At 71.4% G+C, this 457,888-nt stretch carries 421 protein-coding genes, 3 tRNA genes, 3 rRNA genes, 2 other RNA genes and 8 pseudogenes (2 of these 437 only partly in view); 189 read left to right on the forward strand and 248 right to left on the reverse strand.

What is annotated here, in order from left to right:
* On the forward strand, positions 1-684 hold the 3' portion of the coding sequence (locus tag MUY14_RS28935; RefSeq protein ID WP_247013816.1) for a glycoside hydrolase family 88 protein. Its footprint begins 546 nt before the window's first position; 684 of the gene's 1,230 nt are visible here — the last part of the coding sequence; its start codon lies off the left edge, out of view; its stop codon occupies positions 682-684.
* Positions 685-722: 38 nt separating this feature from the next.
* On the opposite strand, the gene MUY14_RS28940 is transcribed toward MUY14_RS28935, so the two are convergent.
* On the reverse strand, positions 723-1,178 hold the full coding sequence (locus MUY14_RS28940; RefSeq protein ID WP_247013818.1) for a DUF4396 domain-containing protein: 456 nt from the start codon (positions 1,176-1,178) through the stop codon (positions 723-725).
* A gap of 265 nt (positions 1,179-1,443) precedes the next feature.
* Here MUY14_RS28940 and MUY14_RS28945 point away from each other — a divergent pair, with 265 nt between their 5' ends.
* Positions 1,444-2,460 (forward strand): autoinducer 2 ABC transporter substrate-binding protein, encoded by a 1,017-nt coding sequence (locus MUY14_RS28945; RefSeq protein ID WP_247013820.1) that lies wholly within the window; start codon positions 1,444-1,446, stop codon positions 2,458-2,460.
* Here MUY14_RS28945 and MUY14_RS28950 read toward each other — a convergent pair.
* The 3 genes from MUY14_RS28950 to MUY14_RS28960 all read right to left on the reverse strand — a co-directional run bounded on the left by MUY14_RS28950 (position 2,457) and on the right by MUY14_RS28960 (position 6,152).
* Entirely contained in the window at positions 2,457-4,025 is a 1,569-nt protein-coding gene (locus MUY14_RS28950) for an esterase-like activity of phytase family protein (RefSeq protein WP_247013822.1), read from the reverse strand. The genes MUY14_RS28945 and MUY14_RS28950 overlap by 4 nt on opposite strands.
* A gap of 91 nt (positions 4,026-4,116) precedes the next feature.
* Positions 4,117-5,391 (reverse strand): DUF6923 family protein, encoded by a 1,275-nt coding sequence (locus MUY14_RS28955; RefSeq protein ID WP_247013824.1) that lies wholly within the window; start codon positions 5,389-5,391, stop codon positions 4,117-4,119.
* Positions 5,388-6,152, reverse strand: coding sequence for a DUF4239 domain-containing protein (locus MUY14_RS28960; protein ID WP_247013826.1), 765 nt, complete (start codon positions 6,150-6,152; stop codon positions 5,388-5,390). Before MUY14_RS28960 ends, MUY14_RS28955 begins: the two co-directional genes overlap by 4 nt.
* Before the next feature lie 508 nt (positions 6,153-6,660).
* Between MUY14_RS28960 and MUY14_RS28965 the strand changes: the two genes are divergently transcribed.
* From MUY14_RS28965 to MUY14_RS28975, 3 genes are read left to right on the forward strand one after another with little or no spacing between them, the layout of a single operon-like run.
* Positions 6,661-8,064 (forward strand): family 2B encapsulin nanocompartment shell protein, encoded by a 1,404-nt coding sequence (locus MUY14_RS28965; protein ID WP_247013828.1) that lies wholly within the window; start codon positions 6,661-6,663, stop codon positions 8,062-8,064.
* A gap of 2 nt (positions 8,065-8,066) precedes the next feature.
* Complete coding sequence (locus MUY14_RS28970) at positions 8,067-9,455, forward strand: family 2B encapsulin nanocompartment shell protein (RefSeq protein ID WP_247013830.1); 1,389 nt, start codon at positions 8,067-8,069, stop codon at positions 9,453-9,455.
* A complete protein-coding gene (locus MUY14_RS28975) occupies positions 9,452-10,462 on the forward strand; it encodes a polyprenyl synthetase family protein (protein ID WP_247013832.1) in 1,011 nt (336 codons plus the stop codon). The genes MUY14_RS28970 and MUY14_RS28975 overlap by 4 nt, the downstream gene beginning before the upstream one ends.
* 626 nt (positions 10,463-11,088) lie before the next feature.
* Here the strand turns inward: MUY14_RS28975 and MUY14_RS28980 are convergent.
* On the reverse strand, positions 11,089-12,216 hold the full coding sequence (locus MUY14_RS28980) for a CapA family protein (protein ID WP_247013834.1): 1,128 nt from the start codon (positions 12,214-12,216) through the stop codon (positions 11,089-11,091).
* 369 nt (positions 12,217-12,585) lie between these two features.
* Here MUY14_RS28980 and MUY14_RS28985 point away from each other — a divergent pair, with 369 nt between their 5' ends.
* The 5 genes from MUY14_RS28985 to MUY14_RS29005 all read left to right on the forward strand — a co-directional run bounded on the left by MUY14_RS28985 (position 12,586) and on the right by MUY14_RS29005 (position 18,090).
* Entirely contained in the window at positions 12,586-13,560 is a 975-nt protein-coding gene (locus MUY14_RS28985; RefSeq protein ID WP_247013836.1) for a substrate-binding domain-containing protein, read from the forward strand.
* 73 nt (positions 13,561-13,633) lie between these two features.
* Positions 13,634-15,172 carry a sugar ABC transporter ATP-binding protein gene (locus MUY14_RS28990; protein WP_247013838.1) on the forward strand — a complete coding sequence of 513 codons (1,539 nt, stop codon included), beginning with the start codon at positions 13,634-13,636 and terminating at the stop codon, positions 15,170-15,172.
* Complete coding sequence (locus MUY14_RS28995; RefSeq protein ID WP_247013840.1) at positions 15,169-16,194, forward strand: ABC transporter permease; 1,026 nt, start codon at positions 15,169-15,171, stop codon at positions 16,192-16,194. The genes MUY14_RS28990 and MUY14_RS28995 overlap by 4 nt, the downstream gene beginning before the upstream one ends.
* 15 nt (positions 16,195-16,209) lie before the next feature.
* On the forward strand, positions 16,210-16,878 hold the full coding sequence (locus tag MUY14_RS29000; RefSeq protein ID WP_247013842.1) for a FadR/GntR family transcriptional regulator: 669 nt from the start codon (positions 16,210-16,212) through the stop codon (positions 16,876-16,878).
* Positions 16,879-17,010: 132 nt separating this feature from the next.
* Entirely contained in the window at positions 17,011-18,090 is a 1,080-nt protein-coding gene (locus tag MUY14_RS29005; RefSeq protein WP_247013844.1) for a glycoside hydrolase family 88 protein, read from the forward strand.
* Between the two features lie 2 nt (positions 18,091-18,092).
* Here MUY14_RS29005 and MUY14_RS29010 read toward each other — a convergent pair whose 3' ends face one another.
* From MUY14_RS29010 to MUY14_RS29065, 12 genes are all read right to left on the reverse strand, one after another.
* The gene (locus MUY14_RS29010) at positions 18,093-19,397 is read right to left on the reverse strand and encodes a DNA polymerase IV (protein ID WP_247013846.1); all 1,305 of its coding nucleotides are present in this window, start codon (positions 19,395-19,397) and stop codon (positions 18,093-18,095) included.
* A 1-nt stretch (position 19,398) separates the two neighbouring features.
* A complete protein-coding gene (locus MUY14_RS29015) occupies positions 19,399-19,710 on the reverse strand; it encodes a transcriptional regulator (RefSeq protein ID WP_247013848.1) in 312 nt (103 codons plus the stop codon).
* Positions 19,707-20,327: a hypothetical protein gene (locus MUY14_RS29020; RefSeq protein WP_247013850.1), complete on the reverse strand. Its 621-nt coding sequence runs from the start codon at positions 20,325-20,327 to the stop codon at positions 19,707-19,709. Before MUY14_RS29020 ends, MUY14_RS29015 begins: the two co-directional genes overlap by 4 nt.
* Positions 20,328-20,473: 146 nt before the next feature.
* Entirely contained in the window at positions 20,474-21,205 is a 732-nt protein-coding gene (locus MUY14_RS29025) for an ABC transporter permease (RefSeq protein WP_247013852.1), read from the reverse strand.
* Positions 21,202-22,101, reverse strand: a complete 900-nt coding sequence (locus MUY14_RS29030; RefSeq protein WP_247013854.1) for an ABC transporter ATP-binding protein — start codon at positions 22,099-22,101, stop codon at positions 21,202-21,204. Before MUY14_RS29030 ends, MUY14_RS29025 begins: the two co-directional genes overlap by 4 nt.
* A 154-nt stretch (positions 22,102-22,255) precedes the next feature.
* A complete protein-coding gene (locus MUY14_RS29035) occupies positions 22,256-23,827 on the reverse strand; it encodes an alpha/beta hydrolase (protein WP_247013856.1) in 1,572 nt (523 codons plus the stop codon).
* Positions 23,828-23,971: 144 nt separating this feature from the next.
* Complete coding sequence (locus MUY14_RS29040; RefSeq protein ID WP_247013858.1) at positions 23,972-25,198, reverse strand: caspase, EACC1-associated type; 1,227 nt, start codon at positions 25,196-25,198, stop codon at positions 23,972-23,974.
* Positions 25,191-25,568: an effector-associated constant component EACC1 gene (locus tag MUY14_RS29045; protein ID WP_247013860.1), complete on the reverse strand. Its 378-nt coding sequence runs from the start codon at positions 25,566-25,568 to the stop codon at positions 25,191-25,193. Before MUY14_RS29045 ends, MUY14_RS29040 begins: the two co-directional genes overlap by 8 nt.
* Before the next feature lie 54 nt (positions 25,569-25,622).
* On the reverse strand, positions 25,623-27,341 hold the full coding sequence (locus MUY14_RS29050) for an aminotransferase class V-fold PLP-dependent enzyme (RefSeq protein WP_247013862.1): 1,719 nt from the start codon (positions 27,339-27,341) through the stop codon (positions 25,623-25,625).
* Positions 27,338-28,105 carry an amino acid ABC transporter ATP-binding protein gene (locus tag MUY14_RS29055; RefSeq protein ID WP_281506191.1) on the reverse strand — a complete coding sequence of 256 codons (768 nt, stop codon included), beginning with the start codon at positions 28,103-28,105 and terminating at the stop codon, positions 27,338-27,340. Before MUY14_RS29055 ends, MUY14_RS29050 begins: the two co-directional genes overlap by 4 nt.
* Positions 28,098-28,976, reverse strand: a complete 879-nt coding sequence (locus MUY14_RS29060; protein WP_247013864.1) for an amino acid ABC transporter permease — start codon at positions 28,974-28,976, stop codon at positions 28,098-28,100. Before MUY14_RS29060 ends, MUY14_RS29055 begins: the two co-directional genes overlap by 8 nt.
* On the reverse strand, positions 28,963-29,913 hold the full coding sequence (locus MUY14_RS29065; protein ID WP_247013867.1) for an ABC transporter substrate-binding protein: 951 nt from the start codon (positions 29,911-29,913) through the stop codon (positions 28,963-28,965). The genes MUY14_RS29060 and MUY14_RS29065 overlap by 14 nt, the downstream gene beginning before the upstream one ends.
* 96 nt (positions 29,914-30,009) lie before the next feature.
* Between MUY14_RS29065 and MUY14_RS29070 the strand changes: the two genes are divergently transcribed.
* Positions 30,010-30,996 carry a Gfo/Idh/MocA family protein gene (locus MUY14_RS29070; RefSeq protein WP_247013869.1) on the forward strand — a complete coding sequence of 329 codons (987 nt, stop codon included), beginning with the start codon at positions 30,010-30,012 and terminating at the stop codon, positions 30,994-30,996.
* Here the strand turns inward: MUY14_RS29070 and MUY14_RS29075 are convergent.
* On the reverse strand, positions 30,957-31,538 hold the full coding sequence (locus MUY14_RS29075; protein WP_247013871.1) for an NADAR family protein: 582 nt from the start codon (positions 31,536-31,538) through the stop codon (positions 30,957-30,959). The two genes, MUY14_RS29070 and MUY14_RS29075, sit on opposite strands and share 40 nt — an antisense overlap.
* A gap of 70 nt (positions 31,539-31,608) precedes the next feature.
* Positions 31,609-32,814: a glycosyl hydrolase family 8 gene (locus tag MUY14_RS29080; RefSeq protein WP_247013873.1), complete on the reverse strand. Its 1,206-nt coding sequence runs from the start codon at positions 32,812-32,814 to the stop codon at positions 31,609-31,611.
* 155 nt (positions 32,815-32,969) lie between these two features.
* On the opposite strand from MUY14_RS29080, the gene MUY14_RS29085 reads away from it, so the two are divergent.
* Entirely contained in the window at positions 32,970-33,368 is a 399-nt protein-coding gene (locus MUY14_RS29085; protein ID WP_247013875.1) for a TIGR03618 family F420-dependent PPOX class oxidoreductase, read from the forward strand.
* Positions 33,369-33,399: 31 nt separating this feature from the next.
* Here MUY14_RS29085 and MUY14_RS29090 read toward each other — a convergent pair whose 3' ends face one another.
* The 3 genes from MUY14_RS29090 to MUY14_RS29100 all read right to left on the reverse strand — a co-directional run bounded on the left by MUY14_RS29090 (position 33,400) and on the right by MUY14_RS29100 (position 35,974).
* A complete protein-coding gene (locus MUY14_RS29090; RefSeq protein WP_247013877.1) occupies positions 33,400-33,942 on the reverse strand; it encodes a TetR/AcrR family transcriptional regulator in 543 nt (180 codons plus the stop codon).
* The gene (locus tag MUY14_RS29095; protein WP_247013878.1) at positions 33,942-35,486 is read right to left on the reverse strand and encodes a long-chain fatty acid--CoA ligase; all 1,545 of its coding nucleotides are present in this window, start codon (positions 35,484-35,486) and stop codon (positions 33,942-33,944) included. The genes MUY14_RS29090 and MUY14_RS29095 overlap by 1 nt, the downstream gene beginning before the upstream one ends.
* A gap of 92 nt (positions 35,487-35,578) precedes the next feature.
* The gene (locus MUY14_RS29100; RefSeq protein ID WP_247025287.1) at positions 35,579-35,974 is read right to left on the reverse strand and encodes a RidA family protein; all 396 of its coding nucleotides are present in this window, start codon (positions 35,972-35,974) and stop codon (positions 35,579-35,581) included.
* Between the two features lie 92 nt (positions 35,975-36,066).
* Between MUY14_RS29100 and MUY14_RS29105 the strand changes: the two genes are divergently transcribed.
* Entirely contained in the window at positions 36,067-37,032 is a 966-nt protein-coding gene (locus MUY14_RS29105) for a YafY family protein (protein WP_247013881.1), read from the forward strand.
* 349 nt (positions 37,033-37,381) lie between these two features.
* Here MUY14_RS29105 and MUY14_RS29110 read toward each other — a convergent pair whose 3' ends face one another.
* The 3 genes from MUY14_RS29110 to MUY14_RS29120 form a co-directional block, all read right to left on the reverse strand.
* Positions 37,382-37,660, reverse strand: coding sequence for a transposase (locus tag MUY14_RS29110; RefSeq protein ID WP_315863297.1), 279 nt, complete (start codon positions 37,658-37,660; stop codon positions 37,382-37,384).
* Between the two features lie 280 nt (positions 37,661-37,940).
* A complete protein-coding gene (locus MUY14_RS29115; protein ID WP_247013887.1) occupies positions 37,941-39,074 on the reverse strand; it encodes an IS701 family transposase in 1,134 nt (377 codons plus the stop codon).
* 41 nt (positions 39,075-39,115) lie between these two features.
* Positions 39,116-39,478 (reverse strand): helix-turn-helix domain-containing protein, encoded by a 363-nt coding sequence (locus tag MUY14_RS29120; RefSeq protein WP_247013889.1) that lies wholly within the window; start codon positions 39,476-39,478, stop codon positions 39,116-39,118.
* A 92-nt stretch (positions 39,479-39,570) separates the two neighbouring features.
* Between MUY14_RS29120 and MUY14_RS29125 the strand changes: the two genes are divergently transcribed.
* Positions 39,571-39,957, forward strand: a complete 387-nt coding sequence (locus MUY14_RS29125; protein WP_247013891.1) for a RidA family protein — start codon at positions 39,571-39,573, stop codon at positions 39,955-39,957.
* Here MUY14_RS29125 and MUY14_RS29130 read toward each other — a convergent pair.
* The 3 genes from MUY14_RS29130 to MUY14_RS29140 form a co-directional block, all read right to left on the reverse strand.
* Positions 39,954-41,156: an ATP-binding protein gene (locus MUY14_RS29130; protein WP_247013894.1), complete on the reverse strand. Its 1,203-nt coding sequence runs from the start codon at positions 41,154-41,156 to the stop codon at positions 39,954-39,956. The genes MUY14_RS29125 and MUY14_RS29130 overlap by 4 nt on opposite strands.
* Positions 41,153-42,931, reverse strand: coding sequence for a dynamin family protein (locus tag MUY14_RS29135; protein ID WP_247013896.1), 1,779 nt, complete (start codon positions 42,929-42,931; stop codon positions 41,153-41,155). The genes MUY14_RS29130 and MUY14_RS29135 overlap by 4 nt, the downstream gene beginning before the upstream one ends.
* Positions 42,932-43,032: 101 nt before the next feature.
* The gene (locus tag MUY14_RS29140; RefSeq protein WP_247013898.1) at positions 43,033-44,040 is read right to left on the reverse strand and encodes an IniB N-terminal domain-containing protein; all 1,008 of its coding nucleotides are present in this window, start codon (positions 44,038-44,040) and stop codon (positions 43,033-43,035) included.
* A 304-nt stretch (positions 44,041-44,344) separates the two neighbouring features.
* Between MUY14_RS29140 and MUY14_RS29145 the strand changes: the two genes are divergently transcribed.
* Entirely contained in the window at positions 44,345-45,487 is a 1,143-nt protein-coding gene (locus MUY14_RS29145; protein ID WP_247013900.1) for a molecular chaperone DnaK, read from the forward strand.
* Complete coding sequence (locus tag MUY14_RS29150; RefSeq protein WP_247013902.1) at positions 45,484-47,892, forward strand: helix-turn-helix transcriptional regulator; 2,409 nt, start codon at positions 45,484-45,486, stop codon at positions 47,890-47,892. The genes MUY14_RS29145 and MUY14_RS29150 overlap by 4 nt, the downstream gene beginning before the upstream one ends.
* A gap of 490 nt (positions 47,893-48,382) precedes the next feature.
* Here MUY14_RS29150 and MUY14_RS29155 read toward each other — a convergent pair whose 3' ends face one another.
* Genes MUY14_RS29155 through MUY14_RS29165 form a run of 3 tightly spaced genes read right to left on the reverse strand, consistent with a single transcriptional unit; the run spans position 48,383 to position 50,333 of the window.
* Positions 48,383-49,126 (reverse strand): ferredoxin reductase, encoded by a 744-nt coding sequence (locus MUY14_RS29155; RefSeq protein ID WP_247013904.1) that lies wholly within the window; start codon positions 49,124-49,126, stop codon positions 48,383-48,385.
* Entirely contained in the window at positions 49,096-49,695 is a 600-nt protein-coding gene (locus MUY14_RS29160) for a sulfite oxidase-like oxidoreductase (RefSeq protein WP_247013906.1), read from the reverse strand. The genes MUY14_RS29155 and MUY14_RS29160 overlap by 31 nt, the downstream gene beginning before the upstream one ends.
* A gap of 29 nt (positions 49,696-49,724) precedes the next feature.
* Entirely contained in the window at positions 49,725-50,333 is a 609-nt protein-coding gene (locus MUY14_RS29165) for a pentapeptide repeat-containing protein (RefSeq protein WP_247013908.1), read from the reverse strand.
* Between the two features lie 42 nt (positions 50,334-50,375).
* On the opposite strand from MUY14_RS29165, the gene MUY14_RS29170 reads away from it, so the two are divergent.
* The 3 genes from MUY14_RS29170 to MUY14_RS29180 all read left to right on the forward strand — a co-directional run bounded on the left by MUY14_RS29170 (position 50,376) and on the right by MUY14_RS29180 (position 52,576).
* Positions 50,376-51,275, forward strand: a complete 900-nt coding sequence (locus tag MUY14_RS29170) for an ornithine cyclodeaminase family protein (protein ID WP_247013910.1) — start codon at positions 50,376-50,378, stop codon at positions 51,273-51,275.
* A 161-nt stretch (positions 51,276-51,436) separates the two neighbouring features.
* The gene (locus tag MUY14_RS29175; protein ID WP_086865576.1) at positions 51,437-51,691 is read left to right on the forward strand and encodes a hypothetical protein; all 255 of its coding nucleotides are present in this window, start codon (positions 51,437-51,439) and stop codon (positions 51,689-51,691) included.
* Positions 51,692-51,772: 81 nt separating this feature from the next.
* A complete protein-coding gene (locus tag MUY14_RS29180) occupies positions 51,773-52,576 on the forward strand; it encodes an LmeA family phospholipid-binding protein (protein WP_247013912.1) in 804 nt (267 codons plus the stop codon).
* A gap of 526 nt (positions 52,577-53,102) precedes the next feature.
* On the opposite strand, the gene MUY14_RS29185 is transcribed toward MUY14_RS29180, so the two are convergent.
* From MUY14_RS29185 to MUY14_RS29230, 10 genes are all read right to left on the reverse strand, one after another.
* Positions 53,103-53,669, reverse strand: a complete 567-nt coding sequence (locus MUY14_RS29185) for a hypothetical protein (RefSeq protein WP_247013914.1) — start codon at positions 53,667-53,669, stop codon at positions 53,103-53,105.
* Complete coding sequence (locus MUY14_RS29190) at positions 53,666-55,279, reverse strand: substrate-binding domain-containing protein (RefSeq protein ID WP_396126595.1); 1,614 nt, start codon at positions 55,277-55,279, stop codon at positions 53,666-53,668. The genes MUY14_RS29185 and MUY14_RS29190 overlap by 4 nt, the downstream gene beginning before the upstream one ends.
* Positions 55,276-56,403, reverse strand: a complete 1,128-nt coding sequence (locus MUY14_RS29195; RefSeq protein ID WP_247013916.1) for a toxic anion resistance protein — start codon at positions 56,401-56,403, stop codon at positions 55,276-55,278. The genes MUY14_RS29190 and MUY14_RS29195 overlap by 4 nt, the downstream gene beginning before the upstream one ends.
* A 1-nt stretch (position 56,404) precedes the next feature.
* Positions 56,405-57,484 (reverse strand): hypothetical protein, encoded by a 1,080-nt coding sequence (locus MUY14_RS29200; protein ID WP_247013918.1) that lies wholly within the window; start codon positions 57,482-57,484, stop codon positions 56,405-56,407.
* A gap of 82 nt (positions 57,485-57,566) precedes the next feature.
* Positions 57,567-59,060 carry a carboxylesterase/lipase family protein gene (locus MUY14_RS29205; RefSeq protein WP_247013920.1) on the reverse strand — a complete coding sequence of 498 codons (1,494 nt, stop codon included), beginning with the start codon at positions 59,058-59,060 and terminating at the stop codon, positions 57,567-57,569.
* Positions 59,060-60,478 carry an ATP-binding protein gene (locus tag MUY14_RS29210; RefSeq protein WP_247013923.1) on the reverse strand — a complete coding sequence of 473 codons (1,419 nt, stop codon included), beginning with the start codon at positions 60,476-60,478 and terminating at the stop codon, positions 59,060-59,062. Before MUY14_RS29210 ends, MUY14_RS29205 begins: the two co-directional genes overlap by 1 nt.
* Positions 60,475-62,127 carry a response regulator gene (locus tag MUY14_RS29215; protein WP_247013925.1) on the reverse strand — a complete coding sequence of 551 codons (1,653 nt, stop codon included), beginning with the start codon at positions 62,125-62,127 and terminating at the stop codon, positions 60,475-60,477. The genes MUY14_RS29210 and MUY14_RS29215 overlap by 4 nt, the downstream gene beginning before the upstream one ends.
* A gap of 10 nt (positions 62,128-62,137) precedes the next feature.
* Positions 62,138-63,064, reverse strand: a complete 927-nt coding sequence (locus MUY14_RS29220) for a ribonuclease Z (RefSeq protein WP_247013927.1) — start codon at positions 63,062-63,064, stop codon at positions 62,138-62,140.
* A gap of 13 nt (positions 63,065-63,077) precedes the next feature.
* Positions 63,078-63,632, reverse strand: coding sequence for an HdeD family acid-resistance protein (locus MUY14_RS29225; protein ID WP_247013929.1), 555 nt, complete (start codon positions 63,630-63,632; stop codon positions 63,078-63,080).
* Positions 63,633-63,777: 145 nt separating this feature from the next.
* A complete protein-coding gene (locus tag MUY14_RS29230) occupies positions 63,778-65,958 on the reverse strand; it encodes an RICIN domain-containing protein (RefSeq protein WP_247013931.1) in 2,181 nt (726 codons plus the stop codon).
* 274 nt (positions 65,959-66,232) lie between these two features.
* Here MUY14_RS29230 and MUY14_RS29235 point away from each other — a divergent pair.
* The 4 genes and pseudogenes from MUY14_RS29235 to MUY14_RS29250 all read left to right on the forward strand — a co-directional run bounded on the left by MUY14_RS29235 (position 66,233) and on the right by MUY14_RS29250 (position 70,060).
* Positions 66,233-66,305 (forward strand) — tRNA-Ala (locus MUY14_RS29235).
* Positions 66,306-67,109: 804 nt separating this feature from the next.
* A complete protein-coding gene (locus tag MUY14_RS29240; protein ID WP_247013933.1) occupies positions 67,110-68,306 on the forward strand; it encodes a tyrosine-type recombinase/integrase in 1,197 nt (398 codons plus the stop codon).
* Between the two features lie 93 nt (positions 68,307-68,399).
* Positions 68,400-68,829: pseudogene (locus MUY14_RS29245) on the forward strand (Lsr2 family protein); the annotation flags it as partial.
* Between the two features lie 355 nt (positions 68,830-69,184).
* Positions 69,185-70,060 carry an ABC transporter ATP-binding protein gene (locus MUY14_RS29250; RefSeq protein ID WP_247013935.1) on the forward strand — a complete coding sequence of 292 codons (876 nt, stop codon included), beginning with the start codon at positions 69,185-69,187 and terminating at the stop codon, positions 70,058-70,060.
* 1,151 nt (positions 70,061-71,211) lie between these two features.
* On the opposite strand, the gene MUY14_RS29255 is transcribed toward MUY14_RS29250, so the two are convergent.
* Positions 71,212-71,448, reverse strand: a complete 237-nt coding sequence (locus tag MUY14_RS29255) for a hypothetical protein (RefSeq protein WP_247013937.1) — start codon at positions 71,446-71,448, stop codon at positions 71,212-71,214.
* Positions 71,449-71,717: 269 nt separating this feature from the next.
* On the opposite strand from MUY14_RS29255, the gene MUY14_RS29260 reads away from it, so the two are divergent.
* The 4 genes from MUY14_RS29260 to MUY14_RS29275 all read left to right on the forward strand — a co-directional run bounded on the left by MUY14_RS29260 (position 71,718) and on the right by MUY14_RS29275 (position 74,975).
* Positions 71,718-71,999, forward strand: coding sequence for a hypothetical protein (locus MUY14_RS29260; protein ID WP_247013939.1), 282 nt, complete (start codon positions 71,718-71,720; stop codon positions 71,997-71,999).
* Between the two features lie 153 nt (positions 72,000-72,152).
* Entirely contained in the window at positions 72,153-72,455 is a 303-nt protein-coding gene (locus MUY14_RS29265; RefSeq protein WP_247013941.1) for a transposase, read from the forward strand.
* Positions 72,452-73,330: an IS3 family transposase gene (locus MUY14_RS29270; RefSeq protein WP_247013943.1), complete on the forward strand. Its 879-nt coding sequence runs from the start codon at positions 72,452-72,454 to the stop codon at positions 73,328-73,330. The genes MUY14_RS29265 and MUY14_RS29270 overlap by 4 nt, the downstream gene beginning before the upstream one ends.
* A gap of 229 nt (positions 73,331-73,559) precedes the next feature.
* Positions 73,560-74,975 carry an NF041680 family putative transposase gene (locus MUY14_RS29275; RefSeq protein ID WP_247013946.1) on the forward strand — a complete coding sequence of 472 codons (1,416 nt, stop codon included), beginning with the start codon at positions 73,560-73,562 and terminating at the stop codon, positions 74,973-74,975.
* Positions 74,976-75,415: 440 nt separating this feature from the next.
* On the opposite strand, the gene MUY14_RS29280 is transcribed toward MUY14_RS29275, so the two are convergent.
* The gene (locus MUY14_RS29280; RefSeq protein WP_247013948.1) at positions 75,416-75,739 is read right to left on the reverse strand and encodes a hypothetical protein; all 324 of its coding nucleotides are present in this window, start codon (positions 75,737-75,739) and stop codon (positions 75,416-75,418) included.
* A gap of 410 nt (positions 75,740-76,149) precedes the next feature.
* Here MUY14_RS29280 and MUY14_RS29285 point away from each other — a divergent pair, with 410 nt between their 5' ends.
* The gene (locus MUY14_RS29285) at positions 76,150-78,921 is read left to right on the forward strand and encodes an AfsR/SARP family transcriptional regulator (RefSeq protein ID WP_247013950.1); all 2,772 of its coding nucleotides are present in this window, start codon (positions 76,150-76,152) and stop codon (positions 78,919-78,921) included.
* Between the two features lie 364 nt (positions 78,922-79,285).
* Here the strand turns inward: MUY14_RS29285 and MUY14_RS29290 are convergent, their stop codons facing one another.
* Positions 79,286-79,705, reverse strand: coding sequence for a MarR family winged helix-turn-helix transcriptional regulator (locus MUY14_RS29290; RefSeq protein ID WP_247013952.1), 420 nt, complete (start codon positions 79,703-79,705; stop codon positions 79,286-79,288).
* Between the two features lie 56 nt (positions 79,706-79,761).
* Between MUY14_RS29290 and MUY14_RS29295 the strand changes: the two genes are divergently transcribed.
* Both MUY14_RS29295 and MUY14_RS29300 read left to right on the forward strand, forming a co-directional pair.
* Complete coding sequence (locus MUY14_RS29295) at positions 79,762-80,265, forward strand: DUF6790 family protein (protein WP_247013954.1); 504 nt, start codon at positions 79,762-79,764, stop codon at positions 80,263-80,265.
* A 6-nt stretch (positions 80,266-80,271) separates the two neighbouring features.
* Positions 80,272-80,907, forward strand: coding sequence for a TMEM175 family protein (locus MUY14_RS29300; RefSeq protein WP_247013956.1), 636 nt, complete (start codon positions 80,272-80,274; stop codon positions 80,905-80,907).
* Here the strand turns inward: MUY14_RS29300 and MUY14_RS29305 are convergent.
* Both MUY14_RS29305 and MUY14_RS29310 read right to left on the reverse strand, forming a co-directional pair.
* Positions 80,849-81,565 carry a DUF6193 family natural product biosynthesis protein gene (locus MUY14_RS29305; protein WP_247013958.1) on the reverse strand — a complete coding sequence of 239 codons (717 nt, stop codon included), beginning with the start codon at positions 81,563-81,565 and terminating at the stop codon, positions 80,849-80,851. The two genes, MUY14_RS29300 and MUY14_RS29305, sit on opposite strands and share 59 nt — an antisense overlap.
* 247 nt (positions 81,566-81,812) lie before the next feature.
* Positions 81,813-82,781 (reverse strand): Lrp/AsnC family transcriptional regulator, encoded by a 969-nt coding sequence (locus MUY14_RS29310; protein ID WP_396126596.1) that lies wholly within the window; start codon positions 82,779-82,781, stop codon positions 81,813-81,815.
* Between the two features lie 107 nt (positions 82,782-82,888).
* On the opposite strand from MUY14_RS29310, the gene MUY14_RS29315 reads away from it, so the two are divergent.
* Positions 82,889-84,334, forward strand: a complete 1,446-nt coding sequence (locus MUY14_RS29315) for an FAD-dependent monooxygenase (protein ID WP_247013960.1) — start codon at positions 82,889-82,891, stop codon at positions 84,332-84,334.
* 11 nt (positions 84,335-84,345) lie between these two features.
* Here MUY14_RS29315 and MUY14_RS29320 read toward each other — a convergent pair whose 3' ends face one another.
* Together MUY14_RS29320 and MUY14_RS29325 are read right to left on the reverse strand one after the other, a co-directional pair.
* On the reverse strand, positions 84,346-84,930 hold the full coding sequence (locus tag MUY14_RS29320; RefSeq protein WP_247013962.1) for a hypothetical protein: 585 nt from the start codon (positions 84,928-84,930) through the stop codon (positions 84,346-84,348).
* Positions 84,931-84,985: 55 nt separating this feature from the next.
* Positions 84,986-86,194, reverse strand: coding sequence for an Ig-like domain-containing protein (locus MUY14_RS29325; protein WP_247013964.1), 1,209 nt, complete (start codon positions 86,192-86,194; stop codon positions 84,986-84,988).
* Positions 86,195-86,742: 548 nt separating this feature from the next.
* On the opposite strand from MUY14_RS29325, the gene MUY14_RS29330 reads away from it, so the two are divergent.
* A complete protein-coding gene (locus MUY14_RS29330; RefSeq protein ID WP_247025293.1) occupies positions 86,743-87,405 on the forward strand; it encodes a nitroreductase in 663 nt (220 codons plus the stop codon).
* Between the two features lie 98 nt (positions 87,406-87,503).
* Positions 87,504-88,919 carry a M1 family metallopeptidase gene (locus MUY14_RS29335; RefSeq protein WP_247013966.1) on the forward strand — a complete coding sequence of 472 codons (1,416 nt, stop codon included), beginning with the start codon at positions 87,504-87,506 and terminating at the stop codon, positions 88,917-88,919.
* Between the two features lie 109 nt (positions 88,920-89,028).
* Here the strand turns inward: MUY14_RS29335 and MUY14_RS29340 are convergent.
* Positions 89,029-89,430, reverse strand: a pseudogene (locus MUY14_RS29340) (leucine zipper domain-containing protein); the annotation flags it as partial.
* Positions 89,423-92,005, reverse strand: coding sequence for a tetratricopeptide repeat protein (locus tag MUY14_RS29345; RefSeq protein WP_247013968.1), 2,583 nt, complete (start codon positions 92,003-92,005; stop codon positions 89,423-89,425). The pseudogene MUY14_RS29340 and the gene MUY14_RS29345, both read right to left, overlap by 8 nt.
* A 93-nt stretch (positions 92,006-92,098) precedes the next feature.
* Here MUY14_RS29345 and MUY14_RS29350 point away from each other — a divergent pair, with 93 nt between their 5' ends.
* The 7 genes from MUY14_RS29350 to MUY14_RS29380 all read left to right on the forward strand — a co-directional run bounded on the left by MUY14_RS29350 (position 92,099) and on the right by MUY14_RS29380 (position 97,174).
* A complete protein-coding gene (locus tag MUY14_RS29350) occupies positions 92,099-92,416 on the forward strand; it encodes a hypothetical protein (RefSeq protein WP_247013970.1) in 318 nt (105 codons plus the stop codon).
* 381 nt (positions 92,417-92,797) lie between these two features.
* Complete coding sequence (locus MUY14_RS29355; protein ID WP_247013972.1) at positions 92,798-93,004, forward strand: hypothetical protein; 207 nt, start codon at positions 92,798-92,800, stop codon at positions 93,002-93,004.
* On the forward strand, positions 92,994-93,800 hold the full coding sequence (locus tag MUY14_RS29360) for an ATP-binding protein (protein WP_247013974.1): 807 nt from the start codon (positions 92,994-92,996) through the stop codon (positions 93,798-93,800). The genes MUY14_RS29355 and MUY14_RS29360 overlap by 11 nt, the downstream gene beginning before the upstream one ends.
* Complete coding sequence (locus MUY14_RS29365; RefSeq protein WP_247013976.1) at positions 93,793-94,608, forward strand: ATP-binding protein; 816 nt, start codon at positions 93,793-93,795, stop codon at positions 94,606-94,608. The genes MUY14_RS29360 and MUY14_RS29365 overlap by 8 nt, the downstream gene beginning before the upstream one ends.
* Before the next feature lie 147 nt (positions 94,609-94,755).
* Positions 94,756-95,493: a GAF and ANTAR domain-containing protein gene (locus MUY14_RS29370; RefSeq protein WP_247013977.1), complete on the forward strand. Its 738-nt coding sequence runs from the start codon at positions 94,756-94,758 to the stop codon at positions 95,491-95,493.
* Positions 95,494-95,611: 118 nt separating this feature from the next.
* Positions 95,612-96,319, forward strand: coding sequence for a GAF and ANTAR domain-containing protein (locus MUY14_RS29375; protein WP_315863232.1), 708 nt, complete (start codon positions 95,612-95,614; stop codon positions 96,317-96,319).
* A 54-nt stretch (positions 96,320-96,373) separates the two neighbouring features.
* Positions 96,374-97,174 (forward strand): LLM class flavin-dependent oxidoreductase, encoded by an 801-nt coding sequence (locus tag MUY14_RS29380; protein ID WP_247013979.1) that lies wholly within the window; start codon positions 96,374-96,376, stop codon positions 97,172-97,174.
* A 7-nt stretch (positions 97,175-97,181) separates the two neighbouring features.
* Here MUY14_RS29380 and MUY14_RS29385 read toward each other — a convergent pair whose 3' ends face one another.
* Positions 97,182-98,438: a vanadium-dependent haloperoxidase gene (locus tag MUY14_RS29385; RefSeq protein ID WP_247013981.1), complete on the reverse strand. Its 1,257-nt coding sequence runs from the start codon at positions 98,436-98,438 to the stop codon at positions 97,182-97,184.
* Between the two features lie 112 nt (positions 98,439-98,550).
* Between MUY14_RS29385 and MUY14_RS29390 the strand changes: the two genes are divergently transcribed.
* The 3 genes from MUY14_RS29390 to MUY14_RS29400 are packed head-to-tail and all read left to right on the forward strand — an operon-like array spanning position 98,551 to position 100,103.
* Positions 98,551-99,132 (forward strand): RNA polymerase sigma factor, encoded by a 582-nt coding sequence (locus tag MUY14_RS29390; protein ID WP_247013982.1) that lies wholly within the window; start codon positions 98,551-98,553, stop codon positions 99,130-99,132.
* A complete protein-coding gene (locus tag MUY14_RS29395) occupies positions 99,129-99,791 on the forward strand; it encodes a ubiquinol-cytochrome c reductase iron-sulfur subunit (RefSeq protein WP_247013984.1) in 663 nt (220 codons plus the stop codon). Before MUY14_RS29390 ends, MUY14_RS29395 begins: the two co-directional genes overlap by 4 nt.
* 36 nt (positions 99,792-99,827) lie before the next feature.
* Positions 99,828-100,103, forward strand: a complete 276-nt coding sequence (locus tag MUY14_RS29400) for a hypothetical protein (protein ID WP_247013986.1) — start codon at positions 99,828-99,830, stop codon at positions 100,101-100,103.
* A 3-nt stretch (positions 100,104-100,106) separates the two neighbouring features.
* Here the strand turns inward: MUY14_RS29400 and MUY14_RS29405 are convergent, their stop codons facing one another.
* The gene (locus tag MUY14_RS29405) at positions 100,107-100,640 is read right to left on the reverse strand and encodes a TetR/AcrR family transcriptional regulator (RefSeq protein WP_247013989.1); all 534 of its coding nucleotides are present in this window, start codon (positions 100,638-100,640) and stop codon (positions 100,107-100,109) included.
* Positions 100,641-101,146: 506 nt separating this feature from the next.
* On the opposite strand from MUY14_RS29405, the gene MUY14_RS29410 reads away from it, so the two are divergent.
* Positions 101,147-101,521: a transposase gene (locus tag MUY14_RS29410; protein ID WP_247013990.1), complete on the forward strand. Its 375-nt coding sequence runs from the start codon at positions 101,147-101,149 to the stop codon at positions 101,519-101,521.
* On the opposite strand, the gene MUY14_RS29415 is transcribed toward MUY14_RS29410, so the two are convergent.
* Positions 101,518-102,120, reverse strand: a complete 603-nt coding sequence (locus MUY14_RS29415) for a response regulator transcription factor (protein WP_247013993.1) — start codon at positions 102,118-102,120, stop codon at positions 101,518-101,520. The two genes, MUY14_RS29410 and MUY14_RS29415, sit on opposite strands and share 4 nt — an antisense overlap.
* On the reverse strand, positions 102,117-103,256 hold the full coding sequence (locus MUY14_RS29420) for a sensor histidine kinase (protein ID WP_247013995.1): 1,140 nt from the start codon (positions 103,254-103,256) through the stop codon (positions 102,117-102,119). The genes MUY14_RS29415 and MUY14_RS29420 overlap by 4 nt, the downstream gene beginning before the upstream one ends.
* A gap of 109 nt (positions 103,257-103,365) precedes the next feature.
* On the opposite strand from MUY14_RS29420, the gene MUY14_RS29425 reads away from it, so the two are divergent.
* From MUY14_RS29425 to MUY14_RS29435, 3 genes are read left to right on the forward strand one after another with little or no spacing between them, the layout of a single operon-like run.
* The gene (locus tag MUY14_RS29425) at positions 103,366-104,262 is read left to right on the forward strand and encodes an ABC transporter ATP-binding protein (protein WP_247013998.1); all 897 of its coding nucleotides are present in this window, start codon (positions 103,366-103,368) and stop codon (positions 104,260-104,262) included.
* Positions 104,262-104,981, forward strand: a complete 720-nt coding sequence (locus MUY14_RS29430) for an ABC transporter permease (protein ID WP_247025297.1) — start codon at positions 104,262-104,264, stop codon at positions 104,979-104,981. The genes MUY14_RS29425 and MUY14_RS29430 overlap by 1 nt, the downstream gene beginning before the upstream one ends.
* Before the next feature lie 26 nt (positions 104,982-105,007).
* The gene (locus MUY14_RS29435; RefSeq protein ID WP_247014000.1) at positions 105,008-106,441 is read left to right on the forward strand and encodes an alpha/beta hydrolase; all 1,434 of its coding nucleotides are present in this window, start codon (positions 105,008-105,010) and stop codon (positions 106,439-106,441) included.
* Between the two features lie 62 nt (positions 106,442-106,503).
* On the opposite strand, the gene MUY14_RS29440 is transcribed toward MUY14_RS29435, so the two are convergent.
* Both MUY14_RS29440 and MUY14_RS29445 read right to left on the reverse strand, forming a co-directional pair.
* A complete protein-coding gene (locus MUY14_RS29440) occupies positions 106,504-109,452 on the reverse strand; it encodes a trypsin-like serine protease (protein WP_247014002.1) in 2,949 nt (982 codons plus the stop codon).
* A 140-nt stretch (positions 109,453-109,592) separates the two neighbouring features.
* On the reverse strand, positions 109,593-110,462 hold the full coding sequence (locus MUY14_RS29445; RefSeq protein ID WP_247014004.1) for an XRE family transcriptional regulator: 870 nt from the start codon (positions 110,460-110,462) through the stop codon (positions 109,593-109,595).
* Between the two features lie 86 nt (positions 110,463-110,548).
* Here MUY14_RS29445 and MUY14_RS29450 point away from each other — a divergent pair, with 86 nt between their 5' ends.
* Together MUY14_RS29450 and MUY14_RS29455 are read left to right on the forward strand one after the other, a co-directional pair.
* On the forward strand, positions 110,549-111,436 hold the full coding sequence (locus MUY14_RS29450; RefSeq protein WP_247014006.1) for an XRE family transcriptional regulator: 888 nt from the start codon (positions 110,549-110,551) through the stop codon (positions 111,434-111,436).
* A 145-nt stretch (positions 111,437-111,581) separates the two neighbouring features.
* On the forward strand, positions 111,582-112,097 hold the full coding sequence (locus tag MUY14_RS29455; RefSeq protein ID WP_247014008.1) for a CHAP domain-containing protein: 516 nt from the start codon (positions 111,582-111,584) through the stop codon (positions 112,095-112,097).
* A 66-nt stretch (positions 112,098-112,163) separates the two neighbouring features.
* Here the strand turns inward: MUY14_RS29455 and MUY14_RS29460 are convergent, their stop codons facing one another.
* From MUY14_RS29460 to MUY14_RS29490, 7 genes are all read right to left on the reverse strand, one after another.
* Positions 112,164-115,295 carry a TIM-barrel domain-containing protein gene (locus MUY14_RS29460; protein ID WP_247014010.1) on the reverse strand — a complete coding sequence of 1,044 codons (3,132 nt, stop codon included), beginning with the start codon at positions 115,293-115,295 and terminating at the stop codon, positions 112,164-112,166.
* A gap of 345 nt (positions 115,296-115,640) precedes the next feature.
* A complete protein-coding gene (locus MUY14_RS29465; RefSeq protein ID WP_086855800.1) occupies positions 115,641-116,426 on the reverse strand; it encodes a DeoR/GlpR family DNA-binding transcription regulator in 786 nt (261 codons plus the stop codon).
* A gap of 79 nt (positions 116,427-116,505) precedes the next feature.
* On the reverse strand, positions 116,506-118,362 hold the full coding sequence (locus tag MUY14_RS29470) for a DUF5107 domain-containing protein (RefSeq protein ID WP_247014012.1): 1,857 nt from the start codon (positions 118,360-118,362) through the stop codon (positions 116,506-116,508).
* A complete protein-coding gene (locus MUY14_RS29475; RefSeq protein ID WP_247014014.1) occupies positions 118,359-119,405 on the reverse strand; it encodes an ABC transporter ATP-binding protein in 1,047 nt (348 codons plus the stop codon). The genes MUY14_RS29470 and MUY14_RS29475 overlap by 4 nt, the downstream gene beginning before the upstream one ends.
* Before the next feature lie 6 nt (positions 119,406-119,411).
* On the reverse strand, positions 119,412-120,317 hold the full coding sequence (locus MUY14_RS29480; RefSeq protein WP_247014016.1) for a carbohydrate ABC transporter permease: 906 nt from the start codon (positions 120,315-120,317) through the stop codon (positions 119,412-119,414).
* On the reverse strand, positions 120,298-121,254 hold the full coding sequence (locus MUY14_RS29485) for a carbohydrate ABC transporter permease (protein WP_247014018.1): 957 nt from the start codon (positions 121,252-121,254) through the stop codon (positions 120,298-120,300). The genes MUY14_RS29480 and MUY14_RS29485 overlap by 20 nt, the downstream gene beginning before the upstream one ends.
* Positions 121,254-122,648, reverse strand: a complete 1,395-nt coding sequence (locus MUY14_RS29490; RefSeq protein ID WP_315863233.1) for an ABC transporter substrate-binding protein — start codon at positions 122,646-122,648, stop codon at positions 121,254-121,256. Before MUY14_RS29490 ends, MUY14_RS29485 begins: the two co-directional genes overlap by 1 nt.
* Positions 122,649-122,922: 274 nt before the next feature.
* Here MUY14_RS29490 and MUY14_RS29495 point away from each other — a divergent pair, with 274 nt between their 5' ends.
* Genes MUY14_RS29495 through MUY14_RS29505 form a run of 3 tightly spaced genes read left to right on the forward strand, consistent with a single transcriptional unit; the run spans position 122,923 to position 125,554 of the window.
* Positions 122,923-123,804 carry an SIS domain-containing protein gene (locus MUY14_RS29495; RefSeq protein WP_247014022.1) on the forward strand — a complete coding sequence of 294 codons (882 nt, stop codon included), beginning with the start codon at positions 122,923-122,925 and terminating at the stop codon, positions 123,802-123,804.
* Positions 123,801-124,703 carry a 1-phosphofructokinase family hexose kinase gene (locus MUY14_RS29500; RefSeq protein WP_247014024.1) on the forward strand — a complete coding sequence of 301 codons (903 nt, stop codon included), beginning with the start codon at positions 123,801-123,803 and terminating at the stop codon, positions 124,701-124,703. The genes MUY14_RS29495 and MUY14_RS29500 overlap by 4 nt, the downstream gene beginning before the upstream one ends.
* A complete protein-coding gene (locus tag MUY14_RS29505; protein WP_247014026.1) occupies positions 124,703-125,554 on the forward strand; it encodes a class II fructose-bisphosphate aldolase in 852 nt (283 codons plus the stop codon). The genes MUY14_RS29500 and MUY14_RS29505 overlap by 1 nt, the downstream gene beginning before the upstream one ends.
* Before the next feature lies 1 nt (position 125,555).
* Here MUY14_RS29505 and MUY14_RS29510 read toward each other — a convergent pair whose 3' ends face one another.
* Positions 125,556-127,733 carry an RICIN domain-containing protein gene (locus tag MUY14_RS29510; RefSeq protein ID WP_247014027.1) on the reverse strand — a complete coding sequence of 726 codons (2,178 nt, stop codon included), beginning with the start codon at positions 127,731-127,733 and terminating at the stop codon, positions 125,556-125,558.
* A 181-nt stretch (positions 127,734-127,914) separates the two neighbouring features.
* Between MUY14_RS29510 and MUY14_RS29515 the strand changes: the two genes are divergently transcribed.
* A complete protein-coding gene (locus MUY14_RS29515) occupies positions 127,915-128,538 on the forward strand; it encodes a hypothetical protein (RefSeq protein ID WP_247014029.1) in 624 nt (207 codons plus the stop codon).
* On the opposite strand, the gene MUY14_RS29520 is transcribed toward MUY14_RS29515, so the two are convergent.
* The 4 genes from MUY14_RS29520 to MUY14_RS29535 all read right to left on the reverse strand — a co-directional run bounded on the left by MUY14_RS29520 (position 128,522) and on the right by MUY14_RS29535 (position 133,899).
* Positions 128,522-129,415, reverse strand: a complete 894-nt coding sequence (locus tag MUY14_RS29520; RefSeq protein WP_247014031.1) for a TIGR03619 family F420-dependent LLM class oxidoreductase — start codon at positions 129,413-129,415, stop codon at positions 128,522-128,524. The two genes, MUY14_RS29515 and MUY14_RS29520, sit on opposite strands and share 17 nt — an antisense overlap.
* Positions 129,416-129,538: 123 nt before the next feature.
* Positions 129,539-130,723 carry an MFS transporter gene (locus MUY14_RS29525; RefSeq protein WP_247014033.1) on the reverse strand — a complete coding sequence of 395 codons (1,185 nt, stop codon included), beginning with the start codon at positions 130,721-130,723 and terminating at the stop codon, positions 129,539-129,541.
* Positions 130,716-131,990, reverse strand: coding sequence for a glycosyltransferase family 2 protein (locus MUY14_RS29530; RefSeq protein WP_247014035.1), 1,275 nt, complete (start codon positions 131,988-131,990; stop codon positions 130,716-130,718). Before MUY14_RS29530 ends, MUY14_RS29525 begins: the two co-directional genes overlap by 8 nt.
* A gap of 10 nt (positions 131,991-132,000) precedes the next feature.
* A complete protein-coding gene (locus MUY14_RS29535) occupies positions 132,001-133,899 on the reverse strand; it encodes an alpha/beta fold hydrolase (RefSeq protein ID WP_247014038.1) in 1,899 nt (632 codons plus the stop codon).
* Between the two features lie 139 nt (positions 133,900-134,038).
* Here MUY14_RS29535 and MUY14_RS29540 point away from each other — a divergent pair, with 139 nt between their 5' ends.
* The 4 genes from MUY14_RS29540 to MUY14_RS29555 all read left to right on the forward strand — a co-directional run bounded on the left by MUY14_RS29540 (position 134,039) and on the right by MUY14_RS29555 (position 137,489).
* Positions 134,039-135,421: an FAD-binding oxidoreductase gene (locus tag MUY14_RS29540; protein WP_247014040.1), complete on the forward strand. Its 1,383-nt coding sequence runs from the start codon at positions 134,039-134,041 to the stop codon at positions 135,419-135,421.
* Positions 135,418-136,797 (forward strand): carboxylesterase/lipase family protein, encoded by a 1,380-nt coding sequence (locus MUY14_RS29545; RefSeq protein WP_247014042.1) that lies wholly within the window; start codon positions 135,418-135,420, stop codon positions 136,795-136,797. The genes MUY14_RS29540 and MUY14_RS29545 overlap by 4 nt, the downstream gene beginning before the upstream one ends.
* 182 nt (positions 136,798-136,979) lie before the next feature.
* On the forward strand, positions 136,980-137,192 hold the full coding sequence (locus tag MUY14_RS29550) for a DUF5988 family protein (protein ID WP_247014044.1): 213 nt from the start codon (positions 136,980-136,982) through the stop codon (positions 137,190-137,192).
* A 123-nt stretch (positions 137,193-137,315) separates the two neighbouring features.
* Positions 137,316-137,489, forward strand: coding sequence for a hypothetical protein (locus MUY14_RS29555; protein ID WP_247014046.1), 174 nt, complete (start codon positions 137,316-137,318; stop codon positions 137,487-137,489).
* Between the two features lie 110 nt (positions 137,490-137,599).
* Here the strand turns inward: MUY14_RS29555 and MUY14_RS29560 are convergent, their stop codons facing one another.
* Positions 137,600-138,271, reverse strand: coding sequence for a response regulator transcription factor (locus MUY14_RS29560; RefSeq protein ID WP_247014048.1), 672 nt, complete (start codon positions 138,269-138,271; stop codon positions 137,600-137,602).
* 115 nt (positions 138,272-138,386) lie between these two features.
* Between MUY14_RS29560 and MUY14_RS29565 the strand changes: the two genes are divergently transcribed.
* Positions 138,387-139,019: a hypothetical protein gene (locus MUY14_RS29565; RefSeq protein ID WP_247014049.1), complete on the forward strand. Its 633-nt coding sequence runs from the start codon at positions 138,387-138,389 to the stop codon at positions 139,017-139,019.
* 6 nt (positions 139,020-139,025) lie between these two features.
* On the opposite strand, the gene MUY14_RS29570 is transcribed toward MUY14_RS29565, so the two are convergent.
* Both MUY14_RS29570 and MUY14_RS29575 read right to left on the reverse strand, forming a co-directional pair.
* Positions 139,026-139,691, reverse strand: coding sequence for a polysaccharide deacetylase family protein (locus MUY14_RS29570; RefSeq protein WP_247014052.1), 666 nt, complete (start codon positions 139,689-139,691; stop codon positions 139,026-139,028).
* Positions 139,691-140,356 carry a glycoside hydrolase family 11 protein gene (locus tag MUY14_RS29575; RefSeq protein ID WP_247014054.1) on the reverse strand — a complete coding sequence of 222 codons (666 nt, stop codon included), beginning with the start codon at positions 140,354-140,356 and terminating at the stop codon, positions 139,691-139,693. Before MUY14_RS29575 ends, MUY14_RS29570 begins: the two co-directional genes overlap by 1 nt.
* 197 nt (positions 140,357-140,553) lie before the next feature.
* On the opposite strand from MUY14_RS29575, the gene MUY14_RS29580 reads away from it, so the two are divergent.
* Positions 140,554-140,880 carry a hypothetical protein gene (locus MUY14_RS29580; RefSeq protein ID WP_247014056.1) on the forward strand — a complete coding sequence of 109 codons (327 nt, stop codon included), beginning with the start codon at positions 140,554-140,556 and terminating at the stop codon, positions 140,878-140,880.
* Between the two features lie 40 nt (positions 140,881-140,920).
* Here MUY14_RS29580 and MUY14_RS29585 read toward each other — a convergent pair whose 3' ends face one another.
* Entirely contained in the window at positions 140,921-143,461 is a 2,541-nt protein-coding gene (locus MUY14_RS29585) for an ABC transporter permease (RefSeq protein ID WP_247014058.1), read from the reverse strand.
* On the reverse strand, positions 143,455-144,189 hold the full coding sequence (locus MUY14_RS29590) for an ABC transporter ATP-binding protein (RefSeq protein WP_247014060.1): 735 nt from the start codon (positions 144,187-144,189) through the stop codon (positions 143,455-143,457). The genes MUY14_RS29585 and MUY14_RS29590 overlap by 7 nt, the downstream gene beginning before the upstream one ends.
* 125 nt (positions 144,190-144,314) lie before the next feature.
* Here MUY14_RS29590 and MUY14_RS29595 point away from each other — a divergent pair, with 125 nt between their 5' ends.
* The 3 genes from MUY14_RS29595 to MUY14_RS29605 all read left to right on the forward strand — a co-directional run bounded on the left by MUY14_RS29595 (position 144,315) and on the right by MUY14_RS29605 (position 146,418).
* Positions 144,315-145,514 carry a sensor histidine kinase gene (locus MUY14_RS29595; RefSeq protein ID WP_247014062.1) on the forward strand — a complete coding sequence of 400 codons (1,200 nt, stop codon included), beginning with the start codon at positions 144,315-144,317 and terminating at the stop codon, positions 145,512-145,514.
* A complete protein-coding gene (locus tag MUY14_RS29600) occupies positions 145,502-146,155 on the forward strand; it encodes a response regulator transcription factor (RefSeq protein ID WP_247014064.1) in 654 nt (217 codons plus the stop codon). The genes MUY14_RS29595 and MUY14_RS29600 overlap by 13 nt, the downstream gene beginning before the upstream one ends.
* Positions 146,156-146,226: 71 nt before the next feature.
* Positions 146,227-146,418, forward strand: coding sequence for a hypothetical protein (locus MUY14_RS29605; protein ID WP_247014066.1), 192 nt, complete (start codon positions 146,227-146,229; stop codon positions 146,416-146,418).
* Positions 146,419-146,508: 90 nt separating this feature from the next.
* Here the strand turns inward: MUY14_RS29605 and MUY14_RS29610 are convergent, their stop codons facing one another.
* Positions 146,509-147,537: an MFS transporter gene (locus tag MUY14_RS29610; protein ID WP_396126871.1), complete on the reverse strand. Its 1,029-nt coding sequence runs from the start codon at positions 147,535-147,537 to the stop codon at positions 146,509-146,511.
* 334 nt (positions 147,538-147,871) lie between these two features.
* Between MUY14_RS29610 and MUY14_RS29615 the strand changes: the two genes are divergently transcribed.
* The gene (locus tag MUY14_RS29615) at positions 147,872-148,852 is read left to right on the forward strand and encodes a helix-turn-helix transcriptional regulator (RefSeq protein WP_247014071.1); all 981 of its coding nucleotides are present in this window, start codon (positions 147,872-147,874) and stop codon (positions 148,850-148,852) included.
* A 391-nt stretch (positions 148,853-149,243) separates the two neighbouring features.
* Complete coding sequence (locus MUY14_RS29620; RefSeq protein WP_247014072.1) at positions 149,244-149,690, forward strand: peptidoglycan-binding protein; 447 nt, start codon at positions 149,244-149,246, stop codon at positions 149,688-149,690.
* A 51-nt stretch (positions 149,691-149,741) separates the two neighbouring features.
* Here MUY14_RS29620 and MUY14_RS29625 read toward each other — a convergent pair whose 3' ends face one another.
* On the reverse strand, positions 149,742-150,134 hold the full coding sequence (locus MUY14_RS29625) for an HPF/RaiA family ribosome-associated protein (RefSeq protein WP_247014074.1): 393 nt from the start codon (positions 150,132-150,134) through the stop codon (positions 149,742-149,744).
* A 160-nt stretch (positions 150,135-150,294) separates the two neighbouring features.
* Here MUY14_RS29625 and MUY14_RS29630 point away from each other — a divergent pair, with 160 nt between their 5' ends.
* Both MUY14_RS29630 and MUY14_RS29635 read left to right on the forward strand, forming a co-directional pair.
* Complete coding sequence (locus MUY14_RS29630; RefSeq protein WP_247014076.1) at positions 150,295-150,711, forward strand: hypothetical protein; 417 nt, start codon at positions 150,295-150,297, stop codon at positions 150,709-150,711.
* An 8-nt stretch (positions 150,712-150,719) separates the two neighbouring features.
* Complete coding sequence (locus MUY14_RS29635) at positions 150,720-151,415, forward strand: hypothetical protein (protein WP_247014078.1); 696 nt, start codon at positions 150,720-150,722, stop codon at positions 151,413-151,415.
* Between the two features lie 737 nt (positions 151,416-152,152).
* Here the strand turns inward: MUY14_RS29635 and MUY14_RS29640 are convergent.
* The 8 genes from MUY14_RS29640 to MUY14_RS29675 all read right to left on the reverse strand — a co-directional run bounded on the left by MUY14_RS29640 (position 152,153) and on the right by MUY14_RS29675 (position 160,346).
* Positions 152,153-153,106, reverse strand: a complete 954-nt coding sequence (locus tag MUY14_RS29640; RefSeq protein WP_247014080.1) for a GlxA family transcriptional regulator — start codon at positions 153,104-153,106, stop codon at positions 152,153-152,155.
* A 22-nt stretch (positions 153,107-153,128) separates the two neighbouring features.
* A complete protein-coding gene (locus MUY14_RS29645) occupies positions 153,129-153,695 on the reverse strand; it encodes a TetR/AcrR family transcriptional regulator (protein WP_247014082.1) in 567 nt (188 codons plus the stop codon).
* Positions 153,696-153,755: 60 nt separating this feature from the next.
* Entirely contained in the window at positions 153,756-155,069 is a 1,314-nt protein-coding gene (locus MUY14_RS29650; RefSeq protein ID WP_247014084.1) for an ABC transporter substrate-binding protein, read from the reverse strand.
* Positions 155,056-156,132: a branched-chain amino acid ABC transporter permease gene (locus MUY14_RS29655; RefSeq protein WP_247014086.1), complete on the reverse strand. Its 1,077-nt coding sequence runs from the start codon at positions 156,130-156,132 to the stop codon at positions 155,056-155,058. Before MUY14_RS29655 ends, MUY14_RS29650 begins: the two co-directional genes overlap by 14 nt.
* On the reverse strand, positions 156,129-156,980 hold the full coding sequence (locus MUY14_RS29660; protein ID WP_247014088.1) for a branched-chain amino acid ABC transporter permease: 852 nt from the start codon (positions 156,978-156,980) through the stop codon (positions 156,129-156,131). Before MUY14_RS29660 ends, MUY14_RS29655 begins: the two co-directional genes overlap by 4 nt.
* A gap of 38 nt (positions 156,981-157,018) precedes the next feature.
* On the reverse strand, positions 157,019-157,726 hold the full coding sequence (locus tag MUY14_RS29665) for an ABC transporter ATP-binding protein (protein ID WP_247014090.1): 708 nt from the start codon (positions 157,724-157,726) through the stop codon (positions 157,019-157,021).
* Positions 157,719-158,540 carry an ABC transporter ATP-binding protein gene (locus tag MUY14_RS29670; RefSeq protein ID WP_247014092.1) on the reverse strand — a complete coding sequence of 274 codons (822 nt, stop codon included), beginning with the start codon at positions 158,538-158,540 and terminating at the stop codon, positions 157,719-157,721. Before MUY14_RS29670 ends, MUY14_RS29665 begins: the two co-directional genes overlap by 8 nt.
* An 828-nt stretch (positions 158,541-159,368) precedes the next feature.
* Positions 159,369-160,346: an ABC transporter substrate-binding protein gene (locus MUY14_RS29675; RefSeq protein WP_247014094.1), complete on the reverse strand. Its 978-nt coding sequence runs from the start codon at positions 160,344-160,346 to the stop codon at positions 159,369-159,371.
* Positions 160,347-160,646: 300 nt separating this feature from the next.
* Between MUY14_RS29675 and MUY14_RS29680 the strand changes: the two genes are divergently transcribed.
* Entirely contained in the window at positions 160,647-161,561 is a 915-nt protein-coding gene (locus tag MUY14_RS29680; protein ID WP_247014096.1) for a kelch repeat-containing protein, read from the forward strand.
* Here the strand turns inward: MUY14_RS29680 and MUY14_RS29685 are convergent.
* Entirely contained in the window at positions 161,524-162,774 is a 1,251-nt protein-coding gene (locus MUY14_RS29685; protein ID WP_247014098.1) for an MFS transporter, read from the reverse strand. The two genes, MUY14_RS29680 and MUY14_RS29685, sit on opposite strands and share 38 nt — an antisense overlap.
* Positions 162,775-162,883: 109 nt before the next feature.
* On the opposite strand from MUY14_RS29685, the gene MUY14_RS29690 reads away from it, so the two are divergent.
* On the forward strand, positions 162,884-163,312 hold the full coding sequence (locus tag MUY14_RS29690) for a hypothetical protein (RefSeq protein WP_247014100.1): 429 nt from the start codon (positions 162,884-162,886) through the stop codon (positions 163,310-163,312).
* Here MUY14_RS29690 and MUY14_RS29695 read toward each other — a convergent pair.
* Positions 163,249-163,875, reverse strand: coding sequence for a thioesterase II family protein (locus MUY14_RS29695; RefSeq protein WP_247014102.1), 627 nt, complete (start codon positions 163,873-163,875; stop codon positions 163,249-163,251). The two genes, MUY14_RS29690 and MUY14_RS29695, sit on opposite strands and share 64 nt — an antisense overlap.
* 85 nt (positions 163,876-163,960) lie before the next feature.
* Between MUY14_RS29695 and MUY14_RS29700 the strand changes: the two genes are divergently transcribed.
* Positions 163,961-167,050, forward strand: coding sequence for a BTAD domain-containing putative transcriptional regulator (locus MUY14_RS29700; RefSeq protein WP_247014104.1), 3,090 nt, complete (start codon positions 163,961-163,963; stop codon positions 167,048-167,050).
* A gap of 48 nt (positions 167,051-167,098) precedes the next feature.
* On the forward strand, positions 167,099-167,869 hold the full coding sequence (locus MUY14_RS29705) for a GntR family transcriptional regulator (RefSeq protein ID WP_247014106.1): 771 nt from the start codon (positions 167,099-167,101) through the stop codon (positions 167,867-167,869).
* 9 nt (positions 167,870-167,878) lie between these two features.
* Here MUY14_RS29705 and MUY14_RS29710 read toward each other — a convergent pair whose 3' ends face one another.
* Genes MUY14_RS29710 through MUY14_RS29725 form a run of 4 tightly spaced genes read right to left on the reverse strand, consistent with a single transcriptional unit; the run spans position 167,879 to position 171,679 of the window.
* Positions 167,879-169,186 carry a hypothetical protein gene (locus MUY14_RS29710; RefSeq protein ID WP_247014108.1) on the reverse strand — a complete coding sequence of 436 codons (1,308 nt, stop codon included), beginning with the start codon at positions 169,184-169,186 and terminating at the stop codon, positions 167,879-167,881.
* Positions 169,183-169,572 carry a PTS sugar transporter subunit IIA gene (locus MUY14_RS29715; RefSeq protein WP_247014111.1) on the reverse strand — a complete coding sequence of 130 codons (390 nt, stop codon included), beginning with the start codon at positions 169,570-169,572 and terminating at the stop codon, positions 169,183-169,185. Before MUY14_RS29715 ends, MUY14_RS29710 begins: the two co-directional genes overlap by 4 nt.
* A gap of 10 nt (positions 169,573-169,582) precedes the next feature.
* On the reverse strand, positions 169,583-171,199 hold the full coding sequence (locus MUY14_RS29720; protein WP_247014113.1) for a PTS system mannose/fructose/sorbose family transporter subunit IID: 1,617 nt from the start codon (positions 171,197-171,199) through the stop codon (positions 169,583-169,585).
* A gap of 6 nt (positions 171,200-171,205) precedes the next feature.
* Positions 171,206-171,679, reverse strand: a complete 474-nt coding sequence (locus MUY14_RS29725) for a PTS sugar transporter subunit IIB (protein WP_247014116.1) — start codon at positions 171,677-171,679, stop codon at positions 171,206-171,208.
* A gap of 374 nt (positions 171,680-172,053) precedes the next feature.
* Here MUY14_RS29725 and MUY14_RS29730 point away from each other — a divergent pair, with 374 nt between their 5' ends.
* Positions 172,054-173,310 carry an RICIN domain-containing protein gene (locus MUY14_RS29730; protein ID WP_247014118.1) on the forward strand — a complete coding sequence of 419 codons (1,257 nt, stop codon included), beginning with the start codon at positions 172,054-172,056 and terminating at the stop codon, positions 173,308-173,310.
* Between the two features lie 74 nt (positions 173,311-173,384).
* A complete protein-coding gene (locus MUY14_RS29735; RefSeq protein ID WP_247014120.1) occupies positions 173,385-174,329 on the forward strand; it encodes an MBL fold metallo-hydrolase in 945 nt (314 codons plus the stop codon).
* A 109-nt stretch (positions 174,330-174,438) separates the two neighbouring features.
* Here the strand turns inward: MUY14_RS29735 and MUY14_RS29740 are convergent, their stop codons facing one another.
* Positions 174,439-175,008 carry a hypothetical protein gene (locus MUY14_RS29740; protein WP_247014122.1) on the reverse strand — a complete coding sequence of 190 codons (570 nt, stop codon included), beginning with the start codon at positions 175,006-175,008 and terminating at the stop codon, positions 174,439-174,441.
* 77 nt (positions 175,009-175,085) lie between these two features.
* Complete coding sequence (locus MUY14_RS29745; protein WP_247014124.1) at positions 175,086-175,583, reverse strand: MarR family winged helix-turn-helix transcriptional regulator; 498 nt, start codon at positions 175,581-175,583, stop codon at positions 175,086-175,088.
* A gap of 75 nt (positions 175,584-175,658) precedes the next feature.
* Between MUY14_RS29745 and MUY14_RS29750 the strand changes: the two genes are divergently transcribed.
* Together MUY14_RS29750 and MUY14_RS29755 are read left to right on the forward strand one after the other, a co-directional pair.
* Entirely contained in the window at positions 175,659-176,687 is a 1,029-nt protein-coding gene (locus MUY14_RS29750) for a DMT family transporter (protein ID WP_247014126.1), read from the forward strand.
* 29 nt (positions 176,688-176,716) lie between these two features.
* Positions 176,717-177,004 carry a hypothetical protein gene (locus tag MUY14_RS29755; RefSeq protein WP_247014128.1) on the forward strand — a complete coding sequence of 96 codons (288 nt, stop codon included), beginning with the start codon at positions 176,717-176,719 and terminating at the stop codon, positions 177,002-177,004.
* Here MUY14_RS29755 and MUY14_RS29760 read toward each other — a convergent pair.
* Positions 176,974-177,189, reverse strand: a complete 216-nt coding sequence (locus MUY14_RS29760) for a hypothetical protein (protein ID WP_247014130.1) — start codon at positions 177,187-177,189, stop codon at positions 176,974-176,976. The genes MUY14_RS29755 and MUY14_RS29760 overlap by 31 nt on opposite strands.
* A gap of 162 nt (positions 177,190-177,351) precedes the next feature.
* Between MUY14_RS29760 and MUY14_RS29765 the strand changes: the two genes are divergently transcribed.
* Both MUY14_RS29765 and MUY14_RS29770 read left to right on the forward strand, forming a co-directional pair.
* A complete protein-coding gene (locus tag MUY14_RS29765) occupies positions 177,352-177,912 on the forward strand; it encodes an RNA polymerase sigma factor (protein WP_247014132.1) in 561 nt (186 codons plus the stop codon).
* The gene (locus tag MUY14_RS29770) at positions 177,909-178,352 is read left to right on the forward strand and encodes a hypothetical protein (RefSeq protein ID WP_247014134.1); all 444 of its coding nucleotides are present in this window, start codon (positions 177,909-177,911) and stop codon (positions 178,350-178,352) included. The genes MUY14_RS29765 and MUY14_RS29770 overlap by 4 nt, the downstream gene beginning before the upstream one ends.
* Here the strand turns inward: MUY14_RS29770 and MUY14_RS29775 are convergent.
* A complete protein-coding gene (locus MUY14_RS29775; protein ID WP_247014137.1) occupies positions 178,349-179,383 on the reverse strand; it encodes a S8/S53 family peptidase in 1,035 nt (344 codons plus the stop codon). The genes MUY14_RS29770 and MUY14_RS29775 overlap by 4 nt on opposite strands.
* Positions 179,384-179,455: 72 nt before the next feature.
* On the opposite strand from MUY14_RS29775, the gene MUY14_RS29780 reads away from it, so the two are divergent.
* From MUY14_RS29780 to MUY14_RS29790, 3 genes are read left to right on the forward strand one after another with little or no spacing between them, the layout of a single operon-like run.
* Positions 179,456-179,593 carry a hypothetical protein gene (locus tag MUY14_RS29780; protein ID WP_247014139.1) on the forward strand — a complete coding sequence of 46 codons (138 nt, stop codon included), beginning with the start codon at positions 179,456-179,458 and terminating at the stop codon, positions 179,591-179,593.
* Positions 179,590-182,172, forward strand: coding sequence for a CHAT domain-containing protein (locus tag MUY14_RS29785; protein ID WP_247014141.1), 2,583 nt, complete (start codon positions 179,590-179,592; stop codon positions 182,170-182,172). Before MUY14_RS29780 ends, MUY14_RS29785 begins: the two co-directional genes overlap by 4 nt.
* 58 nt (positions 182,173-182,230) lie before the next feature.
* Positions 182,231-183,037: a triacylglycerol lipase gene (locus MUY14_RS29790; protein WP_247014143.1), complete on the forward strand. Its 807-nt coding sequence runs from the start codon at positions 182,231-182,233 to the stop codon at positions 183,035-183,037.
* Here MUY14_RS29790 and MUY14_RS29795 read toward each other — a convergent pair.
* The 3 genes from MUY14_RS29795 to MUY14_RS29805 are packed head-to-tail and all read right to left on the reverse strand — an operon-like array spanning position 183,027 to position 185,901.
* Positions 183,027-183,869 (reverse strand): ABC transporter permease, encoded by an 843-nt coding sequence (locus MUY14_RS29795; RefSeq protein ID WP_247014145.1) that lies wholly within the window; start codon positions 183,867-183,869, stop codon positions 183,027-183,029. The genes MUY14_RS29790 and MUY14_RS29795 overlap by 11 nt on opposite strands.
* Complete coding sequence (locus MUY14_RS29800) at positions 183,866-184,777, reverse strand: ABC transporter ATP-binding protein (protein WP_247014147.1); 912 nt, start codon at positions 184,775-184,777, stop codon at positions 183,866-183,868. The genes MUY14_RS29795 and MUY14_RS29800 overlap by 4 nt, the downstream gene beginning before the upstream one ends.
* Positions 184,774-185,901, reverse strand: coding sequence for a hypothetical protein (locus MUY14_RS29805; protein ID WP_247014149.1), 1,128 nt, complete (start codon positions 185,899-185,901; stop codon positions 184,774-184,776). The genes MUY14_RS29800 and MUY14_RS29805 overlap by 4 nt, the downstream gene beginning before the upstream one ends.
* Before the next feature lie 165 nt (positions 185,902-186,066).
* Here MUY14_RS29805 and MUY14_RS29810 point away from each other — a divergent pair, with 165 nt between their 5' ends.
* Positions 186,067-187,149 (forward strand): class I SAM-dependent methyltransferase, encoded by a 1,083-nt coding sequence (locus MUY14_RS29810; RefSeq protein ID WP_247014151.1) that lies wholly within the window; start codon positions 186,067-186,069, stop codon positions 187,147-187,149.
* Here the strand turns inward: MUY14_RS29810 and folP are convergent.
* Positions 187,136-188,011, reverse strand: a complete 876-nt coding sequence (folP, locus tag MUY14_RS29815; RefSeq protein WP_247014153.1) for a dihydropteroate synthase — start codon at positions 188,009-188,011, stop codon at positions 187,136-187,138. The genes MUY14_RS29810 and folP overlap by 14 nt on opposite strands.
* A gap of 93 nt (positions 188,012-188,104) precedes the next feature.
* Here folP and MUY14_RS29820 point away from each other — a divergent pair, with 93 nt between their 5' ends.
* Positions 188,105-188,761: a rhomboid family intramembrane serine protease gene (locus MUY14_RS29820; RefSeq protein WP_247014154.1), complete on the forward strand. Its 657-nt coding sequence runs from the start codon at positions 188,105-188,107 to the stop codon at positions 188,759-188,761.
* Here MUY14_RS29820 and MUY14_RS29825 read toward each other — a convergent pair.
* Both MUY14_RS29825 and MUY14_RS29830 read right to left on the reverse strand, forming a co-directional pair.
* Positions 188,754-189,089, reverse strand: a complete 336-nt coding sequence (locus MUY14_RS29825; RefSeq protein ID WP_247014156.1) for a YceI family protein — start codon at positions 189,087-189,089, stop codon at positions 188,754-188,756. The two genes, MUY14_RS29820 and MUY14_RS29825, sit on opposite strands and share 8 nt — an antisense overlap.
* The gene (locus tag MUY14_RS29830) at positions 189,086-189,271 is read right to left on the reverse strand and encodes a hypothetical protein (RefSeq protein WP_247014159.1); all 186 of its coding nucleotides are present in this window, start codon (positions 189,269-189,271) and stop codon (positions 189,086-189,088) included. Before MUY14_RS29830 ends, MUY14_RS29825 begins: the two co-directional genes overlap by 4 nt.
* A 48-nt stretch (positions 189,272-189,319) precedes the next feature.
* Here MUY14_RS29830 and MUY14_RS29835 point away from each other — a divergent pair, with 48 nt between their 5' ends.
* Positions 189,320-190,063, forward strand: a complete 744-nt coding sequence (locus MUY14_RS29835; protein WP_247014161.1) for a serine protease — start codon at positions 189,320-189,322, stop codon at positions 190,061-190,063.
* A 63-nt stretch (positions 190,064-190,126) separates the two neighbouring features.
* Here MUY14_RS29835 and MUY14_RS29840 read toward each other — a convergent pair whose 3' ends face one another.
* On the reverse strand, positions 190,127-190,954 hold the full coding sequence (locus MUY14_RS29840; protein ID WP_247025299.1) for a DUF11 domain-containing protein: 828 nt from the start codon (positions 190,952-190,954) through the stop codon (positions 190,127-190,129).
* A 197-nt stretch (positions 190,955-191,151) separates the two neighbouring features.
* Positions 191,152-191,778, reverse strand: a complete 627-nt coding sequence (locus MUY14_RS29845; RefSeq protein ID WP_247014163.1) for a TetR/AcrR family transcriptional regulator — start codon at positions 191,776-191,778, stop codon at positions 191,152-191,154.
* Positions 191,779-191,864: 86 nt separating this feature from the next.
* On the opposite strand from MUY14_RS29845, the gene MUY14_RS29850 reads away from it, so the two are divergent.
* From MUY14_RS29850 to MUY14_RS29865, 4 genes are all read left to right on the forward strand, one after another.
* Entirely contained in the window at positions 191,865-193,562 is a 1,698-nt protein-coding gene (locus MUY14_RS29850) for an alpha/beta fold hydrolase (protein WP_247014165.1), read from the forward strand.
* Between the two features lie 790 nt (positions 193,563-194,352).
* A complete protein-coding gene (locus MUY14_RS29855; protein ID WP_247014167.1) occupies positions 194,353-194,937 on the forward strand; it encodes a TetR/AcrR family transcriptional regulator in 585 nt (194 codons plus the stop codon).
* Positions 194,934-196,121, forward strand: coding sequence for a Glu/Leu/Phe/Val dehydrogenase dimerization domain-containing protein (locus MUY14_RS29860; protein ID WP_247014169.1), 1,188 nt, complete (start codon positions 194,934-194,936; stop codon positions 196,119-196,121). Before MUY14_RS29855 ends, MUY14_RS29860 begins: the two co-directional genes overlap by 4 nt.
* Positions 196,122-196,132: 11 nt before the next feature.
* The gene (locus tag MUY14_RS29865) at positions 196,133-197,161 is read left to right on the forward strand and encodes an LLM class flavin-dependent oxidoreductase (protein ID WP_247014171.1); all 1,029 of its coding nucleotides are present in this window, start codon (positions 196,133-196,135) and stop codon (positions 197,159-197,161) included.
* Here the strand turns inward: MUY14_RS29865 and kstD are convergent.
* Positions 197,158-198,888 (reverse strand): 3-oxosteroid 1-dehydrogenase, encoded by a 1,731-nt coding sequence (gene kstD, locus MUY14_RS29870; RefSeq protein ID WP_281506192.1) that lies wholly within the window; start codon positions 198,886-198,888, stop codon positions 197,158-197,160. The two genes, MUY14_RS29865 and kstD, sit on opposite strands and share 4 nt — an antisense overlap.
* 223 nt (positions 198,889-199,111) lie before the next feature.
* Between kstD and MUY14_RS29875 the strand changes: the two genes are divergently transcribed.
* Positions 199,112-199,816 carry an SDR family oxidoreductase gene (locus MUY14_RS29875; RefSeq protein WP_247025303.1) on the forward strand — a complete coding sequence of 235 codons (705 nt, stop codon included), beginning with the start codon at positions 199,112-199,114 and terminating at the stop codon, positions 199,814-199,816.
* On the opposite strand, the gene MUY14_RS29880 is transcribed toward MUY14_RS29875, so the two are convergent.
* Positions 199,813-201,093 (reverse strand): 6-phospho-beta-glucosidase, encoded by a 1,281-nt coding sequence (locus tag MUY14_RS29880; protein ID WP_247014173.1) that lies wholly within the window; start codon positions 201,091-201,093, stop codon positions 199,813-199,815. The genes MUY14_RS29875 and MUY14_RS29880 overlap by 4 nt on opposite strands.
* Entirely contained in the window at positions 201,090-201,866 is a 777-nt protein-coding gene (locus MUY14_RS29885) for a DeoR/GlpR family DNA-binding transcription regulator (protein ID WP_396126597.1), read from the reverse strand. Before MUY14_RS29885 ends, MUY14_RS29880 begins: the two co-directional genes overlap by 4 nt.
* A gap of 89 nt (positions 201,867-201,955) precedes the next feature.
* On the opposite strand from MUY14_RS29885, the gene MUY14_RS29890 reads away from it, so the two are divergent.
* The 4 genes from MUY14_RS29890 (at position 201,956) to MUY14_RS29905 (ending at position 205,103) form a co-directional block, all read left to right on the forward strand.
* Positions 201,956-202,981, forward strand: a complete 1,026-nt coding sequence (locus MUY14_RS29890; protein ID WP_247014177.1) for a PfkB family carbohydrate kinase — start codon at positions 201,956-201,958, stop codon at positions 202,979-202,981.
* A 91-nt stretch (positions 202,982-203,072) separates the two neighbouring features.
* Complete coding sequence (locus MUY14_RS29895; protein WP_247014180.1) at positions 203,073-203,873, forward strand: heavy metal-binding domain-containing protein; 801 nt, start codon at positions 203,073-203,075, stop codon at positions 203,871-203,873.
* A 10-nt stretch (positions 203,874-203,883) separates the two neighbouring features.
* On the forward strand, positions 203,884-204,702 hold the full coding sequence (locus MUY14_RS29900; protein WP_247014181.1) for a heavy metal-binding domain-containing protein: 819 nt from the start codon (positions 203,884-203,886) through the stop codon (positions 204,700-204,702).
* Positions 204,702-205,103 carry a hypothetical protein gene (locus MUY14_RS29905; protein ID WP_247014182.1) on the forward strand — a complete coding sequence of 134 codons (402 nt, stop codon included), beginning with the start codon at positions 204,702-204,704 and terminating at the stop codon, positions 205,101-205,103. The genes MUY14_RS29900 and MUY14_RS29905 overlap by 1 nt, the downstream gene beginning before the upstream one ends.
* 15 nt (positions 205,104-205,118) lie before the next feature.
* Here MUY14_RS29905 and MUY14_RS29910 read toward each other — a convergent pair.
* Together MUY14_RS29910 and MUY14_RS29915 are read right to left on the reverse strand one after the other, a co-directional pair.
* Positions 205,119-205,876: pseudogene (locus MUY14_RS29910) on the reverse strand (IS5 family transposase).
* A 12-nt stretch (positions 205,877-205,888) separates the two neighbouring features.
* Positions 205,889-206,740: an alpha/beta fold hydrolase gene (locus MUY14_RS29915; protein ID WP_247025305.1), complete on the reverse strand. Its 852-nt coding sequence runs from the start codon at positions 206,738-206,740 to the stop codon at positions 205,889-205,891.
* A 101-nt stretch (positions 206,741-206,841) separates the two neighbouring features.
* Here MUY14_RS29915 and MUY14_RS29920 point away from each other — a divergent pair, with 101 nt between their 5' ends.
* Together MUY14_RS29920 and MUY14_RS29925 are read left to right on the forward strand one after the other, a co-directional pair.
* Positions 206,842-207,411 carry an ABATE domain-containing protein gene (locus MUY14_RS29920; RefSeq protein WP_247014185.1) on the forward strand — a complete coding sequence of 190 codons (570 nt, stop codon included), beginning with the start codon at positions 206,842-206,844 and terminating at the stop codon, positions 207,409-207,411.
* Positions 207,412-207,421: 10 nt separating this feature from the next.
* Positions 207,422-207,829, forward strand: coding sequence for a VOC family protein (locus MUY14_RS29925; protein WP_247014187.1), 408 nt, complete (start codon positions 207,422-207,424; stop codon positions 207,827-207,829).
* Here the strand turns inward: MUY14_RS29925 and MUY14_RS29930 are convergent.
* The 3 genes from MUY14_RS29930 to MUY14_RS29940 all read right to left on the reverse strand — a co-directional run bounded on the left by MUY14_RS29930 (position 207,826) and on the right by MUY14_RS29940 (position 210,708).
* Positions 207,826-208,581 (reverse strand): SDR family NAD(P)-dependent oxidoreductase, encoded by a 756-nt coding sequence (locus MUY14_RS29930; RefSeq protein WP_247014189.1) that lies wholly within the window; start codon positions 208,579-208,581, stop codon positions 207,826-207,828. The genes MUY14_RS29925 and MUY14_RS29930 overlap by 4 nt on opposite strands.
* 70 nt (positions 208,582-208,651) lie before the next feature.
* Positions 208,652-209,242, reverse strand: coding sequence for a GTP cyclohydrolase II (locus MUY14_RS29935; RefSeq protein WP_247014191.1), 591 nt, complete (start codon positions 209,240-209,242; stop codon positions 208,652-208,654).
* On the reverse strand, positions 209,239-210,708 hold the full coding sequence (locus MUY14_RS29940; RefSeq protein ID WP_247014193.1) for a PfkB family carbohydrate kinase: 1,470 nt from the start codon (positions 210,706-210,708) through the stop codon (positions 209,239-209,241). The genes MUY14_RS29935 and MUY14_RS29940 overlap by 4 nt, the downstream gene beginning before the upstream one ends.
* Before the next feature lie 252 nt (positions 210,709-210,960).
* On the opposite strand from MUY14_RS29940, the gene MUY14_RS29945 reads away from it, so the two are divergent.
* Positions 210,961-212,202: an OmpA family protein gene (locus MUY14_RS29945; RefSeq protein ID WP_247014195.1), complete on the forward strand. Its 1,242-nt coding sequence runs from the start codon at positions 210,961-210,963 to the stop codon at positions 212,200-212,202.
* 20 nt (positions 212,203-212,222) lie between these two features.
* On the forward strand, positions 212,223-213,053 hold the full coding sequence (locus MUY14_RS29950) for a hypothetical protein (RefSeq protein ID WP_247014197.1): 831 nt from the start codon (positions 212,223-212,225) through the stop codon (positions 213,051-213,053).
* 37 nt (positions 213,054-213,090) lie between these two features.
* Here MUY14_RS29950 and MUY14_RS29955 read toward each other — a convergent pair whose 3' ends face one another.
* From MUY14_RS29955 to MUY14_RS29975, 5 genes are all read right to left on the reverse strand, one after another.
* On the reverse strand, positions 213,091-213,273 hold the full coding sequence (locus tag MUY14_RS29955; protein WP_247014199.1) for a hypothetical protein: 183 nt from the start codon (positions 213,271-213,273) through the stop codon (positions 213,091-213,093).
* Between the two features lie 175 nt (positions 213,274-213,448).
* Positions 213,449-214,264: an SCO6745 family protein gene (locus MUY14_RS29960; protein ID WP_247014201.1), complete on the reverse strand. Its 816-nt coding sequence runs from the start codon at positions 214,262-214,264 to the stop codon at positions 213,449-213,451.
* Between the two features lie 8 nt (positions 214,265-214,272).
* Positions 214,273-214,845 (reverse strand): amino acid--tRNA ligase-related protein, encoded by a 573-nt coding sequence (locus MUY14_RS29965; protein ID WP_247014203.1) that lies wholly within the window; start codon positions 214,843-214,845, stop codon positions 214,273-214,275.
* A 322-nt stretch (positions 214,846-215,167) separates the two neighbouring features.
* The gene (locus tag MUY14_RS29970; RefSeq protein WP_247014206.1) at positions 215,168-216,373 is read right to left on the reverse strand and encodes a cytochrome P450; all 1,206 of its coding nucleotides are present in this window, start codon (positions 216,371-216,373) and stop codon (positions 215,168-215,170) included.
* A 99-nt stretch (positions 216,374-216,472) separates the two neighbouring features.
* Positions 216,473-217,201: an SDR family oxidoreductase gene (locus tag MUY14_RS29975; protein WP_247014208.1), complete on the reverse strand. Its 729-nt coding sequence runs from the start codon at positions 217,199-217,201 to the stop codon at positions 216,473-216,475.
* Between the two features lie 174 nt (positions 217,202-217,375).
* On the opposite strand from MUY14_RS29975, the gene MUY14_RS29980 reads away from it, so the two are divergent.
* Both MUY14_RS29980 and MUY14_RS29985 read left to right on the forward strand, forming a co-directional pair.
* Positions 217,376-218,953 carry a discoidin domain-containing protein gene (locus tag MUY14_RS29980; RefSeq protein WP_247014210.1) on the forward strand — a complete coding sequence of 526 codons (1,578 nt, stop codon included), beginning with the start codon at positions 217,376-217,378 and terminating at the stop codon, positions 218,951-218,953.
* A gap of 75 nt (positions 218,954-219,028) precedes the next feature.
* Positions 219,029-219,658, forward strand: a complete 630-nt coding sequence (locus tag MUY14_RS29985) for a cyclopropane-fatty-acyl-phospholipid synthase family protein (protein ID WP_247014212.1) — start codon at positions 219,029-219,031, stop codon at positions 219,656-219,658.
* A 57-nt stretch (positions 219,659-219,715) separates the two neighbouring features.
* Here MUY14_RS29985 and MUY14_RS29990 read toward each other — a convergent pair whose 3' ends face one another.
* From MUY14_RS29990 to MUY14_RS30000, 3 genes are all read right to left on the reverse strand, one after another.
* Positions 219,716-220,732 carry a S1 family peptidase gene (locus MUY14_RS29990; protein WP_247014214.1) on the reverse strand — a complete coding sequence of 339 codons (1,017 nt, stop codon included), beginning with the start codon at positions 220,730-220,732 and terminating at the stop codon, positions 219,716-219,718.
* A gap of 178 nt (positions 220,733-220,910) precedes the next feature.
* A complete protein-coding gene (locus MUY14_RS29995; protein WP_247014216.1) occupies positions 220,911-221,174 on the reverse strand; it encodes a hypothetical protein in 264 nt (87 codons plus the stop codon).
* 86 nt (positions 221,175-221,260) lie between these two features.
* The gene (locus MUY14_RS30000) at positions 221,261-221,557 is read right to left on the reverse strand and encodes a GNAT family N-acetyltransferase (RefSeq protein ID WP_247014218.1); all 297 of its coding nucleotides are present in this window, start codon (positions 221,555-221,557) and stop codon (positions 221,261-221,263) included.
* Positions 221,558-221,724: 167 nt separating this feature from the next.
* On the opposite strand from MUY14_RS30000, the gene MUY14_RS30005 reads away from it, so the two are divergent.
* From MUY14_RS30005 to MUY14_RS30045, 9 genes and pseudogenes are all read left to right on the forward strand, one after another.
* On the forward strand, positions 221,725-223,887 hold the full coding sequence (locus MUY14_RS30005; RefSeq protein WP_247014220.1) for a terpene synthase family protein: 2,163 nt from the start codon (positions 221,725-221,727) through the stop codon (positions 223,885-223,887).
* A gap of 1 nt (position 223,888) precedes the next feature.
* Positions 223,889-224,053, forward strand: coding sequence for a hypothetical protein (locus tag MUY14_RS30010; RefSeq protein ID WP_247014222.1), 165 nt, complete (start codon positions 223,889-223,891; stop codon positions 224,051-224,053).
* Between the two features lie 75 nt (positions 224,054-224,128).
* Positions 224,129-224,920: an MBL fold metallo-hydrolase gene (locus tag MUY14_RS30015; RefSeq protein ID WP_247014224.1), complete on the forward strand. Its 792-nt coding sequence runs from the start codon at positions 224,129-224,131 to the stop codon at positions 224,918-224,920.
* Positions 224,917-225,498 carry a DedA family protein gene (locus tag MUY14_RS30020; protein WP_247014226.1) on the forward strand — a complete coding sequence of 194 codons (582 nt, stop codon included), beginning with the start codon at positions 224,917-224,919 and terminating at the stop codon, positions 225,496-225,498. The genes MUY14_RS30015 and MUY14_RS30020 overlap by 4 nt, the downstream gene beginning before the upstream one ends.
* Complete coding sequence (locus tag MUY14_RS30025) at positions 225,495-227,603, forward strand: phage holin family protein (protein WP_247014228.1); 2,109 nt, start codon at positions 225,495-225,497, stop codon at positions 227,601-227,603. The genes MUY14_RS30020 and MUY14_RS30025 overlap by 4 nt, the downstream gene beginning before the upstream one ends.
* Positions 227,600-227,830: a glutaredoxin domain-containing protein gene (locus MUY14_RS30030; RefSeq protein WP_247014230.1), complete on the forward strand. Its 231-nt coding sequence runs from the start codon at positions 227,600-227,602 to the stop codon at positions 227,828-227,830. The genes MUY14_RS30025 and MUY14_RS30030 overlap by 4 nt, the downstream gene beginning before the upstream one ends.
* Positions 227,827-228,030 (forward strand): annotated as a pseudogene (locus MUY14_RS30035) (ferrous iron transport protein A); the annotation flags it as partial. The gene MUY14_RS30030 and the pseudogene MUY14_RS30035, both read left to right, overlap by 4 nt.
* Entirely contained in the window at positions 228,019-228,774 is a 756-nt protein-coding gene (locus tag MUY14_RS30040; protein ID WP_247025307.1) for a methyltransferase domain-containing protein, read from the forward strand. The pseudogene MUY14_RS30035 and the gene MUY14_RS30040, both read left to right, overlap by 12 nt.
* A gap of 34 nt (positions 228,775-228,808) precedes the next feature.
* The gene (locus MUY14_RS30045; RefSeq protein WP_247014232.1) at positions 228,809-230,032 is read left to right on the forward strand and encodes an HNH endonuclease signature motif containing protein; all 1,224 of its coding nucleotides are present in this window, start codon (positions 228,809-228,811) and stop codon (positions 230,030-230,032) included.
* 805 nt (positions 230,033-230,837) lie between these two features.
* Here MUY14_RS30045 and MUY14_RS30050 read toward each other — a convergent pair.
* Positions 230,838-231,623 carry a TetR/AcrR family transcriptional regulator gene (locus MUY14_RS30050; protein WP_247014234.1) on the reverse strand — a complete coding sequence of 262 codons (786 nt, stop codon included), beginning with the start codon at positions 231,621-231,623 and terminating at the stop codon, positions 230,838-230,840.
* Positions 231,624-231,699: 76 nt separating this feature from the next.
* Here MUY14_RS30050 and MUY14_RS30055 point away from each other — a divergent pair, with 76 nt between their 5' ends.
* On the forward strand, positions 231,700-233,973 hold the full coding sequence (locus MUY14_RS30055; RefSeq protein WP_247014236.1) for an excinuclease ABC subunit UvrA: 2,274 nt from the start codon (positions 231,700-231,702) through the stop codon (positions 233,971-233,973).
* Positions 233,970-234,758 carry a siderophore-interacting protein gene (locus tag MUY14_RS30060; protein WP_247014238.1) on the forward strand — a complete coding sequence of 263 codons (789 nt, stop codon included), beginning with the start codon at positions 233,970-233,972 and terminating at the stop codon, positions 234,756-234,758. The genes MUY14_RS30055 and MUY14_RS30060 overlap by 4 nt, the downstream gene beginning before the upstream one ends.
* A gap of 6 nt (positions 234,759-234,764) precedes the next feature.
* Here MUY14_RS30060 and MUY14_RS30065 read toward each other — a convergent pair whose 3' ends face one another.
* The 3 genes from MUY14_RS30065 to MUY14_RS30075 form a co-directional block, all read right to left on the reverse strand.
* A complete protein-coding gene (locus MUY14_RS30065) occupies positions 234,765-235,928 on the reverse strand; it encodes a cytochrome P450 (RefSeq protein ID WP_247025309.1) in 1,164 nt (387 codons plus the stop codon).
* A 144-nt stretch (positions 235,929-236,072) separates the two neighbouring features.
* Positions 236,073-236,636: a TetR/AcrR family transcriptional regulator gene (locus tag MUY14_RS30070; protein ID WP_315863299.1), complete on the reverse strand. Its 564-nt coding sequence runs from the start codon at positions 236,634-236,636 to the stop codon at positions 236,073-236,075.
* A 131-nt stretch (positions 236,637-236,767) separates the two neighbouring features.
* On the reverse strand, positions 236,768-237,472 hold the full coding sequence (locus MUY14_RS30075) for an SDR family oxidoreductase (protein WP_247014242.1): 705 nt from the start codon (positions 237,470-237,472) through the stop codon (positions 236,768-236,770).
* Positions 237,473-237,573: 101 nt separating this feature from the next.
* Between MUY14_RS30075 and MUY14_RS30080 the strand changes: the two genes are divergently transcribed.
* From MUY14_RS30080 to MUY14_RS30095, 4 genes are all read left to right on the forward strand, one after another.
* Entirely contained in the window at positions 237,574-238,065 is a 492-nt protein-coding gene (locus MUY14_RS30080) for a helix-turn-helix domain-containing protein (RefSeq protein ID WP_247014245.1), read from the forward strand.
* 175 nt (positions 238,066-238,240) lie between these two features.
* Entirely contained in the window at positions 238,241-238,795 is a 555-nt protein-coding gene (locus MUY14_RS30085; RefSeq protein ID WP_247014247.1) for a snapalysin family zinc-dependent metalloprotease, read from the forward strand.
* A gap of 119 nt (positions 238,796-238,914) precedes the next feature.
* On the forward strand, positions 238,915-240,078 hold the full coding sequence (locus tag MUY14_RS30090) for an AAA family ATPase (RefSeq protein WP_247014249.1): 1,164 nt from the start codon (positions 238,915-238,917) through the stop codon (positions 240,076-240,078).
* 223 nt (positions 240,079-240,301) lie between these two features.
* Complete coding sequence (locus MUY14_RS30095; protein WP_247014251.1) at positions 240,302-240,673, forward strand: hypothetical protein; 372 nt, start codon at positions 240,302-240,304, stop codon at positions 240,671-240,673.
* Here the strand turns inward: MUY14_RS30095 and MUY14_RS30100 are convergent, their stop codons facing one another.
* Both MUY14_RS30100 and MUY14_RS30105 read right to left on the reverse strand, forming a co-directional pair.
* Positions 240,674-241,228, reverse strand: coding sequence for a hypothetical protein (locus tag MUY14_RS30100; protein WP_247014253.1), 555 nt, complete (start codon positions 241,226-241,228; stop codon positions 240,674-240,676). It abuts the gene before it with no gap.
* Entirely contained in the window at positions 241,225-242,226 is a 1,002-nt protein-coding gene (locus MUY14_RS30105) for a LacI family DNA-binding transcriptional regulator (protein WP_247014255.1), read from the reverse strand. Before MUY14_RS30105 ends, MUY14_RS30100 begins: the two co-directional genes overlap by 4 nt.
* 154 nt (positions 242,227-242,380) lie before the next feature.
* On the opposite strand from MUY14_RS30105, the gene MUY14_RS30110 reads away from it, so the two are divergent.
* From MUY14_RS30110 to MUY14_RS30145, 8 genes are all read left to right on the forward strand, one after another.
* Positions 242,381-243,457, forward strand: a complete 1,077-nt coding sequence (locus tag MUY14_RS30110) for an ABC transporter substrate-binding protein (RefSeq protein WP_247014257.1) — start codon at positions 242,381-242,383, stop codon at positions 243,455-243,457.
* Positions 243,457-245,022, forward strand: a complete 1,566-nt coding sequence (locus tag MUY14_RS30115) for a sugar ABC transporter ATP-binding protein (protein WP_247014259.1) — start codon at positions 243,457-243,459, stop codon at positions 245,020-245,022. Before MUY14_RS30110 ends, MUY14_RS30115 begins: the two co-directional genes overlap by 1 nt.
* Entirely contained in the window at positions 245,015-245,977 is a 963-nt protein-coding gene (locus MUY14_RS30120; RefSeq protein WP_247014261.1) for an ABC transporter permease, read from the forward strand. The genes MUY14_RS30115 and MUY14_RS30120 overlap by 8 nt, the downstream gene beginning before the upstream one ends.
* Entirely contained in the window at positions 245,974-246,948 is a 975-nt protein-coding gene (locus MUY14_RS30125; protein WP_247014264.1) for an ABC transporter permease, read from the forward strand. Before MUY14_RS30120 ends, MUY14_RS30125 begins: the two co-directional genes overlap by 4 nt.
* Positions 246,949-246,979: 31 nt before the next feature.
* The gene (locus MUY14_RS30130) at positions 246,980-249,481 is read left to right on the forward strand and encodes a LamG-like jellyroll fold domain-containing protein (protein WP_247014266.1); all 2,502 of its coding nucleotides are present in this window, start codon (positions 246,980-246,982) and stop codon (positions 249,479-249,481) included.
* 157 nt (positions 249,482-249,638) lie between these two features.
* On the forward strand, positions 249,639-251,996 hold the full coding sequence (locus MUY14_RS30135; protein WP_247014268.1) for a hypothetical protein: 2,358 nt from the start codon (positions 249,639-249,641) through the stop codon (positions 251,994-251,996).
* 107 nt (positions 251,997-252,103) lie between these two features.
* Positions 252,104-252,499, forward strand: coding sequence for a carboxymuconolactone decarboxylase family protein (locus MUY14_RS30140; RefSeq protein ID WP_247014270.1), 396 nt, complete (start codon positions 252,104-252,106; stop codon positions 252,497-252,499).
* Positions 252,496-253,164 carry an epimerase gene (locus MUY14_RS30145; RefSeq protein WP_247014272.1) on the forward strand — a complete coding sequence of 223 codons (669 nt, stop codon included), beginning with the start codon at positions 252,496-252,498 and terminating at the stop codon, positions 253,162-253,164. Before MUY14_RS30140 ends, MUY14_RS30145 begins: the two co-directional genes overlap by 4 nt.
* Here the strand turns inward: MUY14_RS30145 and MUY14_RS30150 are convergent.
* The 3 genes from MUY14_RS30150 to MUY14_RS30160 are packed head-to-tail and all read right to left on the reverse strand — an operon-like array spanning position 253,124 to position 255,608.
* Positions 253,124-253,774, reverse strand: coding sequence for a TetR/AcrR family transcriptional regulator (locus tag MUY14_RS30150; protein WP_247014274.1), 651 nt, complete (start codon positions 253,772-253,774; stop codon positions 253,124-253,126). The two genes, MUY14_RS30145 and MUY14_RS30150, sit on opposite strands and share 41 nt — an antisense overlap.
* Before the next feature lie 17 nt (positions 253,775-253,791).
* Positions 253,792-254,214, reverse strand: a complete 423-nt coding sequence (locus MUY14_RS30155) for a PGPGW domain-containing protein (RefSeq protein ID WP_247014276.1) — start codon at positions 254,212-254,214, stop codon at positions 253,792-253,794.
* Positions 254,178-255,608 carry a serine hydrolase gene (locus MUY14_RS30160; RefSeq protein ID WP_247014279.1) on the reverse strand — a complete coding sequence of 477 codons (1,431 nt, stop codon included), beginning with the start codon at positions 255,606-255,608 and terminating at the stop codon, positions 254,178-254,180. Before MUY14_RS30160 ends, MUY14_RS30155 begins: the two co-directional genes overlap by 37 nt.
* Before the next feature lie 142 nt (positions 255,609-255,750).
* Between MUY14_RS30160 and MUY14_RS30165 the strand changes: the two genes are divergently transcribed.
* From MUY14_RS30165 to MUY14_RS30175, 3 genes are read left to right on the forward strand one after another with little or no spacing between them, the layout of a single operon-like run.
* Entirely contained in the window at positions 255,751-256,086 is a 336-nt protein-coding gene (locus MUY14_RS30165) for a helix-turn-helix transcriptional regulator (protein ID WP_247014281.1), read from the forward strand.
* Positions 256,083-256,538 (forward strand): SRPBCC family protein, encoded by a 456-nt coding sequence (locus MUY14_RS30170; RefSeq protein WP_247014283.1) that lies wholly within the window; start codon positions 256,083-256,085, stop codon positions 256,536-256,538. Before MUY14_RS30165 ends, MUY14_RS30170 begins: the two co-directional genes overlap by 4 nt.
* The gene (locus MUY14_RS30175) at positions 256,535-257,134 is read left to right on the forward strand and encodes a dihydrofolate reductase family protein (RefSeq protein WP_247014285.1); all 600 of its coding nucleotides are present in this window, start codon (positions 256,535-256,537) and stop codon (positions 257,132-257,134) included. Before MUY14_RS30170 ends, MUY14_RS30175 begins: the two co-directional genes overlap by 4 nt.
* Here MUY14_RS30175 and MUY14_RS30180 read toward each other — a convergent pair.
* Both MUY14_RS30180 and MUY14_RS30185 read right to left on the reverse strand, forming a co-directional pair.
* A complete protein-coding gene (locus MUY14_RS30180) occupies positions 257,122-257,718 on the reverse strand; it encodes an FMN reductase (RefSeq protein ID WP_247014287.1) in 597 nt (198 codons plus the stop codon). The genes MUY14_RS30175 and MUY14_RS30180 overlap by 13 nt on opposite strands.
* Positions 257,715-258,803: an LLM class flavin-dependent oxidoreductase gene (locus MUY14_RS30185; protein ID WP_247014289.1), complete on the reverse strand. Its 1,089-nt coding sequence runs from the start codon at positions 258,801-258,803 to the stop codon at positions 257,715-257,717. The genes MUY14_RS30180 and MUY14_RS30185 overlap by 4 nt, the downstream gene beginning before the upstream one ends.
* 107 nt (positions 258,804-258,910) lie before the next feature.
* On the opposite strand from MUY14_RS30185, the gene MUY14_RS30190 reads away from it, so the two are divergent.
* From MUY14_RS30190 to MUY14_RS30200, 3 genes are all read left to right on the forward strand, one after another.
* Positions 258,911-260,230: a hypothetical protein gene (locus tag MUY14_RS30190; protein WP_247014291.1), complete on the forward strand. Its 1,320-nt coding sequence runs from the start codon at positions 258,911-258,913 to the stop codon at positions 260,228-260,230.
* A 135-nt stretch (positions 260,231-260,365) separates the two neighbouring features.
* Positions 260,366-262,417 carry a type IIA DNA topoisomerase subunit B gene (locus tag MUY14_RS30195; RefSeq protein WP_247014293.1) on the forward strand — a complete coding sequence of 684 codons (2,052 nt, stop codon included), beginning with the start codon at positions 260,366-260,368 and terminating at the stop codon, positions 262,415-262,417.
* A 28-nt stretch (positions 262,418-262,445) separates the two neighbouring features.
* Positions 262,446-264,929, forward strand: a complete 2,484-nt coding sequence (locus MUY14_RS30200; RefSeq protein ID WP_247014295.1) for a DNA topoisomerase (ATP-hydrolyzing) subunit A — start codon at positions 262,446-262,448, stop codon at positions 264,927-264,929.
* Between the two features lie 46 nt (positions 264,930-264,975).
* Here the strand turns inward: MUY14_RS30200 and MUY14_RS30205 are convergent, their stop codons facing one another.
* The 10 genes and pseudogenes from MUY14_RS30205 to MUY14_RS30250 form a co-directional block, all read right to left on the reverse strand.
* On the reverse strand, positions 264,976-265,233 hold the full coding sequence (locus MUY14_RS30205; protein WP_247014297.1) for a hypothetical protein: 258 nt from the start codon (positions 265,231-265,233) through the stop codon (positions 264,976-264,978).
* On the reverse strand, positions 265,230-265,751 hold the full coding sequence (locus MUY14_RS30210; RefSeq protein WP_247014299.1) for a hypothetical protein: 522 nt from the start codon (positions 265,749-265,751) through the stop codon (positions 265,230-265,232). Before MUY14_RS30210 ends, MUY14_RS30205 begins: the two co-directional genes overlap by 4 nt.
* Before the next feature lie 40 nt (positions 265,752-265,791).
* Complete coding sequence (locus tag MUY14_RS30215; protein WP_247014301.1) at positions 265,792-265,923, reverse strand: acyl-CoA dehydrogenase family protein; 132 nt, start codon at positions 265,921-265,923, stop codon at positions 265,792-265,794.
* Positions 265,924-266,250: 327 nt separating this feature from the next.
* Positions 266,251-267,059, reverse strand: a pseudogene (locus MUY14_RS30220) (SDR family NAD(P)-dependent oxidoreductase).
* Positions 267,059-267,898, reverse strand: coding sequence for a MaoC/PaaZ C-terminal domain-containing protein (locus tag MUY14_RS30225; protein ID WP_247014302.1), 840 nt, complete (start codon positions 267,896-267,898; stop codon positions 267,059-267,061). The pseudogene MUY14_RS30220 and the gene MUY14_RS30225 overlap by 1 nt, the downstream one beginning before the upstream one ends.
* Positions 267,895-268,326 carry an SRPBCC family protein gene (locus MUY14_RS30230; RefSeq protein ID WP_247014304.1) on the reverse strand — a complete coding sequence of 144 codons (432 nt, stop codon included), beginning with the start codon at positions 268,324-268,326 and terminating at the stop codon, positions 267,895-267,897. Before MUY14_RS30230 ends, MUY14_RS30225 begins: the two co-directional genes overlap by 4 nt.
* A 10-nt stretch (positions 268,327-268,336) precedes the next feature.
* Positions 268,337-269,445: pseudogene (locus tag MUY14_RS30235) on the reverse strand (lipid-transfer protein).
* A 51-nt stretch (positions 269,446-269,496) separates the two neighbouring features.
* A complete protein-coding gene (locus MUY14_RS30240; RefSeq protein ID WP_247014308.1) occupies positions 269,497-270,801 on the reverse strand; it encodes a family 1 glycosylhydrolase in 1,305 nt (434 codons plus the stop codon).
* Positions 270,802-270,966: 165 nt separating this feature from the next.
* Entirely contained in the window at positions 270,967-272,247 is a 1,281-nt protein-coding gene (locus tag MUY14_RS30245) for an RICIN domain-containing protein (RefSeq protein ID WP_247014310.1), read from the reverse strand.
* 31 nt (positions 272,248-272,278) lie between these two features.
* On the reverse strand, positions 272,279-274,111 hold the full coding sequence (locus tag MUY14_RS30250; RefSeq protein ID WP_247014312.1) for a glycoside hydrolase family 3 N-terminal domain-containing protein: 1,833 nt from the start codon (positions 274,109-274,111) through the stop codon (positions 272,279-272,281).
* A gap of 154 nt (positions 274,112-274,265) precedes the next feature.
* Here MUY14_RS30250 and MUY14_RS30255 point away from each other — a divergent pair, with 154 nt between their 5' ends.
* From MUY14_RS30255 to MUY14_RS47025, 4 genes are all read left to right on the forward strand, one after another.
* Entirely contained in the window at positions 274,266-274,757 is a 492-nt protein-coding gene (locus MUY14_RS30255) for a DinB family protein (RefSeq protein ID WP_247014314.1), read from the forward strand.
* A gap of 25 nt (positions 274,758-274,782) precedes the next feature.
* Complete coding sequence (locus MUY14_RS30260; RefSeq protein ID WP_247014316.1) at positions 274,783-275,550, forward strand: AraC family transcriptional regulator; 768 nt, start codon at positions 274,783-274,785, stop codon at positions 275,548-275,550.
* A 341-nt stretch (positions 275,551-275,891) separates the two neighbouring features.
* Complete coding sequence (locus MUY14_RS47020; protein WP_281506195.1) at positions 275,892-276,365, forward strand: FAD-dependent monooxygenase; 474 nt, start codon at positions 275,892-275,894, stop codon at positions 276,363-276,365.
* On the forward strand, positions 276,296-276,967 hold the full coding sequence (locus MUY14_RS47025; RefSeq protein WP_281506337.1) for an FAD-dependent monooxygenase: 672 nt from the start codon (positions 276,296-276,298) through the stop codon (positions 276,965-276,967). The genes MUY14_RS47020 and MUY14_RS47025 overlap by 70 nt, the downstream gene beginning before the upstream one ends.
* Here MUY14_RS47025 and MUY14_RS30270 read toward each other — a convergent pair.
* From MUY14_RS30270 to MUY14_RS30295, 6 genes are all read right to left on the reverse strand, one after another.
* Positions 276,964-277,470, reverse strand: a complete 507-nt coding sequence (locus tag MUY14_RS30270) for a YbaB/EbfC family nucleoid-associated protein (RefSeq protein WP_247014318.1) — start codon at positions 277,468-277,470, stop codon at positions 276,964-276,966. The genes MUY14_RS47025 and MUY14_RS30270 overlap by 4 nt on opposite strands.
* A gap of 4 nt (positions 277,471-277,474) precedes the next feature.
* Positions 277,475-277,855, reverse strand: coding sequence for a YbaB/EbfC family DNA-binding protein (locus MUY14_RS30275; protein WP_247014320.1), 381 nt, complete (start codon positions 277,853-277,855; stop codon positions 277,475-277,477).
* Positions 277,856-277,858: 3 nt separating this feature from the next.
* Positions 277,859-278,980, reverse strand: a complete 1,122-nt coding sequence (locus MUY14_RS30280; RefSeq protein ID WP_247014322.1) for a C40 family peptidase — start codon at positions 278,978-278,980, stop codon at positions 277,859-277,861.
* Positions 278,977-279,327, reverse strand: a complete 351-nt coding sequence (locus MUY14_RS30285; protein ID WP_247014324.1) for a hypothetical protein — start codon at positions 279,325-279,327, stop codon at positions 278,977-278,979. The genes MUY14_RS30280 and MUY14_RS30285 overlap by 4 nt, the downstream gene beginning before the upstream one ends.
* 112 nt (positions 279,328-279,439) lie before the next feature.
* A complete protein-coding gene (locus MUY14_RS30290; protein ID WP_247014326.1) occupies positions 279,440-280,183 on the reverse strand; it encodes a thioredoxin domain-containing protein in 744 nt (247 codons plus the stop codon).
* Positions 280,184-280,255: 72 nt separating this feature from the next.
* Positions 280,256-280,762, reverse strand: coding sequence for a MauE/DoxX family redox-associated membrane protein (locus tag MUY14_RS30295; RefSeq protein WP_247025311.1), 507 nt, complete (start codon positions 280,760-280,762; stop codon positions 280,256-280,258).
* An 88-nt stretch (positions 280,763-280,850) separates the two neighbouring features.
* Here MUY14_RS30295 and MUY14_RS30300 point away from each other — a divergent pair, with 88 nt between their 5' ends.
* The 5 genes from MUY14_RS30300 to MUY14_RS30320 all read left to right on the forward strand — a co-directional run bounded on the left by MUY14_RS30300 (position 280,851) and on the right by MUY14_RS30320 (position 286,672).
* Positions 280,851-281,681 carry a glutamate ABC transporter substrate-binding protein gene (locus MUY14_RS30300; RefSeq protein ID WP_247014328.1) on the forward strand — a complete coding sequence of 277 codons (831 nt, stop codon included), beginning with the start codon at positions 280,851-280,853 and terminating at the stop codon, positions 281,679-281,681.
* Positions 281,678-284,062, forward strand: coding sequence for an ATP-dependent helicase HrpB (gene hrpB / locus MUY14_RS30305; RefSeq protein WP_247014330.1), 2,385 nt, complete (start codon positions 281,678-281,680; stop codon positions 284,060-284,062). Before MUY14_RS30300 ends, hrpB begins: the two co-directional genes overlap by 4 nt.
* A 99-nt stretch (positions 284,063-284,161) precedes the next feature.
* Positions 284,162-285,076 carry an ATP-binding cassette domain-containing protein gene (locus tag MUY14_RS30310; RefSeq protein ID WP_247014331.1) on the forward strand — a complete coding sequence of 305 codons (915 nt, stop codon included), beginning with the start codon at positions 284,162-284,164 and terminating at the stop codon, positions 285,074-285,076.
* Entirely contained in the window at positions 285,073-285,837 is a 765-nt protein-coding gene (locus MUY14_RS30315) for an ABC transporter permease (protein ID WP_247014332.1), read from the forward strand. Before MUY14_RS30310 ends, MUY14_RS30315 begins: the two co-directional genes overlap by 4 nt.
* A 244-nt stretch (positions 285,838-286,081) precedes the next feature.
* A complete protein-coding gene (locus MUY14_RS30320) occupies positions 286,082-286,672 on the forward strand; it encodes a hypothetical protein (protein ID WP_247014333.1) in 591 nt (196 codons plus the stop codon).
* Positions 286,673-286,699: 27 nt separating this feature from the next.
* On the opposite strand, the gene MUY14_RS30325 is transcribed toward MUY14_RS30320, so the two are convergent.
* On the reverse strand, positions 286,700-287,233 hold the full coding sequence (locus MUY14_RS30325; RefSeq protein WP_247014334.1) for a TetR/AcrR family transcriptional regulator: 534 nt from the start codon (positions 287,231-287,233) through the stop codon (positions 286,700-286,702).
* 50 nt (positions 287,234-287,283) lie between these two features.
* Here MUY14_RS30325 and MUY14_RS30330 point away from each other — a divergent pair, with 50 nt between their 5' ends.
* The gene (locus tag MUY14_RS30330) at positions 287,284-288,411 is read left to right on the forward strand and encodes an FAD-dependent monooxygenase (protein ID WP_247014335.1); all 1,128 of its coding nucleotides are present in this window, start codon (positions 287,284-287,286) and stop codon (positions 288,409-288,411) included.
* On the opposite strand, the gene MUY14_RS30335 is transcribed toward MUY14_RS30330, so the two are convergent.
* Genes MUY14_RS30335 through MUY14_RS30345 form a run of 3 tightly spaced genes read right to left on the reverse strand, consistent with a single transcriptional unit; the run spans position 288,356 to position 291,349 of the window.
* On the reverse strand, positions 288,356-289,030 hold the full coding sequence (locus tag MUY14_RS30335; RefSeq protein ID WP_247014336.1) for a response regulator transcription factor: 675 nt from the start codon (positions 289,028-289,030) through the stop codon (positions 288,356-288,358). The two genes, MUY14_RS30330 and MUY14_RS30335, sit on opposite strands and share 56 nt — an antisense overlap.
* Positions 289,027-290,595, reverse strand: coding sequence for a sensor histidine kinase (locus tag MUY14_RS30340; RefSeq protein WP_247014337.1), 1,569 nt, complete (start codon positions 290,593-290,595; stop codon positions 289,027-289,029). The genes MUY14_RS30335 and MUY14_RS30340 overlap by 4 nt, the downstream gene beginning before the upstream one ends.
* 46 nt (positions 290,596-290,641) lie before the next feature.
* Positions 290,642-291,349, reverse strand: a complete 708-nt coding sequence (locus MUY14_RS30345) for a dienelactone hydrolase family protein (RefSeq protein WP_247014338.1) — start codon at positions 291,347-291,349, stop codon at positions 290,642-290,644.
* Positions 291,350-291,375: 26 nt separating this feature from the next.
* Between MUY14_RS30345 and MUY14_RS30350 the strand changes: the two genes are divergently transcribed.
* The gene (locus MUY14_RS30350) at positions 291,376-291,585 is read left to right on the forward strand and encodes a hypothetical protein (protein WP_247014339.1); all 210 of its coding nucleotides are present in this window, start codon (positions 291,376-291,378) and stop codon (positions 291,583-291,585) included.
* Positions 291,582-292,337: a hypothetical protein gene (locus tag MUY14_RS30355; RefSeq protein WP_247014340.1), complete on the forward strand. Its 756-nt coding sequence runs from the start codon at positions 291,582-291,584 to the stop codon at positions 292,335-292,337. The genes MUY14_RS30350 and MUY14_RS30355 overlap by 4 nt, the downstream gene beginning before the upstream one ends.
* On the opposite strand, the gene MUY14_RS30360 is transcribed toward MUY14_RS30355, so the two are convergent.
* Together MUY14_RS30360 and MUY14_RS30365 are read right to left on the reverse strand one after the other, a co-directional pair.
* Complete coding sequence (locus tag MUY14_RS30360; RefSeq protein WP_247014341.1) at positions 292,310-292,531, reverse strand: hypothetical protein; 222 nt, start codon at positions 292,529-292,531, stop codon at positions 292,310-292,312. The genes MUY14_RS30355 and MUY14_RS30360 overlap by 28 nt on opposite strands.
* Before the next feature lie 8 nt (positions 292,532-292,539).
* The gene (locus MUY14_RS30365) at positions 292,540-293,664 is read right to left on the reverse strand and encodes an inorganic phosphate transporter (RefSeq protein WP_247014342.1); all 1,125 of its coding nucleotides are present in this window, start codon (positions 293,662-293,664) and stop codon (positions 292,540-292,542) included.
* Between the two features lie 195 nt (positions 293,665-293,859).
* Here MUY14_RS30365 and MUY14_RS30370 point away from each other — a divergent pair, with 195 nt between their 5' ends.
* On the forward strand, positions 293,860-295,260 hold the full coding sequence (locus tag MUY14_RS30370; RefSeq protein ID WP_247014343.1) for a nitrilase-related carbon-nitrogen hydrolase: 1,401 nt from the start codon (positions 293,860-293,862) through the stop codon (positions 295,258-295,260).
* On the opposite strand, the gene MUY14_RS30375 is transcribed toward MUY14_RS30370, so the two are convergent.
* Complete coding sequence (locus tag MUY14_RS30375; RefSeq protein WP_247014344.1) at positions 295,231-296,031, reverse strand: acetylxylan esterase; 801 nt, start codon at positions 296,029-296,031, stop codon at positions 295,231-295,233. The genes MUY14_RS30370 and MUY14_RS30375 overlap by 30 nt on opposite strands.
* Before the next feature lie 182 nt (positions 296,032-296,213).
* Here MUY14_RS30375 and MUY14_RS30380 point away from each other — a divergent pair, with 182 nt between their 5' ends.
* Complete coding sequence (locus MUY14_RS30380; protein ID WP_247014345.1) at positions 296,214-297,077, forward strand: triacylglycerol lipase; 864 nt, start codon at positions 296,214-296,216, stop codon at positions 297,075-297,077.
* On the opposite strand, the gene MUY14_RS30385 is transcribed toward MUY14_RS30380, so the two are convergent.
* The 6 genes from MUY14_RS30385 to hutH all read right to left on the reverse strand — a co-directional run bounded on the left by MUY14_RS30385 (position 297,061) and on the right by hutH (position 305,182).
* A complete protein-coding gene (locus MUY14_RS30385; RefSeq protein ID WP_247014346.1) occupies positions 297,061-298,212 on the reverse strand; it encodes an NAD(P)/FAD-dependent oxidoreductase in 1,152 nt (383 codons plus the stop codon). The genes MUY14_RS30380 and MUY14_RS30385 overlap by 17 nt on opposite strands.
* Positions 298,213-298,325: 113 nt before the next feature.
* Complete coding sequence (gene hutI, locus MUY14_RS30390; protein ID WP_247014347.1) at positions 298,326-299,471, reverse strand: imidazolonepropionase; 1,146 nt, start codon at positions 299,469-299,471, stop codon at positions 298,326-298,328.
* Positions 299,459-300,691 carry a formimidoylglutamate deiminase gene (locus MUY14_RS30395; protein ID WP_247014348.1) on the reverse strand — a complete coding sequence of 411 codons (1,233 nt, stop codon included), beginning with the start codon at positions 300,689-300,691 and terminating at the stop codon, positions 299,459-299,461. The genes hutI and MUY14_RS30395 overlap by 13 nt, the downstream gene beginning before the upstream one ends.
* 101 nt (positions 300,692-300,792) lie before the next feature.
* Positions 300,793-301,989, reverse strand: a complete 1,197-nt coding sequence (locus tag MUY14_RS30400; protein WP_247014349.1) for an allantoate amidohydrolase — start codon at positions 301,987-301,989, stop codon at positions 300,793-300,795.
* On the reverse strand, positions 301,986-303,638 hold the full coding sequence (hutU, locus tag MUY14_RS30405; protein ID WP_247014350.1) for a urocanate hydratase: 1,653 nt from the start codon (positions 303,636-303,638) through the stop codon (positions 301,986-301,988). The genes MUY14_RS30400 and hutU overlap by 4 nt, the downstream gene beginning before the upstream one ends.
* Positions 303,638-305,182 (reverse strand): histidine ammonia-lyase, encoded by a 1,545-nt coding sequence (gene hutH / locus MUY14_RS30410; RefSeq protein ID WP_247014351.1) that lies wholly within the window; start codon positions 305,180-305,182, stop codon positions 303,638-303,640. The genes hutU and hutH overlap by 1 nt, the downstream gene beginning before the upstream one ends.
* Before the next feature lie 84 nt (positions 305,183-305,266).
* Between hutH and MUY14_RS30415 the strand changes: the two genes are divergently transcribed.
* Together MUY14_RS30415 and MUY14_RS30420 are read left to right on the forward strand one after the other, a co-directional pair.
* Positions 305,267-306,055 carry an IclR family transcriptional regulator gene (locus MUY14_RS30415; RefSeq protein ID WP_247014352.1) on the forward strand — a complete coding sequence of 263 codons (789 nt, stop codon included), beginning with the start codon at positions 305,267-305,269 and terminating at the stop codon, positions 306,053-306,055.
* 30 nt (positions 306,056-306,085) lie between these two features.
* Positions 306,086-307,330, forward strand: coding sequence for a diguanylate cyclase (locus tag MUY14_RS30420; RefSeq protein WP_247014353.1), 1,245 nt, complete (start codon positions 306,086-306,088; stop codon positions 307,328-307,330).
* 2 nt (positions 307,331-307,332) lie between these two features.
* On the opposite strand, the gene MUY14_RS30425 is transcribed toward MUY14_RS30420, so the two are convergent.
* Positions 307,333-307,485 carry a hypothetical protein gene (locus MUY14_RS30425; RefSeq protein ID WP_247014354.1) on the reverse strand — a complete coding sequence of 51 codons (153 nt, stop codon included), beginning with the start codon at positions 307,483-307,485 and terminating at the stop codon, positions 307,333-307,335.
* Positions 307,486-307,760: 275 nt separating this feature from the next.
* On the opposite strand from MUY14_RS30425, the gene MUY14_RS30430 reads away from it, so the two are divergent.
* Positions 307,761-308,765 carry a hypothetical protein gene (locus tag MUY14_RS30430; protein ID WP_247014355.1) on the forward strand — a complete coding sequence of 335 codons (1,005 nt, stop codon included), beginning with the start codon at positions 307,761-307,763 and terminating at the stop codon, positions 308,763-308,765.
* A 185-nt stretch (positions 308,766-308,950) separates the two neighbouring features.
* Here the strand turns inward: MUY14_RS30430 and ssrA are convergent.
* Positions 308,951-309,318: a transfer-messenger RNA gene (ssrA, locus tag MUY14_RS30435) on the reverse strand.
* A gap of 146 nt (positions 309,319-309,464) precedes the next feature.
* Between ssrA and MUY14_RS30440 the strand changes: the two genes are divergently transcribed.
* The 6 genes from MUY14_RS30440 (at position 309,465) to MUY14_RS30465 (ending at position 314,362) form a co-directional block, all read left to right on the forward strand.
* The gene (locus MUY14_RS30440) at positions 309,465-310,139 is read left to right on the forward strand and encodes a sensor domain-containing protein (RefSeq protein ID WP_247014356.1); all 675 of its coding nucleotides are present in this window, start codon (positions 309,465-309,467) and stop codon (positions 310,137-310,139) included.
* Complete coding sequence (locus MUY14_RS30445) at positions 310,136-311,269, forward strand: sensor histidine kinase (protein ID WP_247014357.1); 1,134 nt, start codon at positions 310,136-310,138, stop codon at positions 311,267-311,269. The genes MUY14_RS30440 and MUY14_RS30445 overlap by 4 nt, the downstream gene beginning before the upstream one ends.
* 39 nt (positions 311,270-311,308) lie before the next feature.
* Positions 311,309-311,950: a response regulator transcription factor gene (locus MUY14_RS30450; RefSeq protein WP_247014358.1), complete on the forward strand. Its 642-nt coding sequence runs from the start codon at positions 311,309-311,311 to the stop codon at positions 311,948-311,950.
* A 47-nt stretch (positions 311,951-311,997) separates the two neighbouring features.
* On the forward strand, positions 311,998-312,588 hold the full coding sequence (locus MUY14_RS30455; protein ID WP_247014359.1) for a HEAT repeat domain-containing protein: 591 nt from the start codon (positions 311,998-312,000) through the stop codon (positions 312,586-312,588).
* A 150-nt stretch (positions 312,589-312,738) separates the two neighbouring features.
* Positions 312,739-312,954 carry a hypothetical protein gene (locus tag MUY14_RS30460; RefSeq protein WP_247014360.1) on the forward strand — a complete coding sequence of 72 codons (216 nt, stop codon included), beginning with the start codon at positions 312,739-312,741 and terminating at the stop codon, positions 312,952-312,954.
* Positions 312,955-313,048: 94 nt separating this feature from the next.
* Positions 313,049-314,362, forward strand: a complete 1,314-nt coding sequence (locus tag MUY14_RS30465; RefSeq protein ID WP_247014361.1) for an acyltransferase — start codon at positions 313,049-313,051, stop codon at positions 314,360-314,362.
* On the opposite strand, the gene MUY14_RS30470 is transcribed toward MUY14_RS30465, so the two are convergent.
* The 8 genes from MUY14_RS30470 to MUY14_RS30505 all read right to left on the reverse strand — a co-directional run bounded on the left by MUY14_RS30470 (position 314,352) and on the right by MUY14_RS30505 (position 320,303).
* Complete coding sequence (locus MUY14_RS30470) at positions 314,352-315,248, reverse strand: amidohydrolase family protein (protein WP_247014362.1); 897 nt, start codon at positions 315,246-315,248, stop codon at positions 314,352-314,354. The genes MUY14_RS30465 and MUY14_RS30470 overlap by 11 nt on opposite strands.
* Positions 315,245-315,727 carry an SsrA-binding protein SmpB gene (gene smpB, locus MUY14_RS30475; RefSeq protein ID WP_247014363.1) on the reverse strand — a complete coding sequence of 161 codons (483 nt, stop codon included), beginning with the start codon at positions 315,725-315,727 and terminating at the stop codon, positions 315,245-315,247. The genes MUY14_RS30470 and smpB overlap by 4 nt, the downstream gene beginning before the upstream one ends.
* 47 nt (positions 315,728-315,774) lie before the next feature.
* Positions 315,775-316,668 carry a permease-like cell division protein FtsX gene (gene ftsX / locus MUY14_RS30480; protein WP_247014364.1) on the reverse strand — a complete coding sequence of 298 codons (894 nt, stop codon included), beginning with the start codon at positions 316,666-316,668 and terminating at the stop codon, positions 315,775-315,777.
* Positions 316,669-316,716: 48 nt separating this feature from the next.
* Positions 316,717-317,406 carry a cell division ATP-binding protein FtsE gene (gene ftsE, locus MUY14_RS30485; RefSeq protein WP_003082104.1) on the reverse strand — a complete coding sequence of 230 codons (690 nt, stop codon included), beginning with the start codon at positions 317,404-317,406 and terminating at the stop codon, positions 316,717-316,719.
* A 112-nt stretch (positions 317,407-317,518) separates the two neighbouring features.
* A complete protein-coding gene (gene prfB, locus MUY14_RS30490) occupies positions 317,519-318,622 on the reverse strand; it encodes a peptide chain release factor 2 (RefSeq protein WP_247014365.1) in 1,104 nt (367 codons plus the stop codon).
* Between the two features lie 63 nt (positions 318,623-318,685).
* Entirely contained in the window at positions 318,686-319,186 is a 501-nt protein-coding gene (locus MUY14_RS30495) for a PadR family transcriptional regulator (RefSeq protein ID WP_247014366.1), read from the reverse strand.
* A 378-nt stretch (positions 319,187-319,564) separates the two neighbouring features.
* Positions 319,565-319,641: transfer RNA gene (locus tag MUY14_RS30500), tRNA-Met, on the reverse strand.
* Positions 319,642-319,718: 77 nt separating this feature from the next.
* Positions 319,719-320,303: a TetR/AcrR family transcriptional regulator C-terminal domain-containing protein gene (locus MUY14_RS30505; RefSeq protein WP_247014367.1), complete on the reverse strand. Its 585-nt coding sequence runs from the start codon at positions 320,301-320,303 to the stop codon at positions 319,719-319,721.
* Positions 320,304-320,396: 93 nt separating this feature from the next.
* On the opposite strand from MUY14_RS30505, the gene MUY14_RS30510 reads away from it, so the two are divergent.
* Positions 320,397-321,818 carry an FAD-dependent monooxygenase gene (locus MUY14_RS30510; protein WP_247014368.1) on the forward strand — a complete coding sequence of 474 codons (1,422 nt, stop codon included), beginning with the start codon at positions 320,397-320,399 and terminating at the stop codon, positions 321,816-321,818.
* Positions 321,819-321,875: 57 nt separating this feature from the next.
* Here MUY14_RS30510 and MUY14_RS30515 read toward each other — a convergent pair.
* Positions 321,876-321,949, reverse strand: a tRNA-Met gene (locus MUY14_RS30515).
* Positions 321,950-322,016: 67 nt separating this feature from the next.
* Positions 322,017-325,019 carry a UPF0182 family protein gene (locus MUY14_RS30520; protein ID WP_281506196.1) on the reverse strand — a complete coding sequence of 1,001 codons (3,003 nt, stop codon included), beginning with the start codon at positions 325,017-325,019 and terminating at the stop codon, positions 322,017-322,019.
* Between the two features lie 149 nt (positions 325,020-325,168).
* Here MUY14_RS30520 and MUY14_RS30525 point away from each other — a divergent pair, with 149 nt between their 5' ends.
* Positions 325,169-325,708: a PPA1309 family protein gene (locus MUY14_RS30525; RefSeq protein ID WP_247014369.1), complete on the forward strand. Its 540-nt coding sequence runs from the start codon at positions 325,169-325,171 to the stop codon at positions 325,706-325,708.
* On the opposite strand, the gene MUY14_RS30530 is transcribed toward MUY14_RS30525, so the two are convergent.
* Complete coding sequence (locus tag MUY14_RS30530) at positions 325,705-326,730, reverse strand: PDZ domain-containing protein (protein ID WP_247025315.1); 1,026 nt, start codon at positions 326,728-326,730, stop codon at positions 325,705-325,707. The genes MUY14_RS30525 and MUY14_RS30530 overlap by 4 nt on opposite strands.
* Before the next feature lie 181 nt (positions 326,731-326,911).
* Here MUY14_RS30530 and MUY14_RS30535 point away from each other — a divergent pair, with 181 nt between their 5' ends.
* Positions 326,912-328,348, forward strand: a complete 1,437-nt coding sequence (locus tag MUY14_RS30535; RefSeq protein WP_247014370.1) for a zinc-dependent metalloprotease — start codon at positions 326,912-326,914, stop codon at positions 328,346-328,348.
* Between the two features lie 822 nt (positions 328,349-329,170).
* On the opposite strand, the gene MUY14_RS30540 is transcribed toward MUY14_RS30535, so the two are convergent.
* On the reverse strand, positions 329,171-329,680 hold the full coding sequence (locus MUY14_RS30540) for a M48 family metallopeptidase (protein WP_247025317.1): 510 nt from the start codon (positions 329,678-329,680) through the stop codon (positions 329,171-329,173).
* 230 nt (positions 329,681-329,910) lie between these two features.
* On the opposite strand from MUY14_RS30540, the gene MUY14_RS30545 reads away from it, so the two are divergent.
* From MUY14_RS30545 to MUY14_RS30555, 3 genes are all read left to right on the forward strand, one after another.
* A complete protein-coding gene (locus MUY14_RS30545; protein ID WP_247014371.1) occupies positions 329,911-330,966 on the forward strand; it encodes a ThiF family adenylyltransferase in 1,056 nt (351 codons plus the stop codon).
* 52 nt (positions 330,967-331,018) lie between these two features.
* Positions 331,019-332,359: an AarF/ABC1/UbiB kinase family protein gene (locus MUY14_RS30550; protein WP_247014372.1), complete on the forward strand. Its 1,341-nt coding sequence runs from the start codon at positions 331,019-331,021 to the stop codon at positions 332,357-332,359.
* 162 nt (positions 332,360-332,521) lie between these two features.
* The gene (locus tag MUY14_RS30555; RefSeq protein ID WP_247014373.1) at positions 332,522-333,409 is read left to right on the forward strand and encodes a hypothetical protein; all 888 of its coding nucleotides are present in this window, start codon (positions 332,522-332,524) and stop codon (positions 333,407-333,409) included.
* Positions 333,410-333,693: 284 nt separating this feature from the next.
* Here the strand turns inward: MUY14_RS30555 and MUY14_RS30560 are convergent, their stop codons facing one another.
* The 6 genes from MUY14_RS30560 to MUY14_RS30585 all read right to left on the reverse strand — a co-directional run bounded on the left by MUY14_RS30560 (position 333,694) and on the right by MUY14_RS30585 (position 338,558).
* Positions 333,694-333,876 (reverse strand): hypothetical protein, encoded by a 183-nt coding sequence (locus MUY14_RS30560; RefSeq protein WP_247014374.1) that lies wholly within the window; start codon positions 333,874-333,876, stop codon positions 333,694-333,696.
* A complete protein-coding gene (locus MUY14_RS30565; RefSeq protein WP_247014375.1) occupies positions 333,873-334,745 on the reverse strand; it encodes a trans-aconitate 2-methyltransferase in 873 nt (290 codons plus the stop codon). The genes MUY14_RS30560 and MUY14_RS30565 overlap by 4 nt, the downstream gene beginning before the upstream one ends.
* A gap of 90 nt (positions 334,746-334,835) precedes the next feature.
* On the reverse strand, positions 334,836-335,090 hold the full coding sequence (locus tag MUY14_RS30570; protein WP_247014376.1) for a hypothetical protein: 255 nt from the start codon (positions 335,088-335,090) through the stop codon (positions 334,836-334,838).
* Positions 335,087-335,443, reverse strand: coding sequence for a WhiB family transcriptional regulator (locus tag MUY14_RS30575; protein ID WP_247014377.1), 357 nt, complete (start codon positions 335,441-335,443; stop codon positions 335,087-335,089). Before MUY14_RS30575 ends, MUY14_RS30570 begins: the two co-directional genes overlap by 4 nt.
* A 151-nt stretch (positions 335,444-335,594) precedes the next feature.
* Positions 335,595-335,852: a hypothetical protein gene (locus tag MUY14_RS30580; RefSeq protein WP_247014378.1), complete on the reverse strand. Its 258-nt coding sequence runs from the start codon at positions 335,850-335,852 to the stop codon at positions 335,595-335,597.
* Positions 335,853-336,467: 615 nt separating this feature from the next.
* Positions 336,468-338,558: an ATP-dependent DNA helicase UvrD2 gene (locus MUY14_RS30585; protein ID WP_247014379.1), complete on the reverse strand. Its 2,091-nt coding sequence runs from the start codon at positions 338,556-338,558 to the stop codon at positions 336,468-336,470.
* Between the two features lie 65 nt (positions 338,559-338,623).
* On the opposite strand from MUY14_RS30585, the gene MUY14_RS30590 reads away from it, so the two are divergent.
* Positions 338,624-339,352: a DUF4191 domain-containing protein gene (locus MUY14_RS30590; protein WP_247014380.1), complete on the forward strand. Its 729-nt coding sequence runs from the start codon at positions 338,624-338,626 to the stop codon at positions 339,350-339,352.
* A 60-nt stretch (positions 339,353-339,412) separates the two neighbouring features.
* Here MUY14_RS30590 and MUY14_RS30595 read toward each other — a convergent pair whose 3' ends face one another.
* The gene (locus MUY14_RS30595; protein ID WP_247025318.1) at positions 339,413-339,802 is read right to left on the reverse strand and encodes an RDD family protein; all 390 of its coding nucleotides are present in this window, start codon (positions 339,800-339,802) and stop codon (positions 339,413-339,415) included.
* 270 nt (positions 339,803-340,072) lie between these two features.
* Here MUY14_RS30595 and glnA (MUY14_RS30600) point away from each other — a divergent pair, with 270 nt between their 5' ends.
* Positions 340,073-341,497, forward strand: coding sequence for a type I glutamate--ammonia ligase (glnA, locus tag MUY14_RS30600; RefSeq protein WP_247014381.1), 1,425 nt, complete (start codon positions 340,073-340,075; stop codon positions 341,495-341,497).
* 533 nt (positions 341,498-342,030) lie between these two features.
* Here glnA (MUY14_RS30600) and MUY14_RS30605 read toward each other — a convergent pair.
* The 5 genes from MUY14_RS30605 to MUY14_RS30625 all read right to left on the reverse strand — a co-directional run bounded on the left by MUY14_RS30605 (position 342,031) and on the right by MUY14_RS30625 (position 347,891).
* Complete coding sequence (locus tag MUY14_RS30605; RefSeq protein WP_247014382.1) at positions 342,031-342,456, reverse strand: thioesterase family protein; 426 nt, start codon at positions 342,454-342,456, stop codon at positions 342,031-342,033.
* Positions 342,457-342,470: 14 nt separating this feature from the next.
* Positions 342,471-345,443, reverse strand: coding sequence for a bifunctional [glutamine synthetase] adenylyltransferase/[glutamine synthetase]-adenylyl-L-tyrosine phosphorylase (locus MUY14_RS30610; protein WP_247014383.1), 2,973 nt, complete (start codon positions 345,441-345,443; stop codon positions 342,471-342,473).
* A gap of 29 nt (positions 345,444-345,472) precedes the next feature.
* On the reverse strand, positions 345,473-346,606 hold the full coding sequence (locus tag MUY14_RS30615; RefSeq protein ID WP_247014384.1) for an inorganic phosphate transporter: 1,134 nt from the start codon (positions 346,604-346,606) through the stop codon (positions 345,473-345,475).
* 97 nt (positions 346,607-346,703) lie between these two features.
* On the reverse strand, positions 346,704-347,453 hold the full coding sequence (locus MUY14_RS30620) for a type 1 glutamine amidotransferase (protein WP_247014385.1): 750 nt from the start codon (positions 347,451-347,453) through the stop codon (positions 346,704-346,706).
* A 15-nt stretch (positions 347,454-347,468) separates the two neighbouring features.
* Positions 347,469-347,891, reverse strand: coding sequence for a rhodanese-like domain-containing protein (locus MUY14_RS30625; RefSeq protein ID WP_247014386.1), 423 nt, complete (start codon positions 347,889-347,891; stop codon positions 347,469-347,471).
* Positions 347,892-348,002: 111 nt separating this feature from the next.
* On the opposite strand from MUY14_RS30625, the gene MUY14_RS30630 reads away from it, so the two are divergent.
* On the forward strand, positions 348,003-348,443 hold the full coding sequence (locus tag MUY14_RS30630) for an Lrp/AsnC family transcriptional regulator (protein WP_247014387.1): 441 nt from the start codon (positions 348,003-348,005) through the stop codon (positions 348,441-348,443).
* 54 nt (positions 348,444-348,497) lie between these two features.
* On the opposite strand, the gene rrf is transcribed toward MUY14_RS30630, so the two are convergent.
* The 6 genes from rrf to MUY14_RS30660 form a co-directional block, all read right to left on the reverse strand.
* A 5S ribosomal RNA gene (rrf, locus tag MUY14_RS30635) occupies positions 348,498-348,614 on the reverse strand.
* 71 nt (positions 348,615-348,685) lie between these two features.
* Positions 348,686-351,806: ribosomal RNA gene (locus MUY14_RS30640) — 23S ribosomal RNA — on the reverse strand.
* 329 nt (positions 351,807-352,135) lie between these two features.
* Positions 352,136-353,654, reverse strand: a 16S ribosomal RNA gene (locus tag MUY14_RS30645).
* Together the 16S, 23S and 5S rRNA genes form the textbook arrangement of a ribosomal RNA operon.
* A gap of 430 nt (positions 353,655-354,084) precedes the next feature.
* Positions 354,085-355,647: an amidase gene (locus MUY14_RS30650; protein ID WP_247014388.1), complete on the reverse strand. Its 1,563-nt coding sequence runs from the start codon at positions 355,645-355,647 to the stop codon at positions 354,085-354,087.
* Positions 355,647-356,990, reverse strand: a complete 1,344-nt coding sequence (glnA, locus tag MUY14_RS30655; protein WP_247014389.1) for a type I glutamate--ammonia ligase — start codon at positions 356,988-356,990, stop codon at positions 355,647-355,649. The genes MUY14_RS30650 and glnA (MUY14_RS30655) overlap by 1 nt, the downstream gene beginning before the upstream one ends.
* A gap of 61 nt (positions 356,991-357,051) precedes the next feature.
* Positions 357,052-358,332 (reverse strand): MFS transporter, encoded by a 1,281-nt coding sequence (locus MUY14_RS30660; protein ID WP_247014390.1) that lies wholly within the window; start codon positions 358,330-358,332, stop codon positions 357,052-357,054.
* An 87-nt stretch (positions 358,333-358,419) separates the two neighbouring features.
* Here MUY14_RS30660 and MUY14_RS30665 point away from each other — a divergent pair, with 87 nt between their 5' ends.
* Positions 358,420-359,076, forward strand: a complete 657-nt coding sequence (locus tag MUY14_RS30665) for an LppX_LprAFG lipoprotein (protein WP_247014391.1) — start codon at positions 358,420-358,422, stop codon at positions 359,074-359,076.
* Here MUY14_RS30665 and MUY14_RS30670 read toward each other — a convergent pair.
* Positions 359,073-360,545, reverse strand: coding sequence for an alpha/beta hydrolase (locus MUY14_RS30670; protein ID WP_247014392.1), 1,473 nt, complete (start codon positions 360,543-360,545; stop codon positions 359,073-359,075). The two genes, MUY14_RS30665 and MUY14_RS30670, sit on opposite strands and share 4 nt — an antisense overlap.
* Complete coding sequence (locus tag MUY14_RS30675; RefSeq protein ID WP_247014393.1) at positions 360,530-362,092, reverse strand: alpha/beta hydrolase; 1,563 nt, start codon at positions 362,090-362,092, stop codon at positions 360,530-360,532. Before MUY14_RS30675 ends, MUY14_RS30670 begins: the two co-directional genes overlap by 16 nt.
* A gap of 155 nt (positions 362,093-362,247) precedes the next feature.
* Here MUY14_RS30675 and secA2 point away from each other — a divergent pair, with 155 nt between their 5' ends.
* The 3 genes and pseudogenes from secA2 to MUY14_RS30690 all read left to right on the forward strand — a co-directional run bounded on the left by secA2 (position 362,248) and on the right by MUY14_RS30690 (position 367,208).
* On the forward strand, positions 362,248-364,587 hold the full coding sequence (gene secA2, locus MUY14_RS30680) for an accessory Sec system translocase SecA2 (RefSeq protein WP_247014394.1): 2,340 nt from the start codon (positions 362,248-362,250) through the stop codon (positions 364,585-364,587).
* Positions 364,588-364,687: 100 nt separating this feature from the next.
* Entirely contained in the window at positions 364,688-366,409 is a 1,722-nt protein-coding gene (locus MUY14_RS30685; protein WP_247014395.1) for an NAD+ synthase, read from the forward strand.
* Positions 366,410-366,458: 49 nt separating this feature from the next.
* Positions 366,459-367,208: pseudogene (locus MUY14_RS30690) on the forward strand (integrase core domain-containing protein).
* On the opposite strand, the gene MUY14_RS30695 reads toward MUY14_RS30690, so the two are convergent.
* Together MUY14_RS30695 and MUY14_RS30700 are read right to left on the reverse strand one after the other, a co-directional pair.
* Positions 367,205-367,819: a VOC family protein gene (locus tag MUY14_RS30695; RefSeq protein WP_247014396.1), complete on the reverse strand. Its 615-nt coding sequence runs from the start codon at positions 367,817-367,819 to the stop codon at positions 367,205-367,207. The pseudogene MUY14_RS30690 and the gene MUY14_RS30695 overlap by 4 nt on opposite strands.
* A gap of 7 nt (positions 367,820-367,826) precedes the next feature.
* Positions 367,827-369,164 carry a S8 family serine peptidase gene (locus MUY14_RS30700; RefSeq protein WP_247014397.1) on the reverse strand — a complete coding sequence of 446 codons (1,338 nt, stop codon included), beginning with the start codon at positions 369,162-369,164 and terminating at the stop codon, positions 367,827-367,829.
* Between the two features lie 81 nt (positions 369,165-369,245).
* Here MUY14_RS30700 and MUY14_RS30705 point away from each other — a divergent pair, with 81 nt between their 5' ends.
* On the forward strand, positions 369,246-369,779 hold the full coding sequence (locus MUY14_RS30705; protein WP_247014398.1) for a methylated-DNA--[protein]-cysteine S-methyltransferase: 534 nt from the start codon (positions 369,246-369,248) through the stop codon (positions 369,777-369,779).
* Positions 369,780-369,828: 49 nt separating this feature from the next.
* Here MUY14_RS30705 and MUY14_RS30710 read toward each other — a convergent pair whose 3' ends face one another.
* The 3 genes from MUY14_RS30710 to lysX form a co-directional block, all read right to left on the reverse strand.
* Complete coding sequence (locus tag MUY14_RS30710; protein WP_247014399.1) at positions 369,829-370,413, reverse strand: DinB family protein; 585 nt, start codon at positions 370,411-370,413, stop codon at positions 369,829-369,831.
* 73 nt (positions 370,414-370,486) lie between these two features.
* Complete coding sequence (locus tag MUY14_RS30715) at positions 370,487-371,053, reverse strand: hypothetical protein (RefSeq protein WP_247014400.1); 567 nt, start codon at positions 371,051-371,053, stop codon at positions 370,487-370,489.
* 64 nt (positions 371,054-371,117) lie between these two features.
* A complete protein-coding gene (lysX, locus tag MUY14_RS30720) occupies positions 371,118-374,441 on the reverse strand; it encodes a bifunctional lysylphosphatidylglycerol synthetase/lysine--tRNA ligase LysX (protein WP_247025319.1) in 3,324 nt (1,107 codons plus the stop codon).
* Between the two features lie 239 nt (positions 374,442-374,680).
* Between lysX and panB the strand changes: the two genes are divergently transcribed.
* Positions 374,681-375,619 carry a 3-methyl-2-oxobutanoate hydroxymethyltransferase gene (panB, locus tag MUY14_RS30725; protein WP_396126598.1) on the forward strand — a complete coding sequence of 313 codons (939 nt, stop codon included), beginning with the start codon at positions 374,681-374,683 and terminating at the stop codon, positions 375,617-375,619.
* On the opposite strand, the gene MUY14_RS30730 is transcribed toward panB, so the two are convergent.
* Positions 375,616-376,467 carry a cytochrome c oxidase assembly protein gene (locus MUY14_RS30730; protein WP_247014401.1) on the reverse strand — a complete coding sequence of 284 codons (852 nt, stop codon included), beginning with the start codon at positions 376,465-376,467 and terminating at the stop codon, positions 375,616-375,618. The two genes, panB and MUY14_RS30730, sit on opposite strands and share 4 nt — an antisense overlap.
* A 1-nt stretch (position 376,468) precedes the next feature.
* Positions 376,469-377,395 carry an undecaprenyl-diphosphate phosphatase gene (locus MUY14_RS30735; RefSeq protein ID WP_247014402.1) on the reverse strand — a complete coding sequence of 309 codons (927 nt, stop codon included), beginning with the start codon at positions 377,393-377,395 and terminating at the stop codon, positions 376,469-376,471.
* Between the two features lie 428 nt (positions 377,396-377,823).
* Between MUY14_RS30735 and pip the strand changes: the two genes are divergently transcribed.
* The gene (gene pip / locus MUY14_RS30740) at positions 377,824-378,768 is read left to right on the forward strand and encodes a prolyl aminopeptidase (protein ID WP_247014403.1); all 945 of its coding nucleotides are present in this window, start codon (positions 377,824-377,826) and stop codon (positions 378,766-378,768) included.
* Here the strand turns inward: pip and MUY14_RS30745 are convergent.
* Positions 378,754-379,308, reverse strand: a complete 555-nt coding sequence (locus tag MUY14_RS30745) for a TetR/AcrR family transcriptional regulator (RefSeq protein ID WP_247014404.1) — start codon at positions 379,306-379,308, stop codon at positions 378,754-378,756. The genes pip and MUY14_RS30745 overlap by 15 nt on opposite strands.
* A gap of 60 nt (positions 379,309-379,368) precedes the next feature.
* Between MUY14_RS30745 and MUY14_RS30750 the strand changes: the two genes are divergently transcribed.
* A complete protein-coding gene (locus MUY14_RS30750; protein ID WP_247014405.1) occupies positions 379,369-380,148 on the forward strand; it encodes an SDR family NAD(P)-dependent oxidoreductase in 780 nt (259 codons plus the stop codon).
* Here MUY14_RS30750 and MUY14_RS30755 read toward each other — a convergent pair.
* The 6 genes and pseudogenes from MUY14_RS30755 to MUY14_RS30780 all read right to left on the reverse strand — a co-directional run bounded on the left by MUY14_RS30755 (position 380,145) and on the right by MUY14_RS30780 (position 386,495).
* Positions 380,145-380,993, reverse strand: a pseudogene (locus tag MUY14_RS30755) (leucine zipper domain-containing protein). The gene MUY14_RS30750 and the pseudogene MUY14_RS30755 overlap by 4 nt on opposite strands.
* Before the next feature lie 135 nt (positions 380,994-381,128).
* On the reverse strand, positions 381,129-381,926 hold the full coding sequence (locus tag MUY14_RS30760) for an ABC transporter permease (protein ID WP_247014406.1): 798 nt from the start codon (positions 381,924-381,926) through the stop codon (positions 381,129-381,131).
* 9 nt (positions 381,927-381,935) lie between these two features.
* Entirely contained in the window at positions 381,936-382,775 is an 840-nt protein-coding gene (locus MUY14_RS30765) for an ABC transporter permease (protein ID WP_247014407.1), read from the reverse strand.
* 7 nt (positions 382,776-382,782) lie between these two features.
* Positions 382,783-383,985 (reverse strand): ABC transporter substrate-binding protein, encoded by a 1,203-nt coding sequence (locus tag MUY14_RS30770; protein ID WP_247014408.1) that lies wholly within the window; start codon positions 383,983-383,985, stop codon positions 382,783-382,785.
* Positions 383,986-384,003: 18 nt separating this feature from the next.
* Positions 384,004-385,065: an ABC transporter ATP-binding protein gene (locus MUY14_RS30775; RefSeq protein WP_247014409.1), complete on the reverse strand. Its 1,062-nt coding sequence runs from the start codon at positions 385,063-385,065 to the stop codon at positions 384,004-384,006.
* An 8-nt stretch (positions 385,066-385,073) separates the two neighbouring features.
* Positions 385,074-386,495, reverse strand: coding sequence for a gamma-aminobutyraldehyde dehydrogenase (locus MUY14_RS30780; RefSeq protein ID WP_247014410.1), 1,422 nt, complete (start codon positions 386,493-386,495; stop codon positions 385,074-385,076).
* Positions 386,496-386,606: 111 nt separating this feature from the next.
* Here MUY14_RS30780 and MUY14_RS30785 point away from each other — a divergent pair, with 111 nt between their 5' ends.
* Positions 386,607-387,341, forward strand: coding sequence for a FadR/GntR family transcriptional regulator (locus MUY14_RS30785; protein ID WP_247014411.1), 735 nt, complete (start codon positions 386,607-386,609; stop codon positions 387,339-387,341).
* Between the two features lie 34 nt (positions 387,342-387,375).
* Complete coding sequence (locus tag MUY14_RS30790; protein ID WP_247014412.1) at positions 387,376-388,089, forward strand: cache domain-containing protein; 714 nt, start codon at positions 387,376-387,378, stop codon at positions 388,087-388,089.
* A gap of 11 nt (positions 388,090-388,100) precedes the next feature.
* Here MUY14_RS30790 and MUY14_RS30795 read toward each other — a convergent pair whose 3' ends face one another.
* Positions 388,101-389,546: a PucR family transcriptional regulator gene (locus MUY14_RS30795; RefSeq protein ID WP_247014413.1), complete on the reverse strand. Its 1,446-nt coding sequence runs from the start codon at positions 389,544-389,546 to the stop codon at positions 388,101-388,103.
* Between the two features lie 106 nt (positions 389,547-389,652).
* Here MUY14_RS30795 and gabT point away from each other — a divergent pair, with 106 nt between their 5' ends.
* Together gabT and MUY14_RS30805 are read left to right on the forward strand one after the other, a co-directional pair.
* Positions 389,653-391,008 (forward strand): 4-aminobutyrate--2-oxoglutarate transaminase, encoded by a 1,356-nt coding sequence (gene gabT, locus MUY14_RS30800; protein ID WP_247014414.1) that lies wholly within the window; start codon positions 389,653-389,655, stop codon positions 391,006-391,008.
* Positions 391,005-392,432: an aldehyde dehydrogenase family protein gene (locus MUY14_RS30805; protein ID WP_247014415.1), complete on the forward strand. Its 1,428-nt coding sequence runs from the start codon at positions 391,005-391,007 to the stop codon at positions 392,430-392,432. Before gabT ends, MUY14_RS30805 begins: the two co-directional genes overlap by 4 nt.
* A 1-nt stretch (position 392,433) precedes the next feature.
* On the opposite strand, the gene MUY14_RS30810 is transcribed toward MUY14_RS30805, so the two are convergent.
* The 3 genes from MUY14_RS30810 to MUY14_RS30820 form a co-directional block, all read right to left on the reverse strand.
* On the reverse strand, positions 392,434-393,141 hold the full coding sequence (locus tag MUY14_RS30810; RefSeq protein ID WP_247014416.1) for an MBL fold metallo-hydrolase: 708 nt from the start codon (positions 393,139-393,141) through the stop codon (positions 392,434-392,436).
* 364 nt (positions 393,142-393,505) lie between these two features.
* Positions 393,506-394,279: a helical backbone metal receptor gene (locus tag MUY14_RS30815; RefSeq protein ID WP_247014417.1), complete on the reverse strand. Its 774-nt coding sequence runs from the start codon at positions 394,277-394,279 to the stop codon at positions 393,506-393,508.
* Complete coding sequence (locus MUY14_RS30820; RefSeq protein ID WP_247014418.1) at positions 394,276-395,676, reverse strand: RNB domain-containing ribonuclease; 1,401 nt, start codon at positions 395,674-395,676, stop codon at positions 394,276-394,278. The genes MUY14_RS30815 and MUY14_RS30820 overlap by 4 nt, the downstream gene beginning before the upstream one ends.
* Positions 395,677-395,805: 129 nt before the next feature.
* Here MUY14_RS30820 and MUY14_RS30825 point away from each other — a divergent pair, with 129 nt between their 5' ends.
* Positions 395,806-396,750: an AAA family ATPase gene (locus MUY14_RS30825; protein WP_247014419.1), complete on the forward strand. Its 945-nt coding sequence runs from the start codon at positions 395,806-395,808 to the stop codon at positions 396,748-396,750.
* On the opposite strand, the gene MUY14_RS30830 is transcribed toward MUY14_RS30825, so the two are convergent.
* The 12 genes from MUY14_RS30830 to MUY14_RS30885 form a co-directional block, all read right to left on the reverse strand.
* Positions 396,747-396,935 carry a hypothetical protein gene (locus tag MUY14_RS30830; protein ID WP_247014420.1) on the reverse strand — a complete coding sequence of 63 codons (189 nt, stop codon included), beginning with the start codon at positions 396,933-396,935 and terminating at the stop codon, positions 396,747-396,749. The two genes, MUY14_RS30825 and MUY14_RS30830, sit on opposite strands and share 4 nt — an antisense overlap.
* A gap of 3,164 nt (positions 396,936-400,099) precedes the next feature.
* A complete protein-coding gene (locus MUY14_RS30835) occupies positions 400,100-401,101 on the reverse strand; it encodes a C40 family peptidase (protein ID WP_247014421.1) in 1,002 nt (333 codons plus the stop codon).
* 2 nt (positions 401,102-401,103) lie between these two features.
* On the reverse strand, positions 401,104-401,703 hold the full coding sequence (locus tag MUY14_RS30840; protein WP_247014422.1) for a hypothetical protein: 600 nt from the start codon (positions 401,701-401,703) through the stop codon (positions 401,104-401,106).
* A 3-nt stretch (positions 401,704-401,706) separates the two neighbouring features.
* A complete protein-coding gene (locus tag MUY14_RS30845; protein WP_247014423.1) occupies positions 401,707-403,788 on the reverse strand; it encodes a magnesium transporter in 2,082 nt (693 codons plus the stop codon).
* Positions 403,789-403,885: 97 nt separating this feature from the next.
* On the reverse strand, positions 403,886-406,843 hold the full coding sequence (locus MUY14_RS30850; protein ID WP_247014424.1) for an ATP-binding protein: 2,958 nt from the start codon (positions 406,841-406,843) through the stop codon (positions 403,886-403,888).
* A gap of 3 nt (positions 406,844-406,846) precedes the next feature.
* On the reverse strand, positions 406,847-407,374 hold the full coding sequence (locus MUY14_RS30855; protein ID WP_247014425.1) for a hypothetical protein: 528 nt from the start codon (positions 407,372-407,374) through the stop codon (positions 406,847-406,849).
* Between the two features lie 12 nt (positions 407,375-407,386).
* Entirely contained in the window at positions 407,387-407,644 is a 258-nt protein-coding gene (locus tag MUY14_RS30860; protein WP_247014426.1) for a hypothetical protein, read from the reverse strand.
* Positions 407,645-408,098: 454 nt separating this feature from the next.
* A complete protein-coding gene (locus tag MUY14_RS30865; protein ID WP_247014427.1) occupies positions 408,099-408,953 on the reverse strand; it encodes an SCO6745 family protein in 855 nt (284 codons plus the stop codon).
* A 99-nt stretch (positions 408,954-409,052) separates the two neighbouring features.
* An RNA gene (gene rnpB / locus MUY14_RS30870) (RNase P RNA component class A) lies at positions 409,053-409,448 on the reverse strand.
* Between the two features lie 20 nt (positions 409,449-409,468).
* The gene (locus MUY14_RS30875; protein ID WP_247014428.1) at positions 409,469-410,692 is read right to left on the reverse strand and encodes an NAD(P)/FAD-dependent oxidoreductase; all 1,224 of its coding nucleotides are present in this window, start codon (positions 410,690-410,692) and stop codon (positions 409,469-409,471) included.
* Positions 410,692-411,486 carry a ferredoxin gene (locus tag MUY14_RS30880; RefSeq protein WP_247014429.1) on the reverse strand — a complete coding sequence of 265 codons (795 nt, stop codon included), beginning with the start codon at positions 411,484-411,486 and terminating at the stop codon, positions 410,692-410,694. Before MUY14_RS30880 ends, MUY14_RS30875 begins: the two co-directional genes overlap by 1 nt.
* 8 nt (positions 411,487-411,494) lie before the next feature.
* Positions 411,495-412,163 (reverse strand): DUF4142 domain-containing protein, encoded by a 669-nt coding sequence (locus MUY14_RS30885; RefSeq protein WP_247014430.1) that lies wholly within the window; start codon positions 412,161-412,163, stop codon positions 411,495-411,497.
* Positions 412,164-412,411: 248 nt separating this feature from the next.
* Here MUY14_RS30885 and MUY14_RS30890 point away from each other — a divergent pair, with 248 nt between their 5' ends.
* The 6 genes from MUY14_RS30890 (at position 412,412) to MUY14_RS30915 (ending at position 419,123) form a co-directional block, all read left to right on the forward strand.
* Complete coding sequence (locus MUY14_RS30890; RefSeq protein ID WP_247014431.1) at positions 412,412-412,990, forward strand: sigma-70 family RNA polymerase sigma factor; 579 nt, start codon at positions 412,412-412,414, stop codon at positions 412,988-412,990.
* A complete protein-coding gene (locus tag MUY14_RS30895) occupies positions 412,987-413,340 on the forward strand; it encodes a hypothetical protein (protein WP_247014432.1) in 354 nt (117 codons plus the stop codon). Before MUY14_RS30890 ends, MUY14_RS30895 begins: the two co-directional genes overlap by 4 nt.
* A gap of 31 nt (positions 413,341-413,371) precedes the next feature.
* Positions 413,372-416,221, forward strand: coding sequence for an AAA family ATPase (locus tag MUY14_RS30900; RefSeq protein WP_247014433.1), 2,850 nt, complete (start codon positions 413,372-413,374; stop codon positions 416,219-416,221).
* Positions 416,222-416,252: 31 nt separating this feature from the next.
* Positions 416,253-417,365: a dimethylsulfone monooxygenase SfnG gene (gene sfnG, locus MUY14_RS30905; protein WP_247014434.1), complete on the forward strand. Its 1,113-nt coding sequence runs from the start codon at positions 416,253-416,255 to the stop codon at positions 417,363-417,365.
* 126 nt (positions 417,366-417,491) lie between these two features.
* Entirely contained in the window at positions 417,492-418,733 is a 1,242-nt protein-coding gene (locus MUY14_RS30910; RefSeq protein WP_247014435.1) for an SLC13 family permease, read from the forward strand.
* Between the two features lie 12 nt (positions 418,734-418,745).
* Positions 418,746-419,123 (forward strand): contact-dependent growth inhibition system immunity protein, encoded by a 378-nt coding sequence (locus MUY14_RS30915; RefSeq protein WP_247025321.1) that lies wholly within the window; start codon positions 418,746-418,748, stop codon positions 419,121-419,123.
* A 1-nt stretch (position 419,124) separates the two neighbouring features.
* Here MUY14_RS30915 and MUY14_RS30920 read toward each other — a convergent pair whose 3' ends face one another.
* From MUY14_RS30920 to MUY14_RS30935, 4 genes are all read right to left on the reverse strand, one after another.
* Entirely contained in the window at positions 419,125-420,867 is a 1,743-nt protein-coding gene (locus MUY14_RS30920) for a hypothetical protein (protein ID WP_247014436.1), read from the reverse strand.
* Positions 420,868-421,050: 183 nt separating this feature from the next.
* On the reverse strand, positions 421,051-422,169 hold the full coding sequence (locus MUY14_RS30925; protein ID WP_247014437.1) for a bifunctional RNase H/acid phosphatase: 1,119 nt from the start codon (positions 422,167-422,169) through the stop codon (positions 421,051-421,053).
* On the reverse strand, positions 422,166-422,903 hold the full coding sequence (locus MUY14_RS30930) for a zinc ribbon domain-containing protein (protein ID WP_247014438.1): 738 nt from the start codon (positions 422,901-422,903) through the stop codon (positions 422,166-422,168). The genes MUY14_RS30925 and MUY14_RS30930 overlap by 4 nt, the downstream gene beginning before the upstream one ends.
* 10 nt (positions 422,904-422,913) lie before the next feature.
* The gene (locus MUY14_RS30935; protein ID WP_247014439.1) at positions 422,914-423,735 is read right to left on the reverse strand and encodes a Nif3-like dinuclear metal center hexameric protein; all 822 of its coding nucleotides are present in this window, start codon (positions 423,733-423,735) and stop codon (positions 422,914-422,916) included.
* Between the two features lie 31 nt (positions 423,736-423,766).
* Here MUY14_RS30935 and MUY14_RS30940 point away from each other — a divergent pair, with 31 nt between their 5' ends.
* Positions 423,767-424,321, forward strand: a complete 555-nt coding sequence (locus tag MUY14_RS30940; RefSeq protein ID WP_247014440.1) for a chorismate mutase — start codon at positions 423,767-423,769, stop codon at positions 424,319-424,321.
* 252 nt (positions 424,322-424,573) lie between these two features.
* Here the strand turns inward: MUY14_RS30940 and MUY14_RS30945 are convergent, their stop codons facing one another.
* Positions 424,574-424,882: a hypothetical protein gene (locus MUY14_RS30945; RefSeq protein ID WP_247014441.1), complete on the reverse strand. Its 309-nt coding sequence runs from the start codon at positions 424,880-424,882 to the stop codon at positions 424,574-424,576.
* 75 nt (positions 424,883-424,957) lie between these two features.
* Between MUY14_RS30945 and MUY14_RS30950 the strand changes: the two genes are divergently transcribed.
* From MUY14_RS30950 to MUY14_RS30970, 5 genes are all read left to right on the forward strand, one after another.
* Positions 424,958-425,719, forward strand: coding sequence for a GntR family transcriptional regulator (locus tag MUY14_RS30950; protein WP_247014442.1), 762 nt, complete (start codon positions 424,958-424,960; stop codon positions 425,717-425,719).
* Positions 425,720-425,775: 56 nt separating this feature from the next.
* A complete protein-coding gene (locus MUY14_RS30955) occupies positions 425,776-426,237 on the forward strand; it encodes a low molecular weight protein-tyrosine-phosphatase (protein ID WP_281506198.1) in 462 nt (153 codons plus the stop codon).
* 84 nt (positions 426,238-426,321) lie between these two features.
* On the forward strand, positions 426,322-427,716 hold the full coding sequence (locus MUY14_RS30960) for a ricin-type beta-trefoil lectin domain protein (protein ID WP_247014443.1): 1,395 nt from the start codon (positions 426,322-426,324) through the stop codon (positions 427,714-427,716).
* Positions 427,717-427,795: 79 nt separating this feature from the next.
* Positions 427,796-428,626 (forward strand): SURF1 family protein, encoded by an 831-nt coding sequence (locus MUY14_RS30965; RefSeq protein WP_247014444.1) that lies wholly within the window; start codon positions 427,796-427,798, stop codon positions 428,624-428,626.
* 50 nt (positions 428,627-428,676) lie between these two features.
* Positions 428,677-429,291, forward strand: coding sequence for an FMN-binding negative transcriptional regulator (locus MUY14_RS30970; RefSeq protein ID WP_247014445.1), 615 nt, complete (start codon positions 428,677-428,679; stop codon positions 429,289-429,291).
* 41 nt (positions 429,292-429,332) lie between these two features.
* Here MUY14_RS30970 and MUY14_RS30975 read toward each other — a convergent pair whose 3' ends face one another.
* The 3 genes from MUY14_RS30975 to MUY14_RS30985 all read right to left on the reverse strand — a co-directional run bounded on the left by MUY14_RS30975 (position 429,333) and on the right by MUY14_RS30985 (position 431,808).
* A complete protein-coding gene (locus MUY14_RS30975; protein WP_247014446.1) occupies positions 429,333-429,644 on the reverse strand; it encodes a hypothetical protein in 312 nt (103 codons plus the stop codon).
* Between the two features lie 163 nt (positions 429,645-429,807).
* Complete coding sequence (locus MUY14_RS30980; RefSeq protein ID WP_247014447.1) at positions 429,808-430,698, reverse strand: cobalamin biosynthesis protein; 891 nt, start codon at positions 430,696-430,698, stop codon at positions 429,808-429,810.
* 408 nt (positions 430,699-431,106) lie between these two features.
* Positions 431,107-431,808, reverse strand: a complete 702-nt coding sequence (locus MUY14_RS30985) for a FadR/GntR family transcriptional regulator (RefSeq protein ID WP_247014448.1) — start codon at positions 431,806-431,808, stop codon at positions 431,107-431,109.
* 85 nt (positions 431,809-431,893) lie between these two features.
* Between MUY14_RS30985 and MUY14_RS30990 the strand changes: the two genes are divergently transcribed.
* The 4 genes from MUY14_RS30990 (at position 431,894) to MUY14_RS31005 (ending at position 434,676) form a co-directional block, all read left to right on the forward strand.
* The gene (locus tag MUY14_RS30990; RefSeq protein ID WP_247014449.1) at positions 431,894-432,388 is read left to right on the forward strand and encodes a gluconokinase; all 495 of its coding nucleotides are present in this window, start codon (positions 431,894-431,896) and stop codon (positions 432,386-432,388) included.
* Entirely contained in the window at positions 432,385-433,749 is a 1,365-nt protein-coding gene (locus MUY14_RS30995) for a gluconate:H+ symporter (protein WP_247014450.1), read from the forward strand. Before MUY14_RS30990 ends, MUY14_RS30995 begins: the two co-directional genes overlap by 4 nt.
* A gap of 103 nt (positions 433,750-433,852) precedes the next feature.
* A complete protein-coding gene (locus tag MUY14_RS31000) occupies positions 433,853-434,173 on the forward strand; it encodes a helix-turn-helix transcriptional regulator (protein WP_086671947.1) in 321 nt (106 codons plus the stop codon).
* Complete coding sequence (locus tag MUY14_RS31005) at positions 434,170-434,676, forward strand: SRPBCC domain-containing protein (protein ID WP_247014451.1); 507 nt, start codon at positions 434,170-434,172, stop codon at positions 434,674-434,676. The genes MUY14_RS31000 and MUY14_RS31005 overlap by 4 nt, the downstream gene beginning before the upstream one ends.
* 55 nt (positions 434,677-434,731) lie before the next feature.
* Here the strand turns inward: MUY14_RS31005 and MUY14_RS31010 are convergent, their stop codons facing one another.
* The 13 genes from MUY14_RS31010 to MUY14_RS31070 form a co-directional block, all read right to left on the reverse strand.
* A complete protein-coding gene (locus tag MUY14_RS31010; protein WP_247014452.1) occupies positions 434,732-435,700 on the reverse strand; it encodes an N-acetylglucosamine kinase in 969 nt (322 codons plus the stop codon).
* On the reverse strand, positions 435,697-436,962 hold the full coding sequence (locus MUY14_RS31015) for a 6-phospho-beta-glucosidase (protein ID WP_247014453.1): 1,266 nt from the start codon (positions 436,960-436,962) through the stop codon (positions 435,697-435,699). Before MUY14_RS31015 ends, MUY14_RS31010 begins: the two co-directional genes overlap by 4 nt.
* On the reverse strand, positions 436,959-437,849 hold the full coding sequence (locus MUY14_RS31020) for a carbohydrate ABC transporter permease (RefSeq protein ID WP_247014454.1): 891 nt from the start codon (positions 437,847-437,849) through the stop codon (positions 436,959-436,961). The genes MUY14_RS31015 and MUY14_RS31020 overlap by 4 nt, the downstream gene beginning before the upstream one ends.
* Positions 437,846-438,841, reverse strand: coding sequence for a carbohydrate ABC transporter permease (locus tag MUY14_RS31025; RefSeq protein WP_247014455.1), 996 nt, complete (start codon positions 438,839-438,841; stop codon positions 437,846-437,848). The genes MUY14_RS31020 and MUY14_RS31025 overlap by 4 nt, the downstream gene beginning before the upstream one ends.
* Complete coding sequence (locus MUY14_RS31030; protein ID WP_247014456.1) at positions 438,838-440,196, reverse strand: extracellular solute-binding protein; 1,359 nt, start codon at positions 440,194-440,196, stop codon at positions 438,838-438,840. The genes MUY14_RS31025 and MUY14_RS31030 overlap by 4 nt, the downstream gene beginning before the upstream one ends.
* Before the next feature lie 24 nt (positions 440,197-440,220).
* Positions 440,221-441,441, reverse strand: coding sequence for an ROK family transcriptional regulator (locus tag MUY14_RS31035; protein ID WP_396126599.1), 1,221 nt, complete (start codon positions 441,439-441,441; stop codon positions 440,221-440,223).
* A 211-nt stretch (positions 441,442-441,652) separates the two neighbouring features.
* Positions 441,653-441,808 (reverse strand): hypothetical protein, encoded by a 156-nt coding sequence (locus MUY14_RS31040; protein ID WP_247014457.1) that lies wholly within the window; start codon positions 441,806-441,808, stop codon positions 441,653-441,655.
* A 5-nt stretch (positions 441,809-441,813) separates the two neighbouring features.
* Entirely contained in the window at positions 441,814-441,987 is a 174-nt protein-coding gene (locus MUY14_RS31045) for a hypothetical protein (RefSeq protein WP_247014458.1), read from the reverse strand.
* Positions 441,988-442,146: 159 nt separating this feature from the next.
* Entirely contained in the window at positions 442,147-443,166 is a 1,020-nt protein-coding gene (gene nudC, locus MUY14_RS31050) for an NAD(+) diphosphatase (protein WP_247014459.1), read from the reverse strand.
* Complete coding sequence (locus MUY14_RS31055) at positions 443,166-444,545, reverse strand: pitrilysin family protein (protein WP_247014460.1); 1,380 nt, start codon at positions 444,543-444,545, stop codon at positions 443,166-443,168. The genes nudC and MUY14_RS31055 overlap by 1 nt, the downstream gene beginning before the upstream one ends.
* On the reverse strand, positions 444,542-445,834 hold the full coding sequence (locus MUY14_RS31060; RefSeq protein ID WP_247014461.1) for a pitrilysin family protein: 1,293 nt from the start codon (positions 445,832-445,834) through the stop codon (positions 444,542-444,544). Before MUY14_RS31060 ends, MUY14_RS31055 begins: the two co-directional genes overlap by 4 nt.
* A 9-nt stretch (positions 445,835-445,843) precedes the next feature.
* Entirely contained in the window at positions 445,844-447,454 is a 1,611-nt protein-coding gene (locus tag MUY14_RS31065) for a DUF2207 family protein (RefSeq protein ID WP_247014462.1), read from the reverse strand.
* Between the two features lie 2 nt (positions 447,455-447,456).
* Entirely contained in the window at positions 447,457-449,193 is a 1,737-nt protein-coding gene (locus MUY14_RS31070) for a DUF2207 family protein (protein ID WP_247014463.1), read from the reverse strand.
* A 935-nt stretch (positions 449,194-450,128) separates the two neighbouring features.
* On the opposite strand from MUY14_RS31070, the gene MUY14_RS31075 reads away from it, so the two are divergent.
* The gene (locus MUY14_RS31075) at positions 450,129-451,190 is read left to right on the forward strand and encodes a neutral zinc metallopeptidase (RefSeq protein WP_247025327.1); all 1,062 of its coding nucleotides are present in this window, start codon (positions 450,129-450,131) and stop codon (positions 451,188-451,190) included.
* Between the two features lie 44 nt (positions 451,191-451,234).
* Here MUY14_RS31075 and MUY14_RS31080 read toward each other — a convergent pair whose 3' ends face one another.
* A complete protein-coding gene (locus MUY14_RS31080) occupies positions 451,235-452,170 on the reverse strand; it encodes an RDD family protein (protein WP_247014464.1) in 936 nt (311 codons plus the stop codon).
* Between the two features lie 33 nt (positions 452,171-452,203).
* Here MUY14_RS31080 and MUY14_RS31085 point away from each other — a divergent pair, with 33 nt between their 5' ends.
* Positions 452,204-453,211: a stage II sporulation protein M gene (locus MUY14_RS31085; RefSeq protein ID WP_247014465.1), complete on the forward strand. Its 1,008-nt coding sequence runs from the start codon at positions 452,204-452,206 to the stop codon at positions 453,209-453,211.
* 6 nt (positions 453,212-453,217) lie between these two features.
* Here MUY14_RS31085 and MUY14_RS31090 read toward each other — a convergent pair whose 3' ends face one another.
* The 5 genes in view from MUY14_RS31090 to MUY14_RS31110 are tightly spaced (at most 48 nt apart) and all read right to left on the reverse strand, a layout consistent with a single transcriptional unit that may run on beyond the window.
* Complete coding sequence (locus tag MUY14_RS31090) at positions 453,218-454,171, reverse strand: GTP pyrophosphokinase family protein (RefSeq protein WP_247014466.1); 954 nt, start codon at positions 454,169-454,171, stop codon at positions 453,218-453,220.
* 34 nt (positions 454,172-454,205) lie between these two features.
* Complete coding sequence (locus MUY14_RS31095; protein ID WP_247014467.1) at positions 454,206-454,961, reverse strand: RICIN domain-containing protein; 756 nt, start codon at positions 454,959-454,961, stop codon at positions 454,206-454,208.
* A 48-nt stretch (positions 454,962-455,009) separates the two neighbouring features.
* A complete protein-coding gene (locus MUY14_RS31100; RefSeq protein WP_247014468.1) occupies positions 455,010-456,302 on the reverse strand; it encodes a DUF58 domain-containing protein in 1,293 nt (430 codons plus the stop codon).
* A gap of 1 nt (position 456,303) precedes the next feature.
* Positions 456,304-457,269: a MoxR family ATPase gene (locus MUY14_RS31105; RefSeq protein ID WP_247014469.1), complete on the reverse strand. Its 966-nt coding sequence runs from the start codon at positions 457,267-457,269 to the stop codon at positions 456,304-456,306.
* Positions 457,266-457,888, reverse strand: the 3' portion of a protein-coding gene (locus tag MUY14_RS31110) for a DUF4350 domain-containing protein (RefSeq protein WP_247014470.1). 520 nt of this gene lie beyond the right edge of the window; 623 of the gene's 1,143 nt are visible here — the last part of the coding sequence; the start codon falls outside the window, past its right edge; it ends in the stop codon at positions 457,266-457,268. The genes MUY14_RS31105 and MUY14_RS31110 overlap by 4 nt, the downstream gene beginning before the upstream one ends.

The raw sequence follows: 457,888 nt of genomic DNA on the forward strand, positions 1-457,888 counted from the left end.
ATGGACACGATGATGAACCTGGACCTGCTGGCGTTCGCGACCGAGCAGACCGGGGACCCGGCGTACCTGGACATCGCGGTCGCGCACGCCAGGACCGCGCAGAAGAACTTCCCGCGCCCCGACGGGTCGACGCCGCACGTGTTCGACTTCGACCCGGTCACCGGCGCGCCGGTCGGGCCCAACACCGTGCAGGGCTACAGCCCGGCGTCGTGCTGGTCGCGCGGGCAGGCGTGGGGCGTCTACGGGTTCACCACGATCCACCGGCGCACCGGCGACCCGGAGTTCCTGACGACGGCGCAGCGCCTCGCGGACTACGCGCTGTCCCGGCTGACCGCCGACCACGTGCCGGTGTGGGACTACCTGGCGCCGCAGGCCCCCGACGACGTCAAGGACGCCTCCGCCGGCGTGATCATGGCGTGCGGCCTGCTGGACCTGGCCGAGCTCACGCACCGCCCGCAGTACCGGGACAGCGCGCTGCGCATCCTGACGGCGGTGTCGCGCACGTGCCTGACGACGAAGTCCACCCGCGCCGAAGCGAGCGTCGCCCGCTGCACCCGCAACCGCCCGGCCGAGGACGGCGTCGAGGTGTCGCTCCCCTACGCCGACTACTACCTGCTGGAAGGCATCCTGCGGGTGCTGGACCGGCGGAAGGTCGACCGCGCGGTCGACCTGTCGAGCGTGTAGCGGCGTCCGGGGAGGCCGCCACCTTCCCGGACGCGCTTTCAGTGCTGGTGGTGCGCGTGCACCTTGGCGTGGCCGAGACCGCGCCCGATCATCCACTTGTTGACCGGCACCGTGACGACGAACGCGATCGCCAGCGACAGCGCCAAGGCCAGCCAGAAGAGGAAGCTGGCCAGCCCCGCGTCCATCGCCCCCGGGATCGCCACGACCACGGTGTTGTCGATCAGCTCCATGACGGCGATCGACACGGTGTCCGCGGCGAGCGCGACCTTGAAGGCGGCCTGGACGCCCAGGCCCGACTTCAGGACCCCGCGCATGGTCAGGCCGTAGCCGAAGACGAAGGCCAGCGCGATCGAGAGGACCACGGTCGCCGCGTTGTGCAGGCCGAACGCCGTGCCCAGCACCATGCCGAGCACCTCACCGATGGCGCAGCCGGTCAGGCAGTGGAGGGTCGCCTGGATCGCCGTCGCCCACGAAGCCCCGTGCTGTTCGTTCATGCCGGCGACTATACCCCTGGGGGGTACCAAACGCGAGTTCCGCGAGTCACACGCCGAACGACGAGGGGCGCCCGAGAGGGCGTCATCGTCACCCTGCGTGGCCGACACCGCCGACCAGGCGATCTTCTTCTCATCCACCCGGAGCAGAACTCACTTCCGTAACCCTTTGCGCACATCCCGTTGACCTCCGTTACCCGGGGCCCTACCGTTCGCCCTTGGTCTCCACCGTGCGCAGACCGTCCGCAAGTCATGAGGAATGGGTGGGATGCGAGGGCCGACGAAGACCTTCCGGCTGGTCGCGACGCTGCTGCTGGGTGCCGTGCTGACGGTCGGGGGCTGCTCGGACCAGCTGGGCAGCGCGCCCGCGCCGGCTCCCACCCGGGTCGCCTTCGTGCCGAAGATCGGGGGCATCCCGTACTTCGAGGCCATGGACACCGGCGGGCAGGAAGCCGCGAAGCAGCTGGGCGTGGCGTGGTCCACGAACGCGCCGGGCAGCGTCGACCCGGCCGCCCAGGTCGCCATCCTGCGTGAGCTGATCGCCAAGAAGGTCGACGTCATCGTCGTGGCGCCCAACGACCCGGCCGCGCTCGCGCAGGTGATCGGCGAGGCCCGGGCGAAGGGCATCCACGTGCTGACCTCGGACACCGACGCGCCGGGCACGCAGCGTGAGGTGTTCGTCAACCAGGCCACCGCCAAGGGCATCGGGACCGCGCTCGTCGACGCGCTGATGAAGAAGACCGGCGGCACCGGGCAGTACGCGATCGTCTCCTGCGGCCCGGCCGCGGCGAACCTCAACACGTGGATCGCGGTCCAGAAGGACTACGCCGCCACGCAGTACCCGAAGGCCCAGCTCGTCGAGACCGTCTACGCGGGCGAGGACCAGGACACCGCGACGAACCTCGCCAAGGAGCTGATGGCCCGCCACCCCGGGCTGACCGGGCTGATCGGCGAGTGCACGACGTCGGCGCCCGGCGTCGCGAAGGCCGTGCGCGACGCGGAAAAGATCGGCCAGGTCTTCACCGTCGGGGTCGGGACGCCGCAGGCGATCAAGCCGTTCCTGCTCGACGGGTCCTGCTCGCAGTCGGTGCTGTGGAACGTCGAGTCGCTCGGCTACCTCACCGCGTGGACGGCGAAGCAGGTCGCCGACGGCAAGCCGCTCCAGGCCGTCAACAAGGTGAGCCTGGAGTTGCCGGCGGTGAAGTTCGACGCCCCGTCGAAGACCGTCCTGCTGGGCGATCCGCTGCTCATCACCGCCGACAACGTCGACCAGTTCAAGTACTAGCGCACGTCGATGGTGACCGTCGCGGTGCTCGTCGCCGCCGGGAGCCTCGTGGTGTCGACGGCCAGGTACTCGCCGTCGTCCTGGCGCCCGTCCGGCAGCGTCTTCGGGTGCAGCGCGTACGGCGGTGCCGCGTTCGTCACGGCGTCGATGCCGAAGTCGTTGTCGTTGCTGATCACGACGGTCCGGCCGCCGTCGGTGGTCGCGACGCCTTCGACCTTGTCGTGCCCGAAGAAGCCGCCGCTCGGGTCCAGCCCGGTCACCAGGGCACCGAGGTCGAGGTACAGCTTCTTCGAAACCGGCTTGATGCCGGCCGCGGCCAGGTCGGCGGTCGCCTGGGCGGTGGTGTCCTTGCCGACGTAGGCGTCGATGCTCTTGCCGCCGACGAGCAGGCCGCCCTTGACGGCGTCGTACCCCGCGGCGCGCGGGCCGACGTCGGTGGCGCCGCTCAGGTCGATCTCGTACAGCTTTTTGAAAGCACCCGGCTCCGGCTTGCCGTCGCGCTCGTCCACCAGGAACCGCGTGGCCGACAGCGCCGTGATCTCGCTGACCGCGGTGCCCGTCGTGTCCGGGTCGTCGAGCAGGTAGAGGTACTCGTGCGTGGCGCGGGTCCGCAGGTCGACGGTGACGATCCGCAGCGTCGTCACGTTGCCCGGCTTCTTCGTCAGGTCCGGCTGCTGCAGCGCCGACTGCATGACGCCGACCAGCGTCCGGCCGTCCGGGGTGAGCGCGAGGCCTTCCATGCCCTTGTTCGGGACGCGGTACTTCAGCTCGCCCGGCAGCGAGCCGTCGTACGGCGAGAGGCGCTCGAGCGCGCGGCCGTCGCGGCCGAAGTGCGTGATGAAGGGGCCGTACTCGTCGGACACCCAGAACGTGCCGTCGCGCTGGGCGACCAGGCCTTCGGAGTCGTAGCCGTTCGCGGACTTCGGGAGGGTGTTCCCGTTCAGGTCGACGATGGTCTCGCCGGTGTCGGCGACCGGGCTGACCTGGCCGTTGTACGGCGTGCCGTCCGCCGCGCGCAGCGGGACCACCTTCTCCAGCACGGCCTTCCCGTCCCGCAGCCGGAACTTGCCGATCGCCGGGGTGAACGCGGGCAGCGGCTCGATCTTGCCGCCACCGGGCGCGTCGACGTTCGGGCCGCGGTCGGTGAGGCCGTAGACCTCGTCACGGGAGCCGGGCACCGGGGTCAGCGCCGAACCGTAGGCGCCGCCCTTGATCTCGACGCCGCCGACCGTCGCCAGCGGCGGCAGGGCCGTCGGGTAGAGCTTCACCGCGTCGGAAACGGTGTAGGTGAAGGAATCCCGGCCGGTGAAGCCGGGCGCCGGGGTGTAGTGGAAGGTCCCGTCGGCGCCGATCGCCACCGTGCCGTGCGCGGCCGCGGTGTGCCGGACGACCGCGGTGGCCGACCGGTCGTTGCCGAGCACCCCGCCCCGCAGCGGCTGCCCCGCGCGCACGCGGTAGTGGTCGTCCTTCGCCCGCGGGCCGTGGTCGTGGGCCGCCGCCGGTCCCGCCGCCACCAGCGGCAGCGCCAGGACCCCGGCCACCAGGGCGATTCGTACCCGCTTCATCCGGTTCTCCTCCTCCGGCGCGTCGATCGCGCCGGAGGAGGAGTCTGAGCGGCCGAAGTGGACAACGGACGTCTTCGAGAAGGCGCCGGCCTTAACGGTGCCGACGTCCGTGCGCGGCCGCGGCTCCGCCGCCGAGCACCAGGATCAGCGCGGTGAGCCCCCAGCGGCGTTGCTGCCGGGTCCGGTGCGCGGTGTCGTCGGCCACCGGCTGCGGTTTCTCGGTCGGCCGCGCGCGCGGTGCCGACGTCGGCGGCGGCGCCGGTGCCGGGGTGACCTCCCGGGGGCGGACGACCGGCGCCGGCGTGGGTGCCGGCACCGGCACCGGGGCGGCCGGCTGTTCGACCGGCGGCGGCCGCGGCGGGGGCGGGGGCTCCGGCGCCGGGGTGGTCGGGGTCGGCGTCGGTGCCGGGGTCGTCGTCTGCGGCGGGGCCGGTGTCGTGGTCGGCGGCGGAGGTGGCTCAGGCGACGACGTCGTGGGCGGCGGGGGCGGCGGTGTTTCGGTGAGGCAGCCGGCCGCGTCGCCGCTCACCAGCACCGGCCCGGTCGCGACCTCGACCGCCGGGCCCGAGCCGTCACGCGGCAGCCGGTAGGTGACGCTGCGGTGCCCGTCGCGGTTGGCCGTGGCGTAGATCGCGCCGGGGCCGAGCACGACCGAGCCGTACGCGCCGCCGTCGGGGAACCTCAGCCCGGGCACCGGCACAACCTTCCCGGTCGCCGGGTCGAGCGTGACGACGGCACCGCCGCCGCGCGAAGTCGTCGAGACGCCGTAGAGCAGCCCGTCCACCGGGTCGTAGGCGAAGTCGTCGACGCTGACGGCCAGCGACACCGGCCGCAGCGGCGTCCGGTGCACGACCCGCAGGTAGTCCTGGGTCGCCGGGCTGATGTCCACTGTGTACAGATCGCTGTCCTGCCGGACGTACCAGCGGTTCCCGGCGACCGCGCCGGCGGTGGCACCGGTGACCAGGCTCCACAGTGGACGCGTCGCGCCCGCGCGGCCGATCACGCCCAGGTCGGTGACGGTGCCTTGGCCGTCGATCCGGACGGCGTGCGCGCCGTGGGCGTACCGGCCGCCGCGGGTGCCGTCGGCGACGCCGTAGACGAAGCCCTGCGCGGCGGAGTACCCCATCGCGTTGATCCAGTATCCGGCCTGCGTCAGGCGTTTCGTGGCGCCGCCGGGCAGGTCGAGCAGCCGCAACGTCGTCGGCGCGCCGCTGCGTTCGTTTTCCGCCTGCAGGATGGTGCAGCGGTCCGGCGCCTGGGCCGCCGGCTGCCGGGACGGCGTGAGCCAGCCGGTCGCCGCGAGCAGCGCCGAGACCGCCGCGGCGACGCCGAGCATCGCCGCCCAGCGGGCCCGCGTGCCGGTCAAGCCAGCCGGTCCAGCGCCGTCGTGAACGCCTCCGGCGGCACCTTCGCCCCGCCGCTGAACGGGTTCTGCAGTTCGTGGATCGCGAACAGCAGCAACGTGATCGTGCCGGCCAGGGTGGACACGATGATGATGTGCGCGGCCAGCCGGGTGCCGCCGAACAGGTTGGGCAGCAGGATCGCGGTGATGATGCTGCCGAGGATCAGCGCGAACCAGACGACCGCGCCGACCCCACCGCCGCCGGAGTTGGCCAGCCGCTGCTGGCGGGCCTGGTAGACCGACCAGAGCTGGTTGGTGGCCTCGGTCTTGCGGTCGATCTGCCAGTCGCCGTCGACGTCGGCGGCCGCGACCGCCTGGCGCATCTGGTCGAGCTGCGTCCAGCCGGTCGCGGGGATCGCGCCGCCGTCGGCCAGGCGCGGCCATTCCTGGTCCTCGACCGTGCGCGCATAGGCGACGGCGAGCTCGCGCACCCGGTCCTTCGTGTCGGCGGGCAGCGCGTCGGCCGCCCAGGTGGCCGCGACCAGGCTGTCGGCCTCGGTCTGCGCGTCCTGGCTCGCGGAGCCGACGGAGTCGAACAGGGAGATGAGCACGAACGCGACCAGCACCGCGTGCAGCCCGCCGACGATGGTGAACACCTGGCCCGCCGCGTCGTTGTTGTCGGGCCGGCCTTCGTCCCAGCCGAACCGGCGGACCAGGTAGGCGATCAGGCCCCCCACCAAGGCCGCGCCGGCCACCCAGAGCGCACCGGTCACGAAGATGTTCATCCACGTCCTTTCCCCGCCGGGGTTTCCACCACCGGGATCACCCAAGTCACCAATCCGGCCGAAAGCAGGCGGACGCGGTCCGCAGCCGATCCCCACGACGCGCCGGTTTCCGCCGTGGCTGCCGCCGGATCGGTAACCAGCGAGACAGTAGTCACGGGTTTCCGGCCGGACAACCGTACATTGTTCGATTCATCCGGGTGGCCGCACCCCGGTCCAGGATTTCGCCGGTTCGGCCCAGTTCCCGGCAGCCGGACGGCGGTCATCGCTCCGGCCGGCGACCGGCTGTTCCCCTTATGAGCTGGGCACTTCCCGACCGGGTGACGCTCGCACACCGGGGGTGACCAAGCCTCCGGCGGCGGGTGTCCGAAATGGCGGCGCGGCTCCCGTCAATCGAACTCGGTGACCCGATCGTGGCATTGTGCGGTGGCGCGCCGTTGCTATGTTGATTTCGCGACTTCGCTGGACCGCGCGAATTTCGCTCCGACGCGATTGATGAGGGGTTTTCGCTGTGACTGTCACCGACCCGGTGGAATCCGAACAGACACCACTGAGCCTCGGCCGCGCCGCCGCCCGGACACTGGCCACCACGACCAAGTCCGTACCCCAGATGCAAGGCATCTCCACCCGCTGGCTCCTCAAAGCCCTCCCCTGGGTCGAAGTCGCAGCCGGCTCCTACCGCGTCAACCGCCGCCTCTCCTACGCCGTCGGCGACGGCCGCGTCACCTTCACCACCACCGGCGCCACCGTCCGCGTCATCCCCCCCGAACTCGGCGAACTCGCCCCCCTACGCGGCTACGACGACGAAGACGTCCTCACCGAACTCGCCACCCGCTTCACCCAGCACGAATACCAACCCGGCGACACCCTCGTCGAATTCGGCTCCCCCGCCGACCAGGTCTTCCTCATCGCCCACGGCAAAATCACCAAAATCGGCACCGGCGCCTACGGCGACCACACCACCCTCGCCACCCTCGCCGACGGCGACTACTTCGGCGACACCACCCTCACCCACACCGACGGCATCTGGGAATTCACCGCCAAAGCCGTCACCACCTGCACCGTCCTCACCCTCCCCCGCACCGCCTTCGACGACGTCCTCTCCCGCGCCGACACCCTCCAGGCGCACCTGCAGGCCTACCTGTCGCAGGGCTCCACAGCACGCAACGACCACGGCGAAGCGGAAATCTCCCTCGCCTCCGGCCACGACGGCGAACCCCACCTGCCCGGCACCTTCGTCGACTACGAAGCCCAACCCCGCGAATACGAACTCTCCGTCGCCCAGACCGTCCTGCGCGTGCACTCCCGCGTCGCCGACCTCTACAACCAGCCGATGAACCAGATCGAGCAGCAGCTCCGCCTCACCATCGAAGCCCTGCGCGAACGCCAGGAACACGAACTGGTCAACAACACCGACTTCGGGCTCCTGCACAACGCCGACTTCTCCCAGCGCATCCCCACCCGCACCGGCCCACCCACCCCCGACGACCTCGACGAACTGCTCACCCTGGTCTGGAAAGACCCCGGCTTCTTCCTCGCCCACCCCACCACCATCGCCGCGTTCGGCCGCGAATGCACCAAAGCCGGCATCTACCCCGGCTCCACCGACCTCGGCGGGCACCAGGTCCCCGCCTGGCGCGGCGTCCCGATCCTGCCCTGCAACAAAATCCCCGTCTCCGACACCCGCACCAGCTCCATCCTGCTGATGCGCACCGGCGAACAAGCCCAAGGCGTCGTCGGGCTCCACCAGACCGGCCTGCCCGACGAATACCAGCCCGGGCTCAACGTGCGGTTCATGGGCATCAGCGAACAGGCCATCATCTCCTACCTCGTCTCCGCCTACTACTCCGCCGCGGTGCTGGTCCCGGACGCGCTGGCGGTGCTCGACAGCGTCGAACTCGGCCGGGAAGGCTGACCGTGACCGTCACCGACGAACCATCGGTGCAGCTCTCCCTCGGGGTCGCCGCCGCCCGGACCCTGGCCACCACCACCAAAACCCCGCCCCAGATGCGGGCCATCACCCCACGCTGGCTACTGACCCAGCTACCCTGGGTCGACGTCCCCGCCGGCAGCTACCGGGTCAACCGGCGCCTCACCTACACCCTCGGCGACGGCAAACTCACCTTCTACACCACCGGCAGCCACGTCCACGTCGTCCCCGCCGAACTCACCGAACTGGAACTCCTGCGCGGCTTCAGCGACGAAACCGCACTGGCAGCACTGGCGGAGGCGTTCGAGCAACGCGAATACGACCCCGGCGCCACCCTCGTCACCGAAGGCACCCCCCTGGACACGCTCGTGCTGATCGCGCACGGCAAAGTCACCCGCCACCGCACCGGCCCCTACGGCGACGACACCACCCTCACCACCGCCACCGACGGCGACCACCTCGGCGCCGACCTCCTCGCCCGCCACGACACCACCTGGGAATACACCGCCCGCGCCGCCACCCGCGTCATCGCACTCGCCCTGCCCGCGGCCGCCTACGCCCGGCTCAACGGACGCCTGCAATCCCTGCGGACCCATGTGGCCGAGGCGATCGGACGGCCCCGCAAACCCCACAACGGCAAAGGCGAAGCCGCGATCGACCTCTCCGCCGGGCACGACGGAGAACCGCTGCTGGCCGGCACCTACGTCGACTACGACCCCTCACCCCGCGAATACGACCTCGCCCTCGCCCAAACCGTCCTGCGGGTCCACAACCGGGTCACCGACCTCTACAACCAGCCGATGAACCAGCTCCACCAGCAACTGCGGCTCACCGTCGAAGCGTTGCGGGAACGGCAAGAACACGACCTGATCAACAACACCGACTTCGGGCTCCTGCACAACGCCGGCCTCAAACAACGCCTCACCACCCGCACCGGCCCACCCACCCCGCTGGACATGGACGACCTGCTCTGCCGGCGACGGAAAACGAAATTCTTCCTCGCCCACCCCCGCGCCATCGCCGCCTTCGGACGCGCCTGCACCGCACACCGGATATATCCCGACAGCACAGTCGTGGACGGGAAACGGGTCTGTGCCTGGCGGGGAGTGCCGATCCTGCCCTGCGACAAAATTCCCGTCACCGACACCGGAACCACCTCGATCCTCGCCATGCGCACCGGCGAAGACGACGCCGGAGTCATCGGGTTACGCCCCAAAGAACTCCCCGACGAATACCAGCCCGGGATCAACGTCCGGCTCATGGGAACCAGCGACCGCGCGGTCACCTCATACCTCGTCTCCGCCTATCACTCCGCGGCCGTGCTGGTCCCGGACGCACTGGGAGTACTGGACGACGTGGAGGTCGGGCGCGCATGACGACCATGGACGCACGCACCGCGGCACGTTCGCTCCCGGACGTGCTCGCGTGGAGCAAGAGCCTCGTCGACCCGGCGCTGCGCACCGCCGCGGAACGCCTGCCGGACATGATGCGGCGGATCGCCGGCTACCACTTCGGCTGGTGGGACGCCCAGGGCGAACCGTCGAACGCGGACGGCGGCAAGGCGCTGCGGCCCGCGCTGGTCCTGCTGTGCGCGGAGGCCGCGGGCGGCGACCCGGTGGACGCGGTGCCCGCGGCCGTCGCGGTCGAGCTGGTGCACAACTTTTCGCTGCTACACGACGACGTCATGGACGGCGACACCACCCGCCGCCACCGCGCGACGGCGTGGACGGTGTTCGGCACCGGCGCCGCGGTGCTCGCCGGGGACGCGTTGCTGAGCCTGGCGTTCGAGGAGCTGACCCCCGACGGCGCGAAAGTGGTGTCCCAGGGCGTGCTCGAACTGCTGGAAGGCCAAGCCGCCGACCTGGACTTCGAGCAACGCGACGACGTGACGCCGCCGGAGTGCGTCCGGATGGCGACGGGCAAGACGGCGGCCCTGATCGGCGCGGCCTGCGAACTCGGTGCCCTGCACGGCAACCGGCCGCCGGCCCGCTTCGGCGAGTTCGGCCGTTCGGTGGGCCTGGCGTTCCAGCACGTCGACGACCTGCTCGGCATCTGGGGCGACCCCGCCGAGACGGGCAAATCGGTGTACTCGGACCTGCAGAGCCGCAAGAAGTCCCTCCCGGTGGTGACGGCGCTGTCGTCGGGCACCGAGGCGGGCGCGGAGCTGGCGACGCTCTACGAGGGCACGGACCCGCTGGACGAGGCGGAGCTCTCCCGCGCGGCCGCGTTGGTGGATCTCGCGGGCGGCCGCCAGTGGAGCCAGGCCCAGGCGTCGGCGCTGGTGGCGAAGGGCCTGCGCGAACTGGCGTCGGTCAACCCGGTCCCGCGCCCGGCGGCGGAACTGGCCGCACTGGCCCGGCTGATCACGACCCGCACGCACTGAGGCGGGGACGGCTCGCGCGCGGGGCAGGCGCGCGTTCGGGGAAACACGTGCGGTCGGCGCGGCCGCACGTGTGAGCCCGAAGAGACGGCCGGCTCGCCCGCGGGCAGGCGGACGAGCGGCATCCGTGGCCGGCGGGGCACCCCGCCGGCCACACGCGTGATCGGCGCGGCCGCGCGCAAATCGCCCGCCGGCTCGGCAGCCGCCCGGAAATCGCCGCCGGGCCACGCGCGTGATCAGCACCCGCCCGCAATCGCCCGCCGGACCACACGAGTGATCGGCAGCCGCCCGCAATCGCCCGCCGGACCACACGAGTGATCGGCAGCCGCCCGCAATCGCCGCCGAGCCACGCGAGTGATCGGCAGCCGCGCGCAATCGCCCGCCGGGCCACACGAGTGATCAGCGCGCCCGTACGAGCCCGCCGGAGCCCGCGGGCGCGAGTTCGGCAGTCAGCCCCCCACGGCCGGTGGTGCAAACCCAAGCCAAGCCAAGCCCGGACTCGCGACCGCCTGGCCACGCACGCATGATCGGCACGACCGCGCGAGGCCGGCGGACCAGCCCCGGCCGCGAGTCCGGCGCGCCGGCCCAAGCCCAGCCGGCGGTGCGAACCGACCCGGCTCAGGGCCGCTCTACTTGCCCGGGCGGGTCAGGCCGTCCTTGTCCGCGCCCAGGCTCAAGATGTTCTTGTCCGTGTCCCCCAAAGCCTTCGTGACCGGCCCGGACTTCTCCGAAGTCGACAAGTCGACCAGCCGGATCGGCGCGTCCAGCTTGATCAACGTGGGCACGTACTCCGCCTTGTCGACCTTCCACCGCTCACCGTCCCGCACGAAGCGGAACCGCGCCGCCGCGCCTTCCTCCGTGTCGCCGCGGGGTTCCGAATGGCGGGCGATGCTGTTGCCCAGCCCGTAGGCCACCCACTTGCCGCCGAGCTTCTCGAACGGCTGGACCACGTGGGCGTGGTGGCCGATGATCAGGTCGACGTCGTCCGACGCCAGGATCTTCTTCGCCTGCGAGCGCTGCTCCGCCGTCGGCTCGTGCTGGTACTCCACGCCCCAGTGCAGGCTCGCGATGACGACCTGCGCCCCCGCTTCGCGGGCCTTGCGGGCCGCCGACAGGACGTCGTCGACGTCGATCTGGTTGGCCAGCCACGGTTTGCCGGCCGGGACCTTGATGCCGTTGAACCCGAAGGCGTACGACACCTGCGCCACCTTGACTCCGTGGACGTCCATGACCAGCGGTTTCGCCGCCTCCGCCGCCGACCGGGCCGAGCCCGTGTGCTTGATGCCGACGGCGTCGAGCTTGTCCAGCGTGCGCGAGACGCCGGCGGCGCCCTGGTCGATCGTGTGGTTGGACGACGTGGAGCACGTGTCGTAGCCGGTGTCCTTGAGCGCGTCCGCGATCTCCGGCGGCGCACTGAACGACGGGTACCCGCTGTACGGCCCGCCTTCCGGCGCGAGCGGCGTCTCGAGGTGGCAGATCCCGAGGTCGGCACCGGAGATCAGCGGCTTGACCCCGGCCAGCAGCGGGCGGTAGTCGATCTTGCCGCCGCCGTCGGCCTCGGCCTGCTCGGTCAGCGCCGGGTGGATCAGGACGTCGCCGGTCGCGACGACGCTGAACGAGCCGTCGGGGGCCGCCGCCGAAGACGAGACCGTCTCCGGGAACGGGGTCGGTGCCGGGCCGGACTGCTGCGGCGTGCCGCTGCAGCCGGCCACCAGGACGGCGACCCCGGCGAGCGCGGCGACGCGGTGCTTCGTCATCGGTGCCCCTCCTGACGTGGTCCGGCCATCCTGCCAGCCGGGCGAACCCGGCAGAGAGGGCATCCCGGTCATCCAAAACTCCCACCACAGTCGACAACACCGATCAGAACATTCGCACAGGACAAAACTGGACAACGCGCAGCCCAGCGGGGAAAAAATACGATAAATGACCCGGACGTGTGCCACGATGCAACTACGGAGAGTAGGTCTCGCTCCGCTAACTGCGGCTTGACGCTCCACGAACGGGTGTTTTGTAATACCAGTCACTCGGAAGTAACCGAGCCGCAACACTCGTCCCCGGTCCCATGGGAGCACTCGATGTCCACATACCCGCACAGGTCTCACACCTGGAGCGTTGTTGGTTGTTGTTTGATTTCCGGCGTCCTGATGGCCTCGTGCTCCTCCGGCAAAGACACGGCGGCACCGCAACAGCAGGCTCCGGCCACCGGCAAGATCACGCTGTACTACCTGCAGAAGCAGGGTGACCAGCAGTACTTCGTCGAGCAGGCGCAGGGAGCTCAGGAGAAGGCCAAGGAGCTCGGCGTCGAGCTCAAGGTGGTCAACCTCGGCCAGGACGCCAACAAGGCGATCACCGAACTCGACGCCGCGGTCGCCCAAGGCGCCAACGGCGTCGCCATCGTCGTCCCGGACCAGGCCATCGGCCCGCAGGTGATCGACAAGGCGAAGAGCGCGGGCATCCCGATCATCGCCTCCGACGACGTCATCAAGGACGGCACCGGCGCGAAGGCCGCGTTCGTCGGCTTCAACGGCAGCCAGATGGGCGACTCGGTCGGCACCGAGGCCGGGAAGCTGTTCAAGGCCGCCGGCTGGACCGCCGCCGACACCAAGATCATCAGTGCCTACAAGCAGGACCTGAGCGTCTGCACCGACCGCGTCAACGCCGCCAAGGCCGCGTTCGGCAAGTCGGGCGACCCGGGCGTCCAGGTGATCGACGTCGGCACCGACAACTCCCCCGTCGACGCGCAGAACCGCTCCGGTGCGGTGATCGGCTCCAACCCGGGCGTCAAGCACTGGGTCGTCTGGGGCTGCAACGACGAGAACGAGACCGGCGTCGTGACCGCGCTGGCCAACTCGGGCGTGCAGGCGGGCAACATCATCGGCGTCGGGCTCGGCGCGTACCTCACCTGCAAGGACTGGGCCGCGGGCAAGGACACCGGCAACAAGTCCGCGCTCTACATCTCCGGCGCCGAGGTCGGCCGCTCGGCGATCCAGGTGCTCGTCGACAAGGTGAAGAACGGCAAGGAGCTGCCCGCGGAGACGATCGCGAAGACCACGATCGTCAACAAGGACAACTACAAGCAGGCCGGCGTCAACTGCACCTGACCGACCCCCTCGTGAGTGTTTAGGGCGGTTCCGACCGCCCTAAACACTCACGACCGCCGTACGGAAGGCGACCATGTCCTCCTCTTCACCCGCGCTCGCCGTCGAGGGCATCGGCAAGCGCTTCTCCGGGGTCACCGCCCTCGACGACGTCTCGCTGGAGATCCGCTCCGGCGAAGTCCTCGCGCTGATGGGCGAGAACGGCGCCGGGAAGTCGACGCTGCTGCGCGTCCTCTCCGGCGACCAGGGCCCCGACGACGGGCGCCTGCTGCTGGACGGCACCGAGGTCGCGTTCGACACCCCGCGCGCGGCGATGGCCGCCGGGGTCCGCGTGATCTACCAGGAACCCGAGATCATCCCGCACGTTTCGGTGGCGGAGAACGTCTTCGTCGGCGAGCTCCCCGCCAAGGTCCGGGTCTTCAACCGCCGCACGCTCCTGAAGGCGACGCAGGACGCGCTCGCCGAGTACGGCTTCGAAGGCGTCCTCAACCCGGCCACGCTCGGCGTCGCGCTGTCGGCCGCCCAGCGGCAGATCGTCGAGATCCTGCGCGTGCTCACCGCGGCCACCCCGCCGAAGGTGATCGCCTTCGACGAGCCGACGTCGTCGCTCTCGGAGCACGAGGTCGAGGCGCTGTTCCGGCTGATCGGGCGGTTGCGCGACAGCGGCGTCGCGGTCGTCTACGTCTCGCACCGGATGAAGGAGATCTTCCAGCTCGCCGACCGCGTCGCGGTGCTGCGCGACGGGAAGCTCGTCGGCGTCCAGCAGGTTTCGGAGACCGACGAGCCCGGCCTGGTCCGGATGATGATCGGCCGCGACCTCTCGGCGCTGGAACGCCGCGTCACCCAGGACACCGGCGACGTCGTGCTGAAGCTCGACGACGTCACGACCGACGACGTCACCGGCATCTCGCTGCGGGTCCGCGCGGGCGAGGTCGTCTGCCTCGCCGGCCTGGTCGGCGCCGGGCGTTCCGAGCTGGCCCGCGCGATCGTCGGCGACCTGCCGATCCGCTCGGGCACCGTCGAGCTCGACGGGAAGCGGCTGCGCGCGCACAACCCGGGTGACGCCGTGAAGGCGGGCATCGGCTTCGCGCCCGAAGAGCGCAAGACGGACGCGTTGCTCATGCAGCGGTCCGTCCGCGACAACATCTCCATCTCGGTCCTGGACCGGCTTCGCCGCTTCCGCGTCGTGAAGCGAGCGAAAGAACGCGCGCTCGTCGAGGAGTACATCAACGAGCTTCGCGTGCGGACGCCGTCGATGGAGCAGGAAGTCCGCAAGCTGTCGGGCGGCAACCAGCAGAAGGCCGTCCTCGCGCGCTGGCTGGCGCGGCGGCCGAAGCTGCTGATCCTCGACGAGCCGACGCGCGGCGTCGACGTCGGCGCGAAGGCCGAGATCTACCGGATCATCGACGGCCTCGCCGCGGAAGGCATCGCGCTGCTGGTCATCTCCTCCGACCTGCCCGAGGTGCTGACGCTGGCCGACCGCGTCCTCGTCATGCGGGCCGGGCGGCTGGCGGGCGAGCTCAGCCGTGCCGACGCGACCGAGGAAGCCGTGCTGACCCTCGCCATCCCCGAAACCGAACCCGCAGTAGAAGAACAGCAGGAGATCGGCGCATGAGTACGCCCACCAAGGAAACTTCGGCCCCCGCCGCTCCGGCGCAACCGAGCGCCGCGCGCCGCGTGCTCACCGGCATCGGCGTGCAGAACTCCAGCCTGATCATCACCCTGATCGCGTTGATCGTCCTGCTGAGCGTGCTGAACGACAACTTCCTGCGCACCAACAACCTGCTGCTGATCGGCAGCGCGATCACCATCATGGGGCTGCTCGCCCTGGTCCAGACGCTGGTGATCATCCTGGGCGCGCTGGACATCTCGGTCGGCTCGATGGCCGGGCTCGCGTCGGTCATCTCCGCGATGGTGTTCACCTCGACCGGCAGCGCCGGGGTCGGCATCCTCGCCGCGATCGGCGTCGGCATCGTCTGCGGCCTGATCAACGGCATGATCATCATCTTCGGCCGGGTCAACCCGGTCGTCGCGACGCTGGCCATGCTCGCCACCTACAAGGGGGTCGCGCAGGTCATCTCGGACGGCAAGTCGCAGGGCTACACCGGCGGCGACGACCTGTTCATCTTCCTGGCCAAGGGGTCCGTGCTCGGGCTGCCGTCGCTGGTGTGGGTGTTCCTGATCGTCGCGGCGCTGCTGCACTTCCTGCTCAAGTACACCGACATCGGCCGCAACGTCTACGCCATCGGCGGCAACGACACCGCGGCACGGCTGGCCGGCATCAACATCAACCGGTACATCATCGGCGTGTACGCACTCGCCGGCGTGGTCGCGGCGGTCGCGGGCATCCTGATCACCGCGCGCACCGGTTCGGGCCAGCCGGTGTCCGGGTCCGAGGGCCTGGAACTGCAGGCCGTCACCGGCGCCGCGCTCGGCGGGACGATGCTCAAGGGCGGCCGCGGCTCGATCATCTCCACCGTGCTCGCGGTGATCATCCTGGGCGTGCTCGACAACGGCATGTCCGGGCTGGGCATCAACCCGTTCTGGCAGAACGTCGCCCACGGCGCCCTGCTGGTGATCGCGGTCGTGCTGCAGCAACTGCGCAGCGGGGAGCGTCGCGTCGGCCTGCCCGAGTAGCGCGGGCGGACGGTGGTGAGCGGTCCACGGAGCCTGCACGCGCGCATCGTCGACGAACTGGGCAGGCTCATCGTCGAAGGCGTCCTCGGGGACGGGCAGCCGCTCGTCCCCGAGGAGCTCGGGCGCCGGTTTTCGGCGTCGAGGACGGTGGTGCGCGAGGCACTACGGGTCCTGGAGTCCAAGGGCATGGTGACGGCGCGGCCGCGGGTCGGCACGTGGACGCTGCCGCCCGACGCGTGGGACGCGATCGACCCGGACGTCATCGCCTGGCGCGTCAACGGTCCCGACCGCCCGCGGCACCTGCAGGAGCTGCTCGAGCTGCGGCTGGCGATCGAGCCCCAGGCGGCGCGGATGGCGGCGCGGCACCGGCGTCCGGACGAGCTCTCGGCGATGGCGGCGGCCTACGAGCTGATGGCGGACGCGGTCGAGCGGTCCGACGCGGAAGCGTTCGGCGAGGCCGACTCCCGGTTCCACGCGGCGCTGATCCGCGCGTCGGGGAACGCGCTCATCGCGCAGCTGCAGGTCCCGGTCGTGGCGGCGTTGCGGGCGCACGGTGAGCCGATGGAGCTCGTCGCGCACTCCCGCGTGCTGACGCTGGTGCTGGCGAAGGACGCCGACGGCGCCGAGTCCGCGTCGCGCCGGTTGCTGGAAACCGTTGCGCCGTACCGCTCACCGGCACCTTGACACGTCCAGCGGGAAGCGCTTCACTCGCTGCGGATGACCGCCGCCATGACGTGCTGGAACATAAGGGGCTTCGCCCAGCCGGGGGCTCCGCCACCCGGGCCCCCGCAACTGATCGTGGAGGAGGACGCTTAGATGCGTTTCCCGGGTATTCGTGGCTTCGGCGTGCTCGCGGCCGCGGCCGTGGCGGGGAGCCTGCTGACGGCTCCCGTCGCCACCGCCGCCGTTTCCTGCGCCGTTTCGGACGAAATGGTCGCCGCGGGCAACTACTGGGCCGCGAACGGGACGAACCCCGATCCGGCCGACTGGCAGAACGCGACGTTCCACGTCGGCAACCTGGCACTGGTCCGGACCACCGGCCAGTCCAACCACAAGACGTACCCGTGGGCGCAGGCCAACGGCTACCAGCTGCCCTCCGACCCGAAGCGCCCGTTCTTCCCGGACGACCAGGCCGCCGGCGAGGCGTACCTGGACCTCTACACGTACTTCCACCCGGAGATCCCGCTCGACTCGATCCGCACCCGGATCCAGGCCGAAGTGGCGTCGGTGCGGGCGGGCCACCGCGACTACTGGAACTACGTCGACGCGCTGAACATGGCGATGCCGTCGTTCGCCCGGATGAGCCTGATCGACCACGATCCGTCCTATTTGGACGCCATGGACAGCTTGTTCCGGTCGGCGGAGCACAAGCTGTTCAACGAGTTCACCGGGTTGTGGTACCGCGACGAGCGCTTCAAGGGCTCGGGCGTGTTCTGGTCGCGCGGCAACGGCTGGGCGCTGGCGGCGCTGACGAAGGTGCTGCAGGTCCTGCCGGCCGACGACTCACGCCGTCCGGAATACCTGCGGGTGTACCGGAAGATGGCGGCCACGCTGGCTTTGACGCAACGCCGTGACGGCTTCTGGAACTCGGACCTGCTGAACCCGTGGGACCACGGCGGCCCGGAGACGAGCGGCACGGCGTTCTTCACCTTCGGCATCGGCTGGGGCATCACCGCGGGCGTCCTCGACGCGGCTCGCTACCGCCCGGTGGTGGACAAGGCGTGGACGGCGTTGTCGACGAAGGCCCTGCAGGCGGACGGCAAGGTCGGCTTCGTCCAGCCGGTGGGCGACCGCCCGGCGACGGCTCACGCGGCCGACACCGCGGCTTACGGCGTCGGCGCGTTCCTGCTGGCCGGCCAGGAAATCGCGAAGCTGCAAGGCTGCTCGGCCGAGTAGGCCTACTTCAGGCAGTCCCCGGGTTCGCCGCGGCGCAGGGCCGGGTCGGACTGGGGGAAGGTGCGGGCCACGCCGGGGCCGGACGACCGGTGCTCGAAGCGGACCGTCACGCGGCCGTGGCCCGCGCCCTGGACCCAGCCCGTGCCGAACTCCTCGTGGACCACGTCGTCGCCCTGCCGCCACTCCGACGGGGCGGAGGGAGCCGGCGCCGACACCACCGTCGACGTCGAGGGCGCCGCCGGGGCCGCCAAGGTGAACAGCGCGTCCTGGTGCGGTACGGAAAGGCCGCTGTAGGCCACCCCCGCCAGGCGGATGCCGCCGAACTCCGCCGGGTCCAGCAGCAGGCGCTCCGCCGTCGCGGCCAGCTCGGCCAGGTCGTCGGTCGGGGCCGAGATCGTCTCCGAGCGGGTCACCGTGTGCATGTCGGTGTGCCGCAGCTTGATCACGACCGTCCGCGCCACGCGCTCGGCCTTGAGCAGCCGCTGGTGCGCGCCGACGGCGATGCGCCGGACCTCCGCCTTCAAGGAGGCCAGGTCCTTGATGTCGGTGTCGAACGTCGTTTCGGCGCTGACCTGCTTGGTCTCGGCGCGCCCGGCCACCGGGCGGTCGTCGGCGCCGGTCGCGAGGCGGCGCAGGTCGCGGCCGACCACACCGCCGAGCGTGGCGACGGCGTCCTGTTCGGACAGTGCCGCCAGCTGCCCGAGCGTCTGGACGCCGATGAACCGCAGCTTGCCCTCCGCGACCGGGCCGATCCCCCACAGCGCGCGCACCGGCAGCGGCGCCAGGAACTCCCGCTCGGTGCCCTGCGGCACGACCAGCAGGCCGTCCGGTTTGGCCTCGTCGGACGCGATCTTCGCGATCTGCTTGCCGTTGCCCGCGCCGATCGACGCCACCAGGCCGGTTTCCGCGCGGATCGCCGCCCGCAACGACTCGCAGAACTCCGTGACCGCGGCCGGCGAAGCACCGACGAGCGACGGTGGTTCGGCGAAAGCTTCGTCGAGCGAGATCTTCTCCAGCACCGGCGCCACCGCGGAGACGACGGCGAACACGTCCTGGCTGAGCCGTTCGTAGACACGGAACCGCGGCGGCACGATGACGCCGTTCGCCGGCAGCAGCCGCCGCGCCTGGGCCATCGGCATCGCCGACTTGATGCCGAACGCGCGGGACTCGTAGCTGGCACCGGCGACGACCCCGCGGGGGCCGAGGCCGCCGACGAGCACCGGGCGCCCGGCCAGCGTCGGGCGGGTGAGCTGCTCGGCCGAGGCGTAGAAGGCGTCCAGGTCGAGGTGGATCACCCAGCGAGCCACGTCAGTCCTCGCCGGTGGCGTCCAGCAGCTGGTGGAGCGCCTGGGTGTAGCTCTCGAACGCGGCCCGCCCACGGCCGGTCAGCCGGACCAGCGTGACCGGCGTGCGGTGCTCGAACGCCTTGGTGATCTCGACGTACTCGGCGTCCTCGAGCTTGCGCAGGTGCGTCGAGAGGTTGCCGGCCGTCATGTCCAGCAGCTGCTGCAGCCGCGGGAAAGTGATCTGGTCGCCGGAGCGCAGGCCGGCGAGCGCGACGGTGACCCGCAGCCGGGCCTGGGCGTGGATGACGGGGTCGAGCTGGGGGAGTTCGCTCATCGGCGCTTCTCGCGGACGAAGTACACGATCGAGGCGAGCAGGAACCCGCCACCGCCGCACACCGTGAGCACGAGGAAGTTGTGCGGGTAGCCCACGAGCACGCTCAGCGCCGCCGACACGATCACCCACGCGCCGAGGCCGTACATCAGCTTGTCCTGCCAGACCATGCCGCCCGCCAGGTACATCACGCCGGTGATCAGCAGCCAGGTGCCCGACCACAGCAGCGACACCTGGTCGGCCGAGAGCACCTGGAACTGCGTGATCCGGATGTCGACGACCATCAGCCCGATCGAGGCGAGCGCCCAGCCGTAGCCGTACATCGCGCCGACCGTGCGGGACGGCCCGCGGATGCCGCGCCCGGTGCGGATGCTGGCGTACGTCGTGTAGGCCATGGCGCAGAGGAACAGCACGGGGACGACGATGGCGCCGGCGACCCAGCCGGGCACCGCCACCCAGGACCGCGTGGTGAGGTAGGTGAACCCCCAGCCGACGATCCAGGCGAAGGCCCAGGCCGCGAGCATCCGCGCCGGGCCCCCGCCGAATTCGCGCTGGTTCCGCCGGGACTGCTGAGCGATCAGGTTCAGCGACTCCTCGGCCGACATCGGCTCGTCTTCCACCCGGTCCGCCCTCCTCCCGTACGTTGCACGGAAGCTACTGTGCCATTCGTTGCCAATCCGGCCACAGCCACGGCCGAATCGGCCCGTGCCAACGGGCACGTACCGCTCGGGGGTGGCCTGCTTCTGGCCGGATTGACACCACGCACTCAGAGCCTGGCCGTGTCCAGCCGGAAGCGGCGCACGACCACCAGTGCCGGGAGCACGAGCCACCCCGCCAGCACGAGCACCGCGACCCACGTCCCGGACGCGTGCGTCAGCGGGTCGAGGCCGACCCGGCGCAGCCAGTACGTCGGCACGAAGTGCGCCACCGTCGCCATCCAGCCGGGCAGGATCTCCAGCGGGATCCACAGGCCGCCGAGCATGCCGAGCGGCATCATCAGCGCGCCGGTGACCGCGCCGACCGTGTCGCCCTTGCCGAACAGGCCGATGGCCAGGCCGAGGACGGCGAACGGGAGCGTCGCCGCCCACAGGAACACCAGCTGACGGCCCCATTCGGCGGCGGTGAGCGGTTCCCCCCGCAGGAAGCCGACGAAGAAGATCGCCAGCAGCACCGGCAGGGCGACGGCCATCGCCGACGCGACCTTGACGGCGAGGTAGCCGGGGCCGCGCATCGGCGTCAGGCGGAGCTGGCGCTGCCAGCCGTCCGTGCGTTCCTGCGCCACCCGGGTGCCGGTGAACAGGGCGCCGCCGCTGGCGCCGTACGCGGCCATGCCGATCATCGTCTGCGTGCTCGAGTGCAGGCCGTTGTCCAGGACGTAGTCGCCGAAGATGGCCCCGAAGAGCAGGTACATGGCCACCGGCATGCCGATGGTGAAGATCGTGAACTGCGGGCTGCGGACGATCCGCTTGATCTCGAGGGTCAGGTAAGTGGTGTTCACGCGGCGGCCTCCTCGGCGGTGAGCGCCAGGAAAGCCTCTTCGAGGCCCAGCGCGGTGATCTCGATGTCGGACGCCAGCGGGTGCGCGGCGAGCAGGGCGCGGATGGCGGCGTCGGAGTCGGCGCAGGCCAGCTCGGCGCGGCCCGCGCGCAGCTGGACGCTGGTGACGCCGGGCAGCACGGCCAAGCCGGCTTCGGTGGCCTCGGGCACGACGGCCTTGAGCACGCGGCCGGACACCGCGGCCCGGACCTCGGCGACCGGGCCGTCGGCGACGACGGCGCCGTGGCGCATCAGCACCACGCGGTCGGCGTAGTCCTCGGCCTCGGCCAGGTAGTGCGTCGCGAACAGCACGGTCCGGCCGGTCGCGGCGAACTCGCGGATGGCCGCCCAGAACGCGCGCCTGCCGTCGACGTCCATCGCGGCGGTCGGCTCGTCGAGCACGAGCAGCTGCGGGTCGCCGGCCAGCGCGAGCGCGAACCGGACGCGCTGCCGTTCGCCGCCGGAAAGCTTGCCGCAGCGGCGTTTGACGAGGTCCGTCAGGCCGGCGCGGGCGAGCACCTCGGCCGCGGGCAGCGGCTTCTCGTGCGTGGAGACGACCAGGTCGACGATCTCGCCGACCGTGACGTCCGGCAGCAGCGCGCCGTTCTGCATCATCGCGCCGACCAGCCCCCGGTCGACGGCTTCGCGCGGGCTGCCACCCGCGACGATCACCTCCCCCGCGTCCGGCCTGGTCAGCCCGAGCAGCATGTCGACGGTGGTCGACTTGCCCGCGCCGTTCGGCCCGAGCAGCGCGACGACCTCGCCGCGCGCGACCTCGACGGTCACGCCGCCGACCGCCGTGACCCGGCCGAACCTCTTGGTGAGGCCGTTGAGCGCGAACGCCGGTCCCCCAGTCATGGCGTCCTCCTTTCGTGGACTTTGCGTTTCAAACCTGACCCGCACTTTGTAACACAAAGTCCACGCGCCTTCAAAGCCCCCGGCGCCGGAAAGCACGAAAAACGGGGTGCCGGGCACTGTGCCCGACACCCCGTTTTTTTCGGGTTTTCGCAGGTCAGCCGGTGAACCGTCCGGCGACCAAGCCTTGCGTCGCCGCGACATCGGCCTTGGCCGCGGTCGGCGCCGGCGGCGTCGGCTGCGGCAGCGGGGCGCACTCGACGTCGGCCGTGCGGCCCGGCTTGCGGACCGGGAGCGCGCCCGTCGCCAGGTAGTCGGCGATCTTGGTGTCGACGCACGCGTTGCCGCGCGGGGTGATCGCGTGGCTGGTGCCGCCCGGCTCCGAGATCAGCGAAGCGCCCGGGAACCGGCTGCGGACCTCGAGGCTGCCCTCGAACGGCGTCGCCGCGTCGAGCGTCTCATCGATCATCAGGACGCTCTGCACGCCGCGGCCGTCGATCTTGGCCGGCTTCCCGGCCTTCGCCGGCCAGTACAGGCAGGGCGCGTTGAACCAGGCGTTCTGCCAGGTGAAGTACGGCGCCTTGGTGAAGGTCCGCCAGTTGTCGCGCTTCCACTGGTTCCAGCTCTGCGGCCACTGGACGTCGGTGCACTGGACGGCGAGGTAGACCGCGTAGCCGTTGTCGTCGCCGCGGCCGCCGAAGGCCTCGAACAGCGTCTTCCAGTTCTGCCAGTCACCGTTGTTGACGAACCGGGACAGCGCGTCGCCCAGCAGCGTCCACCGCAGCTGGTAGTAGCTGGCCTGCTGGATGACGTCGAGGATCTCGTCCGGGCCGATCACACCGCCGGCCGGGGTGAACTGCGCCTTGAGCAGCTGCTCGTTGACCACGCGCTGCACCGCGGACTGCGTCTTGCCGAGGTGGTAGACGTCGTCGTGCTGGGCGAGCCAGCCGAACCAGATGAGGATGTTCTTGTCGAACGCGACGTCCTGGTTGAGGTTGTCGCCGTACCAGACGCCCCGCGGGTCGACGGTCGAGTCGAGCACCATGCGGCGGACGTTCTGCGGGTACAGCGAGCCGTACACCTGGCCGAGGTAGGTGCCGTAGGAGTAGCCGTAGAAGTTCAGCTGCTTCTGGCCGAGCGCCTTCCGGATCGAGTCCATGTCCTGGACCGTGTCCGTCGTCTTCATGTTCTCGAGGAGGGCCTTGGAGTTGTTCTTCGCGCAGGCCTCGGCATACCCCTTGGAGCGGTCCAGCCAGGTCTTCTCCAGCTGCGGGGTGAACGGCACGTACTGGGGACGGTTGTAGTCCATGTAGTTCGGGTCGCAGCTCAGCGCGGGCTTGCTGGAACCGACGCCGCGCGGGTCGAAGCCGACCCAGTCGTAGGCGTCCCCGGCGTGGTTGGGCACGCGCGGCCCGCGGGTGGCCAGCAGCAGGCCGGACCCGCCGGGCCCGCCCGGGTTGGTGAGCATGACGCCCTGGTACTGCGCGTCGGCGACCTTGTGCTTGACGCGGCTGACGGCGAGCTGCACCTGCTCTCCGGCCGGCTTCCGGTAGTCGAGTGGCACCCCCAGGAACCCGCACTCGGCCCCGGCGGCGACGAGCGTCGGATCGGTGCACGCACCCCAGGCGATCGACGCTTCCTTCGCCGGCGCGGCATCCGCGGCCGGCGCGGCCACGAGAGCCGACGCCACCGCGGCGGCCGCGACCACGGCGAAAACGCTACGTCTCACTGTTTTCTCCCTTTCCCCTGCGACTTCGGGCGGGTGAACCCTAGTCCCGCCCGCGCTTTTCGGGCAGGGCCTGAAGGGCAGGGCCCTACTAAAGGTGGAAATCGGGTGCGCCCGGCGTCCGCCGGTTGTTCCTGTGCCAAGTGACTACCCGTGGCTTTGCAGGATCCCGATCAGGAGGAGAACCAGCGCGAGAAGGAAGAGCACAGCGAAGGCGATACGTACCTCCCGGCCGGTTCCGGGTTCCTTCCCGGGACCGGGCTCCGAAGCACGGCGAGGTGCCAGGCCGACCGGCAGCTGGGCGTTGCCGGTGGCCCGCGACCGACTCGCCGCTTCCCGGGCGGGCTGCTCCACATCCGCCGCGGACTCGGGTTCTCGGGCCTTCTCGTGCACTGGCCGCGGTTCGGAGGAAACCACCGGCACGGCTCCTCGCGCGTGCCCGGCGAGCCAAGTTCCCGCGGCCGTGCTGACTTGACGGCTGTCGTCTTCCGCCAGCCGCCGGATCTCCGCCGCCGTTCGTTCGCGCACCAGGTCGTTCCCGACCCGGTGCAGCCGCTTCAACCCCTCCAACGCGTTCAACCGGTCCGAAGCGATCGGGCTCGCCAGCCCGTGCCGCAGGTACTCCGGCAGCGTCCACCGCGGGTTGCGCGCCAGCACGATCCGGCCCTCCACATCGGACTGGTGCTTCGGGCGCTGCCGCGGCATCTCCGCCACCACCCGCTCGTGGACGTAGCTGTACAGCTCGTCGACCGTGACGTCCCCGTCACCGTCCAGGTCCGCGCTGCCGTCGCGCAGGCCCGCCACCAGGTGCCGGGTGAACACCGACCGAGCCGCCGAACCCACCACCGCGTCGCCCTCGAAGGAATACTGCGTCGCGTCGGACGCTGTCAGCACCGCACGGCCGCGACCTTGAAACCGCTCCAGCGTGTGCACGTCCGTGCCCGCCTTCGTCAATTTCCCGGCCGGGAATGCGCCGCTGTAGCAGCAGTCCAGTATCAGTACCTTCTGCCGCGAAGCGCAGCCCGCCATCGCACGGTCGATCAGCTCCGCCGCCAGCGCCGTGAACATCAGGCTGTCCCGACGGGTGTTCGCCATCGCGAGGTACAGACTGCCGTCGTCGTCCTTGACGCCGTGGCCGGTGAAGTACAGCAACGTCAGCTCGTCGCGGTGGCGGTCGCGGTAGAATTCGCCGACTGCTTCGCCCACCACGTGGTGGGGCCGGTCGACCAAGGTCGTCACCTCGAACCCCGCCACCGCCGGGTCGCTCAGCACCGCCGCCAACTCTCGAGCGTCGCCGCCCGGCGCGGTCAGGCGGCGCAGGGCCGGGTCTGCGTACGTCTCGGTCGCGATCAGCAGAGCGTGCCGGCTAGGCATGGCGCCGGACGAAGGCGTCGATCAGCTCCTGCCGCTCCGCCGACGTCGCCCGCTCCAGTTCCACCGTGTCGCCGTCGATCGTCACCTTGATGCGGTGCTTGCCCGCCTGGCGGCCGAGCCACTCCTTCAGCGTCTCCACCAGCCCCGGGAACACGCCGCCCGCCGCGCTGAAGGCCACCACCAGCGAGCCGATCGTCACCGGGTCCGCCGCTTTCGCGCCCGGCGGGAGCTCGCCGGGCGTGGCCCGCAGGTCCACGTCCAGCTCGCCCAGCTCGGCGCGCAGCCGGCGGGCGAGCCGGTCGAGTTCCTCCTCGTCGGCGCCGCCCTCCGCTTCCAGCCGCACCAGCGCCCGGGTGTCCGGTTCGGTCATGCGCGCCATGGTGCGCCCCGGGCAACCGCGGAAACAAGGTCCGTTCGGGCAGCGTCAGGCGCGGATTTCGTTGAGGTAGTTGTAGATCGTGTAGCGCGTGACGTCGAGCCGCCCGGCCAGGTGGTCCACCGCGTCCTTGATGAGGAAATAACCGGCCTCGTCGAGTTCGCGCACCACCGCCGCCTTGTGCCGCTTCTTCATCAGGTCCACCGGGATGCCGGCCTTGGTGACCGCCCGGTCGACGAGGAACCGCTGCAGGCTGTCGACGTCCGGTGGGAAAGTCTCCGGCTCGCCGTTGCCGCCGGCCGAAGCCGACGCGTCGACGCTGTTGACGCACAGGCAGCCGACCGCCACCCCGTCGGCGTCGCGCAGGAACAGCGTCGACGAGCGGATCGGCCGCCCGTCCGGGCCGTGCGTGCGGTAGTTCGTCAGGTCCTGCGTGGTGCCACGGCGGACCAGGCCGAGCAGCAGGTCGGTCATCGGGCCGCCGACGCTGCGGCCGGTCAGGTCACCCGCGATCGCGACGATCGAGTCCGGCAGCCGGCTCAGGTCGTGCAGCAGCACCTCGTTGCCCGGTCCGAGCATCGCCGCCAGCCCCGGGATCGCCGGCACCAGCGCGGTGAGCACCTCGTGCGTGGTCGCGCCCGCGGCCGGCACGACCAGGGGCTCCCGCGGCGCCGTCAACGTCTCCAGCGCGGACCGCAGCAGGTCCGCCGCGGCCGCCGGCGTCGACGCGTGCGGCGACAACCGGACGTGTTCGGGCCGCACGGTCGCCGCTATCCCGGCGTTGGCCAGCGCCGCGCCGACCTGCTCGGCGGGGTGGCCGGGCAGCGTGAACGCGAGGATCCCGGCCCGCCGGTCCACCGCCGACACCACCTCGGCGCCGCACGAGGCCAGCACCTCCTCGAACGAGGTGATCCGCTCGGCGATCCGCGCCGCGATGGCGGCCACCCCGGCGTCCTCGACCAGCTCGAGCGCCTCGGCGAACGCGCCGGAGGTGATCGGGCTGAGGTTGGAGATCGACCACGCCTGCGCGGTGCCGTCGGGCGCGTGGATCTCGTCGTCGAACAGGCCGGGGTCGCGCGCGCCGGTCCAGCCGGACAGCACGGGGTCCATCCGCTCCAGCGCGTTGTCGCTCAGCACCGCGAAGCCGGTGCCCCAGCCCGCGCGCAGCCACTTCTGCCCGCCGACGACCAGCACGTCGGCGACCTCCCACGGCGCCTCGATCACGCCGAAGCCCTGGATGCCGTCGACGACCAGCAGCCGGTCGCCGACGACGTCGCGCAGCGCGGCCAGGTCGGCGCGGAAACCGGTGCGGAAGTCGACCGCGGAGACGCTGACCGTGGTGATCTCCGGCGTCAGCGCTTCCGCGACCCGCTCCGGCGTCACGTAACCGCTGGTCAACCGGCGCACGCGCAGCCGGCCGGCCTGCTCGGCGCGGGCCCACGGATAGGTGTTGGCCGGGAACTCCGACGCCGACACCAGCACCTCGCCCGAGCTGTGGAACGCGGCCTGGAACAACCCGAGACTCGTGTGGGGCAGCAGCACGGTGTGGTCGGTGTCCGAACCGGACAGCCGCGCGGCGGCGGCCTTGGCGCGGACCTCCTGCCGCATCAGCTCGTCCACAGTGGACGGACCGGCCGTGGTGGCCTGGTCGAGCAGCGCGGCCGTGGTGTCGAGCACCGCGTGCGACGGCGGGCCGAAGCGGGCGAAGTCGAGGTAGCCGGCGGGCTCGTCGAACTGGAGCAGGTACCGGGGCGAAATCCGCGTCACGCGAGGATCCTCGCCAGGAACTGCCGGGTCCGCTCGTGCTTCGGCGCGCTCAGCACCTCCGACGGCGGCCCGGTCTCGACGACGGCGCCGTCGGCCAGGAACACCACCTCGTCGGCGGCCTCCGCGGCGAAGCTCATCTCGTGCGTCACGACGACCATCGTCATCCCCTCCCCCGCCAACGTACTCATCACTTCCAGCACCTCGCCGACCAGCTCCGGGTCCAGCGCCGACGTCGGCTCGTCGAACAGCATCAGCTTCGGTTTCATCGCCAGCGACCGCGCGATCGCCACCCGCTGCTGCTGCCCGCCGGACAGCTGCGCCGGGTAGGCGTCACCGCGGTGCCCGAGCCCGACGCGGTCGAGCAGCTCGAGCCCCTGCTCCCGGGCGTCGTCCGGCTTGAGGCCGAGCACCCGGACCGGGCCCTCGACGACGTTCTCCAGCGCGGTCCGGTGGGCGAAGAGGTTGAACCGCTGGAACACCATGCCGATGTCCCGGCGCTGGCGGGCGACGTCGCGCTCGCGCAGTTCGTACAGCTTCCCGCCGCGCTGCCGGAAGCCGATCGGCTCCCCGTCGACCCAGATCTGGCCGGCGTCGATCGTCTCCAGGTGGTTGATGCAGCGCAGGAACGTGCTCTTCCCGGCGCCGGACGGCCCGAGCAGGCAGACGACCTGTCCCTTGTGGACTTCGAGGTCGATGCCGCCGAGGACTTCGGTGTGGCCGTAGGACTTCTTGACGCCGACGGCGCGCAGCAGCGGCTCAGACACGGGCACTCCTCACCAGCGGCACGCCGCGCAACGCCTTGCCGGCGCGGGACAGGGGCCCGCGGTCGGCCTGCCCGAACGAGCGTTCCAGGTAGTGCTGGCCGACGCCGGCGACGGTCACCACGACCATGTACCAGACGGCCGCGGCCAGCAGCGTCTCCATCACCAGCAGGTTGTTGGACGAGATGTTGTTGGCCGCGTGGATCAGCTCGGTCACGCCGATCACCGACGCCATCGACGTGCCCTTGAGCATGTTGATGAAGTCGTTGCCGGTCGGCGGGATGATCACGCGCATGGCCTGGGGCAGCACGACCCGGCGCAGCGCGGCGGCCGGCGTCATGCCGATCGACTTCGCCGCTTCCGTCTGCCCGCTGTCGACGCTGTTCAGGCCCGCCCGCACGATTTCGGCCATGTACGCGCTTTCGTTGAGCGCCAGGCCGAGGAACGCGGCGGTGAACGCGCTGATCAGCACATTCGTCTGCTCGTGGACCAGGAAAGGGATGTCGATGACCGGGAAGACGAGCGCCAGATTGTACCAGAGCAGGATCTGCAGCAGCACCGGCAGCCCGCGGAAGATCCAGATGTACCCGGCGGCGAACCACCGGGCGACCGGGTTGGCGCTGCGGCGCAGCAGGGCGATGACGATGCCGAGCACGATCGCGACGGCCTGGGACAGCACCGCCAGCACGACGGTGTTGAGCAGGCCGGTCGCCATCACCTTGTAGAAGACGAAGTCCGGGACCTGGTTCCACTCGATCTGCGCGTTGCCGAGCGCGATGCCCAGCAGCACGAGCAGCGCGAGGATGATCGCGGCGGCGACCCAGCGGCCCCAGTGCCGGAGCCGGACGATGGGCAGTGGCTCAGGACCCGCCATTGACCGCGGCCTCCTTGATCGCGCCCTGCTCGACACCCCACGCCTGCAGGATCTTGCCGTAGGTGCCGTCGGCGATCAGGGCCTGCAGCGCCTTCTGCACGGAGTCGCGCAGCGGCGCGTTCGCCTTGGTGACGCCGATGCCGTACGGCCCGCCCTCGATCGGCTCGCCCGGGACGACCTCGAAGAACTTACCCTCGCCCGCGGTGCGCGAGATGTACACGGCGCTGGGCAGGTCGTTGAGGATCGCGGCGACGCGACCGGTGCGCAGCTGGTTCTGGTTCTGGTTGTCGCTGTCGGTCGCGGTGACGTTCACCGCGGGCTTGCCCGCCGACGTGCACTTGGCGCTCTGCGCCTCGGCGAACTTCTGGTGGCTGGTGCCCTGCACGACGGCGACGTTCTTGCCGCACAGGGCGTCCGGGCCGGTGATGCCGTCCGGGTTGCCCTTGCGGGTCATGATCGTGATGCCCGAGGTGAAGTAGTCGACGAAGTCGATCTGCGCCTGGCGGGCCTTGGTGTCGTTCATGCCGGCCATCGTCAGGTCGATGCGGCCGGACTGGAGGCTGGTGATCAGCGAGCCGAACGCCATGTCCTGGTGGGTCACGGTGACGCCGAGCTTGGCGGCGACCGCCTTGGCGAGGTCGACCTCGTAGCCGACCGGGGTCTTGCCGTCGGCGGCGTAGAAGTTGTTGGGCGCGGACTGCAGGTTCGACGCCAGGTGCAGCACGCCCGCCTGCTTGACGTTGTCCGGCAGGGCGGCGTTGAGCTGCGCGTCCTTCTGCACGCCCTGGACGATCGCGGCGGTGTCCGGGATGCCGGACGCGGGCGCGCCGGCGGCTTGCGACGTCCCGCCCGCGCCGTCCGGACCCCCACCGCAGGCGGTCACCAGGACGGCCAGGCTCGCGAGCAACACCGCCTGCGCGGCACGTGAACGGGACATAGCGGACCTCCACTGTTCGGCTGGCCGGAACGGTACAACTCGTTGTTGAAGAGGTCAACTGGCTGTTGAAATCTGGTCCGGTGCTAACTTGCGCGGATGAGCCTGCGGATCGGCATCCTGGGTGCGGCCCGAATCGCCCCCACCGCCCTGGTCAAGCCCGCTTCTTCGCACTCCTCGGTCACGGTCGGCGCCGTCGCGGCGCGTTCGCTCGAGCGCGCGCAAGCGTTTGCGGCCCGCCACGGGATCCCGCGGGCGCACGGGTCGTACGAGGACCTGCTGGCCGATCCGGACATCGACGCCGTCTACAACCCGCTCCCCAACGGCCTGCACGGCCGGTGGACGCGGGCGGCGCTGGAGGCGGGCAAGCACGTGCTGTGCGAGAAGCCGTTCACGGCGAACGCGGCGGAGGCCCGGGAGATCGCTTCGCTGGCTTCTTCGTCGGACCGCGTCGTGATGGAGGCGTTCCACTACCGCTATCACCCGCTGGCGCTGCGGGTGGAGGAGATCGTGGCGTCCGGCGAGCTGGGCGAGCTGGCGCGCGTCGAGACGGCGGTGTGCTTCCCCCTGCCGAAGTTCTCGGACATCCGCTACGACTACGCGCTGGCGGGCGGCGCGACGATGGACGCGGGCTGCTACGCGGTCCACATGGCCCGGATCTTCGGCGGCGTCGGGACCCCGTCGGTGGTCTCGGCTTCGGCTCGCCTGCGGTCCCCGCGGGTCGACCGGGCGATGACGGCGGAGCTGCGCTTCCCGTCGGGTCACACGGGCCGGGTGACGTGCTCGCTGTGGTCGTCTTCGCTGCTGCGGCTCAGCGCGAAGGTGATCGGCTCGAAGGGGTCGATCGCGGTGTTCAACCCGGTGGCGCCCCAGGCGTACCACCGGTTCCGGGTCGACGTCGCCGGTACGCGGCGCACGGAGAAGTTCCCGCGCCGCGCGTCGTACGCCTACCAGCTGGACGCGTTCGCGGCGGCGGTCCTGGAAGGTGCCCCGGTGAAGACGTCGGCGGCGGACGCGGTGGAGACGATGACGGTGCTCGACGAGATCTACCGCGCGGCCGGGCTGCCGCTGCGCGAACCGAGCTGAGCCCGGACGTCGGCGAGGGCGAAGCCGAGCAGGTTGAGCCCCCGCCAGGCCCGCGGCTTTTCGGCCCGCGGGTCGTCCGCCGCCAGGCCGATCCCCCAGACCCGGTCGACCGGGCTCGCCTCGACGAGCACCCGCTCGCCGGTCCCGGCCAGGTAGTCCCCGAGTTCCGGGTGCTGCGCGAACTTGGCGGCGTTGCCCGCCACCACGATTTCCCGGCGGTGGGCGACCCAAGCCGCTTCGTCGAACCGGCGCACCTGGCGGCCGAAGTCCTTGGCCTGCTTCGGGTGCACCGCGGTCAGCACCCGCGCGGCCACCTCCTCGTCGCCGAAGAGCAGCGCCTTGCGCCACATCATGTAGTGCTCGGCGGTGGCGAACCGGACGTCGTCGAGTACGAACGGCGCCGGCCACCACTGGCTGAAGCACCCGGAGCCGACTCCGCCGCCGCGAGGCGGGCGATGGCCCCAGAAGCAGAGGTACTTGAACCGCTGACCCGCGTCGAGGGCGCGGGTCAGCTCCTCGACGCTGCGCGGCTGACTGCTCATGGCGCCAGTTTCACGCACGTACCGGCCGCTCCGCACCCGAAATTCGGGGCGGAACGGCCGGCGCGCCGGGTCAAGCTGCCACGTAGTTGCCGCTCAGGATGAGCAGGACCTGGATCGTAATGCCCGTGCCGTAGTAGTCCGTCGCGTCCGGGGACCACGACGAGACCGCCGTCCACAGCTTGTCCAGCCACGCCTGGCTGCCCGGGTCCGCCATCGCCGCCACCGCGAACGGCGCCGTGAAGCACGGGTGCTGGCCGCTTTCGGTCTTCGAGCCCGACAGCGAGTAGCCGCTCTGGATCTTCGCCGGGTCGCTGCCCGTGGCGGACTTGATCCACGTCGTCATCTTGCGGACCTGCGCGGCCGCGGCGCTGTTCGGGGCCGTGATCGCGTCGACGCCGAGGCGCCACGGGTCACGGCACGCGTTCCAGCTGTACTTGCCGTCGTACGGGCCTTCCAGGAACTCCGCCGGCGCCGGCTTCGGGGTCGAGTTCGTGTTGACCACGAAGTCCGGCAGCAGGCCCGTGTTCGGCGCGTACTGCGACTGCAGCTGGCTCACCGCGGTCTCCGACCGGGTCCGGACCGACGTCCAGAAGCTGTCGCCGGTGGCCGTGGCAAACGCCCGCAGGTGCCCGGGCATCCAGTCCGACGAGCGCGAGCTGTTCTTGTACTCCGCGTCGTTGCCCCAGTCGCCGAGCAGCGTGAACTTCGTGGTGCCATTGACCTCGGACTTCTTGATGGCGTTGATGATCCGGACAGCTTCGGCCTTGTAGTTGACCGAGCCCGTGCTGCCCCACTTCTTGTCGGCGATCAGCAGGCCGTACGCGATTTCGAGGTCGCCGTCGGTGGCCGAGTCGCTGCCGTTGACGCTCTTGCAGTTCGCGTCCTGCTCGGCCGCGTGCAGGTCCTTGTTGTTGACCGACGGGTGGGCCTTCACGAACTTCAGGATCCCGTCGACGATCGAGCGCGCCTGCGTGTCCTTGTCCGCCATCATCGCCGAGATCGTCAGGCCGTAGCCCTCGCCCTCGGCGACGAACGAGTGGTCGGCGTCCTTCGACAGCACGGCGTAGGTGCCGCTGCCGCACTTGTTCGTGAGGAAGTTCTTCTTCCAGAAGTCGTAGTACTTCTGCAGCGCGGCATCCTGGGTGGCCTGCGAGACGGACGGCCGCAGCGTGCCCGGCACGTACGGGGTGCCCGCCGCGGACGCGGTCGTCGGCACGCTCAGCAGCCCGGCGGCCAGCGCGGCCGAAGCCACCACCGCCCGGACGATCTTCTTCATCGCTCCTCCGTAAAGACATCGTTGGCTGCGGCGAGGGCGATGTGAGCGTGCCAGAAGGTTCAAGACCTGGTCAAGACTGTTAGGAAACTTTCCTTACTATGACCGTGAGTGGTCTCACCAGGACCCCGGCACCCGGACGGACTAGCGTGGGTCCCATGAAGCTCGACGACCGCGGCCCCGACTTCCGCACGTTCTGGACCGAACGCCGGCTGGCCACCCTCACCACGGTCCGGCCCGACGGCACGCCGCACGTCGTCGCGGTCGGCGTCACCGTGGACTTCGACGCCGGTCTCGCCCGCGTGATCACGTTCGCCTCCTCGGTCAAGGCGCGGCTGATCCGGGCCGCGGGCGCCGACGGCGTCCCCGTCGCGGCCTGCCAGCTGGACGGCCCGAAGTGGTCCACTTTGGAGGGTCGAGCGGTGCTGCGCGACGACCCGGAGTCGGTGCGCGACGCGGAAAACCGCTACGCCGCCCGCTACCGCCAGCCCAAGCCCAACCCCCAGCGGGTGGTCCTGGAGATAGCCGTCACCCGGGTACTCGGTAACGTCTCGTGAGTGTCAGGGCGGTTCCACCCGCCCTGAACACTCACGAGGCGCGGGCGTGCACCAGCCGCGTGTACTCCGCCAGCAGGGTGGCCAGCTCGCTGTGCTCCCCCGCCGATGCCAGCTGCTGGTGACCCACCAGCATCGCCATGCCCAGCGACGTCAGCGTCCGCGCGAGGTCGCCGTCGCCGACGATGCCCTTGACCGCCTTGCCGACCGTGCGCACCCGCGCGGAGTCGACGCGTTTCTGCGCCGCCCGCACGGTTTCGTCGTTCGCCGCCCACGCCCGGATGGCGGCTTCGGCCTCGTGCGGCAGCCCGAGCGTCAGGTCCATCAGCGCGGCGAAGTCGGCCGACGGACCGCCGCTGCCGAAGTTCCCTTCGCGCAGGATGCGCACCTGCCGGTTCTCCCAGTGGTCCAGCAGCTGCTCGACGAACCCCGGCCAGCCGCCGAAGTGGTGGTAGAACGACCCGCTCGTGACGCCGAGGCCGCGGCACAGCCGGCCGACGTTCAGCTCGGTGAACCCGTGCTCCGCCAGCACGTCCAATGCGGCCGCGAAGTACGCGTCCCGCGTCACCGGGGGCATCAGACGTTCCGGTCCCGGTCCCGCCAGTACGGTTCGCGCAGCGAGCGCTTGAGGATCTTGCCGGTCGCGTTGCGCGGCAGCGCTTCCACGACGTCGACGCTGCGCGGGCACTTGTAGTGCGCCAGGCGCTCGCGGCAGAACTCCATGAGCTTGTCGGCGTCGAGCTGGTCGCCGGCCACGACGGCCTTGACCTGCTCACCCCACCGCTCGTCCGGGACGCCGATCACGGCCACCTCGGCGACGCCGGGGAACTCCGCCACCACGCGCTCGACCTCGGGCGAGTAGACGTTCTCGCCGCCGGTGATGATCATGTCCTTGACGCGGTCCTCGAGGAACAGGAACCCGCCGTCGTCCAGGCGCCCGACGTCGCCGGTGCGCACCCAGCCGTCCACGATGGTCTCGGCGGTCGCCTCGGGCTTGCCGAGGTAGCCCGCCATCCGCTGCTCGGTGCGGATCCAGACCTCACCGGTCGCGGCGTCCTCGAGGGTCACCGGGTCGACGATCCGGATGTCCACTCCGGACAGTGCGGTGCCCGCGGAAGCCAGCCGTTCGGGCCGGGACGTGTCGCGGTGCGCCTCCGGGTCCAAGGCGGTGACCGCGCCGGACAGCTCGGTCATGCCGTACACCTGCGCGAACTTCACGTCCGGCCAGGCGGCGAGCACGGTGCGCAGCAACGGGAGCGGCATCGGCGAAGCGCCGTAGCAGAGGTACTTCAACCGGGAGAACGCCTTGAGCGCGTCTTCGCCGGCCTGCGCGATCCCGGCCACGACGGCGGGCACGAGGAACGCGTGCGTGATCCCGGCCCGCAGCGCGGCGAACAGCGAAGCCGCGTCCGGTTCGCGGGTCAGGTAGGACGGTTCGCCGTAGAGGAACCCGGAAACCGCGTAGCAGCTGCCGCCGACGTGGAACAGCGGCATCGCGACGAGGTTGACCTCGCCCGGGCCGATCGGGAACGCGGTGCCGGCGGCGAGGCCGTGGGCGATGACGCCGCGGTGGGTCAGCACCGCGCCCTTGGGGAAGCCGGTGGTGCCGCTGGTGTACATGATGAGCACGCCGTCGCCGGGGTCCACTTCGGACCCCGCGTGCGGCTCCGCGGAAGCCAGGAAGGGTTCGTACTCGTCTTCGTCCCCGCCGACGACGACCACGCGTTCGAGCGCGGGCAGCCGGTCGCGGACCGCGTCGAGCGCGGGCCGCAGTTCGGCGCCGACGAAGACCACCTTCGCGCCGGAATCCCCTAGCACGTAAGCGAGTTCGTCCCCGGAGAGCCGCCAGTTGACCACGGCGTTCGCGGCGCCGATCCCGGCCGCGGCGAAGGTCGTCTCCAGGCAGGCGGGGTGGTTCTTGTCGACGAACGCGACGCGGTCGCCCCGGCCCACCCCGGCGGCCGCGAGGGCACCCGAGAGCCGCCGGACGCGCTCGTCCAACTCCGCCCAGGTCCACGCCTGGTCACCGAAGCGCAGCGCGGTGTCCGCCGGACGTTCGCGCGCCCAGTGCGCGAGGAGCTCGCCGAACAGCCGGACCCGGGGGCGGACGTCGTGGGGCATGGCGGGTTCCCTCCGGCCGGCGCTGGACCATAGACCGGTCTATGGTGCGCCGCGGCCCGCCGGGCGTCAATACCCGGCGGGCCGGCGGCTTTTCACGCGACAGCAGTACCTTCCAGCTCCACCAGCAGCGTGGGAATCGCCAACCGCGTCACGCCGAGCATCGTGGTGGCGGGCGCGGCCCCGGCCGCACCGAGCCGGCCCGCGAGCACGCCGTAGTGCTGGAAGAGCAGGTCGACGTCGGTCGTGTAGACGGTCAGCCGGACGAGGTCGCCCAACGTCATCCCGCCCTCGCCGAGCACCGCCTCGAGGTTGTCGAGGCTCAACGCCAGCTGCGCCGCGAGGTCGCCGTCGTGCTGGGGTTCGCCGTCGCCGTTCATCGCGGTCTGCCCGGCGCAGTACAGCGTCCGGGCGGGCCCGGTGACGAGTTCGCCCTGGTGGTAGCCCAGCGCGACCGACCACGGCCACGGGTTGACCGCCGTTCGTTCCACAGCCACTTCACTCCATCCGTTCGTAGACAGTGCGAAGAGCCTCGCAACCAATACACGACATCCTGTGTCGTGTATTGGGCTACGGTTTCCGCGTGCGCGCCGACCGGCTGGTGTCCCTGGTGCTGCTGCTGCGCCGGCACGGCCGGCTGTCCGCGGCCACACTGGCGCGCGAGCTGGAGGTGTCGACCCGCACGGTGCTGCGCGACATCGAGGCGCTGTCCACGGCGGGCGTCCCGGTCTACGCCGAGCGCGGGCGGCACGGTGGTTTCGCGCTGCTGCCGGGGTTCCGGACCGAGCTCACCGGCCTGACCCACGACGAGGCCCTCGCCCTGCTGATCGCCGGCTCCCGCCGCGGCGCCCCGGCGTTCGGCCTCGGCTCGGCGCTGGCGTCCGCGATGCTCAAGGTGGTCGACGCACTCCCCGAGAGCCAGCGCGACACCGCGGCGAGCGTGGCCGAGCGGCTGCTCGTCGACCCGGCGACCGACCTCCTCGCCCGCCGGCCGGCCGCGGAGGAGGTACCCGACGAGATCGTGGCCGAGGTCCGGCGCGCGGTGTTCGCCGGCCACCGGCTGCGCATCCGCTACGCGGCCGTCGACGAGCCGCCGAAGTGGCGGACGGTGGACCCGATCGGGCTGGTCACCGTGCGCGAACAGGGTTACCTGCTGGCCACGCGGTCCGGCGAGGACCGCACCTACCGGCTGTCCCGGATCCACGCGGCCGAGGAGCTGGACGAGCCCGCGCAGCGACCGGAGCGCGTCGACCTGGACCGGGCGTGGCAGGAGCGCAGCACGCGGTTCCGCACCGGCGGCGAGCAGGTCACCGTGCTGGCGAGGGTGGCCGCGGCCCGGCGGGAGGAGCTGACGGCGACCGCACTGACCGCCACCGAGCCGGCCGGCACCGGCGGCTGGGTGCGGCTTTCGCTGGCCTTCCAGGACCGGCGGCACGCCGAGTGGGCGCTGTGGCAGCTCGGCGTGGACGCGGAAGTCCTTGCACCGCAGTGGTTGCGAACCGCGTTGCACGACCGGGCCACGGCGATCGCCGGGCTTTACGAGACCTAGCTAATGTCTGACAATGCCTTTGTCCAGGTGACCACGGCGTGGAGGACGACCGCTGACCGATAGGCGATGGCGAGCTTGTCGTAGCGAGTGGCCACCCCGCGCCACTGTTTGAGCAAGTTGAACCGTCGTTGGATCACATCGCGCCCTCGGCAGTCGACCGAGTCGAAGGCGGGTGCGAGCCCGGCCGCGTCCGCCTCGGCGGATCCGTAGGTGCCGCATGAGGTGCGGGAACATCGACGAGTCCCCGGCCTGGCCGGGCCCGATCAGACTGACCAGTGGTCGGCCGTTGCCGTCGACGAGATGGTGCACCTTGGTGCTCCACCCGCCGCGGGAACGGCCGATCGCATGCTCAGGCGGCTCGGTCAGCAGATCCGTGTAGTTCGACCCAGCCCCCTGTGGGACGGGTGATGCTGGTGGCGTGCTGATGCGCCCGCGCGATCGTGGAATCCACCGACACCGACCAATCGATGAGGTCGGCTGCGTCGGCGTCGGTGAGCAGGCGCCGCAGGACGGTGTCCCAGGTTCCGTCGCCGGCCATCCGGCGATGCCAGGTCCAGATCGTCTGCCACGGACCGAACACCGCTGGCACGTCACGCCAGGCGATCCAGCACCGATAGCGGTAGATGATTCCTCGACCATCGCCCGCGCATCCGAAAACGGAAGCCTGCGCTTACCGGTACGGACCGGAAGAAGATCCTCGATCCAGCCGAAACTTTTGTCAGACGAGACCTAGTACTGCAACGGCAGTTAGGTGAGTGGGTAGCCTCGTCGTTTGTAGTGGCTGAGGCGAGCTTGGTGTTGTCGTCGACGGCGGAAGCGGGACCAGGCCCAGATGTGGTCGGCGGCGTCGGCGACACGCAGCACCAGCTTGATAAGCAGACGCCTGATCTCCGGTAGCGTGAATCCGATCATGCCCGGCTCGGCGACGCCGGTTCCCCTTTTGCGACAAGGGATCGGGAGACCGCAAGCCAGGCGTGAGCGAGCATGGCCAGGGTGATGTGGGCATACCAAGCCCGCCAGGACCGGACCTGGTAGTGGTCGAGTCCGGCTTCGTTCTTGGCTTGCTGGAAACACTCCTCGATCCGCCAGCGAGTCCCGGCGATCCAGGCCAGGTTCAGCAGGCTCGAACGGCGAGGTCCGTAGCAGACGTAGTAGGCGATCTCGGTCGGGTCTGAGAGTGAGCGGCGGGCGAGCAGCCAGTGTCCACGTCCCGGCTGCCAGCCGATCCGGATCGGCACCCGCGCCCAGTCGTACTCGCGGGGCCCGTGCGCCCCGGCACCGACCGACAGCCGCCGCCACGACCGAGCGGGCAACTGCGCGATCAGTTCGTCGGCGCGGGCTTCGCGACCGCCGGTGGAGACCAGGGTGTCGTTGACCTTGGTGGCCAGCACGTGCGCGGCGTCGTGGGCTTCCAGCCACAACCGCAGGTACTTGACCTGCCCATAGGCCTCATCGGCGGTGATCCAGGTGAACGGCACCTTCGCGGCGAATGCCCGTGCCAGCATCGCCATGGCTTGGCGGGGTTTGGTCTCGAACTCGGTCCCGGCCGGAATCCCTGCTCGCCGGCACCGATCCTGGTCGGCAATCCACGGCTCGGGCAGATAGAGCTCCCGGTCGATCAGTGCATGTCCGCCGGCACCGGCATAGGCCAGGAAGGTGCCGATCTGGCAGTTCTCGATCCGTCCGGCGGTGCCGGAGTACTGCCGCTGCACGCCGGCCGACCGGGTGCCTTTCTTCAGGAACCCGGTGTCGTCGACGATCAGCACGCCACCGGGTTCGCCGAGATGCTCGATCACGTAGTCCCGAACGTCGTCGCGGACACCGTCGATGTCCCAGTCCGCCCAGCGCAGCAGCCGCTGCATCCCGTCCGGCGAGACCTCACCGGCCTGCTCGGCCAGCGTCCACCCGTTCTTCCGCTCCAGACCCGCGACCAGCCCAGACACATACTCCCGCGCCCGACCTCGAGGTTCCGACCGCGCGAACCGGCCCGCAATCCGCTCATGCACCCGGTCCAGCTGATCCATCACCACATCGACCACCACCAGGATGATCTACCACAACACCACTAACTGCCGTTGCAGTACTAGCCGTCGAAGCGGAGCCGGGCGGTTTCGATGTCGCCGAGGTAGCGCTGGGTCCAGCCGCACATGCTGTCGACCGTCGCCCGCAGCCCCTGCCCCGGCGCGGTGAGCGTGTACTCGACCCGGGGCGGGACGGTCGGGAACACCTCGCGCTCGACCAGCCCGTTGCGCTCCAGCATGCGCAGGTTCTGGGTCAGCATCTTGTGGCTGATGCCCTCGACCTCGTTCCGCAGTTCGCTGAACCGCAGGGTGCGCTCGCCGAGCGTCTCGATGATCAGGAACGCCCACTTGTTGGCGACGTCGGAGAAGATCTCCCGCGCCAGCGAATCCGCGCGGGAAAGGTCCGCGTCCTGCTTGGTCACCACCTGGTTCCCCCGTCACCGAAAAGTGCCTTCTTCCGCATGGACCAAAACTCTCCTACGGTTCCTGGGTAACCACAAGTGACCACGGAGGAAAGATGGCTGTCACCCTCGTCAACCCGCCCGAGCTGCCCGCGGTCGACCCCTACCACCAGGTGGCGATCGCCGAGGGGACGAAGCTCGTCTTCGTCGCCGGGCAGGTCGCCTGGGAAACGGAACTCGACCTGGCCGCGCAGGTCGAGCAGTGCTACGTCAACGTCGCCGCCGCACTGGCCGCGGCCGGCGCCACCTTCGACGACGTGGCGAAGCTGAACTTCTCCGTCGTCGACTGGACACCCGCGAAGATGCCCGCCCTCCTCGACGGCATCGCCCGGGGTGCCGCGAAGGTCGGCACCACCGCGAAACCGCCGGCCACGCTCATCGGCGTCGCGGCGCTGGACGTCCCCGAGCACCTCGTGGAGATCGAAGCGACCGCGGTGCGTTAGGCGAACAGCGCCAGCATTCCCTCGGCCGACCGCACCACGACGTGGGCCGCCGTCCGTTCCGCGTGGGGGCGGTCCGGGCGCTCCGCCTCGTGACGCCAGCGCCGCAACGCGTCCAGGCCCGCGTCGTAGATCTCGCCCGGGTCCGCGTCCGGTTCCAGGCCCAGCCGGTCGGCCGGGGCCGTGCCCTGGGCGCCCAGCAGGCGGACCGCCTCCTCCGCGGGGTCGCCGGACAACGCCGTCCGGCCGCCGCGGATGTCCGCGATCAGGCGCAGCTCGCGGAAGTCGTGGGCGGCCGCCGCGAAGCGCTCCACCCGGGACACCAGGCGGTCGCCGCCCGGGCGGGGCTGGGCCGCCAGCAACGCTTCGAGACGAATCACCGCCGTGCGGGCCTTCAACGCCTCCGCCCGCGCGACGAAACAGCCCGCGAGCGTGTCGCGCAGCTCGCCGAGCCCGCTGCGGCGCACCAGTTCCGCCGACAGCTTGACCCGGTCGTCGCAGCCGGTGCGGATCAGCGTCAGCGCCAGGCGGACGCCGAACATCCCGAAGCGCACCACCAGCGACCGCCGCGTCTCCACCGGGATCGGACCCGGGAACGCCGGGTCGGTGAACGAATCCACCGACAGCACGTGGCGTTCCAGCTCCTCCCGCGGCACGGCCGCGAACGCGGCCAGGAGGTCGAACTCGTCGTCGCGCAACGACCGGCCGCCGTACGCCAGCTGGCCGGCCACCGCGATCACGCCCAGGAACCCCGTGCACAGCGGGTCTTCGCGCCAAGCGCGGCGCGCGAGCTGCTTCGCGGTCAGCAACGCGTCGATGCGGCCCGCGCCCACCTCGTCGGCCCGGGACAGCACCAGCACCGAGTTGACCGCGCTCTGCCGCGCGAACGGCGAGCCGCCCGGCGGGTGCGCGGCGGCGAGTTCGTCCGGCTCCAGGTGGCGGACCAGCCGGACGGTCGCGTCCGGGACGTCGTCGGCCGGGCCGGGGTCGTCGAGGAGCACGAGGTCGCGCAGCGCGCGCGTCGGCCATTCGCCGAGCGCCGCGGCGAGCGTCGACTTGCCCGACGAAGGCGCGCCGGTGAACGCGACGCGCAACGGCTGCTCCAGCCGGTTCAGGCAGTCGTGCAGGAGCGCCGAAGCCCGCGGGTCGTCCCGGTAGAGCCCGGCCGCGGCGGCCAGCAGGTCGCGGACGTCCCGCGTCACGCCGAAAGCTCCCGCCGCTGCCGTCCGGCGATCGTGCCGAGCTCGCCCGCACGCTGGTGCAGGCCGGCCAGCCGGTCGATCTCACGTCTGATGTGGACGGTCCGGCGCTCGCGTTCGGCGGTGCCGGCCATGATCGTCTCGCGCTCGTGGGTCAGCTCGTCGGCGAGTTCCTCGGCCAGCCCGGTGAAGTGGTCGCGCAGCCGGCGCTGCACGAGGCGGATCGAGTCGCGGCATTCCTTGCTGAAGCGGATGAACACGTCGTCGACGTGCCGCTGCGCCGCCTGCTTGGCCACGGCTTGACGGCGCTGCAGCCGCATGCCGCCTTCGTCCTTGATCGTCTTCGCGGCGAACGCCGCACCGGCGCCGATCGAGACGGGGTTGATCAGCGGCAGCCCGGCGAGGCTGGTGACCAGGCCGAACATCAGCACGCCGCCGTACGACCCGCGCAGGCCGGTGAAGGCCTGCTGCCCCACCTTGAACTTCTCGATCTTCGGCCGCCGGACGTCGTCGAGGCCCTCCACGCCGGATCCGTCGAGCCGGAGGTCGGGCAGCGCGCGGTCGTACTGCGCGCCGAAGCACGCGGCGACGGCTTGCGCGATCCACTCCGCCCGGTCGGCGAGCCACGTGTAGTTGACGTCGACGGCTTCGGCCAGCGCGTTGTCCAGCCACGGCGCGAATTCGTCCCAGACCTTCGCCGGGTCGCCCTCGTCGAAGGTGCGGTCGATGGTGTTGACGATCTTGCGGGTCCGTTCGCGCAGGTCGTATTCGGCGTCCGACAGCAGATCGGTGATCTCGTCGGAAAGCAGGTTCTGCCACTTCGTGTTCTGCCGCCGCAGGTCGTCGGCACGCCGTTGCGCGCGCTGCAGCAGCGCGGCCTGCCCGAGCCCGGCGTCTTGGGCGACCGTGTCGACGCGGTCGCGCAGCGACTCCACCAGTTCCGTGGCGGCGGCCCGGACGCCCACGGCGGCCAGCAGCGCGCGGGACTGCTCCGCCGGGCGCGCGGCCTGTTCGGCGATCCAGTTCAGCAGCTCGGGAAAACCGGAGCGGGCGTTGAGATCCGCGTCACCGGCCTTCGCGGCGGCTTGGCGGACGACGGCCGAAACCGGCTGGACGGGGGCGTCGATGCCGGCCTCGGCGAGCATCGCGCGGTTGCGCTCGGCCACCGCGCGCCAGCCCGGGGAGGCGTCGATCTTGGTCAGCGCCACCAGGACGTGCGGGCACCAGGTGCGCACGTGCCGGGCGAGCGCGAGTTCGGCGGGGCTCAGCGGCGCGGTCGCGTCGGAGACGAGGATCACCGCGTCCGCTTCGGCGAGCAGGTCGAGGGCCGCGGCGGTCCGCGGTGACCGCGGGTCACCGACCGGCGGCGTGTCGACGAGGACGAGCCCGGCCGACAGGAGTTCGCGCGGCACACCGACTTCGACGCGGCTGAGCGTGCCGGCGGGGCGGGCGCCGAGTTCACCGGTGAGCCGTTCGACCGCGACGGGGATCCGTTCGAGGGAACGGCCGACCAGCGTCGCGGCGGGTTCGGCGGAGTAGGCGATTTCGGTCGGCACGGCGGGGGTCGGGGCGTCGCCGACCGCGCACACCGGCGCGTTCAGCACCGCGTTGAGCAAGTAACCCTTGCCCTGTTTGGGAAAGCCGAGCACGCCGAGCCGGATCTGCCCCGGCGGGGCGTCGCGGCGTCTGCGCAGGCGCTCGGCGAGATCGGCGCGGCCGTGCGTGCGGCACGCGTCCATCGTCTCGTTGAGCACTTCGAGCCAAGCGGGGGCGGTCACAGCGAAGGAGTGTCCCCGGTTTACTCCCCGTGCGCACACCGGGTGCCCGTCCCGCGGTCGCACCCAGACCGCGGGACGGGCACCGGTGACCGGTTCGGGGCTCAGTGCCCGATGTGGAGGTCGTTGCCCGTGGCGACGTCGCCGAGGTGCAGGTTGCCCAGCACGTTGTGGCTGGTGTCCGCGACGTCGGAGACGACGTCATGCACCGCGGAGCTGTTGCCGCTGGCCAGCTCGCCGACCTGGCCGAGGGCGTTGTGGTCGACGTTGATGCCGGTGGCGTTCGTCACGGCACCGGTGACGTCGCCGACACCGTGGACGGCCGAGGCGACCTCGCCGGTGACGTGCTTGACGTCGATGTCCGAGGTGCCCTTGAGGACGCCGGTGAAGTCACCGATGTGGCCGGTGACCGCGCCGACGGTGCTGTTCAGGTCACCGCTGACGTCGCCGATGTGCGTGGTGGTCTCGTAAACCGGCGCGGTCGCGTTGTTCGACAGGTTGCCGACGACGTCGCTGCCGAGGTGCGCGACCTCGCCGGTGGCGCCGACGACCGCGCTGTGGTCGACGTCGGTGACCGAGTACACGAGGTTGCCCGCGACCTGGACCGCGTCGAGGCTGGAGCCGAGGTCGCCCGCGGTGCCGAAGGCGCCGGTCGGGTCGCCGGCCAGGGCGGTGACGCCGGCGGCCGTGGTGGTGAGGTCGTTCACGCCGGGCAGCGCGCCGACGCCCGGGACGGCGGCGGGCAGGCCCAGGTCGCCGATGGCCGGCAGCTCGGTGCCGAGGTCGCCGACACCCGGCAGCGCCGAGGTGGCCGGCAGGCCGAGGCCCGCGGTGAGGGCGGTGAGCTGGTCGATCGCGCCCTGGATGCCCGGGGCGTCGGTGCCGACGCCGGACAGGCCGCCGATGGCCGGGAGGCTGTCCACGGCGGGGAGGCTGTCGACCGGCACGAAGTCGAGCACCAGCGGGATGACCTCGTGCACGTCGGCGGCGCTGACGTCGCCGAGACCGGCGGCGGCGAGCACGCCCTGCGGGTCCGTCCCGAAGGCCGCCAGCGCGGTCGGGTCGTTGAGCAGGTTCAGCGCGAAATCGTGCAACGTCTGCACGGAGTCCATGGGGTTTCTCCTGGTCCGGTGGTTCGGGGGACGGCATCGGCCGCAAGGACCGCTGCTCTCCGTCATCAAGGTAGGGAGCCGACCCCCCAGCGCACATCGGGGATCACTCCGAGTCGCAGTCCGGTCAGCCGATAGGGGATCGATATGTCATCGTTAGGGAGTTAGGGGCTCATCCGAGACGCGCTCAGTTGGGTTAAATCCCCCCAGGCCCTTGATTGACTAACCCGTTTGGGTGAGGATGCCCCGAGCCCTAGGGGGATTCCGTACCCCTGATCAGCCCCCGCGAGGTGAGGAGGAACCGCCGTTGCCCTACGTCCTCGGGATCGATGTGGCACAGGCGCGGACCCACGCCGCGACCTGCCGCCGTCAAGGCACCGGCTGGGGCGAGCCCGAACCCCTCTGGCTGGGCGAACGGTCCCCGGCCGCGGCGTCCGCGCTGTTCCTGGACGACGAGGGGTACCTGCTCACCGGGGACGCGGCCGCGCAGGCCGGCGCCCGGGTCCCGTCCCGGCTGCTCACCGGTTTCCACCGGCGGATCGGCGATGACGTGCCGATGCTCGTCGAAGGCGAGGCGTTCCCGCCCGAGACGCTGACCACCGTGCTCGTCGAGGGGATCGCCGAGCACGCCGCGGACCTCTTCGGCGGGCCACCGGACCACCTGGTGCTGACCCACCCCGGCGACTGGGGCGGCTACCGCCGTGACGTGCTGCGGCGGGCACTGGCCGGCGCCGGGTTCACCGCCGTCACGCTGGTCCCCGGCTCGATCGCCGCGCTCGGCGCGCACCTGGCCGTGCCCGGCCCCGGCGCGACCGCGGCCGGGGTGTGCGAGTTCGGCGCCGACGGCGTGAGCGTCACGCTGGCGACGGCGACCGCCGCCAGCGGCTGGCAGCCCGGCACGAGCGCCGAAGGCGTGGCCCCGGCGGCCGCGCTGAGCACGCTGTTCGCCCTCGCCGGCGCGGCGTCGACGTCGCCCCGGGGGCTCGCCGGCGTGGTGTTCTGCGGCGACGTGCCTCCGCACGCGCTGCCCGCCCGGCCGCCGTGCCCGATGTTCGCGGGACCGGTTCCGCCGGCGACCGCCGCGCTCGGTGCGGCCGCCCTCGCGGTGCTGCGCGCCGAGGGCCGCGGCGGTCCCCTGGAACCCCCGGCCGTCGAGACCACCCTGCTCCCCCAGGTGGACACGCTCGGTGAGCTCGGCGAGCGGCCGCCCCGGCCGCCGGTCGACATCACGCCGTTCGAACTGCCCGAGCGCGCCACCCCGATGAACCTGTTCCGGCGGCGGCGCCCCCTCGCCGCCGCGATCCTGCTGCTCGCCGCCGGCGTCTCCGCCGGCGCGATCACTCTCACCGCCCGTGAAGCCACCGCGGGCCCCGGCACCTCCCCCGCTCCCTCCCCCGCCCCGAGCCACTGCGCCCGCCCCGGCGCCCCCTCCGGTGAAGGTCACTGTTGAACACTCTGCTCACGCAGGTTTCCCCGCTCCACACCGTTCCCGCGCACCCGGCGGCCCGGCAGCTCCTCGACCGGGTCGCGGCCGAACCCGCCGAACCGCTGCGGCTCGCCGTCGTCGCCCCCGGCGGCTACGGCAAGAGCGTCCTGCTCGCCGCGCTCGATCGCTGCTACCGCGAGGCGGGCGTCGACGCCGTACTCGTCGACGACGCCGACCGGCTCGGCCCCGACCAGCTCGAGGACCTGCTCGCCGGCGCGGACGGCCCGATCGTCGTCGCGCACCGGCCGGCCGCGGTGGCGCCCGGCTGGACGCTGCTGCAGCTCGGCCCGCTCGGCGTCGAGGACATCGCCCGGATGATGACGGCGGTGACGGGTTCGCCCGCCGACGCGGACTCCGCGGCCGAGCTGCACGCGCGCAGCGGCGGCGTGCCGAGGCTGGCCGAGCGCGCGCTGCTCGGGCGGCTCGAGGAGTTCCGGCCGGAGCTCGACGAGCTCGACGACGCCGTGCTGCGCTACCTGATCGCGGCCGAAGCGGGGGCGGGACGCAACCTGGACCTGTTGTCCGCGTTGCTCGACCGCGACCCCGACCAGCTCCCCGCCGTCGTCGAGGGCGCCCGCGCGACCGGCCTCCTCGCCCCGGACGACACGCTGCTGCCCCTGGCCGCCACCGCCGTCCGCGACTTCGGCCCGCCCGCCCGCCGCCTGGCGACGGTGCAGCGGCTGGTGGAGCTGCAGCTGGCGAACGGCCTGCCGGTGCTCGACCTGGCACGGTCCCTGCTCGGCACGGGCAGTTCCGGCGCGTCCGCGGCGGCGGCCTTCGCGGCGGCGGCCGGCGAAGCGCTGCCGTCCGACGCGCGGCTGGCGGTCCGGCTGTTCGAAGCCGCCGCCGAAGCCGGCGACCGCTCCCCGGCGGTGACGGCGGGCTGGGCCCGCGCGGCGGCGTTGTCCGGCGACCTCGACACGGCATTGCGGCTCGGTGACGGGATGCTCGGCGCGACCGACGCGGAGACCCGCGCGGCCGGCGCCGCGATCGCCGCGACGGTGCTGGCGCACCGCGGCGAGCTGGCCCGCAGCGCGGAGCTCTACCACTGGGCGGCCCGCACGGCCGAGCTCCCCGCGACGAGCTGGGCGGGCGCCGACGCGTTCGCGGCCATCGCCCTCGTCGGCACCGGCGACCTCCCCGGCGCCCGGCAGTTGTTGGACACCCCCGCCCCCGGCGTCGCTCCGACGTTGTTCGCGGGCGCGGCCACCCGGATGGCGGGCGGCATCGCGGATTCGGTGTCCGGCTACGCGTCGGAAACGTTGTCGACGTTGCTGGGCGCGGCGGCGATGCTGGAGCCGGCCCTGGGCGGCACGCTGCTCCCGGACAGCCCGGCCGCGCTCGCCGCGCTGGCGGCGTTGCACACCGGCGAGCTGGCGCTGGCGGAGTCGGTCCTGACGCGCGCGCTGGAGGGCCACACCGGCGGCAACCTCCTGGAGTCCCGCCATCGCCTCCTGCTCGGCTGGGTGGCGATGACGGCCGGCGACCTCGCCAAGGCGGCGGAACACCGCGACGCCGTCGCCGGCCGGCCCCTGGAAGCCCGCGACGAGCTGTTCTTCGCGACGTTGGACCTCGGCTTGGCCCGTCGCGCGAGCGACCTGGTCGGCTTGCAGCGGGCGTGGAACCGCGCGTACCAGGCGTCGATGCGGCAGCAAACGGACCTGTTTTCGCTGCTGCCACTGGGCGAGCTGGCGATCGCGGCGGCCCGCACGGGTGCGTTCGCGAAGCTCGCACCCCAGCTGGAGCGCGCCCACGCACTCCTGTCCCGCCTCGGCGAACCTCCACTGTGGACGGTGTCGTTGGTCTGGCACGAGCTCCACGCGGCGATCACGCTGGAGGACGCGGAGTCGGCGAAGGCCCACCTGGCAACGTTGACGACCCACGCCCACTGCGGCCGCCACCCCCGAGCCCTCGCGACGGCGGCCCAGTGCTGGCTGGAGGTCCTGAGCGGAACGTTCGCCCCGAACCCGATCGCCGCGGCGGCCGCGGAACTGCACGACTTGGACCTCCGCTGGGACGCGGCCCGCTTGGCCGGCCAGGCGGCGATCCGCACGTCCGATCGCAAGGCGATGGTGCAGTTGCTGGAGGCGGCCCGGCAGTTCCAGGGCACGGCGGCCCGGCGTGATCAGGGGACGACGGAGCCGGCTGCGGCTGGGACCGGTTTGGCGGCTTTGAGCGAGCGGGAGCTGGAGGTGGCCCGTCTTGTCGTGGAGGGGCTGACGTACAAGCAGGCGGGGAGCAAGCTGTTCATTTCCGGGAAGACGGTGGAGCACCACATGGCCCGGATCCGCGGAAAGCTGGGGGCGGCGGACCGGCGGGAGCTGCTGGCGACGCTGCGGGAGTTGTTGTCACGGCCGGACGCGCCCTGAGCCGCACCCGCTGAGCTTGCAGGGCCCCTGACGGGCGGCTCGCGCGAGCGCTGCCAGCGGTACGGCGGCAGGCCTTGGTCCACCGACCACGCCCTGGCGCCGACTACGCAGCGCGGTGCAGCTCGACCGCGGGCAGCGTCCCGCGGCCAGCCTCGGCTCGGGGAGGTGCGGCGTAGCTCCACCACGCTGGTGTCGCGCGGCCAGACGCAAGGCGGTGCGGGCGCGGCGGGCCCCACTCGCACGGATGCCGTGCGGTCAGTAGCGGCTGGGCGGGTGCGGGGCACCTCCGACCGCGCGCGTGCCGTGTGGTCAGTCGCGGCTGGGGCGGGCACGGCGCAGCTCCAACCACACCGGCGTCACGCGGGCACGAGGCAGCTCCCACCGCGTCCACGTCTTGCGGTCAGTCACGGCTGGGCGGGCACGGCGCAGCTCCAACCACACCGGCGCCACGCGGGCACGAGGCAGCTCCCACCGCGTCCACGTCTTGCGGTCAGTCGCGGCTGGGGCCGAAGCGTTCCGTTCGGATGCGGTGCGGGTCGTGGCCGAGGGCCAGCAGGATGTCCGCTGCCGTTTCCACGAAGGCCGTCGGGCCGCAGATGAACGCTGTCGCGCCGAATTCGGCGGGCCAGGCTGCTGTGTTGAGGGTCGCCACGTCGATCCGGCGGGGGATGCCCGGGCGGCCTTCGGGGAGCTCGCGGGTATAGACGTACGTGATGTCCAGGCCCGCCACCGGGGTGCGGAGCTCGTCAGCGTAGTACTGCTCGGCGGGGGTGCGCAGGGAATAGATCAGCTTGAACGGGGTGCGGACGCCCGCCGCGCGGCGGGCGCGGATCATCGACATCAGGGGGACGATGCCCGAGCCGCCCGCGATGAGGAGGACCGGTTCCGGGTTCGTGGGGCGCCACGCGAACCAGCCGCCGATCGGGCCGCGGATTTCGACCGGGTCGCCGATCGCGTACGGGCCGGTGAGGTGCTCCGAGACTTCGCCGTCGGCGACGCGCTGGACCGTCAGTTCCACCCGGTCGCCGTTCGCGGGGGTGGCGAGGGAGTAGCTGCGCTGGGCGCGGTAACCGTCCGCGGCCGTCAGGCGGACGTCGACGTGCTGGCCCGCCAGGTGTCCCGGCCAGCCGGGCAGGTCGAACACGAGCGTGCGGGCCGTCGGAGTTTCGTCGCGGAATTCGGCCAGGCGGGCGACCCGCCAGGCTAGTCGCCCTGATACCGCTGTTCGCGCCATGGATCCCCGTAGTCGTGGTAGCCGACGTTCTCCCAGAAGCCCGGCTCGTCCCGGGTCTTCAGCTCCAGCCCGCGCACCCACTTCGCGGACTTCCAGAAGTACAGGTGCGGCACGAGCAGCCGCGCCGGGCCGCCGTGCTCGGGGGTGAGCGGCTTGCCGTCGTACTCGTAGGCGATCCAGGCCTGGCCGTCGAGCAGGTCGGCCAGCGGCAGGTTCGTCGTGTAGCCGCCGTAGGAGTGGACCATGACGTAGTCGGCCTCGGTGTCGAGCCCGCCGACCAGCGTGTCGACCGCGACGCCGCGCCAGCGCGTGTCCAGTTTGGACCACTGGGTGACGCAGTGGATGTCCACAGTGGGTTTTTCGCTCGGCAGCGCCAGCAGCTCGGCCCAGCTCCACGTGTGCTTGTCACCCTTTTCGGTGGTGACCGCAAACTCCCACGTCTCGGTGCGCACGCGTGGCGTCGGCCCCGCGGACAGCACCGGGAAGTCCTCGGCCAGGTACTGACCGGGCGGCAGGCGCGGGTCGCCGCTGCGGGCCCGGCCCTGGAAACCCGGTGTCACGACACCCATGCGGCACTCCCTTCGCGGTCCCGCCGAGCCTACGCCCGGACCTGCAGCCCGAGCGACGTGACGAGCACCGCAGCCTGTTCGGGTGACACGATCGTGCCCGCCAGCTCGGCGTTCAGCGGGTCGAGGGCCGAGAGGTCGCTGCCCCGCAGCTCGGCGCGCGGCAGCTTGACCGCGTGCAGCATCGCCGCGGACAGGTCGACGTCGGCGAACACCGCACCACCGCAGTCGGCCCCGGTCAGGTCGGCTTCCCGCATCCGCACGCCCTGGAAGCTGACCGAACGCAGGTCGGCGCCCGCCAGCCCGGCGAACGACCAGTCGCCGCCGATGACCCGCAACGGCCGCAGCTCGCACTCGGCGAACGTGGCGCCGACGAGCTTGCAGCCGGTGAACTCGGCGTCGAAGAAGTTGCACCGCTTGAAGGCGCAGCCGGCGAACGACGAGTCCAGGTGCCGCGACGCGTTGAAGCGCACGTTGCCGAACACGCAGTCGGTGAACACCGAGTTCCGCACGACGGCCTCGGAGAAGTCGACCTCGTGGAACTCGCACCGCACGTAGTGGCGTCCGGTGATCTCCTCTCCGTACCAGTCGTCACGGGAGAACCGCTGCTCTTCGACGGGATCTTGCGTGGCCTCGGACACCCCGTCAGGCTAACGGCAGAGCCGAGCCCGAAGGAGCCGCGCATGCTCGACGCCGAGGACGTCCGGAAGGCCGTGCCGATGGCGGCCGCCGTCGACGCGGTGCGCGAGGCGTTCCTCGACCTTGCCGCCGGTCGTTTCGCGGTGCCGCAACGGTTGTCGTTCGGCGGCGGCACGACGCTCGTGATGAGCGCCTGCCACACCCCGTCGGCCACGACCGTCGTGAAGACGCTCAACCTGGCCGCCGGGCGCACCCCGATGATCCTGGGCACGCTGGTCTGGAACACCGCCGATGGCCAGGTGGTCGCCGACGCGGTCGAGATCACCACGCTGCGCACCGGCGCCGCTTCCGGCGTCGCGACGGACCTTCTCGCCCCGGCCGGCGCGACCAAGCTCGCCCTGCTCGGGACCGGCGCGCAGGCCGCCGACCAGGTGCGTGCGGTGGCGGCGGTGCGCCCGGTGCGGCACTTGGCCGTGTTCGGGCGCGACCGGTCGCGCGCGTCGGCGTTCACGGCTCGGCTGGGTGCCGAGTTCCCGGACGTGGCGATGCGGGTCGCCGGGAGCGCGGAGGACGCGGTGTCCGACGCGGAGATCGTCTGTTGCGCTACTTCGTCGAGTACTCCTCTCTTCGCTGTCGACGCCTTGCCCGACCGGGTTCACGTGAACGCGATCGGGTCCTACCTGCCGTCCATGCGGGAACTTCCCGCCGAGTTGCTCGCCACCGCCGGGTGCGTGGTCGTCGATCAGGTCGAGGCTGCGTTGGCGGAAGCCGGTGAGGTGATCCACGCGGTGGAGACCGGGCTCCTCGGCCGTGGGCAGCTGATCGAGCTGGGCGACGCCCTGCGGGAGCGACCGGTGGTGCGCGGGCGGACGGTGTTCAAGTCCGTCGGTCTCGCCGTGCAGGACTGGGCTGTCGCCCGGCTACTCGGAGATGCGCACGCTTGAACGGCCGAATGGGCTCACCACCCGTGTTCGGAGCGGAGCAGAGAGCAATAGGGAGCGGCCAAACGGCGCAATCTGGGCCTTGGAGCGTTTGATCGGTCACCCGATCCGGGAATTTTCGCGACATGTCTCCTTGGCGAACCACCACCAGACGGAACACGGCCGTGCGGGTCATCACGGCGATCGGCGCGATCTTCGCGGGGATCGAAGTTCTCTACATGATCATGGTGCTCGCCGGCGCCAACGCCGGCAACGCGTTCTTCGTTTTCATCAAGTCACTGGCGGTTCCTCTCGCCTTGTTCTTCCCGGGGCTGTTCCCGGTCAGCAACCCGAGCCTGGCCGTCATCCTCGACTTCGGCCTGGCCGCGGTGTTCTGGCTGGTCGTGACCGGCATCATCGCCCGCTTCGCCGGACGGTGACGGTCGGCGGGCTGCCGACAGGTACCGCTGTCGGACCACCCGCCGTCGGCATCCGCAGTGTCTTTCGGCGACACTGGATGGATGAGCGACGGCAGGTGGTTCGACGGCTGGTCTGAGCTGGCCGGGCTGGCCGCGGCCGGGCGTTCGCTGTTGCCGAACGTCCCGGTCACGCCGGCCGCGCTGGCGCGGACCGTCACCGAGCAGCTCGTCGGACGGCGCCTGACCGCGAAGGTCGACAACCGCGAGGTCGGCCTGACGCTCACCGAACTCGACTACCCGGCCGGCAACCTCCGGCTGGCCACCGGGCGGATCGGCGACGTCCGGATCGTCGCCGAGGACGTCGACTGGCCCGAACCCGAAGGCGGCAGCATTCCGCTGCGCCGGGTCACCGTGCTCGCCGAAGACGTCCGCCTCCGCTCGCTGCCCACGCCGGCCGCCAAGCCCGCCCGGGTCGAGCTGCAGATCGCGGTTTCCGCGGATGTGCTGCGAGAACGGGTGGCGAAAGTCCGCCCCGGGATCGTCGCGGCTCCGGCGGGAAGCGGGCTGCTGCAGATCCACTGGGCGAAGCGCCCCCTCTGGGGCCATTTGACCCTGCGCCCCGAGGTGGGCGACGACGCCGTCGTTCTCGTGCCGGAGACCCTCCACATCGGACAACGACGACTACGGCCGCCACGGCGTTTCCGGCCCATCGTGCTTCCGCTGCCGGAACTGCCGCCGGGGATACGGCTGACGAAGGTGGAGCCGCGGCAGGACGAGCTGGTTCTGCACACCGTGGCGGAGGAATGGCCGGAACGGCTTTCCCGCATCCCCTTGCCCGACTTGCTGAGCTGGCTGACGACGGCGGCTGTGACGCTGACCCTGCCCAGACTCGGCGGTCGTTCATGACTCTCCTTTGCTTGTGGTGAGCCGGTGGTGGCTCTCACTGGCCAACGTACTCGAACGTTCGTTCGAACACATCACTCACACGGGTAGAGGTGGGGAAGTGTTGCGGGGTAAGGGAAAGGTCGCACGGGTCGCGGGTTTGGATGGGTGAGAGGGCGGCTGAGTAGCCGGGTGGGCGGGTTGGCCGCCGGTGGCATCGCGGCCTCCGCGGGCCTCCGCGGGCCTCCGCGGGACTGCGAGGTGGCGGGGTTGCGGGGTTGCGGGGTTGCGGGGCAAGGGAAGCGGTGCGGAACAACCGCGGGACAACTCGGATGGCCGGCTAGTGCGGGAACTTGGCCAAAGCAGCGAATCAACGGCAAACAGCTCGGGTCGTCGGCCGAGTACAGGAAGCTTGGCCAGCGACGCAAAACCGGGCCAGCTCGGGCGGCTCGCCAAGTGCGGAAGCTTGCCAAGCCAAGGCAAACCAACCGCGCGACAACTCACGTGATCAGCCGGGTACGGGAACCTGCCCAAAGCGACGCCGGTCGGCTCAAGCGTCGCGATCCCGCAAGTACCGGGTGTGGTCCGCCTGCCGGTCGATCTCCGTCGCGTAGAACCGCTCAGCCACCCGGTGCGCCTCCGCCTCCAGCAAACCCAACTGCGCCACCAGCTCCTCCCCCGCACCCACCCGCCGGGCCGCGAACCACCACGGGAGGTTCAAGTACGTCTGGACCGACAACGGCAGGTCCGTCCCCGCCAACCGCACCACCGCGTGCTGCAGGTCGGGGTCGGCCGCGAGCCGGTCCGGGTGGGAAAGCAGGTCGGAAAGGACCTCCGCGATCCGGCGTACAGCGTCGACACTGGACGCAGGCAGCCGGGAAGACTGCGCGTCAACCGAAGAAACCAGCGTCTCCAAAGAAGACCGCAGCGAAGCCGACGTATCCGGCACCAGCCGGACCTTCTCACCCGGTGCGAGCAACGCCCCAGCCAAGTACAACGCCACCACCACGAACGGCCAGAACCACCCGACCACCCCGGTCAGGTACAGCACGACTCCGACCAGGCCGCCGACGCAGCCGGTGAGGTTCTTGGTCGAGCCCAGGTAGCGCAGCATCATTGGTACCCGCGGATCTCCTTGAACACGTCGGGCAGCTGCGTCTCGCGCCCGTCGAACACCTTGCCGCCGGTCAGCGTGGCCACCTGGGTCAGCTCGTCGCTGCTGCCTTCGCCGAACAGCACCGTGAACACCGGTACCCGCTTGACCGACGGCGGGAGCGTGCCGAACGTCAGCTGGAAGTCCGCCAGGGACGAGCCGTTCGCGTTCTCGCCGTCGGTCATCAGGACGATCGACGTGAACCGGTCCGGGTCGCGTGCCTGCAACGGTTCCAGGTCCCGGTAGGCCTGCGACAGGCTGTCGTAGATCGCCGTGCCGCCGCTCGCCGGCAGGCCCTCCGCGAACGCCTTGATGCGCGCCAGTTCCGCCGCCGGGTTCTGCTCCGGCACGGTGAACGTCGTGACCCCCGACGGCCGCGTGCTGAACGGCAGCATCATCACCTCCTCACGGCTCCGGAACCGCCGGTACCGCCCGGTGAGCGAGTTGTCCGCCCCGGTCAGGCCGGCCAGCGCGGAGCGCAGCGAGTCGATGCGGTCGCCCTTCATGGACCCGGACGTGTCGAGCACGTACAGCGTCCGCGACGGGCGGCGGATCTTGTCGAAGTACGCCTGGAGCAGCGCGTCCATCGCCTGCTGCGTCGCCGGGAACGGCAGCTCGACGAGGTCGCGCGCGGCGAACTGCTGCCCCAGTGCGACACCCGGGACGACCGGGCGCCGCTGCGTCGTCTCCATGATCCGCTTCTGGACGTCCGGGGTCCGCAGGTAGTCCGACAACCGCTGGTGCGCCGAGCGCGCGTCGGAATTGGCGTCCGACAACAGGGTCAGCGGGTAGTCGGCCGTGACGACGCCGTCGCTCGGGTAGATCAGCGTCAGCGGCTCCGGCAGTTTCCCGGACGCGTTCGCCGACAGCAGGACGGACTCGTAGTTGATCAGCCCGTCGACCTTCTGGCCGGGGTCCTGCCCGCTCGCCCGCCGCGTGTACGCGTCCGACAGCCAGCCCGAAGAACCCGCCGAAAGCGCCTGCGCGCTGAAGAACTGCGTCAGCTGCGGCGTCACCGACGCGATCTGCCGGGCGTCGATCGCGTTGCCCGCGCCGGCCAGCGCCGAAGCGACGCCGACCAGTGCCGAGAACCCCGAGTTCGACGCCGACGGGTCCGTCATGCCGTAGCTGAACGCCTTCTTCCCGGCCTGCGCGGCGATTTCGCCCCAGCTCACCGGCTTCCCCGCCCAGCCGAGCCGCTGCACCACCGACGTCGCCAGCCCGAGCACGACCGGCGAACTCATGATCTTGACCTGGTTCCCGAGCCGCTTCGCCGCTTCGGGGATGCCCGCCGGGTAGCGGTTCGACGAGAACCAGACGGCGTCGTACTTCCCGTCGACGCTCCCGTTCGCCAGCGCTTCGGCGCCTTCCAGCGTCCCGGTGAAGGTGAACTTGACCGTTACGCCGGTGGCGCGAGCGGCTTCGTCGAGCACCGGCTGCAGGTCCGCCAGCTCGCTGCCGGCCAGGATCCGGAGGGTGCCCGGCTCTGGATCGCCCAAGGGGGCGGACGAAGAGTCCGAACACCCCGCCAGCAGCAGCACACCGAGGGCGAGCGCCCCCAGCTTCCTGATCATGCTTCCCCCTCGTGCGAACGGCGCAGGTGGTCTTCGGCGCGGCGGATCTCGCCGGACAGCGACTCGACGGTCGCCGCCATCGAGCGGACGGCGTCCGCGCGGAACCCGTCGATCGCGTCGATCGAGGCGTAGATCCGGTCGAACGACCGCCGGATCGTCTCGGTCGCGACCGCCGGGTCGCTGCTCGCTTTTCGGATCTCCGCGGACTGCAGGTCCAGCAGCTCGGTGTTGGCGCGGATCAGCCCGTCGGTGGTGGCCTGCAGCGCGGCGACCTCGTCCAGGACGTCCCGCTGGCTCGCCAGCGCGCCGCTGACCAGCAGGGCGACCCGCAACGCGGACACGGTCACCGACACCGCCCGTTCGACGCCGCGGATCAGCTCGTCGTTGTTCTTGCGCACCAGGTCCAGCGCGAGGTAGCCCTGCGCGCCGACGGCGAGCTGGGTGAGCAGGTCCTGGTGCCGCTGCCGGATCGGGTACAGCACGTCCCCGCGCAACGCCTGCGCGCGCACCGGGTCCGTGAAGTCGAAGACGGAGGCCTGGCGCTCGATGGCGCCGTCGACGGCCTCGGCGAAGGCGGCCGCTTCGGCCAGCTTCCCCATCACCTTCCACAGCCGCTCGCGCTCGCCCTTGATCGCCGCGTTGTCGCGGCGCAGGACGTCCTGGCGGCCGCGGAGGTCGACGACGAGCGCGTTGACCGGCTCGTTCGCCGCGCGGTAGTGGTCCAGGGCCCGCTTCGCGCCCGCGGCGACCGGGAACATCCCGAGCAGCTTCCGCCCGGTCAGCGGCAGCTTCGCCGGGTCGAGTTCGGCGACCGTGCGGCGCAGGCCGGCCAGGCTCGTCGTGACGCCGTCCTGCGGGGACGCCACGCTGCGCATCGACCGGTCGAGCATCGTCCCCGCGACGCCCGCGGCGGCCCGCATGTCGGCCTCGCCGACGGCCAGCAGCTCGTCCAGCAGGTCGGTGAACTCCGGCGACCGGACGTCCAGCGCCGCCAGCCGCGACGCGAACCCGCCGGCCCGCGCGGTCACGTCGGCGCGGGTGCCTTCGCTGAGCGTGATGAGGCCGGCGGCGCGCTCGACGGGGATCGCGGCGACCGGTTCGGGCGGGCTGAGCGCGAAGTCCACGTCAGTACTGCTTGCCGACGGCGTCGAGCAGCCGCTCGAGCGTCTCGAACGAGGGCGGTTCGACGGCGTCCACCAGGTCGGCGGGCACGTGCGCGGGCGCGGCGACCTCGGCGAACAGCTTCGGGTCGGTCGTGCGGAAGCCGAAGGTCGCGGCGAGCTTGCCCAGCTCGGGGTCGGTGGACAGGAGCTGCCCGACCTTGTCGCCGTCCGGGTTCAGCGGCACCAGCGTGTGCTTCGAGTACACCGTCGGCGCGGTGTAGAGCAGCCGCATGTCCGGCCGGATCGAGCCGTCGCCGCGCACCACCCGGTCCACGAACTGCGACTCGTAGATCAGCGCCAGCGGCGTCTTGCCCATGCCCGCCGACAGGTAGTCCTCGAACGGCCCTTCGGTGCTGTTCTGCGTGTACCCCTGGTCCAGGAACAGCTTCGACACCGGCGGCAGCACCTTCGCCTCCTGCTCGGGCGTGCTGACGACGGCGTTCCCGTTGGCCACGAAGGAAACGATCGACAGGTACATCGCCGCGGAGTTCGACTCGCGCGGGTCGGTCGTGGTGACGAGGACGTTCTTGCGGGCCGGGTAGGCGGTGTTGCCGGGCAGCTGGTCCCAGCGCGTCCCGGCCTTCGCCAGGTCGAGGTACTTCGCGATGTCGAGGACGTCGTAGTCACCGGCGCCTTTGTGCACCACGCCGTTCGCGCGCAGCAGCGCCACGATCGGCTCGAAGCTGGCCACCGCCATCGGCGACTGGAACGGCGTGTACACCGTCGTCACCTTGCGGTCGCGCTGGATCTTCTGCGCCGCCGGCGAGGACGACGGGAACGCGAACGCGTACTTACCGAGATCCACGCTCGTCGCGATCTGCCGCGAGCCCGCGGTGTCCACTTCGACCTTCAGGCCGTGCCGCGCGAAGGCGTCGACGACGCGCCGGTCGGTGAAGAACGCCTGCTTCTCCGAGCCGATGGTGCCGCGCACCGTGGTGAGGTCGCCACCCTGCGCGGCGCCGTCGCCGCGTCCCCAGATGATCACCCCGACGACGGCCAGCACGAGCACCACGGCCAGTCCGATCGACACCCGGCGTTTCACGAGCCACTCCCCTCGACGGGCTTTCGCTCATTGGACGCGGGAGCGGGCCCGTTCGAAGTGAACGGCGGGTGAAGGAACGGTCTCAGGTCACCGGGAACCAGGTCCCGGACGCCCATTCCGTGTCGCCCCAGGCCTTCCGCTCGTCCGGCCGTGGGTCGAGCACCAGATCGGTGTCTTCCCGGAAAACCAGCACCGGGCGGAGTTCGGGGCCGTAAGAAGGCCATTCGGGGCCGTCGGCGTCGGCGACGCCGTCGCGGATGAACCGCACCCAGGCCCGGTGGATGAGCAGCGCGGCGCGCTCCCGCTTCGGGTTCACGTCGATGGCCTGGTCGAACAGCGGCATCGGGACCTTCCACGCCATGGTGGTCTCGGTGCCGTGGCCGCCGTCGAGCTGCTCGGGCACGCCGGGCGCGGCGATGTCGATGCGGTAGCGGAACACGGGCGCGTGCGCGGACTGCGCGTCGGCGAGGCGCTGCGTCGGGATGCCGTAGCGCTCGTCGCCCATCGCGGCGATCTTCGCGGACTTCAGGTCGGGGACGCGCCGGAGGTAGGTCTCGAGCAGGTGCGAAGCCCGTTCCTCACCGAGGATGCCGCTCAAGATGCCGCTCGCGGGCGCCGTCGCGACGTCGTCGCCGAGCATCAGCGCGTACGTGCTGCCTTCGTTGCTGTTGCAGCCGATCAGCAGCGGGACCCCGGCCGCGCTCCCCCGCCGGATCGGCTCGATCGGCACCTCGGGCAGCACCCGCGGGTGCAGGGTCGGGCGCCAGAGCCACAACGCCTGCAGCCCGGTCAGGATCCGCTCCTGCGCCTCGACGAACTCCTTGGCGGGCAGGGACCGCAACGCTTCGGCGTCGTGGCAGCCGACTTCGTCGAGGAGCCGCTTCGCCAGCGCCGTGCCGGCCTCCGGCGTCGCCACGTGGTCGGCGCCGCCGCTGCTGCTGATCCCCTGGGCGAACAACCCCGCGCCCAGCGGGCTGCCCATCAGGTTCCCGAGGCTCTTCGCGCCCGCCGAGACGCCGTAGACGGTGATCCGCGCCGGGTCGCCGCCGAACGCGAAGACGTTGCGGCGCACCCACTTCAAGGCCTCGATCTGGTCGAGCAGGCCGCACACCCCGGCGTCCGCTTCGGACTCGCCGAAGATCCCGGCGAGGTGCAGGAAGCCGAGCGAGCCGAGCCGGTAGTTGATCGTGACGACGACGATCCCGGCGCGCGCGAACTCCTCACCGTCGCCGAGCTGCTCGCCGTGCCCGACGCGGTAACCGCCGCCGTGCAGCCAGAACAGCACCGGCCAGCCGCCTTCGGGCGCGGGCCCTTCCGGCGTGCAGACGTTGAGGTACAGGCAGTCTTCGTCGCACACCGCGGACGGGTTCATCGGGTCCGGCGACTGCATCGCGTGCGGGCCGTACTCGGTGGCGACGTGCACGCCACCGGACAGCGACGGCGGCCGCGGCGCCTTCCACCGCAGCTCGCCGACCGGCGGGCGGGCGTACGGGATCCCGCGCCAGACGCGGACGCCGTCTCCCGCCAGCCCCACGAGCGCCCCGAGCTCGGTCGTGACCGTCGGGACGGAGACCATCAGAGCGAAGCCTGCTCGACCGTCGGCAGGCAGACCTCGAACCGGGTGTTCCCGGGCTCCGACTCGACGCGCAGGTCACCCTGGTGGCGTTCGACGACGATCTTCCACGAGATGTCCAGGCCGAGCCCGGTGCCTTCGCCGACCGGCTTCGTGGTGAAGAACGGCTCGAAGATCCGCGGCTTGATGTCCGCCGGGATGCCCGGGCCGGTGTCGCCGATCTCCACGCGGACCTGGTCGTTCTGGCCCCAGGTGCGCAGGGTCAGCGTGCCGTCGCCCTGCATCGCGCCGATCGCGTTGTCGATGATGTTCGTCCAGACCTGGTTCAGCTCGCCCGGGTAAGCGGGGATCTTCGGCAGGCTGCGGTCGTACTCCTTGACGACGCGGATGTCGCCGATCTTGCCCGAGAGCATCACGAGCGTGGAGTCGAGGCCGTCGTGGACGTCGACCCACTGGTGCGGCGCGCGGTCCATCTGGGAGTACTGCTTGGCCTTGCCGACCAGCGCGGAGATGCGCGTGGTGGAGTCCTCGATCTCGCCCATCAGCATCTCGGTCTCGAGCGCGTAGGCGAGCCAGCGGACGGCGCCGTCGATGAAGGTGTCGCCGACCTGCTCCAGCACGTGGTCCAGGTCGGGCGTGGTCAGCCCGGCGCGGACGTAGATGTCGGCGAGGTCCCAGCCGCCGTCGATGCCCCGCTCGTCGAACCAATCGGTGATCTCGTCCTCGCGGTCGGCCTGTTGCATCGCGGTCAGCTTCGGCGCCTGCGCGACCTGCTTGACCAGGCGTTCCTGGACGTCGATGAGCTGGTAGAGCAGCTCCGGCTCGATGTCCTTCTTCGCCAGGAAGGCCAGCTTGTGCCGCATGCCGGCGACGCGCTCGCGCAGGGCGGACGTCGCCCGCACGGCGGCCGCCGCCGGGTTGTTCAGCTCGTGGGTCAGGCCCGCCGACAGCTCGCCCAGCGCCAGCAGGCGCCGGCGCGAGCCGATCACCGTGTCGCTGTTGCGCCAGCCGAGGTACATGCCCTCGAGCAGGTGCGTCGCCATCGGGAACCACCGGCGGAACTCGAAGGAGAACTCCTTCGAGGGCAGCGTCAGGAACGTGACGTCGGAGAGCGCGCGCACCGTCGCGTTGTAGGTGTGCTCGGTTTCCTGGTGCACGAAGAACTGCGTCGCGCCGAAGTAGGCGCCGCGCTGGTCGGACCGGTTGGTTTCCACCTCGGTGCCGCTGACCAGCCGCGTCATCCGGATCGCGCCGGTGAGCAGGACGTAGAAGCAGGTCGCTTCGCCGCCTTCGCTGATGACGGTGGAGTCGCCCTCGTACTCCTCGAGGACCGCGTTGCCGGCGATCCAGTCGAGCTGCTCTTCGGAAAGGTGTTCGAACAGGAAGAGCCCGCGAAGCTCGTCCCGCGGCAGTGCGCTCATTGTTCCTCCAGGTACCGGTGTACCAGCGTCACGGCCATCGCGCCCTCGCCGACCGCGGAGGCCACCCGCTTGACCGACTGGGACCGCACGTCACCGGCCACGAACACGCCGGGGATCGAGGATTCGAGGTAGTGCGGATCACGGTCGAGGGTCCAGCCCGCCGGGCGCTGGCCGGCGGTCAGCAGGTCGGGGCCGGTGCGGACGAAGCCGTACTCGTCGCGGTGGATGGTCTCGCCGAGCCAGTCGGTGCGCGGCGCGGCGCCGATGAAGATGAACAGGTGGCCGGAGTCGACCGTCTCGGTGACACCGTTCTCGCACAGCGTGATCCGCTCGAGGTGCTCGTCGCCGTGGGCCTGCTTGACCGTGGTGTGCGTGCGGACGTGGATGTTCTCGATGCCGGCGATCTGCTCGATCAGGTAGTGCGACATCGACGCCTCGAGGGAGGCGCCGCGCACCAGGATCGTGACGTCGCTGGCGTGCCGGGAGAAGAACACCGCCGCCTGCCCGGCGGAGTTGGCGCCGCCGACGATGTAGACGTGCTCGCCCTTGCACTCGGGTGCCTCGGTCGCGGCCGAGCCGTAGTAGACGCCGCGGCCGGTGAGCTCCTCGATGCCCTCGGCCTCCAGGGCGCGGTAGTTGACGCCGCTGGCGAGGATCACCGAGTGCGCGGCGATCTCGCTGCCGTCGCCGAAGGTGATCACCCGCGACGAGCCGCGGGCCTCCAGGCCGACGACGTCGCGCGCGGTCAGCACCTCGGCGCCGAACTTCTGGGCCTGGCGGCGCGCCCGGTCGGTCAGCTGCGCGCCGGAGACGCCGTCGGGGAAGCCGAGGTAGTTCTCGATGCGCGAGCTCGTGCCGGCCTGGCCGCCGGTGGCCTTTTTCTCCACGAGCACCGTGCGCAGGCCCTCGGAAGCGCCGTACACCGCGGCGCCGAGGCCGGCCGGGCCGCCGCCGATCACGACGAGGTCGTAGAACTCCTGCGCCGGCCGGGTCGACAAACCGACCGCGTCGGCGATCTCGCCGCCGGTCGGCTGCTTGAGCACCTTGCCGTCCGGCGTGACGACCACCGGGATGTCGGCCTCGGTCGCCTCGGCGGCCTGCAGGATCCGGCACCCTTCGTCGTCCTGGACGGAGTACCAGCGGTACGGGACGGCGTTGCGGGCGAGGAAGTCGCGCAGCTCGAAGGACGGCTGGCTGTACCGGTGGCCGATGAGCTTGACCTCTTCGACCGGCTTGTCGCCGACCGCCTTCCAGGTCTCGACCAGCGCGTCGATCACCGGGTAGAGCTTCTCCTCCGGCGGGTCCCACGGCTTGAGCAGGTAGTGGTCGACGTCGACGACGTTGATCGCCTGGATCGCGGCGTCGGTGTCGGCGTAGGCGGTCAGCAGGGCGCGGCGGGCGTGCGGGAACAGGTCCATCGCCTTCTCGAGGAAGGCGATCCCGTCCATCTGCGGCATCCGGTAGTCGGCGAGGATGGCCGCGACGGCGTCGCCGCGCAGCTTGATCTCGCGCAGCGCTTCGAGCGCGTCCATGCCGGAGTCGGCACGGATGACGCGGTAGTCCTTGCCGTAGCGGCGCCGCAGGTCACGGGCGACCGAGCGGGACACGGCGGGATCGTCGTCGACGGTCATCAGGATCGGCTGGCTCACGCCTTGCAGCCTACGGCGCCGCGCGGCCGGCTGGGGAGGACCGGCGTTTCGGCACCTGGACCCGCTCCAGGTCCTCGGCCACGACGATCTCCCCGTCGAACTCGGCTTTCGCCTCCTCCAGGAACCGCGCCGGGTCGGGGTAGCGCTGCGAGAAGTGGGTGAGCACGAGCTGCCGGACGCCGGACTCGGCGGCGACCCGCGCCGCCTGCTGTGCGGTCAGGTGCCCGAAGTCACCGGCGAGCTTGGTGTCCTCGGCGAGGAACGTCGCTTCGATCACCAGGGTGTCGGCGTGCTCGGCGAGCGCGTACACGGCGTCGCACAGCCGGGTGTCCATGACGAAGGCGAACCGCTGGCCGAGGCGGGGCGTGCTGACGTCGGTCAGCTTCACGCCGTCCAAGTGACCTTCGCGCTGGAGGCGGCCGACGTCGGGGCCGGTGATTCCGTGTTCCTCCAGTTTCCCCGGCAGCATGGTGCGGCCGCCGGGCTCGGTCAGGCGGTAGCCGAACGCCTCGACGGGGTGGCTCAGGCGCCGGGCCTCGAGGGCGAACTTCCCGCCGGCGATCGGGCCGTCTCCGGCGATCGGGTGCTCGCGCAGGTCGGCCCGCTCGTAGAACGCCGTCGCGTGCCGCATGCGCTCGAAGTAGTGCGCGCCTGACGCCGGAAAGTGGGCGTGGACCGGGTGGGCCACGGCGTCCAGCGACAGCCGCTGGATCACCCCGGGGAGGCCGAGGCTGTGGTCGCCGTGGAAGTGCGTGATGCAGATGCGGGTGATGTCCGTGGCGGCCACGCCGGCCCGCAGCATCTGGCGCTGGGTGCCTTCGCCGGGGTCGAAGAGGAGGCCCTCGCCGTCCCAGCGCAAGAGGTAGCCGTTCTGGTTGCGGAGGCGCGTGGGCACCTGGCTCGCGGTGCCCAGCACCACCAGTTCGCGGGTCGACACCCCCGCACGGTACTCAGCCGGCGAGCTTCCGGAGCCGGAACGCGAGAACCAGCAGCACGATCCCGTAGGTCAGCGCGTAGATGCCGACGAGCAGCGCGACGCCGTACGCGCCGGCGATCGGGTTGATCACGATCAGGATGCCGGCGAGCACGGAGATCGCGCCGGCCAGGATCAGGAAGGCCTCGCCCTGGATCTGCTTGCGCAGGCGGATCGCCGCGGCGATTTCGGCGATTCCGGTGACGATCGCCCACAGGCCGACCAGCAGGGCCAGCAGCAGGACGGTGATGCCCGGCCAGACGAGGACGAGGATCCCGGCGACGATGCCGAGCGCGCCGAGGACCCCGTAGGCGGCGCGGTGCCCGGCGTCACCCGGGCGGAAGGCCTGCATGAGGCCGCCGATGCCGTCGACGATCGCGTAGACGCCGTAGAGGATCGCCAGGACGAGGACGGTGGCGCCCGGCCAGATCAGCGCGAAGAGCCCGAAGAGCACGGCGAACCCGCCGCGCAGGGCCACCAGCGGCCAGGCCCGGCGGGGTTCGACGACGGAGAACGCTGCGAAGGAGGTCATCTGCCGCTCCCGGATCGGTTGGGGACCCCAGTATCGCGACGACCACCCGCGCGCGGCGCCCCGAACAACCCGTTCGGGGTAACTCCACTGTGGACTTGAAGGACCGGCGTGCGCCGCGGCCGCCACCACGGCGCACGCCGGTTGCTCAGGGGTAGCTCACCAGGTTCGACGGCCGGGTGCCGTCGGGGGTGATGTCTCCCGTGTTGTTGATGACGTGGTTGATGCGGCCCTGGGTGCCCAGGGAAACGGTCACCATGTCGTGGAACCGGACGTTCGGGTTGGTCGGCGCCTCGTACGCGTGCGCGCTCACGACCGAGGGGTTGGTGCTGAAGAAGCAGTAGCTGCCCAGGCCCCACGCTTCGTGGCTGGTGACGTTCGGGCCCACCTTGTACGCGGAGTAGCCCGGCGTGGACCCGTTCATCCAGCTCGCCTGGTCCGGCACGTCGTAGGGCATCTCGTTCTGGAAGAAGTACGTCCGGCCGCCGTTGCCGTTCCAGACGACCTGCGTCTTCTGGTAGTGCTCGACGAACAGGCCGTACATCGTCACGTTGTTCCCGTTGACCGTGAGGCCGTTGTCGGCCGTGTTGGTGGTCCAGCCGACGTTGTTGCCGTTGTCGGCGTGGTCGGCGCGCCAGATCCACATGTGGTCGCCGATGACGTTGCTGCTGTTGACGACCAGGCTGTTCGTGGCCTTGCCGACGGCCGGGCCGCCGATCCGGAAGAACACGTCGTGCAGCGACGTCGGGTCGGCCGCGTGGTTCGCGCTCGAGCCGGCCGGGCCGACCTGCATGAGCGTGGCCGAGTTGGTCGTGCCGGCGTCGATCAGCAGGCCGGCGACCTTGACGCCGTCGACGTCGTCGACGTTCATCGCGGTGACGCCGCCGTCCGGCACCAGCGTGGCGATGCCGAGGCCGAGCACGACGGTGTCCGGCCGGGTGACGTGCAGTGCCTGGTTCAGGTGGTAGACACCGGGCGTGACCAGCAGGTTCTTGCCCGCGGCGAGCGCCGCGTTCATGTCCGCGGCGGTGGCGCCGGGCTTGGCGATGTAGAACTGGCCGATCGGCAGCGACGTGCCGGGCGCGGTGCCGTTCGCCCAGCTCGTGCCGGACGCGTTGGTCTTCACGCCGGGCACGAAGACCTGGTAGTTTCCGGCGCCGTCGAGGTAGAGGAAGGGCTTCTCGCGCACGACCGGCGTCTGGGCGACCGTGGTGTAGGGCGGGCTCGGGAAGGTGTTCGCCGGAGCGCCCTGGACGCCCGCGAAGACCATGTTCCAGTTCGAGCCGTTCCAGCTGCCGAACTGCGAGTTGCGGGAAATCCACTGCTGCTGCGAGCCGGAGCGGACCTGGCCGTCGATCTTCGTGTCGGAGATCCAGCCGCCGCTGGCCCAGCCACCGTCGTCGAGCTGCAGGTCACCGCGGACGTGCATGCGGCGGTACGGCGCGGCCTGGCTGACCGCCCACCGGTCGGCGCCCCCGGTCGGCGTCACGGACAGGTTTTCCGCGCCCCGCCAGAAGTTCTGGGTGGCGTTCTGCGGCGGGAACCAGTCGGCCTCGACGTGCACGGCGCCGTTGACGGTGACGGCGTCGGGGCTCAGGCCGAGGCCGAGGACCTGCGTGTAGAAGCCGACGTTGACGTCGTTGGCGTAGGTGCCCGGCTTGAACATCACGGCGTAGCGCTGGCTGCCGAACTGGTTGCGTTCCTGCTGGCTGAAAATGCTGTTAAGCCGGCTTTGGATGGTCGAACTCGGCATGGACGGGTCGAAGATCACGACGTTCGGCCCGAAGTCCGGCTGGCCCGGCGGCTGGCTGGTGTTCACGGGGGTCAGCATGAAGGACTGCGCGGTGGTGCCGTTGCAGGCGTACTGCTGGAGCTGAACCGAGTCGGCGACGGACGCGCCCGGGACGTCGAGGCACTTCCCGCTGTTGCGGCTGACGAAGTGGTACCGGCCGCTGCCTTCGTCGACGGCCTGCCACTGCTGGTTGGCCCCGTTCGAGTAGGACCACAGCTGCACCAGCCCACCATCGGCGGTGGAGACGTTCGTGACATCCCAGGCGGCGGCCGGGTTGGTGCGCGCGTTCACCCGGAAGTAGCCGTCCCCGGTCGACTGGAACTGCCACTGCTGCGAGCTGCTCTGGTTGCAGGAGTACTGCTGGACGACGGTCCCGTCGGCGGTGCCCGCGGCCCGCGCGTCCACGCACTTCCCGCTGTTGACGGCAGCCACGGTGTACCAGCCGTCGGGCGCGATGGCGGCCTGAGCGCTCGGCGCCGCCACCGCGCTCCCGACCAGGACCGACGCTGCCGCGAGCAACGTCATCACCCTCTTCATGCGAAACCTCCTCCGCCGCGTTCGCGGCATCCATCGAGCAGGAAACGGCAGAGGCGTGCCCGGTCTGGGTAGACGCGGCGTAACGGGCGGGGACCTCGGCGTCACAACCGCGCAAAATGTAACGGGGGCCACACCGGGAGTCAATACACGACTAAAAATAAGGTGTGAAAGTGCAGGTCAGGAGCTTGGGGCGGGTGTAGGTACCCCCGCGCGGAGGGGGTACTGGCGGGGTGTAATGTATGGGCATACGAGATGCGGAGTTCACCTTCGCCTCGGGGCTATGGCGCAGCTGGTAGCGCACCTCACTGGCAGTGAGGGGGTCAGGGGTTCGAGTCCCCTTAGCTCCACAGTGACGAAACACCGCCCACTGGATATGAAGATCCAGGTCGGGCGGTTTTTTCGGTCCTGCGAACTTTGAGTTTCGTCCAGAAGAACTTCAGCTACCGGCGGGTAGCTGGGGCAAAACTGGGGCACCGCGCCGACGGCGGCGAAATGGGGTCACCAAAAGTGCCCCAGCAGCGTCCCCCGAACAGGTGGATCACCAAAGGTTCTCTGACGCGCACCTCCGCAGCGTCGACCGCAACCTTCAGCATCTGTCCCGAGCCAGCCTCGATGCGGTTGGCCGTAGATCATCGTCTTTCTGTCTCCTCCGATACGCCGGAGCGGAGTTAGCAGCGACCACCACCCGTCGCGCGCTTCGAGGCCACCATGCAGAACGACGCTGATCTCCTTCGCCACCCCGATGCCGTAGCGCCCCAGCCACCGAGACATTCCGAGCCCGCCGACTCCCCCACCGGCGACACGGGCCGTCTTCTGTACACACCGGCCGCCGCGGCCGAACGGCTGACCGTCGGCGAGTCGTGGCTCCGGCGCAAAGCCGGCCAGCGCATCATCCCGTGCACCTTTGTCGGCAAGCACCTGCGCTTCACCGACGAGGACCTCCGGGCCATCGTCGCCGCCGGCCGCCGCGGACCGAGCCACCGGAACCAGCCTCCGAATCGACCCGGCCGACGCCATCGGACTCGTCGCTAGCACCCGATCCGGTCGCACACCGAGGTTCTTCGCCGAATCAGCTTCCTCTCTGTCGCTTATGGAGCGGTCCTGGACACGCACCACCACGCGACCCCCTCACCACAGCGCAGGAGTTCACCGTGCCCTGGACCGAACCCGCCGGCGACGACACCTGGCGACTCCGCTACCGCCGCACCGACGGCACCAAAGGCGCCATCTCCGGCTTCCCCACCCCCGACGCCGCCGACGACCACATCAGCACCATGCTCCACGAACAACGCACCGGAACCTGGATCGACCCCGAAGACGGCCGCACCACCATCACCCAATTCGCCCCCGTCTGGCTCGACTCCCTCGACATCGACCAACGCATCGAAGAGAACTACCGCAGCTTCCTCAAAGTCCACATCCTCCCCCGCTGGGGCAACACCGCCTTCGCCGAACTCACAAACCTCGGCATCCGCACATGGGAGAAGAAACTCCGCGCCTCCGGGCTGGCCAAGACCACGGTCGACAGCATCATCAAATGCTTCTCGCCCCTACTCTCCGACGCAGTGCCTGAGAAGCTGATCGCCGCCAACCCCATCGTCGCCCGCCGCCGCGGACGACGCCGCCGAGCCCAGCGCACACCGCGCAAGATCTGGGGCGAGCCCGCCGAAGTCCTCCACGTCGCTGACCAGGACGCCCTCAAGTACGGGCCGTGCGGGGCGGTCCTCGTCGTCACCGGCGGTTGGACCGGAGCCCGCTGGGGCGAACTCACCGGCCTCGACCGCAGCAACATCCAGCTCTACGACGACGACACCGGCTTCATCACCCTCGATCCCGACGTCGGTGCCCTCCACGAGCCCTGCGCCGGCCCGCTCTACCTCGGCCACCTCAAAACCGACGAGTCCGAACGCACTATCAGCCTGCCCCCGTTCCTCGTCCGGCTCCTACGCTGGCACCTGACCACCCACAACCACCGCCAGGTCTTCGTCACCCCGAACCTCGAATGGCACCGGCGTAGCAACTTTTCCCGCCGAGCCTTCCGCCCCGCCGCCGACGGCAACCTCCACATCGCCAACCCCGCCATCCGCCTTCAGCCGGCGAAGCCCGGCCTCACCTTTCACGGCCTCCGACACAGCCACAAGACCTGGATGATCGACGACGGCATCCCCGAAATCGCCCAAGCACTCCGCCTCGGCCACATCCTCCAAGACAAAGTCCAAGAAACCTACTCCCACGTCGCCGCCGCAGTCGAACAACGCCTCCTCGACAGCCTGCAAGCCCGCTGGGACAAGGCAGTCGCCGACTCCAAAACCACAGCTGCAGACGCACTGTGGCGCGCATTAGCATGAGACGTTCAATCGGGTCGATATGGCTATGTAAACTTGTTTCGATTAATCCACAAACACTGACCACAATCAGGCCCTGATAGTGTCTGCAAAACAATTTTATTCAATGTAGTCACCTCAAGGAGTACCGATGGTCAGAAGTTCCTCGTTGAGATACTGGACGACCTCGACGGCGGTCCGGCCACACACCATGCCGTTCAGCCTCGACGGCACCAGCTACGAGATCAACCTATCCGACGAGAACGCTGCCGCCCTGCGAAACGAACTCGGCTACCACGTCGCGGCGGCGCAGAAGACGGGCGGCCGCAAGGTTCGCGTCGCTGCGGCCCAGGCACCCCCCAACAGCCCCGTTAACAGTGAACGCAACCGAGCCATCCGTGCACGGGCGAACGATAACGGCTACGAGGTCTCCGATCGAGGTCGACTCTCATCCGAGGTCATCGCGGCCTACGAACGGGCACAGGAACAGCCGCCAGCGCCAGCCCGCGAGCGTACGCCGCACAACAAACTTGTCGCCCGGCAAGAAATAAAACTTTCGCTGGAGCAACGAAAAGGCATCCGCCGCCGACAGTACGCGCCGTGCAGTCCGCGGCAGATGTCCGTCCCTAGCACCGTCAGAGTCCTCTGAACCAGGCGGTGGTAATGACATCGGACCCCGCGCACCGGTGTTCGGCGAGGGTCACCTGCGAAGCAGCCTTACTGTCATTCAGAGCACGACCGCGATGAGCCTGTCGACGGTACCAACTTGGTTAAAATTCGCCTTGCTTGTAACGCAAGGCCGACGCGCGGCGACCTCATACTCTGTCAAAGATTGCCACGCGGCGGAGGTGAGCGTGCACGAAGACATCTGATCTCCCGTGCGAGACCGTTGGGCCGCGCTAGTGCCACTTGTCCTGCAGTCGGGCAACCCGCGCGACCGAAAGGTCACGTTTCGGCGACGCTGGAACTTCTTCACTAACCCGGATGTGGCCGTTGCGATCACAGGCATGCGCGGCACGGGGAAGTCGACGTTGATGAAGGCGATCCGCGGACGACTACGAATCGACATCTACCCCACTTGGGAGGAAAGTCCCGACGCCGAGCGGGATCGCTTCGTAGCAGTAACCAAAGGCGGAAAGAGGCAAATTCAGTCAGTTGTCGTTCCCGGCCAAAAGGACTCGACTCAAGGTGCAAGCACCCTACGTCGCTATTTTTTCGAGGGCAAGGCCCCGGACGGCGTGGTACATGTCGCTTCCTGGGGATATAGCACCATCTGGGACTATACCGCCGAGAAGGTTGCGATCGCATCAGCGGCCAATGGCGGCCAAGGGACCGGCGACACAGACCTGACACGTACCCGCGATTACAACCTCAAGGGCGAATTAGACGACTTTCGTGAGACCAGCAGCCTCCTGAAGGTAAGCTGGCGCGGAAAACGAAACCCTCTATGGCTAATCATTGCGGTCTCGAAGGTCGATCTCTTTCAGGACACGGATTCCCTCAAACAGGTCGGCCGACACTACCTACCAGCTGAGCGCCCGGAAGATGACAGCCCCTTCGCTCGCGAATTGCGATCCCTCGTAAACAATTTGGGTGAACAGCGTTTCGGAGCCCCCGGACGGTTGCGCATTGCCCTGGTGCCAGTGGTGTCTTTCCCGGAGGACTACCCCGTGAGCGACACTACCGTGCCTTCGACAGGCAAGCCAGACGTAGTCGCAGCACTCCTGACCAACTTCGTCAACACACTCTGGGAGCTCAGTGGTGATAGACAAGCTTGATCGCGGCGAGCTGGGTGCGGAGTTGGAGCATGCCCTCGTCCACGCGGAAGCCATACTCCTGGCCGTAGACCAGGCAACATGGCGACTGAGTGCCCTACGCGCGGCACTGATAGTCAACACTGTCGGCGGGTTCGCCGCAGCAGGCGGCATTCTGGCTGTCGGCACAGGAAATATTGCACGTATGGCCGCCAGCCTTATAGCGGCGACTACGATAGCAAGCCTCGCCATGTTAAGCTTGACCCTTATGCGCATGGCTCGCGCCCGCATCCGCGACATCTCGGTGATGGTAGCCCTTTCCCGAACCGTGCGCGATATATTCCCCGCCGTGTCGCAAGACGAAAAATGGTCCGAACTACGACTCGCGACGACTCGTGCGCGGATGGCACGATTTCCAATCTCAGGTAAGTCGCGATGAGCGCGGAATCTATATGGACTCACGTAGGTCGTCTCGCCGATGTGCTTCAGATCTTGACCGTGGTGGGCGGCCTCGCCTTCGTGGCACTCGCCATAGCAGGCGTGGATGTCCTCGCGGACCCTAGTAACCAGACACTCTTGCTTGCTGCCGTAGTTCTCGGCCTCTCAGCTCTCTTGGCCCTCGGAACCGGCGTAACTCGAGCGCAACTGTCTGATAGTGGCTTCCGAGAGGGCGACCGGACGACAAACCAAGTACTTTACGCGACTAGTGCAGTATTGTTCGCATTGTCGGCAACGGCAGTTTCTCTATTGATTTTTCGTGAGCCGCCAACTGGTGCTAGCACCTGTCTCACGGGTGTTTGAGGTTAACATAATGCTCATCACCGCCATAGTGACGCCATAGAAATTCTACATGAATAATGATCTGAGCTTGAGTTGACGGTCAGCCTGCTTCGCAAGCTTTCGCCCCCGACCAGGCTCGGACAATATCCGCACGGACTCTCATGCCTCACGACCTGCGGATGTCCACCACCGTGGCCCTGCGAGCGAGACACGGTGGACGACGAATATGACCACCCAGGATACAGGACTCGTTCGACGTCGATCACCGCCGCCACCTCACGCCGCCAAGCCGATCCAGGTCAGCAATCCGGGGGCATTGACTGAGTAATGTGTCGTCACTCTTTGACACGGTCTCTCCCGCGCAGACACCAGAGACAGCCTCCGCACCCTGCGGATTAAAAGCGCGCGGGTTCAATCGCGATGATCTTGAAACGGTCTTCGATCGCAGGGCTTCTACCTGCGGTTTCCTTGCGTCCAAGATCATCTTTGTATTTGCCAACGGTCGATCTGGGCTCCCGGCCGCCGACGAGCTCCAGTTCGCCGGCTGGGTGCTGCTGCCCGAAGTCGCGGCGCTGCCCGCGGTCGGCATGCTCATCCCCGGCACGGCCGTGCCCGAACCCGTGCTCGACCACCAGGGCGAGCCGATCGTCGGCATGATCCGGTGGGCCGGCGAGGCGAACGGCTCGACGGCCAGAGCGCGCGATGTGGCGTCTTGCTGGGGACGATCTGACCTGGCAGCAATGCCGCACCGTTGCCAAGGCCAGTCGCTCGGCACGCACTCGCGCACCGGACGCCGCTCGCCTCGCTGGGGAACACGACGTCATCCGTCTTCTTGCCGAGTTTCATCGTGGCAGGCCCGCTCGGCGGAGTATCAGGCAACGAGCTGGAGGGAGGTCCCACCTTGGCGGGTCCCATCGAGATGTTCGATTCGGAGATCGACGTCGTCCGGATTCCGCGGCCGCGGAGCATTCTGCGGCTGCTGCTCGGTCTCGTCCGTCTGCGCAGCGACCGGCTGAAAGCCAGCGATCGCGGCGCAACGATCACCGAGGTCGCCCAGGTCTTGTCTGAGTCCGGCTACGGCGGACGGGTGACGAGCCATTCCCCGGACGGTGACCGCTGGTCGGTTACCGTCCCCATCCCGGTCACGGATCCGCGGGCGGGGATACATGCGGACGTCCGGTGAGCGAGGATCACCCGGCCGCTGCTCCTTACGGAGACGAGGCAGTCAAAGCGCTGGCCGCCCTGCATGGCGACCGTTGGGCGTGACCCGTTTTGACGGACATCTGAGATCAGGGGGCGTGAGCCCCCGGAAGGGATGTCCCTCATCATGGAGACCATGGGCAAGGCGAAGCCTCGACCTCGTCGTTCGTTCACGCGGGAGTTCAAGGCCGAGATCGTCGAGCTGTGCCAGCGCGGCGACCGTTCGGTGGGGCAGGTCGCGAAAGACTTCGACCTGACCGAGACCGCCGTGCGGCAGTGGGGCGCCCAGGCCGAGCGGGACGCCGGAACCCGCACCGACGGACTGACCAGCGACGAACGGGACGAACTGGCCAGGTTGCGGAGGGAGAACCGCCGACTGTCCGAGGACGTGGAAATCCTCAAACGAGCGAGAGCTTTCTTCGCGAAGGAGATCCGGTGAACGTGTACCCGTTCATCGAGGCGGAGAACGCTGCCGACAGTGGCAACGTCAAGCGTGCGTGCACCCTGTTGAAGGTCTCCCGAGCCGCCTACTACGCCCACCGCTCCGCCGAACCATCCCACCGCGCACGCCAGGACATCGAACTGACCGAGGAAATCGTCGCGATCCACGACGAATCGAACGGCACTTACGGAACACCTCGGCTGCACGCCGAACTTCGCCACCGCGGTCAGCGGCATTCCCGCAAGCGTGTCGCCCGGCTCCTGCGCGCCGCCGGCCGCGCTGGGCGAGCTCCGAAGCGGTGGCGCACCACCACCGTCCCCGCCCCGGCCGCGAGCACTCCGGCCGACCTGATCAAACGAGATTTCTCGTGCAGAGCAAGCGATGTCAACACGCGTTGGTGCGGCGACATCACCTACATCCACACCTGGGAGGGCTGGCTGTATCTGGCCACCGTGATCGACCTCGACTCCCGCCGCGTCGTTGGCTGGGCCACCGTTGATCACCTGCGCACCGACCTCGTCGCCGAGGCGCTCAGTAACGCCGTCGCCCAGCGGCGGCCGGAATCCGGAGTGATCTTCCACTCCGATCGTGGCTGCCAGTACACCTCCACCCAATTCGGTGCTCTCGCCGAGGACCTCGGCGTGCGTTTATCGGTGGGACGTAAAGGACAGTGCTGGGACAATGCCGTCGCCGAATCGTTTTTCGCTACCATCAAGAAAGAATTGATCGACCGACGCGGCTGGCCCGCCCGGATTGCCGCGCGCAAGGCGATCTTCGGCTACATCGAAGGCTGGTACAACACCCGCCGGCTGCACTCCAGTCTCGGCTACCTCAGCCCCAACACCTACGAAGCCACCCACTGGGTAGCCTGACCACCTTAACGACCCTGTCCGTCACAACGGGTCAGCCCCACACCCACCGCTTTGAGGACAGGCCCTAGCTTGAGTTTTAACGTCTGAGTGGCCGGCGGAGACCCCGCTGATCATGAGTGAAGCCCCTGGTCGATCATTCCTTCTTGCGACAGAAGGAAGATCGAACCAGGGGCTTCAGTTGATCAGCGGGGTCTCCGCCGGTGACGGCAGTGCGGCCGGGGAGTTGTCCGTGCTCCGGCAGGAGTTCTACCGATGTCTGACCCGGCGGGCGGACGCGTTGTTCGAGCTGACCGAGGCCGTATTGTGCTCGGACGGGCCGGTCCGGTCGATCGCGGAGCTGTCCCTGGCCGGCGAGCACCGTCGTGGCCACGGCAGTGGCTATGCGGCGCTGGCGCGCGGACGTGTCGACATCGATCGGCTACGCACCGCGCTGAGCGAGGTCTCCCTGCCGCGTGCCGCGGACGGGCGGCTGGTGCTGGCGGTGGATGTGACCTGCTGGCTGCGTCCGGAAGCCCACACCTGCCCGCAGCGGATCCTGTGTCACACCTACGGACGCGGCAAAGACCAGCACATGATGGTCCCAGGCTGGCCCTACTCTGTGATCGTCGCGCTCGAGTCCGGGCGCGGTTCGTGGACCGCGCCGCTGGATGCGGTCCGGCTCACCCCCGGCGACAACGCCGCGAACGTGACCGCCCGGCAGATCCGTGATGTCGTGGACCGGCTGGTCGCGGCCGGGCACTGGCAACCAGGAGACCCGCAGATTCTGCTGGTCGCCGACGCCGGCTACGACGGCCCCCGCCTGGCGCACGTGCTGGCCGATCTCCCGATCACCGTGCTGGTGAGAATGCGCACCGACCGGGTCCTGCATCGCCCGGTCGGCCCGCAGCCACCGGCCACCCTGGGCAGACCCCGGCGCCACGGCGCCGAGTTCGCCTTCGGCGATCCAGCGACCTGGGGTGAGCCTGATGTCGTCACCGACACCACGACCCGGCTCTACGGTCCTGCGTTGATCCGGGCCTGGGACCGGCTGCACCCGCGGTTGACCCACCGCATCGCCTGGGCCGGCCACGGCGGCCCTCTGCCGATCATCGAAGGCACCGTGATCCGGCTGCAGGTCGAGCGCCTGCCTTCCGGCGCGATCCCGAAACCGGTGTGGCTTTGGCACTCCCGCACCGGCCTCGGTCAGGCCGAGGTCGATCTGGCCTGGCAGGCGTTCCTGCGCCGGTTCGACATCGAGCACACCTTCCGCATGCTCAAGCAAACCCTCGGCTGGACCACCCCGAAACTCCGTGGGCCCGAGGCGGCCGACCGCTGGACCTGGTTGCTGATGACCGCTTACACCCAGCTGCGCCTCGCCCGTGATCTCACAGCGGATCTGCGCCGGCCCTGGGAGAAACCCCGATCATCCGGTCGGCTCACCCCGGCCAGGGTCCGCCGGGGGTTTCGGAACCTGCGTCCACAACTTGGCTGTCCGGCCAGTGTCCCGAAACCTTCACGACCCGGTCCCGGACGTCCCTCCGGAACGCCCAACCACCGGCCCGCGTCACGCCACGACGTCCACACCGTCACCAGCTCGAACACCCGAAAACCCAGACGCGGCAAGAACACCAAGTCGAGCAACCCACGACCACGCCGAACAGGTTAAAACTCAAGCTAGGCAGCTCTCTTCCTTACCCGGCATTACCTGCTGCTCGACCGGCGTCGACCACCGTACCCGGTAATCGACGCGGCGCAATCGAATTACCCGGTCAGCTCGGGCGGGGTGCGGGAACCGCGATCGGCGGCACACCACTGCGGCGCCACGCCCACTCCAGGGTCATGACCGTCGAGTCCAGCCAGGCTGGTCCAGTAAATATGCAGGGAGGGTTCGGAATCCCGAATCTCGATCCGATCCCATGTTATCGGCAAATCGGCCGGATAATTGTTAAGGTGAGTTCCGTTTGTTGACCGATGGGAATAGTGCTCATCACCTGTCCCTGGCTTCAGGGTAGGAATCCTGGCCATACTTCGTGGTACGACAGGTAGTGCCCCGTGGTCTTCATCACGGAGCACCGCCCTGCCAATCAACGACTCCTGCTCGTTGCGTCAGCCCCAGTTGATGCTGGCGCCCGTGACGCGGAACGTGCACTCGTTCTGGTCACTTCCCGGCCCGTACTGCCAGTTGCCGTAGATGTCGCCCTGGAGTTGGCAGGTGAGCTTCAGGCGCCACTTCTGGCGGCCGTGGCCGACACAGTTGGTCTTGCCCAACGTGTTGAACCACTGGTTGTGGCATGTGAGGCCGCCGCGGCTTTGGGTCGAGGACCCCGACATGATGGTCACGCCTCCGGTCGGCGGGGACGTGGAATCCGCCAACGCCGGCAGGCTCGTCCCGCCACCGATGGCGGCGACCGTGATTGCGACCAAACCCATCCTGCACAAAACGTTCATTCTTCTCTTCCCCTTAGTTTCCGAAAAGCCCGCACAATGCGGGCGATTGCGCGCGTGATTTCGACGCGAGTAAGGCGTACTTCGCCGCGCCGAGTGGTCGTCACCAGTTGCACCTGCATTCTGCGAATTCGGTGCAGATCATTGTCGCAATTGCCATTCCGGCATGTTGCGAGTGGGAAGTTTCCCCCTTTTTTGTTGTAGTTTTGGTCGCGAATCTTTGGCCCTGCGTCGTCTGAGTGACATCGGCGGGGGAGGTTGGGCCCCGTTGCTCGCGGATCAGCGCAATAGCCATGGTGCGGGCCCGTTCGAGGGAAAACCTTGCGAAAACCTTGAACTCGCAAGCCACTCTGGTATCCCGGAATCATCACAGGATGCGGGGTCAGGATGTGAGCATGGCGGAGTTCCGGTTGCTGGGCGGCGTCGAGGCACTGCAGGGAGACGAACTGGTCGACCTCGGGCACTCTCGGCAGCGTGGTGTCCTGGGTGTGTTGTTGGCCGAAGCCAACAGACCCGTCACTGTTGAACGGTTACTGGACCGCGTTTGGGGTGCGCACCAGCCACGCCGGGGTCGGGCGACCCTCTACAGCTACCTGAGCCGCCTGCGCACGGCGCTGGCAGCGTTCGATGGTGTCCGGCTGGAGCGCCGTGCCGGCTACCGGCTCGTCCTTGACGACCGGACCGTGGATCTGCACCGATTCCACGACCTGCTCGCCCGGGCCAGAAGCGCCCAGGACGATGAGCAGGCCGCGGTGTTGTTCGAGCACGCTCTGGCGTTGTGGAAGGGCGAGGCTGTGCCGGAGTTGGACACACCCTGGGCGATCGAACTGCGGGCCACGCTCGATCAACTCCGGCTGGCCGCCGAACTCGACCACGCCGATGTCGCGTTGCGTCACGGCCGACACAGCGAGCTGCTACCTGACCTGATCGACCGCGCGGCCCACCACCCGCTGGATGAACGGCTGGCGAGCCAGGTCATGACTGCTCTGTATCGCAACGGACGCCAAGCTGACGCCCTGGAGCACTACCAGGCCGTGCGGGAACGACTGGCCGAGGAACTGGGCACCGACCCCAGTTCGTCTCTGCAGCAGTTACACCAACGGATCCTCACCGCCGATACCACCCTCGTGCTCACGTACCCCTCGACTGCCGCAGACCGGCCTGTGCCACGGCAGCTCCCGCCAGCGCCGCCGCACTTCACCGGGCGTGCTCCTGAGCTGGCCGCCCTGTCCAAGGCTCTGGACACCGTCGGAAATGCCGCGACGGTCGCAATCTCCGCGGTCGGCGGATCGGGCGGGATCGGTAAAACGTGGCTGGCTTTGACGTGGGCACACCGCCATGCCGACCGCTTCCCGGACGGGCAGCTGTTCGTGGACCTGCGTGGCTTCAGTCCGGAGAGCGACCCGATGGACCCCGCTGTCGCGGTACGCGGGTTCCTCGACGCTCTCGGCTTCAGCTCCGACCGTATTCCAGCGGACCCGCACGCCCAGGGCGCCTTATACCGAAGCCTGGTCGCCGACAGGCAGATGTTGATCGTGCTCGACAATGCCGCCACCAATGACCAAGTTGGCCCGCTGCTACCCGGCGGCAGCACCTGCACCGTATTGGTGACCAGCCGCCACCGCCTACCCAGCCTGATCGCCACCAACGGTGCCCAACACCTGCACTTGGATGTTCTCTCGGATGTCGAATCGCGCGCGCTGCTGAGCGGCCGACTCGGCAAACGGCGGGTATCGGCCGAACCCCGCGCGGTGGATGAACTGATCGCGTTGTGCGGCGGGTTCCCGCTGGCGTTGGGCGTCCTCGCAGCGCAGGCCCACACCCATCCCACCGCGCCCTTGAACGAATACAGCACCGAATTGCGCGAGCTTGGCGTAGACGCGTTGGTCGACGACGACCCGACTGCCAACCTGCCCACCGTGCTGTCCTGGTCCCTCCGCGGTTTGACTGCCGAGCAGCGCCAGGTGTTCGCGTTGTCGGGCATCGCTCCCGGCCCGGACATCGCGCTGCCCGCTGTCGCGAGTCTGACCGGCCTGCCCGACGCGGAAGTCCGCAAGATGCTGCGCCGGCTGGAGGATGCATCCCTGATCGAGCGGACCAGCGACGGCCGTTACCACATGCATGACCTTATCCGCGCCTACGCCAGCACGATCGCCAGTGACCTAACCGAAGTCGAACGAGAGACGGCACTACGCAGAGTCGTGGACTTCTACCTGCACACGGCCTTCCGCGCACGCCACCTCCTCAATCCCCGCCCCGATCAGTCCCCGCAACTGACCCCGCTGGCACCCGGTGCGCGCCCTTGTCCGCTCCCCGGTGCCGCGGCGGCGACCGCATGGTTCGACGTCGAACACTCCTGCTTGCTCGCCGCTCAAGACACTGCCGCGATGCGTCGGTGGGACGACATCGTGTGGCAACTGGCCTGGACACTGATCACGTTCCATGACCGGCGAGGACTTCTGCACGACGCCCAAGCCGTGTGGCGAACGGCAGTCGACGCCGCAGAACACCTTCCCGAGCCTGCGAACCAGGTCTTCGGACACCGGCGCTTAGGCCTCATATACGCCTTATTGGGGCGGCACGAGCACGCCATCGAGTGCCTGAATCAGGCTCTCAGCCTGGCCGAACAACTCCACGACACGACCCTGCAGGCCCACACACATTTCGATTTCGGGCGCGCCTACGGGCAGCGAGGAGACGACCGGCAGGCCCTGAGGCACGCCCGCCACGCACTCGAGCTCTGTCGCGTACTAGGCGAGCAGGCGTGGGAAGCCGACGCGCTCAACGGCGTCGGCTGGCACGCCGCCCGGCTGGGCGACTACGACACCGCTCGCGAGCACTGCCAGGCTGCCCTCAACCTGCACCGGAAGCACAGCAACCCCGCCGGCGAGGCAGCCACGCTGGACAGCCTCGGCTACATCGAGCACCACAGCGGCCACGATGCCCAGGCCGTTGACCTGTATCGCCAAGCCGTTGATCTGCTTCGAGACCACGGCAACATTTACGAAATCGCCAACACCCTCGACGGGCTCGCTCGCCCACAGGCGGCGCTCGGCGAGCACGGTTTAGCACGCTCAGCGTGGTTAGAGGCCCTGCAGCTATACCAGCAGCAAGAACGTCACGTCGACGCCGCCCGGGTACAACGACAACTGGAAAGCCTCGGTTAACCAGATTACTCATCAGCAACCTCGAGGGTATACGGAATTGTCGTTGACCAGACGAGTCCGCCCCGACGCTCGCTCCCCAGGGCCACGCCGTCGAGCCCGCCTTCGTCCCGCTGGCCGATCGGCTCCGACCAGTCCGTGTTCGGCGCTGACGCGGCCGTGCTGGTCAAGACGCACGGCGTGGCCACGATCTCCTGGCCCCCGGGCGGCGTAACTGTGGCCGGCCGCGGTGACGACCTAGCCACGCATCGGGTTCTTACTGTGCTGGCGTCGCCGTCGATGCACCTTTAGCTCCACTCTCGCAAAACCCCTTCGTTTCAGCCCCCGCGGGCTGACCGGAGGGGTTTTCCGCGTTCCGGGGCCGCGGTCAGTCGGATTCGAGGATCTCGGCCAGCCGCAGCGTGTCTTCGAGGTAGCGCTCGTACGGGAATCCGGCGGCGATGAGCCCGGCGCGGAACTCGTCGTAGAGGGGCTTCCCGTTGACCTGGAACGCTTTCCGGCCGGTTTCCGTGAGCGTGACCAGACGCCGTCGGGCGTGGGCGGGGTCGACCACGACCTGGACCAGGCCGTCCGCCTCCAGGGTGCGCAGGGAGCGGCTGATCGCCGGGTCCGAGACCGACAACGCCTGGGCCAGGCGGTGTTGCGTTGCCGGCTCGATGTCCTCCAGCGTGCCCAGCAGCCGGATCTGGCTGTACGTCAAGCCGTCCTCGCCGTCGGTGCGGCGGCGGGCCGCGTCGCCCAGCAGCATGACCACGCGGTGCAGCAAGTCTGCGAGTCCTTCGTCCACGCCGTCAGCTTAGCAGAGTGTTGACTGGTTAATGTTAACCATGCAAGACTCGTGGCATGGACACCTTCGGTTACTTCGCCCAGTCGGCTTTTCCCCTGGTCTGGATCGTGGTCCCGGCCATCGGGGCCTACCTGCGAGCCCGCCACGTCACCTCGGCCCGGGAGCGGCTGGAGATCTGGCAGCGCTGGTGGGCCATCGGCGCCTTCGGCATCGGCAGTCTGTGGATGACGGTGGCGTTCCTCGCCTTCCCGGACGTGATGGCCACCGCCATCGGCTTTCCCCGGACGCCGTTCCTGTTCGAGATCGCCTTCGCCAACCTCGGGCTGGCCGTCATGGGCTTCCGCGCGGCTTCGGCGTCAGCGCGTGAGCGCATCACCATCGGGCTCGGCGGCGGCATGTTCCTGTGGGGCGCCCTCGCCGGCCACGTCTACCAATGGTTCGCGGGCGGCGACCACGCTCCCGGCAACACCGGCGGCGTGCTCGTCAACGACCTGCTGATCCCGGCGGTCATGATCGTGCTCGCCGTGCGTTCGCGGCGCCTGGCGCCGGTTGCGGTCTGAGCTACCGTGAAAACCCGGCACAGCAACGAAACCGGCGAAGCGCGAGCGGTCGCAGCCGATCGGCTCACGACGTTCGTCGACGCGGTGATCGCGATCGCGCTCACCCTGCTCGCCCTGGACCTCCCCGCCCCCACCGGCGACACCACCGACGCCATGCTGAGCTCGGCTTTGGCCCACGGCAAGGAGTACCTGGCCTTCGCGCTCAGCTTCACGGTGATCGCCGCCCACTGGCACGCGCACCACGAGATCTTCCGCTACGTCGGCTCGCTGAGCGGGCGCCTGACCAGCCTCACCCTGGCCTGGCTGTTCATGCAGGTCCTGATGCCGTTCGCCACCCGGCTGCTCACCGCCGACGGCGCCTTCCCGCCGCGGTTCAGCTTCTACGCGCTCGTGCAGGTCCTGGCGTCCGCGACGTTCGCGCTCATCATCCGGGAGATCCGGCGCGAGCATTTGCACCGCTCGGACGTCACGCCGCCGGAATTCGCGCAGAGCCTCGTGCGCAGCATCTGCCTGGCCGCCGTCTTCGCGGTGTCCGTTCCCGTCTCGTCCCTGATCGGCGGCACCGGCGCGTACCTGTGCTGGCTCACGGCGCCGGTCGTGCTCGCCGTCGCCCGTCGCGTCCAGAGCCGGGCGGTGCAATGACCGCCGTGCCGAGGCGGTCCACCTCGGCCAGGCACACCCGGACCGCTTCGACGGCGCCGTACGCGATGTCGGGCTCCTCCCGACGATTCGCGACGACCGTGAACCGCCCGTCGCCGACGGAGCGCACCCACGGGCCGGGCACCCGGTATTCGTCCGCGGTCGGCCGGAACGACATCCGGAACAACGACGTGAACGGGTGCATCCGCCGCAGCCGCGGCTCCCGCATCGCCGCCTCGATGAATTCGCCCAGGCCGAACTGCGGGTACGCGCGGTACAGCTGCCACGTGAACTCGGTCCGATCGCCGCTCTCGTACGCATCGGCGACGGCCACGAAGTCGGCGAACGGCCACGCGGCGGCCAGCTCCCGCGCCGTGGCACCGCCGAGCCAGGTCGCGGCGGAGCCGGTGACCTCCGCCAGCTCGGCGGTGGACAGCCGGCTCAGAAAGCTCCCCCGCAGCTTGTGCCGCACGCGGAACAGACGCTCCCGACGGAGCGGCATGACGGACACGGCGCGGTCGCGTCTGCTCACCGTGGCCGCGAAGCCGCCGAAAGCGCCGGGAGCATCCGTCATGTCGATCGCGCAGTCAGGGCACGCGGCGCGGAGCACGGCCTCGAGGCCACCCGCGTCGATCAGGTCCTGGTGAGGCACTTCCTCCATGGTTCGAAGGTACCCGTAGCCGCGAACGCCGCTGAGTGCGCTGAGGCGGGAACCCCGACACCTCCCGTCCAGGCGCGGGTTCCCCGGACCCGGCCCGGCTCGAACGGGCTGCCACCCTCACGTGCGACGGGCAGGACGCACCCGTACCGGGTAGCGACGCGATGCACGACCTCGTGATCCAGGCCGTGCGGATCGCCCGCACCTCACCCGACGCCTACCTCCGGTACCCGCGTCGAGGTGCAAGTCGTTACGGCCGGTTCGCTGCCCGCTTCACGGTCTTGATCACCGGTGCCGTCTCGATGTGGGTGATGGCCGTCAGCCCGGCCAGCCGGCCCGTCAAATACCGGTACAGCGCCTGCTGGTTCGCGCACACCACGCTCGCGTACAGGTTCGTCGGCCCGGTCGTGGCGGCGGCGAACGCGATCTCCGGATGCCCGGCCAGCGCCGTGCCGGCCTCCTCCAGGAAAGCCGGGGCGACCGAAAGCCAGAGCATCGTTCGGGGGCCGACGCCGAACATCGTTCCGTCGACGTCGATGTCCAGGTACAGCACCCCGCGCTCGCGGAGCTCGGTCATCCGGCGGCGGACCGTTGTCGGGGACCAGCCGGTCAACGCGGCCAGGCGCTCTGCCTCGGTGCGGCCGTCGGTGGCCAGGGCGGCGAGGAGTTTCCGATCTCCGTCGTCGAGCCGTACCGGGCCCGGGCGGTGCGGTAGCGGGGGCGGGCGCAGGCGCTCGATCGTCTCCTCGTCCAGCGAGCCGAGCTTGGCGACCAGACTGTCCGGGCCGCCGTAGAACGCGTGCAGCACCGAGTGCGCCGTCACTCCCTCCACGCGTGGGGTGCGCGGCAGCTTGGCCAGCAGCAGCGCCTCGCTGTCGGCCTCGCTTTCGGTGCGGACCGTGCAGGTGATCTCCGTGCCGCCGGAGGTGATGCTCACCCAGGACGTGTCGGGACGCCGGGCCAGCGCCTCGGCGACCGGGACCGACGCGGACGGCGCGCAGCGCACCCGCAGGAACCACAGCACCGCGCCCAGTGCGGCCGGGTCGACGCCGCCGAGCACGCGCACCGCGCCCGCCGACCGCAGGCGGGCGTACCGGCGGGCGATGGTGCGATCCGACACGCCCAGGACCTCGGCGATCCTGCTGAACGGCGCCCGGCCGTCGACCTGCAGGGCGTGCACGAGCCTGCGATCCAACTCGTCGTATTCCACCGCGTCCAAGCTAATCAGTGTCGGATACCGACGCAATCAAGCGGGTTTCTGGCGCGGCCCGCGTCGGCGGGCGGAGTGTCGCTTCAGTCCTGATCGACACAACCAGGGGAGAACTCATGGACACCGATGTGCTCGTCGTCGGCGCGGGCCCGACCGGTTTGACGCTGGCCAACGAACTGCGGGTGGCGGGGGTTCCGGTCGTGCTGGCCGACAAGCTGTCGCAGCGCAGCACGTTGTCCAAGGCGGGTGGCGTGCAGTCGCGCACGCAGGAGGCGTTCGACCAGCGCGGTCTGCTGGAACCGTTGCTGGCCGACGGGAACCACCCGGTCGGCACCGCCCACTTCGCCGGCATCACGCTTCCGCTGACCCGGGACAGGCACGCCCAGCCGTGGCGGTCCATCCCGCAGGTGGTGATCGAGGAATTCCTCGAACGGCACCTGGCCGCGCACGACATCCACGTCCGGCGTGACCACGAACTGACCGGCCTCGCCCAGCACGAGGACGGGGTCACCGCGACCTTCGCGAGCGGCGAGGTCGTCCGCTCCCGTTACCTGGTCGCGGCCGACGGCGGCCGCAGCACCGTGCGGTCGCTGCTGGGCGCGGAGTTCCCCGGCAGGCCGGGCACGATGACCTCCGTCGCCGCCGACGTGCGGTTGGGTGGCGCCGGCCAGGCGATGACGCACGCCCGCAGCGAGGACGGGCACTGGGTGTCGGTGTTCCCGCTCGGCACCGACACGCGGGGCAGGCCGCTGCGCCGGCTCGCGCTGGGCGGGCCGGGCCGGTCGCTGCCCCGGGACGTCCCGGTCACCGAGGAGGAGATCCGCGAGGGGCTGCGCGTCGTGTTCGGCTCGCGGGTGGAACTGCTCGAACTGCGCTACGCCCGCCGCATCACCAACGCGGCCCGGCAGGCCGCGCGGTACCGGCACGGGCGGGTGTTCCTGGCGGGCGATGCCGCCCACGTCCACCTCCCGATCGGGGCGCAGGGCATGAACACGGGGATCCAGGACGCGCTGAACCTCGGGTGGAAGCTCGGCGCCGCCGTGCGCGGCTGGGCGCCGGAGCACCTGCTCGACACCTACCACGCCGAACGCCACCCGGTCGGGGCCGCCGTGCTGCGCAACGTCCAGGCGCAGAGCCTGCTGATGGACCAGCAGGGCACCGGCGACCCGGACCTGGCGGCGGCCAAGGGGTTGTTCGCGGCGCTGGCCGAGCTGCGGGAGGTGCAGTACCACCTCGACGACGTGTTGTCCGGGATGGGCATCCGGTACCCGATGCCGGGCAGCGACGACCAGCCGCTGGTCGGTCTTCCCGCGCCGGATCAGCACCTCGGTCCGGTGCGGTCGCACGAACTGCTGCGGTGCGGGCGGGGGCTCCTCATCGATCCGGCCGACAGGTTCGGTGAGGTCGCCGGCCGTTGGCGCGATCGGGTGGACCGCGTGGGGCAGGGCACTGATGCCGAGCCGATGCTCATCCGGCCGGACGGGTACGTGTGCTGGGCCGGCGACCCGGACGGCCTTCGAGCCGCGCTGGGCCACTGGTTCGGTAGCCGGAACTTGCTCTGAGCTGTATGCGCTCAACGATCCGAGAGCTCCGAGTCCGGAGGCGTGGAGTCCAGTTCGATCTCGGGCCACGCTTCCGGCGCGGGGCCGAACGCGCGCCGGGCGGCGCGGACCGCCATCGCGGCGACGGTGGCGTTGGCGCCACCGCCGATCGCCGCGCCGATGCCGAACGGGGCCACCCGGCCGAGCACGATGATGCCCTGCTTGGTGCCGTACTCGGTGACGAAGTTCTTGCCCAGGACGCCGTTGATCTGCTTCAGCGTCGTCGCGGGCACCTTGCTGACGAGCTGACGGGCCCAGTGCTGACCGGTGCGCTCGGCGGCCTTGCCGGCGATGGCCGAGGAACCCGACTGGCCGAGCAGGATCCCCATGGCGACCGAGAGCACGAACAGCGTGCTCAGCTCGAGCGAAGAGAAGGCCTCGCCCGCCGACAGCGCCAGTGTCACGCCGGTGCCGACGGCGGGCGCGGCCGCGGTGGCCCCGACCGCCGCCCCGGTGCCCGCCGGCGCGCTGACGTACATCCGCTCCAGGGTGCGCACGACCTCCGCCGGTGTCGCGTCCGGGTTGCGCCGACGGGCCCGGGCGATGTTCTTGCGCACCAGGGGTCTGGAAGCCGATTGCCGCCCAGTCTCGCACCCGCGCCACGGGCCGGACTCAGCCGCGTAGGGCGCTGCCTGCCTGCCAGGCGCTCCAGCTGATCGCCCAGTCGCCGTGGCCGTTGTTGATGGACAGCTGCGGGCCACCCGAGTTGGTGACCTCCACGACGTCGCCGACGTTGAAGTTGTCGAAGAACCACTTGGCGTTCTCGGTGTTCATGTTGAGGCAGCCGTTGGAGACGTTGGCGCTGCCCTGGACGCCGACCGTCTTCAGGTTCTCGTGGAGATATTCGCCGTCGTTGGAGATCCGGACGTTCCAGTTCTCCGGGGCGCTGTAGTAACCGGGGTCGCCCTCGCACACGCCGTAGCTGCAGGAGTCCATGATCTTGTGCTCCTCCTTCCCCAGCACCGTGTGGGTGCCGTTGAAGGTGGGCGTCGGGCCCCGCGGCGGGGTGTCGGCGGTCTTGCCCATGCTGGTCGGGGCGGTCTTCACCAGCTGTCCGTTGTGGTACGCGTTGATCTGGTGCGTCTTGCCGTCCGCCTTGGCGATCCAGGAGTCGTGCACCTTGTACGTGGCCGAGACGTCCTGGCCGCCGTACACGCCGCCGCCGATCGGGGTGCCGAAGGTCGTCGTCTCGAGCTTCACCGTCGAGCCGGCCTTCCAGTAGTCCTTGGGCCGGTAGTGCACTTCGCGCTTGCTCACCCAGTACCAGCCGCCGTCCTGCGCGGGCGACGACGTCACCTTGAACGACTTCTCCACCGTCGCCTTGTCGGCGATGTCGTGGTCGAACTTCAGGCCGATGATCAGGCCGACACCGACATCGTTCGACGCCGGCTGGAAGAGCGCCGGCGTGGCGATCCCGGACGGCTTGATGGTGTGGACCTCGCCGCGCTGCTCGGTCGTCGCGCCCGCCTGGTTCACCGCGGTGGCGACCACCTGGTAGGTGGCCCCGTAGCGGAGGCGGTCGTTGCTGGTCCAGGTCGTCTTATCCGGCGAAAGTTCGCCCTTGACGCCGTTCCCGGTCTGCGGGTTCGTGACGGTGACCGCCTGCAGCGTGCCACCCGACGCCCTGACGACGATCGGGTCCTTGGGGCTCAGCTGGTCCCCGCCCTCGAAGGCCACCGTCGACGCCGGCACCCCGGGTGCCGTCGCCGTCCCGGCCGGTCCGGCCGCGCCGACCGGTTGCGCGGTCCCGTCGGTCTGTCCACTGCACGCCGCCAGCAGGAGGGCAACCAGGCCGAGCCCGGCGATACGGATCGATCTCACGAACCACCAGACGTCTCACGCCGCCCGAAGTTGTGTAACGATCCGGACCAGTTTGGTGTCGATCGATACCGTATCGAGTGATTCGCCGCTGGCAGCGTCCGGCCATGACGCCGAATCGCCGTTCGCGCTGGGACTTCTCCTGCGGCGCGCGCACTGGCACGCCGCCGCGGTGATGTCCGAGGCGCTGCGGCCGCTCGGGATCGAACTGCGGCACTTCGCCGTGCTGATCGTGCTGGTCGAGCGCGGCCCACCCTGCAGCGCGACCTCGGGGCGGCGACCGGGTCCGGCAAGGCGGGGATCATGCGCGTCGCCGATGATCTGGAACGCAAGGGGCTGGCCGCGCGCAAGGCCGTCCCCGGGGACCGGCGGGCGCGGGCCGTGGAGACCACTCCCGAGGGACTGGAGCTCTTCGACGCGGCGCACGTGGCGGCCGAGCCGCTGGCCCGGCGCCTGGTCGCCGAGCTGGAACCCGGCGAGCCCGAACGGCTGGCGGATCTGCTGACCCGGTTCACCCCTCCCGAAGTAACGAACCGGGTGGGAGGCCTACGCTGGACGTCTACGAGGCGGTCGAAAGCCGGCGGGCGGTGCGCGGGTTCACCGACCGGCCCGTGCCGCGGGCGACGGTGCGGCGGGTGCTGTCCGCCGCGGCCCGGGCCCCGTCCGGCTCGAACCTGCAGCCTTGGCGGAGCTACGTCGTGACGGGGGCGCCGCCGGCCGAACTCAAGAAGCGCACGAGCGAGCGGCTGGCCGCCGGTGATCCCTGGGACGAGCCGGAGTACGAGATGTACCCGGCCACCCTGAAATCGCCGTACCGCGAGCGGCGGTCGGCTTTCGGCGAGCAACGGTACGGCGCCCTCGGCATCCCGCGGGAGGATCTCGAAGCGCGGCAGCGCGCCGCTTCCGCGAACTGGGACTGCTTCGGCGCCCCGGCGGCGCTGTTCTGCTACCTCGACCGCGACCTGTGCCGGCCACAGTGGTCCGACGCGGGCATGTACCTGCAGACCGTGCTGCTGCTGCGCGCGGAAGGACTGCACAGCTGCCCGCAGATGGCGTGGGCGAAGTTCCACGAGACCGTCGCCGGGATCGTGCGCCCGCCGGCGGAACTGCTCCTCTTCTGCGGCCTGTCGATCGGGCTCGAGGACCCGTCGGCGGATCGCGGCCGGACGGGCCGCGCACCGCTCGGCGACACGGTCACCTTCGTCGAGGACTGACGAAGCGGCCAAATCGGACTTCGAGGCGCCGCAACGGGGTTGATACTCGTGTCGGGTCGGACCTACTCTTCAGCGTCGATGATGGCCGAGGAGGATCCATGCGAGGCGTCACCCGTAGCCACTTGGTGATCATCTCTTGTGCACTGTCCGGTTTGCTCGTCGCGACGGGCCAGGCGGAGGCGGCGCCCGCGCACCCGCCGCGGTACTCCCCCGGTGCGCCGGGGGCCGGGGATCCGTACTTCCCCGACATGGGCAACGGCGGCTACGACGTCGGCCACTACGACATCCGGCTGGCGTACCGGCCCGACACCCAGGCGATCGACGCGACCACGACGATCCTCGCCACGGCCACCCAGGACCTCTCCCGCTTCGACCTGGACTTCCGGGGACCGCTGACGATCAGCAAGCTCACGGTCGACGGCCTGAACGCCGCCTACACCCGCAGCGGCGCCCAGGAGCTGGTCATCACCCCGCCGTACGGCCTGCGGAAGGGCAGCCCGTTCGTCGTCTCGGTGAGCTACGCCGGCGTCCCGCAGAAGATCGACGACCCCGCCCTCGGCGTCTCCGGCTGGGTCGCCACCAAGGACGGCGCCGTCGCGCTCAACCAGCCGATCGGCGCCGCGACCTACTACCCGGTGAACGACACCACCGACGACAAGGCGACCTACACCCAGACCATCACCGTCCCGGCCGGACTGACCGTGCTGGCCAACGGCGACCCCGGGCCCACCACCACGCGCGATCACCGGACCACCTTCCGCTGGAGCATGAACCGGCCGATGGCGAGCGAGCTGAGCATGCTCGCGATCGGCCGCTACGACGTCACCCGCGGCGTGACGGCCGGTGGCCTGCCGAACATCACCGCGATCGGCCAGTCGATCGACACGAAACCCGGTCAGGGCAAGGTGTTCAACCAGACCACGGCGCAGGTCGTCCAGTGGGAGTCCTCGGTGTACGGGCCGTACCCGTTCGACTCGACCGGCGGCATCCTCGCCGACGTCGGTGTCGGCTACGCCCTCGAGACGCAGAGCCGGCCGGTCTACGACCAGGACACCAGCGACGTCGACGGCGATCTGCTCGCCCACGAACTCGGCCACCAGTGGTTCGGCGACAGCCTCACCCCGGTGCACTGGTCGGACATCTGGCTCAACGAAGGCTTCGCGACCTACTCGGAGTGGCTCTACCAGGAGAAGTTCACCGGCGTCCCCGTGCACCAGAGCTTCGCGAAGACCTACGCCGAAGAGAAGGACTGGAGCGGCAAGGTCGCCGATCCCGGCCGTGACCACATCTTCGACGACCTGGTCTACAACCGCGGCGCGATGACCCTGCAGGCACTGCGCCTGAAGATCGGCGACCGCGCCTTCTTCCAGGTGCTCACGCAGTGGCCGACGGTCAACCGGTACGGCAACGTCTCGACGCGCGACTTCATCCGGTTCGTCGAGCGGCTGACCGGCCGCGACCTCGGCTCGTTCTTCCGCACCTGGCTCTACCAGCCGGGGAAGCCGGCACTCTGACCCCGTGAGCCAGGTGTGGTGTCGGGGAGGTCGGTCAGCCGGGTGATGGGTGGCTTGCCTCCGGTGGGTGAGTGGGGTCGGTGGCGATGGTGGAAGTGCAGCGATGTTCGCCGACGTAGCGCCGGCCGCCGCCGTCGGGGATGGTGCCGAACTTGGTGACGTCGACGTGGATCAGCGAGCCGGGGTGGTCGTGTTCGTAGCGGCGCGGAGGCTCGCCGGTGACCCGGTCGAGGCAGGGATGGCGACCCGGCCGGCGATCTCGACCGGGCCCAGCCGGTTGCGCCGGCGCAACTGCACTGTCCGGCGCACCATCGGAGCGGCTGCTGCGGCCGGTCATCCCGGTCACGCCTTCGGTGCGGTGGCGGTCGGCCCCTTCGCGGGTGGTTTTGGCGGTGACCATGAACATCTTCGCTGCCGCTGTTCAGGTCCAGCCCTGCTTGATGACCAGGCGGGCCAGTCGCGGTCGGGTGCGTGGGGTCAGGGTGGCTCCCCGGACACCACAGCTAGGCATCGGCCAGGTTCGCGAGAGCGGTCCTCACCGCCTTCGCCTCCGGCGCCTTCAGTTCGTCGAACACCGTCAACGCCTCCGACAGCCGGGCGACGCCGTCCGCGACGTTCTCGGCTCTCAGCGAGCATCGGCCCAGACCTTCGAGCGCTCGTCCTTCCTGCAGGCGGATCCCGATGGCCCGCGACCGGTCGAGCGCCTGGCGGTAGAACTCGCCGGGGTCGCCCGCTTCGGGCCAGGCCAGGGCGAGGCCGCCGAGGTTGTTGAGGTTCTCGGCCTGCCACGCCCGGTCGTCGCTGAACAACGCCCGGGCGCGTTCCAGGTACATGAGCGCCAGCCGGAAGTTGCCGCCCGCGTGGTGCAGCCGGCCGAGGTTGTTCAGGGCCACCGCTTCCCGGGTCCGGCTGTCCAGCCTGCTGTAGATGAGCTGCGCGCTGCTGTAGCAACTGTCCGCCGTACCGTAGTCACCGCGCTCGAAGTGCATGCGGCCGAGGTTGTTGAGGGCCCGCGCCTCCGTGTACCGGTCGCCCAGTTCCCGGGACAGGGAAAGGACTTGCCCGAAGATCCCGATCGCGCTCGCGTAGTCTCCGCGGACGCCGTACGTGCAGCCGATGCAGAGCAAGCTCAAGGCTTCGCCGAGCTTGTTGCCGAGCTCGACGTACAGCGCGAGGGCCCGCTCGCCGTCGGCTCGGGCGGCGTCGTGCCGGCCGAGCCGGAACTGCACGCTCGCGAGGCTGCCGAGTGCGCCCGCGATGCCGAACGGGTTCTCCAGCTGTTCGTACAGCGCGTGGGCGCGGGTGAGGTACTCGATCGCTTCCGGGTACTCGGAAAGCTCCATCCGCGCGAACCCGATTTCGGTCAGCGCCGCGGCTTCGCCGAGCCGGTCGCCGGATCGGGCGGACAGCTCCCGCGCGCGCATCAGGTCCTCGACCGCCGCGGGGTGGTCGCCGAGCAGGCTCCGCACCCGGCCCAGATCCGCGCGCGTGGCCGCTTCGTCGGTGAGGTTGCCCGCCGCTTGTTCCGCGGCCAGCACGGCCTGGTCGAGCCGGTGGGCGTCGTGCCAGTACCCGTGCTGCTCGAGGTACGGGTGGAGCGCGACCGCGAGTTCAGCGGCCCGGTGCAGGTGGTCGTGGACCGCCGCGTAGGTGATGCAGGCACCGAGGTTGGCGCGTTCGGCGCTCAACCACGCGATCGCCTCGGCTTCCGACCCGAATTCGTGCGTCCCCGCCGGCGGCTCGGCGGCGATCTCCGGCCGCGGGCCGCGGGTGGCGACGAACCGGGTCGCCGACCGGACGGCGTGGAGGTAGTAGTCGAGCAGGCGGTGCAGGGCCTTGTCGTCGCCGTCTTCGGTGCGCAGGGTCAGGCTGTAGGCCCGGGTCAGGTCGTGCAGGCGGTAGCGACCGGGAGCCACTTCTTCCAGCAGGTGGTTGAGGTACAACGCATCGAGGCGTTCGCCGGTCGGTTCCGGGTCTTCGCCGTCGAGCGCCGCGGCCGCGAGCGCCTCGATCCGGGTGCCGGGGTGCAGGCCGAGGCGGCGGAAGAGCCGTTTCTCGTCCGGGCTCAGGTCGCGGTAGGAGAGGTCGAACGCCGCGGCGACGGTGCGGTTGCCCGCGCGCAGCACCGTGATCCGGTTGCGGGAGCACCTGAGGTCGTCGGCCAGGTTCTCGGGCGTCCAGCAGGGGTGGTTGCGCAGCCGCCCGGCCGTGAGCGTGATGGCCAATGGCAGGTACCCGCACATCGCCATCAGCTCGGCCACGGCCCGGGGATCGTGCCGGTGCGCACCGGTGTAGCGCTCGAACATCGCGGCGGCGTCCTGGGGCGGGAGGGTCTGCAGCGAAACCGGGCTCGCGTCGGCGACGGACTCCATCCGGCGCCGGCTGGTGATCAGCACGAGACTTCCCGGGCTGCCGGGCAGCAGCGGCCGGACCTGCTCGTCGCCGACGGCGTCGTCGAGCAGCAACAGGATCTTCCGCCCGGCCAGCTTCTCGCGCCACAAGCGGGCACGATCGTCCAGGCCGGCGGGGATGTCGATCGCCGGGACGCCCCAGAGGAGCAGCAGCGAGGCCAGGGCGTCCCCGGGGTCCACGGGTGCCTGCCCGGGGCTGTGGCCGTGCAGTTCGAGGAAGACCTGGCCGTCGGGGAAGTAGCCGGCGAGCTGGTAGGCGGCGCGGACCGCGAACGTCGTCTTCCCGATGCCCGGCATGCCGTCCACGACGTGGACGGCCATCCCCAGGGTGCCCTGCCCCGCGGCGGTGGACACGGTCGCGGTGAGCTCGGCCAGCTCCCGGTCACGGCCGGTGAAGGCCGGGAGGTCGCGCGGGAGCGTGGAGCGGCCGCTCACCGGAGCCGGGAGGTGCGCCGCTTCCGCCCGCCGCGGCTCCGCTTCCGCCGGGACGGGCTCTTCGGCGGCCGGCGGGTACGGGTGGTCCGGCAGGCTGATCCAGCCGACGGTCACGGTCTCCTTCACGGCCACCTGCACGGGCCGGAACGTCGAGGCGTCCACCACCGTGCTGCTGCGGACGACTTCGTCGAAGAACCACGTCGAAGTGATCAGCGCGAGCGTTCCCGGCGATTCGGCCAAAGCGATCTTGAGCTGCGGAGCATCAATCAGGCGAAATGTCTGATTGATCGCGGGGCCGGTCGCCCCCTGGTCGTCATAGGCGACTTCTCCCGCGTGAAGCGCCATTCGCAGCCGGATCCGCTCCTCCGCCCGGTGCGCGTCATTGTGCTGCCGGAGTTCCCGGGCGAGAGCCGCGGAAAGAACCTCGACGAAAGGACCTTTGAGCACCTGCGCCGGTACGAGCACGAGGGTTCCGTCGCCGGTGCTCTCGTGCTTGCAGTCGAACCAGGGTACGCCGGCCTCCTTGAAGGCACGACGCAACGCGAGGTCGAGACCTTGCCGGACCACCAGCCGGTGCGGCGTGGTCCTCCCCTGGTGACCATATCCTTCGATATCCACCGCGAGCACCGTGCGATGGACGACCAGTCGTGAGTGCTCCATTTCCCCCCACACACACTTGCCCTGGATTCGAGGGTATGGACGCGCCCGCCGGGGCGGCAATCGCGAAGTCGCCGAACGGCGCGTCGGGGCGGATGAATGGTCAATTGGCCGATGGACAGCAATTCCGCCGGGCCCAGCCGGGCGGGTTTTCGCTTTGCCGCTCCCCCCTTTCTCTCCACTTTGGACTCGGTTGCCCACGCGCGCGGCGGTTTCGCCGTGGCTTGCCCGGGGCTAGACTGGGTGCACCAGCCGCGCCGACGTCGATGTCGGGCGGCGGCGCGTTCCGCCCCAGCCCCCGGCGGTGCCACCAAAGTGGTCGAGACCGGCGGAGGATTCGATGATCACCGCGACGTTCCGTGGAACGGCGTTCCCATGCGTGCTGCCGCCCCGCTGAAGCGGGACCCGGGGCCGCCCGACGTCACCGGGAGCACGGGGCTCACCCCTGAGCAGCGGTACCGCGGCGCCCGGGTGGTCGCCTCGGCCGCCACCGATGCTCGTGACTGCGCGTCGCTGCTGGCCACGCTCGGGCTCAAAGCCGCCGACGGCGTCGTGGGAGCGAGGCGGGGCCATGAGCACTGAAAACGGCCTGCACCTGGTGCCGAGCTACCGGGCGGAGTCGACCGTGGCGACCCTGACCGGGACCCTGACCACGGCCAGTTACCCCGAACTGCGCGACGGGGTGCTCAAGGTGGCCACGGACGCACCGGAGAGCGTCGTCGCCGACATCCGGGGGCTCGAAGTCGGCGACCACCTGTTGCTGGGTGTGTTCGCCGTGATCGCCGCCCGGATCGGGGACTGGCCGGGGCTGCCGTTCGCCGTGGTCACCGACCACGCGGACCACGTGGCGCGGCTCGTGGCCCGTGCCGTGTCCGTCCACGCCGATGTCGGCGCGGCCGAACGGGCGCGCATCCGGCCGGCCCGGCGGCGGGCCATCCAGCTGCTGGCCTCGTCGCCGGGGGCGTCCGCGGCCGCGCGGGCGTTCGTCGAACGGACCTGCTCGCTCTGGGGCGTGCGCGAGCACATCGAGGACGCCCTGCTCGTCGCGACCGAACTGGTGGAGAACGCGGTCGTGCACACGGATTCGCGCCCCCGGCTGCGGCTGGAGCTGCGGCCGGGCACCCTGACCGTCTCGGTCGCCGACGACGATCCGCGGCAGGCGGTGCTGCTCGAACGCCCCGCGGAACGCGGTCTCGGGCTCCGGATGGTGGCGCACACCGCGCACGTCTGGGGGTGCAGCCGCTCCTGGGCCGGGGGCAAGGTCGTCTGGGCCGTGCTGACGCCCAGCCGGCGACGTCGCCGCGTGACCGGGGAACGAGCCGACGGGCACGACGCCGGGGAACACGGTCCGGTGTCGCGCCACCCGGCCGATGGATAGCCGGCCGCCCGACGCGCGGCCGCCGGACCCGCGGCCCGGTCCGGTGCTCGCCCGCGGCATCACCCTGGAACCGGCGCGGCGGCCCGCCAGCACGCTGGTGACCGTCACCGGGGAGCTCGACCTCTCCGGCTACGGGTTCCTGCGCGACGGCCTGCTGGAGGTGGCCGCCGACGGTCCGCCCGGGCTGATCGCCGACGTCGGCGGCCTGACCATCGGCGAGCTGGCGCCCGCGACGGTCTTCCCCCTCGTCGCCCGGCGGCTCGGGCACTGGCCCGGCATCCCGTTCGCCGTCGTCACCCGGCAGCGGGACCACCTGCGCACCTTCCGCCGCCACGGCACCGACCGGCACGTCGCGGTCCACGACGACGTCGAGACCGCCGAACGCCACCAGGAGATCCCCGCCCGGCGGTCCGCGCGGCAGGAGTTCCCCCAGACCGTCGAGGCGGCGACGCTCGCCCGCGGCTTCCTCCGGGAGTGCACGACGGACTGGGGCGTGCCCGGACTGACCTACGACGGGCTGCTGGTCGTGGGCGAACTCGTCGACAACGCGCTCCAGCACACGAGATCGGCGCCCGACGTGCGCCTCGATCTGCGCGGGAAGCTGCTCACCATCGCCGTCGCCGACGACAACCCCCGCCCGGCGGTCCTCCTCGAACGACCGGGGCTGCGCGATCCCGGCATCGGCCTGCAGATCGTCGCGCAGACCGCGCGGCGGTGGGGCAGCAGCACCCGGTGGTCGGGCGGAAAGGTGGTGTGGGCGACGCTCGCCCCCGCCGCGAACCCTCGACCCGGCACCGACGACGGGTGACCGGCGGCGCCGGTGCTGTGTGCAGGGTCGGGTTTGGCGGTTGTCCTCGAGTGACTCGTGGCTGCATGTCCGGCGTGGCTCCACCACCTCACCGCTGCCGGGAAAGCTCTGGTAGCTCTCTGCGGCGGAAAAGGGCGGTGAGAACCGGTGACCGGACCCGAGGACGTCGCGGATTCGGTACCCCGCCTGCTGTCCGCGGTCCTCGCCTCCCTGCGCGACGGCAAGGACTCCGTGAACCCGCTCATGCGCGTCTGCCAGGCGTGCGTTTCCCTGCTGCCCGTGGACGGCGCGTCGATCTCGATCATGCTGGGCACGCAGCACCGGCAGAGCCTCTACGCCAGCGATCCCGTGGTCGAGCACCTGGAGGACGTCCAGTTCAGCCTCGGCGAAGGCCCCTGTTTCGCGGCGTTCGACACCGGCCGTCCGGTGCTGGTGCCGAACCTGGCCGAGCGGGTGGACCACACCTGGCCGATGTTCGCGGCCGAGGTCCCGCCGGAGCAGGTCGGCGCGATCTTCGCGTTCCCGCTCCGCCGCGGGCCGGCCAGGTTCGGCGCGATGGACATGTACCGGCGCACGCCGGGCTGGCTCTCACCGGCCGATCTGGCCACCGCGCTGCAGATCGTCGACATCGCCACCAGCGCGCTGCTGGCGGTGTCGGCCACCGGGCCGGAGGGCGAAATCAGCGAAGAATGGCTCACCGAGCTCGTCCGCGACCGGACGGTGGTGCACCAGGCGACCGGGATCGTCGTCGCCGAGTTCGCGATCTCCGCCGAACAGGCACTGGCGCGCCTGCGGGGCTACGCCTTCGCCAACGGGCGCCGGATCCAAGGCCTCGCCGAAGACCTGGTCGCCGGCCGGCTGCACCCCAGAGTGATCGACGAATGACCGCCCACCGCCCTCCGACCCGGCTGCCCCGCCCGCGCCCGGCCGGTATCGTGACCCAGGGGAGATGATGATGAACACCCCACCTGCTGGGAGTGCCCCCACTCGCGAGCAGCAGTTGGTGCGCGCCTTCGTCGACATGGCGGACACGCTGGTCGACGACTACGACGTGGCCGACCTGCTGCACCGTCTCGCCGGTTACTGCGTGACCCTGCTCGGCGCGAGCGCGGCCGGCCTGCTGCTGTCCGACCAGCGGGGCAGCCTGCACGTCGTGGCCGCGTCCGACGAGCGCACCCGGCTGCTGGAGCTGCTGCAGCTCCAAGCCGGCCAAGGGCCCTGCCTGGACACCTACCGCACCGGCGTTCCCGTGCACGCCGACGACCTCACCAGGGAGCGGGACCGCTGGCCCGTGTTCGTCCCGGAAGCCCTCGCCGAGGGTTACCACTCGGTCCAGGCCATCCCCCTGCGCCTGCGGCGCCAGGTCATCGGCGCGCTCAACCTCTTCGGCCGTGACGCCGCCCTGGTGGGGCAGGAGAACCTCGGCGTCGCCCGCGCACTGGCCGACACGGCCACGGTCGGCATCCTCCAGGAACGAGCCATCCGCCGCGGCGAAGTCCTCACCGAGCAGCTGCAGACGGCGCTCAACAACCGGGTGATCATCGAGCAGGCCAAGGGCGTGCTCTTCCACGCCGGCGGCATCCCGATGGACCAGGCCTTCGAGCTCCTGCGCACCTACTGCCGCAGCCACAACCTCCGGCTGAGCACGATCGCGGAGGAACTGGCCCGCGGCTCCCTCGACCCCCGCACGATCCTCGTCCGGGAGCACTGACCGAGCCGGGTCACCCACTTTCCGCGTCAGCCGCGGCTCCGTAGCGTTCCAGGCATGACCCCACAGCACGCGCTCTGGCTGCCGCTCTTCGACGACCTCGCCGATCCCGCGCTCGTCGCCCGGCTCGCCGCCGAGGCGGAAGAGGCCGGGTGGGACGGGTTCTTCGTCTGGGACCACCTCCGGTGGCGTGCACCCGTTGCCGCCGTGGGCGATCCGTGGATCACCTTGGCCGCGGTCGCGTGTGCCACCTCGCGGCTGCGGTTCGGGCCGATGGTCAGCGCCCTCAGCCGGCGGCGGCCCGTCAAGCTCGCGCGGGAGACCGCGAGTCTCGATCGGCTCGGGGGTGGGCGGCTCACGCTCGGCGCCGGGCTCGGGAGCGATCGGTTCGGGGAGGAGTTCTCGCGCACCGGTGAGGAGTGCGACGACCGGGTGCGCGCCCGCATGCTCGACGAAGCGCTCGAAGTCCTCGCCGCCGCCTGGTCCGGGGAGGTCGTGCACCACCGCGGTGAGCACTACACCGTGGACGGCGTCCGGTTCCTGCCGACGCCCGTCGGGCGGATTCCCGTCTGGGCGGCGGGTTTTCCCGGCAAGCTCCGGCCGATGCGCCGGGCCGCGCGGCTCGACGGGTACTTCCCGGTGAACCTCGGCTCGGCCGGCCGCTTCGCCGAAGCCGTCGGCCAGGTCGAGGCCCTGCGCACCGGCGGCGGGCTGTTCGACTACGTCGCCGAAATCCAGCCCGGCGAGGACAGCGCGCCCTACGCGCGGGCGGGCGCGACCTGGCTGCTGACCGGCTTCGCACCCGAATCCCTTTCCGTGGACCACATCCGCGGGGTGCTGCGCGACGGGCCCCGCTGAGCCGGCGTCACGAGCGGAGGACGAACGCCGCGACGTCCTGGCCGAGCCGGCGGCCCGCGTCGTGGTCCAAGCGGGTGTGGACGCCCGCGACGAGCCGGCTCAAGCCCGCTTCGTCGGCCACGTCCTGGAACGTCGTGAAGTGGCGGACCACGCCCGGCAGGGCCTCCGACGTCACCGCGAGCGCACGGCGCGGGCCGTACTCCTGGCTCAGGATCAGGGCGCCCGCCTGGGAAATCACGCTGTGGGCGCCCGGGTACGCCGGGTCGGCCGGGGTCGTCGCGAGGCTCGACCAGTCCGCGATGCCCCGCGTGGCCGGGTTCCCGTCGTCGCCGGCCAGGCGGACGGCGGTGATCGGGCGCCAGATCCGGTGGTGGTACTTGGCTTCGTAGAACGCGATCACCGCGTCGGCGAAGGCCAGGTTCAGGCGGGCGAACACCCGGGCCGCGACGACGAGACCGGTGCGGGAGCCGCCGGCCACCGACTGGGCGATCTCGTTCCAGTAGTTCCAGATCGGGGCCGCCCAGAAGCGGGCTTGCTCCGTCTCGCCGTCGGTCCGGGTGGTGCTGGTGTCACGGCCCGCCGCGGCGACCTCCCGCAGGGCTTTCGCATACACCGCACCGGAAAGCGCGGGGTAAGCGCCCGGGCGGAACCGGTTGGCGCGGTCGAGCACGAACGGCGTCACGGCGGCCCAGTGCGTGAACGCGGCGGGGGCGAACGCCGGCGGCGTCGGGCGGTACTCCCCCGGTGCGGTGCCCGGCGGCAGGACCGGCGGGACCGCGGCCGAGCCGTCGTTCGCGCGCAGGCCGAGGAGCAGGCGCGCGACCAGGTGGCCGGCGCGGGCACCCGCGTCGCGCCCGGCCGGGGTCAGCCGGGCCAGCTGGCCGGACAGCAGGTTCGCGAGCTCCGCGGACCGCGCCGGGTAGAGGGCGGCCAGGACGTCGTGGGCGGCCTGGGCCGCCGCCGCTTCCGGGGCCGCGTGGGGCGGGGCGTCGACGGTGAACAGGTACGGCCGCCCGGTGCCGGTGGTCGCGACGACCGCGTCGTGGATCGCCGCGTGCAGCAGGGCGAAGCCGCGGGTCGCGTGCACCGTCGCGGGCTGCAGGCCGGGCGTGCGGACGATGGTCAGCAGCTCCCGGTTCCAGGCCAGGACGACGTCGGCGCCACCCCGTGCGGGTGACGCCGTGGCCGGTGCGGGCAGGGCGAGTGCGGCCGCCGCCGCTCCGCTCGCCACGAGCAGGTTCCGGCGCGACATCGATGTGGTCATTTCGCTCCCCAGGTCGTCGGAGGGTCCGCTCACCGATACGGCCACGGGTTACGGCGTAACCCGGGCGCGTATCCCTCGATGGCGGGAGAATCCGGCGGGGAGAAGGCGGGCGGTGCCGGTGGCACAGCGGTTCCGGCGCAAGCGCGCCGAACAGGACGAAGCGGGCGCGGCGCCGCGCCCGCGGCTGCACGCGGTCGGCGCGGACGTCTACCCGGGCTGGGAGGCGGTCTACCGCGACAACGTCGACCGGGTGTTCCGGCTGATGTTCTCGAAGGTCGGCAACCGGCCGGACGCCGAAGACCTCACCACCGAGGTCTTCCTGACGGCGTTGCGGCCGTTGCGGGTCTCGGCGAGCGTGGGCGAGGTCCGGGCGTACCTGCTGGCCACCGCGCGCACGGTGCTGGCCGGGCACTGGCGGCGCACGCTCGGCCGGGAGATCACCACCCTGGACGAGGAGCACGACGTCGCCATGTTTGAAGCAGGCACCGTGGACCCGCGCATCCTGGTCCGCGCCGAAGCGATCCTCGCGCAGCTGCCCGAGCGCTACGGGCGGATCCTGCGGCTGCGGTTCCTGCAGGCCTGCTCGCTGAAGGAGGCGGCGGAGCAGCTGGGCACCACCGTCGGCAACGCGAAGGTGCTGCAGCACCGGGCGCTGCGCCAGGCGGCTCAGCTGGCGGAAGGGATGGACACGTGAGCACTCGAGGCGTCCGCCGGTTCGTCAAGGACCTCCTGCGGCGGCGACGGCCGCACCCGTTCGCGGCCGGGCCGGGCGACGAAGCCGAGCTGCGGACCGCGGTGCTGCTGCGCGCCGCCCGGCCCGGGGGTGCCGCGGCGAGCGAGGAGTTCGTCGCGGACCTGCACCGGCGGCTCGCCAGGGAGTTCGAGGAGCCGGCGCCGGCCGGCAACCGGCGCCGGTTCATCCAGGTGTCCTCGGCCGCCGCGGTGGCGGCCGCGGCGGGTGCCGGCGTCGAGTACCTGGTGACGGCCGGTGCCGGACCGGCGGCGGAGGACACGTTGCGGCCGGAGAACGGCGAGTGGCGGATCGTCGTCGCGGGGCACGACCTGCCCGAGGGCGGGGTGCGGCCGTTCGACTTCGGCGCGGTGGCGGGGTTCGTGCACCGCTCCGGCGGCGAAGTGCGGGCGGTGTCGGCGACCTGCACGCACCTCGGCTGCCGGCTGAACCTGGACGCACCGGCGCGGCGGCTGAACTGCCCGTGCCACCGGACTTCGTTCGCCGTCGACGGGGCGGTCCTGATGCACCAGCTGCCGGTGACGCCGCCGCCGTTGCCGCACCTGGTCGTGCGGGAGAGCGGCGGTGTGGTCGAGGTGCTCGTGCCGACCGAGGGGACGTGACGCCGGCGGATTCCGGGCGTGCGAGACGATGGGCACGTGGCGAGAACCGTGGTCGTGGCGCTGGGGCTCGTCCTGATCGCGCTGGGGGTCGCCGCCGGGGGCGCGCTCCTGCTGATCGCCGGTCTGGCGAGCGGTGGCCGCGACTGGACCGGCTCCGGGGCGATGTTCACGGCGGCCGCCGTCGCCGTCGGGTGGACGGTGCTGGCCGGCGGGCTCGCGGTCTGGTCGGCGCGGCGCCGGGCGAGCTGGGGTGCCGGCCTGGCCTGCGTCGTGCTGGGCTTGGCGCCCGCCCTCGTGGTGGTCTTCCGCTGAAGCTCAGCCGGTCAGGACCCACTCGATCTGCTCGACGGTCGGCGTCTCCACCTCGAACAGGCACTGGAGCTGGAAGCCGTCGGCGGTCGCGGCCAGGCGAGCCGCCTCGGCCGGGGGCAGGACCTCCGCCAGCCGCTCGCGCAGGCGGGCGTTCGACAGGCGGCTGGCCTGGCGGAACTCCTCGTGCCTGGTCCCCAGCGCGTACAGCTCGTAGGCGACCACGCTCGTCGCCCGCTGCTCGGTCAGCTGGTGGTGGATCAGCTCCGCCAGCCGGGGCACCACGTTCTCCGGGCTGGTGCCGTCCAGCCACTCGCGCAGCGTGTCCGTCCGCAGCCGCAGGACGCGGGAGCCGACCTCGAACAACAGGGCGGGCACCGACGGGAAGTGTTCGGCCGCGGCGCCGTCCGGGAGACCCGCTTCGGCCGTCACCGCATCGGCCGTGACGCTCGCGATGCCGCCGCGCTGCGCCAGCCGGACGGCGGCGTGCACGAGCCGCTCCCGCCACTCGGGGTCGATCGGCGTGTTCTTCGGGTGCACCAGCAGCTCCCCCCTCCTGACCCCGAAAGCATGACACCGTCGCGTGTCAAGGGGCCAACCGGGCTAGGGCGTGTCTGGCAAAAGGATTCGCTGGTTGCCGGGATACTGCCGGTCGTGTCGCGGTTTCAGGTGCTTCCGGATGCTCAGTGGGTGGTGATCGAGGGGATCACCCACCGGTATCGGTGTGGGTCCCGTGGCGGGATGCGGCTGCGGTTTTCGGACCGTGGCAGACGATCTGGACCTGGCACCGCCGGATGACCGGTGACGGCACCTGGGATACCCCACTGCGGCGCCTGCTCACCGAAGCGCGGGCGCATCAGCACGCCACCGACATCACCCGGCCCACAGGGAGCTGGGTCGAACTACACGGAACTGCTGACCGAGCCGCCTGACCACGCCATCGGCCGCTCCCGCGGCGGCGGGAGCACCGAAGTGCACCACCTCGTCGACGGCAACGGCCGACCTCTGGTGGCGTCGGCCGGACCGGCCAGGCCGGTGACGCACCGATGTTCCCGCACCTGATGCGGCACCTGCGCATCCGCCGAGCTGGACGCGGTCGCGCCCGGACCCGGTCCGACCGCGTCCGCGGCGACAAGGCCTACTCCTCGCGCGCGATCCGCGGGCATCTGCGCGGCCGCGGTATCACCGCCGCATCCCTGAACCCGCCGATCAGGCCGGGCATCGCCAACGCCGCGGTTCCCGCGGCGGACGTCCACCCGCCTTCGACATGGAGGACTACCGCGGTCGAACGTCACTTCACCCTGCTCGAACAATGGCGCGGCCCGGCCACTCGCTACGACAAGCTCGCCATCGTCCACCGATCAGCCGTCGTTCTCCACGCCGTGGTCACCTGGACCAAAGCATGGTCAGACGCGACCTAGAGCCAGTCGTGCTCACGCGCGTAGCGGGCCGCTTCGTGACGGGTGCGGGTCTGGGTCTTCTGCATCGCGTTCGACAGGTAGTTGCGGACCGTGCCCTCGGCGAGGTGCAGCCGGGCCGCGATGTCGGCCACCGAGTAGCCGTCGCGGGTCGCGCGCAGGACGTCGAGCTCGCGGTCGGTCAACGGGCAGTCGTCGACGACGGCGAGGGCCGAGACGTCCGGGTCGATCCAGCGCTTGCCCGCGTGCAGGGTCTTGATCACCGACGTGATGTGCGCCGGTTCCGCCGCCTTGCTGACGAAGCCCTGGACGCCGAGCTTCAGCGCCTTGCGGAGCACGCCGGGGCGGGCGTGCCGGGTCAGCATCAGGATCACCTGGCCGGGATGGGCGCGGCGGATCCGCTCGACCGCGCCGAGGCCGTCGACGCCGGGCATTTCGAGGTCGATGACCAGCACGTCCGGCCGATGCTCCAGGGTGGCGGTGACCGCCGATTCACCGTCTTCGGCCTCGGCCAGCACCGTGATCCCGCCTTCCAGGGGCAGCAGCGCGGCCAGTGCCTTGCGGAGCAGGGCTTCGTCGTCGGCGAGCACCACCGTCGTCATCGTCGGGCCTCCTTCGGCGCGGGGAAGGCCGCCGCGGTGCGGAACCGGCCGTCGGAGTGCGAGACTTCCAGCTCGGCGCCGTGCCCGGCCAGGCGGTGCCGGAGGACCGCGAGCCCGCTCAGCTCGAGCGGGCCGGTGTCCGGGGCGCCGTCGTTGACGATCGCGATCCCGCGGCGGGTCAGCGTGATCCGCACCTGGCGGGCCTCGGCGTGGCGCAGGATGTTGGTCGTCGTCTCGCGCAGGACCTGGCCGAGCAGCTCGCTCGCGGCGTCGTCCACTTCGGACTCCCGCTCGACCCGGACGTGGATCCCCGCCGCCTCGAAGAGGTTCTTGGCGTTCTCCAGCTCGGCGGACAGGTTGAGCCGCCGCTGGGCGTAGGCGAGTTCCTTGGTCTGGACGATGGTGTCGCCGACCAGGCTGTGCACTTCCCGCAGCTCCTCGCGCGCCCGGTCGGGTTCGCGGTCCAGCAGCTTCTCGGCCAGCGCCACCTTCAGCTTGACGACGTGCAGGGTGTGGCCCTGGATGTCGTGCAGGTCGCCGGCGAAGCGCACGCGTTCCCGGGTGACGGCCAGCTCCGCTTCCCGCTCGCGGGACTGTTCCAGCTCGGCGATCAGGTCGAAGAAGCGCTGGCTGGCGAACATGAACGCGGTCGAGAACAGCATGGCGAACGCCGGGACGGCGGCGAACTGGAACAGCCGCCAGCCGATCCGGTCGTCGTGCACGAGTGCGTTCGTCGCGCCCAGGGCCGCGATCAGGGCGGCCAGCCCGCCCAGCGCGGCGAGCCGGTGTCGCGGCAGCGGCGGGATGAGGTACGAACCCACGACGGACAGGCCGAAGAACGCGGCGGTGTCGTCGGTCAGCGCCCCGGCCAGCCAGACCACCGCGGTGACGACCAGGCTCGGGCGCGCGACGCGCAGGTAGTCCCCCGCGGTCCAGCGCTCGGCCGTCGCCAGCGCCGCGACCAGCCCGACGACCTGGATCACGACGTGCCACCAGGACCGGGCGGTCAGGAACAGCAGCAGCAGGCCGACGATCACCAGCGGCGGGACGGTCGTGATCAGGTTCAGCCGGCGCAGGCGCTCCTGGACGCCCCCACCCGTCCAGGAGCTCCGGCGCGCGATCATCGGTACCTCCACGAACCCGAGCGTAACGGGATCCGCGGGCGCCACCAGTGACACTGCGTCATGTATCCGGGTGACGTCGCCTCACTGCCGGGCGGCGCCGATCCCCGCTGGAATTCGGGGCATGTCCACGACACCCGTCATCGACGTCGATCGCCTCACCCTCACCTACGGCGGTTTCCCCGCCGTGAAGGACCTTTCGTTCCAAGTGGACCGCGGGGAGCTGTACGCCCTGCTCGGCACCAACGGCGCCGGGAAGACCTCGACCCTGGAGACGGTCGAAGGCCACCGCGCGCCGACTTCCGGTGCCGTGCGGGTGTTCGGTAAGGACCCCCGCGACCGCGCCGCCGTCCGCCCGCGGATGGGGATCATGTTGCAGGAGAGCGGGTTCTCCGCCGACCTGACCGTGCGCGAGACCGTCTCGCTGGTCGGGCGGCTCACCGAACGCCACGACGACGCCGGGCGCGTGCTCGGCGTGGTCGGCCTCACCCGCAAGGCGAGCACCAAGGTCGGGCAGCTCTCGGGCGGTGAGAAGCGGCGGCTCGACTTCGCCACCGCCGTCTACGGCACGCCGGAGCTGGTGTTCCTCGACGAGCCCACCACCGGCCTCGACATCCAGTCGCGCGACGCGCTCTGGGACGCCGTCGACCGGCTGCGCGAGGACGGCTCCACCGTCGTGCTCACCACGCACTACCTCGAGGAAGCCCAGCAGCGCGCCGACCGCATCGGGCTCATGCACCAGGGCGCGTTCCACCGCGAGGGCACGGTCGCCGAGCTGACCAGGACGCTGCCCTCGACCATCCACTTCGGACTCCCGGCGCACGCGCCGTCACCGCCGCTGCTCGCCACGCGCGGCGCCGACGGCAAGTTCCTCGTCGAGACGTTCGGCCTGCAGAAGGACCTCCACACGCTGCTCGCGTGGGCGCAGGACCAGGCCGTGGAGCTGCTCGACCTGCAGGCCGGGCCGACGCGCCTGGACGACGTCTTCCGCGCCATCGAAAACTCCGGAAAGGACGAATGATGTTGACGATCGCCCGCGGCGAGCTGATCCAGCTCTTCCGGAACCGGCTCGTCCTGGTCACCGCCCTGGTGCTGCCGGCCGCGCTCAGCGCGTTCTTCATCGCCCGGCACGACGTGTTCGCCGAGGTGGGGAGCCTCGGCTACATCGCCACGCTGACGTTGTTCTTCGTGCTGGGCATCGGCCTCTACACCACGACGGTGACGACGCTGGCCGCCCGCCGCCAGAACCTGTTCCTCAAGCGCCTGCGCTCCACCGCGGCGGGCGACGCCGGGATCCTCGGCGGGCTGCTGCTGCCGGTCACCGTGATCGCGGTGGTGCAGATCGCCGTGCTGCTCGCGGTGCTGGCCGTGGTCACCGGGAAGCCGGCGAACCCGCTGCTGCTGGCCGCGGCCGTCGTGGCCACCGTGGTCATGATGCTCGCGCTCGGCCTGGCCACGGCCGGGCTGACGAACTCGCCCGAACACGCGCAGGTGACGACGCTGCCGATCAGCCTCGGCGTGATCGCGGTGGCCGGCTGGGTCGGCCTCACCGGCACCGGCGAGCTGACGCTGCTCAAGCGCCTGCTGCCCGGTGGTTCGGCGGCCGAGCTGGTGCTCGACGCCTGGAACGGCGGCCGCCCGGTCGCCGATTCGCTGGTCCTGTTCGCCCCGACCCTGGCCTGGGTCGTCGTCGCGGTCGTGCTGGCGACGCGGCTGTTCCGCTGGGAACCGCGCCGCTGACCGCGGTGCGAACGAAAGGAAATCCGATGCGCAAAACCTTGCTGGCGGCCGCGATCGCGGTGGTGGGCGCGACGATCGTCGTCCCCGCCGCGTCCGCCGCGCCGAACACCTTGAGCTGGGGACCGTGCCCGGCCGGGGCCTTCCCGACGCCCGACCTGCAGTGCACGACGATGAAGGTCCCGCTGGACTACGGGGACCCGGGCGGAAAGGCGATCGACGTCGCCGTGTCGCGCCTGCCGAGCAAGAACCCGGCGAAGCGGCGGGGTGTGCTGCTGACCAACCCGGGCGGGCCCGGCGGCGGGGGCCTGGACTACCCGCAGCTGCTGAAGTACGTGAAGCTGCCGCAGGACGTGCTCGACGCCTACGACATCGTCGGCTTCGACCCGCGCGGGGTCGCGCACAGCACGCCGGTGACGTGCGACCTGACGCCGGAACAGATCGCCGTCGGCAACCTGCCGTACGCGAAGGGCCCGGCCGACGTCGTCAAGCAGGCTCAGCTGGCGAAGGCCGAGGCGAAGCAGTGCGCGGACGCGAAGACCGGGTCGATGCTGCCCCACGTCACCACGGCGAACACCGCGCGGGACATGGACCGCATCCGCGCGGCGCTGGGTGAGTCCACGGTGTCCTACCTCGGCGCGTCGTACGGCACATACCTGGGCGCGGTGTACACGTCGCTGTTCCCCGAGCGCAGCGACCGGTTCGTGCTGGACAGCAGCCTCGGGCCGGGCGGCTACGACATCGAGGCGATGCGCGGCTTCGCGCGGGGCATGGAGGACCGGTTCCCGGACTTCGCGAAGTTCGCCGCGGCGCACCCGGAGTACGGGCTCGGCCGCACGACCGCGCAGGTGACGGCCAAGTTCTACGAGCTCGCGACGCGGCTGGACCGCAACCCGGTCGAGGGCATCACCGGCTCGGTCTTCCGCGGCCTGACGTTCGAGGGCCTGTACTCGACGGACCTGGCGCCCTTGGCCGCGGACTGGCAGGGGCTCGAGCAGGGCCGGGCCCCGAAGCCGCCGGCGGAACCGGTGACGGGCGTGGAAAACCTGCTGGCGTCCCGCTTCGCGGTGATCTGCGGCGACTCGGCGTGGCCGCGGTCGATCGCGAGCTACCAGCTGGACGTGGCGATCGACCGCGTCCGGTACCCGATGCTCGGCGCGGCGGGCGCGAACATCGCGGCGTGCGCGTACTGGGCCCCGCCGGCCGAGCCGCGGGTGCGGATCACCGGCCGCGGCCCGGCGAACGTGCTGATGGTGCAGAACGAGCGTGACCCCGGGACGCCGTTGTCCGGGGCCCGCAAGCTGCGCGCGGCGTTCGGCGACCGCGCCCGCCTGATCACGATCGACCAAGGCGGGCACGGCGCTTACCTGTTCGGGCCCAACACGTGCGGGAACACCCTGGTGACGGGGTTCCTGGTGAACGGGCAGCGACCGGGCGACACGCACTGCGCCGCGGAAAGCTGAGGCACGCCAGGAGGTCGTGAGTGTTCAGGCGGTTCTGACCCGCCTGAACACTCACGACCGGGTCAGCCGAACACGAACCAGAAGAACGACGCCGTCGCCTTCTTGCCGGACGCGTCGGTGACCGTGACCGTGACCTGCCTGCTGTCCGCGCGGGACGGCGTGCCCGACACGACTCCGCTCGCCGGGTCGAGGGTCAGGCCCGGGGCCAGCGCCGTCGACGACCAGCGGTAAGGCGTCGTGCCGCCGGACGCCGCCAGAGGCACGTTCGCCGGCTGGCCGACCCGGCTGTTCTGCGTGCCCGGGTTGGTCAGCTTCAGCTCCGCCGAAGGCCCGCCGGTGACCGTCAAGCTGTAGTGCGCCGTCTGCGTGGACTTCGCGCTCCGGCCCGAGATCGTGACGTCGTACGTCCCGGCCGGGGTGCTCGCGCTCGTCGTGACCGTGAGCGTCGAGTGGCCGCCGACGTCGACGCTCGACGGGCTGAACGCTGCCGTCGCGCCCGACGGCAGGCCCGAGGCCGTCAACGTGATCGCGCCGGACGGCGGCGGGGTGTCCCCACCCGGCAGGTGCGGGGCGATGTCCGCCGCGTAGGTCGACACCCGCGCGTACACGGCGTACCAGTCGCACGCCGTCGACATCCACGAGAACACCCCGACGACGGTGTTGCCGACCAGGTACGGACCGCCGCTGTCGCCGACGCACGCGCTCGCGTGGTGGTCGGCGTAACCCGTGCACAGCATCGACGGCGTCTTGTACTGCTCCTGGCCGTGCGGGTCGGTGAACCGGCCGCGGCACGCGCTGTCCGCCGCCACCGGGATGTCGGCCTGGCGCAGGACGTTGCTGTAGGTGTTCGCGCCCGTTTCGCCCCACCCGATCGAGAGGCCCTTCGTCCCGGCCGCTTCCAGGCCCGGATCGGTGTTGAGCTTCGGGTACGTGATCCCGGACGGCACCGGCACGTCCCTGTCCAGCGTGACGACCGCGACGTCCGCCCCCGCGCTCCAGTCCGAGTAGTCCGGGTGGACCCACTGGGCCGCGATTTCCGCGGTGGTGCCGGTGTTCTGCGTCAGGTCGTCGGCGCCGTAGACGAACCACTTGTGCCCGGGCTTCTCCAGCAGGCAGTGCGCGGCCAGCAGCACCGTGTGCGGCCCGAACAGCGTGCCCGTGCAGGACTGCTGCCCGGGGAACGCCGACCCTTCACGCCGCATCGAGATGATGAACGGGTGGGCCGCCGTCGTCGTGGGGGTGCCGCCGACGATGCCCGAGGACGCGGGAGCGGCCGCGGTGACCGTCGTGCTCACCGCACTCCCCGCCGCCACACTGCCCGAGGACGGCGAGGCCGACAGCGTGAAGTCCCCCGAGGGCGGCGGGGTTTCGCCGCCGCCGAGCAGCTTCGCGCCCAGCGCGTCGGCCTTGGGCGACCCCCAGCCAGTGCACAGGTCGTAGCCGGTGCCCGCGTTGTACGTGCCGTTGCCGCCCGAGGTGACGTCGTGGAACGTCGAGGCGTAGTCGGCCGAGCCCGCGATCTTGTAGATGTCCGGGTTCAGCTGCCCCAGCCGGGACTTGCCGCCGCCGAGGGACTTCTGGTTCAGCATGGCGACGTACCCCGCCCACAGCGGGGAGGACAGGCTCGTGCCGCCGACGTCCTGCCAGCCGCCGTTCATGTACACCGAAAGCGCGCCGGCGCCGTAGTCGGCCAGGAGCGAGACGTCGGGCACCGAGCGGTACTGGTTCGTGCCCGGCTGCCAGTCCGGGCGGGCGTAGATCTTCGAATAGCCGCCGCCCGAACGGGTGTTGCCGCTGCTGCCCTGGTTCCAGCACGACTCCGCCTGCCAGGTCCCCGCGCTGTCGGACGTCCGCAGCTGCGTACCGCCGACGCCGGTGAACAGCGGGTCGCTGGCCGGGTAGTCGGCCTGGATCGTGCGGTTGTCGCCCTGGTAGCCGCAGCCCGTGCCGCCCCAGTCGCCGGACGCCGAAAGCATCGTGACGCCTTGCGCGGCGAGCTGCGTGTAGGAGTCGTGCGAGGCCGCGATCGGGTCCGACTCGCACACCTCGCCGTTCAGCCAGGACCCCGACAGGATGGTGATCTTGTTGTCCGACGCGATCTTCGCCATCTCGTGCACCCACGCCTGGTCGGAGTTGGGCGCGGAGTAGACGACCTGCTTGGCCTTCGGCGCGGTGGCGGCGACGGCCTGGATGTCGAGGGTGACCTCCAGCTGGTCGCTGCCGGGGTTCGGCACGCCGCCGTCGACCTTCACCAGCTCCGGGGTGACGGCGGGCTGCTTGAAGTACTGCGTCCAGGCGTCGATGTCGGCCTGCTTGAAGGTGTCGAACTCGATCAGCCCGACCGTCTCGCCCGAGCCGTCGTAGCCGCCGGACAGCCCGCCCATGCTGTACGCGGTCCGGAGCTGGGCCGGGGTGTAGCCGCCCGCCGGCCCGGCGGGTCCCGCGGGCCCGCTCGCCCGGTGCGCGGCCGGCCGGTTCGTGAGGCCGGTGACGCCGCGGACGATCGTCGCGACGCCCGCCGGGACCGCAATGCCCTTGGTGGCGTTGAAGAACCGCTCACCGGTGGCCGAGCGGAACCCGGAAACGGACGTGCCGAAAGCGCTTTCCACCGCCGACGGCGGCCCGGACGCGGTGACGACCTGGCGGTTGCCCGTGACGTCCTCGACGCGCAACCCCTTGCCGGACAGGTACTCCCGCACCTGGTCGACCGACGACGGCGCCGGGCCGAACCGCTCGGTGTACTCCGCGGCGCTCAGGTAGCGGTGGTACACCGGGGAAGCGGGGTCCGCCGTGGCGGCGACGTACCGTTCGGCCCCGGCCGCGTCACGCGGTTTCAGCGCGACGGAGACGGTGAGCCGCCCGGGCAGCGCCGAACCGTCCGCGGTGGCGCCGGCCGGGACGGCGGGCGCCGTGCCCAGCGGCACCAGCGGGGGTGGCGCGGCCGCGGCCGGCGGTGGGGAGAGGGCCGCCGTCGCCAGGAAGGCGGCCACGAGCAGAGAAGGCTTTCGCATGTGCTGCTCCGGGAGGTGAGGAGGGAATACCGCACCACGCACGCTAAGAACGACGTCGCCGGTGGCTCCAGCGGAAGTGGAAACCCCGCCGGGGCCCCGGGAAAGCCCCAGGTCGGGCGCCCGCGTCCACAGAATTGCCGCTACCACGTCCAGCTGGTGCCGACGATCCCGGCGCGCAGGTCGCGCGCCGCGAGCGTCACGGCGTGGTCCGCACCCAGCCGCAGCCGTTCGACGTGCCGCCGGGGCGCGGCGAGGTCGCGCTGGACGAACCGGCGCACGCACGACGGCGCGTCCCGGCCGAACCGGAGTTCGCAGGTGTAGAGCGGTGTCGGCCGGGTGAGCCTGCGGTGGTAGCCGTGCACGGCGCGGCCGGGCGGGAACACCAGCTCGTACTCCACGGCGGCGACGTCGCCCTCGGCCAGCTCGCGGTCGAAGACCAGCTCGCCGACGAGCAGCCCGGTCGCGGTGTCGGCCCGGGTGCGGCCGAGCCGGCAGCAGTGCCCGGCGGCGAACCGCGGCGCGCTGCGGGCGAGGTCTTCGGTCTGGTAGTAGGTCAGCATCCGGGTCACGCCGTCGACGGCCGCTTCGGCGACCAGCCGGACGTGCAGCCGGCGCTCCTGGCGTTCGTCGACGACCAGCCGGTCGTGCACCGACCAGAGGCGCAGCTGGTCCTCCGGCGGCGGCTGGAGCTCCAGGGACACCGGCCGGACCGACGGCCACAGCCGGCGCCGTTCCCGCAGCGGCGTGCGCGGCAGCGGGGGCAGCCGCCGCTCGGCCGGGCCCAGCAACGCCGTGAGCGCGCCCGGCGCCAGGCCCAGCACCTGCTCGAGCTCGACGACCGCCCGCACCGACGTCTCGCGCCCCGGCCGGGAGCGCCCGTGCCGCCAGTACGCGAGCGCGCTGCGCGAAACCGGCACCCCGCGCGCGGCGAGGTGCTCGCGCAGGCGGTCCAGGGTCAGCCCGGCGTCGCTGATGGCGGCGTCCAGCGCGCCGGCGAACGATTCGTCCACGGCTCCCACTGTCACGCCCGCGACGGTGGCCGGACCAGCGCCTTTCGTCGGTTCCGAAACCCCGCGCGGGTGATCATCCTGGAGGGGTGACTCGGTCGCTTCCGGGATCGTTCGCGGTCACGCTGGACACCGCGATCGACGAATCCGGGCTGTCGCTCGATCGGCTCCAGCACCACCTGGCCGCGCGGGGCGTGCGCCTGTCGCGCTCGGCGCTGTCCTACTGGCGGCGGGGCCGCTCGCAGCCGGAACGCGAGACGTCGATGGTCGCCGTCACGCACCTGGAAGCGGTGCTGGGCCTGGCGGCGGGCACGCTGACCTCGCGGCTCGGGCCCAAGGCCCCGCGCGGGCGCTGGCTCGGCGAGCCCGCGTGCCGGATCGAGCGCCGCCGGCTGTGGCCGGAGCTGCGGACGCTGGCCGGTGAGCTGAAACCGCCGCCGGACGGCCAGCTGTCGTTCTGGTCGATCCACGACCGGATGCTGCTCGACGAGCACGGCTGCGAGCGCGCGCTGCAGGTCCGGATGGTCGCCGAAGCGGCCGTCGACGGCGTGGACCGGCTGATGACCTACTACCAGGCGGACGGGCCGCTGACCGCCGACCCGGCGTACCACCACGTCCGGTTCGCCCGGCTCGGGCGGGTCGGCGTGGACCGGGGCACCGGCATGGTCGCCGGCGAGCTGCGCCTGGACCACCCGCTGGCGCTGGGCGAGGTGGCGGTCGTGGAGTACGAGATCCGGTTCCCGCCCGGGCCACCCATCGACCACTACCACCGGCGGTTCACCCGCCCGGTGCCCGAGTACGTCTGCCAGGTGCACTTCGGCCCGCGCGTACCCGGCAGCGTCCGGTCGTTCGAGCAACGCGGGCTCGGCGGCCCCGAACACCCGGGCACTCCGCTGCCGGTCGGCGCCACGCACGTGGCCACGCTGGCGCTGCGCGACGTCCGCCCGGGCATCCGCGGCGCCGGCTGGCGGTGGTGAGCGCAATTCTGTGAACGCCCCGGCCCGACCAGGGGTTTCGGGTCGCCTCGCACGGGTCGTCCACAAAGGTCTGGGCCATTCGCGATCTCGCTCCTACCGTCACGGCGCGTATTCCTCCTCCCCCGCACCGGAAAGGGGCACCACCATGCGCCGACCCCTGCTCGTCTTCGCCGCCGTCCTCGCCTTCGGGATCTCCGGCACCGCCACCGCCACCGCGGCACCTGCGCAGCCGACGTCGATGGCGGCCGAGTTCGGCACCGTGCCGGCCGCCGCCACCGCGAGCACGATCGGGGACATCTACCCCGCGAAGTGGCGCAACGTCCCGCAGGACTCCGTCGTCGACGACTGGAACATGTACAACCGCGAGTGCGTCTCCTGGGCGGCCTTCAACATCGACCGCCACGGCGAAAGCGCGAACAACTACGGCGACGCGAAGTACTGGGACGACAACGCCCGCAACGACGGCTACCGCGTCGACAACTCGCCGAGCGTGGGGGCCATCGCCCAGACCGACAACGGCACCTACGGGCACGTGGCCATCGTCGACAGCGTCCACGGCGGCACGGTGACGGTCGAGGACTACAACTGGGCCGGCGACGGCCACTACCTGGTCCACGACGTCAGCACGTCCTCGTTCCGCTACATCCACTTCTACGGCTGAGGCACGCCAGCCGGTCGTGAGTGTTCAGGCGGGTCAGAACCCGCCTGAACACTCACGACCCCTGGGTCAGGCGATGCCGGTCGCGAACACGTGCAGGGCCGGGTTCGACGGCAGCGTCACCGCCACCACCTCCTTGCCCGCGGTCAGCGGGACGGAGTTCGCGAACACCCGGTACGGCGTCGTCGGGTAGGCCGGGCCGGTGCGGGTGTTCTTGCCCAGGACCGTCGCCACCGTCGTCGCGCCGTACTGGGCCGGGTCGGTGCAGCACCAGTTCGGGACGCCGACGTCGGCCTGGCTCGTGGTGCCGTCCGCGTACTGGACGAACACCGTGCCCTTCGCCGTTCCCGTGCCGGTGCCCGCGAGCACCAGCTTGGCCCCGGTGCCGCGCACGGCGATGGTCTGGCCGGCCGCCACGGCGTTGTCCGGCTGGCCGGTGCCGGTGGCCGCGGCCGGCCAGGTCAGCGTGGCGCCGTTCGCCGTGAACGCCGCTCCCGGTTTCAGGCCCGCTTCCGCCAGGCCCTCCGCGCGGAAGCTGCTGCCGCCGCCGTCGAGGTCGCCCGCCGTCGCGTGCGCCGCGTCCGTGACGCCGACGTTCCCGTAGGCCGCGGCCAACGACGCGAACGGGACGGTGACGGTCACCGAGTCGACGGCCTCGTGCGCACCCAGCCTGGCCTGGTACGACGCGGTCGCCGTGACCTGGTAGTCCGCCGGCTTCAGACCGGCGTCCGGAGTCAGCTTGACCGGGACCCGCACTGTCTGCCCGGGCAGGACGAGCTTCGGCGCGGCGGGGACGTCGGCGCGGAAGCCGTTGCCCTGCAAGGACAGCCGCACGTCCCGGACCGGCAGCGGGGTGCCGTTGGTGAACCCGAGCGTCCCGGTCACGGCCTGGCCCGGCGCGGCCACCGGCGGCACCGCCAGCGTCACCGAGGCGTTGTCGTCCGCGGGGAAGAAGCCGCCGACCGCGCTGGTGCCGGACAGCCGGACGTCCTGGCGCTCGCCCGCGCCGAGCTGCCCGGTCTTGACGCGCACGACACCCTTGCCCGCCGGGTCGTACCACCAGCCGGACGGCGCCTGGTCGAGGTCGGCCCTGCTCCCGTACTGCCGCAGCACCGAAGCACCCGCCTGGACGACGGCGGGCTTCGATCCCGTGTGGACGGTCAGCAGGTAGTTCCGCACGGCCGGCTTGCAGGGGTAGGTGCCGGTGCTCGCGCCGATCCCGACGCTCACCGTGCCCGGGCCGGACTTCGGCGCGTCGACGGTGAACGTCTGCTTCGCCTGCTCACCGCGCTGGTAACCGCGGGTCACGCCGTCGTCCTCGGCGAGCGTGAAGCTCCCCTGGCCCTGCGGGTAGACGTCGAGGTCGAGCTCGCCCTTGTCGCGGGTCTGCCACGACTTCGTGCCCTCGGCCCACATCGGGACGACGGCCCCGGCGCGGACGAACAGCGGCAGCGTGTCGAGCGGGGCGTCGTAATCGTCCACTGTGGTGGGTCCGGTGTAGGTCTTGCCGCTCCAGTAGTCCACCCAGGTGCCCTTCGGCAGGTAGATGCCATTGCGCACGCTGGCCTTCTCGTACACCGGCGCGACGAGGAAGTCCGTGCCGGACAGGAACTCGTACTTCGCCTTGTCCGTCCAGACGTTCGGGTCGTCGGGGTATTCGAGGGCCAGCGGCCGGACCTGGCCGACGCCGGTCCGGTGCGCCTGCGCGGAATAGCTGTAGGTGTAGGGCAGCAGCCTTTCCTTCAGCAGCAGGTACTTGCGGTTGATCGAGGTGTAGGGCTCGCCCTGGCGCCACGGCTGCTTGTCCGACGACGCCCAGCCGTCCATCGTCATCGCCGCCGGCAGGAAGGTCTTCCACTGCAGGTCGCGGACGTAGGTCTGCGGGCTGCCGCCGAAGATGCCGTCGATGTCGCCGGTGTTGTAGGCGATGCCGGACGTCGTCGCGCCCGCGTACGTCGGGATCTGCCACTTGATGTAGTCGTAGGAGCCGGCCTGGTCGCCGCTCCACAGCACGCCGCAGCGCTGCGCGCCGGCCCAGCTCACCGGCTGCCAGACGAACCCGCGCGCGTCGCTGTTGTCCTCGATGCCCTTGTGCGCGGTGTCGCAGGCGTCGAGCGCGAACTGGTAGCCCGGGCCGACCCAGGCGACGTCCAGCTTGCGCACCCGCACGCCGGCCTTGACCTCTTCGGCCTGGTTGGGCACGCCGTTTTCGGTCCAGAGGCCCAGCTGCATGGTGTTCTTGCGCAGGCCCTCGCCGGTCTGCTGCAGGTTTTCGTAGCCGCAGCCGTAACCGTCGTTGACCAGCATCCAGCCGTTCGGCATGCCGTTCTGCGTGTAGCCGTCGGCGATCTTGACGGCGTCGAGCGTGTGCCGCTCGCCGCGGTTCGCGTTGTGCAGGTAGCAGTCGGAGTCGCCGGTTTCGAGCCCGTAGATCGGCGGCAGGAACGGCTTCCCGACGAGGTCGGTGTACCCGGAGACGACGTCCTTGAGCCCGGCGCCGACGACGTAGGTGGCGTCGAAGCGCCGCTCGTCGTGCGTGGTCTTGACCGGGGACGTGAAGGAGTAGCTGCCGGGGGCGAAGGTGTTGCGCAGCACGCCGTAGCCCGCGGTCGAGGCGTAGAACGGCTGCGAGTTGGGCGCGCCGCCGTCGTTCCAGTTGTCGTCGGCGAAGATCTTGATGGTCTGGTCGCGGTGGCTGAACCGGCCGTTCTGCTCACCACCGCCGACGAACTGCTCGGCCGCGGTCCGCGCAAGGGTCTGCGTGGTCGTGGTGCCGGTCCAGGACAGCGGCGCGGACTCGGCCCACCGCTGCGTGCGGTCGGCGCCGTCGTAGAGGGCGAACTTCAGCGGGTGCTTGTAGGCCCGCAGGGTCGCCTTGGGCGTCGAAATGGCCCAGTAGGCGCCCTTGTCGACGCGCCGGGGTGTCGCGGGGGCCGTGGTCTTCGGCAGGACGATCTTGTCGCCCGCCGGGTCGGTGAACGTCCCGTCGGGCGCGAGCCAGACCCGGACGGCGCTCTCGGCCGGGAAGCTCACGCGCACCGCCGCGGCTCCCGACTTCAGCGTGACCACCGGGCCGTCGGCGGAGATGCCGGTCAGGTCGCCGAGGCTGCCCGACGGCGAGTCCGCGTACGCCGCGCTGGGCGCCAGCCCGAGGGCGACGATCGCGGCGAGACAGGGTAGCGATTGCGCAAGTCTGCTCATTAACGACACCTTTCGCGCACTAACACGCATGATGTGCTCTGTATAGCGCACGCTTCGCGCAGTGTCACCCGCCGAAAGGTGCACAAGCTGAAAGGCCGTCCCCGGCGTCGATGCAGGACGGGGGAAGGTCGAGCCCGGCGGGTCCACCTGGTCGGCAACGACTTCCGGCGCCAGGCCGATCCGGGGACTCGCACCGTCATGAACGAGTCGTTCACCTCGTCAGATGCGGTGAAAGGGTCGTTCATGACGACCGGCCCGGGGTGAAGTGCTCGCAGCTCGGCTCAGGACCAGGCAGTCCGGCGGTGCACCCCTGCCCGAGCCCCGGCCGCCGGCGAGAAGCCGGGCTCAGACGGCTTGGACCGCCACCCCGGCGGCTTCGAACGCGCGCAGGGCGTCCGGGTCGGCGTCGGTGTCCGTCACCAGCGCGTGCACCTGCGTCGTCTCGCAGATGCGCGCGAAGGCCCGGCGGCCCAGCTTCGAGCCGTCCGCCACCGCGACCACGCGCTCGGCGCGCTCGACCATCAGGCGGTTGATGCTGGCCTCGCCCTCGTGGTGGGCGAACGCGCCCGCGTCCGGGTCGAACGCGTCGACGCCGAGGAACAGCAGGTCGATCGTCAGCTCGCTCAAGACCCGGGTGGCCAGCGGGCCGCTCAGCTCGAACGACTGCGGCCGCGCGACGCCGCCGGTGACGACGATCTTGACGTTCGGGCGCACCGCGAGCTCGTGCGCGATGTTCAGCGCGTTCGTGACCACCGTCAGGCCCGGTGCGTCGCCGCGGCCGGAGAGGTCCGGGCGGATCGCCAGTGCCCGCGCCACCCCGGCGGTCGTGGTGCCGCCGTTCAGGCCGACCACCATGCCCTTCGCGGCGAACGCGGCCGCCGCGGTGCTGATCCGCTGCTTCTCCGGCACGTGCCGCGCGGTCTTGTAGCGCAGCGGCAGGTCGTAGGCGAGGTCGTTGGCGACCGCGCCGCCGCGCGTGCGCGTGAGCAGCTGCTGTTCGGCGAGGTGGTCGAGGTCGCGGCGGATCGTGGCGGCGGAGACGTCGAGCTCCGCGGCCACGTCCTCGACGTCGATCTTTTCCCGCTGCCCCAGCATGTCCAGCAGGGTGCTCAAGCGTTCGTGCCGGGCCATCGCGGTACTCCCTAGTTCACTCTCGGCGAGCAGTATGCTGCATCGCCGCTTTCCGCCGCGCCCCGGCACGCCGCCACCGCTACTTCATCCGGAAGTCGTATGCCGACGGCAGCGGATCCGCGGAGAGCGCTTCCCAGGTGTCCGAAAGGGACAACTCGCCTTCCCGGATGTTCGGGATTTCGAAGCCCGCGTCGAACACGGCCTTCGCGCCCGCGCGATCCCCGGCGGCGAGCCGGGTGTGCGCCGTCAGCAACGCGAGCCTGCCTTCGGGTCGCCCGGGCAGCAGGGAAACCGGGGCGTGCCCGGCCGCCAGCTGCGCCGACAACGCCTCGGCCAGCAGCGGCCGCACGTCCGGTGCCAGCGCCAGGGCACGCCGGAACAACCGGGCCGATTCCTCGGGATCGGTGGCGGCGACGGCGAGGTTGCGCAACGCCCAGGCGTTCTCCGCGGCTGCCACCGACGCACGCCACGCCTCCTGGGCCGCTTCCCGGTCGCCGGCCGCCCAGCGGGCCACGCCGCGGTGGTACCACGTCAGCCAGGTGTCCGTCGTGTACTCCAGCAGCTCGGCCCAGTACCGGTTGACCAGCGTCGACGGCGGCGGGACGCGCGGATCGCCCTGCGGCGTCTCGCCGTCCAGGAGGTCCAGCCACGGCCGCTGCTCCGGCCCCAGCGTGTCCTTCGGGAACGGCGTACCGGGCAGGCAGGCCACCATGCGGAGGGTTTCCAGCGCGCCCCAGCCCGAGCCGGTGGCCAGCGGTTCGCCGGGCTCGGCGTCCGCGATCGCCCGCCACGCGCGGTGGCGCGCCTCGAGCACGGCCACCGGCGGCAGCCTCGCGGCGACGGCGTCCGTGGCGGCACGCCAGTTTTCGCCGTGCACCGCGGCCGGGTCCGCCGACACGGGCCCGTACGCCTCCAGCCAGTCCCAGGCCTCGCCCGGTGGCAGACGCAGGTGTTCCAGCTGCGTGCGGGCCAGTCCCGCCTGGATCTCCAGGTAGCCCGTCCCCGCGCCCGGCGCGAGCCACTCCTGCCAGTGCCGCCCGCCCGCGGATTCGCCCCACCGGAACAGTTTCCGGCCGCGCAGCCGCGCCGTGGACGCCTGGCCGAGGCCGGCGCCGGTCTCGTCGACCGCCGCGATCCACGGGCGATCCGAAGCCACCTCGAAGAAGTAGTCCGCGGCCGTGCCGCCCCGCGCCGGGTACGTCAGCTCGCCGGGGACGCCGACGAGGTCGAGCCGGCCCGAATAGCCGTAGTGCCAGGCCTGGTCCGCGGGCACCAGCACCCGCGTCGACGGCGTCTGCGGCACGGCGGTGTTGGACCACCAGTAGACCGGCACGTCGTGGGAGTGCGGGTTGCGGATCCGCACGCCGACGAGTAGCTGCTCCGAGTCGTCGGGCAGCCAGAAGTCCAGCTGGTACGGCAGGTCCCGGGTGCGCTCCCACTCCCACAGCCGCAGCACGGGCGTGCCGTCCGGGCCCTCGACCGCGGCCGCGAACATCGGCGCGCACGTCAGCGTCGTGTGCCCGGTGCTGCCGAGGTTCCACTCGACGCCGCCGGCGAACCACGCGTCCCGCAGCGCGAGGTTCGCGGGCTGGAACACCGGGTTTCGGTACAGCAGCTCGCGCCCGGACGGCTTGTGCACCAGCGACCAAAGCCGCCCGCCCAGTGACGGCAGGACCGTCGCGCGCAGGTGGTCGTTCTCCAGCACCAGCGCGGGCAGTTCGCGGACGGAGCGTTCGCGCGAGTAGCCGTCCTGCAGCCGGCACGGCAGCACGGTGCCGAGCCGCCCGTACGCCAGCCCGGCGGCCAGGTCGGCGGGCAGCTCGTCCACATTGGACACCGAGGCCACGGCTTCCGGCGGCACCAGCGGCGGCAGGGGGTTCTCCGGCCCCAGCTCGGCCGCGGGCAGCGTGAGCGACGTCCGGCGCAGCTCGGTCATGCGTCCGGCAGCCTTTCCCCGGTGGCCGCGTCGAACAGGTGGACCGCGTCCGGCTTCGGCGCCAGCGTGATCGGCTCGCCGCGCCGCCACGGCGCCATGCCCGGCGTCCGCACGGTCAGCACCCGCTCCCCCGCCCGGCAGTACAGGTACTGGTCGCTGCCCAGTTCTTCGACGACCTCGACGACCGCCTCGTAGCCGCCCTCGCCGAGAGTCCAGCCCTCGGGCCGGACCCCGACCACGAGCCCGGGGCCGGTGAGCGCCGAGCGCTGCGCCGGGGTCAGCGGCACGGTCGCCTCGTCCACCGAGGTCTCCAGCAGGTTCATCGACGGCGAGCCGATGAACCCGGCCACGAACACGTTGGCCGGCCGTGAGAAGAGGCCGATCGGGGTGTCGCACTGCTGCAGCACGCCGTCGCGCAGGACCGCCACCCGGTCGCCCATGGTCATCGCTTCGACCTGGTCGTGCGTGACGTACAGCGTGGTGATGCCCAGCCGCCGTTGCAGCGACGCGATCTGCGTGCGCGTCTGCACCCGCAGCTTGGCGTCCAGGTTGGACAGTGGCTCGTCCATCAGGAAGACGCTCGGCTCGCGCACGATCGCACGGCCCATCGCGACGCGCTGGCGCTGCCCGCCGGACAGCTTGGCCGGCTTGCGGTCCAGGTACTCGGTCAGGTCGAGCAGCGCCGCGGCTTCGGTCACCCGCCGCTCGCGCTCGGCCTTCGGCAGCTTCGCCAGCTTGAGGTGGAAGCCGATGTTCTCGCCGACCGACATGTGCGGGTAGAGCGCGTAGTTCTGGAACACCATCGCGATGTCCCGGTCCTTCGGCGCCAGCTCGGTGACGTCCCGGTCACCGATGTGGATGGAGCCTTCGTCGACGCCCTCCAGCCCGGCCAGCATCCGCAGCGTCGTCGACTTGCCGCAGCCCGAAGGGCCGACCAGCACGAGGAATTCGCCGTCGGCGACGTCGAGGTCGAAGCCGTCGACGGCCGGGCGGTCCACTCCGGCGTAGAACCGGGTCGTGTCCCGGAAACTGACGGTGGCCATCTGCTCCTACTTTCCGGCGCCGAGGGTCAGGCCGGTGATGATCCGGCGGGCGAGCACGAGGTACAGCACGAGCATCGGGAGCACGACGATCGCCACGCCGGCGATCAGGCCGCCGTACTCCGACTGGTAGCTCGCCGCGCCGTAGAAGGTGAACAGCGCGCGCGACAGCGTGAAGTGCGCCTGGTCCTTGAGGAACACGATGGCCAGCAGCGTCTCGTTCCACAGGCCGATCGCGTTGAGCGTCAACGCCGTGATCAGGCCGCCGCGCGCGAGCGGCAGCATGACCGAGAAGAACGTCCGGGCCGGCGAGGCGCCGTCCAGCGAGGCCGCTTCCTCGAGTTCGTCCGGCAGCGAGCGGAAGAAGCCGGTCAGCAGGAACACCGTGAACGGGATCGACAAAGCGACGTACAGCAGAAAGAGCCCGTACTCGTTGTCCAGGTGGATCCGGCTCAGCACCACGAACAGCGGGATGATCACGGTCTGGAACGGCACGCCCATGCCGATCGCGACGACGTTGGTCATCGGCCCGGAACCGCGCACACCGAGCCGGGTCAGCGCGTACGCGCAGGGCGCGGAGACCGCGACGGTCGCGACCGTCGCGAGGCCGACCAGGACCACCGTCGTCACCACGGCGTCGCCGAAGCCCGCGTTGGTCCAGGCGTAGATGAAGTTCCGGAACGGCTTGCCGACGTGGAACCACTGGTACGGCAGCGCGAACGGCTTGGTGAAGATCTCCACCGGCGTCTTGAACGCGGCCGTGAGCAGCCAGTACAGCACCAGGACGTTGCCCGCGGTGAACGCCCAGACGAACACCGAACCCAGCAGCCGCAACGGGCTGAACCGGCGCGAGCCCGGGGCCGGCTTCGGTTTGCGCGGCGCCCGCCGCACGACGTCAGAACTGGATCGCGTCACGGCGCATCACCCGCCTCAGCAGCACGACCAGGATCGACACCAGCGCGATCATCGCCACCGCGCAGGCGCAGGCGGCGCCGAAGTCCGGCGTGCCGTTCGAGCCGAAGGTCCGGTCGAACACGTAGATGCCGAGCGTCCACGCCTGGTTCGGCGGGGCGTACGTCCCCGGCCCGGCCAGCACGAACACCAGCTCGAAGATCTTCAGCGCGTTGATCGTCCACAGCACCCCGGCGACGCCGACGACGTCCCACGTCATCGGCAGCGTGATGTTGCGGAACTTCTGCCACGGCGACGCGCCGCCGAGTTCCGCGTCCTCGTAGAGGTACGGCGGGATCCGGTCGACCGCGGCCATCAGGATGGTGATGTAGAAGCCGGAACTGGCCCAGATCAGCGACGCCGTCACCACGCCGGTCACGTTGGCCGGGGCCAGGAACTTGGCCGCGTCCGCGCCGACGTGCTCCAGGACGTAGTTCGCCAGCCCCTGCTTGCCGGGCTGGTACTTGAACACGAACCCGAGGAACATGCCGAGCGCCACCGGCGCGACGATGTTCGGGAAGAACAGGACGGCACGCACGACCTTGCCGCCGCGCATGTCCCGCAGCACCATGGTGAACAGGAACGCGAGCGCGAACGTGCCGACGCCGCCGGCGAAGACGTACACCAGCGTGTTGCGGAACGCGTACTGGAACGAGTCGCTCGCCCACATCTGCGTGTAGTTGGTGACGCCGTTGGGCTTCGGCGTGTCCCCCGCGCCCGCCCAGCTCGTGAAGGACAGCACCACCGTCCCGAGCGTCGGCAGCACCAGGAAAGCCAGGTACAGCACCAGCGCGGGCGCGGCGAACGGCCAGAACAGCCGTTTCTTGCGGCGCAGGTGCGCGCCGCCGGCGGCACGGGCCCCCTGAGCCCGTGCCGCCGTCGTCGTGGTGAGCGTGGCCATCAGCCCTGGTTCTTCCAGAAGCCGGCACCCTTGGCGGCGAGCTGGTCCACGAACTGCTGCGGGGTCAGCTCGCCCTTGAGCAGCGCGGTGTCGGCCGGGTCGAAGACGTCGGTCTGCCACTTGCCGCCGGCGATCCCGTCGATCCCGTCGTACTGCAGGACGTGCTCCTTCTTCGGGTCGTCCAGCGCGGCCTTGACCTGCTTGAGGTCGTCCGGCACGGCGAGGTCGGCGCGCGGCACGAGGTTGTCGGCCACCGCCGGGATGCCGGACAGGATGTCCTTGTTGAGGAAGTAGGCGATGAACGCCTTGGCGGCCTCGGCGTGCTTGGCCTTCTTGGTCACGGCGAAGCCGATCGACATCTGTTCGACGGTGTCGTGCGTGGCGCCGGCCGGCATCGGGAACTGGAAGGAGCCGTAGTTGATCTTCGTCCCGGCTCCCTGCTTGTCCAGGTACTCCCGGGTCTCGCTCGGCGCCCAGGTACCGACGTAGAGGTAGCGCGAGTCGCCGTCGGCCCAGCGCTGCTGCACCTGCGGGAACTTCGCCGCGTCCCAGCCGTCGATGAAGTACTTGGGCAGCTTCGCGGTTTCGGTGGCGGCCTTGAGGAAGCCCGGCTCGGTCTTCCACGCCTGGCCGGTCTTGTCGGTGGCGGCCTTGTTCAGCCCGCCCGCGCCGACGTACCGCTCGGCGAGCTGGGTGAAGAAGTACATGTTGTAGAACGGGATGTCGCCGTCCTGGCTGATCGCCGCCTTGCCGTCGGCCTTCGCCTTATCGAACAGCGCGACCAGGTCGTCCATCGTCTTCGGCTGCTGGACGTCACCGGCGGAGTCCTTGTTGAACCACCAGGCGCTGGACTGCACGGTGTAGGGGACCATGAAGTTCTGGCCGGTCTTGTCCTTGTTCTGCGGGAAGTCGTAGGAGCTCTTCGACAGCACGCCCCGGACCGTCTTGTCGCCCTCGCCGACCTTCATCGCGAAGACGTCGTCGAGGCCCTGCGTGCCGCCCGGGGTCATGATGGCCGCGCCGACCTTGCTGACGTCCTGGTCGAACAGGTCCGGGACCGCGTCGGTGTTCAGCGCGGGCACCAGGTTCTGCGTGTAGGCCTTGCGCCCGAGCCACTGGACGTTCACCTTGACGCCGGTCTTCTCCTGGAAGCACTTGAACGCCTTCTGCAGCACCTTCCCCTGCGGCTCGTCGGCGGTCCACATGGCCCAGTAGGTGAACTCCTTGTCCGTGGCCGGCTTGACCGCGGCCTCCGGACAGGGCGCGTTCAGGTACTGGTCGACCCCGGGCAGGGCGTTCTCGCCGGTCCCGCCGCCGGTGTCCGCACCCCCGCCGCACCCGGCCAGCAGGAGGGACACCCCCGCCGTCAACGCCATGAGCTTGCTCCGCCGCATTATCGCCACCGCCCACATCGATGAGGAACACGCCTTCTGCGCGTTGCTGCGCAGTTTTAACACCTTTCGAGCACTTGTCAACACCGAGTCGCCGCCGCCGCGCATCAACCAAACTCCGAGGTGCTCGGGTGATCAGGCACGTAACCACACCTCGGGACATGCTCGCACCTCGACGCATTCACTGCGTGTAAGTGATCGATTGACACGTTGACGTTGCACAAACTTGCATCTACCGTGACGGGTGTTGCGCACAACCGGCACGGATGGGGAGTTCATGAGCGGGACCTTCATGGCTGCGGAGATCGCCAGCCAGCCCGGCTGCTGGCGGGAAGCGGGTGCGCTGGCCGCGGCGAACGACGGCCGGCTGCCCCCGGCGGGCGCCCGGGTGGCGATCGTCGGCTGCGGGACCTCGTGGTTCGTCGGCCAGGCCTACGCCGTCCTGCGGGAAGCCGCCGGGCTCGGCGAGACCGACGCGTTCGCCGCGTCCGAGTTCCCGGTCGGCCGCGCCTACGACCACGTGCTCGCGCTGACCCGCTCGGGCACCACGACCGAGGTGCACACGCTGCTCGCGAAGCTGCGCGGCCGGACGAAGACCACGGTGATCACCGGCGTGCCGGGCGAGGTCGCCGGCACCGCCGACGCCGTCGTCGACCTGTCTTCGGTGGACGAACGCTCGGTCGTGCAGACCCGGTTCGCCACCACCGCGCTGGCGATGCTGCGGGCGCACCTCGGCGAGGACCTGACCGACGTCGTCGCGCAGGCCGAGCGGGTGCTGGCCGAGCCGCTGCCGGACGAGCTGACCGGCGCGGGGCAGTTCAGCTTCCTCGGCACCGGCTGGTCGATCGGCATCGCGAACGAGGCCGCCCTCAAGTTCCGCGAGGCGTGCCTGCTGTGGACGGAGTCGTACCCGGCGTGGGACTACCGGCACGGCCCGATCAGCATCAGCGAGCCGGGCCGGGTGACCTGGATGTTCGGCGCCGCGCCGGACGGGCTCGCCGACGACGTCCGCCAGGCCGGCGGCACGTTCGTCGAAAGCGGGCTCGACCCGCTCGCCGACCTCGTCCGGGCCCAGCTCGTGGCCGGGGCGATCGCCCGCCGGAAAGGCCTCGACCCGGACAACCCGCGCAGCCTGACGCGGTCCGTCGTCCTCACATGATCGTCACCGTGACGCCGAACGCCGCGCTCGACGTCACCTACACGGTGGACGGACTGGTGCCGGACGCCGTGCACCGGGCGCGCGACGTCCGGCACCGCGCGGGTGGCAAGGGCGTCAACGTCGCCCGGGTGCTGCACGCGCTCGGCGTCGACGTGCACGCGATCGCCACCGCGGGCGGGGCCACCGGCTCCGAGCTGGCGGCGGAGCTCGGCGCGGCCGGGCTGGCCGCGGAGCTGGTCCCGATCGGCGGCGAAACCCGCCGGACGACCACCGTGCTGTCCGCTGTGGACGGTTCGGTCACGCTCTTCAACGAACCGGGCCCGGCGGTGACGGCGCCAGAGTGGGCGCTGCTCGCCGAGCGCGTCCGCCGTCGTGAACCCGAGGTGCTGGTCTGTTCCGGCAGCCTGCCGCCCGGAGCACCCCCCGACGGCTACGCGCGGCTGATCGCCGGCCGCCAGTCCGTTTTGGACACTTCCGGGCCCGCCCTGCTGGCGGGGCTGGCCGGGCGGCCCGCCGTCGTCAAGCCGAACGCCGAAGAACTGCGCGAGGTCACCGGGCTCGACGACCTCGAGCAGGCGGCGCGCGAGCTGATGCGGGCCGGAGCGGGCGCCGTCGTCGTCTCCCTCGGCGCCGACGGGCTCCTCGCCGTCACGCCCGCGGGTACCTGGCGCGCGACGCCGTCCGGCGCGCTCACCGGCAACACCACCGGCGCGGGGGACGCGGTCGTCGCGGCCCTCGCACTCGGGTTGAGCCGGCGTGAGCCGTGGCCGGAGATCCTGCGGCGGGCCGTCGCGCTGTCCGGCGCGGCGGTGCTCGGGCCGCTCGCCGGCGACGTCGACCTCGCGCACTACCACCGTGAGCTGGCCGCCGTGCGCGTCCGGCCGGAACAGGAGTCCTGATGCCGCTGGTGCGCACCGGCGAGATCGTCGCGGCGGCCGCGGCCGCCCGGCGGGGCTGCGGCGCGTTCAACGCGATCCAGCTCGAACACCTCACCGCGATCACCGAAGGCGCGGCGCTGGCCGGCGCGCCGGTGATCGTGCAGCTCAGCCAGAACGCCGTGCGCTACCACGGCGCGCTGGCGCCGATCGGCGGCGCCGCGCTGGCCACGGCCCGGGTGGCCGAGGCGCGCGTGGCCGTGCACCTCGACCACGCCGAATCCCGCGACCTCGTGCGGGAAGCCGTCGGGCTCGGGTTCGGCTCGGTCATGTTCGACGCGTCCAAACTGGACTACGCCGACAACGTGCGCGAGACGCGGGAAGTCGTCGCGTTCTGCCACGACCACGGCGTCTGGGTGGAAGCGGAGCTCGGCGAAGTCGGCGGCAAGGACGGCGTGCACGCCCCGGGCGCGCGCACCGACCCGGACGAGGCGGCGGAGTTCGCCGCGGCGACCGGCGTCGACGCGCTGGCGGTCGCGGTCGGCAGCTCCCACGCGATGCTCACCCGCGATGCCGCGCTGGACTTCGACCTCATCGCCCGGCTGCGTTCGCGCGTGCCGGTCCCGCTGGTCCTGCACGGCTCGTCCGGCGTGTCCGACGACGGCCTGGCCGAGGCGGTCCGGGCGGGGATGACGAAGGTCAACATCGCGACCCAGCTCAACAAGGTCTTCACCGCGGCCGCCGCGGGCGACTGGCGCACGCACCCCGAGCGGGTGGACCCGCGCCGCTACCTGGGCGCGGGCCGCGACGCGGTGACGGCCGAGGTCCGCCGCCTCCTCGGCGTCCTCGGCTCGTCATCGCTTCGCCGGACCTGACTCAGCCGAGGGTCCAGTGCTGGCGGTCCGCGGCGGCCTGCTGGGTGACCGCGGCACCGTCCGAAGTGGACGCCGTGGTCAGCAGCAGGCCACTGTGGACGGACGCGAACGCGTAGGTCCCGTCGGCCTGCCGGGTCGCCTTCCAGTGCTGGTTGGCCCCGCCCGTGCAGGTCCACTGGATGATCGCCGCGCCGGCCGTGGTGGCGCCGCCGTCGACGTCCGCGCACAGGCCGGACTCGGCGTTGCGCAGTTCGTAGGAGCCGTCCGGCTGCGCGGTGAACGTCCAGCTCTGGTTGGCACCGCCGTTCGCGGTCCACGTGACCAGGTGCGTGCCCTTGGCGGTGCTGTGGCTCGGCACGTCGAGCGCCTTGCCGCCCACCGCGAGCGTGTGCGTGCCGGTCAGGACGGGCGCGGTGCCCACCGCCGTGATGGCCAGCGTCTGCTGGGCCGCGGTGCGCCCGCCGCCGACCGGGCTGCCCGTGGTGTCCGTCCAGTGGCGGACCGGCGTGGTCTCGGCCGGCCGGGCCGCGGACATGCCCAGCACCAGGCCGCTGTAGCGGTTGACCAGCCGGTACGTCCCCGACGCACCGGGGATGACGAACCACTGCTGTCCCACCCCGGAAGCGGACGTCACCGTCGGCGCGGTCCCCCACGCCCGCGTGGCCGACGACGTGGCGGCGACGCCGAGCAGGCCGCCGCTCCCGGCGTTGGTGATGCGGTAGGCACCGTCGCCGGTGCCGGTGAACGACCACGCCTGGGCGGCCGAACCGTCACCGGACGCGACCGACGTCGTCGCGGAACCGCTCTGGGCGAGCACCCGGCCGTCACCGGTGGCGATGCGGTAGGTCTTGGCCGGGTCGAACGGGACCGCCGCCCGGGCCGGGTTGTCGATCGAGACGTTGACGTACTCGCCGGAAGCGCCGCCGGAGCAGCCGAAGGAGCAGTACGCGCGGAAGTTCTTGCCCACGACGGCCGAGCCGGTCTTGTTCACGCCGTCGACGAACCACCGGTACCACGACGCGGTGTGGTAGCCGCCGGTGCCGCCGATCGGGTACCACTTCTGCGTGGCCAGGTCGTCGGTGGCGTAGTACTGCTGCGGCGCGTTCCCGCTCTGGTCGACGGCCTGCGGCTCGCCGATGTACAGGCCGAGGTAGGCGTTGTAGGTGATGTCCATGACGAACAACGGCGAGGTCGCGGGCATCTTGCCGGCCGCGATCTGCTGGTCCGCGGTGCCGGTGTTCGCGGGGCTGTACTCCTTCGCCGCCGGGGTGTACCCGGTGGCGCTGTCCGGGCCGACCGGCACCTGGTTGCTTTCCTTGCCGCCGACACCGGGCTCGGTCCAGGCCCCGCCGTACCACTTGCGCCACGACCCCGGCGCCATCTTGGCCGAGATCGGCGCCCGCGCGGCGTGCGCGTAGAAGGCCTTCCAGCCGCCGTTCTTGTCCACGACGCGCGAGCCGTAGAAGACGTAGAAGTAGCCGGACGCGGTGTCGACGTAGAGCCGCTGGTCGCCGTCGCCGTAGTAGTAGGTCTGGTTCGGGAAGGCGGCGGCGTCCCCGCGCTTCGTGCTGTACGGCGAAGTCAGGACGTGCGCCTCGATCCGCCAGGTCTTGCCCTGGTCGGTGGAGACCGCGTAGTCGACGGCGTCGTAGTGCAGGCCGTCACCGAAGGGCTGGGGCGTGAACTCGTTGTGCACCAGGCCGTACCAGTCGCCGGTGTCCGGGTCGACCCAGGTGCCGACGAGGTCGCAGAAGTTCTTCTGCGAGTAGCTCGACCCGGACGGCGGGTTCGTCGACTCCACCCCGGTCGGGCTGGTGTTGCAGCGTTTCGTGGTGTCGTTGTTGCGATCGGCCGGATCCGCGGGGTTCACGGCGTCGCTGACGGCGTTCCTGGTGAAGCTGTCGAAGTCGCGCCCGCTGTAGAACTCCCACTCGCGGGGTTGCGTCGCGCCGTAGAGGGCCGCGGACTGCTGGAAGTAGAAGGTGCCGTCCTTGTCGAGGTACGGACTGGCGGGCGAGTCGGTCGGCGTCGACCACGAGCCCGTCGACTGGACCGAGACGGTGTACCCGCTGGTGGGCGGAGCGGCTTCGGCGGGCGCGGCCGTGCTGACCAGCACGGCGGCAGCGACCGCGACGGCGGCGCGTCTGCGGCGCGAGCCTGGTGACGAGGCAGGGTGCATGGGAACTCCTCGATCTCGACGTGGGTGGACTCGCCGGGCGCCGGGTGTTCGCAGTGTGCAGGATGTTGTTCGATGTTGCAAGATACTGTGGTAGTTCGTTCATGATCGCGCATCGCGCAGGTGGCGGGCCTCCGCGGGTTTCGAGGACACTGGGAATCCGGACGGCCGCGGAGGAGAAGAGATGAGCGACCCGAGCACCCGGCGATTCCTGCACGGGGCGGCGGAACTGCTGCTGGCGGGCCCGCAGTGGCGGGCGGGCGAGCGGATCGACCTGCGCGTCGTCGAAGGCGGCTTCGCCACCGTCGTGGCGCCGGACCTGCGGGTGGTGGGCGGCGACCTCGTCACGCCGGAGACGCGCATCGCCCTGCACGGCCGGTCCTTCACCGAGGTGGCGGCGGAGGCGGGGATCGAGGCGGGCGCGCCGGCCGGGGTGTACGGCGATGGCCCGGGCGTCGGCGTCGAGGAGGTGCTCGCGCTGGACCCGGCCGCCGTGGCCGTGGTGCTGCGGGCCTTCGCCGACGGCGACCGCGCCTTGCGGGACTTCGCGCCGGAGGTCGTGCCGATCCTGTGGCCGGAGCACTTCGACGTCGCCGGCACGCTCGACGACGTCGACTACGGCGTCTCCCCGGGCGACGGTCACCTGGCCGAGCCGTACGCGTACGTCGGCCCGTTCGAGAAACGGGAAGGCGCGTTCTGGAACGCGCCCTTCGGTGCCGCGCGGCCGCTCGCCGAGCTGGACGGGGCCCCGGCGATCAAGGCCTTCTTCGACGAGGGCCGCGCGGCGTCGGTCAGCCCTGCGCGGTGAGCTCCAGCAGGCGGCCGGTGAGGTCGAGGTGCTCCTCGACGCTGCTGGTCAGGTAGCTGATGTCGACGAAGACCTCGTCCGGCTCGAGCACCGAAACGATCTTGACGACGGACTCGGCGACGAGCTCCGGCTTGGTCTCCGGAGCCGCGTTCACGCGCAGCGCGACGCCGAGCGTCCCCGGATCCCGGCCGGCCTGCTCGGCACCGGCGCGGAGCTTGGCGAGGGTGTCGGTCAGGACGTTCGCCGGAAACGCCTCGGGCACCGACCAGACGGGCAGCCACCCGTCGGCCCGCTCGGCGACGCGGCGCAGCGCCTTCTCGCCGAACCCGGCCAGGTGCACCGGCGGCTTCCGGACCGGCTTGAGGTCGACGTGGCTCTCGGCGATCGTGTAGCCGACGCCGGTGTGGGACACCAGGTCCTGGCTCCACCACTTGCCGAGCAGGTCGAGCAGGTCGTCCAGCCGCTTGCCGCGCTCGGACATCGGGATCCCGACGGCGTCGTACTCGTCCGGCGACCAGCCGATGCCGAGCCCGGGCAGCAGGCGCCCGTTGCTGGCGACGTCGAGGCTGGTCAGCAGCCGCGCGAAGTTGGCGGGCTGGTACTGCGTGGCGTTGATGGTGCTGGACCCGAGGATCGCCGTCTCGGTCACCGCGGCGGCGACCGCGAGCGCGGTGAACGGGTCCTGCGCGGTGTGGAATTCTTCGGGCATGGTGTCGGAACCCGGGTAGGGCACGACGGGGGCGACGGGCGAGAGCAGCCGGTCACCGACCCAGAGACTGGCCGCCCCGGCCCGCTCGGCTTCGCGCGCGTACCGCGCGATCCCACCCGGTGTGGCCGCCGCCTTGCCGAAGACCGGAAGGCTGAAACCAAGACGCATTGATTCTCCCCTGAAGAGCCAACGGACCGTACTGGTCCTGGTGCCACTAGTACTCGCATCTGGTTGCGTGTTCAAGCAGTTCCAGGGGATTCCCGATCTTGAAAGGCCGGCGTGGCGGCCGGGTCACGCCGCGCGCTGGTGGACCGCCTCCGGTTGCTCCGCCGGACGGGTCGCCGTTGCCAGCACCGCGATCGCGGCCAGCGGCACCACCAGCAACGCCAGTGCCGCGCTGATCCCCCACGTCTGCGCCAGCCAGCCGAACAACGCCGGCCCGGCCAGCACTCCCGCCTGGTGCAACGTCGAATACCGCGCGATCGCCAGGCTCGTGTTCCCGCCCGCCCCATGCCCGACCGCGCCGGAGATCACCGGGATCACCACCGCCAGGCCGCAGCCCTGGACCGCGAAGCCCGCCAGGCCGATCCACGGGTCCGGCGAAAGCACCGCGACCAGCACGCCCGCCACCGTCGCCGCCATGCTCCAGCGCAGCAACGACACCGGGCCGAGGATGCGGTGCGCGCGGTCGCCGAACACCCGCGTGAACGTCTGGGCCAGCACGAACACGAAGTACCCCAGCGAAGCCACTTCGACGGCCGCGCCGCGCTGCTCGCGCAAGAACACTCCGGACCAGCTCGAAACCGCGCCTTCGCACAACGCCGCCGCCGCGCCGAGGGCGCCCAGCACCAGGACCCAGCGCGTCCAGCCGGACAGCAGCCCCACCGGCTTGCGCGGTCCGCGTCGCACGGTCTCCGGCAACGCGTGCCGCCCGGCCACCAGCGCCAGCACGCACAACACGGCCGCGACGACGCCGAAGTGCACGCCCAGCGGCACTCCCGCCCGGATCGCGCCCAGCGAACCGAGCGAGCCCACCAGCGCGCCGGCGCCCCACACCGCGTGGAGGCCGCTCAGGAACGGGCGGCCCCCGGCTCGCTCCAGTTCGACGCCCTGGGCGTTCATCGCCACGTCGAGCAGGCCCGCCAGCAGGCCCCACCCCAGCATCGCGGCCGCCGCGGCGACCGGGCCCGACGTCACCGTGACCAGCACCGGGCACCACGGGACGAGCGCCGCCGTCCAGCGCAGGACCGTGCGCGTGTCCAGGTGCGCGGACAGGTGCCCCGCCACCTGCATCGCGATCAGCACGCCGACCGTCTGGAACAGCAGCACCGCGCCGAGTTCGGCGAAGTCCAGGTCCAGCGCCGTGCGCAGCTCCGGCACGCGCGTGAACCACGTGCCCAGCATGACGCCGACGACGAAGAACACCGTGGCGACGGCGGTCCGTTCCCGGCGCAGGGGAAGAACGGCGCTAGTCATCGGTTCCGGTGCCGTGCTCGAGGTCGCCGTAGCCCTGCTCGCCGGTCCACGTGCCGACCGGGACGTGCGCGTTGAACGGCGCCCCGTCCTCGCGCCGCATCGCCGGGCGCCGGTGGGCCAGGTGGACGAACACGTCGTCGAACTGGATCGCCGTGCCCGCGGTGGCGACGCGGTAGAGCATGTCCTCGTCCTCGCCGCCCCAGCCGCGGTAGCGCTCGTCGAGCCCGCCGACTTCGGTGAACAGCTCCGGGGTGAGCCACAGGCACGCACCCGGCACGTCCCGCAGCAGCAACCCGCGCGCGCCCGCGAGCGGGACGTCGGCGGAACGCCCGGCGCAGCGGTCCTCGATCAGGCGGTCGCTCGCCTGCGCGTCCAGCGACAGCATTTCCGTGTGCGGCAGGTGCGCGTCGTGGCCGTGCTCGGCGAAGCGCGCGTGGTTGCGCCGCAGGAAGTCGCGGTCGACCAGGATGTCGGCGTCGAGCAGGCACAACGTACGGGCGGCGCCGAGGGTGTGGCGGACGCCCGCGTTGACCGTCCACGACTTGTTGAACAGGCCGTGCCCGGTGACGTGCAGGTAGTGGTCGGCCAGCGGCTCGATCCGGTCCCGCCACCGGGGCTTCTCGTCGAATTCCACCACGGTCACCCGGTAGTCCGACGCGGGCATCGTCTGGTCGCGCAGGGCGAGCAGGCACGCCATCAGGTTGCGGATCCGGCCCGCGCCGTCGCGGTCGGAGATCGGGACGACGACGAGCACCTCGTCTCCGCGCCCGTCCGGACGGTTCGGCGCGCCGGCGGCGAGGCCGGTCAGCCGCTCGACGTCGGCGGTCCGCGCGTCGAGCGTGTAGTCCGGGCCGCGGAAGTAGTTGATGTAGACGTTGTCGTCGGCGACGTCGGCCCGGGCGGCCAGTTCCCCGGCCAGGGCCGGGTCTTCCTCGAACAGTTCCGCCACCCGCGCGGCCAGGGCGCGCTCGGCGTCGGCGTCCGTCGGGTGCGCGACCAGCCGCCGGTAGGCGAGGTCGCTCCCCAGCCGGGTGCCGATCGGGCCGGCCACCGCGCGGTAGAAGCGTTCGCTGTGCATCCAGTAGTCCGCGGCCACGTCGGGCACCGCCGGGTCGAGCGTCAGGACGACGTAGCTCGTCACGCGCGCGGCGAGGTCGCCGGTCGCCGGCTCGGCCCGCCGGTAGGGCGAAACCGCCGCGAACGTGCCGTCACGCCCCGGGCGCGTCGGCTCGATCCGCATCGGGTTCGCCGCCCGCAGCTCGCACATCGGGCTGCAGTCACAGGGGTGTGGTTGCACGGGGAAGCCGCCCTTCGGAGCCGGAGGTGTGGCGGACCAGGGCCGGGACCAGGTCCGGCCAGTCCACTTCGGACAGTTCGTGGCCGGTGCGGCCGAGGATCCGCAGTGCCGCGCCGGGGATCGCCGCCGCCAGCGCGTGCGCGTGGGCCACAGGGTGGATCGGGTCGTCGGCGCCGTGCACCACCAGCGTCGGCGCGGTGATCCGGCCGAGCCGGGGCCGCCACGGCGCGCCGTGGTCGAGGTAGGCGTGGTTGCCCGCGGACTCGAGCGTGCCGCCGGCGCGGGCGAACACCCGGGCCGCCACCCGCCGGTGCGCGTGCTCGTCGAAGTCCCGCCCGGCGAGGAGCCTCGCTCCCGCCACCAGGTGTTCGACGACCGAGTCGCGGTCGGTCCAGTCCGGCGGCTCGACGTCGGCCAGCGCGGTCAGCACGCGCAGCGCCGGCGGCGGCAGGTCGGGGCCGTCCGCACCCTCGCCGGGGCTGGTGGCCATCAGCGTCAGCGACGCGATCCGCGCCGGCTCGGCCAGCGCCGCGACCTGCGCGATCATCCCGCCGAGCGAAATCCCGACGACGTGCGCGCGCTCGACGCCGAGCGCGTCGAGCACGCCGAGCGCGTCCGCGGCCAGGTCCCGCAGCTCGTAGGGCGGCTCGCCGGGCGGGTAGTGCACCGACCGGCCGGTGTCGCGGTGGTCGTAGCGGATGACGTACCGGGACCCGGCGGCGAGCAGTTCGCAGAACCCGGCGTCCCACGCCAGCATCGACGCGCCCGACCCGGCCACCAGCAGGATCGCCGGGTCCGCCGGGTCACCGAAGGTCTGCACGCAGAGGTCGACGCCGTTGGCGCGCACGACCCGGTCGCGCCCCGGCACGTCCACCACGAGCGGCAGGTCGTCGAGCAGGTCGCGGAACACCGCGGCGTACGCGGCCCGCTCGGCGGGCATGCCGTGGGTGCGCCGGACGTGCTCCCGGCCGTTGCGCCGCAGCCGCCGGGCCAGCACGTCGTCGTCGAGCAGCCGCCGCACCTGGGTGCGCAGGCCGTCGCGGTCGGCGAACACCAGGCCGGTGGCGTCGTGCTCGACCAGGCACGTGTTGCCGGGGATGTCCCGCACGACGACCGGGCAGCCGACGTCCATCGCTTCGAGCAGCGCGTTCGGGCTGCACTCCGATGTCGAGGTGTTGAGCACCGCGGTCGCCTCGCGCATCGCGGCGTGCAGGTCGTCGCGGTCCAGCGCGCCGACGTACCGCACCGCCGGGCTGTCCCCGCAGCGCCGCCGCACCATGGCCTCGTAGTCCTCGTCGTAGGAGACGCCGGCGATGACGAGCCGGACGCGCTCGTCCTCTTCGTGCAGCCGCTTGACGCAGTCGATCGCGAACAGCGGGTCCTTGACCGGCCGCAGCCCCGCGGGCAGGAGCAGCAGCTTCGCGTCGGCGCCGACGCCGAGCGCGCGGCGCAGCGAGTAGTCCGACGGCGTCGTCTCGACACCCTGCGGGATGCACCGCACCTTGTCGGCGACCTGCGGCCACAGCTCGCGGCTGCGCCGGACGAAGTCGTCGTTGAACGCGACCAGGCCGGCTGCGCGCTCGACCGCCTGGGTCATCACCTGGTGGAACACCGGTTCCAGCGCGTACTCGTTGAGGTCCGTGCCGCCCAGGACGAGCACGTACGGGAGGCCGATCTCGAGGAACGTGCTGCCGCTCAGCAGGGCGTGCGTGCCGACCATCGCGAGCACGTCGCCGTCCTCGGCCACCGCGGACACGGCGGCCTCGTGGGGCTCGAGCCGGACCGCGTGCCCGCCGGCGGACAGGTGCCCGGCGATCCGCCGCGTCGTCGTGTCACCACCACTGGCCGCGGGGCTGTGGAGCAGGGCTAGCAGTTTCATTTCACCACCCCAGTCGGGAATTTCACCACTCGGAGAGGAAGCTGCGGATCAGGGTGGCAGCTCTTCGTCAAGGGGAACGTCTCCTCGATTGCCCGTGCGAAACGCACGTCTCGCGGGGTGCGTCGGATAGGTTCCGGAGGTGCTGATCGACGATCTGACCGCCGCGCTGCCCGACGACCGGCTGGTCCGCGACCCCGACGTCGTGCGGAGCTTCGCCCACGACGAGGCCGAATGGGCGCCGTACGCGCAGCCCGCCGTGGTCGTCCGGCCGCACACGGCCGAGGAGGTCCAGGCCGTGGTCCGGGCCTGCCTGCGCACCCGCACCCCGCTCGTCACCCGCGGCGCCGGGACCGGGCTGTCCGGCGGGGCGAACGCCGTCGACGGCTGCGTCGTGCTGGTCACCGACCGGCTCACCGCCGTCAAGGAGATCAACGAGCCGGAGCGGTACGCCGTGGTCGAGCCCGGGGTCGTCAACGAAGACCTGCGGGCCGCGTGCGCCGAGCACGGCCTCTGGTACCCGCCCGACCCGGCCAGCTCGCCGTGGTCGACGATCGGCGGGAACGTCGCCACCAACGCCGGCGGCGTCTGCTGCGTCAAGTACGGCGTCACCCGCGACTACGTGCTGGGGCTGCAGGTCGTCACCGGCACCGGCGAGCTCGTCCGGCTCGGCCGCCGCACCGCCAAGGGCGTCGCGGGCTACGACCTGACCGGGCTGCTGGTCGGCTCCGAGGGCACGCTGGGCGTGGTCACCGAGGTCACCGTCCGGCTGCGGCCCGCCCGCGCCGCCGAGCGCACCGTCGCCGGCTACTTCGGGTCCACTGTGGACGCCGGGCACGCGGCCGCCGCGATCGCCGCGGCCGGCGTGCTGCCTTCGGCGCTGGAGCTCGTCGACCGGCACTGCCTGGCCGCGGTGGACGCGTGGAAGAACATGGGCTTGAGCGCCGACGCCGAAGTCGTGCTCCTCGCCCGCACCGACGCACCGGGTGCCCTCGGCGAGCACGAAGCCGCGGAGATCCTGGCGTGCTTCGAGCAGGCCGGCGCGACGTGGGCCGCGCAGTCGACCGACCAGGCCGAGGCGGACGCGTTGTTCGCCGCGCGCCGGCTGGCCTACCCCGCGCTGGAACGGCTCGGGCCGCTGCTCACCGAGGACGTCTGCGTCCCCACCCAGGCCGTGCCCGAAATGCTCGCCCGGATCGACGCGGCGGGGCGGCGGCACGGCGTGCACATCGCGAACGTGGCGCACATCGGCGACGGCAACCTGCACCCGCTGCTCGTCACCCCGGCCGGCGACGACACCGCGCGCGCCAACGCGCAGGCCGCGTTCGAAGACATCATCGCCGACGCGCTCGACCTCGGCGGCACGGTCACCGGCGAGCACGGCGTCGGCCTGCTCAAGCGGCCCGGGCTGGCCCGCGAGCTCGGCCCGGAGGTGCTGGACCTGCACCGCGCGATCAAGAACGCCCTCGACCCGCATGGGATCTTCAACCCCGGCAAGGTCTTCCCCGAAGGGACACCCGCATGATCGTCCGCACGCCCGCCGGTCAGGTCCGCGGCGAAGCCACCGCCACCGGCTTCCGCTTCCGCGGCATCCCGTACGCCGCCGCGCCCGAGGGCGCGCTGCGGTTCGCCCCGCCCGCCCCGGCCCCGGCCTGGGACGGCGTGCGGGACGCCCGCGCCGCCGGGCCCACCGCCCCGCAGCGGCACCGCGAGATCCCGGGCCTCGACCTGTCGGCCGTCGTCGGCGACGGCTGGCGGCCGGGCCCGGAGTACCTGACCGCCGACGTCTGGACGCCGGACCCGGGCGCCGGGAACCTGCCGGTGCTGGTGTTCCTGCACGGTGGCGCGTTCATCGGCGGCACCGGCTCGGCACCCGTGTACGACGGGACGGCGTTCACCCGCGCCGGCGCGGTGCTGGTCACCGTGCAGTACCGGCTCGGCATCGACGGCTTCCTCCCGCTCGGCGGCGCGACCAACCTCGGCCTGCGCGACCAGCTGGCCGCGCTGCGGTGGGTCCGGGACACCATCGCCGCGTTCGGCGGCGATCCCGGCAACGTCACGCTCTTCGGCGAGTCCGCGGGCGCGATCAGCGTCGCCTGCCTGCTCGGTTCCCCGCTCTCCGAAGGACTTTTCCGCCGCGCGATCGTCCAAAGCGGACACATGAACCTGGTGCGCGGGCGCGCGGAGCTCGACCGGCTCACGAAGACCGTCTCGGCCGGGCTGGGCGTCCGACCGACCGCCGCGGCGTTCCGGGAACTGCCGACCGAGCGGCTGCTCGGCGCGCAGGACGCGCTCCTGAAGCCCGGCGGCACGCCCGACCTGCGCGACACCGGCGGCCGGGACCACGGGTTCGGCCTCAGCCCGTTCCTGCCCCTGGTCGGCGACGACGTCCTGCCGGTCCACCCCGGCGAGGCGATCCGGGGTGGCGCGGGCGCGGGGGTCGACCTGGTCGCGGGTGCGTGCCGCGAGGAGATGCGCCTGTACTTCGGCCCGAGCGGCCTGCTCGACGTGCTCACCGAGGAGCAGGCGGTGGCCATGCTGTCGGCGTCGCACCCGGACGCGGCGGGCGTGCTCGGGCGCTACGGCCTCGGGGCCGGCCGGACGGCGGGCGAGGTGTTCGTCGAGGCCATGACCGACCTGGTCTTCCGCGACGGCGTCGCGGAGCTCGTGGCCGCACACCAGGGCCGGTCGTTCCGGTACGACTTCGCGTGGCAGGCGCCGAAGCTCGGCGCCTGCCACGGCATGGAACTGCCGTTCGTGTTCGATTCCCTGGCCGCCTCGACGTCGTTCACCGGGCCCGGTGCCCCGGCGGAGCTGGCCCGCGAAGTCAACGGCGCGTGGGTGCGCTTCGCCGCCACCGGCGACCCCGGCTGGGGCGCGGAACCGGCCGTCCTGGGCTGAAGCAACCCCTATCCCCGTTCGGAGAAAACCCTTACAAATGCCGGGTCAACCCCTGTTCTGGTCATTTCCCGGATAGGAGCCGGACATCTTGACACGGCGAACGACCGTCAGGCATCGTCGAAGAGACGCAGGCCACACTTCCTGCTTTTCCTCCGCGTAGACGAGCCCACGGAGAATCAATCATGACGAATATCAAAGTGACGCTTTCCGGTGGTCCCGCCGAGCTGATCGAGCGGCACCGTGAATGGACGGTCGGCAGCATCGGCGAAGTCGCGAAGGTCAGCTTCGGCGCCGGCTACGAGCACTTCTCCCACGAAGGCGAGTTCACGACGGGCACCGCGGGCGACCCGGTACCGGTGTTCGCCTGGTGCGGGCGCACCAGAGTCGCCGAGTGACCTGCGTGCGGTGTCTCCACCCGGATCTCCACCCCGCGGAGGTCCTCTTCCACCCGTGACCGGCGTTAGCTTCCTCCTCGTCGGGTGCCGCAGCGAGCGGCACCGGGGGAAGGGGAATCCGCGATGGGTGAAGTACTCGGTTTCATGCTGCTCCGTTTCGCCATCATCGGCGGCGGGATCCTGTTGTTGATCCTGCTGCTCGGCGTGGTCGTGTTCGCGCTCAAGAAAGCGGGCCGGTACGACCGGGCGAAGGAGGTCGGCGGTAAAGCGCTTCGTTACCGATCCGGCCAAAAGTAGGCCGCCGCCGCAGCGTCACGCAACCGTTGTCGCGGGCCGATCCGGCCGTGGCTGTGGCCGGATCGGTAACCAACGGCGCAGTCCTGAACGAGCGCGGAAAATCGTGACCGTCAGTCGTGGTCGAGGCCGTGCCGCACGGCGTAGCGCATGGCCTCGATCCGGTTGCGGGCGCCGATCTTGGCGAACGCGTTGTTGATGTGCGTTTTCACGGTCGTCTCGGCGACGAACAACGCGGCCGCGATCTCGCCGTTGCTCAGCCCGGCGGTGATCAGGCCGAGCACTTCGGCCTCGCGGGCGGTGAGCCCGTCCGGCGGGCTTTCCCGGCGCGGGGCGGCTTTCCGCGCGCCCGGGCCGAGCAGCGCGCCGGCGACCCGGTGCGAGACCTCGGCACCGAACGTCAGCTGCCCCGCGGCCACGGCCCGCAGCGCGGCCCCGATTTCGGCGCGGCCCGCGTCCTTGGTCAGGTACCCGCGCGCCCCGGCGGCCACCGCGCCGGCGATCGAGGCGTCGTCGGCGTACGTCGTCAGCACCACGACGGCGACGCCCGGGTGGTCCCGGGTGATCCGCCGGGTCGCTTCGACCCCGCTCAGCACGGGCATGTTGAGGTCCATCAGCACGACATCGGGGTCGAGCCGCGAGACGAGTTCGAGCGCCTGCGCGCCGTCCGCCGCGGTCCCGGTCACCTCGACGTCGTCGAGCAGGTCCAGCAGCGCGGCCAGCCCTTCGCGCACGGCCTGCTGGTCATCGGCCACGATCACCCCGATCGGCCGCGGCTCGCCCATGGTCCCCTCCCGCGCCGGTTCCACCGGAAACGCTACCACCGGCCGGGCCGGGTCCACTGTGGATGACAATGGCGGGATGCCGACTCGTGAACACGTGCGAACCCATGGATGGCGCGTGGCGCTCGTGGCGGCGGCGATCGCCGTGGTCCCCTTCGCGCGGAACGACCCCTTCGCGGCGGTCTTCGGCCTGCTCCCGATCCTCGTCTGGGCGTACTCGCCCCGCTCACCGTGGACCGGCGTGGTCCTCGTGGCCCTGCTGGCGTGGTTCGTGCTCCCCCGCGAACTGGACGCGACCGGCCGGTGGGTCCCGGCGGCGATCGAGGTGTACTGGCTGTACCCGCTCGTGGCCGCGGTCGCGTGGGCGGCCCTCGAACGGCGGAACTTCGGGCGGCTCACGGCCGTGGTACTCACCGGGTTCGCCGTCACCTGCGGGGTCCTGGTCACCGGCTGGCAGGCCGCCCCCGGCGCCGAAGGCGTGTCGCCCGGTCCACCGGGGCTGCGGATCGCGCAGGACATCGGCTGCGGTTCGGGCGGCTGCTGGCGTGTCCTGACGGCCACCGGCGACCGGGCTCCGGAAGTGGTGGCCGGGTACCTGACGGCCAAGAACTTCACGCCGGCGCCGGAGAGCGACATCACGCGGGTGCCCCGCTTCTGCCGGACGGTCGGGCTCCTGGTGACCCACCAGACGTGCGCCGAGGTCCGCCCACTGGGGCCGGCCTCGGCGCGCGTCGAGTGGTACGTCGACTGAACCCGGTCAGCCCGGCGCCACCGCCCGGCCCGTCGACGGCGAGATCATCCCCGCGCACAGACCCCGGCTCGCCAGGTTCTGCGCGATGCGCGGGATCGCCGTCAGGGTGTTGGCCGGCCATTCGTGCATCAGGATGATCTGGCCGTTCTGCAGCCGCCCGTTGGCCTGGACGATCGCGTCGACGCTCGCGTTGTTCCAGTCCTGGGAATCGACGTCCCAGATGATCTGGCGGAGGCCGTACTTCGCTTCCACCGCCTGGACCGTCCCGTTCGTTTCCCCGTAGGGAGGGCGGAACAGCCGAGGCGTGCCGCCGCCCGCGGCCGCGATCGCCTGCTGCGTGCGGGAAATCTCCGAGTCGACCTGGGCCTGGCTCTGCTGGGTCAGGTGCGGGTGCGTGTAGCTGTGGTTGCCCACCCACATCCCCGCGCTCACCTGCGCGCGGACCTGGGCCGGGTACGCGGCCGCGTACTGGCCCTCGTTGAACATCGTGGCCCGTAACCCGTTCTGCCGCAACGCGTTCAGCAGCGCCGGGGTCTTGCCCGACGACGGTCCGTCGTCGAACGTCAGGCCGACGTACCCGCCGCACGCCGCCGCCTGGGCCGGCGCACCCGCGCACACGCTCGCCGCCGCCAGCACCGCGGCGGTCAGCACAATCCTCGTGGCACGCATCATCAGCCCACCGTCAGGTTCGAGTTGCCGCTGCTCTGGTAACCCTCGGTGGCGAGGATCATGTAGTAGTTGAAGCTGCCCATCCGCATGCCGTAACGGGCCCACGCGTCGAAGTGGTTGCCGGTGGTGATGGTGCCGCCGGTCTTCTTCTGCTGCCGGACGCTCCAGTACTGGTTGAACGTCTTGGTCCCTTCGACGGACGGCGCGTTGTAGCGGGTCGTCTGGTAGATGTCGTAGGTCCCGCCGTCGCTGGTCACCGTCCCCTTGTACGTCCCGGTGGGCCGGTAGGTGCCCCAGTTGTCGACGATGTAGTACTCGACCAGCGGGTTGGACGTCCAGCCGTAGAGCGCCAGGTAGCCGTTGCCGGAGGGGTTGAAGCTGCCGGAGTAGTTCACCGTGCGGCGGCTGCCGTTGCTCCAGCCCTTGCCGCCGACGAAGTTCCCGACGTTGCTCCAGTTCATCCGGTAGTTGCCGCCCGAGCCGAGCGTCATGCTGACCGAGCCGCCGCCGTCGGTCCAGAACGAGTAGTAGTACCCGTTGTTGTTCCCGGTCTGGCTGGTCGTGATGACGGTGTCGGCCCTGGCGGTGCCGGGCAGGAAGGTGGCGATCAGCGCCAGGACGGCCCCACCGGCGAACACCCTGCCGCGGCCGCGTTTCTTGGTGAGCATGCTTCCTCCTCGTCGAGGACTGGGGATGGCGAAAGCATGCGAGCTGCACCGGCGGTGGGGCAATAACTTTCGGAAAGTTTCGATGCTCCCGCGGCCCGGTCTTTCCGTCAACCCCTATGAATTCAGGGGGAATTGCCGCGCCCGGAAAGCGCTAGCGTCGGCACCGCACTGTTTTCTACCCAACGGGGGGTTCCACGATGAAACGCATTGCGGCGACGGCGGCACTCGGACTGGCCTTCGCGGCCCTGCCCCTGGTGGCCGGCCCGGCGTCCGCGTCGGAGTCGGTCACCTGCGGCAACTACACGACGCAGGGGGCGGCCGGGCCCAGCGCGCGCGACTACCACTGGGGCAACTGCGGTTCCGCCGCCACGAAGATCAAGGTCTATTCCCTGACCTACGGCGGTGCGTTCAAGACGCTGGTCGGCGAAAAGTGCGTCGCCGCCGGCACCGCGGCCCTGATCGGGCAGACGACGCAGTACCTCGTGTCGTCCTACACCGGCGAGGACACCGGCGCGGCCTGCTGAACCGGTGCGGGGCGGGCCACCCGGCCCGCCCCGCACTCCCCTATTCGCGCAGCCCGATCGCGTCGATCGGCCTGGCGCGCAACGCGACCCTCGTCGCGACCCCGATCGCCACCATCCCCAGCAGCACCGCACCGCCGGTGATTCCGAAGTAGACGGACAGCGGGCCGGCCGGCAGCGGGGTTCCCCGCAGCCCGGCGTTGAGCAGCGCGAGCGGCACCACCGCGACGAGCGTCCCGAGCACCACCGCGATCCCGACCGTGGCCACCGCTTCGAGCCGCATCATGCGGGTCACCTGGCGGCGCGTCGTGCCCACCAGCCGCAGCAGCGCGAATTCGCGGCCGCGTTGCGCCGTCGTCAGCACCAGCGTGTTGGCCACCGAAATCGCCAGGTACCCCACGATGACGCCGACCGCGACCAGGTTCAGGTAGAACTGCGCCTGCCGGTCGCCGCCCTCCGGCGCGGACGCCGACGCCGCCGGGGCCACCACCAGACCCGGGTACGGCAGCGCGCGCAGGGCCGAGGCCACCGCTTCCGCGTCCGCCCCCGGTTCGCGCCGGACCAGCACCGAGTCGTCGAGGCGGCCGCCGGTGTGCTGCCGCGCCAGCTCGACCGGCAGCACGAAGTCGCCGAACGCGAGGTCGTGCGTGTACGTCGCCACCACCCGCAGCTTCGCCGGCACGCCGTCGCCGAAGTAGAACTCGACCTCGTCGCCGGGCTTCTTGTCCAGCCAGTCCGCTTCCGAGCGGCTCAGCGCCACCGCGTCGCCGGTCAGGTCGGTGAGCCGCCCGGCGTCGACGCCGAGTTCGAGCGCGCCCCCGGCCTGGTCGGCCGCGAGGCCCTGCGCCGGCTTCCGCTGCACCTCGACGCTGTCTCCCACGGTGGACGCGGTGAGCACGGACGTCCGGACCACCGGCGTCGCCACGGCCACGCCCGGCACCCGCCGGACCGCCGCCGCGACCTCGGGCGAGACCCCGCCCGGGCCGGCCAGCACGTAGTCCGCGGTCGTCGACCGCTCCGCCTCCTGCCGCGCGGCTTCGGTGCTCGACGTCTGGCTGTAGAACGTGGCCAGCGCGAACGCCACCGCCAGCATCAGCGGGGTCACGGCCGCGGCCACGCGCCGGGCGTTGGCGTGCGCGTTCGCGCCCGCCAGGTACCCGCTGATCCGCCAGACCCGCGCCAGCACCGGCACGAGGAACCGCACCACCAGGCCGGTCACCTGCGGGCCGACCACGGCCAGCCCGATCACGACGACGAGCGTCGACATCGTCGAGGTGGCGGTCGCCACGTCACCGCGCAGGAACAGCGGGACCAGCGCGCCGCCGAAGCCGGCGAGCACCAGGCTCCAGCCGGTGATCAGCCGGGCGCGGCCGAGCTCCCGCCGTTCCACCGCGGCCTCGGTCAGCGCCTCCACCGGGTTGATGGTCGACGGCCGCCGCGACGCCGCCCAGGCGGCCAGCCGGGCCGCGCCCAGGCCGAGCAGGAGCGCGGCGACGAGCGGGATCGGGCTGATGGCCAGGCCGAAGTCGGCCGGGACCACGCCGATCGCGGCGAAGGCGTCCCGCAGCCCGGACGCGACCGCGAGCCCCAGCACGCTGCCGAGGACGCCGGCGGCGAGCGCGATCACCGTCGTTTCGGTGCCGATGAGCTTGCGGATCTGCCGCGGGGTCGCCGCGACCGCGCGCAGCAGCGCGAACTCCCGCCGCCGCTGGTTGATGGTCAGGGCCAGCGTGCTCGCGACGACGAACACCGCGACGAGCAGCGCGAAGCCGCCGAACGAGCCCGCGATCGCCAGCAGCAGCGTCCGCGTCTGGCTGACGTCGAGGAATTCGACGCTGCTGCGCTCGACGCCGGTGGTCACCTCGGTGCCGGGCGCGACCGCGCGCACTCGCTCGGCGAGGGCCTCCGGGGCGACGCCGGGGTCGGCCAGCACGCCGATCGCGTGCGCCTGCCCGGGCCGTCCGGCCAGCTCCACGGCCTTCTCCGGGGTGAAGAACACCGCCGGCTGCCGGGCCATCGCGTCGACGATCCCGCTCACCCGGAACACCGACGGCGTCGAGCGCGTCGCGATCCGGACCTGCCCGCCGACGCCGACCCCGGCGTCCCGCGCCAGCGCGGCGTCGAGCACGACTTCGCCGGGCGCCCCGGGGGCCTGGCCGCCGCGCAGGGTGAAGGGCGCCAGCACGGCCGCGTCCCAGTTGTGGCCCAGCGACTCGGCGCCGCCGAGCACCCGGCCGTCGCCGGTCACGACCCGCGCCGGGAAGCTCTGCTCCGCCACCGCCGTGCGCACGCCGGGGAGCCCGGCGATCCGCCCGGCCAGCTCGGCCGGGACCGCGGGCTGCTCGCCGACCTGCTCGAACGAGAGGGCGTCGGCCCCGGGCGGCCGGACGGTCTGGGCGCCGCCGACGACGACGGCCGCGGCGGCGTAGCGCTGGGTGGGGACCCCGGCGCGCAGGCCGGATTCCATGAGGACCCCGCAGGCCGCCACGAGGGCGGTCCCGCACAGGATCGCGACGAAGGCGCCGGCGAACCCGCCGAGCCTGCTCCGGATCGTCTGCCAGGCGAGGGACAGCACGCTCACCACTCCCCGAGGTGCGTCATCCGCTCCGCGACCCGCTCGGGGGTCGGGTGCGGGAGGTGACCGGCCAGCTTGCCGTCGGCCAGGAACAGCACGCCGTGCGCGGCCGAAGCCGCGACCGGGTCGTGGGTGACCATCAGGACGGTCTGCCCCATGCCCTCGACGACGTCGCGGAGCAGGTCCAGCACCTGCCGCCCGGTGCGGGTGTCCAAGGCGCCGGTCGGTTCGTCGGCCAGCACCACCTCGGGCCGGGTGACCAGCGCCCGCGCGATCGCCACGCGCTGCTGCTGCCCGCCGGACAGCTCGGCCGGCCGGTGCTCGAGCCGCTTCGCGATCCCCACGCCCTCGACGACCTCGCGCAGCCACCGCGGGTCCGGCTTCTGGCCGGCGAGCCGCAGCGGGAGCGTGATGTTCTGCAGCACGTTCAGCGCCGGCAGCAGGTTGTAGGCCTGGAAGACGAACCCGATCCGGGTGCGCCGCAGCCGCGTCAGCTCGGCTTCCTTCATCTTGCCGATCTCGGTGCCGCCCAGCAGCACCCGCCCGGACGTCGGCCGGTCCAGGCCGGCCGCGCAGTGCAGGAAGGTGCTCTTGCCGGAGCCGGACGGCCCCATCACCGCGGTGAACGTGCCGCGCGCCACTCCCGCCGACACGCCGTCGAGCGCGGTGACGGCGCCGTCACCGGAGCCGTACACCTTCCGCACGCCGGCCAGTTCCACGGCATACGCTGTCGTCATCGAAATCCCCTTTGCTTGCCTTGCACCGAAAACTAGGCGGGCGGGGCCGGGAGCTCGATCCCGTGGACGGGTGGATCCGGGGTAGCGCCAGCACCACCACGGCGGTGGGGTGGGACACTGGCGGCGTGACGACCCGCCTGCGCGCGTGCTGGTCGGCGGTCCGTTACCTGGTGGTCGGCGCCGGCACTTCGATGCTGTCGATCTTCGCCGTCGCCGGCCTGTTCGCCGTGCTGCTGCTGTGCCCGTTCGGCGTCGGGATCCCGTCGGTGGCCCCGGCGATCCGGCTGTCGCGGTGGCCGGTCGGGGTCGACCGCCGCCGGGCCGCGCGGGCGCTCGGTGCCCCGATCCCCGAGCCCTACCGCGACGGCTCCCCGCTGAAGGACCCGGCCACCCGCCGCGACATCGCGTGGCTGGCGATCCACGCCGCGACCGGGGTGTTCCTCGGGACGTTGGCGGTCGGGCTCCCGCTCGGCGTGGTCCAGCAGCTCGTGACGGCCTTCGTGTGGCCCGCGGTGCCCGGCGGGATCGAGGGGTCCGTCGGGCTGGTGGTGAACTCGTGGCCGCGCGCCGGGCTGACGCTGCTCGTCGGCGCCGCCTTCGCCGCGTTGACGCTGCTCCTGCCCCGGCTCGCGCGCTGGCAGGCCCGGACCGCACGGTCGTTGCTCGCGCCCGGCCCCGGCGTGGTCCTCGCCGACCGGGTCGCCGAACTGACCGCGACGCGGGCGGCGGCGCTGGAGGCGCACGGCGCCGAGCTGCGCCGGATCGAGCGCGACCTGCACGACGGCACGCAGGCCCGGATCGCGGCGGTCGTGCTGCAGCTGGGCGTTGCCGGCCAGCTGTACGACCGCGACCCCGCCACCGCGCGCGAGCTGCTGGTGAAGGCCCAGGACACGGCGACCGACGCGCTGGCCGAGCTGCGCACGGTGGTCCGCAGCATCCACCCGCCGCTGCTGAGCGAGCGCGGCCTGGCCGGCGCGGTCCGCGCGCTGGGCGAGCGCAGCCCGGTCCCGGTCACCGTCACGGTTTCCGACGACACCGGCCGCCCGGCCGCGGTCGAGGCCGCCGCGTACTTCGTCGTCGCCGAGGCGCTGGCCAACGTGACCAAGCACGCCGACGCGTCCCAAGTGGACATCACGCTGAGCGGCCCGCCGGGCTTGCTGTGCCTGGAAATCCGCGACGACGGCCGCGGTGGCGCGGACGAGTCCGCCGGGAGCGGCCTCGCCGGGATCCGCCGCCGCGCCGAGGCCTTCGACGGAACGCTGAGCCTGACCAGCCCACCCGGTGGGCCGACCGTGCTGCGAGTGGAGCTGCCATGCGGGTCGTGATCGCCGAGGACGACGCGCTGCTGCGCGAAGGACTCGCGCTGCTGCTGAAGACGTCGGGCATCGAGGTGGTCGCCGCGGTCGACAACGCGGAGGACTTCCTCGCGTTCGTCGAAGGCGACCGGCCCGACGCCGTCGTGATGGACGTGCGGATGCCCCCGACCCACCGCGACGAAGGACTGCGCGCCGCCGTGCGGGCCCGGGAGATCCACCCGGGACTGCCGGTGCTGGTGCTGTCCGCGCACGTGGAGACGAGCTACGCGGTGGAGCTGCTCGCCGACGGCGTCGGCGGGGTCGGCTACCTGCTCAAGGAGCGCGTCGGCAAGGTCGAGCGGTTCATCGACGCGCTCCGGCGGGTCGCCAAGGGCGGCACGGCGATGGACCCCGAGGTGATCGGCCAGCTGATGGCCCGCCGCCGGGCCGCGGACCCCCTGGCCGCGTTGACCGCCCGGGAGCGCGAGGTGCTGGCGCTGATGGCCGAGGGCTACAACAACGGCACGATCGCGGAACTGCTGGTCGTCAGCGACGGCGCTGTCCTCAAGCACATCCGCAACATCTTCGCGAAGCTCGGTCTGCCCTCGGACGAAGGCGGGCACCGGCGGGTGCTGGCCGTGCTGGCGTACCTGCAGCGGGATGCGGGGTAGCGCAGGCACCACCCCGCATCCGGGTGCTGACGGCATCGATCCCGGCCCGCCGGATCCCTAACGTTTCCGGCATGACCGAAACCCGCCCCACCACCACCGCCGCCCCCATCCTCCTTTGGCTGGTCCTGCTCGTCAGCGGAGCCGCGAACGCCGCGGGCCCGCTGATCGGCCTCGACTTCACCATCCGGATGGTGGCGGGCGGCATCGCGATCGTCGCGATCGCGGGCTTGATCACCTACTACGTCCGGCGCCGGCGGGGGTGAACCACCAACGCCGCGGCGAGCACCGGACCCGGCGTCGCCCCCTCACCGTCCGCAGGGTCGCCGCGGCATCGCCATCACCGGCCTCACCCACTACGTCCGGCGCCGTAAGGCGTGAACCACCAACGCCGCGGCGACCAGCGCCGCGGCCGGCCAGAACGGGCTCGCCGCGGCCCCGGCGAGCACCGGACCCGCCGTGGCCCCGGCGTTGAACGCCGCGGTCGCGTACGACCCCTTCATCGTCGGGGCGCCCTCGGCCAGCCGCAGGATCCGGGCGATCACCGTGCCGCCCACCGCGAAGGACAGCGCGCCTTGCGTGAAGGCGAGCGTCACGAACGCCGCCGGGACGTGTGCGGTCAGGGCCAGCGCGACCCACCCGGCCAGCAGGAGCGGACCGCCGACGGTGACGACCCGCCCGGGCCACCGGTCGGCGAGCCGGCCGGCCGCGGTGATCCCGGCGAAGCACCCCACCCCGAAGGCACCCAGCACCACCGGCACCGGGGCGACACCGGCGGCCGCCGGTGCCAGGTAGGTGAAGACGCCGAACGTGGCCGCGTTGACGAGCGCGCCGGTCAGCAGCACCCCCGACAGCGGCCGCAGCTCGGCCAGCTCGGCGCGGAGGCCGGCCGGCTTGGGGCCCGCCGCCGTGTCGGGGATCCACCAGAGCGCCGCGAACGCGGGCAGGCACAGCAGCGTGACGGCCCAGAACGCCGGCCGCCACCCGAGCAGCGCCCCGCCGGGGATGCCGACGACGCACGCCACCGTCGTGCCGCCCAGCAGGACGGCGAGCGCCCGGCCGGGCCGTTCCAGGGCCGCGGCGACGGTCAACGCGACGGCGAGGAACCCCGCGTTGGCGACGGCCGCCACCACCCGCGTCGCGACGAGGACGCCGAACGACGTCGTGAGGCCGCCGACGACGTGCATCGCGACGAAGACGGCGAGGAAGCACACCAGCGCGGTGCGCCGCCGCCACGACCGCGAAAGCGCGGCCACCACCGGCGCTCCGGCGACCATCCCGGCGGCGAAGGCGGACGTCAGCAGCCCGGCTTGCGCGAGCGAGACGTCGAAGGCGGCGGCGATGCCGGGGACGAGCCCGGCGAGCATGAATTCGGACGTCGCCATGGCGAACACGGCCACGGCGAGGAGGTACAGAGGCACGGAAGCTCCAGGGAACACGAGATCGACAGGACGATTTCGTGGTCACCCGGTGACCCGGGAACGGGAAGTTATCGGGCCGCCGGGAAGACCGGCAGCCCGGCCTTGGACGCTTCGGGGCTCGACACGGCACCGAGGTTACCCGACCGGCGCCAGGGGGCCGGAATCGCGTCCGAAGCAGCGGAAAACAAGAGCATCCGCCAATTTGCCCGACGAATCTCCGCCGTTTCTGCCACGGGTAGCGAAATGGCGCGCGACTCCGATGTCACCCATGGAGTCGTAGACCCAGGGGGGAACCACGATGCCGTACTTGCGCATTCATTTCACCGAGGTCGATCTGGGCCGCACCCGGCTCGCGTCGCGGATCGACCACATGTGGGAGATCGTGAACGCGGTGCAGCTGTTGCAGCACCGGGAAGGCGGCCTGTACTTCGACGGCTGGCGGCGGCGGGTCCGCCAGGAAGCGTTCGCCGAACCCCGGCTGCAGCGGCTCCTGCACACGCTGCTGCCCATCGCCCCGCACGCGGAGTACTTCCCGGATTTCCTGACCCCGGCGGGGGAATTCGACGATCTCGACGACGCGCTCGACGCGGTGGTGTCCGTGCCGAAACCGCGGCTGCGAAGGGAAATGGCTTTGCTGGGCGGCGAGTCGGCGCCGCTGCGCGCCATCGCCGGCGGCGGGGCGCCCGCCCTGCGCGGACTGCGCGCGGCGCTGGGCGGGTTCTACCGGGTGGCCGTCCAGCCGCGGCTGGCGGTGGTCGAAGCCGCCCGGCACGCCGACCTCGCCCGCCGGCTGCACACGCTCGGGCACGACGGCGTCGAGGCGGTGCTGACCGGGATCACACCCGGTGCGGTCTGGGAGCCGCCGGTGCTGAGGCTGCCCTACGTGGTCGACAGCGACCTGCTGCTCGCCGGCCGCGGGCTGCGGCTCGTGCCGTGCTACTTCTCCCTGCAGCGCCCGGTCGCGCTCGCCGACCCCGCACTGCCCCCGACGCTGACCTTTCCCTTGGACCCCACCACCCGGCTGCTCGCCCCGGAACACCGCCCGGGCGACCACCTCGGTGCACTGGTCGGCACCACCCGCGCGGCGATCCTGCGGCTGGCGATGGACGGCTGCAGTTCCCGCGAGCTGATCCGCCGCACCGGCGTGGCCCCGGCGACGGTCACCCACCACACGACGATCCTGCGCGACGCGGGCATGATCGCCACCCACCGGGACGGCACCGTGGCGTCGCACCACATCACGCCGCTGGGCCTGCAACTGCTCCACCGATCCGGGTGACGCGCACGCTTTCGACGGACCCGCGCCGAGCAGCCGATGGGGAGGCCGGTCGGCCGCCACCGGCATCAGCGGCGCCACACGCACCGGCCCGCGACCCCACCGCCACCGGCGCGGCGAGCAGGTCAAGCTCCTCCCGCGGGTCCCGGTCGTCCACCACGGCATCGGCCGGCCCCCCGGCTCCAGAGTGCGCACCTGCTTTCGACGGACCCGCGCCGAGCAGCCGGCGGGGAGGCCGGTCGGCCGCCACCGGCATCGGCGGCGCCGCACGCTCCAGAACGCGCGCCCCCTTTCGACGAGGATCGAACGCCCCGTACCGGCCGCCTCCGCGAGGGGAGACTCCAGGCGTCCCGACCGACGACCCCTGCCGAACAGGGGGAGAAAGGACCGGAGAATGCGGATCACACGGGGAATCACCAGGGGCGTCGTCTACGGCGCCATGATCCTTTCCGCGCTCGTCGCGGCACCGGCGGCGCAGGCGGCCACGCCGGCGGCCCACCCGGGCACCGCCTCGGCGGCGAGCGTGCCCGACCGGCGGCTGCACCCGCCGGAGGTCAGCCCGGCGGTGTCGTGCGGGTACTACTCGGGCAAGGTGGAAACCGTCCGGGGCAACACCGGCAACCGCGTCCGGGAAGTGCAGTGCCTGCTGCTGCACTGGGGGTACAGCGTGGGTTCGTCGGGCGTCGACGGCGACTTCGGCCCGGCCACGGAGTCGGCCGTGAAGGCGTTCCAGGCGGACACCTACACCGTCTGCGGCCCGCCCGGCCTGGTCAGCGACGGCCGGGTCGGCACGCACACCTGGAGCGCGTTGCGCGCCCCGGACAGCTGCCCGACCGAGTAACCGGCACCGGCCCGGCTCCCGCCCCGAGGCGGAGCCGGGCCGGCCCGGCGGTCAGTCCCGCTGCTCGTCGAGCACGCCGACCTGGTCCGGGTCCTCCGGCGCGGGCATGTGCCGGATGCTTTCGCTGCCCTTGTGGTCGTGCGCGCGCTCGTACCGGGAATCCAGTACCCGCCCCAATTTGTGCGCCGCACCGGCGTAGGCATCGTCCACAGTGGCCGCGTGGTGGGTGACCGCGATCGGCTGCTTGCCGCCGGGGCGCGCCTCGATCACGCACTTCTTGTCTTCCGGTTTGCCGCCGCCGTCTTCGCTCAGGTGCACCTCCACCCGGGTCAACCACCCGCCGAACCGGGAGAGGTTGTTCTCCAGGTCGGTGCTGACGAAGCCGGCCAGCCGCTCGCCGCCGTGGATGTTGTGGTCGGTGTTGACCTGGATCTGCACGAGCACCCTCCAAAGCGGGACAGCGATGATTACGGTCAGTACCACGGGAGCGAACGCCTCAAACCGTCTTCGCCGAACGCCCCACGCGAAGCGCCGTCACCGAATAGGATCGGCGCGGCCCAGCCCGGACGTCCCGACCTCCGGCGGCGAACGGTGGAGGACAGGCATGTCGCAGTTTTCGTTGACGATCATCGAAATCATCCCCCGGGTGCTGCTGCTGGTCGTGGGCCTGCTCGGCTTGGTCTTCTCGGTCAAGGGCCGCGCCAAGGGGGTGTCCGGCCTGATGGTGGCCGCCTTCGCCGTCATGCTCGCCACGACGGTGGCGGGCATCGCGTGGCAGTTCGTGGCGTTGGACGCGGCGACCTGGAGCCGGTCCGAGCACCTCTCCGTCGCCGACATCCAGCTGATCTTCCTGGTGGTGGGCATCGTGTTCGACGTGGCCGCGGCGCTCTCCTGGCTCCTGGTCGCGATCGCGGTCGTCAAGGGCGGCCGCCCGGCCGCCTTCGCGCAGCCGTACCCGGGTCCGGCCGGCTACCCGGTGGCGCAGCCGGGCTACCCGCACCCCCAGCAGCCGCCGAACTAGGCGTCCCGGTGCCCGGCCTCGTCGAACTGGCCTACACGACCGGCGGCGGCGTCGTCGGTGCGGCGCTGACCAACTACTTCGCCAAGGTCCAGGACCGGCGCGGGCTGCGCGCCGAGGTCCACCGGCAGCTGGCGGCGGTCCGCGAGCTCAGCGGCGGCATCCGCGGCGTGGCGATCGGCGCGGCTCCCCCGGCGCCGGGGGACGCCCGTCAGGCATCCATCGCCGCCGAGCTGGGTATCGCCGCGCTCCTCGAGGACGGCACGGACGCCCGGAACGCACTGCGCGCGGCCCTCGCGGACCTGCTGACCGCCGCCCTCGTCGCGGGCGTACCCCGCCGGGTGGCGGACTTCGCCGGCGGCGCGCACGAACGCCTCTTCGAAAGCGAGCTGGCGCGGACGATCGACCGCCGGGCCGGCAGCGTGCTCGGCGCCGAGGCGGACCGGCTGGTCAGGACGGCGCAGGAGTACCAGACGGCGGCCGCGGCCCTGCTGCTGGCGGTGCTCTGGCGCCCGTGGCGGACCCGGCCGCGGTTGCGCCGCCGCATCGCTGCGCTGCGCGCCGAGGTGGGATCGCTGCACCTGCTGCAACGGCAGGCGATCGCGGTGCTCACGCGGCCGGAACACGCGGCCACGCTGTACGCGCGGCTGGACCCCGACGGGCGACGCTGGGAGACGTGGGGGCTCGAGCCGCCTTCGCACGCTTGAACCGCAGCCGGAACAGGGCGCCACCCGCTACGAGCGGCCCGGCCCCGACCGACGCTGAGCCTCGAGCGCCTTCACCCGCCTGCCGGAACACCTGCGGGCTCCGGCCCACCACCCGCTCGACCGCAGCCGGCACACCACCACCCGAGGTCAGCCACCGCCCGAAACTCGCCCGAACACGTGCGGCCTCCACCCCACCGGCCGCTCGACCGCAGCCGGCACACCACCACCCGAGGTCAGCCACCGCCCGAAACTCGCCCGAACACGTGCGGCCTCCACCCCACCGGCCGCTCGACCGCAGCCGGCACACCACCACCCGAGGTCGCCCGCCGCCCGAAACTCGCCTGAACACGTGCGGCCTCCGGCCCACCACCCGCTCGACCGCAGCCGGCACACCACCACCCGAGGTCGCCCGCCGCCCGAAACTCGCCTGAACACGTGCGGCCTCCGGCCCACCACCCGCTCGACCGCAGCCGGCACACCACCATCCGAGGTCGCCCGCCGCCGCCCGAAAACTCGCCCGGAACACCTACGGGCCCCACCCCACCGGCCGCAGCCGGCACACCACCACCCGAAGTCACCCACCGCCGTCCGAAAGCTCACCCCGAACACCTACGGACCACACCCCACCGGCCGCAGCCGGCACGCCGCCACCCGAAGTCAGCCGCTGCCCGAACGCCCGTCCCCGAACGCCTGCGGACTCCACCGCCTGACCGCAGCCGGCACGCCACCACCCGAAATCACCCGCCCGCCCCCGCCGCCCGGAAACTCGCCCGGTACGCCTGCGGGCTCCTCCCCACCACCCGCTTGAACCGCTCCCGGAACGCCGTCGGCGACCCGAACCCCACTTGCCCCGCGATCCGGTCCACCGGCTCGCCCGTCGCCTCCAGCAGGTGCTGTGCCCGCCGCACCCGGGCGCGCAGCAGCCACTGCAGCGGGGTCGTGCCCGTCTGCTCGCGGAACCGGCGGTTGAGCGTGCGCGTGCTCATCCCCGCGTGCCCCGCGATGCCCGGCAGCGTCAGCTCCGCCGCGCAGTTCTCCTCCAGCCACGCCAGCAGCGGCTCCAGCTCGGACCCGCGCGGGGCCGGCGGGGTGTCGTGGACGATGAACTGGGCCTGCCCGCCCTCCCGTTCCAGCGGCATCACCGACATCCGGGCCGCGGCGGCCGCCACCGCCGAACCGTGGTCGCGGCGGACCAGGTGGAGGCACAGGTCGAGGCCCGCCGCCGCGCCCGCCGAGCTCAGGATCCGGCCGTTGTCCACGTACAGCACGTCCGGGTCGACCTCGACCGCCGGGTGCAGGCGGGCCAGCTCGGGGGCCGCCGCCCAGTGGGTCGTCGCGCGCAGGCCGTCCAGCAGGCCCGTCTCCGCCAGGATGAACGCGCCCGAGCAGATCGACGCGATCCGCGCGCCCCGCTCGGCCGCCGCGCGCAGCGCCGTCACCACCGGGGCCGGGACCGGCGGGTTCGCCGAGCGGCCCGGGACGATGACCGTGTCCGCGGTCGCCAGCCCGGTCAGGTCCCACGGCGGCCGCAGCGTGAACGCGCCCGCGTCCACCTCCGGTGCCGGGGCGCAGATCCGGACCTCGTAGGCGGGCGAGCCGTCGAGGAGCCGGGTTCGCGAGAAGGTCTCGATGGGGGTCGCCAGGTCGAACGGGACGACCTGGTCCAGCGCGAGGACCGCCACGATGTGCATGGTCCCCACGATAGATCGTCCACTAAGGACGGAGACTGCACAGCATCAGGTTCGCGAAGTGCTCGCCGACCTGCTCCCCCGACAGCTCGCCGTCGGCGTGGTACCACATGCCGAGCCGGTGGATGGCGCCGAAGTGGTAGTTGATCACCAGGTCGGCCGGGACGTCGGCGCGGAAGGTACCGGTCCGCTGCCCTTCGGCGACCAGGTCGCGCACGCGCTCGTGGTAGGTGCGCCGCTCGGCGCGCACCTGGACCTGCTTGGACTTCTCCAGCAGCGGGAACGACTGGAAGAACACGGTCGCCGCGTCCAGGTCGGCGATGCTCGTCACGACGACGTCGACGATGATCGCGTGCAGCCGCTCCGGCAGCGGCAGGTCCGACTCCGCGATCGTCACCATCCGCCGCGTCTGCATCCGCAGCATCGCCACGTAGATCTCGAAGAGCAGGTCGTCCTTGGACTCGAAGTAGTGGTAGAGACCACCCTTGGTGACGCCGGCGGCTTCGACGATCTCGCGGACCGTCGTCGCCTCGAAGCCCTTCTCGGCGAACAGCCGGACCGCCGCCCGCACGACCTTCTCCCTGACCGTCATGTCGCCACCCTATGTGAGCGGGGGGCCGGCCCGCGGCACCGCCGCGAACCGGCCCGTTCCTCACTTGCTCAGCAGGTTCACCTGCTCCGGGGTGGCGCGTTCACCGGTGTACGCCGTGATGGCCCCGGTACCCCGGTCGGTGACGGACGGTGGCTGGATGATCGCCGTCGTGGTGTCCGGGTTGATCTTGAAGACGTACGCGCCGGTGTACCCCGCGTGCGATTCCTTCGAGAACCCGAACGGGGTCAGGCCCGGGCCCTTGAGCGACCCGGAGCTCATCGCGTCGACGAGCTTCTGCCGCGTCGGGTCCGGCCCGGCGGCCTTGAGCGCCTGCCCGAACGTGTAGGCCTGCACCATGCCGAACAGCACGGTGTTCGTGAACGGCTCCTTCGGGATGTACTTGTCGTGGAGGCCCTTGAAGTAGGCGACCCACGGGTCCGACGTCTGGGCGACGTCCGGCAGGTAGCCGGTGCCGATCAGGCCGGCCAGCAGCTGCCCGCTGGAAACGCTGGCGCCGCCGCGCTTGGCGAAGTCCTGCAGCAGCCCGGACAGTGTCGCCGGGTCCGCGCCGATGCTGCTGACGACGAACTGCGGCTGGTAGCCGATCTTCGCCGCGGCCAGGATCGACAGCGCGGTGAACGCCGGGATGCAGGCGCAGACGACGACCTCGGCGCCGGCCGCCTTCAGCGCGGACAGCTGCGGCGTGACGTCGGTGTTCGCGCTGTCGTAGCCCTGCCGGACGACGGTCTGGTCCTTGACGAACTGGTCCAGCCCGGCCTGCGTGTCGCGGCCGACGTCGTCGTTCTGCGTGAAGTAGCCGACCTTCTTGCCCGCGAAGGTGTTCTTGATGTACTGGCCCTGGATCTTGCCCTCGCGCGTGTAGTCCACCTGGTACCCGAAGGTCATCGGCGCCTTCTGCGGGTTGTCCCAGGCGAGCGCGCCCGACGACACGAGCAGGTCCGGCACGCCCTCGGCGTTGAGGTAGTCGACGACCTTGGAGTGCGTCGGCGTGCCCAGCCCGCCGACGATCGCGAACACCTTGTCCTGCAGGACGAGCTTCTTCACCACCTCGACGGTCTTCGTCGGGTTGTAGCCGTCGTCCTCGACCTTGTAGTCGATCTTCCGGCCGTTGATCCCGCCGCCGTCGTTGATCGCCTGGTAGACCGCGCGGGCGCCGACGGAGATCTTGCTGTACCCCGGCGCGGCCGGCCCGGTCAGCGGCTGGTGCGTGCCGATCACGACGCTGTCCTTGGTGACGCCGACGGCGGAGTCCGCGGCCTGCTGGCCGCCGCCGTCGCTCTCCCCCGCGCCGCCGCACGCGGTCAGCGCCAAGGCGAGGGCGAGGAAACCCGCGCCGTACCTAGTGGTTCTCATGGTTCTCCTTCTTTTCGGCGGGCTTGGGGAGGAGTGTGCGGAGCCGCTGGAAACCGCCCTGGATGCCGCGCGGGAAGGCGAGCACGACGACGATGAGGATCACGCCGTACACCGCGAGCGGGAGGTTGTTGGCGACGTCGGTGTTCAGGTGCAGCACGTCGGCGAGGTCCTCGGACCAGGCCTGGAAGTACACGAGCGCGACCGCGCCCCACAGCGCGCCCCACAGCGACCCGAGCCCGCCCAGCACCACGGCCGCCAGCAGGCTCAGCGACAACGCGGGCGTGAACGACCCCGGCGCGGCGGTGCCGAGCAGGAACGCCTGCAGGCCACCGGCGAGCCCGCCGCACACCGCGCTGACCAGGAACGCGAGGATCTTGGTGCGCCCGACGGCGATCCCGCTCAGCGACGCGGCGACCTCGTCGTCGCGGACCGCGCGGAAGTCGCGCCCGAGCCGGCCGCGGACGATGTTGACCACCAGCACCAGCGCGATGAGCACGCTGAGCCAGACGATCCAGGTCTGCCAGCGCAGTTCCGGCACGAGACCGACCACACCGGACGGTCTGCTGTGGACGGTGAAGCTCAACCCGTTGCTGCCGCCCAGGAAGTCCGGGAACTTGCGGGTCAGCGCGGGCAGGCCGACGGCCAGCGCGAGCGTCGCGCCGGCGAGGTACGGCCCGCGCAACCGGGCCGCGGCGGCGCCGGCCAGCAGCCCGGCGAACCCCCCGGCCGCGCTGGCCAGCAGCAGGTCGGCCCACAGCGGGAACGACGGCACCTTGTTCACCAGTAGCGCCACCGTGTACGCGCCGATGAACATGAACGCGCCGTGCCCCAGCGAAACCTGGCCGGTGAGGCCGGTCAGCAACGTCAGCCCGGCCACCGCGATCAGGTAGTAGCCGATCGTCGCGATCCGCAGGTTGGTGAACTCGTCGGTCACCAGCGTCAGCACGACGACGACGGCGAAGGCCGCCAGCGCGAAGAGGACGTGGCGGACCAGCGGCGGCAGCGTGCGCTTCTTCCGCACGGCCGGCGCGGTGGTCCGGGGAAGACTGGTGCGCACGCTCATACCCGCCTCGCCTTCGCCCGGCCGAACAACCCGCTCGGGCGCACGGAAAGCACGATCACCAGGATCGCCAGCGCGGCGATGGTCACCATCTCCGGTCCCAGGTAGCCGGACACATAGGACAGTCCGACGCCGAGGACGAACCCGCCCGCGATGGTGCCCAGCGGATTGTCGAGACCGCCGAGCACCGCCGCGGTGAGCGCGTAGACGAAGACACCGTCCAGCACGTTCGGGAAGAGGAACGGTGGGGTGGCGAGCAATCCGGCCAGCGAGCCGACCGCCGCCGCCATGCCCCAGCCGACGGTGAGCATCAGCCCGACCCGCACGCCGAGGGTGCGGGCGACGTCCGGCGCGAAGGCGGCCGCCCGCATCCGCAACCCCAGCGGCGTGTACTTGAACACGACGAGCACGAGCGCGGCGATGGCGAGCACGATCAGCACGACGAACAGGTCGTTGGCGGAGAACCGGCCGCGGAAGTCGAAGGCGTAGGGGAACGCCAGCGGCTCGTTGGACCAGATCATGCCCGCGATCGCTTGCAGCACCAGCAAAAGCCCGAGCGTGACGATGATCGAACTCAGCTCGGAGCGGTGCCGCAGCGGCCGGATCAGCAGCCGTTCGGTGGCGACGCCGAGCACGGTCCCGGCGACGATCGCGACGGCGAAGCCGAGCCAATAGCTGCCCGTCGCCTTGGTCACCGAGTACGCGAGGTACGTCGAAATCAGGGCGAGGGCGGGTTGCGCGAAGTTCACCACCCGGGTGGCCCGGTAGATGATGACCAGTGCGAGCCCGAGCGCCGCGTACACCGCGCCGGCCGAGATCCCGCCGAGGGTCAGATCGAAGAAGTCCTGCATACCGGACCGGTCACCTCCTGCTGGGTGGATCGGAAGCCTCAGAAACCGAGGTAGGCGTGGCGGAGGCCGTCGTCGGCCAGGAGTTCCGCCGCGGTGTCGACGGCCACGACCCGGCCGAGCGCGAGGACGTACCCGCGATCGGCGATGGACAGCGCGCTGTGCGCGTTCTGCTCGACGAGCACGACGGTCAGCCCGGTCGAGGCCCGCAGGTCCCGCAGGATCCCCATGATCCGCGCGGTGATCAGCGGCGCGAGCCCCAGCGACGGCTCGTCCAGCAATAGGAGCCCGGGCCTGCTCATCAGCGCGCGGCCGATGGCGAGCATCTGCCGTTCGCCGCCGGACAGCGTCGACGCGAATTTCCCCGAACGTTCCCGCAGCGGCGGGAAGAGCTCGTAGACCTCGTCACGCGCGGCCGCGCGATCGGCGCGGTCCCGCCGCCACAGCGCACCCAGCCGGAGGTTCTCGTCGACGGTCAGCTCGGTGATCACGCCGCCGCCTTCGGGCACGTGCGCGACCCCGCCGCGGGCGATCCGGTCCGGCGCCCGGCCGGTGAGTTCCTCGCCGTTCCAGGAGATCCGGCCGGCGCGGGCGGGCTGCAGGCCGCTGATCGTGCGCAGCAACGTGGTCTTGCCGGCGCCGTTCGCCCCGAGCACGGCGGTGATCCCGCCCCGCTCGACGGTGAGGCCGACGCCGTCGAGCGCGTCGACGGCGCCGTAGGCCACGGAAAGGCCGTCGATCTCAAGCACCGGGCGCCTCCTCGGCGGGGTCGCCGAGGTAGGCCTCGGCCACGCGGGGGTCGGCCTGGATCTCGGCCGGGGTGCCCGCCGCGATCACCTCGCCGAAGTTCAGCACCACGACGCGGTCGCAGACCTGCATGACCAGGTCCATGTGGTGTTCGACGAGCACGACGGCCATGTGCCGCCGCAGCGAAAGGATCAGTGTGGAGAGCTCGACGAGTTCGGCGGCCGAGAGCCCGCTCGCGGGTTCGTCGAGCAGGAGCAGGTCGGGTTCGGCGACGAGCGCCCTGGCGAGTGCGACGCGTTTTCGCACCCCGTAGGGCAGAACGCCGGGAAGCCGGTCGGCGAGGTCGGCGATGCCCAGTTCCCCGAGGGTCGCCCGCGCCCGCCCGGCGAGGTCGGCTTCGTCGCGCGCGGACCGCCCGGCCCCGACGAGCGCGGGGAGCACCCCGGTGCGAGCGTGCCGGCCCGCGCCGGCCATCACGTTCTCCAGCACCGTCAGCCCCGGGAAGAGCCCGAGCCCCTGCAGGGTCCGCACGATCCCGAGGCCCGCCAGGTGTTCCGGGCGGTGCCGGACCAGCGGCTCCCCGCGCCACAGCACGCGCCCCGCCTGCGGCCGCACGAACCCGCAGACGACGTTGAAGAGCGTCGTCTTGCCCGCGCCGTTCGGCCCGATGACCCCGACGACGGTCCCGGCGTCGACGCTCAGCCGGACGTCGTGCAACGCGGTGAGCCCGCCGAAGCGCACGGTGAGGCCGTCGACCACGAGGAGGTCCTCGCCGGGCAGCGCCTCGCCGGAACCCGCCTCGCCAAGAAGTGTCATCGATGACTCTCCTGTCTCACCATGTGGATCAGGCCGTACCGCGCGGTCGGTATGAAGAGGGTGGAGGGCAGCGGCGGTGAAGTCAAGGTGCGAACCACCGAAACCGGGCGCTCCGGGAATTTTCACAAAGCGCGCGCTTAGTGGTATTCGGTACCGGGGAGTAACGGCAGCGCGGGTGAAGTCGGGGCGGCGCGCGGGTTCGGGTCCGAGGTGCCGGGTCGCCGGGGGTGGGCGGGTCGCGAATGAGTCATTCGGGACCACTGAGGCCGCGAATGAGTCATTCGCGGCGCCTGTGGAGCTCCCGCCGGGCGGTCGGCGCCGGCTGCCTGGCGCCGGAGACTCGCGGCCCCTTACCCGGCCGCCTGAGCGGCCGGGGCCGGTCAGCCCGGCGGCCCCGCCGGGGCGGCGGCTGGCCGTAGGGCGGTAGCTGGCTGGCAGGCGGGCGAGCGGCGGCGAGCGCGAAACGGGCAGGCAGGCAGCTCGCGGCGGGCCGCAGCTAGCAGACGGGCAGCTGGCAGGCGGGCGGCTGGCCGCCGGGGCGGCAGCTGCCAGGCATGCAGGCGAGCGGGCGGCGGCGAGCGCGAAACGGGCAGGCGGGCAGCTAACGGCAGGCGGCAGCTCGCGGCGGGCCGCAGCTGGCAGGCGGGCAGCTATCGGCGGGCACGCGGCTCGCGGGCAGCTGGCGGCGGAGCAGCTGGCGGGCACGCGGCACGCGGGCAGCAGGCAGCGGCACAGCGAAGGGCGGGCGGCCGGCGGGCGGCTAACGAGCGGCGGCACGACGAAGGGCGGGCACGCCTCAGCGCACCCGCCCTTCCAAGCTCCCCGGCCTCAGCCGGTACTGGCCTGCGGAGCGATCATCGAAGATGCGTCGATCTTCGTCTGCACCACACCCAGCTGCTGCAACAGGTCCGGCACCCGCTGGATGCGCCGGGCGTCCAACGTGGACCCGAACGCCGGCATCACCATCAGGCTCGCGATGTCCTGGTCCACCCGCGCGTTCCGCACCACCAACGGCTCCACCCGCGCCCGGTCCACCGCCGCACGCGTGGCGTTGAGCATCGCCCGCTGGAACGCCGCCAAGGTCTTCGGGTGATCCCTGGCCCACTTGGCCGTGGCGCCGTAGCCGGTCAACGGGAACGCCTGCGTGCTGCCGCTCGCCGCGTCGATCACCGGGTACGCGCCGGCCGTCTTGGCGGCCTGCGTCAGGAATGGTTCCGGCTGGTAGGCGGCGTCGACGCGGCCCTGGGCCAGTGCCGCGCCCATCTCCGGCAGGGGCATCGGGACCCACGTCACCTTGTCCGCGTCGATGCCGTGGTCGCGCATCACCGAGCGGGTCAGGACGTCGGAAGCCGCGTTCTTCGAGCTGATCGCGATCCGCTTGCCGCTCAGGTCGTTGACCGTCTTCACCGGGGAGTTCGGGACCGTGACGACTTCGTTGCTGCGCGGGCTCGCCGAGGTGGCGTCGGAGATCAGCTTCAGGTCCGCCGTGCCGCTGCTCTTGGCCAGGAAGAACAGGGTGTACGTCGAGAGCGCGAGGTCGTCCTTGCCGTCCACCATGCGGGTCAGCGTGTCCTGGCCGCTGGCGCCGATGTCGGTCTGCACCTCGAGGCCTTCGGCCTTGAAGTAGCCGCCTTCCTGCGCCAGCCACAGCGTGGCGAGGTCGACGGTGGTGAGGATCGCGACCCGGATGGACGGTTTTTCGACGCCGCCGCCGGTCTTCGTCCCGCCGAGCTGGCTGCACCCGCTCAGCAGCAGGGCGGCGGCGGCGAACACGGCGAACCGGCGGGTCGAGGCGCGTCTGGGCATGGCACTCCTCGGGAATGAATCCTCGTGCGTGGGGAATCCGGCTCGTAAAGCCGTGGTCCGCGGACTGTAGATGACGATTTCCGCGCCCGCAATCACGTTGCCGAGAATTGCGACCGCGGTGATCACGTGCGGAAACAAACCAACGAGGAGCTCGCACACAGCGTGATCGTCGTCCGCCATCCGGCCGAGCGCACTGCGACGTCTGATCGTCACCGGTACTGCTCCGAAGGCGTAAATCGCGGACGCCGTAACGAAGCGGATCACCACGGAGACTCTGGGCGGCAAAAGAGGGTGGAAACGATGAACGAATGGAAGTACCGGCCGCCGCTGCTCTCGCCCCGGTTCGGCCACGAGGTGGCGGCCGTCGGGGACGACCTCTTCGTCCTCGGCGGCACCGACGGCGAAGTCGGCTACAGCTCGGTCGAGACGCGCCACGCCCGCGGCGACGGGGAGTGGCACTACGTCAGCCCGATGCCCGTCGCGCGGGGGAACTTCGCGGCCGGGGTCGTGGCCGGGATCGTCTACGCCGCAGGCGGAACCGGCCCCGGCGGCAGCGCACTGGACGCCGTCGACCGCTACGACCCCGAACGCGACGAGTGGGGCCCGGCGCCCGCGCTGCCCGTCCCGCTGGCCGCCGCTTCGGCCGCCGGGCTGGACGGCCGGCTGTACGTCGCGGGCGGCGTGGTCGGGGACGCCGATCCCGCGGAGCACGCCACCGACGCCGTCCACGTGCTGGACCCGGCCGGCCCCCGCCCGCACTGGGTGCCGGTGGCGCCGATGCCGACCCCGCGGGCGCGGTTCCGGCTCGTGGCCACCGCGACGCACCTGTACGCGATCGGCGGCCTGCCGAGCCGGAGCCAGGACGCGCTCGCCTCGATCGAGCGCTATTGCCCGGAATCCGACCGCTGGGAAGCCGTGGCCCCGATGCACAAGCGCCGCGGCGCGCCCGGCGCCGCCGTGGTGGGCAACCGGATCGTGGTCACCGGCGGCGGTCCCGCCCCGGTCGGGGACCCGACGGCCCGCGACCGCACGGCCGAGGTCTTCGACGCCGGCACGGGTTACTGGCTGCTGCTGGGCACGCTGCTCCCCCACGGCCGGGCGTCGCTGGTGTGCGCGGCGGCGTCGGCGCACCGGATCCTGGCGATCGGCGGGAGCGCGAACACCTACGGCAGCGTGGTCACGATCCCGGACGTGCTGTCGCTGAAGCTGCCTTGACCGCGAACCGGCGCAGCCCCGGCGTACCGGCGCCGACGGCCACCACCGCCGCCACGCACAGCAGGCCGCCGCTGACCAGCGCGAACGTCCCCGACGTCACGCCGGCCACCAGGCCGCCGCGCAGGTTGCCGACGTCCGGGCCCGCCTGCCCGACGATCTGCTCCGCCGCCGCCACCCGGCCGAGCAGCGCGTCGGGGGTGTTGAGCTGGACCAGCGCGCCGCGGGAGACCACCGAAACCGTGTCCGCCGCGCCCGCCAGCACCAGGCACGCCAGTCCGAGCCACGGGCCCGGCGCCAGCCCGAACGCCGTCAGCGCGACGCCCCACGCGGCCGAGCCCGCGAGCATCACCCGGCCCGGCCGCGGGAGCCGGGTGAACGCCCCCGAGAACACCGACGCCACCACGCCGCCGACCGCGATGGCCGACAGGAACAGGCCGAGCGTGCGCGGGTTGCCGCCGAAGTGCTCTTCGTTGACCAGCGGGAACAGGCTGATCGGCATGGACAGGACGGTCGCGGCGAGGTCGGTGAGCAGCGCCCCGCGCACGACCGGGGTCCGCACCAGGAACGCCAGCCCGTCGAGCACGCCGCGCAGGCCCGGGCGCGACAGCTCGCCGTCGGGCCGCATCGCCGGGAGGCCGAAGAGGCCGTAGAACGCCAGGCCGAACGTGAGCGCGTCGACGACGTAGCAGCCGCCGACGCCGAGCCAGCCGAGCAGGAGGCCGCCGAGCGCCGGGCCGAGCAGCATCGAGCCCTGGAAGGCGATCCGGTTCAGCGCGAGCCCCGCGGGCAGCTGCTCCGGCGGCAGCAGCCGGGGGACGAACGTGCGCCCGGCCGGCCCGCCGCCGGCGACGAAGCAGGACTGGACGCCCACCAGCCCCAGCACCCCGAGCACCGGCACCCCGCCCACGAACCCCTGCACGGCCAGCAGCACCGAGCAGCCGGCCTGCCCCGCCGTCATGACGATGGCGAACTTCCGGCGGTCGACGCGGTCCACGAGCGTCCCGGCGAACAGGCCGAACACGATGACGGGCAGGGCCTGCGCGAGCCCGACCGCACCGGTCCAGACGGTGCTCCCGGTCTGCTCCCAGACCTGGAACATCACGGCGACCAGCGTCATCTGGGCGCCGAAGCCGGAGAACACCCGGCCCAGCCAGAGCCGGCGGAACGCGGGCGACGCGCGCAGCGGGGTGATGTCGACCAAGGAGCGAAGCACGGGCCGAATCGTAACAGCGCTTATACGTCTGCCGGGCGCGGTCCGGGGAAGTGGTTTGAAAGTCGCGTCGGGCAGCATCGGCCGCACCCCGAACGCAAGAGGAGTCACCATGAAAGCCGGTGCAATCCACGCCGTCATCGGCACGGCCGTCCTGGGGGCGGTCGTCCTCGCACCCCCCGCCGAAGCGGCCGGAACCGGCGCCCAGGTGGTGGCGGCGAGCTGCACCGCGGGCCCGTTCCGCGGCACCGTCTCGGTCACCTACCAGCCGGTCGGCACGACCGAGTACCACCCGGGCGTCGCCACCATCGGTGGCGGCCCGTACATCGGCGACTCGGCGACGTTCACCCTCGACGTCTCCTACGCCGGCGCGGGCACCACCACGTCCGTCTACACCGGGACGTTCACCGGCACGGCGGGCACGAAGCTCAGCGTCCACCTGCCCGACGACGTCAAGGTCCCGCAGGACGTCCCGAGCTACGCCTCCGTCGCGTTCGACGGCGGCGCGAGCCCCTGCACGGCCAGGGCGGAGATCAGGTAGGCCGAGCGCAGGACGGCGTCACGCAGCAGCGCGGCGCTGTCCTGGGCCCGCGCCGGGGTCAGCACGAACCCGGCGCTCGTGTGCTCGCCCCAGCCGGTCATCACGTGCGGTTCGCCGAACCCGCGGATCGGGCACGGCAGCGGGGGCGCCGCCGGTACGTGCGCGTCGCTGACCAGCAGGCTCACGTCGGCGCGGGCCGCCTGCTCGGGCACCGCCCGCGCGGCCCGGTCCGGCGGTGCCTGGTGCGCGACGACGAGTGCCCGCGGGACCCCCAGTCCCGCGGCCACCCGCCGCTGCGCCAGCCGGTAGGCGACCAGCGCGCCGAGCCCGGCCCCGAACAGCACATGTGCCCCGGCGAGCACCCCGGCCAGCTCCGCGGCCAGCGACTCGACGAGCAGCCACATGTCCCGGTACGGATGCTCGTCGTGGCGCTCGCCCCGCCCGGGCAGCTCGACGACGTGCACCGCGATCCGCGGGTCGCGCCAGGCCCGGTAGCGCCCGGCGGCTTCGCCGGTGTCCGGGAAACAGACGAACAGCAAGCGCTGCGGATCATCGGTGTCCACCCGTGGCCTCCCTTCCGGCGTGTCCACAGTTAGGGTCGGCGACGGCACTTCCGTTCCGCTTCGGTCCGCCTTCTGGGGGCAACACGTGCGCTATCGCCTGCTCGGGCCGGTCACGGTCCTCGGCGCCACGGGTGCGTTCCGGCCCGGTGGCCAGAAACAGACGTCCGTGCTGGCCGCGCTGCTGCTCAACCCGAACCGCGTGGTCACCGAAGACCGCCTGATCGACCTGACCTGGGGCGAGAACGCGCCGCCGAGCGTCCGCGGGCGGCTGCAGGTGCACATCTCGGAGCTGCGGAAGCTCCTCGGCCGCGACGTCATCGTGCGGCGCGCGCCCGGCTACGTCATCGAGGTCGGTCCCGGCGAGCGCGACCTCGACGTGTTCGACGACGAGGTCGCCCAGGCCAGGGCCACGGCCGGGCCCGAGGCCGTCGCGCACCTGCGGGCGGCGCTCGCACTGTGGGAGGGCACCCCGCTCGGCGGCGTCAGCGAAGCGCTGACCGAGCACGAGGGCCCGGCGCTGGCCGAGCGCCGGCTCGTCGTGCTGGAGGAGCTGTACGAGCAGGAACTGGCTTCGGGGCGGCACGCCGAAGTCGTCGGCGAGCTGCGGCAGCTCGTCGAAGAGCACCCCTTCCGCGAACGGCTGCGCGCCGCGCTGATGCTCGCGCTGCACCGCTGCGGCCGCACCCCCGAAGCGCTCGAGACGTACACGCGGGCGCACGACCTGCTCGTCGACGAACTGGGCATCGAGCCCGGCCAGGCCCTGCAGGACCTGCGGATGCGGATCCTGCGCGGCGAAGGCGAACCCGAGCCGGCGCCCGCCGCGGCCCCGGTCGCGCCGCGGCCGGCCGAGCTGCCGCTGGACGTCCGCGGGTTCGCCGGCCGCGCGCCCGAACTGGCCACGCTCGACGAACCCGGCGACGTCTGGGTGCTCACCGGCACGGCGGGCGTCGGCAAGACCGCGCTGGCCGTGCACTGGGCCCACACCGCGCGGGCGCGCTACCCCGACGGCCAGCTGTACGTGAACCTGCGCGGCTTCGACGCCGACGACGAGCCGCTCACCCCCGCCGCCGCGCTCGCGCAGCTGCTGCGCACCCTCGGCGTCGACCTGCGGGACGTGCCCCCGGGCCTCGACGACCAGAGCAAGCTCTACCGCTCGCTGCTGGCCGACCGGCAGGCGCTCGTGGTGCTGGACAACGCCCGTGACGCCGCCCAGGTGCTGCCGCTGCTGCCGTCGTCGGGCCGGGTGCTGGTGACCAGCCGCCACCGGCTCGACGAGCTGGTCGCCCGCACCGGCGCGCGGTCGCTGGGCCTGGCGCAGCTGCGCGAGGACGACTCGCAGGCGCTGCTGACCGCCCTGCTCGGTGACCGGACCAGCGCCGAGCCGGAGGCCGCGGCCGAGCTGGCCCGGCTCTGCGGGCACCACCCGCTGGCTCTGCGGATCGCCGCGGCGAACACCGGCGTCGCCAGCATCGGCGAGCTGGTCGAGGAGCTGCGCGGCGACCCGCTGGCCCAGCTCGGCTTCGACGGCGCCGAGGAAAGCGCCGTCGCCAAGGCGTTTTCGGTGTCCTACCAGGCCCTGCCGACCGGGCTGCGGCAGGCGTTCCGGCTGCTCGCGCTGGTTCCGGGCGCCGACTTCACGCCGATCGCCGCGGCCGCGCTGCTGGCCGTGCCGCCCGACGAGGCCGCGCGCCGGCTGCGCGGGCTGGCCGCGGCGAACCTCCTGGAGGCGCACGCGCCCCGCCGCTTCCGCTTCCACGACCTCGCCCGCCGCTACGCCGAGCAGTGCGTCCGGGCCGAGGAGGACGAAGCCGCGCGCGAAGGGGCCTGGGAACGGCTGTTCACCGGCTACTGCGCCGCCGCCGACGCCGCGGTCGCGCTGCTCGGCGCCCGGATCGTTTCGCTGCCCCGCGAAGACGCCCCAGCGGCGCCGAGCCCGATCGCGTTCGCCGACGCCGCGGCCGCCGTGGCCTGGCTCGACGTCGAAGTCCCGAACCTCTCGGCGGCGCTGCGGCAGGCCGCGACGCGCGGGCCGTACCCCGGCGCCTGGTACCTGGCCGACGCCCTGCGGCGGTTCTTCCACGACCACGGCCGCCGCGCGGAGTGGCTCGAACTGGCCCCGATCGTCCTGCGCGCGGCCCGCGACCACGGCGCCCGGCCGGCCGAGGCGCTGGTGCACCTGTCCATCGGCGGCGCGTACTTCCGCGAGGGCCAGCACGAAGCGGGCATCCGGCATTCGGAGAAGGCGGTGCTCGCCAGCCGGGAGTGCGGCTGGCGCGAGTGCGAGGCGACGGCCGTCGCGAACCTGGGCTCGATGCTGGAGTGGACCGGCCGGCTGTCGGAGGCCGTCGAGCACAGCCGCCGCGCGATCCAGCTGTTCCGCGAACTGGCCAACCGGTCCGGCGAAGCGCTCGCGCTGAACTCGCTGAGCTGCCACTACCGCCAGCTCGGCCGGCTGGAGCAGGCGGAGGACTGCCTCGTCGAGGCGATCGCGCTGGCCCGCAAGGAGGACCTGGCGTTCTGGGCGGCGGCGAACCTCGCCGACCTGGGCTGGGTGCTGCTCGCCACCGGACGGCTGGCCGAGGCGGGCGAGGTCCTCGACCAGGCCCTGGCGGCGTTCCGCGACCTCGGCACGAGCTTCGGCGAAGCGACGGCGTTGAACGCGGTGAGCGCGTTGCAGATCGCCCGCGGCGACCACGACGAAGCGGCCCGCACCGCCCAGGCCGCGCTCGACTGCGTCCGCCGCGACGGCGACCGGCAGGTCGAAGCGGCCGCGTTGATCGCGCTGGGCCGCGCGGAGGAAGGCCGCGGCGACCTGCCCGCGGCGGAGCGCGTCCTGCGGGAAGCCCGGGAGCTGACGGCGGAGTCCGGGCTGCGCGGCCAGCTGGCGGAAGCGGCGGCGACGTTGTCCCGGGTGCTGGCCGCAGGCGGCCGCGCCGGCGAGGCGGGCGAACACGCGCGGGCAGCCCTCGACGCGGCGCGCGCGGGCGGGTTCCGCGTGGTCGAGGCGGAGGCACTGCTGGGGCTGGCCGCGGTCGAGGTCGCGGCGGGCCGGTCGACGCTCGCCGACGGCACGGCGCGGGAGTCGCGCTCGCTCTACCGCGCGGTGGGGCACGTCACGGGCGAGGCCGTGGCCGCGGAATTCCTGGCCGGACTGCCCGGGCGCGCCACCGGCTGAGTCGCGGTCGATGCTGTGCCGGGTGCCGCGGCGCGACATACTGAAGGCATGCCCCGTCCGAAACACGTCCCCGCGAGCGATCTCCGCCTCCCGGACGCGCTGCAGCCGGGGCGGCCGAAGGGCGATCAGCTCCGCGAAATCCTCGAAACCGTCGCGACGGAGGCGGGCCCCGGCCGGCTGATGCCGTCGGAGCGGTTCCTCGCCGAGCACTTCCAGGTCGCCCGCGGCACCGTGCGCCAGGAGATCAACCGCCTGGTCGCCGACGGCGTCCTGTACCGCCAGCACGGCACCGCGACCTTCACCGCGGATCGCCAGGCGGCGCACATCGACATGCTGACGTCGTTCACCGAGGACATGAAGGCCCGCGGCGTCGTCCCCAAGACGAAGGTGCTGCACGCCGAGGTGGAGAGCGCGAACCAGCGCATCGCCGGCCGCCTGAACGTGCCACCGGGCGCGCGGGTCTTCCGGCTGGAGCGGCTCCGGTTCGTCGAAGACGAGCCGTTCGCCGTCGAGCGCACCAACCTCTCGGTCGACCGCTTCCCCGGCATCGAGCTGTTCGACTGGGAAACCGAATCACTGCACCGCACGATCGAGGAACGCTGGGACGTCCGCGCCGAGTGGAACGACACGGCGATCTCGGCGGTCCTCCCGAACGCCGGCGACGCGACCCTCCTCGGCATCGAAGCCACCCAGCCGTGCCTGATCATCGAGGGCACGCTGCACGACCAGAGCGGCGGCGTCATCGAGGCGGGACGGTCGCTGTACCGGGCCGACCGCTACACGGTGTTCACCCAGGCCCGGCGCAGCCACGCTTCCTGACCGGCCGGCCTAAGCGGGGCTGAGCCGGTGCGCCCGCAGCACCTTCAGGCAGTGCTCCACCAGCACGTCCGCGGCGTCCGGGCCGAACAACGTCACGTAAGACTCGTAAATCCCGTTCCGGTGCCCTTCGGCGTCCGGCAGGTACCCCAGGTATCCGTCCGTGTAGCCGATCACCCGCGTGTGCCGGAACGGGCTCCCCCGCCGGATCCGCAGCCCCAGTGACGCGAACAGCTCGAACGGCGTGTGCAGCCACGCGATGTCCCCCAGTGACACCACGCTGACCGGAACCTCCGCGCACCCCGTCGGCCGGTCGCTCGCCGCCATCGCCGCGAGCATCGCGCAGCCCTCGTAGCGGGTCTGGGCGATCCGGACCGCCGGGTGGTCCTCGCCGTGGTGGGCCAGCTCCCGCTGCCACTCGGCCTCGGCCGACTCGCGCAGTTCGACGCTGTCCTCGATGGACGGGACGTCGCGGTAGGGCAGGTGCAGCGACGAGCGGGTCAGCCGGACCGGACCGCTCGCGCCGATCGCCGACGCCGCCGCCAGGGTGCGGGCGATCGACGTCGCCAGGTGGCCGCCGAGGGTGCGGACCTCGGCGTGGTCGCGGCCGCGCCGGACGAAACGGGAGCTCGCGTCCCCCGCCGCACCCTGCAGGAACGCCGCCACCGGGCGGCCGATCAGCGCGGCCAGCTCTCTTCGGGTCGCGCCCGGCCAGTCCGCCGACCAGGCCAGGTTGTCCGGGCCGAGCACGGTCGGGTGGCTGGCGTAGTCGAACAGCAGCGCCGCGGGCGTGCCGTCGTCGCGGCTCAGTTCGAGCACCCCGAACGACGTGTCGTGCGGCCCGTCCGGCCGGTAGCGGTTGCCGCCGACGGCCTCGGTCGCCCCGTCGTGCCAGCGCGCCCGGACCCGCGAGCGGCAGGCGTGCAGCCGCAGCGCGGCGCCGGTGACCTTCTCCGCCATCCGGCCGACCAGCCCGGGATCGCGCTCCCCCGGCAGGCCGGGGTGCAGCGGGCCGGTCCAGCCCTCGGGCCCGGAATGCGTGTGCGACGCGCAGACGAGCACCCGCTCCGGCGCGATGCCGACCGCCGCGCCGACCGCGTCGGCCAGGGTGCGGGTGAGGCCGGCGTCGACCGCGAGCGCGTCCAGCGTCACCCACACCACACCCGGGTCGTCCTCGGTGGACAGCCAGATCAGCGACGCTTCGAGCTCGTCGTGCGTGCCGGTCGCGACGCCGTGCCGGGCCAGGTAGCCGCCGAGCGGGTGCCCGGGCCCCGGGGTGATCCGGACGTCTTGCGCGGCGAGCAGGAGTGCGGCGGTCACCAGGTCGATTCCAGGACGTCGACGACGCCGTCGCGGCCGGCAGCGCGGGCCACCCCGGCGAGCTCGGTGACGTCGCCGGTCGTGTGCAGCAGGACCTCCAGCAGCATCGGCAGGTTCAGCCCGGACACCAGCTGGATGCGCGGGTGCCCGGCGGCGAGCACGCGGACGGCGTTGAACGGCGAGCCGCCGTGCAGGTCGGCCAGCACGAGCGCGCCTTCGGCGGCGCCGGCCAGCGCGAGCACCCGGGCGCCGAACTCCTCCGGGCTGTCGCGCGGGCTCAGCTCGCAGACCTTCAGCCGCGCCTGCGGGCCGAGGATCATTTCGGCGGCCTCGCCGACGCCGGACGGCAGCCGCCCGTGGCCGGCCAGGATGATCGGGACGGACATGGCTTTCCCCCTAACTCTTCGCCGGAGCCGACGGCGCGAACCAGCCGAGCCACCCCAGTGCGACCCCGGCGACGACGACGATGCCGATGACCCAGACCGGCCGCAGCCGCATTTTGGCCGTCATGAGGTACACCCCGGCGGTCACCAGCACCGGCAGCAGGAACGGCAGCAGCTCGTCGAGCCGGTCCTGGATCGCCACCGACTGGGTCACCGGCTGCCCCTGGACCGTGGTGGTCTGCCGGTAGGTCAGCGTGGTGACGACCTTGACGATCGACGGGATGAACCCGCCGAGCACGACGAACCCGAGCACGGTCGCCCCCTGCGCGACGCGCGCGAGCGCCCCCGCGGCGAGGTGCCCGGCCAGCCGCTTCCCCTCGCGGTAGGCGAACCCGAACTGCCAGCGCCGCACCAGCGCGTACGGCACGAGCACCATCACGGCGGCGAACGCGGGGCCGAGCCAGTTGCCCTGCAGCGCCCACGACGCGCCCATGGTGAAGACGATGCTGTTGTACAGCGCGAAGACGACGGTGTCGCCGATGCCGGCCAGCGGCCCCATCAGCGCGACCTTGGTGCTCGCCGCCGATTTCGGCGTCCCGGCTTCTTCCAGCGCGACGCTGGAGCCGAGGATCAGCGGGCCGCCGATGAGCACCGAGGTGTTGAAGAACTGCAGGTGCCGCTGCAGGCCGGCGACGTAGTCGGCCTTCTCCGGGTAGAGGCGGCGCAGCACCGGTTCCATCGCGTACGCGAACCCGAGCGCCTGCATCCGCTCGTAGTTCCAGGAGATCTGGCTCGACCAGAAGTAGCGGCGGAACACCCGCCGCAGGTCCTGTTTGGTCAGCCGCGGGTCGACCTCGGCCTCTTCGGCGGGCTCGGGCACGGCGATGGCCGGCTCGTCGCGCTTGAGCGTCACGAACAGCATCGCGACCGCGACGCCGACTAGCGCGATCCCCAGCACCGGCAGCTTCAGGTAGGCGAACCCGACGAAGCCGATCAGCAGCAGGTACCAGTACCGCGACAGCTCCATCATGCCGAGCAGCAGCGCGAAGCCGACCGCCGGCAGCAGCGACCCGGCGAGCGTCATGCCCTGCACGAACCCGGCCGGGATGCTCGCGGTGATGTCCTTGACCAGGCCGCCGGACGCGGCGAGCGCGGCCAGGAACGTCGGGATCGCGCGCACCGCGACCCACGGGACCAGGCTGACCCAGTGGATCGTCGCCAGGCCGCGGGCGTTGCCCTCGGCGGCGTAGGTGTCGGCCCGGTGCACCAGCGCGGTGGTGACCATCTTGCCGACCGGGTCGAGCGCCGAGAGCAGGATCGCGGCCGGCAGCCCGACGCCGATCCCGACGGCGACCTGGGCGGACGTCCCGCCGGCGGCGCCCGCGGCCAGCGCGGTGCCGACGATCGCGCCGGTCTGGTAGTCCGGGATGGTCGCGCCGCCGTAGGTGTAGACGCCGAGCGCGGCGAGCTCGAGCGTGGCGCCGATCATCAGGCCGAGCAGCGGGTTCCCGGTGATCAGCCCGGCCACCGAGCCGGCGATCAGCGGGCGCTGCGCGTAGATCAGGAACGGGCCGAGCCCGTCGTAGGTGCAGTAGATCGCCCAGATGGTCAGGGCCAACGCGACGAGCATGCGGGGCTAGAGCCCTTTCCGGTCGAGCAGCGGGACGAATTCGGCCGGCTTGTCCTGCGGCATCAGCTGCGTGACCAGCGGGACCCCGGCGGCGAGCCGGCGGTAGCCGCCCGCCTCGTCCGCGGTGACCGCGATCGAGCGGGTGACCATGGTGTACGCGGTGCCCGGCCGGGGCGCGACGTTGCCGACGTTGACGACGCCGGGCCGCAGCCCGCCTTCGACGAGGCGGAAGGCGTCTTCGGGGTCTTTCGCGATGATCATGACATCCCCGTCGAGCGGCACGGTGAGCGCCGCGGCCACCGACAGCACGGCGGTGGGCAGGCCGCGCGCGGCTTGCGGGAGCAGCACTTGCTGCAGGTCGTCGGCGGCGACGTCGTCGTTGCAGACGAGCAGGCGGCGCACGCCCAGTCGGCGGGTCCACGCGACGGTGACCTGCCCGTGGATCAGCCGGTTGTCGATCCGGACGTGTGCCCCCGCCATGTTTCTCCTCCCGGACGGCAGGAGACATACTGGTTCGTACCAGTATCTGTGTCAACTGCCGGTGACCGGCCTTCGCGCGGCCGACGGAAGGACCCCTCAGACCTTCCGTCGGCCCACGAGCGCGAAGCCTCCCCGTGCGTTACCCGGACCCTCCCATAAAGGTATATACCAGTATGGACGTCCGTGATCGACTGTCAAGAGCGAAAACGCGAAAATTATTCGACCGGGCGGCCGATCGAAACAGGCGCGGGTGAGCGGTTCACCCGGAGCTGTCCGTTCTTGTCAGTGACACCCCGCCGAGCTCCTCTTATCATTCCCATTGGTCTAGACCGCACTTCCTCGTCCCCTGCCGCACCGGGAAAGGCGGAACCCCCGTGACCGCGAGAACCCTGCGCCTCGCCGCGCTCAGCACCGCGCTCCTGTTCGCCACCGCGCTGCCCTCGGCCGCCGCGACCGACGGCACCGAGCAGCTGCCCGGCCACCTCCGCACGCCGTCGGCTCCGGTCGCGGCGCCGCGCTCGGCCGTCTGCGACGGCGACGGCGTCAGCGGCAAGCGCGTGCAGGCCCTCTACGTCCGCGGGAACGGCCAGGCCGACCGGTACGCCCAGTTCGCCGGCCAGTTCCAGACCTTCGCGAGCCAGATCGACGACGCCTTCGCCGAGGCCGCGTCCCGGCTCGGCGGCGGCGTCCGGCACGTCCGGTACGTGACCGACGCTAGCTGCCGGGCGACCGTCGGGAACGTCGTGATCGCCCAAGGCGACATGGCGACCGTCGACACGATCACCAACGCCATCAAGGCCCAGGGCTACAACCGCGCGGACCGCAAGTACGTCGTCTGGTACGACAAGGACGGCTGCGGCCTGGCCTTCGGCAACGGCGGCAACGACAGCCCCGGCCCGGGCAACCCGTACAACGCTGGCCCGCACTACGCGACGGTCGGCACCGGCTGCTGGTCGTGGCAGGCGACCGGGCACGAGCTCCTGCACACCCTCGGCGCTGTCCAGGGCAGCGCGCCGCACTCGAGCGCCCACGGTCACTGCTGGGACGACGAAGACATCATGTGCTACGACGACGGCGGCCTGCCGAACCCGCCGGGCGGCCTGGTGAAGGTCTGCCCCGGCGCCCCGGAGAACCAGCTCGACTGCCTGGGCGACGACTACTTCAACACCAACCCGGCGGCCGGCACGTACCTGGCGACGCACTGGAACGTCGCGAACAGCGCGTACCTGATCGCGAGCGGCAGCCCCTACCCCGCCGGGACGATCACCGGCCTCGGCGGCAAGTGCGTCGACGTCAGCGCGTCGAACACCGGCAACGGCACGGCGGTCCAGCTGTGGACGTGCAACGCCACGGCGGCCCAGCGCTGGACGAAGCAGAACGGCACGCTCCGCGCGTTCGGCAAGTGCCTCGACGTTTCGAACAGCGGGACGGCCGACGGCACCCTCGTGCAGCTGTGGGACTGCAACGCCACCGGCGCGCAGACGTGGCAGGCGCGAACCGACGGGACCCTGCTGAACCCGCAGTCGGGCAAGTGCCTCGACGCGACCGGCGGCTCCCCGGCCGACGGCACCCGCCTGCAGATCCGGACCTGCGCGGCCACCGCGAACCAGCGCTGGCAGGGACCCGCCTGAACAATTCGGGAGAACCGCGCAACCTGGCCGGGTCACCGTCGTTAACGCATCGTCTGCATGAGGGAGGGGAAGGCATGCCGGCCGTCACATCGAACATCGTCCCGCTCCGGCACGCCCGGCCGGGTGTGGTGGCGTACGTGAAGACGCCGGCCGAGTGGTTCGTCGCGAACAGCGGCTGGATCCAGGGCCGCGACGGCGTCGTGCTGATCGACACCTGCGGAACCGAGCAGGCGACCCTGGAACTGGTCCGCGACGTGCGCAAGTACGCGGGCGGCCGCGAGCTCACGGTCGCCATCACGCACGCGCACGGCGAGCACCACAACGGTCTCGGCGTCGCCCTGCGCGACGGCGGGACGGCGCTGGCCGCGCCGGGCGCGCTCGACCTGGTCAAGGCCGGGCCGCAGACGTACGGCAACGTCTTCACCTACACCGGCTGGGGCAACCTCGAGCCCCCGGAGCCGGAGTCGGTCCACCCGGTCACCGGCTGGCGCCACGTCGACCTCGGCGACGCGGCGGCGGACGTGGTCGCGGTCCCGGGCGTCGCGCACACGGCGGGCGACCTGGTGGTCCACGAGCCCCGCTCGGGCACGCTGTTCACCGGCGACCTGGTGGTCATCGGCGACACCCCGGTGGCGGTCCACGGGTCGATCCCGGGCTGGCTCGACGCGCTCGACTGGCTCCAGGACACGTTCCGCCCCCGCACCCTGGTCCCGGGCCACGGCCCGGTGGCCAACCCGGGCCACACGGCGTTCCACGCGATGCGCGTGTACCTGGAGTGGCTGCTGGAGGTGACGGAGCGCCAGACGGACTTCACGAGACTGGCGCGGCAGGCGTCGTTGCGCTGGCCGTCGTGGCGCAACCCGGAACGCCACATCGGCAACCTGATGCGCGCGTACGCGGATCAGCACGGCCGCAAACTGGACGTGGACCTGGCGATCGACGCGATCCTGGCGGCGGCGGGCGGGCGGATCGACCTGGACTACCTGCTGGACCGGGAACCGGTCCGCCAGATCTCCTAGGACCCGCGCCGAGGTGGTCTCCGTCGCGTACACGTGCCGGAGGCCGCTTTGAGGTTGACAAGAAAAGCGTGGGCCGTGTCGCCGACATCAGGGCGGCATCCTTCGCCAGTCAATCAATAAGCATCTCGGCACGAACAAGCGCCCTGACCTCGGCACATTTTTTTGCGAGGTTGTCAAGCGCTCCCCTGAAGTCGGATTTCCCCATCGGACGTCCTTCGGCAACCTCCTTTGCTTGCCACCGTATCGACGACGTGATGTCTTCCGTCTTGGTGAGCATGCTGCTCAGAATTTTTTGCACCTCTGGCGAGCAGATCATCTGAAGTCTAGTTTTCCCTTCCATCATGGCTTCATAGAGTCGACACAGCTCTCGAGACCGATCCGGAAGTCCGGGCGCCATCTCCGGCAGGTCGACAAACCCCATGATGAGAGCCAGCTGCCGCCAACTGTAAAACGAATCCAAGAACTGATAGTAGGCGGTCAGCCTCTCCGTTCTCCACTCCTTGAGCGAGTCATGCTTGAGCTGCAGTTTGAACCGCTCCATTTCGCGCTCATGTCGAATGTCTTCGCGCTCACGCTCCCGATTCCACCGCTTGTCTTCACGCTTACTGGCGATGATTTGCCCACCCCAGCTACCGGCCAGCGCACCAACGAAACCCAACACAGCGGACCACCAAGTCATGGCAACAAGATTACGAGATTGCCGGCCTGGACGACCCGGACAGCATCAGCCGATGCCGGCCCACGTTCCCAAGCAGACTAGGACCCCGCGCCGCCCAGGCTCTCCAGCAGGGTTCGCAACGTGCCGGCCAGCTCCTCCCGCTGGTCGGCACCCAGCGCGCCCAGAATCCGGTGCTCGGTCTCCACGTGCTCCGGCAGCGCCCGGTCGATCAGCTCGCCGCCCGCGTCCGTCAGCGCGACGCGGACTCCGCGGCCGTCGGTCTCGTTCGGCGTGCGCTCGACCAGGCCGCGCGCCTCCATCTTGTCCAGGCGCTGGGTGATCGCGCCGGACGTCACCATCGCCGAGCGCATCAGCTCCGTCGGCGTCAGCCGGTACGGCGGGCCGCTGCGGCGCAGGGTCGCGAGGACGTCGAACGTCGCGCGGTCGATCCCGTGGCGGGCGAACGTGCGCCGCAGCTCCGCGTCGACCAGCGCGTTCAGCCGGGAGAGCCGGCCGATCACGCCCATCGGGGAGACGTCGAGGTCGGGGCGCTCGGCGTGCCACTGCTCCAGGACGCGGTCCACGTGGTCGGCCATCGCCCCAGCGTAACCGATGCCTTAGCGGTAAGTGAGCAGTAGCCATTTAGCTTAGCGCTGAGGTAATCTACCTTAGTGCTAAACAAACTGCTCCTCACCACCGCGCTGGCCCCGGCGATCTGGGGCTCCACCTACCTCGTCACGACCGAGTTCCTGCCACCCGACCGCCCGCTGCTCGCCGCAGTGATCCGCGCGCTGCCCGCCGGACTGCTCCTCGTCGCGCTCACCAGACGGCTGCCGAAGGGCGACTGGTGGTGGCGTTCGCTCGTGCTCGGCACGCTCAACATCGGCGCCTTCCTCGCCCTGCTGTTCATCGCCGCCTACCGCCTGCCCGGCGGCGTCGCCGCCACCCTTGGCGCGCTGCAGCCGCTGATCGTCGCCGGCCTGTCGGCCGGCCTGCTCGGCGAACGCCTGACCCCGCGGACCGTGCTCGCCGGCATCGCCGGGGTCGTCGGCGTCAGCCTCCTGGTGCTGCAGTCCGACGCCCGCCTCGACGCACTCGGGGTAGCCGCCGCGGCCGGCGGCGCGATCGTGATGGCCACCGGCGTCGTCCTCAGCAAGCGCTGGACGTCCCCGGCACCCTTGCTGGCGACGACCGGCTGGCAGCTCGTCGCGGGCGGGCTGGTCCTCGTGCCGGTCGCACTGGCCGTCGAAGGCCCGCCACCGGCATCGCTGTCCGGCGCGAACCTCGCGGGCTACGCCTACCTCTCACTGATCGGCGCCGCGTTCGCGTACGCCTTGTGGTTCCGCGGAATCCGCGCGCTGACGGCCACGCACGTGACGTTCCTCGGCCTGCTGAGCCCGGTCGTCGCCACCCTGCTCGGCTGGCTGGTCCTCGGCCAGCGCCTGACGCCGTGGCAACTGCTGGGCGCGGCGATCGTGCTCGCCGCCGTGGTGACCGCCCAGCGCCGGGCTCAGCCGTCGCCGGGCAGAAATTCGACTTCGGCGGTGAACTCAAAGCAGCGGAGAGCAGCACCGAGGCTGCGATCGACGCCGCACCGCAAGCCGACGAACCCCCGTCGGACAAAGACGCCGAAGTCGCGGAGGAGGACACCGATACGGACAGTGGACCACCTCCGCGCTCGGAAAGGGTCAAGTCCCTGATCGTCGATTTGCAGCCCACCGGACTGGTGATGCAATCGTGGATCACGATCGAATCGGCGATCGGCCTTCTGTACGAAAAGGTGTTCGGCGCAGTCCGGGACGGCAAGCCCAACACTGCGCTCCGTCAGATCAACCAGCTGATCCCGCACCTGCCGGAGGATGCCGTCGACAGCATCCAGCGCATGCGGAAGATTCGCAACGAAGTCGCCCACGGCAACGCTCAGGTCGAAATGGGTGAAGCCATCGCCTACGCCGAAACCGCCGCCACTCTCGTGAACCTCATCGACTACATCGAACGCTCCACGCCGAGCCCGTAGGCGAACCGCGGCCCGGCCTCCGGCACCACCGGCGTGTCCCCGAGCAACGCACACCCCGGAACACCAGCCCCCGCCGGAACCGGCACCGCCCGGCCGTCCACCGGCGGCCCGCACGCCGTCAGTCCCCACACGAGCAGCACGCACACCATCACCCGCACGATCGGCTCACCCCGATCCGTCTCCACCACTCCCACCGCGCACACGGCGCCCGTCCCACCCGGGTTCAGGTATTTCCCGCGCTCCCACCGGATCGGAGGAACGGGGGGAAGACGCGAAGGAGTCCCCCGATGGCGTACCGGTCCGAAGGGCCGCTCTTGGCTAGGCTGAGCGGGTCAAGGGGAGGCGAAGTGGACACCACGACCCTGCTCTCAGCGGCCGCGCGCGGTGATCAGGCGGCTTGGGACGCGCTCGTCGCGCGGTACTCGAGCCTGCTCTGGTCGATCGCCCGCGCGCACCGGCTTTCCGACGCCGACGCGGCCGACGTCGTCCAGACCGTGTGGCTGAAACTGGTCGAGAACCTCGGCCGCATCAAGGATCCCGAGCGGCTGCCCGGCTGGCTGGGCACCACCACCCGGCACGAGTGCCTGCGCCAGCTCCGCCGCGGCGAGCGCGAACGCCCGGCCGACGACCACGTCTGGCAGAACGAACCCGCGCCCGGCGAGGCGGTCGACGCGGCCGTGCTGCTGGCCGAGCGCGACGCCACGCTCTGGCGCGCGCTGGCCACGTTGTCCGAGCAGTGCCGACGGCTGCTGCGCGTGCTCATGGCCACGCCACCGCCGTCGTACACGGAGGTGGCGGCCGCCCTCGAAATGCCGGTCGGCAGCATCGGCCCGACGCGGCAGCGCTGCCTCGGCAAGCTGCGCGAGCGGGCGGACGCGGCCGGGCTCGGAACGGCGGACCGGACATGACCGACGACGAACTCATGGACGTCCTGCGAGCGGCCGCGACCCAGGCCGATCCCGTGCCGGACCTCGTGCTGCGCCAGGCCCGGGCGGCGCTGTCCACCCGCGACCTCGACGCCGAACTGGCGGAGCTGGCCTTCGATTCGGACCTGGTGGAAGCCGGCGCGGTCCGCGCGGACGGCGAAGACGTCCGGCTGCTGTCGTTCGAGTCGGCCCGGGTGACGGTCGAACTGCAGGTGGAGTACGGAAGCGGCCGAGTGTCGCTGCGCGGCCTGATCACCGGCGCGACGGGCGACGCGGTGATCGAGGTGGCCGGCGAAACGCACCCCCGGCCGATCGGCCCGGAGGGCTGGTTCACGGCGGCGGGTCTCCCCCGCGGCGCGACCCGGGTGTCGGTGACCACCGCGGACGGCACGACGGTCACCACCGGCTGGGCGAGCCTCTAAGCGCCCGGCTCCCGCACACCCGCCACGTACGGGACGGGCGCCTCCCCGTTGAGGTCCTGCACGCGGACCACGACCGGCTCCTCCGCGCTTTCCGGGTGGAGCACCGCGTGGGCGGCCTCGAACGCGGAGCCCCCCTTGGCCATGACCGCCGCGATCTGGCCCGTGACGATCGCGGCCGAGAACGAGGTGCCGCTCCAGACCGCGAAACCGTTGTACCCGGCCGGCCGCGTCGGGTAACCCGGCCGGAAGTACGGGCCGAGCACGTCGACCCCGTCGGCGTAGGCGGACACCCAGGGCCCGTAGTTGCTGAAGTCCGCGACGAGCGGCTTGTTCGAGTCCTGCGACGCGTCGGCCGAGCCGACCGCGATCACCTGGACGTGGCTGCGATCGGCGCTGCCGGGCACCTTGGCCTCGAACTTGGTCCCGGCCGGGTAGACCAGGTGCCGGCTCGCGCGGTTCCCGGCGGACGCGACCACGACCGAGTCCGGGGGCAGCCTGCGCAGGGCGGCCTCGATCGCCTTCGGCGGCTCGTCCTCCCAGGTCGCGCCGGAGAAGGAGAGGTTGATCAGGGTGATGCCCTCCTCCCGCAGCTCGTCGATGGCGTTGGCGACCGCGAGGTCTTCGAGCTCACCGCTCTGCTCGTCGATCACGCCCTTCATCCGGACGCGGACCTCGGGCGGCACCTGCTTCAGCAGCACTCCGGCGACGAACGTCCCGTGCGCGGCCGAACCGACCGGGTTCTCGTCTTCGCCGCGCACCACCCGGACGGTGTCCTCCGGGTCGAACACCACCCGGTTGCCGAGGTAGGGGTGCGGACGGCCCTCGTGCAGCACGACGCCGGTGTCGATCACCCCGGCCAGCGGGGGAACGTCCGGCGCGAGGACCGGGTCCAGCGTGTGGTTCGTGGGTTTCGGCCGCAGTTCGCCCCAGATGATGCGGTCCAGGCCGAACAAGTGGTTCGGGCTGGCTCCGCGGTTTCCCAGCGCGGCCAGCACTTCCGGTACCGGCCGGGTGCCCGCGAATCGGCGCACGGCCCCCGGTGCCCCGGCCGGGTGATAACCGAACCCTGCCAGTTCGGCTCGGATCGCGGCACAATCGTCCGCATGGACCAGCAGCTCGCCTGCTCGATGGCGGTATCGCGGCATGTGTCCCCCTCGATCATGGGTGAACGGGTCGGCAACTCGATCCGCGAGCCCTTCCATCTGATACACACCGGCGGGGGCCGGCACAAGCCGTCATGAGCGACGCGCTCGGCAAGGCCGTCGCCGCCGCGGATCTCGCGTTCACCGCGCCCGCCAAGGCGCGGGTGCTCGCCGAAGCCGCGCTCGCCGAGGCGGACGGGCGGGCCGAGGCCGCCGCGGTGGCCGAGCACGCGCTCGGGCTCGCCGGGGTGTCCGTGGGCCGGCTGGCCGACGCCGAGACGCGGTTGCGCGCCGCGCTCCGGCTGGCCGACGGGGCCGGGCTGCGGGAGCGGGCCGCGCAGACGCGCGGCGTGCTCGGCTACGTCCTCACGCTCACCGGCCGCACCGCCGAAGCCCTGCGCGAACTCGACCGCGCGATGCCGGAACTGACCGGGCAGGCGTCCGCGCGGCTGCGCATGCAACGGGCCGTCGTGCTCACCGAAATCAGCCGGTTCGGCGACGCCGCCGCGGGGTTCGCGGACGCGCTCGAGACCCTCCGGGCCGCCGGTGGCGACGACCTGATCGAGGCGACGATCCGCACCAACCGCAGCATCGTGCTGGCGCGCCTCGGCGACTGGCGGGGCGCCGAAGACGACCTGCGCCACGCCGAACGCGGGTTCGCCGCGACCGGCCACATCGGACGGACGGCGATGGTGTGGCAGAACCGCGGGCTGGCCGCCACCGTGCGCGGCGACGTCCCGGCCGCGCTGACCGCCTACGACGAAGCCGCCGCGCGCTACCGCGAAGCGGGCACCGATCCCGGGCTGCTGCCCATCGAACGCGCCGAAGCCCTGCTCTCGGTACGTCTGATCGCCGAAGCGCGCGAAGCGGCGACGGCCGCCGTCGCGGACTACGGACGCCGGCGCAACGCCGTCGACCTCGTGCAGGCGCGGCTGCTGCTGGCGAAAGTCGCGTTGCTCGACGGCGATCCCGGGACTGCGTTGCGCGAAGCTTCGCTGGCGCGGCGGTCCGCGGTGCGGCAGGACCGGCCCGGCTGGGCGGCGCTCGGCGGTTACCTCGCGCTGCGCGCCCGCCGCGACAGCGGCCTGCGGACCGCGGCGATGCTCCGGTCGGGACAGCGGACGGCGGCGGCGCTGACCGACGCGGGCTGGGTGGTGCCCGCCTTGGACGCGCGGCTGATCGTCGCGGCGCTCGCGCTGGAGCTGGGCCGCGTGGAGATCGCGCGGACCGAGCTGTCCTTCGTCGGCCGCGCCGGGCGCGGCGGGCCGGCCGAGATGCGCGCCCGAGCTTGGCACGCGACGGCGTTGCTGCGCCTGGTGCACGGCGACCGCCGGGGCGCGGACGCCGCGTTGCGCGCCGGGGTCCGGGTGGTCGACCGGTTCCGCGCCGGGCTCGGCGCGAGCGAGCTGCGCGCCCACGCGTCCGGGCACGCGAGCGAGCTGACCGGGCTCGGGTTGCGGCTCGCCGCCGAAGCGGGCCACCCGGAAGCCGTGCTGCGCTGGGCGGAGTGGCGGCACGCCGGTGCGTTGCGGCTGCGGCCCGCTCGGCCGCCGGACGACGAGGGCCTGGCCGCCGACCTCGCGGCGCTGCGCCAGCTCGCCGTCGACCTCGCCACCGGGACCGGCGACCCGCGGACCCTGCTGCGCCGCCAAGCCGAGCTGGAGAAGGCGGTGCGCGACCGCGCCCGGCACGCCGCCGGAGTGTCCACTTCGGACATCCGGGTCCCGTCCCGCGCGGAGCTCGCCGAAGCGCTCGGCCCGGCGACGCTCGTGGAGTACGTGGAGCTGGACGGGCGGCTGAGCGCGCTCGCCGTCACCGGTGGCCGGCTGCGGCGGTACGCGCTGGGCCCGGCGGCCGAAGCCGCGGAACGCCTGGACGAGCTGCGGTTCGCGGTGCGGCGGGCCGCGTTCGGCCTCGGCTCGCCCGGCGGCCTCGTCGAGCGGACCGCCCGCCGGCTCGACGAGCTGCTGCTCGCCCCGCTCCCGCTCGGCGACGGCCCGCTGGTCATCGTGCCGACCGGGCGGCTGCACGAGCTGCCGTGGCCGGTGCTGCCGGGCTGCCGCGGCCGTCCGGTGTCGCTCGCGCCGTCGGCGGCGCTGTGGCACCGCGCGGCGACCGCACCGCGGGCCGAGGGCGGCGACCACGTCGTCGTGGCGGGTCCCGGGCTGCCGCACGCCGCGGCCGAGGTGGCCGCGCTGGCCCGCCGCTACCCGGGGGCCCGCCGGTTCACCGGCCGCACCGCGCGGGCCGAGCCGGTGCTCGCCGCGCTCGACGGCGCCGCGCTCGGCCACATCGCGGCGCACGGCCGGTTCCGCACCGACAACCCGCTGTTCTCGTCGCTGCGCCTGGCCGACGGGCCGCTCACGGTGTACGACCTGGAACGGCTGGCCCGTCCGCCCCGCCACGTCGTGCTCTCGGGCTGCGACTCGGGCCGCTCCGCGATCCACGCGGGCGACGAGCTGCTGGGCCTGGCCTCGGCGCTGCTGGCGCTGGGCACGACGAGCCTGGTGGCGACGGTCCTCCCGATCCCCGACGACGCCGGCCGCGCCCTGATGGTCCGCCACCACCGCCACCTCGCGGCCGGCCTGCCCCCCGCCGCGGCCCTCGCCCGCGCCCAGTCGGAGCTGCCCGACTCCCCCGCCGCCACGAGTTACGTCTGCTACGGCGCCGGCTCGTAAGTGTTCAGGACGCTGAACACTCACGACAGCCACGCACGGGCCGGGTCATGATGGGAGCGTGCGGATCACGGCTTGGTGGCGCGGCATCAGCCCGCGGCGACGTCTGATGCTCAGCAGCGTCGCCGTCGTCGTGGTGGCCGTCGTCGTGGTGGCCGCCATCGCCACCTCCGGCACCAGGACCGCGCCGGAGGCCGGAACCCCCGACCAGGCCAAGCCCGGCCCGGTGCTGCTCGTCCCCGGCTACGGCGGCGGCCAGGGCGCGCTGGACGAGCTCGCCGCGCGGATCCGGCAGACGACCGGCCGCAGCACCGAGGTGCTCACCCTGGCCGGCGACGGCACCGGTGACCTGGCCGAGCAAGCCGGCGTCCTGGCCGAAGCCGTCGAACGGGCGTACGCGCAGGGAGCGCCTTCGGTCGACGTCGTCGGGTACTCCGCGGGCGGGGTCGTGGCCCGGCTGTGGGTCAGCCGCGAAGGCGGCGACCACCAGGCCCGCCGGGTCGTCACGCTCGGCGCGCCGATGCACGGCACCGGTCTCGCCGCGGCGGGCGGCGCGCTCGTCCCCGGCGGCTGCCCCACGGCGTGCGTCCAGCTGGCACCGGGCAGCGCCCTGCTGCAGGAGCTCGCGAAGGAGCCGATCCCGGCGACCCTGCCGTGGCTTTCGCTCTGGACCGAGCAGGACGAGACGGTCACCCCGCCGGAGTCCGCCCGGGTCGACGGCGCCGTCAACGTCGCCCTCCAGCAGGTCTGCCCGGGCAACGGCGCCACGCACGGCGACCTGCCCACCGACCCCGCCGTCACCGAAATCGTCCTGCAGGCCCTCGGCACCACGCCGCTCGAAGCGCCCACGGACTGCCTCAGCTCGTGACGTCCTTCGTCGCGAAGTTCGCCCACGCCGCCCCGAAGAACACGACGATGTAGCCGGCCTGCAGCAGCATCCCGTGGTCGATGTTGCGCCACAGCACCGGATCGCGGAAGAAGTCGATCCAGGACAGCCAGTAGTGCGTCGGCAGGTAGGGCTTCACCGACGCCGCCGCGTCCAGGGTCTCCAGCACCGAGCTGGTGATCAGCACGGCCAGCCCGCACAGCGCGGCTCCCAGCGCCGAGTCGCTCACCGTGGACAGGAACATCGTGATCGCGGCGAACCCGAGCATCGACACGACGATGTAGGTCACCGCGCCGAGCAGCCGCAGGCCGAGCCCGGACGAGCTGAGCGACTGTCCCGACAACGACGTCACGCCGGCCGGCTGCCCGCCCGGGCCGGCGACGCCGGGGTTGCCGCCGGTGCCGAACAGGATCACGCCGAGCACCAGCGACGTCAGCACGACGATGACGATGGCCGCGGTCACGTAGACCGCGATCGCGATCATCTTCGCGCTCAGCAACCGGGTCCGGCCGGCCGGACGCGCCAGCAGGTAGCGCAGCGTGCCGCCGGCCGCCTCGCCCGCGATCGAGTCGCCCGCGACCACCGCGACCGCGATCGGCAGGAACAGCGGCAGCACCAGCGCGAGCGCCGCGGCCGGGAACAGCGCGCCGTCGCTGACCACCGCCGACAGGAACGCCCCGCCCTGCCCGGGTGGCGGCGCGAAGTCGGCCGTCGCCAGGAAGACGCCGACGACCGCGGGCAGCAGGCACAGCAGCAGCACGCTGACCCACACGCGCGGGCGCAACGCGAGCTTCCGCAGTTCGACGCCGATCACCCGGCCGCCCCGAACCGGTCCGAGCCCGGACCCGTCACCTCGAGGACCACCTGTTCCAGGGTCCGCTGCTCGGCGTGGATCGACGTCACGCGCACCCCCGCTTCGACGAGCAGCGCGTTCAGCGCCGCCGGGTCGGCGTGCCGGATGACCAGCCGGTCGCCGTCGCGGGCTTCGAGCTGCCCGTCGAGGACCGCGGCCGCCGCGGCGGGATCCGGCGTCCCGACCAGCACCCGGCCGGTCTCGGCCCGCAGCGCGACCAGGTCCTCCTCCAGCACCAGCCGGCCGCGGTCGACGACGCCGACGCGCGTGCACAGCTGCTCCACCTCGGCCAGCAGGTGACTGGAGAGGAACACCGTCGTGCCGCCCGCGTTCAGCTCGGTCAGCAGCTCGCGGATCTCCTTGATGCCCTGGGGATCGAGGCCGTTCGTCGGCTCGTCCAGGATCAGCAGCCGCGGCTTGCGCAGCAGCGCGCCGGCCAGCCCGAGCCGCTGCCGCATGCCCAGCGAGTACGCCTTGACCGGCCGCTGGTCGACCCCGCCCAGCCCGACCCGCTCGAGTGCTTCGTCGATGCGACGCCGTCGCGTGCGCCGCCCGCCGCCGCGCCCGGCCGCGTCGAGCAGGGCCAGGTTCCGGCGCCCGGACAGGTGCGGGTACGCGGCCGGGCCTTCGACGAGCGCGCCGACCTCGGGCAGCACCTCGGCGACCCGCTTCGGCACCGGCTTGCCGAGCACCTCGATCTCGCCGCTGGTCGCGTAGACCAGGCCGAGCAGCATCCGGACCAGGGTAGTCTTGCCCGAGCCGTTCGGGCCGAGGAAGCCGTAGCGGTCGCCCTCGCGGACGTCGAGGTCGACCGCGTTCACGGCGACCGTGCGCCCGTAGGCCTTGGTGAGCGCGTGCGTGACGATCATCGGCCGCCCCGCCGCAGCCGGGACAGCTCGTCCGCGACGGACTTCAGCACGTCGGCCGTCACCGTCCCGGCCAGCAGGTAGGAGCGGCGGGAGACGGCCGAGCGGACGATCGCCAGCGACAACGGCGTGATCGACAGCTGCACCACGGTCCCGCCGGCCAGCTTGACCTGCACCCCGCCCGCCTTCCCGGCGGCGTCCCCCGCCGCGTTCGCCACCGCGCGCGGCACGGCGATCACCGCGAAGGACGCGAGCCCCTTGCCGTAGAGCGCGGCGCCCTGGACACCCCCGAAGTCCGACGACGTCACCGGCCGCCCGGCGAGCGCCGGGGGCAGCGGCACCTGGTTGAAGGCGCCGAGCGTGTCCGAGACGTCCGGGGCGCTCGCCACGGTGAACCCGGACCCGAGCACCGGCCGCGGCGCCTCGACGACCGGCGTCGTCTGCGCCAGCTCCTGGAACCCGGTGACGAGGATCGGGGCCCGCTGCCCGCGCGCGGTCACCTCGACCCGCACCGGCAGCCCGGTCGCCGGGTCCGCCCAGAGGTCGACCTGGCCGATCGTCGTGTCGGGGTCGGCGGGGACGAGCCGCAGCCCGGACGCGGCGACGCCGGCGACGTTGCGGCCCGGCAGCGCGCTCACCGGGTCGCCCGGCGCGGCGCGCAGGATCCGCCGCGCCAGCTCGGGCGGCAGCAGGTCCCCGGCCCGCGGGAGCCGGACGGCGGGTTCGCCGATCAGCTCGGTCAGCGTGTTGTCGCCGTAGTCCCAGGTGTATTCGCCGTCGGGCAGCCGGTAGAGGTCGTGCTCGCCGGCGGTGCCGAGGATGTCGACGCGGTAGCGGTCGGGCCCGGCGTACCAGACGCGCATCGGCGTCCGCATCGAGAAGAGCGCGGTGACGGCGGCGAGGTTCGGCAGCTCCGGCAGGGCCAGCGAGCCCGCGCTTTCGGCGTACCCCTGGTACGGCCGCCCGGCGGAATCGAGCACCAGTGTGCGCAGCCGGGCCGGGTCCACCGCGGCCCCGGCCGGCGAGAGCGCGGAGACGACCGAGGGCACCGAGACCAGGACGGCGGCCACGGCGGCGACGACGGCCCACCGGCGCCGCTTTTCCCACCGCACCACCGAGGGCGTCATCCGGCATCACCTCTGCGTCCTTTGTACGCCATGGCGGCTGGGGTCGAGGGGTGACGAACCCCGTTCATGCCGCCGTCCTGAGCTGGTCCCGCCCCGGACTTCGCGCCCGCCCGCCCGCTTCGCGGGCTGTTCGACGTGCCCGCGGCAATGAACGGACCCCTTTCGATGGCTCATCTCGTCATGCCCGGCGAACCCGATCGCCGGTTGTTCTCGCCACACTCGCGCCAAGCGGTCCCCGCCGGCGACGGCCTGTCCGCCGACGCGGCCCGGCACGCGATGGCCGCCGGCGCCGCGCTGCTCTGGCGCGGCACCTACCCGGCCGCGCGGCAGCTGCTCGACGCCGTGCGGCGCAGGCTCCCGGCGCCCCCGCCGCCGGACGACTTCGCCCGCTACCGCGCCGGCCGCGCCCACCGGGCGAAGCTGCTTTCCCTGCTCCACGTCCCCCTCGAGCCGGGCCACGTCGTGCCGCTGCGCCGCGCCCCGGACGTCCGCGCGGCGTGCACCGCCGTCTACGGGCCCCTCGACGTCCCCGCGGCGGTGCCGTTGCGGGAGCTGCTCGGGGTCCTGGGTGCCGCCGAATGGCGCCGGACGGGCATCGCCGTCCCGGCACTGGACGCGCGGATCCACCCGCACCACGGCGTCTTCGCGCCCCTGCGCCCGGAGTACGTCGACCTGGTGGCGGAAGCGCCGTTGCCGGGCACGGAGCTGGCCTTCGACATCGGCACCGGCGTGCTGGCCGCCGTCCTCGCCCACCGCGGCGTCGAGCGGGTGGTGGCCACGGACACCTCGGCGCTCGCGGTCGCCTGCGCCCGGGAAAACCTGACCCGTCTGGGCTTCGGCGCCCGCGCGGAAGTGGTGCGGACGGACCTGTTCCCGCCCGGCCGCGCCACGCTGGTGCTGGCGAACCCGCCGTGGCTGCCGGGCCGCCCCCGCACCCCGCTCGACCACGCAGTCTACGACCCGGGCCACCGCATGCTGCGCGGCTTCCTCGACCGCGCCCGCCGCCACCTCGCCCCGAATGGCGAGGCGTGGCTGGTGCTGTCCGACCTGGCCGAGCACCTGGGCCTGCGAACGCGCGAGGAGCTGCTCGGCTGGATCGAGGCGGCAGGCCTGCGGGTGGTGACGCGGACGGGGACGCCGGCCCGGCACCCGCGCGCGCTCGACCCGGCGGCCCCCCTGCACCGGGCCCGGGCCGCGGAGATCACGTCCCTCTGGCGGCTCGGCCACAAGCAAATCAGTCCACAGTAGACAAGCCCGCGACCGCCGCCACGGCTTCCCGCGTCTCCCGGACGTTGTGGGCGCGGAACACCGCCGCCCCCGCGTGCGCCGCGATCGCCGTCGCCGCGAGGGTGCCCGCCAGGCGGTCGCGGGCTTCGACGTCGAGCGTCTCGCCGATCAGGTCCTTGTTCGACAGCGCCACCAGCACCGGCCAGCCGGTCGCCACCAGGCGGTCGAAGTGGCGGAGCAGCGAAAGGCCGTGGCGGGTGCTCTTGCCGAAGTCGAACGTCGGGTCGACGAGCACCCCGCCGCGCGGGACGCCCGCGGCGACCGTCCGCTCGGCCGCCGTCGTCAGCTCGGCGACGACGTCCGCGACGACGTCGTCGTAACGCGGCCAGAACGGGCGGTCCGGGGTCGGCGCGGGGTACGGGTCGGTCCGCAGCGGCATGCCGCCGACGTGGGAGCAGACGTAGCCCGCGCCGAACTCGGCGGCGATCTCGACCAGTTTCGGGTCGGCGCCGGCCCAGGTGTCGTTGAGCAGGTCGGCGCCGGCCTCGCAGACCTGGCGGCCGACCTCGTGCCGCCACGTGTCGACGCTGATCACCAGCCCCGGGTGGCGCTCGCGCACCTCGGCGACGAACGGGACCACGCGCCTGCTCTCTTCGTCGACGTCGATCTCGGGGCCCTCGCCCGCCTTGACGCCGCCGATGTCCACGATGTCGGCACCGGCCGCGACCGCGCGGTCCACGGCTTCGCGCGCCGCGTCCTCGGCGAAGGTCGCGCCCTGGTCGTAGAACGAGTCGGGCGTGCGGTTCACGATGGCCATGACCAGCGCGCGGTCGCCGGGCATGCGGCGGCCCCGGAAGACCACCTCCGGCCGGTGTGACGTCATGCTCTTCACCCTGCCAGGTCACGGCTGGGTCCGAAACGCCGCTCCCGGGGTCCCGCGCCGGTTATCCTCGGCGCAAACCGAGCAGGGGGAACCATGAGCACGACCAGCGAGGGCCCGGCCCGCAGCGAAGCCGAGGCGATGATCGCCGAAGCCAAGAAAGCCCTGTGGGTGATGGTGGGCCTGCTCGCCGTGCTGTGGGCGGTGCAGATCTTCAACTCGCTCGGCGACTACGACCTGAGCCAGGAGTTCGGCATCGAGGCGCGCGACCCGGCGTCGCTGCCCGAGATCTTCAGCGCGCCGTTCATGCACTCCAGCTGGGGCCACATCGAAGGCAACTCGGGCCCGCTGTTCGTGTTCGGCTTCCTCGCCGCCTACCGCGGGGTGAAGAAGTGGCTCGGCGTGAGCGTGCTGATCATCGTCGCGAGCGGCCTCGGCGTCTGGTTCACCTCGCCGTCGGACTCGATCACGGTCGGCGCCAGCGGCCTGGTGTTCGGCTACTTCGGCTACATCATCGTGCGCGGCCTGTTCGACCGGCACCCGATCGACATCGTGATCGGGCTCGTGATGGCGTTGTGCTTCGCCTACCAGTTCACGTCGCTGCTGCCCACCGACGAGCGGGTCAGCTGGCAGGGCCACCTGTTCGGGTTCGCCGGCGGCATCATCGGCGGCTGGCTGTTCCGCGACAAGCGGCCCAAGGCGGTCGCCGCCCCCGACCCGGCGACCGCCCTGCTCCCCAAGGACCTCAGCTAGGCGGTTCGAGCTCCGCCTCGACGGCGATCGCGACGTACCGGCCGATCATCGCGCGCGGCGCCTTCACGCCGAGCGGCGCGCGGTCGAGCGTCCCCGTCGCGCGCACCCGCGTCCCGTCGGCCTCGACGGCGAGCGTCAGCGGGCACGACGTCCCGCGCAGCCGCAGCTCGCCGGTCACTTCCCAGCCCTCGGCGTCGCGCCGGACGCCGGTGGCCGTGAACGTCAGCTCCGGGTGGGCACCGCTGTCGAGCAGGTGCGGCTTCCGCAGGTCGGCGTCGCGGCGGGCTGAAGCCGAACACCGCTTCGGCGGCGATGTCCTCGCCCTCACGCCGGGTTTCGCACCCGACGACTTCGGCACGGCTGAGCCCGCGGCCTCGGGTCGACGAGGTGCCGCCGCGCGAGCCGGTCGCGCACCGCCGCCCAGCGGGTGTGGTCCGCGCCGGTGGCCGAGGACGCGTCGCCGGGCGTCTCGATCGCGACCCGGGCACCCGCTGTGAGGTCGCTGTGCATCCGGCTCCGCGCGCTGCCGATCCGGCCGCGGTGTGGTGATCTGGAGGGGTGGCGATCAAGGTTCTCCGGCCGGCCGCGCTGGCCGCGGCGGCGGTGCTGGTGCTGGGCACCGGCCTGGCCGTCGGCGCGGACACGACCGCCGACGACGCCTACGCCGCGGGCTCACCCGCGCCCGCCGGAACCACCGTTTCGGCGGTACCGGCGAAAACCGTTTCCCCGGTCGGCGCATTGTTCGCGAACGGCAGCCATTTCTGCTCGGCGAGCGTCGTCCACTCCGATTCCGGGGATCTGGTGCTGACGGCCGCGCACTGCGTCCAGGACGGAATGTCGTTCGCCCCCGGTTACGCCGGTGGTGCGGCGCCGCTGGGAATGTGGCCGGTCACGAAGGTCACCGTCGCGGCCGGCTGGACTTCGTCGGCCGACCCGGATCTCGATTTCGCGTTTCTCACCGTTGCGCAGCCCGGGAACCCGGCTTCCCTGGAAAGCCTCACCGGCGCGAACGCGCTCGGCGTGAATCGCGGGTTCGACCACCGGATCACCCTCACGGGCTACCCCGACACGGCCGATTCCGCGGTCGTTTGCGACGGCACGAGCACCCGCTCGGACACCTACCAGCTGCGGATCGCCTGCCCCGGTTTCCCCGACGGGACCAGCGGCGGGCCGTGGGTGACCGGCGGCGAGGTCGTCGGCGTCATCGGCGGTTACCAGCTGGGCGGCGACACCCCGGACGTCTCCTACAGCGCGTACTTCGACGACGACATCGCGAAGCTCTACGCCACGGCCACGGGCTGAAAACGCGGACCGGGCCCGTGTCCCTGGCGGAGGACACGAGCCCGGTTCACCTCTCGCGAACCCTCAGCAGGTCACGATGAGCCCGGTGAGCGCCGAGCACGTCTTCGACGCGCTGTCGTTGGCGGGGTTGGGATCGGTCGGCGAGCTCGCCGTCCGCTGCGCCGTCGTGGTGTACGAGCCGAGCGCGAGCAGGCCGCCGTTCGTCGAGAACTTCGCCGTCGCCGAGGCGCCGCTGGCCAGGGTGGCGACGTCGCAGTTCACGTTCCGGGTGGTGCCGACGTGGACGCAGCCGGTGCCGCCGGCGTAGGACAGGGCCGAGGCGTACGTGGCCCCGACGCGGATCCCGGTCGCAGTGGCCGGGCCGTTGTTCGTCACGGTCACGGTGTAGTCGATGCGCGCGTTCAGCCCGCCGTGCCCGGTCGCGGCGAGCGCGACCTTGACGTCGGCCTGGGTCGACGGCTGGCCGACCGTGATGAGCGGCCCGTCCAGGGTCTCGAAGGAGTAGTTGTCCCCGACGAACTGGTGCTGCAGCGTGAACTGCCCGGGCGCCGCGGTGTCCTTGACGCGCAAGGTCCACACCGTGGTCTTCGTGCCGCCCGCCTCGAGGTCACCGAACGCGGCGCGGTAGCTGCTGCCGGCCTGGAAGCAGCCGACCGCCGTGGTGTTGGTGCAGGAGACGACGTCGACGACGTCGGTGATCGCGGTCGGGTTTCCGTAAATGGCACCCTTCGCGAAAGTCACCGTGAAATCGCGGTCGTTGTGAATGGTTTGCGTGATGGTGAACGTCTGCCCCGGCAGCACCGTGGTGGCACTCACGGAGACGGCGCTCGTCGGCGTGTCCGCCTGCGCGGCGGGCGCGATTGCGAAAAACGCCGTGGCCAGTGCGGCCACCGCGGACAGGATCGTGGTCCGTCGCCAGCTTCGTTGCATAGTCGTGTTCTCACTGTTCGGGTCCGGGAATACCGCTCTGACGGGTGGCTCGTGGTCTTTTCGGGGACGTCCGACGCTGATCAGTCGCCCCGATCCCGGAATTCGTTACCGCCCCCTGTCCGCCTTTACCACCGTCCGGCCGCGGCGCGGCACCGCCATCAGGAGGGACGCCAGCGGCCGTTCATCTCACCCGGACGGGGCGGCGGGCCCGGCAGATCCGGGCCGCCGGCCGCCAGTCCTTCGACGAGCATCGCGAGGTAGCGCCGCCGCAGCTGCGTGGTGCGCTCGTGGTCGTCGACGCGGATGGCGGCGCAGCACTCGAGGACCATGCCGAGGTCTTCGGCGACGGCGTCGTGGCGCAGGCGCCCGCTCTCGCGCGCCCGCTCGACCAGGTCCCTCGTCAGCTGGTTCGCGCGCTGGGCGTCCGCGCCCATGTCGGGCGTGGGGGTGAAGGTGCCGGCGAGGTGCACGGTCAGCGAGTGCACGTCGGCGTCCACGACCCGGCCGAGGAAACCGGTCAGCGCGGCCCAGCCGTCGGGCTCCCCGGCGGCGGCTTCGGCTTCGCGGATGTAGGTGCGGAGGCCGTCGTGGCATAGCCGGCAGAGCAGCACCTCCTTGCTCGGGTACCGCCGGTAGAGCGCGCTGATGCCGACGCCGGCGCGCTCGGCCACGTGCGAGATCGGCGCCTTCGGGTCGACGAGGAAGACCTGGCGGGCGGCATCGAGGATGACGACGTCGTTGCGGGCGGCCTGGCCGCGGCGGCCGGGCAGGGCTGTCTCGGGCATGGGCCGAGATTACCACTGGAACGGATCGTTCCGCTCTGCTAGAGTTCGGAACGAAGCATTCCGTTCCAGCCTTCGAGGAGCCAGCCATGACCGTCCGCCCCTTCCGCGCCGAGATCCCCCAGCACCGGCTCGACGACCTGGAGAACCGCCTGCGCGGAGCGCTGTGGCCGGACGACCTGCCCGCCGAGTACGGCGTCACGAACGAGCGCGTCCGCGCGCTGGCCGAGCACTGGCTGAGCGGCTTCGACTGGCGGGCGTTCGAGGCACGGCTGAACGCGTACCCGCAGTTCCTGACGGAGATCGACGGCGAGACCATCCACTTCCTGCACGTCCGCTCGTCGCGGGCGGACGCGACCCCGCTGGTGCTGACGCACGGCTGGCCGGGCTCGATCGCGGAGTACCTGGACGTGATCGGCCCGCTGACCGAGCCGGAGTCGGCCGACCAGCCGGCGTTCCACCTGGTGATCCCGTCCCTGCCGGGCTTCGGCTTCTCGGGCCCGACGAAGTCCGCGGGCTGGGGCACCCACCGCACTGCGGCGGCGTGGGCCGAGCTGATGAGCCGCCTCGGCTACGAGTCCTACGGCGCGGCGGGCAACGACGCGGGATCGATGATCTCGCCGGAGATCGGCAGGCTGGCGCCGGAGAAGGTCGTGGGCGTGCACGTCACGCAGCTGTTCTCGTTCCCGTCCGGCGACCCGGCCGAGATGGCGGACCTGAGCGAAGCCGACCAGGCCGCGCTGGCGCACTTGCAGTGGTTCTACGACACCATGTTCTCGTTCAACTCGCTGCACAGCCAGCAGCCGCACACGCTGGCGTTCGCGCTGGCGGACTCCCCGCTCGGCCTGCTGGCGTGGAACGCCCAGCTGTTCGGCGAGCACCTGGACGCGGACTTCGTCCTGGCGAACGTGGCCCTGTACTGGCTGACCGGCACGGCCGGTTCGTCGATCCGGTTCTACTACGAGGACGCGCACTCGACGGCCCACCCGGAGGGCCCCACGACGGTCCCGACGGCCCTGGCGATGTTCGCGGGCGACTTCCAGTCGATCCGCCGGTTCGCCGAGCGCGACCACGCGAACATCGTGAGCTGGAACGCCTACGACACCACGGAAAAAGCAGGCGGCCCCCGAGACGCGGCCGGTCACTACTCGGCCCACGAAGCCCCGGAGGTCCTGGTGGCGGACATCCGCCAGTTCTTCGCGAGCCTCCGCCCCCAGACGTCCTGGCCGATCCTGACCCAGTCCCACGACGCCCTCCGCACGGCGATCGAGGGCGTCACGGACTGGACGGCCCCGACCCCGTGCGCGGCCTGGAACACGACCCAGGTCCTCCAGCACGCAGCGGGCGACCAGCTCGGCTACGCGGCGTTCATCACGGGTTCGGGCGGCCCGGACTTCGACCCGTTCTCCCCTTCAGGCGCCCTCGACGGCAAGCCGTCCGACTTCTTGGAGCCCACCCTGGCCGCCGCCGCCGCGGCCTTCGCCACGGTGAGCCCGGAGGCAACCGCGGTCCCGACCCCGCTCCCCCAGGGCGCCCTGCCCGCGTCCGTCGCGGTCGGCGCCGCAGCCCTGGACGCGGCGGTCCACGCGTGGGACATCGCGAAGGCGTCGGGCCAGAAGTCCCCGCTGACCCCGGAGCTGGCGGAGTCGCTGCTCCCGGTGGCCAAGCAACTGGCCGAGCCCCTGCGCGGCTTCGCCTACGCGGCAGCGTTGGAGGGCCAGCCCACCGACGACGCGGTTTCGACCCTGCTGCGCTACCTGGGCCGCAACCCGGAGTGGACCGCCTGACGGCGACGCGGTGGCCCGCCAGCACTGACGGGCCCACACCCACCCGCACCTCCCGGCTGCCCAACCCGGCCGAGGCCCAGCCGCACAAGCTCAGCCAGCCCCGACCGGATCGAGCCACCTCCACCACCGCTTCGGCATCCCACCCCGCCAAGGCACCAACCGCACAACCTCAGCCCACCCATTCCCCGACCGGCCGAGCCAGCTTTCCCACCAACACAGGCTCAGCCGGGCCCGTCCCCACCGACCGGCCGAGCCAGCACTCCCACCAACACAGGCTCAGCCGGGCCCGTCCCCACCGACCGGCCGAGCCACCGCCCCACCACTCCCGCATCCCCTCCCACCGAGGCACCGGCCGCACAAGCTCGGCTCGCCCTATCCCGACCGGCCGGCCCGCCGCCCAACACCCCACCCCGCCGAGGCGGCCGCCCCACACCGGCCGGCCCCCTCTCCAGCAACCAGCCCGCCGCCCCGACAGCCCCGCCCACCGGGCGCTCCGCTTCCCGCCGACCGGCCCCCGCCCCGACAGCCCGAGTCCGCCAGGGCGCCAGCACCATCCGCTCAGCCCCGCTCCGCAGCCAGGCCGCCGCACCCCAGCCCACCCCGCGACCACATCAGTGCGAGACCAAGCCCGCCGGCAGACCACCCCCGTGGCCCGCCGGCGGGCTCGCGCATGCAAAACCCCATCCCGGACCAAAGCCCCCCTTCCCGGCCGGCCCACCACCCCGAGCCCACCGCCAAACCCGTCCTTCGTCGCCTCCCCACACCGGCATCCCTCGGTACCGTGAGCCGCATGATGCGCAAGGCGGTCGCTGTCCGGCGAGAGGAGATCGTCAAAGCCGCGCTCCAGCAGATCCGCGAGCGAGGGATCGCCGGTGTCCGAGCCGCCGACGTGGCCAAAGCTCTCGACGTCAGCACCGCGCTGGTCTTCTACCACTTCGGCACCCTCGAAGCCCTCATCATCGAAGCCTTCCGCCAAGCCACCGAAACCGCCCTCGCCACCCTCCGCGACGAACTGAACCGGGGCGGCGGAGTCGAAACCCGCCTCAACGCCGTCCTCACCCTCTACGGCCCCGCCAATCCCGCCCACAACTGGCAGCTCTGGATCGAAGCGCAAGCCGCCGCCATGCGGGACCACGAACTACGAGCCGTCCTGCAACGGCTCGACAAAAGGTGGCGGGACGCCGTCGTCGCGCTGATCACCGAAGGCGTTGCCGCCGGGGTCTTCACATGCGAAGACCCGCACGGCGCCGCGTGGCGCCTCACAAGCCTGCTCGACGGGCTGGCCGTCCAGGTCGTCGCCCGGACCGGGACCGTCACCGAGGCCGACTGCGCCCGCTGGGTCGGACAAGCCGTCGCACGGGAACTCGGCTCGTGACCGCCCTGCTCGAAGTCGCCTGGACCGATCCCGTCACCGGCTGCCGCGGGTACCTCGTGATCGACCGGCTCGTGCGGGGCGTCGCCAGCGGGGGCCTCCGGATGCGCCGCGGCTGCAGCCTCTTCGAAGTCCGCGGCCTCGCCCGCGGCATGACGCTCAAAGAGGGCCTCAACTACGACCCCGCCGGCCGGTACGTCCCCCTCGGCGGCGCCAAGGGCGGCATCGACTTCGACCCGTACGACGAGCGCGCCCGCGACGTCGTCGCCCGCTACCTGCACGCCATGCGGCCGCTGATCGAACGCTACTGGACCATGGGCGAAGACCTGGGCCTGCGCCAGGACGTCATCGACGGCGTCATCGCCGAGATCGGGCTGCTCAGCCCCGTCCAGGCCGTCTACCCGCTGCTCGAAGACCGCGAAGCGGCGACGGCCCGGCTCGCCGACGCCTTCCGGATCGAAGTCGGCGGGCTGGGGCTCGACGAGCTGGTCGGCGGCCTCGGCGTCGCGCAAGCCACGCTGACCGGGCTCGAACTGCTCGGCCACACCGGGCCGCGCCGGGCCGTCGTGCAGGGGTTCGGGTCGATGGGCGGGGCCACCGCCCGGTTCCTCGCCGAGGCCGGGCTGCCGGTCGTCGGGGTCTCGGACGTCCGCGGGGTCGTCGCCAACCCCGCCGGGCTCGACGTCGAACACCTGCTGCGGCACCGCGACCGCTTCGGCGGGATCGACCGCGACCACCTCAAGCCCGGCGACGAGCTCCTGCCGCCGGAAGCGTGGCTGGACGTACCCGCCGAAGTGCTGGTGCCGGCCGCGATCTCCTACTGCGTCGACAGCGACAACCAGGCCCGGATCGGCGCGAAACTCGTCGTCGAGGCCGCGAACATGCCCGTCACCGCGGACGCCGAAGCCCGCCTCGACGCCCGCGGCATCCCGGTGGTCCCGGACTTCGTGGCCAACTCGGCGACCAACTCCTGGTGGTGGTGGACGCTCTTCGGCGACGTCGGCGCGGACGCCGGTGAGGCGTTCGACAAGGTCCGCGGCCGCATGCGCGAGCTGGTCACCGCCGTGTTCGAGCTCGCCACCCTCGACGGCCTGAGCCTGCGCGCCGCGGCCTTGCGGCTGTCCGAACGGAACCTCGAGGCCATCCAGGCCCGGTACGGCGCGGGAACGAATCCACCCGCAAAGTAGTTGAGCGTCGTATGAAACTCGGCATCTACAGCTTCGGCGACCGCACGCCGGACCCGCACACCGGCGACCAGCCGTCCGTCGCGCGGACGCTGGCCAACACCCTCGAGCGGATCAAGCTCGCCGACGAGCTGGGCCTCGGCTTCTACGGCCTCGGCGAACACCACCTCGACCAGTACGCGATCTCGAACCCCGGCACCGTCCTGGCCGCCGCGGCGAGCGTCACGAACCAGATCACGCTGAGCTCCGCCGTGACCGTCCTCAGCACCGAGGACCCGGTCCGCGTCTACCAGCAGTTCACCACGCTCGACCAGCTCAGCCACGGCCGCGCCGAGCTGCTCGCCGGGCGCGGGTCGTTCACCGAGTCGTTCCCGCTGTTCGGCAACGATCTCGGCGACTACGACGACCTGTTCGAAGAGAAGCTCGCGCTGCTGCTCCGCATCGACCGCGAAGACCCGCTGACCTGGTCGGGCAAGTTCCGCCCGCCGCTGGACAACGCGCGAATCCTGCCGCGCCCGTACCACAGGAGGCTGCGCATCTCCATCGGCACCGGCGGCAACCCCGAGTCGTCGATCCGCGCCGGGCTGCTCGGCCTGCCCGTCGTGTACGCGGTGATCGGCGGCCGTCCCGAGCGCTTCGCCCCGCTCGTCGACCTCTACCGCCAGGCCGGTGAGGCCGGCGAGCACGAGCGCGAAGACCTGCACGTCACCATGGGCGCGATCGGTTTCCTCGCACCGAACTCGCAGGACGCCAAGGAAACGTTCTACCCGTACTGGCTCGAGACCATGAAGTACGGCGCTCGCGCCCGCGGCTGGGCCGTCCCGACCCGCGCCGAGTACGACCAGTACACCCACGAAGCCCAGGCGTTGTTCGTCGGCAGCCCGCAGGAGATCGCCGAGCGGCTGATCGAGGTCGGCAAGCTGACCGGCGCCGACCGCTACGCGATGCAGATGGACTGGTCCGGCGTCCCGCACGCCGAAGTCATGAAGGCCATCGAACTGCTGGGTACCGAGGTGCTTCCCTTGGTGGAAAAGGAGTTCTAGACGTCGTTCGCGGCGATGTAGCCGAACGTCATCGCCGGGCCGATGGTCGAGCCCGCGCCGGCGTAGCTGTGGCCCATCACCGCAGCGCTCGCGTTGCCGGCCGCGTACAGGCCGGGGATCACCGTGCCGTCCGGGCGCAGCACGCGCGCCCGGGCGTCCGTGCGCATGCCGCCCTTCGTGCCGAGGTCGCCGGGAACGATCCGCAGCGCGTAGTACGGCGGCGCCCACAGCGGCGCGAGGCAGGAGTTGGGCAGCACCAGCGGATCCGTGTAGTAGTGGTCGTACGCGCTCGCGCCGCGATGGAAGTCGGTGTCCACGCCGGACCGGGCGAGCCCGTTGAATCGGTCCACAGTGGACTTCAACGCGGCGGGCGGCACGCCGATCTGCGTGCCGAGACCCTGGATCGTCGACGCCTTGAACACCGCGCCCGCCGCGTACCAGGAGTCCGGGAACGGCAGCAGCGGCAGGAGGTCGCGGAACAGGTACCGGTTCCGGTAGTTCTGGTCGACGATCAGCCACGCGGGGATGTCCGGCGCGGCCGGGTTCTTGTCGTACATGGTGTGCACGACGTCGCTGTAGGGCCCGGCTTCGTTGACGAACCGCTGTCCCGCCTGGTTGACCAGCAGCCCGCCGGGCAGGGTCCGCTCGGCCAGGCAGAAGTACGGGTCGCCGGGAACCGGGATGGCCGGGCCCCACCACGCGTCGTCCATCAGGTCGAGCGCGGCGCCGGCGCGCTGGCCGGCGCGGATGCCGTCGCCGGTGTTCTCCTTCGCGCCGACCGTCCAATCCGTACTGATCGGCTGACGCTGGTACTGCGCGCGCATGCCGGCGTTGTGCTCGAACCCGCCCGTGCCGACGATCACGCCGCGCCGCGCCCGGACCAGCCCCTGCGGCACCAGAACCCCGGTGACCGCGCCAGCTTCGATGTTCAGGTCGACGAGCGGGGTGTTCAGCCACACCGGCACGTTCGCCGCGAGCAGCCCGGCCCGCAGCCCGGCGGCGAGGGACTGCCCCATGGTGAGCGGTTTCTGCCCGGCGATCGCGGCGGCCGTGCCGCGGGCCAGGCAGGCGGCGGCGACCGCGGCACCCTTGGCGTTGACCGCGGCGAGGTTGAGCCACTTGTAGTCCGTGCTGAACACGACCATCCCGGCGGGCGTGGCCAGGTAGGGCGGGTTCAAGTGCGCCAGTTCCGCGCCGAGGAGGGTGCCGTCGAACTGGTCCGGCTCGATCGAGCGCCCGTTCGGCAGTCCGCCGGGGAGCTCCGGGTAATAGTCGCTGTAGCCGTCCATGAACCGGAACCGCAACGGGCTGTTCGCCAGCACGAACGAGATCATCGCGGGACCGTTGCGCAGGAACGCTTCCTGGCGCGCGGCCGGCACATCGGGCCCGACGACGGCGGCGAGGTACTGCGCGGCCTTCGCCGGCGTGTCCGGAACACCGGCGGCGAGCAGCACGGGGTTGTTCGGAATCCAGATGCCGGCGCCGGAGCGGGCCGCGGAACCGCCGAACGTCGGCGCCTTCTCGAGCACGACGACGCTCAGCCCGCGCTTGGCGGCCGTCAGCGCGGCGGTCATGCCCGCCGCGCCGGAGCCGACCACGACGACGTCGTACTCGCCCACCTGCGCCGCGTTCGCGGGTGAAGGCGCGGCGAGCGCGGACGTCGCCGCGAGGCCGGCTCCGGCGGCGGTGCCGCGCAGGATCTGGCGGCGGGTCAGGTCGGCATCCATGACGCACTCCTCGCTCGCGGAACGGCGAAGGTCATCGTGTCGGCACGGCCGCGAAACTGAAACATGTTCTACCCGCTTGGAGCAGCCTCGGCCGTCGCCGTTCGGCCAGTGGCCCCAACCCGTGAGGACATTCGCCGCAAACGAAGTTGACGCCTGTCTCAACTTACGGCTAACTTGAGGACAGTCTCAATTTTCGCTCACCTGGAGGTTCCCCTTGACCAAAGTGATCGCCGTCCTGGGTGTCGGCCCCGGGCTCGGCCTGTCGATCGCCCGCCGCTTCGGCCGCGAAGGCTTTACGACGGCGCTGGTTTCCCGCACCGCCACGCGGCACGACGCCTACCGCGAGGCACTGGCCGGGATCCCCACGCACACCTACACCGCCGACGTCACCGACGAAGCGCAGCTCCGGGACGTACTCGTCCGGATCACCGCCGACGCCGGCGAGATCGACACGGTGTACTTCGGCCCGGCCGACGCGACCGCCGGCCCGGGCATCAAGCCGCTCACCGAAGCCGGCCCCGAGGACCTGCGCACGCCGTTCGAGAACTTCATGCTCCCGGCCGCGAACCTGGTGCGAGCGGCGCTGCCGCCGATGCTGGAACGCGGCTCGGGCGCCCTGCTCTTCGCCGGCGGCCTGAGCGGCAAGCACCCGATGCCGATGCTGGGCACCCTCGCCCCGGCGTCGGCGGCGCTGCGCATGTACGTCCTGACGCTGCACGCGGCCCTGCGCGAAAAGGGCATCTACGCCGGCACCCTCACGATCGGCGGCCTCATCGAGCGCGGCGACATCCACCGCGTGTTCACTTCGCAGGACCACGGCTTCACCGCCGGGACACTGAACCCGGACGACATCGCCGACAAGGCGTGGTCGCTGTACACCGAGCGGACCGAAGCCGAAGCGGAGTTCAACGCGATGGCCGCGGTCTAAGCCAGGTAACCGAGTTCCGGGTGGGCGGCGGTGTACGCGTCGAGCAGCCGCCGCGCCACTGACACCGAGTCGATCAGCGGGTGCAGCGCGAACGCCCGCAGCGCCGCCTCCCGCGAACCGGTCGTCGCCGCCTCCAGCACCGCGCGCTCGACGGCCTTGATCGCCGTCACCAGGCCCAGTGCGTGGCCGGGCAGCGGTGAGACGGCGAGCGGGTGCGCGCCGTTCGCGTCGACGACGCACGGTACCTCGACGACCGCGTCTTCCGGCACGCCCGGGAGCGCGGTTCCGTTGCGCACGTTGAGGATCAGGTTCGCGCGTTCGCCGAACGCGATGGCGCGCATCAGCGCCAAGGCGACGTTCTCGTAGCCGCCGCCCTCGAGGTCGTCGCGCTCGCCGTCCCGCGTTTCGGCCATATAGGTCGCTTCGCGCTCCAAGCGCGTGCGGTCCCACGACGCCAGCGAGGGTTCCGCGTAGAAATCCCGTTGCTGCTCGAGGAGAAGCGCGCCGCGGGACGCCGAGCCGGCCGCTTCCCGCGCGAAGTAGTAATAGTGCAGGTACTCGTTCGGCACGGCCCTGAGCGCGCGCAGCCAGGGCGCGCCGAAGAGCTTCCCCTCCTCGAACGACTCCAGCGCCCGGGCGTCGGCGAGCAGCCGCGGCAGGACGTCCTCGCCGCCGACGCGGACCGCGCGCAGCCAGCCCAGGTGGTTGAGGCCCGCGTAGTCGAACCACGCCGTCGCCGGGTCGATGCCGAGCGCGCCGGCAGCGCGGCGGCACAGCCCCACCGGCGAATCGCAGATGCCGATGACCCGGCCGCCGAGGTGCGCGGCCATCGCTTCGGTGACCAGGCCCGCCGGGTTCGTGAAGTTGATGACCCACGCGCGGGGCGCCAGCTCGCCGATCAGCCGCGCCAGCTCGACCGCGACCGGAACCGTCCGCAGGCCGTAGGCGATCCCGCCCGCGCCGACGGTTTCCTGGCCCAGTACGCCTTCCGCGTGCGCGAGCTGTTCGTCCAGCCGCCGGCCGCGCAGCCCGCCGACCCGGATGGCCGAGAACACGAAGTCCACATCGGACAGTGCGGTGGCCAGCTCGGTCGTTACCCGCACCCGCGGCGCGCCGGGCACCCCGGTGGCCTGTTCGGCGAGGACCCGTTCGATCGCGGCGAGCCGCCCGGCGTCGACGTCGTGCAGCACCAGGTCCGTGACGCCGCCGTCGCGCAGCAGCGCGCCGTGCACCAGCGGTACGCGGAACCCGCCGCCGCCGAGGATCGCGAGCCTCACCGCAGCACCTCGACCCCGGCGTCGGCCAGCCTGGCGCAGGTCGGTCCGTCGGCCCCGGCGCTGGTGACGACGACGTCGAGCGCGTCCGGCCCGCAGACCTTCGCCAGGCCCGTCCCGGGGAACTTGCCCGCGTCGGCGAGCAGCACCACCCGGTCGGCCGCGGCGACCATCGCGCGCTTCACCGGCACTTCGACGACCGTCGAGTCCATCACGTGGCCGTCGCCGCGGACGCCGCTCGCGCCGAGGAACACGGTGCCGGCGCGCACCTGGCGCAGCGCGTCCTCGGTCAGGAACCCCACCATCGAGTGCTGCCCGCGCCGGACGACGCCGCCGAGCAGGACGAGTTCGACGTCGGCGGCGTCCTTCAGCTCCTCGTAGACGGCGAGGCTGCTGGTGATCACGGTCAGCGGGCGGTCGCGCAGGTGCCGCGCCAGCCGGTGCGCGGTGGTGCCGACGTCGAGGAGCACGGTGTCGCCGTCGGCGACCAGCGCGGCCGCGCGCCGGGCGACGGCTTCCTTCTCGTCGGCGTGGTCGGCGGCGGGCGCGAACGGCTCGCCGTCGCCGGCCGCCGCCATCGCGCCGCCGTGGACCCGGGTCAGCCGGCCTTCGCGGTCGAGCCGCACCAGGTCGCGGCGCACGGTGGCGTGGCTGACGCCGAGCCGCTCGGCCAGCACGCCGACCGGCGCCGGGCCCTCCGCGCGGAGGGCCCGCAGGATCAGCTCGTGGCGCCGCTGGGGCAACATCCGGCGACCATAGCAGTCAAACTCGCGCACTTCCCGGTCAAGAATGCGCAGATCTTGCGAAAACTGCGTGGTTGACGCACTCTCGTGCGCACAGTTGCGCAAAACTCGTGGAGGCGCCCGTGCCGGCTGAGCCCGTACCCGAGACCGATGTCTTCCTCTCCGGCCCGCTGTTCTTCGACCTGGTGTTCACCGGCCTCGAACAACCACCGGCGCCGGGCACGGAGGTGTGGACGGGCGGGATGGGCTCCGGACCGGGCGGGATCGCGAACTTCGCCGTCGCGCTGAGCCGCCTCGGCCTGCGGACGTCGCTGGCGGCCGCGTTCGGCACCGACGTCTACGGGCGTTATTGCTGGGACGTCCTTTCGCGGCAGGAGCACATCGACCTGTCCCGCTCGCGGCAGTTCCCCGAGTGGCACTCCCCCGTGACGGTTTCCCTCGCCTACGCCGGCGACCGCGCGATGATCACCCACGGCCACGCGCCGCCCGTCCCGGTCGCGGAGCTGGCGGGCTCGCCGCCGCCGAGCCGCGCGACGGTCGTGCACATCGGCCTCGACACGGCGGAGTGGGTCCACGACACGCACCAGGCCGGCAGCCTCGTCTTCGCCGACGTGGGCTGGGACCCGTCCGAGGCGTGGTCGGCGGCGCTGCTCGACCAGCTGGGGTGCTGCCACGCGTTCCTGCCGAACGACGTCGAAGCGATGGCCTACACCCGCACGGCTACCCCGGAAGCGGCGCTGGCGAAGCTGGCGGACCTGGTCCCGATCGCGGTGATCACCCGCGGCGGCGACGGCGTGCTGGCGGTCGACGGCACGACGGGCGAAACGGCGGCGGTCGGGGCCCTGCCGGTCGACGTCCTCGACGCGACGGGCGCGGGCGACGTCTTCGGGGCGGGGTTCGTCGCCGCGACGCTGACGGGCTGGCCCCTGGCCGAGCGGCTGCGCTTCGCGTGCTTGACGGCGAGCCTGTCGGTCCAGCACTTCGGGGGCGCGCTCGCCGCCCCGGGCTGGCACGAGATCGCGCAGTGGCACGCGCGGCATCGGCGGCCGGACTTCGGGTTCCTGGACGAGGTGCTGCCGTCGGAGACGGTGGCGGGGATCCGCCGCGGCCCGGTCACCCTCGGCTTCGGCGAAGACGGCTGGCGTTGACCGGACCTTCCGGACATACCCGTGCTCGGTCCGCGCGCTCCCGCGGATTCGTGCCACGATGGGAAAAGAGCCCGGTCGAAGGAGGTCCGCAGTGCCCGGTTGGGACGGTCGTGGCCTGCCGCCCGTGGCGCGGGAACGCGTCGAGCGCTTCGCCGCGTCCGGCTTGACGACGTCGCTGCTGAGCGTGCCCGGCGCGGTCGGCGCCGAAGTCGCGGGCTTCTCCCCCGTCGGCGAGGTCATGGGCTGCGTCGTGCAGCGCGCCGGCTGGCCGGGAGCCGCTTCCTGGGCCGCCGCCGACCAGGTCGAGCTGCTTTCCGGGGCGCTGCGCGAGGGCTACCGGATCGCGCTCGACCGGCTCGGGCAGGAAGCGGAAGCGATCGGGGCCGACGGGGTCCTCGGCATCACCCTCACGCTCACCTCGCTCGACGACGTCATGCGGGAGTTCACCGCGCTGGGCACGGCCGTGCGCGCCGACACCCGGCAGCGGCCGGGGCGGCTGTTCACCACCGAGCTGCCGGGCCAGGACGTCGGGAAGCTGATGCAGGCCGGCTGGGTGCCCGCACGCCTGGTGATCGGCGTCGCCGGGCGCGCGAAGTACGACTACAACATGCAGAACCAGACGTCGGTCTGGGCCGGCAACACCGAAGTCGACCTGCCCACCCACGTCGTCAACGAGGTCCGCGGCGCGGCTCGCGCGGAGTTCGCCCGCGGGATCCGCGAAAGCGGCGCCGACGGCGGCATCGTCTCCCGCCTGACGCTGCGGACGTGGCCGGTGCAGGAGATCGCGGTGGCCGGCATCGCCACCGTGACCGGCACCGCGATCGCCCGCTTCCACCCCGGCCGCGCCGCACCGACGAGCGCGCTCAAGATCCTGCCGTTGAACCGTTCCTGAAGGAGGCTTCGTGACCACCGCGGACCCCGCCGCGCAGCACATCCCCGAGGATGCGATGCGCCGGCTCGCCGAAATGCGGCCCGGCGGGAAGGCCGGTCTGTTCACCTCCGACCTGAGCGTCAACGAGTTCCTCCTCGTGCGCGAAGCCGGTTTCCGGCCGCTCGGGCTGGTGCTCGGCTCGAGCGTCTACCACGTCGGGTTCCAGGTGGGGCGGTGGAACAAGAACCAGGAGCTGGACCGGCTTTCCCAGGCGATGTACCACGCCCGCGAGCTCGCGATGGCGCGGATGGAGGCGGAGGCGGACGTCCTCGGCGCCGACGGCATCGTCGCGGTCCGGCTGGAGATCGAGTTCAAGGAGTTCGGCAGCGACCTCGCCGAGTTCATCGCCGTCGGCACGGCGGTCAAGGCCGACGAACCCGGCGAGTGGCGCAACAACACCGGGAAACCGTTCACCTCGGACCTGTCCGGGCAGGACTTCTGGACGCTGGTGCAGGCCGGGTACGCGCCGCTGGGCATGGTGATGGGAACGTGCGTCTACCACATCGCGCACCAGCGGTTCCGGCAGCTGGTCGGCAACATCGGCCAGAACGTCGAGATCCCGCAGTACACCGAGGCGTTGTACGACGCGCGCGAGCTCGCGATGTCGCGCATGCAGGCGGAAGCGGAACAGCTGGCGGCGGAGGGCATCGTCGGCGTGCAGCTGCTTTCGCTGCCGCACCGCTGGGGCGGGCACACGACGGAGTTCTTCGCGATCGGCACGGCGGTCAAGCCGTTGCGCGCCGACCACCGCATCGCCAAACCGCAGCTCGTGCTGCCCCTCACCGACTGATGGGCGCCGAGCTGGACTTCCACCTGGTGGCTGCGGCCCTGCGCACGGACCGCGCGGACGTCGAGTCCTACCAGCGGGTCCTGTCCGAGACGCTGGGCAGCGCGCTGCCGCCGGGCATGGTGGAGATCGACCGGCGGCGCACGTTCGCCGACCGCGTCGCGGGCCGCACCGGCCAGGCGGTCGCGGTGCGCGTCACCACGCCGGACCGGGTCCTGGTCCTGACGGCGGCCCCGCACGGCGGCGTCGCGGCGGAGATCCACCAGGTGGTCCGCGGCGTGGTGATCAGCCGCAAGGAAGCCACGGTCGACGACTGGCTCGCGGCACTGGCGCGGGAGCTGACCGCGTTGGCGGAGAAGGACGCGAAAGCGCGGGACGCCCTTTCGCGCCTCCTCGGCGGTTAGGAGCTGTCCTGTAAATCATCGGAGCCGAAGTACGATCGCGGCGATGGTGAGTTCAGCCTGGCAGTAGGCGGCGCGTTTTGCGTAGCGGGTGGCTAGGTCACGGAACTGCTTGAGCCGGTTGAAGCAGCGTTCCACCACGTTGCGCTGCCTGTAGACCTCGGCATCGAAGGCTGCTGGTCGCCCGCCGCGGAAGCCTTGGCGACGGCGGGCGATCTGGTCATCGCGCTCCGCGATCACCGTCTCCGGCCGGCACCGCGGACGCCCAGGCCCGAGCCGGGCGACACTGATGCCATCCAACAGCGGCGGCGACTGCGGGTTGTCGCCGGCTTGGCCTGGGGTGAGCAGGATCCGTATCGGCAGGCCCCGCCCCTCGACGGCGAGGTGGATCTTCGTGCTCAATCCGCCGCGGGACCGGCCGAGTCCTTCCCCATCGCAGGCGAGGGCTTCGATCCCGTCGCCGCAGCCCCATTTTTCCGGGCGCCCGCAGCATGCTGGTGCGCCCGGACCACGCTGGACCCGACCGAGATGATCCACTCCAGGTCGCCGACGGCGTCGTCTTTGACGATCACCCGGTCGAGGATCTTGTCCCAGGTGCCGTCTTCGGTCCACAGCCGCAATCGTTCGTGCGCGGTTTTCCGCGGTCCGTAACGGTCGGGCAGGTCTCGCCACGGCGCGCCGGTGCGGAGTTTCCACAGGATCGCGTTGATGACTTGGCGGTGATCCCGCCACCGCCGGCCACCGCTTTGCTGAGGCGGCGGCAACGGCTCGATCACCGCCCAGGCCTCCTAGCCCAGCACCCGCCCCAGGAAGCCGCGGACGTAGCCGGCGATCGCGTCGAGGTGCGTCTCCAGCGCGAAGTGCCCCGCGTCGAGCAGGTGGATCTCCGCCTCGGGCAGGTCGCGGGCGTAGGCGCGGGCGCCGTCGGCGATGAAGATCTCGTCGTTGCCGCCCCAGACCGCGAGGAGCGGGACGCCGCTGGTGCGGAAGTACTCGTGGAACTTCGGGTACACGCCGATGTTGTGGTGGTAGTCCGCGAGCAGCGCCATCTGGATCTCCGCGGCGCCGGGGCGGTCGAGCAGGGCCTGGTCGTGGATCCAGACGTCCGGGCTGACCAGCGACGGGTCGGGTGCGCCGTCGAGGTACTGCGCCTTGGTGGCCTCCAGCGTGACCATGGCCCGCAGGTCGTCCTCGGTCAGCGTGCCCGCGGCGAGTTTCTGCGGCAGGCCGGCGCCCAGCCCTTCGACGTAGGCGTTGCCGTTCTGCGTGACGATCGCCGTCACCCGCTCGGGGTGGCCGGCCGCGATGCGCAGGCCGACCGGGGAGCCGAAGTCCTGGATGTAGAGCGCGAAGCGGCTCAGGCCGAGCTCGTCGAGCAGGCCGAGCGTGAGGTCGGCGAGTGCGTCGAAGGTGTAGGTGAACTCGGCCACCGAAGGGGCGTCCGACGCGCCCGAGCCCAGGTAGTCGGGCGCGACGACGTGGTAGCGGTCGGCCAGCGCCGGGATCAGGTGGCGGAACATGTGCGAGCTCGTCGGGAACCCGTGGAGCAGCACGATCGTGGGCGCGTCCGCGGGCCCGGCCTCCCGGTAGAACAGCCGGTGCCCGGCAACGGTGGCGTGGCGGTGGTGCACGGTGACCATCAGTGTCTCCTCACGTCTCATGGTTACTTTTTTATTTATCCATGAGACAGGTAGGCTGTCAACGGGCACGGGAAACTGGGCACCGGACTCGGGAGGCGAACGTGGTCACTGCGGCACCCGGCGAGGAGCGCTCGCCCGCGCTGGCGCTGGTCAACACCCGGCGCTTGAGCGCCACCGGCGAAGTCGACGACCTCGCCGGACCGCGCGGCGCCGCCGGCTGGCTGCGCCGGCACGACCTGGTGGCCGCGGACCTGGGCCCGGCCGACGTCGCCCGCCTGGGCGAACTCCGGGGCGCCGTCCGCGAGCTGCTGGCCGCGCTGGCGGAAGACCGCGTCCCCGACGCCGCCGCCGTGACGGCGGTGAACGCGGCCGCCCGCGCCGACGCCGCCGCGCCCCAGCTCACCTGGCGGGACGGGCCGCGGCGCGAGTGGCGCAGCACCCGGCCGGGCACCGTCGACGAGGCCGTGGCGGCACTGGCCCGCGACGCGATCGACGTCGTCGGCGGCGACCTCGGCCGGCTGGTCCGCCCGTGCGAGGCCCACGGCTGCGTCCGCTTCTTCTTCCGCGAGCACGCCCGCCGCCGCTGGTGCTCCACGACCTGCGGTGACCGGGTCCGCGCGGCCCGGCACCAGCGCCTCGTCGTCGAGCAGCGGGAGGCTTCGGCCGAGTAGCGTGACGCCTATGGACTGGACGCTCGAAGTGGTCGTGGTGCCGGTGTCCGACATCGACCGCGCCAAGGCCTTCTACGCCGATCAGCTCGGCTTCAAGCTCGACCACGACGTGGCGCCCGCGGAAGGCGTCCGGATCGTCCAGCTGACCCCGCCGGGCTCGGGCTGCTCGGTGGTGATCGGCAAGGGCGCGGTCCCGGACATGCCGCCGGGGTCGATGAAGGGGCTGCAGCTCGTCGTCAAGGACCTCCCGAAGGCGCACGCGGAACTGCTCGAACGCGGCGTGGACGCCGGGGAGATCCAGGTCGTCGGCACGGGCCCGTGGGACGGCAAGGCCGACCTCGACAACGTGGGCTTCGTGAACTTCACCGACCCGGACGGCAACGCCTGGGCGGTCCAGCAGATCTCGTCCCGCCGCTAGTCGACCAGCGCGCCGCAGCTGACGTTGACCGTGGCCGCCGTCATCGTGCGGGCCCGGTCCGACGCCACGAACGCCGCGACCGCGCCGACGTCGGCGAGGGTGGCCGCGCGGCCGAGCATCGTCTGGCCCACGATGCTCTCCTCGATCTTGTCGCGGCCCGGGAACCCGGCCGGGAGCACCTCGGTGATGCCGCCCGTCCGCAGCGTCACCGTCCGGATCCCGTGCGGCCCCAGCTCGGCGGCGAGCTGGCGGCGCATCGCCTCGAGCGCGTGGAAAGCCACCTGCAGCCCGCCGACGGGGAACTCGCGCACGGGGTCCCCCGCGCCGCCGAACAGCAGGATCGCGCCCGAGCGCTGCGGGATCATGTGCCGCGCCGCCGCCCGGGCGGTCAGGAACTGCGTGCGCACGGCGGTCAGCACCGGCCGTTCGTAGTCCGCGAGCGCCATGTCGGCCAGCGGCGTGCCCTGGACGTCGCCGTGCGCGATGAGGTTGAACGAAACGTGCAGCCCACCCCGCGCGGCGACGGCGTCGGCGTGCTCGTCGACGGCCCGCTCGTCGAGCGCGTCGACCTCGGCGGTCTCGGCCGCCCCACCGGCGTCCCGGATCCGCCCGGCGACCTCCTCCAGCCGCGCGAGGGTCCGCCCGGCGAGGAAAACGGTGGCGCCCTCCTCGGCGAACGCGGCGGCGACGGCCGAGCCGATCCGGCCGCCGGCGCCGTAGACGACGGCGTTCTTGCCTGCGAGCAGGGTCATGGGTTCCTCCCTTGTCCGGGTGTGGTCACCGGTGCGTCGAACGGGCGGACCCGGAATCGACACGGGAGGCTCAGGCGGGGCGCGGCAGGATCGCGTGCCCGTGGACTTCCTTGGCCGCGAGGTACCGGACCGTCTCCGTGCTCGGGTCCGGCTGCACCAGCTGGCGCATCTCCGCTCTGATGCCCGCCGCTTCGAGCGCCGAGATCTTGTCGGGGTTGTTGGTCAGCAGCTGCACCGAGGTGAGCCCGAACTGCGTCAGCAGGGCCGCCGCAGCCGCGTAGGACCGGCTGTCGGCCTTGTACCCGAGTTCGGCGTAGCTCGCGAAGGTGTCCAGGTTCTTCCGCTGCGACAGCTCGTACCCCGCCGCTTTCGCGAACAGGCCCGCGCCGCGCCCCTCCTGGTCGAGGTACACCAGCACGCCCGAGCCGTGCCTCCGGATGATGCGGAGGGACTCCTGCAGCTGCCACCGGCAGTCGCAGTTCGTGGACTCGAAGATTTCGCCGTAGAGGCACCGGGAGTGGACGCGGACGGGACACCCGTCCGACGGCTCGCCGTAGACCGCCGCGCTCGGCGGGTTCATCCACTCGGGCCCGCCGTCGAGGACGATCGCGCGGAACGCCCCCTCCGCTCCCTCCAGCTGGTGCACCACTGCTCCGGTCACGGGGTCTCCAGGCTCTGGTCGGTCTCGAGGGTGCGCTCGACCTCCTCGAGACCCGGCATCGAGTCGGCGATCTCGTCGAGAGTCGGGTTCGTCGCCATCGCCGCGATCGCCCAGTGCAGGGCTTCCTCGCGGCTCCGGCCGGCACCCTCTTGAATGAGTTTTTGGATGAGCGCCGCGGAAAAAGCTTCGCGGACGCCTGGTGCGTCGTCGAGCGGGACCGGCGGGCCCTCGATGTCGCGGGAGATCACGCTCGAGCGGATACTACAACCAAAATTCTCCACGACACAGACGGCGCCCACCCCGAGTGCGAGCAGCGACCGGGCGAGGTCGTCGAGTGATTGTGGACTGTCCGGATCGGACAGCAGCCGGCGCAGCTCGCCTTCGCGGCCGACCAGGTAGTCGACCCCGCGCAGCAGCCGGTAGAGCTGCTGCGGAGCCCCGCGGGGCGGCGAAGCCTGCAGCAGCACCAAGGGTTTCCGCGGCTGCGCGGCCGCCGACGAGAGCGCCCACTTGATCGTGTCCATCGGCGGTTCGAGCGTGACGAGCACGGCGTCCGCTTCGGCCATCGCGTCCCGGACCCGCGGCGCGCGCAGGTCCTCTCTGGACAGCGAGACGTCGTCCTTGTTCATCCAGCCGAGGTACCGGGTCTCGCCGGTCTGGCTGACGAGCACCAGCGCCCGCGGGTTGGCGACGCCGGGGGTCTCCTTGACCAGCGCGGTCGACAGGCCTTCCTTGCGCATGAACTGCAGCAGGTCCTGGGCCTGGGAGTCGCCGCCGATCGCGGTGACGAGCTTCGCGTCGAGGCCGAGGCGCCGCCCGGCCACCGCGAGGAGAAGACCCTTGCCACCCGGGTGCACGTCGAAGGACTGCGCTTGGACGGCTTCGCCGACGTCGGGCAGCTCGTCCGAAACCACGACGTGGTCGGTCACCGCGCTGCCGACCACCACGACGGACCCCACGGTGTCGACGGCGGGCTCGGCCACCACCGGCTCGACGTCGTGGGCGCAGCGTTCGGCCAGCACGCCCAGGGTCCGGGTCTCGATGGAGCCGCGCAGGCTGCGGACGGTCGGCGGCGGGTACTCGCTCGAGACGCCGACCAGCGCGTGCAGGGCGTCCCACCCGTCGGCCAGCGCCCGGCGGCGCTCCCCCAGGTCGTCGGCGTACAGCCGCTCGACCTCGGGGCGCTCGCCCACGCGCGCGCGGAGGACACCGAGGGCCAGCGCGGCGTCGGCGATCAGGAGGTCGGCCGGGTCGAGCGCGGCGACGGCCGCGGTCACGACGTCGACGATCGCTTCGCCCTCGGACGCGCCGGTCTCGCGGACGCGGCGGCGGACGGCGGGGAGTTCGGCGAGCAGCCGGACGTCGACCTCGGTCGCGTCGAGGCGCTCGACGGTGAGCCCGCTGCGCGTCCTCAGCTTGAGGAAGACGCTCCGGACGCCCTCGACGGTGGCGTCGTATCTCGCCATCGCCTCAGCCTACCCCTCGGATGTCACTTGCCCTTCTCCGCATGGCACTTGCGCGTCGCGGTCCCGCCACCCGTCGCAACCCGGCCGCGAAGTTGCTCCATTCGGTCCGTTTGGGTCCGGCGTTCGGCGCTCGCTGATCACACAAAGGGCGTCGACCTGGGACCACTTCTTGATGTCATCGCATTGTCAATTGACATCGTTACAGGGCAAATGCCAACCTGAAGTGGCGCCACCGACCTTCGGGAGGTCGTCATGCAGCTTCAGAACACCTCGCTCAACCTGCGGAACGCGACGTCACGCCCCGCACGTGTCACTCGGGTGGCATTTGCCGGGCTGATGGCCGCCGGCGCCTTCTTGAGTGGCTGTGCGGTGCCCGCGCGCAACGTCGTCCCCAGTGGTGGGGACCGGGTCGTCGTGGTCGTCAGCGGGACGGCGAACGAGCCTCGGGCCGCCGTCGGCGATGCCGTTCTCGCCGTGCTGCGTGACGCCGCGAACAGCGGGAACGTCTCGCAGCAGGGCTCGGGCAAGAGCAGCGTCGTGCTGGTCTCGGCCGCCGACGGCGGGGACCGGCGCTCGGTCGTGCTGACCCCGCGGCGGGCCGACGGTTCCCTGGAACACGGCCTTTCGCGGCCGTCGCTGATCGACCGGAACGTGGCGAGCGCCGTCGACGCGATCAGCGCCACCGCGGCGCGCAAGAGCGGGCTCGACCTGCTCACCGGCATCGCCGACGCCGTCCGCGGGGTGGCCGCCGGGACCCTGGTCGTCGACAGCAGCGGCCTGAGCACCGGCGGCGCGTTCGACCTCCGGCAGGTCGGCTGGGCGGCCGACCCCGCGGCCGTCGCCGGGCAGCTGACCGCCGCCCGGCAATTGCCGGGGCTGGGCGGCTGGCACGTCGTCTTCACCGGGCTCGGGTCGGTCGCCGGGCCGCAGCCGCCGCTGCCCACGCCGGCGCGCGAGCGGCTCGCGGCGTACTGGCAGGCGATCTGCCGGGCGGCCGGTGCGGCCGCCTGCGACGTCGACCAGAGCCGGGTGCCGGCCGAGCCGTCGCGGGCCACCGCGGCGACGCCGGTCGTGCCCGTGCCCGGGGTGACATCGGTGACCGGCCCGCGGGGCGAGGTCACCACCACGGTTTCGGACGCCGCGCTCGGCTTCGCCGGGGACTCCGCGGTGCTCTCCGAATCCGCCGGCGACCTGCTGCGGTCGCTGGCGGGCAGCATCACGGCCGGCCGCACGAGCGCGCCGGTCACCGTCCGCGGCTTCGCGGCCGACCCGCCCGGGTCGACCGACGCGGGGCGGCGGGAACTGGCGGAACAGCGAGCGCGTGCCGTCGCCGGCGCGCTCACCGGGGCCGGGGTGACCCAGCGGGTCGACGCCACCGGCACCGGCACCGAACCCGGGGTCACCGCGATGACCGGCGGGCGGTTCGACGAAGCGGCGGCGGCCCGGATGAGGCGGGTGGACATCACGTACCAGGGCCCCGGCCCGAGCACGTAGACCGACCAGGAGGCACGGCCATGACCAGCACCGACCAGACGAGAAACCTGCCGCTGCCCCAGCCGCGGCCCCGCGCCGAGACGCCGGCCGGCGACCTGCTCCTCGCCCGCGTGCAGGAGCTGACCTACCGGTCCACCCGGGCCATGGACGGCCACGTGGTGGGCCCGCACGGGCAGAACCTGACCGTCGGCGAGGCGCAGGCCCGCGCCGAGCTGATCGACCGGCTCATCGAGCTGGAGCAGCTGCGCGGCAGCCTGCGCCACCGCCGCGTCGGCCGCGTGACGCGGGTGCTGACGCTGCTCACGGTGACGGTGGTCGACCTGCCGATCATGTTGTGGCTGGCCAGTTCCGTGTTCAACGTCGACTGGAGCGACCCGCTCGGCCTGCCGCTGGCGATCAGCATCGTGATCTCGGTGCTGGCCACCGGCGGCGCGGCGACGGCGTTGCACCACCTCGGCCACAACCAGCGCCAGCACAAGAACGCCAAGCGGCAGCTGGATTGGCCGAAGCTGTCGATGGGGTCGAAGCTCAGCCTCGTCACGGTGGGCCTGCTGGTCGGGCTGATGGGCGTGGTGATGTTCGTCCGGGTCTACACGGAGGGCGTGCTGTCCGGCATGAACGACCTCGCCGTGCTGATGGCGGTGCTGGTCGCGCTGGTGATGGTGGTGTCGGCGACGCTGGTGTTCTGGACCGCCTTCCGCGACGGCTCCCTTGAGCAGGACGACCTGCGCCACTACAGCGACAGCGTGCGGCCGTTCCTCACGGCGAAGCGCGAGTACGAGGACCAGGCCCACGAGCTGAGCTGCCAGTACGACCTCCTGCGGCGCCAGGCGGGCCGCGCGGAGGAATGACCTCGGGGGAACCCGGGGACCCGGGCCGGCGGGAGGGCTACCCGCCGGCCCGGGTGACGTCGAAAGCCAGGTCCGCGGCCGCCGCCGGTGTGGTGAACGACCCGTTCACCTCGCCGGCCGTCAGGGTTCCGGCAAGGTCGCGGTGGCGGGCGGGTTCGGCGGCCGACGTGCGGATACGCCCGGGCTCGCCGCACCAGACCCAGCCCGTCACACCCGTCACGCCCCCTCCGGCCGGACATGAACCGAAGGGCCCGACCGGGTCGTTCGCCCTGATCCCGGGTTTCGGGACGTCATGAACCGCCGGACCGGCGTGGTCAACGGCGGCCCGACCACCGTCTTGGGCTTCCCTTCGGCGACCTGCAACACCGACTTTGCCGGGATGCTGACGCCGGACGTCAGGGACGGGGTACGCCCATCGGGTTCGGCACCGGGACCACGCCGCTGTCGATCACCGCCCGGCTGAGCGGGACCGCCAGCTCCAGCGCCCGCTCGAAGTCGTCCCCCAGCGCCGCCACCGGCGCGGCCGCCAGCCGATCCGTGTCTTCCTCGACACGGCGGCGCAGGTCCCGGCCCGCGTCGGTCAGCCGGCCGGCCCCGTCGAGCACCCCGCGAGCCCGCAACCGGTCCACCGCCGCGTCCCACTGCTCGTCCGACCACCCCCGGTGCGGCTGGACGTCCGCCCGGCCGAGCCCGCCATCACCGATGTGAGTGAGCGTCGTCTCCAGCCCGCTCAACCCCGCGTGCACCGCCGCCAGGACGTGGCCGTCGCCGCGGTGCTCGCGCAGGATCGTCGTCGCCAGCCAGAGCGCCGCCGCCGGGTCCGCGGGCTTCGGGACCGCCGCCCACGCCGCCGCCAGCGGACGGCCGCCGAAATCGCACGCGCCGACCGCGCGCCACAGCAGCGACGCCAGTTCCGGCGCCGCGGGCACCGCCGTCGAGACCGCGTCGATCCGCGACTCGAGAACCGCCGCGGGCGAGGCGAACGACCACGCGTCCGGCAAGGCCCGCGCCACCATCGCCGGCGCGAAGCCGAACAACACCGCCGCCGCCGGTTCCGGGCCGATCGGCCCCAGCGGCGCCAGGCGGCCCGCGAAGTACCCCATCCAGTACCCGCGCAGGCCTGCAGCCTTGGCGGCCGCCGCGGTCTCGGGCGCGAAGTAGACGACGGCGTGCAACGGTTCCACGGCCGCCCAGAGCCGGCGTGCGGTCATGCTGCTCCTCACGGGGTCAGCCGGTGCAGGTCACGCGGGAACAGCGTGACCTCCCGGACGTTGGCGGCGCCGAAGAGGCGCGCGGTCCAGCGTTCCAGACCGATCGCGAACCCGCCGCGGAACAGCAGGGCGAAGCTGTTCGAGTAGCCGGGCCGCGCCGGGTCCGGGTGCGTGGAGAACGGCCGGTTCGCCATCGGGTAGCCGGTGACGAACAGGAACTCCGAGCCGTGCTCCCGCAGCGCCCACTCGGACAATGCGCGTTCGTGCGCGGGCGAGAGATCCGGCTCGTCGGCCGGCACGCCGAGGAAGTCCAGCGCCTCGGCGAAGTGGATCTCCGGGATTTCGGCGGGGACGGGGACGAGGTCGCCCGCCATCCCCGCGAGCACGTCCCGCAGCACCGCCCTGACGTCGTGGTGGTCACGGATGAAGCCCAGTTCGGCGTCCAGGCTGGTGTACTGCGCGAGGTAGGCGGGCCGGCCGAAGTAGCCGATGCCGAAGACGTTCGCCCCGGACTCGGTCGCCGACGCCACGATCTCGGGCGTGTGCACCTCGCTGTCCACTGTGGACCGGAACCCGCGCACGGCGGCCGCGGACGCGGCGCGTGGTCGAGGATCGTCGGCAGCGAAGCGGTGACGACGGGCCGGTAGAGGTCGAACGGCGGTGGCCTCCTTCAGCGTACGACGCTCCCGCAACCCCGTCGGGCGGTTTGTCCACAAGCCGCACCGGTTGTGGACAAACCGCGGTGGAGAGCGGCAAATCGGGCTCCCGGTCGGCGGGGGCCGATAAACTGGACCGGGGACGCCCCGGGCGGCTCTCTGAACCCGTGCGCTCCCGGGGTTACTCGGCTCCATCAGCGCGTTGCCGGAAACGGTAACCCGCCCGCGCGGCGACCGCCTCCGAATCTCAGCCCCACGCCACCGGCAGCTCCCGCACCCCGTACACGAGCGTGTTGTGCTTGAACGCCAGCGACTCCCGCGGCACCGCCGGCCGCAGGCCGGGGACGCGGCGGAACAACCGCGTCAACGCCTCCTGCAGCTCGACGCGCGCCAGCTGCTGGCCGACGCACTGGTGTGCGCCGAAGCCGAACGCGACGTGCGTGCGCGGCGATTCGCGATCGAAGTCGAGCTTGTCCGCGCCGGGGAACAGCTCCTCGTCGCGGTTCGCGGAGTTCAACGCGGCGACCAGCCACTCCCCCGCCTTCACCGCGCGCCCGCCGACCTCGACGTCGGAAGTCGCGTACCGCAGCACCCCGAACTGCACGACCGAGAGGTATCGCAGCAGCTCCTCGACCGCGCGTTCCGGCTTCGCCAGCACGACGTCCCGCCCCTCGGGCTGCTCCATCAGGACCAGCGCGCCGAGCGCGATCATGTTCGCCGTCGTCTCGTGCCCCGCCACCAGCAAGCTGAGCCCGAGCACGACGAGCTCCTCCATCGACAGCGGGTCGCCGTCCGACTCGCCGCGGGAAATCAGCCGGCTGAACAGGTCGTCCCGCGGATTCCGCCGCTTGTCGGTGAACAGCTCGGCCAGGAAGGCGGAAAGCTCGTCGTACGCCTGCTTCCCTTCCTCGGGGGTGGCGTCGGTGCTGACCAGCAGGCCGCTCTGCCGCTGGAACCGCGAGCGGTCCGCGTACGGCACGCCGAGCAGCTCGCAGATCACCAGCGACGGGATCGGCAACGCGAAGTCCGCCACCAGGTCCGCCCGTCCCGGCTTCGCGAGCATCGCGTCGAGGTGGCTCTCGACCAGCTCCTGGACGTACCCGCGCAGCGCCTCCACGCGCCGCACGGTGAACTCCGCGATCACCTTCTTGCGCAGCCGCGAATGCGCGGCGCCGTCGAGCTGGATGATCGACCCCGGGCTGACCTCCTCGTCGAGGTCGGCGTTCGGGTTGACGTGCACCGAAGACGCGCCGCGGGAGCTCAGCGCGCGGTCGGCGAGCACCGCGCGGACGTCCTGGTAGCGCGTCACCAGCCAGGCGTCCATGCCCGCCGGGCAGCGGACCTGCGACGTCGGGTCGGTTTCCCGCAGCTCGGCGTAGCTCCCGGGCGGGTCGAACGGGCATCCGGCCGGTCGCGTCGTCGGGAGGGCCGGGGTTGCGGATGCTGCCGTCACGGCGGATCACACCTCTCTGCCGGTGGACTGGTCTCCCTTCCACCATGGAGAGAACCGGCGCCCCCGTGGGGGTTCCGGCCGGCTTGCGACCCGGATGGCCTAGCGGGCCCCGTACGCGCCCCCGTTCACGTGCACGACCTGCCCGGTGATGTGCCCGGCGCCCGGCGCGGCCAGGAACACCACCGTTTCGGCGACTTCGTCCGGGGTGCCGGCCCGCTTGTCGAAGGCGACGGAGACGCGGGCGTTCACCCATTCTTCGGAAACCGTGCCGTGGAAGAACTCCGTGTCGAGGGTGACGCCCGGCGCCACGACGTTGGCCGAGCCGGCGGCGCCGAGCTGCCGCGCGAGGTCGGTGTTCCACGCCTCGATCGCCGCTTTCGCCGCGCCGTAGGAGCCGGAGCCCTGCTTCGCCGCGATCGAGCCGAGGGTCACCACGCGCACGCCGTCCGCGAAGCGCGGCTTCAACGCCGTCGTGACCAGGACCGCGGAGACGACGTTGGCCTCGAAGTTCGCGCGCCACGCGTCGGCCAGCCCGGCCAGGTCGCCGGGCGCGGGCGCCTCGCGGACCCGGTCGGTGTTGCCGCCGGCGTTGTTGACCAGGACGTCGACCCGCTCCGGCAGCTCGGCCAGGGCGGCCTGCACCGCCGCCGGGTCGCTCGCGTCGAAGGCCACCGCCCGCGCGCCGATCCGCTCCGCCGCGGCTTCGAGCACGTCCTTGCGCCGCCCGGTGACGGTCACCCGCTCGCCCGCCGCCGCGAACCGGGCGGCGATCGCCAGCCCGATGCCGGTGCCGCCGCCGGTGACCACGATTTCCCGCTGTTCGCTCATGCCGCCATCTTCACCGAGGAAAGCGCTTACCCACCACCGGGTTCCCAGCGACCGGGACACGGAACGGGTGTTCGTCAGGAAAGTTTACGAAGGGGGTTGACGCGCCGCCACCGCCCGGCGAACCTGGGAGCCACGCCGCAGTCATCGTCCGTCCCGTCCCCTCCCGGAGGCAGCATGACCCGGCGCGCGCTCGTGCTCGTCGTGACCCTGTTCCTCGCCCTGGCCACCGCGCTCACCACCGCTGGCACGGCGAACGCGGCCACCACGCAACCGACCTTCCTCACCTTCTACGGCTGGTGGGACAACACGCCGCCCGGCGGCGACATCTCCTACCCGCGGATCCACGACACCGCGGGCGGCAAGGGCAGCTACGCCGACCCGATCACCTTCGCCACCAGCAGCGACGAACTCAAGCCCGGCACCAAGGTCTGGGTGCCGCGGGTCAAGAAGTACTTCATCATGGAGGACGGCTGCGACGAGTGTTCCGACGACTGGAACAGCCAGGGCCCGAACGGCGGACCCGGGCTGCGCCACATCGACCTCTGGCTCGGCGGCCAGGGCGGCAGCGCCTTCGACGCGATCGACTGCGAGGACGCGCTCACGCACTACAACCCCGACAACACGCCGGTGATGGAGCCGGTCGTCGTCGACCCGCCGTCGAACGAGCCGTACGACGCGACGCCGATCTTCAACACCGGCACCGGTGAGTGCTGGGGCGGCGCGCAGCCGAACACCACGGTCGGCCAGTACCGCAACGCCTCGACCGGCACCTGCCTCGAAGCCCCGGGCAGCGGCACGACGCTGAAGGTGGCCGCCTGCACCGGAAGCGCCGCCCAGCGGTTCACCTTCCACGGCGCGTTCCTCGTCATCAACGACAAGTGCGCGGGCATCTCGGGCAGCTCGATCGTCCTGCAGACGTGCAGCGGCGGCCCGGCCCAGCAGTGGTCGATCAACCCCGACGGCACGATCTCCGACATCCAGACGAGCAAGAAGTGCTTCCGCGCCTCGGGCACCACGCTCACCGCGGGCAGCTGCTCCGGGACGCAGGCGCGGTGGACGTTCACCGCGGCGGGCAGCACCTCGGGCCTGAGCGTGACGCCGTCGTCGGTGTCGGTCGCGCCGGGCGCGTCGGCGACGGCCACCGTGACGGCCACGGACGCCGTCGCGCTGTCCGCGAGCGGCGCCTCGGCCGGCGTCACCGTGTCCTTCGCCCCGGCGTCGGTGCCGGCCGGCGGCAGCTCGACGGTCACGGTGGCCGCCGCCGCCAACGCCGCACCCGGCTCGGCGACGGTCACGATCACCGGCGGGACGAACACCGCTTCGCTGGGCGTCACGGTCACCGGCGGCGGCACCGAAACCCTGCTGTCGCAGGGCAAAACCGCGACGGCGTCGTCGACCGAGTCGGCGTCCTACCCGGCGAGCGCGGCCTTCGACGGCAACCTGACGAGCACGCGCTGGGCGTCCAAGGAGGGGTCGGCGTCGGAGTGGCTGCGCGTCGACCTCGGCGCCGCGAAGGCGATCTCGCACGTCAAGCTGAACTGGGAAGCCGCGTACGGGAAGGCGTACAGCATCCAGACCTCCGCCGACGGCACCACCTGGACGACGATCTACAGCACGACCACCGGCAACGGCGGCGCGGACGACCTCACCGGGCTCTCGGGCACCGGCCGGTACGTGCGGATGAACGGCGTCACGCGCGGCACGGCGTACGGCTACTCGCTGTACGAGATGCAGGTGTACGGCACGGCCTGAGTTGCCGGATCGGCAACACGATTTGCCTCTTCGGTGACGTCCTCCGCATGCTGGGGACGTCACCGAGGAGGAACCATGGCCCACGCGCACGACCAGCCGATGATCGTCGAGAACATGCTCAAGCAGGAATTCTGGGAGGAGATGTACCAGCGCGACGAGCACCGGATCTGGAGCGGGAACGTCAACGCGAACCTCAGCTCCGAGGTCGCCGGGCTGACCCCCGGGCACGCCCTCGACCTCGGCTGCGGCGAGGGCGGCGACGCGATCTGGCTGGCCAAGGCGGGCTGGACGGTCGACGGCGCCGACATCTCGACCGTCGCGCTCGCCCGCGCGGAAGAAGCGGCGAAGGAGGCGGGCGTGACCGTCCGCTGGCTGCACCGCGACATCCTGAAGTGGCAGCCGGAAGAGCGGTACGACCTGATCTCGGCGCAGTACATGCACCTGCCGCCGGCTCTGCGCCGCGACGTCTTCACCGCGGCCGCGGCGGCGATCAAGCCGGGCGGGTCGCTGCTGGTCGTCGGGCACTCGCCGAAGGCCATGCGCGAGTTCGACGGCCAGAAGCCGCCGGAGGAGCTGTACTTCGAGCCGGAGGAGATCACGGCGTTCCTGGGCGACCCGTGGCAGTGGGTCGTCGAGACGTGCGAGACGCGCGGCGAGGGCCACCACACGGACGCCGTCTACCGCGCGAAGCGGCTGGAGGCATGAGAAAGGCCCCCTTTCACGCGCCCTCGACGCGTGTGAAAGGGGGCCTTCCGGCTTTGATCAGGCGAGCTCGAGGCCGTACGCCTGCAGCTCCAGGGTGAGCGGGTAGAAGTAGCTGGTCACGGTGTCGCCGCCGGACAGCGTGCCGAGGCCCTTGGAACCGTCGTACGCCGGGCCACCGGAGTCGCCGTGGTCGGTGTGCGCGGTGGTGCCGAACTCGTGGTTGAGCACGCCGACGTCGAAGTTGACCGACTCGTCGACCGAGGTGACCTCGCCGCTGCCGCCACCGGTGGTCGAGCCCTGCTTCTCGATCTGCTCACCGACGGTCGGCTCGGCCGCGGAGGTGATCTGCTGGCCGGTGTTGATCTCGCCGGGGCCGGAGCCGTTCGGGCGGGTCAGCAGGCCGGAGTCGGCACCGGGGCAGTCGCTCTCGACGACCTCGGCCCCGGAGACGTCACCGCCGGACCAGGTGCCGCCGAGGTTGGTGCAGTGGCCCGCGGTGAGCAGGAACGGCTCGCCGCCCCGGGTCACGTTGAAGCCGAGCGAGCAGCGGCCCTGGCTGTTCTGGATGGCGTCGCCGTCCTGGATGTGCAGCTCGAGCTTGCCGGTCCGGTGCTCGACGCGGACGCTGTCGCCGTACTTCGCGGCGGCCGCGGACACCTTGTCGGCGGTCTCCTTGCTGGCCGCGTCGTAGACCTTCACCACGACCTGGTTGGTCTTGGTGTCGATGCCCCACGCGGTCTGCGGCACGTTCTTCACCGCGTCCAGCTGGTTCTTGACGCCGGTGAGCGCGGCGAAGGTGTGCTTGACCTTCTTGGCACTGAGCCCGGCCTCCTGCACCTTCTGCAGCGCGGCGTCGTCGACGACGTTCACGACGGCCTTGCCGTTCTCCAGGTAGACACCCCCGGAGGCGGCGCCCAGCGTCTGCGCGACCTGGGTGGCGTTGGTGATGGCGTGGGCCTGCATCTCGGCGAAGGCCAGTGGGGACGCGGTGGCCGCCGACGCGCACACGCCGCTCGTCAGCGCCGCTGCCGACAAGACGGCGAAGGTCTTGAGAGCGGTCTTCCGGGGAGTCATCAACTTCCTCCAGTTTGCCGGTTCGAAGCCTGCGCCGGTCACTTTCGTTGCCAAGCAACCAACGCAACACCGACGAAGGTTGGTTAATAACCAATAGAATCGGACATACCTCTCCTTCTGGACCCGTACGGCCCAGCGCCACTCACGCTTTCGGCCCAGCCGGCGGCCTTCGCGACGGTCAGTGGGCGAGCGACGCGGCGGCCGGGCTCCCCCGGAACGTCATGAACGAGTCGTTCACCGCGCCCGACGCCCTGAACGAGTCGTTCAGGCCATCCCAGTAGCCGAGTGCAGCTCTCGACCCGCGCCCCGCTCCCCGCTCACCCGCCGGCGCGGCGGTGTCCTGCACGAGCACGGGCGGCACCGCCCACTCGCCGGTGCGGGCTCCCCGGAACGTCATGAACGAGTCGTTCACCGCGCCCGACGCCCTGAACGAGTCGTTCATGGCATCCCGCGCCCGCTCCGACCCGAACTCGCCGCCTCGGCGACATCCCACACGAGCCGTTTCAGGGCACCCGGACCGCCCGCCCCTCAGCCCTTCGGCCAGCGCACGTGGTCCTCGTACCCCGGGTTCTTCCGCAGGTACCCCGCGATGAACGGGCACACCGGCACGATCGTCCGCCCCGCCGCCACCACGTCGTCCAGCGCGCCCGCCGCCAGCACCTTGCCCAGCCCCTTCCCGGCGAACGCGTCGTCGATCTCCGTGTGCGTGAACACCGTCAGCTCGCCGCGCCGGTCGTAGAACGCCATCCCCGCGAGCTTGTCGCCGACCCACACCTCGTAGCGGCTTTCGTCCGGGTTGTGGGTCACTCGGGTTTCCTCGGTCATGCGCTCTCCTCGCTCGGGGTTCGTCCCCCATCGTGCGATGGCCGCCCAGCCGGTGCTGACCGGGTCGTGACCCCCGCTGGGCCGGCCGGGGGACGCGTCCGGCCCGTTCGTGTGCAACCCGGCCGCGGGCCTTGGCGGGCACCGGCGTCCTTTGGTTGCCTCACAGGGTGCCTGAGCAGCCCTTCGTCCTCCCCGAGTTCTACCTCCCCCACCCCGCCCGGCTGAACCCGCACCTCGAAGGCGCGCGCGTGCACAGCAAGGCGTGGGCGGCCGGGCTCGACATGATCGACGTGCCGCAGCACGGCACCGTGATCTGGACCGAGCACGACCTCGATTCCCACGACTACGCCCTCCTCTGCGCCTACACCCACCCGGACGCCGGCGCCGAAGAGCTCGACCTGATCACCGACTGGTACGTCTGGGTCTTCTACTTCGACGACCACTTCGTCGAGCTGTACAAGCGCACCGGCGACATCGACAGCGCGCGCACCTACCTCGACCGGCTCGAGCGGTTCATGCCCGCCGACGGCGAAATCACCGCGAAGCCGGAGAACCCCGTCGAACGCGGGCTCGCCGATCTGTGGGCCCGGACCGTGCCGCACCGGTCGGCCGGCTGGCGGAAGCGGTTCATCGACAGCACGAAGGCGCTGCTGGACGAATCGCTGTGGGAACTCGCGAACATCAACGAGGGCCGGCTCGCCAACCCGATCGAGTACGTCGAGATGCGGCGGAAGGTCGGCGGCGCGCCGTGGTCGGCGAACCTGATCGAACACTCGGTGCACGCCGAAGTGCCGGCCGAGATCGCCGCGACGCGGCCGCTGGAAGTGCTGCGCGACTGCTTCGCCGACAGCGTCCACCTGCGCAACGACCTCTTCTCCTACCAGCGCGAGGTGCAGGACGAAGGCGAGCTGTCCAACGGCGTGCTCGTGCTCGAGGAGTTCCTCGGCATCCCGACCCAGCAGGCGGCCGACGCCGTCAACGACCTGATCACCTCGCGGCTGCACCAGTTCGAGCACACCGCGCTCACCGAGGTCCCCGCGCTGTTCGACGAGCACGGCGTCGACCCGGCCGCCCGCGCGGCGACGTTCGCCTACGTCAAGGGGTTGCAGGACTGGCAGGCCGGCGGGCACGAGTGGCACCTGCGCTCCAGCCGGTACATGAACGAAGGGGCGCTGACCGGCCCGGAACCGGGTGCCGTGACCGGTCTCGGGACGTCCGCGGCGCGCATCTTCGCGTCGGTGCTCGCGACCGCGCCGCAGCGGCTGCGCGCGTACTCCCACACCCCGTTCGGCGAGGTTTCGACGCCGCGGCCGTCGTTCGAGGTGCCGTTCCCGCTGCGGCTCAGCCCGCACCTGGAGTCCTGCCGCAGCCGCAACGTCGACTGGGCGCGGCGGACCGGCTTCCTCGACGGCGTCGTCTGGGACGAGCGGAAGCTGCGCGCCGCGGACCTGCCGCTGTGCGCGGCGGGCATCCACCCGGACGCGACGGCGGACGAGCTGGACGTCACCAGTGACTGGCTCACCTGGGGCACCTACGCCGACGACTACTACCCGGTGGTGTTCGGCCCGACTCGCGACCTCGCGGCGGCGAAGGCGGCCAACCTGCGCCTGTCGGCGTGCATGCCGCTGGACGGCTCGCCGGCGCCCGCTCCGCTGAACGCGCTCGAGTCGGGACTGGCCGACCTGTGGGCGCGAACGGCACCGGCCGACCGGCTTCCGGTGCGGCGCGCGGTCGACACGATGACGTCGAGCTGGCTCTGGGAGCTGGCGAACCAGGCGCAGAACCGCATCCCGGACCCGATCGACTACATCGAGATGCGGCGCCGGACCTTCGGCTCGGACCTCACCGCGGCTCTCGCGCGCCGGGGCGCCGTACCGGCCGAGCTGGCCGGGACCCGGCCGGTGCACACGCTCGAAAACAGCGCCGGCGACTACGCCGCCCTGCTGAACGACCTGTACTCCTACCGGAAGGAGATCCGGTTCGAGGGCGAGCTGCACAACGGCGTCCTGGTGGTCCGGAACTTCCTGGACTGCACCGAGGACCGCGCCTTCGCCGTGGTCGGCGACCTGGTCCGGGCCCGGCTCGCCGAGTTCCGCCACACGGCGGACGTCGAACTGCCCGTGCTGCTCGCCGGCCGCGGCCTCGCCCCGGACACGCTCGACGCGTACGTCGAGCACTTCCGGAACTGGATGGCCGGGATCGCGCACTGGCACGAAAGCGTCGGCCGGTACACCGACACCGAACTCGGCCACCACCCCCGGCTCGGGCAGCCGACCGGGCTCGGCACGTCGGCGCTGCGCATCTCGTCCCTGCTCCCCGCGGGCCGCTGACGTGCCGACCGACAAGCAGGTCCGCGTCGCCGAGCTGCTGCACGAGATCGGCATGCACCGCGAAGCCGAACAGGCGCTGCGCACGGACCTCCGCGCGAGGTGGCGCCGGGCGCGCCGGCGCCTCCGCCTGCGGTGGGCCAAGCGCCGTCAGCTCGCCCGGCGCTAACGAGCCGTCACTGGGCAGCGTTGTTCGCGCCACTCCGCCGGGCGTCCGCGCCGCCCGAAGGCGATACTCGACACCGTGAGCGGCTTCAACCTGCGATTCCTCGGCCATTCGACCGTCCGGCTGGAACTCGGCGGCCGGGTCGTGCTGACCGATCCCGTGCTCACCGCCCGCGTCGGCGGGCTCACCCGGGTCGTCCCGCCGCCGCCACCGGAGACCTACGCGGACGTCGACCTCGTGCTGCTCTCCCACCTGCACGGCGACCACCTCCACCCGCCCTCCCTCAAGCTGCTCGGCCGCGGCACCCGGATCGTCGTCCCGCGCGGGGCCGGGGCCTGGCTCACCAAGAAGGGCTTCGACCACGTCGAAGAGATCGCGCCCGGCGAGACCCTGACCGAAGGCGGGCTGACCGTCACCGCCACCGAAGCCGTCCACTCCGGGCACCGGTGGGGGCCGCGGCTCACCCACGGGCCGCAGAGCCCCGCCGTCGGGCACCTGATCAAGACCGCGGAGACGACGGTCTACAACGCCGGCGACACCGACCTCTTCGACGGCATGGCGGGCTTCGGGCCGGTCGACGTCGCCCTGCTGCCCGTCTGGGGCTGGGGGCCGAACCTCGGACCCGGCCACCTCGACCCGGCCCGCGCCGCGAAGGCCGCCGAACGCGTGCGGGCCCGCGCCGCCGTGCCCGTGCACTGGGGCACCCTCGCCGTGCCCGGCCTGCGGCGGACCGCCCGGATGCGCCGGCTGCTCGCCGACCCGCCACGGGTGTTCGCCGCCGAAGTGCGCAAGCACGGCATCGCCACCGAAGTCCTGTTCACCGAACCGGGCGCCGAAGTCGCGCTCCCCGCGCGTGAGGACCGCACGTGAACTGGACCGACCCGGCCGCGCTCGGCTACCCGGCCGTGTTCGGCGGTGTGCTGCTCGGCTCGATCATCCCGATCGTGCCCACCGGGGCCGTGGTCGGCGCCGCGGCCGCCGTCGCCACCACGACCGACCACCTCTCGCTGCCGCTGGTGATCGTCCTGTCCGTGCTCGGCGCCTACCTCGGGGACGTCGTGACGTTCGGGATCCCGCGCCTGGGCAGCGAAGCCGCGTTCCGCTGGATCAGCCGCCGCCAGCCCGCCGAACGGCTGGAGAAGGCCCGCGACCAGTTCACCCGCCGCGGCTGGCAGCTGATCGTGATCGGCAGGCTCGTCCCGGCCGGCCGGATCCCGGTGCTGCTCGCGGCGGCCGCGTTGAGCTACCCGTGGCGGCGCCTGCTGCCGGCCGCGCTCGTCGCGTGCGTGCTCTGGGCGACCGCGTACAGCCTGCTCGGCATCCTCAGCGGCGGCATCTTCGACTCCCCTCTCGTCGCGACCCTGCTGGCGACGGTGCTGGTCCTGCTGGTCACCGTGGCGCTGAACCTGGTCTCCCGGTGGCGGCGCAAGACCAAGGAGCGAGTGTGACGACGACCGCGCCGAAGGGCAGGCTGCTGCGCGGTGGCCGCGCCGTCGCCCGGATCCTGCTGGTCTGGGCCGCCGTGACCGGCGCGCTGCGGCTGCTCGACGTCCTCCTGCCCGGCTTCCGCATGACGCACTGGTGGCAGCCGACGATCTGCGCGCTGCTGCTCGGCCTGCTCGCCGGCGTCGGCTGGCCGCTCGTCATGCGGATCGCCTACCCGCTGGCGTTCTTCACCTTCGGCCTCTTCGGGTTCCTGCTGCTGGGCGCGGGCACGCTGGCCGTGTTCAAGACCGTGCCCGGCGTCGAGATCGCCGACTTCCGGACGGCGGTCATCGTCACGGTGGCGATGGCCGGCGTCGGGGCCGTGATCTCCAGCCTCCTCGCGATCGACGAGGACGAGATCTTCTTCCGCCGCGCGAACCGCCGCCGCCGTCGCCACGCCGCCACGCCCGGCGACGCCGACCAGCCGCCGGGCGTGGTGTTCCTGCAGATCGACGGCCTCGGGTTCGACACCGTCCGCCGCGCGATCCGCGACGGCGACATGCCGACGTTCGCCGCGTGGCTCGCCGAGGGCAGCCACGCGCTGACGCCGTGGCACACCGACTGGAGCTCCCAGACCGGCGCGAGCGTCTGCGGCATCCTGCACGGCTCCAACCACGACATCCTCGGCTTCCGCTGGTACGAAAAGGACCGCGACCACGTGATGGCGTGCGCGCACCCGACCGACGCGGCCGAGATCGAGCGGCGCCACTCCGACGGCCGCGGCCTGCTGTCCGGCGACGGCGCGAGCCGCGGCAACCTGTTCTCCGGCGACGCCGACCACGTCAGCCTCACCATGAGCTCGATCCCGGTGCTGGTGCCGAAGAAGCTGCTGCGCCGCCACCGCGACCGGTTCGGCGCGGGCTACTACGCCTACTTCGCGAACCCGGTCAACGCGTTGCGCACGTTCGTCGTCGCGCTGGCCGACGTCTTCCGCGAGATCACCGCCGCGGTCCGCCAGCGCCGCGCCGGCGTCGTGCCGCGGGTCCCGCGCGGCGGCTGGTACCCGCTGGCCCGCCCGGGCACGACGGTGATCGCGCGCGACGTCGTCGTGTCGGCGATCCTCGGCGACATGCTCGCCGGGCGGCCGGTCGTGTACGCGGACTTCCTCGGCTACGACGAGGTCGCCCACCACTCCGGCATCGAGCGCTTCGACACCCTTTCCGTGCTGCGCTCGATCGACCAGCAGATCGCGCGGCTGCACCGGGCTTCGCGGCTCGCCCCGCGCCGCTACCACGTCGTCGCGCTGTCGGACCACGGCCAGACCCAGGGTCAGGCGTTCTCGCAGCGGTTCGGCGAGACGATCGAGGCGTACGTCGGACGGCTGTGCGGCGGTTCGCCGTCCGCTCTCGCCGGCAACCGACGCCAGGCGGAGAGCTGGCAGATCAACGCGGCGCTGGCGGAGGCGACGAAGAGCGGCGGCCTGATCGCGCGCCGGCTGCGGGCCCGCGTCGAGGACGCGGAGTGCGCCGACGACCGGCCGCGCACGACGTCCGGTTCCCCCGGCGCGGTCACCCGGGTCGCGCCGGGCGTGGTCGCGGTCGTGTCCGGGCACGTGGCGATGGTGTCGTTCACCGAGCACGAGGGCCGCGTCGAGCTGGAGACGATCGAGCGCGAGTTCCCCGACCTGCTGCCCTCGCTGGTGGACCACCCCGGCGTCGGGTTCCTGCTGGTGCGCAGCCGCGAATTCGGCCCGGTGGTGCTGGGCCGCGACGGCCTGCACCGGCTCGCGACCGGCGTCGTGATCGGCGAGGACCCGCTGCTGCCGTACGGCCCGCACGCGGCGGACCTGGTCCGGCGCGTCGACACGTTCCCGCACTGCGCGGACGTCATGATCAACAGCCGCTACGACCCGGACTCGGACCAGGCGTCCCCGTTCGAGACGCACGTGGGCTCGCACGGCGGGCTCGGCGGACCGCAGCAACGCGGCTTCGTCGTGTACCCGCGCGAGCTCGGTTTTCCCGGTGCGGTAGTCGGGGCCGAGGCCCTGCACCGGGTGTTCCGGGGGTGGCTCACGGACCTGGGTCACCCCGCCCCCGTTCCCACCGCTGTTTCGGAGGTCGTTTCGTGAGTCTGACGGTGTACGGCGCTTCCTGGTGCCCGGACGTCAAGCGCAGCCGCGCGCTGCTCGACGGGCTCGGCGTCGAGTATTCCTATGTGGACGTCGAGGCCGACGCGGCCGCCGAAGCCCGCGTCCGCGAGCTGCAGGACGGCGCGCGCCGGATCCCCACGATCGTCTGGGACGACGGCAGTTTCCTGGTCGAGCCGTCCGACGACGAGCTGAGCGCGCGCCTGTGAAGCTGCTGCGGGAAGTGCCGCTGGGCACGCGGGTCGTGGTGCGCTACCGGATCGAGGGCGGGCTCACCGACGCACTCGGCGAGCTGGTGGCGCGCGACTCCACGACGTGCACCGTGGAGACCCGCCGCGGTCCGGTCGTGGTGGAGTTCGCCGCGGTCACCCTCGCGAAACCCGTCCCACCACCCCCGGTGCGGCGCTCGCGCTTCGACGAACTGGTGGCCGAAGCCGCCGCGGTGCCGGTCGACGGCTGGGACTTCTCGTGGCTCGACGGCCGCGCCACGGAGGCCCGCCCGTCGTGGGGCTACCAGCGCCTGCTGGGCTCGCGTCTCGCGGCGGTCCGATCGGCCCTGGACTGGGAAACGGGCGGCGGCGAAGTCCTCGACGGCTGCCCTTCGCTGCCACCGCTGATGATCGCGACCGAGTCGTGGCCCCCGAACGTCACCCGAGCCGCGGCCCGCCTGGCGCCCCGCGGGGTGGCGGTGGTGTCCACTTCGGACTTGCCGTTCGCCGACAACGTGTTCGACCTGGTGTCGAGCCGCCACCCGGTGACGACGCCGTGGCCGGAGATCGCCCGCGTCCTCCGCCCGGGCGGCACGTACTTTTCCCAGCAGGTCGGCCCGGCGAGCGTGTTCGAGCTGGTGGAGTTCTTCCTGGGCCCGCAACCGCTCGAGGCCCGCACCAGCCGCCACCCGGACCACGCGATCGCGGCAGCGACGGCGGCGGGCCTGGAGGTGGTCGACCTGCGCTCGGAGTCCCTGCGCACGGAGTTCTTCGACATCGGCGCGGTGGTTTACTTCCTGCGCAAGGTGATCTGGATGGTGCCGGGCTTCACGGTGGAGCAGTACCTGCCGAAGCTGCGGGACCTGCACGAGCTGATCGAGCGGGACGGCCCGTTCGTGGCGCACACGACCCGGTTCTTGATCGAAGCCCACCTGATCGAGTGATGAACGGACGTTCGAACGCCGGTAATCTTGGTGCGTGGACAGAGAAGCGGTGTGGCAAGCGGACGCGGAGGCCTTGGCCGACCGTCTCCGTGGGCTGCTCACCGTGGTGCGGTCTGCCGAGGCGGAAATCGGGACTCTGCTGGTGGAGATCGAGTCGCGTGGTGTGATGGAGCTGTTCGGGTACCGCTCGGTTGCCCGGTTGCTGGAGCACCTCGCGGACATTCCCCATACGGCTGCTCAGCGCACCGTCGCCCGAGCCCAGGCCCTCACCTCTGCGCACACCCTCGACTCGCCGCCCGCTCTCGCCCCCGCCACCGGCGCTGCTGCTTTGACGGGCGCCTTGAGCACCCCGATGATCGACACCATCATCGGGGCCGTGTCTCGGATCCCCCTCGAGCATCGCGACACCGCCGAACAGGACCTGCTCGCCTTCGCCGCCGACGCAGACCACAAACAAGTCGCCGCCCTCGGCGCCCGAATCCTGGCCCACCTCGATCCCGACGGCACCGAACCGGTCGATGTCGAGCCCGCCACCCCTGCCCGCGAACTCTCGTTACGCCGCAGGCGCACCGGCACCTGGGAACTCACCGGCCGGTTCGACGACGAAACCGGCACCCGAGCCAGCGCCCTACTCGACGCCCTCGCCGAACGCCGCACCGCCGACGAAGGCGGAGACTTCCGTTCCCCGCAGGAACGCTACGGCGACGCCTTCTCCGACGCCATCGACCTCGCGCTCAACTCCCCAGAGCTCCCGACTCAGGCCGGTGAACGCGCCCACGTCCTAGTCGCCGTCTCCCTCGCCGATCTTCAATCCGGCCTCGGCCACGCGACCCTGGGCGACACCGGCCTGATCTCCGCGGTCGAAGCCCGCATCCACGCCTGCGACTGCAAACTGATCCCGTCCGTTTTGGGCGCTACCAGCGAACCCCTGGACCTGGGCCGAGCCCGCCGCCTGATCTCACCCGGCCTCCGCCGCGCCCTCTTCCTCCGCGACAGAGGCTGCGCCTTCCCCGGCTGCCACCGCCCACCCCGGCACTGTCAAGGCCACCACATCCGCCATTGGGCCAACGGCGGCCCCACCGATCTCGCGAACCTGGTCCTGCTCTGCGCCCACCACCACCGCCTGATGCACCGCTCGGGTTGGCAGGTCCGCCTCGCGGCCGACGGCCACCCCGAGTTCCTACCTCCGCGATTCCTGGACAAACGCCGAAAACCCAGGCGCAACAACCTGCATCAGCCACTGCCCTTCGCGGCCTGAGACAACCGAATATGGGAAAGGCCCGCAGCCATTGGCTACGGGCCTACCCCCACGTCTCCACCTGCGCTCCCACGTCTCCGCCTCACGCCCCAACACCGCTGCCTCCACGCCTCATCACACACATCTCCGCCGCCCCACCTTCCTCCGTCTTCGCCTCCGCGCGCACGCACACCACCGCCTCCCCCACACCTCCTCCGCCTCCCCGCATCTACATCTCCGCGCACCCACCTCCCCGCCTACGCCCCCACACCTCTGCCTTCACCTTCACCCTCGCCCCCACACCTCTGTCTCCGCCTGCACCCCCACACCTCTGCCTTCGCCTTCGCCCCAAACCTACCTCAGCCTCCCCAACGGCTCGGTTCCGCTTCCGCCTCGCCCCCGCGCATCTCTCCGCCTCCGCCCGCCGGGCCTCCATGCGCCTGCACCTGCCGCTTCCGCTTCCAACACCCACCCCGCCGCCGAAGGCCAGCCGACTCCAGACCCACACCACCTTCCGTTCGGCGCCCACCCGATTCCGAGCCCAACACCGCCCCTCCACCGAGAGCCCGCCGGCTCCAGACTCACCATGTTCCGTCCGGCGCCCAACCGAGCCACCCCTCGCATCGCCCGCCCGGCCCGAACTCCGCAGTGAACGCCACCCGCCAGACCTTCCCCGCCTCCGCGACCACCCGGCCAAAGTCACCATCGGCCGCCGAACAACAAAGCCGCATCCTCACCGAACTCCGGCCCGGCCCGGCCCGGCCCGGCCCGGCCCGCAGAGCAGTCAGCCGGTGAACACGCCGGCCCGGCGTAACACCACCAGCCGTCAACGCGCCCGGACGATCGCCGTCTCGACGCCGTCCAGCAGCAGCTCCACCCCAGCCTCGAACGACAACCGCGCCTCCCGCTCCAAATACGGCTCCCCGGAAGGCTCCCCCGAGACCGAAGCACCCAACCGAGCCACCGTCGGGAACCGCGCCGTCAAATCCGGCACCAACTCCCCCAGCAGCGCCGAACGCGCGTACCACCAGTCCTCTTCGGACTGTCCCGTCTCGGTCGCCGCCTGGCGGGATTCCGCTGCCGCCTGGACCGAGCCGCGGACGATGTTGAACAGGGCCGAGACCACCCAGCGGACCCTCGGGAGGGGGAGGCCCGTCGATGCCAGTACCGACAGCAGCGTCTCCTGGACGTGGAACTCGCCCGGGCCCAGTACCGGGCGGGCCGGGGACACCTGCAGCAGCCACGGGTGCCTCAGGTGCAACGCCCACAGCTCGTCGGCCAGTGCCACCGCCGCCGGGCGCCAGCCGTCGTCGGCCGGGTACGACGACGGGAGCTCCGCCAGCGTGCGGTCGTACATGAGGTCGACCAGTTCCGTCTTGCCCGGCACATACGTGTACAGCGCCATCGCCGTGCGGCCGAGGCGCTCGCCGACCGCGCGCATCGACAGGGCCGGCATGCCGTCGGCGTCGGCGATCTCGATCGCCGCCGACACGATCGCCTCGACGGACAGGCCCGGTTTGGGCCCGGGGCCCGTGCGCGGGGCACCCACCCGCGGTCCCCACAGCAGCTCCATGGAACGGCGGGCGTCGCCCTGACCCGCGAAGACGACCACCTTGCCGACTCCTTACACCCTAAAGTAATGTACGATCGGGAATCACTTTACAGCCTAAAGTATCAAGAAGGACGGTATGACTTCACCCAGGCGGGCCGCCGACACCCACGACGTGATCGAGGTCCGGGGGGCCCGGGAGAACAACCTGACCGGCATCGACCTGGACATCCCGAAGCGACGGCTCACGGTGTTCACCGGCGTGTCCGGCTCCGGCAAGTCGTCCCTGGTCTTCGGCACCATCGCGGCCGAGTCCCAGCGGCTGATCAACGAGACCTACAGCGCCTTCCTCCAGTCGTTCATGCCGAACATGTCGCGCCCGGACGTCGACCTGCTGGAGAACCTCAGCGCGGCCATCGTCGTCGACCAGGAGCGGATGGGCGCCAACTCGCGCTCCACCGTCGGCACCGCGACCGACGCCTACGCGATGCTGCGGATCGCCTTCTCGCGGCTCGGCGAGCCGTACGTCGGCACGTCCGGCGCGTTCAGCTTCAACCTGCCCGAGGGCATGTGCCCGGCCTGCGAGGGCCTCGGCCGGGTGTCCGACCTCGACGTCGGCGCGCTCCTGGACTTCGACCTCTCCCTCAACGAAGGCGCGATCCAGGTGCCGGGCTTCACCCCGGACACCTGGTACGTGCAGACCTACCTCTCCTCCGGCTTCTACGACCCCGACGCCAAGCTCCGCGACTTCACGCCGGAGCAGCTCGACGCCTTGCTCCACAAGGACTCCTGCAAGGTGAAGGTCGGCAAGACCAACGTCACCTACGAGGGTCTCGCGGTGAAGGTCCGGCGGCTCTACCTGCACAAGGACGTCGAGTCGCTGCAGCCGAAGCTGCGCGCGTTCATCGAACGGGCCGCCACCTTCAAGACCTGCGGCGAGTGCGGCGGCGCGCGGCTGAGCCAGGCCGCGCTCTCGGCGAAGATCGACGGCAAGAACATCGCCGACTGCGCCGCCCTGCAGATCAGCGACCTCGCCGACTTCGTCCGGGACCTCGACGCGCCGTCGATCCGGCCGCTGCTGGGCAACCTGCGCGACACGCTCGACTCGCTGGTCGAGATCGGCCTCGGCTACCTCTCGCTCGACCGCGAGTCCGCGACGCTCTCCGGCGGCGAGGCACAGCGCGTGAAGATGGTGCGCCACCTCGGTTCCAGCCTCACCGACATCACCTACGTCTTCGACGAGCCGACCGTCGGGCTGCACCCGCACGACATCGAGCGGATGAACAACCTGCTGCTCTGCCTGCGGGACAAGGGGAACACGATCCTGGTCGTCGAGCACAAGCCGGAGACGATCCGGATCGCCGACCACGTCGTCGACCTCGGGCCCGGCGCGGGCACCGACGGCGGGCGGCTCTGCTACACCGGTGACCTCGACGGCCTGCGCGCGTCCGGCACGCTCACCGGGCGCCACCTCGACCACCGCGTCACCCTTCGCGAGCACGTGCGCGAGCCGGCGGGCCACCTGCGGATCACCGGTGCGAAGCTGCACAACCTGCGTGACGTCAGCGTGGACGTCCCGCTCGGCGTGCTGACCGTCGTGACCGGCGTGGCCGGGTCCGGGAAGAGCTCGCTGATCCACGGCTCGCTGGCCCACCGCGACGACGTCGTCGTGGTCGACCAGTCCGCGATCCGCGGGTCGCGCCGCTCCAACCCGGCCACCTACACCGGCCTGCTCGACCCGATCCGCACCGCCTTCGCCAAGGCCAACGGCGTCAAGGCGAGCCTGTTCAGCGCGAACTCCGAAGGCGCCTGCCCGAAGTGCAAGGGGCTCGGCGTGATCTACACGGACCTGGCGATGATGGCCGGCGTCGCGTCGGTGTGCGAAGAGTGCGAGGGCCGCCGGTTCACGCCGCAGGTGCTGACGTACGAGCTGCGGGGCAAGAACATCAGCGAGGTCTTCGGGATGTCCGTCGCCGAGGCGCGCGAGTTCTTCGCCAGCGGCACCGCGCGGACGGTGCTCGACCGCCTCGCCGACGTCGGCCTCGGCTACCTGCGGCTCGGCCAGCCGCTGACCACGCTCTCCGGCGGCGAGCGGCAGCGGCTCAAGCTGGCGATCCGGATGGCCGAAAAGGGCTCGACGTACATCCTCGACGAGCCGACGACCGGCCTGCACCTCGCCGACGTCGACCAGCTGCTCGCGCTGCTGGACCGGATCGTCGACGCGGGCAACACGGTGATCGTGATCGAGCACCACCAGGCCGTGATGGCCCACGCCGACTGGCTTATCGACCTCGGCCCGGGTGCCGGCCACGACGGCGGGCGCGTGGTCTTCACCGGGACGCCGGCCGAGCTGGTCGCGGACGCGTCCACCCTCACCGCCCGCCACCTGCGCGAATACCTGGGGAAGCCGTGACCGCGACCGGGCTGCTCGAAGTCATCGCGGTGCGCCGCCCGACGCCGCGCACGGTCCGCGTCACCTTCACCGGGCACGGCCTCGACGAGCTGGAAGCGTGGCCGGACCAGCAGCTCAAGCTCCTGTTCCCGCCGCCGGGCCGCCCGGTCCGGCTGCCCGCGGCCGACGGCGACGTCCTGCGCTGGTACCAGGCGTACCTCGAGATCCCCGAGGCGGAGCGGCCGGTGATGCGCAGCTACACGGTCCGCGACCGGGCGCCCGCCACGATCGACGTCGAGTTCGTCCTGCACCCCGGCGCGGACGGCCCGGCCACGGCGTGGGCCCGGACGGCGGCACCGGGCCAGGTCCTCGGCCGCTACGGCCCGGACGCGGCCTACCGCCGTCCGGTCCCGGTGGCCGGCACGGTGCTGCTCGCGGGCGACGAGACGGCGTTGCCCGCGATCGCCACCCTGCTGTCCGAAGTGGACAACGCGGTGGCGTTCGTGGAAGTCGCGGACGCGGCCGAAGAGCAGCCGCTGCCGAACGTCCGGTGGCTGCACCGGGGCGGCGCCGAGCACGGCAGCCGCTTGCTGGAAGCGGTGCGCGACACGGCGTTGCCGGCGGGCTCGGCGGCGTGGCTGGCCGGCGAGGCGTCGGCGGTCCGCGCCCTGCGACGGCACCTCGTCGAGCGCGGCCTCGACAAGAGCGCGATCGAGTTCACGGGTTATTGGCGGCGCAAGCTGACCCAGGACGACGCCCCGACCCCGGAGGATCTGGCCGACGCGCGGGAAAAGCTCGGTGGCTGAGTCGCGTCACCAGGTGACCGGCAGGCTGTGCACCCCGTACACGAGCATGTCGTCCTTGAACGCCAGGTCCGCCACCGGCACGGCGAGCCGCAGGTCCGGGATGCGGCGGTACAGCGTGCCGTAGACTACCTGCAGTTCCACCCGCGCCAGCGTCTGGCCGAGGCACTGGTGCACGCCGTAGCCGAAGGCGACGTGGTGGCGGGCCTCGCGGGTCACGTCGAGGCGGCCGGCGTGCTCGAACACCGCTTCGTCGCGGTTCGCCACGTCGCCCGCCGCGATGATGCCCTCCCCCGCGCGGATGACCTCGCCGCCGACTTCGATGTCTTCGGTCGCGACGCGGCGGCGTCCGGTGTGCGTGATGTTCAAGTAGCGCAACAGCTCTTCGACCGCGCGGCGCAGCAGGCCGGCGTCGCCGTCGCGCACCAGCGCCAGCTGGTCCGGGTGTTCCAGCAGCGCGACGGTGCCGAGGGCGATCATGTTCGCCGTCGTCTCGTGGCCCGCGACCAGCAGCAGCTGCCCCATGGACGCGACCTCTTCGGCGGTCATCCGGCCGGTCGCGTACTGCGTCGTCGCCAGCTTGCTCAGCACGTCGTCACCCGGCGCCGCGGCCTTCCGCTCGACGAGCCCGCCGAGGTACCCCAGCAGTTCTTCGGTGGCCTGCACGGCTTCCGCCGGGGTCGCCGTCCGCGAGACCATCACCTTCGTGATGTCCTGGAACAGTTCCCGGTCCTCGTACGGCACGCCGAGCAGCTCGCAGATGACGAGCGACGGCACCGGCAACGCGAACGCGGGCACCAGGTCGACCGGCCTCGGGCCGGCCAGCAGCCCGTCGACGAGGTCGTCGACGATGCGCTGGATCGCCGGGCGCAGCGCCTCCATCTTCTTGACCAGGAAGTCGCCGGTCAGCAGCTTGCGCTGGGCCGCGTGCTCGGCGCCGTCCATGGTGATGAACGACTTCGCCCGATGCCGCCGCGCCGCCGACGCCGCGCTCTGGTGCGGATAGCCGGGCCGGTCCGAGTCGGCGCTGACCCGCGTGTCGCGCAGCACCGAGCGGACGTCGTCGTAGCGGGTGACCAGCCACGGCGTCTCGCCGTTCCACAGCCGCACCCGGGAAACCGGCGGCAGCTCGCCCAGTTCGGCGGGCGGGTCGAAGGGACACCGCCGGGTCATCGGAAACGCGGGCACACCGTCCACCGGATACCTCCCGGAGCTGCCGGAAATTTACATAGCCATGCTAAGCATCTTCCGGCAGCCCCGCCACCCCGCTGCGCCATCCGGGGCGTTCGCCGTCGCCCGGACCCCGAAAGCCGGGGGTCAGGCGAACACCAGCGACACCAGCTCGTCGACGAACGGCTCCACCAGCTCGGCCCCCGTCCGGTTCAGCGCACTGTGGAACAACGCCACCCGCCCGTGCGCGCCGACGAACACCACCGCCGCCGCGCGACCGGGGGTGACGCGCAGTTCGTGCCCCGCCTCGACGCAGCGCACGAACCCCGCCGTCAGCCGGTCGATCACGTCCAGCAACGGGCCTTTCGGGCGGGATCCCGGTTCCAGCTCGGACGCGCCGTTCGCCAGCATCAGGCGGTAGTGCCCCGGATTCCGCATCGCGAAGGCGCAGTAGGCGTGAATCTGTGCGCGGATGCGGCCGATGACGTCGGTTTCGCCGAGCGACTCCTCGGCGACGCGCATCGATTCGGCCAGCCGCGCGTATTCGTGGTCGAGGAGCCCGCGCACCAATTCCGCACGATCGGAGAAATGCTGGTAGATGCTCGCCGGTGCGATGCCGACCGCCCGCGCCACACCGCGGATCGTCAGCCCGTCCTCGCCGCCGAGCTCGGCCAGCAACCGGCCCGCCGCTTCGAGGATTTCCCCGCGCAGCCGTTCGCCTTCGCCCCAGCGGTTCCTCGTTCGGCCGATTCCGGCCGCGACGCTCTCCGGCACCCGCACATTCATACGCCCGGGTGAACCGGGGCCGTATTCCGGGGTGCCGGAAACCGCATTCCGAATGGTCAGGAAACCAGCGCGGGGTAGAGGCCGGGGAGCTCACCGGACAGCCCGGCGCGCACGTTCCGGGTGACGTCGTCGGCGAGCACCTCGAACCGGCCCGCTTCGACGCCGTCGAGCGCGAGGCCGGCCACGACCGCCGGGTCGACCTTCGGGCCGTCGACGTGCTTGGCCATGTCGGTGTCCATGTAGCCGACGTGCAGCGCGGTCACCTGCGTCTTCTGCGGCGCCAGCTCCAGGCGCAGCGCGTTGGTCAGCGACCAGGCCGCCGACTTCGCCGCGGAGTAGGCCGCGACCTGCGGTGCGGTGAACCAGGAAAGCACCGACAGGACGTTGAGGACCGCGCCGCCGCCGTTGCGCTCGAGGATCGGCGCGAACTCGCGCGTCACGGCCAGCGTGCCGAAGTAGTGCGTGTCCATCTCCAGCCGGATGTCTTCCAGCTTCCCGCCGAGCAGCGTCGACCCGGTGGACGAGCCTGCGTTGTTCACCAGCAGCGTGACGTCGCCCGCGCTCGCGGCCGCTTCCCGGATCGACGCCGGGTCGGTCACGTCCAGGCGCAGCGGCACCACGCCCGGCAGATCGACCGACTCGGGGTTCCTCGCGGCGGCGTAGACCTTGGCCGCGCCCCGCGCCAGCAGCGCTTCGGCGAACTTGCGGCCGAGGCCGCGGTTCGCCCCGGTGACCAGCACGACCGCACCCTTGATGTCCATGACGAGCTCCTCTCGCACCTGGCTTGCTTTTTGCAAGCTAGCTGAAGCCGACCCTACGGCGTAAACTTGCTCGGAGCAAGCCAGGTAGGAGGGATCACAGCATGAGCCGCCGCACCACGTGGGAGGACAACGCCTGCCCGATCGCCCGCGCCGCCGACATCCTCGGCGAACCGTGGACGTTGCTGATCCTGCGCAACGCGACCGCAGGCACCACCCGGTTCGAGGACTTCCGGAGCCAGCTCGGCATCGCCGACAACGTCCTGACGACGCGGCTGGCCAAGCTCGTCGAACGCGGCCTGCTGACGAAGCTCCCCTACCGCGACGGCGGCCGCACCCGCCACGAGTACCGGCTCACCCAGGCCGGTTCGGACGCGTTGCCGGTGCTGCACGCCCTCGGCGCATGGGGTGACGCGCACACTTCGACGACGAGCGCGTACGGCCCGATGAAGCTGGTCCACGCCGGCTGCGGGCAGCTCACCCGGCCGGGAGCGACGTGCGACGCCTGCGGAAAACCGCTGGTCAGGGACGACCTGACGTGGCGCGGCTCATGGCTGAGCGAGGGCGAGATCCCGCTGGCGGATCCCGTCGGCTGAGCCGGTCGGCGCATCCTCGTATGCGCGTTCGCGCATGTCAAGACTCCGCCGTGGTTGGTAAATCACCGTTCGCCACGCAGTACGAAAGTCGGGTCACAAGAGCCGGGCGATTTTGTAAGTTCGACACCCAGCGCGCGCAAACCCGGCAAATTCCCCACGGCAAGGAGTCGTCCCGATGTCCAGGAAGTACCTGCTGCCCGGCGCCGCCGTCGCGCTGGCGATGATCGCGACCCCGCTGACGGCCGGCCCGGCCTTCGCTGCTCCGGAAGCGGCCACGGTCGTCTACTACGACACCTCGGACGCCCCCACCTTCCGCGATGTGATCAACGCGGGCGCGGCGAACTGGAACGCGGCGGTGTCGAACGTCAAGCTCGAGGAGAGCTCTTCGGGCGCCACGCTGCACTACACCGAAGGCAACGACCCGCAGGGCTCGTACGCCCAGACCGACGGCCACGGCAGCGGCACCATCTTCATCGACTACACCCAGGCCGAGCAGTACAACCAGACCCGCATCGCGGCCCACGAGACCGGCCACGCGCTGGGCCTCCCGGACCACTACGAGGGCCCGTGCTCGGAACTGATGTCGGGCGGCGGCCCCGGCCCGTCCTGCACGAACGCGAACCCCAACTCGGAGGAGTCCTCGCAGGTGGAATCCCTGTGGGCCAGCGGCTTCGCCGGCGCGCGCAAGGCGCCGACCCGCGTCTACGAGGTGACGATGCCGGTCAAGTGACCAGCAGCTGACGTCGTCGGGGGAGGCCGCACCGGGTACGCCCGGTGCGGCCTTCGTGCGTCGGCCCGCGATCGTCCGCCCGGCCGGAACTGTCGGGGGTGGCGGCTAGGTTCGGGGGCATGCTCACCACGCTGGCCGTCGCGAACTACCGCTCGTTGCGCGATCTCGTGCTGCCGTTGTCCGGGCTGACGGTGGTCACCGGCCCGAACGGCAGCGGCAAGTCGAGCCTCTACCGGGCGCTGCGCCTGCTGGCGGACGCCTCCCGCAACGGCGCGGTGGCGGCGCTGGCCCGCGAAGGCGGCCTGCCGTCGACGCTGTGGGCGGGCCCGGAGGCGGTCGGCCGCGCGGTGCGCGAAGGCCGCGCCCCGGTCCAGGGCACGGTCCGTTCGAAGGCGGTCGGCCTCCGCTTGGGCTTCGCGGGCGACGAATTCGGCTACGCCCTCGACCTCGGCCTGCCGGTCCCGGGCGAGACGGTGTTCAACCTGGACCCGGAGTTCAAGCGCGAAGCGGTCTGGTCCGGCCCCGTCCTACGGCCCGCTTCCCTGCTGGCGGACCGGGCGGGCCCCATGGTCCGCACGCGCGTCGCTTCGGGTGGCTGGGGTCCGGAGCAGTTCAAGATCCGGCTTTCGGACAGCATGCTGAGCGAGTTCGCGGACCCGCGCGCGTGCCCGGAGCTGCTGGTCGTGCGCGAGCGCATCCGGTCGTGGCGCTTCTACGACCACTTCCGCACGGACGCTTCGGCCCCGGCCCGCCAGTCCCGTGTGGGAACGCGCACGTTCGTGTTGTCCCCCGACGGCGCCGACCTGGCGGCGGCCCTGCAGACGATCATCGAGGTGGGCCGCGCCTCCGAGCTGGCTTCCCTGGTGGACGCGGCGTTCCCGGGGTCCCGGCTCTCGGTCGTGTCGACGGACGGTTCGCTGTCGGTCCGGTTCCACCAGCACGGGCTGCTGCGCCCGTTGTCGGCGGCGGAGCTGTCGGACGGGACGCTGCGGTACCTGCTGTGGGTGGCGGCCCTGCTGACCCCGCGCCCGCCGGAGCTGCTGGTGCTGAACGAGCCGGAGACGAGCCTGCACCCGGACTTGCTCCCGGCGCTGGCGGCGTTGATCGCTACGGCGGCGAAGGAGGCGCAGGTGGTGGTGGTTTCGCACGCGTCGGCGTTGATCCGGGCGCTGTCCGAGGTGGCGGAGGTCGGGATGGTGGAGCTGGAGAAGGAGTACGGGGAGACGAAGCTGCTGGGGCAGGGACGGTTGGACCGGCCGTCGTGGCACTGGCCGGCCCGCTGAAGAGGTGCCGCCGATGTCATGAACGAGTCGTTCATGTCGTCCGGCGCGATGAACGAGTCGTTCATGACATCGCAGCGCGCGGCCGGGGTTGCTTGCGGCCCCGGCAGCTCGGCTCGCCACCCGCCCCGACCGCCGGTGAAGGCGGGCCCAACGGCCCTACTCCCCCGGCGAGCCGAGCCCGATCGTGGACGGGCACGTTCCCCGCGCCCGAAAGCTGCCGATCATGCGGTTTCCCGCTCTCGCCACCGGACTCCTGGCCGCCGCTGTCCTGGTCGGTGCCTGTTCCGCGACGCCCGCCGCGCAGACTCCGCGACCCGTGCCGACCACGGTCACCGCGGTGCCCGTGACCGTGACCGTGACCGTCACCGAGACCGCGACCACCACGGCCACCGCGACGGTCACCACGACCACCACCGCGCCGGCGCGCAAGGCGCCGACCACGCGTCCCAAGGCCGAGGACTGCCGGACCGGCAGCTGCCTCAACGCCGCGCGCGGGCTCACCCAGGAGCAAGTCCTGCGTGAACGGGACGCCTGGCTCGCCACCCACCCCGGCTGGTGCGCGGCCGGCGTGACCGGGGCCGTCGCGCCCTGCTGATCACTCCAGCAGCCAGGCCAGCGAGCCGTCGGCGGCCATCGCCGAGACCGCTTCCGCCACCGAGCCCGGGTCGGACGACGGCAGCACCAGCAAGTTCTCCGCGTAAAACCGCGTGGGCCGCGGCTGGTTGCCGAACCAGTGGGTGGTCTCGAGGTCCGCCCACCCCAGCGTGACCGCCAGCTCCTCCGGTGAGAACACCCGCAACGGAAACCGCCGGTCGCCGCGGGACAGAACGCCGTCCGAGTACGACCACGCACCCGCCGGCCCCGGCCCCGCCGAAAGCAGCCAGTCGAACCGGCCCTCGGCCCCCAGCCGGCCGATCTCCTCCTCCGCCGCCGAGCGGGTCACCTCCGGGACCACCACCACGTTCGCGTCGTAGTAGTAGTGCCGCGGCTCGTCCTCGACGACCTGGACGATCCGCGTCGAGTCGAACAGCATCATCGGGAAACGCCGGTCGCCGTGCGCCAGCTGGGCGTGCAGCACCACGCCGCGGTCGGCTGCCAGCAGCCAATCACGCCAGTCGAAGTCCTCCGGGGTGAGCAGCTCCCACGTCACCGGCCGCGGGTGCTTTCCCGGATCTCCAGCGCGAACGGCGTCTGGATGTCCTGCGCCGGCACTGCCTTGTCGCCCGTGATGCGGCGGTGGACCAGGTCGATCGCCGCCTCCGCCAGCGCCGCCTTGTCCGGGGCGATCGTCGTCAACGACGGCAGGGAGAACGCGCTCTCTTCGTTGTTGTCGAAGCCCACGATGGCCACGTCCTCCGGGACCCGCAGCCCCAGCTCCGCGACCGCGCGCATCGCGCCGATCGCCAGCAGGTCGTTGAAGCAGAACACCGCGTCGGGCGGGGACGGCAACGCCAGCAGCGCCTTCATCGCCGCCGAACCCACCGAGCGGTGCCACTTCTCCGCCGGAGCCACCAGAGCGTCCGAATAGGACAGTCCCGCGTCCGAAAGCGCCGCCTCGTAGCCCGCCAGGCGCTGCGAAGACGTGCCACGGGCGGGGTTCCGGCCGATGGCCGCGATCCGCGTGCGCCCCAGCGAGGCCAGGTGGGACACCGCCGTGCGGGCGGCCAGGACGTTGTCGATCGCCACGTGGTCGATCGAGACGTCCACCGCGTGCTCGCCCAGCATCACCAGCGGGATCTCGCCCGGGGACGGGAAGTCCGCCGCCTCCAGGGCTTCCGGGTGCACCAGCGCGCCGTCTACGAGGTGCGGGCCCAGCGACGACAGCGTCTCGCGCTCCCGGGACCGGGTGCCCTGCGTCTGTTCGATGAGGACGCTCCACCCGCGCTTCTGGGCCGCCGTGATGACCAGGCCGGCCAGTTCGCCGAAGTACGGGATCGACAGCTCCGGCACCATCAGCGCCAGGAACCCCGTGCGGCCGCGACGCAGGTTGCGCGCCCCGACGTTGGGCCGGTAGCCGGTCGCCGCCAGGGCTTCCTCGACCCGCCTGCGGTTCTCCGGCTTCACGAACGCGTAACCGTTCACCACGTTCGACACCGTCTTCACCGACACTCCGGCGAGCGTGGCGACGTCTTTGAGCGTCACGGTCACGGGCGGCTCCTTCTCAGGTGGTGAGCACGCAGCATAGCGAGGATTTGCCGGTTTACAACGTTGTTCCAACGATGTAAAAAGTACCTCAAGGCTCCCGCGGTGACTCCGATCACCCCGGTGAGCGGGCCCCACCGTCGCTGCCCGAGGAGTCACCGTGCCGCTGTCCACCCGTCCCCTCCTGATCGCCGCCACCGCGGCCGCCGCCGCACTCGCGCTCACCTCCTGCACCAGCCGGGAAGAGACCCCCGCCGCCCCGTCCAACGGCGGTGGCCCCGCCGCCAGCGCCCAGTCCGTCGCACCGAGCGCCGACGGCTGCACGCTGGAGAAGACCGGTTACCCCAAGGTCGACCTCAAGACGGCGGTGGTCGGTTTCTCACAGTCCGAAAAGGAAGCCAACCCCTTCCGGATCGCCGAGACGCAGTCCATCAAGGACGAAGCCGCCAAGCTCGGCATCGCGAGCGACAAGCTGCTGGTCACCAACGCCCAGAGCGACCTGAACAAGCAGATCAGCGACATCAAGTCGATGCTCGACCGGGGCGCCCAGCTGCTCGTCGTCGCGCCGCTGAACTCCGACGGCCTCCAGCCCGCGCTCGACGCCGCCAAGGCCAAGAAGGTCCCGGTCGTCACCATCGACCGCAAGGTGACCTCGCAGCCCTGCACCGACTACCTGACCTTCATCGGCTCCAACTTCGTCGAGCAGGGCAAGCGCGCGGCGCAGGAGATGGCGCGGGTCACCGGCGGCACCGGCAAGGTCGCGATCCTGCTCGGCGCGTCCGGCAACAACGTCACCACCGACCGCACCTCCGGCTTCAAGGACGAGCTGGCCAAGACGGCCGGGCTGGCCGTGGTCGCCGAGCAGACCGGCGAGTTCGACCGCTCCAAGGGCCAGGCCGTGATGGAGCAGCTCATCCAGAGCCACCCGGACATCACCGCCGTCTACGCCGAGAACGACGAGATGGGCGTCGGCGCGGTCAACGCGCTCAAGACCGCCGGCAAGACCCCGGGCAAGGACGTCAAGGTCGTCTCGATCGACGGCACCCGCAACGCCGTGCAGCTCATCGCCGACGGCAGCTACAACGCCGTGATCGAGTCCAACCCGCGCTTCGGCCCGCTGGCCTTCCAGACGCTGCAGAAGTTCGAGGGCGGCGAGGCCATCCCGGCGAGCATCGTCATCACCGACGACCAGTACGACGAGACCAACGCGGCCCAGAAGGTCGGGAACGCGTACTGATGACGGCAGCCACCGAAGAGGACGTCGCCATGACGACCGCACCGGTGCTCGAGGTGGCCGGGGTGACCAAGCGGTTCCCCGGCACTCTCGCGCTCGACGACGTCAGCTTCGCGCTGCGGCCGGGCGAGGTGCACGCGCTGGTCGGCGAGAACGGCGCCGGCAAGTCCACGCTGATCAAGGTGCTCACCGGCGTCTACCAGCCCGACGAGGGCGAGGTGCGCCACCTCGGCGAGCCGGTGTCGTTCAAACGCCCGATCGACGCGCAGCGCGCCGGGATCTCCACGATCTACCAGGAGGTCAATCTCGTCCCGCTGATGAGCATCGCGGGCAACGTCTTCCTCGGCCGCGAGCCGCGCACGAAGGCCGGCCTCGTCGACTGGTCGAAGATGTACGCCGACGCCCGCGAGCTGCTCAAGGGCTACGGCATCGACGACGACGTCAAGCGCCCGCTGCACACCCTGGGCGTCGGCGCGCAGCAGATGGTCGCGCTCGCCCGCGCGGTCTCGACCGACGCGAAGGTCGTCATCATGGACGAACCGACGTCGTCGCTCGAGCCGCGCGAGGTCGAGACGCTCTTCGAGGTGCTGAACCGCTTGCACGCCGAAGGCATCGCGATCGTCTACGTCAGCCACCGCATGGACGAGCTGTACCGGGTCTGCGAAAGCGTCACCGTGCTGCGCGACGGCCGAGTCGTCCACAGTGGACCGCTCAAGAACCTGCCGCGCATCGAGCTGGTGTCCAAGATGCTCGGCCGGGAGATCAAGCAGATCCGCGAAGAGGGCGTCACGGCGTTCGGCGAGGAACACGACGTCGACCGCGAGCCGCTGCTCAAGGCGGAGCACCTGGCCGGCATGCGGAAGCTGCACGACGTCTCGGTGAGCATCCGGCCCGGCGAGGTCGTCGGCCTCGCCGGCCTGCTCGGCTCCGGCCGCAGCGAGACCGCACGCGCGATCGTCGGCGCGTTCCCGCTCGACGGCGGATCCGTGCTGCTGGCCGGGAAACCGCTCAAGAAGGGCAAGATCAAGGCCGCCATGCGCGCCGGGATCGCGTTGCTGGCCGAAGACCGCAAGACCGACGGGATCATCCCGAACCTGTCCGTGCGCGAGAACATCGTGCTGGCCGCGCTGCCGACGCTCTCGCCGTTCGGCATGGTCAGCAAGTCCAAACAGGACAAAGTCGTCAAGATCTTCATGGAGCGCCTGCGGATCAAGGCCGCCAGTCCCGAGCAGAAGGTGTCCGAGCTCTCGGGCGGCAACCAGCAGAAGGTGCTGCTCGCCCGCTGGCTCGCCACCGGCCCGAAGATCCTGCTGCTCGACGAACCGACGCGCGGCATCGACGTCGGCGCCAAGGCCGAGGTCCAGGCGCTGATCGACGAACTCGCGCAGGAAGGGCTCGGCGTGCTGCTCATCTCGTCCGAACTGGAAGAGCTGATCGACGGCTCCGACCGCGTGGTCGTGCTGCGCGACGGCTCGGTCGTCGGCGAGCTCACCGGCGACGGCATCACCGAGGAGAACGTCCTGACCGCGATCGCGGCCGAAGCACCCGGGGGTGACAACGATGTCTGAGGCCACCCTGACGAGAACCCCCGACCGCGCGAAGGTCACCGCGTGGCTGCAGAACTACGGCGTCTACCTGGCCGTCGTCGTGCTGCTGCTGTTCAACGTGGTCTTCACCGAGAACTTCCTGTCCGCGGCCAACTTCCGCACCCAGCTGGTGCAGGCGGCGCCGGTCTGCATCGTCGCGCTCGGCATGGCGCTGGTGATCGGCACCGAGGGCATCGACCTGTCGGTCGGCTCGGTGATGGCGATCGCCGCCGCGCTCATCCCGCTCTACCTCGGCGCGGGCCCGCTGACGGCGATCATCGTCGCGATCATCGCCGGGATCGTGTCCGGCCTGTTCAGCGGCTACCTCGTTGCGTACCTCGGCATCCAGCCGATCATCGCGACGCTGGCGCTGCTGGTCGGCGGGCGCGGGCTCGCGCTGGTGATCGCCCACGGCCAGCTGATCCAGGTGCGCAACCAGGACTTCCTGGAGCTGGGCACCGGCGACCTGCTCGGCGTGCCGGTCATGGTCATCGTCGCGGGCGTGCTCGCGGTGCTGGCCGGGCTGGTCGTGCAGCGCACGACGTTCGGGCGGCACCTGGTCGCGGTCGGCGGCAACCGCGCCGCGAGCACCCTGGCCGGGCTGCCGGTGAAGCGCGTGCTCATCAGCGTCTACGTCATCTCCGGGGCGCTGGCGGCGATCGCCGGCGTGCTGGCCACGTCCCGGCTGGGCGCGAGCGACCCGAGCGACGTCGGCCTGCTCATGGAGCTGTCCGCGATCACCGCGGTCGTCGTCGGCGGCACGCCGCTGACCGGCGGCCGGGTCCGCGTGCTCGGCACCGTGTTCGGCGCGCTGCTCATGCAGCTCGTCCAGGCCACCCTGATCAAGCACAACCTGCCGGACTCGACCGCGCAGATGGTCCAGGCGGCCATCATCGTCGTCGCGGTCTACGTCGCGCGCGAGCGGAGCAGCCGATGACCGCCACCCAGACCCAGGCCCGCAACGCGGCCTTCGCCGGTGTCCTGCAACGGCAGGGCGCGGCCGTCGTGCTCGTGCTCGGCGTGGCCGCCGCGTGGTTCGCCTTCCCGCACTTCGGCACGGCGGACAACCTGCGCAGCCTCGTGCTGCAGGGCTCGTTCCTCGCGGTGATCGCGCTCGGCATGACGTTCGTGATCATCTCCGGCGGCATCGACCTGTCGGTCGGCTCGAACTACGCGCTCGGCGGCGTCCTCGCCGCGTACGGCGCGCAGTACGGGCTGGTCGTCGCGATCCTGCTACCGCTGGCGGTGTGTTCGCTGATCGGGCTGATCAACGGCCTGCTCATCGCCCGCACCGGGATGGCGCCGTTCATCGTGACGCTGGCGTCCCTGCTGTTCGCCAGGGGACTCCTGCTCGCGCTGACCTCCGAAGGCGCGACGACGTACAAAGTGGACCCCGGCTCGGCGTTCCTCTGGCTGGGCCAGGGCACGATCTTCGGCGTCGGCGTCCCGGTGTACATCACGCTCATCCTGTTCGCGCTCGGCGGCCTGCTGCTGCGCCGCACCCGGTTCGGCCAGTCGGTGTTCGCCATCGGCGGCGCCGAGCAGTCCGCGCTGCTGATGGGCCTTCCGGTGGCCCGCACCAAGATCAGCCTCTACACCCTCAGCGGCGCGCTCGCCGGGTTCGCCGGCGTCCTCACCGCCGCATACCTGCAGTCCGGCGTCACGGTGATCGGCGTCGGCACCGAACTGGACGCGATTTCGGTCGTCGTCATCGGCGGCACGCTGCTCACCGGCGGTGCCGGGACGATCATCGGCACGCTCGTCGGCGTGCTGCTGCGCACGCTGATCCAGAACGTCATCAACCAGATCGGCACCCTCGACTCCAACTACCAGACGGTGGTGAGCGGGGCCTTCCTGCTCGTCGTCGTGGTGATCCAGCGCCTGCTGGCGCGTTCCCGAACCCGCTGAGCCCCTTCCCCCTCATCAGGAGGTCTCAACGATGTTCAGCCTTGCCCGAAAAACCCGGAGATGGCTGACCGCGGCCGCCGCGTTCGCGGTCGCCGTGGCCGGCCTCGGCACGGTGCCGGCGGCCAGTGCCGCGGACGCGCCGCAGTGGCAACGGCTCACCCCGCCGCTGTCGACGCCCTGGACGCAGGACGTCTCCCCCGCCAACGCCCTGCCCGACTACCCCCGGCCGCAGCTGACCCGCGACAAGTGGCAGAACCTCAACGGTGTCTGGGAGTTCGCCAAGGCGACCCCGGGTGAGGCCGCGCCGGTCGGCAAGACGCTCGGCGAGCGCATCCTCGTGCCGTACCCGGTCGAGTCCGCGCTGTCCGGGATCATGCGCCACGAAACGAACATGTGGTACCGCCGCACGTTCGAGGTCCCCAAGAACTGGCAGGTCGGCAAGGGCGGGCAGCGGCTGCTGCTGCACTTCCAGGCCGTCGACTACGACGCCACCGTGATCGTCAACGGCAAGACGGCCGGCCGCCACACCGGCGGCTACGACGCCTGGTCCGTGGACGTCACCGACGCGCTCACCACGGGCAGGTCGCAGGAGGTCGTCGTCGGCGTCGCCGACCCGAACGACCAGGGCGGGCAGCCGATCGGCAAGCAGCGCCAGCCCGGCGACGGCATCTTCTACACGCCGTCCTCCGGCATCTGGCAGACCGTCTGGCTGGAGCCGGTGGCCTCCGCGCGCATCGACCGCCTCGACGTCACGCCCGATGTGGCGAGTGGCTCGGTCACGGTGAACGCCGTGGTCGGCGGCCCGGTCAAGCAGCGCGTCGAAGCCGTCGCCTACGACCACGGCCGCCCGGTCGGGCGCGTGTCCGGCGACGCGAACAAGCCGTTGAAGCTCAAGGTGGACCGGCCGCACCTGTGGTCGCCGGACGACCCGTTCCTCTACGACCTGCGCGTCAAGCTCTCCGGCGGGGACGAGGTCGGTTCGTACTTCGGCATCCGGTCGATCAGCGTCGGCAAGACCGCCGACGGCAAGCAGCGGATGCTGCTCAACGGCAAGTTCGTCATGCAGGTCGGCCCGCTCGACCAGGGCTTCTGGCCGGACGGCATCTACACCGCGCCGACCGACGCCGCGCTGAAGTTCGACCTGCAGCAGGAGAAGGCGCTCGGCTTCAACATGGTGCGCAAGCACATCAAGGTGGAGCCGGACCGCTGGTACTACTACGCCGACAAGCTGGGCCTGATGGTCTGGCAGGACATGCCGGCGATGAAGGACGACGTCGAGCCGTCGGCGGCGTCGCGCGTCAACTACGAGTCCGAGATGAAGCGGATGATCGACCAGCACCGCAGCTTCCCGTCGATCGTCACGTGGGTGCCGTTCAACGAAGGCTGGGGCGACTACGAAGTCGGCCGGATCGCCGACGAGGTCAAGTCCTGGGACCCGTCGCGGCTGGTGAACGCGGAATCCGGCGTCAACTGCTGCCGGTCCGAACCGGACAGCGGTCGCGGTGACATCTACGACGACCACACCTACACCGGGCCCGGAACACCGGTGCAGACCGGCACCCGGGCGGCGGTCGACGGCGAGTACGGCGGGCTCGGCCTCAAGGTCGCCGGGCACGAGTTCGACCCGGCGGGCAGCTTCGCCTACGAGATGGAGCCCGACAGCGCGACGCTGACCCGGCGCTACGGCGAACTCCAGCAGCGCCTGCTGCTGGTCGCCCAGCGCTGCGGCGTTTCGGCCGGCGTCTACACGCAGACCACCGACGTCGAGAAGGAGGTCAACGGCTTCTTCACCTACGACCGGCAGGTGAAGAAGATGGACTTCGCGGCGGTCCGCGCGGCGAACTTGGCCGTGATCAAGGGCGCGACGGGTGCTCCGGTGACGTCCGGTCCTCCGGTGCCCGCGGGCACGCCGGGGATCGACGGCATCGCGGCGTACGGGTTCGACGAGAACACCGGCACGACGGCCGCGGACTCGGTCGGCGACCACGACGCCACGCTCGTCGGCGGCGCGTCCTGGACGGCGGGCAAGAGCGGCTCGGCGCTCGCGGTGAACGGGTCGGGCCAGTACGCCGACACGGGCGCCGCGCTGGTGAACACCGAAGGCAGCTACAGCGCGGCGGCGTGGGTGAAGTTCAACGCGGTCGGCGACGGCTTCCAGACCGTGGTGAGCCAGGACGGCGACAGCACCAGCGCGTTCTTCCTGCAGTACTCGGGCCAGGACCACCGCCTGGCGATGAGCTTCGTCGGCACGCGGGCCCTGGCGCCCACGGCCCCGGAAGCGAACCGCTGGTACCACGTGGTCGGCGTCCGCGACGCGGCCGCGGGCACGCTGAAGCTGTACGTGGACGGGCAGCTGGTGGCCACGAAGAGCGTCTGCCTCGGCGACGCTTCGACGGGCCACACGGTGATCGGCCGCGGCAAGTACGGCGGCGGCCCGGTCGACTTCCGCAACGGCGCGGTCGACCAGGTGCACGTCTACGACCGGGCGCTGTCCGACGCGGACGTGAGCGCGTTGTACGGCAGCGGCAAGTAGGCAGCTCCCTCGGATCCGGGGAGGCCGGTCGGCCGGCCTCCCCGGATTTTCCGTTCCCTGCCCAACCATCCAGCCCCTTTGCGCGTGTGGTTGCCGAAGCCGCCGTACCCGGCGGCTCAGGGGAGGAAAGCAGGGGGTGAGCCTTTTGGGCTCCAGGATGACGAGAACCGCGAGAGCGGGGATCACGGCGGCGCTGCTGGTCGCGGGCACCACCGTGGTCACCGCGGCGCCGGCGTCGGCGACGATCCTCACGTCGATCAGCTCGACGTCGTGGTCGTACACCGACTCGGCCCAGCCGAAGAAGAGCTTCGTGAACCCGGCCGGCAACGCGCCGGTCGGCGCGAAAGTCACAGCCGACGGCAAGAAGCACGTGTCGAAGTCCTACTTCACGTTCGACCTCACCGGACTGCGCGGCGCGAAGGTGCTTTCCGCGCAGCTGTGGGGCCGCGAAGCCACGGTCGCCGACTGCTCGGCGCCCCGGGCGACCGAGCTGTGGGTGACGGCGCCGTCGGCGAAGCCGCCGACGTGGGAGAACCAGCCCGCGGAGCTGAGCAAGCTCCCCGGCCCGGGCTCCCTCGACGTCTGCCCGTCGGACTACCTCGACTGGGCCGCCGCGCCGACGCTGCAGCAGGCGATCGACGCCGGCCGCACCTCGCTGACGCTGGTGTTGCGCCTGCCCGACGGGCAGCAGCACAACCCGCGGTTCGGCCGGACCCAGCAGCCGTCGCTGACCATCAGCCTCGAGAAGAACCAGGCACCCGCCGCGGCCACCAACCTGACCACGCGCGGCAAGGCCTGCGCGGAAAGCCCCACCGTCGGCCTCGGCGACACGCGGCTTTCCGCGGTCGTCACCGACCCGGACAGCTACCAGGTCGGCGCGGAGTTCGCCTGGTGGCCCGCCGGCCACCCGGACCAGCGGCAGACCACCGAACTCGGCAAGTACTGGACGCCGGGCTACCCGCTGTGGACCGAGCTCGGCCAGGACCGCCTCGCCGACGGCGTCACCTACGACTGGCAGGTCCGCGGGACCGACGAGCTGACCGCCGGGCCGTGGAGCGGCACCTGCCGCTTCACCACCGACTTCACCCCGCCCACGACGGCGCCGCTGGTGACGTCGACGGACTTCCCGGGCGACACCGCGCCGGCCGGCGGGGTCGGCGTACCCGGCGCCTTCACCTTCGACGCCCGGGGCGACCAGGACGTCGTTCGCTTCGCCGTCGGCGAGTCCGTCCCGCCGCAGTACGTGACCGCGGACAAGCCGGGCGGCACGGCGACCTACACGTTCACCCCGCGGACCGACGGCCCGCAACGGCTGCTCGTGCGCGGGGTCGATGCCGGCGGCAACAGCACGCCCAGCACGACCTACCGGTTCTGGGTGGGCAGCAACGGCCCGTCGATGGCCTGCGCCCCGGCCCAGGCGTTCCTCGGCGAGACGCGGCAGTGCACGTTCAGCCCGCACGGCACCGACGGCGCCACCGAGTACCTGTACCGGATCGACGGCGGGCCGGAGGCCACCCTGCCCGCGGGACCGGACGGCACCGCCTCGTTCACCATCACGCCGACCGACGCCGCCAAGGGCTACCGCGTCGAGGTCCGGGCGCGGATGACCAACGGGAACCTCTCCGCCGACCGGACCACGCAGATCGCGGTCGACCGCGGCCTGCCGGTGATCGACGCGCCGCCGAGCCTGATGGCCGGGCAGCCCGCGGTGTTCACCCTGCACGCCACGCTGCCGGGTTCGGCGACCTTCACCTACGACTGGGACTACGGCACCCCGGTCACGATCCCGGTCGGCCCGGACGGCACGGCCCAGGTCACCATCACCCCGGCCGAGCAGGGCCAGCACTGGCTGCACGCGCACACGACGACCGCGGCCGGGCTGGTGTCGGCGCAGGACGAGGTCAACGTCACCGCCGTCACGAACGGGCCGAAGGTGACGAGCGCGGAGTACCCGGAGTACGCGGTCGGCGGCTACGTCACGACGCCGGGCACCTTCACGTTCTCGTCGCCGTTGCCGGGCGCGGTGAGCTTCACCTACCGCCTCCAGGGCGCGGAGCCGGCCACGATCCCGGCGGGCCCGGACGGGACGGCGAGCGCCGTCCTGACCCCGCTCACCGCGAGCTCGCAGTACCTGGAAACGACCACGACGTTCGCCGACGGCACGGTTTCGGCGGGCAGCTACTACTGGTTCTCCCCGCGGTCGGCCGCCCCGCCGCTCACCTGTGACGGCAGCGGGTCCCTGCGGCCCGGCCAGGTGGTCCACTGCACGCTGACGCCGGTCCAGCCGGGTCTGGCGTCCTACGGCTACAGCGTGGACTCCGGTCCGGCGGTCACCGTCGGTCCGGGCGCCGACGGCACCGCGGCGTTCGAGTTCACGGTCCCGGCGGACCGGACGCAGTACGTGCTGCGGCTGGAGGCCTGGAGCGCCAACGCGGCCGGGCTGCGCACCGACACCTCGTACACCGCGTACTGGGTGGACGAAACCGCGGCCGCCCGCGGCACCAAGGCGGTCTGAACCCGGACGTGACGGCCACCCGCCGTGGTGGCCGTCACGTTTGACCTGGAGCGCGCTCCAGCCCCTAGCGTCGTGCACGCAACGACCTGCTGGGGAAGGAACCCGCCATGACCGACGAGCGCTTCGAACTCGGCCTGAAGACCCTGTCCGCCATCGACGGCGAGAGCGGGCAGCGCGTGCTCGACAACCTCGCCGACGTCTCCCCCGCGCTGGCGGAAGCCGTGGTGTCGTGGGGTTTCGGGGAGATCTACGCGCGGCCGGGACTCGCGCCGCGCGACCGCCAGCTGGTGACGCTCGGCATGCTCACCGCGCTGGGTGGCTGCGAGCCGCAGCTGGAGGTGCACGTCAACGCGTCGCTCAACGTCGGGCTCACGCCGGCGGAGATCGTCGAAGCGCTCCTGCACTCCGCGGTCTACTGTGGATTCCCGAAGGCGCTGAACGCGACCTTCACGGCCAAGAAGGTCTTCGCCGAGAGGGGGCTGCTGCCGGTGACGAGCGCATGAGGGTGGTCCTGTTCGGCGCGACCGGCATGGTCGGCCAGGGCGTGCTGCGGGAATGCCTGCGCGACGAACGGGTCGAGGCGGTGCTGGTGGTCGGCCGGTCCCCGGTCGGCACCAGCCACCCGAAGCTGCGCGAAGTCGTCGAGAAGGATCTGTTCGCGCTGGAGCCGATCATCGGGTACGACACCTGCTTCTTCTGCCTCGGGGTGTCGTCGGTGGGCGTGGCGCCGGAGGAGTACGAGCGGATCACCTACCAGCTCACCCTTTCGGTGGCCCGGAAGCTCCCGGACGGCACCACTTTCGGGTACGTCTCGGGCGCGAGCACCGACAGCACCGAACGCGGCCGCGTGCGCTGGGCCCGCGTCAAAGGGGCGACGGAGAACGCGCTGGCGCGGCTGCCGCTGCCGCTGCGGACGTTCGCCTTCCGCCCCGGCTACATCCAGCCGCTGCACGGCATCACGTCGAAGACCCCGCTGTACCGGGTGCTCTACCGCGTCGCGATGCCGCTGTACCCGGTGCTGAAGCGGCTGTTCCCGCGCGCGGTGACGACCACGGAGGACATCGGGCTCGCGATGCTGGCGGTGGCTTCGTCGGGATACGAGAAGCCGATCTTGGAGAACGCCGACATCACCGCCCTCGCGCGACGAGACCGGCCAGCAGGTTCGTGAGGCTCTCCGCCACCACCGCTTCGAACCCCGGCGCGCCCCCGGCCTCGGCCGTCGCCAGCGCCACCGCCTCCGTCGGGTTCGCGTAAGGCCACGCCCCGGACACGACGACCACGACCGCGCGGGCGAACACCCGGGCCGCTTCCGCCGACAGTTCGGGGACCTCGGCGCGCACCAGGGACGCCAGCCGGTCGAGGTTCGCGGCCGCGCGCTGCTTGAAGCCGCGGGCGAAGTCCACGGAGATGTTGCGTTCCAGCACCGGGGCCATCGCGCTGATCAGCTCGCACAGCAGCGGCCGCTCGGCCAGCGTCGCGGCGATCGTCCCGGCGATCCGCTCCGCGCGCGCGAAGGGCGGGCCCGGCAGCTCCCCGAACGCGAGCTCGTCGAGCCACGCCGTCCACAAGCCGTCGAGCACCTCGAGGAAGATCGCTTCGCGGCTGTCGAAGTAGCGGAGCACATTGGACTTCGCGAGCCCGACGCGGCAGGCCAGCTCCCGCAGGCTGGTCTCGGCGACCGGCCGCTGCGCGAGCAGTTCCCGGGCGGCGGCGAGGATCGCGGTGCGGCGCGCCGCGACCTGCTCGGGACGGCGGGCGCGCTGGAATCCGGCGCTCATGGCGCCGACGGTACCGCTCAGTCGCGGTGGGCGGCCGGTTCCGCGCGGCGCGACTTGACCCGGCGGTAGCTCCAGATCAGCAGCGCGAACAGGATCACCGACGACAGGATCAGGCTCGACCCGGTGCTCCAGCCGCCGAACGGCAGCGACTTCACCAGGCCCCAGACGATCCCCGCGGCCAGCAGCGCCAGCCCGGCCAGCACCGAGCCGGCGATCCGCAGCGGCGAGGACACGCTGTCCTCGGCCGCCTTCATCGCGCGGTCGCGGACCGGGTCGACGTACTTCTCGAGCGCCGGGAACTCCGAAGCGAGCAGCAGCAGCCCGGCGAGCACGAGCAGCAGCCCGGGCCCGGGCAGGACGAGGAGCAGCACCCCGACCACCAGCAGGACCACGCCCGCCGTCGCTATCGAGATGCGCTTGGCCTGTTTCCCGATGCCCACGCCACCACTCCCGTCGTTTCGCCCGATTCTTCCCGTCGCGGGCGCCGCCTGCCACTCACGAGCGCGGATACCCGCGCGAGGGCGACCGCAAAGCCCGCCGCGGCCACCAGTCCGAGCGCGGCCACCAGACCCGGCCAGACGTAGAGCACCTGGGCGTAGGTCCCCTGCCGTCCCGCGAAGACCACGCCCAGCAACCGGGGCAGGAACGCGAGCACCACGAGCGGCACCAGCGGCGGTGCCACGCGCCACCACCGGGGCTTGCGCCGGGCCCGCCGGACACCGAGCACGGCCAGTCCCACCGCGAGCAGCGCCAGGGCCCCGAGCACCCGGTCGGCGGTCACCCCGGCGGGCAACGACACCGCGGGCGCGCCACCGGTCAGCAGGTCCGCGAGGCCCTGGGCCAGCAGCTCGGCCTCGTTGTCCAGGGCCATGCCCATGTTCGTCACGACGGCGATGCCGTAGCCGCCGGGCAGCAGAACCTGCGCCGCGGTGTGGGAGAACCAGTCGCCGGTGTGCGAGACCCGGCCGTCCCGGACCGTCCAGCCCAGCGCGTAGCCGCGGCCGGGAGCCGGGGTGTGCGCGAGCGCGTTCGACGCCGGTGAGAGCGCGCCACCGCCGTCGCGCTGGGCGAGCAGCCACTTCGCCAGGTCCTCGGCGGTGCTCAGGACGCCGTGGCTGCCGCCGGTGAACCAGTCCGGTTCGGCTGCCGGGACCTCGATCCCGAAGGCGCGGACATACCCCTCGGTGCCGGCCGGCGGCGTGTCGACGGTGGTACTCGCCGTCATCCCCAGCGGCCCGAACACCCGCGTGCGCAGGTACTCCGCGAACGGCTGCCCGGCCACCACCTCGACGATCCGGGCGGCCACCTCGTAGTTCGGGTTGTGGTAGTGGAATTCGGCTCCCGGCTCGCTCGCCAGCGGCGCCGCACGCAGCCGCGTCACCGCTTCGGCGAGGGTGCGCGGCTGCGCGAGCTTGAGGTCGGGGAACGCGGAGTCGGCCATCCCCGACGTCTGGTCCAGCAGCATCCGGACGGTGATCCGGGCACCCCGCGGGTCGGCGAGGCGGAAGTCCGGGAGGTACCGCGTGACCGGCTCGTCGAGCCCGATCCGGCCGGCGTCGACCAGCTGGAGCGCCGCGAACGCCGTCATGGACTTGCTCACCGACGCGATTGGCAGCCGGGTCGCCGCGGTCACCGGCGCGCCCGCGGCGTCGTGGCCGTAGCCCGCGACGCGCACGACATCGCCGCCGCGGGTGACGGCGACCGCGGCCCCGGGCAGGCCGGTGTGGTCGAGGTAGGCGCGGACGTAGCCGTCGACGTCCGGGGCCGGCGTCGCGGCGGCCGGGGTCGCGGTGGCCGGCAGCAGGACCGCCAGCAGAAGGAAAAGCCTGGTCATGCGGGTAAAACTAGGGATCCCGCCGGCCGGCCACCGCTGCCGGACGACGTCGGCGACCCCCTACTTTCGGCACCTCCTTGACGGCCTCCGCCTACCCTGCCATAGTCAACAAATCGGTTGATAAACAGATTGGTTGATAAAGATGGCGCTTGACGAGGCGGGACTGGACCGGGCGTTCACCGCGCTCGGCGACCCGGTGCGCCGGGCGCTCGTCGCCCGGCTCTCCCGCGGCGAAGCGACGGTCAACGAGCTGGCCGAGCCCTTCGAGATCACCAAGCAGGCGATCTCGCGGCACATCCAGGTGCTGGAACAGGCCGGCTTGATCACGCGAAGCCGTGACGGCCAGCGCCGGCCGTGCCACCTCGTCCCGGCCGCCCTCGAAACCCTCACCGGCTGGATCGACACCTACCGGCTGGCCACCGAACGCACCTACCGGCGGCTCGACGCCGTCCTGGAGACCCTGGAGGAAGCAGAATGAGCACCACCATCACCGCGCAGCCCGGCACCCCGTTCATCGAGCTCACCCGCGAGTTCGCGGCTTCGCCGGACAAGGTCCTGCGCGCCCACACCGACCCGGAGCTCGTCGTCCGCTGGCTGGGCCCGCGGGGCATGGAGATGGAGCTCCTCGAGTTCGACGCCCGCTCGGGCGGCGGCTACCACTACGTCCACCGCGACGACCGCGGCGAGTACCGCTTCCGCGGCGTCTTCCACACGGTGAGCGCCGACCGGATCATCCAGACCTTCGAGTTCGAGGGCGCGCCCGGCGAGGTCTGCCTGGAGTCGCTGTCCCTGATCGACCTCGGCGGCCGCACGCGGCTCGAGAGCCGTTCGGTGTTCCCGTCGGTCGAGGCCCGCGACGCGGCCGTGGAAAGCGGCATGAGCACCGGGATCACGCAGTCGTACGAGCGCCTCGACGAGGTGCTGGCGTGACGACGGTCGCGAGCTTCTGCATGTCACTCGACGGGTTCGTGGCGCGGCCCGACGACAGCGTCGGGCCGCTCTTCGACTGGTACACCGCCGGTGACGTCGAGCTGCCGATGGTCGGCTACCCGATCACGTTCCGCGTCGCGACGTCGAGCGCGGGCTACCTGCGAGAACTGCTGGATTCGGCGCGCCACAGCGCTTTCGTCTGCGGCCGCCGGGTGTTCGACCACACCCACGGCTGGGGCGGGAACCCGCCCGGCGGCGGGAAGGCGTTCGTCGTCACGCACCGGCCGCCGCCGCCGGACTGGTCCGCGGAGAACCTGGCGCCGTTCACGTTCGTCGGCGACGTCGCCACGGCGATCGAGCGGGCGAAGGCGGCCGGGAACGGCGACGTCGGTGTCTCCGGACCGGACATCGCCCGGCAGTGCCTGCGCCTGGGCCTGCTGGACGAGGTGCGGATCGACCTCGTCCCGGTGTTCCTCGGCGAGGGTGTGCGCTACTTCGACGACCTCGGCGGCACCGGCGCCGAACTCGAACGCGTCGAGGTCGTCGCCGGCGACGGCGTCACCCACCTGCGGTACCGGGTGCACTACCCGTCCTGAGTGGACACTTCCGCCAGCAGCCGGTCGAAGGGCACGAAATCCGGCTCGGCGACGGCCGCGGGACGCCCCGCGGCCAGCGAAGCCAGCTCCGCGCCGGCCTTCTCGACCCGCCGTTGCAGCGCGCCTTCGCCGCCGCCCCAGTCGGACGAAGCCGCGTACACGCCCGTCGCGACCGGGTCCGCCTTCAGGTACCCGAACAGCGGGCGCAGCTGGTAGTCGAGCACCAGCGAGTGCCGCTCGGTGCCGCCGGTCGCGCCGAGCAGCACCGGCTTGCCCACCAGCGAATCCGCGTCGAGCACGTCGAAGAAGGACTTGAACAGGCCGCTGTAGCCGGCCGTGAACACCGGCGTCACCGCGATCAGCGCGTCCGCGCCGGTCACCGCGTCGATCGCGGTGCGCAGCTCCGGGCTCGGGAAGCCGGTGAGCAGGTTCTTCGTGACGTCGAGGGCGATGTCGCGCAGCTCCACGACGGTCACGGAGACCGGTTCGCCGGCCGCGGCGACGGTCGCCGCGGCCAGCCGGTCGGCCAGCAACCGGGTCGACGAGGGCACCGAAAGCCCCGCCGTCACCACCGTGAGCTTCATGCCTCGCTCCCGACCAGCGTCGCGGCCTTCAGTGACTCGTGGGTCGGCGCGTCCGGGACGTGGGCCGGGCGCAGCGCGTCGAGTTCCTTGCGCAGCACCGGGACGACGTGCTCGCCGAGCAGGTCGAGCTGCTCCAGGACGGTCTTCAGCGGCAGGCCGGCGTGGTCCATCAGGAACAGCTGGCGCTGGTAGTCGCCGAAGTGCTCGCGGAAGGTCAGCGTCTTGTCGATGACCTCCTGCGGGCTGCCGACGGTCAGCGGCGTCTGGTCGGTGAACTCCTCCAGCGACGGGCCGTGCCCGTACACCGGCGCGTTGTCGAAGTACGGCCGGAACTCGTTCCACGCGTCCTGCGACTTCGGCCGGATGAACGCCTGGCCGCCGAGGCCGACGATGGCCTGGTCGGCCTGGCCGTGGCCGTAGTGCTCGAAGCGCTGCCGGTAGAAGGCGATCAGCTGCTGGAAGTGCTCCTTGGGCCAGAAGATGTGGTTGGCGAAGAAGCCGTCGCCGTAGTACGCGGCCTGCTCGGCGATCTCCGGGCTGCGGATCGAACCGTGCCAGACGAACGGCGGGACGTCGTCGAGCGGGCGCGGCGTCGAGGTGAAGCCCTGCAGCGGCGTGCGGAACTTGCCCTGCCAGTCCACGACGTCCTCGCGCCAGAGCTTGTGCAGCAGCGCGTAGTTCTCGATGGCCAGCGGGATCCCCTGGCGGATGTCCTGGCCGAACCACGGGTAGACCGGGCCGGTGTTGCCGCGGCCCATCATGAGGTCGACGCGGCCGTCGGCGAGGTGCTGAAGCATCGCGAAGTCCTCGGCGATCTTCACCGGGTCGTTCGTGGTGATCAGCGTCGTCGACGTGGAGAGGACGATCTTGGACGTCTGCGCCGCGATGTGGCCCAGCATCGTCGTGGGCGAGGACGGCACGAACGGCGGGTTGTGGTGCTCGCCGGTCGCGAAGACGTCGAGCCCGACCTCCTCCGCCTTGAGCGCGATCCGGACCATCGCCTTGATCCGCTCGTGTTCCGTCGGCGTGCTGCCGTTCGTGGGATCGGTCGTGACGTCGCCCACCGTGAAGATTCCGAACTGCATGACCTGCTCCCTTCGCGAGCACCATCTTACATGCGCGTTCAACTACTTCCAAGCAAGACATATTCCGCCCGTCAATGCCGTAGAGGGCACCAAGTAAGGTCAACGACATGGACGCGGAGCTCGGTCGGCTGGGTCTGGCAGAACGTTCGGTACGCCTTCTCACGGGCCGCGACATCTGGGGTTCGATCACCCCACTGCTCGCGCCCCGGCGGAACCTGGTGGCGGCCTTCGGCCACGTCGGGCCCGGCGCGGCGGCGTTGCTGCCGCTGGAACCCGGCGACACCCTGATCACGGACGCCAGCCTGGACACGGTGCTGTCCGGTGCGACGAGCCCGCACGCGCTGCTGCACTGGGTCAAGGCGGGCGTGATCGTGCACTCGCTGCGCGGGCTGAACGCCAAGCTGGTGATCGCGGAGGACGACCCCTCGTTCGTGGTGGTCGGCTCGGCCGACGTCACCGCGGCCGGGCCCCGGCAGCTGTTCGAGGCGGTCACGCTCTCGCACGAGAAGCACACCGTCGAGGAAGCCCAAGAGGCCTGGCTCGACTGGTGCGACCTCGCGGGACCGGCCCTGACGGCGGGGGACCTGGAGCCGCTGCTGGAGCAGTACGGCGCCGGCAAGCTCGTCACCGCGCCCCGCACCGCCCCGAGCCGTCCGGCGCCGGCCGCCCGCCCCGTCGTGACGAGCCGCCCGGCGACCCCCGTCCGGCCCGCCGCCCCGGCCCCGCCGCCGTCCCCGGTCCGGCCCGCCCCGCCGGCACCGTCGCCGGTCCGCCCCGCCGCGCCCGCTCCGGTCGCCGAGGTCGCGCCGCCCTCCCCGGCTCCGGCCGAGCCGGCCGCGGAACCGGTTGCGGCACCGGCCGTCGAGCCCGGCGAGACCGCCGACACGCCGGACACCGCGGAGACTCCGGAGACCCCCGCCGACGTCGACCGGCCGAACTGGCCGCGTCCGGCCGAGCTCTACCTGGTCAGCCTCGTCGAAGGCGGCGAGCCGTCCGCCGAAGCCGAGTACCGGCTCGAAGAACTCGCCCGCGACTACACCCACCCCGGCGAGAACGGCGAATCCCCCTTCCGCGTCGAACTGTTCTGGGCCGACGACGGCCAGGGCCAGGACCCGCCGCGCACCCTCCGCGCCGGCGTGCACGTGATCCGCGTCTACAGCCAGAAACAGGGCCGTGCGCTGGTCGGGTCGCGGATCGAGGCCCCCGGCCTGGTCCTGCACGCCTACGCCGACGAGTTCGCCTACCCCCGGCGCACGTACTGCTACATCCTGACCCGCGAGTCGTCGGCGCGACCGGCGTTCGGCGACCTGCGCAAGGCCCTCGTCGCGATCGGCGAGAAGCCGAATTTCCGCAACAGCTTCCAGGTCCCGCGGAAGATCGAAGCCCTGCTGGGCCTGTGGCCCGACCTGGGCTACGACCCCCGCTAGCGGGCCGCCCCCGCCACTCCGGGACCGGGAGCGCGCGGAAGTTGTCGGGGTGGGCGGATATCCTGCACTACGGTGCAGGCGAGTCCGCACCACCACCAGCACTTTTCGCGAGCCACGATCCGGGAGAACGACCCTGTGACTGCCGAGACCTTGTACGGGGCCGACGACCTGACGCATCTCGAGGGTCTCGAAGCCGTCCGCAAACGACCCGGGATGTACATCGGCTCCACCGACAGCCGGGGCATCAACCACCTCTTCTCCGAGGTGGTGGACAACTCGACCGACGAAGGCGTGGCCGGGTACGCGACGAAGATCGTCGTCACGCTGCACGCCGACGGCAGCGTCCAGGTCGACGACGACGGCCGCGGCATCCCGACCGGCACCCACGCGAAGTCCGGTTTGTCCGGCGTCGAGCTGGTGCTGACCCGGCTGCACGCCGGCGGCAAGTTCGGCGGCTCCGGCTACAAGACCTCCGGCGGCCTGCACGGCGTCGGCGCTTCGGCGGTCAACGCGCTGTCCCACCGCTTCGACGTCACGGTGAAGCAGGACGGCAAGGTCCACCAGATGTCGTTCAAGCACGGCATCCCCGGCACCTTCGACGCACCCGGCCCGAAGGCGAAGTTCACCCGCCGGTCCGGGCTGAACCTCGTCGGCAAGATGAAGCGCGGCGAGCGCGGCGGCACGTCGATCCGCTACTGGTACGACGCGCGCTACTTCGAGTCCGGCGCGGCGCTGGACGTCGAGGGCGTGCGGACCAAGCTGCGCAACACCGCGTTCCTCGTCCCGGGCGTCACGTACGTGCTGCGCACCGCGATCGAAGACACGATCAACGAAGAGACGTTCCACTTCCCGCACGGCCTGGTCGACATGGTCGACTTCCTGACGCCGTCGGGTGAGAAGCCGGTCTGCGGCACCCTGCTGATCACCGGCGAAGGCACGTACAAGGAGAACGCGGCCGACGCCGCGGGCGTCATGCAGTCCAATGTGGAGCGCCACGCCGAGGTCGAGGTGGCGCTGCGCTGGGGCACCGGCTACGAGCGCACGGTCGAGTGCTTCACCAACACGATCCGCAACGTCCACGGCGGCACCCACCGCCGCGGGTTCGACCGCGCGGTCGCGAAGGCGTTGCAGGAGGCCATCTCCAAGACCCGCGGGCTGCTCAAGCCCAAGGAGGACATGCCGACGATCGAGGACGTCCTCGAGGGCATGACGGCCGTGGTGCACGTCCGGCTGCCGGAGCCGCAGTTCACCTCGCAGACCAAGGACGAGCTGTCCACCGCCGGCATCACCCGGGTGCTGCAGGGCATCGTCGACAAGCACGTCAAGGCGTGGACCGAGGACCGCAAGACCAAGTCCGAGGCCAAGGTCGTGCTGCAGAAGGTCGTCGACGCCTCCCGCGTCCGGCTGACCCAGAAGCAGCAGAAGGACGCGGCCCGGCGCAAGACCGCCCTCGAAGGCGCGGCCATGCCGCCCAAGCTGGTCGACTGCCGCACCACCGGCGTCGCCCGCAGCGAGCTGTTCCTGGTCGAGGGCGACAGCGCGCTGGGGTCGGCGCGGATGGCGCGCGTGTCGGAGTACCAGGCGCTGCTGCCGCTGCGGGGCAAGATCCTGAACGTGCAGAAGGCGTCGCTGGGCGACACGCTGAAGAACGCCGAGATCGCGTCGATCGTGCAGGTGCTCGGCGCGGGCACCGGCCGCACGTTCGACCTCACGACCATGCGCTACGGCCGCGTGATCCTGATGGCGGACGCGGACGTCGACGGCTCGCACATCCGCACCCTGCTGATCACGCTGTTCGCGAAGTACATGCGCCCGGTGATCGAGGACGGCCGGCTGTACGCGGCGATGCCGCCGCTGCACAAGCTCGTCACGAAGGGCCGCAACCCGGAGACGCACTTCACCTTCACCCAGCAGGAGATGGAGTCCAAGTACGCGGAGCTGGAGCGGGCGGGCAAGAGCATCGTCACGCCGGTGCCGCGGTTCAAGGGCCTCGGCGAGATGGACGCCGACGAGCTGTGGGACACCACGATGAACCCGGCCAGCCGCTCGGTCCGCCGGATCACCATGGACGACGCCGAGGCCGCCGAGGGCGCGCTGGAGCTGCTGATGGGCGAGAAGGTCGAGCCCCGGCGGAACTGGCTGGTCGCCTCCTCGGACCGGATCGACCGCGACGCCATCGACGCTTAAGTTTTCTCAGCTACCAAGGAGTTCTGCCGTGGCACGCCGCAAGGGCACCACCACCAAGGTCGATCCCAGCGCGTTCGACTCCGCCGGCGCGAACGTCTTCGACAACTCGCTGAAGACGGAGATCGAAGACTCGTACCTGGAATACGCGTACTCGGTCATCCACTCGCGCGCTCTGCCGGACGCGCGCGACGGGTTGAAGCCGGTCCACCGCCGCATCCTGTACTCGATGAACGAGAACGGCTACCGCCCGACGCACGCGTACGTGAAGTCGTCCCGCGTGGTCGGCGACGTGATGGGCAAGTACCACCCGCACGGCGACGTCGCGATCTACGACGCGATGGTCCGGCTGGCCCAGGACTTCTCGCTGAACGTCCCGCTGATCGACGGCCACGGCAACTTCGGTAGCCCGGACGACGGCCCGGCCGCTTCGCGGTACACCGAAGCGCGGATGTCGCCCGAGGCTATGCAGCTGGTCGGCGAGCTCGGCGAAGAGACCGTCGACTTCCGGCCCAACTACGACGGTTCGCTGCAGGAGCCGTCCGTGCTGCCCGCGGCCTTCCCGAACCTGCTGGTCAACGGCACGTCCGGGATCGCGGTCGGGATGGCGACCAACATGATCCCGCACAACCTCGGCGAGGTCGTCGCGGCGGCGCGGTGGCTGATCACTCACCCGAGCGCGACGCTCGACAAGCTGATGGAGTTCGTGCCGGGCCCCGACCTCCCGACCGGCGGCAGCCTGCTCGGCCTGGACGAGGTCCGCCGCGCCTACGAGACCGGCCGCGGCGTGGTCCGGATGCGCGCGAACTGCGAGACGGGGCCCCTCGAAGGCAGCCGCGGTCGGCAGGCGATCACCGTCACCGAGCTGCCCTACGGCGTCGGGCCGGAGAAGGTGATCGAGAAGATCACCGACGAGGTCAACAAGTCCAAGCGGCTCACCGGCATCGCCGACGTCAAGGACCTCACCGACCGCGAGAACGGCACGCGGCTGGTCATCGAGTGCAAGGTCGGCGTCAACCCGCAGGCGCTGCTCGCGGACCTGTACCGGCTGACGCCGCTGGAGCAGTCGTTCGGCATCAACAACCTGGTGCTCGTCGACGGCCAGCCGCAGACGCTGGGGCTGAAGGAACTGCTGGAGGTCTTCCTCCGCCACCGCTACGACGTCGTCACGCGGCGCACGAAGTACCGCCGCCGCAAGCGCGAAGAGCGGCTGCACCTGGTCGAGGGCCTGCTGGTCGCCCTGCTGAACATCGACAAGGTGATCCGGCTGATCCGCGAGAGCGAGAACGCCGCGGCCGCGAAGGACGGCCTGATGCAGCGGTTCAAGCTGTCGGAGATCCAGGCGACCTACATCCTGGACACGCCGCTGCGCCGCCTCACCAAGTACGACCGCCTCGAGCTGGAATCGGAGCAGGACCAGCTGCGCGAGGAGATCGCGGAGCTGAGCAAGATCCTCGACGACGAGTCGGTGCTGAAGAAGCTCGTCTCGGCGGAGCTGGCGAAGATCGCGAAGGACTTCCCGACCGAGCGCCGCACGTCCCTGATCGACGGCGACCTGAAGGAGGTCCTGGCGGCGTCGAAGCCTTCGGGCCCGCTGGAGGTCGCGGACGACCCGTGCCAGGTCATCCTGTCGGCGACGGGCCTGGTGGCCCGCACGGCGGCGGAGTCCGAGGAAGCGACCGAGACGCGTCGCCGCAACGGCCGCGTGAAGCACGACGCCGTCTCGGCGGTGGTCCACACCACGGCCCGCGGCCAGGTCCTGCTGGTGACCAGCCGCGGCCGCGCGTTCAAGACGGACGTGCTGCCGTTGCCGGTCCTGCCGGAACAGGCGGGCACGGTCTCCCTGCGCGGCGGCATGGCGGCCCGCGAGCTGGTCCCGCTGGAGAAGGGCGAGACGGTCATCGGCATCGCCCCTCTCGGCGACCAGGCGGCGGGCTCCCCCGGCCTCGCACTGGGCACCCGCGCGGGCGTGGTGAAGATCTGCTCCCCGGAGTGGCCGGTCCGCTCGGACGAGTTCGAGGTGATCAGCCTCAAGGACGGCGACGAGGTCGTCGGAGCCACGTGGCTGAAGGACGGCACGGAGACGCTGGCGTTCGTGTCCTCGGAAGCGTCGCTGCTGAAGTACGCGGCCTCGTTGGTCCGCCCGCAAGGCCTGAAGGGCGGCGGCATGGCGGGCATCAACGTGGGCGCGGGCTCGGTGGTCTTCTTCGGCGCGGTCCGCACGGACGACGACGAACACGGCGAGCCCCTGGTGATCACGGCGACGGGCCAGAGCGTGAAGGTGACGCCGTTCAGCGAGTACCCCCCGAAGGGCCGGGCGACGGGCGGCGTCCGAGCCCACCGCTTCCTGAAGGGCGAAACAGCGGTGCAGGTCGCCTGGATCGGCCCCCGCCCGGCCGCGGCGGCCCGCAACGGCGACCCGGTGGAACTCCCGGAGACCGACGTCCGCCGCGACGGCTCCGGCCACGCCCACCCGGGCCCGGACGTGGTGGGCCACCTGATCGAACGAAGCTGACGCCCGCTCGTGAGTGGGAAACCAGGGTTGGCACCCTGTTTCCCGCTCACGAGCCGGGCCGGGAACGCTTCTTCTGCTCGCGGCGGATCAGGTAACGCCAGAGAGCCGCGAAGAAGAGCCACGTCAGCACGGCACGCGCGGCCGCGCTGATGATGTTCTCCGCGGAGAAGCTCCAGTGGTGCAGGCCGGCCTTCACGAGCAGATCGGCGCCGAACACGATGGCCTGGAGCAGCAGGAAGGGCCACCACACCAGGGTGCGCACGTAGCCGCGGCGCTTGATCGCCTCGACGTCGACGCCTTTCATGCCGGCGAGTCCTCCCGCAGGCGAAGCAGTGCCTTGCTCAGCCGGACGCGTTCGTGGAGGAACACCCCGGCCACGATGACGATCCCGCCCGCGCCGAACAGGCCGACCACGTTGCCGAGCACCGCGTTCAGCGCGCTGAACCCCGCGGCCGGCGCGCAGGCGATGACCGTGCTGCGGCGACGGCGGCGGTGCTGGGCCAGCTGGTAGACCGCGAGGCGCGTCGCCGCCGCGTACAGCCGGGAGTCCGGGGGCACCCGCCCCGAACGGCTGGCCCGGAACTCGGGCCAGGTCAGGTCTTCCGCGCAGGCGCGCCACATCTCGCGTTCCGTGCGCGTTATCGCCGGCCCCAGCACCGCGCCGAACACCGTGCCGGCGCAGAGGCCGGTCAGCACCGAGCCCCACCACGGACCGTCCGGCCACACCACCGTCACGCCGAAAAGCGCCAGCCCGGCGGCGAACAACCCGCCGGTCAGCAGTCCGAGTGCCCAGGCTCGCCGCGCTCCCCCTCGCGTCTCCACCCGTCCATCTTCGGGCGCTCCGGAGCCACCCGCGCGCTGACTACGCCGGACGGCCCAGCCGCCTCAGGTTGCTCCCGGCGTAGATCATCAACGACTTCGCGTCCCGCGCGAGCTGCTCCACCCGGTACTCGGCCACGTACCCGTTGCCCCCGAACAACTGCAGCTGGGCCACTGGAACCGGCCGATCTCCCGGCCCCACAACCGGCGGCTCTTCGCGTACACCACCACCGTGTCCGCGTACGGCCCCGTTCGTGAGGAACGTCGGTCAGGCCCAGCGAAACACCCATTGCAGGCGAAGAGGACGACGACGAAGGAGCCAGCAGCCGGGAAACCGCGTCCGCCGCCATCACGTCCAGCCCGAACGCCGCGTACAGCTTCCGGATGATCTCGTACGGCGGCAGCGAACCGCTCTCCAGGGCGTGCAGGTGCGGCCGGATCGCCTTCGCGATGAAGTCCCGGATCGAATCGCGGACCGGCAGGTCCGTCTCCGACCACTCGATCACGGCAGTCTCGCCGCGATGTCGTCGATCTCCCACGGGCCGTCCGTCTCGATCACCTTGACGTCGTGCCAGCCCGCCAGCTCCGAGATCGCGCCGCCCTGGACCGCGAACACCTTGCCCGTCAGCGGGCACTTCTCGGCAGCCAGGTAGGCCACCAGCGGCGAGATGTTCGCCGGCGAGAACGCGTCGAACTCCCCCTCGGAAACCGGTTCGGCGAAGATCGCCCCCATGCCCGGGGTCGCCAGTGTCAGCCGCGTGCGGGCGATCGGGGCGATCGCGTTCACGCGCACCCCGTAGCGCTCCAGCTCGGCCGCCGCCACCAGGGTCATCGCCGCGATGCCCGCCTTCGCCGCGCCGTAGTTGAGCTGGCCCGCGTTCGGCAGGGTCACGCCGGACGCCGACGCCGTGTTGATCACCGACGCGGACACCGGCGAACCCGCCTTCGACGCGGACTTCCAGTACGTCGCCGCGTGGTGCAGGACCGCCGCGTGGCCCTTGAGGTGGACCGCGATCACGTCGTCCCACTGCTGCTCGGTGATGCCGGCGACGAACGCGTCACGCAGGATGCCCGCGTTGTTCACCACGACGTCACGCTGGAGGTGTTGGCGACCGCCGAACCGCCCAGCTCCCGGATTTCGGACACCACCGAAGCAGCAGGCCCGGCGGAAGAGCCGGTCCCGTCGTTGCCGCCACCGAGGTCGTTCACGACCACGGAAGCGCCTTCCCGGGCGAACAACAGCGCGTGCTCGCGGCCGATCCCGCGGCCCGCGCCGGTGATCAGCGCGACGCGCCCGTCCAGTGACCCCATCAGTTCTCTCCGATCTCGGCGAGGCCGTCCTTGATCACCAAGGTGTCGCCCATGGTCGTTTCGAAGGCGTACGAACCGGAACCCGCCGCCCAGATCGCCGTCGACAGGTCGCGGCCGGGCAGCACCGGCGAGGCGAACCGGACGGCCAGCCGCCGCAGCCGGGTCACGTCGGCGCCCGCGACTTCGGTCAGCACCGCCCACGACGTGAACGCCATCGTGCACAGCCCGTGCGCGATGATCCCCGGCAGCCCGGCCGCCTTCGCGACCTCCTCGTCGAGGTGGATCGGCATCGGGTCGCCGGCCGCCGGGCCGTAGCGGTGGGTCTGGTCGTCGTCGACGTGCTGGCTCACCTTCGCCACCGGCGCCTGCGAGCGCAGGGCGTCGGTGAACCGGTGCGCCGGCCCGAGGGTGCCGCGCTGCTCGCCGGTGTCGAAACCGCGCACGAAGAACGTCACGTGCTGCTCGTTGACCAGCTCCCCGGAAACCGACCGGCATTCGAGGTACACGGTCGCCCGCGTGCCCTTCGGCAGGCCCTCGTAGCCGGTCATCTTGGCGCGCGACACCAGCGCATCGCCGGGCCGGATCGGTCGGTGGAAGCGGAAGTCCTGCTCGCCGTGCAGCACCCGCCCGAACAGCGACGGCGGCACGACCTCCAGCGCCGGCTCCAGCAGCGACTGGAACACCGGCACGATCGCGAACACCGGGCTCGCGACGTCGCACGCGCGGTGGGCCGGGATCGGGTCGTTCGTCGCCGCCGCGTACTCGGCGAGCCGCTCGCGCGTGACGTCGAACCGCACCGGTTCGGTCCACTTGCCGAGCCCGGCCGGGTCGAACTTCACGCGACCAGCGCCTTGAACTTCTCGAGCGACTCGTCGAGGTTCTTCTTCCCGTCCTTCTCCACGGCCTTGCCGAGCGCGCCGACGATCATCTGGCCGGCGAACTCCGCGTCGATGGTCGCCGCCGAGCCGGCCCCGGCCGCCGCCACCGAAAGCGAGAAGCTGATCTTCACCCCGGCCATGCCCGTGCCGGAGATGACCAGCCGGTTCGGGGCGTCGTACTCGTCGACGGTCCACGTGATGGTGTTCGCCATCCCGAGCATGGTGACCACTTCGGACACCTGCGAACCCCGGGAGAACTCCGCGGGGACGTCCCCCTTCCACTTCGTGTGGATGGTCAGCCACTTCTCGAAGTTGTTCGGGTTCGAAAACTCCGCCCACACCTCGTCCGGCGCGGCGGGCAGTTCGACGGTCGCGCTGATCCGGCCCATGGTTTTTCTCCTAAGCTCGCTGGTAGGCGGTGACGACGGCGGCGCCACCGAGTCCGATGTTGCGCTGCAAAGCCGCGCGCACGTCCGGGACCTGGCGCTTTTCCGCGTCGCCGCGCAGCTGCCAGGTGAGTTCGGCGCACTGGGCGAGCCCGGTGGCGCCGAGCGGATGCCCCTTCGAGATCAGGCCGCCTGACGGGTTGACCACCCAGCGCCCGCCGTACGTCGTGTCGCCGGCGTCGACGAGGTGCCCGCCTTCGCCCTCTTCGCAGAGCCCGAGTGCTTCGTAGGTCAGCAGTTCGTTGGCGGAAAAGCAGTCGTGGAGCTCGACGACCTGGAAGTCCGCGGGCCCGAGCCCGGCCTGGTCGTAGACGCGCAGCGCGGCCTGCCGGGTCATGTCGTAGCCGGCGATGTTCTTGGCGCTGCCGTCGAAGGTGCTGCGGAAGTCGGTGGTCAGCGCCTGCCCGGCGATCTCGACCGCGCGCCCGGCGAGGTCGCGGGATTCCACGAAGGACTCGCTCGCCAGTATCGCCGCGCCGGAACCGTCCGACGTCGGCGAGCACTGCAGCTTGGTCAGCGGGTCGTAGATCATCCGCGACGCCAGGATGTCCTCGAGCGAGTAGACGTCCTGGAACTGGGCGTACGGGTTGTGCACCGAATGCCGGTGGTTCTTCTCGCCGATCTTCGCGAAGTGCTCGGCGGTGGTGCCGTGCTTCCGCATGTGCTCCCGGCCGGCGGCGCCGAACATCCACGGCGCCGGCGGGAACAGCACCTCGGAGATCTCGGCGAGCGCCTGGAGGTGGTTGCCCAGCGGCTGTTCGCGGTCGTCGTAGGTCGACGCGAGCGAGCCCGGCTGCATCTTCTCGAAGCCCAGCGCGAGACAGCGCGGTCGAGCCGGTGGAGCAGTTGTTGTTGACGTTGACCACGGGGATCCCGGTCATCCCCAGCTCGTAGACCGCGCGCTGCCCCCGACGTCGACTCGCCGTAGACGTAGCCGACGTAGGCCTGCTCGACGAAGTCGAACGCGACCCCGGCGTCCTCCAGCGCCTTGGTCCCGGCCTCCCGGGCCATCTGCGGGTAGTCCCAGCCTTCGCGCCGCCCGGGCTTCTCGAACTTCGTCATCCCGACGCCGACCCTGCGCCCCCGCACTTTCACGTGAAAGTGCGGCTTGGGCTAGCCCAGGGGGGCGACCGGACCCGGGTAGCGAGCCGGGTCGAGGCAGCTGCCGAGGCCGTCGACGACCGAGCAGAAGCCCGGCGGCCGCACCGGCGTGTACCCGGCCGGGACGCCGTGGCCGGCGATCAGCTGCCGGTAGGCCGCGACGGCGTCGGTGGGCCGCCGGGTCAGCGCCGGGTCACTCGAAGCGTCCACTGTGTACAGCCCGAACCGCGGCTGGTAGCTGCCCCACTCGTAGTTGTCGGTGAGGCTCCAGTAGTTGTAGCCGATGACGTTCATGCCGTCGGCCTTCGCGCGCTGCACCCAGTAGATGTGGTCGCGCAGGTGGTCCGAGCGCGTGTAGCCGTCGGGGCGCGCGTTGCCGTTGTCGGTCGGCATCCCGTTTTCCACGACGTAGAGCGGCAGGTCCGGGAACTTCCGCGCGTAGTACCGCAGGGCGTAGTAGATGCCGTCCGGCTGCGGCGTCACCTTCCAGAACTCCCCGCTCGCCGCGTGGACGGCGCTGAGGTTGTCGAGGCTCGCGCCGTAGTAGTAGTCGAGGCCGGCGAAGTCGAGCTTGTCGCGCACCCGGTCGAGGAACGACGCGTCCAGGATGCCCTGCGCGGCCGGGATGTAGGCGGTGTTGCTGGACACGAGCGCACCCGGGTCCAGCGAATGGATCAGGTCGTAGGCCGCGCGGTGCACCGTCACCAGCCGCGCCTGCGCCCACGGCAGCTTCCACCCGGCGAGCCCGCCGTTGGTGGTTTCGTTCTGCAGGTAGACGGTCGGCTCGTTGATCGTGATCCAGATCGCGCCGAGCCCCTGGTACCGGTCCACGACGCGGCGGGCGTTGACGAGCCAGGCCTCGACGGTGCGGTCGGAATCCCAGCCGCCCTGGTCGGCGACCCAGCCCGGGTAGACCCAGTGGTCGAGGGTGATCATCGGCCGCATCCCCGCGGCCACGACGCGGCGCACGACGTCGTCGTAGTACGCGAGCTCGGTCTCGTCGACCTGGCCGGGGCGCGGCTCGATGCGCGCCCACTCGACACTGAAGCGGAACACGTTCACGCCGAGCTGCTTCGCGCGCTCGATGTCCTCGGCGTAGCGGTGCCGGAAGTCGACGGCGTCGCGGTAGGGCTCCTTGATCGACGACGTCTTCGCCTGCTCGTAGCGGCGCCAGTTGCTGTCGGGCGCGGAGCCTTCCGACTGGTACCCCGAGGTCGCGACGCCCCAGAAGAACGCCGGCGCCGCGACCGCGGGCGCCGCCCCGGCGAGCAGGCCCGCCAGCAGGGCCACCACCACGAAAACCACTCCGCGCCGCATCGCACCCTCCGAGCGTTCATGAAAGAGCTTCATGTTAGCTAGCGGGTGACGCACCGCACATCCCCCGATGGACGGAACACGCGAGCAGTGGAGCGGGGCCCAGACGACGACCGGCGTGGGCGCCCGCGGAAACGCTTTCCGCGGGCGCCCTCCGCACGCCGCGCGCTAGGCGACCTTGAACGACTGCGCGGCGCCGCCGTCACAGGCCGACTGGACCAGCTGGACGGCGTCCGCGGTGGACGCGCCCGGCACGGTCAGGCACTTGCCGCTGTGGCGGGCGACGAAGTGGTAGTACCCGCCGCCCTCCGGCACCGGCTGCCACTGCTGGTTGTTCCCGCCGCTGTAGGACCACAGCTGCAGGCCGGCGTTGTCCGTCGTCGCCACGTTCGTGACGTCGATGACCTCGGCCGGGTTGGTGCGGTTGTCGATCCGGTCGTAGCCACCGCTGGTCGGGGCGAACTGGTACTGCTGCGCGGTGGTCCCGTTGCAGGTGTACTGCTGGATCACGGTGCCGTTGGTGCTGCCCGCGGCCTTCGCGTCGACGCACTTGCCGGACGCCTTGTTCGTCACCGCGTACCAGGCCGCCGGGTCGATCGTGCCGTCCGGCGGCGGGGTGGTCGTGCCACCGCCGCCGAGCCACTTCAGGCCGTCGAGCAGGAACCGGTTCTGGTCGGCGCTCTCGAACGTCGAGGACAGCGCGGTGTTCGTGTCGTAGTTCATCGCGTTGTGGCCGAAGTTCGAGTAGATCATCTTGTAGCTCTTGTTCGTCCACGAGATCGGGTAGTACCCGCTGTACCAGGTCTGGTTCGGGTCGGTGCCGATCGGGAACGTGGACGAGTCCATCGACGCCAGGATGCTGATGTTCGGGTTCTGGCGCAGGTCGTTCTGCCAGGCGTACCACTCGGACGTCGAGGACTTGATGGTCGCCGGCAGGTTCACCGTCGACGGGTGCGTGCGGTTCTCGATCTTCAGCGTCTCCGGCGTCGGGCCCCACGTGTTCGACGTGAAGCGCCCGGTGCCGAGGAAGTCGTTGTGGAACCAGTCGGCGTACGACGGCGTCGAGCTGTCGTTGTAGGCGGTGACGTGGAAGCCGTAGAACGCGCCGCCGGCCTGCATGTACCGCTGGAAGCCCTGGAACTGCGCCTGCGACTGCGGCTGGTCGTCGAGGAACATGACGACCTGGTACTGGCCCGGGGTGATGGTCGTGAGCTGGTTCCAGTTGTTCGTCGCGGTGTAGGTGAAGCCGTTGGCCGCCGCCTGCTGCGGGAACCAGACGTTGGCCTCCTTCTCGAAACTGATGTGCGCGGCGTCGTAGGTGCCGCTGTAGAAGGCGAGCACCTTGAACGGCGTCGCGGCTTCCACGGCCGGGCCGGCGAAGCTGAGCCCGAGGCAGGCGGCGAAGAACGCCAATATCCGGAGCAGCGGGCGGCGGGTTCTGGACGGCATGCGGGGACCTTTCCGTTGGGGGGACGGGGAATCACCAGGGGCGGTGCAGGTAGCGCAGCCCGAAGCCGAAGGGGAACAGCGCGGGCTTGCCGTCACCGACGTTGATCGGCTGCTGGTCGGCGCTGCGCATCCAGGTCACCGGGAGCTTGCCGGTCGGGTTGTAGTCGCCGAAGAGCACGTCGGCGACGCCTTGTCCTTCGCTGCCCGGCAGCCACGACTCGACGAGCCCGGCCCAGTCCGGCAGCTGCGCAGCGATGTCGAGCGGGCGCCCGGACACGAGCACGGCCACCGTCGGCACGCCGGAGTCCTTGAGCTTGCGCAGCGTGGCGAGATCGGTCTCGTCCAGTCCCATCCCTTGTGGACGGTCGCCCTTGCCTTCGGCGTAGGGCGTTTCGCCGATCACCGCGACGGCAACGTCGTAGCTGCCGTCGATGCCGGTGCCGTCCTTGGCGTAGGTCACCGCCGAGGACTTGCTCTCGATGCCCTGCAGGATCGTGGTGCCGGGGATGACCGGGCCGCTGGTCCCCTGCCAGCCGACCGTCCAGCCGCCGGACTGGTTGCCGATGTCGTCGGCGCTCTTGCCGGCCACGAAGATCTTCTCGTGCCGCTTGGCCAGCGGCAGCACACCGCCCTCGTTCTTGAGCAGCACCTGGGATTCCCGGACCGCCTGGCGGGCGAGGTCGCGGTGCTGCTCGCTGCCGATGGTGCCCAGGAAGCGCCGGTCGGTCAGCGGGTGCTCGAACAGGCCGAGCTCGAACTTCTTGGTGAGGATGCGCTTGTTCGCGTCGTCGATCCGGGACATCGGCACGCGCCCGTCCTGGACGAGGGTGCGCAGCGTGTCGATGAACTTCTGCCACTCGAAGGGCACCATCACCATGTCGATGCCGGCGTTGATCGAGGCCTCGACCTCTTCGGGGGTGAACCCGCTCTTGCCGTCGATCTTGTCGACGCCGTTGTAGTCCGAAACGACGATGCCCGAGAAGCCGAGCTCCTTCTTCAGGACGTCGTTGATCAGGTACGAGCCGGCGTGCATCTTGACGCTGTTCCAGCTGCTGTAGGAGATCATCACCGAGCCGACCCCGCGCTGCACCGCGGCCTTGAACGGCGGCAGGTGGATCGCGCGCAGCTCTTGTTCGCTGATCTCGGTGTTGCCTTCGTTGACGCCGCCGGTGGTGCCGCCGTCGCCGACGTAGTGCTTGGCGGTGGCCAGTACCGAACCCGGCCGGTCCAGGCGCGTGCCCTGCAGGCCGGTGATGATCGACGTCATCTCGGTGGCCAGCTGCGGGACCTCGCCGAAGGACTCGTAGGTGCGGCCCCAGCGGTCGTTGCGGGCGACGCACAGGCAGGGCGCGAAGTCCCAGTCGATGCCGGTGCCGGACACCTCTTCCGCGGTGGCGCGGCCGATCTTCTCGACCAGCCGCGGATCGCGCGTCGCGCCGAGGCCGATGTTGTGCGGGAAGACGGTGGCGCCGTAGAGGCCGTTGTGGCCGTGGACGGCGTCGACGCCGTAGATCAGCGGGATGCCCAGCGGCGTGGCGAGCGCGGCTTTCTGGAAGCCGTCGTACATGTCGGCCCAGCTGACGGGCGTGTTCGGCGTCGGCTGCGAGCTGCCCCCGGAGAGCAGCGAACCGAGCCGGCCGGTGGTGACGTCCTCGGGGCTTTTGACCCCGAGGCGTTCGGCCTGCATCATCTGGCCGAGCTTGTCGTCGAGGCTCATCCGGGACATCAGATCGGCGACGCGGACCTTCACCGGTCGCCGGGAATCCTTGTACGCCGGGCCGTTCCCGGCGAGAGCGGTGGTTTCCGAAGCCAGCAGCAGCCCGACGGCGAGCGCGCCGATCCCCAGCCTGCGTCCGAGGCCCATGCCGGTCCTCCTCGTCGAGAGACCAAAATTCACGCCTTGAATTAATGCATAGGCGTTGCCGGTTGGTCCAGACCTCTGAGTGAACTCGGGTGCCGCTGAGCGGGATCGTTGGTTGCGGTCAGTATCTGACCTAATTCGCTTCTACGGTGTGCCCATGACACGCGAAACCGACGAACTGCTCGCCCTCCTCGCCGAGGTCCGCAAGCGCTTGCTGATCCCGGTCCGGGACCTCTCGGACGCCGACGCGGCCCGCCGCACCACGGTCAGCACCCTCACCCTCGGTGGCTTGATCCGCCACCTGGCGACGGGCGAACGCCTCTGGCTCGAGATCCTGCGCAAGGGCGACGGCGAGCTGCCGGAGGGGATGCTGGACACGGCGCAGTACTCGATGAGCGAAACGCTGTCGTACTGGCTGAAGGAGTACGCGACGGCCACCGCGGAGACCGACGCGTACGTGGCTTCCCTGCCGTCGTTGGACGTCGAGGTGCAGTTGCCGACGACGCCGTGGTCCCCGCCGGAGCCCCAGTTCTGGTCGGCACGGCGGATCGTCCTGCATCTCATCCACGAGACGGCCCAGCACGCGGGTCACGCCGACATCCTGCGGGAGTCCCTGGACGGCGCGAACTCCACGGCCCAGCTGGCGTGACCGGCCGGGCGTAGGCTGGCGGCCGATGCCGGAAACCCGCCACCGCAGGCCCGAAGGCCGCACCCCCGAGGGGAAGGGCTGGCTGCCGCACGGCTTCCACCTCGGCACCCACCGCCACGCCGACGGCCAGCTCGTGTACGCGGCCGCCGGCGCCTTCGCCACGACGACCGAACGCGGGACCTGGGTCGCCCCGGCCAACCGCGTCGCGTGGACACCGCCGGGGTTCGACCACTCCCACCGCTGCTACGGCCGGACCGACTTCCGGCTCGTCGTCATCCCGGCCGACCTGTGCGGCGAGCTCGCCGGGCACCCCAACGTGTTCGCCGTGAGCCCGCTCCTGCGCGAGGTCATCCTGGCGCTCACCGACCCGCGGGAAAGCCGCCCCGGCGCGCACCGGCGGCTGCGCGCGGTGGTGCTCGACGAGCTCGCCGGGCCGCCCGAGCTGGCCCTGCACCTGCCGGAACCGCGGGACGACCGGCTGCGCGCGGTCACGGGTCTCCTGCACGCCGATCCCGCGCGAACCACGACGCTGGCCGAACTGGGCCGGACGGCCGGGGCGAGCGAACGCACCCTCAGCCGCCTGTTCCAGGCCGAGCTCGGGATGGGCTTTCTCCGCTGGCGCACCATCCTGCGCATCCACCACGCCCTGGTCCACCTCACCGAAGGCCGGTCGGTCACCGCCACCGCGACGGCGTGCGGCTGGTCCAACCCGTCGAGCTTCATCGACGCCTTCACCGAGGTCGTCGGCCAGACGCCGGGCCGCTACCAGGCCGGGCTGGACCGGCGGCGCTAGTGTCCTGAGTCTTGATCTCGTGGTCAGTGCCTGAAGTGCCGTGACGCCGACCCACGACTACGTGCGGCACGGCACCACCAGCCTTCACCCCGACCAGCGCCTCCTGGCTCAACCTGGTCGAACGCTGGTTCGCCGAGCTGACCAACCGCAAGCTCCGTCGCTCGGCGCACCGCAGCGTCACCGAACTCGAAACCGATGTCGACGCCTTCACCGAGGTCGTCGGCCAGACGCCGGGCCGCTACCAGGCCGGGCTGGACCGGCGGCGCTAGGTTGGCGGGTTTCCGGTATCCGTTGTCCCGTCACCGGTGGGGCGCGCCCCCGGCCGGAGCCACAGTGGAGTCATGACTGAACACACCACCGTCGTCGTCATCGGAGCCGGGGTCGCCGGGCTCACCCTCGGGAACCTCCTGCTGCGCAGCGGGATCGGCTGCGTCGTCCTGGAAAAGCACAGCCGCGAGTACGTCGGGCGGCGGCAGCGAGCCGGGACCATCGACAGCCGCGGCGTGCGCATGTTCCGCGAGTGGGGCCTCGAGGAGGTCTTCGCGAACGACGCCTTGCCGGACGTCGAGGCCGGCTTCTTCCTCGACGGCGAGGAACTCTCGATCGACTTCGCCGGGGACGAAAGCGTTTTCTGCCCCCAGCAGGTCCTCGTCCGGAATCTCACGGACGTCTTCCTGCGCGCGGGCGGGGATCTCCGGTTCGAAGCCGACGACATCACATCGCCGGCTGCGACGGCGATCGCGGGATCAGCCGGACGGCCTTCCCCGACGGCGTCCTCACCCGGTACTCCCGCGAATACGGCTACGCCTGGCTGAGCGTCCTGGCCGAAGTGGCCGCCGCCCCGTCCGGCATGGCGATCCACGCCCGCGGCCTGGCGGGGATGATCCCCCGCGGCGCGCACGCCAGCCGCGTCCACCTCCAGTGCCCGCCCGGCGACGAACTCGCGCACTGGCCGGACGAGCGCGTCTGGAGCGAGCTGAGCGCCCGCTTCGGCCGGCCGGTCACGCCCGGCCGGATCGCCGAGAAGAGGCTGGTGCCCCTGCGCAACGTGGTCCACAGCCCGATGCACCACGGCCCGCTGTACCTGCTCGGCGACGCGGCCCACATCGTCCCGCCGATGAGCGCCAAGGGAATCCACCTCGCGCTCTTCGACGCCGAGGTCTTCGCGAACGCCGTCGTCCGCCGGGCGCAGGAGGACGACCCGAGCCTGCTCGGCGGCTATTCGGAGACGTGCCTGCGCCACGTCTGGAACTACCAGGCCTTCGCGGCGTGGCTCACCGACGTCATGCACGACGCCGGAGATCCCTCCTACGCGGGGGAATTCCGCAAGCGGACCGCCCGCGCGGAGCTGGAGCGCCAGTTCACTTCCCCCGCCGCGGGCCGCCTCTTCGCCGAGTTCCTCGCCGGCGTGAGTTAGCGGTCCGAGCGCAGGGAAGCCGGGTCGAAGGACTCCCAATACGCGTCCTCGTCCTCGACGTTCGAAGCCGCCGGAGCAGACGGAGCCGCATCCGAAGGTGCCGCGCCGAGGCGCTCGGCCCGCAGGCGCTGGAACTCCTCCACCGTCATGCCCGGGTCGTCGTCCTCGGCCCGGGCCGGCGCGGGCATGCCCGTCATCTGCTCGATCATGTACGTCATGTCTTCGCCCAGCAGCAAAGCGACCCGGTTGTAGGCGTCCTGGGTCGCCTCGCGCATGGCGGCCCGCGCGACCTCCACCACCCGCGGCGCCAGCTGCTCGCCCAGGTTCACCGCGGAAGGCGCCAGCCACAACCGAAGCAGCTTCCCGCGCGCGTCGACCGTCGCCTCGACCTGGCCGTCGACGTCGTGGGCGGTCCCGGAAGCGGCGGCCATCAGTTCGTCCACTTGGGACATCGCCGCTTCGCGCGCCCGGGCCTGGGCGATCAGCTGGCGGGTCGTGATCACCGCGTCATCTCCCGTACGTGTAGGTCTCGGCGTCCGGGTCGTCGTCCGGGATCGGCTCGTAGCCCAGCACTTCCAGCTGCGACGCGTCCACCACCGGCGCCAGCGCGTGGTACATCTTGTCGCCCGCGCGGCGGGTCGCGCGCTGGGCCAGCTCGAGGATCTGGTCGGCGAGCACCGCCGAGCCGTGCCGCAGCGTCGAGCGGTGGATCGTCAGCCCGGTCAGCAGCCCGCCGGGGGCCACCTGGACCTCGATGGTGCCGTCCGGGGACGACGCCTTGCCCACCACCGGGCCCGAGCGGGCGAAGCGCGCCGAAGCGTCGGCCTCCGCGCGGTCCGCCTGCTCGGCGATCCGCGCGGCCGCCAGGTCGATGTCGAAGTCAGCCACGACTCACCCCGTCGGCCGGTAGAACCCGATGAACGACTGCCCGGCGTTCGTGGTGCGGATCTTGCTGATCTGCACCGGATCCCCCGCCTCGACCATCTGGCCGTCGCCGATCACCATCGCCACGTGGCCGGACCACACGACGAGGTCGCCGGGCAGGAGCTGGTCGATCGAAGGCACCTCGGCGCCGACCGTCTGCTGCGCCGCCGTCCGCGGCAGCTGCAGGCCCGCGTCCTGGTACGACGTCATGGTCAGCCCGCTGCAGTCGAGGCCCTGGCCGCGCGCGGTGCCGCCCCAGACGTACGGCACGCCGAGCTGCGAAAGGGCGTTGCGCACGGCCTTCGCCGCCGTCTCGTTCGGCGCCATGACCTGCTTGCCGCCGGGGAGGTTGATCGCGACGCCGGAGCCGGGCTGCGGCGGGATCGCGACCGGCAGCCGGGGCTTGTGCACGGCACCGCCGCCACCGCCGCCGCCTCCCCCACCGCCGCCGTCCGAGCCGCCGCCGGAGTAGCCGCTGTCGCTGTTGAACGACGACCCGACCTTCGTCGACGACGCGCTGCTCGACGACGTCGTCTGCTCGCCGCCGCCCAGCCGGGTGCCGATGTCGGTCAGCTGGGTGATCGTCTGCTCGCTGAAGGTCGCGGCCTGTCCGGTGAGCTGGCTGATCTTCGTCTGCAGCTTCATCAGGACGTCGCGCGACGCGGCGGCGCGGCTTTCCGGCGGCTGGATCGACTTCACCGCCGCCAGCGCCTTCATCGACGCCGAGATCTCCTTGATGATCTGGTCGCGGACCTGGTCGTTCTTGATCTCGCCGACGTGCAGCGCCTCGGCGGCCTCGGTGACGGCCTTCTCGATCTCGGCGCTCTCGTCCAGGAGGTCCTGGACCTCTTTTTCGAGGCTCTGCGACGTCGCGGTCGCCCGGTCGGTCGTCGAACCCGAGCTGGCCGAGGCCAGGTTGACGCGCTGCTCGCCCGCGACGTCGCGGGTGCGGCCCACCGACGTCTGCAGGGCGTGGTGCGCGTCCCGCGCGCCGCCGATCGCGGCCGGGTCGTGGCGCACCTTGTCGGCGAACTGGTTCGTGGTGTCCAGGCCGTGCCGGACGAGCTGGTCGGCGTGGTGCTCGGTCACGCGGGGCCCTGCCCGAGCTCGGTCCCGAGTCGCCGCACGACGTCGCCGTGCTCGGCTTCGACCGCCGCGTAGTTGCGATCGGTCTGCCGGGCGGCCTCGCCGACCTGGCGCCAGCCGCCGCCGACGCGGTGCATCCGCTCCTGCAGCGCGCGCATCCGGCCGCTGTAGGCCCCGGAGAACCCGGACTCACCGCCCATTTCCGAGAAGCCGTGACCGCCGAGCGTCACGTGCGGGCCGACGTGCTTGTCGGCCGCACCCTTGACGTCATCACCGAGCGGGTCGACTTCGCGCGCGTACCGCGTGTACGCGCCGTCGTCGACGTGAAACCCCGAATGCGAACCGTCCACTGGCCCTCCCTGTCACCAGGGGTGCGACGTGCGCACGCGACCCCCGGTTCCCCTTGCTGCGGGATTCAGCCTAGTCGACGTTCCGTGCCCGCGTGGGCGAATTGCCCCGGGGTCAGCCGGTGACCTTCTTGAGCCAGTCGGGGTCCTGCCAGGACACGATCGAGCCGTTCGCGGTGACCGTCGGCGTGCCGAAGCCGCTCTGGCCGCCACCGAAGTCCTGCGCCAGCTTCGGGTCCTTCTCGATCTGCTGGAACGCGCTGTCGAGCTGCTCGTCGTACGTCCCCGCGTTGACCGTCTGCGCGAACGCCGGATCGGTGATGCCGACGTTCTTGCCGAGCTCGATCAGCTGCGCCTTGTCGTAGCCGCGCTTGCCCTCCTCGGGCTGGTTCGCGAACAGGGCGTCGTGGAACTGGACGAACTTGCCGGCGTCGGCCGCGGCCAGTGCCGCGTTCGCCGAGTCGAGGGAGTAGCCGGGCGGGCTCGAGCGCTGGTTCAGCAGCGGCACCATGTGGTAGCGGACCTGCAGCTTGCCGTCGTTGACGGCCTGCTCGACCTGGCCCTTGTACTGCTTCTCGAACTCGCCGCAGATCGGGCAGAGGAAGTCGGCGTAAACGTCGATAGAGGCTTTGGCGCCGGCCTTGCCGACGGTGACGACCACACCGTCACGCTTTTGGGTGACATCGGCGGCGAGCGAACTGGTCGTCTCGCCGGCGCCGATGATCTGGCCCTCGGTCTTGTTCCGGTCCGAGATCGTCCAGATCACGCCGCCGATCACGAGCGCGGCCACGACGACCACGGCGGCGATCCCGATGATCCACTTCCGCTTGTCCCCGGACGCGCCCCTGGCCTGGGCCACCGCCTTGGCTCCCCCGGCCTGCGCGGCCTGACGACGCTTCCGAGCGGTCCGCTCAGCTCCACCCACTGTGTATCAATTCCCTTCCGCGATACCCGAGTAGTCGGACCTGGGCTCGGTGGAGTTCCCGCGACCTCGCGCCAGCCAGCTGTCGACCGACAGCCAGGTGCGCGGCCGCGCCAGCAGCCACCCGGCGAGCAGCGCGAATCCGGAGTCGCGGAGGATCTCCTGCGGGTACTCGGTCTGCCCCGCCGCCACCTGGCCGCCGCCGCCGAAGCACCCGCAGTCGATGCTCAGCCCGCGCGCCCAGGACTGGGCGATGCCGGCGATGAGCACGACGAGCAGCACCAGCGCGGCGCCCGCGGCCCACCGGGTCGCCAGGCCCGCGAGCAGGAACAGCCCGAGCACGAGTTCGACGAGCGGCAGCGCGATGGCCACCACGTTTTCGAGTGCGTCCGGGAGCAGGTCGTACGCCTGCACGGCGATCAGTGTCTGCCCCGGATCCGCCAGCTTCAGCGCACCCGAAACGAGCCAGACGGCAGCCAGCCCGAGCCGGGCGAGCGTGCCGACGGCGTCCAGCACGGGTTGGGACGGTCGCACCACGCACTTAGGCTAACGGGAGGACCTGAGAACTTCGTGAGGGCAGGGCAGCGGCGGAGGGAGCGGCTGGATGCGGTGGCGCACGCTCCTCGCTTCGGCGTTGTTGCTGGTCACGGCGTCGGCGTGCGGGCCGGCGAGCGTTTCGCCCGGCGACTCGCTGGTCACCCGTGCGAGTGCCACGGATCACCTGACCATCGGCATCCGGTTCGACGCGCCGGGCCTCTCGGAGCACACCGTGGACGGCCGGTTCGTCGGGTTCGACGTCGACGTCGCGACTTTCGTCGCCTCGGAACTCGGGGTCGCGGCGAAGGACATCACCTGGCGCGAAACGACGCCGGCGACGCGGGAAACGGACCTCACCTCCGGTGCGGTCGACCTGGTCGTGGCCACCTATTCGATCACCGACAAGCGCAAGCAGGTCGTCTCGTTCGCCGGGCCGTACTTCACCACCGGCCAGGACCTGCTGGTGCGCCGGACGTCGGCCGACATCACCGGGCCGGAGGCGCTCAACGGGCGGCGGCTGTGCTCGGTCACCGGGTCGACGCCGGCCCAGCAGGTGAAGGACAAGTTCGCCCAGGCCGTCCAGCTGGTCGAGTACCCGCGGTACTCCGACTGCGTGACGGCGCTGCTGGCCGGCCAGATCGACGCGGTCACCACGGACGCGGTGATCCTCGCCGGGTACGTGACCCGCGACCCGGAGCTGCTGAAGATCGTCGGGAAGCCGTTCTCGGCGGAGAACTACGGCGTCGGCCTGCGCAAGGGCGACACCCAGGGCGTCAACGCGGTCGACGACGCGATCCGCAAGATGATCTCCTCCGGCGAATGGCTCCGCTCGCTCAACGCGAACATCGGGCCGTCCGGTTACCAGCTGCCCCCACCCCCCGAGGTCACCGCGAAGTGAAACTGCCCGACCTGCCGGTCCGCGCGGTCCTGCCCGACGTGCTTTCCGCACTGGACGCCCACGGCACCGCGGTCCTCGTCGCGCCGCCCGGCACGGGGAAGACGACGCTGGTCCCGCTCGCACTGGCCGAAGCGGGCGGCCGGGTCGTCGTCGCGGAGCCGCGGCGCCTGGCGGCCCGTGCCGCGGCGGCGCGGATGGCCGCGCTGCTGGGCGAACCGGTCGGCGAGACCGTCGGCTACGCCGTGCGCGGCGACCGGAAGGTGTCCGCGCGCACGCGCGTCGAGGTCGTGACGTCGGGCCTGCTGGTGCGGCGGGTGCAGGGCGATCCGGAGCTGCCGGGCGTGTCGGCGGTGCTGCTCGACGAGTGCCACGAGCGGCACCTGGACGCGGACCTGCTGCTGGCGCTGCTCCTGGACGTCCGCGCCGGGCTGCGCGACGACCTCCGCCTGCTGGCGACGTCGGCGACGGTCGCGGCCGGGCGGCTGTCGGCGCTGCTCGGGGACGCGCCGGTGGTCACGGCCGAAGCGCGGACCTACCCGGTGGAGTTCTCGTACCTGCCACCGGCGCGGGGCGAGCGCGTCGAGGCCTGCGTCGCCCGGGCGGTGCGGACGGCGTTGTCGTCGGGCGAGGGGGACGTGCTCGCTTTCCTTCCCGGCGCGGGGGAGATCGCGCGTACGTCGGGACTTCTGCGATTGTCCGAATCGGACACTGTAGACGTGCTGCCGCTGCACGGCCGGTTGTCCGCGGCGCACCAGGACGACGCGCTGCGGCCGCGTGGCCGCCGGCGGGTGGTGCTGGCGACGGCGGTGGCCGAGTCGAGCCTGACCGTCCCGGGCGTGCGCGCGGTGGTGGACTCGGGACTGGCGCGCGTGCCGCGGGTCGATCACCGGCGCGGGCTGCCCGGCCTCGCGACGGTCCGCGTGTCGGCGGCGGTCGCGACGCAGCGCTCGGGCCGCGCGGGCCGCGAGGGGCCCGGGCGGGCGTACCGCTGCTGGGCGGAGAACGAACAGTCGCTGCTGCCCGCGTACCCGGAGCCGGAGATCCGCACGGCGGAGCTGGCGCGGCTGGCGCTGGAGCTGGCGTGCTGGTCGACGCCGGACGGCAGCGGCCTGGCCTGGTGGGACCCGCCGGGCGAGGGCGCGCTGGCGGCGGGCCGGGCGCTGCTGGCGACGCTGGGCGCGACGGCCGACGGCGTCGTGACCCCGCGCGGGCGGCGGATGGCGGAGCTGGGCCTGCACCCGCGGCTGGCCCGGGCATTGCTGGACGGTGCTTCGGCGGTCGGCGCCCGGAACGCGGCGGAAGTGGTGGCCCTGCTGGATTCGGGCGGCACGCTGACCGACGTCGAGGCCGAGCTGCGCCGGCTGCGAAGCGCGAACGACGACGCCTCGCGCCGCTGGAAACGGGAGGCGCAACGGCTTTCCAAGCTCGTGACCGGCGCCGGGAAACCGGATCCGGCGCTGGTCGTCGCGCTCGCGCACCCCGAGCGGCTCGCCCGGCGGCGGCCCGGCGGTGCGCCCGTCTACCTGATGGCCGGCGGCACCGCGGCCGAACTCCCGCCGGGCAGCGGCCTCGACGCCGAATGGCTGGCCGTCGCCGAAGCCACCCGCGACCCCGGCCGCGTCCACGGCACGATCCGCCTCGCCGCGGCCGCCGACGAACGCCTCGCCGTCCGCGCCGGCTCGGTGTCCGAAGTGGACGAGGTCACCTGGGACGGCGACGTCGTCGCCCGCCGCGTCCGCAAGCTCGGCGCGATCACGCTTTCCGAGAAGCCGTTGAAGGACGCGAACGTCCACGACGCCCTCGTCGCCGGCCTCCGCGCCGAAGGCCTCGGCCTCCTCAAGTGGCGCCCGGACGCGACCCGCCTGCGCGAGCGGCTCGCGTTCCTCCACCACGTCCTCGGCCCGCCGTGGCCCGCGGTGGACGACGCCGCACTGCTGTCCGATGTGGACAGCTGGCTGGACCTCTCCGCCGCCCGGCGGAAAGCGGACCTCGCGAACATCGACGCCGGCACCGCCCTCAAGGCCCTCCTCCCCTGGCCGGAGGCGGCGAAGCTGGACGACCTCGCCCCGGACCGCCTGGAAGTCCCGTCGGGCTCCCACATCCGCGTCGACTACCGCGAAGACCGGCCGGTACTGGCCGTCAAGCTGCAGGAGACGTTCGGCTGGACCGAGACCCCCACGCTCGCCGGCGTCCCGGTGGTCCTGCACCTGCTCTCCCCGGCCGGCCGCCCGGCCGCCATCACGGCCGACCTGGCCGGCTTCTGGACGACGGGCTACCCGGCGGTCCGCGCCGACCTGCGCGGCCGCTACCCGAAGCACCCCTGGCCGGAGGACCCCGCGACCGCCGCCCCGACCCGGCACACGTCCCGCCGCCGCGGCTGACCCCCGCCGAAAGTCGGGGGCGGCGCGCGACCGACGTCCGATGCTCCCGGCACCCCGGAAACCCCAGACTCCCGGTACAGGCGAACACCGGGAGGAACCATGATCACGCTTCGCGCACTCACGAAGCGCTACGGAGAAAAGACCGTCGTCGACGCGCTCACGTGCGACGTCGGACCGGGGCGGGTGACGGGGTTCCTCGGCCCCAACGGCGCCGGGAAGTCGACGACCATGCGGATGACCGTCGGGCTCGACCACCCGCAGCAGGGCGAAGCCCTCGTCGGCGGGCGGCGCTACGCCGAGCTGCGGCACCCGCTGCGCGAGGTCGGCGCGCTGCTCGACGCCAAGGCCCTGCACCCCGGCCGTAGCGCCGGGAAGCACCTGCTGGCCATGGCGCGCAGCAACGGGATCGCGGCTTCGCGGGTCGACGAGGTGCTCGCGACCGTCGGGTTGTCGGACGTCGCGGGCAAGCGCGCCGGCCAGTTCTCGCTCGGCATGGGGCAGCGGCTCGGCATCGCGGGCGCGCTGCTCGGCGACCCCGGCGTGCTGCTGTTCGACGAGCCGGTCAACGGCCTCGACCCGGACGGCGTCCGCTGGGTCCGGCAGCTGATGCGGTCGCTCGCGGCCGAGGGGCGGACGGTGTTCGTCTCCAGCCACCTGATGAGCGAGATGCAGCTGACCGCGGACCACCTGGTGGTGATCGGCAAGGGCAAGCTGCTGGCCGACGCCCCGGTCGCGGAGTTCATCGCGGGCAACTCCCGCACGACGGTCTCGGTGCGCGTCCCGGCCCCGGCCGAACTCACGACCTTGGACGCCCGGCTGCGCGCCGAGGGCGGCCTGACCCACCCCGGCGAGCCGGACGAGCTGGTGGTGGACGGCGTCGACGTCACCCGCGTCGGCGACCTGGCGCACGAACTGGGGATCCGCCTGCACGGCCTCGCCGAACGGACGGCGTCGCTCGAGCAGGCGTACATGGAACTGACCGCTTCTTCGGTGGAATACGGGGTGTCGGCATGACGACGGCGGTGCGCGGCGCGGCGGCTTCGGAGTGGACGAAGTTCTGGTCGGTCCGGGCCACGTGGTGGTGCCTGGTCTCGGGAACGGCCCTGATGCTGGGCTACGCCACGCTGTCGGGAATCGCCCAGCGCTACAACGACGACGCACTGGGGGCGAACACGATCGCCCTCGGCGGCGGCTTCTACCTGACGCAGTTCGCGGCGATCGCCTTGGCCACACTGTTCGTGACGAGCGAATACACCGGCGCCGGCATCCGTTCGACGCTGCTGTGGACCCCGGTCCGCCCGCGGGTGGTCGCGGCGAAGGCGGCGGTCCTGCTCCCGGTGCTGTCCGGCTTCGGAGTCGTGCTGGCGTGCGCGGGAATGGCACTGGCCAGTGTGGTGAAGGACGGCTACGGCCTGCCGACGTCGTTCGAAGGAGCGTTCACGACGGCCTCGGGCATGGGCGGCTACTTCGCCCTGCTGGGCCTGCTGTGCACGGGCGCCAGCTGGGCGCTGCGCAGCGCGGCGGGCACGCTGGTGTCGGTGATCGTGCTGCTCATCCCGCTGCCGCTGATCGTGGCTTCGCTGGGCCTGCCGGAGCTGGTGCCGTACTTCCCGGGCATCGCCGGCCTGAACGCGATGGTGGAAGCGGGCCACCCCAACCCGATCACGACGACCCCGGCCCCGTACGCCCCTTGGGTGGGCCTGCTGGTGTGCGCGTGCTGGACGGCAGTGGCGCTGGCGGTGGGGACCGCGGTGCTGCGCCGCCGGGACGCCTGAGCGCGCGCACGAAAAAAGGGAGGACCCACCGGGTGGTGGGCCCTCCCTGGTTTGGCCAACGAAAGAGGCCAACAAAAGGAGCCGGATCTGCCAGCGATCAGCAAAGCCGCCAGAGACGATGGCGACCACGGGATCGACTGCGCATGACAACTCCTTTTGTCGGAACAGGCCGAACCGATCGGCCTTCGCTCTCTATAATCCAGATGCGACGGGCATGGAGGCAAGCCGAAGAGCGAGCGTTCTTGTGTCAACTGCCGAACTGATCCTCGCCGCTGTCACGACGATCATCGGCGGCCTGATCGGGCTCGCGGTCTCGTATTACTTCTTCCGCGTCGGCGGGGCCGCGAGGCTCAAGGTCGTCACCGGGCTCGACGAGGTCGCCCGCATCGATCCCGCCACCATCGGCGTGCAGGTGAAGATGAAGATCGGCACCACCGACATCTCGAACCTGCTGGTCCTCGAGGTCTCCGTGGAGAACCGTGGTGCGAAGGACCTGGTGATCGAGGGCGCGGACGACCCCGCCCAGCACGACCTCCGCCCACGCATCGAGCTGCCCGAGGGCTTCCGCGCCCTCGCCGATCCGTGGAACCCGGACGGCGCCCGGCCGGAGGCCGACGTCCGGCTCGCCCGGCAGCTCCGCGATTCCCGTCAGGTTTTTTACGTCCACATCCACCGCCTGGCTCGCGGCGCGACCGTCCGAGCGCGAATAGTCTGCACCCAGAAAGGTGAGCAGAATTCCGGACAAATTGTGGACACTTCGATGCAGTTCAGCCCCGGCTTCTTCCCCGACGTCGACATCAAACCGGCGGGTTTGCTCGAAAAAGCCCGCCAGTGAGAAACTCCCGGACGCGGGCAACCGGACTCACCCCACCCCGATCCCCGCCAGGATCTCCCGGGCACTCTTCACCAGTGACCCCCGGGAAGCCGGCACCGAAGCCCCCGCCAGCGCGCCGAAGATCGTTCCCTCCATCCAGTCCACCACCACCCCCGCGTGGCGCACCGGGTCCGCTGATCCCGCCGCCGCCAGCACCTCCGCGGCTCGGCGGCGGATCAGCGCCCCGCCCGAGTCGTACTCCGCGCGCAGCTCGGGCCGCCGCGTGGCCTCCAAAGCGAACTCGTACCGCGCCAGCATTCGCGTCCGGCCAGAAGTGATCGCCTCGAACGCGTACCCCGCGATGAACTCCGCCAGGTCGCCCGAGGACGCCGAAACCTGGTCCAGCTCGACGATCCGCGCGAAGGCCAACGACAGCAGCGCCGCCCGCGTGCGCGCGTAGTACGACGTCGAACCCACCGGCAGGCCGGCCGCGCGATCGACCGCCCGGTGGGTCAGGCCGCGCATGCCGTCCGCCGCGATCACCTCGATGGCCGTGTCGGCGATCACCTCGAGACGTTCCACCCCCTCACTCTACAGGTGTAGAGTCCTCTACACCTGTAGAGGAGGACGTCATGCACGCAGTGGTCGTCGGAGGCGGGATCGGCGGGCTGGCCGCGGCCGCCGGATTGCACCGGGTGGGCTGGCAGGTCACCGTGCTCGAACGAGCACCGGAGTTCGGGGACGTCGGCGCCGGGATCTCGCTCTGGCCGAACGCCCTGCGCTGCCTCGACGAACTCGGCGTCGACCTCGGCGAGCGCCTCGCCCCGCAGCGCGACGGCGGGTTCCGCGACCGTCGCGGCCGCCGGCTCACCCGCTGGGACTCGGCCGCGTTCGAACGCCTCCACGGCCGCCCGCTCGGCGCCGTCCACCGGCGTGACCTCATCGGCGCGCTCAAGGACGCCGTCCCCGCCGGCAGCCTCCGGACCGGCGCCGAAGTCACCGAAGTCCGTGAAGACGGACTGGTCCGCTTCGAAGGCGGCGAAATGCAAGCCGACCTGGTCGTCGCCGCCGACGGGATCCGCAGCCGCGTCCGCCACGCGCTCTTCCCGCACCACCCGGAGCCCGTCTACTCCGGCAGCGCGGCCTTCCGCGGTGTGGCACGGCTTCCCGGCACCCGGCTCAGCACGAGCTTCGACCGCGGCACCGAGGTCGGCGTCCTACCCCTCACCGGCGACGACGTCTACTGGTGGATCTGTTACGTCACCGAGCCGGGCCGGCACCCGGGCAAGCCGGACTTCGGCGACTGGCACGACCCCATCCCCGCCCTGATCGACGCGACCCCGCCGGAAGCGTTGCTGCACCACGACCTCCACCACCTCGGGACGCCGCTGCCGACCTACGTCCGCGGCCGGATCGCCCTGCTCGGCGACGCCGCGCACGCGATGCCGCCGTTCCTCGGCCAGGGCGGCTGCCAGGCCCTCGAGGACGCCGTCGTGCTCGCCCACGCGATGTCCACAACGGACGTCCGAAAAGGACTCACGACCTACGACGAAGAACGCCGTCCACGCAGCCAGGAGGTCGCGAAGGAATCCGTCCGGATGGGCAAGCTGGGACCGCAGCTGACCCATCCGGTGGCGACGAAGCTGCGCACCGCCGCGGCGAGGCTGCTCCCGGCGAAGGCGGCCGTCCGGATCGGCGCGGGCATCACGGGGTGGCGGCCGCCGCGTCTCCCCCGACCAGCCCCGCCTCGTACGCCGTGATCGCCGCCTGCACCCGGTTCTTCGCGCCGAGCCGGGTCAGGATGGTGCTCACGTGCGCCTTCACCGTGCCCTCGACGACGAACATCTTCGCCGCGATGTCCGCATTGGACAGTCCGGAACCGAGCAGCGTCAGCACTTCCCGCTCACGCGGTGTCAGCACGCTGATCCGCTCCCGGGCCGCGGCCGCGCGCGTCAGCCGACCGCCGGACAGCCGCGCGATGACCCGCTGGGCGACCTTCGGCGAGAGGAACGCGGCCCCGCCGGCGACGGCGTGGATCCCGGCCAGCAGCTCGCGCGGATCGCCCGACTTCAGCAGGAACCCGCCCGCGCCGAGGCCCAGAGCGCGTTCGATGTACTCGTCCTCGCCGAACGTCGTCAGCATGATCACGCCGGTCGAGGGCAGCAGCTTCCGGATCTCGGCGGCCGCGCCGAGGCCGTCCAGGCCCGGCATCCGGATGTCGAGCAGCACGACGTCCGGGTGCGTGGCGAGCGCCTGCGACACCGCCTCGCGCCCGTCGCCGGCTTCGGCGACGACCTCGATGTCCGGGTCCGCGCCGAGGATCGCCGCGACCCCCGCCCGCATCAGCGCTTCGTCGTCGGCCAGCACGACCCTGATCACGATGCCCCCTCTTCGAACCAGTCCTTCGAAACCAGGTTCCCCTCGGCGAAGCACAGCCGGTAAGCCGCGTAGTCGTCGTTCAGCCACGACCGCCCGGCACCGTAGTACTCGCACGCGGTCCCGGGCACCGGCGGCGGCTCGCCCCGCGTGGGCCGCGCCGAGCGCTGGCGTTCGGGCAACGTCAGCTCGGCCCGCGGCTGCCCGATCCGCAGCCGCTGGTAGGCGCCGCCGGGCAGCTCGGAGGAGTTCCACTGGTAGAGGAACGCGATCCCGCCGACCGCCAGCACCACCCCGAACAACGCGAGCGGCACGACGACCGCCTGGACGAGGCTGCGCCGCACGTCCCGGCGCGCCAGCTCCAGCGCCCGCGCCGACGTCGACTGCCCGACCTCGTCGTCCGCGGCCTCGCGCAGCTCCGGCGTCTCCTCGACCGGCGCGGCGTCGTGCGGCAGCGTGGCGGTGACGGCGAACCCGCCTTCGTGCGGCCCCGCCCGCAGCGTGCCGCCGACCAGCCGGACGCGCTCGCGCAGGCCGATCAGCCCGCGCCGCCCGGACGCTGCGCCCGGTAGCGGCCCGGCGGGTGGCGGCGCGTTGACGACGCTCACCTCGGTCACGGCGCCGGAGCTCGTCACCCGGACCACGGCCGCGGCGCCCGGCGCGTGCTTCGCCACGTTCGTCAGCGCTTCCTGGACCACGCGGTGGGCGGCGCGGGCGACCATCGGCGGCGCCTGCGCGCAGTCCACCGTCGCATCGATGAACAGTCCCGACGCGCGCGCCCGTGAAATCAGCTCACCGAGGTCGCCCTGCACCGGTTCGACCGGCGCGGCGTCCTCCCGCAGCACGCCGATGATCTCGCGCAGCCGCTCGGTCGCGGCCGCGGCGCCGGCCCGCAGCTGCGTGGCCGCGTCGCGCTGGGTGCCGTCGAGCCCGGCCGCGACCTCGAGCGCGGCGGCGCGGACGGCGATCAGGCTCAGCTCGTGCCCGAGCGAGTCGTGCATGTCGCTGGCGATCCGGGCGCGCTCGCGCAGCCGCGCCTGGTCGGCGACGAGCCGCTGCCTGCTCTCCATCTCCTCGGCGCGGCGCCAGCCGGTGCGTGCGAGCTCGCCGCGCACCCGGACGTACCGGCCCAGCAGCCACGGCGACAGCCCGGCGAACACCAGGATCGCGACCATCGCGGCCCAGTCGCCGATCCCGTCCGGCCCGACGAGCAGCGCCAGCGGCAGGCCGAGCACCGTCACGGCCGCGCCGATCAGCAGGCCCGGCCGCGCCCGGTCCATCCGCAGCCCGGCGAGGTAGCTCATCGCCACCAGCACGAACACGACCCAGACGGCCACGCGGTCGCCGTACGGGAACGGCACGGCGAGCGCCCCGGCCAGCGCGATCCCGAGCGAGACGACGGGGTGGCGGCGGGACGTCGCGACCGTGCCCGCCACGACGGCGAGCCCGCCGGCCAGCTCCCAGTACGACCGGCTCTCGATCGTGCCCGCGACGACGACGAAGCCGAGGAACAGGCCGAGCCCGACGTCGAGCACCACCCGCCACCTGCGCTTCGTCACCTCCCGCACGGGATCGAAGCTACAAGGCGCGCCCGCGGGCGACCACTGCCGAAAGTCAACCTTTCAGCGTGTCGAGGAAGGCCAGCGTCTGCGGCCAGGACAACGCGAACGCGTCGGCGTTCACCGTCGTCCCGTGCCGCGAGGAGTCGCTGAACCCGTGCTCGGCGCCCGGGAAGTGCTGGCTGAACGTCGCGCCCCGCGGCCGCGACTGCAGCGCCGTCTGGAGCCGGGCGAACGTCTCGTGCGAGACGACGGTGTCGGCCTCCGGGTAGGCGACGAGCACCGGCGCGGTGATCGATGTCGACAAAGCGACCGCATCGAGTTCGTGGTTCGGCGGCGCCGGGACGCGGATCGTCGGGTGGTAGGCCACGACGCCGGAAAGCCGCTGGTCACGGGACCCGAGCAGGAGCGCGAACCGGCCGCCGAGGCACCAGCCCATGACCCCCGCGGACGCGCAGCCCAGCTCGCCGAGCAGGTGGTCGAGCAACGCGGTCTGCTCCGCCAGCGCGGTTTCGTCACGCAGGTCGCCGAGCTTCGCGCCGAGGTCCTCGCGGGAGGTGTTGTCGGTGCTCGCGCCGTGGAAGACGTCCCAGGCCAGCGCGGTGATCCCGCGGCCGGCGAGCTCGTCGGCCCAGGCCCGGACCTGCTCGCCGATCCCGGTGATCATCGGCAGCAGCAGCATCCCCGACGCCGACCCGCCGTCCGGCCTGGCCAGGTACGCGGAGAGTTCGCCGACACGGACGGTGGACGTCTCGAAGGTCATGTCCGCATGATGCATGATGATCCACCATGGCCGAGCGCACACTCGCCGATCAGTTGGGCGGCTCCCTCCCCGAAGGCATCGAGGCCCTCGAAGCGCACGAGCGCCAGGACCTCGCCGACGCCTTGCGCGACGCGCGCCGCCGGCAGGCGAAAGCGCTCGCCGAAGCCGGCGAGGAGGGCCTCCGGTACGTCCCGGCGCTGCTGCGCGGCGCGGTCCGGAAGGCGGTGGGCCTGTGACCGCGGACTACGCCTCGCGCGCGGAGATCCTGAAGCTGGCCCGCGTCCTCGACGTCGAGCCGGCGCGGCTGGACTACCTCGCCCGCGTCGACGCCGACGACCTCAAGGCGTTCCGCGGCCAGGTGACCGACACGCTGTTCGACGCGAACAGCGCCGTGCTGCAGCGGATGGCGCTGGCGGCGCGGCTGCTGCCCGGCGCGGTGCTCGCCAAGATCGCCGAGAAGGTGTTCGGCCCGCTGCTGTGCGCCCGGATCGCCGGGCTGGTCGACGTCTCCCGCGGCGTCGACGTCGCCAAGCGGCTGCACCCGCGGTTCCTCGCCGAGGTCGCGGCCGAACTCGACCCGCGGCGGGCGAGCGCGATCATCTCGCGCATCCCCCTGGACACCGTGCTCGCGGTCGCCGCCGAGCTGGCGCGCCGCGAGGACTGGATCACCCTCGGCCGGTTCGTCGGGCATCTGCCCGACCCGACCGTGCGGCAGGCGCTGGAGCGGATCGACGACCCCGGCCTGCTGCGGATCGCGTTCGTGCTCGACGACAAGGGCCGCATCGACCACGTGGTCGGCCTGCTGCCCGCGCACCGGCTGGGGCGGCTGATCACCGCGGCGGGCACCGACGAAGACCTCCGGGACCCGGCACTGGACCTGCTGACGCACCTGAGCGCCGAGCGCCGGGGCACGCTGGCCCCGATGCTCGGCGGGCTCCCGGACGGGTTCCGGGAACGCGCTCAGGCGACGATCAAGAAGATCCCGTAGCCGACGATCGCCGCGCAGAGCACGAAGCAGATGACCGCGCCGGCCAGCGGACCGCTGCCCGAGCCACCCGCCTCGCGGGCCGAGTCGCGCTGGGAAAGCCCGACCACCCCGAAGGAGAAGAGGCTCGTCAGCACGACGACCGAGGCCAGCGCGACGACGAAGACGAGACCGAGGGAACTCCAGTCGATGTGCACGGCGCTCCTCAGACGTTGGCCGGCTGCACGCCGGGCTCGGACTCGGAAATGGAGTCGGCGCTGACCGGGTTCCGCTTCGACGCGAGGTAGATGCCCACCGCGACGACGACCCCGGCGAGGCCGATCAGGACCGTGCCCCAGGTGCCGAGCGTCGAGACCTCGGCGGCGACGGCGCCGACGATCGCGGCGGCGGGCAGCGTCAGCGCCCAGGCGAGCACCATCTTGCCCGCGACGCCCCAGCGGACTTCGGCGAGCTTGCGGCCGAGGCCGGAGCCGATGATGCCGCCCGAGCAGACGTGCGTGGTGGACAGCGCGAAACCGAGGTGCGCCGAGGTGAGGATGACCGCGGCGGCGCTCGTCTCGGCCGCGAAGCCCTGCGGCGTCTGGATTTCCGTGAGCTTCTTGCCCATCGTCTGGATGATCCGCCAGCCGCCGAGGTAGGTGCCGAGCGCGATCGCGGTGCCCGCGGTCAGGATCACCCAGAGCGGCGGTCCCGAGTTCGGCGCGAGCGAGCCGGACGCGATCAGCGTCAGCGTGATGACGCCCATGGTCTTCTGGGCGTCGTTCGTGCCGTGCGCCAGCGACACCAGCGAAGCAGAGGCGATCTGGCCGGCCTTGAACGTCCGGCCCACCGTGTCCTGCTTCGCCCGCGCGGTGATCCGGTAGACGAGGAAGGTGCCGAGCGTCGCGACGATCCCGGCGACGATCGGCGAAGCGAGCGCGGGGATGAGGACCTTCTCGACGACCTTCCCGAAGTGGACGGCGTCGGAGCCCGAGGCGATCCAGGTGGCGCCGATGAGCCCGCCGAACAGGGCGTGCGACGAACTCGACGGCAGCCCGATCAGCCAGGTCAGCAGGTTCCACACGATGGCGCCGACGAGCCCGGCGAAGATGATCACCGGCGTCACCTTGGTGTCGTCGACGATGCCCCCGGAGATCGTTTTCGCGACCTCCACCGAGAGGAACGCGCCGACGAGGTTCAGCACCGCGGAGACGCCGACGGCGACCCGCGGTTTGAGCGCCCCGGTGGCGATGGAGGTGGCCATCGCGTTGGCGGTGTCGTGGAAGCCGTTGGTGAAGTCGAAGGCCAGCGCGGCCACGATCACCACCAGCACGATCAGCGAGAAGTCCATGCCCGGCTCTCTCTCCGTAGCTGTTCTTCGGCAACGCTACTGATCCACAAGACCGCCGCCGATCCCTGACGTGTGACGGCTCCTTGAACTCTCGATGAACCGGGGTGGGGCCACCCCCACCAAAAGGCCGGTGGCCCGGCCCAGTGCCCGCGCGGATCTCGCCTGAAACCCTGGAACCGGGCGAAAGGGGCACCGATGAAAGCGATCCTGGCGACACTGGCGTCGGCCGTGCTGTTCTTCTTCGGCACCGGGCTGGACCCGCTGCCCGAACTGGCGTGGCTGGCGCCGTTGCCGATCCTGCTGCTGGCGCCCCGCGTCCACGGCGGGGTCGCGCTGGCAAGCGCTTTCACCGCCTACCTCGCGGGCAGTGCCGGCAGCTGGAGCTACTTCTGGCACTCCCAGTCGGTCCCCCGGCCCGCCGCGCTGGCGATCCTCGGCGGCAGCGCGGTGCTGTTCGCGCTGTCGGCCGCGCTCTTCGGGCTGCTGGTCCGGCGTGGCCACGGATTCCTGGCCGCGCTCGCCGCACCCGCGTTGTGGACCGTCGCGCTCTACGTCGTCTCGCTGCTCAATCCGACCGGCCTGATGGGCACCTTCATGACGACGCAGGCCGACCGGCCCTCGATCGTGCGGATCGCCGCGGTCACCGGCGGCTGGGGCGTGGAGTTCCTGGTGCTGTTCGTCCCGGCCGCCGTCGCCGCGGCGCTCGCACCCGGGCTGCGCGGCCGGACGCGGCTCGTACCCGTCGTCGCGCTGGCCGCGATCGCCGGCGGGCTCGCGTTCTGGAGCACGCCACCGCTCACCGGGCCGTCGACGCGGGTCGCCCTGATCGCACCCGGGCAGAACCGCTGGGCGGTCGACGTCGCCACCCGCGACGGCCAGGCGCTCCTCCAGTCCTATGTGGACCAACTGGGCCGGTTGCCGGCAGGCGTCAAGGCCGTCGTGCTCCCCGAAGCCATTTTCGCGGTGGACCGGACCAGCCGAGCGAGCCTCGTCACGGCGCTCACCGAAGTGGCCCGCGCGAGGGACCTCGACGTCGTCACCGGCGTCCTCGACAGCACGCCGGACGGCCGGTTCAACGCCGCACTCGCCGTGGCCCCGTCCGGCGCGCCGGTCGAATACCGCAAGTGGCACAACGGGGATTCGCCGAACCTCCGCTCCGGCACCGAGCTGACCCGGTTCGCCGGGATCGGCCTGCTGGTGTGCATGGACGTCAACTTCGCCGACCCGAGCCGCGGTTACGGCGACGCGGGCACCGGCCTGGTCCTCGTCCCGGCCTCCGACGAAGACGTCGACGGCTGGGCCCACAGCCGCACGGCGCTGCTCCGCGGCGTCGAGAACGGCTTCTCGGTCGCGTGGAGCGCGGCCCGCGGCACCCCGATGCTCGCCGACGCCCAGGGCCACGTCCTGGCCGACGCGCACACCGGCGGCAGCCCGTTCACGGTGGGCGTCGCAGACGTCCCGAGCGGGGCGGGGAAGACGCCGTACGCCCGCTTCGGCGACTGGTTCGCCTGGCTCTGCGGCCTGCTCGCGGCGGCCGGGATCGCGGCCGCCGTCCGCAAACCGTCGTCAGACCTGGAGCGCGAGCCCGTTGCGTAGCACCTTCGCCCACGCCGGGTCGGTGCACAGCGTGCAGCCCGGCCCGAAGAAGACGCCCTTGGCCCGGGTGTCACCCGCCAGCCAATACCGGAACCACGCGGTGATCGCGCCGCGGAAACCACCGGCGTCGCCCACCGCGGTGAAGTGGGTGGCTCCGGCCAGTTCGCCGTAGACCGCGGGGACGTGCGACGCGGCGTAGTAGCGCGGGATGACCAGCAGTCCCGGCACGACGATCACGTCGAGCTGGCCGCCGAGGAAGAACACCGGGCCGTGCAGCGCCGGAACGAATCCGAGCGGCCCCGGCTCGAGCGGGACGGTGGTGGTGATCAACGGGTCCGCGCCGGCGGCGATGGCCCCGCCGCCGCCCTGCGAGTGCCCGGTCGCGCCGATGTGCGCGGTGTCGATCCGGCCGAAGTACCGGCTGCCGGGCCGCGCGTTCTCCGCCACGAGCGTCCGGGCGCCGGCCAGCATTTCCACACCGCTCCCCGAGCTGGGCGTGTCGGCGGCCGCGACGACGAACCCGTACGACGCGAGGTGGCGCAGCAGCGGCGCGTAGATCGCCGGGGTCGCGCCCGTTCCGTTGCCCCACACGATGACCGGGTGCCGGTCGCCGCCGAGGTCGGCGGGCCGGAAGACGGTGTGGGTCCCGTCGAGGGCTTCGCTGACGACCGCGAAGGGACCCGGCTGGCCCCAGTGCACCGGATCCGCCAGCGCCTGCTGGGGCGCCACGAAAAGGGCGGTCAAAATGGCCACGAGCCAGAGACGTCGCACGGCTCCTCCTGTTTCGCCGGTGGACCAGTCCCTCTGACCATCGGCCAGGAGCGCCGTTCTCTTGGTTGTCACTTGTCACAACAAACGGCCACCATCTCTGAGCGTTGTCCCAGGTCGCCACTCCGGCGCTGTGACCGATCATGAGCTGCATCACTTACTGATGGGTAACTGGAGGCAGTGGAATGCGGGTCACCAAAGGCGGTGCCAAGCGGATCCTCACAGCGGTCGTGGCGGCGGTCACCCTCGGCGTCGCCGCCCCGGCGGTCGCCGAAGCGGCGCCGAGCAGCGGCTGGAACGACTGGGGCTGCCGCCCCTCGGCCACGCACCCCCAGCCCGTGGTCCTGGTGCACGGGCTCGGCGCGAACGACACCGTCAACTGGTTCTTCCACGCGCCGAAGATCGCCGCCCAGGGCTACTGCGTCTTCTCCCTGACCTACGGCACCGGGATCCTCCCCGGCGTCGGCGGGCTGGCCCCCATGCGGGACAGCGCCGGCCAGCTCGGCCGGTTCGTCGACAAGGTCCGGGCGACGACGGGCGCGGCGAAGGTCGACATCGTCGGCCACTCCGAAGGCAGCACGATGCCCGCGTACTACCTGAAGTACGGCGGCGGCGCGGCGAAGGTCGCGAACTTCGTCGGCTTCGGCGCCAACTACCGCGGCACCACGCTCGGCGGCCTCGACGCCCTCGCCAAGGCCCTCCTCACGACCGTCCCGGGCCTGGACCTGGTCCTCAAGACGGCGTGCGGCGCGTGCAAGGAGTACCTGGCCCCGTCGGCCTTCCTGGACGACCTCGCCCGCGGCGGCGTGCACGTCGCCGGACCGGCGTACACGAGCATCGTGAGCAAGTACGACGAGGTCGTGACGCCGTACACGAGCGGGATCCTGAACGAGCCGGGCGCGAAGGACGTCGTGCTGCAGGACTTCTGCGCGTCCGACGCTTCGGGCCACCTGAGCCAGGCGATCGACCCGAACGTCACCGGCCTGATCCTGCACGCGCTCGACGCGAGCTACCTTCCGAAGTGCACGCCGTTCACGCTTCCGCTGTGAGCGGGTTCTGCCCGAGGAAGCGCCGCCCGTTCTCGGCGGACTCGCGCACCGCGGCGAACCCGTAGCCCACCATCGCCGTTTCGTAGGCCTCGACGGCCTCGAGCAGCGGAGACCCGGCCAGCGCGGCCGCCAGCACCGCACCATCGCGCAACGCGGTGTTGGCGCCCGCGCCGCCGGCCGGGCTCATGGCGTGGATCGCGTCGCCGACGAGCGTCACGCGTGAAGGGGCCCACCGTGCGATCGGGACGCTCGTGCGGATCGGCTGCGGGAACGTCGCCGGGACGTCCCAGTGCCCGATCATCGCGCCGGCCAGCGGGTGCCAGCCGTCGACCAGCCCCAGCGCCAGCTTCCGGAGGTCGCCGGGCGCCATCGCGGCGAGTTCGGCCTCGTCGTGCCCGACGACTTCCCAGCGCGCGCCCACCGAACACGTCATGTAGCTCTCGGCGTCGCGCAGCCGCAGGTCCGGCACCAGCCGCGCGCAGGCGTCGGCGACCGGTCCGGGGTAGTCGACCGGGGCGAACCCGGCCATCGTCCGGTCCGGCCCGACGATCATGGTGAACACCGCGAACATCTCCGGCTCGAACAGCGCCCGGGTCTCCGGGGTGAGCGGGATCCGGCCGTAGAGGTGCACGAGCCCGGCGTCGACGACCTCGGCGTGCGGCAGGTACTGCCGCCGCACCGGGGAGTTGATCCCGTCGGCCCCGACCAGCAGGCTGCCGCGGGTGGAAGTCCCGTCGGCGAAGTGCGCGGTCACGCCGTCGTCGTCGGTTTCGTAGTGCGTGAACCGCTTGCCGTAACGGACTTCCTGGCCGTGCAGCAGGATCTGCCGCAGGGTGAAGCGGTTGACGTTGAGGTGGGTTCCCTCGTCCGCCAAACGCGTGACCAGGCCCAGCCGCTCGTCGTAGACGTTGGTGTGCGGCCGCGCCCGGCCCGCGGTGGCGTGGAAGAGTGCGTGCAGCTCCGGCGGCAGCACCTCGCGCAACGCCGAGTCGCCGACGTCACCGATGTGCAGCCGGTAGCCCTGCTTGCGCGCGCCCGCCGATTCGTCGCGTTCGTGGACCTCGCAGGGGATTCCGGCCCGGCGCAGGCCGTGCGCGAGGCTCAAGCCACCCAGACCGGCCCCGATGATGATCACCGACACAGCTGTCCCTTCGTCGCTTCCGAGGAAGGGACGCACAGGTGAGCCTGGCTGCGCCGCCCGGACTAACCCATACCGGACTGTGTCTTCGCGCGTCCTCGCTTTCGACGTTAGCGCACGCGATCTCCGGCGCGCCACACCGAGTTCGTGAGCGGCACCCCCGGCCGGTACGCCAGGTGCGTCACCGAAGGCGCGTCGAGGACGTGGATGTCCGCCCGCGCCCCCGGCCGCAGCACGCCGACGTCGTCGCGGCGCAACGCCTTCGCGCCGCCCGCGGTCGCGGCCCAGACGGCCTCCTCGATCGTCATCCGCAGCTGCAGCACCGCCGTCGCCACGCAGAACGCCATCGACGTCGTGTACGAGCTGCCGGGGTTGGCGTTGCTGGCCAGCGCAACCGTCGCCCCCGCGTCGAGCAGCCGCCGGGCCGGCGCCATCGCCTGCCGGGTCGACAAGTCGCACGCGGGCAGCAGGGTCGCCACGGTTTCCGACGCGGCCAGCGCCTCGACGTCGGCGTCGCTGAGGTACGTGCAGTGGTCGACGCTCGCCGCGCCGAGCTCCACCGCGAGCCGCACGCCGGGTCCCTCGCCGAGCTGGTTGCCGTGCACCCGCAGGCCGAGCCCGCGTCCGGCGGCGGCCTTCAGGACCCGCGCCGACTGGGCTTCGTCGAACGCGCCGGTCTCGCAGAACACGTCCGCCCAGCGCACGCTTCCCGCCACCGCGTCGAGCATTTCGCCGCACACGAGGTCCACATAGGACTCCGCGTCGGCGCCCGGCGGCACCAGGTGCGCACCGAGGAACGTGACTTCGTCGGCCACCGCACCGGCGATCCGCGCGCTCCGGGCTTCGTCCTCGACGGTCAATCCGTAGCCCGTCTTGGTCTCCAGGCACGTCGTCCCCTGCCGGGCCGCTTCGTCGACGTGCCGGCGCAGGTTGGCCGCCAGCTGCTCGTCCGACGCCTCCCGCGTGGCGCCGACGGTGATCGCGATTCCCCCGGCGGTGTAGGGCTTCCCCGCCATCCGGGCTTCGAACTCGGCGGTGCGGTCACCGGCGAAGACGAGGTGCGTGTGGCTGTCGACCCAGCCCGGCAGCACCGCGCGGTCTTCGACGTCGACGCGCTCGTCCGCGTCCGGTGCGTCGGACGCGCTGCCCACCCAGGCGACGCGCGAGCCGTCCAGTACCAAGGCCGCGTCGGACAGCCGGCCCAGCTCGGGGTCGTTCGTGGTGAGCTCGCCGATACCCGTGATCAGGACTGCCACAGTGCCTCGATCTCCTTCGCCAGCAAAGTTTCCGGTCGTTCGATCAGCTGGTGCGCGCCTTCGCGCACGACCTCGCGGCCCGCCACGACGACGTGCCGGACGTCGGCGCCGGACGCGGCGAACACCACGCCCGAGGGCTCGATCCCGGCCGTCCGCACCGAATCCAGGGTCACGGTGACGAGGTCCGCGCCCGCCCCCTCGGCGAGCGCGCCGACCTCGGACCACCCGGTCGCGGCGTGGTCGGTGCCCGCTTCGAGAAGTTCCTCGGCGGTGAACCGGCCGCGTTCCTCGCTGGCCAGCCGGTCGTCCAGCTCCAGCGCGCGGGTTTCTTCGAAGGCGTCGACGACGGCGTTGCTGTCGCTGCCGACGCTCAGCCGCACCCCGGCGTCCCGCAGGGCGCGGGCGGGGCCGATGCCGTCGCCGAGGTCGCGTTCGGTGGTCGGGCAGAAGCAGGCCCGCGCCCCGCGCAGCCGCTCGATGTCCGACGCCGTGAGGTGCGTGGCGTGCACGGCGACCAGCCGGTCGGTCAGCACTCCGCGCTCGTGCAGCAGTTCGGTGGGCGTGCGCCCGTACGCGGCCAGGCACTGCTCGTTTTCGGCCCGCTGCTCCGACAGGTGGACGTGCACCACCCGTGGACTGTCCACAACAGACAATTCCTCGGCCGGAACCGCGCGCACCGAATGGATCGCGGCGCCGACGCGGAACAGCTCGTCCTCCCGCAACGACGCCACCCGTGAAGCCCACGCCGAGGCCGAGCCGTCGGAGAACCGCCGCTGGACCTCGTCGGGCTCGACGCCGATGCCGCCCGCCAGGTAGCACGTGTCCAGCAGCGTCAGCCGGATCCCCGCGTCGGCGGCGGCCTGCCGCAGCGCCGCCCCCATCGCGTTCGGGTCGGCGTAGGGCTTCCCGCCGGGCGCGTGGTGCAGGTAGTGGAACTCCCCCGCGCTGGTGTACCCGCCCAGGACCATCTCGGCGTAGACCCCGCGCGCCAGCCGGTAGTAGGTGTCGGGGTCGAGCCGGGACGCGAGCGCGTACATCCGCTCCCGCCACGTCCAGAACGTGCCGCGTTCGTCGTGCGTCCGCCCGCGCAGCGCCCGGTGGAAGGCGTGCGAGTGCCCGTTCGCGAACCCCGGCAGCGTCAGGCCTTCGAGCACGGTGCCCGTGCGCGGCGAATCCGGGGTCACGCCCGTGATCCGGCCGTCGGCAACGTCGATCCGCACGCCGGACGCGATCCCGGCCGGCAGCCACGCCTGTTCGCACCAGAAAACTGTCGGTGCCTGACGATAGGCTGGAGACGGGGGGCGCCCCCACGGGCCGGAGGTCATCGCGCCAGCCGTTCCAGGATCGTGGCCAGCGCCGCCGCGCCCGCTTCGACGTCGGCGGTCTCGGCGAACTCCTCCGGCGAGTGGCTGATCCCGGTCGGGTTGCGCACGTAGAGCATCCCGGCCGGGACGAACCCGGCGAGGATCGCGGCGTCGTGCCCGGCGCCGGTCGGCAGCTCCGGCGGCCCGCCGAGCCACCCGCCGAGGTCGTCGCGCAGCCGATCGTCGAACACCACATCGTCCGAATAGGACTCCCGGGTCACCTCCACCCGGCAGCCTTCTTCCTCCGCCGCCGCCTCGGCCGCCCGCGTGATGTCCTCGACCAGTGCGGGGGTCGCGGTCCCCGGCACCCGCGCGTCGAGCCACAGGTCCACAGTGGACGCGATGACGTTGGTGCCGCCCGGCGTCGGCACGAGCCGCCCGACGGTCGCCCGCGCGTCCGGCACCGCGCGGGCCAGCCGCCGGACGGCGGTGACCGTCGCGGCGGCGGGCAGCATCGGGTCGGCCCGGTCGGCGAGCAACGTCGCCCCGGCGTGGTTCCCCTGCCCCGCGAAGGAAAACCGCCACCGCCCGTGCGCGATCACCGTGTTCCCGACCGCCACCGGAGCGCCGAGGTCGATCAGCCCGCGCCCCTGCTCGACGTGCAGCTCGACGAACTTCCCGACCAGCCCCAGCCGTTCGGGGTCGGCCCCGATCAGGGCCGGGTCGAAGCCGGACCGCCCGGCGGCCTCGGCGAACGTGACGCCGTCGGCGTCCCGCAGCCCGCGTGCCTTGTCGGCGTCGATCGTGCCGGTGAGCAGCCGCGAACCGAGGCACGGGACGCCGAACCGGCCGCCCTCCTCCTCGGTGAACACGACGACGGCGAACGGCTTCCCCGGCCGGAAACCCCGCGCCTGCAGGGCTTCCACCGCGGCGAGCGCGCTGACGACGCCGAGCGGGCCGTCGAACGCGCCGCCGCCGGGCACCGAGTCGAGGTGGCTGCCGGTGACGACGGCGTCCGGCCCCGGCGGCCCCCACCACGCCCAGATGTTGCCGTTGTGGTCGGTGTCGACGTCCAGCCCGAGCCCGAGCGCCCGCTCGCCGAACCACGCGCGCAGGTCCTGCTCGGGCGCGTCGAAGGCGTGCCGCGAGTACCCGCCGCGTTTCGGGTCACGCCCGACGTCGTCGATTTCCGCGAGCAGCCCGGAGGCCGTCACGCCTGCTCCCGCATCGGCACCCGCACGCCGCGCTCGTCGGCGACTTCGTTCGCGCGGTCGTACCCGGCGTCGACGTGCCGGATGACGCCCATGCCCGGATCGTTGGTGAGGACGCGCTCCAGCTTCTGCGCGGCTAAGCCCGTCCCGTCGGCGACGCTGACCTGCCCGGCGTGGATGGACCGGCCCATGCCGACGCCGCCGCCGTGGTGGATCGACACCCAGCTGGCGCCGGACGAGGTGTTGACCAGCGCGTTCAGCAGCGGCCAGTCGGCGATCGCGTCCGAGCCGTCAGCCATGCCTTCGGTTTCGCGGTACGGCGAGGCGACGCTACCGGAGTCGAGGTGGTCGCGGCCGATGACGACCGGCGCCTTCAGCTCACCGCCGGCGACCATCTCGTTGAACCGCAGGCCGGCCAGGTGGCGTTCGCCGTAGCCGAGCCAGCAGATCCGGGCGGGCAGGCCCTGGAACGCCACGCGCTCACCGGCCAGCTTGATCCAGCGGGCGAGGGATTCGTTCTCCGGGAACAGTTCCAGCATCGCGCGGTCGGTCGCGGCGATGTCCTCGGGGTCGCCGGAGAGCGCGGCCCAGCGGAACGGGCCGTTGCCCTCGCAGAACAGCGGGCGGATGTAGGCGGGCACGAACCCGGGGAAGTCGAACGCGCGCTCGCAGCCGCCGAGCTTCGCCTCGCCGCGCAGGGAGTTGCCGTAGTCGAAGACTTCCGCGCCCTTGTCGAGGAACCCGAGCATGGCGTCGACGTGGTCGGCCATCGACTCGCGCGAGCGGTCGGTGAACTCGTCCGGCTTCTTGGCCGCGTAGTCGTGCCAGTCCTCGACGGCGATGCCCTTGGGCAGGTAGGAAAGCGGGTCGTGTGCGGACGTCTGGTCGGTCACGATGTCGACCTCGACGTCGCGGCGCAGCAGCTCCGGCAGCACCTCGGCCGCGTTCCCGACGACGCCGACCGACAGCGGCCGCTTCTCGCGCTTGGCTTTGGTGACCCGGGCGATGGCGTCGTCGAGGTCGTCGGCCACCTCGTCGAGGTAGCGCGTCTCGACGCGGCGGTGCGCGCGCTGCGGGTCGCACTCGATGACGAGCGCGACCCCGTCGTTCATGGTCACCGCGAGTGGCTGCGCGCCGCCCATCCCGCCGAGGCCGGCGGTCACGGTGAGGGTGCCTTTCAGCGTCCCGCCGAACTTCTTCTTCGCCACGGCGGCGAACGTTTCGTACGTGCCCTGGAGGATGCCCTGGGTGCCGATGTAGATCCACGAACCCGCGGTCATCTGCCCGTACATCGTCAGGCCCTGCTGCTCGAGCCGGCGGAATTCGGGCCAGGTCGCCCAGTCCCCCACCAGGTTCGAGTTCGCGATCAGCACGCGCGGCGCCCACTCGTGCGTGCGGAAGACGCCGACCGGCTTGCCGGACTGGACGAGTAGCGTCTCGTCGGTGTCCAAAGTGGTCAGTTCGCGGGTGATCGCGTCGAAGCTGGCCCAGTTGCGCGCGGCCTTGCCGGTGCCCCCGTAGACGACCAGGTCCTCCGGCCGCTCGGCGACGTCGGGGTCGAGGTTGTTGTGGAACATCCGCAGCGCGGCTTCGGTCTGCCACGACTTGGCGGTGAGCTGGGTGCCGCGGGCGGCACGGACTACGCGGGACATCAGACCTCCAGGTAGGGCGCGTGAGTGTTCCGGGCGGCGGCGAGGACGGCGCCGGAGCGGACGAGTTCTTCGGCGGCCGCGATCTCGGGCGCCAGGTGCCGGTCGGGGCCGGGGCCCGCGACCTTCGTGCGGAGCAGGTCCCGGACGCGGCCGGTGACCGGCGACGGCTCGAGCGGCGCGCGGAAGTCCAGCGCGCGGGCCGCGGTCAGCAGCTCGATCGCGAGCACGGTGGTCAGGCCGTCGACGGCCTTGCGCAGCTTCCGCGCGGCCGACCAGCCCATGGAGACGTGGTCCTCCTGCATGGCGCTGCTCGGGATCGAGTCGACGGACGCGGGCACGGCGAGCCGCTTGAGCTCGCTGACCACGGCGGCCTGCGTGTACTGCGCGATCATGTGGCCGGAGTCGACGCCGGGGTCGTGCGCGAGGAACGGCGGCAGGCCGTGCGAGCGCGCCTTGTCGAGCATCCGGTCGGTGCGGCGTTCGGCGATGCTGGCGACGTCGGCGATCGGGATGGCCAGGAAGTCCAGCACGTACGCGACGGGCGCGCCGTGGAAGTTGCCGTTGGACTCGACGCGGCCGTCGGCCAGCACGACGGGATTGTCCACAGCGGACATCAGCTCGCGCTCCCCGACGAGCTCGGCGTGCGCGAGGCTGTCGCGCGCCGCGCCGTGCACCTGCGGGGAGCAGCGCAGCGAATAGGCGTCCTGGACGCGGTTGCAGTCCGGGCCGCGGTGGCTCTCGACGATCTTCGAGCCCTGCAGCGCCTGCCACATCCGTTCGGCCGACAGGGCCTGCCCGGGGTGCGGCCGCAGCGCCTGGAGGTCGGCGGCGAAGGCGCGGTCGGTGCCGAGCAGCGCCTCGACGCTCATCGCGGCGGTCAGGTCGGCGATGTCGAAGAGCCGGTGCAGGTCGGCGGCGGCGAGCAGGAGCATGCCGAGCATGCCGTCGGTGCCGTTGGTGAGGGCGAGACCCTCCTTCTCGGCGAGCACGACCGGCTCGATCCCGGCGTCCTTCAGCGCTTCGCCGGCTTCGACGAGCTCGCCCCGGTACGTCACCTGTCCCTCGCCCATCAGCGCGAGCGCGACGGCGGCCAGCGGCGCGAGGTCGCCGGAGCAGCCGAGCGAGCCGTACTCGTGGACGATCGGGGTGATGTCGGCGTTGAGCAGGGCCGCAAGCGTTTGCGCGGTGCCCGGGCGGACGCCGGTGTACCCGCTGGCGAGGGTCCGCAGCCGCAACAGCATCAGCGCGCGGACGACCTCGGCCTCGACGGCGGGTCCGGCGCCGGCGGCGTGCGAGCGGATCAGGCTGCGCTGCAGCGCGGTCCGGCTCTCGACCGGGATGTGGCGGGTGGCCAGCGCGCCGAAGCCGGTCGAGACGCCGTAGGTGGGCGTGACGGCGTGGGCGAGGTTCTCGATGTGCTGGCGGGTCGCGGCGAGGGTCTTCTCGGCCGCGTCCGTAAGCCTGACCGGCGCGTAGCCACGGACGACGTCGACGACCTGGGCGGCGGTGAGGGGTTCGAGGCCCAGGAGCACAGTTTCCGGCATGGGCTCATTGGACATCGTCCTTCCCGCTGGTGGGATGGCCCACGGGGTGGTTCTGTCTGGTATCCCAGACGCTAGGGTCGGGCCATGGGTGACAGCAGCGAGGTCCCGGCGCTGCGCCGCGGCCTCGCGGTGCTGCGCCTGCTCGCGACGCGCCCCGGCCCGGTGACCGCGGCGGCGATCGCGCGCGAGGCGGGCCTCCCCCGCTCGACGACGTACCACCTGCTCAACGAGCTGGAAGCCGCCGGCTTCGTCGTCCACCTGCCCGCCGAACGCCGCTACGGCCTGGGCATCGCTGCGTTCGAGCTCGGCTCGGCGTACCTGCGGCACGACCCCCTCGAGCGGCTCGCCGGGCCGTTGCTGCGCAAGCTCGTCGACCGCGTCGGCCACACCGCGCACCTCGGCGTGCTGCACGGCAGCGAGTCGCTGTACCTGATCAAGGAGCGCCCGCTCCGCCCGGAGACGCTGGTGACCGAGGTCGGCGTCCGCCTGCCGGCCCAGCTGACGGCGTCCGGCCGCGCGATCCTGCGCCACCTGCCCGCCCCGCACGTCCGTGCGCTGTTCCCTTCGGCGGCGGCGTTCGTGCTCCGCACGGGCCGCGGCCCGGGAACGCTGGCCGACCTGCGCCGCACGCTGACCGCGGAGCGCCGCCTCGGCTGGTCGGTCGAAGACGGCCACGTCACGGCGGGTTTCGCCTCGGTGGCCTGCCCGGTCTTCGACCACGGCGCCCGCCCGATGGCGGCGATCAGTGTCACGCTGCGCCACCACTGCGCGGCGGACCCGTGCGAGGAGACGTGGCCGGAGCTGGCGACCGAGGTGGCGGCCACAGCCGCCGAGCTGACCACCCGCATCGGCGGCCACCCGGTCGCGCCGTAACGCCGTCCTGATCGCCTTCGATCCCGTGGTGTGCTCGTCCCACCCGCGCAGTGGGCGTTGTGGAAGCAGCGGCCTCGGATCGTCGTGTACTGCCTGGCGAGCGAAGCCCTGGCCGTAACACTCGCGTTCCGGCCGTCACCGGTCGCCGTCGACCTGCGTTCGCTGACCGTGCTCGGCGCCCTGCTGGCCCTCGGGGTGATCCAGGCGGAGGCGGGCCGCCGGGTCGAGCGCAGCCAGCGCCGGGCGGCGAAGACCCCGCACATCAACATGACGTCGGTCTGGACGTTCGCCGGCGTCCTGGTGCTCCCCCCGCTGTTGCTCGCCGTCCTGGTCGGCGGCCTGTACCTGCACCTGGCGCTGCGCAGCTGGTACCGGCTGCAGCGCGTCCCGCCGTCCCGGACGTGCAGCAACGCGGCGATCATCCTGCTGTCCTGTTACGCGGCCCAGGCAGTGCTGGACCTGACCGACGTGGCGGACGTCCGCGCGGCGGTCACCCGTGGCTGGACCGGCGCGTGGCTGGTCGCGGCGGCCGGGGCGACGTTCTTCGTGGTGAACGCACTGCTGGTGCTCCCGGCCCGCCGGATCGTCGGGCGGTCGGTGGTCGAGCTGTTCGGCACCTGGTCGGACAACGGCCTGGAGGCCGCGACGCTGTGCCTGGGCGCGTTGAACGGCCTCGCACTGGCGACGTTGCCGGGCATGGTGGTCCTGGTGCTGCCGCCGGTGCTCCTGCTGCACCGGTCAGTCCTGGTGAAGCAGCTGGAGGCGGCGGCGCAGCGCGACGAGAAGACGGGCCTCTACACCATCCGCAGGTGGCGGGCCCTGACCGAACGGGCGCTGGCGGACGCGGAGCGCCACGGCGGGACGGTCGGCCTGCTGATGCTCGACCTCGACCACTTCAAGCAGGTCAACGACACGTACGGCCACCTGGCCGGCGACACGGTCCTGTCTTCGACGGCCGAGGCGATCGTCTCGGCGGTCCGCGGCCGCGACGACGCGGTGGGCCGGTTCGGAGGCGAAGAGTTCGTCGTCCTCCTGCCGGGAACCGGCCGGCCGGATTGCGGCGCGGTGGCCGAGCGCATCCGCCGGGCGATCAGCGTCCTGACCGTCCCGGTGGGACAGTCGTCGATCACGGACCTGTCGGTGTCGATCGGCGTCGCTGTCTACCCGCAGGCGGGCAGGTCACTCCAGGACCTCTTGGACGCGGCGGACGCGGCCCTCTACCGGGCGAAGGAGACCGGCCGGAACAAGGTGGTCCACGCGGCGGACCTGCGCTGAGGTCAGCGCTCCCGCCACAACCCGGCGTCGAGCCCGAGCATGTCGAGCAGCTCAGCACACTCCCGGGAGTTGGTCGAGTGCCCGGCAACGGTAACGAGAGCCCGAGAGTGCTCCGCGGCGAGCCGTTCGGCCTCCTCGGCCCGCAAAACCCCCATCCGACTGTCTTCATCGTGGGCGCTGGTGCTGCCACTGTGCCGTGCCCAGGTCATCGGGCCACCTGCTTCCAGCCCCACGGGTGCGGGGCCAAGGTCGGGCCCTCAGCATGACACTCACAAAAACTTCACCCGCAAGTGGGCCCCGTCACACCGTATAGCGCACGAGAGAACACGGAGAGCAAACAGCCCAACGAGGTGCCCCGGACAGCGCAAGAAGGTGGTCCAGCTCACCCCAAACCAGTAAAACTGTCTGCTTCCGGCGGGGAGGACAGCGCATGACCAGCAACCCGGACGGCGGCCACGAACACGCGAACAACACGGGCCCGGTCGACGGAAACGTGATCCAGGCCTGCCAAGTCGGCGTGGTGAATCTTCATCCCACCCGTGAACCCGATACGCCCGCAGCAGAATCGCCACCCCCGACGTGGACTCCGCTGAAGGTCCTCAAGGCAGCCGGAGTGGCCGTCCTGATCCTGGCCGGCTCGTCATTGCTCCCGAGTCCTCCTGACCCGGACGCGATACCGCCCGAAAACGGAACCCGGCCAGCAGGATCAAGCAACGAAGCGGTCCTGACGGCAGTCCAGGCCGGCCTCGCATCGTGCGCCCGAACCCAGGTCCTCCAGCAGGCGAACTGCCCCCAGAAGATCGACGACCCGACCGGCCAGGCCACCGACGTCCACTGGACCCTCCACGGCAACCCGATCGGCGGAACGTACGGACCGATCTGGAACAACGACCGCTTCTACGTAGCGGGCTACGCGGTCATGACGGTGACGTACACATCGCCTTACCGAGTCCCGTCCCCCCAGAGCTTGACGATCCAAGAGGTCCCCTACCGAGCAGAAATAACGTGGACAGACAACAAACCAACGGTCACCGACCTCCGCCGCTACGACAAGATCGACAACAGCCGAGTCACGAAGAAAGACCCAGCCCTACCCCCAGCACAGCTGGCCTCAGCCCTCCGAACGGCGTTCCACAAGTGCGTCGCAGCCAAGCGGTCCCCCATGCCCCCACAGTGCCCCTCATCCCCGACGGCACAACCAAGCGACCACGCCACCTGGACCCTGAACAACGACCCCCTCCTCGGCACCAAGCAAACCTTCGACCCCAAAACCGGCCTGACCCACATAACCGGCAGCTACTCGACAACAGCCACCACCCAAAACGACTTCCTGGGCATCCACTACAGCGCGACAACAACCGACTCAGGCACCTACGACGCCTCACTCACAGCAACCGGCCCCACCCCGGAGATCCTCCAAATCAAGTCCCTCTGAACACCCCCCCCACCCCCCACCCACCCCCCACCCAACCCGCACCACCAGCGGGGGCAAGGGGCGGCAGCCCCAGGAAGGGGTCCAGGGGGCGAAGCCCGCCTGGCGGGGGTCTGGGGGTTCGACCCCCAGAAAAACACCCGAGAACGAGAGAAGGCCCAAGCCCCGAAGGGGCGTAGGCCTTCTCGCAGTGGAGGTGCCGGGAATTGAACCCGGGTCCTCTGGCGTATCAACAGGACTTCTCCGTGCGCAGTCCGCTACGTCTCTACTTGGCCCCCTCGGTCACGCGAACAAGCCGAGGTGACGAGCCCAGCCACTGTTTGCTTCACGGCAGTTCCCCGTGGCCGGGACTGCCGCTGAGCCTCCTAGCTGATGCCGGTACCCGGGCCGGAGGCGAACCCGGGCCGACAGAGACGCACTCGCTCAGGCGGCGAGGGCGTACTCGCGCTGACTGGAGTCGGCGCTTATTTGGTTGCGATGACGCTTACGGTGGTCTCTCGCCTGCACCGGCACGCTTCTCCTGAATCAACGTCCAAAGTCGAAACCGTTCACCCCCTTGGTGGGACACAACCTGACCATCATAACGCGTCCCGCCACCTCTTTACTCCGGTAGGGCCAGCCCTACCGCGAGGATGCCCGCGCGCACCATGTCGGCCGCTCGCCTGGCAGGTGATGCTTGAGCGAGACAGAAGGGAGCCGGTTATGGTGAGCGACAGGCGGGATCCGCCGTTCGGTGGTTCGGTGGTGTTCCTGCTGATGAACCTGCCGCTGGGGGTGGTGGCGTTCGTTTTGCTGACGTCGTTCACGGCGGCCGGCCTGGGCACTGCGGTGGTGTGGGTGGGTGTGGGTCTGCTCGCGCTGCTGGTCCTGGCCGTGCGGGGGGCCGCGCGGCTGGAGCGTGCCCGGGTGTACGCGCTGCTGGACCGGTACATCGATCTGCCGTACCTGCCGCTGCCTGCCGAAGGTCAGAAGCTCCGGTGGAAGGCGCGGTTGAAGGACTCGTCGACGTGGCGTGACCTGGCGTACTTCTTCGTCCTCTTCCCGCTCGGTCTGGTCGAGTTCGTGCTGGTGACGGTCTTCTGGTCGACGAGCCTGGCGCTGGCGGGGCTGCCGATCTACTTCCGGTGGCTGCCCGGCGGCGCGTACTACTTCCCGGCGGATGACCTGCGGTGGCTGACCGTGGACTCGACGCTGGAAGCGTTACCGTGGGCGGCGCTGGGGGTGCTGTTCATCGCGTTGTCGGTCGCGCTGACGAAGGCGCTGGCGGGAACGCACGCCCGGCTGGCGAACGCGCTGCTGGGACCGACCGTGGCGCAGCGCCGCCGGATGGAGCGCTGGTGGGAAGACGCGGAAGAGAAGAACCTGGTGGCGGGATGACCGAGGCAGCACCGGTGGAGCACTCGCGGCCGCACCCGGCTCGCACGATCGTGTACATGATCGTCAGCTTCGTCTTCCGGATCCTGCAGTTCGTGCTGATCGTGACCGGGCTGGCGGTGGGGGTCGCGACGGCCGTGGTGTGGATCGGGTTCCCGATCCTGCTGGCGACGACGAGCTTCATCCGCTGGTCGGGCGACCGCGAGCGGGGCTGGCTGGGCACGATGCTGCGGGTGCCGTTGCCGCCGGCGCAGCGGCGGCCGTACGAAGAGGGGCAGCCGCTGCTGCGCCGCTGGGTGGTGCGGCTGAGCGACCCGACGACGTGGCGTGACCTGGCGTACCTGATGGTCGCGTTCCCGCTGGCGTGCGTGGAGCTGGGGATCGCGCTGGCGTCGATCGTGCTGCTGCCGATGGCGGTCTGGGTGACGCCGTGGCTGGGCTGGCTGCACGGTGAGCTGGGGCTCGCGCTGCTGGGACCGGACCGCACGAAGCGGCTGGAGCAGAAGGCCGAGCGGCTGCAGGCGTCGCGAGCACGCGGTGTCGACGCGGCCGAAGCCGAGCGCCGGCGCATCGAGCGCGACCTGCACGACGGCGCCCAGCAGCGGCTGGTCGCGGTCGCGATGAGCCTGGGCCGGGCGAAGGCGAAGTTCGACCACGACCCGGAGTCGGTGCGGGAGCTGATCGACGAGGCGCACGCGGACGCCAAGCTCGCGGTGTCCGAGCTGCGTGACCTCGCCCGCGGCATCTACCCGGCCGTCCTCGGTGACCGCGGGCTCGACGCCGCGCTCTCGGCGCAGGCGGCGAAGTCGCCGATCCCGGTGGACGTGCGGGTCGACGTCGAGCCCCGCCCGCCGGCGGCGGTCGAGACGACGGCGTACTTCATCGTCGGCGAGACCCTGACGAACATCGCGAAGCACGCCGGCGCGACCGAAGCGGGCGTGAAGGTGTGGCGGACCGACGACCACGTGGTCGTCGAGATCACCGACAACGGTCACGGCGGCGCCGAGGTGCGCCCCGGCGGCGGTCTGGCCGGCCTCGCCGACCGCGCCGCGACGATCGACGGCGTGATCACGGTCGTCAGCCCGGTGGGCGGGCCGACGGTGATCCGGGCTGACCTCCCCTGCCAGTGGTGAATAGGCTGGACCCCGTTCATCCACGAGCTTGGGGGCCGGATGCGGGTAGTCATCGCCGAAGACGCCGTCCTGCTGCGGGCGGGGGTCATGCGCCTGCTCGCCGACGAGGGCATCGAGACGGCCGCGGCCGTGGACAACGGCGACGACCTGCTCGGCGCGATCAAGGAACACCGCCCTGACCTGGCGATCGTGGACGTCCGCATGCCCCCGACGTTCACCGACGAGGGCCTGCGCGCGGCGCTGGCGGCGCGCAAGGAGATCCCGGGCCTCCCGGTGCTGGTCCTCTCGCAGTACGTCGAGGAGTCGTACGCGGTGGAGCTCCTCTCGGGTGGCGCGGGCGGCGTCGGCTACCTGCTGAAGGAGCGCGTCGCGGACGTCGCGGACTTCCTGGACGCGGTCCGCCGGGTCGCGAACGGCGGCACGGCGATCGACCCGGACGTCATCGCCCAGCTGATGGCCCGCGGTCGCCGCAACCCCCTGGACGCGCTGACGGCCCGCGAGTCGGAGGTACTGGGGCTGATGGCCCAGGGCCTGTCGAACACGGCGATCGCGAATTCGCTCGTCGTCTCGCACGGCGCGGTGGAGAAGCACATCGGGAACATCTTCTCGAAGCTCGGCCTCGAGGCGAGCGCGGAGGAACACCGCCGCGTCCGGGCAGTGCTGACGTACCTGGGCCGCTGACCCGGGGTTCTGGTCCGTCAGACGAGGACTGTGCAGGGGGAGCCGTCATGAACACCGCTTCGCGCAACCACGACTGCCGGGCCGGCCAGGAGTTCCGGGACGGGATCGACCTCCCCGGCTGGGAAGAGCAGAGCGTCTGGGGCTGGGACCCGCCGGCCGGCAGCTTCTTCGCCCAGCTGTGGCGCAACGGCAGCACCGGCGACGAGCCCGACATCTGGATCAGCGGCGTGGACACCGTGTTCCGGTGGCCGTCCGGCATCGTGCTCGAAATCGTCGAGCGGACACCGGAATCCCCGGCAAAGGTGGTGGCCGCACTGGGACTCGCCGCCCCGCAACCGCGGCTACGCGACGACGCCGAGGTCATCGCGCTGCTCCGCTCCGCCGTGGACCGGGAAAAGACCGCCCTCCGCCGCGGCGCGATCCACGCGCTCGGGTGGACGCAGGGCTTCGCGAAAACCACCCCCGTCCTTCGCGGCGAATGGCGCGGCCCCCGGCCGACGGCCGCGGAAGTCGAAGCCGAACACCACCTGGTCACCGGCGCGCTGCACCGGCCGGGCGGCGACCGCGACTTCCTCTCCGGCGTCGACGCCTCCCTCTGGTGGCTGCTCACCCGCGGCTCCGACACGTGGTTCCTCTGACCCGCCGCCACCGTGCGGACTTGCCCCCGGAGCCGACGATCAGTGACCAAAAGTCCCGTAGGGTGGACTCACGGTCACCCGTTCCGCGGGCGGCACCCCCAGCACCGCTCACCTACCATGAGCGGACCCGCCGGCGAGAGGAGCGAGCAGATGACCGATGAAGTCCGCTTCTTCGGCGGCCCGCTCGACGGCCGCGTCCAGGAGCTCGGGGACGCCGAGCCCGTTCCCGGCACCGTGATCCGGCACATCCACCTGCACGGCGGCCCGAAGATCGAGACCCGTTACGAGCTCGGGCAGACCGATCACGGCTGGGAGTACCGCGTCGCCGCGACGCAGCACGAACCCGAGCCGGACGGGCTGAGGTAGGGAGAACCCCCGTATCCGGCGGGGGTGAACAGGACCCCGAAGACGCCGGTCAGCACCGCTGTCCCGGAACCCCGGACCGGCCAAGCTCAGCAGCATGCAAACGAGCCGGGACCGCTTCCTCGACGTCGTCCGGGCGGGGGCCATCCTCGCCGTCATCGCCCAGCACTGGGTCATGCCGGTGCTCTCCTACTCCGACGGCCGCCTCGCCACCGGGAACGCACTCGCGACGCCGGGGTGGTGGATCGTCACCTGGCTCAGCCAGGTCATGCCGCTCGTCTTCTTCGCCGGCGGCGCGGCGAACCTGATTTCCTTCCGCCGCGCGGAATCCACGCGGACGTGGCTCGCCGCCCGCATCAAGCGGCTGATGGTGCCGGTGCTGCCGTTGATGGCGGTCTGGCTCGTCGTCCCGGACTTCCTGCGCGGCCTCGGTGTCCCGCCGCAACCGCTGCAGGTCGGCAGCGCGATCGCCGCGCAGCTGCTGTGGTTCCTCGCCGTGTACGTGCTCGTCGTGCTGCTGACGCCGCTGATGGTCGCCGCGCACCGGCGCTGGGGCCTGAAGGTTCCGCTCGTCATGGGCGCCGCGGGCATCCTCGTCGACGTCGCGCGCTTCAACGACCTCGGCTACATCGGTTACGCCAACGCGATCTTCGTCTGGGTCGCCGTCCACCAGCTCGGGTTCCACTACGTCGAAGGCCGCCTCGGCACGCTCACCCGCCGCGCCGCCCTCACGCTCTCGGCCGCCGGCTTCGGGATCACCGCGCTGATGGTCGCGTTCGGCCCGTACCCGGCCAGCATGATCGGGATGCCCGGCGCGCCGGTGTCGAACATGAGCCCGCCGACCGTGCTGCTCGCCTTCCTCGCCGTCGGCCAGATCGGCCTGCTGCTCGCCTTCCGCCCGCAGCTCAACGCGCTCGCCGAACGTCCCGGCATCGGCCACGCGCTCAGCTGGCTCGGCGCGCGGTTCATGAGCGTCTACCTCTGGCACATGCCGGCGCTGATCGTGGTCGCGGGTGTGACGGTGTACGGCCTCGGCTACGAAACCCCGGCGCCGGGAACGCTGCTCTGGCTGGTCATGGCGCCCGCGTGGTTCGCCGTGTGCGGAATGGTGCTGCTCGGCCTGCTGCGGCTGTTCGCGCACTTCGAGATGCAGCGCGACACCGGTGAGATCACCGCGAAGCTCCCGCAGCTGGTCGTCGCCGGGCTCCTGGTTTCCGGTGGCCTGCTCGGGCTGGCCGCGCACGGGTTCGCGCCGCTTTCGGACGGCATCGCGCACGGCCCGGTGCCGTGGGTGGTCCTCGCGACGGCCGGGTTCCTCCTAGCGGGCAAGCGGATCCCGGTGACCGCGCTCGGCACCCGCTACCTGGGCCGCGCGGTCGCGGTGAGCGAGCGGGTCGCGCTCAAGCGTTGAGCAGGCGCAGCGGGGTGTCGTGCAGGACCGCACGCAGGAACGGCTCGCCCAGGCGATCGTCGGCCGCCCAGCCGGCGATCGCCTGCAGCTGCGTCGCGTAGGAGTACGGGATGTTCGGGAAGTCCGTGCCGAGCACGACGCGGTCGGCGAACTCCGCCAGCCGCGCCGTCCAGTCCGGTGGCAGCGGCGACATCGCCTCGGCGAACGGGACGCCCACCATCGTCGTGTCCAGGTGCACCCGCGGGTACTTCGCCAGGAGCTCGAAGGCCGTCCCGAACTCGGGCATCGCCGAGTGAGCGAGCACGGCCGTCAAGTCCGGGTGGCGCGCCAGCACCTCTTCGAAGACCGACAACCCGGTGAAGTCACCACGCAACGGTCCGTGTCCACAGTGGACGACCACGGGGACACCGGCGTCGGCGAGCGCGCCCCACACCGGCTTCAGCAGGTCGTCGCGCGGGTCGTACGCGCCCACCTGCACGTGCGCCTTGAACACCCGGGCGCCGGCGCGCAGCGCACCGTCCACAGCGGACCCGGCGCCGGGCTCGGGGTAGAACGTCCCGGTCGGCACGGCGTCCGGCACCTGCGCGGCGAACTCGAGCGCCCACGACGTCAGCCACTCCGCCATCCCCGGCTTGTGCGGGTACACCAGCGGCGCGAACCGCACCACCCCGAGCGACCGCAGCGTCGCCAGACGCTCCCCTTCGGACGTCCGGTAGTGCACCGGCCACTCGGTGCCGTAGTGCGTCGAAGCCCGGTCGAAGTACGCCCAGACCTTGTCCATCACCGGTTTCGGCAGGAAGTGGACGTGCAGGTCGACCAGGCCCGGCAGGCCCAGCGACGCCGTCCACGCGGCGACGTCGGCATCCGAAGCCGGGCCCGCCGTCACTCCGTGAACCGGCCCTTCAGCGCGCGGCCCATGGCCTTCCTGATGTCCCGGTCCGCGTCGCGCTTGGCGAGCGTCTGGCGCTTGTCGTAGGCCTTCTTGCCCTGGGCCAGCGCGATCTCGACCTTGACCTTGCCGTCCTTGAAGTACATCGACAGCGGCACCAGGGAAAGCCCGCTCTCCTTGGTCTTGCCGATGAGCTTCTCGATCTCGCGCCGGTGCAGCAGCAGCTTCCGGGTCCGGCGCGGGGTGTGGTTGGTCCACGTGCCCTGCGTGTACTCCGGGATGTGCACGTTGCGCAGCCACACTTCGCCGTCGTCGACCGTCGCGAACGCGTCCGCCAGGGACGCCTTGCCCTCGCGCAGGCTCTTCACCTCGGTACCGACGAGCACGAGACCGCACTCGTAGGTGTCGATGATGGAGTAATCGTGCCGCGCCTTGCGGTTCGACACGATCACCTTCTGGCCACGTTCCTTGGGCATACGACCACTCTACGTGATTCCGGGCAGGACAAGCAGCCGGTTAAACGCTAGTGCCGGACGTACAGGCGCAGCGTGACGTAACCGGTGATGGCGGAGATCACCACGGACACCGCAAGCAGGATCGGCGCCACCGGGAACAGCAGCTCCAGCATCGTGATCTTCGGGAACACGTCACCGGTGAAGACCGAATCGAGGAAGCCGGCCTTCGTGATGATGAGCATGATGATCCCGAGGATCGCACCGACCGCGCCGGCGACCACCGCCTCCAGGAGGAACGGTAGCTGCGTGTACCACCGCGTCGCGCCGACCAGCCGCATGATGCCGACCTCCGTGCGCCGCGTGAACGCCGACACCTGGATCGTGTTCGCGATCAGCAGCAGCGCCGCGATGGCCATGATGAGCGCGGCGCCGAACGCCATGTTCCGGACGCCGTTGAAGGCGTTGAACACGCGGTCGAGGAACTTCTTCTGGTCGTCGACCTTCCGCACGCCCGGCTTGGTCGCGTACTCCTGCACGATCGAGTCGCTGCGGTCCGGGTCCTTCAGCTTCACGTGCAGCGACGCGGGCAGCGACTCGGGGCCGGTCAGCGCGATCAGCTCCGGCTGGCTCTCGAAGATCTTCTTGAACCGGTCGTAGGCCTGGTCCCGGTTCTCGAACACGACCGACTCGACGCCGCTGTTGCTCTGCAGGTCCGACCGCAGTGACTGGCACAGCGCCTGCGCGCAGTTCTTGTCCGTCGTGCTGATGTCGTCGGTGAGGTAGACGGAAACCTCGACGTCGGCGAGGAAGTTGGACTTCATCTTGTCGATCGTGCGCACGGCCAGCAGGCCGCCGCCGAGCATGGCGAGTGACACGGCCGTGGTCAGCATCATCGCGATGGTCATCGTGATGTTCCGGCGCAGGCCGGTGACTACCTCACTGAAGACGAAACTGGCGCGCATGGCGGGTGCAGGTCCTTGGGGTCGGGGTCGGTGCGGGGTGGGCGGGTCTCAGCGACCGATGCCGTAGACGCCTCGGGCGTCGTCGCGGATCACCCGGCCGAGCTGCAGCTCGACGACTCGGCGCCGCATGGAGTCCACGATGGAGTGATCGTGGGTCGCCATCAGGACGGTCGTGCCGGTGCGGTTGATCCGCTCCAGCAGCAGCATGATGTCCTGGCTGGTGTCGGGGTCCAGGTTCCCGGTCGGCTCGTCGGCGAGCAGCACCAGCGGCCGGTTCACGAACGCGCGCGCGATCGCGACGCGCTGCTGCTCACCACCGGAGAGCTCGTTCGGCAGCCGGTCGGCCTTGCCATCGAGCCCGACGAGCTCGAGCACCTCGGGGACGACCTTCTTGATGGTCGGGCCGGGCTTGCCGATGACCTCGAGGGCGAACGCGACGTTCTCCGCGACGGTCTTGTTGGCCAGCAGACGGAAGTCCTGGAACACGCAGCCGATGGTCTGCCGCAGGCGGGGGACCCGGCGGCGGGCCAGCTTGGCGACGTCGAAGTTGGACACCATCACGCGGCCCTTGCTCGGCGTCTCTTCGCGCAGCAGCAGCCGGAGGAAGGTCGACTTCCCCGATCCCGAAGGACCGATGAGGAAGACGAACTCACCCTTTTCGATGTCGACGGACACCCGCTCGAGCGCGGGCCGCGTCGAGGTCTTGTAGACCTTGGAAACCTCTTCGAGCCGGATCACGATTCGGCATACTACCCACCGGTCTCGTGAAGCCCCGGTTGCCCGGTCCACCCGGGTGGAGCAGCGGGCGTTCGCGCACGGTGAGCGGTCGCGCGAACACCCCCTGCGCCGATCAGGCGTTGGCGGTCTGCTTGCGCCAGCGGATGCCGGCGTCGAGGAAGCCGTCGATGTCGCCGTCGAGCACCGCGCTCGGGTTGCCGACCTCGAACTCGGTCCGGAGGTCCTTGACCATCTGGTACGGGTGCAGCACGTAGGAGCGCATCTGGTTGCCCCAGCTGGAGCCGCCGTCCTTGAGCGCGTCCATCTGCTTGCGCTCTTCTTCCTTCTTGCGCTGCAGCAGCCGCGACTGGAGGACCTTCATCGCGGCCGCCTTGTTCTGCAGCTGCGACTTCTCGTTCTGGCAGGAGACGACGATGTTCGTCGGGATGTGCGTGATGCGCACCGCGGAGTCGGTCGTGTTCACGCTCTGCCCACCGGGGCCCGACGAGCGGTAGACGTCGACCCGGATGTCCTTCTCCGGGATGTCGACGTGGTCGACCTCTTCGACCTCGGGCAGCACCTCGACGTGCGCGAACGACGTCTGGCGGCGGCCCTGGTTGTCGAACGGCGAGATCCGGACGAGCCGGTGGGTGCCCTGCTCGACCGAGAGGGTGCCGTAGACGTAGGGGGCGCTGACCGTGAACGTCGCCGACTTGATCCCGGCCTCTTCGGCGTAGGAGGTGTCGTAGACGTCGGTCGGGTAGCCGTGGCGCTCCGCCCAGCGCAGGTACATGCGGAGCAGCATCTCGGCGAAGTCGGCCGCGTCGACGCCGCCGGCTTCGGCACGGATGGTGACGACGGCGTTGCGGTCGTCGTACTCGCCGGAGAGCAGGGTGCGGACCTCGAGGCCGTCGATGGACTTGCCGAGGTCGGCGAGCTCGGTCTCGGCCTCGCCCATGCTGCCGGCGTCGCCTTCGGCCTCGGCGAGCTCGTACAGCACGCCCAGGTCGTCGAGCCGCTGGCGCAGTTCGGAGACCCGGCGCAGCTCGCCCTGCCGGTGGGACAGCTGGCTGGTGACCTTCTGGGCCGCCTCCGGGTCGTCCCAGAGGGTCGGGCTCGAGGCCTGCTGTTCCAGGTCGGCCACCTGGGCACGCAGCGCATCCAGGTCCATCACCGACTCGATTTGCGTCAGTTTGCCGGTCAGGTCCTTCAGTGCCGCGTCGAACTCATCACTCACGTTTGTCAAGGTTACGGCAAAACCCACGACCGGTTGCGAGGACCGGTCGTGGGCGCGCGAACCTCAGGCCGCGGGGATGGCGTCGAGCAGCTTCAGCGCGGCCTTGGCCTGAGCCTGGGCGAACTCGGCGACGGCCTTTTCGTACGGCCCGTCGGCCGCCTTGGTGGCCGCCTTGGCGTCGTCGAGCTGCTGGCCGTAGCTGGTCCGGGCCGACTCCAGCAGCGACTGGCGCTGCTTCGCGGTCAGCGACCCCGCGTGCACGAGCCGCAGGATCAGCGGGCTGCGCAGGTGGTCGGGACCGGCCTCGGACGTCAGCCAGGCCTTGAAGGCCTTCTTGCCGGCGGCGGTGATCAGGTACTGCTGGCTGGAGCGCGGGCCCTGCTTGCCGAGCCGGACGAGACCTTCCTTGGACAGCGCCGGGAGCTCCCGGTACACCTGGCTGCGGGTGACGCTGAAGAAGGCGCCGAATCGCTCACCAGCTCCCGCGACGAGCTGCCCGCCGGTGGCGGGACCGTCGTGGAGCAGACCGAGCAGGGCGGCGGCTGTTGCATTCAATTCGGACACGTCCCCTACATTCCCACTTATCGGCCCCTGTGTCCACAGTGGTCAGCGGAGCTGTCCATTGTGGCTAGTGAGATCCCCTCGTTCGGCCCAATGCGACCAGGTCCACTGTGGACCGCGGACACGCAGCGCAACCATGGCCGCGGTTCTTTGGTCCAACCAGCCGCACGCGAACGGCCGCGGAACGGCCAGGCAGGTGAGTCCGGCAGTCGGTTTTCCCCGGCTTGGCCGAGAGCGGACACGCACCGCAACCACCCCGCTGCGAGCGCCGCATCGCGGAATCCGCAGTTTTCCGAGCGTTTCGCGGGAAAGTCGCAGCGGAAGTTGTGCGGATATGACAAAAGAGGCGCGTTCCCGGATTTCCGAGAACGCGCCTCTTCGTGGTAGCGGGGACAGGATTTGAACCTGCGACCTCTGGGTTATGAGCCCAGCGAGCTACCGAGCTGCTCCACCCCGCGCCGTTGTGGTACTTGAATAGATTACACGGGGTCGCCAACGGCTTTGCACCGGGGTCCACCAAGCGGCTGACCAGGCGTTACTCCACTCCGAGCCACCGGCGTGCTCCACTCAGGACCATGGCGAGCCCGTCCTCGAACCGCGAATCGACGTCGGCCAGCAGGTCCCCGGCCTCTTCGCTGCGGTAGCGCTCGTCCAGTTCGCCGGGCTTCGGGTAGACGGCCTGCTCTTCGATGGTGAACCCGACGACGTAGCTGTACACGGTGAACAGCGCCTGAGCGGCCCTGCGCCCGTCCAGCCCGGCGTCGATGCTGCGGCGCAGCGGACTGGGCGGGACCGATCCGGCGTCCCCGAGGTAGGTACCGGCGAAAACCTTCCCGCCGTCGCGGTAGGACAGCATCATCCGCCGCAGCGCCCGCGCGCTGTGCGCGACGGCGTCCCACTCACCCAGCCCCGCCGGCGGCAGGCGGTCCTCGGCGGAATCGCGGTACATCTGCGTCGCCATCTCGTCGAGCAGCTCCTGCTTGTTCTTCAAGTGCCAGTAGAGCGCGGGCGCCTTGACGCCGAGATCGGCCGCGATCAGCCGCAGGGTGAGGCCGTTGAGTCCGGCCTCGTTGAGCAGCTTCAGCCCCGAGCGTGCGATGTCCTGCCTGGTCAGGGCCATGTTTCCGGTTCTCCTCGCGGTGCTGCTTGACAGTTTAACGATGTTAAGGGCATCCTCGGGTCAGGTCAATTTAACGTTGTTAAGGAGCTGGGGATGGACGAGCTGACCGCGGACGTGGTCGTCGCCGGGGCGGGCCCGACCGGGCTGATGCTGGCGAACGAACTGGCACTGGCCGGAGTGGACGTCGTCGTGCTGGAACGGCTGGCCGGGCGCACCGGGCTGTCGAAGGCGCTGAACCTGCAGCCGCGCACGGCGGAGGTGCTGGACCTGCGCGGCCTGCTGGGCCGGGCGGAGCAGCGGTCGTTCACGACCGTGCCGGAAGGCCACTTCGCGATGATCCCGGTCAGCTACGCGGGCTGGGACACGCGCCACCCGTACCAGCTGGGCATCCCGCAGGCGCAGGTCGAAGCGGCGCTGGAGGAGTGCCTGGCCGAGCAGGGCGTGAAGGTGCTCCGCGGGCACGAGCTGACCGGCTTCGCCCAGGACGAGGGCGGCGTGACGGTCACGGCGGGCGACGTCCGGGTGCGCACGGCGTACCTGGTGGGCTGCGACGGCGGCCGCAGCGCGGTGCGGAAGGCGCTGAACCTGCCGTTCGAAGGGTTCGAAGGCCGCGGGCACGGCGTCTCGGCGGACGTCCTGTTCCGGTCGGCGCCGCCGGGCGCGCCGACGGAGTGGCGGTCGATGCGGGACCTGGTGCGCTCGGCGGCGTCACCGGGATCGTTCGTCGGCCTGATCCCACTGGCCGAGCCGAACCTGTACCGCCTGAGCTACGGCGACCGGCTCAACCGCCCGGCGGACCTGCGGGCGAAGGTGACCGACGACGAGGTGCGCGAGGTGGTCCGCGGCCGGTTCGGCGACGACGTGGAGATCGCCGAAATCCGCTGGGCGTCCCGGTTTTCCGACGACGCGCGCGTGGCGGGCCGCTACCGGGTGGACCGGGTCTTCCTCGCCGGCGACGCGGCCCACACCCACTTCCCGGCCGGCGGCCAAGGTCTGAACCTCGGCGTCCAGGACGCGGTGAACCTGGGCTGGAAGCTGGCGGCGGAGCTGAAGGGCCGCGCCCCGGCGGGCCTGCTGGACACCTACGAAGCCGAACGCCGTCCGGTGGCGGAAGCGGTGCTCGCGAACGTCGCGGCCCAGACCGCGTTGATCCCCGCGACGCCGGAACAGGGCGCGCTGCGGCTCCTCTTCCAGGACCTGACGGCGATCCCGGCGGTCCAGCACCGGCTGTCCGGAATGGTCTCGGGCCTGGACATCCGCTACCCGTCGCGAGAACCCCACCCGGCGGCGGGATCGCGCCTCCCGGACTTTCCCCACGGCGACGGCCACGTGAGCGACCTTTTCCACAAAGGAAAGTTCGTCCTGCTGAGCACGACGTCCGTGGTGCCACCGCATCCGGACGTGGTCGTGGCCCGGGTGGCCGCGCTCCCCTGGCCCGACCTGACGAGCGTGCTGGTCCGCCCGGACGGTTACGTCGCGACGACAACGGATTCGGTGGGCGACCGGCTCGCCTGAAGAAACTCGTCTGAAAAAAAGAAGAGGCGTGGCCATCGGCCACGCCTCTTCTTCCAGTAGCGGGGACAGGATTTGAACCTGCGACCTCTGGGTTATGAGCCCAGCGAGCTACCGAGCTGCTCCACCCCGCGTCGTGAGACCTACCCTACGCCACCCTTTCCCGGGGGTGCAAAGCAGGTGCCACTTCGGTAACTGACGTCACCCTCCAGGCTGCGTGGTGGACGGCGGAGCGCTGCTGGACGGCGCCGCCGGCTTCGCTGCCTCGTACGCCCTCGCGGCCGCGTCGAGCGCCGCGAGCGCCGCACCCTGGTCGGCGAAGTTGCCCGACTGCTGGGCCGCCTTCAGCTTCGCGATCGCCGCCTGGATGTCGGTGACCGCCTTGTCCAAGGCCGCGTTCCCGCCACCGGTGTTCGGCGGGTTCGTCGTCGGCGCCGTCGGCGTGGTGGGCGGTGTCGTCGTCGGCTGCCCCGCCTGCGGTGGCGTGGTGGTGGCTTCGCCGGTGCCGGCCCCGAAGACCTGGTCGAGCGCTTCCTGCAGCGTCGCCCCGTAACCCACCTTCGGCCCGTACGAAACGAGGACGCGGGCCAGCTGGGGATAGCTGTTCTGGTTGCGCTGGCGGATGTAGACGGGTTCGACGTAGAGGAAGCCGTCCGCGACCGGGAGCGTGATCAGGTTGCCGTAGATCGGGATGACGTTGGGGTTGTTGAACAACGTCCGGTCCTGCGCCACCCGTGGATCGCTCTGGAACCGGTTCTGCACCTGCACGGGACCGTCGACCTGGCTCGCCCCGGTCGCCGCGCTCGGTAGCTGCAGGACGCGGATCTTCCCGTAGTCGTTCGCGTCGGACGACACCGACATCCACGACGCCAGGTACTGCCGCTGCAGACCGGTGAGCGAGCTCGTCAGCTGGAACGTCGGTTTGTTCTGGCCCGGGGTGTCGGCGAGGACGTAGTACCCGGGCTGGTTGGCCGCGCCCGCCGCGGCCGGGTTGGCGCCGCCTTCCGCCGTCGGGTCCTGCGGGACGCTCCAGAACGCCTGCTGCGAGTAGAACTCCTGCGGGTTGCTGACGTGGTAGCGGGACAGCAGTTCACGCTGGATCTTGAAGAGGTCCTCCGGGTAGCGGAAGTGCGAGCGCAGGTCCGGAGAGATCTCGGAGCTGGGCTTCACGAGCCCGGGGAAGACCTTCTCCCAGGCGTTGAGGACCGGTTCCTTGTCGTCGATCGAGTACAGCGTCACCGTGCCGTTGAAGGCGTCCACGGTCGCCTTCACGGAGTTGCGGATGTAGTTGATCGAGCTGTTGGCCTGGCGCGCGACGCCGTTGAGGGAGTCGTTCGTGGCCGCGCCCAGCTGCGTCTGCTGGGCGTACGGGAAGTTGTTGAGCGTGGTGTAGCCGTCGATGATCCACTGGATCTTGCCGTCGACGACGGCCGGGTACGGGTCGCCGTCGAGGGTCAGCCACGGCGCGACCTTGCTGACGCGGTCGCGCGGGTCGCGGTTGTACATGATCTTGGAGTTGTCGCCGATGGCGTCGGAGAACAGGATGTTCCGTTCGCCGTATTCGGCGGCGAAGGCGAGGCGGTTGAACCAGTTGTCGACCGAGACGCCGCCGGTGCCCTTGTAGGTGTAGCGGTCGGTGGCGGTGTCGTACTCGCCGGGCGCGTTGCCCGTGGTGCCGCCGACGATGGCGTAGTCGGACTCCGCGGCGGACAGCTCGCCGTAGTAGATGCGGGGTTCCTTGACCTCGATGCCGGGCTGGCCCGCCCCGGGCGAACCGGCGCCCCCCGGGTTCTGCGTGTCGCTGGTGGTGGCGATCGGATAGCCGCCGTCGGAGTTGGCGTCCTTGACCGCGCGGTCGATGGTGTTGGCCGGCGCGGCGACGAACCCGTTGCCGTGGGTGTAGACGAGGTGCTTGTTGATCCAGCTCGTCTGGTTGCCGGTCAGGCCCTCGGTCTTGATCTCCTTGGCCGCGACGATGTAGTCCTGCGTCACGCCGCCGACGGTGTAGCGGTCGATGTCGAGCTTCGCCGGGAAGCCGTAGAAGTTCTCGCGGCCGACGCGCTGGGTGAAGGTGTCGGAAAGGATGTTCGGGTCGAGCAGCCGGATGTTGGACATCGTCCCGGTGTCGGCCTTCAGCTGGTCCGGCGTGGCCGACGAAGCGCCGTTGTACTGCTGGTACTGGACGTCGGTGAGGCCGTACGCGCGGCGGGTGGCGTCCATGTTGCGCTGGATGGACGTCGCTTCCTTCTCGTTCGCGTTCGGCTTCACCGAGAACTGGTCGAGGATCGCGGGCCACGCGACGCCGACGAGGATGCTGGACAGGATGAGCAGCACCAGCGCGATCGCCGGGAGCTGCAGGTTGCGCAGGAACGCGCCGGCGAAGAACGCGACCGCGCAGATCACCGAAATGCACAGCAGGATCAGCTTCGCGGGCAGGACCGCGTTCAGGTCGGTGTAGGTGGCGCCGATGAACAGCGGGGCGCCGCGGTCGGACAGCAGCAGGTTGTAGCGGTCGAAGAAGTACTCGGCCGCCTTCAGCAGCACGAAGAGGCCGACGGTGATGGCGAGCTGCGCGCGGGTCGGGCCGGCCAGCTGGCCGCCCTTGCCGGCGAGCCGGATGCCGCCGAAGACGTAGTGCGAGATCAGCGCGCCGAAGAAGGAGATGACGACGGTGATGAACAGCCAGCCGAGCAGCCAGTTGTAGAAGGGCAGGTCGAAGGCGTAGAAGCCGACGTCGTTGCCGAACTCGGGATCGGTCTGGCCGAAGGAGGTGCCGTTGAGGAACAGCTGCACGACCTGCCAGTCGCCCTGGGCCGACAGGCCGGCGATCAACCCCGTCAGCACTGGGATGCCGATCCCGAAGAGCCGGATGCGGGCGACGATCGCCGAGCGGTAGCGCGCCAGCGGGTCGTCCGCGCCGGAGATCGGGACGAACACCGGGCGGGTCCGGTAGGCGATCATCAGGCTGATCGCGAGCGCTCCGCCGACGAGCAGGCCGACGGCGAAGAACAGGATGACCCGGGTCACCACCTGGGTGGTGAACACCGATCGCGCCCCGACTTCGCCGAACCACAGCCAATCGACGTACGTGTCGAGGAGGCGGGCCCCGAGCAACAGCGCCAGCACGATCACCGCGGCGATGATGAGGAGGATCCGGCTCCGCCGGGACAGCTTCGGCAGGCTCACCGGGGGCCGAGTCGCCACGGCACACGCTCCTGTCTTCGTCAACACTTGAACAGGGGCGCGTGCGCCCCCTGATTCCCTAACTCTACGGATGCCCCGTGAAGTTCCCGGGACCCGCCCAAACCGGACTCGCGAAGATCGCGCGCCGGCCGGCCTGACACCATGTGCGCATGGCAGCAGACGAAGCGCGACAGGCCGGCGTGGCCGCGCTCGCTCGTGAGATCGAGGAGTTCATGGCCGCGGGTGGCTGGGACCAGCCGCCGCAGCTGTTCGCGCTGGTGCCGACGGCGGCGCTGCTGGACGAGCAGCCGGAGCTGGCCGGGCAGCTGGACCGGGCGAACCCGCTGACGCCGGTGGCGCAGGAAGCGCTGCCCGACGGCGACCTCGCCGAGGCACTGGGCCGGATCGCGTGGCCCGATCTGGTGATCGGCTGCGCGCTGGCGCAGGAGATCATCGTGCTGCCGCCGGGCTCGGAGTCCGAGCTGCCCGACGTCGCCGAGGCGGACGCGGAGAGCCTGCGCCGCGCGGCCGCCGACCACCCGCAGCGCACGGAAGCCCGCCTGGTGGCCGCGGTCCTGCGCGACGGCGAAGGCGCCTGCGTGATGCGGCTGCGCGGCGTCGGCACCGAAGAGCCGCTCGACGAGATCGTCGAGAGCCCGGACCTGGCGCCGAACCTCCTCGAAGCGCTCAAGGCGACGCTGCTCCCCTAGCAGGCGGCCGTCGGACGGCCCGCCTTCAGGTTGCCCAGCTGGGTGAGCGCGTCGTCCAGTGTGGACACCTTGATGAGGTTGAGCCCGGCCGGCGCGTTGGTCTTCGCCTCGGCGCAGTTGTGCTCGGGCACCAGGAAGTCGGTCGCCCCGGCCTCGCGCGCGCCGACGACCTTGAACGAGATTCCCCCGATCGGGCCGACCTCGCCGGTCTCGGAGATCTCGCCGGTGCCGGCGATGTGCCGCCCGGCGGCCAGGTCACCGGGCTGCAGCCGGTCGATGATCGCGAGCGTGAACATCAGGCCCGCCGACGGGCCGCCGACGTCCTGCAGGGAGATGTTGACGGTGAAGGGCGCGTCGGCCCGGTCGACCGCGGTGAGGCCGATGAAGCCCTCCTTGCGGTCCGGGCGCGCGGCGAGCGTGAGCGGCACGGTCCGTTCAGGCTGGCCGTCGGACTGGAAGGTGATCTGCACGGTCTGGCCGGGCAGCGTGCCGGCCAGCGCGTTCCGGACGTCGGCGGCCTCGACGATCTTCTTGCCGTTGACGGTGATCAGCTTGTCGCCGGGCGAGAGCACGTGGTCGGCGGGGCTGCCGGAGACGATCTGCTTCGCCAGCACCTTGACCGGGTAGCCGAGCTTGCGCAGCGCCGCGACCTGCGCGTTCGTCTGCGAGTCCTGCAGCTGCTGGATGTTCTCCTGCTTGACCTGTTCGTTGGTCTCGCCGGGCTTGAAGTACTCCTCACGCGGTGCGAGCGCGTAGCGGCCGCTGGCCCAGAAGCCGAGGCCCTGGAAGAGGGTGACGCCGTCGTGCAGCGAGACGGTCGTCATCCGCAGCTCGCCGGTGGTCTGCTGGGTGTCGTGACCGGTGACCTGGATGACCGGGTTGCCTGCGGCGTCGCGACCCAGCGTGTCGTAGGTCGGGCCCGGGCTGATCGCGACGTACGGCACGGGCACGACCGAGCCGAGCACCACGAAGATCAGGAACAGCGAGCCGCTGACCACGAGAGTCCAGCCGCGGCGGGTCATCCGCCGGGCCTCGCCGGCCGGTTCCGCCGCCGGTTCCGGCGCGCTCTTCGCGGGGGCGGTCTCCTCGGAGGACTTGGTCACGACCGACAGCGTACGGTGACCGCGTTCGCTTCTCGGTGAAGGCCACGCGACGGGTCCGGTTCACGCCCTCGACGGCCGCCGACCCGCGTACGGTGGACACATGAGCAAACCCCCGTTCGGCTTCGGACCGTCCGATCCCGACAAACGAGGTGAGAACGACCCCTCGGAGCCTTCGGGCGCCGAGGCCTTCAACCAGCTCGGGCAGATGCTGAGCCAGCTGGGCCAGATGCTCAGCCAGGCCGGTACTTCCAGTGGGCCGGTGAACTACGACCTCGCCAAGCAGATCGCCCTCCAGACCCTCGGCAGCGCCGGCAACACCGGCCAAAGCCGCCTCGGCTTCAGCGGCGGCGACGACGCGAACGCCGCGGTCCGCGACGCCGCCCACCTCGCCGAGCTCTGGCTCGACGCGGCAACGGTCTTCCCGGCCGGCGCGACGTCGACGGTCGCCTGGTCTCCCCGCACCTGGGTGGAGAAGACGCTCCCGACGTGGCAGCGCCTCTGCGACCCGGTGGCCCAGCAGATTTCGGGCGCGTGGATGCAGGCGTTGCCCGAAGAGGCCAAGCAGGCCGCCGGCCCCCTGTTGCAGATGATGGGCCAGATGGGCGGCATGGCCTTCGGCTCCCAGCTCGGCAACGCGCTGGCCCAGCTGGCCTCGGAGATGCTGACGGCCTCCGAGATCGGCCTCCCCCTGGCCCCCGCCGGAACATCGGCCCTGCTGCCGGCGAACATCGAGAAGTTCGCCGACGGCCTGGAGCTGCCGAACAGCGAGATCCTGGTGTTCCTGGCCGCCCGCGAGGCCGCCCACCAGCGCCTGTTCACGCACGTCCCGTGGCTGCGCCAGCGCCTGCTCGCGACGGTCGAGGAGTTCGCCCACGGCATCACGGTCGACACGTCGGCCCTGGAGTCCCTGGCCGGCCGCATCGACCCGTCGAACCCGGCGAGCATCGAAGAGGCCATGTCTTCGGGCCTCCTGGAGCCCCAGACAACGGACGAGCAGAAGGCGGCCCTCCGACGCCTGGAGACGCTGCTGGCCTTGGTCGAAGGCTGGGTGGACGTGGTGGTGGCCGAAGCGGTCGGCGACCGCCTCCCGGGCGCGGACGCCCTGCGCGAGACCCTCCGCCGCCGCCGCGCAACCGGCGGCCCGGCCGAGCAGACGTTCGCCACCCTGGTCGGCCTGGAGCTCCGCCCCCGCCGCATGAGGGACGCGTCCAACCTGTGGAGCCTGGTGGGCGACCGCCACGGCGCCGAGAAGCGCGACGGCCTCTGGTCCCACCCGGACCTGATGCCGACAGCGGAGGACCTGGACGAGCCGATCGACTTCGCGGACCGCGTGGGCGAGAGCGGCTCGCTGGACGACCTGGACCCGATGGCGGAGCTGGAGCGCACGGAGCGGGAGGAGCGGGAGAAGAAGAACCCGTCACCCAAGCCTGACTCCGCGGCCGCGTCCGACTCCGACACTGCCGCCGGCTCCGGCTCCGGCTCCGACAAGGCCCCGGACACCGACCCCGACTCCGACAAGGGCGGCCAGTCCTCCTGAGCCGACCCCGGCGAGGCTGACCGGCCCTCCAGAGTTAAGCCCGCGAGGCCGACCGGCCCTCCCGAGCTAAGCCCGCGTGGCCAGCCAGTCCTCCCGAGCTAAGCCAGCGAGGCCGGCCAGCCCTGCCGAGCTAAGCCCGCGAGACCGGCCGGCCCTCCCGAGCTAAGCCCACAAGGCCGGCCAGCCCTCCCGAGCCGGAAGTCCGACCGGGCGCGATCGCCCTAGAGCTGTGGTCCAGAGGGCCGGTGACCTGCGCAGCGGGTCACCGGCCCTCTGCGTTTACCACCGTCCCCATCCAGCACCGTCCGGGCACCCCTCGGGTCCCATCCACACCTCCCGCGCGCCGACCTCAGCCGCCCCACCGCAGCCACCGCCCCGCCCTGCGAGCTAAGCCCGCGGGTCACGGCCCTCTGGCATCCACCACCCTCGCCAGCCAGCACCGTCCGGGCACCCCCGGGTCCCAACCGCACCTCCCGCGCGCCGGCCTCAGCCACCGCACCGTCCTCCCGAGCTAAGCCCGCGGGTCACCGGCCCTCTGGCATCCACCACCGTCGCCAGCCGGTTCAGCGGGGCAACGCCCCGCCACCCAGCACCGCCAGGCGCCCCGGGTCCCGCCCGCACCTCCCGTGCACCCAGCAGGCACCACCACCAGCCGGCCCGGCCGCCCAAGCTCCGCAGCCACCAGCCGACTCGGCCACTCAAGGCCCGCAGCCACCCGCCCGGCCCTCACCCGTCACCAACCACCCCACTCACCCCTCCCAGCGCCCCGAAACCAACCGGGGCAACCCACGAACCCGCAGGTCACCCCGGCCACCTCACCGCTCAATCCTCGAGGGAAATCCCCCACCCGGCGGCCGCCGACAACCCCTCCAGGTATCCGATTGCCCGCTCGGTTTTCGGATACCGCTGCACCAACGCCCAGAACGCCGCGTCGTGCCCGGGTTCACGCAGGTGCGCCAGCTCGTGCACCAGCACGTAGTCGAGCACCCACGGCGGCACCTTCCGCAGCCGGTCGCTGACCCGGATGGTCGCGTCGACCGGTGTGCAGGACGCCCACCTCGTGCGCATCGGCGGCACCCAGCGGACGCTCGCCGGCCTCGCGTCACCGCCCAGGTACTTGCCCGACAGCAGCGCGCAGCGCGCGAGCAGCGCTTCGTCCGACGTCTTCGGGGACGCCGGCCGACGTGGTTCCGAGCGCTGCAGTTTGCGCTCCATCTCGGCGACCCAGTGTTTCTCCTCCGCCCTGGTCATCCGCGCGGGGATGAGCACGACGAGCGTGTCGTCCTTCCAATACGCGGTGACCGTCCGGTGCCGGCGCTGGCTGCGCCGCACTTCGACCTTGTGTCCCGGTGTGTCCGACGAGGGGTTCGCGTCCCCTCGGCCTCTCAGTGAAGGCATGCGTGCTTCGACCACTCGACAACGGTAAGGCCAGGCACCGACAACTCCGAGAGACTTGCGGTCACAGACCCGAGTTGTCCACAGCCCTCTCCACTTGTGGACAACTCGGCCGATCCGGCGTCTTCCCGAGCTTTCCGGTCGGTCCGGGGTGCCATCCTGCGGACATGCTCCTCACCACCGCGGACATGCCCCCGGTCCTCCTGCCCACCCATCCCGCCCTGCTCCCGGGCCTGACCGTCCTCGAACGGGGCCCACGCGAGATCCAGATCGGGCTCGACCCGCGCCACGGCGTGATCGTCGAAAACCTGGCCCCGGAACTCACCGCACGAATACGCGCGCTCGACGGCAGCAAGCCCGTCGAGCGGCTCCTGCTCGCCGAGAGCGAACACCGTGACCAGCTGCGCACACTGCTGCGGCAGCTGACCGCGCTCGGCCTGGTCACCGACGCCGGCCGCCCCGAAGGCCCGGGGCTGCGCGGCGAAACCGGCCTCTGGTCGCTGCGGGCCCGGCATCACCAGCTCGCGCTGGCGGAGCGGCGGCGCGCTGCGGCGGTCACGGTGCACGGCAACGGCCGGGTGGCGGTCGCCGTGGCCGTCCTGCTGGCCAACGCCGGGGTCGGGCACGTCGAGCTCCAGCAGTCCGGCGCGGTCACCGAGCACGACCTTGGGTCGGGCTTCACCACCGCGGACCTGGGCCGGGCCAGGCGGCAGGCGCTCGCCGACCTGCTGCACCGGGTCGACCCCGAGGTCCGCGTCACGCGCCTGCACGACCGGTACCCGGACCTGACCCTGCTCACCGACGCCGTCGTCCCCGCGCCGGAGGCCGTCGCCGAGCTGATGGAGGACGGCGTCCCGCACCTGCCGGCGCGCGTCCGCGACGGCACCGGCATCGTCGGGCCGCTGGTCGTGCCGGGCCGCAGCTCGTGCCTGCGCTGCGCCGACCTGCACCGGACGGACCTCGACCCGTGCTGGCCCCGCGTCGCCGGGCAGCTCGTCGGCCGGCACCAGCGGCCCGACCTCGGCGCGGTCCACGCGTGCGCGTCGCTGGCCGTCGCCCAGGCCATGCGGCTGCTCTCCCCCGCCGCGCCGGCGCCGCCGGTGTGGAACGCGACGCTCGAGATCGACGCCTTCGACGGCCGCATCCGCCACCGCGGCTGGCCACCCCACCCGAGCTGCGGTTGCGGCGCGCGACCCCCTACGACAGGAGACGTAGGCCACTAAGACCGCGCGAGCAGGCTGCGCACTCCTGTGCACGCAAGGCAGAATCGCGGGGGTGACCGACTTCCGCGACCCGGGCGACCGCGACACCGCGATGCCGCGCAAGGGTGCCGCCCGCACCGCCAAGCTCGCCAGTCTCCCGCTCGGCATCGCCGGCCGGGCGGTCGGCGGGTGGGGCAAGAGGCTCGCGGGCCAGAGCGCGGAACAGGTGAACGCGACGCTTTCGGCCAAGGCCGCCGAGCAGCTGTTCGAGGTGCTCGGCACGCTCAAGGGCGGGGCGATGAAGTTCGGCCAGGCGCTGAGCGTGTTCGAGGCGGCGGTGCCGGACGACATGGCGAAGCCCTACCGCGAGGCCCTGACGAAGCTGCAGGCCGCCGCGCCGCCGATGCCCGTCCGGCAGACCCACCGGGTGCTCGCCGAGCAGCTGGGCCGCACCTGGAGCAGCCGGTTCGCGTCGTTCGACGACGAGCCGGCGGCGGCCGCGAGTATCGGCCAGGTCCACCGCGCGGTCTGGCACGACGGCCGCGAGGTCGCCGTCAAGGTGCAGTACCCGGGCGCCGACGAAGCGCTGCGCAGCGACCTGCGGCAGCTGCAGCGGTTCAGCCGGCTGTTCCAGGCGTTCGTGCCCGGCACCGAAGTCAAGCCATTGCTGGCCGAGCTCGCCGAGCGGATGAACGAGGAGCTCGACTACCAGGCCGAGGCGCAGCACCAGCGCGCCTTCGCGAAGGCGTTCGACGGCGATCCCGGCATCCTCGTGCCGCGGGTGGTGGCGAGCGCGCCGAAGGTCGTCGTGACGGAGTGGGCCACCGGCACACCGCTGTCCAAGGTGATCGCGGACGGCGACCGCGAGACCCGCAACCTGGCGGGCCGGCTGCTGGCGGAGTTCCACTACTCCTCGCCCGAGCGCGTCCACCTGCTGCACTCCGACCCGCACCCCGGCAACTTCATGATCACGGCCGACGGCAGGCTGTGCGTCATCGACTTCGGCGGCGTCGCCCGGCTGCCCGAGGGCATCCCCCGCCACCTGGGCGAGATGACGCGGCTGGCCCTCGACGGCGAGTCCGCGGACCTGATGCGCCTGCTGCGGGAGAACCGCTTCATCCGGCCGGACAGCGACCTGACCGCGGACGAGGTGCTGGCGTACCTCGCGCCGTTCACCGAGCCGCTGGCCGAGCCGACGTTCCACTTCACCCGCCGGTGGATGCAAAAGCAGGCCTGGCGGGTGGGCGACAGCCGCGGCAACGACTTCCGGGTCGGCCGTTCGCTGAACCTGCCGCCCGAGTACCTGATGATCCACCGGGTGACGGCGGGCTCGACGGGCATCCTCTGCCAGCTCGACGCGGAGATCCCGGCACGCGGCATCGTGGAGCGCTGGCAGCCGGGTTTCGCCGGCTGAGTTGTCCACAGGCGGGGCCGCGAAGGGGTGGTTGCCGCCGAGTTGTCCACAGGCGGCGGGAAGGCTGTTCCACCCGGTTGGCGGAGCCGTCATGCTCGATGCATGGCTGCTACTCAGTGCACCGACCCACTGTCCCTCAGTAACCCCGGCACGTGCGAGGTGATGAACCTCGAACAGTTGCGAAGGGCCGGGGTGTCCGATCGAAGAACCAGGCGGCTCTGCGGCCCCGGCGGGCCGTGGCGCCGCCTGCACCCCGGCGTCGTCCTGCTGCGCAACACGGCTCCGACGCGGCAGCAGCTGCTGCACGCCGCGCTGGTGCGGTACGGGCCGCAGGTGGTGATCACCGGTGCGGACGCGCTGCAGGCCCACGGCGTGAAGTGCCCGCCGTCGGAGGAGATCCGGCTGCTGGTGCCGGATCATTGCCGGGTGGTGGCGTGCGAAGGCGTCCGCGCGGCCCGCACGGCCCGGCTGCCGTCCCCGGTCCGGGTCGACGGCCTGCCGTTCGCCCCGCCGGCCAGAGCAGCCCTCGACCTGGCACGAACGGAGCCGGATCCGGCGCGGATCCGCCACCTGCTGACGCTGCCGCTCTACTGGGGTCTGTGCGACCGCCAGGAGCTGGTGCAGGAGCTCGACACGGGCCCCCAACGCGGCACATCGGCGGTCCGGCGGGTGCTGCGTGACCTGGACGAGGGCCCGATCCAGGCGCACGGCCTCGCTACCCGAGTCCTTGAGACAGCCCGCCTCCCACCGCCGAACTGGGACATGACGATCTGCGACCGCCGAGGCCGCCGCATCGGCCAGGCCGACGCATGGTGGGACGAGCAAGGCCTGGCCTGGCAGTACCGCTGCGGCCCCGGCCCCACCGGCGGCTTCAGCCACCTGGCCCTGGCAGCGACGGGCATCGTCCTGGTCCGCTGCACGGTCCGCCAGCTGCGCCAGGTCCCCCACGAGGTAGCCCAGGAACTGGCCCGGGCGTACGGCGAAGCGTCCCGCACACCTCGCCCCCGGGTCCGCGCCATCCCGATGTCCACCTCAGGCGACGCGGCCTGACACCCCCGGCCCCACCGAACCCGACCACCCCACAGGAGGCCAGATCGAGCACGAACACGCCCCACCCGGCCACCCATGCGGCTCTCGACCACCGAGCCTGCCCGCACCCGCCAAGCCGGCCAGCGCCCACCCAGCCACCGGCCGACGGCCCGCTCCAACCGGGTGACTCGCGCCCCACCGAGCCCCGCGCCCGCCAACCCACCGAAGGCCCGAGCACCGACCACCGAAACCAGGCGCGACCGACTCGTGCCCGGGCCGACCGACTCCTCAGGAGGCTGAATCGATCACCAATACTCGTCGGGCAGCTTGCCCTCGATGTCACGCACGTGCTGCCGAGCGCAGTCCGGGCACAGCCACCGCAGCCCGCCGCGCTCGCGCGTCGAGACCCATGCGAGTGCCGTAGCCGGATCGTCGTCCGAACGACGGCGACCGCAGCGGGTGCACGCCGGCGACTCCGGGGCGCTCACCGCGACCGTCCACAGTGGATTGCTTTGGCGCCGAACAGAAAAAGGTCGTCCCGGTGGGCGAGGAAGTCCGGGCTCCGCGGGTCGGTCAGCGCGGCGACAGCCTCGCGATCGTCGGCCGCAAGCCACTCCCCGACCGACTCGGCGAGCCACTCGACGCGCTGCAGCACGTACTCGCGCAGCCGGTCCGAACCCGGCGCCGGGTGGTCGATGAGCGCGCCGAACGACTCGACGTCCCCGAGTCCGGCTTCGCGAAGCGCGCGGGTCCAGCCGTAGGGCATGGCGACGCTGCCGTCGGTCTCGGTCCGCATCCGGGCGAACCACTCGCCCCGCGCGGCGAGCAGGCGTTGCTCGAGTCCGGGCCGGCCGACGCCGAGCTCCCAGGGCAGGCATCGCAGGTCGAGGCCGCCTTCGGCGATGGCGAGCACCCCGCCCGGCCGGAGCAGACCGGCCAGCGTGCGGAGCGCGGCCTGCTGGTCGCCGACGTGGTGCACGACGCCGGCGGCCCACACGAGATCGGCGGCGGGCACCTGCCCGGCCAGGCCGGGATCGGCGAGGTCCGCACGCCGGGCGACGACGTCGACGGCGCCGCCGGCTGCCTCGGTGACCGCCCGCTGGGCCTCGGCCAGCAGTTCCGGCGTCGCGTCGACGAGCACGACGGTGCCCCCGCCCGCGCGGGCGAGCTCGCGCGCAAAGAGCACGCTCATGCCGCCGGCCCCGGAGCCGACGTCGACGACGGTCGGGCGCGCACCGACCGCGGCGAGCAGCCGCCGGGCGACGGGCGCGAGCGCTTCCGCGTCGAGTGCGTCGGCCATGCGCAACTGGGCCAGGCGGTCGGCCCAGTCGATGTCGTGGTGGGTGTGTCCGGACATCAGCCCATTGAACACCAGCGTTCTCGCCGGGGAGCCGGACGAAGCGCGCGCGAAGGCCCCCGCCACCCGAAGGCGGCAGGGGCCCTGCGCTCAGTTCTGGTCCTGGTACCGCTCCGCGCGTCGGGCCGCCCATCGGGCTACGCGGCTCCACCGGCGGACGGCGCGTGCGCCACCTCGGGCCCGCTGGGCGCGGACCCCCTCTTCGAGATCCCGTATTCGGGCCCTCGACAGTTCTTCGTAGAGCAACATCTCGCTGATCTCCTCGATCTCGGTCTTCGTCAACTGCAGCGGTTCACCGCTGGTGTGTGCTTCGTAATCCCTGGTCGTGACCGGTTCGACGCTCATGCGGCGGCGCTCCGGTGATCGCCGCCGGCCTTGGCCGCGGCGGGCTCGACGGTGGCGTTCTTGCGCGGACGGCCACGGGGCCGCTTGCGCGCGATCACGACGCCGCGCTCGAAGATCTCGCCACCCCAGACGCCCCACGGCTCACGCCGGGCCAGCGCGCCGGCCAGGCAGGCCTCGCGCACCGGGCAGTCGGCGCACTGGGTCTTCGCGCGCTCGAGCTCGGCCGGGGACTCCGCGAACCAGAGGTCCGCGTCGCCCGAACGGCAGGGCAGCGCCACGTCGGGGACGGCGATCGGGTCGAGCAGGTCGGCGAATATTGCCTCACCGGAGGTGTAGGCGACGGCCGATGACATGGTGGTTCCTCCTTGTGTCGTACGGGATTGCGAGTGGGTGCTTGAGCTGGGCAACGCTGTTCCTCTTGGGGTTGTGCAGCCAAAAACACGAAGGCCGCGGATCCGGGTTTTCCGGTTCCGCGGCCTTCGTGAGCCTCGTGTCCTGACTAGGTCAGGAACTTCGCTCCCGTATCGACAACGGAACACGGAACTGCTTGACGGTCGGCAGATCAGCCTGCGGGTACGCGGCGAGAACGCCCTGCGTCCCGAAGACGACGACACCGGTGGCCCAACGCCGCTCGACACGGCGCATGCCACGGATCCCGTGCGCGCTCACGGACACACCGGTGCCCGGGCGCTGAGCAGCCGCAACTTCCGCGGCGCAGGACAGACGGGTGCCCGGGTTCGTGAGCGTCAGGTTGATGGTCATTTCACCGGCACCTCCTTCTGTACTCTGCACACGCGGCCGCCGAGCGGCGCTGTCAACGTGGATCCCCAGCCGAGCCCTTCGGGCTCGGTACTGGCAGGTTATTGCTCCCCACCACACCGAGGCAACTCAATTAACGGGAAAATCCTCGAAGATACGAAGATCGCCCCTGAGCAGCGGGTTCGCCGCGTCGATCATGGCTCGGACGCGGTCAACACCGCATCGGCGCGGACCCACCACCCGAGGCGCGCAGGTCGGCCGCAGGAGCCGCGCACATCCCGCCGCGAAGCCACTACCGAGCGACGCGCCCGCCGCGCGAACGACGCCGGACAAGCCGCGCGGCCGCACGAACAACACCCGCACGCCGCGCACACGACACCGGCACCCCGGCAGCCACACGAACGGCACCCGCACGCCGCGCGCGCGAAGCCGGGCACCCCCGCAGCCCCACGAAAAACACCCGCACGCCGCGCACACGACACCGGCACCCCGGCAGCCACACGAGTCACGCCGACCGCGCCCGCGTGCCCGGCCCACCGGGGCGAGCCGCGCCGAGCCCGCGTCCCGGCCGCGTCCACCCCATGGCGCGAGCCCCGAGAGGGACCGGCGCCAGCCGGCTCAGGACTCCGTCGACGCCCGGACCACCCCGAGGATCTCGGTGCCGAACCGCTCGAGCTTCGTCGCGCCGATGCCCGAGATCGTCACCAACCCGGCCTCGTCCGTCGGGCGCTGCTCCGCGATCGCCATCAACGTCGTGTCGGTGAACACGACGAACGCCGGCACCTTCAGCTCCCGGGCGCGCTCGCCGCGCCAGGACTTCAGGCGCTCCAGCAATCCTTCATCCACTGTGGACGGACACCGGCCGCAGCGGCCGAGCTTGACCTCGAGGGTCTCCAGCAGGGGGCCGCCGCACACGCGGCAGCGGGTCTTCACCGGGTTCGCCGCCATCGGCTTCTGCTGGGACCTCGCCGCGCGGGCGGCCGGGTGGTCCTCCGGGATCAGGCCGTACAGGAAGCGGCTGCGGCGGCGGTTGCGCCGTCCGCCCGGCGTGCGGGCCAGGGCCCACGACAGCCACAGGTGCTCACGGGCGCGCGTCACACCCACGTAGAAGAGACGGCGCTCCTCCTCGATCGCGGCCTCGTCGTCGCCCGCGTGGAGGATCGGCATCGTGCCCTCGGCCAGGCCGACCAGGAACACCGCGTCCCACTCCAGGCCCTTCGCCGCGTGCAGCGAAGCCAGCGTCACGCCCTCGACCGTCGGGGGGTGCTGGGCCGCCGCGCGCTGGTCGAGCTCCGCGCAGAAGCGGGGCAGGTCCGCGTCCGCGACCGTCGAGGCGAGCTCTTCGGCCAGCTCGACGATCGCCAGCAGCGCGTCCCAGCGCTCCTTCGCCGCGCCGCCGGCGGGCGGGGACTCCGTGAGGCCGACGCGGGCGAGGACCGACCGGACCGTCGTGACCAGGTCGGAGCTGACGTCGCCGCTCGCCGCGCGCAGGGCCGACATCGCCTGGCGGACCTCGGTCCGGTTGAAGAAGCGCTCGCCGCCGCGGACCAGGTACGGGATGCCGGCGTCGGACAGCGCCGACTCGTACGCCCCGGACTGGGCGTTCACGCGGTAGAGGATCGCGATCTCGCTGGCCGGCACGCCGCCGTCCAGCAGCTCGCGGATGCGCCGCGCGACGGCCTCCGCCTCGACCGCCTCGTCGTCGAACTCGGCGAAGCGCGGCTCCGGGCCCGACGGGCGCTGGCCGATCAGCTTCAGCCGCGAGCCGGCCGGGCGGCCGCGTGCCGCGCCGATCACGCGGTTCGCCAGCGAGACGACCTCGGGCGTCGAGCGGTAGTCGCGCTCGAGGCGGACGACGGTGGCCTCCGGGTAGCGCCGCGTGAACTCCAGCAGCGCCTTCGGCGACGCGCCGCCGAAGGAGTAGATGGTCTGGTTCGCGTCGCCGACGACGGTCAGGTCGTCGCGGCCGCCGAGCCACGCGTCGAGCAGGCGCTGCTGCAGCGGTGTCACGTCCTGGTACTCGTCGACGACGAAGCAGCGGTAGCGGTCGCGGAACTCCTCGGCGACGACACCGTGCTCCTCCAGCACCGCCGTCGTGTGCAGGAGGAGGTCGTCGAAGTCGAGGACCTGCGCCGCGTTCTTCAGCTCTTCGTATGTCCGGTAGACCTCGGCGATCTGCGCGGCCGGCGCCGGGATGTCCCGCTGGGCGCGCGCGGTGACGGCCGGGTAGTCGTCCGGGCTGACCAGCGACGCCTTCGCCCACTCGATCTCGCTCGCCAGGTCGCGCAGGACCTCGACCTCGGTGCCGAGCTTCGCCCGGTTCGCGGCCTGGCCGACGAACCGCAGCTTGTTGTCCAGCAGGTCCCACGGCCGGTCGCCGACCACGCGCGGCCAGAAGTACCGCAGCTGGCGGCGGGCGGCGGCGTGGAACGTCAGGGCCTGCGCCGCGTCGACGCCGAGGCCGCGCAGCCGGGTCCGCATCTCGCCCGCGGCCCGCGTCGTGAACGTGACGGCAAGCACCTGACCTGCGGAAACGTGCCCGGACCCGACCAGGTGGGCGATCCGGTGGGTGATCGTGCGGGTCTTGCCCGTGCCGGCTCCGGCGAGCACGCAGACCGGCCCGCGGGGGGCACTGGCGGCGGCATGCTGCTCGGGGTCGAGACCGTCGAGCAGGCGGGAGCGGCCCTTCGGGGAAAGTACGCCAGTCACGTCCCGCATCCTCGCAGAGGGGGACGGGGAATCGGGGCAGGGGCACGCGGCCGTATCCTGGTCATATGGCGGGACAGCAGGACAAGGAAGCGGCCAAGCAGGCCAAGAAGGAGAAGCGCGCGGCGAGCAAGGCACGCCGTGGCCAGCTCTTCGAGGCCTTCAAGATGCAGCGCAAGGAAGACCCGTGGCTCATCCCGTGGATGGCCGGCTCGATCGTCGTCGTCGCCGGCGTCCTGTTCGGGATCGGGTTCTTCTTCGACTCGCAGTGGGTGCTGCTGCCGCTGGGCATCGTGCTCGGCGCCCTGCTCGCCATGGTCATCTTCGGCAGGCGCGTCCAGAAGACGGTCTACTCGAAGGCCGACGGCCAGCCCGGCGCCGCGGCGTGGGCGCTGGAGAACCTCCGCGGCAAGTGGAAGGTGACGCCGACCGTCGCGGCGACCACCCAGCTCGACGCGGTGCACCGCGTGCTGGGCGGCCCGGGCGTGGTGCTGGTCGCCGAGGGCGCGCCGCACCGCGTGAAGACACTCCTCGCCCAGGAGAAGAAGCGCGTGTCCCGCCTGGTCGGCGAGACGCCGATCTACGACGTGATCATCGGGCACGAAGAGAAGCAGATCCCGCTGAAGAAGCTCCAGGGCTACCTGATGAAGCTGCCGCGCAACCTCAAGCCCGCCCAGGTCGACGCGCTCGAGGCGAAGCTCGCCGCCCTCGGCAACCGCGGCGCGGCGATGCCGAAGGGCCCGATGCCGGCCGGCGCGAAGATGCGCAACGTCCAGCGGACGATCCGCCGCCGCTGACCCCCGCTCACGACGAAGGCCCCGTCCGCGACCCGGACGGGGCCTTTCTCGTGAGCGGGTTCAGCGCAGCCGGACGACGACGGTGCCGGTCAGCCGGTCGAGCCAGCTGCGGCCGTCGGCGTTGCGGACCGCCGCCGGGATGATGAAGAACGTCAGCACCGCCCGGACCAGCGCGCGCGGCGGGCCGACCAGCGCGGCGCCGTCGAGCCGGGCGACGCGGATGCCGACGACGCCCATGCCGGGGGTGAAGCCGAAGAAGCCGGCCGAGACGACCGAGATGATCGCCCAGACCCCGCCGGACCAGAGGTTGAACACCTGCATCGCGGCCGGGTCCTGCAGGCTCGGGTGCAGGAAGATGGCCGTGACCAGGGCCGCGACCGCGAGGTCGACGATCAGCCCGAGCAGCCGGGCACCCCCGGTCGCCGCCGAGCCGACGCCCGATTCGGGCAAACCGAACTTCTCACCCGGCCAGCGCGCGCCGTCTCGAGCCTCGGCCTGCCCGCCCTCGCCGGTGCCGGGCAGCCATTCACCGGTCCATCTCGCCACCCGTCCAGGGTATGCCGGTGGCGCGGACCACGTTCGCCCTGGTCGGATAGCCGGTATCCACCCACCCGTTAACACCGGCGAAACATACGGGTGACGGTCGGGCAACACCGCGCTTTTAGCGTGAGCCGAAGAGAGCACTGCCGTACGAGCTCGAACGAGAAGGAGTCACCGAGGGTGCCCACTACTCCAGACGACATCCAGCGCCTCATCGCCGACCAGGACGTCGAGGTCATCGACGTCCAGTTCTGCGACCTGCCCGGCGTGATGCAGCACTTCACGGTCCCCGCCAAGGCCTTCACGGAAGAAGCCTTCGAAGAGGGTCTCGCGTTCGACGGCAGCTCGGTGCGCGGCTTCCAGTCCATCCACGAGTCGGACATGCTGCTCCTGCCCGACGCGGAGACCGCGCGGATCGACCCGTTCCGCAAGGCGAAGACGCTCGCGCTCAACTTCTTCGTGCACGACCCGTTCACGCGCGAGGCGTACAGCCGTGACCCGCGCAACATCGCGCGCAAGGCCGAGCAGTACATCGCCGAGTACGGCGTCGCCGACAACGTGTACTTCGGTCCCGAAGCCGAGTTCTACATCTTCGACTCGATCCGCTTCGACTCCGCCGAGCACGCCTCCTTCCACGAGATCGACTCGGTCGAGGGCTGGTGGAACACCGGCACCGACGAGGTGGGCGGCAACCAGGGTTACAAGACGAAGTTCAAGGGCGGCTACTTCCCCGTCCCGCCGGTCGACCACTTCGCCGACCTGCGCGACGACATCGTCCGCAACCTGACGAACATCGGTTTCGAGATCGAGCGCGCGCACCACGAGGTGGGCACCGCCGGCCAGACCGAGATCAACTACAAGTTCAACACGCTGCTGCACGCGGCCGACGACCTGCAGCTGTTCAAGTACATCGTGAAGAACACGGTGTTCGCGGCGGGCAAGACGGCGACGTTCATGCCGAAGCCGCTCGCGGGCGACAACGGCTCGGGCATGCACTGCCACCAGTCGCTGTGGAAGGACGGCCAGCCGCTGTTCCACGACGAGTCGGGCTACGCCGGCCTGTCGGACACCGCGCGCCACTACATCGGCGGCCTGCTCAAGCACGCCCCGAGCCTGCTGGCCTTCACGAACCCGACGGTGAACTCCTACCACCGCCTGGTCCCGGGCTTCGAGGCCCCGGTTTCGCTGGTCTACTCGCAGCGCAACCGTTCGGCGTGCGTCCGCATCCCCATCACGGGCAACAACCCGAAGGCCAAGCGCGCCGAGTTCCGCTGCCCGGACTCGTCGGGCAACCCGTACCTGGCCTTCTCGGCGATGATGATGGCCGGCCTCGACGGCATCAAGAACAAGATCGAGCCGCCGGACCCCATCGACAAGGACCTGTACGAGCTCCCGCCGGAGGAGGCCAAGGACGTCAAGCTGGTCCCGGGCGACCTCGGCACGGTGCTCGACACGCTCGAGGCGGACCACGAGTACCTCCTCGAGGGCGGCGTGTTCACGCCCGACGTGATCGACACGTGGATCTCGTACAAGCGCGACAACGAGATCGACCCGCTGCGCCTGCGCCCGCACCCGTACGAGTTCAGCCTGTACTACGACGTGTGATCGATGCGGGGCTTCGACCAGGGTTTTCCCCGGTCGGAGTCCTCGCCAGGCCGCCGGCTGACGGCGGCCCACCAGACACGGGACGGCGGTCGAGGGGAACACCCCGACCGCCGTCCCGTTCTTTGTGCGCTTGCCGCCTCGCGCGGCGTCGTTCCGGCGGGACACATCGTTTGCGTGCAGCAGCATCCTCGGTCATGGGCAACGTGCGTGCCTTGCAGGTCCAGCCACATGATGCGCAGACCCAGTGTCGTGAAGCCCAGGCTTTCGTACAACGAGATCGCCGGCGTGTTCGTCTCCACCACCGCGTTGAACTGGAGCGCCGCGAAGCCCGACTCGCGGGCCCACGTGATCATGTCCGTGCACCGAGTCGCCCTCGGTGAAGACCACAACCCGGGCGGGGGCCGGGAGCAGCCAAGAAAGACGGGCCGCTTCCGAGGAGAGCGCCGGGTCGTACGGCATCGTCTCCTGCGCCGTGGCGACCTCGGAGATGATCGGCCAGATCGCGTGCCAGTCAGCGGAAACCGCGGGACGGATCATTCCGCCGTCGACAGCACGCGCAGGTCCGCGCCCGCCGCTTCGAAGCGGCCTCTCGGGTCCGGGACCAGCTTGCGGAGTTCCAGGTCCATCAGCCCCAGCGTGCAGCTGATCTCCGCGGCCAGTGTGCCGTCCAGCTTGTAGATGTTCGAGTCCATCTTGAACGTCTTGCCGCTGCCGAACTTGACGTCGCACGTCACGTCGACCTCGTCGCCCGCGCGGAGTTCGCGGCGGAACGCCACGTTCGTCTCCAGCAGTACCGATGCCACGCCCGGCATGCCCTTCAGCGCGCCCGCCTTCTCCAGCAGCTCCAGGCGGGAGACCTCGCCGTACGAGTGGTAGACGGCGTGGTTGAGGTGGCCCAGGGTGTCCAGCTCGTAGTGCCGGACCTTGATCCGGGTCCGGAACGGCTCGCGATCGGTCACCAGGCCACTGTAGGTCAGGCCTCGTAGAACAAGTGCTCCACCACCGTGTGCGCCCGCCGCGTGATGCGGCGGTAGGTGTCGAGGAACTCGCCCGGGTCGGCCGTCGCCGGGTGCCCGAGGACCCTGGCCACCGCGGCCAGGTCGCGGCCCGAGCCCGGGACCTCGTCGACCGCCTTGCCGCGCACCAGCATCCCCGCGTTGCGGACTCGGGTCGCCAGCAGCCACGCCTCCCGCAGCGAGTCCGCTTCGGACTGCTGGGCCAGGCCCGCCTCCGGCAGCACCGCCAGCGCGTCCAGCGTCGACGTCGTCCGCAGGCCGGGAACCGAGCACGCGTGCTGGAGCTGGAGGAGCTGGACCGTCCACTCGACGTCGGCGAGGCCGCCGCGGCCCAGCTTCGTGTGGCGGGTCGGGTCCGCGCCGCGCGGCATCCGTTCCGTCTCCACGCGCGCCTTGATGCGGCGGATCTCCCGCGCCTTCGTCGCGTCCAGGCCGTTTTCCGGGTAGCGGATCGGGTCGATCATCGCGATGAACCGCTCGCCGAGGTCGTCGTCGCCGGCGATGAAGCGGGCGCGCAGCAGCGCCTGCGTCTCCCACACCTCGCCCCAGCGGGCGTAGTACGCGCGGTACGACTCGAGCGTGCGCACCAGCGGCCCGCTGCGGCCCTCGGGCCGCAGGTCGGCGTCGACGACCAGGGCCGGGTCGGAGCTCGGCGCGCCCAGCATCTTCCGGACGCTCTCCGCCACCGACGACGCGAACTTCACCGCGTCGGCGTCCGAAACCCCTTCGGACGGCTCGCACACGAAGAGGACGTCGGCGTCGGAGCCGTAGCCGAGTTCGGCGCCGCCGAGGCGGCCCATGCCGATGACCGCGATGCGCGCCGGCGTCTTGCCCAGCTCGGCCTGGCGCTGGCGGAACGCGGCGGCCAGCGCGCCCTGCAGCACGGCCACCCAGACGCTCGACAGCGCTTCGCAGACCGCGGGCACGTCGAGCAGGCCGAGCAGGTCCGCGCAGGCGACGCGCAGCAGTTCGTGCCGGCGTAGCGAACGCGCCGCGGCGACGGCCGCGTTCACCCCGGGCTGACGGCGGACGGTGGCCCGCAGCGACGTCGCGACCTCGGCGGGCGTGCGGCCCAGCAGCCGGGCCGGGTCGCCGAGCAGGCGCAGCACCTCGGGGGCGCGGACCAGCAGGTCCGGCACCAGCCGGGACGTGCCGAGCAGCAGCGCCAGGTTCTCGACGACCGTGCCCTCGTCGCGCAGCACCCGCAGGTACCAGGGCGTGTCCTGGAGCGCCTCGGACACCTTCCGGTACGACAGCAGCCCGCCGTCGGGATCGGGGGTGTCGGCGAGCAGGTCGAGCAGCACCGGCAGCAGCGCCTGCTGGATCGCCGCGCGGCGCGAGACGCCCGATGTGAGGGCCTTGATGTGCTGCAGTGCCCCGTCGGGCGCGGTGTAGCCGAGCGCGGCGAGCCGGCTGGCGGCCTGCTTGGTGGTCAGGCGCAGCGCCTCGGTCGGCACGTTCGCCACGGACTGCAGCAGCGGCCGGTAGAAGATCTTTTCGTGCAGACGGCGGATGCCCTGGCCGTGCCGCTTGAACTCCGCGAGCAGCGCGTCGCCGGGGCTCTTGCCCCCGGCCGGCTTGATTCCGCTGGCGCGCGCGAGGATCCGCAGCTCGGCGGTCTCCGACGCCGCCGGGAACAGGTGCGTCCGGCGCAGCCGCCGCAGCTGCAGGCGGTGTTCGAGCATCCGCAGGAACTCGTACGACGCGCCCAGCTCGGCGGCGTCCTGGCGGCCGACGTAGCCGCCTTCGCCGAGCGCCGCGAGCGCGTCCATCGTGGACGGCGAGCGCAGGTCCGCGTCGATCCGGCCGTGCACGAGCTGCAGCAGCTGGACGGCGAACTCGACGTCGCGCAGGCCGCCGCGGCCGAGCTTCAGCTCGCGCTCGGCGTGCTCGGACGGCACGTGACCCTCGACGCGGCGGCGCATCTGCTGCACCTCGTCGACGAAGTTGTCCCGGTCGGCCGCGGACCACACCAGCGGCGCGACCATCTCGGCGTACTGGCGGCCGAGCTCGGCGTCGCCGGCCACCGGCCGCGCCTTCAGCAGCGCCTGGAACTCCCACGTCTTGGCCCACTTCTGGTAGTAGCCGTGGTGGCTTTCCAGGGTGCGCACGAGCGCGCCGGCCTTGCCTTCGGGGCGCAGCGCCGCGTCGACCTCGAAGCACGCCTTGCCGACGACGCGCATCATCGTGCTCGCCAGCCTCGTGGCCACGCCGAGGTCGCCTTCACCGACGAAGATGACGTCGACGTCGCTGACGTAGTTGAGCTCCCGGCCGCCGCACTTGCCCATGGCGATCACGGCGAGGGTGCCTTCGACCGGCTTCCTGACTTCGGCTTCGGCCGCCACCAGCCCGGCGGCCAGCGCGGCTTCCGCGAGCTCGGTCAGCTGGGCCGCGACCTCGGCGTAGCTCGGGTGCTCGAGCCCGGCCTCGACGAGGTGGCCCAGGTCGGCGGCGGCGATGCCGAGCAGCTGGCCGCGGTAGCCGATCTTGAGGGCCTGCTCGGCTTCGAGCCCGGTCAGCACGGCGTCGTCACGCAGCAGCGCCGCGCGCAGGGCTTCCCGGTAGCAGGCGGAGTCGGTGCACTTGTCGGCTGTGAGCGAGTGCCACTGGTCGGGATTCGCGGCGAGGAAGTCGGCGAGCGCGCTCGACGTGCCGAGCACGCCGAGGAGCCGGCCGCGGAACGTCCGGTTGGCGCGCAGCTGCTCTTCGAGCCGGCTCCACTCGGTGTCGTCGGCTTCGCGGATGCGGTCCAGACCACGCAGCGCGAGGTCCGGGTCGGCGGCGCGGGACAACGCCGCGAGCACGTCGGTCGCCGCGGCGACCGGGCCGGCGTCGTCCCACCAACCGGCCGCGCGCAACTGACCCTCGGCACGGGAATCGGTGAAGCCGTACCTCGCCGCCGAAGCGGTCGTTCGCGCGCGGTCTGCCATCACCGAACACCGTAGCCGGGGAATCCGGCTCAGGCGGCCAGGCGGCCCGGTTCGGTATCGGCGGGCGTCGGCTCCGGCACCTGGAAGCTGTGCGCGGTCACGGGGTGGCGGCGCGAAAGCAGGTAGATGCCGACGCCCACGCCGAGGCCGGCCACGCCGACCGCGATGGTGCCCGCGTTGCCGAGCGAAGCGATCTTGCCGGAGATCGCGCCGACGATCGCGGCCGCGGGCAGCGTGAACAGCCACGCGACGACCATCCGGCCGGCCATCCGCCAGCGGACGGGTGCTTCCCGGCGGCCGACGCCGGAGCCGACGATGCCGCCCGAGCAGACGTGCGTCGTCGAGAGCGGGAAGCCCAGCCGCGACGAGATCAGGATGACCAGCGCCGAACTCGTCTGGGCGGCGAAGCCCTGCGGGCCCTCGATGTCGGTCAGGCCCTTGCCGAGGGTGTGGGTGATGCGCCAGCCGCCGAGGTACGTGCCGGCCGCGAGGGCGCACGCGGCGCTGATGATCACCCAGACCGGCGGGGCGGCACCCGACGGGAGGCTGCCGGCGCTGACGAGCGTGAGCGTGATGACGCCCATCGTCTTCTGCGCGTCGTTCGTGCCGTGCGCGAGCGAGACCAGTGACGCCGAGACGATCTGGCCGACCTTGAAGCCGCGCGTGGCCGGGCGGCCCCGGACCAGGAACCGGTAGACGAGGTAGGTCGCGACCATCGCGACGAGACCGGCGATCACCGGGCTCGCCGCCGCGGGCACGAGGACCTTCTCGACGATCTTTCCGAAGTGGACCGAGTCGGCGCCGGCCGAAACCCAGGTGGCGCCGATCAGGCCGCCGAACAGCGCGTGCGACGAACTCGACGGCAGGCCGACGAACCACGTCACGAGGTTCCAGACGATCGCGCCGATCAACCCGCCGAAGACGATCGACGGGCCGATCTTCGTGTCGTCGACCAGGCCGCTGGAGATCGTCTTGGCGACCTCCACCGACAGGAAGGCACCGACCAGGTTCAGCACCGCGGAGATCGCGACGGCCACCCGCGGCCGGAGCGCGCCGGTGGCGATCGACGTCGCCATCGAGTTCGCGGTGTCGTGGAACCCGTTCGTGAAATCGAATACCAAAGCCGTGACGACCACGATCACGACCAGCAACGAGGGCTCCACCCCGACCTCCGAACGCCCTTGTGGGGACTCTTCCCGCAAGGTACCTGACGGGTGACGCCTGGCGTTAACAGGCCGTAGCTGTTTGTGACATCCGCCGTTAAGCCAGCGGTAACCGGCGTTGACTCTCGGCGGCGGGCTCGAGGTCACCGGCGGCCAACCGGACGAACCGCTGCGCGAACGGACGCCAGGTTTCGGCGATGTCGGCGTGCACTGTGGTCAGCACGTCGCGCTCGAGTGAGCCCGGACGAGCGAATTCCGCCTCCTGCGGGCTTTCCGCGGCCCAGCTCTCGACGACGGCGGGCGTCGTCTCGATGTGGAACTGGACGCCGTAGACACAACGGCCGAACCGGAAAGCCTGGTTCGTGTAGCGCGGAGCGGACGCGAGCAGTTCGGCGCCGGGCGGGAGCCGGGTGATGACGTCGTTGTGGAACTGCAGGACGTCCTGCATCAGCGGCAGGTCGGCGAAGAGCGGATCGGTCCACGCCGCGTCCTTTTTGGCGACGAGGTGCGGACCGACCTCGGGCCCGTCCACCCCGGCCTCGACGCGGCCGCCGGTCGCGACGGCCAGCAGCTGCGCGCCGAGGCAGATCCCGAGGGTGGGGAGCTGTTTCGCCGCCGCCTTCGACAGCAGCCGCCGGATGTCGGCGAGCCAAGGGTGCTTCGCGTCGTCCTCCGCGCCCATGCCGCCGCCGAGGACGACGACACCCCGGTAGCCGTCGAGGTCCGCGGGCAGCTCATCGGTCGGCGGCAGCCGGACGTCGAGTTCCGCGCCGGCTTCGGTCAGCCAGTCGCCGAGGGGACCGAGCGGATCCGACGCGTCCGGCTGGATGATCAGCAATCGTGTCACGGTTTCCAGGGTAGGTCAGCAGGCGCAGCGGATCCCGGGGGCCGCGGTCCCTTCAACGGGGTAGCCGGCCGCGATCCAGCTCGTGATGCCGCCGGAGAGCCGCTTTACCCGGAACCCCAGCTGAGCCAGCTTGAGCGCGCCCTTGGTGGCGGCGTTGCAGTGGGTGCTCTCGCAGTAGCAGACGTAGACGACGTCGCGGTCGAGGTGCTCCGTGCTCTCGGCGGTCAGGTCGCGGTAGGGCAGGTTGACCGCGCCGGGGATGCGCGCCTGGGCGAACGCCTCGGGCGCGCGCGTCTCGACGATCACGTAGCCGTCCGTGTGGCCGGCTTCGAGGTCGCGGACGAGGTCGTCGGGGTCGACTTCGAACGCGAGCTCGGCGCCGAAGTAGGCGGTGGCGAGTTCCGGCGCCGGGGCGGGGACGGTGAGGGTGCGTGTCATGAAGAGAATCCTGCTGGTGGCGGGGCCGCGGACACAGAGGAGAATCGGGGCGGGAACCCCGGTGCGCCGGGGATTTCCGCGTTCTGGCCGGGCACAGCAGGGAGAATCGCGGTGGACCTCGACGACGTCGATTGGCACCTGCTGGAGCTGCTCCAGTCGGACGGCAGGCTGAGCTTTTCGGAGCTGGGCCGCCGGGTGTCGCTGTCGGGCTCGGCGGTGACCGAGCGGGTGCGCCGGCTCGAGGAGCGCGGCGTGATCACCGGCTACACGGCGCAGGTGGACACGAGCAAGCTGGGACGGCCGATCGAAGCTCTGGTGCGGGCCCGCGTGCGGAGCCTGGACACCCCGCGCTTCCGGACGGCGGTGCTGCCGCTGCCCCAGGTGATCGCCGCGGACCACATCACGGGTGACGAGTGCTGGATCCTGCGGGTGCTGTGCCGGAGCACGGGCGAGCTGGAGGAGCTCGTCGAGAAGGTGCAGCGGTACGGCGAGACGACGACGTCGCTGGTGCTGTCCTCGCCGCTGCGCCGGCGGCCGGTGTCGCGGGCATGAAAAAAGCCCCGGGAGAACCAAAACTGGTCCTCTACCGGGGCTCTTCCCAAGTAAGTTCGGCGGTGTCCTACTCTCCCACAACCCTTCGGTTGCAGTACCATCGGCGCTGTCAAGCTTAGCTTCCGGGTTCGGAATGGGACCGGGCGTTTCCCTGACGCTAAAACCACCGAAACACTCCGAAACAACACACACCGTCACCGGCGTGGTGCTTCAGAACCGTAGAGTGGATGCGCAACATCTTCGTAGACAAGTCCTCGGCCTATTAGTACCAGTCAACTCGACAACACATTACTGTGCTTCCATTTCTGGCCTATCAACCCAATGGTCTCTTGGGAGCCTTAACCCACAAAAAGGGGTGGGATACCTCATCTTGGAACAGGCTTCCCGCTTAGATGCCTTCAGCGGTTATCCCTTCCGAACGTGGCCAACCAGCCATGCCCTTGGCAGAACAACTGGCACACCAGAGGTTCGTCCGTCCCGGTCCTCTCGTACTAGGGACAGCCTTCCTCAAGTATCCTACGCGCGCGGCGGATAGGGACCGAACTGTCTCACGACGTTCTAAACCCAGCTCGCGTGCCGCTTTAATGGGCGAACAGCCCAACCCTTGGGACCTACTCCGGCCCCAGGATGCGACGAGCCGACATCGAGGTGCCAAACCATGCCGTCGATATGGACTCTTGGGCAAGATCAGCCTGTTATCCCCGGGGTACCTTTTATCCGTTGAGCGACACCCCTTCCACCAGGAGGTGCCGGATCACTAGTCCCGACTTTCGTCCCTGCTCGACATGTCTGTCTCACAGTCAAGCTCCCTTGTGCACTTGCACTCAACACCTGATTGCCAACCAGGCTGAGGGAACCTTTGGGCGCCTCCGTTACTCTTTAGGAGGCAACCGCCCCAGTTAAACTACCCATCAGGCACTGTCCCTGAACCAGATCATGGCCCGAGGTTCAGATTCCCAATTCGACCAGAGTGGTATTTCAACAACGACTCCACAGTAACTAGCGTCACCGCTTCACAGTCTCCCACCTATCCTACACAAGCCGAACCGAAAACCAATACCAAACTATAGTAAAGGTCCCGGGGTCTTTCCGTCCTGCCGCGCGTAACGAGCATCTTTACTCGTAGTGCAATTTCGCCGGGCCTGTGGTTGAGACAGCCGGAAAGTCGTTACGCCATTCGTGCAGGTCGGAACTTACCCGACAAGGAATTTCGCTACCTTAGGATGGTTATAGTTACCACCGCCGTTTACTGGCGCTTAAATTCTCAGCTTCGCCATTACTGGCTAACCGGTCCTCTTAACGTTCCAGCACCGGGCAGGCGTCAGTCCATATACATCGTCTTGCGACTTCGCATGGACCTGTGTTTTTAGTAAACAGTCGCTTTCCGCTGGTCTCTGCGGCCACCCACCCCTAGCCTGCAAGAAGCTTCAGGATGTTTGGCCCCCCTTCTCCCGAAGTTACGGGGGCATTTTGCCGAGTTCCTTAACCACAGTTCACCCGATCGCCTTGGTATTCTCTACCTGACCACCTGTGTTGGTTTGGGGTACGGGCCGTGCATGCACTCACTAGAGGCTTTTCTCGGCAGCATAGGATCACTCTACTTCGCCTCAAACGGCTACGCATCACGTCTCAGAGTATATAAAGCACGGATTTGCCTATGCTTTCTCCTACACGCTTACACCAGGACAACCATCGCCTGGCGGAGCTACCTTCCTGCGTCACCCCATCGCTTGACTACTACGAAATCAGGTCCCACGCTCCACACACCACCATCCACCCGAAGGCTTCAAGCAATGGCTTTGGGTGGTTAGTATCAAACGCCTCGTCATGGGCGCACATGCTCGGGTACGGGAATATCAACCCGTTGTCCATCGACTACGCCTGTCGGCCTCGCCTTAGGTCCCGACTTACCCTGGGCGGATTAGCCTGGCCCAGGAACCCTTGGTCATCCGGCGGCAGAGTTTCTCACTCTGCATTCGCTACTCATGCCTGCATTCTCACTCCCACACCCTCCACGACTGGCTTCCGCCGCCGCTTCCCTGGATGCAGGACGCTCCCCTACCCATCCACACCACTAGACAACACCCTCAAGGAGTGAAGCCGATGTATTGCATGAATGACACAGCTTCGGCGGTGTGCTTAAGCCCCGCTACATTGTCGGCGCAGGACCACTTGACCAGTGAGCTATTACGCACTCTTTCAAGGGTGGCTGCTTCTAAGCCAACCTCCTGGTTGTCTGGGCAATCCCACATCCTTTCCCACTGAGCACACACTTAGGGGCCTTAGCTGGTGTTCTGGGCTGTTTCCCTCTCGACGACGAAGCTTATCCCCCGCCGTCTCACTGCCACGCTCTCACACTACGGTATTCGGAGTTTGGTTGATTTCGGTAACCCGGTAAGGCCCCTAGACCATCCAGTAGCTCTACCCCCGCAGAGAAACACGTGACGCTGCACCTAAATGCATTTCGGGGAGAACCAGCTATCACGGAGTTTGATTGGCCTTTCACCCCTACCCACAGCTCATCCCCTCAGTTTTCAACCTAAGTGGGTTCGGGCCTCCACGACGTCTTACCGTCGCTTCACCCTGGCCATGGGTAGATCACTCCGCTTCGGGTCTAGACCACGCGACTCAATCGCCCTATTCAGACTCGCTTTCGCTACGGCTACCCCACACGGGTTAACCTCGCCACGCAGCACTAACTCGCAGGCTCATTCTTCAAAAGGCACGCCATCACCCAAAGGCTCTGACGGCTTGTAGGCACACGGTTTCAGGTACTCTTTCACTCCCCTCCCGGGGTACTTTTCATCTTTCCCTCACGGTACTCGTCCGCTATCGGTCTTCAGGAAGTATTTAGGCTTACCGGGTGGTCCCGGCAGATTCACAGCAAATTCCACGAGCTCGCTGCTACTCGGGAACACCAAACAAACAATCAACGACATGTTTTCGCGTACGGGGCTCTCACCCACTCCGGCCGCCCATCCCAAGGCGTTCCACTAACACGCGCGATCATTCCGAGGACTGTCAGATCCTCGACGCTGGGTCCCACAACACCGCACATACAACGCCTGACAGCTTGACATATGCACGGTTTAGCCTCTTCCGCTTTCGCTCGCCACTACTCACGGAATCACGGTTGTTTTCTCTTCCTACGGGTACTGAGATGTTTCACTTCCCCGCGTTCCCTCCACACACCCTATATATTCAGGTGCGGGTAACACCACATCACTGGTGCTGGGTTTCCCCATTCGGAAATCCTCGGATCACAGCTCGGTTGACAGCTCCCCGAGGCTTATCGCAGCCTCCTACGTCCTTCATCGGCTCCTGAAGCCAAGACATCCACCATGTGCCCTTAACAACTTGACCACAAAGATGCTCGCATCCACTCTACAGTTCTCAAACACCACACCAGAAACAAACAGCGTTCCAGGGCTGTGACGCCCTGAGGCGTGTTGCCTCAGGACCCAACAGTGTGCACAGTGAACAACCACCCTCCAAGGCGCCGGCCCCCCGTTCCACGACCATCCGAAGACGACCAGTACTAGGCAAGGCATTGCCAACCAAGAGTGACCATAACCAATAGTTCCACAATTCCTTGAGCAACCACAGCAACACCACAGTCGGGTGTTAAACCCTGGCCACCCCACGCTCTTGATCCGGGTATCCCGGGAACGTGGATGTGTTGTGCTCCTTAGAAAGGAGGTGATCCAGCCGCACCTTCCGGTACGGCTACCTTGTTACGACTTCGTCCCAATCGCCAGTCCCACCTTCGACCACTCCCTCCCCGAAGGGTTGGGCCATGGGCTTCGGGTGTTACCGACTTTCATGACGTGACGGGCGGTGTGTACAAGGCCCGGGAACGTATTCACCGCAGCGTTGCTGATCTGCGATTACTAGCGACTCCGACTTCACGCAGTCGAGTTGCAGACTGCGATCCGAACTGAGACCGGCTTTAAGGGATTCGCTCCACCTCGCGGTATCGCAGCCCTCTGTACCAGCCATTGTAGCATGTGTGAAGCCCTGGACATAAGGGGCATGATGACTTGACGTCATCCCCACCTTCCTCCGAGTTGACCCCGGCAGTCTCCCACGAGTCCCCGCCATAACGCGCTGGCAACGTAGGATAAGGGTTGCGCTCGTTGCGGGACTTAACCCAACATCTCACGACACGAGCTGACGACAGCCATGCACCACCTGTACACCAACCACAAGGGAAGCCCCATCTCTGGGGATGTCTGGCGCATGTCAAGCCCAGGTAAGGTTCTTCGCGTTGCATCGAATTAATCCACATGCTCCGCCGCTTGTGCGGGCCCCCGTCAATTCCTTTGAGTTTTAGCCTTGCGGCCGTACTCCCCAGGCGGGGCGCTTAATGCGTTAGCTACGGCACGGACAACGTGGATGTCGCCCACACCTAGCGCCCAACGTTTACAGCGTGGACTACCAGGGTATCTAATCCTGTTCGCTCCCCACGCTTTCGCTCCTCAGCGTCAGTATCGGCCCAGAGACCCGCCTTCGCCACCGGTGTTCCTCCTGATATCTGCGCATTTCACCGCTACACCAGGAATTCCAGTCTCCCCTACCGAACTCAAGTCTGCCCGTATCGACCGCACGCTCCACGTTAAGCGTGGAGATTTCACGGCCGACGCGACAAACCGCCTACGAGCTCTTTACGCCCAATAAATCCGGACAACGCTCGCACCCTACGTATTACCGCGGCTGCTGGCACGTAGTTAGCCGGTGCTTCTTATCCAGGTACCGTCACTTGCGCTTCGTCCCTGGCGAAAGAGGTTTACAACCCGAAGGCCGTCATCCCTCACGCGGCGTCGCTGCATCAGGCTTGCGCCCATTGTGCAATATTCCCCACTGCTGCCTCCCGTAGGAGTCTGGGCCGTGTCTCAGTCCCAGTGTGGCCGGTCACCCTCTCAGGCCGGCTACCCGTCGTCGCCTTGGTAGGCCACTACCCCACCAACAAGCTGATAGGCCGCGGGTTCATCCTGCACCGCCAGAACTTTCAACAACCTTCCATGCGAAAAGTTGTGATATCCGGTATTAGACCTCGTTTCCAAGGCTTATCCCGGAGTGCAGGGCAGATTACCCACGTGTTACTCACCCGTTCGCCACTCATCCCCACCCGAAAGTGGTTCAGCGTTCGACTTGCATGTGTTAAGCACGCCGCCAGCGTTCGTCCTGAGCCAGGATCAAACTCTCCAACAATGAACAGTTTAATCGAGGCAATTCAATGCTCTCAAAGGAACCTCATACGAGGTTCAATACATAAGCTCTACTGGCTTAGTTCACTAGCACACTGTTGAGTTCTCAAGCAACACACTCTGGACTCACCGCCTTATCAGCGGCTATATCCTCGGCAGTTGTTCCAAGCGATATTCACAAGCTTTTGGTCGAGCATGCCTCAGCCCACGATGTTAGTCGTAGGGATTCGGCGGCCGCTCGTGGGCCGACGCTGAACGTTACCCGGTCCGATCCGCGGTGTCAACCCGCTCGTCCCGGCCTGGTCTCCGGGGCTTGCGGCCCCGGTGTGACCCGGTGTTCCTGGCGACGAAGAGAAGATTACATGCCCCGGAACCAGGCCAAAACAGGGGGGTCACTTAACGCCATTGCCGCAGGTCAGAGCGTGTACGGACAGCTACGGCGCCGCCATCGGCAGGTACCGCGGCGGAACCCGCGCCGGCACGACCCGTTCGAAGTCGGCCGCGAGCGCGAGCATCCGGGCGTCCGACCACCGGGCACCCATGAACGAGATACCCACCGGGAGGGCGCCGGCAAACCCCGCGGGCACGGTCACGTCCGGGTAGCCCGCCACCGCGGCCGGGGTCGAGGACGGGATCACGTCGCTGTCGCCCACCGCGCAGTCGGTCTCCCACGCCGGCGGGTTCGTCGGCGACGCGATCGCGTCCAGGTGGTACTTCGCCAGCGTCTCGTCGAGGGAGCGGCGCGCGAGGTCCGAGAGCTCGGCGCGGCCGGCCAGGTAACCCGGGTCGGTCGGCGGCGGCGCGGCCAGCGCCTCCTCGAACAGCTCCTGCCCGGCGAAGCAGGTCTGCTCCAGCGGGTCCGCGCGGTTGTAGGCGATGAGCTCGGCGAGGTTCCGCGGCCCGCGCGGGCGGGTGGCCAGGTACTTGTCGATGTCGCGGTGGAACTCCGTGAGCAGCGCCGGGAACTCCAGTTCGCCGAGCCGCGCCTGGTAGGGCGGGGTCACTTCGACGACCGTGGCACCGGCCTTGACCAGGGAATTCCGTGCGGACGTCATGATCGCGTCCGTCTCGGAGCCGAGCACCGGCAGCCGCCACAGGCCGATCCGCGCGCCGCGCAGGACACCCGGGCGAAGCAGCTTCGCGTAGTCCGTCGGCTGCGACTTCGGGTACTGCGCCGTCGCGGGATCCGCGGGGTCGCGGCCCTGCAGGACCGACAGCGTCAGCGCGACGTCGACGACGTTGCGGGCGATCGGCCCGGCGGTGTCCTGCTCGGCGGAGATCGGCACCACGCCGGTGCGGCTGACCAGGCCGAGGCTGGGTTTGTGGCCGACCGTCGAGGTCATCCCGGCGGGGCACACGATCGAGCCGTCGGTCTCCGAGCCGATCGCGACCTGGGCCAGTGACGCGGCGACGCCGGCCGCGGACCCGGCGGACGACCCGCACGGGTTGCGGTCCAGCACGTACGGGTTGTTCGTCTGACCACCGACGCCCGACCAGCCGGACGTCGGCTTCGCGGCGCGGAAGTTCGCCCATTCGGACAGGTTCGCCTTGCCGAGGAGCACCGCGCCGGCGTCCCGCAACCGGGTGATCAGCGTGGCGTCCTTCGCCGGGTGGCTGCGCAGGGCCCGCGAGCCGGCGGTGGTGTCTTGGTCGCGGGTGTCGACGTTGTCCTTGACCAGCACCGGGATGCCGTCGAGGGGGCCGCGCAGGTGGTGCGCGCGACGCCGGGCGTCGCTCGCGGCGGCCTGGCTCAGTGCGGCCGGGTTGAGCGCCAGGACGGCGTTGACCTTGCCGTCGATCCGGCGGATGCGGTCGAGGTAGGTGCTGGTCAGGCCCACCGCGGTGAGCCGGCCGGACGCCATCCGCGCCTGCAGGGCCGGGATGTCGGCCGAGTCGAGGTCGAAGCGCGCCGGGGCCGGGGCCGCGGTCGCGGGTGCGCCCGTGACGAGCACGAGTGCGGCGGCCAGGATCGCGAGGAACACCGGCCGCCGCCCCATCAGAGCACCGGGAGGAGCGTTCGGAGTTCGTACGGGGTGACCGCGCTGCGGTAGTTGTCCCACTCCACGCGCTTGTTCCGCAGGAAGAAGTCGTACACGTGCTCGCCGAGCGCTTCCGGCAGGAGTTCGGACTTCTCCATCTCCGCCAGCGCCTCCCCCAGGTTCTGCGGCAGCTGCGAGTACCCGGCGGCGCGCCGCTCGGAGTCGCTCAGCTGCCAGATGTTGTCCTCGGCAGGTGGCGGCAGCTCGTAGCCCTTCTCGATCCCCTTCAGCCCGGCGGCCAGGATGACCGAGTACGCCAGGTACGGGTTGCACGCCGAGTCCAGCGTACGGATCTCCACCCGTCGGGATGACGCCTTTCCGGGTGAATACATCGGGACGCGGACGAGCGCGGAGCGGTTCGCGCGGCCCCAGGAGACCGTCGTCGGCGCTTCACTGCCGCTGATCAGGCGTTTGTAGGAGTTCACCCACTGGTTGGTGACCGCGGAGATCTCCTTGGCGTGGTGGAGCAGGCCGGCGACGAACGCCTTGCCGGTATCCGACAGCTCGTGCGGGTCCTCGGCGTCGTAGAAGGCGTTGCGATCGCCTTCGAACAGGCTGATGTGGGTGTGCATGCCCGAACCGGGCTGGTCCGTGAACGGCTTCGGCATGAATGTCGCGCGCACGCCCTGGGTCAGCGCGACCTCCTTGACGACGTAACGGAACGTCATCACGTTGTCGGCCATCGTCAGCGCATCGGCGTAACGGAGGTCGATCTCCTGCTGACCCGGTGCCCCTTCGTGATGGCTGAACTCGACCGAGATGCCCATCGCCTCGAGGGTCTCGATGGCGTGCCGGCGGAAGTGCGTCGCCGTGGCGTGGCTGGCCTGGTCGAAGTAGCCGCCGTTGTCGGCGGGCTCGGGCTCGCTGCCGTCGTCGGGCAGGTTCGCGAGGAGGAAGAACTCGATTTCGGGGTGCACGTAGCAGGTGAAGCCCGCTTCGGCGGCCTTCGAGAGCTGACGCCGGAGGACGTGCCGCGGGTCGGCCCACGACGGTGAGCCGTCCGGCATCGCGATGTCGCAGAACATGCGCGCCGAGTACGGGCCGCCGTCGGGGGTCTCCCACGGCAGGACCTGGAAGGTGGCCGGGTCGGGCTTGGCGACCATGTCCGATTCGTAGACGCGCGCGAAGCCCTCGATGGCGGAGCCGTCGAAGCCGATTCCCTCGTTGAACGCGCCTTCGAGCTCGGCCGGCGCGACCGCGACGGACTTGAGGAACCCCAGCACATCGGTGAACCAGAGACGGACGAAACGGATGTCGCGCTCCTCGAGCGTGCGGAGCACGAATTCCTGCTGGCGATCCATGGCCGCACCCTAACGACAGCGTGTTAACGGGATGTTTCACGACGCGCCGAGGGTGACGAAGTCACGTCGCGAGCACCGGAACGGGGTTCTTCGCCCGCGTGATGGCCAGGGACGCCGCCGACGCGATCACCGCCAGTACCGCCGCCGCGTACCAGGCCACGTTGTAGGTGCCCAGCTGGTCGCGGACCAGGCCCGCGGCCGAGGCGGCGAACGCCGCGCCGAGCTGGTGGCTGGCGAAGACCCAGCCGAACACGATCGGGCCCGCGTCGCCGAACGCGCGGACGCAGAGGGCGACCGTCGGGGGCACCGTGGCCACCCAGTCGAGGCCGTAGAACAGGATGAACGCCCACATGCTCGGCTGCACCGAGTCCGTGAACAGCTGCGGGAGCAAGGCCAGCGAAAGGCCCCGCAGCGCGTAGTACACGCCCAGCAGGATGCGGGGGTCGACGCGGTCGGTGAGCCAGCCCGAGAAGATCGTGCCGACCACGTCGAAGACGCCGACCAGCGCCAGCAGGCCCGCCGCGGTCGTCTGGGGCATGCCGTGGTCGTGGGCCGCCGGGACGAAGTGGGTGCCGACCAGGCCGTTCGTCGTCGCGCCGCAGATCGCGAAGCCGACCGCGAGCAGCCAGAACGTGCGGGTGCGGGCGGCCTGGCGCAGCACCGAGAGCGCCCTGCGGACCGAGCCGGTCTTCGGGGCCGGGCGGGTGACCTCCGCGTCCGCGGGGGCGCCGTACGCCGTGGTGCCGAGGTCGGCCGGGTGGTCGCGGATGACCAGCAGGACCACCGGGACCACGGCGAGCGCCGCGATCGCGATGACCAGCGACGCCGTCCGCCACCCGGACGTCACCGCGAGGTTCGCGATGAGCGGGAGGAAGATCAGCTGGCCGGTGGCGCCCGCCGCGGTCAGGACGCCGGTGACGACGCCGCGGCTGCGGACGAACCAGCGGGCCGCCACCATCGCGGCGAACCCCATCGCCATCGAGCCGGTACCCAGGCCGACCAGGACGCCCCAGCACAGGATGAGCTGCCAGCTCGCCGTCATGAAGACCGTGCCGCCCGCGCCCAGGGCGATGACGAACAACGCCGTCGCCGACACGCGGCGGATGCCGAAGCGCTCCATCAACGCGGCCGCGAAGGGCGCGAAGAGGCCGAAGAGCACGAGGTTGACCGAGACGGCCGAGCTGATCGTGGCCGTGGACCAGCCGAACTCCTGGTGCAGCGGGTCGATGAGGACGCCGGGGGCGGCGCGGAAGCCGGCGGAGGCGAGCAGCGCGACGAAGGCGGCGCCGGCGATCGGCCAAGCGCGGTGCAGCCTCGGGGCGGGACGGGTCTCGACAGTCACCCGGCCAGTTTCACCGCGCGCGCGGGACGCCGAAAGTGGCCGGGAGGACATCCTCCGCAAGGATCGGGCCACGACTACCCTCGCGGCATGCCCCGCTTCGCCGTCCTGCTCGTGCTCCTGCTGACCGCCGGCTGTACCGGATCACCGGACACGCGCGGGCCCTTCCCCGCGGGCGCCGACCTGGTCCGCGCCGCCGCGACGTCGTTCGCCGAGGTCCGCAGCGTGCACTTCGCGGCCGGCGTCAACGGCGTGCTCCCGGGCTTCCCGCTCCGGCAGATCGAGGGCGACGCGACCCTCGACGGCGGTGGCACGGCGACCGGCACCGCCGACGTCCAGGACGGTGACGGGCACACGAAGTTCCGCTTCACCGTGCGAAAAGACCAGGTCACGACGGATCCCGACGTCGGGCGCCTGCCGGAGATGTACACCGTCGGGGCGTTCCTCGGGCCGTCCGCCGGGCTGAAGCGGCTCCTCGACGGCGTGACCGACGCGAAGACCGAGGGCCGGGAGAACGTCGACGGCGCCGCCGCCCTGCGCGTCGGCGGCAAGGTGCCCGCGGTGGTCGCGCACGGCGTGTTGCCGCAGGTGAGCGAGGACGTCATCGTCAAGGTGTGGGTCTCGGCCGACGGGCCGCGGCGGTTCACCCGCCTGTGGGCGCAGATCCCGCCGGCCGGCGACCACCTCAGCCCTGTGATGATCGAACTGTCGCTGACCAGGCAGAACGAGCCGGCGGACCTCGGCTAGCAGCGGGTCCCGGCGGGCGGCGGCGTGCCGTCCACGAGGTAGGCGACGCCCGCCCGGTCGACGCACGCGTTGCCCTGCAGGAACACCGTGTGCTGGACGCCTTCGTAGGTGAGCAGGACGCCGTCGAGGTCCTTCGCGAGGTCCACGCCCTGCCGGTACGGCGTCGCCGGGTCGTGCGTGGTCGAGACGACCAGCGGCTTCGGGAGCCCGGGCGCGCGCGGCGGGTGCTCGGCCGACGTCGGCGGAACCGGCCAGGTCGAGCAGATGTCGAGCTCGCTCGTGTCGGGCGTGCCGCCGGCCAGGAACGGGGCCCCGGCCAGCATTTCCCCGTGCGCGCGGTCGATCGCGGCCCGGTCGGTCACCCGCTGGTGGTCGACGCAGCGGACGGCGAAGTACGCGTCGATCGCGCCGCTGTAGCGGCCCTCGGGATCGCGCTGGTAGTAGCCGTCGGCGAAGGCCAGCAGCGTCCGGCCGTTGCCCTGGGCCACCTGCGCGAGCGCGGCTTTCAGCGCGGGCCAGTCGCCGCGTGCGTAGAGCCCGCCGAACGTGCCCGTGATCGCGTCCTCGAACGACAGCTTCCGGGTCCCGGCCGGGAGGGGCTTCGCGACCAGCGGACGCACGAGCCGCTGGAACGCTTCGGTACTGCCGGCGAACGGGCACGCGCACCAACGGGTGAACTCGGTCAAGGCGTCCTGGAAGCCCGCGGCCTGCGTGACCAGTGAGTCCACCAGGCTCTGGGCGGGGTCGACCGCCCCGTCGAGCAGCAGCGCGCGGACGTTGCGCGGGTACGCCTCGGCGTAAGCCGCGCCGATCTGCGTCCCGTACGAGTAGCCGAGGTAGGTCAGCTTCTCGTCGCCCAGAACCGCGCGAAGGACGTCGAGGTCGCGTACGACGTCTCGCGTGCCGGCGTTCGCGAGGAACTCTTTGCCGTACTTCGTCGCTTCGACGCACTTCGCGCCGTACGCGGTCGTCTCGGCGAGCTGTCTTTTCACCCCATCGGGCGACGAATCGCTCTCGATGTCGGACGCGCGGTCCGCGTCCTGCTCGGCGTCGGTGCGGCAGGTGATGCGCGGTTCGCTGGTGCCGACGCCACGCGGGTCGAAGCCGACCAGGTCGAAGCGGTCGAGCAGGGGCGCGGCGGCGGGCGTCTTCGCGAGCGACGCCGCCGTCGCCGTCCCCGAGCCACCGGGTCCGCCGGGGTTGACGACCAGCGAGCCGATGCGCTGCTTCGCCGCCTTGTGCCGGAGCAGGCCCACGCGCACCGTCTCCCCCGACGGCTTCGCGTAGTCCAGCGGCACGGTCAGGTGCGCGCAGTCGAGCGCGTCCCCGCACGGGGTCCACGTGAGCGTCTGCCCGGTGAACTTCCCCAGGTCGGGAGCGGGAGCCGGGGGCGGCGGCGCGGGTGCCGGAGCACTCGTGCACGCCGCCAGCAGCAGGACCGGCGCCAGCGCCGCTACTGCCCGGCGCACCGGGTCCCGTCCGGCGGCACCGTGCCGTCGACCAGGTAGTCCGTGCCCGCCTCGTCCACGCACTTCACGCCCTGCAGGAACACCGTGTGCTGGGTGCCCTCGAAGGTCAGCAGCGCGCCCTTCAGGCCCTTCGCGAGGTTGACGCCGGCCTGGTACGGCGTGGCCGGGTCGTTCGTGGTCGAGATGACCAGCGTCTTCGCCAGGCCTTCGACGTTCGGCACGTGCGGCTCGGAGGTGTTCGGCACCGGCCAGAACGCGCACGCGTCCCGCGCCGCCGAAGCCGGGCGGCCGTCGTCGAGGAACGGCGCCACCTTCACGTACTCCTCCTGCGCCTTGAGGATGACGGCCGGGTCGGTGACGCGCGGGTCGTCGACGCAGCGGATCGCGGTGAAGGCGTCCTGCGTGGTGCCGTACCTGCCGTCGGTGTCGCGCTCGTTGTAGATGTCCGCGAGCTTCTCCAGGGTCGCGCCGCGCTGCTGCTTGAGCTCGTTGAGGCCGGAGTTGAGGGTGTCCCAGAGGCTCTGCTGGTAGAGCGCCTGGATGACGCCGGTCGTGGCGTCCTCGTAGGAGAGCTTGCGGCCGTCGCCGACCTCCACCGGGAAGTCGATCAGCGGCCGGACGAGGTCCTGGAACGCCTTGACCGCGCCGTTCGCGTCGCCGCCGAGCGCGCAGTCCTGCTGGGCGGTGCACCACTTCGCGAACTCCGTGAACGCCTTCCCGAAGCCCTGGCCCTGCGCGACCAGCGACTCGACCGCGTCCTGCTCCGGGTCGACCGCGCCGTCGAGGATCATCGCGCGGACGTTCTTCGGGAACGCCTCGGCGTAGGTCGACCCGATCCGGGTGCCGTAGGAGTAGCCCAGGTAGGTGAGCTTTTCGTCGCCGAGGACCGAGCGGAGGACGTCGAGATCCTTCACGACGTCCCGGGTGCCGGCGTTCGCCAGCATCCCGGTCCCGTCTTCGGTGCGCTGGGCGCACTTCGCGGCGAAGTCCTTTTCCTGCGTTTCCTGCTTGACCACGCCGGCGGGCGAGCCGTCGGTCTCGCTGTCGTCGGCGCGGTCGGCGTCGCGCTCGGAGTCGGTCAGGCAGTGGATGGCCGGCTGGCTCGCGCCGATGCCGCGCGGGTCGAAGCCGACCAGGTCGAAGCGCTTGCCGAGGCCGGTGCTCGCGGTCGGCTTGACCAGGCCGGCGGCCGCGACCATGCCCGAGGCACCGGGGCCGCCCGGGTTGACCACGAGCGACCCGATCCGGGAGCCGGCGTCCGACGCCTTATGGCGGAGCAGGCCCAGCGTGATGGTGTCCCCCGCCGGTTTCGCGTAGTCCAGCGGCACGGTCAGCCGGGCGCACTGGACGTCCTTCGCCTGGAAGGCCGATCGCGAGTCCTCCGACGTCGCGTAAGGTGCGCAGTCGGCCCAGGACAGGCTCTGGCCGTAGAACCGCTCCAACCCGGCCGGCACCGGTCCGGACGGTGGGTGCGACTCCGTCGTCGGCGCGACCGGCGCCGGCTTCCCGGAGGACGTGCAGGCGGCCAGCGAGGCCGCGATCAGCACGGATGTCGCAATTGCGGTGATCCGGCGACGACCGGACCTGGCGCTGGGATGAGGGAACACGGTTGGATCGTCCCATCCGGCCGCGGAACTCGAACGCACCACCGCCACGTTGGGTGGGGCAGGCCGGTCGAGCGAGAGAGAACGGGAGACCAGGGGTGGCAGCACTGATCAGCCGGGTGGGCAAGAAGCTCCGCCGGATCATCCAGCGGCCGGGCAGCGTCGAGCTGACCCGCTACGAAGCACTGCTGCCCGCGGTCGAGAAGCTCGAACCCGAGCTCGAGAAGCTCTCCGACGAGGAGCTGACCGAGCGGGCGGGCAAGCTCCGCGAGACGCTGAAGGACACCGCGTTCGGCGACAACCACCTGATCGAGGTGTGCGCGCTCGGGCGTGAAGCCGCCCGGCGGGCGCTCGGCGAGCGGGCGTTCGACGTCCAGATCCTCGGCACGATGGGCCTGCTCAGCAAGCACGTCGTGCAGATGGAGACCGGTGAGGGCAAGACGCTCGCCGGTGCGCTGGCCGCCGCCGGCTACGCGATCCGCGGGAAGCGCGCGCACGTCGTCACGGTCAACGACTACCTGGCCCGCCGCGACGCCGAGTGGATGGGCCCGGTGTACGCCCTGCTCGGCGTGTCGGTCGGCTGGGTCGAGCCCGCGCACTCGCGCGAGGAGCGCAAGGTCGCCTACGCCAAGGACGTCACGTACGGCGCCGTCGCCGAGATCGGCTTCGACGTCCTGCGCGACCGGCTGGTCACGAACGTGGACGACCTCGTCCAGCCCGACCCCGAGGTCGCGATCGTCGACGAGGCGGACTCGGTGCTGGTCGACGAGGCCCGCGTCCCGCTGGTGATGGCCGGCTCGATCGACCACACCGACGCCGACGAAGAGGTCGCGAAGGTCGTCCGGCGGCTGCGGCTCAACCTGCACTACGAAACCGACAGCGAGGGCCGCAACGCCTGGCTGACCGACGCCGGCGCGTCCGTCGTCGCGAAGTCACTCGGCCTGGAGGTCGACGACCTCTACGGCGAGACGGCGTCCGACCGGCTCCCCGCGGTGAACGTCGCCCTGCACGCGCACGCGCTGCTCACCCGCGACGTCGACTACCTGGTCCGCGACGGCAAGGTCCAGCTCATCAACGCCGCCCGCGGCCGCGTCGCCGAGCTGCAGCGCTGGCCGGACGGCCTGCAGGCCGCCGTCGAGGCGAAGGAGCAGGTCACCGCCACCGACCGCGGCGAGATCCTGGACTCGATCACCGTCCAGGCGCTGCTGGCGCGCTACCCCGAGGTCGCCGGCATGACCGGTACCGCGGTCGCCGTCGCCGAGCAGCTGCGCGAGTTCTACGAGCTCGAGGTCGCGGTCATCCCGCCGAACACCCCGAACGTCCGCGAGGACCTGGAGGACCGCGTCTTCGCGTCGCCGTCGCAGAAGCTGCGGGCGATCGAGGAGGAGATCCGCACGGTCCACGAGACCGGGCGGCCGATCCTCGTCGGCACCCAGGACGTCGCCGAGTCCGAAGAGCTGGCCGAGAAGCTGGCGAAGGTCGACCTCGAGTGCGTCGTGCTCAACGCGCGCAACGACGCCTCGGAGGCCGCGATCATCGCCGAGGCCGGCAAGAAGGGCGCGGTCACCGTGTCCACGCAGATGGCCGGCCGCGGTACCGACATCCGGCTGGGCGGCACCGACGGCGCGACCCGCGAAGAGGTCGTCGAACTGGGCGGCCTGCACGTCATCGGCACCGCGCGGTACCCGTCGAGCCGCCTCGACGGGCAGCTGCGCGGCCGTTCCGGACGTCAGGGCGACCCGGGCAGCGCGATCTTCTTCGCGAGCCTGAACGACGAACTCGTCCTCTCGAACGCGCCGGACGTGCCCGAGGGCATCGTCGACGACGAAGAGACCGGCGAGATCACCGACGGCGCGGCGCTGCGGCAGCTGAACCACGCGCAGCGCGTCGCCGAGGGCGTCGACCTCGAGATCCACCGCAACACCTGGCGCTACACGCGGCTGATCGAGCGGCAGCGGCGTGACCTGCTGGTGCACCGCGACAAGGTGCTTCGCACCGCGTACGCGGCGGAGGCGATGGAGAAGGCGCACCCGGAGAAGTTCGGCGAGCTGAAGGAGAAGCTCGACGACCAAGAGAAGCTGGAGCAGATGTGCCGCGAGGTGCTGCTGTTCCACGTCGACCAGCTGTGGTCGGACCACCTGGCGTACCTGACCGACGTCCGCGAGAGCATCCACCTGCGGGCGCTGGCGCGCGAGACGCCGCTGGACGAGTTCCACCGCGCGGCGATCCCGGAGTTCCACAAGATCATCGGCGAGGCCGACTCGCGGGCGGCGAAGACGCTCGAAGAGGCCGAGCTGACCGACGAGGGCATCGACCTCGGCGAGGCCGGCGTGCGGCGGGCGAACACGACGTGGACGTACCTCGTGCACGACAACCCGTTCGATTCGGACTTCGAGCAGACCATCAAGAAGGTCCGGAGCATGATCAAGCGGAAGTAGCTCTTCGCGGGAAGCCCCCGTCCGGTTCGCCGGGCGGGGGCTTTTCGATTTCGCCCACATTCGCTCGGCTTGCCGGGTGGCCGTGGGCCAGAATGACGGCATGTCGCAACTGCGCATCGCGCTCGCCCAGGTCAACCCCACCGTCGGTGACCTCGACGGCAACGCCGACCTGCACGTCGACTGGACCCGCCGGGCCGCCGAAGCCGGTGCGCACGTCGTCGTCTTCCCCGAGATGTCCCTGACCGGCTACCCGGTCGAAGACCTTGCGCTGCGCCGGACCTTCGCCGAGGCTTCCCGCCAAGGTGTCGAGTCGCTGGCGCGGCGGCTCGACGAGGCCGGGTGCGGCGAAGTGCTGACCTACATCGGGTACCTCGACGTCGACGAGGTCGGCCCGCGCGACGCGGCGGCCGCGCTCTACCGCGGTGAAGTCGTCGCGCGGCAGTTCAAGCACCACCTGCCCAACTACGGCGTGTTCGACGAGCACCGCTGGTTCAAGCCGGGCACCACGCTCGACGTCGTCCGGTTCCACGGGCTCGACATCGGCATGGTCGTCTGCGAGGACATCTGGCAGGACGGCGGCCCGATCTCGGCCCTGGGCCGCGCCGGCGTCGACCTCGTCGTGGCGCCGAACGCGTCGCCGTACGAGCGCTCGAAGGACGAGCAGCGGCTGCCGCTGATCGCGCGCCGCGCCGCCGAAGCGGGGGCGCCGCTGGTCTACACCAACCAGGTAGGCGGCCAGGACGACCTCGTGTTCGACGGCGACTCGCTCGTCGTCGCGGCGGACGGCGCGGTCGTGGCGCGCGCGCCGCAGTTCGTCGAGCACCTGCTCGTGCTGGACATGGACCTCACCGCGGGCGGGCACGCCGGCGACGGCGAGCTCGAAGGCCTGCACGTCCGGCGCCGCGTACTGAGCGCGGAACCGCTGCCGTCGTACGAGCCGACCGCCCGGCCGGTCATCAGCGAGCCGCTTTCGGACGAGGCCGAAGTGTGGCACGCGCTGGTCGTCGGGCTGCGCGACTACGTGCACAAGAACGGCTTCTCGTCGGTGACGTTCGGCTTCTCCGGCGGCATCGACTCCGCGGTCTGCGCGTCGCTGGCGGCGGACGCGCTGGGCGGCGACAACGTCTACGGCGTCTCGATGCCGTCGAAGTACTCCTCGGGCCACTCCAAGGACGACGCGGCCGACCTGGCGCAGCGGATCGGGGCGCACTACCGCGTCGAGCCGGTCGAGGACATGGTCCGCGTGTACGTCGACCAGCTTTCGCTGACCGGCCTGGCCGAGGAGAACATCCAGGCGCGCACGCGCGGCATGCTCCTGATGGCACTGTCCAACTTGGACGGTCACCTGGTGCTGGCCACCGGCAACAAGACCGAGCTGGCCGTCGGGTACTCGACGATCTACGGGGACGCGGTCGGCGCGTTCGCCCCGATCAAGGACGTCTTCAAGACGCACGTGTGGCAGCTGGCCCGCTGGCGCAACGCCGAAGCGGTGAAGCGCGGCGAGACCCCGCCGATCCCGGAGAACTCGATTTCGAAGCCGCCGTCGGCCGAGCTGCGGCCGGGGCAGGTCGACACCGACTCGCTGCCGGACTACGCGCTGCTCGACGACATCCTCGACGACTACGTCGAGGGCGACCGCGGGTACGCCGACCTGATCGAGGCCGGGTTCGACGCGGAGACCATCGACCGGGTGGTGCGGATGGTCGACAAGGCCGAGTACAAGCGGCGCCAGTACCCGCCGGGCACGAAGATCACGTTCAAGGCCTTCGGCCGCGACCGGCGGTTGCCGATGACCAACCTGTGGCGCGAGGGCAAGGCCTAGCTGTGATGTCCAGGGACGTTGTCCCGAGTTGAGGTGACGACTCGCGCGCCTGATCGTGGAGCAGGGCTGGACCTGCACGGCAGCGGCGAAGATGTTCATGGTCGCCGCGAAAACCGCTCGCAAATGGGCGCAGCGCTACCGCAACGAAAGCGCGGCTGGGATGGCTGATCGCAGCACAGCCCGACCCGCACACCCGGGCATCTGGTCCACCGCATCGTGCGGTTGCGGTGGCGCATGCGGCTGGGCCCGGTGCAGATCGGCGGCCGGCTCGGCTTGCCCGCCTCCACGGTGCACGCGGTGCTGACCCGCTGCCGGATCAACCGGCTCTCCCGGATCGACCGGGTCACCGGCGAACCACTGCGCCGCTACGAGCACGACCATCCCGGCTCGCTGCGGCATGTCGATGTCACCAAGTTCGGCAACATCCCCGACGGCGGCGGGCACCGGTTCGTCGGCCGCGCCCAAGGTGACCGCAACCGGGCTGCGACACCCGGCAAGCCCCCGCAACCCCAAGATCGGGACTGCGTTCGTGCACACCGTGCTCGATGACCACTCCCGCGTCGCCTACGCCGAAATCCACGCACCCGGCCCTACCGGCCTCAAAAAACGGCAAGATCGAACGCTTCCACCGGACCCTGGCCGACGGGTGGGCCTACGCCCGCTCCTACCCGTCCGAGACTCTGCCGCGGGCAGCACTACCGGGCTGGCTGCACTTCTACAATCACCACCGCCCCACAGCTCGACCGGCGGCAAGCCGCCGGTCACCCGACTGACCAACCTCCCCGGACACCACACCTAGCTGAGGGCGACCTGACGGCCGTCCGGGGTGCGCAGGGCCGCTGTGAGGGACGCCTTTTCCGTGCGGCGGACCAGGAACTCCAGGCCGAGCGCTTCCGTCGCCGTGTGGACCGAGGCCGGGTCCGGATGGGTGGCCGTCACCATCAGCAGCGGCAGGGACGGCAGGCCGCGGGTCGTCGGGTGCGGGGTGCTGCCCCAGTCGATCAGGAACGGGCGGAGCGAGCCCGGCGCGGTCGGCGGGGTCAGGCGCCAGTGCAGCGTCTCGCCCCCGGCCGTCTCGCGGGACATCTCCCGCGGGTCGCCCGGGTCGAAGCCGCGGGCGCGGGCCGCCGCGATCGTCGCGTCGAGGTCGGGGGTGCGGACCGCCCACGCGACCAGCGCCGGCTCGGTGAGGGCGTCGATGCCGAACGGGCGGGGCGCGAGCGGCTCCGGCTGCGCCGGGTCCGGGCCGATCACCTCCAGGTACATCCCCGCGCCGAGGTCGGCGAGGTGGTTGGCGGTGCCGAGGCCGGTGTGGCTGCCGCCGGGGGCCGGGGTGACCCCGGTCAGGTCGGCGACGCGGGCGACGGCGGCGGCGAGGTCGGGGCCGGCGTAGACGAGGTGATCGAGCACGGCGCCATCATCCCGCGCCGACCGCGCTCGCCGCATCGACCATTCCGCGGCCGTAGTACGTCGTCCCGCCCGCGATCGGCGTGCAGACGGCGTCGGGGCACGGCAGCGGCGTCGCCGTGGCGTACAGGGCCTGCTTGACGCGCTCGGCGCTCCACCGCGGGTGTTCGCTCGCGATCAGGGCGGCGACGCCGCTCGCGTGCGGCGCGGCCATCGACGTCCCGCTCGCCGACCGGTATTCGCCGTTCGGCCAGGTCGACCAGACGCGCGCGCCGGGCGCGGCGACGCTGATCCGCGACGCCGAGTAGTTCGAGAAGCTCGCTTTGACGAGCTTCTCGTCGAGCGCACCGGTGCCGACGACGCCGGGCAGCTCGTGCGGCAGCCGCGTGCACGTCGGGTCGATCGCGCGTTCCACCGGGGTGCTGTCGGCCGGGCTTTCGCGGTCGGCCGAGCGGGTGTCGAGGTCGATCCCGGCGTTGCCGGCCGAGGCGACGACGAGGACGTTCCGGCGCTGGGCGTACGCGACCGCGCGGCCGACGGCGAGCTTCGCCGCGGCCTGGTCCGGCTGGTCGTCGCAGTTGTAGCGCCACGGGATCGAGCGGTAGCTGTTGTTGGTCACGGCGAACCCGTGCTCCGCGGCCCAGACGAACCCGCAGACCATGCTCTCGGCCGTCTCGGTGTCGTCGAGTTCGGCCAGCTTGACGGCGGCGATCCGGACGCCGGGAGCGACCCCGACGACGCCGGTTCCGTTGCGGGCGGCGGCGATCGTGCCGGCGACGTGCGTGCCGTGGCCGTCGAGCGTGGGCCGCCAGGCGCCGGGGCTCCGGTCGGCCCAGCCGGCCAGGCAGGACACGGAATCCTTGCGGTCGAAGGCCGGCGCGAGGTCCGGGTGGGTGTCGTCGACGCCGACGTCGAGCACGCCGACGACGGTGCGCTTGCTGCCTTCGGTGACCGCGTGCGCTTCGGGCAGGTGCAGCGCCGGGACGTCCCACGCGGTGCCTTCGGGCGGGACCTGACCGGAGTTCGGCGAGTTCGGGCCGGTGTAGCGGACGTCCTTGCGAGGCGCGAAGAACTCCTTCGGGACCTTCGCGGTGCGCGTCGCGCCGACGGCGTCGATGCCCGGTGTCGCACGGACCTTCGCGGCGAAGTCGTCCTTCGCGGTGTACGCGACGACGACGCCGATCTGCGGGTAGCTCGCGACGACCGTGCCGCCGGCGTGCTTGATCACCTGCTCCGCCCACCACGTGTGGTGCGTGACGACGACGTGCGGCATGACCAGCGGGTCCGCGGCCGCCGGAGTGGCGATCAAGCCGAGCAGCACTGCCGTCACCAGGATCAGTCGCCGCACACGTCCTCCTCGGAATCGCCCGAACCGAACTTAGCGGTCGATCGCGGCGGCGGTACCCCTCTTCGGTCGTAGGCTGATCGCATGACGACCGGCTTCACGGTGTTCGACACGGCGATCGGGGTCTGCGGGCTCGCGTGGCGCGACGACGTCGTGGTCGGCACGTCCCTGCCCGAAGGCAGTGGCGCGCGGACCCGCGCGTGGCTGCTCCGGCGGTTCCCGGACGCCGTCGAGGAGCCGCCGCCCGCCGCGGTCCGGGCGGCGGTGGACGGGATCGTGGCGCTGCTGGGCGGCGCGCGGCCGGACCTGGCCTCGGTGGCGCTGGACCTGGCTTCGGTGCCGGAGTTCCACCGCCGGGCGTACGAGGTCGCGCGGACGATCCCGCCGGGCAGGACGCTGACCTACGGCGACATCGCGCACCGGCTCGGGCAGCCCGGATCGGCGCAGGCCGTCGGGCAGGCGATGGGGAACAACCCGTTCCCGATCATCGTGCCGTGCCACCGGGTGCTGGCCGCGGGCGGCAAGGACGGCGGCTTCTCGGCGCGCGGCGGGGTCGGAACGAAACGCCGGATGCTGGTCATCGAAGGCGCGCTGGCGGACGAGCCCACGCTGTTCTGAAAACCGTGAAGGCCACCTTCACGGCTCCAGGTGGCCTCCACGCGGTTCGTCAGGCGGGCTGGGGCGTCCAGGGCTTGATGAACGGGGACTCCGGCCAGCCCTCGGCCGCCGCCATCAGCGGCATCGCCGTGCCGCCGTCGACGTGCTCGCGGATGATGTCCGCGTGGCCCGCGTGGCGGGCCGTCTCCTGGATCAGGTGCAGCAGGACCCAGCGGACCGACCAGGCGTCGACGTCCTTCGGGAACCACGGCACGTCCTTCGGCACCGGGACCGCCTGGCCCAGGTCCTCGATCCCGCCGATGACGTCGGCCGTCCGCTTCGCGACCTCGTCGTAGCGGGCCAGCACGCCCGCCAGCGTCTCGTCCTCGCCCAGCCGGTGCGCCGACTGGTACTCGGCCACGCTCTCCGCGAACGGCTTCTGGGGCACCTGAAGGATCGTGTCCAGCCAGCTGTTCTCGGTGGTCGCGACGTGCTTGATCAGCCCGCCCACCGACAGCGAGCTCTTCGTCGCCGCGAGCCGCGCCTGATCGTCGGTCAGCCCGTGTGCGGCCAACCTGAGCACGTACCGCTGCTGCTCCAGGAAGCTCAGCAGCCCGTCACGCTCGTCGGCCACCGGACGCACGTTTCCCGCCATTTCGATCCTTCCGCAAAGGGACACCTGCTCCGGATCGTGCCACCCCGCACCGGCGTTCCGGACCGGAACGGCGCTATCGGTGCGCGTGCCGGGGCGCAGGCTTGACGAAGGCGTACGCGCCGCCGATGCCGTACAGCGCGGCCCGCACGACCAGCTGCACCCGCGTGAAGACCCCTTCGTAGGCGTCGAACTGCCGCGAGAGCACCACCCCGAGCCAGGTCGCCATCACCACGACCAGCCCGGCGACCGCGAGCGCCCGCCAGCCCGGCGGCCACCACAGGATCAGGCTGATCACGCCGGCCACCAGCACGACGCTGAGCAGCGACGAGATCAGGTCGCTCCGCTCCGGGTACGCGGCCTGGACCAGCACGACCAGGCCGAACACGCTCACCGAGACGGAACTGAGCCGCGCCGACCACTGGACCGGGCCGAGGCGGTGCAGCGGCGGGCCGGCGAGCAGGAACGCGACCCCCGAGACGGCCAGCAGGACCCGGAACACCGGTGGGCCGGCCAGCAGCGCCTCCACCGGGTCGTGGACCGGCGAGACGCCCGTCGGGAGGAAGAACTCCAGCAGCCACCCCGAATACCCGAGGACGGCCACCCCCATCAGGAGGGCCGAGGCGATCCGAGCCGTGCGCACGAGGCACACAGTAAGCGAAGGGCAGCGACCCGGCGGTGTGACGCTTGCCGGGTCGCCTGACTCGCTACGCCTGCGGACGGACGAAGGGGAAGAGGACCGTCTGGCGGATCGACGCCCCGGTGAGCATCATCAGCAGCCGGTCGACGCCCAGCCCGAGGCCGCCGGACGGCGGCATGCCGTGCTCCAGGGCGAGCAGAAAGTCTTCGTCCAGCTCCATCGCCTCGACGTCGCCGCTGGCCGCGCGCAGGGACTGCGCTTCCAGCCGCCGCCGCTGCTCGATCGGGTCGGTCAGCTCCGTGTAGGCCGTGCCGACCTCGGAGCCGAACGCGATGAGGTCCCAGCGCTCGGCCAGCAGCGGGTCCGTCCGGTGCTGGCGGGTCAGCGGCGAGACGTCGGTCGGGTAGTCGGTGTAGAACGTCGGCAGCACGGTCGCGCCCTCGACGAGGTGCTCGAACGCCTTGAGCACGAGGTCGCCGTGGCTCGGGTCCTCCCCCACCGGCACCCCGGCGGCCAGGCAGAGCCGCCGCAGCTCGCCCACCGACGTCCCGGAGTCGATGCGCTCGCCGAAGACCCGCGAGACGGCTTCGTGCACCGGGATCACCGGCCAGTCACCGGAGATGTCGTGCTCGACGACGTTGCCGTCGGCGTCCGGGCGCCGCACGACCTGGGCGCCGTACGCCGCTTCGGCCGCGTGCTGGACCAGCTCGCGGGTCAGCGTCCGCATCGTGTCGTAGTCCGCGTAGGCCTGGTACGCCTCGAGCATCGTGAACTCGGGGTTGTGCGTCGCGTCGACGCCTTCGTTGCGGAAGTTGCGGTTGAGCTCGAAGACCCGCTCGACGCCGGCCACGCACAGCCGCTTGAGGTACAGCTCGGGCGCGATCCGCAGGTACATCCGCATGTCGTAGGCGTTGATGTGGGTGACGAACGGACGCGCGTTGGCACCGCCGTGCACCGTCTGCAGCATCGGCGTTTCGACTTCGAGGTAGTCGGCGTGGTGCAGCCGGTCGCGCACCGCGCGGACCACGGTGGAGCGCAGCCGGAGCATGTTCGCCGAGTCCGGGTTGACGGCGAGGTCGAGGTAGCGCTGCCGCACCCGCGTCTCCGGGTCGGTGAGCCCCTTCCGCTTGTCCGGCAACGGGTGCAGGCACTTCGCGGTGACCGTCCACTCGTCGACGAGCACCGAGAGCTCGCCGCGCTTCGACGTCACGACCTGGCCGCTGACGCCGACGTGGTCGCCGAGGTCGACGCCGGTCCGCCAGCGCGTGAGGTCGAGCTCGTCCACCCTCAGCATCAGCTGGATCTCGCCGCTGAAGTCCTTGACGCGGGCGAAGCACAGCCCGCCGAGGATGCGCAGGTTCAGCACGCGCCCGGCGATCCGGACCCGGTGCCCGGTCGTGGTGTCCGGGGCCAGGTCGCCGAACTTCCGCACGACGTCGCCGATGTGGTCGTCGCGGCGGAACCCGACCGGGTACGGGTCGATCCCGGCTTCGCGCAGCTTCGCGAGCTTGGCGATGCGGACGCGGACCTGTTCGGGCCGCCGCACCTGCTTCGGGACGGGCGTCGCCGCCGACTCCTCGATCTCCTTCGCGCGGGCGACGAAGTCGTCGCCGACCGTCTCCAGGCGCAGCGACCGCGCCCGGCCGGTCGGGACGAACCCTTCGAGCGCGCCCGCGACGATGCCGACGCGCGGCAGCCGCCGGGCCGAGGAGTAGCAGAGGAACCGCGGCACCCAGTCCGGGCCGTACTTGGCGTTGGACCGGTACAGCGACTCGAGCTGGAAGAAGCGCGAGAAGACGCTCAGGATGCCGCGCCAGGCCCGCAGCACCGGGCCGGCGCCGATGCGCTCACCCTCGGAGAACACCGCGCGGAACATCGCGAAGTTGAGCGAGATCCGCTGCGCGCCCAGGTGCTGCGCGGCCGCGACGGTCTCGGCGATCATGTACTCGTTGAGGCCGTTCTCGGCGTCGCGGTCGCGGCGCATGAGGTCCAGCGAGAGGCCGCGGCGGCCCCAAGGGACGAACGAGAGCAGGCCGCGCAGGTCGCCGCGGGCGTCGTAGGCCTCGACCATCACGCTGCGGCCGTCGCTGGCGTCGCCGAGCCGGCCCAGCGCCATCGAAAACCCGCGTTCGGTCTCGGCGCCGCGCCAGGCCTGGGCGCGGGCCAGCAGGCCGGCCATTTCGGCTTCCGGGATCTCGCCGTGGCGGCGGACCCGCGAGGTGTAGCCGGCGCGCTCGATGCGCTTCACGGCCTGGCGGACCGAGCGCCGCTCCGGGCCGGCGAGGCTGAACTCGCGGACGTCGAGGACCGCTTCGTCGCCGATCTCCAGCGCCCGCAGGCCGGCGTCGGTATACGCTTTCGCGCCGCTCTCGCTCGCCCCGAGCACGCCGGGGGTCCAGCCGTACCGGCGCGTTTCGTCGAGCCACGCGCGGACCGCGTCCGGCCACGCCTCGGGGTCGCCGATCGGGTCGGCGCTGGCGACGCTGGTGCCGCCGAGCACGCGGTAGGTCACCGCCGCGCGCCCGTTCGGCGAGAAGACGACGCTCTTGTCGCGCCGGGTCGCGAAGTAGCCGAGGGAGTCGTCCTCGCCGTGTTCGGCCAGGAGCTCGCGCACGCGCAGCTCCTCGTCGTCGGTGCGCAGGCGGCGGCTGCGGACCCCGCGGAAGAGCATGTACAGCGCCGCCGTGACGACCGCCGTCGCGCTGAGGTCGATCAGGACGTCCAGCCAGCCCGGGCCGTCGCCGACGCCGATCCGGCGCAGCTGGAGGTTCTCGCCGGTGGCGTGGTTCACGACCCAGGCGAAGCGCTCCCACGTGTCACCGAGGTGCCCGGGAAACGCTTCCGCCAGCCCCCAGCCGACCAGGATGACCGCCGCGAACCCGCCGAACAGCACGGTCAGGCCGTCCCGCCAGGCACTCGGCGCGAGCCGGGCCGGGAACGCCGGGCGCAGCGCGAGCAGAAGCACGATCAGGCCGATCGAGACGACGTCGGCCACGGTCAGCACCCACAGCTGCGCCGGGATGTGCCGGACCTGCTTCGGGCCGAGCGTCAGCAGCTCGGGTGACCACAGCAGCGTCGCCTGCAGGGCCAGGGTGAGCACCAGGCCGCCGACCTGGAACAGCACCAGTGTGTACAGCGCCGCCGCCTTGCGACGGCGCAGCGCCCCGCCCAGCACCACGAGCAGCAGCACCATGACCAGGCTCGCGCTGGTCGGCACGCTGAGGCCGGAGAACGCCATGTCGATGGCGTTGAGCAGGCGCCCGTGCGGGCCGTTCGTGAAGAGGAGGATCACCGAAAACACCGCGGCCAGCTGGACCACGGTCGCGACGATGCCGCCCGCCTTCGCCTTCCACACGGGCAGGCGCGGGCGTGTGCTCGCGAGGGTTCCCATCGTTGCTTTCGTCGCCTTTCGCGGCCGATCGGTGCTCATACCGTCTTCTTGACGTCAGTGAACACAGGTTGGTTGTCCCCGGGCATCAACCTGAAGGTTGACGGTGCGTCGTCCCCGGGGGTGTGAAGCTGGTCCCACGAGGTTGGGGGCCCGCACGCGCGCGTGCCACGCTCTGAGACGCCCCTGCTCCACGACCCGGGGACCTCACCGAGGCCTCGAGGGAAGGACGGTCGACGACGATGTCTGCCACGGTGCCCTTCGGGGCCGAGCCCCGAACCCCAGCCGGAGGGCAAGCCCCCCTGGACCCCCCGAGCGCGAACGGGCCCGCCGAAGAAGCGGCCCCCTACGGCACCGGACCCGGTACCAAGCCGGCGACGGGCCGCAAGGTGCGCGTGCACCACCTGCGTGAGCTCAAGGAACGCGGCGAGCCGTGGCCCATGCTCACCGCGTACGACATGTACACCGCGGCGCTCTTCGACGAGGCCGGGATCCCCGTGCTGCTCGTCGGCGACTCCGCGGCCAACAACGTGTTCGGCTACGACACTTCGCTGCCGGTGACGGTGGACGAGCTGCTGCCGCTGGTCCGGGCCGTCACCCGGTCGGTCAAGCGGGCCCTCGTGGTCGCCGACCTGCCGTTCGGCTCCTACCAGCTCTCGCCGCAGCAGGCGCTGGAGACGTCGGTGCGGTTCATGAAGGAGGGCCGCGCGCACGCCGTGAAGCTCGAAGGCGGGCGGCGGTTCGCCGCGCACGTCGAGGCGCTGACGTCGGCGGGCGTGCCCGTGATGGGCCACATCGGGTTCACCCCGCAGAGTGAGCACAACCTCGGTGGCTACCGGGTGCAGGGGCGCGGCGAAGCAGCGGACGTGCTGCTCGCCGACGCGCTGGCGCTGCAGGAGGCCGGGGCGTTCGCGGTGGTGATGGAGATGGTGCCCGCCGAAGCCGCGAAGCGCGTCACGGCGGAGCTGAAGATCCCGACGGTCGGCATCGGCGCAGGCCCGGACTGCGACGCCCAGGTGCTCGTCTGGCAGGACATGGCCGGGCTCCGGCGCGGCAAGGCGCCGCGGTTCGTGAAGCGCTACGCCGACGTGGCGACGGTGCTGCAGGACGCGGCGACGGCGTTCGCCGAGGACGTGCGCCGTGGCGAGTTCCCGGCGCCGGAGCACGCGTTCCACGACTAACCCCGGTTCCTGAACCGCTCGGCGAGGGCCGGGTCGTTCTCCCACCACAACCCGGTCGCGGGCGCTTCGTCCAGCTGGACGTCGATCTGCTTCGCGCGCCGTTCGTCGTCGCGGGCCCACCGGACGAACAACGCGACGACGAACGGCAAGCCGGCGACGTCACCACCGATCCACAGCACCCCCGCGCCGATGATCTGGTCGGTGCGGGGGTCCGGGCCGTGGCCGGGGTGCGCGGCCGCGTAGTGCGCGGGCGCGAGCAGCGGGCCGAGCCACAGGACGAGACCGAGCGCGCCGTCGAAGATCACCTCGGTGAACGCGATCCACACCGAGACCAGGTGCGGGTCCGCCCGCGGGGTCGGGTCGAGCCCCAGCCGCGTCCAGAAGTACGTGAAGCCGGACAGGACGAGCGCGAGCCGGACCAGGCCATCCGCCACCGCCGAGCGCAGCGTGAGGTCGTAGAGCGGGGTCAGGTAGAGCACCAGGACCGGCACGACCAGGGTGAGCGTGACGACCGGCGGGAATGTCAGCGCCCGCGCCACCTTCCCGCGGCCGTGGCGCCGCAGCCGGACCGCCGGCCGCGTGTCGAGCAGGAGGCGGATCGGGGCGCCCAGCGCGAGCAGCAGCGGCGTGACCATGAGCAGCGTGACCGTCTGGACCGCGCGGACCCAGAAGAAAGTCCGGTCGTAGACCGCCAGCGGCGAGCACGTGACGACGAGGATCGTCGCGAGTCCGGTGAGGAACGCCGTCGTGCGGCCCGGCGGCCAGTCGAGGCGGCGGGCCGCGCGGACGTAGAACGTGCCGAGGACCAGTACGCCGAGGACGGCCGGGGCGTCGAGCGTCAGCGGCACGTCAGACGGCGAAGAAGATCAGGCTGCCGATTCCGGCGAGCACGCAGTAAATGGCGAACGGGGTCAGAGTGCGCGTTTCGAAGTATCCGGTGAGGAACCGGACAGAAATGTACGAAGCGATCCCGGCGATGACGCTGCCGACGAGCGCGGGGCCGAGCGAAGCGTGGTTCTCCGGGGCGAACAGCGTCGGCATCTTGAGCACGCCCGCAGCGAGGATCACCGGCGTGGCGAGGAGGAACGCGAAGCGCGCCGCGTCTTCGTGACCCAGGCCGCGGCGCAGGCCGGCGACCATCGTGATGCCCGAGCGGCTGATGCCGGGCAGTAGCGCGAAGATCTGCGCCGCGCCGATCAGGACGGCCTCGCCCACCCCCAGCTTCGCCAGCCGGACGTCGGTCTTCTCCTCGACCGTGACCGCCCGCATGACGAGGGTTTCTTCGGCCGAGAAGTCCACCGTGTCGTCGTCGCCCGGCGGCTTCTTGTGCGAGAACTTCTCGGCGGCGTAGAGCACCCCGCCGTTGAGCGTCAGGAAGATCGCCGCCGGGACGGGCTTGCCGAGGAAGTCGCGCAGCAGTCCTTCGAACAGCAACCCGGCCAGCCCGACCGGGATCGTGGCGAGCACGAGCAGCCACGCGAGGCGCTGGTCGGGGGTGCGGACCTCGCGGTGGCGGATCGACGTCCACAGGCCACCGATGATCCGGATCCAGTCCTTGCGGAAGAACAGGACGAGCGCGAGCGCGGTGGCGACGTGCATCGCCACGAGCACCGCGAGGTACGGCGAATCCTTCCCGATGCTCAGGTCCCGCTGCCACTGTCCGCCGAGCCAGGCGGGCAACAGGATGCTGTGGCCGAGACTGGACACCGGAAACAATTCCGACACCCCTTGCAAGGCGCCGACGACAATCGCCTCGACATAGGTCACCGCGGACATTCCGTGCCTTTCCGTCCCCTTTTCGAGCAAGGCCGACACCGGAAAGTACCGGCCCATTCGTTAACCCCGGGCAAGGGGGATGGGCGCACTCAGCGTCCTCACAGCGGGCGTTCACATGCATGAACATCAATCATGTTCTTGACTGGTGTTCGGCTCGTGGCTTAGCGTTTAGCCCGTCGCCGCCACGACGCAACGGAACGAACCTCGACGAGGAGGACGGGAATGCGGGTGCGGATCGCCGGCCGTCGTGACCACCCCGACGGCGCCTCTCTTCGGACCACGCTTCCCCGCGGCGGCTGACGCCCCCCGAGCGGGAGCCCGCTCAGCCCGGCGGCGGGGGCGGGCTCCCACCTTTCCTGGTCGTCGTCCCGGCCCCTGGCGGCGGGGTGTCGGGGCGACGGCCGGGGCCCTCCGGCACAGTGACGGGCATGGACGAGCTCTACCCGCCGATCCCCCCGCGCGCCGAAGGGTTCCTGGACGTCGGCGACGGCCACCGGATCCGGTGCCAGGAAGCGGGCAACCCCGGCGGCAAGCCGGTGGTGGTCCTGCACGGCGGCCCCGGCAGCGGGATCGCGCCGATGGCCCGGCGCCACTTCGACCCCGCGGCGTACCGGATCGTCCTGTTCGACCAGCGCGGGTCGGGGCAGTCGACGCCGGGCGCGGACGACCTGCGCGCCAACACCCTGTGGCACCTGGTCGCCGACATGGAACTCCTGCGCGAACGCCTCGGCATCGACCGCTGGCAGCTCTTCGGCGGCTCGTGGGGCGCGACGCTCGCCCTCGCCTACGCCGAGACGCACCCTTCGCGCGTCAGCGAAATCATCCTGCGCGGCGTGTTCACCGTGCGCCCGAGCGAGCTCGACTGGATCTACCGCGGCGGCGCGGCCAACCTGTTCCCGCGCGAGTGGGAGGCCTTCCTCGCCCCGCTCCCGGCTTCCCTCCGCGACGACCCGCTGGCGGCGTACGCCACGCTCCTCGAAGACCCGTCCGAGGAGGTCCGGCACCGCGCGGCGATCGCGTGGAGCACCTGGGAGGGGGCGACGGTTTCGGTGGTGCCGCAGGACTCCTTCGTCCGCCAGTACGCCGAACCGGCGTTCGCGCTGACCTTCGCCCGCCTCGCCGTCCACTACTTCCGCCACGGCGCCTGGCTCGCCGACGGCCAGCTGGTCCGCGACGCGGGCAAGCTGGCCGGCATCCCGGGCGTCATCGTGCAGGGCCGCTACGACACGGTGTGTCCCCCGATCACGGCGTACGAGCTGCACCAGGCGTGGCCGGGTTCGGAGCTGAAGCTGCTGGAAGGCGCCGGCCACGCGGTGACCGACCCGGGCGTGCTCGCGGCTCTGCGGGCGGCGACGGACTCATTCCGCCAGTAGCACGGCGAACACCTTCTCCAGCTTGCGCTTGACGACGGCTTCGTCGGCGCGGGCGAGCTCGGTGCTGCCGATGAGCGTGCGCAGCACCCAGAACCCGGCGATCACGGACAGGACCAGCGCCGGACCTTCGGTGCCCGCCGTCGCCGGGAGGACGTCGGTGAGGTGCTTTTCGACGTGCCGCTCGATGCCCGCGCGCAGGATTTCGGCGGCGCGCGGGTTGGGCGCGGACCGCAGCATCAGCAGGAACGGGTCGAGCCGCCCGGCGTCCGGGCCGGTCCGGCGCACGAGCGCGGCCGCGAGGTCCGCGGCGAGCGTCGCGGGGTCGTCGGTCAGCACGGTCCGCTCGGCCATCGCCGCCTCTACGACCTCGGCGAAGAGCCCCTCCTTCGAGCCGAAGTAGCGGTTCACGAGCATCGCCGTGACCCCGGCGGACTCGGCGATCTCGCGCACGCCGACGCCGTCGTACCCGGCGCGGGTGAAGGCTTCGAGCGCGGAGTTCAGGATCGCTTCGCGGGTGGCGGCGGCGTTGCGGGCTCTCATGTATACGAGTGTAGACTTGGTTCGTAAGTATACGAGTGTAGACATGATGGGAAGTGCACAGTGGACCTCGAATTGGCCGGCAAGCGAGTTCTGGTCACCGGTTCCAGCGCGGGTCTCGGCGAGGCGATCGCCCGGCTGCTGGCCGCGGAAGGTGCCTCGGTGGTGGTGCACGGCCGGGACGCGGCCCGCACCGGAAAGGTCGCTGAAGAGATCGGCGCGGCGGGCGTGGCACTGGGCGACTTGTCGACCGACGCGGGCGCCGACGCCGTGGCGGCGGCCACCGGGGAGGTCGACGTCCTGGTCAACAACGCCGGCGCGTACGACCACCTCTCCTGGACCGAAGCGACGCCGGAGGCCTGGAGCGCGATGTACCAGGCGAACGTCGTCTCCGCGGTGCGGATGGTCCACCGGTTCGTGCCGGGCATGCGCTCGCGCGGCTGGGGCCGGGTGGTCCAGATCGGCGGCGGCCTGGCGATCCAGCCGATGGCGACGCAGCCGCACTACACCGCGACGCTCGCCGCGCGGCACAACCTCGCGGTGTCACTGGCCCGCGAACTCGCCGGGACCGGCGTGACGTCGAACGTCGTCTCCCCCGGCGCGATCCTGGTGGACTCGGTGCGCGAGCTGCTCACCGGCATCGCCCCGGACCACGGCTGGGGCAGCTCGTGGGAGGAGATCGAAGAGCGCGCGGCACAGGAGCTGGTACCCAACGACGTCGGCCGCTTCGGCCGCCCCGAAGAGATCGCGGCCGCGGTCGGCTACCTGGTGAGCCCGGCGGCGGACTACGTCAGCGGCGCGACGATCCGCGTCGACGGCGGCACCATCCGGTCGGTCCACTAGATGTGACGTCCGGGGAGGTCGGTCAGCCGGGTGACCGGCGGCTTGCCGCCGGCTGAGCTGTGGGGTCGGTGGTGATTGCAGAAGTACAGCTAGCCCGGTAGCGCTGCTCGCAGGGATAGAAGCGGGCGTAGGCCCATCCCTCGGCCAGTGTCCGGTGGAACCGTTCGATCTTGCCGTTGGTCTGCGGCCGGTAAGGCCGCGTACGTTTCGGGGCGATCCCCAGCTTGGTGCAGGACGCCGCGGTCGGTGGACCAGGCCACTGCCCGGCGCGCGGTGGCGGTGGCTGCGGTTTCGTCGGTGTGGATTTCGGCGTAGGCGACGCGGGAGCGGTCATCGATGACGGTGTGCAGCATGCCGGTGCGGGGCGTGCGGTCGGCACCGCGGGGCAGCCCGGGGTGGCGCGTTTGTTGCGCTCGCCTTGGCGCGTCCGGCGAAGCGGTGCCCGCCGCCGTCGGGGATGTTGCCGAACTCGGTGACATCGACCTGGATCAGCGATCCGGGACAGGCGTGTTCGTAGCGGCGCAGGGGTTCGCCGATGACCCGGTCGATGTGGGTGAGTCGGTGGATGCGGGCAGGTCGAGCCGGCCGGCGATCTGGACCGGGCCCAGCCGGTGCCGCCACCGCAGTCGCGCGATCTGCCGCACCAGCACGGGCGAGGTCTTGCTCGGGCTGTGGTGTGGGCGGCTGCTGCGATCAGCCATCCCGGCCCTGCCTTCGGTGGTGTAGCGGTCGGCCCACTTCGCGGCGGTCTTCGCAGCGACCATGAACATCTTCGCCGCGTCGGTGCAGTTCCAGCCTTGTTCGACGATCAGGCGAGCGAGTCGCAAGCGGGTGTGTGGGGCCAGGGTGGGACACGAAGGCCTCCGGTGGGTGAAGCGGTTCCCGGACAGCTCCACTTCACATCCGGAGGCCTTCACCTGTCTGCACGACAGGCCGCCGCAGGTCGCCTCGACCCGGGACAACGTCCCTGGACATCACCACTAGAGCCGCCCGCCCGACGCCGTGTCGCCCGACAAGCGCTGGGCCAGGTACACCGGGACCGTCGAGGCCACGATCAGCACCGCCGCCACGACGTTCACGATCGGCGCCTGGTTCGGCCGGAACAGGTTGTTGTAGATCCAGATCGGCAGCGTCTCCATGCCCGTGCCCAGCGTGAACGTCGTCACGATGATCTCGTCGAACGACAGCGCGAACGCCAGCAGCCCGCCGGCCAGCAACGCCGAGCGCAGCATCGGGAACGTCACCAGGCGGAACGTCGTGAAGCCCGTCGCGCCGAGGTCCATCGACGCTTCCTCCAGGTTGCCGCCCATCCGGCGCAGGCGGGCGACCACGTTGTTGAACACCACCACGATGCAGAACGTCGCGTGCGCGATGATCGCCGTCAGCAGGCCGAGGTCGATGCCCAGGATCGTGCGGAACGCGTTGTTCAGCGCGATGCCCGTCACGATCCCGGGCAGCGCGATCGGCAGGATGATCAGCAGCGACACCGGGTTGCGGCCGAAGAACCGGTAGCGCTGCAGGGCGAACGCGGCCATCGTGCCGAGTACCAGCGCGATCGCCGTCGCCGCCAGGCCGGCCTCCACGCTCGTCCACAGCGCGTGCCGGGCGCCGTCGTTCGAAGCCGCGCGGCTCCACCACTCCAGCGTGAAGCGGGTCGGCGGGAAGCCGAACGTCGTGTCCGCGTTGAAGGAGTTGAGCAGCACCACCACCAGCGGGAAGTAGATCACCGCCAGGCCGAGGCCCAGCGCCGTCCACAGCAGTGCCCGAGACGTCCGCACCGAGGGCTCCTAGAGGTTGTCGAGCGCGCCGGTGCGGCGCACCGCGGCCAGGTACACGAGCATGATCACGACCGGCACGGTCGCCACCGTCGCCGCGAACGGGAGGTTGTTGGCGGCGCCGATGTTGTCGTAGACGACGTTGCCGAGCATCTGCGACGTGCCGCCGACGATCTTCACCGCGATGTAGTCGCCCAGCGACAGCGAGAACGTGAAGATCGAACCGGCCACGATCGCCGGGAACGTCAGCGGGAGGATCACCGAGCGGAACGTCCGGAACGAACGGGCGCCCAGGTCACCGGAGGCGTCCACCAGCGAATCCGGCAGCCGGTCGAGGCCCGCGTAGATCGGCAGGATCATGTACGGCAGCCACAGGTAGGACAGCGTGATGATCGTGGCCGTGACGCCGTACCCGGGCGAAAGCCAGCTCAGCGCGCCGTTTCCGGACAGCATCGAGCGCCACGCGTACGCCTTGACGAGGTAGCTCGCCCACAGCGGCGTCATCACCGCGATCACCAGGATCCGTTGCGCCCGCGGCGAAGCGAGCTTGGCCATGGCGAACGCCATCGGGAACGCGATCACGGCGTCGATCACCGTGACCAGCGCCGCGATCCCGACCGTGCGGAAGGTGATCGTGCGGTACACCGCGTCGCTGAACAGCGTCTTGAAGTTGTCCAGCGACCACTCGATCGCGACCTGGCCGGTGAACGCGTCGGTGTGCCAGAACGCGGTGACGAACAGCGCGGCGAGCGCGCCCAGGTAGGCCAGGCCGAGCCAGAGCAGCGGCGCCGAGAGCAGGAAACCCAGGCGAAGCTTGGGTTTCCGGTAGAAGAAGGCCGAGAGCGCGGTCATGTCACCGTCAGCCCTTGATCTCGGTCCAGGCCTTTGTCCACTCGCCGTAGTCCTTGCACTTGACGTCCGTGCGGCCGTCGAGGCACTGCTGGATCGGCGTGGTCCAGTACGCGATCTTCGACGCGTAGCCGGCGTCGTTGGCGTGGTAGGTGTCGCAGAGGGTCTTGTCGGTCATCTCCGCGCACGCCTTGGGGTTCGCCGGCGCCTCGCCGAAGTACTCGGCGACCTGGGCGTTGACCTTCGGGCTGACGATGTAGTCGAGCCACTTGTACGCGCACGTCTTGTGCGCCGACTTCGCCGCGACCATCCAGGTGTCCGACCACCCGGTCGCGCCCTCGCTCGGCACGGCCGACTCCAGCGGCGCGCCCTCGCCCTTGGTCAGGTTGACCGTGACCTGCCAGGCGGTGCCGACGACGGCGTCGGCGTTCTTCAGCGCCTGCGACTCCTTGAGGTAGTCCGACCAGTACTCGCTCACGAGCGGACGCTGCTGCTTGAGCAGGTTCACCGCGGCGGTGAACTGCTTGTCGTCCAGGGCGTACGGGTTCTTGATGCCGAGGTCCGGCTGGTGCGCCATCAGGTACAGGGCGGCGTCGGCGATGTAGATCGGCGAGTCGTACGCGATCACCTTGCCCTTGTAGGGCGAGTTCGCGTCGAACATGACCGACCACGACGTCGGCGCCGGCGTCACCTTGTCGGTGCGCCACGTCAGCAGGTTGGCGCCCCAGCCGTGCGGGATGCCGTAGGACACGCCGCCGACGCTGTTCCACGACTTGTCCTTGAGGAACGGCTGGACGTCGGCGTAGTTCGGCACCAGCGCGGTGTTCACCGGCTCGGCGTCCCCGGAAGCGACCAGGCGCAGCGACGCGTCACCGGACGCCGAGATCACGTCGTACTGCCCGGTCTTCATCAGCGTCACGGCTTCGTCGGACGTGCCGAACGGCTTGACGTTGACCTTGCAGCCGGTCTGCTGCTCGAACGGCGTCACCCAGTTGACCTTCGGGTCGTTCGAACCGTTCTCCGCGTACCCCGGCCAGGCGAGCACGTTCAGCGCGCCTTCCGGCTGCCCGAGCGCCTTCAGCGCTTCCAGCTTCGGCGGGGTGAACCCCTGCGCGCCGGGCGGCGCGGCCGAGTTCGAGCCCGACGTGCCACATGCAGCCAACAGCAGGCTGGCGCCGAAGAGCCCGGCGAGCCGCGTCTTCCTGTTCTTCATGGCAACCCTTTCGAGGTACTACTGGACTTGAAAGCTGTGTTCGTTCCGCCAGCTGAGGCGGACGCGGCCGTCCGCGAAGGCGCCTTCGGTGTTCTGCTGGACGACCGAAAGCTGTCCGCCGGCGTCGAGCGCGACCGCGTACCGCACGGTCGCGCCGGCGTACACGACGTCGGTGACCGTGCCGGTCGCGCTGGTGTCCCCCACCGCGGCGGGCTCGGACAGCTCGCCGTCGATGCGGATCTTCTCCGGCCGGATGCTGAACAGCCCCGGCCGGCCGATGACGGTTTCGGCCCCGCGGCCGCCGAGCAGGTTCGACGTCCCGACGAAGCCGGCCACGAACGCGCTCGCCGGGCGCTCGTAGACCTCTTCGGGCGGGCCGACCTGCTCGATCCGGCCGTCGTTGAACACCGCGATGCGGTCGCTCATGGTGAGGGCTTCGTCCTGGTCGTGGGTGACGAAGACGAACGTGATGCCGACGTCGCGCTGGATCTGCTTGAGCTCGAGCTGCATCGCCTGGCGCAGCTTGAGATCCAGCGCGCCGAGCGGTTCGTCGAGCAGCAGCACCTTGGGCCGGTTGACCAGCGCGCGGGCGAGCGCGACGCGCTGGCGCTGCCCGCCGGACAGCTGCGCGGGCTTGCGCGAGCCGTAGTCCGCCAGCCGCACGGTCTTCAGCGCTTCGAGCGCGCGCTCCCGGCGTTGCTGCTTCGGGACGTGCTTGACCTTCAGGCCGTACTCGACGTTCTGCAGCACGGACATGTGCGGGAAGAGCGCGTAGTCCTGGAACACCGTGTTGACGTCGCGCTCGAACGGCGCCAGCCGGCTGACGTCCCGGCCTTCGAGCTCGATGGTGCCTTCAGTGGGCAGCTCGAACCCGGCGATCATGCGCAGCACCGTCGTCTTGCCGGAGCCGGACGGGCCGAGCATCGAGAAGAATTCGCCGGGCGGGATGTCGAGGTCGACGCCGTCGACCGCGTGGACGTCGCCGAAGTGCTTGCGCAGCCCGGAAAGCCGGATGGCCGGGCCCGTGCTTCCGGGCGGCGCGGGCTCGTCCCGCGTCTCGGACGGTGCTTGGTTGGGCATCGCGAGCCTCACAGTGCGCTCATCACGTGCTTGACGCGGGTGTAGTCCTCGAGGCCGTAGAGCGAGAGGTCCTTGCCGTAGCCGGACTTCTTGAACCCGCCGTGCGGCATCTCGGCGACCAGGGGGATGTGCGTGTTGATCCAGACGCAGCCGAAGTCGAGCTTCGCCGACAGGCGCATGGCGCGCTGGTGGTCGCGGGTCCAGACCGAGGACGCGAGCCCGTACTGCACGGCGTTCGCGGCCTTCAGCGCCTCGGCTTCGCCGGAGAACCGCTGGACGGTGATGACCGGGCCGAAGATCTCTTGCTGGCTCAGCTCGTCGTCCTGCCCGAGCCCGGAAACGACGGTGGCCTCGTAGAAGTAGCCTTCGTCGCCGACCCGATGGCCGCCGCAGTGGACGGTGGCGTGGCCGGGCAGCCGGTCGATGAACCCGGCCACCTTCGCGAGCTGGTCGGCGTTGTTGAGCGGGCCGAAGGCGACGTCTTCGTCGTCGGGCTTGCCGGTCTTCGCGGCCTGCGCCTGGCGGGTGAGGGCGGCGACGAAGGTGTCGTGGACGTCGTCGGCGACCAGCACGCGGGTGGCGGCGGTGCAGTCCTGGCCCGCGTTGAAGTAGCCCGCGGCGGCGATGGCTTCGGCGGCGGCTTCGAGGTCGGCGTCGCCGAACACGATGACCGGCGCCTTGCCGCCCAGCTCCAGGTGCACGCGCTTGACGTCGTTCGCAGCGCTGCGAGCCACCTCGATGCCGGCGCGGACCGAGCCGGTGATCGACACCATCGCGGGGATGTCGTGCTCGACCAGCGCGCGGCCGGTGTCGCGGTCGCCGCAGATCACGTTGAAGACGCCCGGCGGCAGGAACTCGCCGGCGATCTCGGCAAGCAGCAGCGTCGACGCCGGGGTGGTGTCGGACGGCTTGAGCACGACGGTGTTGCCGGCGGCGAGCGCGGGCGCGATCTTCCAGATGGCCATCAGCAGCGGGTAGTTCCACGGCGTGACCTGCGCGCACACGCCGACGGGCTCGCGGCGGACGAAGGACGTGTGGCCTTCCAGGTATTCGCCGGCCGAGCGGCCTTCGAGCACGCGCGCGGCCCCGGCGAAGAAGCGGACCTGGTCGAGGACCATCGGGATCTCTTCGGCCGTGGTGAGCGCGATCGGCTTGCCGGTGTTCGCGGACTCGACGCGGACGATCTCGTCCGCGCGGGCTTCGAGCGCGTCGGCGATCTTGAGCAGCGCGAGCTGGCGCTGGGCGGGCGTCGTCTCGCGCCAGGTCTCGAACGCGGTCGCGGCGACCCGCAGCGCGTGGTCGACGTCCTCGGGCCCGGCGATCGGGGCGGTGCAGTACGGCCGCCCGGTGACCGGGTCGACGATCTCCGCGGTCCGGCCCGATTCGGACTCGACGTACGCGCCACCGATGTAGTGCTTCAGCTCCTGCACGGTTGTCTCCTCGGTGCTGGCGGGGCTAAAACATATAAGTCCATATGTAATAGGACAAGAGGATCAGGCAAGATTGGTGCGAACGGGTAGTCGCCGACGCGAAGGGGCACGATGCGCCAGGGCATGTCGCACAGCGCGCGGTCCGCCATGTTCGCGCCGCTCGGCCAGGTCGGGCGGGCGGAAGCGGTGGCGGCGCGGCTGGTCGACGCCATCACGCTCGGCTTCCTCGCCGACGAAGAGCAGCTGCCCAGCGAGGCCGACCTGGCCGCGCAGTTCGGCGTCTCGACCGTGACGGTCCGGGAAGCGCTCGTGGCGTTGCGGCAGCAGGGGCTGGTCGAGACGCGCCGGGGCCGCAGCGGCGGCAGCTTCGTCCGCGCGCCGGCCGACCCGCCGTCGGACGCCTGGCGCGCGCGGCTGCGCGAAGTGTCACTGTCCGACCTCCGGGACGTCGGCGACCACTACCTCGCGATCGCCGGCGCCGCCGCGAAGCTGGCCGCCGAACGCAGCTCCCCGGAGGACATCGCCCGGCTGCGGCTGGCGACCGACGACCTCCGCACGGCGCACGGCATCGACTTCACGCGGGCCGAGCGCCAGTTCCACCTTGAGGTCGCCGCGGCCGCGCAGTCCCCGCGGCTCACGCACGAAGAAGTCCACCTGCAAAGCGAATTGGGCGGCCTGCTGTGGCTGCCGTTCGAACCCGGGGCACACTCCTGCGCGGAGCACGCGGCGATCACCACCGCGATCGACGCGGCCGACGGCGAATTGGCCCGCAAACTCACCGAGGAGCACCTCCTCGGCGCACTCGACCGGCTCGCGGACGTGCACCTCGGCCTGCTCGCCCCCTAAACTCCGCATTACTCCGCGCATCGAGGTGAGCACCGTGAACGACACCCGCACGCTGGCCGGCGACGAGGTCGTCGAGCAGGTCTCGGCGTTGGTGGAAGGGGTCTTCGAACGCCTGAAGCCCTTGCACGCGGCGGCCGAGTCGGTGCTGGCGGAAGCCCCGTCGGCGGCGGCCCTGCACCGGATCCGCCCCCAGGTCACCGAAGCCCTGGGCGGCCTGATCATCGGCGCCGGGTTCGTCAGCGCGCCCCGCGTGCTCACCGATTCCGAGTTCGGCTTCGAGTGGTGGACGGCCGGTTCGCCGCCGTCGCAGCTGTTCATCAGCCTGGACCCGGCCGCGGAGAACTTCCTGGACTACACGCGCCAGTCGTGGTTCACGGTCCCGCGCGACACCGGGCGGCGGCACATCAACGGCCCGTACGTGGATTACCTGTGCACCGACGAGTACACGCTGACGTTCACGATCCCGGTGATGCTTTCCGGGTCGTTCGCGGGCGTGGTGGGCGCGGACGTCTACGTGCGCGAGTTCGAGCGGGCGGTGCGGCCACGGCTACGCGCGCTCGGCCGCGGCGCGGCGCTGCTGAACGCGCAGGGGCGGGTGATCGTCTCCAACAGCGTGCGGCAGCCGACGGGCTCGCTGGTGCGGGAGGCCGGCGTCCCGGCCTGGTGGTCCGCGGGCGCGGAACCCGGCCCGACGCTGCGCCGCTGCGGCGACTCCCCCATCGTGCTCGTGAGTGAGAACCAGGGTTAGCACCCTGTTTCTCACTCACGAGCCTGGAGCGCGACCCAGAGTTCCGCGCGGACGCCGGGTGAGTCCAGGTCCCGGCCGAGCAGCTCCTCGGCCTTCTTGATCCGGTTCCGCAGCGTGTGCCGGTGGACGCCGAGGCGCGCGGCGGCGACGTCCCAGTGGCCGTGGTGCTCGAGCCAGCAGCGCACCGAATCCACCAGGTCGCCGCGGCCGGTCTCGTCGTGCTCCCGCAACGGCGTGAGCAGCCCACGCGCAAACGCTTGCGCCACCGCGGGTTCGATCAGCGAGAGCAGGCCGCGGCCCGTGTGCTCGGCCGCCGACACCAGGAACTTGCCCTCCGCCTCGGCCACCCCGGCCGCCAGCTCCGCCTGTTCCAGACCGGCCGCGAAACCCGCCGGGGACACCGGCCCGGCCAGCCCGCCGTGCAGGCCGCCGATCCGCAGCGCCGCGTCCGTCACGACGTCGGGCGCGCCGAACGCGACCACCGACGGACCCCGGCGCGCCGCGAACACCGGCTCGCTCTCCAGCGCGCCGAGCAGCTTGCGCCGCGCGGCGGGCGCGCCCGTGAACGCCAGCACCGACCACGGCGCGGATGGCGGCTCGGCCCCGGACGCGGTCAGCACCCGCAGCGCCAGCTCGTCCTGGCCGCCGACGAGCAGCTCCAGCACCCCGGTGCGCAACGCCTGGCGCGCCGCGGCCTGCGCGCGATCCTGTTCCAGCGCCAGGGAAAGCACCGAAACCGCCGTGTTGACGATGTGGTGCCCCGCCGTGTCGAGCGACGCCCCGACGGCGAGCACCCGGCGTGCGCTCGTGTCGAGCGTCTGCAGCACGACTTCCTGCCCGTCGAGGACGACAACCCGTGTGCCGGTGCGAAGGCGCTCCAGCTCTTCTCGCAGCGAAGCGCCGTACGCCCGCGCGTTCGCCGGAGCGGCCTCGACGACCGTGGTGCGCTCGAAGAGCAGCACCCAGCCGTCGACGAGCTTCGCCAGCTTGCGCAGCACCCCGGCCGGGCCGCCCTTGCCGACCGCCGTGCGGGTCAGTTCCTGCTGGGCACGGCCGATCCGGACGGTCGCCGCGTACTCGTCGGCCGCCACCGCTCGCGAAACCGCGCGCGTGATCGCGATGAACGGCGTCTCGCGGGGCACCTCCAGCACCGGCAGCCCCACCTCGGCCGCCGTCGCCACGAGCGACCGCGGGACGGCGTCGTGGCTCAGCCCGACGCCGAAGCCGAGCCCGGCGACCCCCGCGGCCACCAGCCGCCGCACGTAGGCGGGCGACGTCTCCTCGTCCAGGGCCAGCCCGGTGGTCAGTAGCAGTTCGCCGCCTTCGAGGAACGCCTGCGGATCCGTCAGCTCCGTCGGGTGGACCCACCCGATCGGGCGATCCAGGAGATCATCGCCGGTCAGCGCCCGCAGTCCCAGCGGGCGCTCGGCGGCCAGTCCGGCCAGCGTGAGTGCCACAACGGACAAGTGTACGCGCCGAATTGGCCAGAACGGCCAGCTGACGGCGGTCGCCGCGGCACTCATCCTGAGGACGTCCCCCCGTCCGCGTCCGCAGGAGCACGCCGTGACCGCAAGCACCACCGCCGAGCCGCAGGCCCCGGCGCCCCGGCAGCGCAGGCTGCGCACCGAGATCCCCGGCCCCGTCTCGCGCGAGCTGCAGGAGCGCCGAGCGAACGCCGTCGCCGCCGGGGTCAGCTCGGTGCTGCCCGTCTACGTCACTTCCGCCAGCGGCGGGCTGCTCACCGACGCCGACGGCAACGTCCTGATCGACTTCGGCTCCGGCATCGCGGTGACCAACGTCGGGCACTCCGCGCCGGCCGTCGTCGACCGCGTCCGCAAGCAGGCGTGCTGGTTCACCCACACCTGTTTCATGGTCACGCCGTACGAAGGGTATGTCGAGGTCTGCGAGGCACTGGCCGAGCTGACGCCGGGCGACCACGCGAAGAAGTCCGTGCTGTTCAACTCCGGCGCCGAAGCCGTCGAGAACGCCGTGAAGATCGCGCGCACGGCGACCGGGCGCCAGGCCGTCGTCGTGTTCGACCACGCCTACCACGGCCGCACCAACCTGACGATGGGCATGACCGCGAAATCGGTGCCCTACAAGCACGGCTTCGGCCCGTTCGCGCCCGAGGTCTACCGCGTGCCGGGCTCCTACCCCTACCGCGACGGCCTGTCCGGCCCCGAAGCGGCCGCGCTGGCCATCGACCGGATCGAGAAGCAGATCGGCGGCGACCAGGTCGCCGCGGTGGTCCTCGAGCCGATCCAGGGCGAGGGCGGGTTCATCGAGCCCGCGCGCGGCTTCCTGCCCGCGATTTCCGCGTGGTGCCGCGAAAACGGCGTCGTGTTCGTCGCCGACGAGGTCCAGACCGGCTTCTGCCGCACCGGTTCCTGGTTCGCCTCCACCGACGAGGACGTCGTGCCGGACCTGATCGCGACGGCGAAGGGCATCGCGGGCGGCCTGCCGCTGTCCGCCGTCACCGGCCGCGCGGAACTCCTGGATGTGGTGGCGGCTGGCGGTTTGGGGGGCACCTACGGCGGCAACCCCATCGCCTGCGCCGCCGCGCTCGGCTCGATCGAGACGATGAAGAACGAGGACTTGGCTTCGTCGGCGAAGCGCATCGAAGGCGTTGTGCTGCCTCGGCTGCGTGCGCTGGCCACCGAGACCGGTGTCATCGGCGACGTCCGCGGGCGCGGCGCGATGCTGGCCGCGGAGTTCGTGCGCCCGGGGACCACCGAACCCGACGCCGACCTGACCAAGCGCGTCGCGGCGGCCTGCCACCGGGCCGGCGTGGTGGTGCTGACCTGCGGCACCTACGGCAACGTCGTCCGGCTGCTGCCGCCGTTGTCCCTGTCCAACGACCTGCTCGACGAGGGCCTCTCGGTCCTCGAGCACGCTGTCCGCACGGAGGCTCTCGCATGACTTTCCCGTTCTGGGTCGCCGGAAAGCCGGTGACCGGCGGCTCGACCGCCGACGTCCGGCACTCCTACGACGGTTCCTCCGCGGGCTCGCACTTCGTGCCTTCCGCCTCGGACGTCGAGGCCGCGGTGCAGGCCGCGCACGACGTCGCCGACGAATTCGCGACGCTGCCCGCGCACGTCCGCGCCGGCGCGCTGGACCACGTGTCCCGCGCGCTGGGCGAGCGGTCCGAAGAGATCGCCGCGTTGATCACGGCGGAATCCGGCAAGCCGCTGAAGTGGGCACGCGGCGAGGTCGGCCGCGCGGTCTCGACGTTCCGCTGGGCCGCGGAGGAAGCGCGCCGGTTCTCGGGCGAGCTGCAGCGCCTCGACACCGACCCGGGCGGCACCGGCCGGATCGCCCTGGTGCGGCGGGTGTCCCGCGGCCCGGTGCTCGGCATCACGCCGTTCAACTTCCCGCTCAACCTGGTGGCGCACAAGGTGGCGCCGGCGATCGCGGTCGGTGCGCCGATCGTGCTCAAGCCCGCGCCCGCCACGCCGCTGACCGCGTTGCTGCTGGGCGAGATCCTGGCGGAGACGGACCTGCCGGTGGGGTCGTGGTCGATCCTGCCGGTGGACAACGAGACGTCGTCGCGGCTGGTCGAGGACCCGCGGCTGCCGGTGGTGTCGTTCACCGGCTCGGTCCCGGTCGGCTGGGCCATCCGCGACCGCGTCCCGCGCAAGCACGTGGCGCTGGAACTCGGCGGCAACGGCGCGGTCCTCGTCTGTCCGGATTGGACGGACCTCGACTTCGCGGCGCAGCGGATCGCCACGTTCGCGATGTACCAGGCCGGCCAGTCCTGCATCTCGGTGCAGCGCGTCTACGCGCACGACTCGGTGTTCGACGCGCTGGCCGCGAAGGTGCTCGAGCAGGTCGAGGCGCTGCGGACCGGCGACCCGCGCGCCGACGGCGTCGACGTCGGCCCGCTGATCACCACCGACGCGGCTTCGCGCGTCGAATCGTGGGTGTCGGCCGCGGTGGAGGCGGGCGGCCGCCTGCTCACCGGCGGCGGGCGGTCGGGCGCGACGGTCGAGCCGACCGTCCTGGCGGACGTCCCGGAGGACGCGTCGGTGATGGCCGAGGAGGTGTTCGGGCCGGTGGTTTCGCTGGTCCGGGTGGCTTCGGTCGCCGACGGCGTGTCCCGGATCAACGCCTCGCGCTTCGGCTTGCAGGCGGGCGTGTTCACGCGCGACCTCCCGACGGCGTTCGAGGTGTCGGCGGCGCTGAAGGTCGGCGGCGTGCTCGTCGGCGACGTCCCGAGCTTCCGCGCGGACCAGATGCCCTACGGCGGCGTGAAGGACTCCGGCGTCGGCCGCGAGGGCCCGGCGTCGGCGATGGCGGACTTCACCGAGGAGCGGGTGACCGTCCTGACCGGACTGACGCTCTGAGCTACCGGCGCTTCCCCCACCGCTCGTCCTCCGGTTCCTCGCCCCGCCCGAGCGCTTCGAGGTAGGCGCGGTCGGTGGCGAAGCGGGCCGCGATCTCCGGTCCCGTGGCGACGGCCCCGTGACCGGGGATCAGGACGTCGACGTGCTCGGCGGCCTTTTCGAGCACGTCGAGCGCGGCCTCGTAGGCGGCCTGCTGACCGGAGCGGCGGGGGTCGAGGAGCGGGATCAGGACGTCGGAGAGCATGTCCCCGGCGAGCAGCACGCCGCGGTCCGCGAGCAGGAGCGCGGCGTGCCCGACGGCGTGCGCGTCGTGCTCGACGACCTCACCCGGGACGGGGTTGCCGTCGGCCGGCAGCGGGGTGAGGAGCGCGATGACGTCGAGCGGGACACCGGTCGCGGTCTCGGCGGCCATGGCCTGCGCCCGTTCCCGCACTTCCCCGGCCATCCGGGCGCAGGCGGCGGTGGCGTAGCGGGGGACGTCGCCGAAGCGGGGGTGCCAGAGCAGGTGGTCCCAGTGGGGGTGCGTGCAGAACCCGGCGACCACGGGCGCGCCGAGCCGGTCGAGGTCGTCGGCGAGCTCGTCCAGCTCGGCGCCCTCGATGCCGGGGTCGACCACGAGCAGGCCGTCGTCGGCGCGGATCACGGTGGTGTTGCTCCAGACCCAGGTGCTCTGCCGCACCCAGACACCCTCGGCCACTTCGTTCAGCATCGGCCCACGGTGCCAGGCCGGCGCGCGCGGCGCAATGGCACCGGAGTGCACGGTGTGGACGGCCCGCCGAGCCCGTAGGCCGCGGCCCGCCACACGAAATCGCCTGCTTCCTCGCGCGCCGGTTGCGGATCCGGCTCAGCCCGGCACGGCCCCGCGCTGCCGGCGCCAGCGGGTGCCGCGAACGCGGAGCTGACCCGGGTGGACGGCCAGGCGATCGGGCGCTCGAGTTCGCCGGGCCGCAGCCGACCTGGAAGTTCGGGCCCGAGTCCGCGGGGAGCCGATCGCCGGCCTGGTTCGACGACGACTTCGACCTGTTCCCCGCCGCCCGGGCGTTTCTCGCGTGTCTCGAAGCCTGGCTGCGGGCTTAGCCTTGACCCAGCGCAGCCGTCAACGCGGCGTGCGCCTCCACCAGCGAAGGTCCGTACCAAGTCAAGTGCCGCCCCGAGACCAGCACGTACCGCGCGTCCGGGAAGTGGTCCGGACCGTCCTCCTCCGTGAACAAGTACGGCTCGTCCGGCAGCACCAGCAGATCGGCGTCCGCCCTCAAGTGCGCCCGCAGCTCCTCCACGTCCGGCCGCGGGTAGCGCTCGCCGGAACCCGCATACACGTTCGCCACCCCCACCCGGCGCAGGACGTCGCCGCCGAAGGTGTCGCGGCCCAGGACGATCCACGGTTTGCGCCAGACCGGGACCACCGCGTGGAACCGCACCGGCGCGGTCTCGCGCCAGACCTCCTCCGCCGCGACCAGCCACTCCGGTTCGTCCAGCTCGCACGCCTGGGTGAGGATCCGGCGCAGCGAGCCCAGCGCGGCGGGCACGGACGCCGCCGCGGCCATCACCCAGACCGGGATCCCGTTGGCGCGCAGGCGTTCCACGTCCTCCGGGCGGTTCTCCTCCGAGTTCGCCAGCACGAGGTCGGGCGCCAGGTCCAGGACCCGGTCGAGCTTCGGGTACTTCGACCCGCCCACCCTCGGCACGTCCAAAGTGGACGGGTGCGTGCAGTAGTCGGTGGCGCCCGCCAGGCGTCCGGGCGCGCTCACTTCGAGCGCTTCGGTCAGCGACGGCACGAGCGAAACCACGCGTGCGGCCGGACCGGACAGCGGGACCGGCTCCCCGAGGTCGTCGACGAGGTGGGTCATGCGCGTTCGAACGACACCTTCCGCTGCTCGACGTCCACCGCGGTCAGCCGGACGCCGATCCGCTCCCCCGCGGTCAGCTTCTCGCCCGCGCACTTCGCCATCACCGTCGGGTCTTCGACGAGGATCTCCGCCTTGTTCTCGTCCGCGCGCAGCACCACCGCGCTGAACTCGCCGCCGACGTGCTCGGCCAGCACCCACGCCTCGACCTGGTCGATGCACGCCCGCTCGACCTTCGCGGCGAGCGTGTCCGACGCGCTCATCCGCTCCGGCACGTCCGCCAGCGCCGCGCGCACCCACGCCGGGACCTCGCGCCCCGCCGAAACGGCGAGGCAGATCTCCGTCGCGAAGCGGTCCACCAGCCGCCGGATCGGGGCCGTCACGTGCGCGTACGCGCCGCCGATGCCCGCGTGCGTCGTCAGCGCCGGCAGTTCGCCGTCGAACGCCGTGTAGCCGGCGCCGCGCAGCAGCCGCGTCGTGTCGGCGTAGAGCGCCATCGAGGCCGGCTGCCCGGGATCCAATCGGGACAGGAACTCCGAGACGGTCGCTTCCGGCGCCCAGGCGATGCCCAGCGCGTCGGCCGAGCGGCGCAGCCAGTCGACGGCCTCGGGTTCCGGGTCGGGCAGCGTGCGCAGGACGCCGACCCGCGCGTCGATCATGATCCGCGCCGCGGCCATCCCGGTGAGCAGCGAGATCTCGGCGTTCCAGGCGTCGACGACCGTCCGCGGCCGGCGCGCGAGCACCCAGCCGCCGTCCGGGTTGCCGCTGATCTCCTGCTCCGGCAGCTGCAGCTCGACCGCGCCGCGGCGCACGGCCAGCTCGCGCCGCCGCCGGCCGAGCTCGGGCAGCGCCGCCACGGACGGGTGCGGGTGACCGGCGTCGAGCGCGGCCTGCACCGTCTCGTAGTCGAACTGCTCGGTGGACCGGACCAGCGCGCGGCGCACCCGGGTGGACGTCAGCTCGCCGGCGTCGTCGGTCTCGATGGTCCAGAGCACCGCGGGCCGGACCTCGCCGGGCAACAGGCTCGCGGCGCCTTCGGACAGCACCGGCGGGTGCAGCGGGACGTTGCCGTCGGGCAGGTAGAGCGTCTGCCCGCGCAGGCGCGCTTCGCGGTCGAGCGCGCCGCCGGGCGGGACGAACGCGGCGAGGTCGGCGATCGCGTAGTGCACGCGGAAGCCGCGCGTGGTCTTTTCGACGACCATCGCCTGGTCCAGGTCCTTGGAACCGGGCGGATCGATGGTGACGAACGGCAGGTCGGTCGCGTCTTCGCGAGGCTCGGCCAGCGGGTCGAGGACCGCCGCCTCCGCTTCGGCCAGCACGTCGGGCCCGAACGACTCCGGCAGCGAAAACTCGGCGCGCAGGGGCCCGAAGTCCCCGCCCGCCGAGTGTGTCCTGATCACCAGGGGAGGCACCCCCCAACCCTAACCCCGGAAGGGGCCGATGATCGCCCGATCGGGCGCGGGCCGGTCGGGTGTACGTTGTCCGGCAATAATGAAAACCGTCATCGTTATCAGAAGGGTGCCCGACAAGTGAAGATCGCGTTCGTCGGCAAGGGCGGCAGCGGCAAGACCACGCTCTCGTCACTGTTCGTCGCGTACCTCGCCGACGCCGGCCTGCCGGTGCTGGCGATCGACGCCGACATCAACCAGCACCTGGCGGTCGCGCTCGGCGCGACCGAGGAAGAAGCACTGGCCTGGCCGACGCTCGGGGACAACATGGCCCTGATCAAGGACTACCTGCGCGGCGACAACCCGCGCATCCCCGACGCGGCGTCGATGATCAAGACGACCCCGCCGGGCCGCGGCTCCCGCCTGGTCCGGCCGTTCGAGGACAACCCGGTGTTCGCGACGTGCTTCCGGCAGCTGGGCGGCGTCCGGCTGGGCGTCACGGGCCAGTTCGACGAGGACGACCTGGGCGTCAAGTGCTACCACTCGAAGGTGGGAGCCGCGGAGCTGCTGCTGAACCACCTCGTCGACGTCGACGGCGAGTACGTCGTGATGGACATGACGGCGGGCGCGGACGCGTTCGCATCAGGGTTGTTCACGCGGTTCGACGTGACGTTCCTGGTGTGCGAGCCGACGATCCGCAGCGTGGGCGTGTACCGCCAGTACGCGGACTACGCGCGCGACTTCGGCGTCCGGCTCGTGGTGGTGGGCAACAAGGTCACGGACGCGGAGGACGTCGAGTTCCTGCAGGACCAGGTCGGCGACGCCCTGCTGGGCTGGCTGTCGGCGTCCGGCCACGTCCGCGCGGCGGAGCGCGGCGCGACCCGCCCGATCACGGAGCTGGAGCCCCGGAACCTCTCGACGCTGCGTTCGATGCAGGCGACGGTGGACGCGGAGCACCGCGACTGGGCCCGCTACCAGCGTCAAGCGGTCGAGTTCCACCTGCGCAACGCCCGTGCCTGGGCAGGCGCCGACCTGGCCGCGCAGGTGGACCCGGAGTTCGTCCTGGGACCGCGGCTGCCGGTCTAGTCGTCGTCGTCGGCGGCGTCGGCCTGCCGGGTCCGTTCCTTGGCGATGTCGAGCGCCCGCCGGGCGGTGGCCTCGTCGGGGTAGGGCCCGAGCAGGTCGACGCCGCGGCTGCGCTCGAGGTGCTCGACCTGGTTGGTGCGGGTGTTGTAGTACCACCCCTGGTCGGGGTTCGGGTCTTTGGACATGTCCCCAGCCTGGCAGGTGCTCGGTCGGCTGTCAGCGCTTGTACTTGTAGGGAATCTCGGTGGGTTGCCCGGTGGGGCCGAAGTCCTGGGGTTCTTCCTGCTGGTTTTCCTGCTGTCCGGGCAGCTCGTCGAACCACCCGCGCGGAGTCCCCCGTGGTGGGGTTTCCGACTCGGAGCGGGTGGTGGGTTGCGGGAGCGGGGCGTCCTTGCCGGGGAAGACGGGCCGCGCGGCGGCCGGTGGGGCCGGGGGCATGGTCCCGGGGCCCGGGAAGACGGGGCGGGCGGGCGCGGCGTGGCGGGCGGGGAACGGCTGGGGGGTGGACTCCGGGCCCGGGAAGACGGGCTTGGAGCGGGAGGGCTGGGGCGGGTTGGTGGCCGGTGCTTGCGCGGGTGGCGGGCCCTGGGGGGTTGGCGGCGTTTGGGCAGGGGGCGGCGCTTGCCCGGGCTGCGGCCCTTGCTGGGCAGCCGGGGCTTGAACCGGAGGCGGTGCCTGCATGGGCGGGGGCCCCTGCGGCGTGGCAGGCGCAGGCGGGGGGCCCTGCGACGTGACAGGCACGGGTGGCTGCGCGGGCGATAGCCCTTGCGGCGCGGCAGGCGCGGGCGACCGCCCTTCCGGCGTGACAGGTGCTCGAGCCGGAGTCGGTGCTTGCCCGGACAGCGGTCCCTGCTGGGCACCCTGGGCTTGAGCCGGAGCCGGTGCCTGCCCGGACGGCGGTCCCTGTGCGGGCGGCAGGCCCGGTGAGCCAGCCGGCGCAGAGGTCGGAGCTTGCGCTGACGGCGCCCCTTGCGGCACGGCCGGCGCTTGCCCGGGAGCCGATGCCGACGAGGGCGGCGGTCCTTCCGGAGCGGCTGGCGCTTGCCCGGAAGTCGATGCCGATGAAGGCAGCGGCCCTTCCGCGGCGCCCGCCGCTTGAGCTGGAGTCGGTACCTGCGCACTCGGCGGCCTTTGCGGCACGACCGGCGCTGATGTCTGCGCTGCAGGCGGGCCTTGTGGGGCAGCCGGCGTCGGAGCGGAGACCGGTGGTTGCACAGGCGGCGGCCCTTGCGTGGAGGCCGGCGCGGGGGCCGGCGCCTGCGCGGGGGGCGGCCCTGGGGGCGTGGCCGGTGCTTGTGCCGAGGTCGGCGCTTGTGGGTCGGCCGAAGTGCTCCCCGGGAGCGGAGTCGCCTGCGTCGAGGCCGGATTGCTCTCGGGCGGCGGCTCCGAGGAAACCGGGGTGGGGTCGGCCAATCCTTGTGCGTGCGCGGCGCCGAGTCCCTGCGGCGGCGCCGGGGGGTGGTCCGAAATCGATCCATGCGCCTGCACCGGGCTGGCCGCAGGCTCCTGCGGCTGACCGGAAGTCGGTCCCTGTGCCTGTGCAGAACCGGCAACCGATCCCTGGGGGTGCGCCGGGGTCGCAGGGCCAGGCGCCGGGTTGCCGGAAAACGGCGGGTCGGCGCTCCCCCACGGCGGCCTGGGCAGGTGCGAGCCGATCACCGTCGGCGGAGCAGCAGGCTCGCCGGCTTGTGACTCCGCACCGGCAACCGGCCGCTCACCATCCGAGGGCAGTTCGTCGGCCTGCTCCGGAGCCGAATCCTCGGACGAGTCCACACCGGCACCCGGCGTGGCGACCTGGTCATCAACCAACGAGGCCGTAGACGGCGCACCGGACGTTTCCTGCTGCACGTCGGCAGAAGGCGGCTGCGAGACTCCAGACGCCTCAGCCGCGACGGGCGGCTCGGGCGAAGTCGACTGCTCCACCTCGGCGGCCTGCTGTTGCTGGGCGGTCGCGGGCCGCTCCGGTAGTGCCTGCGACGAGCCCGCAACCGGCTCAGGCTCAGTGAACGGCTGAGGCACAACGGGCTGCTCCACCTCAACCGACGGTGGCGGTGCGGCCGGTGGCTGCGGCACAGCGAGCGACGGATGCGGCGCAGACCGCTCCGCCTCGGCGGACGGTTGCGCCACGGGAGACTGAGGCTCCGTCACCGCAGGCTGCTCAACCTCAGCGAACGGTTTTGCCGCGGGAGACGGAGGCTCCGGCACCATGCGCTGCTCCGCCTCAGCCGACGGTTGCGGTGCGGCTGGCGGCTGCGGCGCCGCGGGCTGCTCTGCTTCAGCGGACGGTTGCAGCACAACTGGCGACTGCGGCTCGGCAAGCGGCGGCCGTGGCGCAGCGGGCTGCTCCGCCTCAACCGACGGTCGCGGTGCGGCCGGCGGCTCCGGCACCGCAGGCTGCTCCACCTCAGCCGGCGGTTGCGGCACAGCGGGTGGTTGCGGCCCAGCAGGCGCCGACTGCCGCGGTGCGGCAGGAACCTGCGGCTGCCCCTGAGCCACGCCAGCCCGCATCGTGGGCGGCCCGGCCTGGAAATCGGGCGGAACCGGGTGGACCGGCATCTCCCCCGCCGCCGAAGGCGCGACACCAGGCGAAGGCGGAGCCGCATGCCGAGGCGAAGACGAAGACTGCGGCCCCTCCTCCTCCGGACGCCCCCAAGGCACCTGCTGCTCAGGCGTCCCCGGCGGCTGCGCCACCGTCCGCCAAACCGGCGCCGGCCCGATGTTCATCGGAGCCGGTGCCCCTGGCGCCGGACGCGCCCCGGGAGGCGGCGGAGCCGGACGCGCAACGGGCTTCGGAATCGGGTCCAACGACGACACCAGCACCGTGGTGTTCAGCGGGTCGTCGACCTTCCGGCCACTCCGCTCCCGGTAGACCATCTCCCCGTCGGCGTCCATCTCCACCAGGTAGCCCGCCTCCGCGAGCTGCTCCTCGTCGAGGTCCGCCAGCTTCTCGTACCGCGAAGGCACCACGCGGTAGATCGGCCACGCCAGCCGCGCGTGCTCGGCGTGGAACTGGGCCAGCAACGCCGCCATCTGGTGCTGCCACGGGAGGGACATCCCCTCCGCCAATGACCTGGGCAGGACGACGTACCCCGCATCCACGCCCGGGTAGCCCTGGCTCAGCTGGTCGGCCAGCGGCGTGCTCGACGCCGGCCGCGCCGATTGGCGAGGGGGCTGGGGCGCGCCGAACAGCGACGCCGGGTCCTGGGGCTCGCCGCCGCCGGACTTGCCTCGCTTGCCGAATTTCCGTCCCACGTGCTCATCCTCTGCCAGCTCGCGGCCACCTGCTCGTGGAAGCGCCGCGACGTCGGGTGAATCGGCCGGTTCGTGTCAAGGCCCTCTGCGATCCATGCTAAACGCCGGGGCGGACCGCCTGCGGAACCACTTCCGCCTCGTCGAACTCGAACGGCCTCGTGTGCACGGGCACGCCGGTCTGCTGGGCCTCGACGACCTTGCCGTCGCCCAGGTACATCATCACGTGGTGGATGCTGTTCGGGTCCGACGGGTCGGTGGCCAGGAAGATCAGGTCGCCCGGCTGCGCCTCGCGGACCGGCAGCAACGCGCCGGCGTGGTACTGGTCGCGGGACACGCGCGGCAGGATGATCCCCGCCGACTCGTACGCGCGGAGCATCAAGCCCGAACAGTCGTACGAGTTCGGGCCCGTCGCGCCCCACACGTACGGCTTCCCCTGCTCGCCCAGCGCGAAACTGATCGCCTTCGCCGCGGCCTGACTCGGCGGCAGCAGCTGGCCGAGGCCCGTCCCGCAGGCGACGACGTCGACGACCTGGCCGACGTTCTCCACCAGCGTCGCCGCCATCGGCTCCCACTTGTGGTAGCGGTCCGGGAAGCCCGAGCGCTCGACGGCCTGCGCCGCGTCGCCGGGGCGCTTGTTCTCCCAGTCCGGGACCGCGAGCAGGACGTCGTAGAACTTGTTGACCTCGTACGTCGGGTCGGTGACCTGCGCGACCGTCCCCCAGCCCATCGACGGGCGCATCTGGAAAATGCCGAGGGAGTCCCGGTCGCCGTAGGTGAGGTTGTGCAGCCCGGATTCGGTCATCCCGGCCTGGATCGCGACCTGCCACGCGCGCGGCGCCAGCGAGCGCTGCTTTCCGACCGAGATGATCACCGCGACGATGCCGCGCTGCTCGTCGTCGAGCTTGGACGCGTCGACCGTGCCGCGCTCGCCCTGGCCGGGCTGGGTCGGCCCGACCGAGGCGTCGCAGCTCATCAGCGACATGCCCCCCGCCTGGGCCTGCTGGTTGTCGATGACGACCTTCGCGGCGACCGCGGTCACGACCAGTGCGCCGATCGCGACGAACACGATCAGCCCCAGCCACAACCCCAGGCGCCGCACGCTCAGCTCGCCTGGTCGTAGTCGGCGACGCGCCAGCCGGCGTTGGTGCTGATGACCGTCATGGCGAGCTTCGGCCCGTCGGTCGGGATGGTCAGCTGCACCGAGTTCGGGTAGGACGTGCCGACGACCGGCTCACCGGTGACCTTCGTCGCCGGGATGTTCGCCGGCTCCACCGTGCCCATCACCGGCAGGTACTCCTCGGTGGTGAACGGCTTCAGCTGCGCGAGCCACTGCTCGGACGTCATGCCCGCCGGGTGGTTCACCCAGGCCGCGGCCCACTCCTTGGCGACGCGGATGGCGTCGGCGTTCGGCGGGGCCGGGGTCGGCGTGGCCAGCGGCGTGGACAGCCGCGTCGGCAGGTTCGACGTCGGCACCGGCGCGGCGACGCCCGGCGCGGTCTTGGTGACCGACGTCGTCGTCCCGGTGGCGGGCGAGGCCTTGGCCTGCGGCTTGCCGACGACCTTGGGCAGCACGATGCCGAGCGCGGTGATCAGGATCGCGAGGAACACGAGCGCGCCGATGAGGTGGCGCGGCGAGCGCAGCGGCCAGCCCCACAGGCGCCGGTAGACCGCGGCGCGGCCGCGGTTGGTGCGGATCGGCATCGGTCACCGCCCCATGACGTGGTCGGTGTCCCGTGGTTCCTCGCGGACCTCGATGCCCCGCGAAGGCCGGTACAGCACGAACACGGGCTTGCCGGCGACGACTTCCGGGTCGACGCGACGCGGCTGGGCGCGCACACCCGGCGCCCGGGGCGCGTCCTGCGCCGGGTAGTCGCTGAAGCCGGATTCCGGCGCGCGCAGGTCGGACGGCACGACGACGGGCTCGGGCTCGTCGTTCCACCGCCGGTCGGCCACCGGCGAGGTGTCGACGCGCCGGCTCTCCTCCCGCGTGGTCGGCCGGCCGTTGGACCCGACGACGACGTAGTCGCCCGGGTCGCCGTTGGCCGGGTTGTACTGGCCGAACACCGGCGAGCCGGGCCGGCCGCCCGAGGGCAGCGCGCCCGCGGATCCGCCGCCGCCGACGGCTCCCGGCCAGGCCCCGGACCAGGCCGCGGCCGGGCGGGCGGCGCCCGAAGTGTTGTCGAGCCGCTGGGCGTTGGCGAAGATCGTGGCCTCCGGCCGGAACCGCCCACCCCCGGCGGTCGCCCCGAGCGGCCCGCGCTGCTCACCGTCGACGACGTCGTCGGTGTCCCGCACGTTCTGCCAGAACTCGTCCTGCGGCGTCGGTCCGGTCTGGCGGCGCTTGAAGCGGGAGAAGATCCCGCCCCCGGGCGACGGCACGGCGGCGCCGACCATGCTGACCGACATCTCGACCATCTGCCAAAGGCGGCGCACGGGCCGCCCGACCATGAACAGCAGCACGGTGATGAGCCCGGCGAGGACCATCTGCGTGAGCATGTTCAGCGAGTTGCCGGCGTCGAAGATGGCCTGCAGCAGAAGCGCGTGCACGCCGGCGAGGACGGAGAGCACGACGAGGTTGAACGCGACCCCGCCGGCGACCTTGAGCACGCGGCGCAGGATCTCCGGGTGCAGCAGGGCGACGAGCCCGATCAGCGGCGCGGTGAGCGCGAAGAGGCGGATCAGGACCTGGGCGAGCAGGACGCTCGCCTTGGCGAGGAGCTGGAAGAGGGAGTAGACGAGGGCTTGGCCGAGGGAGAGGAAGCCGGCACCGGTGCGGCCACCGGCTTCGCCGGTGAAGTAGCCGGTGGCGGGGCCGAGCTTGGTGGAGATGTCCTTGTAGGCGTTCTTCTTGCCGTCGATGACGGCCTGGTTGCCGTCGTCACCGTTCACCAGCTGGTTGCGGGTGAACGCCTGGGCGTCGAGCAGCGGCTTGCCGTACTGCTCGGCCTGGGGTGCCGACGGCGTCCCGAACTCCCCGCGGAGCCAGTTGTTGTAGACGATCTGTGTGTGGAGCTGGGTCGGCAGGATGTCCCGGACGATCCGGTCGCCGCTCTCGTCGACGAACCCCGCCTGGATGTTCGTGGTGGTCTGGACGATCGCTTTGTCGATCGGGTCGAAGTAGCGCAGCATCGCCAGTGACGACGCCGCCAGCCACACCCCGGCGAGCGCGTAGAGCGCCCGTTTGCTGACCGCGGCCAGGTCACCCCGCCAGATGTTGCGGAACATCATGATCGACAGGATCAGCGCGACCAGGCCGAACAGCTGGGCGTAGATGTTGTTGTAGACCTTCTCGGCGCCCGACTTCACGGCGTTGTAGATCGGGTTCAGCAAGCCGCCTTCGAGCACCGTGTAGTGCAGCGAGTTGGTGGCGCCCACGATGTTCTTGCCCAGGTTGAACAGCTGGTTGCCACCCCAGGTGTCCAAAGTGGACCCGGCCGGGGTGAGGTTCAGCGCCGAGCAGTTGGTCTCGAAGGTGTTCCAGACCATGCCGGCGTAGCCGTAGTCGATGTAGGCGCTGTTCGGTTCGCCGTGGCCCTCCGGCGGGTCGAGCGCGCCGACCATGCCCGCGCCGGGGCGTTCCGGGTTCGGTGCCTCGCCGCAGGCCGCGGCGCTGGCGGCCGGGGCCGTGGCGATGGCTTGCAGGCCCAGGACCAGCATGACGGCGAACATGGTGGCCTTGCGGCTCGGCACGCGCCGGGCCGGCGGGCCGTCCTTGATCCGGCGCTTCAGCGCCCGCCATCCGGCGGCCAGCGTCAGCAGCACCGCCAACGTCAGCAGCGTGTTCATGCCGCACGCTCCGCGGTCGCCCGCGTGGCCGCGCCCGCCGGCCGCCGGCCGGGGCCCACGCCCCGATCCGGGTGCACGCCTCGTTCCCGGGCCGCGTTCATGCGGCGTCCCGGCCGGTGCCGCCCTTTCCGCCCGTGCGGGCGTGTTGCTGCTGCCCGTTGGGCGGCTGGACCCCGCCCTCCACCTCGCCGGTCTCCGCGGCCAGTGGATCGGGCGCGCCCAGGAGGTTCTCGTCGGCCAGGCCGACCTCCAGTTCCGCCGCCAGCTCGAAGTCCTGCTCCAGCTCGATGTCGTCCTCCGGCGGGACCGCCACGTACGGCTTCTTCTCGTCCGCCGGCAGCGCCAGCTCGTTGCCCGGTCGCCGCGAGGGCGCCGCGTCCTTCGAACCCGGGGTCGTGTCCATGACCGCCCGCAGGTGGTCTAGGTGCGGGCCGGAGAAGTCGACGCGGATGCGCTCCACTCCGCCTGCGCCGTCGCCGAAGATGAACTGGCGGGGCTCCACGTCCCGCTCCAGGCCGCGCTGCTGCGCGCCGGGACGACGGCCCAGGGCCGCGACGACCTGCTCGTAGCCCACTCCGACCGGCACCTTCAGCAGCCGCAGGGCGTCGGCCTGGGCGTCGTCGTCGTCCAGCCGCCCGACGAACACCGAGTCCAGCAGGGTCACGAAACCCTGGATCTTCAGGAAGTCCGCCGGGATCTGGGACGACAGCAGCACGCGGACATTCCACTTGCGCGAGTCACGCGCGAAGCGGTTCATCAGCACCCGCCCGGTCGGGACCTCGGACAGGAAGAACGCCTCGTCGATCCAGACGCCCTTGCGCATCTCCTTGGGCTTCTCGTACACCGACCGCTGGGTCAGCCACGCCGCCAGGTTCAGCATCTCGACGCCGAGGGACTCCGCGTCCGTCCAGTATTCGCGGGGGACGCCGTCCTTCGGCAGGGTCAGGCCCGCCATCGTCAGGACCGTCAGGCGGTCGTCACGGGTTTCCGAGTACGGGTCCGCGTCGGTCTCCGGGATGAGCAGCGCCATCCGCTCGCGCATCTCGTCCAGGAAGTCCGCGACGACGCCCGCGTGCTCGTGGTGCTCGCTCGAATCCCGCCTGAGCGCGTCGATCACCTGGCCGGGATCCGCGTCGAAGCGGCCGCCGACCGTGCGGACCGCGCGCAGCAGCACGATCCGCGTCTGCGCCATCCGCGACACCTCGTACGGCAGCACACCGGACAGGACGTCCAGCACCAGACGGCGCCGCGTCGCGCCCGCGAGGGCTTTCTCGCGGCGCCAGGAGCGCTCGGGGTCGTCCTCGTCCATGAAGTGCTCGATCAGCGGCTCGGCGACCACCCGGTACGGGTTCAGGATCCCCGGCTGGGCGTTGAGCAGGTTGATCGGGCGCGCGTACGGCCGCAGTTCCGGTAGGTCGCACAGCCGCGACAGCGGGCCGGACGGGTCGAGGATCGTCCAGCTCGCGCCGGCCCGCAGCGTCTTGTAGACGATGCCGCCGCCGAGGAACGACTTGCCGCCACCCAGGCCCGCGACCATCGCCGTCAGGCCGGAACCGTCGCGGATCTCCTGAGCCATCCACGGGTCCCAGGCCACCGGGCGGCGCGTCGCCGTGCACGTCTCGCCGAGCAGGATGCCGCGGCGGTCGCCGACCTCCGCCGTCGCCGTCGGGACCGCCGAAGCGCTCCAGACGACCGAGCCGCGGCGCATGTACGCCGCCGAGGCCAGCGGCTCGCCCGGGATGAACTCCCTGGCCAGCGCGTACTGGGCTTCGGGGTGTTCGATGGCGATCTTCGGCTTGTACAGGTCGAGCAGCTGCTGGGCCAGGCGCAGCGCGTCGCGCTCGGTCGGGCCGGACACCGCCAGCCGCCACCAGGAGCGCACGCGGGTGGCGAGCGCGGTGAAGCCCGACGTCATCTCGTCGTCGATCTCCAGCACGCGCCCGGCCTGCCGGGACAGCGACTGCGGCGGCTCGAGCTCGTGCTCGTCGGTGTAGTGCTTGACCTGCGAGCGCACCTTGTTCATCTGGCGCTGCAGCTCGCCGGCCACCTCTTCGGGGCGCCGGACGTAGATCCGCGCGGACACCTCGACGGCGGCGGGCAGGCGGTCGGCGTGCTGGATCCACGGGTCGTCGACCTCGGGGATCTGCAGGCCGTGCATCTGCCCGACGGTGAGGACCGCCAGGTGCCGCGAGACGCCGGCGTTGGAACCGGTGCGGCCGCGGACGGTCACCGTCGGCGCGTACGGCTCGGCGTAGAAGTCGGCGGCGTCGGTGAAGCTGGCCAGGTCTTCGGGCTCCCAGGCCGCGCCCGGCACGGCGGGCATGTTCCGCGGCGCGGGCAGGCCCAGGGAGCACGAGCGGTGCATCAGCCAGGACATCTCCTCGGCGTGCACCGGGCGGCCTTCCAGCCCGGCGCTGCCGATGACCTGGTCGAGGTGCTCGACCTCGGAGTCCAGCGCGGTCAGCTCGGCGTCGACGGCCTCGGGCAGGATCTTGCGCAACACCGGCGCGGCGCGCTCGACCGCGCGGTCGACCATCCGCCGGGTCTGCACCTGGACCCCGATGTAGACCTCTTTTTCGGCCATCGAGCGGCCCATGAGCTGCTGCTGCTCGCCGATCAGGTAGTCGTCGAACGACATCGCGCCCGGGACGTCGGAGGGGCGGCCGTGCGCGTTGTAGACGTGCGCCTCGGCCCACATCCGGATCGGGTACGGCCGGTTCGTCACGCGCAGGTGCAGCCAGCGGCCCTGCAGCTCGGCGTACTGGCCGGCGATGGCCGCGATCAGGTCGCGCCGCTGCGAGTCCGAGCGGAACGACCAGCGCTGCGGCGCGAGCCGGTACCAGGCGTAGACCTCGAACCCGGTGCGGACCAGGTGCCCGTCGATGCTTCGCACCGCGATCGACGGGGTATACGCGGGGATCGCCTGCTCCCCGGTGAGGCGCCGGGCCTTGCCACCCGAGCCGTTCCGCGACGCGCGGACCTGCTCGGGCGGTTGCCACGCGCCCGAGTGTGCGTCCCGACCCCGTTTTCCTCGGCTATCGCCGCGACCGAACAACGACTACCTCCCGGCCCGGGCCGCGTTGCCGCGGCCCCGGCGCGCTCGTGGTGCTCCCTGGTGAACCGGCGCGGCGGCGCGGCGCGCCCCCGTCGAGGGTGGCGTGGGCGGCGCGGCACCCGGCTGGCCGCCGTGGTGCTGGTACTGCCGCCTCCGGCGGTGCTTCGGCAACGGGCGTTCGGCCCGCACCCGGACCCGGCTGGCGCTCACCGCACCGCCCGTGCCCGTGGTCAGTTCTCTCGGGGTGTTGAGCTCGCGGCCCGCCATCGCGACCACGGTGCCCAGCGGGCGCTCGTGGCTGATCTTGGCGGTCAGCAGCCGGGTGACGACGATGGTGGCGACGAACGCCCACGCCGTCGAAAAGAACCCGAAGCTCCAGCCCGCCCAGCGTTCGACGCCGAGCACGACGAAGAACGTCGGGATGCCGATGAGCCAGGCGACGTACCGGGCTCTCCAGGGAAAAGTCGCCTTCGGGGGGCCGAGCCACACGGCGTCGACCCGGTAGACCTCGTCATCCGTCCTGATGCGCACGCGGGCCCCGCCTCAGCCGGTGAACAGGCCGGCGATCCACTGACCGACGTTGACGCCGGCGCCGCTGACCGCGAGTCCGATGATGGCGAGCGCGATGACCACACCGGCGAGGCGGCGCATGACACCGGCGTTGTCGCCCTTGCCGCCACCGAGCCAGAGCAGGAGGAGCGCTACGGCCAGCAGCACCAGGGGAATGATGTTGTCGATCAGCCAGGTGCGCACGTTTCCCGTGCCCAGCTCGCCGGCGGCCAGGGTGGTCAAGGTCGTCATCGCGATACTCCCGGTGCGCGGTGGGGGCCGCGCGGTTCTGGCTCAGGCGGTGCTTCGAACAACATCATGGGGGCTACGAGGGGTAGTGGTCAAAGCGCGCTGCGTGAATGCCGGCTGCCTCTTCAACCGGCGCGGTGCGCGGGGCACACGAAAACTCCACGCCCACCATCATCGCGGCAAGGGCCCTCGGGTTGAACCCCGGCCACCCATACTTCTCAGTGTGCTGACGAACTCACCCCTATGCCCGGGATTTGCTCACTGTGGGTACTGGCGCCGTGGCCTTCGTGAGGCCTGGAACAGTGTGACATGACCCGAACGGCCGTGTCGCACGAGTCCGTTCCGTGACGGCCCCTCGGCCGGTCGGCGGCCATATCGATCTTGAACCCCCGCGCTGTCCGTCACAGGCCGCTCAGAACTTCACAAGTTTTTCACTACATAGCGTGATCTTGATGTGCTAAGGGCGACGCTTGGCGAAGACCCCGTCCGGGAAGGCACCGGCCTCCACGACGAGCCGGCTGAGCCCGCGGCACAGCTCTTCGAGCCGGGCGGTCCGCTCGGCCCCGAGGTGCTCCCACGGCCCCCGCGCGGCGGCCTCGGTGGCGACCTCGACGCGGTCGCGGACGGCGGCCCCCTCGTCGGTCAGCAGGCTCTCGGCGTCCAGGAGCCCGCGCTCGACGAGCCGGGCTTCGGCGGCGGCCCACTGCTCGTCGCTCCAGCCGCGGGTCAGCTTGGCGGTGGCGGTGAGGAAGCCGCGGCCGGTGGCCACGTGCGTGACGAGCGCTTCAACGCCGCTGAGGCCGTTGAGGACGAGCGCGGCGATGTGGCCGTCGCCGCGGTACTCGCGGATCAGGGTGACGGCGTGCCAGAGGACGAGGTGCGACTCCCCCGGCCAGCCGAGCCCCGCGTGCGCGGCGTAGAGCGGCCGGCCTTCGGCGGTGCACCCGGCGGCGGCTTCACGCGCGAGCTCCGCGGCTTCGGCGACTTCGTCGCTCTTGACGTGGTCGCCGAGCAGCCGGGTCAGTGCTTTGTCGACCCCGTCGACGCGGGCTTCGAGGACCTGCTCCGGCGTCGCGAGGGTCCAGGCGCGCGGGATCACGCGCGCGACGACCTCGGGGTTGAAGTTGTAGAAGGTGGCCGCGACGACCTCGGGCCCGACCGCGCCCATGGCGGCGGACCGCCCGGCGAAGTACGGCATCCGCCCGGGCCGGAGCCCGGCGCCGGTGAGCGCTTCGTCCACCTCGGGAGCGAAGTACGCCAGGGCGTGCAGGGAATCGAACGCCGACTTGAACCGCTTCTCGTCACCCGCCATAGCGGCACCCTACTACCGGGTAACCGCTGCCGGCACCCCTCGGTCGTGAGTGTCCAGGGCGGTCAGAACCGCCCTGGACACTCACGACGGGCAGTGGGGCGGACGAGCCGGCATGTAAGCCGGATCCTGTTCCCCGGTCGCCTTGCGGCTTCCGGGGCGGCGGCCATCCATCTCGGCCTGCCGTCGCCGGCAGGCTCCAGCGGCCTACCCGCAGACTCGGACGGGCCGTCCTCGAACGCCTGCGCAGGAGCTCGAGAGCTCCCTCTTGGCCTTGCTCCGGGTGGGGTTTACCTAGCCGTCCCGGTCACCCGGGACGCTGGTGGTCTCTTACACCACCGTTTCACCCTTACCCCCGCCCGAAAGCGGGGGCGGTCTGTTTTCTGTGGCACTTTCCCGCGGGTCGCCCCGGGTTGCCGTTAGCAACCACCCTGCCCCGTGGAGTCCGGACTTTCCTCGGGCCGGGTCACCCCGGCCCGCGACCGCCCTGCCAGCTCGTCCGCAGGCCGAATCGTAGCTCAGCAGCCGGCCGCCGCCTCGCTGTGGTGGCGTGGGCGGACCACCGCCGGCGCGGGGTGCTGGCGGGCGAGTTCGGCCGTCCAGTGCAGCACCGCGGCGGGGCTGTCCAGGCCGATCAGCCCGACCAGCTTGCCGTGGCGGACGAACCCCGTGATCGGCCGCGTGCCGGCCACGGGGCTCTCCAAGAGGACGGTGTCGGCGCCGAGCTCGGGGCGGCCGGCGACCTGGATGCGGACGCCGTGCTGCTCGGACCAGTAGCGCGGCACCGGCGTGTACGGACGCGAGCCCTGCGGGCCGGCGAGGAGGTTCTCGGCGGCCGCGCGGCTCATTTCGACGGCGTTGAGCCAGTGCTCGTCGCGCCGCGGCGTGACGTCGTAGCGGAGGTTGGGCCAGCGGGCGACGTCGCCCGCCGCGACGATCGTCGACGAGCCGACGACGTGGCAGGTGGGTTCGCAGACGACGCCGTCGTCGAGGGGCAGCTTGGCGCCGCGCAGCCAGGACACCGCCGGGACGCTGCCGACGGCGACCACCACGCACGCGACGTCGAGCGCGCGGCCGTCGGCGAACTCGAGCCCGACCGACGTCGGCCCGGGCCGCCAGCGGCGGATCGTGGTGCCGAGTTCGAGGTGGACGCCGCGGGCCGCGTGCAACGCCGTGAGCCAGTCGCCGATGTCGGGGCCGAGGACGTCGGCCAGCAGCGGGCGCGACCGTCCGAAGAGGACAACTCCGCGACCGGTTTCGCGGAGGCTGGAAGCGACTTCGCAGCCGATGAAGCCGTCGCCGATCACCGCGACCGGGCCGGGGTTGCCGGTCAGCGCCCGCTGGAGCGCGACGGTGTCGGAAAGGGTGCGGACGACGACCACGCGCTGGTGGCCGTGCGGCGCGCCCGGCATGCGGCGGGGTTCGACGCCGGTGGCGATGACCAGGCCGTCGTAGCGGAGTTCCTCGTCGCGCAGGTGGACGACCTGCCGGTGCGGCGACAGCGCGGTGACCGGCGTGTCGAACCGCCATTCGGCGTCGACTTCCAGGGGGTCGGCGAGGAGGGTGTCGGCGCGGCTGACCGCGCCGGTGAGGAGTTGCTTGGACAGCGCCGGCCGGTGGTAGGCGATGCCGGGTTCGGCGCCGAGGACGACGACTTCGCCGTCGAACCCGAGTTCGCGCAGCCGTTCGGCGGCGCGCAGGCCGGCCAGTCCGGCTCCGGCGATGACGATGCGTTCGGTCATCAGATCGCTCCCAGCAGGTGGATGGCTCGCATGGGACAGGCGCGCGCGGCCGCGCGGACGTTCGGGACTTCCCCCGCTTCGGGGCGTTTCTCGTACTCGAGCCGGCCGTCCTGGCCGAGCTGGAACACCTGCGGCGCCTCGCTCTGGCAGACGCCGTAGGCGTGGCAGCGCCGGCTGTCGACGTCGACGCGCAGGGCGGCCGGCTCCGGCTCGGGCGGCGTGACCAGCCCGGCGCGGGCGAGCAGCGCGGGCGGCAGCACCCGCAGGACCGACAGCAGCACCGGCGGGACGAGCAGCGTGATCCCGGCCAGCCAGACGACGGCCAGGTGCCCGCTCGAGACGGCGCCGAGCCAGGCGTGCACGGCGAGCAGGCCGATGGCGAGGTAGCCGGCCTGGTGGAAGCGCAGCCACCGCCCTTCCCGCGCGCGGCGCAGGCCCGCCGTCACGGACACGGCGATCACCAGCTCCAGGCCGGCGATGCCGAGCGCGTGGCGCGGGGTGCCGTCGTAGAAGGGGAGCAGGAGGTCGGCGACGCCGAACGGGTCGTCCTCGAGGAAGAGGAAGGTCAGCCCGTGCAGCGTGCCGGTGGCGAGGGTGAACGCGGCGAGCAGGGTGTGGCCGGTGCGCAGCGCGTCCCGGCCGCTGAACCGGCGGACCCAGCCGGTGGCGGCGAGCACGCCCCAGCACAGGGTGAGGCACATGCAGAGGTAGGTGAGGCGGCCGGAGAGCGCGGCCGCCTCGGCGATCCCGGTGTCGTGCGGCGACACCGGGATCAGCGCGGCTGAGGGGGACATGGAGCGGCTTACCTCCGGGTGCGCGGCGGGGTCCTGCCGGGAGTTCCGAGCAGGCGGAGCAGGCCGAACGTGGCGACGGTGGCGAGGGCCACGAGGACGGCGGCGGCGGCGAGGTCCCCGCCGCCGAGGGTGTCGTCCTCGGTGGCGGAGACGAGCAGGGACGTGGTTTCGGCGAGCCCGGTGCTCTCCAGGAGCGTCAGGTGCCCGAGCGCGGTGTCGACGGCGGTCTGGGCGAACGCGCGGACGTCGTCGTCGCGGGTGCCGGCGCGGACGTCGGAGGCGAGCGCGAAGAGGCTGCCGTACTCGGCGCGGAGCCGGTTGACGTAGGCGCGGTCGAACGCGTCGCCGCCGGCCGCGGCGAGTTCGTCCGCCCAGGTGCGCTCCTGCTCGGTCGGCTCCCCCGGGAGGGTGATCGCGAGCCGGTCGGCCACCGCGCCCAGTGCGACGTCGAGGCGGGCCTGGTCGTCGGTGATGCGGACGGCGACGGCGCGGACGCGGCGGTTGGTGGCCCGCTCGGCGGCCAGCCTGCTCGACGGCCCGGCCCACAGCGTGTGCTGCTTCAGCCGGGTCAGCAACGCGCGGTCGGTCTGCTGCAGTTCGCCGGCCGACGCCGGGAGCGCGCAGCCGAGCACGAGCGCGGCCGCGGCGGCCAGCAGCGCCACGAATCGGAGCGGCATCCCGGTGTCCCTTCGCGAAGGAGGCTTCGCAGTGAGCTACGGGAGAAAGGTGTGATCCGGTTCTCGCCGTCACCTTTTAGTGACCTGTGACGTGCATCACAAGACACATTCTGAACCGATCTTGAACGGGTGTCGTTTGCGGCCGTCGCTAATGGGGCACCGAAACTAATGCATATGGCCTATTAAGTTGTTTTGCGCTACGCTCCGATGGCCCCACGGTCCGCCAGTCAGGTGAGGTTGCGAGCTTTATGGAAGCACTGGGCAGAGAAAGTCGCGGCCACGTCGGTTACGCCTCGTCCGGCACCGCGGTCGACGCCGCGCCCGACCCGGCGGACGATCTCGTCCCGTTGCTGTACAAGGACTTCCGCGCCACCTTGTTCGCACAGGTGCTGTCCCTGACCAACCACGACCGGCAGTGGACCGAGGATGTGGTGCAGGAGACCATGATCCGCGCGTGGCAACACTCGGACACCCTCGAACGCGAGCCCGGAATGCTGCGCGGCTGGCTGCTCACGGTGGCCCGCCGGATCGTCATCGACGGCTGGAGAAATCGCCGGGTCCGCCCGCAGGAGGTTGCTCTGGACATCCCGGAAAACGCCGAGTCCGCCGACCGCGCGGACAGTTCGTTAGCCGCACTAACGATTACTCGGGCATTGGGGGAACTGGACGCGAAATACCAGTCCGTCATCTACGAGACCTACCTCGCCGGAAACACCGTTCGGCGGGCGGCGGAAATTCTGGGAATTCCCGAAGGAACCGTGAAATCGCGGTTGTACACGGCGATGCGGCAATTGCGGAAGACGCTCGGTGAAGTGGCGGCGCGATGACGGGGAAGCACCGGGACGCCGCGGCGCACGGGCTCGGCGTCCTCGACGACCCGGCGGAGTTCGAAACGCACCTGCGGGGCTGTGCCCGCTGCCGGGTCCGGGTCACCGAGTTCCGGTCGGTGGGCGAAGCGCTGGCGGAGGCGGTCCGGCTCGGGTACCTCCCCCGCGGCGGCGCACCGGCGGCCGGCGTTCCGGAGCGACCGGCCGGAGCCGGCTACCCGCTGCCCGACGGAAGTGCCGGCGGGGAAGACCGGTTCGCATCGGCTGCGTCCATCGGCTCCCCTGCTCGTGTCGTGGGCGGGTCCGGCCGCGCTCCGCGGGATCTCCCCTGGTCGGCCGGATTCCAGTAGTCTGCCCCAACCCAACATGAAAGTCCTTACGGTGGATACCGAAGTAAATCCCGAGCACCCCGTCAGCGGGGCTTCGGTACCGAAGCGTCCCGCCCCGCGGCTCCCCGGCCGCGAACCCGAGCTCAGCCGTCTGACCAGCCTTTTCCCGGCCGCACTCGGCGGCCGCGCGGCCAGCGCCGTCCTGGTCGGCGAGTTCGGCATGGGCAAGAGCGCCACCCTCCACACCGTCGCGGCGCTGGCCGCGGACGCGGGCTTCACCGTCGCGATCGCCACCGGGTCGCGGCTGGAGAGCCACCTGCCGGGCGGGCTCGCCCGCCAGCTCGCGGACGCGCTGAGCGCCCCGGGCACGCCGCGCCCGAGCGCCACCGAGCTGTGCGGACCGGCCGGGGAGAGCGAAGCGCTCGAACTCTTCTTCGGGCTCGTGCGCGAGGCCGCCGGCCGCGGCCCGCTGTTCCTCGGCATCGACAACGTCCACCTCGCCGACGCCTGGTCCATGCGGTGCCTCGCCTACATCCGCAACCGCGTGCTCGACCTGCCGGTGCTGATCATCCTGACCGCGCTGACCGGGCACCCGCCGCACCACGAGGTCGCGCTGCTGGAGATGGCGGGCTGCACGCCGGCGTCGATCACCCTGAACGGCCTCGGCGACGCCGCCGCGGCCGAAATCCTCGGTCTCGCCCCCGGCGAGCTCGCCACCGCCTGCCGCGAGGCGACCGGCGGCAACCCGTACCTGCTGCAGGCCCTGCGCCCGCGGCTGCTGCCCGGCGCGGACCCGCACGAGCTCGGCTCGTCGCTGATCGGCCAGGTGCTCCACACGCGGATGCAGGAGTTCCCGCACGCGGCGGAGATCCTGCACGCGGCGGCCATCCTCGGCGAGGACGCCGGGTTCGACCTGCTGGCCCAGCTCGCCGGCGTCGATGAGCTCGACGCGCTGCAGGCGATCGACACGATGGTCCGGCTGCACGTGCTCACCAACAGCAACCAGCCGGTGCTGACCTATTCGTTCGTCCGCAACTCCCTGCTCAAGGACATGCCGCAGACGACCCGCGCGGTCAACCACGGGCGGGCGGCGAAGCTGCTGTCGGAGACGGGCGCGCCGGTCGAGCGCGTCGCCGCGCACCTGCTGGAAGCGACGTCGATCCGGATCCCGTGGGGCGTGGACGTGCTGCGGCTGAGCGCGCGCGACGCCGTGTTCTCCGGACGGCCCGAGCTGGCCGCGCGGCACCTGCGGCGGGCGCTGGCCGAACGGCTGTCGTCCGGGCGCCGGGTCGCCGTGCTGCTGCAGCTGGCGCACGCGGAGTTCCAGGTCGACCCGCCGGCCGCGGCGAAGCGGGTGCGGGAAGCCGTCGACACGATCGGCAACCGCGAGACCGCCGCGGTCATCGCCACGGCGATGCTGCTGTCGCTCTGCGGCGGGCAGGACGCCCGGCTCGGGATCAGCGCGGCGGGCCAGATCGCGGCGCGGCTCGACGCCGGCGGCCCGGACGCCGTGTGGCCGCTGCTGTGCGTGACCTACCTCGCCGAGGCGGGCAGCCGGCTGGGCCCGCCCCCGGAGTTCCGCGACTTCGAGGAGCAGTGGGCGCCGCTGACCGACCCGGCGGCGCAGCGCAGCCGCTCGGCGTTGCTGGCGCTCGACGCCGTCCGCAGCGGCGAGTCGGCGCAGGACGCCCTCGGCCACTTCGCGGACGCGCTGTCGCTCGCTGAGGCTCCGCCTCAGGCCGGGGGCTCCGCCACCCGGAACCCCCGAAAGCAGGGGTCCGGCGACGACAGCGAACTGTTCGAGCAGCACTACTTCTTCACGCTGGCGACCGCGGTGCTCGCGGACGAGCCCGCGCACGTCGACCGGCTGTGCCGCGCCCTCGACGTCGAGCGCGAGCCGTGGGACGTGCACGTGCCGCACGGCGCGCTGCCCACCCTGGCCCGCGGGATCGCGCTGCAGGCCAGCGGCGACCTGCAGCGCGCGAGCGTCCACTTCGAATCGCTGCTGCGCCGGTTCGACGAGCGCGGCGGCACGACGACGTGCCCGGTCGGCGTGCTGTGCGCGGCGAAGCTCGTCGAGTGCTGGGTGGACCTCGGCCGGTTCGAGGCGGCGACGTCGCTGCTGGACCGGATGGACTTCGTCGCCAGCCAGGGCCTGTTCACCCACACCTACCTGCTGTACGCGCGAGGCCGCCTGCGCGTCGCCACCGGGTACACCCGGTTCGGGTTCGAGGACCTGCTCAGCTGCGGGCGCCGGCTGGCCCACCACGGCATGCGGTTCCCGGGGTTCGTGCCGTGGCGCGCGCACGCCGCGCGGGCGGCGCTGGCGCTCGGCCAGGCCGACGACGCGGCGCGGCTGGCGGAAGAGGACAGCACGGCGGCGGCCCGCTGGGGCGCGGCGCGGCCGCTGGGCACGGCGCTGACGACGTTGGGGCTCGTGCGCGAGGACGACGAAGCCGAGCGCGCGCTGACCAAGGCGATCACGACGTTGCGGACATCCCCGGCGCGGCTGCAGCTGGCGACGGCGTTGACGGAGCTCGGCAGCCTGCAGGCGCGGCACGGCCAGTCCGAAAAGGCCATCGAAACCCTGCGGCAGGCGGTGGAGCTGAGCGAGCACTGCGGCGCGCGCCCGCTCGCCCGGCGCGCGGCGGAGGAGCTGCGCTCGTCCCGGCGTGCGCTCACCCCGGCCAAGGACAACGAACACGGGTTGACGCGGCAGGAAAACCGCATCGCGGTGATGGCCGCGCAGGGCCTGACCAACCGCGAAATCGCGACGGCGCTGCACCTGACCCGGCGCACGGTGGAGCTGCACCTGTCGGGCGCGTACCGCAAGCTCGGCATCCCCGGCCGCGCGGAACTCGGTGGCGCGCTGGCCAAGTCCCACCGTGCGGACGCGCGTTGACCCGTCTCCGGGTCGTTGCTCTACTCGGGCCATGTCGTACGAAGAGCCGTTGAAATTCGCCTACTGGGTCCCGAACGTGAGCGGTGGCCTCGTCACGTCCGACATCGAGCAGCGGACGGACTGGGGTTACGAGTACAACCGGCAGCTGGCCGTGCTGGCCGAGAACAGCGGGTTCGAGTACGCGCTTTCCCAAGTTCGCTACACCGCCAGCTACGGTGCCTCCTACCAGCACGAATCGACCGGGTTCAGCCTGGCCCTGCTGCTCGCGACGCAGCGGCTGAAGGTGATCGCGGCCGTCCACCCGGGTCTGTGGCACCCGGGCGTGCTGGCGAAGTTCATCGCCAGCGCCGACGTGATTTCCGGCGGCCGCGCGGCGGTCAACGTGGTCAGCGGCTGGTTCAAGGGCGAGTTCACCGGCCTCGGCGAACCGTGGCTGGAGCACGACGAGCGCTACCGGCGGTCGGAGGAGTTCATCCGTGTCCTGCGCGAACTTTGGACGAACGACCACGCGGAGTTCCGCGGGGACTTCTACCGCATCCACGACTTCGACATCAAGCCGAAGCCGGTGGCGGCCCCGCACCCGGAGATCTTCCAGGGCGGAAATTCGACGGCGGCTCGGAAGCTCGCCGGGAGCGTGTCGGACTGGTACTTCAGCAACGGCAAGGACTTCGACGGGTTCAGCGAGCAGGTTTCCGAGGTTCGCGGCTACGCGGCTTCCGCGGGCCGGACTGTCCGGTTCGGACTGAACGGGTTCGTGATCGCCCGTTCTTCCGAGAGCGAGGCCCGCGCGGTCTTGAAGGAGATCGTCGCCAAGGCCAACGTCGAGGCGGTCGAAGGGTTCCGGTCGGCCGTGGCGCAGGCGGGGAAGTCCACTTCGGACTCGAAGGGGATGTGGGCGGACTCGGAGTTCGAGGACCTGGTGCAGTACAACGACGGGTTCCGGACGAAGCTGATCGGGACGCCGGAGCAGATCGCCGACCGGGCGATCGAGTACAAGAAGCGCGGGGCGAACCTGTTGCTGCTCGGGTTCCTGCACTACCTCGAGGACGTCGAGCACTTCGGCAAGGAGGTGCTGCCGGTGATCCGGGCCAAGGAGCAGGACCTGGCGCGAGGTGCGGCGACGCCGGAGCCGCTGGGGGTCTGAGCGCTCGCGGGGGCGCCCCCCGTTTTCCACGCTACCCGGGAGCACCGACAGAACCGGGCCGCCACCACTCCGGCCGCCGCCGTGGTCAGGCGGGGCGCGTCGGCGGGCGTCGATTAGCGTGAGCACGTGAACTTCTGGGCAGGGGCGGGCAGCCTCGCGCTGCTGGCCGTCGTGCTGGTCTTCGCCATCGTCCGGCCGCGCGGGTGGCCCGAAGCCGTCGCCGCGGTGCCGGCCGCGGGGCTCGCCCTGCTGCTCGGGCTCGTGCGACCCGAAGCGGCCGGCGACCGGGCCGTCGAGATCCTCCCGACGCTGGGCTTTCTGGCCGCCATTCTCCTGTTGTCCTTTTTGGCCAGTGTCGACGGCGTCTTCAGCTGGCTCGGCAACCGCCTGGCCGAGGCGTGCCACGGCAAACCGCGGCGGCTGCTGGTGCTCACCTTCGCCGCCGCGGCCGGGGTGACCGCGATCCTCAGCCTGGACGCCACCGTCGTCCTGCTCACCCCGGTCGTCCTCGCGACGGCGAAGAGCCTCGAACTCCCGCCCCGCCCGCACGTCTACGCGTGCGCGCACCTGGCCAACTCCGCGTCGACGCTGCTGCCGGTGTCCAACCTGACGAACCTCCTGGCGTTCGCCGCGTCGGGGCTGACGTTCGCCGGGTTCACCGCGCTGATGGCGTTGCCGTGGCTGGTCACGATCGCCATCGAGCTGGCGGTGTTCCTGCGGTTCTTCGCCGCCGACCTGCGGCCCCGCGAGACCGCCGAACCGAAGCAGCACCTCGAAACGCCGACGTTCGCACTGGTCGTCCTCGTCCTGACGCTGGTGGGCTTCGGCGTCGGCCAGCTCGGCCACGTCGAACCGGTGTGGATCGCGGCGCTCGCGGCGCTGATCCTGGGCGTCCGGGCACTGGCGAGGGGCAAGATCCGGCCGTGGCAGCTGGTCACCGAGGCCTCGCCGCAGCTGTGCCTGTTCGTGCTGGGCCTGGCGGTCGTGGTGGAGGCGGTGTCGGAGCACGTCCTGGGCGGCCTCCTCGGCGACCTCCTGCCGACGTCGACCGGCCTGCCGGACCTCCTGATCGCGGCCGGGGTGGCGGCGCTGCTGGCCAACCTGGTCAACAACCTGCCGGCGACGCTGATCCTGCTGTCGGTCCTCGGCCCGCACCCGGCCCCGGGCGTGCTGCTGGCGGTCCTGCTGGGCGTGAACATCGGCCCGAACGCGACCTACCTGGGTTCACTGGCGACGCTGCTGTGGCGCCGGACGCTCCCGGCACCCCCGTCGGCCCGCACCTTCCACGCGCTGGGGATCATCACGACGCCGTTGTGCCTGGCCGCGGCGACCGGGGCGTTGTGGCTGAGCCTGAGCCTGGCGAGCTGAGCCGTGGTCGACATGTCGCTGAGCCTCGAACAGCTCGAGGGCCACACCTGGGACGCTCCGCCCGCTGACTCGACCCGGCTGGTCCGGACCGCGCACGAACTCCGGCGCAAGCCGGTCGGTGACCTGGGCGCCGAGGACCTGCGGCTCCTGCTGCTCCAGCACGTGGGCATCGAGCTGCTGGTGCCCCTCGCGCTCGACTTCCTGGAGCGGGATCCGCTCGCCGAAGGCGACTGCTACCCCGGTGCCCTGCTGGTCGCCCTGCTGAAGGTCCCGCCGGACCACTGGCGACCTCGAGAACTCCACCGCGTGTCGAGGGTGGTCGAGAACCTCGACGCGCCGGAGCGCGTCCAGCGGCAGATCGACGCCTTCCGCGCCGCGAACAACCCCTGACTCAGCTGGGCATCGTGATCGTCTGGCCCGGCTTCATCGTCGCCCCGCAGTCGTCCAAAGGCCCGCCGAAGCGGTCCGCCGCCACCGCCGGGATCGTCTTCGCCGCGTAGTCCTGCGCCGCCTTCAGCTTCGCCGGGTCCGTCACCGCGTCGCGGCGCACCCAGTCGCCGTTGCGCAGGCCTTCGATCGGCGAGCTGTAGATCAGCACGTAGTCACGGTCCAAGCGCGGGTCCAGAGCGATGCCGTTCCCCGCCGCCCAGGGGCCCCACGAGTGGATGAACGTCGGCTTCACCGTGTCGAACACGTAGTTGCGCAGGCCCGCCAGGTCGTTGTCGTGGACCAGGTCCGCGATCGGCTTGTTGACCAGGCCCGCCATGTCGACCAGCTCCAGGCGGCTGGTCATCGACGAACCACCGAGGTCCGGCAGCAGCAGCGACGCCTTCTGGATGCCCAGGATGTCCGCGTACGTGTTGAAGCCGCGGCCGAAGCGGTCCGCCACCAGGCACGCCGTGATGTTGGGGTTCTTCGCGAACTTGTCCGCCGCCGACGCGAAGCCGATCGCCGACGGGATGAACGCGCCCACCAGGACGACGACCACGCCGACGCGCAGCAGGGCCTGGCGGTGGCGCAGCAGCTCGCCCGCCGACAGCGTGCCCGCGATGACCGCCAGCGGCCAGATCGGGCTGGCGAAGCGGTGCTGGTACATCCAGTCCGGGACCATCACGCCGTACGCGACGATCCCGAGCCCCAGCGGCACCAGCAGCGCGATCAGCGAACGCCGCCACGGGGCCTTGACCAGCGCGAACGCGAGCACGAGCGCCAGCACGGCCACGCCGGCCCAGCCCGCGTAGCCGACCAGCTCGAAGGGGCGCTTCACCGCGTCGAAGCCCGGCAGGCCCTGCTGCTTCGCCACCGACGGGTTGGCCAGCAGCCGCCCGAACTCGGCGTGGCGCCAGACGACGTACGCGCCGAACGGCACCGCGAACGCCGCCACCGACAGCAGGGCCAGGCGGAAGCTCTTCCAGAACAGGCCGCCGCGCAGCAGGAACAGCGCCGCCAGCGGGTACGCGCCCGCGTAGATCAGGCCTTCCGGCCGGGTCAGCGCGGCGAACGCCACCATGACGCCCGCCCAGATCGCGACCTTCGGGGTCAGCAGGCGGTCGTTGCGCACCGCGATGAACAGCGTCACGCCCAGCGTGACCACCGCGAACGCGAACAGCGAGTTCTCCAGGCCGGACACGACCCAGATGACGAACGACGGGATCGTCGCCAGCGTCAGGCCGGCGATCAGCGTGGCCAGCCACGCGAAGCGGGTGAAGATCTGCTTCGCGGCGAAGTGGCACGCGGTCAGGATGCCGCCGGTGAACAGCAGGCCCAGCACCTTCGGGAACAGCACGTAGTCGGGCAGCCCGAAGAGGGAGCCGTGGTCGAAGAGGCCGACGAGCTTGCCGAGGCCGAGCAGCACCATCCACGTCGGGTCGGAGAAGCCCTCGACCGGCGGGGCGCCCGGCTGCAGCACCGGGCCGAGGCCGTCGGCGAAGCTGCGGGCGTAGGAGAACGTGATGGCGGCGTCGTCGACGATCCAGTGGCCGTAGCGGATCGCGTGCACGGCGACCGCCGCGACGCCGGTGAGCACGGCCAGCACCGGCGCGAGCCGCGCGCCCCAGCTCCGCGCGGTCGTCGCGGGCACGGGGTCCTCGGGGACGTCGCTCGGAGAGGTCTCGGTGAGTGCGCTAGCCGTCATGTCCTCGTCACTGTTCCGCCCGCAGGCTTCTGCCGGTGGGATACGCGCGAGCCGGCGCCCCCTGAAGTGGGTCGAGCTGGAGACCCGCCACCGCGGCGACGCGGTCGAGACACTGTAGCCAATACCCCATCGGGGGTCGGCCACGCGTCGGCATTGAGCGTGATCCACCCCACATTCGACCGGTCAGGACAAGTGCGAGGTGTCGTTGACGAGGCGGACCGACGCGTTGCCGTCCGGGTAGAACTCGACGATCGACAGCGACGCCAGGTCCAGGTGCAGCCGGAACAGCAGCTGCGGGCCGGCGTCGAGGCCCATCCGCAGCAGCGTCTTGATCGGCGTCACGTGGCTGACCAGCAGCAACGTCCGGCCGCCGTGCTCGGCGATCAGCTCGTCGCGGGCCTTGCGGACGCGCCGGTGGACGACGTCGAAGCTCTCGCCGCCCGGGGGCGGCACCGCGCTGTCGCCCAGCCACGAACCGTGCAGCTCGGGGTCGCGGTCGGCGGCTTCGGCGAACGTCAGGCCTTCCCAGTCGCCGAAGTCGGTCTCGATGAGGCCGGGGTGGGTCTCGACGCGGCCGCCGAGCGCGTCGGCGACGGCCTGCGCGGTCTGCTTCGTGCGGGTCAGCGGCGAGGAGATGATCGGGACGGCCTCGCCGTCGACGACCAGGCCGTCCATCGCGGCCAGCCGCTTCGCCGCCGCCGCGGCCTGCGCGCGGCCCAGTTCGGTGAGCGGGACGTCGCCGCGGCCGGAGTAGCGGCGCAGCGCCGACATCTCCGTCTGGCCGTGGCGCAGCAGGAGCAGCCGGGTCGGCGTGCCCTTCGCACCGGTCCAGGCCACCGTCGCGCGGTCCGGCTTGCGGGTCGGCAGCTTCGGCGGCTTCGCCGTGGCGGGCTTGCCGGCGGCTTCGTCCATGGCCTCGTTGGCCAGGCGGTCGGCGTGGGAGTTCTGCGCGCGCGGGATCCACTCGTACTTGACGCGCGTGAACCCGGCGGCCAGCTCCTTGGCCCGCTCGGCCAGCGGCTGCATGTCCGGGTGCTTGATCTTCCAGCGCCCGGACATCTGCTCCACCACGAGCTTCGAGTCCATCCGGACGTCCACAGTGGACGCACCGAGCTCGGCCGCGGCGGCCAGCCCGGCGATCAGCCCGCGGTACTCGGCGACGTTGTTGGTGACGACGCCGAGGCCTTCCTTGCGCTCGGCGAGCACCTCTCCGTCGGCGTCCTTGACCACGGCGCCGTATCCGGCGGGCCCGGGGTTGCCCCGGGATCCGCCGTCGGCCTCGATGACGACGTGCGAGGTCACAGACCCGACTCCACGGTCCGGACCAGGATCGCGCCGCAGTTCTCGCACTGGATGACCTCGTCCTCGGGCGAGCCCTTGATCTCGTTGACGGTGTTGCGGTCCATCTCCAGCTGGCAGGCACCGCACCGACGGGCGCGGAGCAGGGCGGCACCGATGCCCTTGTGCTCACGGACCCGCTCGTACAGCTTGAGCAGCGGCTCCGGGAAACGCGGCAGCAGCTTCGCGCGGTCCTCGTCGCGGCGGGCGCGGATGGTGTCGAGGTCCTTGAACGCCTCGTCGCGGCGGACGATCGCGGCGGCGACCTCGGCTTCGGCCTTGTCGACCTCGGCGCCGGTGCGCTGCGCGTCCAGGCCCAGCGCCTCGCGCTGCTCCATCAGCTCCAGCAGGTCGTCCTCGAGCGCGCGCTGGCGCCGTTCCAGCGTCTGCAGTTCGTGCTCGATGTCGGTCATCTGCTTCGAGTTCACCGAGCCGGACGCGAGGAGCTTGCGGTCGCGGTCCTCCCGGGCGCGCACCGACTCGATCTCCTTCTCCTGCCGGGCGACCTCGCGGTCCAGGTCGGAGGCGGCGGTCTCCACCGAGACGAGCGCGTCGCGGCGCTCGCGGGCGAGCTTCTCCCCCGCGTCGATCTCGGCCAGCTCCGGCAGGGTGCGGCGGCGGTGCGCGGTGCGCGAGAGCTCGGCGTCCACCTTGGCGAGCTCGAGCAACTGGCGCTGCACGGCGGGTTCGGCCTTCACGGTGCTCCTCTTAATTCGATGTGCGCTCGGCGCGGACGTTCCACGGGTCGGTGCACCGCGTGGAGACGCAGATGTCGACGTTACCCGCAAACGCTCGCGCCACGACCGCCGAGGCTTGCCCGCACCACGGCCATTCGCTGGCCCAGTGGGTCAGCCCGACCAGCGCGGGCACCGGGTGCGCCCCGGCGAGGTGCTCACCGGCGGGGTGATGGCGCAGGTCGGCGGTGACGTAGGCGTCGACCCCGGCCGCGGTGGCCTGCTTCAGGTAGGAGTCGCCGGCCCCGCCGGAGACGGCGACGGTGCGGATCAACCGGTCCTCATCGCCCGCCCCGAGCACCCCGGGCACGGTCTCGGGCAGCGCGTCGGCGACCCGCTGCACGAACATCGCGAACGGCTCGGGCTCGGGCAGCTCGCCGAGGCGGCCGATGCCGGTGACGCCGTCGGCGTTGGGCGCGAGCGGGCCGGTCACGCGGAGCCCGATCGCCTGCGCGAGCGCGTCGGAGACACCGGGGTCGGCCGAATCGGCGTTGGTGTGGGCGCAGTAGAGGGCGATACCGGCGCGGATCATCCGGTGCACGAGCGCGCCCTTGGCGGTGTCGGCCGGGACGCCGTGCACCCCGCGCAGGAGCAGCGGGTGGTGCGCGACGATCAGCTGCGCGCCGAGGTCGGCGGCTTCGTCGACGGTCTCGGCGACCGGGTCGACGCAGAAGAGCACGCGCGTGACGGGCTCGGCCGGATCGCCGCAGACGAGGCCGACGGCGTCCCACGACTCGGCGAGCGCGGGCGGGTAGGCCTGCTCCAGCACGGTGATGACTTCGGAGAGTGCGGGCATCCCGGGATCTTCGCATGTACGGTCGTGCGCCATGCGGGTACTGGCTGTGCTCTTCGCGGTGGTGTCCGGTCTTCTGGTGGCGGCGCTCCCGGCGTCGGCTTCTCCCCCTGGCTTGTGGCGGCTCACCGACCTGGCCGCGCAGCGCGTGGAAATAGCCGATCAGGTGGCGGCGGCGAAGTACGGAACGCCGTCACCGATCGACGACCCGGTGCGCGAACAGCAGATCTACGACTCGGTTTCGGCGCGCGCCCCGGGCCTCGGCCTGGCCCCGGCGGACGCGGTGCGGTTCTTCCGCGCGCAGATCGAGGCGAACAAGGTGGTGCAGCGCGGGCTTTACACGCGCTGGGACGCGCACCCGGCGGAAGTTCCTTCGCCCCGCCCGGATCTCGCGGTGATCCGCCCGGTGATCGACCGGCTGAACACGGGGTTGCTGACGGAGCTGGCGGCGACTTCCGCGGTACGGGCGGCGCATTCGTGCCCGGCGCGCCAGCTGGTGGCGGCGGGGGTGACGGACGTCGTCCACCACTTCGACGCACTGCACACCCGCGCCCTCGGCACGGCGACGTCGGCTACCTGCTTGGGCTGAGGGGCCCTCGGCAGCGGCTGCCTGCGCGAGCCGGGGAGGCGCCCCGGCGGCGTCTGGCCGCCGCCGCCGTGAGCGCCGCGTGGGGCGTCAGTTGCAGTTGCCGCAGCAGCCGCAGCCCTGACCGGTGCACTTCGAGCAGCATCCGTGCATGATCGCTTTCCTTCCGGTTCGCGTCCTCGCGTGATCACGCTAAGTGCCGGTCGCGGGCCGCGGGTACCGCCGAGCGAGCGGGTGACGGGGTGAACCAGCCGGTTACGCAGGCGAAGGGGGCATTCCACGAAGGGTCTCGCACTGGGCGGCCAGGGCCGGATGAGTCCGGCCGACGCTGATCCGCATCGCCCGCCGGTAAGCCAGGTCGCACTCCCAGCAGGTTTTCAGCGGAGGCCTTCGCGCGTAGTTCTCAAAGACGACCTCGTGCTCCTCGCCGCACAGCGTGGTGAGGATGCCGTTGCCGAAGTCGATATCGGCAACCCAGTGCCAGATGTCGTCGAGGCTGGCTGGATCCGGGCCTTGTCCAGGTAGACGATCAGACTCACCGGAGCACCGCCTCAAACTCGTCATGACGTCTTGATAAGACAACGGTCACACGCGATCGTCGACTGGTCAAGACGAGTTGACGAGTGGAGAATGTTCCGCATGGTGGACCGTACGAGTGGAGTTCCCGCGTTCCGGCAGGTCGCGACCGATCTTCGCCGGAAGATCGATGCTGGCGAATACGCGCCTGGAGCCAAGCTTCCGAGTGAACGCGAGCTGATCGACACCTATGGCGTTTCGCGGCCGACCGTCCGTGAGGCGGTGAACCTCCTGCGGTCCGAAGGCGTGGTGGACGTCGAGCACGGCCGTGGCGTGTTCGTGCGCCCACCGTCGAACATCCAGCGGCTCGCGCGCGCCCGGCTTTCCCGTGATGCGCGCGAACGGAACGAAGGCGCGTTCATGGCCGAAGCGAAGGCGAAGGGGTTCACCGCGGCGAGCAACGTCAAGGTCCGCTTCGAACGCGCCGACGAACGGGCAGCCGGATATCTGCAGGTACCGGTCGGAACCGACGTGACCGTAAGGGATCGGGTGATGCGGGCCGACGGACTGGTGGCTCAGCTCGCGGTGTCCCGGCTGCCGCGTGAACTGACCCGGGGCACCGCGATCGAGAAGATCAACACGGGCGACGGCGGAACTTACGCTCGCCTCGAAGAGGCGGGGCACGTGATCGGCTCGTTCGCCGAGCACGTGGGCGCCCGGATGCCGACTCCGGACGAAGTGTCGCTGCTCCAGCTCGCCGGCGGCGTCCCGGTCCTGACGGTCACGCGCGTGGCCTACGGAACCGGTGGCAGGGCACTGGAGATGAACGACATCGTGCTCCCGGCCAGCCTCTACCAACTGTCGTACGAGTGGCCGGCGGACTGATCGAGACCGCCGAGCGAGCGGGTGACCGGGTGAACCGGCCGGTTACGCTCGCGCACGTGACCCACATCGTCTTCGTCTGCTCCGGCAACATCTGCCGCTCCCCGATGGCCGAACTGGTGTTCCGGGCCAAGCTCGAAGAAGCTCACCTCGGCGATGCCGTCCGCGTCACCAGTGCCGGTACCGGGCCGTGGCACGCCGGGGAACCCGCCGACAAACGTGCTCGCGCGACGCTGAAAGCGCACGGCTACCCCACCGCGCACGTCGCCTCCGAAGTCTCCGGCGAAGACCTCGCCGCCGATCTGCTGCTGGCCGCCGACGAAGGGCACGCCGAGTTCCTGCGGTCGCGGGTCGAAGACCCCGCCAAGGTGCGGCTGCTGCGCTCGTTCGACCCGTCCGCGCCCGAAGGCGCCGAGGTCCCGGACCCCTACTACGGCGGCGACGACGGCTTCGAGGACGTCCTCGGCATGGTCGAACGCGCGGTGCCCGGCTTGCTCGACTGGGTCCGCGCCGAGCGGTGACCGGCGTCACAGCCGATCTTCGTACGGTTGCGCGGGGCGCGCCCGATAAGCCCTCCGGCATCGTCGTCGATGAGGGGAAAACGCGTGCTCAAAAGGATTTCGGGCGTTTTGGCGCTCGTGACCGCGGCCGGCTTCGTGGCCGCCGGTCCGGCCGGAGCGATCGCCGGGGGAAGTCAAGCCGCCGAAGGAACGTATTCGTACGTCGCCAAGGTGAACACCGCCGGGCGGGGCTGCACCGGGGCGCTCGTCGCGCCGCAGTGGGTGCTCACCGCCACGACCTGCTTCGGCGACGCCGCGACGCCCGCGGGCCCGCCGCCGGCCGCGGCCACCGTGACCGTCGGGGGCCGGACCACCGCGGTCGCCTCGCTCGTGCCGCGGCCGGACCGGAACCTCGTCCTGGCCCGGCTCGACGCGCCCGTCTTCACCGTCGCGCCGGTCGCCCTCGGGACCTCGCCCGTCAGCACCGGCGAAACCCTGCGGCTCGCCGGCTACGGCCGGACCGCGACCGAATGGGTGCCGGACCGGTTGTCGACCGCCCCCTTCACCGTCGCCTCGAGCACCGCGACCACGCTGAACGTCACGGCCGACGCCACCACCTGCAAGGGTGACGCGGGCGGTCCGGCGCTGCGCGAGACCGGCGGCGTGACCGAGCTGGTCGCGATCAACAACGCGTCGTGGCAGCACGGCTGCATCGGCGAGACCGAAACGCGCAACGGCACCACGGAAACCCGGCTCGACGACCTCACGGACTGGGTGCGCGCCCAGATCCCGCCGTACGCGATCCGCAACTTCAACGGCCTGTGCACCGGCGCCGGCACCCAGGTGACCACCGCGGCGTGCGCGGCGGACAACGCCGGGCAGCGGTGGACGCTCCCCGGGGACGGCACGGTCCGCACCGCGGCCGGCCTCTGCCTCGCCGTGACCGGGACGTCGGTCGTGACCGCCGCCTGCACGGGGGTCCCGGAGCAGCAGTGGCGCTTCCCCGGCGACGGCACGCTGCGGACGGCGGCCGGCACCTGCGCCGACATCGGCAGCAACGCGGCGGGCGCGGCGCTGCTCGTCACCGGCTGCGTCGCCGGCAACCTGAGCCAGCAGTGGTTCCTCAAGGGCGACGGCACGCTGCGCAACCACAACGGGCTCTGCGCCGACCTGGGCTCCAACGCCGAGAAGACCCCGATCACCGTCGTGACCTGCGGCGAAGGCCTGGTCAGCCAGCGCTGGGGCCTCCTGGGCGGCACGCTCGTCAACACCAACCGCCTGTGCGCCGACCTCGGGTCCGACGCCCCCGGCACGCGGGTGATCATGGTCGCGTGCCGGGCGGGCGCGGTCAGCCAGCAGTGGTTCCTCAAGGGCGACGGCACGCTGCGCAACCACAACGGCCTGTGCGCCGACCTGGGCTCCAACGACCCGGGCACGCGGGTGATCACGGCCGCCTGCGTCGCCGGGAACCTGAGCCAGCAGTGGCGGCTCGACCGCTGAGTCCCGTTCGTCCCGGCCTCCGTCACAGGTGGCGGAGGCCGGGACGCGGCCGGGCCGGGGCACGGCCTACCGTGGTGGGGTGCGGTTGCGGTTCCTGCTCAAGCCCGGGTGGCTGGCTCTGACGGCGGTGGTGTTCACCTTCGCCGTCTGCTGCTTCACGCTCCTGTCGCCGTGGCAGTTCAGCCGCAACACCGAACGCGAGCAGCAGAACTCCGCGCTGGAGACGTCGTTCACGGCCGCGCCGCTGCCGCTGACGCAGCTGCTGCCGCCGGGGAGCGTGATCGGCCCGCAGACCGAATGGCACCTCGTCTCGATCACCGGCCGGTACCTGCCGGACAAGGAGGTCGTCGCGCGGCTGCGGACGGTGCAGGGCGAGGGCGCCTTCGAGGTGCTGACGCCGTTGCAGACCACCGACGGCACCGTCGTGCTCGTCGACCGCGGCTACGTCCGGCTCGACAGCAAGTCCGGCGCGCTGCCGTTCGCGCCGCCGCCACCCGGCGTCGTGACGGTGACCGCGCGGGCGCGCGCCGACGAAACGGACCCGAAGAACCGCGACGCGTTCGCCGACGCCTCGACTGGCGGGCGGCTGCAGAGCTACGTCGTCGATTCGCGGGTCGTCGCGCGGGCGGCGAAGCTCGACATCCGGCCGGGCTACTTCCAGCTCGACACCGGCCAGCCCGGCGTGCTCGGCGCGCTGCCGCTGCCGCAGACGGACTCGGGACCGTTCCTGTCGTACGCGCTGCAGTGGATCGCGTTCGGCGCGATGGCGCTGCTCGGCTGGCTGTACTTCACCGTGCGCGAGCTGAAGCCCGGCGGCGCGCTCGATTCGTCGCCGACGCCGGCGCGCCGCAAGTCGGTCGCGGAGATCCTGGCCGAGGACGAACTCGCCGAAAGTGGCCATCAGAAGTAAGCCGGAAATGGCCCTTCGGCGCGGCCACTTGCCCGGGTGACACTGCGGGCATGCTGATCCACCCTTGGGACGCCGCCGACGACTCCGAATGGCGGGAGTGGCTGTCCTCGCACGACTTCGGCCAGCTGATCGCCGGCGGCACCGGGCGCGACCTGCCGGTGGTGACCCCGGCGCACTTCGCGTTCGACGGCGACCGCACGGTCGTCACGCACCTGGCGCGGCCCAACCCGATCTGGCCGCTGCTGGAGGAGCACCCGCGGGCGCTGCTGACGGTGGTCGACGACTACACCTACATCCGCGCGGACTGGAACACGACCGCGGACCCGGCGCGCGGGGTGCCGACGTCGTACTACGCGACCGTGCAGCTCGAGGGCGACATCCGGCTGGTCGACGACCCGGCGGCGAAGGCGGCACTGCTGGACGAGCAGCTGCGGCACTTCGAGCCCGACGGCGCGCGGGCCGCGGTCAGCGCCACGGAGGCGCCGGACAAGCGGCTGCTGCCGGGGATCCGCGGGATCGAGTTCACGATCACCGGCGTCCGGGCGAAGTTCAAGTTCGGCGGCAACAAGACGGCCGAGGACCGGGACCGGATCGGCGCCCGGCTGACCGAGCGCGGCGGGCGGCTGGACACGGAGGCGGCGACGCAGCTGCGCCGCCGCGGCTGAGGGGACGCCCCCTCAGCCGCGTTCGGTCAGTCGCCTTCGGGTCAGCCTCCGCAGGCCGCGACCGGCTGCACGGCCAGGTCGCCGTCGATGGTCTCGCCGGTGGCGTGGTTCAGCGCGTGCACGGTCATGTGCTGGACCCGGCCGGGCTGGTTGACGGTCGGGTGCTGCTCCCGGATCCCGGCGGGCGTCGAGACGTCGTCGCCGGTGAAGAAGACCAGGCCGTTGTCGGCGAAGGTGATCGTCCAGACCTGACCGGCGACGTTCGTGTGGATCTCGAACTCCTCGCCGACGACGAACGAGCCGCCCGGGCCGTCGTCGTCGTGCTTGGACCTAAGCGTCCACGAGGTGCCCATGCTGCCGACGCTGTCGGTTGTGCCGCGGCGACCAAGCACGAGCGGCCCCCGCCCTATCCCTGGAGGCGGCCCCTAGGCCAGTCTATCGGTGCCCCACGACAAAACTGCCCCAGCGCAAGCGAAGCCGCCCGGTTGTCCACACCCGGCCGCCCCTGTGGACAGCTCAGCGCGAGCGGCGCCGCAAGCCCGCCACGACGGCCAGCACCACCGAGGTCACGGCGGCCAGCCAGCCGACGACCCGGGACAGCTCGACGGCCCGCGTCACGTGACCGGCGTCCGGGTTGCGCCCGACGCCGAGGACCGGCAGCTCGGCCACGCCGTGCGGGTACACCGTCCGGCCGCCGACGCGGACCTCCAGCGCGCCCGCGAACGCCGCCTCGACGCGCCCCGCGTTCGGGCTCGGGTGGGCGATCGTGTCGCGGCGCCACGCGCGCCAGGCGCCACCGGCCGAGCCGCCGACGACCGGGGCCGCCAGGACGGTCAACGCCGCCGCCACGCGGGTCGGGACCAGGTGGACGAGCTCGTCGAGCCGATCGATCGCCCAGTGCCCCCGCCGCCCGACGCGGGCCCGGCGCAGCAGGCTCACGGCGCGCGCCCCGGCCAGCCCGGGAACGCCCGCGAGCGCGCCCCACACCAGCGGGGCGACGACGGCGTCGGAGGTGTTTTCCGCCAGCGTCTCGACCGAGGCGCGGGACAACGCGATCGCCCCGAGGCCGTCGGCGACCCGCGGGTCCAATTCGGACAGTGTCGTGCGCGCCGGCTCGAAGCGGCACTCTTCGAGGTCACGCGCGAGTTCGGTGCCTTGCACGGCCAGCCCGGCGGCCCCGAGGACCGCCCACGTCGTGACGGCCGTCGCCGAGGCTTGGACGAGCGGCCGCCCGCGACCGGCCCGCTCCATCAGCACGCCACCCACGACGGCGGCACCCGCGACGAGAGCGCCACGGCCGGGGGTGAGCCGCCGGAAAGCCGTGACGGGCGGACGGCGGCGGGGGTCGCCGAGGGCGCCGTCGGCCGCCACACCCAAGACCAGTCCGATCGCGCGCGCCGCGCTCACCCGTGCCCCCCGGCGGAAGAAAACTGCAGTTCCTGAGGAGGCTACTCGACCCCGGAACCCGCCTCGCGGCGTGTCCGCCTGCCCCACCGGCTCGCACGACGACCACCTGCACTCGCCTCGCGCGACCGCCGCCCGGCCGATGTCCGCCTCGGCTCACGCACCGCACGACGACCGCGGGACCCACCTCATCGGCGCCGCACGACCGACCGCCCGGCTGCGACACGAGCGTCCGCCTCACCGGCATCCGGACGACAGCCCACCTTCACCGACCGACCGGCCGCCGCACGAGCACCCGCCTCACCGGCTCTCCGGCATCCGCACGACGGTCCACTCCCACCAACCGCCCGAGCACCCCATCTGGCCCCGCCTGGCCGACATTCGCACGACAGTCCACCCGCCGGCCTCGGGCTACTCCACCAGGGCCGCGATCTCCTCCCGCGCCTGCACCACGATGTCCCGCATCGCCCGCTCGGCCCGGTCCGCCTCCCCCGCCGCCACCGCCGCCGCCACCTCCAAGTGCAGCGCCACCGCCTCGGGCTGCGGCTCCGGGGGCATCAACCCGTGCCCCGTCCGCCCCGTCAGCACCTCCGCCACGACCTCCGACAGCTGCGCGAACATCGGGTTCCGCGAAGCACTCAGCAGCAGGTCGTGAAAAGCGATGTCGAACTCGAGGAAAGTCGGCAGGTCCCGCGCCCGGGCAGTCCGCGCCAGCCGCTCCCCCAACGCCCCGAGCCGACCTCGCTCCTCCGGCGTCGCCCGCAAAGCCGCGTACCGGGCCGCGCAGGGTTCGATCGCCGACCGGAGCTCGTTCAGCGTGGCCAGCGCCGCCGGGCGGCCCGGCCCGTCGAGTTGCCAGCGGATCAGCCGCGGGTCGTAGTGGTTCCACTCCGCCGTCTCGCGGACGGTCACCCCGACCCGGCGCTTGCTGCTCGTCAGCCGCATCGTCTCCAGGACCCGGACGACCTCGCGGGCCACCGTCCGCGAAGCTCCGAAGCGCTCTTGCAGCTCTTCGGAGCGCAAGACGGTGCCCGGGGGCAGCGATCCGTTCGCGATCGCCGCGCCCAGCTCGTCCAGTACCTGCTCGTGCCTCACCTCACCCAACCTAGTCATCTGACTCGATTAAGTAGTACTTCATCTTGAATAAGTAGTACTTTTGAGTTTGACTCTCCTGGGCACAACGACGTGGGAGGTGCGGATGACCGTCATCGTGGTGATGGGGGTGTCAGGCTCCGGGAAGACGACGATCGGGACCGCGCTCGCGCGGGCGCTGGACGTCGAATACGCCGAGGCGGACACGTTCCACCCGAAGGCCAACATCGACAAGATGACCGCGGGGCACCCGCTGACCGACGAGGACCGCGCCCCCTGGCTCGAGGCCATCGCCGGCTGGATCCGGGAGCACCAGGCCGCCGGGGGTGTCGTGACGTCGTCCGCGCTCAAGCGCCGGTACCGGGACGTGCTGCGGACCGGCGGGAACGTCTGGTTCGCCCACCTGCACGGGGACCGCGAGGTCCTCGCCGAGCGCATGCAGTCGCGCTCGGGTCACTTCATGCCGGTGTCGCTGCTGGACTCCCAGCTCGCCGACCTCGAACCCCTCGAGCCGGACGAGCCCGGCGCGATCTTCGACATCCGCGAGTCGCCCGCCGCCATCACCGACGCCGCCCTCACCGCTTTCCGGGAGCGCTCATGACCACCCTCGCCGCCGCCTGGACCGGCCACGACACCCGCCTGATCGCCGCGACCGTCGTCGCGATCGCCGTCATCGTCGTGCTGATCACCAAGGTGAAGCTGCACCCGTTCCTGTCGCTGGTGCTCGGCTCGCTCGTGCTCGGGCTGACCGCCGGGATGCCGGTCGACAAGCTGCTCAAGAGCTTCACGACCGGCGTCGGCAGCACGGTCGCGTCGGTCGGCATCCTGATCGCGCTCGGCGCGATGCTCGGCAAGCTGCTGGCCGACTCGGGCGGCGCCGACCAGATCGTCGACACCGTGCTCGGCAAGGCCCGCGACAAGAGCCTCCCGTGGGCGATGGCGCTCGTCGCCGCGCTGATCGGGCTGCCGATGTTCTTCGAGATCGGGCTCGTCATGCTGATCCCGGTGGTGCTGCTCGCGGTCAAGCGCACCGGGAAACCGTTGATGCTGCTGGGAATTCCCGCGGTGGCCGGGCTTTCGGTGCTGCACGGCCTCGTCCCGCCGCACCCCGGCCCGCTCGCCGCGGCGGGCGCGCTGAACGCGAACGTCGGGATCACGCTGGCGTTCGGCCTGCTCGTCGGCATCCCGACGCTGGTCATCGCGGGCCCGCTGTTCGGCAAGCTGGCCGCCCGGCTGGTGCCGGACGCCGCGCCGCCCGAGCGCCTGATTCCCGAGCGCGCGGACACCGGCAAGCCGCGCCCGAGCTTCGCCGCGACGCTCACGACGGTGCTGCTGCCGGTCGTGCTCATGCTGGCGAAAGCGCTCTCCGACATCCTGCTGGCCAAGGACAGCCAGGCCCGCAAGATCCTCGACTTCGTCGGCGACCCGCTGATCGCGCTGCTGGTGGCGGTCCTGGTCGGCATGGTGCTGCTGGGCCGCCCGGCCGGGCTCGGCCGCGACAAGCTGTCCACTGTGGTCGGTGACTCGCTCGGCCCGGTCGCGGGCATCATCCTCATCGTCGGCGCGGGTGGCGGGTTCAAGCAGACCCTGGTCGACGCCGGCGTCGGCGACGTCATCACCGGCCTGGCCAAGGACGCGAACCTTTCCCCGCTCCTGCTCGGCTGGCTGGTCGCGGTGGCGATCCGCCTGGCCACCGGCTCGGCCACGGTCGCGACGGTCTCGGCGGCGGGCATCGTGGCCCCGCTGGCGGCGGGGATGGACCCGTCGCAGAGCGCACTGCTCGTCCTGGCGATCGGCGCCGGGTCGCTGTTCTTCTCGCACGTCAACGACGCCGGGTTCTGGCTGGTGAAGGAGTACTTCGGGCTCTCGGTGGGCCAGACCCTGAAGAGCTGGTCGGTGATGGAGACGCTGATCTCGGTGGTGGCGATCGCCCTGATCCTCCCCCTCTCCCTGCTGGTCTAGAACCGCACTTTCACGTGAAAGTGATCCGGAGGACGCCTCCGGATCACTTTCACGTGAAAGTGCGGCGTTGACATGTGACCTTTTGGTCACCTATCTTGAGGACGTGCAAGACGACCTGGTGTTCAAGGCGCTGGCGGATCCGACCCGCCGGTTCCTGCTCGACCTGCTCTTCGAGCGTGACGGCCGCACGCTCACCGAGCTGGAGACCCAGGTCGAGATGACCCGCTTCGGCGTCATGAAGCACCTGAAGCTGCTGGAAGAAGCCGGGCTCGTCGTCACGCGCAAGGACGGCCGCGAGAAGCGGCACTTCCTGAACCCCGTGCCGATCCGGCAGATCCACGACCGGTGGATCGACAAGTACACCGAGCGCCACGTCACCGCGCTGCTCGACCTCAAGAACGAACTGGAAGGCGAAGAACCATGACGACCACCGTGCAGGTCCACCGCGTCTACATCAAGGCCACCCCGGAGCGCATCTGGGAAGCCATCACGAAGCCCGAGTGGACGCAGAAGTACGGCTACACCGGCCTCGCCGACTTCGACCTCAAGGTCGGCGGCAAGCACCGCACCCGCCCGACGCAGGCGTTCATCGACGCCGGGTTCACCGGGGACCTCGTCGACGGCGAAGTCCTCGAAGTCGACCCGCCGCGCAAGCTCGTCATCACGTGGAAACTGCTGATGGGTCCCGAAGGGATGGGCGCCGAGCCGTACACGACGCTCACCTACGACATCGAGGCGACGAAGACGGCCGGCACCAGACTGACCGTCACCCACGACGTCACCGGCGCGCCGCTCACCGCCGACATGGTCGCCGGGGTGCACGAAGACGTCAACGCCGGGCCGGGCGAGAACGCCGGTGGTGGCTGGGACTGGATCCTCTCGGACCTCAAGTCCCTGCTGGAGACCGGCGAAATCCTGGTGCCGTAAGGGGGTCTGGCGGGACCTGTCTCGCGCCGCTTCGAGACAGGTCCCGCCAGGGTCTTCAGACGCGCTGGGTCGCCGCCTTCAAGGCCGTCTTCGCGGCCTCCGGCGCGCCCAGCGTGTCGAGTCCGAACAAGGCCGCCCCCACCACGGGGTTCACGTCGACGACGCGGACCACCGCGCGCGGCGCCACCTTCAGGCACCGCTTCTCGATCTCCGCGATCACCGGCGCGCCGATCCCGGTCAGCACGCCGCCGCCGAGGACGATCTCCGGGGCTTCCCCGGTCAGGTCCAGCTCGCGGAGGATCACCGCGGCGAACACGCCGACCTCCTCCACGAACCGCGTCACGACGTCCTGCGCGACCTCGTCGCCGGCCGCCGCCACCTCGAACAGCAGGGGGCACAGCCCGTGGATCGACGCCGCGTCGATCTCCTCGAAGTGCAGGCCCTGCACGACGTCCAGCAGCGTCGGCTTCCCGAAGTACGCCGCCACCGCCGGCATCAGCGCGGTCCGCGGGCCGCGGCCGTCCTCGGCGCGCACGGCCCACCACAGCGCTTCTTCGCCGAGCCGGTAGCCGCCACCCCAGTCGCCGGAGATCTTGCCCAGCGCGGGAAAGCGGTGGACGCGGCCGTCCGGGCCGACGCCGGCGCCGTTGATCCCGGCGCCGCACACCACGGCGACGCCCACCCCCGCGCTGCCCGCCCGCAGCAGCGCGAGGGTGTCGTTGCCGACGGTCAGGGTGTCGCTCCAGCCGCGCGCCGACAGCGCCGCGTGCAGCGCCTCTTCCTCACGCGGGAAGTCCAGCCCGGCCAGGTACGCGGAGGTGTGGACCGCGGCCGGCCGTTCCCCGAAGTCCGGAAAGGCTTCCAGCACCAGGGTTTCCAGCGCCGTGACGCAGGCCGCGACGCCGACGTTCTGCGGTGACGCGCCGGGCCCGCGCGACTGGCCCAGCACGACGCCGTCTTCCGAAATCACGAGGACCTCGGTCTTGCTGTTGCCGCCGTCGACAGCGATGATGGCAGGCTTCATCCGCGCGCCCACGGCAGGTATTCACGGTTGATCTGCACCAGCGAGTCGGCGAGCTGGTCGGCCTTGGTGTACTGCCCGACCAGCGGGTGCGCCAGCAACGCGTCCGCCACGCGGTCGCGGCCGCCCTTGATCGCCGCCTCCAGCGCGAGGTACTCGTACGATGTCGTCGCCGCGATGAGCCCGGCGAAGCGCTGCTCCACCGGCGGTTGCGCGATCGGCGCCGCACCCTTCGAGTCCACAGTGGACCGAGCTTCGATGACGGCGTCGTCCGGCAGGAACGGGAAAGTCCCGTCGTTGCGGACGTTCACCACGTGCTCCTCGGCCGGCCCGCCCGCGGTCAGCGCGTGCACCAGCTGCACCGCGGCCTCCGAGTAGTACGCGCCGCCGCGCTTCTCCAGCGACTCCGGCTTCGTGTTCTGCTCCGGGTCGAGGTAGATCTTCAGCAGTTCTTCCTCGACGTCGGACACGACGTCCGCGCGCGGCCGTTCGGTGCGCTGCTTGGTGACCTGCTCGTCGTGCGCGTAGAAGTACTTCAGGTAGTACGACGGCACGACGTTCATGCGCCGCAGCCACTTCTCCGGCACGCTGACCTCGTTGGACAGGTAGTCCAGGTGCTGGTCCAGCAGCTCGGGCAGCCGGTCGACGCCGTCGACGAGCGCGCCGCGCTCCCAGCTCAGGTGGTTGAGTCCGGTGTGGACGAGCTTGACGTCGTCCGCACCGACGCCGAGCAGCTTCCCGAATTGGCGCTGCAGGTTGATCGCGACGTTGCACAGCCCGACCGCGCGGTGGCCCTCGTTGAGCAGGGCGCGCGTGACGATGCCGACCGGGTTCGTGAAGTTGACGATCCACGTGTCGTCACCGGCGATCTTGCGCACGCGGTCGGCGATGTCGAGCACCACCGGGACCGTGCGCAGCGCCTTGGCGAGGCCGCCGGCGCCGGTCGTCTCCTGCCCGACGCAGCCGCAGGCGTGCGGGAACGTTTCGTCCGAGCGCCGCGCCCGCTGCCCGCCGACCCGCAGCTGGATCAGCACCGCGGACGCGCCGTCGACACCCTCTTCCAACGACTGCGTGGTCCGCACCCGCGCCGGGTGGCCGGCGTGGTCGAGCAGGCGCTGGCTGAACCCGCCGACGGCGTCGACGCGGTAGGCGTCCGGGTCGACCAGCACGATCTCGTCGACGTCCAAAGTGGACCGGCGACCGGCGATCCCGTCGATCAGTTCCGGCGTGTAGGTGGACCCGCCACCGACGACTGCCAGCTTCATCCCTTGACTCCCGTGAATGTGATGCCCTTGACGAACGACTTCTGGGCGAAGATGAACAGCACGATGACCGGCGCCATGATGAGGGCCGTGGCGGCCATCGTCAGGTTCCACTCGACGTGGTGCATGCCGCGGAAGGACGCGATCGCCAGCGAAAGCGGCCAGTGGTCGCGGTTTTCCCCGGTGTAGAGCAGCGGCCCGAAGTAGTCGTTCCAGGTGAACAGGAAGCAGAACATCGCGGTGGCCGCGATCCCGGGCTTCGCCATCGGGATCAGCACCCGGTACATCGCCTGGAACTCGTTGCAGCCGTCGATCTTCGCCGCTTCGATGTAGTCCTTCGGAATGGTGAGGAAGAACTGGCGGAGCAGGAAGATCGAGAACGCGTCGAAGAAGAAGTACGGCACGATCAGCGGAACCAGCGTGCCGGTGAGGCCCATCCGCACCCACAGGTCGTACAGCGGCACGATGGTGACCTGCGGCGGCAGCAGCATCGCGGCCACCGTCAGCATGAAGAACAGGTTCTGCCCGCGCCACCGCAGCTTCGAAAGCCCGTAGGCGGCCGGGATCGCCGACAGCAGCGCGCCCGCCGTCGCCACGGCCGAGTACAGCAGGCTGTTGCCGAAGTACGACAGCAGCGGCGCCTTCCGGAACACCTCGACGAAGTTCTCGAAGTGCCATTCGGTCGGCCACAGGCTCGCCGTCATCGCCTGGTCGCTCTTCATCACCGAAGTGAGGAAGACGAACAGCAGCGGCAGCATGAAGATCACGCCGAGCGCGATCCCGACCGCGTGGGTCGCGATGTAGGAAAGCCGCTTGTCCCAGTTGCGCTTGAACCGCACCTTCGGCGGCACGCCCGCATCGCGCTGCGGCGCTTCGGCCAACGCGGTCATGCGCCCTCCTCCTGGTGCTGGGACTTCCGCAGCTGCCGCACCAGGATCCAGGTGAACCCGGCGCTGACGATGAACAGCAGCACGGCCATCGCGGCCGCGTAACCCATGTTGAAGTAACGGAAACCCTGGACGTACAGCCAGATCGGGTACGTCAGCGTCGAGTTCTGCGGTGCGCCGATGAGCTTCGAGTTGCCGGCGACGTCCGCGGTGCCCGCGCTCGCGGAAGCCGCGACGATCGCCTGCGTGAAGAACTGCAGCGCGTAGATGATGGAGTTGACCACGCCGAAGAGCAGCACCGGCGAGATCGAAGGCAGCGTGACGTGCCAGAACCGGCGGATCGGGCCGGCGCCGTCGAGCTCCGCCGCCTCGTACTGCTCGGTCGGGACGTCCAGCAGCGCGGCGAGGATGATGATCATCAGCTCGCCGGAGCCCCACAGCGCGAGCAGCGTCAGCGCGGGCTTCGACATCTCCGGGCTGTTGAACCACAGCCCGCCGTCGATGCCGACGAGCCGCAGGAACCGGTTGACCGGGCCGAATTCGGGGTTGAACACGAAGACGAACGCCAGGGTCGCCGCGGCGGGCGGGGCGAGCGTCGGCAGGTAGCAGAGCGTGCGGACCAGGCCGACCCCCGACTTGAGCCGCGAGATCACCGACGCGACGCCGAGGGAGAACACCACGCGGCAGACCGTCAGGATGACCACCAGCCACAGCGTGTTGTACGCGGCCGTGCCGACCAGCGGCTCGGTGGTGAACATCCGGACGTAGTTGTCGAAGCCGATGAACACCGGTGGGTTGATCAGGTCGTACCGGGTGAAGGAGTAGTAGACCGTGGCGATCAGCGGGTAGCCGAAGAAGATCAGGAACCCGAGGAACGCCGGTGCCATGAAGAAGAAAACGGTCCGGCGGCGCTTGGCCCGGCGGGCCCCCGCCCGCACCTTCGCAGGTGCGGACGGGGAACCTTCGGTGGTGACGGGAAGAGCGGTGGAGGTCATCCGCCCGCGCCCTTCTGCTTGAGCTCGTCGTTCACCTGCGCGTCGACCTTCGCCAGGCCCGCGGTCAGGTCGGGGATCGAGCCGGCCTGCCACTTCTCCGCGAAGTCGTTGACGGCCTTGAGGTGCGCGTCACCGATCGGGGTGGTCTGGTTGGCCACCAGCTTTCCGCTGTCGTAGATGTCGAGGAACGTCTTGAACTGCGGCTGCAGGTCCAGCTTCGGCGAGGTGAGCGAAGCCTTGGTGCTGGGCACGTTCTTCAGGCCGTTGGCCATGTCCACCAGGGTGTCGGTGTCCAGCGTGGCCTGCTTGATCAGCTCCCACGCGGCGCCGGGGTTCTTGGCGCCCTTGGGGATCGCGATGATCGTGCCGGTGGTGAACCCGCCGCCGTAGCGGTCGGCCATCGAGTCGAGCACCGGGAACGGCGCCGTCTGGTACTTGATCTCCGGCGCCTGGTCCTTGAGGAACGCGGTGCGGAACTCGCCGTCCATGATCATGGCGAGCTTGCCCTTGTGGAAGCCGTGGTCGGCGGAGTACTCGTCACCGAGGCCCGCCTTGAACTTCTCGACCTTGTCGTGGCCGCCGTAGAAGTCGATGAGCTGCTTCTGGAACTCGAACATCGCCTTCCAGCCGGGGTTGGTGGCGAGGTCCGACTTGCCGTCCTGCCCGAGGAAGGTGGCGCCGAAGTACTGCGCCCAGTACTGGGCCTGGTTGGCGTAGAACGGCATCGAGGGCAGGAAACCCGCGACCTTGATCGAGCCGTCCGGGTTGAACTCGGTGAGCTTCTTGGTGTCCTCGAACAACTCCGACAGCGTCTTCGGCGGCGAGGTGATGCCCTTCGACGCGAACATGTCGGTGTTGTAGTACATCCCGTAGACGTCGGCGAGCATCGGCATCGCGCACCGCTTGCCCTGGTACTCGGTGTAGTTGCGGACGGCTTCGGGGATCTGGTTCAGGTCGATCTTGTCGCGCTCGATGTAGGGCTTCAGGTCCTGGAAGCTGCCGGTGGAGCACCACGCACCGAGGTTGTCGGTGTAGAAGGAAATCGCGACGTCGGGCGGGTTGCCGCCGCGGATCGACTGGGTGAGCTTGTCGTCGTCCTGGTTGCCCTCGTGCTTGATCTCGATGTTCGGGAACTTGGCCTTGAGCTTGTTGAGCCCCGCCGTCACCACGCCGTACTCGCGGTCGGTGAACTTCGAGTACACGGTGATCGTGAGCTTGTCGTCCTTGCCGGGCGCGGCCGCGGCGTCACCCCCGCTCGGGGCGGCGGCGCCGGAACAGGCGCTGGTCAGCAGGACGGACGCCGCGGCGGCGGCCGCAAGAAGTGCGCCGCGACGGGTCCGGGTGGTAGGGGGCATGGCCCTCCTCCTCATCGGTTGGGGCTACTGGAGTCGGGGACGGGTGATGTCGCCCTCGGGCCTGCGCGACCCGAGGAGCGTGGGGGTGACGACGCCGAAGACGTCCTCACGGGTTGTGGCGAGTGCGGACTGCAGCGCGCCCGCGCGGACGGCGTTGCCCTGCACCGAAGCGCAGCCGACGGGCGTGCGCGGCAGGACGAGTTCGTGCAGCTTTTCTTCGACGAGCGCGGCGAAGTCCTCGCCGCCCGCGCGGCTGGTGTCCCCGCAGAGGAGCACGAGCTGCGGGTCGGCGACCGCGACGAGGTTGGCGACGCCGCCGGCGACCCGCTTCGCCAGGTCGTGGCGGAACGGGTGGCGCGGTCCGGTTTTCGCGACGGCTTCCCAGGCGGTGCCGGCTTCGATCCCGTGCGCGGCGGCGAGCCGGCAGATGGCGGGCGAGTCGACCAGGTTGCCGAACCGGGCGCCGGCCTCGGGCCAGACGTCGCCGGTGTCCACAGTGGCCGGATCGGGTACGCGCATCCAGTCGATCTCGCCGCCACCGCCGGTCGCGCCGCGCAGCAACCGCCGTCCGATCACGACGGCACCGCCGACGCCTTCGGACAGCCAGACCATGACGAAGTCGTCGACGTCCTGTGCCTGCCCGACGCTCATCTCCTCGACGGCGACGAGGTTGACGTCGTTCTCGATGGTGACGTCGACGCCGAGCTCGTCGGACAGCTTCTGCGGGACGTCGAAGCCGAGCCAGCCGGGGATGTGCGGCGCGGAGGACAGCAGGCCGGTCCGCGGGTCGAACGCCCCCTGCGCGCCGATCACGACGTGGGCCAGCCGGTCCCGGGTGATCCCGGCTTCCCCGGCGACGTGGCTGAGCGCTTCCCCGAAGGTCCCGACGACGTCGGCCCCTTCGTGCACGGGCAAGGGAGCCCGGTACTCGGCGAGCACGACCCCGGCGACATCGGCGACGACGAAGTCCGCGAAGTGCGGCGTCAGATCGACGGCGGCGACGAAGGCGAGGCTCCCGTTGGCCGCCCAGAGCTGGGCCCGCGGCCCGCGTCCACCGCCCCGGACGCCGGCCTTGACGACGAGGTCGTCCAGCTCCAGCCGGGTGAGCAGCTGCGCGGTGGCGGGCTTCGAGAGTCCGATGGCGAGCTCGAGTTCGGCGCGGGTCAACGGGCCTTCCCGAAGGAGGACCTCGATGGCGGCGCGATCGTTGATCTCGCGCAGCATCCGCGGACTACCGGCTCGCACTCGTCGCTCCCGACTTAATTAGGATACTTTACAGACGGTTTCCGGGGACTGTAGTGAGCCCGGGCACAGCCGTCAACGGTCTCTTGAAACGGGCGGGTAACGCTTGGGCGGGCCGGTAGGCCACCTGGCGGAGGTGTGCACGGGGCGCAACGAAAACGGCCCCGGCGGGTAGCCGGGGCCGTTTAGGTGGTCGCGTTGCGTCGCGGGGCGGTTACGCAGGCGTCTCGCGGGCCGCCGGGATGATCCCGACGACGGCCTCGGCGATCTTCGACCGCCCCTCGTGCGCGCGAGCGCCGGTGATCGTGTCGACGATGAACTCCTTCGCCTTCTCGGCGACGCTGTCGACCAGTTTGCCGAACTTCTCCATCGCCATCACCAGCGCGAAGAACTTCGGCCATCGACCTGTTCGGGGGCGGGCGATCGATTTTCGGGCGTGCCCGCCGGCTCGACCTCGGTGCCGATCCGTTGCGCCGGAACTTCGGCGTGCGCCGCACCGGCGGCAGCACGGGCCAACCACTCCGTCAGGTCGAGCCGCAGCAAATCCACGCTCGCTTCCTGCGCGGTGCGGTTCCGAGGGTTCTTGCGGTCGGGCCTGCTCAGGTCAGACGAAGGTGCGACATTCCGCCACGCTGGTTGCCGTCAGCGGCCATGCCGCGAGCGATCGGGTGAAAAACGGGGGTGCACCGGCCAGGCACACCCCCGCACTCACTCCTCCGCGTCCGCCCACGCCTTGAGCATCACGCGGGCGATCGACGAGTTGCCCGGCAGGATGATCTCCGCCGCGCCGCCGGCGATCGGGGTCGGGCGGGCGCCCTCGTTTCGCAACTGGCTGTTCTCGAACGCCGCGCGCACCTCCTCGCGGGACACCCACAGCGCCTCTTCGATCTCGCCGTCCGCCGGGACCAGCGGCAACGACCGATCGGCCCGGGCCGTGAAGCCCAGCATGATCGAACGCGGGAACGGCCACGGCTGGCTGCCGAGGTACCGCACGTCCGAGACCGTTGCCCCGACCTCTTCGCTGATCTCCCGGACCACGCAGGCTTCCAGGGACTCCCCCGCCTCCACGAAACCGGCCAGCACCGAATAGCGGCCGGTCGGCCAGATCGGCTGGCGGGCCAGCAGCACGTGCGAGCCGTTCGTGCCCTCCAGCGAATGGACCAGGCAGATCACCGCCGGGTCCGTGCGCGGGTACTCCTCGCGGCCGTCGTTGGTGCACTTGCTCGCCCAGCCGAACTGGATCAGCTCCGTCGGGTGGCCGCAGCGGGTGCAGAACTTGGCTTGACGGCGCCAGAAGCGCAGCGCCTGGGCCGTCGTGAACAGGCCCGCCGACGTGTCGTCCAGCAGGTCGCCGTAACCGCGCAGCTCGACCCAGATCTCGCCGTCGGCGCGCGGGACCTCCTCGACGAAGCCCCAGCTGCCCGCCATCTTCACCGTGTCGGCTTCGCCGGACGGGCCGCCCGGGAGCGACCAGTAGTCGACGTCCTGCCACTCGCCGAGGAACACCGCGTCCGCCGGTGGTGACGAGCCGAAGTCGACCGCCTTGCGGAACGACAGCGTCGACGCGCCTTCGACGACCGGCGTGCGCCCGGCGTCGTCCAGCAGGACGACCCGGGCGTCGGGCCAGCGCGACAGCAAGCGCGAAGGGTTGGTGCGCAAGCCTTCCTGCCGGTCCACAGTGGACCTGGAGAGGGTGGGCAGATCCCCCAGTGCGAACGGAACGGACATCAGGCGGGCTCGCCCACCACGACGTCGCCGAGCGCGAGGAGCTTGCTCTCCAGCACCGCCGCGTCGCCGACCACCACGCCGGTGAACCGCTTGGGGGCGAAGAACTTCAGTGCCGCTTCGGCCACCTCCTCGGCCGTCACCGCCGCCACCCGCGCCGGGTGCTCGTTCAGCCACTCCAGTCCCAGCCCGGTCGAAGCCAGCGCGAGCACCTGCCCGGCCAGCCCGGACTGCGACGACGTCGACGTCAGGAGCGAGCCGATCGCGTACTGCCGCACCGATTCCAGCTCGTCGCCGGCCGGCGGGACCTGGCCGAGGCGGCCCAGCTCGTAGCGGGTCTCCAGCAGCGCCGGGGCGGTCGCGTCGGTCGCGGTGTCCGCGTCGACGTTGACCACCGCGGTGCCGTCGGTGAACTCGAAGCCCGAGTGCGCGGAGTAGGTGTACCCCTTGTTCTCGCGGATGTTCTCCACCAGCCGCGACGAGAAGTACCCGCCGTAGGCCAGGTTCGCCAGCTGCAGCGCCGCGTAACCCGGGTCGGTGCGCGGGACCGTCTGCGCCGAAAGCCGGATCTGCGACTGGACGGCGCCGGCGCGCGGCACCAGCAGCACGTTCGGCCCGGTCAGGTCCGGCAGCGCCGGGAGCCGGACGGCGGCGCGGTCGGACGCCCAGCCGCCGAGCACCTTCTCCAGGTCACCGATCACCGTGGCCGGGTCGAGGTCGCCGACCAGGACCAGCACCGCGCCGCGCGGCAGCACGGACGCCTGGTGCAGCGCGCGGACCTGCTCCGGCGTCACCACCGCGACGTCTTCGGCCTTGGGGACCTCGCGGGTGGCCGGGTGGTCGCCGTAGCGGTGCTTCTGCAGCGCCTCCCGCGCGATCGTGCGCGGCTGCGTGCGCGAGACGGCGATCCGCTCGACGAGCCGCTCCTTCTCGCGGGCGATCTCGTCGTCGGCGTACGTCGCTCCGGTGAGGACGTCGCCGAGCACGTCGAGGAACGTCGGGAACTTGTCGGCGAGCGCGGATCCGGTCAGCACCAGGCGTTCCGGGTCGACGCCGGCGCCGATGTCGCCGCCGATCAGCGCCAGCTCGGCGTCGATCTCGATGCGGTTGCGCCGGGCGGTGCCGGTGAGGATCGTCTCCGCGAGCACCTCGGCGGTCGCCGGGTGCAGCGCGTCGTCGCCCGCGAACGGGATCCACAGCCGCGCCTCGACCATCGGCACGGTCGCCTTGCGCACGGCCACCACGCGCAGGCCGTTGCTCAGCTCGGTGTCCACATGGGACAGGTCGGCGGCGGCGCGCTGCGCGCCGAGCGGGGGCAGCGGGCGGGGACCCTGCGCGGTGCGGCCGATCTCCTCCGCGCTGCGGTGCGTTGCCGAAGTCACTGCTCGTTGTTCCCTTCCGAAGCGGGCTTGACCACCAGCACGGCGCGCGCGTCCGGGCGCAGCGCCTTCGCCGCCGCCGAAACGGCTTCCGCGGTGACGGCCGACATCCGGTCCGCCAGCTTGTACACCAGCGACGCGTCGCCGTAGAGCAGCTCGAACGAGCCGAGCGCCAGGGTCCGGGACACCAGGCGGTCGTGCTCCGAGTGCAGGCTCGCCGTCCAGCGGGCCGTCACCTTGCGCAGTTCCTGCTCGTCCGGTGGCGTTTCGGCGAGTTTCTCGAGCTCGTCGTCCAGCGCGGCGAGCACGCGCTCGCGGGGCACCTCGTGCGGGTGGATGAGGGTGATGGTGAACGTGTCGGGGTCGCGGGCCTCGAACGGGCCGAACAGCCCGGCGCCCGCGCCGATGTCGACGACGAGGGGCTCGCGGTGCACCAGCCGCTGCTGGAGGCGGGAGCCGTCGCCGTCGGTGAGCACGCCGGCCAGCACGAGGTAGGCCAGGTAGCTGTCGACGTCGTTGATCGGGTCCGGCATCCGGTAGCCGATGCCGAGCGCGGGCAGCGGGGCGTGCGGGTCGATCGTCTCGCCCTGCAGCTCGCTGGTCGGCAGCGGCTCGGCGAACGACGGGCGCTCCGGCGCGGGCCGGTGCGGGACGTCGCCGAAGTGCTTCCCGATCAGCTCCTTGGCCGCGCCGACCTCGAAGTCGCCGGCCACCGTGAGCACGGCGTTCGCCGGCGAGTAGTAGGTGTCGAAGAACGCGGCGCAGTCCTCGACCGTGGCGCTCTCGAGGTCCTCGAAGCCGCCGTAACCGTTGTGCGCGTTGGGGAACGTCGAGTACAGGACCGGCGGCAGGGTGATCCACGGGAACCCGCCGTAGGGCCGGTTCAGCACGTTCAGCCGGATCTCTTCCTTGACGACGTCGATCTGGTTCGCCAGGTTCTCCGCCGTCAGCTTCGGCGCGCGCATCCGGTCGGCTTCGAGGAACAGCGCGCGCTCGAGCGCGGCGCTGGGCAGGACCTCGAAGTAGTCGGTGTAGTCCGGGTGGGTCGACCCGTTGAACGTGCCACCGCTGGACTGGACGTGGCGGAAGTGCGCGAGCTTCTCGAGGCTTTCGGAGCCCTGGAACATCAGGTGCTCGAAGAGGTGCGCGAAACCGGTGCGCCCCTCCGGCTCGGAGCGGAAACCCACGTCGTAGTGCACGCTGACGCCGACCACCGGCGCGGTCGCGTCGGGGGCGAGAACCACCCGCAGACCGTTGTCGAGGGTGTATCGGACGAGCTCGGGATCGGCCATGGCCCCACCCTACGACGGCGGAGCGGATTGCGGCGTCCGGCCTCGTGAGTGGGAAACAGTGTCCTGACCCTGTTTCTCACTCACGAGGGTGCGGAGGTGGGCGCGGCGGGCACCGGCGAACGCGCCCGCGAGCGCCGCCGCGAAGGATCCGGCCTGGTCAGGGGTGACGTCGCCGGCGTGCCAGTACACCGGCGGCGGGTGCGGGAGCGCCGCGAAGGCGGCCACCCACGGCGCCAGTTCGCCCAGAGCTGACGCGTACGGGAGGCCGCGCGAGAAGACGAGTTCGCGCTCGGGCTTCGTGAGGTCCTTCGGCTTGGCCGACGCCAGCGCTTCGGCGACGCCGCGCAGGCGCCGGGCCACGTCGGTGCCCGCCCGCCGCCGCGCGGGCAGCGCCGCCGACGTCACGACGGCGGTGGCCCCGGCCAGGGCGAGGATGACGCCGAGCTGGGCGTAGCCGGCGGTCAGCGCCAGCAGCACGGTGAGGAACACGCCGTAGACCACGATCCGGCTCCCCGCCCGGCCGAGGCGCCGGGGTTCCGGGGCGAACCAGCCGCGGCGGACGAGGTCGGCGAGCAGTTCGCGGTCGACGTCGAGGTGACGCCGGCGCAGTTCGGCGACGGTCCCCGCGTCCTCGGCGGCTTCGAAGACGGCACGTTCGAAGGCGGTCAGGTGCTCGTCGGGCGGGTTGCGGCGGGTCAGCCGCCAGTCGCCGTCCTCGGCGCTCACCCACAGGTAGTTGCGGACGGCCAGGTCGAGCACGGTCGCGGCGACGTCGGCGGGCCCGGTGCGCCCGTGCAGCAGGAGGCCGGTGTGGCCCGGCAGCACACCTTCCGGCGACTCGAACTCGCCCCCCGCCGTCACTTTCACGTGAAAGTGCCCACCTGGGGGCCGCACTTTCACGTGAAAGTGCCGCCGGGCGCCCCAGACCAGGGTGGCGGCCAGCAGCAGGAGCGCGGCGAAGCCGGCCCAGGCCCAGCCGACCGGGGCGGTGAGCACGAACGCGCCGGCGATCGTCTTGGCCGGGACCACGACGGCGTTGGCCGGCACGGTGCCCGCGGGCAGCTCGACGGTCGCCGTCATCCGCGCGCCCGCGGCCAGGTTCTGCTGGCTGAACCGGGTCAGCCCGGCGTGGTCGATCTGCGCGGCACCGCACGAGAAGTCGGAGTCCGGCGGCCCGGCGAGGCAGTCCACGGCGGTCGGGATCTTCGGCGCGGCGAAGGAGGCGCGGAGGAACTTCAGCTCGGTGCTCCAGCCGCCGGCCAGCTCCCAGGTGACCCGGTCGCCGGCCACCGCACCGTCCACTGTGTACCGGACGATCGAGGTGCCGGCGGTGAGGTGGACGGTGAAGGCGTCCTGGTCGACGCTCGCCGTCCCGCTGCCTTCGAGGACGACGTCGCGGACCCGGTAGAGCCGGTCCCGGTGGTGGGGCGCGGCGACGCGCAGCGCGACCCGGCGGTCCATCGTGACGCCGGTGGGCACGGAGATCGCTTCGGCGACCGACAACGAGCCGTCGTGCTCCAGCTTGAGCTGGAGCACGGCGCTCTGCGGCAGGGCGGGCAGCGGTGGCTGGCCGACCGGCGCCGCGGTGAGGAAGAGCGCGAGCGCGGCCGCGGCGAGCACGGTCAGCGGGCGGTGCGGCCGGACGCGGTGAGCAGCCCGTCGAGCGCGGTCAGGAACGACGGGAAGTGCGCGCCGAACCGCCGCAGGTCGGGGTCGGCCTCCATGCCGCCGTACCAGTACAGCCCGGCCGAACCGTCCGCTGCCGGGTTCAGCCCGGCGAACGCGCCGAGCCAGCGTTCGGTGTCGCCGAGCACCACGGCGTAGGGCAGCGACCGGGAGAACACCAGCTCGCGATCGGCGGGCGGGATGTCCTCGGCCTTGGCGGTGTGCAGGTAGTCGAGCAGGCCGCGGACCTGACCGGCCAGCGCCCGGCCGCGCGCGGTGCGGGTCGGCAGCAGCGCGGCCGCCGCGACGACGCCGAGCCCGGCCAGCGCGACGGCGACGCCCAGCAGCGCGTCCCCGACGGTGAAGGTGAGGACCGCGGTGGCGGCGAGCCCGAGCGCGAAGATCCCGGCTCCGAGCCAGGTCAGCCGTCCGCGCGCGCTGCCGGGACGCCGGGAGAACCAGCGCTTGGTGACGACGTCGGCGTACATCGCGTCGCTGATGCGGCGCAGGTCGAGCCCGCCGCGGGCGCGCAGCTGCGACACCAGGACGGTGTCGGTGCCCTCGGGCAGCAGGGTTTCGTAGACGGCGCGCTCGAAGTCGTGGAGGTGCTCGTCCGGCGGGTTGCGGCGGGAGATCTGCCAGTCCGGTCCGTGGGGGCCGGGGATTTCGGCCAGCCAGAGGTAGTTGCGGACGGCGAGGTCGACCACGGTGGCGCTGATGTCGACGACGTCGACGGTCTCGTCGACGACCGTGCCGACCTGGCCCGGCAGCACGCCGTCCGGACTGGCGAAGAAGACGCGGTCGCCGTCGCGGAGGAGGACCTCGACCGGGCCGGTGGCGGTGCGCAGCGCACCGGCGTCCTGCTTGCGCCGCCGCCACACGAAGATCCCGGCGGCGACGAGGAGGACGAGCAGGACAGCGAAGACGGCACCGGTCAGCGGGGTCAGCGCGAAGGCGTTGGCGAGCAGGCCGATATCGGCGAACTTCGCGGTGGCCGGCGCGGTGCCGGCGGGCAGCCCGACGAGCAGGTCGACGCGGTCACCGGGCCGGACGTCGTTCTGTTCGAGGCGCACGACGCCGGTGTGGTCTAGCTCGGCGAGGGTGCAGCGCTGGCTCGAGCCGACGGGGCCGGCGAAGCAGTCCACCGGGGACAATTCCGGCGAGGGCGCGAGGAAGGACGCGGTGAGCTTGGTCAGCGGGGTGTCGAAACCGCTCGCGACCTGCCACCGCGCCTGCTGGCGGCCACCCTGGTCGGCGATCGCGCCGTCGACGAGGTAGGTGACGGTGCCGGTGCCCCCGGTGAAGGTGAGCACGAGCTGGTCACCGGTGAGCTGGCTGCTCGCGGCGCCTTCGGCCTTGACGTCGCGGACGGCGAAGACGCGGTCCTGGTCGTCGCTCGCGGGCACGCGCAACGGGACGCGGGAGGTGAGCTGCTTGCCGCCGGGGACGGTGACCTTTTCGGTGACGGAGAGGGAGCCGTCGCGGAGCACCTTGAGGGCGACGTCGGCGACCGGGCCGTCCGGTGGCTGGAGGTTCTGGCCGTTTTCGCCGTTTTCGCCGTTGAGCTGCTGGGGTTTGGGCACCAGGTCACTCGGCTGGTTGGGCAGGCTGGGCCCGGCGTTCTGCGCGGCCGCGCTCCCGGCGCCGAGTACCCAGGCCACGACGACGACCGCGGCCGTGGCCCCCCATTTCATCGACACAGCACCACACCCTAGAGCACTCGATCTATGCTGACGCCCGGAACGGCGAGATCACCGCAGGTACGCCGCTTCCGACGGGGAAAAGTCTTGGGGGGTTCCACTCGATGACGCACGGCCCGCAGGGTCCTGGTCCGTTCGACCCGCGCCGCCCGCCACCGGGGGCCCGGCCGTTGCCGCCGCCGGCTGCGAGGCCGTTGCCGCCGGGGAGGCCGGGAGCGGGTGGACAGCCTGGGTCTGGTGGCGCGCCCGGGCAGCCGCCGGCCGGTGGGCCTGGGCAGCCGCCGCACCCCGGCAACCACCCCGGCGCACCTGGGCAGCGCCCCGGCTCAGCCGGACAGGGCCCGCAGAACCCCGGCTCGGCTGGGCAGGGCCCGCAGGGCCCCGGCGTACCCGGGCAAGGCCCCGGCGGACCTGGGCACCCGCCGCAGCATCCCGGCAATCCCGGCGTGCCCGGGCAGGGCCCCGGCTCAGCCGGACCCGAGCACCCGCCGCAGCATTCCGGCAACTCCGGCGCACCTGGGCAGGGCCCCGGCTCAGCCGGACAGGGCCCGCAGAACCCCGGCTCGGCTGGGCAGGGCCCGCAGGGCCCCGGGCAGCAAACAGCCGGCGCGCCAGGTCATCCGCAGCATCCCGGCAACAACCCCGGCGCACCCGGGCAAGGCCCGCAGAGCTCAGGCGCACCCGGGCAAGGCCCCGGCGCACCCGGGCAGCGGGCCGCCGGTGCACCAGGCCACCCGCAGCAAGGCCCAGCCGGCACGCCTGGTCAACCGCCGCGCTATCCCCCGCCGCCGCAAGGGACTGGGCGTCCGCAAAGCACCGCGCCCTACGGGCCGCCGACCGGGCCGAGTCCCGTTCCTCCCTTCGGGTACCCCGCGCCGCCGCCCGCGCGGAGTCCGCTTCCGCCGCCCGCCGCCGCTCCGGCCGCCTTCGTGCCCGGGTACGCCGCGCCGCCGCCCTACGCTCCCTACGGCACTCGCTTCGGGCCCTACCCCGCCAAGAAATCCAACACCGGGGTCATCGTCGCCGTCGCGATCTTCGCCATCGTCGCCGTTGCCGGGGGGCTGGTCGCCGCCGTCGCGCTGATCGGGGGCGGGCACACGCGGCACGTCGCCGACGCCGGGTACTCCAGCACCTACCCGACCAGCACCGAGGAAACCACCGAGACGACCGAAACCACCACGTCGTCGTCCTCGACCACCGAGGCAACGACCCGGACCTCCGCGCGCGAGACGCCGACGTCGCAACCGCCGGCCGGCCCCCGCTCGGTGGTCGCCACCGGGAACAACCCGCTGTTCGGCAGCGCGAACTACGGGCTGCAGAACGTCTCGTGCTCGCTGAGCCGCTGGGCGACCGACCAGAACAGCGCCACGAAGTTCTTCCAGTCGGCCATCACGTGTCTCGACGCGATGTGGTCGCGCATGCTCGGCGGCGTCGACCTGCCGTTCGAATCGCCGAACCTGGCCGTGCCGCGGTCGCTTTCCGAGTCCTCGACGCCGTGCGGCAGCGGGGGCACGACCACCGGCGTCACGCCGTTCTACTGCCCGAGCAACAACACCATCTACATGCCGATGGACAGGATCGAGATCGACGTCTGGGGCAACCACCCGGGCCCGTACCTCTCGATCCTGGCCCACGAATACGGCCACCACGTGCAGAACATGGCCGGCATCTCGGAGGCGTACGGCAACCAGCGCTACGACGCCGGCGCCGACTCGGCGGCGGGCCTGGAGCTGTCGCGGCGGATGGAACTCGAGGCGCAGTGCTTCTCCGGCATGTTCCTCGGCTCGGCGTCGGTCTCCGGCGGCTCGGTCGACAAGAAGATCTACAACGAGGCCTGGAACGCCCAGGACCGCGGCGACGACTACGCCCGCAACGGCAAGCGCGACCACGGCAGCGCCAAGCACAACATCTCCTGGTGGCAGCACGGCGCGACGACCAACCGCAACCAGCAGTGCAACACGTGGCTCGCGTCGTCGGGAGACGTTTCCTGAGCCGGTGACCGATTTCCGCGCCGTGTTCGAACGAGCTTGAACCCTCAGCTCGGCGGCGTGAACGGGTTGGCGGGCAGCCCGGACGGCGGCGTGTCCGCGTCAGCCGAGGACGCGGGCGCGGGCGCCGGCCAAGGCGCCGGCGCGAACCCCGGCCCCGTCGCGGCGGACGGCGTCCCGTACCCCTGGCCCCGCGCCGCCTGCACGCGGGCCGTGTACGCCTGGACCGCGCGGGCGTGGTCGCGGTTGCGCCGCTCCGCCAGCACCGCCGCCAGGAACGCCCACGCCGGCACCCCGGGCGGCACCGGCGTCCCCAAGGCCTCGCTCACCTGCCGCGCGAGGCCCCAGCCCAGCGCTTGCGCCGCTTCCGGGCGGAGCTGGGCGAAGCGGGTCAGGAACTGGCGGCTCGCCAGGGCGAGGTCGTCCGGGAGCCGCGTCAGGTCGAGGTGGGCCGCCCAGCCTTCGAGGCCCGGGGGCATCGCCATCGCCGGGTGGCCGGTCGTTTCGGGGACGCGCTCGCGGACCACCAGCGTCCCGGCCAGGAAGTCGCCCACCCGGCGGCCGTCGGACGAGCAGAGCGACACGATCACCGCGACCGCGCCGAACAGGCCGAGCGTCCAGAAGTCGACGACGAAGCCGGCCAGCCCGCGGACCAGGGCGTGCCGGAAGCGGATCGGGCCGCCGTCGACGCGGACCACGCGCAGGCCGACCGCCATCTTGCCGAGCGAGCGGCCGCGCGAGAGCGTCTCGGCCAGCACCGGGTAGCCGACCAGGATCAGCACCACGATGACCAGGATCAGCGTCACCGCGAGGGCTTCGTCCTCGCCCGGCACCGTCAGCGTGAGCACGATGAACGCGGCCAGCAGCAGCGCGAACTGGATGAGGACGTCGAGCGCCATCGCCAGCGCCCGGCTGGCGAGCTTGGCGACGCGCAGGTCCAGGACGACGGCTTCGCCGGTGACCAGCTCGGATTCCTCGTGCACGCGGCCCAGCGTATCGACGGATAGGGTGACGGCGTGGATGTGGACGTCTTCGTCGCGGCGCACGCGGCGGAGTGGAACCGGCTCGGCGAGCTGACCCGGCGCGGCGGCAAGCTGACCGGCGCCGAGGCCGACGAGCTGGTGACGCTCTACCAGCGGACGGCGACGCACTTGTCGATCGTCCGGTCGGTCGCGCCCGACCCGGCGCTGATCGGCCGGCTTTCCGAGCTGGTGGCGCGCGGCCGGTCGGCGATCTCGGGGTCGCACAACCCGGCGTGGCGCGAGGTCGCGCTGTTCTTCACGCGCCGCTTCCCGGCCGCGGTGTACCTGTCGCGGCGCTGGTGGATCCCGGCCGCGCTGGTGTCGATCGCGGTGATGGCGGTGATCGCGGTGTGGGTGGCGGGCGATCCCCACGTGCGCGCGTCGATCTCCACGCCGGACGAGCTGCGTGAGCTGACCCGGCCCGGCGGCGAAGCGGAGAACTACTACTCGACGGGCCCGGCGGGCTCGTTCGCGGCGCGCGTCTGGACGAACAACGCGCTGGTGGCGGCGAACTCCCTGTTCCTCGGCATCGCACTCGGCATCCCGGTGATCGGCGGCCTCTGGCTGAATTCCCTGAACGCGGGCGTGATCATCGGCGCGATGAGCGCGGCCGGCCGCGGCGACGTGATGATCGGCCTCCTGCTCCCCCACGGCCTGCTGGAACTGACGGCGGTCTTCGTGGCGGCGGGGACGGGCCTGAAACTCGGCTGGACGGTGATCGACCCGGGCCGCCGTTCCCGCAGCGCGGCACTGGCCGAACAGGGCCGGTCGGTGGTGGTGATCGCGCTCGGACTGGCGTGCGTGCTGCTCGTGACGGGCATCATCGAGGCGTTCGTGACGCCGTCGGGCTGGCCGACGTGGCTCCGGGTGGGGATCGGCGTGGTGGCCGAGGTGGCTTTCCTGGTTTACGTCTTCACGCTCGGGAGACGGGCGGCGAAGGAAGGCGAAGTGGGCGATCTGGATGCCCGGGACGCCGGGGACCTGCTTCCCGAATCAGGGTAGGCGTTGTCACAGAGGATCCTGCTCGTGCCCGAACCGATCAGCGTAGGTTTTGTCGGCGTGAATGACCGACCTTCGAGCTATCCCCACCCGATTGAGATAGATCCGCCCTTCTTCCTCGCCTGATTCCTCTTGTCGCGCAGCCGGCAATCCTTGCCGCACCTTTTCCTGCAGGTGGTGAATCGACTCGATTCCCACCTCTGCAAGCTCTTCGATGAATTCGGAAATCCAGCTCAGCTTGACCTCAGCCCGATCGGGGAAGCTCCTGTCCAGGTAAGCTTGCATCGCGCTTAGGTCGAGTCGACGGTCGCGGCCGTCCTCGAGCGCATCCGCCACGATCTCGACAGCTTCGTCCTGCGACCTCCTGGCCGCACTCAGCAAAGCCTGAAACTGGCGGTCCGCCACGTAGAGCAGTCCGCTCAAGGCATGGAAATCCTTGCGCAACTCCTGCGGAATACTGCTTTCACCCTTGTAAGCGAGATGATGAGACACGTTCGCCCACGCATCCATCAGAAGTGTCCGGCACTGTATCTCGAACTTCCGCTCCTTAATACGGTCGTACCGCCGCCCGTGGAACTCGGGCCGCAGCCTGCAGATGTAGTGCTGGGACATGTACCCGAACGAGGCCACGTCAGCACTGCTGACTTTGTCCTCCACATCGAGCACATCGAACTCGTCGTGGATGATCTTCGCGAGCTTGGGCAGGTCATCGGTGAAGAGGCAGACCACCCGCAGGCCCACCAGGTCCTCGGTATCGCCCATCGGATCCCGGTACTTCTTGCGCTCGATCTTCTCCAGGAAGCTGCCCCGCTCCTTGACCCGGCCCGTGATCGAATGGATCTTGATTTCCCGCAGGTCATCGGATTCGCGCAGACCGTGCAGCGCCTCTTCTTTCAGATCCTCCAGGTCCTTGATCAGTGAATCGTAGAGCCTGCCCGGATCAAGATCAGGAGAATCGCTCACCCCGGTATGGTACCCGCCCCGAAAGAATCAAGACTCAACACAGGCACGACCCCTCGAAGGCGATCGACGATCCGTCCTCCAGGCCCGCCGACCCGACGAACCGCGCCTCGAACTCCCCCACCTCGGTCAACGTCAGCTTGGGACTGGCCGCCGACCCGTCCGCGCCCGTCTTCACCGTCACCGTCTCCCCACCGCCCTCGAACACCAACGCGCTCTTGGGACGCGCCGCCCGCACGAAGAACGTCACCGGCACGTCCGCCGCGGGTTGGCCGTTCTCGCCGATCACCCGCACCACGAACGGCGCGCCCGGGTCCTTCGAAGCCAGCCGCTGACCGTTCCCCGACAGGATCGCCAACGTCCGCCCGCCCGCGGCCCACGTGTTCGCGATGCCCGTCAACGAACAGACTTCCTGGTACAGCCGCGCTCCCACCGAAGCGCTCTCCGCCGTCAAGCACCGCGCCGTCGCCACGTTCGCGATCTCCACCAGACCCGGCAGTCCCGCGACCCGCCGCCACGCCTGGTGCTTGTCCGCCGCGTCGCACGCGGCCAGCTTCACCGCGACCCCGTCCACCGGGCTCGAAGCCGTCAAGCACTGTCCACTTGAGACATTCGTGAAGTGCTGCGAACCGTACGTCCACGCAGCACCCGCGTCCCCCGCGTCCGCCAGCACCGGCCGGCCGGAAACGACCGCCAGTGAGAGCTTGCCGCCACCGTCGGCGAGGTACAGCGGAGTCCCCTCGGAGACCGGCGCCGAAGCGAGTGCCAGTGCCACCGCCATGAGCTTGAACATGCTTCGGGCTTAACAGGCCGAACGGACGTTCACCACCGCAACCACCCGTTAGAGCCGGCCCGCCGCCTTCAGCGCCAGATAGCGGTCCGCCAGCGCCGGGGGCAGCTCCTCCGGGACCGCGTCCACCACGCTCACCCCGTGCCGCCCCAGCCGCTCGGTCACGCGCTGGCGCTCAGCCACCGTCCGCGACGCCGCCGCCGCGTCGTACACCGCTTCCGCGTCGCCGCGGGCGGTCAGCATCTCCGCCACCCGGGGGTCCGCCACCGACGCCACGATCAGCTCGTGCCGCGCGGTCAGCGAGCTCAGCACCGGGAACAGGCCCTCCTCCAGCGGCGCCGCGTCGAGGCCGGTCAGCAGCACGACCAGCGCCCGGCGCCGGGTCCGCTGCAGCACCTCCGCGACCATCCCGCGCGCGTCCGTCTCGATCAGCGACGGCTCCAGCGGCGCCATCGCGTTCACCAGCGACGTCAGCAGCGCCGCCCCCGACGAGCCCTGCACCGCGGCCCGCAGCCGGCGGTCGTAGGCCAGCAGGTCGACGCGGTCGCCCGCCCGGGAAGCCAGTGCGGCCAGCAGCAACGCCGCGTCCATCGCCGCGTCCAGGCGAGGTGCGTCGCCCACGCGGCCGGCCGAAACGCGGCCCGTGTCGAGCACCAGCACCACGTGCCGGTCGCGCTCGGGGCGCCACGTCCGGACCATGACGTCGGCCGCCCGCGCGGTCGCCCGCCAGTCGATCGAGCGGACGTCGTCGCCGATCACGTACTCGCGCAGCGAGTCGAATTCCGTGCCCTGGCCCCGGATCAGCACCGCGTTGCGGCCGTCGAGCTGCTGCAGCCGCGCCAGCCGCGACGGCAGGTGCTTGCGGCTGTGGAACGGCGGCAGCACGCGGACCGTCCACGGCACCTCGTGCGAACCCTGCCGCGCGGCCAGGCCCAGCGGCCCCACCGACCGGACCGTCACCCGCGCCGCCGTCCGGTCACCGCGCCGCGTCGGACGCAACGCCGTCACGAAAGCCCGCCGCTCCCCCGCCGGCACCTTCACCGCGTGCCGGTCCAAGGCACCCGCCGAAGGTGGCCACGCGTCGCGCAGCGCTCCCCGCACGGTCCGCCCGCCGGGGTTGGCGACCACCAGCGTCACCTCGCACGGCTCCCCGAGCCGGACCGAAGTGTCGCCGGAGCGCGAAAACGTCAGCGCCCGGACGCTGCCCGCCAGCACCAGGTCGACGACGACCAGCACCAGCAGCACCCCGCCGACCGCCAGCAGCCCGGCGTCCGACGGCGCCAGCAGCCCGACCACCAGCGCGCCGAAGAGCGCCAGCAGCCCGAGCCTCCCGGTGACGGCCATGTCAGCGCGGCACGGGCACGGACGCGAGCACGCGGTCCAGCACGCCGTCCGCGGTGACGCCCTCGAGCTCGGCTTCCGGCCGGACGTCCAAGCGGTGCCGCAACGCGGGCCGCGCGAGCGCCTTGACGTCGTCCGGGGTCGCGTAGTCGCGTCCCGCCAGCCACGCCCAGGCCCGGGTGACCGCGAGCAACGCCGTGGCCCCGCGCGGCGAAACGCCGATGCGCACCGACGGCAGCGACCGCGTCGCCCGGCACAGGTCGACGACGTACCCGATCACCTCGGGTCCAATGGTGACGCGAGCGACGGCTTCGCGCGCGGCCGCCAGTTCGACCGCGCCCGCGACCGCCTTGAGCCCGGCCGCCGCGAGGTTGCGCGGGTCGAAGCCCTGCGCGTGGCGCCACAGGATGCCGATCTCGTCCTCACGCGAGGGCGCCGGCATGGTCAGCTTGAGCAGGAACCGGTCCAGCTGCGCCTCCGGCAGCGGGTAGGTGCCCTCGTACTCCACCGGGTTCTGCGTGGCGATCACGATGAACGGGTCCGGCAGCGGCCGCGTCTTGCCGTCGAGCGAGACCTGCCGCTCCTCCATGGCCTCCAGCAGCGACGACTGCGTCTTCGGCGGCGTCCGGTTGATCTCGTCGGCGAGCAGCAGGTTCGTGAACACCGGCCCCTCGCGGAAGGAGAACTCCCCGCTGTGGGCGTCGTAGACGATCGAGCCGGTGACGTCGCCGGGCATCAGGTCCGGCGTGAACTGCACCCGCTTGGTCTCCAGGTCCAGCGCCGCGGCCAGCGCCCGCACGAGCAGCGTCTTCGCGACGCCGGGGACGCCTTCGAGCAGCACGTGCCCCCGGCACAGCAGGGCCAGGATCAGCCCGGTGACGGCGGCGTCGTTGCCGACGACGGCCTTGCCGACCTCGGCGCGCAGCGCGATCAGCGCGTCACGGGCCCCGGTCGCGTTCTCGCTGGTCAAGTTCGCCCTGCCTCTCGTTCCACCCTGTCCAGTTCGCCCGCCAGCCGGACCAGCCCGGCGTCGCCGGTCACCGGCGGGCCGTAGAGCACCGCCCCGACGTCGTTCGCCGCGCGGCCGGTGCGCTCGGCCACCGAGGCCACCAGCGCCGCCGGGTCGGCGTCGCGCGGCAGGCCCAGCGCGGTCCGCAGCCGGGTCCGCGCCGCCTTCCGCAGCGTCTCACCCGCGTGGTCGGCCGCCTTCGCCCGCCGGTACAGCCGCGCGCGCCCCTCGGCGGTTTCGGCCGCGCGGACGACGATCGGCAGCGGCTCGGTGACCACCGGGCCCAGCCGCCGCGCCCGCCACAGCGCCAGCAGCGCGACGGCGATGCCCGCCTGCGCGACGCCGTAGTACCAGCCGGCCGGGATCAGGTCGAAGATCGACTTGCGGGTGTCGTCCAGCCCCGGGTCCGAAACCGACGGCAGGTACCAGACCAGCCGCGGGTGCGTCCCGAGCAGGTGCAGCGCCAGCGCCGCGTTGCCCTCGTCGGCGAGCCGCGAGTTGGTCAGCGGCGCGGCCGAGCCGAGCAGCGTCGTCGTGCCGCCCGCGTCGGCGAGCTGCAGCAGCGTGCCGCCGCCGTCTT

The organism is Amycolatopsis sp. FBCC-B4732 (genome assembly GCF_023008405.1).
Taxonomy (GTDB): Bacteria; Actinomycetota; Actinomycetes; order Mycobacteriales; family Pseudonocardiaceae; genus Amycolatopsis; species Amycolatopsis pretoriensis_A.

Coding starts and splice junctions, on each gene's coding strand:
- MUY14_RS30090 (WP_247014249.1), top strand. CDS start 238,915: ATGCTCACCACGCTGGCCGTCGCGAACTACCGCTCGTTGCGCGATCTC.
- MUY14_RS29210 (WP_247013923.1), bottom strand. CDS start 60,478: ATGAGCGCACTGCCGCGGGACGAGCTTCGCGGGCTCTTCCTGTTCGAA.
- MUY14_RS29560 (WP_247014048.1), bottom strand. CDS start 138,271: ATGGGCGAGCCGCGGCCGATCGGGGTGATCGTGGCCGATGACCAGCAG.
- MUY14_RS29495 (WP_247014022.1), top strand. CDS start 122,923: ATGAGCGGGACCTTCATGGCTGCGGAGATCGCCAGCCAGCCCGGCTGC.
- MUY14_RS30530 (WP_247025315.1), bottom strand. CDS start 326,730: ATGACCCGCCGCGGCTGGACTCTCGTGGTCAGCGGCTCGCTGTTCCTG.
- MUY14_RS30240 (WP_247014308.1), bottom strand. CDS start 270,801: ATGCGGCGCGGAGTGGTTTTCGTGGTGGTGGCCCTGCTGGCGGGCCTG.
- MUY14_RS30440 (WP_247014356.1), top strand. CDS start 309,465: ATGGTGAGCGACAGGCGGGATCCGCCGTTCGGTGGTTCGGTGGTGTTC.
- MUY14_RS29570 (WP_247014052.1), bottom strand. CDS start 139,691: ATGATGCGTGCCACGAGGATTGTGCTGACCGCCGCGGTGCTGGCGGCG.
- MUY14_RS30300 (WP_247014328.1), top strand. CDS start 280,851: ATGCGGTGGCGCACGCTCCTCGCTTCGGCGTTGTTGCTGGTCACGGCG.
- MUY14_RS30685 (WP_247014395.1), top strand. CDS start 364,688: ATGTCGCAACTGCGCATCGCGCTCGCCCAGGTCAACCCCACCGTCGGT.
- MUY14_RS30230 (WP_247014304.1), bottom strand. CDS start 268,326: ATGGGCCGGATCAGCGCGACCGTCGAACTGCCCGCCGCGCCGGACGAG.
- MUY14_RS29385 (WP_247013981.1), bottom strand. CDS start 98,438: ATGACCACATCGATGTCGCGCCGGAACCTGCTCGTGGCGAGCGGAGCG.
- MUY14_RS29365 (WP_247013976.1), top strand. CDS start 93,793: ATGGATAGCCGGCCGCCCGACGCGCGGCCGCCGGACCCGCGGCCCGGT.
- MUY14_RS29610 (WP_396126871.1), bottom strand. CDS start 147,537: ATGGCGACGTCCGAATTCATGCTCGCCGGGCTCGTCCCCGGCATCGCC.
- MUY14_RS30665 (WP_247014391.1), top strand. CDS start 358,420: ATGCCCCGCTTCGCCGTCCTGCTCGTGCTCCTGCTGACCGCCGGCTGT.
- MUY14_RS29075 (WP_247013871.1), bottom strand. CDS start 31,538: ATGAGCAGTCAGCCGCGCAGCGTCGAGGAGCTGACCCGCGCCCTCGAC.
- MUY14_RS31005 (WP_247014451.1), top strand. CDS start 434,170: ATGACGACCACCGTGCAGGTCCACCGCGTCTACATCAAGGCCACCCCG.
- MUY14_RS30255 (WP_247014314.1), top strand. CDS start 274,266: ATGACACGCGAAACCGACGAACTGCTCGCCCTCCTCGCCGAGGTCCGC.
- MUY14_RS30455 (WP_247014359.1), top strand. CDS start 311,998: ATGAACACCGCTTCGCGCAACCACGACTGCCGGGCCGGCCAGGAGTTC.
- MUY14_RS29925 (WP_247014187.1), top strand. CDS start 207,422: ATGGACTGGACGCTCGAAGTGGTCGTGGTGCCGGTGTCCGACATCGAC.
- MUY14_RS29740 (WP_247014122.1), bottom strand. CDS start 175,008: ATGACTTGGTGGTCCGCTGTGTTGGGTTTCGTTGGTGCGCTGGCCGGT.
- MUY14_RS30510 (WP_247014368.1), top strand. CDS start 320,397: ATGGACGAGCTGACCGCGGACGTGGTCGTCGCCGGGGCGGGCCCGACC.
- MUY14_RS30580 (WP_247014378.1), bottom strand. CDS start 335,852: ATGACCATCAACCTGACGCTCACGAACCCGGGCACCCGTCTGTCCTGC.
- MUY14_RS30625 (WP_247014386.1), bottom strand. CDS start 347,891: ATGACACGCACCCTCACCGTCCCCGCCCCGGCGCCGGAACTCGCCACC.
- MUY14_RS30945 (WP_247014441.1), bottom strand. CDS start 424,882: ATGACGAGTTTGAGGCGGTGCTCCGGTGAGTCTGATCGTCTACCTGGA.
- ftsX (WP_247014364.1), bottom strand. CDS start 316,668: ATGCGCGCCAGTTTCGTCTTCAGTGAGGTAGTCACCGGCCTGCGCCGG.
- MUY14_RS29690 (WP_247014100.1), top strand. CDS start 162,884: ATGAAAGCCGGTGCAATCCACGCCGTCATCGGCACGGCCGTCCTGGGG.
- MUY14_RS30190 (WP_247014291.1), top strand. CDS start 258,911: ATGGACGCGGAGCTCGGTCGGCTGGGTCTGGCAGAACGTTCGGTACGC.
- MUY14_RS30330 (WP_247014335.1), top strand. CDS start 287,284: ATGCACGCAGTGGTCGTCGGAGGCGGGATCGGCGGGCTGGCCGCGGCC.
- MUY14_RS30425 (WP_247014354.1), bottom strand. CDS start 307,485: ATGGGGGTTTTGCGGGCCGAGGAGGCCGAACGGCTCGCCGCGGAGCAC.
- MUY14_RS29440 (WP_247014002.1), bottom strand. CDS start 109,452: ATGCGAAAGCCTTCTCTGCTCGTGGCCGCCTTCCTGGCGACGGCGGCC.
- MUY14_RS29160 (WP_247013906.1), bottom strand. CDS start 49,695: ATGGGTGTCGTGACACCGGGTTTCCAGGGCCGGGCCCGCAGCGGCGAC.
- MUY14_RS29205 (WP_247013920.1), bottom strand. CDS start 59,060: ATGGTCTCCGTCCCGACGGTCACGACCGAGCTCGGGGCGCTCGTGGGG.
- MUY14_RS30535 (WP_247014370.1), top strand. CDS start 326,912: ATGAGCAAACCCCCGTTCGGCTTCGGACCGTCCGATCCCGACAAACGA.
- MUY14_RS29735 (WP_247014120.1), top strand. CDS start 173,385: ATGCCGGCCGTCACATCGAACATCGTCCCGCTCCGGCACGCCCGGCCG.
- MUY14_RS30135 (WP_247014268.1), top strand. CDS start 249,639: ATGACGAGAACCGCGAGAGCGGGGATCACGGCGGCGCTGCTGGTCGCG.
- MUY14_RS30525 (WP_247014369.1), top strand. CDS start 325,169: ATGGCAGCAGACGAAGCGCGACAGGCCGGCGTGGCCGCGCTCGCTCGT.
- MUY14_RS29940 (WP_247014193.1), bottom strand. CDS start 210,708: ATGGCGAGATACGACGCCACCGTCGAGGGCGTCCGGAGCGTCTTCCTC.
- MUY14_RS29845 (WP_247014163.1), bottom strand. CDS start 191,778: ATGCCCGAGACAGCCCTGCCCGGCCGCCGCGGCCAGGCCGCCCGCAAC.
- MUY14_RS29770 (WP_247014134.1), top strand. CDS start 177,909: ATGACCGACGACGAACTCATGGACGTCCTGCGAGCGGCCGCGACCCAG.
- MUY14_RS28960 (WP_247013826.1), bottom strand. CDS start 6,152: ATGAACATCTTCGTGACCGGTGCGCTCTGGGTGGCCGGCGCGGCCTTG.
- MUY14_RS30365 (WP_247014342.1), bottom strand. CDS start 293,664: ATGGACTTCTCGCTGATCGTGCTGGTGGTGATCGTGGCCGCGCTGGCC.
- MUY14_RS29520 (WP_247014031.1), bottom strand. CDS start 129,415: ATGCGTCTTGGTTTCAGCCTTCCGGTCTTCGGCAAGGCGGCGGCCACA.
- MUY14_RS29655 (WP_247014086.1), bottom strand. CDS start 156,132: ATGAGCGTGCGCACCAGTCTTCCCCGGACCACCGCGCCGGCCGTGCGG.
- MUY14_RS30445 (WP_247014357.1), top strand. CDS start 310,136: ATGACCGAGGCAGCACCGGTGGAGCACTCGCGGCCGCACCCGGCTCGC.
- MUY14_RS30075 (WP_247014242.1), bottom strand. CDS start 237,472: ATGGACATCAAGGGTGCGGTCGTGCTGGTCACCGGGGCGAACCGCGGC.
- MUY14_RS30555 (WP_247014373.1), top strand. CDS start 332,522: ATGAACCTCGAACAGTTGCGAAGGGCCGGGGTGTCCGATCGAAGAACC.
- MUY14_RS29315 (WP_247013960.1), top strand. CDS start 82,889: ATGGACACCGATGTGCTCGTCGTCGGCGCGGGCCCGACCGGTTTGACG.
- MUY14_RS29780 (WP_247014139.1), top strand. CDS start 179,456: ATGGACCAGCAGCTCGCCTGCTCGATGGCGGTATCGCGGCATGTGTCC.
- MUY14_RS29095 (WP_247013878.1), bottom strand. CDS start 35,486: ATGCCCCACGACGTCCGCCCCCGGGTCCGGCTGTTCGGCGAGCTCCTC.
- MUY14_RS29620 (WP_247014072.1), top strand. CDS start 149,244: ATGCGGATCACACGGGGAATCACCAGGGGCGTCGTCTACGGCGCCATG.
- MUY14_RS28950 (WP_247013822.1), bottom strand. CDS start 4,025: ATGAAGCGGGTACGAATCGCCCTGGTGGCCGGGGTCCTGGCGCTGCCG.
- MUY14_RS30935 (WP_247014439.1), bottom strand. CDS start 423,735: ATGCCCGCACTCTCCGAAGTCATCACCGTGCTGGAGCAGGCCTACCCG.
- MUY14_RS29985 (WP_247014212.1), top strand. CDS start 219,029: ATGGCCCACGCGCACGACCAGCCGATGATCGTCGAGAACATGCTCAAG.
- MUY14_RS29080 (WP_247013873.1), bottom strand. CDS start 32,814: ATGAAGAAGATCGTCCGGGCGGTGGTGGCTTCGGCCGCGCTGGCCGCC.
- MUY14_RS30170 (WP_247014283.1), top strand. CDS start 256,083: ATGAGCACCACCATCACCGCGCAGCCCGGCACCCCGTTCATCGAGCTC.
- MUY14_RS29575 (WP_247014054.1), bottom strand. CDS start 140,356: ATGCTCACCAAGAAACGCGGCCGCGGCAGGGTGTTCGCCGGTGGGGCC.
- MUY14_RS29085 (WP_247013875.1), top strand. CDS start 32,970: ATGAAGCTCGACGACCGCGGCCCCGACTTCCGCACGTTCTGGACCGAA.
- MUY14_RS29140 (WP_247013898.1), bottom strand. CDS start 44,040: ATGGACTCCGTGCAGACGTTGCACGATTTCGCGCTGAACCTGCTCAAC.
- MUY14_RS47020 (WP_281506195.1), top strand. CDS start 275,892: ATGACTGAACACACCACCGTCGTCGTCATCGGAGCCGGGGTCGCCGGG.
- glnA (WP_247014389.1), bottom strand. CDS start 356,990: ATGGATCGCCAGCAGGAATTCGTGCTCCGCACGCTCGAGGAGCGCGAC.
- MUY14_RS30345 (WP_247014338.1), bottom strand. CDS start 291,349: ATGACCTTCGAGACGTCCACCGTCCGTGTCGGCGAACTCTCCGCGTAC.
- MUY14_RS29640 (WP_247014080.1), bottom strand. CDS start 153,106: ATGCACATCGTGGCGGTCCTCGCGCTGGACCAGGTCGTCCCGTTCGAC.
- MUY14_RS29980 (WP_247014210.1), top strand. CDS start 217,376: ATGACCCGGCGCGCGCTCGTGCTCGTCGTGACCCTGTTCCTCGCCCTG.
- MUY14_RS29410 (WP_247013990.1), top strand. CDS start 101,147: ATGTTCCCGCACCTGATGCGGCACCTGCGCATCCGCCGAGCTGGACGC.
- MUY14_RS30710 (WP_247014399.1), bottom strand. CDS start 370,413: ATGGCGGGAAACGTGCGTCCGGTGGCCGACGAGCGTGACGGGCTGCTG.
- MUY14_RS30450 (WP_247014358.1), top strand. CDS start 311,309: ATGCGGGTAGTCATCGCCGAAGACGCCGTCCTGCTGCGGGCGGGGGTC.
- MUY14_RS30865 (WP_247014427.1), bottom strand. CDS start 408,953: ATGGCGGGTGACGAGAAGCGGTTCAAGTCGGCGTTCGATTCCCTGCAC.
- MUY14_RS30460 (WP_247014360.1), top strand. CDS start 312,739: ATGACCGATGAAGTCCGCTTCTTCGGCGGCCCGCTCGACGGCCGCGTC.
- MUY14_RS30950 (WP_247014442.1), top strand. CDS start 424,958: ATGGTGGACCGTACGAGTGGAGTTCCCGCGTTCCGGCAGGTCGCGACC.
- smpB (WP_247014363.1), bottom strand. CDS start 315,727: ATGCCCAAGGAACGTGGCCAGAAGGTGATCGTGTCGAACCGCAAGGCG.
- MUY14_RS30915 (WP_247025321.1), top strand. CDS start 418,746: ATGTCGCTGAGCCTCGAACAGCTCGAGGGCCACACCTGGGACGCTCCG.
- MUY14_RS29915 (WP_247025305.1), bottom strand. CDS start 206,740: ATGGTCACCGTGCACCACCGCCACGCCACCGTTGCCGGGCACCGGCTG.
- MUY14_RS31025 (WP_247014455.1), bottom strand. CDS start 438,841: ATGACCTCCACCGCTCTTCCCGTCACCACCGAAGGTTCCCCGTCCGCA.
- MUY14_RS30765 (WP_247014407.1), bottom strand. CDS start 382,775: ATGACCGCGCTCTCGGCCTTCTTCTACCGGAAACCCAAGCTTCGCCTG.
- MUY14_RS30145 (WP_247014272.1), top strand. CDS start 252,496: ATGAGGGTGGTCCTGTTCGGCGCGACCGGCATGGTCGGCCAGGGCGTG.
- MUY14_RS29185 (WP_247013914.1), bottom strand. CDS start 53,669: ATGATGCTGCGCTACCTGGGCTCGACCAAGAACCTCACCGGCTGCGTC.
- MUY14_RS30570 (WP_247014376.1), bottom strand. CDS start 335,090: ATGAGCGTCGAACCGGTCACGACCAGGGATTACGAAGCACACACCAGC.
- MUY14_RS30815 (WP_247014417.1), bottom strand. CDS start 394,279: ATGACCCACCTCGTCGACGACCTCGGGGAGCCGGTCCCGCTGTCCGGT.
- MUY14_RS29190 (WP_396126595.1), bottom strand. CDS start 55,279: ATGATCAGGAAGCTGGGGGCGCTCGCCCTCGGTGTGCTGCTGCTGGCG.
- MUY14_RS29425 (WP_247013998.1), top strand. CDS start 103,366: ATGTCCACGACACCCGTCATCGACGTCGATCGCCTCACCCTCACCTAC.
- MUY14_RS29580 (WP_247014056.1), top strand. CDS start 140,554: ATGAAACGCATTGCGGCGACGGCGGCACTCGGACTGGCCTTCGCGGCC.
- MUY14_RS30415 (WP_247014352.1), top strand. CDS start 305,267: ATGGGTGACAGCAGCGAGGTCCCGGCGCTGCGCCGCGGCCTCGCGGTG.
- panB (WP_396126598.1), top strand. CDS start 374,681: ATGTCTGCCACGGTGCCCTTCGGGGCCGAGCCCCGAACCCCAGCCGGA.
- MUY14_RS29460 (WP_247014010.1), bottom strand. CDS start 115,295: ATGAGCAGACTTGCGCAATCGCTACCCTGTCTCGCCGCGATCGTCGCC.
- MUY14_RS29590 (WP_247014060.1), bottom strand. CDS start 144,189: ATGACGACAGCGTATGCCGTGGAACTGGCCGGCGTGCGGAAGGTGTAC.
- MUY14_RS31070 (WP_247014463.1), bottom strand. CDS start 449,193: ATGAAATGGGGGGCCACGGCCGCGGTCGTCGTCGTGGCCTGGGTACTC.
- MUY14_RS29530 (WP_247014035.1), bottom strand. CDS start 131,990: ATGTGCGAGCTGCGGGCGGCGAACCCGATGCGGATCGAGCCGACGCGC.
- MUY14_RS29380 (WP_247013979.1), top strand. CDS start 96,374: ATGACCCCACAGCACGCGCTCTGGCTGCCGCTCTTCGACGACCTCGCC.
- MUY14_RS30885 (WP_247014430.1), bottom strand. CDS start 412,163: ATGCCGCTCCGATTCGTGGCGCTGCTGGCCGCCGCGGCCGCGCTCGTG.
- MUY14_RS30120 (WP_247014261.1), top strand. CDS start 245,015: ATGTCTGAGGCCACCCTGACGAGAACCCCCGACCGCGCGAAGGTCACC.
- MUY14_RS30505 (WP_247014367.1), bottom strand. CDS start 320,303: ATGGCCCTGACCAGGCAGGACATCGCACGCTCGGGGCTGAAGCTGCTC.
- lysX (WP_247025319.1), bottom strand. CDS start 374,441: ATGGGAACCCTCGCGAGCACACGCCCGCGCCTGCCCGTGTGGAAGGCG.
- MUY14_RS30650 (WP_247014388.1), bottom strand. CDS start 355,647: ATGGGGCGGCGGCCGGTGTTCCTCGCGATCCTGGCCGCCGCACTCGTG.
- MUY14_RS31040 (WP_247014457.1), bottom strand. CDS start 441,808: ATGGAGAAGTTCGGCAAACTGGTCGACAGCGTCGCCGAGAAGGCGAAG.
- MUY14_RS29230 (WP_247013931.1), bottom strand. CDS start 65,958: ATGAAGAGGGTGATGACGTTGCTCGCGGCAGCGTCGGTCCTGGTCGGG.
- MUY14_RS29090 (WP_247013877.1), bottom strand. CDS start 33,942: ATGCCCCCGGTGACGCGGGACGCGTACTTCGCGGCCGCATTGGACGTG.
- MUY14_RS30260 (WP_247014316.1), top strand. CDS start 274,783: ATGCCGGAAACCCGCCACCGCAGGCCCGAAGGCCGCACCCCCGAGGGG.
- MUY14_RS29785 (WP_247014141.1), top strand. CDS start 179,590: ATGAGCGACGCGCTCGGCAAGGCCGTCGCCGCCGCGGATCTCGCGTTC.
- MUY14_RS29960 (WP_247014201.1), bottom strand. CDS start 214,264: ATGACCGCACGCCGGCTCTGGGCGGCCGTGGAACCGTTGCACGCCGTC.
- MUY14_RS30970 (WP_247014445.1), top strand. CDS start 428,677: ATGCTGATCCACCCTTGGGACGCCGCCGACGACTCCGAATGGCGGGAG.
- MUY14_RS30845 (WP_247014423.1), bottom strand. CDS start 403,788: ATGAACACGCTGCTGACGTTGGCGGTGCTGCTGACGCTGGCCGCCGGA.
- MUY14_RS29535 (WP_247014038.1), bottom strand. CDS start 133,899: ATGAAACTGCTAGCCCTGCTCCACAGCCCCGCGGCCAGTGGTGGTGAC.
- MUY14_RS30565 (WP_247014375.1), bottom strand. CDS start 334,745: ATGTCCGGACACACCCACCACGACATCGACTGGGCCGACCGCCTGGCC.
- MUY14_RS30080 (WP_247014245.1), top strand. CDS start 237,574: ATGAGCCGCCGCACCACGTGGGAGGACAACGCCTGCCCGATCGCCCGC.
- MUY14_RS29990 (WP_247014214.1), bottom strand. CDS start 220,732: ATGACTCCCCGGAAGACCGCTCTCAAGACCTTCGCCGTCTTGTCGGCA.
- MUY14_RS31015 (WP_247014453.1), bottom strand. CDS start 436,962: ATGAAGCTGGCAGTCGTCGGTGGCGGGTCCACCTACACGCCGGAACTG.
- MUY14_RS29265 (WP_247013941.1), top strand. CDS start 72,153: ATGGGCAAGGCGAAGCCTCGACCTCGTCGTTCGTTCACGCGGGAGTTC.
- MUY14_RS29945 (WP_247014195.1), top strand. CDS start 210,961: ATGCAGCTTCAGAACACCTCGCTCAACCTGCGGAACGCGACGTCACGC.
- MUY14_RS29045 (WP_247013860.1), bottom strand. CDS start 25,568: ATGACCGAACCGGACACCCGGGCGCTGGTGCGGCTGGAAGCGGAGGGC.
- MUY14_RS29830 (WP_247014159.1), bottom strand. CDS start 189,271: ATGCACAGCGACCTCACAGCGGGTGCCCGGGTCGCGATCGAGACGCCC.
- MUY14_RS29500 (WP_247014024.1), top strand. CDS start 123,801: ATGATCGTCACCGTGACGCCGAACGCCGCGCTCGACGTCACCTACACG.
- MUY14_RS30840 (WP_247014422.1), bottom strand. CDS start 401,703: ATGCCGATCCGCACCAACCGCGGCCGCGCCGCGGTCTACCGGCGCCTG.
- MUY14_RS30975 (WP_247014446.1), bottom strand. CDS start 429,644: ATGGGCACCTCGTGGACGCTTAGGTCCAAGCACGACGACGACGGCCCG.
- MUY14_RS30160 (WP_247014279.1), bottom strand. CDS start 255,608: ATGACCAGGCTTTTCCTTCTGCTGGCGGTCCTGCTGCCGGCCACCGCG.
- MUY14_RS29660 (WP_247014088.1), bottom strand. CDS start 156,980: ATGCAGGACTTCTTCGATCTGACCCTCGGCGGGATCTCGGCCGGCGCG.
- MUY14_RS30000 (WP_247014218.1), bottom strand. CDS start 221,557: ATGACCGAGGAAACCCGAGTGACCCACAACCCGGACGAAAGCCGCTAC.
- MUY14_RS30785 (WP_247014411.1), top strand. CDS start 386,607: ATGCGCCAGGGCATGTCGCACAGCGCGCGGTCCGCCATGTTCGCGCCG.
- MUY14_RS30545 (WP_247014371.1), top strand. CDS start 329,911: ATGCTCCTCACCACCGCGGACATGCCCCCGGTCCTCCTGCCCACCCAT.
- MUY14_RS30610 (WP_247014383.1), bottom strand. CDS start 345,443: ATGGCAGACCGCGCGCGAACGACCGCTTCGGCGGCGAGGTACGGCTTC.
- MUY14_RS29600 (WP_247014064.1), top strand. CDS start 145,502: ATGCGGGTCGTGATCGCCGAGGACGACGCGCTGCTGCGCGAAGGACTC.
- MUY14_RS30140 (WP_247014270.1), top strand. CDS start 252,104: ATGACCGACGAGCGCTTCGAACTCGGCCTGAAGACCCTGTCCGCCATC.
- MUY14_RS29360 (WP_247013974.1), top strand. CDS start 92,994: ATGAGCACTGAAAACGGCCTGCACCTGGTGCCGAGCTACCGGGCGGAG.
- MUY14_RS28940 (WP_247013818.1), bottom strand. CDS start 1,178: ATGAACGAACAGCACGGGGCTTCGTGGGCGACGGCGATCCAGGCGACC.
- hutH (WP_247014351.1), bottom strand. CDS start 305,182: ATGCCGGAAACTGTGCTCCTGGGCCTCGAACCCCTCACCGCCGCCCAG.
- MUY14_RS29415 (WP_247013993.1), bottom strand. CDS start 102,120: ATGACGACGGTGGTGCTCGCCGACGACGAAGCCCTGCTCCGCAAGGCA.
- MUY14_RS29430 (WP_247025297.1), top strand. CDS start 104,262: ATGTTGACGATCGCCCGCGGCGAGCTGATCCAGCTCTTCCGGAACCGG.
- MUY14_RS30310 (WP_247014331.1), top strand. CDS start 284,162: ATGATCACGCTTCGCGCACTCACGAAGCGCTACGGAGAAAAGACCGTC.
- MUY14_RS29615 (WP_247014071.1), top strand. CDS start 147,872: ATGCCGTACTTGCGCATTCATTTCACCGAGGTCGATCTGGGCCGCACC.
- MUY14_RS30130 (WP_247014266.1), top strand. CDS start 246,980: ATGTTCAGCCTTGCCCGAAAAACCCGGAGATGGCTGACCGCGGCCGCC.
- MUY14_RS30735 (WP_247014402.1), bottom strand. CDS start 377,395: ATGTCCGCGGTGACCTATGTCGAGGCGATTGTCGTCGGCGCCTTGCAA.
- MUY14_RS30590 (WP_247014380.1), top strand. CDS start 338,624: ATGGCGGGACAGCAGGACAAGGAAGCGGCCAAGCAGGCCAAGAAGGAG.
- MUY14_RS29675 (WP_247014094.1), bottom strand. CDS start 160,346: ATGCCCAGACGCGCCTCGACCCGCCGGTTCGCCGTGTTCGCCGCCGCC.
- MUY14_RS30810 (WP_247014416.1), bottom strand. CDS start 393,141: ATGCTGAACGAAGTGGCCGAGGGTGTCTGGGTGCGGCAGAGCACCTGG.
- MUY14_RS30940 (WP_247014440.1), top strand. CDS start 423,767: ATGCGGGTACTGGCTGTGCTCTTCGCGGTGGTGTCCGGTCTTCTGGTG.
- MUY14_RS29525 (WP_247014033.1), bottom strand. CDS start 130,723: ATGACTAGCGCCGTTCTTCCCCTGCGCCGGGAACGGACCGCCGTCGCC.
- MUY14_RS29555 (WP_247014046.1), top strand. CDS start 137,316: ATGGGTGAAGTACTCGGTTTCATGCTGCTCCGTTTCGCCATCATCGGC.
- MUY14_RS29015 (WP_247013848.1), bottom strand. CDS start 19,710: ATGAGCGAACTCCCCCAGCTCGACCCCGTCATCCACGCCCAGGCCCGG.
- MUY14_RS30880 (WP_247014429.1), bottom strand. CDS start 411,486: ATGTCCCCCTCAGCCGCGCTGATCCCGGTGTCGCCGCACGACACCGGG.
- MUY14_RS29950 (WP_247014197.1), top strand. CDS start 212,223: ATGACCAGCACCGACCAGACGAGAAACCTGCCGCTGCCCCAGCCGCGG.
- MUY14_RS29125 (WP_247013891.1), top strand. CDS start 39,571: ATGGCTGTCACCCTCGTCAACCCGCCCGAGCTGCCCGCGGTCGACCCC.
- MUY14_RS29280 (WP_247013948.1), bottom strand. CDS start 75,739: ATGGGTTTGGTCGCAATCACGGTCGCCGCCATCGGTGGCGGGACGAGC.
- MUY14_RS29755 (WP_247014128.1), top strand. CDS start 176,717: ATGCAATCGTGGATCACGATCGAATCGGCGATCGGCCTTCTGTACGAA.
- MUY14_RS29455 (WP_247014008.1), top strand. CDS start 111,582: ATGCGCCGACCCCTGCTCGTCTTCGCCGCCGTCCTCGCCTTCGGGATC.
- MUY14_RS29225 (WP_247013929.1), bottom strand. CDS start 63,632: ATGACCTCCTTCGCAGCGTTCTCCGTCGTCGAACCCCGCCGGGCCTGG.
- MUY14_RS30990 (WP_247014449.1), top strand. CDS start 431,894: ATGACCGTCATCGTGGTGATGGGGGTGTCAGGCTCCGGGAAGACGACG.
- MUY14_RS30205 (WP_247014297.1), bottom strand. CDS start 265,233: ATGAAAGGCGTCGACGTCGAGGCGATCAAGCGCCGCGGCTACGTGCGC.
- MUY14_RS30370 (WP_247014343.1), top strand. CDS start 293,860: ATGAAAGCGATCCTGGCGACACTGGCGTCGGCCGTGCTGTTCTTCTTC.
- MUY14_RS30985 (WP_247014448.1), bottom strand. CDS start 431,808: ATGACTAGGTTGGGTGAGGTGAGGCACGAGCAGGTACTGGACGAGCTG.
- MUY14_RS29475 (WP_247014014.1), bottom strand. CDS start 119,405: ATGGCCACCGTCAGTTTCCGGGACACGACCCGGTTCTACGCCGGAGTG.
- MUY14_RS29820 (WP_247014154.1), top strand. CDS start 188,105: ATGAGCACGACCAGCGAGGGCCCGGCCCGCAGCGAAGCCGAGGCGATG.
- MUY14_RS29865 (WP_247014171.1), top strand. CDS start 196,133: ATGAAACTCGGCATCTACAGCTTCGGCGACCGCACGCCGGACCCGCAC.
- MUY14_RS30185 (WP_247014289.1), bottom strand. CDS start 258,803: ATGCAGTTCGGAATCTTCACGGTGGGCGACGTCACGACCGATCCCACG.
- MUY14_RS29485 (WP_247014018.1), bottom strand. CDS start 121,254: ATGGCCACGCTCACCACGACGACGGCGGCACGGGCTCAGGGGGCCCGT.
- sfnG (WP_247014434.1), top strand. CDS start 416,253: ATGTCGTACGAAGAGCCGTTGAAATTCGCCTACTGGGTCCCGAACGTG.
- MUY14_RS28945 (WP_247013820.1), top strand. CDS start 1,444: ATGCGAGGGCCGACGAAGACCTTCCGGCTGGTCGCGACGCTGCTGCTG.
- MUY14_RS29545 (WP_247014042.1), top strand. CDS start 135,418: ATGATCGTCCGCACGCCCGCCGGTCAGGTCCGCGGCGAAGCCACCGCC.
- MUY14_RS28980 (WP_247013834.1), bottom strand. CDS start 12,216: ATGACGAAGCACCGCGTCGCCGCGCTCGCCGGGGTCGCCGTCCTGGTG.
- MUY14_RS31100 (WP_247014468.1), bottom strand. CDS start 456,302: ATGGCCGTCACCGGGAGGCTCGGGCTGCTGGCGCTCTTCGGCGCGCTG.
- MUY14_RS28975 (WP_247013832.1), top strand. CDS start 9,452: ATGACGACCATGGACGCACGCACCGCGGCACGTTCGCTCCCGGACGTG.
- MUY14_RS29720 (WP_247014113.1), bottom strand. CDS start 171,199: ATGCTCGTCGCGTTGGCCCTGACCATCTGGGCGATCTACTGCACCTAC.
- MUY14_RS29285 (WP_247013950.1), top strand. CDS start 76,150: ATGGCGGAGTTCCGGTTGCTGGGCGGCGTCGAGGCACTGCAGGGAGAC.
- MUY14_RS30890 (WP_247014431.1), top strand. CDS start 412,412: ATGGAAGCACTGGGCAGAGAAAGTCGCGGCCACGTCGGTTACGCCTCG.
- MUY14_RS29975 (WP_247014208.1), bottom strand. CDS start 217,201: ATGAGCGAACAGCGGGAAATCGTGGTCACCGGCGGCGGCACCGGCATC.
- MUY14_RS31010 (WP_247014452.1), bottom strand. CDS start 435,700: ATGAAGCCTGCCATCATCGCTGTCGACGGCGGCAACAGCAAGACCGAG.
- MUY14_RS30805 (WP_247014415.1), top strand. CDS start 391,005: ATGACTTTCCCGTTCTGGGTCGCCGGAAAGCCGGTGACCGGCGGCTCG.
- MUY14_RS29180 (WP_247013912.1), top strand. CDS start 51,773: ATGAGCGACGGCAGGTGGTTCGACGGCTGGTCTGAGCTGGCCGGGCTG.
- MUY14_RS29040 (WP_247013858.1), bottom strand. CDS start 25,198: ATGCCTAGCCGGCACGCTCTGCTGATCGCGACCGAGACGTACGCAGAC.
- MUY14_RS30830 (WP_247014420.1), bottom strand. CDS start 396,935: ATGTCCAAAGACCCGAACCCCGACCAGGGGTGGTACTACAACACCCGC.
- MUY14_RS29060 (WP_247013864.1), bottom strand. CDS start 28,976: ATGGCGGGTCCTGAGCCACTGCCCATCGTCCGGCTCCGGCACTGGGGC.
- MUY14_RS29505 (WP_247014026.1), top strand. CDS start 124,703: ATGCCGCTGGTGCGCACCGGCGAGATCGTCGCGGCGGCCGCGGCCGCC.
- MUY14_RS29335 (WP_247013966.1), top strand. CDS start 87,504: ATGCGAGGCGTCACCCGTAGCCACTTGGTGATCATCTCTTGTGCACTG.
- MUY14_RS31095 (WP_247014467.1), bottom strand. CDS start 454,961: ATGTTCAAGCTCATGGCGGTGGCACTGGCACTCGCTTCGGCGCCGGTC.
- MUY14_RS29810 (WP_247014151.1), top strand. CDS start 186,067: ATGGCTCATCTCGTCATGCCCGGCGAACCCGATCGCCGGTTGTTCTCG.
- MUY14_RS29550 (WP_247014044.1), top strand. CDS start 136,980: ATGACGAATATCAAAGTGACGCTTTCCGGTGGTCCCGCCGAGCTGATC.
- MUY14_RS29065 (WP_247013867.1), bottom strand. CDS start 29,913: ATGTCCCGTTCACGTGCCGCGCAGGCGGTGTTGCTCGCGAGCCTGGCC.
- MUY14_RS30180 (WP_247014287.1), bottom strand. CDS start 257,718: ATGAAGCTCACGGTGGTGACGGCGGGGCTTTCGGTGCCCTCGTCGACC.
- MUY14_RS29605 (WP_247014066.1), top strand. CDS start 146,227: ATGACCGAAACCCGCCCCACCACCACCGCCGCCCCCATCCTCCTTTGG.
- MUY14_RS31020 (WP_247014454.1), bottom strand. CDS start 437,849: ATGACCGCGTTGGCCGAAGCGCCGCAGCGCGATGCGGGCGTGCCGCCG.
- MUY14_RS29705 (WP_247014106.1), top strand. CDS start 167,099: ATGCCCCGTCCGAAACACGTCCCCGCGAGCGATCTCCGCCTCCCGGAC.
- MUY14_RS30350 (WP_247014339.1), top strand. CDS start 291,376: ATGGCCGAGCGCACACTCGCCGATCAGTTGGGCGGCTCCCTCCCCGAA.
- MUY14_RS30745 (WP_247014404.1), bottom strand. CDS start 379,308: ATGAGAGCCCGCAACGCCGCCGCCACCCGCGAAGCGATCCTGAACTCC.
- MUY14_RS30705 (WP_247014398.1), top strand. CDS start 369,246: ATGACGACCGGCTTCACGGTGTTCGACACGGCGATCGGGGTCTGCGGG.
- MUY14_RS29305 (WP_247013958.1), bottom strand. CDS start 81,565: ATGGAGGAAGTGCCTCACCAGGACCTGATCGACGCGGGTGGCCTCGAG.
- MUY14_RS29435 (WP_247014000.1), top strand. CDS start 105,008: ATGCGCAAAACCTTGCTGGCGGCCGCGATCGCGGTGGTGGGCGCGACG.
- MUY14_RS30250 (WP_247014312.1), bottom strand. CDS start 274,111: ATGGGCCTCGGACGCAGGCTGGGGATCGGCGCGCTCGCCGTCGGGCTG.
- MUY14_RS29855 (WP_247014167.1), top strand. CDS start 194,353: ATGATGCGCAAGGCGGTCGCTGTCCGGCGAGAGGAGATCGTCAAAGCC.
- MUY14_RS30165 (WP_247014281.1), top strand. CDS start 255,751: ATGGCGCTTGACGAGGCGGGACTGGACCGGGCGTTCACCGCGCTCGGC.
- MUY14_RS29630 (WP_247014076.1), top strand. CDS start 150,295: ATGTCGCAGTTTTCGTTGACGATCATCGAAATCATCCCCCGGGTGCTG.
- MUY14_RS29680 (WP_247014096.1), top strand. CDS start 160,647: ATGAACGAATGGAAGTACCGGCCGCCGCTGCTCTCGCCCCGGTTCGGC.
- MUY14_RS29715 (WP_247014111.1), bottom strand. CDS start 169,572: ATGTCCGTCCCGATCATCCTGGCCGGCCACGGGCGGCTGCCGTCCGGC.
- MUY14_RS29670 (WP_247014092.1), bottom strand. CDS start 158,540: ATGACACTTCTTGGCGAGGCGGGTTCCGGCGAGGCGCTGCCCGGCGAG.
- MUY14_RS30095 (WP_247014251.1), top strand. CDS start 240,302: ATGCGGTTTCCCGCTCTCGCCACCGGACTCCTGGCCGCCGCTGTCCTG.
- kstD (WP_281506192.1), bottom strand. CDS start 198,888: ATGGATGCCGACCTGACCCGCCGCCAGATCCTGCGCGGCACCGCCGCC.
- MUY14_RS28995 (WP_247013840.1), top strand. CDS start 15,169: ATGAGTACGCCCACCAAGGAAACTTCGGCCCCCGCCGCTCCGGCGCAA.
- MUY14_RS29805 (WP_247014149.1), bottom strand. CDS start 185,901: ATGACGCCCTCGGTGGTGCGGTGGGAAAAGCGGCGCCGGTGGGCCGTC.
- MUY14_RS29995 (WP_247014216.1), bottom strand. CDS start 221,174: ATGAACGACTCGTTCAGGGCGTCGGGCGCGGTGAACGACTCGTTCATG.
- MUY14_RS30430 (WP_247014355.1), top strand. CDS start 307,761: ATGACCAGCAACCCGGACGGCGGCCACGAACACGCGAACAACACGGGC.
- MUY14_RS30465 (WP_247014361.1), top strand. CDS start 313,049: ATGCAAACGAGCCGGGACCGCTTCCTCGACGTCGTCCGGGCGGGGGCC.
- MUY14_RS30315 (WP_247014332.1), top strand. CDS start 285,073: ATGACGACGGCGGTGCGCGGCGCGGCGGCTTCGGAGTGGACGAAGTTC.
- MUY14_RS30860 (WP_247014426.1), bottom strand. CDS start 407,644: ATGACGACCTTGACCACCCTGGCCGCCGGCGAGCTGGGCACGGGAAAC.
- MUY14_RS29930 (WP_247014189.1), bottom strand. CDS start 208,581: ATGACCCTGCTCGCAGGCAAGAACGCCGTCGTCTACGGCGCCGGCGGC.
- MUY14_RS29295 (WP_247013954.1), top strand. CDS start 79,762: ATGGACACCTTCGGTTACTTCGCCCAGTCGGCTTTTCCCCTGGTCTGG.
- MUY14_RS29490 (WP_315863233.1), bottom strand. CDS start 122,648: ATGCGGCGGAGCAAGCTCATGGCGTTGACGGCGGGGGTGTCCCTCCTG.
- MUY14_RS31060 (WP_247014461.1), bottom strand. CDS start 445,834: ATGGCCGATCCCGAGCTCGTCCGATACACCCTCGACAACGGTCTGCGG.
- hutU (WP_247014350.1), bottom strand. CDS start 303,638: ATGTCCCGCGTAGTCCGTGCCGCCCGCGGCACCCAGCTCACCGCCAAG.
- folP (WP_247014153.1), bottom strand. CDS start 188,011: ATGACGTCACACCGGCCGGAGGTGGTCTTCCGGGGCCGCCGCATGCCC.
- MUY14_RS29005 (WP_247013844.1), top strand. CDS start 17,011: ATGCGTTTCCCGGGTATTCGTGGCTTCGGCGTGCTCGCGGCCGCGGCC.
- MUY14_RS29650 (WP_247014084.1), bottom strand. CDS start 155,069: ATGAGAACCACTAGGTACGGCGCGGGTTTCCTCGCCCTCGCCTTGGCG.
- MUY14_RS29800 (WP_247014147.1), bottom strand. CDS start 184,777: ATGATCGTCACGCACGCGCTCACCAAGGCCTACGGGCGCACGGTCGCC.
- MUY14_RS28990 (WP_247013838.1), top strand. CDS start 13,634: ATGTCCTCCTCTTCACCCGCGCTCGCCGTCGAGGGCATCGGCAAGCGC.
- MUY14_RS29645 (WP_247014082.1), bottom strand. CDS start 153,695: ATGACGGTCAGGGAGAAGGTCGTGCGGGCGGCGGTCCGGCTGTTCGCC.
- pip (WP_247014403.1), top strand. CDS start 377,824: ATGGACGAGCTCTACCCGCCGATCCCCCCGCGCGCCGAAGGGTTCCTG.
- MUY14_RS30065 (WP_247025309.1), bottom strand. CDS start 235,928: ATGACCCGGCGGTGTCCCTTCGACCCGCCCGCCGAACTGGGCGAGCTG.
- MUY14_RS30995 (WP_247014450.1), top strand. CDS start 432,385: ATGACCACCCTCGCCGCCGCCTGGACCGGCCACGACACCCGCCTGATC.
- MUY14_RS30770 (WP_247014408.1), bottom strand. CDS start 383,985: ATGAAGAACAGGAAGACGCGGCTCGCCGGGCTCTTCGGCGCCAGCCTG.
- MUY14_RS30575 (WP_247014377.1), bottom strand. CDS start 335,443: ATGTCATCGGCCGTCGCCTACACCTCCGGTGAGGCAATATTCGCCGAC.
- MUY14_RS29355 (WP_247013972.1), top strand. CDS start 92,798: ATGCGTGCTGCCGCCCCGCTGAAGCGGGACCCGGGGCCGCCCGACGTC.
- MUY14_RS29070 (WP_247013869.1), top strand. CDS start 30,010: ATGAGCCTGCGGATCGGCATCCTGGGTGCGGCCCGAATCGCCCCCACC.
- MUY14_RS30380 (WP_247014345.1), top strand. CDS start 296,214: ATGCGGGTCACCAAAGGCGGTGCCAAGCGGATCCTCACAGCGGTCGTG.
- MUY14_RS29470 (WP_247014012.1), bottom strand. CDS start 118,362: ATGACCGAGCTGCGCCGGACGTCGCTCACGCTGCCCGCGGCCGAGCTG.
- MUY14_RS30055 (WP_247014236.1), top strand. CDS start 231,700: ATGACTTCACCCAGGCGGGCCGCCGACACCCACGACGTGATCGAGGTC.
- MUY14_RS29515 (WP_247014029.1), top strand. CDS start 127,915: ATGAGCGACCCGAGCACCCGGCGATTCCTGCACGGGGCGGCGGAACTG.
- MUY14_RS29725 (WP_247014116.1), bottom strand. CDS start 171,679: ATGGCGGGGGCACACGTCCGGATCGACAACCGGCTGATCCACGGGCAG.
- MUY14_RS30895 (WP_247014432.1), top strand. CDS start 412,987: ATGACGGGGAAGCACCGGGACGCCGCGGCGCACGGGCTCGGCGTCCTC.
- MUY14_RS30875 (WP_247014428.1), bottom strand. CDS start 410,692: ATGACCGAACGCATCGTCATCGCCGGAGCCGGACTGGCCGGCCTGCGC.
- MUY14_RS29510 (WP_247014027.1), bottom strand. CDS start 127,733: ATGCACCCTGCCTCGTCACCAGGCTCGCGCCGCAGACGCGCCGCCGTC.
- MUY14_RS29030 (WP_247013854.1), bottom strand. CDS start 22,101: ATGACTGGGGGACCGGCGTTCGCGCTCAACGGCCTCACCAAGAGGTTC.
- MUY14_RS30115 (WP_247014259.1), top strand. CDS start 243,457: ATGACGGCAGCCACCGAAGAGGACGTCGCCATGACGACCGCACCGGTG.
- MUY14_RS29850 (WP_247014165.1), top strand. CDS start 191,865: ATGACCGTCCGCCCCTTCCGCGCCGAGATCCCCCAGCACCGGCTCGAC.
- MUY14_RS30085 (WP_247014247.1), top strand. CDS start 238,241: ATGTCCAGGAAGTACCTGCTGCCCGGCGCCGCCGTCGCGCTGGCGATG.
- nudC (WP_247014459.1), bottom strand. CDS start 443,166: ATGTCCGTTCCGTTCGCACTGGGGGATCTGCCCACCCTCTCCAGGTCC.
- MUY14_RS30245 (WP_247014310.1), bottom strand. CDS start 272,247: ATGCCGTCCAGAACCCGCCGCCCGCTGCTCCGGATATTGGCGTTCTTC.
- MUY14_RS29745 (WP_247014124.1), bottom strand. CDS start 175,583: ATGGCCGACCACGTGGACCGCGTCCTGGAGCAGTGGCACGCCGAGCGC.
- MUY14_RS30775 (WP_247014409.1), bottom strand. CDS start 385,065: ATGCCCAACCAAGCACCGTCCGAGACGCGGGACGAGCCCGCGCCGCCC.
- MUY14_RS30150 (WP_247014274.1), bottom strand. CDS start 253,774: ATGAGCGCCGGATTCCAGCGCGCCCGCCGTCCCGAGCAGGTCGCGGCG.
- MUY14_RS29465 (WP_086855800.1), bottom strand. CDS start 116,426: ATGGCCCGGCACGAACGCTTGAGCACCCTGCTGGACATGCTGGGGCAG.
- MUY14_RS30920 (WP_247014436.1), bottom strand. CDS start 420,867: ATGACGGCTAGCGCACTCACCGAGACCTCTCCGAGCGACGTCCCCGAG.
- MUY14_RS30125 (WP_247014264.1), top strand. CDS start 245,974: ATGACCGCCACCCAGACCCAGGCCCGCAACGCGGCCTTCGCCGGTGTC.
- MUY14_RS31030 (WP_247014456.1), bottom strand. CDS start 440,196: ATGCCCCCTACCACCCGGACCCGTCGCGGCGCACTTCTTGCGGCCGCC.
- MUY14_RS29170 (WP_247013910.1), top strand. CDS start 50,376: ATGCTCGACGCCGAGGACGTCCGGAAGGCCGTGCCGATGGCGGCCGCC.
- MUY14_RS29155 (WP_247013904.1), bottom strand. CDS start 49,126: ATGGCGCGAACAGCGGTATCAGGGCGACTAGCCTGGCGGGTCGCCCGC.
- MUY14_RS29905 (WP_247014182.1), top strand. CDS start 204,702: ATGGGCGCCGAGCTGGACTTCCACCTGGTGGCTGCGGCCCTGCGCACG.